Origin of the sequence: Polynucleobacter duraquae (assembly GCF_000973625.1) — a bacterium.
Taxonomy (GTDB): domain Bacteria; phylum Pseudomonadota; class Gammaproteobacteria; order Burkholderiales; family Burkholderiaceae; genus Polynucleobacter; species Polynucleobacter duraquae.
The window spans coordinates 746,753-1,208,125 of the sequence record NZ_CP007501.1 but is presented as its reverse complement, the minus strand read 5'-3'; the positions used below and the strand labels follow the sequence as shown (position 1 = coordinate 1,208,125).

The following is a 461,373-nucleotide window of genomic DNA, read 5'->3' as shown; positions in this document are numbered from 1 at the left end:
CAGTAGGGAAATGGTGCACCAAGAGAAACATCACGTCCCGCAAGGTGCGGAACAATCCAGTCGATTGCTTTGCCACTGTGCAAAGTCCACATGCCACCAAATCCAATGGCATCTTCGTTCTTCCAGGGATCACGCGCAAAGAGGCCGGCAAAACCATAGACCAAGGTCAACGCAAAAATAATGACGCGTGGAATAGAGGTGGTGGCGGCGGCGGTGAGTTTGACCATATAAAACTAGCAATAAAAAAGGCAGCAAACGCTGCCTTGATTATCTCGCAGGGGAGGGTGAATAGTGAATACCCAGCCCCTTTGTTAGTAAGCCTATTATTAAGCCTTCTTCTTAGCTGGCTTTTCAGCAGCTTTAGCTTCTGCAGCAGCCGCTTTTTTCTCAGCTGTTTTAGCAGCGCCATCACCAGTAGATTTAGCAACAGCCTTAGTACCGAATTTCTGACGGAATTTCTCAACACGACCGGCAGTATCCATAATCTTCTGGGTACCAGTGTAGAAAGGGTGTGACTCAGATGAAGTCTCGATCTTGGACAATGGATATTCCTTGCCATCTTCCCACTTGATTGTCTCTTTAGTAGACATAGTGGAGCGAGTCTTGAAGCTGAAGTTATTAGAAACGTCTACAAAGACGATTTCACGATATTCGGGGTGAATGCCAGGTTTCATTATTGAGTCCTATTAGCGGGCAGCCGTTTTGGCGAGGTAACAAAATACGAGACCTAAATACTTACCCAAGTTAAATGCAAATGATTAAAGCGATAAAGGCGAAATTATGCCATGAAATCAACAACAAAGCGCACTTTTACCGACTTCGAGAGCCTAAATTAGCCACCCTTACGCATTAAATCAAAGAATTCACCATTGTTTTTGGTGGATTTGAGCTTATCAACGATAAAGTTCATTGCTTCAATATCGTCCATATCAGCCAATAACTTACGCAATACCCAGATTTTCTGGAGGTTTTCTGCTTTAACCAGCAACTCTTCACGGCGGGTGCCAGACTTGTTGAGGTTAATTGATGGATAAACACGACGCTCAGCCAAACGACGCTCAAGGTGTACTTCCATATTGCCAGTACCTTTGAACTCTTCGTAGATGAGGTCATCCATACGGCTACCTGTTTCAATCAAGGCAGTGGCGATGATAGTAAGTGAACCACCTTCTTCCACGTTACGCGCGGCACCGAAGAAGCGTTTTGGACGTTGCAATGCGTTTGCATCCACACCACCAGAGAGTACTTTTCCGGATGAAGGAATGACCGTGTTGTAGGCGCGAGCCAGACGGGTAATCGAGTCAAGCAAGATGATCACGTCTTTTTTCATTTCGACTAAGCGCTTGGCTTTTTCAATCACCATCTCGGCAACTTGTACGTGACGCACAGCTGGCTCATCAAAGGTTGAGGCAACAACTTCACCACGAACCGAGCGCTGCATTTCAGTGACTTCCTCAGGACGCTCATCCACTAACAATACGATCAAGATTGCATCTGGGTTGTTTGCAGAGATCGCATGCGCGATGTGCTGCATCATCACGGTCTTACCGGACTTAGGTGAAGATACGATCAAGCCACGCTGGCCATAGCCAATCGGGGAGATCATATCGATGATGCGACCAGTTAAATTCTCTTCCGCCTTAATGTCACGCTCTAGCTGAATGACGCGATTTGGGTGCAAAGGCGTCAAGTTCTCGAACATGATGCGGTTCTTCAAGGCCTCAGGAGCCAAACCGTTGATTTTGTCTACCTTAACTAAGGCAAAGTAGCGCTCACCATCTTTAGGGGTACGAACCTCGCCTTCAACGCTGTCACCAGTGTGCAGGTTAAAGCGACGGATCTGGGCTGGGGAGATATAGATGTCATCCGGAGAAGCCATGTAAGAGGCATCTGGGGAGCGCAAGAAACCAAAGCCATCTGGCAACACTTCCAAAGTCCCGTCACCGAAAACAGATTCACCTTCCTTGGCGCGTTTCTTCAGAATGGCAAACATCAACTCTTGTTTGCGCATACGTTGTGTATTTTCAATCTCCAAGCTAGCTGCCATTTCGAGCAGGGCGGATACGTGGAGTACTTTGAGTTCAGATAATTGCATGTGGTTCTCGGGTGTAGATAAGGGTGTAAATGTGTTTTGGGGTATCTCTGTCTAGATGGACATCAGACAGAATTGAAAAGCGGAATGTTTGGGGGAGTTTGCTAGAAAAAGAGAGGCACTGAAAGTGCGTTGAACTACTAATAAAAGTAGATATTACACTAAAAACAGCTAAGAACTACTAAATACCACAGGCTCACCCAGTGAACCTGTGATCGAGGATTATTTACAGATGACTATCAATAAATGCCGTCAACTGGGATTTAGCCAAAGCGCCTACTTTTTGAGCAGCAACAGTACCGTTCTTAAAGAGGATCAATGTAGGAATGCCACGAACATTGAACTGGGCAGGAATGCCTTGGTTCTCGTCCACGTTCATCTTAGCGATTTGGATCTTGTCGCCGTATTCACCAGCCAGCTCTTCAAGGATAGGGCCGATCATCTTGCAAGGACCACACCATTCAGCCCAGAAGTCCAGGAGAACAGGTTTATCGGACTTGAGAACGTCTTCTTCGAAAGAAGCGTCAGTTACATATTTGATGCCGGCACTCATGAAAATTCCTTAATTAGTCTTACTTAGTTTTATATAGTTGCTACCTTACAGCGCTTATATTAGCAATAAGCCACACTTTCTGCCTAAATTCTCAAAAGAAGCCATAGAACTACCCTCAATGCCACGCCCATTTCCAACCCTAAACGAGCAAAAGCAGCCATACGCTTGGTCAATAGTACCCAATGCTAGTACTCTGAAGTCACTCGCCGAAGGTATTTGGAATTGTGCAGTGCAAACCAATCAACGCCCCTTAGTGGTGCTCAGTACTGCTGGGCCGCTCATGGGAGTGAGAGCAGCTTTAGAGCAGTATCGACCCAAAGTTCTACCCAGCCATATTGCCTTCCTACCCCAAGTCATGAGTTTTAACGACTGGCTAGAAGCGGCACCAGGAGCATGGAAGTTCCCAAAAAAACAAACTGATTTAGAGCGATGGTTATCTGTTTATGTCAATCTACGAAAACATAAAACTTTGCAAAGTTGGTTCAAGGCGGAGAGTGAGGCAGGGGCTTGGGGTTTAGCGCAAGCGGTAATTGATGCGTGTGATGCATTATCAGAGGCGGTTGTGCCTTTGATGCAAAACGAGATTAATGCATTAGCTCAAAACCAAACTCTCGACACGGAGCTGTGGGTAAAAAAAGTAGAAACGCTTTTAGATCAAGCGATCGCTAGAGCCTACGTTGGACTCTCTCACAAAGTTGTTGATCAAGAGTCGACTGTTTTATTGGCATTTTGGCGCTATCTCAGTAGCCCTGGTGATCCTGTCATGCGTAAACATATTGCATTGGCAGCTCACATGCAGGCAGCAGGCGCTAATCAAGCTTTAGCTAGACCTTTGATTTGGGTAGAGACCGCAGATCCCAAGCCAATTGATCAAGAAGTAATCGCCCGGTATTTACAGGAGTATTCACAATTTGCGCCTGTAGTTCATATTGGAATAGATTGGCATTCAGTAGCGCTGTGGTCCGAAGCTTTAACTGGTCAAGATGCTGAAGGGCAACTTAAACCAATAGATAGCGAACAACAGGTTCTGATTGATCGCAATATTCAAGCAAGCTTTCATGATGGATGGAAGTTGCTAGCAGCAAGACGCTTTGAGGAGCTAGCTTGGGCAGCGGCGAAGTCAATCGAAACCCACTTAATTGCTGGCAAAACAAACATCGCCTTAGTTGCACAAGATCGTTTGGCTGCAAGAAGGGCGCGTGCATTACTGTCGCGCTTTGGCCCTAGCCTTCGCATTCGTGATGAAACCGGTTGGAAGCTGTCAACTACTCGCGCCGCTGCATCGCTCAATAGTTGGTTGGAGCTGATTCGATCCCCCAAGGAAGGGCCGAGCGCAAGTGCCTTGCTGGAGTTTTTGCAAAATCCATTTTTTGATATTGCTCATGTACTGAAAAGGCCGCCAGAGGCTTGCGTCAGCCTGATTGCACAACTCGAAGATATCTTGATTGCAAGCCAAGCGAAGTCGGGTTGGGAAACCTTCCTAATGGCTATTGAGCGAGCTAACGTTTATTCATCATCGCGCGGTAGCGTACCCTATGAATCACTCTTACAGTTATTAGCTTTGTTGCAGCAGGGTCATGCGCAGTGGCAGGAGTTGAAGCTGGACTGTGAGAATGCTTATGGACTACTGCAAGTCAACTTGCTAGAGCTGGGTATGACGCAGCAATTTGAAACAGATTCTGCTGGAAAGCAATTGCTTGAAGTGCTGAAGAGTTTTGATCTCGGCGCTGGAGCTTACCGACAAGTCAATATGCGTTTGCCAGAATGGCTTAGTCTGCTCAAGACAGTCATTGAAGAGGCCTCTTATCAAGAGGCGGGACAACAAGCAGAAGCAACGCTGAGTATTTTGCCTTTGAGCTCAACACGTTTACGTGAGTTTGATGCCGTTGTCTTGGTGGGTTGCGACGAGCAACAGTTACCAGCGTTTTCTGAGCCGCCATTATTCTTCTCGGACACACTCAATCGTTTATTAAAAGCTTCGACTATTACAGCGCAATATATTCAGCAAGCTAGGGACTTATCGCAACTGCTGATCTCATGCCCTCAGGTGGATATGCTTTGGCAAAGTAAAAGCAAGAGCGGTGAACCCCTCAGGCCATCAGCTTGGATTAGTCGCTTGCGCACCCAACTTCCAGATTGGCCAATATTAGAAGTAAAGCCTGATACGCATTCAGATTACTCAGATCCATTGCAGGAGGCAGTCACAACGGTTAACCCAGATATTGCTTTACCGATCAGCATGTCTCCTAGTGCATATAAGGCCTTAAGAGATTGCCCTTATCGATACTATGTCCGCAGTATCTTGGGGTTACGTAAGGCAAAAGAATTTGAAGAAGGTTTTGATGCTTCATTAGCGGGGCAGGTTCTCCACGCCTTGCTAAAGAACTTCTTTCAAGCTTTAAAAACAGAAGAGCAAAAACCCCATTCGAGTATTACTGGGAATGAAGATGCTCGTCGTGAGTGGATGCAAGAACATCTGATAAAGCATTCTGAGAAAGAGTTCGAGCGTTTAATTAAGGGTGATGCCAGAGTCATGGGAACTTTGCGTGATTGGCAAAAGCAGATTCCCAGCTTTGTAGATTGGCAACTCAAACGTGAGTCGGAGGGTTGGCAATATCACGACGCTGAGTTGGCAGTTGGCTTCATGGTGATACTGACTGACTCTAATGGTATACAAAGAGAGATTGAGATTGCTGGGCGCGCTGACCGCTTTGACGTGAATGCTAATAATTTCGCTGCGGCTGTCATTGATTATAAGAACCAAGGTATCACCAAAATCAAGAAGCGCGCAGAGCGTCTTTTGGATGATCCGCAATTGCTCATCTATGCCCGCGCTGTGAATGAGAATGCTATTGCTGCGCATCTTCCTGGACGCACTGTTGAGCAGGCCGAATGGGTTTCATTAAAAGCAGACCTTAAGAAATCCGATGACAGGATTGTTAGGTCGCATTCAGTTGAAAATATGTCGGAGATGATGGAGCGGTTTTCAGGCCAGCTTAATGAAGATCTAGAAGTCTTATGGGCACGCAAGCCCATGAAAGCTTTTGCTCCTGATAGCGTTTGTCAGTATTGCGAAGCTAGGGGCATTTGCAGAAAGGGGATGTGGTGAGCGATAAATTTGATTACCCCGTAGCTTGCAACCCGAATAATTCAGTGATTGTGTCTGCCTGTGCTGGAAGCGGGAAGACCTGGCTCTTAGTTGCTCGCTTAGTGCGCTTGTTGCTTGCGGGCGCTAAGCCTCAAGAGATCCTGGCGCTGACCTTTACTCGTAAAGCCGCTCAAGAAATGCGCGACCGCCTATACGGATTGTTAGAACAGTTTTCTCAAATGGATGACAAGCAACTCATTCATGAGCTCAAGATCAGGGGTTTGGAAGATACAGAGGCTAAGAACTTGCTATCGCAAGCAAGGGGGCTTTATCTCAAGGTCTTGATGAGTCCCCAATCAATTGTGATTGATACCTTTCATGGATGGTTCGGCAGACTGCTTGGAGCGGCACCAATCTCAGCAGAGGTGCAGCCAGGATTTAATCTTCGTGAAGATGCTAAGCGCTTACAAGAAGAGTGCATGCAAGATTGGTGGGGAGATTTGCCTGCTGATCTTAAAAAACACTATGACGTATTACTTAAAGAGTTTGGTGCTTTTGAAACCGAAAAGTTTTTGATGGGTAGCTACAGCCTCTTTAAGCAAAGAGGTGCTTGGACGTTTTTCTTGGCCTCATGCAGGGCTAGGGGTGCTTCCCCAGTTGACGCTTTGGCGCAATGCCTACCGCATTTATCTTTACCAAACCCCCTAGAAGAATTTTGGCAACGGCCTGGCACCAAAGAAGATTTACAGGTGATGCTCGATTGCTTCACCAATGGCACCGCTACTCAAAAGAAAAGGGTGCCATTGATTCAGAAGGCGATTGAACTTCATGCTACAGGACAATCGATCATGGAGATTGCAGATGCATGGCAAAGCTGTTTTTTCACTCAGAAGCGCGCTCCATCAGGCGATATAGCCAATATGTCTGCCCCTATGCGTGATTACCTTGCTACAACTGGTGGCGATCCGATGCAGATTACCTCCATTCGAAATGCTTGGGTAGATGCATATGAAGTATGGTTTGCCTGGCAAAACGATCAAGATGCTTATGCGATTAACGCTGCTTGGTTTGCGATGAGTGAAGTCATGTTGGGGCACATGCAAAAGACGAAAGAGTCGATGCGTGTGCGTGACTTTGATGACTTAGAGATTGGTGTAAGCCAGCTAATGGCTGATCCAGCTAACGCGGCCTATCTGCAAGCCAGGCTAGATGCAAAGTACAGCCACATTCTGATTGATGAGTTTCAGGATACTAATCCACTGCAATGGCAGATCCTGCGATCCTGGTTAGAGGGTTATGGACAAGACGGCTCTCGTCCCAGCGTATTTATTGTTGGTGATCCCAAGCAGTCGATCTATCGCTTCCGCCGTGCCGATCCCAGATTATTTGATAGCGCCAGAGATTTTTTAACTGCCAACTTGCAAGCTAAATCACTCCAAAAAAACACCACTCGCAGAAATGCACATGCAATTAACGATGCAGTTAACAGCATCTTTTTAACGGATGCCGTTCCACCAAGCTATGTGTTTGCCAAGCAAGATACTGACTGGAAGGCGCCAACAGAAGGAATTGCTGAGCATCAGTTTGCCGCTAAGGGTGAGGCGATGCTATTGCCACTGATTGAGCGTACAGCACAAGATCAAGTAGGGCGAACTGGTAGTGCGCTAGATAATCCTATTGAAGATGCAGGGCTCACTGTGGGCGTGCAGCAGCGCTACTGGGAAGGTCAGCAAGTTAGTCGCTTGATTCATCATGTTTTGGCAACACGCCAAGTGATTGATAAAAAAGATGGCAAAGACTATTGGCGCCCAGCAAGAGCAAGTGACTTTATCTTGCTCGTCAAACGTCGTGCCTTTTTACCGCAATTTGAGCGAGCACTGCGCGAAGCAGGCTTGGCTTACGATAGTTCTCGCTTAGGCGGCCTCCTCAATACTCTAGAGATTGATGACTTAATTGCTTTACTGACTGTTTTAGTATCCCCAAGACACGACTTGCCATTGGCGCAAGTATTGCGCAGTCCTATCTTTGGTTTTACTGATCAGCAAATGCAAAAGCTCAGTAGTCATGTCGGGGATAGTCAAAGTGACAGCCAAGGCCAAACTCAATCTTCTTGGTGGGATGCTTTACAAAGTAGTTCTCAGGCAGAACTTCAGAAGGCGGCGCGCTATTTAGAGCGCTGGAGAGGACTAGGAGAAGTATTACCTGTACATGACCTGCTGGATCTGATCTACCAAGAGAGTAATTTACGAGTTAGTTATGCCGTGGCTTCGCAAAATCTAGCGCGTGCACAGGTACTAGCTAATTTAGATGCTTTCTTGGAGCTCGCCTTAAATCAGGATGGCGGTCGTTACCCAAGTTTGAGTCGTTTTATCGAAGAGATTAATGCCATGCGTCGGGGTGACGATGATGAGACTCCGGATGAAGGCGATGTGGAAGTAGAGACTGAAGATGACATTGGTGAAGTGGATCTCGATAGCGAAATGTCCGAGGAGGATCAACACAAGCGTGTGCGCCTCATGACCATCCATGGTGCCAAGGGCTTGGAGGCGCCTTTTATCATCATGCTCGATGCGAATCATACTGAGTGGAAAGCACCTAATCGTGGCGTACTACTCGATTGGTCTCCAGATGAGACTAGTCCAAGTCATCTATCTCTGTATACCGCAAAGTCTTTGACTGAGAAGCGCGCAGCGATCTATCAAAAGGAAAATGAAGTGAGTGAGAATGAAAATTGGAACGTTCTGTACGTTGCAATGACTCGCGCACAGCAAGGCTTATGGATTAGTGGTGTGCAATCTCACATTGGAGATGGTATTAGCCAAAAATCTTGGTACGGCAGAGCGCTTGCGGCGGGTATGGAGATCTTGGATGCTACCCAGTTAGGTGAAGTACCAGCCCAAGAGCAAGAGAAAGTAATTCCTAGCGATCGTGAATCATTTCAGATAAATCACTTCCAATTGTCATGGGATGCAGCCAAGCAATCTCACGAAGAAACTATTGCCAACATTGAGAGCGGTGCGCTAGCCATTGCCACAAATGCAAAAGAGCAAGTGCAACTAGAAGCGCAGCCCGATCCAGAAATTCTGGAAGAGGGAACGCATTTCCATAAACTACTGGAGTTCTTGACTACACACTCCGGCAGTCAAGCAACAGTGCAAATGCCAAGCGAGCAAGAGCTCATGCATTGGCTCAGCATCGATCAAGAGCGTGCCAAAAAACTCATGGAGCGTGTCCGGCTTGTCATGGATGCACCCATACTCAAACCCTACCTTACGGACAATCAGTGGGTACAGGCCTGGAATGAGATTGATGTTGTTAGTCTAGATGGCAAAAGCTTTCGCTTAGATCGCTTAGTGGAGTTTGAGGATCACTTGGCCATCCTCGACTACAAGCTCACAATCCCCGAGACGGGTAGTGAGGCGTATAACAAGTACCGGGCACAACTCAATAACTACAAACAAGAGCTGGCCAGAATACGCCCAGATAAGCCGGCTAAGGCCTATTTAATCTCTGCTAAGGGCGAAATTTCTGAAGTAGATTAAGCTCTTACCCTCTTGAAATCCACCCTAAAGACCCTATATAAGTAGGGAATAGCAAAAATCCCCAAACTAGGGATAATGAAATTTACACAAAACATCCTACAAGGAGTCTTGATGAACATTCGTAAGGTAATCCATTTATTTGTTGGCGTGTTCGCAGCTGCGGTACTGTTAACTAGCAACGCCGCATTTGCCGAGGCCACTTTGCCAGAGGTATATAAAGCGGTGCAATCTGGGCAGATGGCTAAAGCCGATGCCATGATGAAAGAGGTTCTGCAAAATCATCCGAATAGTGCAAAGGCACACTACGTGGCATCTGAGCTTTATCTCAAAGAAGGTAAGGTAGAGGTAGCGCGCAATCATTTCATTAAAGCGCAAAACTTGGCTCCTGGTTTGCCATTTGCTCAGCCTGAGTCTGTGCAAAAACTGCAAGTGCAACTCGCCAGTAGCGCAGGTAGTTCTGTTGCTAGTTCAGCCCCATCTTCCATTTTTAGCAATCCACTTTTTTGGGGTTTGATTGCCATCTTGGTAGTAGGCGTCGTTATTGTGATGAAGCGTCGTAAAGCGCAAGCAGTACAGGTCTATAACGCCCCAAGCGCTGGTTACCCTGGAACTCCGGGCGGCCCTGCTGGCTATCCTGGTGGTCCCGGTGGCCCTGGCGGTCCTGGATACCCTGGAGCACCAGCAGCAGGTGGTATGGGTAGCGGCTTGATGGGTAGTCTTGCCACTGGTGCCGCACTAGGTGCTGGTATGTATGCTGGTCAGGCCTTAGCCAGCAACCTCATGGGTGGTCACGATAACGGACATTCCAATGCTGGTTCTAACCCCAATATGAACCAAGTGGGTGGCCCGGCATCTTTAGATCCAAACTTTGGTGTGCGTGATGCCAGCTCTTGGGATGATGGTGGCTCAAGCTCATGGGATGACAATAGCGGTGGTGATTTTATGAGTGATGTTTAATTCTCACTTTGCCCACAAAACAAAAGCTACCGACATGGTAGCTTTTGTTTTTATGAAGATAAATTAATGTATTGCTTTATCAACTGATTAGGTGATTACTTAATCATCCCAGCATTCTTTGCATCTTCCATTGCCTGAGGGATTTTCTCTTTCATAAACGCAGGCATTTTTGAGAGTGGGACATCTACAATTACGAATCCTGAGTCTTCTAGTTTCTTCTTCGTTTCTGGATCGGCATTGAGCTGTGCAAAATAATCAGACATTTTTTGCTGCAAGACTAGTGGCGTAGCCTTGGGTACTGCAACACCGCGGTAAGCGCCATCCACCCAGTTCAAGCCCAATTCTTTAAACGTGGGCACATCTGGTAGGGCGGGATTCCGTTTTTCAGTAGCAATTGCGAGTGTACGCACCTTAGATTTTTGCTGAATCGCTAGGGGGAGATAACCCATGGCGCCATCTACGTGCATCCCAATTAAGGCGGTAATTAAATCTCCAGTACCTTTAAACGGAACGTAATTAATTTTTACGCCTGCCAATTTATTTAGACGCTCTACTGCCATGTGATTTGCAGAGTATTGTGCAGAGCCAGCAAGATTGATCTTGCCAGGTTCTTTTTTAGCAGCAGCAATAAACTCTTGATAGGTTTTGTAGGGGCTATCAGCAGAGACCATGAGGGCGTCTGGAGTGAAGTGGTAGTAGTAAATTGCGCTGATGTCCTCAGTCTTGTACTGAATGCCTTCTTGTAATGGCTGTAAGATCGTATGGGGAATATTGACGCCAACTACGGTAGTGCCATCAGCGGGATAGGTATTGAGAGCACTCCATACAAGTGCGCCACCGGCACCTGCGCGATTCATGACCACCATTGGTTGCTTGAACTTTTTAGCAGAAATATCCGCTTGATATCGTGCCACCAAGTCCGACTCTCCAGCGGGTGGGAAGGGGATGATGTATTGGATAGTTTTATCAGGAAATGGCTGTGCACTGACCACTGAGATAAAGCCTAAAGAGAGCACAGCAAACTTCATTAGTGAAAATACGTTCATTTTGATATCTCCTTAATTACTGCATTAGTAACATCACTCATCATTGCAGATCCTCCTAAATCCCGGGTATGTAATTGAGGATTGGCAGTGACAACTTCAATTGCTTGCATGAGTTTTTTGCCAAGCTCCTCTTCTCCCAAGAAGTCGAGCATCATGACTGCGGACCAAAATGTACCAATGGGATTTGCCAAGCCCTGACCCATAATGTCAAATGCTGAACCATGAATCGGTTCAAACATTGATGGATACCGCCTTTCGGGATCCAGATTGGCGGTAGGGGCAATGCCCAAGCTGCCAGCAAGAGCTGCCGCCAAGTCACTCAAAACATCCGCATGCAAATTAGTGGCCACAATCGTATCTAGTGATTCAGGACGATTGACCATGCGGGCGGTAGCAGCATCGACCAGTTCTTTATCCCAGGTGACATCCGGAAAATCTTTGGCTACCAGCTGAGCGATTTCATCCCACATCACCATGCCGTGTCGCTGGGCATTGGACTTGGTAATGACGGTGAGGTGTTTACGGGGTCGAGACTGCGCGAGCTTAAAGGCAAAGCGCTGTACACGCTCTACGCCAACGCGCGTCATGATGCTCATATCGGACGCCACTTCAATCGGGTGACCTTGGTGGGCTCTGCCACCCACCCCGGAATACTCGCCTTCAGAGTTCTCCCGCACAATCACCCAGTCCAGTTGTTCCGGCTTGCAATTGCGCAAGGGAGTTTGAATGCCAGGAAGAATGCGAGTGGGGCGCACATTGGCATATTGATCAAAGCCTTGGCAAATCTTGAGACGCAAACCCCACAGCGTAATGTGATCCGGAATATCAGGGTCACCAGCCGAACCAAATAAGATGGCATCTTTAGAGCGCAGGGGTTCTAGACCGTCATTAGGCATCATGATGCCGTGCTTGCGGTAGTAGTCGCCACCCCAATCAAAGCGCTCAAAGGCAAAGGCCACCTGAGGATGTTTTTTACTTAAAGCATTTAATACTTTCTCGCATTCAGGGATAACTTCTTTGCCAATGCCATCACCCGGAATCGAGGCTATTTTGTAAGTCTTCATTCATCTCCTACTACTTTTTTATTAGTGCATGCGCTTGAACATGCATCTTCATCATCATTATGTGGGGCTTCCCCCGCTAAAGAACTTGGGGTTTATGACTAGAAAAAAGGGGGGATCAGCAGCAAAACAACAAAAACAGAGTCATTTTTAAGGTTTTTACATATACTGTATGGATATACAGTATATTAATAAATATGACGACTCAGCTGATCTCCCCAAAATCGACCTTAAGCCAGGCTCCACAAGCCCTAAGGACCCATTCTGCATATGAGTTCAAGCTATTAAGTCACCGTATTTCAGCCGGATTTCCGAGTCCAGCGGCCGATTATGCCGAGGAAGGCCTAGATCTCAACAGCTATTTAGTCCAAAACAAGCCAGCCACCTTCATGTTTACCGTCAAAGGAGACTCGATGATGGGCGCGGGCATTTGTGATGGCGACAAGGTGGTGGTGGATAAAGCGCTGAAGCCAAAACATAAAGACATTGTCGTTGCGGTAGTGGACGATGAGTACACCATCAAACGCCTTTACCAATTGCGTGGCAAAACCGAGTTACAGCCAGAGAACCCCAATTACGAGCCCATTACCTTTAATGAGAACAGCGAACTCCAAATCTGGGGTGTGGTCGTTGGGGTAGTGCGCAAGTACAGCCACGCTAGCAGCAGAAACGGCAGATCCGCATGAACCAAGCCGGCCAAACCAATCAACTCTTCGCACTGGTCGATGTAAACAATTTCTATGTGTCTTGCGAGCGTGTCTTTGCTCCCAAACTAGAAGATGTGCCAATGGTGGTTCTATCGAATAACGATGGTTGCGCCGTAGCGCGTAGTGCTGAAGTCAAAGCGCTGGGTGTGAAGATGGGGACGCCTTGGTTTCAGATGAAAGATCTGGCTCAGCAACATGGCATCCAAGCCTATTCATCAAACTACACCTTGTATGGCGATATGAGTGGCAGGGTAGTAGAGGTCTTAAGAAAGTTCACACCCAATTTAGAGATCTACAGCATTGACGAGAGCTTTCTGCAAATCGAGACAGTACTCAAGCAATATGCTGATCCCACTAGCTTGGGTCAAATCATCAAGCAAGATGTTAAAGACACCACAGGCTTGCCCGTATGCGTTGGTATCGGGGCTAGTAAGACGCTCGCTAAGTTGGCCAATCACTTGGCTAAAAAGAATCCTCAGTTTGCTGGTGTGTGTGACATCAGTTCTATGCCCAAAGCAATGCTCTATCAGTGGATGGCCGAGACAGCAGTAGGTGAGGTGTGGGGTATTGGTGGGAAGACTGCCAAGAAACTCAAAGAGCTCAAGATCAATAGCGTATTTGATTTAGTGCAAATATCGCCACAAGCTATGCGTCAACAGTTTGGCGTTGTGATCGAGCGTATTTGCTATGAGTTGCGCGGCGTATCTTGCCTGCAATTAGAAGAAGTGGCGCCAGCTAAACAACAAATTATTTCCTCAAGAAGTTTTGGTAAGCCAGTGGCTTCAATGGAAGGTTTGTCTGAGTCTGTTGCCACTCATGCCGCAAGAGGTGCTGAGAAACTCAGAAGCCAGAAGTCAGTTACGGGCGCGCTCACGATCTTTGTACAAACTAATCCGCACAAACCATTTGAGCCGCAGCATCATCAAAGCATCACAGTGGTACTGAGTGATCCTAGCGATAACACCTTAACTCTCACAAGCGCTGCATTAAAAGGCTTGAGGCAAATCTACAAGACAGGCTTTAAGTATAAGAAAGCAGGAGTCATTCTGAATCTCTTGGCCGACAAACCCACGATGCAGCAATCCCTATTTGATGACATGGAAGTCAAAGGCAAGTCCGCCGGTCTTATGAAAGCCATGGATTCGATCAATAGTCGTTTTGGTAATGCAGCCATCAAAACCGCTGCATCCGGAACCAAGCAAGACTGGAAGATGCGATCAGGTAACAAATCACCGAACTACACCACGCAGTGGGATGAGTTGCCGGTAGTGCGCTAAAGAACCACGTAAAGAAAAAGTAAAAAAATGATGAAAAAAATGAATAAAAAACAACAAATAACGAAGCAAATTTTACTGGCTCATTTTGTGAGCTAGTAAGTCAATATTCTGAATACATAGAAACAAAACGGCAGTAAATAGTAGTAACAAAATCTCATTAACTTAGACACGCACCAGGAGAAATCAAATGGAACTATTAAATAACTTTAACGGCATCTCACTTGCAGTGATTATGGTTTTGTCTTACTGCGCAGTCTTAAAAAATACCAAGCGCAATGAGCAAAAAAAGTCACGTATGTTTAGCCGTCACTATCAGTAAGAATAATCAGTAAAAGTAGCAAGAATCAGCAGTAGGCCAATAAGCGGGAATAAGGAAATCACGGATTCCTTATTCCCTGCCAAAGGCAAGGCAAAGCAAAGAGATCAATATTTCAGCATAATGACGCAAGAAACTAGGTATTTATATGTAATAGAAATGCCTTAAATATCGTTAAAATGACGCTATGACTGAAGACAAACAAACCTTTTTAGATAAGAAATTACGCCCTTTACCGCGCTGGATATTCATGTCCCGTTGGTTGCAAGCGCCACTCTATATTGGCTTAATCGTAGCCCAAGGCGTTTATGTTTGGCAGTTCTGGTTAGAGTTGGCACATCTCATCAGCATGATGTCAGAGAAAAACATGACAGAAACCGCACTCATGCTCATTGTGTTGGGTTTGATTGATGTGGTGATGATCTCTAATTTGCTGGTGATGGTCATCGTCGGCGGTTGGGAAACCTTTGTTTCTCGTTTAGAGCTGGAGAATCATCCAGATCAACCTGAGTGGCTATCGCATGTCAATGCAGGCGTACTTAAGGTGAAGCTGGCAACGGCAATTATTGGTATCTCATCGATTCATTTGCTCAAGACCTTTATTAATGCATCTTCGCATGATGAAAAAACTTTGCTGTGGCAAACCGTCATTCACATGACTTTTGTATTTTCAGCTCTCGCGATTGCCTATACAGAAAAGCTCGTAGCCTCAGCGCATCAGAAGCACTAAATTAATTAGAGCTTAATAGAGCTTAAAAAACTTAAGCCTGTAAGGCCTTACGAAGGTACTCAGAGACATTGTCTTGACGCAGCATCCATTGCTTGTAATCGGATGGCACTTGACTGATTAATTCACCTTTGTGTTTACCAAAAGGCATGATCGTCGGAATGCGTGCTTTTTCTGACATTTCCCATAAGGCATCCAAAGAGCTCGGGTGCAAGCGATCAATAATGTGCCCTAATATCTTAGAGCAGATCCAGACATCAGCTAACGCGCTGTGTGCATCACGCAGTTGCTCTCTAGCAGTCGAACGTTCAAAGTGATAGAGCAGGGCACTTTGGGTGTGACTATCTAGATCCGGCCAAAGACTGCGAGCAAGCGCCAGAGTGCAAATGCGTTTGACATCCGGTTTACCAATGGCCTCCCAATCAAAATCAACGCTATGACCGATGATGTATTGAATACCAGTAGGTAATTTGAACGAGCTGCTAGATGGGCAGTCTACTAGCTCTTCATCCATGATGTGGTGGGTTGCTAGTGCACCTAGGCTAATCGGTTTGCCTGGGTTGTAACGTTGTACCCAGGGATTACCAACAGATAATGGATTAATAGAGGTGACATCTAATGAGGCCGCTTCAATAATGACGGCATCCGTCTTATCAGTAGCTTCAACATCAAAAATAATGGCTTGGGTCATAAAAATCTTAAAAAGAGAATGGCAAAAAGCCAAAGCGCCTATTTATTGGCTGGAGTATCTGAGTTTTTAGTGTTATCTGGGGATAAACCCTTGTTTTTATCGTGTTCAGCCAGTTTTTGCATTATGTTCTGAGCCATTGGGGATAAATCTTGAGAAGACTCAGCAGGTTTGGTTTTCTTTTTCTTGATTAAACTTTGCAGTAGCGTTTGGAAAAACATTGATAATCCCCGAATGGCTGTCTTAGTAGAGTCATAGTGGCTCCAAAATTGAATATACAGGAATTAAAGGCGGCAAGATAGTCGCCTTAATCAAGCAAAAGCTGGGAGAGCGTGTTGGGCAAGAATATCCAAAGTCTATTTAGAGGGATGCGCATCTCGGACTTCATCTTTATCATCGCCTTGTGCGCCAACGTGTTTCTGGTGTCCTATCTCGGCTATGGCAATTATCAAAACGGTAACAAGGTTGCAGCATCTCAAGATAATGGCGAAGCGATGATCGCATGGTTTGGAGAGTTATCTAGTAAGTTCGAAGCTAATGAACCGATTCAGCCTGAAGCATGTAAACCCATCGATGAAGATAGTAAATTTATTAAAGGCTCCAAAATAAATCAATGGAAAAATTGCGTTGAAGCCCTTTTTGCAGCCAAAGGTCCTTTTGAGAGCTATACCAATCTCTTAAAACCAGATGGCCCAGCATATGCTATGAAATGTAATAAAAAAGATCTGCTAACTAGCGGGGCCTTTATTTTTGAAAAAATGACTATCAATCCCGCGGGACCTCCCGGGATATCCCCGCTAGAGCCTGGTGAAAAACTGATCAGTGGCTTAAATATTCGCTTAAGTCTTTGCGATACCGGTTATTACCTAGTCAAAATTGGAGAATTTAAATTATGAATCTCCAGTCAACTTCTCTTGGTAGCTTGAACTTGCAGATCCGCAAGCGAATATTTGATCTATTTTTCAATCATCAGATTAAACATAATTATTGCAATCAGTTTGAGCGCTTCATCACTTATATGATTGTGCTCAATATGGCTGGGTTAGTCCTTGAGCATATCCCAGTCATTTATGAAACGCGGGAACAGCTATTTCATATCTTTGATGTGGTCTCACTCGGTATCTTTACGATTGAGTATCTACTGCGGCTTTATGTAGCACCGGAAGACCCTGCATTTAGCTCTGCCAAGTATCCGCGCCTTGCTTACTTCAAGAGCCCTTTTGCCATTATTGACTTATTAGCAATCTTGCCATTTTATTTAGGCGCTTTCTTAGATGCTGACTTGCGTGCTTTAAGAGCTCTGCGTTTATTGCGCTTATTAAAACTATTTCGCGCTTTAGCGCCAGCAGTTAACGAATTTTTAGAAAAAAACAAAGACAAATCATTTCGTTACAAAATTTATGCTTTAGTAAATGAAACACCAACAAGCGGTAATCTGCATCAGATCTTTGATATGTTTATTGTGACTTGGGTGATTGTGTCAGTGCTCGCTGTCATCTTTGAATCTGTTCAAAGTATTTATTACCACCTGCATTCTGAGTTTATTATTCTCGATACCATTGCGGTATTGATCTTCTCTACAGAATATTTCATGCGGATCTATAGTGCTCCTGAGGATCCGAGGTTCCAAGGATGGTTAAAGGGGCGTCTGCGCTGCGCAAGCACGCCGACAGGCATCATTGATCTCTTGGCGATTCTGCCATTTTATTTAGAGCATTTCCTCCATCACCTCTTCGATTTGCGCTTCTTGCGAGTCTTCAGATTGATGCGTTTACTGAAATTAGCGCGTTATTCTGGCGCCACTCAATCGTTATTTACTGTGATTAAGCGCGAGTGGCCTGTCATGAAGGCGGCGGTTTTCATTTTGCTCTTACTTGTTATGCTTGCTGCCTGCTTGGGCTATGTCTTTGAGCATGAAGCTCAGCCCGATAAGTTTGAAAATATTCCGCAAGCGATTTATTGGTCTGTGATTACTTTAGCCAGCGTGGGTTATGGCGATATCTCACCTATTACCCCAGCAGGTAGAGCGGTGACGATTGTGATAGCGCTCTTGGGGATTGGTATTTTTGCGATTCCGGCGGCGATTTTGTCATCAGCCTTAAGTGACCAGTTACGCATTGAGCGTGAAAGTATGATGAATGAGCTCTATCACATGCTAGAGGATGGTGTGATTTCACCTGATGAGCAAGAGCTCATTGAGGCTGAAGCTAAGCGTCTGCACTTAACTCAAGGGGAACTCAAGCGCTTACTTGAAAAAGCCAAAGTTGAAATGGGCTTAGAGCATGCTCCCGATGAGGATGCGAAAGACCCTAAGGGTAAGGGCGTTTCAGGAGAAATGAGCCTAGAGTTTTTATCTAAACATCCTGAACTTGCCGCAGAGCAACTGAAGATCACGATCTCAAAACTACAGCAAATTGTCAGTGTGTCGGATCGCCAAGAACTCAGTAAATTTGCTGAGAATCCAGACAATGTCACAACCTTGCAAGGCAATATGCTGAAGCTGCTCTTAGAGCATGGTGGAGAAAAGGCGAAGAATAAAGGCTAGGTCTTCTATTGGCCATTCAGGCTGGGTGAGTGGGGGATTGAAAATCCTTGTGTCGGTGGTTCGATTCCGCCCCGGGCCACCAAGAAATACCAAAACCACCTTCGGGTGGTTTTGGTATTTGGGCTAGCGGATAGGGTGCCATGACCAAAGATTTTTAACCCTAGTTGCTTGCTCCAATTGATATATGTACAATGTACATATGACTTCACTGCGATTTGAATGGGAGCCCAGAAAAGCTTCAGCCAATCTGAAAAAACACGGCATTTCATTTGAAGAGGCTAAATCAGTGTTTTATGATGAAAGTGCCAAGTTAATTTCTGATCCCGATCATTCGGAGGATGAAGACAGATTTATTCTCTTGGGAGTAAGTCATTCTCTTCGAGTGATTTTGGTTTGCCATTGCTATCGTAGCGAGGGTAATGTTGTTCGTATTATTTCGGCTCGCAAGGCAAGTCCTAAAGAGTCAAAAGCTTATTAAAGGTGATGAAGATGCGTAAAGAATATGATTTCTCAAAAGCACGTAAAAACCCATATGCTTCCATGCTTAAGAAGCCTATAACCATTAGATTGGATGAGGATTCAGTGAACTACTTTAAATCTGTATCAAAAGAGGTAGGTATTCCTTATCAAAGCCTCATTAATCTTTATTTGAGAGATTGCGCTACTTCGCATAAGAAATTGAACCTTAGCTGGAAGTAGTCTAGGGGTAGGATGAGAATCTCCTGAGGCCCTGGTTCGATTCCGCCCCGGGCCACCAAGAAACACCAAGACCACCTTCGGGTGGTTTTTTCTTTTGAGTAGAGACGGGTATTTCCCTATTAATTTAAGTCAATACCTAAGCTAACCTAATTTTTTATATTGGAAATATGAATGAATACAACTACTCGCTTGGCGCTCGTTTTGTTTTTCGTTGGTTTGATCGGTGGCTGCTCGACCCCAAAGGTCATTGAGACAACAAGACTTTCAGATAAAGATTTATCCTGCGAGTCACTCAAAGAAGAGTATAGACATGCTGAAAAAGCTAAAAAGGATGCCGAAGATGTAAAAGGTGTAACAGGCACAAATACTGCCGCCGCAATTTTCTTTCCAATCGGCATAATTGCCACCTACAGCAATGCTAACGAAGCTATAGCGGCAGCGGATACAAGAATGATGCGGCTTTCTGACCTGATGGACAGAAAAAACTGTAAATAGATTTAAGAACATCCTAGGCCCTGGTTCGATTCCGCCCCGGGCCACCAAGAAACACCAAAACCACCTTCGGGTGGTTTTTTCATTTGAGCTTGTGATATTTGAGGCCACTTAAGGCTTGATGTTATGGTTGCAACATGAACTGTAAAGAATGTCAATTTTTCTACATTACCTGGGACAAGAGGTTTCCCTATGGCTGCAAGCTATACGAAATTAAGTCTAAGACAACTCCAGACGCTCAAGTTTTGGCAAATACCAACATTGCCTGTCTAGGCTTTAAACCTAAAAATATTAAGTAATAGTGTTGATAAGCAAACAGGCTTACTGGGATCAAAAAATTCGGAGTATGTCGCGCGCCGTGCAGAAGCCTTACAAAAGCCTGGCGCAGTCATTGGCCAAGTCAGTATTGAGTAGCTTGATTAGTGACATGACTGTGGCATATGGGCGAATGGAAAAGCTCAATTGCAGTGCCTATAATGGATGACATCATGATTAATCATTTTGTCCACGCTCTAGCATTTTCAGCAGAGAAGCATAAAAATCAGCGGCGCAAAGATGCGCAAATTACGCCATATATCAATCACCCGATTGAGCTAGTCAATGTTTTGGTGAACGAGGGTGGGGTGATGTCTTGGGATGTGCTGTGCGCAGCCTTATTGCATGATGTCATTGAAGATACGCAAACGACCGAAGAAGAATTAGTCGCTAAATTTGGTAAAAAAGTGACTGCGATTGTCAAAGAGTTAACCGACGATAAATCACTCGCCAAAGACGTGCGTAAACGCCTACAAATTGAACATGCTCCGTTTGCGAGTCATGAGGCTAAGCTAGTTAAGCTTGCCGATAAGATTTGCAATCTACGCGATATTTTGGTCTCCCCGCCAGCGGGCTGGGATCTACAGCGTAAGCAAGATTATTTTGCCTGGGCCGCTGCTGTCATTGCTGGTATACGAGGAACCAATTCGAAAATGGAAAAGATTTTTGATGGCTTAATGGATCAGGTGCATCAAATCCAGTAATCTGATTGTTGTTCAGACCTTGAAGTTAAACCCTAAGCTCCATAAAGAAAGGTGCTCGATTAACTGCTATGGTCCTGATGACTCGTAATCGACAGCTCACCCCACATGACGATATCCATATCGACCAATTGCCAACCTTTGTGTTGAAAGCCAATATCAAAATCATCAGTGGTCTTGCTGTGCATAAAAATCTCGGTGAGCGTTGCTTGCTCAACCTTGGGAGTGGTCTCTGAGAAGTAAATGAGATGCTGGCCTTCACTAGAGAGATTTACTTCAGAAAAATCATAACTGCCTACACTAATGCCAATATGCTCATCATATTGCGCTAGAAAGTTGGGTGGATTTTCGGTGATAAATGCTCCGCTTTTCCACAGAAAACCACATTTAATCTCTTTATTGTCTTTGCGGTAGGTCATACGCTCGGTAATATGAAATTCATTTTTAGGCGAAATTCTAAAAGTCATAGAGGATTCCATTGAGTGGTGGCCGCAGTAGTAATTGACCTTAGTAGCTTATGAGGCGATCTTTTTGGTGAGCTCAAAAGCAATCACATCCGATGAGTCAAGGGCGCTCTTATCTAACACTGCGCAAGTGAGAAGCCCATTGACTCTTGCGTTTGGATGGATATCAATTGATTTATAGTGAATATCACCGCGGATCAGAGCGCCAGGATAGACCTCAATTTTCTCATCTACGGTAATAGTGCCTTCAATCGTCCCAGCAACAATCAGGTTGGTGTAATGCAAGTCGCCAGTAAGAACCCCATCTTTGTCGATGACTAGGGTTGCTTTGCTCTCTGCTACCTCTGTAATGTTGCCCACAAAATGACCCAAAACCCGAATATTGCCATTGCCCTCGAGGTTTCCAAGCACTTTAGATCCTAAGCCAATTTCATTGACAAAGGACAGTTGTGAACTAGATGGTTTTCTATCAAACATAGTTACTCACACGGAGTTGATTAAGGCTTAGATTATTCATGTCTAGATTTACGAGAGTCTGATTCTTGTTCCCGCTGCATTTTATGAATTTTTCTTCTGGCTAGATGCTGCCAAATGAGTCTCTCTTCGACTAATTCGTGGCTTTGTAATTCAAATGCATACTTAGGGAGTTGGTCTTCCTCGATTTCTAATTGTTTGTTATTCATGATGCGCTCTTCAAGAATATAAATTTGGTTGCCAACAAATCAGTTCATTCATGCTGTGTCGAAACGGGACCATTCGCACGCTTAACTGATTCATCGACATGGCTTTATCTTGTTCTTGCCGAGCCAACTTGTCCAATCAATTTTTGAGTTTTTTACGAGATGAAATTTAGTTGCAAAGCAACAAAATGATACCTCTTCTAAGTGCTTGATTCATTTAGATAGGGGGCCAACTTTTAAAAGATATGTGACAAAAAAATGACGCAATTCCCCTATAGAAATTAGTGCTTCTTTTTATATTTATCCCTACGTAAAGAGGGAGTGAAAACCCTTAGCAATCGGTTGGTGTAGAAATCACTTCAATTACTCATTGAACCACTCGTAGTTGATATCTTGAATTTCAAGTGTCTCTTGATAGTGGGCTAAGCAATACGTATTCCAATCAGTTTGGAATGCAGCAGAACTCGTATCACAGTGATAGCGGTTGAGTAAATTGAGTAGGCCGTGATCTTTACTCTCGAGAATATCGCGCTCGCCACTTTTGCCTTTGACATGAACTGAGATTGCGTGTTTTCCGCTCATGAGTGTCTCCTTCTAATAGTTTTCTCTAGCTTACACGTGATTGGCTCGTGTTGAAATCCCCCAAGTGAAGTCTTTACAAATAAAGCAATGATCTGGGATAGCTCAAAAAAGGCGCTACAAGCTCAATCTATGAGCTCTTTCCTCCGTAATTTAGCCCTTTAGTTTCGTAGCTAACTGCGTTTGCCTGATTTAGCAAATAAAAGCAAATATAGAAGAAAGCAAATGATTAACGGCAAAGAATTAGAAGTCGCGCTAGGAACCCGCAAACTAGTGATCGTAATTGGTCAGCTGTAGAGCGTCTGATGGCAAGGTTAGAAGAGCGTTCACATGAGAATCCCTGGTTAGCAGAAACAGTCAGTTACTTGCGCAAGCTACTAGATCGACGTGATCATGAAGCAATGGAAAAAGAATTGATGTATTCCTCAGACAAGCTCAAGAACCGCATTGCTGACTTGGACGATAGCGTGATGTTCTGTATGAGTGCTGAAGCAGTGAAGCCTGCATTTCTGCGTAAGAAGGTCACCCAAGGCAGAAACTCAGATTCACAAAAGTAATCTCTATTAGTAATCTGTGTTGGTTGGGTGTAGGAGGGCGCAATCCTTTCCTACACACCAATCATCTTTAATCCCTATTCATTTTTATTGCAAACCTCTACGCTGAACTTTTCTAGCTAATAGGGGTTTGCCATGCAAGTTTCAGTTGAATGCACTCACAAGCAATTGCGTTTATTTAGATTGGTCATGGACGCCCGTACTGTTGTCGTCCTATTGATCATTTTGATGATCTGGCAAATCCTGAGAATGCTTCATATTCTTTAAATTCTTAAAATAAGCCTCCTTCAAAGGATCGCGGTAATATTCTGATCATGAATGACCCCCGCATTCATAAGCGACTTAGGAGGCTTTTATGGATGATTTCATGGACGATTTGGTATATAAAAAACATGGCAAAGGCTCTGCTGTAGCCTCTTCTGCTGATACCTCATCGAGCTCATCAGGCGCAAATTCTCCATTACCAACGCTAGCCCAGTTACAAGAAAAGCAGCGTAGTGAACTCATTGAGATGGCCCAAGTGCGCTTTGGTATTAAGGGAAGTGCTGTGCAAATCAATTTGGCGCCATTGCAGATTCATTTAGGTATGACTCAAAAAGAAATCTTTAAGGCCTTACTAGATGCCCCAGAAGCAGAGCACGCTGATCAAGTGCTCTATGCACTAGCCAAAGGAGAGATTGATGCCGATATGGCTAATCAAATCTTAGCTAGCTTGGCACTTCTAGATAAGTTTAAGAAAATCAAAATAGAGTCCTAAGGGCAATCTCAATGGATCCTCTTGTATGAATATTTCTCTTAAATGGTCGTTGATATTTTTGGCTTTAGTCATCTTGGTATTAATTACGGTAGATCAATTCAGTTGTAGTAAGTGGGTTTATCACGACTATGCCGCTGGAATTGATCGTCGTATGTCGTGCTTTTGGAAAAAATGAACTTAAGATCTAATTCAAGTTCCTAAAGTGCCTCAGGGTTTTAAGGATTCTGTAATAGGGCTTGCTCCTGCGATATCTGTATTTGTTGCTAAATAAGCAATAAATGTTGCTAATAAAGCCACAAAATGGGAATTTATGGCAATATATGTCCCATGTCTACGCTTTCATCCATTCTCTTTAGTCAATACCGCAGTCGTGTATTGGGCTTGCTTCTGTTGCACCCTGAGCAGACTTATTACTTGCGCCAAATTGCACGCTTAACAGGAACTGAGCCAGGAACATTGCAACGAGAAATGATCAAACTTGAGCAAGCAGAGTTGGTGACAGTAAAAAAGATTGGCAATCAAACACACTACCAAGCGAATCGCTCATGCCCCATCTTCGAGGAGTTGGCGAGCATTATGAGAAAAACCAGTGGTTTAGTGGATGTTCTTCTGCAGGGGTTGTTGCCTCTTGAGAATCAGATTCAATGTGCATTTATATTTGGATCAACTGCAGGCAGCAAAGCTACTGTAGGTAGTGATATCGACATCATGATTATTGGTGACCTTAAATTTGCTGAGGTCGTTGCAACTCTTCATCCATATCAAGAAACACTCGGAAGAGAAATTAACCCCAAGGTCTTTACTAGTAAGGATTGGACAAAGTTAATACAAGATAATGGAGCCTTCATCCGTGATGTACTAAGCAAACCAAAGCTATACATCGTTGGCAATGAGCATGATCTGCTCATCAATGGAGACACAAAACTTGTTAAAAAATCTCATCGGGGTAACGCTTGACACAATTGAGCGTGACAAACTTAGCATTCAACGTTTACTAGAGGCTTCTCAAGCCAGCTTGAAAGATGCGCAAGTCGAGGAGCTCAGTAATGAAGGGCGCTTTGATCTGGCATACAAATCCATTACTCAAGCATCAAGTGCAGCGCTACAAGCCCACGGCTATCGAGTGCTCACTAGTAAGCCAGGCCACCATCAAACCATTATTCAGAGTTTGGTGCACACCATGGGGGTAGATTCATCTACTCTGATTACCTTAGATCAACTACGCAAACAGCGAAACGTGATTGATTATTCTGGGGATATTGTGAGTGATGTCATGTTGAATGAAGCGATTAAACAAGCCCAGGCGCTATTAGGTCGCGTAAAAGGATGGATTGCTAAAAAAGCTGATTTCTTAGATTAATTCCAAGGGGGTAGGGTGGACGAGCCCGACCCCCGGCACTGACAGAATTGGGTTTGGCTGCTTCGTTCCCGACCTGACCAGGTTATCCAAACCGCCATGCGGGGAGGCCCGTCCAATTCCATTTTAGCTTGTTAGAATGTAATACATGACAGCATTGGCTTTAGCCCGTTCGTGGCGCCCTAAAACCTTCTCCCAATTGGTAGGACAAGACCATGTGGTCAAAGCTCTGACCCATGCCTTAGATCAGGGTCGATTGCACCACGCTTGGCTCTTTACAGGCACTCGCGGGGTCGGAAAGACCACAATCGCCCGAATTATGGCCAAAGCCCTCAATTGCACGGGGGAAGATGGTCAGGGTCGCATGACCTCAGAACCCTGTGGAAAATGCCCAGCTTGCCTAGAAATCGATGCAGGCCGCTTTGTTGACTATATAGAGATGGATGCTGCGAGTAATCGCGGGGTAGACGACATTGCCGCTCTATTAGAAAAAGCAGCCTACGCACCGAGTAATGCACGTTACAAGGTCTACATGATTGACGAGGTGCACATGCTCACCAATCATGCCTTTAATGCCATGCTCAAAACGCTCGAAGAGCCGCCTGAACATGTGAAGTTCATACTAGCAACTACAGATCCACAAAAGATTCCAGTTACCATTTTGTCGCGGTGCCTGCAGTTCAATCTCAAGCAAATGCCAGTACCGCTCATCGTGGAGCATTTAGAAAAAGTACTCGCCGCAGAAAAAGTGGACTGTGAGACCAATGCACTACGTGTTTTAGCAAAAGCAGCGCAAGGCTCCATGCGTGATGCTTTATCACTGACTGATCAAGCCATTGCGTACGCCGCAGGTAAAGTAACTGAAGAAGCTGTGCGCGGGATGCTGGGCACGCTCGATGACGCATACCTCATTAAAATTTTAGATGCACTCATCGCAAAAGATGGCGCAACACTGTTGGCGATTTCCAATGAAATGGGTGAGCGCAGTATGTCTTTCTCATTAGCGCTGGCGGATCTATCGAGTCTCATTCAAAAAATCGCTGCCGCGCAAATTGTTCCCGAATCTGTCTTAGAAGATTGGCCAGAAGCTGCAGAGATTCATCGCTTAGCTAGCGCACTGACAAAAGAAGAAGCGCAACTCTTCTACCAAATTAGCATTACAAGCCGCCCCGATTTATCACTGGCACCAGATGAGCAAACTGGCTTTGCCATGACGCTCTTGCGGATGTTGGCCTTTCGTCCAGGAAATGAAACTCCCAGCAGAGCAGGGGGCAACAGTAGTAATAGCAACAGCAGCAGTAACTCCGCACCCCCGGTAGCTTCGGTAACATCAGCACCTCGATCACCCAGACCAGCAAACCAAACAGCTGCCCCAGTCAGGTCTGCACCCCCAGCTCCAGCTGCGGTTGTAGCGCCAGCTAAGCCTGCTGCATCGGCGCCAATTGCTTCTAGTGCAGATCGTCCTGACTGGCATACTTTGGTCCGCCAGTTGCCAATTAAAGGCCTAGTACAACAGTTAGCGTTTCAGACAGAGTTACAAGATTGGGAAGATTCACCAGCAGGCGTGCGCGCTACGGTGGTTACGCCCATGCCGCAATTAGCTTCTGAAGCCTCTATTAATCGTCTTGCAGATTCACTGACTGCATACTTTGGCAAACCTGTGAAAGTAGTGATTGAAAAAGGTGAAGTGGAAGGCAAAACCGTAGCAAAAGTCGATGCCCAGATACACCAAGAGAAAAGACTCAATGCAGAGCAATTGATTGCACAAGATCCATTTATTCAGCAATTACAAAAAGAGTTTGGAGCCAAAGTAGTTGGTGGCTCTGTGAAGCCAATCTAAAGATCAGAAAACATAAGGAAATAAAGCGATGATGAAAGGTGGCCTTGCGGGTTTGATGAAACAAGCCCAGCAGATGCAAGAGAAGATGAAAGTAGCGCAAGAGCAATTAGCTGCGCTAGAAGTCACCGGCCAAGCAGCTGGTGGTTTAGTGAAAGTCACCATCTCTGGCAAACACGAAATGAAGCGTGTACAGATTGATCCAGGTGCAATGGACGATCGCGAAATGCTCGAAGACTTACTAGTTACTGCCTATACAGAGGCATTCAAACAAGTAGAAGCCGCTAGTTCACAAGTAATGTCTGGTGCTACTGCGGGTATGCCAATGCCTCCTGGATTTAAGTTACCGTTTTAATGGCGCGTCAAGAAGCTCCGCAAGATGCACTTGGTCGTTTGATCGAGGCACTGCGCGTATTGCCTGGAGTAGGGCCTAAGTCTGCGCAGCGTATGGCTTTTTACTTGCTGCAGCATGATCGTAATGGCGCAGCAGTACTTGCTCAGTCATTAGGTGAAGCTGTTGAAACTGTAGGCCACTGCGCCCGTTGCAATACTTTTTCAGAGACCCAAATCTGCGGCACTTGTATGGATGATCGTCGTGATCCATCTCTGCTGTGCATTGTGGAAACTCCTGCCGACCAGGTCATGGTTGAGCAGACTATGAGTTTTAAGGGCAATTACTTTGTATTAATGGGCCGTATCTCACCACTGGATGGCATGGGCCCTAATGAAATTCATTTTGATCGATTGCTTAATCGAATTGAAGCTCCCGATACTGGAGTGCCCGTCAGAGAAGTAGTTCTAGCAACGAATTTCACCAGTGAAGGTGAAGCTACAGCCCACTACATTGGTGAAGTGCTTAAATCCAAAGGTATTAAAGTCACCAGAATTGCTAGAGGCATTCCGGTGGGTGGAGAGTTGGAGTATGTGGATGCAGGTACTTTGGCCAGAGCGCTGATGGATCGTCGCTAAGTAAAGTAGTTTTCTAAAACCCTTTTGCTCTTGTCGTTGAAATTAAAACGCCAAAGAGCTACATTCATCTTTTAACTACAACGCAGTCAGATCTTCTCTCTGACCGACTAAAAGATGCCCTCAAGACCTAATGAAAACCGCTTACTTACATTAATGGCATTGGGAGAGATCGAGGCGTTCAATGAGGTCAGATTTAATGATGTAGGCGAGTTATTAGATGACTTACACCGCAGGCGAATGGAGGATCAATATGATCTAAAGCTGGCTGATAGATCCATGAGAGAAATGCGAAGAGGCGGGGTTAAGGCAATACCCATAGATATGATGATTGAAAGCATCGATCGCAAGATTTTCATGACAAATGTTTTGTCTATTTAAATGCCCAAAGTGATTGGGTTGTCTCAGAATCTAGTGATGCATGCTAGGAGAGTGGGAAGGTTAGAGGGTTGATTGCCATTTCAACAAATTGAGCATTGGACTCGCTTAGGAAAACTTGCAGAAAACAACTCCCAGTTAACAGGCAAAAGATTGTTAGATATCCTCAATGCCCAATCCCCGGGACTCTAATGGTCACTAAGCCGACATAAATTCTAGGTAAATTACCTCTTTTTGAGGATAATTTGGCCTGCACCCCTGTTGAGCTTCAATCTCACGCCGTGCCTATCCGAGCTGTCTTGTGTTTACCCTGGTTGATCTGGCTTTTAGTTATTCATTGGTCGTCGATACTAAGTAATGTGAAATTCTGAATGACCCGCAAATCCTACCTTCTTCTACCTTGCTTATTTGCTTTCTTGTTCAGTACGACTGCGCTCGCCCAGAAGGCCGGATCTGGTTCAGACCAAATCGCAACGTTTGCCTCACCCATTGAGAGCTTTCCTACAGAAGGAGAACTCTTTGGTTTGCCAGTCAATATCCACGGCCAAACAACTTATATTAATCAGCGTTATAAGAATTTCAATTCATCTTATTCTGGTCAGAACAGCTTGAAAGCTCAGAACTCCATGAGTTACAGCTGGTCTGGAACCTTATTCATGGGCGCACGTATTGCTCCTGATACCGATATCTATTTCAATCCAGAAGTAGTTTCGGGTGTGCCCTTTTCAGGCTTAGTAGGACTGGGTGGATTTACCAATGGTGAAGGTAGTAAAGCTTCTGGCACACAAGCGAAGTTTTATTCTGCAAGAGCCTTTGCACGTCACACCATCAATCAAGAGGGCGATAAGCTTGTGATTGAGGATCAGGCTAATCACATTACCCAAACAGTGAGTAGTAATCGCGTAGTGCTTACCGGTGGTCAGTTCTCAACGCTCGATATCTTTGACGATAGCCGTTATGCCAAAGATCCCCGCATCCAGTTTATGAACTGGGGCAATATGACCTATCTAGCTTATGACTATGCAGCTGATGCCCGAGGCTATAGCTGGGGCTTGGCTGGTGAGTGGTATTTAGATAACTGGGTGATGCGAGCCTCGCGCATGCTCGCTCCTAAGTCACCGAATGGTCGTGATCTCAATTGGCAAATCTTTAATGCCTATGGTGATCAAGTAGAAGTAGAGCGCCAACATAACATTGCTGATCTGCCAGGCAAGGTCAGCGTCTTAGCCTACCGCAACAAAATGATTTTGGCGCGCTTTGAGGATGCTACGAACTATATTGATCAAAATCCAGGAGCACGTCAGGGTACGCAAGCGATTAACAATGTACGCAATAGCAATCAAATTAAGACAGGTATTGGTATACATGGTGAGCAGGCCTTGACCAAAGACCTTGGTATCTATGGCCGTGCGTTCACATCCGATGGTAAGACCGAGACCATGTCGTTTACTGAAGCAGACAATTCCATATCCGTAGGTATGGGCATGAATGGCACAAGTTGGCAGCGCCCCAGTGATAGCGTTGGTATTTCGATGATGCAAAACGGTTTATCCAGTTATCGCCGTGGCTACTTGCAAGCAGGAGGCGTGTCTTATTTCATTGGTGACTACGCCAGTCCTAGTCAGACGATTTCTTATTCACCCGAGCGAATTGGTGAGGTCTATTACAACGCTACTGTGATCAAGAACGTGCTTGCGGGTGTGAACTTCCAGCACATCATCAATCCGGCCTATAACTCTGCGCGTGGGCCGGTAAATATCCTGTCTTTCAGGGTTCATGCTGAATTCTAGGCATTCCAAGCAGGGATAAATTCACTATTGTCTTTAGAATCAATAAGATAAGAATTCGTATTTCGTGGACATTTGCGCCTGGCGCCCTATAATCATTAAAACCCCTTGAAATGTAGGGAAATCCACATTCAGGGCTAAATGAACAGCATTAGTACAGATTTAGAGGCAGCCGATTTGATTCACGGCCGGATGACAACTAACAAACTGATTGTTGCAAGCGCAAACCCTGCAAAGTGGCTTGCTTATGCTTCACTGTTTTTTGTAGCCTCTGTTTTTGCACAAACTTCACCTGTTAATTCATCGATCCCTGCCACTGTTACTGTGCAGGCAAATGAAGCCCAGGATCTCTTGTCCGCACCCCCAGTTGTTAGCAATCAGTCGGCCAATCCTGCGAATGCTGCATCTCTATTTGCACCAGTTACTAAGAGTGATACCCCCAAGATTTATACCAAGGGTGCACCATCTGGTCCAACAGATATGGATTTGCGTCAATTGTGGAATGAGCTCAAACTCAACAACCCACAGTTATCTTCATTGCGTGAGTCCTATTTATCTGCCAAGGCAACCGTGCCACAGATTAACGCGCCAGCTAATCCGCAAGTAGGTTTGGTCTGGTCAGGCATGCCAGTCAATTCCCCATTTGCATTGGGTGGGGCAAATACACCAACGCCACAGAATCCTAATGGGATCAGTAGTAACAATGCAATCTCAATAGCCCAGCCATTTCAGTTTCCAGGCAAGAAGAGTTTGGCATCCGATATTGCTAATACGAACGCTGAGGCACTCTTAGCGCAAAGCGAATCTACCTACTTGCAGCTAGGCGCTCAACTATCAACTTTGTATTACACCGCCTTAGCATCGCAGAAACAACTGCAGGTTCTCAAAGAATCGGTCATGCGTTTGGAGATGATTAAGAACGTAGCCAAAGCACGTTACTCTAATAATGCTGCTGCTTATGTTGAATATCTCAACGCGCAAGTGGCACAGAGTTCAGCGCAAGCTGATCAATTTAATGTCGAACGTCAACTATCGGTTGCCTTAAACAATATCAATACATTAGTCGGTCGTCACTCGAGAGAGAAGTTGATCTTGCGCGGTGATGTACGTCGCGCTATGAATAGCGTGCCCACTTTGCTAGAACTAGAAGACTATGCGGAAACTAGCCATCCATCCTTAAAGAGCTCCGCCTTGCAGTTAGAGGCTGCTCGTAAGGGTGTGGATTTAGCCAAGAAGGCTTACTTGCCAGACTTCCAAGTAATAGGCTCCTCTTTTACTCCGCGCGGCCCATTCTCAGCTAACAACGGCGCGATGTTTTATCAGCTAGAGCTTGATCTCATCATCCCACTATATTTCTTTACCAAAGAAAAATATGGGGTAGAGCAGGCGCAGCGCAATCAAGCGGCTGCTGAGGCAGGCAATATTTCCAATCGTCAACAAATTGCGTTGGCTGTGAATAGCGCCTTTGCAAGCTACGAGCAAGCCAAGAATCAAACCCAATTTCTAAAGGAGCGCCAAGTTCCTCAAGCAGATGCTGCTTACAAGGTTGGTTTAACTCAGTACTCAAATAATGGTCAGGGATTTAATGACCTGCTGACAGCGCAAACACAATTGCGCAATCTCGAAGTTCAATTAGCGCTAGCGGAAAGTAATTTATTGCAAGCGCAAGCAGTGTTGCTAGTGACATCTGGCAAAGAACCTTTTTAAGGAGCAGTGTTGAAAGACCAAATTCTTTCTTTTCTAAAGCAGTTGGCTGACAAGGCAAAGCCCATCACCGATAAGGTCTTGCGCTTTGGGGGTCATCGATTGCAGCTAGCTTTTGCTAGTGTTGCCGGCTTGTATTGGAACTTGAGCCCTCAAAACCGTAGTCGCGTTCGTTTAGCTGCTGTTGCATTCGCTATTCTTTCTATGGGTATCGTCTTGGGTCGCATTACTACCGTCAATCGCAACGTCAAAATCGAAGTCTCTGACAAAGCATTGAAAGTAGAGAAGAGTGGCATTCTCGAGCTGAAGTTAGCTGGCGTAAAACTCAATCCAGTAGTGTATGTTTTCCAAACTGCAGAAAAAGTACAGGTGCCGGTAGATATTAAAGTGACTGGTCGTCTAGCCTTTAATGCAGAAAAATCTAAGGTGTTATCTGCGCGTGCACCCGGTCGTGTAGAGCGTATCTTTGCTTTTGATGGTGCACAAGTCAATGTGGGCTCTCCAATAGTTGAGCTCTATAGCCCTGAATTCCTTTCCGCCCAGCAAGAGTATTTACTCTCCTCTAAGACTGCAAGAGTGTTGGAATCCAGTAAGACGATGAGTGACCTGCTGGGTGACGCTCGCATCACCCAGCAAGCGGCCGCAAATCGGATGCGCAATCTCGGTGCTGGTGATGGCGACATTAATGCAATTGAAGTCACTGGTAAAACTCAAACTAACTTAGTGATGCGCTCCCCCTTAAAAGGGGTTGTGGTCAAGCGTAGCGTTGAGCCAGGTGCCACCGTGAACTCTGGCGATGTCATTGCTACTTTGGCTGATCCAAAACAGCTCTGGTTCTTGGGTAATGTGTTTGAGCAGGACTTGCGCTTGATTAAACCAGGACAAAAAATCGTTTTACGCGTTGAGGCATATCCTGATAAAGAATTTGTCGCCTATGCAAACTACATTGCTCCCACAATTGATCCACAAACCCGTGCCTTATTGGTGCGTGCGGAGATTGAGAATCACGATGATCTTCTGCGTCCTGATATGTATGCATCGGCAAAACTGACTACCGGTATGGCCGACGCCATTGTCGTTCCGCAAACAGCAGTGGTACGGATTCGGGAAATGCGTTATGTGATTGTGAAAGTCGGAGATGAAGTCTATCGCCGTCTTCCTGTTAAAGGCTATGATCTGAACAGTAAGACCTTTGCGATTACTGAAGGCGTAGAGCCTGGTGCGCGTATCTTGGCTGAAGGCGCTGTCTTATTAAATGATCGATTTGCTAAGCAGGAAGACTAAGTGAGCGCATTTACCTCCTTTATTCGAGGCGTACTTGAGAAACGCGTGCTGGTCATCGTTGGCTCAGTCGTGCTCCTCGGTTTGGGGATGTTCAGTCTTTCTAAATTACCAATTCAGCCATACCCAGGAGTTGCGCCACTAACCATTCAGGCGATTTCTCAATGGCCAGGCAGAAGCACTACCGAAGTAGAGCAGCAAGTCACTATCCCTGTAGAAAATGCCTTGGCAGGTATTCCTGGTTTACAAGCCTTCCGTTCGGTTTCTTTATTTGGCTTGTCCGTGGTTACGCTTAAGTTCAACGATACAACCGATCCTTTTAAAGCGCGCCAAACTTTTATTTCTAGCTTAGCTAATGTGAGTTTTCCACCTGGAGTTACATCTAGCATTAGTCCAGACTCTGATGCCACTGGCGAGATCATGCGTTACGAGGTGAAGTCCGATTACGCCTCATCTACACAATTAAAGACGTTGCAGAACTACGAGATCTACAAGGAGCTTAAGCAGACTCCTGGTGTAGCTGATGTCTCCTCATTCGGCGGTAGGGTTCGCCAATACCAGGTCATCGTGAGTCCAGAAAGTCTTCAATCCAAAGGCGTTAGTGTGAATGAGTTGATTGCTGCCCTAACCAATGCCAATAGCAATACGGGTGGTGGACTCTTGCCTAGTGGCGAGCAGCAGTTTGTGGTTCGCGGTGTAGGCCTCCTAAAAAATATTGATGATATTAAGCGGGTGGTTGTTTCTATTCATGATGGTGTTCCAATTCGAATCGGTGATGTTGCCAGAGTGGAGATTGGTAATGCTCCGCGTTTGGGCATGTTCCAGTTCAATGACAACCCTGACTCAGTTGAAGGTATCGTCTACTTGCGCCGCGGTGAAAATGCCACCGAAGTATTAGCCCGAGTTCGCAATACGGTTGAGAACATCAACAAGCAAGTACTCCCACCCGGAATTGAGGTAGTGCCGTTCTATGATCGCCAAGTCTTGCTAGATATCACGATCGGTACTGTTAAGCACACCTTGTTCTTTGGTATCTCATTGGTGCTAGCAGTGCTCTTTTTCTTTTTGGGTAACTTACGTGCCGCAGCAGTAGTAGCAGCCGTCATCCCATTAGCACTCTGCGTGTCGTTTATTCAGATGCATTTGTGGAGCGTGCCAGCCAATCTGATTTCATTAGGAGCGATTGACTTCGGTGTCATCGTCGACTCGGCGGTGATTCTGACTGAGAACGTCATGCGTCACCTTGAAGAGGGTGGCAAGAGACTCAATCAAAGCATCATCTTGGCGACGAGTGAAGTACAGCGTGCCATGATCTATTCCACAGGAATCATCATCGTTGCCTACTCACCATTGTTCTTTATGGGGGGAGTAGAGGGCATCATCTTTAAGCCCATGGCTTTCACCATGGGCTTTGCATTGATTGCCGCCATGATTCTGAGTCTAACCTTCTTGCCTGCCATGATCTCATTGGTATTTGGCGAGAACTTGCAACACAAGCCACCAGGATTTATGACCAAGCTTCTCAGTGGCTATAAACCGCTCTTGAGAAAATGGATGGACCGTCCATTAACAGTAGTCTCTGTTGCGGTATTTGTTCTGGGTCTGACTTTATTAAGCGTGACTCGCCTAGGTACAGCCTTCTTGCCAACTCTAGAAGAGAACAATATTTGGCTACGCGTCACTTTGCCAAATACAGTGGACTTAGATTATTCCGTCAAAATCGCCAATCAACTGCGCGAGACTTTCTTAAAGCAGCCGGAGATTGAAAAGGTTGCTGCTCAAATTGGTCGGCCTGATGATGGTACGGATTCTACTGGCGTATTTAACCAAGAATATGGCCTCTATTTAAAGAGCCCAGAGAAAATGCCAAACGGGTCTAGCAAAAAGGATTTAATTGCCCATTTAGAGCTAGAGCTCAATAAGATTCCTGGCATCACTTATAGCTTCTCTCAATACATTCAAGACAATGTGAATGAAGCGCTATCAGGAGTGAAGGGTGAGAACTCCGTCAAAATCTATGGACCAGATTTGGAGGTCTTAGATCAAAAAGCCCATGAGGTGATTAATCAACTCAAAAAAGTACGCGGTGTAGCGGATGAAGGCATTCTGAAGGAATTAGGTCAGCCGACTTTAAATATTCAGATTGATCGGGAGCGCGCTGCACGTTATGGCATTAACGTGAATGATATTCAGACGGTCGTTGCCAATGCAATTGGTGGCGCTGCAGTGACAAACCTGCTTGAAGATGAAAAGACGTTTGGCATTGCAATTCGCTTAAATGAAGGTAGTCGTAATGACGTTGCCGATATTGGTCACCTCCTAGTTGATGCGCCCAATGGGGCGTCGATTCCTTTATCAATGGTTGCTACGGTTCAGCTAACGGATGGCCCATTCTTCATCTATCGTGAAGCAGGTAAGCGTTACATTGCAATTAAGTTCAGCGTACGTAACCGCGACTTAGGTAGTGCTGTAGAAGATGCGCAATTCTTAGTAGAAAAAAACATTACCTTGCCACCCAACTATTCCATTAGCTGGGATGGTCAATTTAATCAAATGAAGCAGGCGCAGAAGAAGTTGATGCTGATCGTGCCTTTGGCCTTGCTGGGCATCTTCTTATTGCTGGTGAGTGCTTTTGGTAATTTCCGTGACGCAGTGATTGTGATGATTAACGTTCCCTTTGCTGCTATTGGAGGTGTGATCGCATTGCACCTGGCAGGCGAGACCTTAAGCATTTCAGCCTTCTTTGGATTCCTATCCTTATTTGGTATTGCGATTCAGGATGGGGTGATTCTGATCTCCTTTATTAATAAAACGGCCGCTACCGAGCATGGCGAGATGAAGGATGTGATGGTGGAAGGCGCCTCTTTGCGAGTTCGCCCGGTACTGATGACAGCGGCACTGTCTGGATTAGGGTTATTGCCGGCCGCTTTATCTCACTCGATTGGCTCTGAGGCCCAGCGTCCTTTAGCTCTGGTGATTGTGGGTGGCATGGTGACGACGACTATTTTGACCCTCTTGGTATTACCAGTAATATATGGATGGTTTAGAGGTCGCGCATTAACCCAAATGGCAAAAGCTTAGGGCTGCTAAGAAGGTATTGATATTCATGAGTGAAAACACAAAACAGCCGCACATTCTGATTTCGAATGATGATGGCTATCTTGCGCCTGGTCTTCTGGCACTAGTGAACGCTATTCGTCCATTAGGTCGCGTGACAGTCATTGCCCCAGAGCAAAATCATAGTGGCGCCTCAAACTCTTTAACTCTCTCACGACCACTCTCGATTCATCGGGTAGCAGGTGGTGAACGTGATGGTTTCCTATTTATTAATGGCACTCCAACCGATTGCGTTCACATCGCCATGACGGGTTTTTTAGATGAGAAACCTGACTTAGTAGTCTCTGGCATTAATCAAGGCGAGAATATGGGTGAAGATACTCTGTACTCAGGCACTGTGGCTGCTGCAGTGGAAGGCGTGATGTTTGGCGTTCCCGGAATTGCCTTCTCACAAATTGATAAAGGCTGGAACCGGATTGAAGATGCCGCAAAAGCAGCGCACGATATCGTTGCACAAACGCTGGCATCCAAATTGACTCACACCGATGGCGCTGCTACTTTGCTGAACGTCAATATTCCGAATCGTCCCTATGCTGATCTGAATCGCTGGCGTGTGACGCGTTTAGGTAATCGCCACCATTCACAGCCAGTGGTAGTACAAAAGAGTCCACGTGGCGATGATATTTATTGGATTGGTGCGGCAGGACATGCAAAAGATAGTTCTGAAGGTACCGATTTTCATGCCATTGATGAGGGGTGTATCTCAATCACGCCCATGCAATTAGATCTAACGCATCATGCCCGTTTGGCTGCAATGCGCGCTAATGGCTGGACACGCGGTTGAAGTCAGCGGCAGAGCGTAATGCCGGCCATCGGCAAGCCTTAGCAGCCAAAGTACTCGCAGCTGGGATTAAGCACGGCAAAACCTTAGAGGCTATTGCCACTGTTCCGCGCCATGCTTTTATGGATGCCGGGATGCATCCCCAAGCTTACGAAGATACCGCTTTACCAATCGGCCACTCACAAACGATTTCCAAGCCATCAGTAGTGGCACGCATGATTGAGCTTTTGCATAAACCTAAACAATCTTTGGGAAAAGTACTAGAAATCGGTACTGGCTGTGGTTACCAAGCCGCTGTTCTCAGCCTGTTGTCTGATGAGGTCTATTCGATTGAACGTATTCGTCCATTGCACGATATGGCGAGAGAGAAGCTACGTCCTTTTCGCATTAAAAATCTGCGCCTGATCTACGGCGACGGCATCCTAGGCTTGCCTCAGGCTGCTCCCTTTGATGCCATTATTCTGGCAGCAGCCGGTTTGGGTATTCCAGATGCCTTGTTAGAGCAATTGGCTATTGGCGGACGTCTTGTAGCCCCAGTTGCCAAGAATGAGAAAGAGCAGCAATTGATTATGGTGGAGCGGATGAGCTCCCAGCGCTATCAAAGAACCGTTCTAGACGAGGTCTTTTTTGTCCCCTTACAATCAGGGGTAGTATGAAAATCCTTATGAATATGTCATCCAAATACCTGCTATTGCTACTCGCAATGGCTTCTTTAGTGCTGAATGTGGGCTGCTCAACCACGCCCAGAGCAAAACCTGCCACGGTAGTAGACCGCAGTGGTGGTAGCAGCAATGCAACTAGTGAGGCTACGCCTCCTGGCTACTATCGCGTCAAGCGGGGTGATACCTTGGCTCGAATTGCCTTAGATAATGGGCAATCCCCGCGGGACATAGCGCAGTGGAATAATTTATCTAACCCAAACTTAATTGAAGTTGATGACCTCATTCTAGTAAGGCCACCAGCTAGCAGCAAATTGACTGTTAAGCCCATTCCTAAAACAGCTGGCGATATTCCCAAAACCGATGCACCAAAAGTAGATGCCGCCAAAGAGCCCCCTAAAGAAATCGTTGCAGAGCCGGGTATTCGTTTATCTTGGCCAGCCAAAGGTAAGGTTACGGATGATTTCAGTGAAAAGACCAAAGGCATTGATATTGCCGGTAAGTTGGGTGAGCCTATAACAGCAGCCTCTGAAGGTAAGGTGGTTTACGCCGGTAATAGTTTGCGTGGCTACGGCAACCTGGTCATCATCAAGCATGACAATACTTATCTCACCGCCTATGCCCACAACCGCACGCTTGCTGTAAAAGAAGGTGATTCGGTCAAGAAGGGGCAGAAGATTGCTGAGATGGGTGACACCGATGCGACTTCAGTTAAGCTCCACTTCGAACTCCGCGTGAATGGCAAGCCGGTAAATCCAACGCCATACTTGCAGTAATTGCTTTCAATCCATTGTTAGCAATCTGAGTATGGCAACCGTTCTCGTCTTTGATATTGAAACTATTCCCGATGTAGTAGGACTGCGTCGTCTCAATGACTATCCGGATACGCTATCAGACAGTGAAGTGGCAAGTAAAGCCATGGCAGAGCGTGCCGAGAAAACCGGTAGCGAATTTCTCCCACTGTATTTGCAACGGATCTGCGCTATCTCCTGTGTCATTCGTAGAACCAGTAAAGATGGCTCTCCACAAATTAAAGTGGGCACGCTAGGCAGTGCGCAAGATGATGAGAAGGTGTTAATCCAGACCTTCTTTGAGCTAGTTGAAAAATATACCCCTCAATTGGTCTCATGGAACGGTAGCGGTTTTGATCTGCCCGTGCTGCACTACCGTGCATTAGCAAACCATGTGCAAGCACCGCGCTATTGGGAGATGGGCGAGAGCCAAGAAAACGATAGCCGTGAATTTAAGTGGAACAACTACATTAGTCGTTATCACATGCGCCATCTAGATCTGATGGACCTCTTGGCGAAATTCAATGGTCGCGCTAATGCACCTTTAGATGGCTTAGCAAAACTCTGTGGTTTCCCAGGCAAGATGGGAATGGATGGTAGCCAAGTATGGCCTGCCTATCAAGACGGCAGAATTGATGAGATCCGTCGTTATTGCGAAACTGATGTGGTCAATACCTATCTGATGTATTGCCGCTTTCAACTTCTGCGTGGTGGTTTTTCATTAGAAGAATACAAAGAAGAAATTACTTTCGTTAAAGCGTATTTAGAAAAAGAGTCTAAAGAGCCACATGGTGAGCAGTGGCAAGAATATCTCTTAGGCTTCACTCCGGATGCGTAGAGGAGAAAAGCCAGTCCACATTGTGGTGACTGAGCCAGTACGAGTTGATTCTCTTGATCTAGATGCGCAAGGCATTGCACGCTTGGCGCCCAACGAAGAGGATGCCGCCCAAGGTCAAAGTGGCAAAGTCATCTTTATTCAAGGCGCTTTGCCAACTGAGCTAGTGACTTATGTCATTACGCGTGACAAAGCCCGCTTCAGTAAAGCTAAAGTTCTCGACATTCTCAAGCCTGCGGTATTTAGAGCTGAGCCCAAGTGCAAAGCGTTTGGAGTGTGTGGTGGTTGCACTATGCAGCACTTAGATATTCGAGCGCAGGTAGCAATGAAGCAGCGCGTACTAGAAGATGACTTAAAACATATCGCCAAAGTAGCTCCTGAAGAGATTCTTCGTCCGATGGGTGGCCCCGCTTGGGAGTATCGCCATCGCGCACGCTTAAGTGCTGTCAATCGCTCCATTAAAAAAGGTACTGTGCTGATTGGATTTCATGAAGGCAAGAGTGGCTATGTCGCTGATATGACTGCTTGCGAGATTTTGCCAAAGCATGTTTCCGATTTGTTGCCAGCAATGCGTCAGTTGGTCAATGGTTTATCCATTGTGGATCGCATGCCCCAAATTGAAATCGCTGTAGGCGAGCCTGAGAATCCTAATTCAGATGATCCTAAAAAAACAAAGCCTGTCACCGCCTTGGTATTCAGAAATCTTCTGCCCTTAACGCCAGCAGATGAACAGTTACTCAAAGACTTTGCTGATCAGCATCAGGTCTGGGTCTGGTTGCAGCCCAAAGGTATCGAAACCGTTGCGCCGTTCTATCCATCAACGGGCAAGCTTTGTTACCGCCTGCCTGAATTTGAAATCGAGATGCCCTTCAAACCGGCGGATTTCACGCAAGTCAATCACATGATGAATCGTGCATTGGTCAGTAGGGCGATTCGCCTCTTAGATGTACAGGCAAGCGATCGAGTGCTCGACTTATTCTGCGGCATTGGCAATTTCACCTTGCCGCTGGCAAGACGAGCAAACGCCGTCTTAGGTATTGAAGGCTTAGAAACCCTAACAACCAGAGCGAAAGCCAATGCGGAGCACAATCTGCTCGCAGACAAGGTGGGCTTTATGCAAAGCAACCTGTTTGAAGTGACAGCCGAAACAATTGCATCATGGGGTAAAGCTGAGCGCTGGTTAATGGATCCGCCGCGCGAAGGTGCTATGGAAATATGCCAAGCCTTAGCCCTATTGCATGAGCAAGGTAGCGATCTCCCGCCGCAACGTATTGTCTATGTCTCCTGTAATCCCAAAACCCTAGCTAGAGATACAGATATTTTGTGCCATCAAGCAGGCTACATTCTCAAGAGTGCAGGCATTGTGAATATGTTCCCCCATACCTCCCATGTGGAATCTGTTGCAGTCTTTGATCTTGCTAGTGACTAAGGATATGGAGGCGGAAAGAGGGGTTGAGGAAAAAGGGCGGCCAGAGAAATTTAAATTCTTTGTGCAACTAATTTGATGCCTAAAGCCCCAATAACCTTGTTAATGGTATCAAAACGGGGCTTAGCATTTGGTCTTAGCGCCTTATAAAGTGCCTCACGGGTAATGCCTGTGGTTTGGGCAATTTGGGCCATACCTTTGGCTCTAGCAATATCACCAAGAGCCTCCGCTAATAATGCATCATCGCCTTCTTCAAGCACCTGGTTCAGGTATTCCGTTATGGCTTTATCACTATTTAAATAGCGCGCCATATCAAAGTTAGGCAGTTCATCGATCTTGGTTTTCTTTATCTCTTTAACGGCTTTCATGATTCCTCCAACGTTTTTAGCATTTTCTTGACTGCCTTAATATCTGCTGTTTGGCTTGATTTATTTCCCCAGCAGTCTTTGATTGCGCGTGAATTTAGCATAAGTAATTAGGGTAAAGAGTTTAGGTAAAGAAAAAGGCACCCACAGGTGCCTTTTCTATTGCAGCTTAACTAATGCTTACTCTTTATTGCCACCCATAATGCCCAAGAGTGCGAGCAAGTTGGTGAAGACGTTATAGACATCTAGGTAGATAGCTAAAGTAGCCATGACGTAGTTTGTCTCGCCACCGTTGATGATGCGCTGTACGTCAACCAAAATGAAAGCTGAGAAGATCGCAATTGCGAGAACCATCACAGTGAGCATCAAAGCAGGTAGTTGCAACCAGATGTTGGCTAATGAAGCCACGATCAAGAGCAGTACACCTACCATCAACCATTTACCCATGCCTGAGAAGTCGCTCTTACTCACAGTAGCAATGGTTGCCATCACAGCAAAAATTGCCGCAGTGCCACCAAAGGCCAGCATGATCAAGGTAGCGCCATTGCTGTAGCTATTTAAGGTGTAACCCACTAAGCCGGACATCATGATGCCCATAAAGAAGGTGAAACCCAGCAGCAACAGAACGCCTGCTCCAGTGTCTTTGTTTTTCTCAATCGCCCAGAAGAAGCCAAAAGCGATTGCCATAAAGACGATGAAGCCTAGAAAAGGACTACCCGCCATGAAGTTAAGCCCAAAAGCAACGCCGAGCCATGCGCCAATGACAGTAGGAACCATCGAAAGCGCCAAAAGGGCGTAAGTGTTGCGCAGTACGCGGTTGCGTACTTGAGGGGTGCTAATCGAGCCAGTTTGCCCAAAGCCGTAAGAGTTTAGATCGCTCATATTGACTCCTTTTTTCAAAGTAAAAACATAAGCCCACAAGGGACTGTTGACAGTAAGTATAGACAAAATAGGGTAATTTCAAGCCCCCCTGTAAAAAGACTACAAATCATAGGGTTATGCCCTGTAAATTCAAGGGCTTAGCCACGCTCAGATCAGGGTAAATACGGTCAGCCGATGTATAATTTGGGGGTCGCTGAATTCCTAGGGCGCTGTAGTGAGCGGGAAAGAAGTTCTTTCTAAGCCTAATTCAGTGCCAATTTGGCAAAATCTTTGAAATCACTATTGGAGTTTTACATGGCTATCGAACGCACCCTTTCTATTATCAAACCTGACGCAGTAGCAAAAAACGTGATCGGCAAGATCTATGACCGTTTCGAGTCAGCTGGTTTGAAGATTGTTGCGTCCAGAATGGCGCATTTGTCACAAGCTGAAGCTGAGCAGTTCTACGCTGTTCATGCAGCACGCCCTTTCTTTAAAGATTTGGTGAGCTTCATGATTTCCGGTCCTGTAATGATTCAGGTATTGGAAGGCGAAGGCGCGATTGCTAAGAACCGTGACTTGATGGGCGCTACCGATCCTAAGAAGGCGGACAAAGGCACTATCCGTGCTGACTTTGCTGACAGCATTGATGCAAACGCGGTTCATGGCTCTGATGCTCCTGAAACTGCTGCTGTCGAAGTTGCATTCTTCTTCGCTGGCATGAACGTTTTCAATCGTTAATTCACGATTGCTCACGAACAACCTATTTAATACATAAGTAGGCGCATTGACCTCCCCGCGCGTAAATCTCTTAGATTTTGACGCTGACCAAATGGCAGCGTATGTCGCGGGGTTGAATGAAAAGCCCTTTAGGGCCAAGCAACTCATGCAGTGGATCCACCAACGCGGTGTATCCAACATCAACGACATGAGTGATCTAGCAAAAAGCTTTAGAGCGACATTGCTCGATAAGGCAGAAGTTCTTTCACTTCCCATCATTAAAGATGAGCATGCAGCCGATGGCACCCGCAAGTGGTTACTCGATGTTGGCGCTGGCAATGCCGTGGAGTCTGTATTTATTCCTGAAGATGATCGTGGCACCTTGTGCATTTCATCTCAGGCTGGTTGCGCAGTCAATTGCCGTTTTTGCTCAACCGGGCATCAAGGCTTCTCCCGCAATCTCACCGCTGGTGAAATCATTGGCCAACTCTGGTTTGCTGAGCACTTGCTCCGCACTGATCCAAATGCAGTTCGCCGTATTGAGAAATACCCCACGCCAGGCTGGGAGCATACGGGTCGTGTGATCTCGAATGTGGTCTTGATGGGTATGGGTGAGCCTTTGCTCAACTATGACAACGTGGTGACGGCTTTACGTTTGATGCTTGATGACAGAGCCTATGGTTTATCACGCCGTCGTGTGACTCTCTCTACCTCTGGCGTGGTACCGATGATGGATCGCTTAGCACAAGATTGCCCAGTTGCCTTGGCGGTGTCGCTACATGCGCCGAATGACAAGCTACGTGATCAACTCGTTCCACTTAATCAAAAATATCCCTTAAGAGAATTACTTGCTGCGTGCGAACGGTATTTACCTTTTGCCCCAAGAGATTTTTTAACCTTTGAATACTGCATGCTCGATGGTGTCAATGACTCGGACATCCAAGCTAAAGAACTAGTGCGTTTATTAGCCAACATCAAGTGCAAAATTAATTTGATTCCATTTAATCCTTTCCCAGAGTCTGGATTAAAACGCTCATCAGCGCAGCGTGTTCATGCCTTCGCCAGCATTTTATTGGATGCAGGCATGGTAGCTACTGTTCGCAAAACCCGTGGCGATGATATTGCTGCAGCTTGCGGTCAATTAGCGGGTGATGTGGTTGACCGTACTAGAGTGCGCGAGCGTGCCGTGCATGACCAGCAGATTCATTTGGATCAAGATGACGATATTGACAGTCTTGATGATGAAGAAGAAGAGCAAGAGTACCAAGCTGAACGCCCAGTTCAATGGCTTAAAAGATTAGACGACTAATTTCATAAAAAGAGTCCTATGAGTGATACCTCTAACAATTCCCCAAAGCTGCCATTAGGTCCATCGCCAAAGCGGGAAACACGTCAAGCAACGGTTGCTTGGAAAACCAACATCATTACGATTGGTGGTAACGCGCCAGTGCGTGTCCAATCGATGACTAATACCGATACTGCTGATGCAGTCGGTACTGCTATACAGATTAAAGAGTTAGCTCGTGCTGGTTCGGAGATGGTGCGCATTACTGTCGATACACCAGCTGCAGCTGCCGCAGTTCCGTATATTCGTGAGCAGTTAGACAAGATGGATGTCTTGGTGCCATTGATCGGTGACTTTCACTACAACGGTCATACCCTATTAAAAGACTACCCCGAGTGTGCCAAGGCTTTATCAAAGTATCGAATCAATCCCGGCAATGTAGGTAAGGGTGCTAAACGTGATCCGCAATTTGCGCAAATGATTGAAGCGGCCTGTACATACGATAAGCCGATTCGGATTGGCGTGAACTGGGGTAGCTTGGATCAAGACTTGCTGGCTAGCATCATGGATGCTAATGCAGCGCTGCCAGTTCCCAAGACTGCGCAAGAAGTCATGATTGAGGCTTTGATTCAGTCAGCCTTACAGTCTGCTGAAAAAGCGGTGGAGTTTGGTATGAATCCAAACCAAATTATTTTGTCTTGCAAAGTGAGCAACGTCCAAGATTTGGTAGCGGTCTATCGCGATCTTTCTAATCGCTCAGATTACCCGTTACATTTGGGATTAACCGAAGCAGGCATGGGAAGCAAAGGTATTGTTTCCTCCACTGCAGCATTGGGTATCTTGTTGCAAGAGGGTATTGGCGACACCATTCGAGTTTCTTTAACACCTGACCCAGGTGCGCCACGAGAGAATGAAATCATTGTGGCTCAAGAGATTTTGCAAACCATGGGATTGCGTAATTTCACACCCATGGTGATTGCTTGTCCGGGCTGTGGCAGAACAACCAGCACCACCTTTCAGGAATTAGCTGCCAACATACAGTCTTATCTGCGTCAGCAAATGCCGGTGTGGAAAAAGACCCATCCAGGTGTTGAGGCGATGAATGTCGCTGTGATGGGTTGTATTGTCAATGGCCCCGGAGAGAGTAAGCACGCCAATATTGGTATTTCATTGCCAGGCACTGGCGAGACTCCTGCCGCACCGGTATTTGTGGATGGCATCAAAGTCAAAACTTTGCGTGGCGAAAATATTGCTCAAGAGTTTCAGGTCATTGTCGATGAGTACGTTCAGAAGAATTACGCTCCGAAGTAACAGTAAGCCAAAAACCAGAGCCAAAGCTATAGCAACAACATACAACAATAATAAAAAAGAAACTGAGCAAAGCACATCATGACTGAACAGGCAAACCCAGCTAAAGCGCAAAAGATTCAGAAAATTAATGGCGTACGTGGCATGAATGATCTCTTGCCAGCAGATGCTGCGCAGTGGACACATTTAGAGCATGTTCTGCGTGATCTCACGCGTGCTTACGGTTATGAATTTTTACGCACGCCCATTGTTGAAGCGACTGCAGTGTTTCAGCGCGGGATTGGTGAAGTAACCGATATTGTTGAAAAAGAGATGTATTCGTTTGAGGATCGCCTGAATGGTGAGCAACTCACATTGCGTCCAGAAGGCACTGCTGCTGTCGTGCGCGCCGTGGTTGAAAACAATTTACTGTACGAAGGGCCAAAGCGTCTTTGGTATACCGGACCCATGTTCCGCCATGAGCGTCCACAACGTGGCCGCTATCGTCAGTTCCATCAATTTGGTATTGAAGCGATGGGCTTTGCTGGCCCAGATATCGATGCAGAAATCATTTTGATGGGTCAACGCCTGTGGGATGAGCTCGGACTGAAGGGTGTACGTTTAGAGATTAATTCTTTAGGGCAAGCTCCTGAGCGCGCAGAACATCGCGCTGCCTTGGTAACGTACTTCGAGAAAAGCAAAGATCAACTCGATGAAGATTCACAGCGTCGTTTGTTAACGAACCCATTACGCATCTTGGATTCTAAGAATCCGGCAATGCAAGAGTTGATTGAAGGCGCACCCAAGTTATTGGATTTCTTAGGCGAAGAATCACTCAAGCATTTTGAGGCGGTGCAAACATTACTCAAGGCTAATAATATTCCTTGCAAGATCAACCCCCGTTTAGTGCGTGGCTTAGATTATTACAACCTGACTGTGTTTGAGTGGATTACCGAAGAGTTAGGAGCGCAAGGCACGATTGCCGGTGGTGGTCGCTATGACCCTTTGATTGAGCGTATGGGTGGTAAAGCTGCCCCAGCTTGCGGTTGGGCAATGGGTATGGAACGTGTCTTGGAGCTGATGAAGGTTTCTGGATCTTTGCCGGAAGCGCCGGCTCAATGCGATGCTTTTGTTATTCACCAAGGGGGTGAGACTTTAACTTCCGCCATGATCATTGCTGAGCGCTTACGTAATGCGGGTATTGATGCCATCCTCTTTTGCCCTCCTGATGGCCAGGCTGCTAGCTTTAAGTCACAAATGAAGAAGGCGGATGCGAGTGGGGCAGCCTATGCTGTCATCATTGGACCGGATGAATTAGCTAAAAACGAGGCTCAACTCAAAGATTTGCGTAGTACTGGTGAGCAGAAAGCGGTAGCCCTGGACAGCGTTGTAGAAGCAGTAATTGACGCCATAGTTGGCGCCACCGAATAGAATTAAGACATTCACTATTAATACTGTATTTATTTGCTTGGATTGACATGCCTTTAGACCTAGAAGAACAAGAACAATTAGATCAACTTAAAGCGTTTTGGCAAAAGTATCGCAATCTGATCACTGGTGTGGTCACGGCTGCTTTATTTGCCTATGCGGGGTATAACGGATATCAATGGTGGCGTACTAGCCAAGCTGCGGCTGCATCCCAGTTATACGAGACCATGGTTACTGCGATCAACAAGGGCGATAAAGATCAAACTTTACTCGCCGCTGATGATTTGCAAAAACAGTTCTCTAGTACGCCCTATGCTGCAATGTCTAGTTTAGTAGCTGCGAAGATTGCCGCTGATGCAGGTGACTCAGCCAAAGCAATCGATTATTTGCGCTGGGCTACCAAGAACGCATCTGACCAAGGATATCTAGCCTTAGCTAAGTTGCGCTTAACAGCTCAATTAATTGAGCTAGGCACTGAAAAGGATTTTGCAGAAGCGGATGCCATATTGAAGGAGAAGCCTGTTTCAGGTTTTGAGGCTTTGTGGTCAGAGCGTCGCGGCGATTGGTATCTAGCGCAAAAGAATACGGCTGATGCACGCAAGAGCTATGAGGCTGCATGGAAGCAGTTAAATGATTCAAAAGAATTCCCTGAAGAGGCGCGTCGTCTCTTGAAGGTTAAATTAGATGCCGTCGGAGGAGTAGCTCAGTGATGATGGATTGCAAACGCGTAGCAAAACTAGCAAGTACAGCTTTAGTACTAGGCTCGGTGGTAGTGGCCCTAGTAGCTTGTTCAGGCGGCTCGCGTGTGCGCAAGCCTGCTGAGCTAGTTCCCGTTAGCAATCAATTTGATTTTGCTCCCGTATGGACAACTAGCGTAGGTTCATCTGAGCCATTTAATTTTCATCCTGCGGTAGCGGGCGATGCTGTTTATGCCGCCTCTCATCGCGGTAATCTTGCCAAGATTGATTTACGTACTGGTCAAAAAGTATGGGAAGTATCTGTACCAGACCGCCTATCGATTGGACCTGGATCAGATGGTCGCACGACGGCAGTAGTCACCACCAAAGGCACTGTCTATGCTTATGACGATATTGGTAAGCCTATTTGGAATGTCAGTGTTGGCAGTGAAGTCCTATCAGAGCCAGTGGTTGCTGGCGGTATAGTCATCATTCGCACCTTGGATAATCGCTTTGTTGGTTTTGATGCTCAGACCGGTGTACGTAAGTGGACTTATCAACGTCAACAATCCGCTCTGTCATTGCGCGTTGGTTACGGCATGCTTGCCATCGGTAATGAGGTGATTGTGACTGGGTTTGCCGGGGGTCGCTTTGGGATGATTGCGATTGCGAATGGGGGTCTTGTTTGGGAGACTCCTGTTTCGTTTCCAAAAGGATTCTCTGAAATTGAGCGCCTCAATGATGTGACTGCTAAGCCAAGTATGGAAGGCGAAATTATTTGCGCCGTCTCTTATCAGGGTCGCGTAGGTTGTGGTCAAGCGCGCACAGGTAATTTATTGTGGTTCAAAGATTATTCAAGCTATACCGGTACAGCGCAAAGCCCTGATTTGGTTTTCTCCTCAAACGAAAAATCGCATGTCACTGCATTTGCGGTGAAAGATGGTTCACAAGCTTGGGAAAATACTCAGCTAACATTTAGAGATGTTGGTGAGCCGATGGCGGTTGGTAAGGTATTACTCGTTGGTGATGCGCAAGGTTATGTGCATGCACTCTCACAAGCGAATGGTGAAATGGTGGCACGCATTCGTCATGACAGTAGTCCCATCACAGCTGCACCGATTGCGGTGAACGGCCTCATCTTGGTTCAGTCTCAAGGTGGAAAACTAGCGGCGTACAGTCCAAAATGAATCCAGTAATTACTATTGTCGGTCGTCCTAACGTTGGCAAATCGACACTGTTTAATCGGCTTACACGTTCACGTGATGCATTGGTCGCAGACTTTTCAGGTCTAACCCGCGACCGTCACTACGGTAAAGGCCGCATCGGCGAGCGCGCATTTATTTGCGTAGACACTGGCGGATTTGAGCCTGTAGCGAAGACCGGCATTGTGGCCGAGATGGCCAAGCAAACCAAGCAAGCTGTTGCGGAATCAGACATTATTATTTTCTTGGTGGATGGCCGTTTGGGTATGGCCCCACAAGACCGTGTGATTGCGGATTTCTTGCGCAAGACGGGTAGACCGATCATCCTAGCAGTGAACAAGACTGAAGGTATGCAGTCTGGTGTGGTTACCGCAGACTTTCATGAGCTGGGCTTAGGTGAGCCATTTCCGATTTCATCGGCGCACGGTGATGGTGTTCGTGGTTTGATTGATGATGCTTTGGATTCTTTAGGCATACCAGAGCCAGAACCAGAAGAACAAGAAAACGATCCTAATCGTCCAATGAAGATTGCGGTAGTGGGTCGTCCTAACGTTGGTAAATCCACTCTGATCAATAAATTGATCGGTGAAGAGCGTGTGATCGCATTTGATATGCCAGGCACAACGCGCGATGCAATTGAAGTGCCCTTTGAGCGCAATGGTAAGCCGTATATTCTGGTAGATACCGCGGGTCTGCGCCGTCGTGGAAAAGTATTTGAAGCGATTGAGAAGTTCTCAGTGGTGAAAACATTACAGGCGATTGCAGATTGCAATGTCGTCATTCTGATGCTCGATGCCCAGCAAGATATTTCTGAGCAAGACGCTCATATTGCTGGATTTATTGTTGAGGCAGGACGTGCATTGGTAGTGGCCGTGAACAAGTGGGACGGTCTTGATTCTTACGTCAAAGAGCGTGCGCGTTTAGAGATCGCTCAAAAATTACGCTTCCTCGATTTTGCAAACGTACATCCGATTTCTGCCAAGAAGGGTACTGGTCTCAAAGAGTTATTTAAGGACGTTGATCTCGCTTATGCCGCAGCCATGGCGAAATTACCAACCCCTAAACTCACCCGCATTTTGCAAGATGCTATTGAGCACCAGCAGCCTAAGCGTGTGGGCATGGGTCGTCCAAAATTGCGCTATGCCCACCAAGGTGGTATGAATCCCCCCATTGTGGTGATTCATGGAACATCCTTGAGTGGTGTAACTGATAGTTACAAGCGTTATCTAGAAGGTCGCTTTAGAGAAGTCTTTAAGTTAATAGGCACCCCATTACGGATTCAGATGAATACCGCTAAAAACCCCTATGTTGATGCTGACAAGGGTAAAAAAGGTAAAAAGAAGTAAAAAAGTAAAAATAGCGCTACAGTTTTAATTGTGTTTTAAGTGGGGGGACTTGTTTTTTGAATATCAGACCCCTTATGTTGGAGACAGGTAGTAGTTTTAGTAACACCTAGTAGTTGAATAGAAGATAAAAAAAGCAAGACTCCCAAAATAGCAGCAAATAAAAACCATCAAGGAGCAGTATGAACAACAGCAAAACCCAATTACTTCAGGATCCATTCCTCAATGCCCTGCGCAAAGAGCATGTGCCTGTCTCCATCTATCTGGTTAATGGCATTAAGTTGCAAGGTAATATTGAATCGTTTGATCAATACGTAGTCCTCTTACGTAACACCGTAACTCAGATGGTTTACAAGCACGCTATTTCTACGATTGTTCCTGCTCGTGCAGTGGAGTTCCGCACGGAAGAAGCTAGCTCTGTTTAAAACGGGTGTAGATGCGGCGCGTGCCGTTCTGGTTGGAGTCGATACAGGCCGCGAAGATTTTGCGGACAGCATGGCTGAACTCAGCCTGCTCGCACAGAGTGCCGGCTCGATACCTATTACTAGTGTGATTGCCCGCAAGGGTAAAACCGATCCCGCTCTATTTATTGGCTCAGGCAAAGCGAACGAAGTTAAAAAAGCGATGGAAGAGGAGGGTGCCGAATTGGTCATCTTTAACCATCCTTTATCCCCAACTCAGCAACGCAATTTAGAACGCCATATTGGCTTTCATGTCATGGACCGTACGGGTCTCATTTTGGACATCTTTAGCCAAAGAGCGCAAAGTCATATTGGTAAAACGCAGGTTGAGCTAGCTCAGGTTCGCTACCGCATGTCTAGACTGGTACGTGCCTGGAGTCACTTAGAGCGTCAACGGGGTGGTATTGGTGTGCGTGGTGGTCCTGGTGAAACTCAGATGGAGTTAGACCGACGGATGCTGGCGACCAAGGCGAAGCGTCTAGAGCTGGAGTTGGAGAAGCTTCAGCGCCAGCAAAGAACCCAAAGAAGAGCCCGTAATCGCAAGGATGTCTTTTCGGTTTCGCTGGTGGGTTACACCAACGCCGGTAAATCCACCTTGTTTAATGCCCTTACAAAAGCAGGGACTTATGCGGCAGATCAGTTATTTGCAACCCTGGATACAACCTCCCGTAAAGTCCATTTAGACGGTGTGGGTTCAATAGTGGTTTCCGATACCGTAGGTTTCATCCGTGAGTTACCTCACCAACTGGTGGAGGCGTTTAGGGCCACCTTGGATGAAACTATTCATGCAGATCTGATTTTGCATGTGATTGACGCCTGTAGCCCGGTCGCAAGGGAGCAAAAGGCCGAAGTAGAGGCTGTTTTACGGGAAATTGGGGCCGATGACATCCCCCGTATCGAGATCATGAACAAGATTGACCAGATGCCCCAGACCTTTACGGAAGGGGCTGTCCTGACTCGCGATTCGGAGGGGATTCCGAGTCAGGTTTTCCTCTCTGCCAGAACTGGCTTAGGCCTTGATTTATTGCGCTCAGCCCTTGCTGAATGCTCTCAAATGACTGATAGAATAAGGATCGAGCAGAATCGCGCCAAAGTTCAAATGAACCCCGACGAGTTTTTAGCTCCTTTACCAGAACGACCAGAAACTTCCGAATTTAATCCGATTCCTAACCGTAAGTACTCACCAAACGATGCGTAAATTTCTCGAACTGTTTTCGATCAATGATCCAGGCTGGGGTAATAGTCAACCTGGAAGCGGATCTAAAGATGCTAAAGAGGGTCAAGGTTCTAATCAGGCTCCAAAAGGAGACCCTGCTAACCCGGGATCGGATAAGCCTGTTGAAACTCAACCTCAGAATCAGCCTGCGCGACCAAACGGCCCGCCAGACTTAGATGAGTTATGGCGTGACTTTAATGACCGCCTAAGCGGAATCTTTGGCGGCAAGAAAAAGCCAGGCTCTACATCAGGCACAACAGCGAATAAGCCAAACAGTGCTGATATTCCTCCACCATCACAACGTGGCAATGGTGGCGGTAACGGCGGCGGCAACGGTAACGGCGGCGGTGGTTTTAATGTACCCAACTTTAATTTCACTAACCCCTTTGGTTCCAAATTCACAGTGATCATGGCTGCAGGCGGCGTAGTAGTGCTGTGGATTTTTAGTGGTTTCTACATCATTCAAGAAGGCCAGTCGGGCGTGGTTACCACTTTTGGTAAGTATGCTTACACTGCAGGTCCTGGTATTAACTGGCGCATGCCTTGGCCTGTTCAGACTGAGCAAATCGTGAACGTCTCCGGAGTGCGCTCTGTCGAGGTTGGCCGTTCTATTTTGATTAAAGCAACTAACCAAAAAGACACTTCCATGCTCACTGAAGACGAAAACATCATTGATGTGCGTTTTGCAGTTCAGTACCGCTTAAAAGATCCAACTGACTATTTGTTTAATAATCGCGATCCCGATACCACCGTGGTTCAAGCTGCAGAAACTGCAGTGCGTGAAATTGTGGCGCGTAGCAAGATGGACACCGTTTTATATGAAGGTCGCGAAAAGATTGCGATTGATTTAGCTGCCTCAATACAGAAAATTCTGGATAGCTACAAAACCGGTATTTATGTGACCAGCGTGACTGTTCAAAACGTTCAGCCGCCTGAGCAAGTTCAAGCTTCATTTGATGATGCTGTTAAGGCCGGCCAAGATCAGGAGCGTCTGAAGAGTGAAGGTCAGGCATATGCGAACGACATCATTCCACGTGCAAAGGGTACTGCTGATCGACTCATTCAAGAGGCTGAAGGATATAAGGCTAGAGTAGTTGCAACCGCAGAGGGTGATGCAAATCGCTTCAAGCAAGTTCAGACTGAGTATGCAAAAGCACCTGGCGTGACGCGTGACCGTATGTACATTGATAGTATGCGAGAGATGTATAACAACGTGTCTAAAGTTTTGGTAGACACTACAAAGAGCAACAGCATGCTATATCTGCCTCTGGATAAAATCATTGCTCAAGTCAGTGCAGAAAGCACACAAGTCGCTACTGGTCAGGCACCAGCTACAACGCCTACTGGGTCTGTAACCGTGGGTGGTGCGACGGGCAATCCAGCAGCACCATTTAGCAACAATGCAACTAGCCCAAGCCCAAGCAATACCTCTGGCGTTGGCGCTTCCGAAAAACGTGACGGCCTGAGAAACCGTGATAGAGGGGATGCAAGATAATGAATGCCAATCGTCTCTTAGCCGCTATAGCTGGTCTGATCGGCCTTTTCTATGTACTGACTTCCAGTATTTTTGTAGTCGATCAGCGTAACTACGCAGTGGTGTTTTCATTCGGTCAAATTGTGCGTGTGATTGAGCAGCCTGGCTTGCAAGCTAAGCTCCCAGCGCCTTTTGAAAACGTACGCTTTTTTGATCGTCGTATTTTGACGATTGATACTCCGGAAGCGGAGCGCTTTATTACTTCTGAGAAGAAAAATCTCTTGGTAGATTCTTATGTGAAGTGGCGCATTGTTGATCCCCGCAAGTTCTTTGTTAGTTTTAAAGGTGATGAACGCTTGGCACAGGATCGCTTAACTCAGTTAGTGCGATCTGCCTTGAACGAAGAGTTCACTAAACGCACAGTCAGAGAGATCATTTCTGACCAACGTGAACAAGTGATGCAGGGTATTCGTAAAAAGGTAGCTGATGATGCATCTGATATCGGTGTTGAAATAGTCGACGTTCGCCTCAAGCGCGTAGATCTCTTGGCTGAAATCAGCGACTCCGTCTACCGACGAATGGAAGCAGAGCGTAAACGTGTTGCTAATGAGTTGCGCTCCACCGGTGCCGCAGAGTCAGACAAGATTCGAGCTAATGCAGAGCGACAACGTGACACGATTTTAGCTGAAGCCTATCGTGAAGCGCAGAAAATTAAAGGTTCTGGTGATGCTAAAGCAACCGCTTTATATGCAGATGCATTTGGACGTGATCCTCAGTTCGCTCAGTTCTATCAGAGTCTCCAGGCCTACCGTAGTTCCTTCAAGGATAAGCGGGATGTGATGGTGGTTGAGCCTAATAGCGAGTTCTTCAAATTCATGAACAAAAAAAATTAAGAGTGAATGTTGCAAATCATGAATCGCTGGTTACTTCCTGAATATATTGCTGATGTTTTGCCAGCCGAGGCTCGCAAGGTTGAAACACTGCGTCGCGCCATTTTGGATTTGTATCAATCCTATGGCTATGAACTAGTTGCTCCGCCTATATTGGAGTTCCTAGATTCTTTGCTGACTGGCACTGGTTCAGATCTGAATTTACAAACATTTAAATTGGTTGATCAGTTGTCTGGTCGTACATTGGGCCTGCGTGCTGACATGACTCCGCAAGTTGCTCGCATTGATGCGCACTTACTCAATCGTAAAGGTGTAACCCGCCTTTGCTATGCGGGCTCTGTTGCTCATGCTCGTACTCCGGTAGGGAGTTCTGCTCGCGAGGAATTACAACTGGGTGCAGAGATATATGGATGCGCTACATGGGAAGCGGATTTCGAGGCAGTTTCTTTACTGCTAGAAACTTTGCGTGTGGCTGGACTGAATAAGGTCTACCTTGATCTTTCGCATGCGGGCGTGCTTGAAGGCATTCTAGATGGGCAAGTTAAAGATAAGGGTGAAGTTGAGGCTCTGTATAGCTTGTTGCAAAGTAAAGATCGCCCACGCTTGGCGATTTGGTCTCAATGCTTACCGACCAAGTCTGCGCAAGCCCTCATGGCTCTTACTGAATTAAACGGCCCCTGTGCGCAAGTATTGGCTGACGCTAGAAAGTCTTTGCCGAAACATCCCTTGATTGACGAGGCCTTGGCGCAATTAGAAAATTTAGCTGCAGCAACCAATGCATTCAAAGTCAATGTTGAGCTCAGTATCGATCTGGCGGATTTGCGCGGATACCAATATCACAGCGGTGTGATGTTTGCGGCTTATGTTGATCAGTTGCCACAGCCAATTGCGAGAGGCGGCAGATACGATCACGTTGGTCAGGCATTTGGACGCTCCCGTCCTGCGACTGGCTTTTCAATGGATTTGTTGACCTTGGCTAATCTTGCGCCTTTAGCGCAAAGAAAACCTGCCATCGTAGCGCCTTGGACTTTGGAGGCCGGCTTGGCTAGCAAGATTGCCGAGTTACGCGTTGCTGGTGAAGTAGTCATCCAAGCGCTTGGCGGTGATGATGTAGAAACCGCCGAATATCTTTGTGATCGTGAGTTAGTAAGGCAAGATAGTGCATGGGTGGTAAAAAAGAAGTAATCGGCTTTATTAACAACACACTAATTCTGTAATTATCTTTTGGATTTCATTATGTCTTTAAAGCAACAAGCTCGTGGTCGTAACGTCGTTGTCATTGGCACCCAGTGGGGCGACGAGGGTAAGGGCAAAGTGGTGGATTGGTTAACTGACCATGCTCAAGCAGTTGTGCGTTTTCAGGGTGGGCATAATGCAGGTCATACGCTGATTATTGGCGATAAAAAAACAATTTTGCGTTTGATTCCCTCCGGAATCATGCATAAGAACGTGATTTGCTACATTGGGAATGGTGTTGTACTTTCTCCTGAAGCGCTCTTTAAAGAAATTGGTGAGTTAGAGGCTGCAGGCTTAGATGTGCAGTCCCGTTTAAAGATTTCTGAAGCAACCACTTTAATCTTGCCGTATCACGTAGCCATTGATCATGCTCGTGAGAAAAAACGGGGTGATGCCAAGATTGGAACCACGGGTCGTGGTATCGGACCGGCTTATGAAGATAAAGTTGCTCGACGTGCTTTGCGTGTTCAAGATTTGTTTTATCCAGAAAAGTTTGCTGCGCAATTGCGTGAAAACTTGGAATATCACAACTTCATGCTCACAAACTACTATGGGGCTGAGCCAGTCGATTTCCAAAAGACTTTAGAAGAGGCTATGTCTTATGCGGAACGCATCAAGCCGATGGTGGTCGATGTCTCTAGCGCTTTATATGCAGCAGAGCAAGCTGGTCAAAATTTATTATTTGAAGGTGCACAAGGCACTTTGCTCGATATTGATCATGGCACCTATCCATACGTGACTTCCAGTAACTGCGTGGCTGGTAATGCAGCTGCGGGATCTGGAGTTGGTCCAGATTCATTGCAATATATCTTGGGTATTACTAAGGCCTATTGCACACGCGTCGGTGCTGGCCCGTTCCCGAGTGAGTTATACGACTTTGATAACCCAGCCAAGCAAGATCCAGTTGGCATTCGTTTAGCTGAAGTGGGTAAAGAGTTTGGCTCTGTTACCGGCCGTCCGCGTCGCACTGGTTGGCTAGATGCTGCTGCACTGAAGCGTTCTATTCAGATCAATGGCTTATCTGGTTTGTGTATTACTAAGCTTGATGTACTAGATGGCTTTGAGACGATTCGTCTTTGCGTGGGCTATAAGCTTGACGGTCAAACATTGGATGTATTGCCGCGCGGCGCCGAAGCTGTTGCGCGTTGTGAACCAATTTATGAGGATTTCTCGGGTTGGAAGGGAACTACTTTTGGTATTCGTGAATGGGACAAACTCCCAATAGAGGCACAGAAGTTCCTGCATCGCATCGAAGAAGTTGCAGGGAAGCCGATCGCCATGGTCTCAACAGGACCTGAGCGCGATGAAACGATTCTTCTGCAACATCCATTCAAAGGTTAATAAAGCACTTCCTTTTTCAACTTTTTATATTTAATTTACACATTTGCTTTGGGATTTAGAAATGACAGCACGTACACAATGTAATAGCCTTCAAGTAGCTACACCGCTTTACCGTTTTATCGAAGATAAAGTCTTGCCTGGCACGGGCATCAAAAGCGCAGACTTTTGGAAAGGTTTTGACGAGATCGTTAAAGATCTGAGCCCAAAAAATGAAGCATTGCTAGCCAAGCGCGATCGCTTGCAATTGGATTTAGATAAATGGCATCAAGCTAATCCTGGACCAATCAAAGATATGCCTGCTTATCGCAAGTATCTGAAAGAAATTGGTTATATCGATGATGTGCCTGCTAAAGTTTTGGCGACTACTCAGAATGTGGATGATGAGCTGGCTCTCCAAGCCGGTCCTCAGCTGGTTGTTCCGGTGCTCAATGCACGCTATGCATTAAATGCGGCAAATGCGCGTTGGGGCTCTTTGTATGATGCTCTGTACGGCACAGACGTGATCTCTGAAGAAGATGGCGCTACTAAAGCGGGAGCTTACAACCCAATTCGTGGTGCTAAGGTAGTTGCCTACGCACGTCAGTTTTTAGATCAAGCTGCTCCTTTGGCTAAAGCCTCTTATGACGATGTAGTTGCCTATAGCGTTGTTGACAAAAAACTGTCTGTGAAACTAAAAGACGGTAGCACAACGGGCTTGACGGATGATAAGCAGTTTGTTGGTTACCAGGGCGATGCCTCTGCGCCATCATCTGTTTTATTGCGCAATCATGGCATTCATATTGATATCCAAATTGATAAGACTAAAACCATTGGCGCTTCTGATCCAGCTGGAGTAAACGACGTGGTGCTTGAAGCTGCGCTCTCAACCATTTTGGACCTAGAAGACTCAGTAGCAGTTGTTGATGGCGATGACAAAGTGCTTGCTTATGAGAATTGGTTAGGCATTCTCAAGGGTACCTTGGTTGAAGAAGTGAGCAAAGGTGGCAAGACCTTTACTCGTAAACTCAATGCAGATCGTAATTACACTGCAGGTATTGGCGCAGTCAATGCTAAAGACGGCATTGTTACTTTGCATGGGCGATCACTCTTGTTTCTCCGTAACGTTGGTCACTTGATGACTAACCCAGCCATCATTACTGGCGATGGTAAAGAAATCTACGAAGGCATCTTAGATGCAGTCGTGACGGTATTAATTGCTCTATATGACATCAATCGCCCAGCGACTCAAACTATTGGTAATACTCGTAAAGGCTCTGTCTATATTGTGAAGCCAAAAATGCACAGCGCAGAAGAAGTAGCGTTTGCTGGCGAGCTCTTTGGTCGGGTTGAGAAATTACTTGGCTTGCCAGAGAACACAGTCAAGTTGGGCATCATGGATGAAGAGCGCCGTATGAGCGTCAACATTAAAGCTGCTATTGCTGCAGCTGGTGCTCGCGTGGCCTTTATTAATACTGGCTTCTTAGACCGCACTGGTGATGAGATGCATACCGGTATGTATGGTGGCGCCATGGTTCGCAAAGGTAGGATGAAGATTGCCAAATGGTTTGGAGCATATGAGCGCCGTAATGTGTTGGCAGGCTTAGATTGCGGTCTACGTGGTCGCGCACAGATTGGTAAGGGCATGTGGCCTGCGCCAGATCTCATGAAAGAGATGGTTGAGCAAAAAGCTGCACATCCTCAAGCTGGAGCCAATACCGCTTGGGTGCCATCACCTACTGCCGCTACTTTGCACGCAATTCATTATCATCAGGTCGATGTGGCCAAGATCCAAGAAGAGATGGAGAAACAAGATACTGCAGCTGAATATGAGGCTTTAACCGATGATCTCCTGACTGTACCAATTGCGCTCTATCCTGATTGGACTAAAGAGGAGATTCGCGAATCCCTGAATAATAATTGCCAAGGTATTTTGGGTTATGTAGTTCGCTGGATTGACCAAGGTGTTGGTTGCTCTAAGGTGCCTGATATTTATAACGTAGGCTTAATGGAAGATCGCGCAACATTGCGTATTTCTAGTCAGCACATTGCTAATTGGTTACTACATAAGTATGTAACTAAGGCAGAAGTTGAGGAAGCTATGCAAAGAATGGCCAGCATTGTTGATGGTCAAAATGCTGATGATCCCCTCTACAAGCCAATGATGCCAAACTATAAGGATTCATATGCCTTTCAAGCTGCAAGTGATCTGATCTTTAAGGGTCTTGAGCAGCCAAACGGGTATACCGAGCCATTGCTGCATGCGTGGCGTTTGAAGGTTAAGCAGGCACAAGCAAAGTAATCTGAAGTGAGTAGCCAATGAGAATGGATTTGTCGAAAGGCAAGTCCATTTTTTTTCTTTTTGTCAGAGCTTACCTAATCATTCAAGCACTCTATGTTTAGTTTCTTAAACCTTTTCACCAGACCATCTCATGCTCGTGGCCAAGAGCTAGGCTTTCAAGTGAATGATGGAGGTAGAGCGCTTGCAGGTTTCAAAGGTGGGGCTGGTGACTGTGTCGTTCGGGCGATTGCTATTGCTGCCCATTTACCTTATTTGCAGGTTTACAAAGATCTTCGTGCTGCTAATGCAGCCTATGCCGATCAAAGAAATGATAAGTTGGCTAGACGGCTCAATGCTAAGGGTGCCTCACCCCGTAACGGCAATCATCGCAATGTATTTCATGATTACATTCTGTCCCATGGGTTTGAGTGGGTTCCTACAATGCAGGTTGGGGCTGGCTGTAAAGTGCACTTACTGGCAAATGAGCTACCCTCGGGCAGATTAATTGTGAAAGTTTCTAAGCACCTAACTGCTGTCATTGATGGGGTTATCCAAGATACCCACAATCCTTCTCGGGGTGGGTCACGCTGTGTGTATGGCTATTACATTTTGCGCTAGGGACGCTTTTGATAAAGAAAAAGCCTCCAAAATGCAGAGGCTAATTTTTTAATAAATGACCAAAAATGGCCTAAAACAGTGCTAAATCAGCAATAAATTACCAATTTCCACTAGTTCTACGTGATTTTTGCTCCATCACTTTCGCTTCACTAAAAGCAGTCGCCAATAAGACAAAGAAGTCTTTAATTGCTAAAAAAGGCTTAAAGCTAATAGCGGATGTTTGTTGAAATTGAACTGAGTTTGAATGTGCCATGGTGAGCTCCTTAAGGGTTAACCCTAATGATACACCTTATTCTTAGCAATTGCAGCTTCTGCCTATAAAAACCCACCCTGATTACGCAGCTTGCTTACTTTCTGCTAGGCGGGCTATATTCACAAGGATAAACAAGCGTATTAAACCGAATTTATTTAAAAAGAAAGATTGTGATGATTTCATTTAAGAGACCAGATGGTAATTCAGTAGAGGCCTATTTAATTGAGCCGGCCAATCCGACTAATGCTCCGGGTGTGGTGGTGATTCAAGAGTGGTGGGGCCTTGATGATGAGATTAAAAATGTTGCTAACCGTTTAGCAAAAGCAGGATATCGTGCTCTAGTCCCGGATCTTTATCGAGGTAAGCTCGCTTTGGAAGCAAATGAAGCAGAGCACCTCATGAATGATCTGAATTTTGGTGATGCTGCCAGTCAAGATATCCGCGGTGCTGTTCAGTATCTCAAGGCAACGGGTAGCTCTAAAGTTGCTGTCACCGGTTTTTGTATGGGTGGGGCGCTCACAGTTCTGTCGGCCGGCCTTGTTCCGGAATGCGATGGCACGGTGGTTTGGTATGGCTACCCTCCGCTGGAGTATGTTGATGCAGTAGCTATCAAAAAGCCGATGTTGGCACACTGGGCGCTGCATGATGATTTTTTCTTGATTGCTGGAGTAGATCAACTGGAAGAAAAGTTGAAAGCAGCTGGAGTGACTTATGATTTCGAGCGCTATGACGCCAAGCATGCTTTTGCTAATCCAAAGTCAGATGCTAGAGGTCTGCCACCATTGCAATACAACCCAGCTGCTGCTGATTTGGCGTGGGAGCGCACGATGCATTTCTTAAAAACTCAGCTCACTCTATAAGCGCCTTATTTACAGATTTATCCTATGCATCTTTTTGCCGAAAACATCGCTGTTGAACTTTCTTCTTATTACCGTAATCTTGCCTTAGGGCATGGGGTGATTCCTAAAGTCTTTACCTTAGTCAATGGAGAAGGGAGTCAATACCTCTTTTTTATTGACGACTTGCGTATGAATGCGGAAGAAGAAAATCAATTTTTGTCTTATATCGTGCAAGAGCATGAGGCAGTTTGTTATGCGCGTGGAACTTTAGTGATCCTAGAGAAGTCTCAACAACTCATTGAGTTTGCAGTAATTGATCAGGACGACGCACAAGCAATTGTGTGCTCCGCCCAATTAACGCGGGATGTTGATGATAAGCCGGTTGGATTAACTGAGTTTGAAAAGATTCTGGCTCCCAAAAAGACAATCTTCTTTAGTGGACTGTTTGCGCCGATTGAGCTGTCCGAAGATAGGGCGGAAGAGTTTGAAGGTCTTTGGGAAGAAATGAAACCCAAGATTTTGCATCGATCTATGGGGCTCTAGCTTTTTAATATGACGCCAGGACAACAGCGAGAATATGTTTTATGACGGATAAATTACATCCCCATAACGCCATTGATGACGTCAAGTTCAAGTATCGCAACGAGACTGAAGAAGAAGTTCGAATCAATTTAGCTGCAGCATATCGTCTCGCTGCGATGAAGGGGTGGGACGATGGTATCTATACCCATATTTCAGCTTCTGTTCCAAATGAAGAGGGTGCCTATCTCATCAATCAATTTGGTTTGCGCTTTGATGAAGTAGCCCCAGAAAATTTAGTCAAGGTGAACCTTGATGGAGAAATTATCTCGGGCATAGGGCCAGTGAACAAATCTGGTTTTGCTATTCATGGGGCAGTACATACGGCCAGGTCAGATGCAGCATGTGTACTGCATTTGCACGTTGATTCCGTCATTGCGATCTCTGCACAAAAGCAAGGTTTATTACCACTGTCACAGCATGCCTTACGGTTCTATAGCGATATTGAAAGGCATCACTATCAAGGGCTGGCCTTATCAGCGTCTGAGCAAGCGGGACTCATATCTGCTCTTGGAGATAAAAAGGCTTTATTGTTAGAAAATCACGGCAGCATCATCTGTGGTGTCAGTATTCAACAGGCGTTTTATTTGATGGATGTATTAGATAAGGCCTGCAAAATTCAAATACTGGCGGGTGCGGCAGAAGGATTAATAATTCCCGATCCGGCAATTTGCAGGATGACTTACGAGCAATTATGCAGTGATGGTGATGAGGAAGGTCAGATGGAGTGGCCAGCTTATCTAGGTTTATTAAAAAATAGTGAATAGGAGATATCTATGCCATTAATTCAAATTCAAATATTTGAGGGTCGCAGCGATGAGGTCAAGCGCGAGTACGCTAAGGCAATTACGGAAGCTGCGGTGAAAATTATGGGATGCAGCGCTGAATCAGTGGATGTTATTTATCGGGACGTTAAGAAATCAGATTGGGCGACTGCAGGCAAGTTATGGAGTGATTAATATTTGCGTATTAATACATGCCTGAATGTGGAAGCCTAAATGGGGCTTGTATTTATGAAAGACGTCCCCATATAGACTTTATGTATTTTTATGTAGAAATGGCCAGTTTTCTTTAAAATGGTCTTGTATTTTCAGGCGCAGAGCCCTGTTAAACCTTGTTTGGTGCCCAGGAAGGGACTCGAACCCCCACAACCTTACGATCGCCAGCACCTGAAGCTGGTGCGTCTACCAATTTCGCCACCTGGGCATGCCGTTATTATAAAGGTATGCGCCTTCTGGCCCACCTCTTCACTTGTTTTGGCCTTTCACCCTTCAGACTTGATGGTTTGATACAGTAGGCTAATTCAGAATTTTCATTGAAATATAAGGCATGTATTGCCGAAGGAATTAAATGCGTAAAGCAAAAAACTTGGTGCCACGAGAGGCTGACCGTTTGGGTACAGTCCAGGGTCACCGAGATGGATTTGGATTTGTCATCCCAGATGACGGTGGTGAAGATATTTTTCTTTCTGAAAGAGAAATGTCCCGCGTCATGCATGCAGATAGGGTTAATGTCAGAGTATTAGGAACAGATCGGCGCGGTCGTCCAGAAGGTCAGATCGTCGATGTCATTTTGCATGCTAATAAAGTAGTTATCGGACGTCTCTTAAATGAGAATGGCGTGTTGATTGTTGCGCCGGAAGACAAGCGTATTGGTCACGATATTTTGATTCCACCAAAAGGTCAGGGTAACGCCAAATTAGGTCAGGTCGTCAGTGTCGAGATCATTGACTATCCAGATAGCTACCGTCAAGCCGTTGGTCGTGTTATCGAAGTTTTGGGTGAAATTGATGATCCTGGTATGGAAATCGAAATCGCCGTTCGTAAATATGGCGTGCCCCACGAATTTTCAGCAGCAGCAAAAAAAGAAGCAGAGGCCTTGCCCGACACTGTTAGGCAATCGGATCTGGAAGGTCGCGTGGATTTGCGCGATGTTCCTTTGGTTACTATTGATGGTGCTGATGCGCGTGACTTTGATGATGCGGTATATTGCGAGCCGCTTATGTTCGGCAAGATTAAGGCCTGGCGCCTAATTGTCGCGATTGCTGATGTATCTCATTATGTCAAGCCAGGACATCCTTTGGATGATGAGGGACTTCTGCGTGCAACCTCAGTGTATTTCCCAAGACGGGTAATACCGATGCTGCCGGAGAAGATCTCTAATGGTCTTTGCTCGTTGAATCCTGATGTTGATCGTTTGTGCATGGTCTGTGACTCGGTAGTGGATCAAAGTGGCGTTGTTTTGGCTTACCAGTTTTATCCCGCTGTCATGCATTCTGCGCAGCGCTTTACATACGATACGGTTTGGGAGATTCTCTCTAATAGCAAAGGTCCTGAGGCAACTCGTTTTGCTCAGTTCAGGCCTCTGCTGACCAATCTTTATTCCCTGTACAAAATATTGCTAGACGCACGCCAAAAACGTGGCGCTATCGAGTTTGAAACAACCGAAACTCAAATCATCAGTAATGAGTTAGGCAAGATTTTGCGTATTGAACCTCGTTTGCGTAACGACGCGCATCGCTTGATTGAAGAATGTATGTTGACAGCAAATGTCTGCGCTGCTGATTTCATTGATAAAAATAAGCATCTCAGTCTCTACCGTGTACACGGTGAGCCTTCCGAAGAAAGATTGATGACTTTGCGCCAGGTTTTACGTACCTCTGGCTTATCTTTGGGCGGCGGCGAAAAGCCGAAACCAAAAGACTATGCCAAGCTCATGCGTGAAATCAAAGAGCGTCCCGATGCCAATATGTTGCAGTCGGTTGTTTTACGTTCTATGCAGCAAGCCATGTACCAGCCAGATAACGAAGGTCACTTTGGTCTTGCGTATCCCGCATATTCGCATTTCACAAGTCCGATTCGTCGATACCCTGATCTCTTAACGCATCGTGTCATCAAAGCAATTCTTGCTAAGAAACCTTACACGCCAGTATTGCCCCCAACAGTTCCCTTAAATCTCACTCTGCCGCGCAAAGGTAAAGGTCGCGAAAATGCTGTGAATGCTAAGAAATCTCATAGCGATGCAAAGGAGGCTGCAGCTAACGGTACGCGATTGCCTAAATTGCCTAAGGGCGCTAATGCGGCAATGCCTATTTGGGGTCAATTGGGTGTGCATTGCTCATCGAATGAGCGCCGTGCTGATGAAGCATCCCGTGATGTAGAGGCTTGGCTCAAGTGCTATTACATGCGCGATCATTTGGGGCAAGAATATGCTGGTACGGTTACTGGGGTAGCTACATTTGGTTTGTTCATACAATTAGAAAATCTCTTTGTAGAGGGCATGATCCATGTGACTGAACTGGGCGGTGATTACTTCCAGCACGATGAAGCCCGTCAAGAATTGCGTGGCGAGAGAACGGGTATTCGTTATCGCTTAGGTGATCGGGTACACGTTTTAGTCAGTCGAGTCGATCTAGATGCGCGTAAGATTGAATTTAGCCTGGTGAAATCAGTTGGCTTAGAGCCAGGCGGCACTACCAATCGTCGTCAAATCATATTGGCTAGCGATACCGGTAGACCCAATAAAAAAGCTGCACCTAAAAAAGGCCGCCCTGGAAGTAAAGAGCCGCAGAAGCATGCTGGTGTGAACGTCAATGCTGCTAAATCTGCTGGTAACCTTGGTGCAAATCAATCCAAGAATCAAGCTGGGCGCACCGCAAGTAAAGTTGCGAAGTCTGGTAAGCCCACAAGACCTGCCGGCAAGCCTGCTGGTACCAAACCACCTGTTCGCAGTACTAAAGCGCGTCGTAAATAAGTATCAATACTAGATCGAGATAAGTAAAGATGAAGCAAATATTAGTTGGTTTTCATGCGGTTCAAGCGCGCTTACGAGTGGATGCAGCAAGTCTGAAGTCAGTTTATTTTGATCCTAGTCGGCGTGATCGCCGTATGGGTGATTTTCTCAAGCAGGCTGAAGAAATTCTAGGTGAAAGACTACATGCTGCCGATGCCGAGCGTCTTCATAAGTTGGCGGGACATGATCGCCACCAGGGTGTAGTGGCACTAGCTGAGAAGATGACCATTGCGCGGACCATTACCGAGGTAGTAGAAGATGCGCAAAGCAATCAAAGTAAGGTGATGTTTTTAGTCTTGGATGGTGTAACCGACCCCCACAACTTTGGTGCATGTTTGCGTGTCGCTGATGGTGCTGGAGTAGATGCGGTAGTGATTCCTAAAGATCGTTCGGCCTCAATTAATGCTACTGTGAGTAAGGTTTCGAGTGGTGCTTCTGAGGTGATGCCCGTTATTACTGTTACCAATCTAGTTCGAAGCATGAAAGAAATGCAGGAAGCAGGTGTTTGGCTAATCGGTACCGATGATGAAGCTGAAAAATCGATTTACGACTTAGATTTGACTGGTCCCATAGGTATTGTTATGGGTGCGGAGGGTGAGGGCATGCGCCGCTTAACCCGCGAGACTTGTGATGAGTTGGTACGCATCCCGATGAAGGGTGTTGTAGAGAGTCTGAATGTATCCGTTGCCAGTGGCGTCTGCTTGTATGAAGCACTAAGACAGCGTCTATCCAAAGAGTCTAAATAGTCAACTGCTTTACAAATTGCTCTAGTTGGGCTGGTGGCAGAGCACCACTAACACGGTGCACCTCTTTACCACCTTTAAATCCTGCTAGGGTCGGTATTGAGCGGATATTCCATTGCGATCCGAGTGCCTGCTCTGCCTCAGTATTGACTTTCACAAATAAAACTTGATTTGCATGAGTAATGGCACTTGACTGAAAGGTCGGACCAAACATCTTGCAGGGCCCACACCATGGCGCCCAGAAATCGACTATTACTGGCATGACAGATTGAGTTATAAGTTCACTAAAGTTAGCTGCTGTAGCGTTAATTGGGAGCGATAGGAGTTCTTGTTGACAGGCTCCGCAGATAGGCGTTTGATTGAGCTTTTCAGCAGGAATACGATTTCCTTTATTGCAATGCGGGCAATGAATAATCATCTTGACTCCTTAGTCTAGCAATTGACAGAATTAGTTACTTAAGAGCGCTTCTAGTTTCTCGGTATCGATACAGAAATTCCTAATCCCTTCGGCTAGTTTTTCAGTAGCCATTGCATCATTATTTAACTGCAATCTAAAGTTTGACTCATCTAGCTTAAGTGCGATGATCTGTTCGCTGGCAAGTGCGCTAGCAGCATTGCTGGCATTTAGCTTTTTCTCGACCACAGCAGTACTTTTCTGTAGATCACCCAATAGCTCTGGACTAATAGTGAGTAAGTCGCACCCGGCTAGCTCTAATATCTGACTCGTATTGCGAAAGCTAGCCCCCATGATTTCGGTGCTAATCCCAAAGTGCTTGTAATAGTGGAAGATGCGCTTGACCGATGTAACGCCGGGATCATTTGCTCCGCCATGTTGTTCATCACTCCAATTGCTGCCAAGTTTTGTTTTATGCCAGTCGGTAATTCGCCCCACAAAAGGAGAGATCAATTTCGCATTGACTGCACCGCAAGCTGCCGCTTGCACCAAAGAAAAAAGGAGCGTCATATTGCAGTGAATGCCCTCTGACTCTAAAGCTTTGGCTGCCTCAATTCCTTCCCATGTACCAGCTAGCTTAATCAAGACCCGTTTACGCTCAATCCCGTGTGATTCATATAGCGAGATGAGGTGCTTAGCCTTCTGAATGGTTGCCTGAGTATCAAAAGAAAGGCGTGCATCAACTTCAGTCGACACTCTGCCGGGGACAATCTTTAAAATTTCCAGACCAAAAGCCACCAGGATATGGTCAACTAAATCGACGGGTTTGATGCCAGGGTGCGCTGACTTGACTTGATTTACCAAGGCCTGATAGTTGGCTTGCTGGGCAGCCTTCAGGATCAGAGATGGGTTGGTAGTGGCGTCTTGCGGTTGGTATTCCCGCATACGCTCAAAGTCGCCAGTATCGGCCACGACGGTAGTGAATTGTTTGAGTTGGCTCAGTGCGCTTGCAGGTGATGTCATGGCTATTTGCAATACTCTCGATGTATTAATCAGGTGGAACAGTTTGAATATCATATGATAGATGGATAAATCAGGCTGTTCCAGTTCAGATAAGGGATATCGGGCAAGATCATGAATCAAGATCAACTAAAGCAATTAGTAGGTGAGGCGGCTCGGGATGAGGTGTTAAGGCTCCCCGCAGGTCAGATCTTGGGCATTGGGACGGGCTCTACCGCCAATTACTTTATTGATGCCTTAGCGCCACATAAAGATCATTTCTTGGGAACAGTATCTAGCTCTAATGCCACGACAGAGCGCCTGTTAAAGCACGGTTTTAAGGTCTTGGATCCCAATGAGGTGGATCATCTGCCTGCCTATGTGGACGGCGCTGATGAAATCGATCCTGCTGGCTACATGATTAAAGGGGGTGGCGGCGCTTTGACCCGCGAAAAAATTATTGCTTCCATGGCCACACAATTTATCTGTATCTGTGATGCCTCAAAGCAAGTTCCGGTATTGGGTAACTTTGCATTGCCTGTAGAAATCATCCCCTTATCAAAAGGAATTGTTACTCAAGAGCTAAATAAGTTGGGCGGTACAGTCACACTCAGAATGAGCAAAGAGACTCGTACAGATTTAGGTCAAACAGCAAGTCAGCCCTTTGTAACAGATAACGGCGGATGGATTTTGAATATCGCCGGTTTAAAGATCGCCAATCCCATCACTCTTGAAGAGCAAATCAATCAAATCGCTGGCGTAATCACTGTTGGTTTATTCGCAAAAGAGAAGGCGGATATTTTATTGGTGAGCAATGCCTCTGGCGTAAGTAGGATTACCTTTTAATTAAAAAACCCGACGGGGCAGCAAGCTGATCCATCGGGTTTGTTTGTCATGATGATTCATGACGCGGGCAAAGGGAAGATTTAATGTTCCCGATGCCCATAAGCACATAGATATGCTTACGAGTAGTGGCTTTCGCCAATGTAGTCGATCACAAGAACTGACTGACTACGATTCCATCCTATGCCTCTGAATTTAACTCGTCAAGCAATATTCAGAAATCATTACTCCGCTGGTGGTACGTAACCCTGTGCCATATCTGCACCGCCTTCAAAGAAGTATTTTTCAACTTGCTTGAGGAGGTACTGACGAGCGCGAGGGTCGGCCATATTGAGGCGATTCTCATTAATGAGCATGGTTTGGTGCTTTAACCAAGCAGCCCAAGCCTCTTTAGAGACTTGATTCCAAACTTTCTTGCCGAGTTCGCCTGGTAGTGGAGCGAAGTCCATGCCTTCAGCTTCTTTGTTGAGTTTGATGCATTGAACCATGCGTGCCATTTGTGTTGCCTTTCAAATACGGTGTACTAAAGAGAAAATATAAAACGAATAATTTGTTACAGATCTTTGGTCAACACCATCGATTTGCGATCCCAGTTGTAAATTTGCTTTCTTTCTTCTGGAAGATCGTCTACCGAGGCGCGCTTAAAGCCGCGCTTCAAAAACCAATGTTCTGTTCTGGTCGTCAAGACGAAAAGCTTCTTGATGCCTTCCCGCTTTGCTCTCATTTCAACCCGCTTAAGCAAACGCTCTCCATCGCCTGAGCCTTGAACATCAGGATCTACTGCGAGACAAGCAAGTTCACCTACGCCATTCGGGAATGGGAAGAGGGCTGCGCATCCAAAGAGAACGCGGTCATGCTCAATCACAGAGAAGCGTTGAATATCACGCTCAATGACATCTTGACCTCGTGCAGCCAAAATGCCTTCTTCTTCCAGCGGGCTAGTAAGCTGCAGAATGCCACCAACGTCATCTTGATTAGCTTCACGCAAATTCTCAATATCAGATGAGGCCAGCATCATGCCAATACCATCATGAGTAAAGAGCTCTTCCAGCAGCGCACCATCTTGGTTGCAAGGCAGAAAGTGCACCCGACTTACGCCAGCACGAATAGCTCTGCCAGAAATATTCAACAAACTTTTCATGCCTAGGTCAAGCTCTGGATGTTGGGCTACGTATTCTTGAAGTTGGGGCATTGAGAGTTCAGTGATGAAGTCATCTTCCTCATCTTTCAAGCCTGCATAAGGACTTAAGAAGATCAATTTATCTGCTTTGAGTGCTGCAGCAGTAGATGCAGCTACATCCTCAAAAGCGAGATTAAATACTTGACCAGTTGGCGAGAATCCCAATGGTGAGAGCAGCACGATCTTATTGCTGTCGAGTGAGAGCTTAATAGAGGTGGAATCCACTTTACGCACTAAGCCAGTATGGATGTAATCAATTCCCTCAACAACGCCTACAGGCATTGCTGTAATAAAGTTACCCGAGATCACAGAGATTCGTGAGCCTGCCATCGGAGTGTTGGGTAATCCCCGGCTAAATGCTGCCTCGATATCCAAGCGTAATTCACCAGCAGCTTCTTTGACGCATTCTAGGGCAGCAGCATCGGTAATCCGATAGCTATGCATTGCGCTTTGACCAAATTGACTCTTAATATTGCGGAGCATTAACTGCTCTTCAATTTGAGGGCGTATGCCATGAACCAGAACAATGCGCATGCCCATGGCGTGCAGCATGGCGATATCTTCAATCAGATTTTCTAGGCCAATTTCTTGAGCTAGCTCACCAGCAAAGGCAATGACAAAGGTCTTCTCACGGAAGCTGTGGATATAGGGCGCAACGTCACGCAACCATCCTACAAAAGGAAAGTTAGAGCTGGATTCTTCGGCATTTGAGCTGGGATTCGGTGCATTTGTTGGCATAGTGAGAAAATTATAGGGTGCAAGAGCCATTAAACCAACAAAAACCCAAAGCAAGCTCCATGAGTGTGCCTGCTTCCAACACCCTTCGACAGCTAGAGATTCGCTTTCCGGAGGAGTTGCCGGTATCAGGCCAGCGTCAAATCATCAAGGATGCCTTGAGCTCACATCAGGTTGTGATTGTTTGTGGAGAGACTGGATCGGGCAAAACAACCCAATTACCCAAAATCTGTTTAGATCTTGGCAGGGGCACTATGAACGGCGGTCGCCTTATTGGTCACACGCAACCTCGCCGCATCGCTGCTACAGCCACTGCAAAGCGTATTGCCCAGGAGCTGGGTACTCCAATAGGTCAAGACGTGGGCTACCAAGTACGCTTTGCTGATAAGACCAGTCAGGGCGCTTCAATCAAGTTAATGACCGACGGTATCTTGCTCGCAGAAACGCAGCGAGATCCTCAGTTGCGTGCCTATGACACTCTCATTATTGATGAGGCTCATGAACGTAGCCTCAATATTGATTTTCTATTGGGTTATTTACGCCAGTTACTACCCAAGCGCCCAGACCTGAAGTTGATCATTACCTCAGCGACCATTGATGCCAAGCGTTTTTCGGATCATTTCGCAATAAATGGCAAGTCTGCTCCGGTGATTGAGGTGAGTGGGCGACTTTTCCCAGTTGAGCAACGTTATGAGCCGCTGGAACCTGATGCTAAGCCTGACGGAAAAAAAGAATCCAAAGAAGCTAAGGAGCTTTCCGACGCTGTAACAGAATCAATTGCAAAAGTATGGCGTGAGGGTGTATCGGGTGCAGGTGATGTACTGGTCTTCCTGCCCGGAGAGCGGGAGATTCGGGATTGTGCTGAAGCTCTCAGAAAAGACCATATTCTTCAGCAGCGTTTTCATCCGGAGATTTTGAGTCTTTTTGCTCGGCAATCGGTTGCCGAACAAGAGCGTGTATTTAGTCCCGGCAATGGCCGACGTATTATTTTGACGACTAACGTTGCCGAGACCTCATTAACCGTTCCCAATATTCGTTATGTGGTGGATAGCGGATTAGCGCGCGTCAAACGCTATTCTTATCGCAATAAAGTAGAGCAACTACAGATCGAGTCAATTTCCCAGGCGGCCGCCAATCAGAGGGCAGGTCGTTGCGGTCGTGTATCAGATGGAATTTGCATTCGTCTCTATAGCGAGCAAGATTATTTAAGTCGCCCTAAATTTACTGATCCAGAAATTTTGCGTAGCTCACTAGCGGCAGTATTGCTTCGCATGAGCTCTTTGCGCTTACCCCGTATTCAAGAATTTCCATTTATCGATAAACCTTTGGGTCGCGCGATTGCTGATGGTGTCCAGCTCTTAGATGAGTTGGGCGCTATTGTCTATGACGATGCCACCATTAGTAGTGAGACAGATAGCAACAGCAGATTCAAGCTAACCCCCATTGGTAAGCAGTTAGCAGATCTGCCATTAGATCCTCGGATTGGTCGAATGCTATTGGCTGCCAAGGAGCACAATGCATTGCGTGAGGTCACCATCATTGCCTCCGCTTTGGCTACACAAGATCCACGTGATCGACCTATGGATCAAGCAGCTGCCGCTGACCAAGCGCATTTGCAGTTTGCAGATGAGCGCTCCGAGTTTCTAAGTTTCGTTAAGCTTTGGGATTGGCATCAAGATGCCTTGAAGCACAAGCACAGCAATCGACAATTAGAAAATCTATGCCGTAGTAAATTCCTATCACCTAGACGCTTACGTGAATGGCGCGATGTCCATAGTCAGCTTCATACGATGTTGGCTGAAAAGGGCTGGAAAGAAAATCCGTCCGCCGCTACTTATGAACAAGTTCATCTTTCGCTATTAACTGGCCTCTTAGGATATGTGGCTAAAAAAGAGGAGGATGAAAAATCTCAGGAGCGTGGCAGCAAGACTGGAAGCTATATGGGTGCCCGCGGTATTCGTCCCTTTATTTGGCCGGGTTCAACGATTGGCAAAAAAGCCGGCGCTTGGATTTTGGCAGGCGAGCTTCAAGAAACCAATCGTATGTATGCTCGCACAATTGCCAAAATCGAGCCAGGGTGGGTTGAGAAGGTTGCGGCTCACCGCCTGATTAAATCGTTGAGTGAGCCCTTCTGGGATAGCCGTCAAGGCGAAGTGATGGCCTTTGAGCGCGGCACTTTATATGGTCTGCCGATTTATCACGGTCGTCGCGTGCGTTATGAGCCACACAACCCAACAGATGCGCGTAATTTATTTATTACCCAGGCCTTAGTTCAAGAAGAGATGTTTGGCCGCATGGATACCCCGGCATTGATGCGGGAGACCGAGGCTGATGCTAGAAAAAAATATCCCGGCACTTTTGAATTCTTTTGGCACAACCGCAGACTGATAAAAGAGATTGAGGCTTTAGAGCATCGCTCACGACGTCCCGATGTGTTGGTAGATGATGATCTCCTTTTTGCTTTTTATGATTCACGCATTCCTGAAGATGTTTTGAGCAGGGAGAGTATGAAAGCCTGGTTACGCAAGACATTGGCGAGTAAAGAAATTACTGAGGAGTCTCCCGACACTCTTTTGCGTTTGTCTAAAGCAGATTTAATGCGTCATGAGGCAGCCGGTATTACGGTAGATCGCTATCCTAAAAAGATGATGGTTGGTGGTAGCGAACTGAGTTTGACTTATCACTTTGAGCCTGGAAGTCCCAAAGATGGAGTAACGCTGGTTGTGCCCTTGACTCTATTGAATCAGGTTGATGGTCGTCGATGTGATTGGTTAGTTCCAGGCATGTGTGAAGAAAAAATTAGTTTATTACTCAAATCACTACCTCAAAAATTACGTCGCCACTGTGTTCCACTACCCGACTATGCAAAATCTTTTTTAGAAAGGATGCTCTCAAGCAAGCAGTTCGGAGTAGGTGACTTTTTAGATAGCCTCATTACTGATATTCGTAAAGAACGTGGCTTAGAAATTAAGCGGACTGATTTTAGACCTGAATCTTTGCCCTTACATTCTTCAATGAATTTCCGCCTAGTGGATGAGCACGGCCGCCAACTGGAGTTAGAGCGTAATTTATCTCGATTACGCGCTGAGTATGGAGAGACTGCCCGCACAGCCTTTCAAGCCATAGCGCAACAAGCAGTCCACGATGAGCTTGGTAGTAGTGCCCCAGTTAATAACTCGGCGCCTGTCGGCAAAATTAATCAAAGCGGTAATGCATCTAATGTAAAGACCGTAGAACAGGGCGGTTATAGAAGTTGGGACTTTGGAGAGTTACCGGAGACTCTAGAAATTCAGAAGGGCAATAGCACCTTATTTGGATATCCTGCCTTGGTAGATCGTACTGAAGCATGCGATCTTGAAGTGTTCGATGATTTGCTGGAAGCTAGAAAACATCATTGGCAGGGATTGCGCAGATTATTTGCGCTATCAAATAAAGACACACTCAAAGCCTTGCACAAACAACTCCCTGGAATTCGGGAGCTGGGATTACTGTTTATCAACATTGGATCAGTTGATGACTTAACTGAGCAAATTCTGAATCTCGCCTTAGAGCGGGCATTTATGAGTGATCCATTACCCGTGAATGCCGAGCAATTTGCAGAGCGTTTGCAAGCAGGTAAGCCCCGCTTGGCTCTGATTGCGCAGGAGATTGCAAAACATGCCTTAGCGGCTTTGCAGGCTTATGCAGACCTTCAAAAGAAGTTATCCCAAGCAAAGGCTGCCTCAGCTACTGCTCATGTAGATATTCAGAATCAAGTCCAGGGTCTCATATTCGCTAAATTTATTTCAGATACGCCATATGGCCAGTTGGTGCATTTCCCTCGCTATCTCAAGGCCATTGCCATGCGAATTGATAAATTGCGCGCTAACCCTAGCCGGGATGCGCAGTGTCAAAAAGATTGGGAGTCGGTTGCTAGGCCATGGCAAAAACTCCTTCAGGCTAGCCATGGCTCTGCGGCATATGCCATCAGTGAAGATCAGGCTTTAGCGGATTTTCGCTGGCAACTGGAGGAATTGAGGGTGGCTTTATATGCTCAGGAGTTAAAGACCCCAAGCCCAATGTCCTTAAAGCGCCTAGAAAAAGTCTTAGCTAGCTTGCGATAGGTCAAATGATTCTGCTCAAAGACCTGCGTTAGACGAATCAATTGCTTACAATATCGTTCATGCATACCTACATTAGTAAAGCCAAATTTGGCAGTATTTCGATCCTGTCTGTATTTGCCCTAGTAGGGCTCACCAATGTTGTTTATGCTCAAGGTGTAAGTTCACCTGAGCCTAAGTTGGCCGTAGTCTTAAATTCTGGCGAGGCCACTGTCAGTCTGATCGATATGCCTACCCGCAAAGTGATTAAGACGGTAGCGGTTGGAAAAGAGCCTCATCACTTAATGATGACTCCTGATCAAAAGACTTTACTGATTGCCAATGCCGCGGGTAATGATGTTGTATTGATGAATCCCACTACGGGTGAGTTAACTGGCAGAATTCCGGACATCATTGATCCTTACCAAATTGGTTACTCGCCAAACCATAAGTGGTTTGTTGCAAACGGCAATCGCTTAGACAGGGTGGACGTCTACCATGCGCAAGGGGCAGATCTGAAGTTGGCTAAAGCAATCAAGTTGGGTAAGACGCCAAGTCATGTCGCATTTACAGCAGACAGCAAAATCGCATTTGTTACCTTGCAAGATTCCAATGAACTTGCGGCAATTGATTTGGATACCCAGACTGTCATGTGGAAAATGACTACGGGTAAAGTGCCAGCAGGAGTCTGGATGACGCCCGGTGATCAATACCTACTCATTGGCATTACGGGTGAGGACTACGTTCAAGTGATTGATTGGAAAAATCGTAAAGAGGTAAAGCGAATTGTTACTGGAAAGGGCGCTCACAACTTCCGCCCCTTAGGCGATAAAAAGCATGTGTTCGTAACCAATCGAATTGCATCAAGCATCAGTCTGATTAATATGCAGACTCTAGAAAAAACGGGCGATATTATTGGGCTACCGGCAGGCCCGGATGACATGGAAATTACCCCTGATGGAAAAACCATGTGGGTCACTCTCCGCTTCTCTAAAAAGGTAGGAGTAATTGATATTCCTTCGATGAAGTTAGTCTCGGTAATTCCTGTTGGTAGATCTCCTCATGGTGTTTTCTTTACACCGCGGGCTAGCTGGGAATAGCTTCAGTAGATGCATTTGATTACGACACTCGCTCGACTGACAGCATTTATTTGTTTGGCGACATGCTATTCGCTTAGCTTCGCACAAGAGGCGAATTGTAAAAAAAACGATTTACCTTACATTTGATACAGGCAATATGTCTGTAGCGCAAACGATTGCCGATATCTTGAATCGTCAAAATGTTAAAGCTACCTTTTTTCTAGCAAATGAAAAAACCAGCCGTGGTGATTTTTCTTTAGACGATTCTTGGAAATCATATTGGCAAGATCGTGTTCGTGAAGGCCATCATTTTGGTAGCCATACCTATGACCATTTGTACTTTGTGAAGGATGGCCCAGCCGGAGAGATCTTTGCAAAGCCACAATTTGGACCAAAGGCTGGAGTGGCCACACTCTACAACGAAGCATCTTATTGCCGAGAAATCCGACGAGTGGACGAGCGCTTTAAAGAGTTAACTGGTACTAGTCTTCAAAAAATCTGGCGTGCCCCCGGCGGAAAAACATCGCCCCGTTCGATCAGGATGGGTGATCAATGTTCTTACCAGCATATTGGCTGGAGTCCTGCAGGATTTTTGGGTGATGAGCTCAGTTCACAGACGCATCCCAACAAAATGCTGTTGGATAAGGCCAGTAGCCAACTTCAAGATGGCGATATCACTATGGCTCACTTAGGTATTTGGTCGCGCAAGGATCCTTGGGCTCCAGCAGTATTAGAGCAACTGATATTGAACTTGAAGGCTCGGGGGTTTTGTTTTGCAACCCTGCCAAAACGGGATAAATAAGTCACAATTGAGTATATGGACTCAAACCCTGTGATAGCCGCCATCGCTTCAGCCTACGCTAGCGTTCAAGAATTCTTGTTTACCTATGTGGTTGGACCGATTCTGTATCAATTTGATTTGATGTCGATGGCCGAAGATGTATTTGACGGTATCGACTGGTTCTTATTTGGATGTATCCAGATTTTCCTAATCGCTGTGATTCTCAGAGTTTGGGAAAGATTTTCCCCTGCAGAGACGCAAGAGCGATTTGCAAAGAGTTCCAAAGCGGATATTTTTTACACTTTATTTCATCGCCTAGGTATTTTTCATGGCCTGATTTTTATTGCCTTATCTGGATTTTTCTTTCAGATTGATTCAGTCTTACATGACTTTCGTTTTGGTAGGCTGAATGTAGAGTCTTGGTGGCCGTCAGTGACATCAATACCCTTGGTGAGTTTTTGTATTTACTTTGTATTGCTTGATTTTGTGGAGTATTTATATCACCGCGCTTCCCATGTTTTCAATTGGTGGTGGCAATTACATGCCTTGCATCATAGTCAAACGGTGATGACTGCTTGGTCTGATGATCGCAATCACATTGTCGATGACATCATGCATGCGTTTGTATTTTCCTTCTTTGCCTTACTGTTCGGCGTTTCACCCGCGCAATTTATTTTATTAGTGGTATTGAGTCAGTTGATTCAAAGTTGGCAACATGCTAATTTGAAGATTCACCTTGGCCCCTTTAAATACCTGTTAATTTCTCCGATGTATCACCGGTTGCATCATGCGGTAGGCTACGGTCATGAGGCTAAAGGTAAGCCAGGTGTTTTAGGTGGTTGTAACTTTGGTGTCTTGTTTCCTTGGTGGGACATGATGTTCAATACTGCTATCTTTTCAAAAGAGGTTCATCCCACTGGAGTTAGGGACTTAGTTTTGTCGCCCAATTTATTGCAGCATCAGTGGCAGAGTCTCATGAACTCGATACGAGAAATCTTACCCAAAGCAAAATAGACGCTAGTGGTTCACACGGTAGTAATGGAAATCTATGGATAGCATGCAGCAAGTTTTTAAGTCTTTTGGCTTAGCTTTGGTTGGCGCAATGCATCCCAAAATGCTGTGGCTGAGCTTGCGACCATTTTTGATTGTCTCGGTCTTATGGGGCACCTTAATTTGGCTAACTTGGACGCCAGCATTGGAGATGCTGAGTACTTTCCTGACTGCCTCTATTTTCACTAGCTGGATTGCTGATGGTTTAATTTGGGCCGGTTTCGAGAGTGCTCGTGCCTGGATAGCACCGCTCTTCTTTGTAATGCTACTGATCCCCTTAATTTCAATTAGTTTATTGGTATTCATCGCTGTAACAACTGTGCCTACTATCGTCAAGGTAGTCACACGACAATATGCTTACAAGGACATTGCGAAGAAAAAGGGCGGCAGTGTATTTGGCAGTTTTGTCTACACTCTTTGGTCTACTTTGATCTGCTTAGCCTTAGCGATGCTCACTTTGCCAGTGTGGTGGATACCGCCATTGGTTGCTGTTTTACCCCCATTACTTTGGGGCTGGTTGACTATGCGCTTAATGTCTTACGATGTGTTGGCTCTACATGCTACTGCAGAGGAGCGGGATGCTCTGTTACATCAACATCGTTGGCCACTATTAACTATGGGAATTATTTCTGGGATGTTGGGAGCGGTGCCCACTTTTTTCTGGGCAACCTCAGCTTTAGCTTTAGTCTTATTTCCCATCGTCAGTTTTGTTGCTCTGTGGATCTATTCTTTAATCTTTGTCTTTGCTGCGCTCTGGTTTACACACTATTTGCTTGAGGCCTTAAAAGAATTGCGTAGTAATGAGTTGGATCAATCTGTGAATATTGAAGCACGTGTTATTGATATGGAGTTGCCGAACCATGGTTGAGGTCATAAAAAAGCTGAGTGTCGAGGACTCTGGTTCAGATTTTCGTCGTTTCGGTTTAATTGTGATTGGCGATGAAATTTTGTCTGGTCGTCGTCAAGACAAGCATCTGAGTAAATTGATTGAGCTGTTAAATGAGCGCGGCCTTAGCTTATCTTGGGCAAAATATGTTGCAGATGATCCAGAGCAAATTACCGCTACTCTGAAAGACAGCTTCACTAGTGGTGATGTAGTTTTTAGTACTGGCGGCATTGGAGCAACGCCCGATGACCACACGAGACAATGCGCCGCTTTAGCCTTAGGCACAAAAACAAAACTGCATCCGACTGCACAAGAGCTCATTGCAGGACGAATTCAGATCATGGCAGAGGGTGATCCGATGAAGGCTGATCTGAATACAGCTGAAAACCAGCATCGTTTTAAGATGGGGGAGTTTCCAATTGGTAGCGACATCATCCCCAATCCCTATAACCAAATTCCGGGTTTTTCGATTCGCGAGCACTATTTTGTTCCTGGCTTTCCCGTCATGGCTGCGCCCATGATGGCTTGGTGCCTAGACACCTATTATCAGAATTTATTTCATCGTGAAAACTGGGCAGAGCAAAGTTTTATTGTTCCAAAAGGGATTGAATCCGTCTTAACGCCCTTAATGGAGCGCATTGAGGCTTCTTTTCCGGGGGTAAAGGTTTTTAGTCTCCCATCCGTTGGCGACTCTTCTAGAGGGGGTGTTTACGCTGAGCGCCATATTGAATTGGGTATCAAGGGCAACGCTATTCTCCTAGAGTGCGCTTGGATTGCTTTGCGCACTGGCACCGAGGCTTTGGGTTATGCGATTCACGATATTTCAAAATCTGGCTGAGCACTAATTTGGTGCAAATATAGTGATTTTAAGGCTTTTCAGGGGTATTTCAGCACTTAACTAGTGCAATAATGACTATTCCCGTTTGTTTGCTTCAGTAAATTAGATACATCCCAAGGGCATATTTGATGCCTGGAATAAACAAGGGTGTACACCTTAAGTTTGTGTTCCGAATTCAGTTAATAGAGGAGATTTGCATGACGAAGACCGTCGCTGATGTGATGAAGTTGGTTAAAGAGAAAGAATGTACTTTCGTTGATTTCCGCTTTGTAGATACAAAGGGTAAAGAGCAGCACACAACAGTACCTATTTCCCATTTTGACGAAGACAAATTTGAGAGCGGTCACGCATTTGACGGTTCATCTATTGCTGGTTGGAAAGGTATTGAAGCATCTGATATGTTATTGATGCCAGATCCAACAGCTTGCTACATTGACCCATTTTATGAAGAGCCAACATTGGTAATCACATGTGATGTGATCGAGCCTTCGGATGGCAAAGGTTACGACCGTGATCCACGTTCGATCGCTAAACGTGCTGAGTCCTATTTGAAGAGCACTGGTTTGGGTGATACAGCGTACTTTGGTCCAGAGCCAGAATTCTTTATTTTTGACGGCGTCCGTTGGGGTGCTGACATGCAGGGTTGCTTTGTGAAGGTAGATTCTGAAGAGGCTCCATGGTCTTCAGGCGCTGAAATCGAAGGCGGCAACACTGGACATCGTCCAGGTAAAAAGGGTGGTTATTTCCCAGTTGCTCCGGTAGATACATTCCACGACATGCGCTCTGAAATGTGTTTGATCCTTGAATCTTTGGGTATTCCAGTTGAAGTGCATCACCATGAAGTTGCTGGCCAAGGTCAAAATGAATTAGGTACCAAGTTCAGCACATTGGTGCAACGTGCTGACTGGACTATCTGGCAGAAGTATGTGATTCAAAACGTTGCCCATGCATACGGTAAGACAGCCACATTTATGCCTAAGCCTATCGTTGGCGACAACGGTTCTGGTATGCACGTTCACCAATCCATTTGGAAGAACGGCGAGAACTTATTTGCTGGTAACGGCTATGCAGGTTTGTCAGAGTTCGCATTGTTCTACATCGGCGGCATTATTAAGCACGCTAAGGCATTGAATGCGATCACCAACCCAGGTACAAACTCATACAAGCGTTTAGTTCCAGGCTTTGAGGCTCCAGTGAAGTTGGCGTACTCTGCACGTAACCGTTCTGCTTCAATTCGTATTCCACACGTTTCAAGCCCTAAGGGTCGTCGTATCGAAACTCGTTTCCCTGATCCACTGGCTAACCCATACCTCTGCTTCTCAGCATTGATGATGGCAGGTTTGGATGGTGTTCAGAACAAGATTCATCCAGGTGAAGCTGCTGACAAGAACTTGTATGACTTGCCACCAGAAGAAGATGCAAAGATCCCAACCGTTTGTGCAAGCTTGGAAGAGGCATTAGAAGCTTTGAACAAAGACCGTGAGTTCTTAACTCGTGGTGGTGTCTTTACAGACTCTATGATCGACGCCTATATCGCTTTGAAGATGGAAGATGTCACACGTTTCCGTATGACGACTCATCCAATCGAATTCGATATGTACTACTCCCTGTAAGCGAAGGAGAAATGTTGAGCGCAGGTCTGTTGCGCAATTCGTTCAAAGGGGCAGCTTCGGCTGCTCCTTTTTTTCCGACATTGCTTGATCAGATGCCCAATGCCATCGTGGTATTTGAGGCGGACAACCAACAATTGGTTTATGTGAATCCTGCGGCAGAGTCTGCGCTAGATCTTTCTCGTAAATCACTTGAGGGTCAATCTGTGCGCGATTTATTCGGCTCGAATGAGTCTCTCAATCACATGATTGAAGAGGTCAAGGCAGGGCACTTCTCTGCAAAACGTCAGGAAATGATGCTGCATTCATTGCCCGGTAGTATTCATCAAGAATCTATTCCTGCGCATGTAGTGGTGGCGAGCCTTGAAGATCCAAGCCTCATCATGATGGAGTGGTTCCCAATCGATCAGCAGTTACGTAGTGAGCGTGATGAGCGCGTAACACAGCAAGTTGAAGCAAATAAACAGTTAATGAGTAACTTGGCGCATGAAATTAAAAATCCTTTGGGCGGCATTCGTGGCGCCGCCCAATTGCTCGAGTTCGAGCTTCCAGAAAAGGGCTTGCGTGAATATACCCAAGTCATCATTAAAGAATCTGATCGTCTACAGAACCTAGTTGATCGACTACTTGCGCCGCATCGTAAGGCCCATGCTATGGAGTCATTTAATGTTCATGAGGCTCTAGAGCGAGTTCGCAGCCTGGTATTGGCTGAGTTTCCTAAGGGACTGCGAATTATTCGTAACTATGACACTAGCCTTCCTGAGGTATTAGGTGATCGTGAGCAGTTGATACAGGCCGTCTTAAATATTGCCCACAATGCAGCCCAAGCGCTTACTGAAGAAATTGCTCAAGGTACAGCTCAAATTGAATTGAAGACCAGAGTAGCTCGCTCGGTAACCATTTCTAAGCAACGCTACAAGATGGCGATGGACTTACATGTGATTGATAACGGACCTGGCATTCCAGAAGATATTCGCGAGCGCATTTTCTTTCCATTGGTATCTGGTAGGGATGGGGGCAGTGGTCTTGGTCTCACCTTGGCTCAAACTTTTGTGCAGCAGCATCAAGGATTTATCGCTTGCGACAGCCGTCCTGGACGGACTGATTTCCAAATTCAAATTCCTTACCGTAGGCAGGAGAAAGTAATATGAAACCCGTTTGGATCGTGGATGATGATCAATCTATTCGTTGGGTCCTGGAAAAGGCGCTTACTCGTGAGAATATTCCTCACAAGAGTTTTTCTAATCCCAATGATGTGCTTGATGCATTGGAGAAAGATACGCCACAGATATTGATTTCAGATATTCGTATGCCACGGGGCAATGGTTTGGACCTTTTGCAAAATGTAAAGGAAACCCATCCACTTCTTCCGGTCATCATCATGACTGCTTATTCTGACTTAGACTCAGCGGTCTCGTCTTTTCAGGGCGGTGCATTTGAATACCTTACTAAACCATTTGATATTGATAAAGCGGTTGAGCTGATCCGTCGCGCTATGGAGCAGAGTGAGCGCAATCAATCTGGCAATAAAGAGATGAATGGTTGGAGGCAAGACTCCACAGAAATTATTGGCCAAGCTCCGGCAGTGCAAGAGGTCTTTAGAGCGATCGGACGTCTAGCTCAGTCCCATTCAACAGTATTAATTACCGGCGAGTCTGGTACTGGTAAAGAATTGGTTGCGCAAGCATTGCACAAGCATAGTCCCCGCGCGAAAGGCCCCTTTGTTGTCTTTAGTACCGCAGCGGTTCCCAAGGACTTATTGGAGTCAGAGTTGTTTGGCCACGAGCGCGGTGCTTTCCCTGGAGCCTTGACTTTACGCCGTGGCCGTTTTGAGCAGGCTGATGGCGGCACCTTATTCTTGGATGAGATTGGTGAAATTCCATTTGAGCTACAAACACGGTTATTGCGCGCTCTAACCGATGGTCATTTTTACCGTGTTGGCGGTCAAGATCCGATTAAAGCAAATGTACGCATCATTGCATCGACCCACCAAAACTTAGAAGCCCGAGTGGCTGCAGGCGCCTTCCGGGAAGATTTATTACACCGCTTAAATGTCATTCGGTTACGTATGCCAGCATTGCGTGAGCGTGCAGAGGACATTCCCGTTTTGGCACGGCATTTCATGCTGTCCTGTGCAAAGTCCTTGGGCGTTGAGGCTAAAAATCTATCGGATGAAGTTTTAAAAGAAATTAGTGTCATGCCATTTCCTGGCAATGTGCGTCAATTGGAAAATCTCTGTCACTGGTTAACAGTAATGACGCCGTCTAATGTTATTGGAGTCAGCGATTTACCTGCTGATATTTTGGCGGAAGCTAATGAGCAACCGGCTCTCTTGCAGGGTGAGTCTAGTTCTCATGCGCAGCTTGCCGTTAAAACTAACTCTGTCGATTGGGAGGTCGGATTAGGTCGCCTTGCAGTCAAAATGTTGCAGGATGGAGATCCGGGAGTATATGACGTGCTGTGCTCTAAATTTGAAAAGGCAGTGCTTCAAGCTGCGCTAGAAGTTACGCGTGGTAGGCGTGTAGAAGCAGCTCAAAGACTGGGTATTGGCCGCAATACCATTACTCGGAAGTTGCAGGAGCTAGGAATTAATGACTGATTCAATCAGAATTGCCGCCTGGAATGTGAATTCCCTGAAGGTGCGCTTGCCCCAAGTACTCAAGTGGTTACAAGATCATGAGCGGGCAAAAACACCTATTGATGCACTCTGTCTTCAGGAGCTTAAGCTAACTGATGATAAGTATCCACATCAAGAGCTTGAAGAAGCCGGATATATCAGTATTGCTGCTGGGCAAAAAACCTATAACGGTGTGGCCATTATTGTTCGCAAAGCTGCATTAGCGCCTATTGCCACTGACCATGACACTACCTTTCTAAAGCCAGTGAGGAATATTCCGGCTAATGCAGATGAGCAACAACGCATCTTAGCTGCCACGGTGTGCTTTAAGGGAATGCAACCTATTCGCCTAGTATCAGCATACTTCCCTAATGGGCAGTCGCCCGATAGTGACAAGTTTGTTTACAAACTAGGCTGGCTCAAAGCGCTTGAAAATTGGTTAAGAGAAGAATTAACCCAGAATAGCCGCTTAGCCCTTTTGGGTGATTTCAATATCGCACCAAGTGATATTGATGTGCACGATCCCTCAAAATGGATCGGGCAAAATCTAGTTTCTCCAGAAGAACGCAAAGCTTTTCAGCAGTTACTGGAATTGGGCCTAACAGACTCTTTCCGAATGTTTGAGCAAGCGCCCAAATCCTTTAGCTGGTGGGATTACCGTATGATGGGCTTCCGCAGAAACGCCGGTATGCGTATTGACCACATTCTTCTGAGTGATGCGCTCAAAGAAAAGTGCAACTCCAGTGTGATCGATAAAGAGCCGCGCACCTGGGAACAGCCTTCAGATCACGCTCCAGTCATCGCAGAAATCAAAAAGACTTAACTCACACATGGCAATGATGTTGGGCCGGCCAATTGAGCGATCTAATTATTAGTAGACTTTTTCAATCTTAGATACATAAGCGCCACTAAGCCAGCCATCATCACGTATGCAGAAATCGCAACAGCTCCTTTGCTATGCGCATACATGATGCTGGAATAAGCAAGATACCCACAAGAGGCACAGAAGATCAGTGGGGTGATTGGATAAAGTGGCACCTTAAATGGACGCACTGAAGGATCTTTAAAGCGCAAGATAAATAAGCTAAGTCCAACCAAGAATAAGAAGATCCAAAAAACAGGTGCCGTGAACTCCACCATTGCCTCAAAGCCATCACTCTGTAGGGCTCCAAAACCCACCAAAGCAAGGCTAATCAGTCCTTGTACTAAATGCGCAATACTTGGCGATCCACGAGATGATTCCCATCGACTCATTTTTCTTAAACCTTGCCAGTCTTCGCCCATAGCGTAATTGGCTCTAGCTCCCACAATCATGGTGGCATTAATACTGGTAAGGGCGGCAATTGCCACAAAGAGGGCGAGTAAATTTTCACCCAATGGACCAAAAGCAAGGCCTAATAACTCAGCGGGCGCTGCTTTACTGCTAGCCAATACTTTTAAGCCAAGACCATTAATCAATGCTAGATTCACTAATAAATAAATCACGGTGATGACTGCAAGACTAGCCACAATCACAGTCACGACAGTCTTACTAGTGCCTTTGAGTTCTGCAGAAATATAGGCGGATTCATTCCAGCCCCCAAAAGTCAATAAAACAAATACCATTCCCAATCCCAGCATACCCAGTTGTGGGTTACTAGAAAATAAAGGAGGGTTTTCGACTATAGGCAAGGGAGCGGTAAAAATACCAAAACCTGCGACGATGATTGCCAAAAGACCACACACTTCTAAAATCGTTAAGAAGCTTTGTATTCCTGCCGAGGTATGGATGCCAATGAGATTGATCAGGGTGAGCACAACTACGATCAGTGCTGCCCAATAAATAGTCGAGTTGGCTCCGATTGGTAAAACCTTGGTCATGTAGTCACCGAATACAAATGCCAATAAAGCAATGGAGCCCGTATTGATGACCATCGCTTTTGCCCAGCCATATAAGAATGAAACATTCTTTCCGTAAGCGCGCGTTAGGAAATGATAGTCACCGCCGGCATGAGGGAAGGCAGTAGCTAATTCTGCATAACAAAGTGCCCCCATGATGGAGATCAAAGAGCCTGCAATCCAGATTGTGAGTGCCCAACCAACATCGCCTGTAATACCGGCCACCATGGATGGCGTTTTAAAAATGCCAGCACCGATCACAATGCCAACAATGATTGCGATTGCCCCAGTTGGACTTAATAATTGTTGTGGAACGACACCTTTTGTCATGCCGAAGTCTTAACGACGCTTACCTGAAACGGGGCCTTGAGAGAAGATATTTTTGTACTCGCCTTTGAACTCCGAGCCACTGATATCACCCTTAACGGTGATGTAATTTTTGTTCAGATCAATATAAGCAAAGCTAAGTTGTTTGCCCTCGAGGCGAGAATCCAGAATTGGCTGAGACTGATTACCAATTTTTATATTCCCACCAATTTTTTGAAATTGTTGAGCAAGGGTGAGGGTGACATTTTTGATTTCAAGACCCTCCAATGACCATTCACCCATGGCATCAGCTGGAACTACCCAATAGTATGCTTTGTCATCTAACTCAATTACCTTATCGGCTTCCCAGTCTCCCATGGTAAAGGCATGAGAGACGATACGCGTACCGGGCTTCATCTTGAGAATAGTAGGTCGTAATTGCATATTGAGATCAGGCAGTAAATACAGGGTGACTACAGTAGCTTGACTGAAGTCCTCGACAAAAATGTCCCCATTAATGATTGTGACTAACTGACCCACGCCAGATTGATTAGCATTCCGTTGTGCAAATGCAGCCATGTTTGGATTAAATTCAATACCGACCGCTCTTGCCCCAAATTCTTTTGCAGCTGCGATTGCAATCTTGCCATCGCCAGCACCCAAGTCATAAACTAAATCTTTATTGGTGACATTCGCTGTTTTGAGCATCAAACTCACAAGCTCAGTACCCGTTGGAATCCAAATAACATCTTTCCCAGGTTGACCGAAGCTTGGTGTATATGAATCATTAACTTTGACACTCGATGGATCGGCCATCGTGGTTAAGGACAGGCTGCAACATAGAGTAACTAATAAACATTTTATTTTTTGCACATTAATTCCCATAAAAATGTAAAGATTCTTAGCAAGACTTATTCTTATAACAGTACTTAGTGACATTATCTAAGATCCTTCAGTTTTAGACTCATGCTCTAAGTCAAACCTATAGGCATGCAGATCAAAGCCGAATATACGCCCATAGACAAGCCCATCACTTGAAAAAACCACCCGTAGTTGGTTTTTATGTTAATCACTAATTAAGTTTAATTTGCTAAAGCTAAACCACCATGTCTTAATAGAGCATCAATACTGGGCTCTCTTCCTCTAAATGCTTTAAAGGACTCGGCGGCAGGGCGACTGCCACCCACTTCTAAAATCTCTGTACGATAGCGCTTGCCAGTTTCAGCATCGAGGACGCTACCAGTGAGTTTTGCAGCCTCTTCAAAAGCAGAGTAGACGTCAGCGGAAAGTACTTCAGCCCATTTATAGCTGTAATAACCAGCCGCATATCCGCCAGCAAAAATATGGCTAAAGGTATTGATCCAGCGGGAGATTGCTGGCTGAGGAATGACATTGAACTGTTCCGCAATACTTCTAGACAGATCAAGTACCGCATGATCCTGAGCATTTTTAGCATCAAAACGGGCATGCAGACGCCAATCAGTTAGCGACATCACAACTTGGCGCAAGGTCATATAGCCGTTTTGAAAATTCTTAGCAGCGAGCATCTTATTGAATAACTCTTTGGGTAGTGGCTTACCGGTTTCAGCATGTGCTGTCATTTTCTCTAAAACTTCCCATTCCCAGCAAAAGTTTTCCATGAATTGACTTGGTAACTCAACTGCATCCCACTCGACACCGTTGATACCAGATACGCCTAATGCACTTACTTGCGTTAATAGGTGATGTAAGCCATGCCCGCTCTCATGGAAGAGGGTAATGACATCGTCGTGAGTAATTGTTGGTTGGAGCAATACTCCATTTACCTTTACCGGGGCTGCAAAGTTGCAAACTAGATAGGCAACCGGAATCTGAATCTCTCCATTAGGCAATTCACGGCGACCGCGGGCATCATCCATCCAGGCTCCACCGCGTTTACCAGGACGAGCGTATGGGTCTAGATAGAAATAAGCAACGATCTTGTTTTCAGTATTTTTAACCGAGAAGGATTGAACATCTGCGTGCCAAGTTGGCAGATCAGACTTTTCAATCTTGACTCCAAATAAAGTTTGAATTACGCCAAACAAGCCTTCTAAAACTTTAGGTAAAGGGAAATACTGTTTTAATTCATTTTCAGAAAACGCATAGCGTTCCTGCTTCAATCTCTCAGAAGCAAAAGCAATATCCCATGGCTCTAATCCATCAACAATAGACAATTCAGTTTTGGCGAATAAAGAAAGTTCTTGCCAATCTTTCAGTGCAAAAGGTTTAGATTTTTCAGCAAAATTTGTTAAAAAACTATCGACCTCTTCAACACTGCTCGCCATTTTGGGCGCCAAACTCAGAGCTGCATAGTTTTTAAAACCTAGCATGTGTGCTTCTTCGTCACGCAGCTTGAGTTGCTCAAGCATGTTTTGCGCGTTGTCCCAATCGACTTTGCCCTGAGCGTATTGAGGAGCTAGTTCAGAGGCTCGTGTGACGTAGGCCTCATACATGAGGCGTCGCAGTGACCGACTCTCGGAGTACTGCATGATTGGGTAGTAAGAGGGGAAGTGCAGAGTAAAAGCCCAGCCCTCAAGCCCTTTTTGTTGTGCTGTATCTGCAGCTGCAGCGATAGGGTCCTCTGGCAAGCCCTTCAGTTCAGATTGATCAGCAATGACATAGACAAAGCTATCGGTGGCATCTAAAACATGCTCAGAAAACGCTTTACCTAATAATGCTTGCTCATCCTGAATTTGAGCAAACCGCGGCTTATCAGCATCGCTTAGCTCTGCTCCACCGAGGCGGAAATCTCTGAGTGAATTTTCAATGACTTTTTTCTGTGCGTAATTCAGTTTGGTAAAGCCAGGATCCTGACTGAGTGCTTTGAACTTTTGATAGAGCGCTAAATTTTGGCCTAGGCTAGAAAAAAATGCGCTTACTTTAGGCATCATCTCGCCATAAGCTACTCTGAGCTCAGGAGTATCTGCAACGCTTTTGAGATGAGAAATCACTCCCCAAGATCTACTTAAAGATTCGGTTGCATCCTCGAGGGGCTCTACTAAATCATTCCAGTTTGCAGGAGTGCTCTGATCTACTGCATGATCTACTGCATGTTGCGCCTGTTGCAGCAAGAAGTCGATTGCTGGCGCAATATCAGATGGCTTTACCTCGGAGTAGGCACAAATGCCTCTTCCGAATGCAATGAGTGGATTTTTCTGAAGTTCGGGAGAGGGCTTTGATGTGATGGATTTAGTCATCCCTATAGCTTAATGGACGATAAGAACTTTTGCCAATCAGACCCTTAAAAAGACCTCAAGTGAAGATGTCTATTAAGAGGGCTTTGCTGCCTTTTCTGCGGCCTCTAATGTGTTCATCAGAAGCATGGTGATAGTCATAGGCCCAACACCTCCGGGTACAGGAGTAATCCAGCCGGCAACATATTGAACGGCATCAAAATCAACGTCACCACAGAGTTTTCCATCGGGCATGCGATTAATGCCCACGTCAATGACTACGGCGCCATGTTTGACCATATCGCCGGTAACCATTTTTGGCTTACCAGTAGCAACTACCAAAATATCAGCGTCCTTAGTGTGATGCGCTAAGTCACGAGTCTTGCTATTGCAAATAGTGACTGTTGCGCCTGCTTGTAGTAAGAGCATGGCCATTGGCTTGCCAACAATATTAGAGGCGCCCACGATAACTGCGCGTGCACCACGGATAGGATATTCAATACTCTCCAGAATCTTCATGCAACCATAAGGAGTGCATGGCTTGAATTCTGGCTGGCCTACCATCAAGGCACCAGCATTAGCTACGTGAAAGCCGTCTACATCTTTTTCAGGGGCGATTGCTTCTAGTACACGTTCAGCAGCGATGTGCTCAGGCAGTGGCAGTTGAACTAAGATGCCCTGAATCGCTGGATCAGCATTCAAAGTAGCAATACGAGCCAGTAATTCTTCTTCGCCTAATTCTGCGGAGTAGCGCTCAAGCACAGAGTGAAAACCAACGTCTTCACAGGCTTTAACTTTATTTCTGACATAAACCTGGCTAGCAGGATTTTCGCCAACAACGATAACCGCTAGACCTGGTCTAACACCTTTGGCGGTAACGATTGCCCCACGGGCAGCAATTTCAGTGCGTAATTTTTTGGATAGGGCGACGCCATCAAGTAACTGTGCAGGCATAAACAATTAATTAGGTTGTGGATCAGAAAGGGCGAGGCGTAAAAGATCTGCAACGGTATTCACGTTGAGTTTTTCCATAATATTCGCGCGATGAGCCTCTACAGTTTTGATCGAGATACTCAGATCATCTGCGATTTGTTTATTCAAGCGACCGGCTACGATTCGCTCGAGCACTTGGCGTTCACGCCCAGTGAGTTTACTCAAGAGACCTTGGTTGGTCTTACGCTGGCTTGCTTGGGAGTAGTCAATCCGCGCTTTTCCAAGCATCCGATCTACTAATCCGCAGAGATCATTTTCTTTAAATGGTTTTTCGATAAAGTCCACCGCACCACGCTTCATAGTAGAGACTGCCATCGATACATCGCCGTGACCAGTAATGAAAGCAACTGGCATGGGTAGATTTTCACTAATGAGACGCTCTTGCAATTCAAGGCCGGACATGCCGGACATGCGGACATCCAGGATGGCGCAAGAGATGGTTGATTTATCAGTACTTTGGAGTGACTGTAAGAAACGCTCAGCACTGGCATGACAGCGAACAACATAGCCATTACTTTCGAGTAGCCAGGTGAGGGAGTCACGAACTGCCTCATCGTCATCTACAACATAAACTACTTCAGCTTGATTGGGTTTGGTGGCAGCACCGATATTCATATTAGCTCTCGCAGATAAACCAAAAAAATACAAAAATTAAACACTATCCTTAGAGCCCGGAGACTCTAAAGGTAACAGTATTGTAAAGGTGCAGCCCGATATCTTCGTATGTTCTGCATCCATCAGATTGGTTGCCCAAAGACGACCCTGATGGGACTCAATCACAGATCGACAAATATTCAGGCCCATACCCATACCATCACTTTTAGTGCTAAAAAAAGGCTCAAACATGCGTTCAATCACTGATTCAGGGATTCCGGCACCTGTATCCCTTACTTGGATGCGTAACATGGCAGGGAAGGTGCTGGTTTCTAAATCTGCTGAAATCTGCACGGGAGGAGCCGACCAGCGCGAGGAGAGGGGGTAGACCTCTCTCATGCTGTCTAGGGAGTTTTTCAGGAGATTGACCAAGACCTGCAGAATTAAGACCGGATCTAGGTCGACTGCAGGGAGATTTTCAGCAACTTCAGCGTTGATGCTGAGGCGATGGCGATGGGCTTCAATTTCCACCAATCCAACGGCATCATTAATGATTCCAGTAATGTCGCTAGACTTTCTTTGTGGTTCGCTGCGTTTTACAAAGCCTTTAATGCGTTGAATGATCGTACCTGCCCGATGAGCCTGATCAGACGCTTTTTCCAGTGCAGGAAGAATATCTTTTTGTAAGGCAGGGTCAAGATGCCCTTGTAAGCGCTTTGCTACACCCATGCAATAGTTCGAAATGGCAGCAAGCGGCTGATTTAATTCATGGGCCAGGGATGAGGCCATTTCGCCCATGGTAGTTAAGCGGCTAGTAAATTGCATCCGCTCTTCTTGTTGTCGAGCTAAGTCATCAGCTTCGACCCGCGGCGTAATATCTGTGGCAATTAATAATTGTGCCAAATGACCATCTACCCACGGGACAAAACGTCTGCGAACTTCATACCATTTTGAAATTCCCGATGCCTCATCTAGCAATTGAATTTCTTCTGATTCAGTTTCTTGGTAGGGTGATGAAAGTGAAGCACCTTCAGCCGTCTTATCACTAGAGCCTTCAGACAGACTCTGCATGATGTTTTCGTTGATATCGCTTCCAGCTAATTCAAAGTGTCCCTTGGCAGTATTGCCAAAGCGCTCACGATAGAAGCGATTCGTAAATAGTAGTTCACCATTCTCATTGGATACTACTGAAACTGCTGCATCGAGACCTTCCAAAACAGCAACGAATCGCTCTTGTGAGGCTGCTAATTCTTCTCGAATTTTCTTAGGTTCGGAGATATCAATTAATGAAGTTACCCAGCCAGTTTGTTGGCCCTTTTCATCTACGAGGGGCGCAATAAATGTGCGCGTCTGAATGATAGACCCATCCCTGTGGAGAATCGATCCCTCAATTCCAATTTTTCTTCGTTGGCTCAAGGCTATTTTGAGGGCCTTATCCATTTTTTCAGTCAGCTCATTTTTCTCACCTTCAGGCCAGAAAGCAAATGGGGGGCTCATTCCAATGAGCTCTTCAGCAGACCACCCCGTCATCTCACAAAATGCTGGATTTACATAAGTGATTACTTTATTCATATCGTGTGCGCGGATTCCCACTGGAGTGGAATTTTCCATCGCACTACGAAAATTAGTTTCTGCCCGAAGATTTGCTTCAGCTTCTTGTCTAACCTGCATCTGTTTAAGAACAGACCATAAGCTCCAAATCACAAAGGCGCTCAAACCAAGTACAACACCAATTAACATCCTGAATGTCAAATTCGTAGCTGGTGGGTAGGTGTCGATGCGTAAGCTGAGGTTTGGACTCAGCACACCAATATCCAGACTAGTTTGATTGCTAAAAGCGCGTCTCGGTATATTTTTATCGGATGAGATGGCTAAGATTCTTTCATTGTCTGTAATTAGTGTGAAGCGATACTGTCCCTTGAGCTCACCAGGAATCATTTCAAGTAAGCCTTGCGTGGTGTACAAAACTGCCACCATGCCATTAATTTCATTACCAGAAATCTGAGGAACTGTTTGCCAAAATACGTTACGAATTTCTTTTGAGATGACTTCGTCGCTAGGAACTTCAAGTGTCATGAACTGACTAAAAGCAGGTCTGCCTGTTGATGTGCTGAGCTCAAGAGTTTTTCTTAGGCCTTGATTGATGGTCTCAGCATTTACATTCTTATTGAACCACCCTGTTCTTAAGTTATCTAGTGGAATTCGCCATTGACGTTGACCGACTTTATCTATCCAAACGATTTGTGCAATCTCATGGTTACTCTGTAATAAATTTTCAGCCTGAATGATGAAGTTTTCTTTTGACTTGATGGATTCGCCACCACTCACATAGTCACGTCCAAGGGACTGAAGAACATCGGTATTGTTAGCAAAACGCAATTGAATACGTTGCTTTGCAAATGAGAGCTCTCTAAATAGTGCCGCTTCTTGCTGACCTTTTTCTTGCAATTGCAAGGTGCCCATAATGATGCCCATCACTATAGTGAAGAGAACAATGGCTATGAGCGGTGTATAGACAATCTTAAATCCCCGTATCCGCCGGATCCACTGTACGGGTTTGAGTTGCCAAAAGGATAACGCTATTTTTTTCATGTAATCAGCCTATTTTGCCCTACAGCAAGCGCTTCTATTCTTCTTTTTGATTCCTGCAATAGTCTAATTGCAATGCAACAAAATATCATATAGTGAGAAATATTATCATTATGTGGAAAATTGCTTGTTTACACCCATAGACCTTCCTAGAATATTGGCTATAGAGTGAATCAATAAAATCGATATAAATAATGGAGGCAGTTTATGGCAGCGGTTCCAGAACAAATTTTGGGTAGCGCAGGAAAACAAGATGCGGATCCAGGTGAAACCCAAGAGTGGTTACAGGCCCTTGATGGCGTGATTCGGAATGAGGGTCCAGAGCGTGCTGCCTATCTAATTGATCAGCAAATTTCTCATGCTCGAGTCAATGGAGTTAATCAACCCTTTCATGCTGAAACTCCTTACATCAACACAATTCCGGTGGAGCAGCAGGCACGACTACCAGGCGATCAAAATGTCGAGCACCGCATCCGTTCTTACACACGTTGGAACGCAATGGCGATGGTGTTGCGCGCTAATAAAGATACCAACGTTGGCGGTCATATTTCTTCTTTCCAGTCCGCTGCAACTCTATATGACGTAGGCTTTAACCATTTCTGGCATGCCCCATCTCCAGAGCATGGTGGCGATCTGATATTCGTTCAAGGGCATTCTGCTCCTGGAATTTATGCCCGTGCCTACATGCTTGGTCGTTTGTCAGATGAGCAGCTCAATAACTTCCGTCAAGAAGTTGGCGGCAAAGGTATCTCGAGTTATCCACACCCTTGGTTGATGCCGGATTTCTGGCAGTTCCCAACAGTATCGATGGGTCTTGGCCCCATCATGGCTATTTATCAAGCGCGCTTTATGCGCTACATGCAGGATCGTGGATTCATTAAAGCTGAAGGTAGAAAAGTTTGGGCTTTCCTCGGCGATGGTGAAACTGATGAACCAGAATCACTCGGCGCCATTGGTATGGCCGGTCGTGAAAAACTCGATAACCTGATTTTTGTAGTGAACTGCAATTTACAACGTCTTGATGGGCCTGTACGCGGTAACGGCAAGATTATTCAAGAGCTCGAAGGTGAGTTCCGTGGCGCTGGTTGGAATGTAATTAAGGTTGTTTGGGGCGGTCACTGGGATGCATTGTTTGCTCGCGATAAAAAAGGTATCTTGATGCAACGTCTTGGTCAGATCGTTGATGGTGAATACCAGACCATGAAAGCCAAGAGCGGCTCCTATGTGCGCGAAATCGTCTTTAATACACCCGAGTTAAAAGCACTTGTGAGTGACTGGAGTGATGATGAGATTTGGCAGCTTAATCGTGGTGGTCATGATCCCCATAAAGTATTTGCAGCTTTTCATTGCGCAGTAAATCATAAGGACCAGCCAACCGTTATTTTGGCTCACACCATTAAAGGTTACGGTATGGGTAGCTCAGGTGAGGCGATGAACATTGCGCACCAAGCCAAGAAGATGAATGCGGATGATGTTCGCTGTTTCCGTGATCGTTTTGAGATCCCCGTCAAAGATGAGCATCTAGATGAAATGCCTTTAGTGAAATTTGCTGAAGGAAGTCCAGAGCTTGAGTATATGAAAGCGCGCCGTCAAGAGTTGGGCGGTTACTTGCCACAGCGTCGCATGAAGGCCGAGAGCCTACCGGTTCCTGCGCTTGACGTATTCGCACCATTATTAGAAGCAACTACCGATGGTCGCGAGATTTCCACAACCATGGCATTTGTTCGCATTCTCAATACGATTGTGCGCGATAAAGCTTTAGGCAAGCGAGTTGTTCCAATTGTTCCGGACGAGTCACGTACTTTTGGCATGGAAGGCATGTTCCGTCAATTAGGTATTTGGAATCAGTTAGGCCAGCTCTACACTCCAGAAGATCATGATCAATTGATGTTCTATAAAGAGGATAAGACTGGTCAGATCTTGCAAGAAGGTATTAATGAGGCGGGTGGTATGTGCGACTGGATTGCCGCCGCCACTTCATACTCAACCCATGGCGTACCGATGTTACCTTTTTACATCTTCTACTCCATGTTTGGTTTCCAGCGCATTGGTGACCTCTGTTGGGCCGCTGGTGATATGCGTAGTCGTGGATTCTTATTGGGCGGTACTGCCGGTAGAACTACATTGAATGGTGAAGGTCTTCAGCACGAAGATGGCCATAGTCAGGTGTGGAGCTCTGCAATTCCCAACTGCATTAGCTACGACCCTTCATTCTCATTTGAGGTAGCCGTAGTTATTCAAGATGGTATGCGTCGCATGCTGGCTGAACAAGAAGATGTGTACTACTACATTACCTTGATGAATGAGAACTATTCTCATCCAGCGATGCCAAAAGGTGCGGAGCAAGACATCATTAAGGGTATGTACAAACTTAAGTCGCTTGGCGATGCCAATGCGAAATTGCGCGTACAACTCTTAGGCTCAGGAACGATTTTCCGCGAAGTCATTGAAGCTGCTGAAATCTTGCATAAAGATTGGGGTGTCGCCTCTGATTTGTGGGGTTGCCCAAGCTTTACTGAGCTAGGTCGTAATTGGAATACGGTTCATCGCAATAATCTGCTCAATCCAACTGCAGCACCTGCTTTATCTCATGTAGAGCAGTGCCTGAAAGATACTGCAGGCCCAATCATTGCTGCTACTGACTATGTGCGTCTGTTTGCTGAACAAATTCGTCCAGCTATTCAGCATCTAGGTCGCCGTTTTGAGGTTCTGGGAACAGATGGTTTCGGACGTTCTGATACTCGTGAAAAATTACGCGATTTCTTTGAAGTAGATCGTCGCTGGGTCGTTCTTACCGCCTTGCGCTCTTTGGTCGATGCTGGCCAGTTGGATCGCCAAAAGCTAGCCGAAGCAATTCAGAAGTACGGCATCGATACCACCAAGCCAAACCCAATGACGGTTTGATAAGAGACGAATACTATGAGCCAACTAATTGATATTAAAGTCCCAGATATTGGGGATTACAAAGATGTGCCCGTGATCGAGGTATTGGTAAAAGCCGGTGATCGTGTTGAGAAAGAGCAATCTATTGTTGTTCTGGAGTCAGACAAAGCTACTATGGATGTTCCCTCATCTCACTCCGGTCTTGTGAAAGAGGTCAAGGTCAAAGTGGGTGACTCTATTTCAGAGGGTGCCATTGTTTTGGTACTTGAGGAGAGTGGTGCAGCTGCAGTTCCAGCTGCTGCACAAACCGCTGCCGCTCCCGTAGCGGCAAAAGCCGAACCTGTTGCGGCGCCAACTTCCAAAGTAGAGCTGCCAATTGTGCGTGCACCAGCGCCACCTGCTGTGAGCAATGCCCCAGTTGAGGTAGACCCAACAGCTAGTCACGCAAGTCCGTCAGTCCGTAAGTTTGCTCGCGAACTTGGTGTCACGGTCCATCAAGTCAAAGGTTCTGGTCCAAAAGGCAGAATTACTCAAGAAGATGTGCAGGCTTTTGTTAAAGCTGCAATGAGTGGAGGTGCCGGCAACGCATCAACTGCATCTGGTGGAAGCTTAGGTGGCCTGAATCTCATTCCTTGGCCAAAAGTGGATTTCTCTAAATTTGGTGAGACAGAGCGTCAGCCATTAAATCGTATTAAGAAGCTAACCGCCGCTAATCTAGGTCGTAACTGGGTCATGATTCCTGCAGTGACATATCACGAGGATGCTGATATCACTGACCTTGAGGCATTTAGAGTGCTGACCAATAAAGAGAATGAAAAGCAGGGTCTCAAAATCACAATGCTCGCTTTCTTAATGAAAGCTGCTGTTGCTGCTCTCAAAAAGTATCCTGAGTTCAATAGCTCTATCGATGGCGATGATTTGGTGTTGAAGAAGTACTTCAATATTGCATTTGCCGCTGATACGCCAAACGGATTAGTGGTGCCAGTGATTCGTGATGCAGATAAAAAAGGTATCTTTGAGCTTGCTCGCGAAACCTCCGAGTTAGCTGCACTTGCGCGTGATGGCAAACTAAAGCCAGATCAAATGCAAGGTGCCAGTTTCACTATCTCCTCTTTGGGGGGTATTGGCGGTACTTATTTCTCACCCATTGTGAATGCGCCTGAGGTGGCAATTTTAGGTGTCAGCAAGGCTGCGATGAAGCCAGTTTGGGATGGTAAGCAATTTGTGCCACGCTTGATTTGCCCACTGTCATTAAGTGCTGACCATCGTGTGATTGATGGCGCTTTGGCTACTCGTTTTAACGTCTATATCGCTCAGTTGATGTCCGACTTCCGCCGCGCAGCGCTATAAGGAAAAGATATGGCTAAGCAAATTATTCTCGTACCCGATATTGGCGATTATTCAGATGTGCCAGTGATTGAAGTGCTCATTAAAGTTGGTGATGTCATTGAAAAGGAGCAGCCCCTGCTCGTTCTAGAATCTGACAAAGCCACAATGGAAGTTCCAGCTGACGCCGCCGGAACTATTCTGAGCATTTCTGTAAAAGCTGGTGATAAGGTTGGTAAGGGTAGTGTTGTAGCGGAGATTGAAGTGGGAGCAGCAACTGCACCTCAAGTTACTGCGACTGCAGCAGCACCTGCTCCAATGCCTCCTCCAGTAGCGGCACCTGTGATTAGCGCTCCGATTGCTGGTCAATACAGCGGCAAAGTGGATCATGAGTGTGAGGTACTGGTACTTGGCGCTGGCCCAGGTGGTTACAGTGCTGCATTCCGAAGCGCAGATTTGGGTATGAGCACCATTTTGATAGAGCGCTATTCAACTTTAGGTGGCGTTTGCCTGAACGTGGGCTGTATTCCTTCAAAAGCATTACTTCACACGACTGCAGTAATGGATGAAGTGAAAACGATGTCCAAGCATGGGATTAGTTATGGCGCTCCCAAGATTGAAATTGACCAATTACGTGGCTATAAAAATTCAGTCATTGCCAAGTTAACGGGTGGATTGGCTGGCATGGCAAAAGCTCGCAAAGTCACTGTAGTGCGTGGATTGGGCCGATTCTTGGATGCAAATCACGTAGAGGTTGAGTTAACTCAGGGTGATGGGCAAGATTTAACTGGGCAAAAAGAAGTGATTCGCTTTCAGAAAGCAATCATCGCAGCGGGAAGTCAGCCAGTAAAACTACCGTTCCTGCCAGAAGATTCTCGTATCGTAGACAGTACTGGCGCCTTACTACTCAAGAGTATTCCAAAGCGTATGTTAGTCATTGGCGGCGGGATTATTGGCTTGGAGATGGCTACTGTTTATAGCACCCTAGGCTCCCGCATTGATATTGCCGAAATGATGGATGGCCTGATGGCAGGTGCAGATCGTGATTTAGAAAAGGTCTGGGAAAAATTCAATGCCGGCCGCTTTGAAAAGATCATGCTGAAGACTCGTGCCTCTAAAGCTGAAGTGAAGGCCGATGGTATTGCAGTGAGCTTCGAAGGCGAGGGCGCCCCTACCGAGCCGCAGACTTATGACTTGGTATTGGTTGCAGTTGGGCGTACCCCGAATGGCAAGAAGATTGATGCAGCGGCTGCAGGCGTTGTTGTAGATGAGCGCGGCTTTGTTCCTGTCGATAATCAGATGCGCACTAATGTGAATCACATCTTTGCGATTGGCGATATTGTTGGCCAACCCATGCTTGCTCATAAAGCAGTACATGAGGGCCACGTTGCCGCTGAAGTCGCTGCTGGTGAAAAATCTTACTTTGATGCTAAGCAAATTCCATCGGTGGCATACACCGACCCTGAGGTAGCTTGGGCTGGTTTGACTGAAGAGCAATGTAAGGCTAAAGGAATTGCCTATGAAAAAGGATTATTTCCTTGGGCGGCTAGCGGTAGAGCAATTGCCAATGGCCGAGATGAAGGTTTTACTAAACTGATTTTTGATGCTACAAGTAAACGCATTATTGGTGGCGGTATCGTTGGTACACATGCCGGCGATTTAATTGGTGAAGTTTGTCTTGCAATTGAGATGGGTGCTGATGCTGTGGATATTGGTAAAACGATTCATCCACATCCAACTCTGGGTGAATCGGTTGGCTTAGCCGCAGAGGCCGCTCTTGGTCACTGTACTGATTTACCACCAGTGAAGAAGAAGGCACATTAAATTGTCTTCCTAGCCTTACTAAAAAAGACCCCGAAAATAACGGGGCTTTTTTTATGCACTTCTAGAATAATATTAATGAAGTAATGACATAGCAATTATTTCTCACTACTTTTTTTACTAGCTGTTTTATTGCTTGATTGGATGTTCTTCTCAACCGCGCTAGTGGCATTACTCAGGTTAGTTTGAGCAACTTCAACTGCATGCTTGACTGCGTTCTGACTAGTTTCAAATACACTGGCAGCAGAAGTGATCGCTTGTTTCATAGCATGCACTGCTGCGTCTGAGCCTGCCGGCGCATTCTTGGCCCAGTCCTCTACTAAGGCATTCATTTTTTTCTGACCTTCTTGAAACTCTTTTTCAGCGGACTTGGTAAAGCTTACTTGAGTTTCATGAGCTAGCTCATAAAGATGGCGACTATAAGCCATAATTTTTTCAGCCATTGGCTGGACTGCTTCAGCCTGATGGGCGAGGAGTTGCTGGATATCTTTCACTTCAAGCGCTTTCTTCGCGCTGCTCATACTTTCGCCCAAGCTTTGTTTGGCGATATGCATATTTAGCTCAACTAATTTTTCTATGCTTTGAAGCGCTTGATTGGTAAGTCCACTCAAAGTTTCAAGATTGGCTTTTTGAGCTGCTGCCATTTGTTCTGGCGTTAATTTCATATCAATACCTTTCCTGTTAATTTCATGGCTTTGCTTACTATGGCCTTTTTACGCACATTGTCAATTCATTCGGGCCGTATTGATCGGGATTGAGAATTAATTTTGGAGCATCCCCAAGATCTGGGCTGTGGCCTATTAAATAAGCCTAAAATCATAGCTTAATTAAAAAATCCCGCACTTTCAATAAGTGATCCATTAAATGAAGCTTGACAGTCTAATTGCCCCCTTATTTGTATTGATTTGGAGTACGGGCTTTTTGATTGCGCGCTTGGCAATGCCTTATGTTGAGCCTGCCACCTTCTTATTTTGGCGTTTTTCAGGGGTATTGATGGCTATGGCATGCCTAAGCCTTGTCTGGAGAATCAGTTGGCCAAGTTGGTCGCAATTTAAGCACATAGCTGTTGCTGGCATATTGCTTCAGTTTGGCTATCTACTCGGGGTTTGGTTTGCAGTCCGACTAGGGATGACTGCAGGCCTGGTAGCAATCATCGTAGGCTTACAGCCCATCCTGACAGCATGGTTTGCCGCTTGGGTATCTGAAAAAGTTACGGGGCGTCAGTGGATCGGTTTGGGATTCGGGTTTGCTGGGGTAGCTTTAGTTGTAGCGGAAAAAATCGGCTTTGCCCACATCCCTCCATTGAGTTACGTATTGGCTTTTGCTGCCTTACTCTCAATTACGTTTGGCACTCTCTATCAAAAGAAATTCTGCCCAGTGTTTGACTTGCGGGCGGGCTCATCCATTCAGTTTGGCGTATCGGCCATACTGTGCTTTGTTTGTATGTATTACTTTGAGTCTGCTGTCATGGTTTGGAATGCCTCGGTTATTGGAGCGCTACTATGGGCGATTTTTCCGCTCTCAATAGGCTCGATTAGCTTGCTCTTTATGATGATCCGAAAAGGGGCTGCTACCAAGGTGACGAGTCTTCTCTATTTAACTCCGCCCACTACAGCGGCAATGGCGTGGTTCTTATTTGATGAGCCCTTTACCTTTATGATGGCAGGTGGTTTGTTGCTCACAATGACTGGAGTTGTTTTGGTTAATCGAGGTCAAACAACTACTGTTGCTACGATTGCAGAATAAGTTTCTACGAAGTGCGTTAAATAGAAGGGTTATTTTTACTTCTGTTGCTAAAAATTGCAGTCGAGCAGTAAAAGTTAATTATCATTCCGTATGTTAAAAGTTTTGGAAGGCAATTTGGGATGTATTTGAATCGTTTTTGGCTTGTTACCCTCGTTTGCCTAATTTCGTTTGGAGCTGTTAGCTCCTTTCCGATAATGGCGGCTAACCCAGATTCCAAAACTGCAAAGACCAATAAAGCAGCAGCAAAGACGCCTGCAAAATCCGATTCCAAAAAAGTAGTTAAATCAATTAAAAAACCTAAAACGGTTAGAACTACCGTTACTCGTCCAGGCGAGTCCGCTGTCTCAGCAAGACCTTCATTTGCAACGGCACTGGGTTTACGTGGTCAGCACGATGATTTAAGTTTGCAGTCCAGCGTAGCCATGGTTGTTAATCAAGATACTAAGGAAGTGTATTTCGAAAAAAATTCTTCAGTAAGCTTACCGATTGCGTCGATTACTAAGTTGATGACGGCAATGGTGGTGCTAGATTCTAAATTGCCTCTAGATGAAACGATTGTCATTAATGCAGATGACGTCAATATATATCGTTCGTCCCGCCTTGCAGGGGGGACGGTGTTGACGCGAGAAGAGGCTTTGTTGTTGTCGCTCATGTCCTCTGAGAATCGTGCAGCCTATACGCTGGGCCGAAATTACCCTGGCGGTATTTCTGCATTTATTGATGCCATGAACCGTAAAGCAAAAGAGATCGGGATGACGCATTCTCATTTTGCTGATCCCACTGGCCTCAAGAGTGAAAACGTGGCTTCAGCAGAAGATCTCACGCGGATGTTGAGTGTTGCCTATCAATATAAAATGATTCGTGAATTTTCTACTTGGCCAGACTTGACCATGGTGATTGCCAAGCGACCACAGAAGTTCTTAAACACCAATCGCTTGGTTCGTGCAGGCGATATGAATATCGGCTTACAAAAAACCGGATTTATTAATGCAGCAGGTAAGTGCTTAGTGATGCAGGCCCGCGTGAACAACACGCCTTTGTTACTGGTTTTCTTGGATTCTGTTGGGACGCAATCGCGTTTTGCTGATGCAGTGAGAGTGCGTGATTGGTATGAGCGCATGCCATTAGGTGAGCCTCAGGCAATTCGTCGCTTGATGTAAGCATTACATTCTTAAGAAAAGCTATATCTTAAGAATGCGGTTCACTAATCTTGGGTTTGTATCCCATTCCCTTAGAGATTTGCAAGGCGGTATCCTGAAGTAGCTTTAGCCAATCCGCCTGAATACGATCGGTAGGTGAGCTCAATGAGAGTCCTGCCACTAACTTGCCGCTGTCATCATAAATTTCAGCTGCCACGCAACTGACACCCAACTCCAACTCCTCATTGTCGCGTGCATGCCCAAACTGGCGAACTTGATTGAGTTCGGATTCTAATTTTCCCAACTCGGTAATGCTGTTTCTGGTGTGACCAGCTAAACCCGTGCGCGTGACATAAGCGCGAACTTGGTTCGGGTCATCGCTTGCCAGAAACAGTTTGCCAACAGACGTTAAATGCAGCGGCGCTCGACCACCAATAGCGCGTACCACTTGCATGCCAGAGCGTTCGCTATAGGCACGGTCAATGTAGACGATCTCATCGCCTTGCCGAACAGAAAGGTTGATGGTTTCACCAGTGAGCTTGTGCAGTGCTCGCATTGGAGCTTGTGCTGCTTCACGGACCGATAAACGGGCTTTAACGAGGTTGCCCAGCTCAAGTAACTTCAGCCCAAGGCGATACGTGCCACCATCACCACGCTCTACTAGGCGGCAGGCTACTAAGTCATTCAAAATGCGGTGAGCTGTGGAAGGGTGTAAGTCAGTCTCTTCAGCTAGGTTTTTTAGACTGCTGGACTCTTCGTGCAATGCAAGGGCATCGAGCAGGTTCATCATGCGTTCAATGACCTGAATCGCTGTTTTGCCAGCTTCACCTGGTGTTTTTGTAACTTTTTCGGATTTAGTCGATGCCATATTGTTAATTGTAGCGATTTTTGCTCAAATTGCACAATATGAAATACAGCTACAGCCCTAAAAAACGTTTATCTAAGCCTAATTAGCCTTTTAGGGCTGCTGCGCACTCAGAAATGAGTTTTGGACCCCGATAAATCAAGCCAGTGTAGATTTGAATCAGGCTGGCACCGGTAAGGATCTTTTCTTGCGCATCTTTGCCGGACATAATGCCGCCAACGCCAATAATCGGAATGGCGCCACCTAAATATTCTTTGAGACTTCGAATGACTTCGGTGGAGGCATCACGAACAGGTGCACCAGAGAGGCCACCAGCTTCTTGACCAAATTCAAGCCCCTGAACAGCATCGCGAGTAATGGTTGTATTGGTGGCGATGATGGCATCCATTTTAAATTCCACCAAGAGGTCAGCGATGAGCTTGATATCGTGTTGCTCAAGATCTGGTGCAATTTTTAAAAAGAGGGGTTTGCATACGCCAAACTGGTCACTTAAAGCTTCACGCGCAATATGCAGTGATTGCAGCAAAGAGCGCAACATCTCTTCACCTTGCAACGCGCGTAAATTCTGCGTATTGGGTGATGAAATATTGACGGTAATGTAAGAGGCCACCTCATAGACTGCTTCCATAGCCGTGACGTAATCGCTTGCAGCATCTTCGATTGGCGTTATAGCATTCTTGCCGATATTGAGACCAACAATGCCACCATTCTGCCAATAAGCTGAATTACGAACTCGCTTTACACAAGCATCAACGCCATCATTATTAAAGCCCATGCGATTAATGATGGCCTGAGCTTGCGGCAAACGAAACATACGGGGCTTTGGATTGCCGGGTTGTGGTTTTGGGGTAACAGTACCGATTTCTAAAAACCCAAAGCCTAGGCTGCCTAGCGCATCAATGTGTTTGCCATCTTTATCTAGACCAGCAGCGAGACCCACTGGGTTTGGAAAAGTAATACCGCAAAGCTTACGCGGATCTGATACGGGTTGATTGCACAAGTGGCGCAATAGACCCCAACGCTGAGCACGATCTAAATTACTCAGGGTGATGTTGTGAGCTTGCTCTGGATCTAAGGAAAAAAGCCAGGGGCGCAGAAGAGGGTAGCTGTCAATCATGAGAAGACATTATGGCCCAATGATGGGTTGCCAGCGATCATCGATCAAGCCCTCTATCGGCTGAAACTTCACCTTATAGGACATTTTCTCGCTTTGTTCGATGTAATAGCCAAGGTAGAGATAGGGAAGATCTAGCTCTAAGGCCTGCTGAATTTGCCACAAGATACTAAAGCTTCCATAGCTTGCAGAGGCATTGCTGGTATCAAAGAAGGTATAAACCGAAGAGATCCCTTGATCTAAGATATCAATCATACTGACCATGCGCAAACGCCCTGGGTATGAATCGTGAGGACCATCCCTAAATTCAACAATTCTGGAGTTCACCCGGCTTTGTAATAAAAACTGCATGTACTGGTCTTGATCATCTATATCTACTTCACTACCAGCATGACGCTCCTGTTGATAGCGTTGGTAGAGTTGATAGTGCTCCTCTTGGTAACCTAAATTGAGAACGCGAATATCTAGTCCAGCATGTTTTTTCCAGGCGCGTTTTTGACTGCGCTTAGGGGAGAAATCCTTCACTGGAATGCGCGTTGCAGTACAGGCATGACATTCATCACAATAAGGTCGGTAAGTATATAAACCACTGCGACGAAACCCCGCATTGACTAATTCACCATATAAGTCAGCATGTATTAAATGTGAGGGGGTAGCGACTTGAGAACGTGCAGTCTTTCCTGGTAGGTAGCTACAGGGATAAGGTGCAGTTGCATAAAACTGCAATTCAGTGAGAGGAAGCTCTTTTAGTTGAGTCATAGCCAGTGACGAAGAATCTGTTTATCAAATTTCCAGGGAATCTCTATATTAGTTTGATTTAAAGCAAGCTGCAGATGGGCTAAAAATTCACTGCGAGATATCGGTGCGGCCCCTAGGGAATTCAGGTGTGCAGTCTCTTGCTGACAATCGATCATTTCCACTTGATTTTGCTCGCACCAGGCAGCAAGAGCAGCTAAAGCAATCTTAGAGGCATCTGTTTGGTGACTAAACATCGACTCACCAAAAACCATACCGCCAAAGGAGACGCAATAAAGGCCCCCCACTAGGCGATCATCTTCCTTGATTGCAATGCTATGCGCATGACCCTCTTCATGAAGATTGGTATAGGCATCCATGATTTCATGTGTAATCCAAGTGCCATCCTGATCCTTGCGGCTCGCAGTTGCGCAGGAGCGAACGACTGCACTAAAGTTTTCATCAACCCCGATTTCTCTGCGAGAGTCAGATAAAAAATGACGAATGGATTTCTTCAGCGAGTCATGACATTTAAAGTGATCAGGCTTTAATACCATTCGGGGATTGGGTGACCACCATAAGACTGGTTGATTATCGGAGTACCAGGGAAAGATTCCCATTTGATACGCGCGAGCTAACTGTCCTGGATATATCCGTTCGCTTACCGCAATTAAGCCGGGGACACTCGGATCAGGATCTGGGTGATGAATAGGATTGGGGAATTCATCCTGAGACCCTAGCCAGCTGATATTACTCATAAGCTTGTGATGCTTAGATTTTTTCAGTTGGCAGAATGTCTCTGCTACGAACGCTAAATTCATTGCCGGCATCAAATACTCCGGCAGCACGATCAGCAAAGAACCACTCCAGAGTTTGCTTTACCGTTGGAAAAGCAATTTCATCCCACGGGATATCCCGTTCATCAAATAAAGCAACCTCGAGACTCTCTTCCCCCGCTTGAAAGTTTGGGGAATTCATCGAAGCTAGATAAAAAAGATGCACCTGTTCAGCATGTGGCACATTGAGCAGGGAGTAAAGTGGACCAATCTGAACAACGGCGCCGGCCTCTTCATGAGTTTCACGTGCCGCTCCAGTGCTGGTGCTTTCACCAAGTTCCATGAATCCAGCAGGCAGAGTCCAATAACCATGACGAGGTTCTATGGCGCGACGGCACAATAAAACTTGATTACCAAAGACCGGGATGCTCCCAACTACATTACGTGGATTGAAATAATGAATACTTCCACAAGAGTCACAGACATGACGTTCCCGCGAATCATCCGCAGGAATCTTGATGCTGATAGGCGCTGCACAGTGCGAGCAAAACTTCATGCGGACTTTCTAGAAATGGGCGGGGATGAGGCCGCGTAAAGCATTACTAAGCATAATCTCTTTTGCATTCTGAACATCATCAATAGTCAGGTTGACCTCATGGGCATTCCATTGGGGATCATTCAATATGATGGATCTCATAACCCCTGGTAACAGACCAGCTGAGACGGGGGGTGTTAGCCATCTATCCCCAGATTTGATAAAAACACTGCTTCTACCACCCTCGGTGACATAGCCTTCCTCATTAGTAAATAAGGCATCAAAGCCACCATGACCCTCTGCCAATCGCCAGGCTTGGTCGTAGACATTTCGAATGCTCACCTTATGTCTTAATAGAACATTGCCAGAGTGAAAGGTGGCCTGATTTGAATCAGGCAGAATATTTCTAGCCCAAAAGATTTTTACCGATCCCTCTAGTGGGCTGATGGGAGTGATTTGACAGCTTGCGATTCCTAGGTGGTTGAGATCCAAACGCAATCGATATTCAGAATCAGTTGAGCAGTTTTCACACCCTAGCTCAATCACCTTCATCATGTCTGGTAGAGAGCAGGATATGCCAAGTGCTAACGCAGAATTGACCAAGCGTGCTAGGTGAAGTTCTAGATTCTGAGCTTGACCTTTGCTGACCAAGATAGTTTCAAATAGTCCCAGGTTACTTGGTAACTTGCTCAAGAATGCCGCTTTAATTTGACACTCTTCCCACTCCTGCTCGGGTTCAGAATCAATCGTAATACCAGCACCTATGCCTAAAGAAAAGGGTGAGGCATGTGTTTTTGCATCCTGATGAATTTCAAGGGTACGGATTGGAACGCTAAACGCAAAATCGCCACTAGGATCAATCCAACCTAAGGCGCCACAATAATAGTCTCGCTCTTGAGGCTCTAATTCTTGGATGATCTCCATGCTGCGTTTTTTGGGAGCGCCCGTGACAGACCCGCAGGGAAACACCGCATTCAGCACGTCACCTAATTTCATCTCAGGCTTGATCTCGGCTTGAACGGTAGAGGTCATTTGCAGGACATCACCGTACTGAGTGACTTCAAATAACTTGGGAACATTGACTGTTCCCAGCAAGGCAAGTCGACTTAAATCGTTGCGTAATAAATCAACGATCATGACATTTTCTGCTTGATTTTTTGCATCTGCTGATAAGTGCTCAGCAGAATCACTTAATGCACTGGCAGTGCCTTTCATCGGCATGGCTTTTAAAGTATTACCATTCTTCTGAATAAATAACTCAGGTGATTGGGACAAGATAAAGTTCGAGTCTTGTGCAATAAATGCACCAAATCTTCCCGGCTGTCGTTCCCTTAATCGTGCATATAGAGAGAGCGGGTCTCCATAGACTTCACCCGTAATTCGAAAGGTGTGATTAATTTGATAAGTGTCGCCATTGCGAATGTACTCTTGAATAGCCTGAATATCGTCGGTGAACTTCTCTTGATCAAGGGAAAATTCAAGATTAGCCACTCCTGCAACTTTAGATTCAGGCTCTAGAGCCGTTATCTTTTTTGCCATGTAGGTATCGACATCCGCCTTGCTCAATCTTTCGTAAGATTTAAAAGACCATGCCTGTATTAATGGATGATCTTTACTTTCACGCTCAACTGATCGATCTATATTGTGTATATATAGACCTAACTCATAAGCAAACGCAGCGACAACATATTCTCCTTGAGCTAAAGCTTTATTAATATCTTGGAGGCATCGATCTACAGCTGCAATTGTCTGTGCGTGGCTAGACTGAGGATAGATCGCCCAGAGCTGTATTGCTTGCTCATACAGGCGACTGCTCGGCTGTGATGAGGTGCTCTGAGCATCATCAAGCAATATCATGCGATTTATCGTCAGTGTTCAAGTAAATCAGTGGAAATTACTTTAAAACAGCGGCCGATTCAATCGTGACAGTCTTGCTCGGTACATCTGCCATACGACCCATTCTTGGTGTTGATGCCACCATGGTTGGGATCTTACGGATAGCATCGATTGTTTGTGTACCCGAAATCACTGTGCCAAAAACGGTGTAGCCATTACCCATAGCGTTTGGATAATTCAAGCCCTCATTGTCTTTAACATTAATGAAGAACTGTGCCGTTGCTGAATCGGGGTCGGAAGTGCGCGCCATAGCGATGGTGTAAGTTTGATTCTTAAGGCCATTTTGTGCTTCTGAAACCACAGGCGCATTAGTCGGTTTTTGTGACAAGTCGGGAGTAAATCCACCGCCCTGAATCATGAAGCCATCTATCACACGATGAAAAATCGTGCCGTTATAAAAGCCACTGTTGACGTAGTTTAAAAAGTTGGCCGTTGTTTTTGGTGCCTTCACTGAATCAAGCTCAACAACAAAATTACCCATGGTGGTTTTAAATTCCACCTTAGGGCCAGCAAAGCTGGTAGCACTAGCAATGAGGCTGGTAACTAAAAATAGGGAAGCAATGATTTTGCGCATACTGGGTATCCTTAAGAATCGAGTGAAAATAAAGTAAATCTGATTGTATTGCTCATAGGCCAGAGGGAACTTGACCGGCATAGTGATAAGCCGCCTCTTCAAACATACTTGGCCGATCTAGATAATCTAAGGCCCAATCGATGGTGTCGACCCCCCAAAAAGTATGACCGTTGATAACAAGGGTAGGAACACCAAATGCCCCATCCGCTTTTGCTCTCTCGGTGTTGCTAATCAACTTGGCTTTGACCTCTGGTGCATCTGGTTTTGGAGTATCAACTGCTAGGCCAAGGTATCGGCAAAACTCTGGCCAAGATAAATTGGGATCATTACCTTCTACCCAAACATATTCAAAAGCGCGCTCAACCATGTCCCATTGAGCATTTTGCTGAACTAGCAAACGTTGTGCCGCAACAGTGAGAAAGGGGTGATGCTCTGGAAAGCGAAAAGGGAGACCTAACTTTTCAGCGAGCCATACGCAATATTGATAGGTATGAGGACGTTTGGCTTCCACCTCACCAGGACCACGGTTATCAGTTGCGCGGAGTAGGCCGCCTAATAAGATGGGTACGGGCTCAATATCGATACGTTTTTCAAGGCGATGGCGTTGCTTGATATAAAAATAAGAGAATGGAGAAATGATGTCGTAGTAAAGCGTCCCTTCAATCCGTTTTCCATCTACTTGATCTTGGGTCATTTCTGTTTCGACTCCGCATCCAACTTGCGTAAGAAAGCCATCTTCTCGGCAATCTGACTTTCTAAGCCTCGATCAACTGGTTGGTACCAATGAGGCTCTGCCATACCATCGGGCAAGTAAGTTTCTCCAGCAGCATAGGCATGTGGTTCATCGTGTGCATAACGGTATTCTTTGCCGTGACCTAACTCTTTCATGAGTTTAGTTGGGGCATTGCGTAAATGGTTGGGTACAGGCTTACTTTGATCACTTGCAACATAAGCCTTTGCCGCGTTGTAAGCGTTGTAACTTGCATTACTTTTAGCGGCGATCGCTAAATAAACCACAGCTTGACCAAGCGCTAATTCACCTTCGGGCGAGCCAAGCCGTTCGAAAGTTTGAGCTGCATCATTGGCTAGTTGCATTGCTCTGGGATCAGCAAGCCCAATATCTTCCCAGGCCATACGAATAATTCTGCGTGCAAGATATCGAGGGTCTGCTCCGCCATCGATCATTCGGCAAAACCAATACAGCGCAGCATCAGGATTTGAACCACGCACTGATTTATGTAAGGCAGATATTTGATCGTAAAAGTGGTCTCCACCTTTATCAAAACGACGTGCCTGGACTGTTAAAGCATTTTCAATAAACTGCTGATCTATTGTCCGAATCTGAGAGTTTGGCGTTGAGACAGCATTACGTACTTGCTCCACTAGATTGAGCAATCTCCTAGCATCACCATCTGCATGTGAAATTAAGCTATCAATTGCTTCTGGCTCAAAAGGAATATCAGGCATCGCATAAATACATGCGCGATCAAACAGCTGCTTCAGTTCCACGGCATTTAATGATTTCAGTACGTAGACTTGTGCGCGTGAGAGTAGGGCTGAATTGACCTCAAATGAAGGATTTTCAGTGGTAGCGCCAATGAAGTTGAATAAGCCAGATTCAACATGTGGCAATAAGGCATCTTGCTGACTTTTATTAAATCGATGAATTTCATCAACAAACAAGATAGTTTGTCGGCCATATTGAGACATACTCTGCTCAGCTTGTTCAATAGCCGCGCGAATTTCTTTTACTCCAGCAAGCACAGCTGAAATTGCAATAAATTCTCGATCAAAGGCTTTTGCAGAAAGTCTTGCCAAGGTAGTTTTACCAACTCCCGGCGGACCCCAAAGAATCATCGAGTGAGGCTTGCCAGATCCAAAGGCAAGATTTAGTGGCTTACCAGCGGCGAGAAGATGTGTCTGTCCGATCACTTCCTCAATCGATTTTGGGCGCAAGACTTCCGCTAATGGTAGCGGAGGTGCTTGATCAAATAGATTGCCCATCAGCGCTAATTTAATTTTGTACGAACAAAATAACTAAGGCCGCCCAAACTAAGCATCCAGCAGAAACTAATGTAAGTCGATTTCGCATGGTGATGAATGCATTCAGTGCCTCTTCATCAGAAAAATAATATTGATAGGTTTCTTTATCAACATTGTGTTGAATGATTAATGCTGAAGCCAAAATGACTAAGCCAACTGGTATATAAATGTGTAGCGCAAGCCAGGCAACTAGTGCTGGGATGACACCCCAGATCCATGCATTACGATCTGCCCACCGATCGCCTCGAGGTGTTTTGCCCAAGACATGTAAATTAGCACCCCAATGCATAGCGCCCATAAATGCGGTGATCACGGCCCCGTAACCCGCTAGTGACTCTGCGCTTAAATAATTTAAGGGGGTTGGCGCTAGCTGTACCATCAGCGCAAGACCAACAAAAGGAATTAGACCGGCATAGCCTAATTTAGTGACTAGAGGGGGTAATGGGTTCACAAAAACTTCTTTATCTGAGTTGGTGGAGGGTTAATGGTTAATGGTGAAAAGTAAATAGTGAATCGCAAATTGCAAAATTATTGATCGTAGGTAAAGACGCCACGTCCAGACTTACGACCGAGGTAGCCAGCGGCAACCATCTCGCGCAGCAGTGGGCAAGGGCGATACTTAGAATCGCTGAAGTTCTCGAAATAGACTTCCATCACGGCTAAGCAGGTATCAAGACCAATTAAGTCGGCTAAAGCGAGTGGGCCAATTGGTTGGTTGCAGCCCAATTTCATACCGGCATCGATATCTTCGGGGCTAGCGAGTCCTTCGTATAAAACAAAGAAAGCTTCATTAATCATTGGTAGCAAAATACGGTTCACTACAAATCCGGGAGAGTTCTTAACGGTGATGGGCTCTTTACCAATGCGTTTTGCCATTTCAATTATGGCAGCATGAGTTGCGTCTGAGGTTTGTAAGCCCCGAATCACCTCAACCAATGCCATCATCGGTGGCGGATTGAAAAAGTGCATGCCGATGAAACGGCTGGGATTGGAGTCTAAGGCAGCAAGCTGAGTAATGGAGAGTGAGGAGGTGTTGGTGGCAATAATAGTTTCTTTGCTAACGATCTCATCAACCTGCTTCAGAATCTTTTCTTTGACAGCCTGGTTCTCAGTAGCAGCTTCAATCACTAGTTGAAGTCCCTTAAAGTCAGCGTATGAAGTTCCACCTTTGATGCGTTTGAGTGCGGCATCTTTATTCTCAATGGTCAGTGTTTCTTTTTTCACCAAGCGATCTAAGCTTTTGCTAATTTGATTTAAGCCGCGCTCAACAGCGGCATCGCTGATATCAACCATGACGACATCAAGACCGGCAACTGCGCAGACCTGCGCAATACCGTTGCCCATCGTACCTGCCCCAATTACTCCGACTGATTGAATCTTCATGCTATTTCCTTTTTTGATACTGTGATGAGCCAAATAATTGTTCTCTTGCTTTGTCATCGTGCAAGGGCTTGCGTAATGCAGTTAATACTTCAACGCCACGCTTCACGGCAGGGCGTTCACCAATCATTTCAAACCAACGCTTGAAGTGAGGATATTCGTTGATATCAATACCTTGGTTCTTCCAGTTCCGCGTCCAAGGAAAGATGGCAATGTCCGCAATTGAGTAACTTTTCCCAGCAATATAAGCATTATCTTTCAGTTGATGATCGATTACCCCATACAGTCGCTTAGCTTCATTGGTGTAGCGATTAATCGCGTAATCAATTTTCTCCGGAGCGTAAATTCGAAAGTGGTGGTTTTGCCCTAAAAGTGGCCCCAGGCCTCCCATTTGGAACATGAGCCATTGCAACACCTCATATTTACCTCGAGTAGATTTAGGTAAAAACTTTCCTGTTTTGGCGGCCAGGTATAGCAAGATTGCGCCGGATTCAAATACATGGATGGGTTTACCATCAGGGCCATTGGGGTCGGTGATGGCTGGAATCTTGTTATTTGGGCTCATCGCCAAGAATTCTTTTTTAAACTGATCACCAGCTCCAATATCAATGGGATGGGCAATCCAGTCTTTGCCTAATTTATAGCCACACTCCTCGAGCATGATGTGGACCTTATGTCCATTTGGCGTTGGCCAGCTATACACATCAATGATGTCTTTGTTCGATTTACTGATCGTCACAATCAATTCCTTTTCTATAGGGTTTGCAAACGCTCTAATGCACTTGAAAGCGTTTTTTCTTCTTTGGCAAAACAAAAACGGATTACGCCTGACTCAATTGGCTTGGCGTAAAAAGCAGAGACCGGAATCGCTGCTACGCCAATCTCAGTAGTTAACCAGGAGCAAAAATCTGCTTCGCTTAAAGATGTTTGAGAGATTCCGAGCTCGGTGTAATTGACGCACTGAAAATAGCTTGCTGGGGCGGGTAGTAGCTTGAACCTAGTTTGCTGCAAACCTTTTCTAAAGTAGTCCCGCTTAGCTTGATAGAAAAATGGCAATCCTAAGTAGTGTTCTGCATTCTTGAGGTACTTAGCAAGACCATATTGCATTGGCGTATTGACTGTAAACACATTGAACTGATGCACCTTGCGAAACTCCGCCATCATCGCTGCAGGCGCGGCTACATAGCCCACCTTCCAGCCGGTGACGTGATAGGTCTTGCCAAAACTGGATATCAGAAAACTACGCGCTGCTAATTCAGGGTGACTTGCAATACTGATGTGTTGATGTCCATCAAACACCATGTGCTCATAGACTTCGTCGCTTAAGATCAGTGCATTCGTATTTCTGACCAAATTGGCTAGACGCTCAAGATCGGATGACTGCCACACCATGCCGGTTGGATTGTGCGGTGTATTGATTATGACGAGCCGGGTTTTTGTATTAATTGCTGTTGCCAGATCATCCCAGGGTATTGAATAAGAGCTCACAATTCCTTGGTCATCGCGGTTGGCAGTTAAAGATACGGCAACCGTTTTACCTCCCGCTAAATCAATCGATGGGCGATAGCTATCGTAAGCGGGTTCAATAATGACCACCTCATCGCTTGGACTGACGCAGCACAAAATGGCCGTCATGATTCCTTGGGTGCCACCGGCTGTAATGGTGATCTCTGTATCGGTATCGTAGTCACGACCATATAACGCGGATATTTTTTGGGACACACCCTGGCGCAACTCTGCAATCCCCATCATCGGTGGATATTGATTGTGATCAGCCAGCATGGCTGCATGAACCTTAGATATGAGCTCTCGATCGCAGGGAAAGTCCGGAAAACCTTGCCCTAAGTTAATGGCCTGATGCTTGGCAGCGAGGGCCGACATGATCGTAAACACAGTTGTACCTACCTTGGGTAGGCGACTTGGAAAGTCTGGGCTGAGGGCGAGGTTTTGGTCCATGCAGGCGGTTTAGGGCAAATATGGAAGGTAGTCGCTAGAATGGTAGAAATTCATCTTCAAATTGTGCCATGTTGATCGTCCTATCACCCGCGAAATCCCTAGATTACAAAACCTCAGTCAAGGTCAAGGCGCCAACCTTGCCAGAGTTTGTCTCGGAATCAGCCAAGTTGATAGCTGATTTGAAGAAGCTCTCGCCTCAAGAGGTTGCCGATCTGATGGGTCTCTCTGACCAGTTGGCTGCATTGAATGTGGGCCGCTATCGCGATTGGTCTAAGAAATTTACGGATGCCAATAGCAAGCCGGCTATTTATGCCTTTAACGGCGATGTCTATGACGGGTTTGACGTCAAGACACTGAATTCCAAGGCCGTGGATTTTGCACAAGATCATCTTCGTATCTTGTCAGGCTTATATGGTGCTCTCCGCCCCCTAGATTTAATGCAGCCTTACCGCTTGGAGATGGGCACTTCCTTTCAGAATGCCCGAGGCAAGGATCTATATGCTTTTTGGGGTGAACGTGTGACTGAATCCCTTAAGAAGCTACTGGAGCAGCAAAAGAAGCCTGTACTTCTCAACTTAGCATCCGAAGAATATTTCAAGGTGTTACAAGCAAAAAACTTGGATTGCCCTGTGATCTCTCCGATATTTCAAGATGGTAAAGATGGTAAGTACAAAATCATCTCTTTCTACGCCAAGCGAGCTAGAGGATTGATGGCTCGCTATGTTGTCGAAAACCGGATTACCGATCCCGCAGATTTGAAGGGTTTCAATTTGGATGGTTACAAATATGTTGCCTCCGAATCTAAACCAGAAAAACCCTTATTTAGACGTCCCGAGAGAAAGTAGGAGAGTGCACCATGGCTGTTCATCGCACTAAATCCTCACAACGTGCTTCACCAGATGTGGAACGCCTAGTAGCAGATGCAATTTCTTTGGCGGCCTCTGGCAGTCATATTGAAGACCAGTTTTGGGAAGAGCGCTTAAATGTTCGTTTAATGCGCCTTCTCAAAAGTCAAAATCAAAATGTGATCGACGCATCCCTAGATCAAACATTTCGAATAAATACGCTGGCCTTCGAGGTACTTGCTGATTGTGCTGAGACTCTAGCTGAATCTTTGGTGATGGAGCATGAGGGTCAGAATTGGGATGTGCTGCTATTGGCTTTACCCATCGTTGCCCACACTCGCTATCAGATTCCTTCTGGGGTATTACCGGTAAATGTGATTGAATCTACTGCCGCTGCATTGCAGAGCTCAATAACTGCTAGCGATACACGCTTGGCGATTGTTCCTTGGCTTTACAGTATTGATCAAATGCCGCACTCCCATTGCCAAACGCGTTTGCTAACTGAGGCTCTAGCTACGGCCGCTATTACCTCCAGTGAAGTGAAGTTAGAACTGCGCGATATGTCGGAGACCATTGCAGTGTTGGCTGATCCACGCTTTATCATCGCCGCGGTTGCTGCTCCTTCTGGAATGCCTTTATTCCGTTGGCAAGCTGAGGTGCCAACACGTCAAGAGCGAGGCGTGAGCTTAATTGGTTGGCAAAATGCAATGCAAGAACCTATTGCCGCACTTTTACCGGGTTGCGAGTTTGAGCTCCTATTGCCAGAGGCCTATTTCACTAACTGTCGATTGGCGGATAAACAAGTACGTCCACTAAGTATTCGAGCTGCTGCGAATTTTCTGGAGAGTACGCTCGGAGTCATGCCTGCGGGATTGTCCTGCGTAGTGGGGGCCTTTGGTGAAGATCAGGCTGATGAGTATCGAATTTCTTTTAGCTTAAAAGGCTCTGCTGAAGTGGTGTACGGAGTGATATGGCCTTTGTATGATCGCGAGAGCGTTGCCAACGATGCACTCAATGATTTGTCTGATGATGAAAGTCCGATGAAGCGAATTGCTGATGCGCTTCGTAATGCAGGTGTTGAGGATGTCTTTCGCCATGCAATGCTCTTTGACCCAGAGCTTTGTGATGACTGCGGTGCACCACTGTTCCCAGATCGATCAGGTGATGCTGTGCATGCTGAGTTACCAGATGATGCACCGACTCAGCAACCCTTATTTCATTAATTCAATTCAGTTAGCTTTAAAACTGAGAGATAAAAACAAAAAAGCCGAGAATGTCTCGGCTTTTTTATTGCGAAGCATTACATTTAGTTCTGTACAAAGGGCTCTGAATTTGCAAACAAGTGTGGGAGCTTGCCAGTTTTCATTTCCGCTGTTTGGCAGAAATCAGCAAGGCGAGTTCCAGACTTAATATTAAATAGCATTGCCTTATTACCCAGCACCACAAGATCGTGTCCAGTATTGGTATTTTTATAACGCAAGCTTCCGGGTAGGGAGTTTTCGCGCTTCAGTTCAAATGTTTTGGATTCCCAAGTGAGGCGAACCGTTTCAGTTGTTCCAGAAGTTTTGAATTGCTTACTTTCACTGCAAGTCCAAGTGGATACTTCTTCACTAGCATTGGCTTGGGCAGATACCAGAAGGGCACTTGCGACCAAGCTAGCGATGAGAAGGGTTTGCTTCATATGTATAAATCCTTATGAGAGGAGATGTTTAACGCCAGCTTGCTCTTCAAGCAATTCATTGAGCGTGTGGTTCATACGTTCACGTGAGAACTCATCAATTTCTAAACCCTCAACCATCTTGTATTCGCCGTTTTCGCAAGTTACCGGATAGCCGTAGATTATTTCAGCAGGAATACCGTATTCGCCTTTGGATGGAATGCCCATGGTGACCCACTTACCATTGGTACCCAAAACCCAATCGCGCACATGATCAATTGCCGCATTAGCTGCAGAAGCTGCAGAAGACAGGCCGCGGGCTTCAATAATGGCAGCGCCACGTTTACCAACTGTAGGAATGAAAGTATCTTTATTCCAGGCTGCATCATTGATGCTGTCTTTTACAGACTTGCCGTCGATAGTCGCAAAGCGGTAGTCAGGGTACATGGTAGGACTATGGTTGCCCCACACAACCAGTTTCTCAATGTCAGCAACAGGCTTGTTTAGCTTGCTAGCCAATTGTGAGAGTGCGCGGTTGTGATCCAAGCGCAACATCGCTGTAAAGTTTTTCGCAGGAATGTCTGGTGCAGATTTCATGGCGATATAGGCATTGGTGTTTGCTGGATTGCCAACTACCAATACTTTGACTGTTTTCTTCGCTACGGCATTCAATGCCTTGCCTTGCGCTGTAAAAATCTGCGCATTGGCTGAGAGTAAATCTTTGCGCTCCATACCTGGGCCACGTGGACGTGCGCCAACCAATAAAGCAACATCGATATCTTTAAATGCGGTCATCGGGTCAGAGTGCGCTGTCATACCGGCCAAAAGGGGGAAAGCGCAGTCTTCGAGCTCCATCATCACGCCAGCTAGGGCTTTTTGAGCTTTTTCGTCAGGAATTTCTAATAACTGAAGGATAACTGGCTGATCTTTGCCCAATAAGTCGCCATTGGCGATACGAAAGAGTAGGGAATATCCGATTTGACCGGCTGCGCCGGTGACTGCAACACGCATTGGGGCTTTTGCCATTACTAATAACTCCAGTTGAGGTTAATTAACTATTTTTTTCTATTATCCATTCAAGTGTATGGACTTTCCATTTACACTGTCAATCATGTCTTATATAAGATATGAAATAAGCCTCAATTTTATCCAACATCAGTTGTCCTGGAGCTAATTTGTCCCTTATATCCGAACCAATTGCCTCGTTTAGCCCGCTCTATGAGCAAATTAAAGCCATGATTTTGGCGAGTTTGCAGGCTTCTGAATGGTTGCCTGGAGATGCAATCCCCAGCGAGATGGAGCTTGCAGCTCGATATGCAGTGAGTCAGGGGACGGTTCGTAAAGCTATTGATGAACTAGCTGCACAAAACTTGCTAATTCGTCGCCAAGGTAAAGGTACCTTTGTAGCAACCCATCAAGAGGAAGACTTCCAATATCGTTTTTTACGTTTAGAACCTGATTCTGGTGAGAAGTTGCACCTGAAAAACCAGTTTCTAGCCTGCGAGAACATCCCATCGGACCCCTATATTGCGCGCTTACTTAAGATCAAGCCAGGCGATTCCATTATTCGGATTGATCGAATACAAAGCTCTGCGGGTCGACCAATCGCTTTTGAAGAGATTTGGCTCCCAGAAGCCCGCTTTAAAGGCTTAAATCTAGAGATGCTCAATGCTTGGCCTGGCCCAATGTATGCCTTCTATGAGAGTGAATATGCTACTCATATGGTTCGGGCAGAGGAAAAAATTAAGGCCGTCTTGGCGGGTTCAGACCTAGCCAAATATCTCCAAATTTCAGAGGGTGCCGCCTTACTCTCTGTTGAACGTGTGGCTTTCACCTACGGGAATAAACCAGTAGAAATTCGGCACGCAAGATATGACACTAACGGTCAGCATTACGACAACAAATTAAACTAGGTAGTACACTCAAAATCAGCAAAAACCAGTTTTTAACCCCTTTAAACGCTAAAAAGTCCCCACCATCACTAGGTTTCCAATAGAATATGTTGCAACACAACAAAACCACACTGAACCTCCACCGAAAGATTGAGATTACCCATGGTTGATGCACAGCAAGATGTAAAAAAAGATAGACCTGTTTACCGAAACATTGGTCTTGCTCAGTTAATTAAGTACCGCCTTCCTTGGGCTGGAAAAGTATCCATCCTTCACCGAATCAGCGGGGCAGCACTGTTCTTGACGTTGCCATTCTTGCTTTATCTTTTAGATCAAAGCTTAGCCTCTGAGATGAGTTACCAAACCTTTCAGGCAATTACAGGTCATGTGCTGGTAAAGATTGTTCTACTGGGATTAATTTGGTCCTTTTTGCACCATTTTTGTGCCGGAATTCGCTATCTTCTATTGGATTTAGAGATTGGCGTTGAAAAGGCAGATGCCAACCGCTCTGCAATCATCGTATTTTTCTTAGGCCTTGCCCTAACCGCAATTGTTGGCCTCAAACTTTTTGGCCTGTATTAAGCACTTATTCACTAAGGAAATCGAATGCCTATTTATCAGATTGGACCTAAGCGCTTAGTTGTTGGCGCCCATTACGGCCTCAAAGAGTGGATTATTCAGCGCGCCACAGCCATCGTGATGGTAGTTTTTACGATTGTTCTTTTGGCTAACTACACCATCACTGGTAGCGCAACTTATGAAGGTTGGGCTTCGTTATTTAGCAACCAGCTCATGAAGCTCCTGACGCTGTTATTTTTCATCAGCTTGTTCTATCACGCGTGGATTGGTATCCGCGATATCTGGATGGACTACATCAAGCCTGTCAGTATTCGTTTAACACTCCAAGTGTTAACTGTTTTGTATCTCGTAGCCTGTGCGGCCTATGCCGTACAAATTTTGTGGAAAGTGTAATTCAATGACCGCGATTAAAAAAGTATTGCCACGCCGTCGGTTCGACGCGGTAATTATCGGTGCAGGTGGTTCAGGTATGCGCGCTTCTTTGCAATTAGCAGAGGCTGGCCTGAATGTTGCGGTATTAACTAAGGTTTTCCCAACGCGCTCACATACCGTTGCTGCCCAGGGCGGTATCGGCGCCTCACTCGGCAACATGAGTGAAGATAACTGGCACTATCATTTTTATGACACGATCAAAGGTTCCGACTGGTTAGGTGACCAAGACGTGATCGAGTTTATGTGCCGCGAAGCTCCAAAAGTTGTTTATGAGCTTGAGCACTTCGGTATGCCTTTTGACCGCAATCCGGATGGCACCATTTATCAGCGCCCATTTGGTGGACACACAGCGAACTATGGCGAGAAAGCCGTTCAACGTGCTTGCGCTGCAGCTGACCGTACTGGTCATGCCATGTTGCATACCTTGTACCAGCGAAACGTTCGTGCAAAAACAAACTTCTTCGTTGAGTGGTTAGCTCTCGATTTGATTCGTGATGACGCGGGTGATGTCGTTGGTGTTACTGCGCTCGAAATGGAAACAGGCCAAGTTTATATTTTAGAAACCAAAGTAGTCATGATGGCTACTGGCGGTGCTGGTCGTATTTGGGATGCATCAACAAACGCATTTATTAATACCGGTGACGGTATGGGTCTTGCAGCTCGTGCAGGTATTCCATTGGAAGACATGGAGTTCTGGCAATTCCACCCAACTGGCGTAGCTGGTGCAGGGGTATTGTTGACTGAAGGTTGTCGTGGCGAAGGCGGCATCTTGCGCAATAAGGATGGCGAGCGCTTCATGGAGCGTTATGCCCCAACTTATAAAGACTTAGCGCCACGCGATTTCGTATCACGCTGCATGGATCAGGAAATTAAAGAAGGGCGCGGTTGTGGCCCGAATGGCGATTATGTTGTTCTCGACTTAACGCACATTGGTGCTGAGACCATCATGAAGCGCTTACCTTCGGTTTATGAAATCGGTATCAACTTTGCTAACGTTGACGTTACGAAAGAGCCAATTCCTGTTGTACCAACGATTCACTATCAGATGGGCGGTATTCCTACCAACATTAATGGTCAAGTTGTTGTCCCAGCTAACGGCAAACCTAATGAAATCGTGAATGGTCTCTATGCCATTGGTGAGTGCTCTTGCGTATCTGTTCACGGTGCAAACCGTTTGGGTACTAACTCATTGCTCGACTTATTAGTATTTGGTCGTGCAGCCGGTAATCATATTGTTGCGATGGATCTTAAGAAGCGCGAATTCAAACCATTGCCTGCTAATGCTGGTGAGCAAACTCTAACTCGTATTGCTGCTCTTGATGAATCCACCTCTGGTGAGTACGCGCAAGATGTTGCAAACGATATTCGTAAGACGATGCAAAAATACGCTGGCGTGTTCCGCAATCAAGAGTTGATGGACGAGGGTGTTCGTCAAATGGCGAAGTTGACAGAGCGTGCTAAACACTTGTGGTTGAAAGACAAGTCTGAAATTTTCAATACGGCGCGTATCGAAGCTTTGGAAGTTGCTAACCTGATCGAGGCTGCTAATGCAACCATGATTTCAGCTGCAGCACGAACTGAAAGTCGTGGTGCGCATTCTCATGATGATCATCAACATCGTGATGATGACAACTGGATGAAGCACACACTTTGGTATAGCGAAGGTAACCGCTTGGACTACAAGCCGGTTGTCCTTAAGCCATTGACTGTTGAGTCTTTCCCTCCAAAAGAACGTACTTTCTAAGCGAAGAGAAATTAAAAATGAGTGATATTCGTGTATTTGAAATTTACCGCTACGATCCAGATGTCGATGCTGCGCCACGTATGGAGCGCTACGAGCTTGAGTTAACTGGTGAGCGTATGTTGTTGGATGCCTTGATTTCTTTAAAGAAACAAGATGAAAGCATCTCCTATCGCCGCTCATGTCGTGAAGGTGTTTGTGGCTCAGATGCTATGAACATTAATGGTAAGAATGGATTGGCATGTTTGACCAATATGTTGACCTTGCCTGAAGTCATTACATTACGCCCATTACCTGGTTTGCCAGTGGTGCGTGATTTGATTGTGGATATGACTTTGTTCTTTAAGCAATATCTCTCTATCAAGCCTTACTTAGTTAATGACAATCCATTCCCAGAGAAAGAGCGTCTTCAGAGCCCTGAAGAGCGTGAAGAGTTGAATGGTTTATATGAGTGCATCTTGTGTGCCTCCTGCTCAACTTCATGCCCATCTTTCTGGTGGAATCCAGATAAGTTTGTTGGCCCAGCGGGTTTGCTCCAAGCTTATCGTTTTATTGCAGATAGCCGGGATGAGGACACAGCGCAGCGTTTAGACAATTTGGAAGACCCATACCGTTTATTCCGCTGTCATACCATCATGAACTGCGTGGACGTTTGTCCTAAGCATCTCAATCCGACCAAGGCAATTGGAAAGATCAAGGAATTGATGGTACGTAGGGCGGTATGACCCTCAGTAATGCAGAGTTATATCGTTTAAAGAGTGATGCCCGCAGGGGTTTGCTTGAAAATGATCTGATTCTGCAGCGTTTTTTTGAGCGCTATGGCTCTCAATTAAGCGTAGAGGATGGAAAAGTATTGAGCCAGTTATTTGCTTTAGAAGACAATGACTTGATGGATCTCTTAATTGGTCGCAGGGATTCTGTGGCGGGATTGGAAAAAGAGTCTCAAGAAGATTCTTTTAAGGCAGTTTTACAAAAGCTGAGACAGAAATAATTCAGCATGGTGTTGCAGTTGTAGTTTAGATGCGTGATCACATAATGTAGTAATCATCAATTTGAATGACTAAGGATTAGAAATGATTGAATCGGACATCAAGGCAAAATTATCGTTTTCGGACGGCACACCAGATATCGACTTGCCAATTTATAAAGGCACCGTTGGTCCCGATGTAATTGATATTCGTAAACTTTACGGTCAAACCGGCAAGTTCACTTACGATTCAGGTTTTTTATCTACCGCTTCTTGTAATAGCAAAATCACTTACATCGACGGTGATAAAGGTGAGTTGCTCTATCGCGGTTATCCCATTGAAGATCTTGCGCATAATTGCGACTTCTTGGAGGTTTGCTATTTGCTAATTAATGGTGAGCTACCTAATGCTACCAAGAAAAAAGATTTTGAGGAATTGGTAACACACCACACGATGGTTCACGAGCAAATGCAATTCTTCTTGCGCGGTTTCCGGCGTGATGCGCACCCAATGTCTGTATTGACTGGCTTAGTTGGTGCGATGGCGGCTTTTTACCATGACGCAATTGATTATAGTCAGAATAAGGCACGCGAAATTGCTCAGATTCGTCTGATTGCTAAGATGCCAACCTTGGTTGCAATGTCTTACAAGTATTCTGTAGGGCAGCCATTTATCTACCCTGACAACTCTTTGTCATACACAGCCAACTTCATGCGCATGATGTTTGCAACTCCTTGTGAAGAGTACAAGGTCAATCCAGTCTTAGTACGTGCTTTGGATCGCATCTTTATCCTGCATGCCGACCACGAACAAAATGCGTCTACTTCAACAGTGCGTTTGTGTGGCTCCTCCGGTACTAATCCATTCGCTGCCATCTCTGCTGGTATTGCCTGTCTGTGGGGACCGGCTCACGGTGGAGCAAACGAAGCTTGCTTAGAGATGTTGAATGAAATTCAGGCTAATGGCGGTGTGGATAAGATTCATGACTTCATTGCTCAAGTCAAAGATAAGAACTCTAGCGTTCGCTTGATGGGCTTTGGTCATCGGGTTTACAAAAACTTTGACCCACGTGCAAAACTGATGCGTGAAACCTGCCATGAAGTATTGAAAGAACTGGGTCTGGAAAATGATCCATTGTTCAAGCTAGCCATGACTCTTGAAAAGATTGCCCTGGAAGATGAATATTTTGTCAGCCGTAAGCTTTATCCAAACGTAGACTTCTACTCTGGTATTGTTCAGCGTGCTTTGGGTATCCCAACTGAAATGTTTACTTGTGTATTTGCTTTGGCGAGAACAGTGGGTTGGATTGCTCAGTGGGAAGAAATGATTACTGATCCTGAGTATAAAATTGGCCGTCCACGTCAGTTATATGTTGGAGAAACTTCACGCAAGGTTCCCAACATCTCTGTTCGTAAATAAAAAAGTATTCGAGGGTATTCATGTCACGCACGCTTTACGATAAATTGTGGGATGACCATGTCGTCTATTCCGAAGAAGATGGCACGGCCACGATTTACATAGATCGTCAGTTATTGCATGAAGTAACCAGCCCTCAGGCTTTTGAAGGACTCAATTTAGCGGGCCGTCCAGTGTGGCGAATCTCAGCGAATTTGGCTGTTTCGGATCACAATGTTCCCACAACAGATCGCTCCGAAGGAATCGCTGATCCGATATCGAAGTTACAAGTAGATACGCTTGATCAAAACTGCGACGCCTTTGGTATTACGCAATACAAAATGAACGATACCCGCCAAGGGATTGTTCACGTCATTGGACCAGAGCAGGGCGCAACCTTACCTGGTATGACGGTGGTCTGTGGTGATTCGCATACCAGTACGCATGGCGCTTTTGGTGCGCTAGCTTTTGGTATTGGGACATCTGAAGTTGAGCATGTTTTAGCCACCCAAACTTTGCTGATGAAAAAAAGCAAGAACATGTTGGTTAAGGTTGATGGACGTCTACAACCAGGTTCTACTGCGAAAGATATTGTCCTTGCCGTAATTGGTAAGATCGGCACTGCAGGTGGAACTGGATACACCATTGAGTTTGCTGGTGAGGCTATTCGCAACCTTTCCATGGAAGGTCGGATGACTGTTTGTAATATGGCCATTGAAGCTGGTGCTCGTGCGGGACTTGTGGCCGTTGATGAAACCACAATCGAATATATCCAAGGTAGACCTTACGCCCCCAAAGGCGAGGCTTTGCGACATGCGCTGCAATACTGGCGTACCTTGCATTCAGATTCAGATGCACAGTTTGATGCGGTAGTTGAGCTACGCGCAGAAGAAATTGCCCCTCAAGTAACTTGGGGAACTTCTCCGGAAATGGTTTTAGCTATTAGTGATCGCGTTCCCGATCCTGAAAAAGAGCGTGATGGTAACAAGCGTTCTGCAATGGAGCGTGCGCTTGAATACATGGGTCTCGTTCCCAACACACCATTAAGCAATATCTCTATTGATAAAGTGTTCATTGGATCTTGTACCAATAGTCGTATTGAAGATATTCGTGCTGCTGCCAAGGTAGTTGATCGTCTCGGTAAGAAGGTGGCTGCTAATGTGAAGTTGGCATTAGTAGTTCCTGGTTCCGGATTGGTAAAAGCCCAAGCTGAGCGCGAAGGTTTAGATCGGGTATTTAAAGCTGCTGGCTTTGAGTGGCGCGAGCCTGGCTGCTCTATGTGTTTGGCAATGAACGCAGATCGCCTTGAGCCCGGTGAGCGTTGTGCATCTACATCCAATCGCAACTTTGAAGGTCGCCAAGGTAATGGCGGAAGAACGCACTTAGTGAGTCCTGCGATGGCTGCTGCTGCAGCGATTGAAGGGCATTTTGTTGATGTTCGTAAGATTTCATAAGGAGTTACAGTGTTTAAATGGCCTTCTTTCACAATGATTAAAAAATTGACGATAGTTGCTGTTATCGGCATCATCCTGTCTGCTTGCGCAAATACAATGGAAGGTGTTGGTAAAGATCTCCAAACCATGGGTAACTCTATGGGCGGAAGCAAAAATTCCAACACAAGCAATCAGTCCCAAACTCAAGGGAAAGATGTTGTTGTGACGCCAGTAAAGTAAGTTCACAGCAATCATCACAAAAATATTATGGAAAAATTTACGGTATACAAAGGCTTGGTAGCCCCGCTGAATCGCGAAAATGTGGATACCGATGCCATCATTCCCAAACAGTTCTTAAAATCAATTAAGAAAACGGGTTTTGGCCAGAATTTGTTTGATGAATGGCGTTATTTGGATCATGGTGAGCCTGGTCAAGATTGCAGCGCTCGCCCAATCAATCCAGATTTTGTTTTAAATCAACCGCGCTATAAAGATGCTGGTATTTTGCTGGCCCGGAAGAACTTTGGCTGTGGCAGCTCTCGTGAGCATGCACCTTGGGCTTTAGATCAGTATGGCTTTAGAGCGGTCATTGCTCCTAGTTTTGCTGATATATTTCACAATAATTGCTTTAAAAACGGCCTTTTACCGATTGTTCTCTCGGAGTTACAGGTAGACCATTTATTTAACGAAACTTTGGCTTTTAGTGGCTATCAGCTCACAATTGACCTAGAGGCCCAGCAAGTCATCCTGCCTGATGGAACCGCTTACAGCTTTGATGTGGCGCCATTTAGAAAGCATTGCCTGCTGAACGGCTTAGACGATATTGGCTTAACCCTGCAACATGCAGATAAAATCAAGGCTTACGAAGCTGAGCGCATTCTGAAGATGCCTTGGCTTGCTACACAACTGCCGTAGTTTTAAAGAGTTAAAGGCCTTTTCATGAAAATTGCAGTCCTACCGGGCGATGGTATCGGCCCGGAAATCGTTGCTGAAGCCGTCAAGGTGCTAAACGCGCTTGGTCCTCAATTTGACCTAGAGACAGCACCTGTTGGCGGTGCTGCTTATGATGTCGCTGGACATCCATTGCCGCCTGCAACTTTAGAGCTTGCTAAAAAAGCAGATGCTATTTTGTTTGGTGCTGTGGGCGACTGGAAATATGACGGCTTGGCTCGTGAACTCCGTCCAGAGCAAGCCATCTTAGGTTTGCGCAAGCATCTTGAGCTGTTTGCAAACTTCAGACCTGCTATTTGCTATGACGAGCTTACCGCTGCATCCAGCTTAAAGCCTGAAATTGTTAGCGGTCTAGATATATTGATTATTCGTGAACTGAACGGCGATATCTACTTTGGTCAGCCACGTGGTATCCGCACATCTGAATTGCCTTTATTTAAGGGTGCCCGTGAAGGTTTCGACATGATGCACTACAGCGAACCTGAAGTAGAGCGTATTGGCCGTGTCGCTTTTGAAGCGGCTCGTAAGCGTGGCAAAAAGGTGTGCAGCGTGGATAAGGCCAACGTCTTAGAGACTTCACAGTTGTGGCGCGATGTCATGATTCGTGTTGGCAAAGATTATCCTGATGTTGAGTTAACGCATATGTATGTTGATAACGCTGCTATGCAATTAGTGAAGGCGCCCAAAGCATTTGATGTGGTGGTGACTGGTAACTTGTTTGGCGATATTCTTTCAGATGAAGCTTCGATGTTGACTGGCTCAATTGGTATGTTGCCATCTGCTTCATTGGATAAAAATAATAAAGGCTTGTACGAGCCAAGCCATGGCTCAGCACCCGATATCGCGGGTAAGGGTATTGCCAATCCATTGGCAACGATTCTTTCTGCAGCAATGATGTTGCGTTACTCATTGGGTTTGCCTGCAGAAGCAGATCGTATCGAAGCGGCAGTCCAACAGGTTTTATCTCAAGGTTTACGTACCGCCGATATCTATACCGAAGGTACAAAAAAAGTTTCTACCATTGAAATGGGTAATGCCGTGGTTGCCGCCCTTGCAAAATAAGAATTGCTTATATTAAAAATATTTCATCACACTGAATAGATATTGCTCATCATGTCAAATACAAAAACACCTTTAGTCGGCTTAGTTGGATGGCGGGGTATGGTTGGTAGCGTTCTCATGGAGAGAATGTTGGCTGAAAAAGATTTTGATCTGATTGAGCCTGTATTTTTTAGTACCAGCCAGGCTGGTGGTGAAGTGCCACTCTTAAATGGTCAAAAAGTGACTCAGAGTGAAAATACTTTGCTCGATGCAAATGATATCAAAGCACTAATGCGTTGCGACATTATTTTGACCTGTCAGGGTGGTGACTACACCAATGAGATTTTTCCTCAACTGCGTGCTGCTGGTTGGCAGGGTCACTGGATTGATGCCGCTAGTGCTTTGCGCATGAAGGATGATGCGGTCTTGATTTTAGATCCAGTGAATCGTCCAGTGATTGATAAGGCGCTGGCTGCTGGCGGAAAAAACTGGATTGGTAGTAACTGCACAGTCAGCTTAATGATGATGGCTATGGGTGGTTTGGTTAAGGCTGATATGGTCGAGTGGATTAGTGCTATGACCTACCAGGCAGCTTCAGGTGCTGGCGCCCAAAATATGCGTGAACTGTTATTGCAAATGGGCGCATTGCGCGATAGCGTAGCCACTGAATTAGCTGATCCTTCTTCTTGGATTCTGGATATTGATCGCAAAATCACTGAGACATTACGTTCATCTGATTTTCCAAAGAAAAACTTCCGCAATACTCCTCTAGCGGGTAGCCTGATTCCTTGGATTGACGTTCCCGTCGAGAACGGTCAAACCAAAGAAGAGTGGAAGGGCGGAGCTGAATTTAATAAGATCTTGGGTCGACCTGCGTTTAGAACCCCGGGTAGCATTCCTATTGATGGTTTATGTGTTCGTGTTGGTGCGATGCGCTGCCACTCACAAGGCCTCACCGTCAAACTCAAAAAAGATATTCCGCTTAAAGAGATTGAGGCCATATTGGCCAATGACAATCAATGGGTCAAGGTGGTCCCAAATGATCGCGAGATTACTGAGCGTGAACTATCTCCAGCCGCTGTTAGCGGCACATTGACGGTACCTATCGGACGATTGCATAAGATGGCGATGGGTCCTGAATATCTTGGTGCTTTCACTGTGGGTGATCAACTTTTGTGGGGTGCTGCTGAGCCCTTACGTCGAATGTTAAGAATTCTATTGGATAGCAATGCCTAATACTCAGATGCTGAAATTTATCTTTGCTAGTTTTATTGGCATTGCACTATCAACTAGTGTTTTTGCCGTGTCATTAGGCAAGGCAAATTTAGTATCTAATCCTGGCGAAAGTCTTCGGATTGAGGTGCCTATCGAGCTAGCCTCAGATGAGCAAGCTCTTTTAACCACTTTATCTGCATCAATACCATCGGCAAGCGCTTATGAGCGGCTCGGTATTTCACCTAAAATTTTGGACTTCAATGCCCAAGTGATGGTGTACCGATCAAAGGATGGGCGCTTGATGGTTTTGGTGGAAACGGTAAAAGCTGTACCGATCTCTGAGGATATCTTCGTAGATTTATTGCTCACCTTAAATTGGTCAACAGGTTCAATCACTAGGATATATACATTTTTGAATGGCGCTTTACCTAAGTTTATTGTGGAGCCTGGGCAAACTCTGTCTTCGATTGCCTCACAGATGGATCCAGCTTCACCCGAGTTTTCGATCGATCAGAAAATGATGGCTTTGTATCAAGCTAATCCAGATGCTTTTGCGGGTGGCAATATTAATCGTTTGCGCGCTGGGTCAGAGCTCTTGATTCCTGATCCTGCCGCAGTGCAAGCGATTGATTCTAAGGTTGCTAAGGACTTTGTAGACTCGGCGGCGCAAAAATGGACTGAGAAAAAGAGTGACCTAGCTAGTGTAGAAGTGAGCGTTGATGATGTTGTTAAGTCTGAAAATCGTTTAAAGATCGGCTCTAGTGGAGACCGAGATGCGGATAACAAGCGCATTACAGAAGAAATAGTCGCACAAGAAAAAATTCTTGAACAAACTAATGCTAGAGCACAAGAGTTAGAGAAGAATATTTCAGACTTAAAAAAATTATTAGCTGAATCTCAAGGCGTCCCAGAGGTACTTGACTCTGGAAAGAGCGGATTTAATGTAAAGACAGCTTTTCTTGGCTTGCTCGCTTTTGTTTTGATCACAGGACTTTTGATTTGGTTTTTTGTTAATAATTCTCGTAAAACTGCTTTATCTCCTGTTCATGCTCGTGACTACCCAGTTGAAGGCGAGCAGAAGCAATCTCCAGCACCCGATCATCATAGAAGTGATCATGCTCACCATGAGGGTATGTCCGATAAAGCCAAGGCATTATTTGGGAGCATTAATCTGGATTTACCGGTTGCCAAGCCTTCCACATCAGATCTGACGCCTGATGAGCTTAGGGTGAGATTAAACCTAGCCCGAGCCTACATCACGATTGAAGATTTTTCTGCAGCCAAGAAGTCACTTGAAGAGATTGTGCATATTGGTGCATCAATTGACCCTGAAATCGTGGTTGAAGCGCAAGGTGTTTTAACTGAGCTTCCGCATACCAATAGCTAAACTTTGATGCGCATTGCCCTGGGACTTCAGTATGACGGCAGTGCTTTTTCTGGTTGGCAGACACAGGTCAATCAGCCCACTATTCAGGATGAATTAGAGAGAGCTATTACCTCGTTTGTTGGTAATGATACCCAGAACTCTCATCCTATTCGTGTTGTCACTGCTGGTCGAACCGATGCCGGCGTTCATGCATTAGGTCAAGTTGTTCACTTTGATGTTGAGGTTGAGCGAGATGACTGGTCTTGGGTGAGGGGCGTTAATGCATTCCTGCCAGAGTCCATTGTGATCAATTGGGCTCAAGCAGTTGCGAATGAATTTAGTGCTCGCTATTCTGCTTACGAGCGTACTTATATCTATGCATTGCATGCAGGGCCTTGCCGCTCTCCCATGGCTGCTGATCGCGCTGGTTATGTGATGCTTCCAGCAGATCGCTGGTTTGATATCGATGCGATGAGATCCGCAGCCAAATGCTTGATTGGTGAGCATGATTTCACTTCTTTTCGTTCCTCAGAATGTCAAAGTAAGACTCCAGTGAAGACGATATTTTCCATCGAAATTTTCTCGAATGAACCCTGGCTGTATTTTAGGATCACAGGAAATGCCTTCTTGCATCACATGGTTCGTAATTTAGTGGGGAGCTTTATCCAAATTGGCGTAGGCAAACAATCAGCTCATTGGATGGCCGAAGTTTTGGCCACAAAAAATCGTAGTGTTGCAGCCCCCACGTTTTCACCTGCAGGCCTCTATTTAGCAAAAATTGCCTACCCAGAGGAATTTAATATCCCCAAACCCTGGCTTTCAAGCTCTTGGTTGCCTAAGGCGATTTTTGTATAAATATGTCTTTAAGAGCTCAAGACCCTTATCATTTCCTCTTATGGGCTTAATAACAAACTCTCCAGGCCGAACTAGGGTCAAAATCTGTGGTCTCAAGACGCCGGGTGATGTCGACGCTGCTATAGCCTCTGGTGTTGATGCCCTTGGTTTCGTGTTTTACCCCCCTAGTCCTAGGGCCGTTACTCCCAATATCGCTGCCGCATTGATTTCTAGGCTTCCAGCAGGGGTTGATGCGGTTGGATTGGTTGTGAATGCTACCGATGCTGAATTTGAGGCTATTAGGGCTGCGGCCCCGATCACTTTGTGGCAGTTTCACGGGGACGAGTCTCCTGAGGAGTGCCAACGCCTAGCTGCAGGTCAGCCCTGGATGAAAGCTGCCCGTGTTGGGTCAGCCTTCGCGTTTGATGATTTTTCCCTACAATATAGGCAAGCAAATGCTCTTTTGCTCGATGCGCTCGTTGAGGGCTATGGAGGAGGGGGCGTTCCTTTTGATTGGTCAGGAATTCCACAAGCATGGATAAGCGCAAACGCGCCTCGGGTCGTTTTGAGTGGTGGATTGAACGTTCACAACGTGGGCGAAGCTATTGCTCGTCTACATCCTTGCGCGGTTGACGTCTCTAGTGGCGTAGAAATCAGCAAAGGTGTAAAAGACCACGCCTTGATGAAAGAGTTTATCGAGGCAGTGCGTGCAGCAGATGCAAGCACGCTAACCTAATCATTTGCTGTAACTAATAAAAGAGGTATTTATGTACGATAAGCCAGATGCACGGGGACACTTTGGTCCTTACGGTGGCGTATTTGTTTCTGAGACGCTGATGTTTGCTTTGGATGAGCTCAAGGCAGCTTATGCAAAATATCAATACGATCCTGAATTCTTAGAAGAATTTCATTATGAGCTCAAGCATTTTGTAGGTCGTCCATCACCGGTCTATCACGCTAAACGTTGGAGTGAAATGTTAGGCGGCGCGCAAATTTATCTGAAGCGTGAAGATTTGAATCACACTGGCGCACACAAAATTAACAATGTGATCGGTCAAGCTATGTTGGCTAAGCGCATGGGTAAGCCTCGCATTATTGCTGAGACTGGAGCAGGGCAGCACGGTGTCGCTACTGCAACTATTTGCGCTCGTTTTGGATTAGATTGCACTGTGTATCAAGGTTCTGTTGACGTAGCGCGTCAAGCGCAAAATGTGTTCCGTATGAAATTGCTTGGCGCAAAAGTCGTGCCTGTTGAATCTGGAACGAAGACGCTAAAGGATGCCTTAAATGAAGCCATGCGTGACTGGGTTACGAATGTGGAAGATACCTTCTACATTATTGGCACTGTCGCTGGACCACATCCGTACCCAATGATGGTCAGAGACTTTCAAAGTGTGATCGGGGAAGAGTGCAAAATACAAATGCCGGTCATGACTGGGCGTCAGCCTGACTATGTCATGGCTTGTGTTGGCGGCGGTTCCAATGCAATGGGTATTTTCTATCCTTACATTGATTTCCCAGAAGTAAAATTAATTGGAGTTGAAGCTGCAGGTCATGGCCTCAATAGTGGCCTTCACTCAGCAGCCCTTTGTGTTGGAAAGCCAGGCGTATTGCACGGCAATCGTACCTATCTTTTGCAAGATGAAAATGGACAGATATCAGAAACGCATTCGGTTTCTGCTGGCATGGATTACCCTGGCGTTGGTCCTGAGCATGCGTGGTTAAAGGACTCTGGTCGCGCTGACTATGTGGCGATAACTGATGAAGAAGCATTGAAGGCTTTTCATGACTGTTGCCAGATTGAAGGAATTATTCCTGCCCTAGAATCTGCTCATGCGATTGCATATGCATGCAAATTAGCGGCTACGCTACCTAAAGATAAAACGATCTTGGTTAACTTATCTGGTCGAGGTGACAAGGATATGCATACCGTTGCACAAGCTACTGGTTCTGAGGGCTGATGCATAGCTCATCACTAGGTCACATACAAAAATAGATACGAATTTCCATGTCAAAAATTACAGCACTCTTTAATGAACTAAAAGCTAGCGGAAAAAAAGGCTTAATCCCTTTTATTACTGCTGGTGATCCCGATCCCAAACTCACTGTTGAATTAATGCACGCATTAGTTCGTGGTGGCTCTAATGTCATTGAGCTTGGAGTGCCATTTTCTGACCCAATGGCTGACGGACCTGTTATTCAACGCTCTTCTGAAAGAGCGCTGACACAAGGTGTTACTCTGCGTGGTTGCTTAGAAATGGTGAAAGAGTTTCGTAAAGCCGATACCGCCACACCAGTCGTTTTAATGGGCTACGCTAATCCAGTCGAACAGATGGGAGCGGAGCGCTTTGCAACGGAAGCTAAAGCTGCCGGCGTTGATGGTGTTTTGATCGTGGACTATCCTCCAGAGGAGTGCGTTGATTTTGCTAATCAAATGAGGGCAGCGGGCGTCGATCCAATTTTTCTATTGGCTCCCACTTCATCACCAGAGCGTATAAAGGATGCAGCGAAAATAGCTTCTGGTTATATCTACTATGTCTCTATGCGCGGAGTAACTGGTGCATCTCATCTGAATACTCAGGATGTGGCCAGCATTATTCCTAAAATTCGTGAGGCTACGTCAATTCCGATCGCAGTGGGTTTTGGTATTAATGACGCTGAAAGTGCCCGTGCGGTATCAAAAACCGCTGATGCGGTGGTGATTGGTAGTCGAATTATTCGCCTTTTAGAGGATTCTGCCCCCGGCCAAGCGGTACAATCACTCGAAACTTTCATTCGTGAAATTCGCGTCGCTTTAGATAGTTAATGCACTGGATAGTTAAATACTGATGAGCTGGATCGATAAATTACTACCCCCGCAAATCCAACATACGGATCCTGCTAATCGCAAGTCTGTTCCTGAGGGACTTTGGGTTAAGTGTCCCAGCTGTGAAACCGTACTCTATAGCACCGATATCGAAGCAAATTTATCGGTTTGTCCCAAATGTAGTCATCACATGCGCATTGTCGCCCGTCAGCGCCTCGATAGTCTTTTAGACCCAAAGGGTCGCTATGAAATTGGCGCTGATATTTATCCAGTCGATCCACTCAAATTTAAAGATTCCAAAAAGTACCCTGATCGCTTAAAAGAAGCTAGTGACGCTTCTGGCGAAACCGAGGCCTTAATTGTTCTTGGCGGAAAAATTGAGAGCATTCCAGTAGTTACGGCCTGCTTTGAATTCCAATATATGGGTGGCTCAATGGGTTCGGTAGTAGGTGAGCGTTTTGCTCGCGGCGTACAGGAAGCCATTGCTAAGAAGTGCGCCTTTATTTGTGTTACCGCTACTGGCGGTGCACGCATGCAAGAGAGCTTACTGTCTCTTTTTCAAATGGCTAAGACCAACTCGATGCTCACTTTGCTCTCTAAAAAAGGTTTGCCCTATATCAGTGTCTTAACAGACCCAACCATGGGTGGAATTTCTGCTAGCTTTGCGTTTATGGGTGATGTTGTCATGGCTGAACCAAAAGCCTTAATTGGCTTTGCAGGACCGCGCGTGATCGAGCAAACCGTGCGTGAAAAATTACCAGAAGGTTTTCAGCGCTCTGAGTTTTTGATGCAAAAGGGCGGCATCGACATGATCGTTGATCGTCGGCAGATGCGCGGAGAGATTGCCCGTTTATTGGCCTTGCTACAGCAACTCCCTGAGCCTGCGATTGCGGGTAGCGCAGCTGTATAAAGCGCTTGAATCTCGCCCTCCAAACCCCTATCCTTTTTTCTAGCTTAACGGCTTGGCTTAGTCACCTCGAAACATCCCATCCTGTTGGTATCGATATGGGCCTTGCACGCATCAATCGTGTTAGAGATGCCCTAGGCCTTCACTTCGATTGCCCGGTGATTACCGTAGCTGGCACCAATGGCAAAGGTTCTACTTGCGCCTATCTTGAGACTATTTTGCTGGCGTCTGGCTACAAGGTGGGTTGCCATATGTCCCCACACTTACTCGTCTTTAACGAGCGTGCTCGCGTTAATGGTGAAGAGGTAAAAGATGATCTTTTGCTAGAGCATTTTGCAGCTGTTGAAAAAGTTCGCGTCAGCTTAGTAGATGCGCCAACCTTAACGTATTTTGAGTTCACCACCTTGGCGATCATGCATTTATTTTCCAAGGCTCAACTAGATGCAGTAGTGCTTGAAGTTGGTATGGGTGGTCGCTTGGATGCGGTCAATATTATTGATGCAGATTGTGCAATCGTCACGAGTATTGATATCGACCATGCCGATTTTTTGGGTGGCACACGTGAGGCAATTGGTTTTGAAAAAGCAGGTATTTTCCGAGCTGGCGGTATTGCAGTTTGTGGAGATCCAGTGCCCCCACAAACTTTGATTGATCACGCTGAAAAACTCGGCTGTGATTTATGGCTACAGGGCCGTGACTATAACTTTCAGGGTGATAAGCAGCAGTGGGGTTGGGCAGGGCGTCAAAAACGCTTCAGCGGCTTAGGCTACCCTGCATTACGTGGTGCCAATCAAATTCTGAATGCCTCCGCCGTGATTGCTGCATTAATGGCTTTGCATCAACGACTGCCAGTTAGCGCGCAGGATATTCGGAATGGCTTTGCTATGGTGGAGCTGCCAGGTCGTTTTCAGGTTCTACCAGGTCAGCCAACGATCGTTTTAGATGTTGCCCACAATCCCCATGCAGCAGCCACCTTGGGGCAAGGCTTGAATAAGATGGGTTACCACCCCTATACCTTTGCCATTTTTGGTGCAATGGCAGATAAGGATATTGCTGGGGTTATTAAGCCCTTATTGAATAGCGTGGACTTCTGGTTTTGCACAGATTTACCAACTCCACGCGCCGCTAGAGCGGCGGCGCTATCTGAGAAGTTGGTAGATCTGGGTGTGTCCGTTAAAAATGGGGAAGATGGTGGCATTGAATGCTTCCCAGATCCTGCTGCAGCGTATCAAAAAGCGCTTTCTAAGGCCGGTGAGGGTGATAGAATTGTCATCTTCGGATCCTTCTATACCGTTGCCGGAGTAATGGCATGCAGAAATAACCAGGCCCATTGATCCATGATTCGTTTACCGCAGCTTTTTAAGCGAAACTCTGAGACTGAAGACCTTGATCAGGCTTCGGTGAGGGGGCGTCGTACAGTCAATAAATTAGCCCCCCGTAGTTTTCAGCGCGCTCAAGAAAATGAAGAGCTTGCCTTTACAGAAGATCCAGATCAACAACGTGCCCGCCATCGCCTGATTGGTGCTGCTGTTCTAGTTTTAATTGCGGTAGTTGGCCTTCCTCGTATCTTGGACAACAAGCCTAAGTCTGTCAATAACGATATTGCTGTGAATATTGTGACTAGTCTTCCTGCCCCTAACGCTGCATTACCCGCAAACGATGAGAAGCTGAGGTCGGCTGCTACTGTTGAAGTGCCGGCGAAAGAAAAAGCGCCTTCGCCATCTAAAGAAGTGGTAACAAAAGTACCCCCCGCGGTAAGTAAAACAAACTCTATTAGCGGCTTGGCTGCCGGTGAAGAAGTCATCGTCGCGCCAGATTCAATCACTAAATCAAAAACTGAAGAAATTCCAAAAAAAGTGGGGCCTGGTAAATATGTCATTCAGGTTGGTGCTTTTGCATCAGAAGAGCGGGCTAAGGGCTGGATAGCGAAGATGAAGGATCAAAAGATTCCTAATTATGTTTTAAATAAAAACGGTGCAGACGGTGTAAAACTGTATTTATTAAGAGCAGGACCTTTTGCCGATAAGGATGCTGCTGAAGCTGCTGAGAAAAAAGTGAAAGCCATGGGCCTATCTCCAAGGCTAGTTGAGGTGGAAGCCCCTTAATGGAATATTTGTCCACCCTGAAGTTAACCACGGTGGATTACTTCACCCTGGTAGTGCTACTAGTTTCTGCATTGGTGGGGATTTCTCGAGGTCTTTTCAAAGAGGTGCTGGCACTAGCATCTTGGTTTGTAGCTGCTTGGGTTGCTTATCACTATACGAGTTACCTTTCTGTTGAATGGCTATCTACTTTTCATATGGATGAGTTACTGAGCTTAGGTGTGAGCTTCCTCATTCTATTTATTCTTACCTTGATTGTCTGTGGTTTGATCGGCAATGTGATTCAGAAGATTATTTTGTCTGCTGGATTGAGCATGACAGATCGATTTCTCGGTCTTGTATTTGGCTTAGCGCGTGGTGGTGTCGTTGTCGTAGTGTTGGCTACATTGGCGGCCTTGACTCCTATTCCTCAGAGCGTCGCATGGCAGAAGGCAATAACCCGACCAGCAATTGATATGGCAACTAGCTTAATTAAGGGTTGGTTGCCGGCAGACTGGGCAAAGCAATTAGGCAATGCAATGCCTAAAATTACACCCACCGTTACACCTTCATTAACAATAGGGATCTAGGCTTATGTGCGGCGTCGTCGGAACAGTTTCCCACTCCCCAGTGAATCAGCTCATTTATGACGCGTTGTTGTTGCTACAACATCGCGGTCAAGATGCTGCTGGCATGGCAACGATGAATGGCAATTCATTCACGATGCATAAAGCCAATGGTCTTGTGCGAGATGTATTTAGAACTCGCAATATGCGAAGTCTTGTAGGTAGTGCTGGCATTGGTCAAGTTCGTTATCCAACTGCTGGCTCAGCAAGCAGTGAGGAAGAGGCTCAACCGTTTTATGTCAGCGCTCCTTACGGCATTATTTTGGCCCATAACGGCAACCTGACTAATGCGGCTAGCCTGCGCGTAGAGATGGCTTATCGTGATCGTCGCCACATCAACACCAGTTCTGATACAGAGGTGTTGTTGAATGTATTGGCTGATGAGCTTCAAAAAGAAACTAATAGCGCTGCATTAGATGAGAGCGCGATGTTTAACGCTGTTACACAAGTCACTAAGCGTGTTAAAGGCTCTTACGCTGTAGTTTCTTTGATAGCTGGCTATGGCTTATTGGCATTTCGCGACCCGTTTGGAATTCGACCTCTCTGTATTGGTCGCATGGATACACCGAAGGGTCCAGAGTGGATGATTGCCTCTGAGTCTGTTGCACTTGATGGCCTTGGCTTTACCTTTGTTCGTGATGTCAATCCTGGCGAGGCAATTTATATTGATTTGGATGGCAATTTCTCTTCGCGTCAGTGCGTTGCTGATGCAGTTCTAACACCTTGCATTTTTGAATACGTTTACATGGCTCGTCCAGACTCCACAATTGATGGCGTGACTGTTTATAACGTGCGGATGCGCATGGGTGATTACCTTGCTGAAAAGATTCGTAAAGAAACGATTCCAGGCGAGATTGATGTTGTGATGCCGATCCCTGACTCTAGTCGTCCAGCGGCAATGCAGGTTGCTAAACGTCTAGGTGTAGATTACCGCGAAGGATTCTTCAAGAATCGCTATATTGGTAGAACCTTCATCATGCCAGGCCAAGCTGTGCGTAAAAAATCAGTCCGTCAGAAACTCAACGCCATGCGTATTGAGTTCAAAGATAAGACCGTCCTCATTGTGGATGACTCTATTGTTCGCGGTACAACCTCCTTTGAGATTGTGCAGATGGCACGAGAGTCTGGCGCTAAGAAAGTGATTTTTGCTTCTGCTGCGCCCCCTGTACGCTTCCCTAATGTGTATGGTATCGATATGCCAACTCGCAGTGAGTTGGTTGCCTATGGGCGCACTGATGAAGAGATCAACAAGATGATTGGCGCAGACCAATTAATCTATCAGAGCGTCGAAGATATGAAGCAGGCCGTGAAGGATATCAATCCCGAAATCCAGCATTTTGAGGCCTCTTGTTTTGATGGTCACTATATTACTGGCGATATCAATGAATCTTATTTAGATGCACTAGAAGCGGCTCGCAATACCTCCGAGGCCAAAGCTGACCGTCAACGCGATTCTAGTGACTTTGCCCGCTCTCAACTGCATTTGCATTTAGCGACAGAAGACTAAAAACAACGATCGAGTTCCTCGGGCGTGTGTGCCTGAGGCAATTCTGTAATTCGGTGTCAAAATAGCGGTATGAAGAGTAAACCAATCCGAAAAAAACCTGATTTCTCTAAACTTGCGCTTGAAACCTTAGCGGTTCGTGCAGGTACTCGCCGTACTGCCGAATACCAAGAGCACTCTGAGGCCATGTTCCTTACTTCAAGCTTTTGCTTTGATAGTGCAGAACTTGCAGCAGATGGCTTTGCTCATGCAGATCAGGGTTTTATTTATTCTCGTTTTACCAATCCTACTGTCAGCATGTTTCAGGATCGATTGGCTGCGCTAGAGGGTGGCGAAGCTTGTATTGCCACTTCCTCTGGTATGGCTGCTATTTTGACAATGGCAATGTCCCATCTTCAGGCCGGAGACCACGTTGTTTGCTCTCGCTCTGTGTTTGGTGCCACCATCCAATTATTTAGCACTATTCTGGGACGCTTTGGTATTACAACGACCTATGTGGATTTGTCGGACACCAAGGCTTGGCAAAATGCCGTCCAAGAAAATACCAAATTGTTTTACTTGGAAACACCATCCAATCCTTTAACTGAGATTGCTGATATCAAGGCTATCTCCAAAATAGCAAAGAAAGCTCAGGCACTATTTGCAGTTGATAACTGCTTTTGTACGCCGGCCTTGCAAAGACCTCTCTTATTAGGCGCTGATGTAGTGATTCATTCGGCAACCAAGTATTTGGATGGCCAAGGTCGTGTAGTTGGTGGCGCAATTGTGGGTAGCAATGATTTCATTATGGGCAAAGTATTTCCCTATGTACGTACTGCAGGCCCAACACTTTCAGCCTTCAATGCTTGGGTGTTCTTAAAAGGCTTGGAAACTCTAGAGTTGCGCATGAAGCAGCAGAGTCAAAATGCTCTAGAGATCGCTCAATGGTTAGAAAAACAGCCGGGTGTAGAGCGTGTTTACCATCCTGGTCTGAAGTCTCATCCTCAGCATGCGTTGGCTAAGCGCCAGCAAAAAGCAGGCGGCGCTATTTTGTCTTTCACACTGAAGGGTGGAAAAAAAGCGGCTTTCAAGTTAATCAATCAAACAAAGCTTTGCTCCATTACTGCAAACCTGGGGGACACTCGCACAACGATCACCCATCCTGCTACCACGACACATTGCCGAGTAAGCCCAGAGGCACGCAAAGCTGCAGGGATTACTGATGGCTTAGTCCGAATCGCGGTTGGACTTGAGAGCGTGGTGGATTTAAAGAGTGATCTCATTGGTGGATTGAAGAAGTAATCTAAATCAACTATCCAAGATCAGAGAATTCATGGGCTTTACGGATGCCACCCAGTTCTGGAATCAACGCTTTGATAAACAAGAATTCATCTTTGGAAAAGAGCCAAATGAATATTTGGTTGAGCAATCATCCCATTATTTAAAGCCCAACTCCTCTGTTCTCTGTATTGCTGATGGAGAGGGGCGCAATGGTGTTTGGCTTGCTAAGCAAGGCATGTACGTCACGGGTTTTGATGTTTCTGATATTGCGCTTGCCAAGGCCAAGCAGCTCGCTGCTGATAACGAAGTCAATATTCAATACAGTCTTTGTGACACTGATGGCTTTGATTGGCAGGCCAATACATATGATGCGGTAGTTGGGATCTTCATCCAGTTTGCTGATCCCGAAATGCGTGCCAGAATTTTCAAACAAGTACACCAGGCTTTGAAACCAGGCGGCCTATTTATTCTGCAGGGATACACTCCAAAGCAGTTGGAATATAAAACCGGTGGCCCATCACTTATCGAGCATCTCTATACTGAAGAAATGATTCGTGAGCTAAGCCAAGATTTTGAAGTTCTTGATCTGCAGTGCTACGAAAAAGAATTGTCAGAGGGCGCAAGGCACACTGGTATGTCAGCATTATTGGGAATGGTGGCTAAAAAGAGGGCGTAAAAAAAGCTGCCGAAGCAGCTTTTTGATTCAGCTTTGCAGCTTAACCGGCCTTCTTAGCGTAAGCAGAGCACCAGCCTGGGCCAGCAACTTGCTTGGCACCAAACAATGAGCAACCACCAGCAGCAGAACCTGCTTTGCCTTGATACAGGGCGCAGTTACTGCAAACCTGACCAGCAGCGTATTTTGGATACTTGGCTTTATCTACAGTAGTAGCGTTTGCTTTGTAACCCAATGCGGCAGCTTGTGGATCGGTTTCAGCAACCATGGCTTGAGCTTGAACTTGACCGTTCAATGCCAAAGTGCAGGCACCAGCAGCAGACAAAATCATAAATTGGCGACGACTATTTTGCATATAAAACTCCGTTTATTCGAGAGGGTTAATAAGAATCTTGCGATGATATTAGCATATTAATCAAAATACCATTTCTATGCATAGGGTAATAAACATTAGCGTTTTAGTAGGATATTAATGAACAGCGACAGCTCGAGATCTGACTAATACCTAGATCTAACCCTTTGTCAGCGATCAATAAAGCGCCTAGGATCATTAATTAGCCGTAAGGGCATGATGTGAATTTGATTTCCATCAAGCTCTAAGTGCATCAGACTACTAACCTCCATGCACAGCCTCTTGACCTCAGCTGAGGAGGCTTCCCACTCAATCGTGTTTTGACTATTCTGAATTCGTAATTGAATAACGGCTATTTGACCAAGGCTGCTCATCTTTTCAACTACCGCTGGCAAGCTGGCGTTACTCGGGCTAGCATGAACGCTCAAACCACTTTGAGGAATAACCCAGGCTACGCGAACATTTGGTGGGATCTTACCCTTGTCGGCAACATTAAATACCATGTCGCAACCATCCCAACTCAAGCTGCCAGCGTCAAATACGCCATGAAACATATTGCTGATGCCGACTAATTCAGCAACTCTGGAATTTCTTGGTTTCTGAAATAATACTTGCGGTGGTGCAGTTTGCAGGCTGATGCCTCGATCAATCACCGTAATTTGGTCAGCCAATAAATCAGCCTCACGTAGGTCATGTGTGACTAGCAAGATAGGGATATTCAAGTCTGAGCGTAAGTCTGCCAAAGTTTTATATAAACTTTGGCGTGTTGGTGTATCAATCGCTGAAAAGGGTTCATCTAGCAGTAAGACTTTAGGCTGTCTAGCCAGCGCTCTTGCAAGGGCAACGCGTTGCTGCTGTCCGCCAGACAGTTGATTTGGCATGCGCTCTGCAAGATTGGCAATGCCCATGCGATCTAATAAATCAAGACTGATCGCTTTGCGCTGCGTTGTGTTGAGATCGGAGTTCTGTAATGGAATCATCACATTGCCTAAGGCGCTCAGATGCGGAAAAAGCGCATATTGCTGAAACAAGAAGCCGCAAGAGCGCTCTGCGGGGGAGAGTTGTTGCACTGTATTGCCAAGATCATCGGTTTCAAACCAGACATGACCATCGCACTCAATTTTCCCGCTAGCAGGTTTGTTTAAGCCCGCAATAGTTCTAAGGGCTGTAGTTTTGCCGCTCCCTGAGGGACCAACCAATGCATGCAACTCGCCTGGTGCGCACTCCAGGTTAATTTGCAGCGGGCTTGGGCTTGCCTGCTGAATTTTGACCTTTAGCATTAGCTTAGGCCTTTGCGCAGATTTGGCTTACGCCCCAATACTCCATAGGAAAGAGCAATACAAACCAGAGATATACCTAAGAGCACAAGAGCAATGGCGCCAGCACCGGAGGTATCAAAGCTTTGCACCTTGTCGTAAATTGCAATAGAAGCTGTTTTTGTCTCGCCTGGTATTGCGCCACCAACCATTAGGACAACTCCGAATTCACCAAGGGTGTGTGCGAAGGTGAGGGCGGCGGCACCAGTGATGCCACGCCAAGAGAGAGGCAGTTCAATTAAGCGAAAGATTTGCCAATTACTAAGGCCGCTGACTTGGGCAGCCTCCCGAATTTCAGGATTAATGGCCTCGAAGGCTCGTTGTATAGGCTGAATGGCAAATGGGATATTAGCAATGAGCGAAGCAAGCAAGATCCCTGTAAATGAGAAAACCAGAGGAACGCCGAAAATACTGGTATTACCAAATGAAACTAGAAAGTAGTAGCCTAAAACTGTAGGTGGAAGTACCAAGGGGAGCGCCAGAGCAGCCTCAACCCATGGTCTGCTTCTATTGAGATTCATTAGCTTATGGGCAATCCATATCCCAAATGGCAACATCAGGGCCATGGTACAAAAAGCAAGCTTTAAGGACAGCAGAATTGCATCAATATCCATTCTCACATTGTATTGCGTCTATAGGCTAGGGTATTTCCTTATATGAATACAGGGTTCTTAAGTATTTAATATGTATGTATACGCATATATGATTATAAATAATGAATATAAAAGCTAAGGCAAAAAAAGCCACCAAAGACCTTTCCCCACAAGCAATGGAAGAGGTTTTTGCACGAGTCGCTGAATACTTCAATGTTCTTTCAGAGCCGTCACGTCTGCGCATCATGTATGCAGTGTGTAGCGGTGAAAAGTCTGTGTCCGAGGTTATTGAATTATGCGGCTCAAGTCAGGCTAATGTTTCACGCCACCTTACTGCGCTTCATAAAGCGGGAATTTTGCTAAGGCGCAAAGAGGGTACTACTGTCTTTTACTCTATTGCTGATAACGCCACTGTAGAGATGTGCCAGACCGTATGCGCAAAAATTGCTGAGAGCTTGCATTAATTTCGAAGTATTTATTGACCAAAGCAGATATCAAATGACCAAAAAACAAATTGAGATTAGCGCGCAGGACATTAGCGCAATCGAGAAGCCAGCCAATCAGGCTCGTCTCATAAAGGCGCCTGAACATTTTATTTCTCAGGAGCTTATCGCTGATATCAATGCAAACGGATTGGATGAAAATCGCCGTGGCTTTTTACGTAAAGGTTTTATGTCTGCGCTTGGTGGTGCAGCCGCTGGACTAGCGGCTCCACTAGCTATGGCAGTAGGTGAGGGCGATCCAGCTATCCTTGAGAAGCAAGAATGGCAAACAACGCTTGGCAAAAACGTAGCAACCATGCCATATGGCGTGCCATCTATTTACGAATCTAATTTAATTCGACGTGAGTCTCCTGGGCTTACGCGAGTCTCTGCTGCATCTGTCGCCTTTACACCTCTCCAAGGTTTGTTTGGAACTATCACTCCAAACGGTTTGCATTTTGAACGCCATCACCAGGGCTGGTACAACGTCAATCCTGAAACACATCGTTTGATGGTGAACGGCTTGGTTAAGAATCCACGTGTCTTCACGATGAACGACTTAATGCGCTTGCCATCAGTTTCTCGTACTCACTTTATTGAGTGTGGTGCGAATACTGGATTGGAGTGGGGCAATGTAGCTGTTCCAACTGTCCAGTACACGCATGGCATGCTCTCTTGCTGTGAATTCACAGGTGTTCCTTTAAAAGTATTGCTAGAAGAGTGCGGCGCTGATCTCAAAAAAGGAAAGTTCATGTTAGCCGAGGGCGGTGATGGTTCAGGAATGACTCGCACCATTAATCTCGAGAGCTGCCTTAACGACACCATTGTTGCTTGGGCCATGAATGGTGAGATGCTGCGCCCAGAAAATGGCTTCCCGTTACGCCTAGTAGTTCCTGGGGTTCAGGGCGTTAGTTGGGTGAAGTGGTTACGCCGTTTAGAAGTAGGCGATGCCCGATGGAACTCTAAGGATGAGGCAATTCACTACATCGATCTGATGCCAAATGGTGATCACCGTCAATATGCCTCAATTCAGGAATGCAAATCTGTTATCACTACACCATCAGGTGGCCAACAACTTTTAGATAAAGGTTTTTATAACGTCAGTGGCATGGCCTGGTCTGGTCGGGGAAAAATTACTCGAGTTGATGTGTCTTTCGATGGTGGCAACAATTGGCGTACAGCCCGTCTAGAAACGCCCGTACTTACTAAATCCATTACGCGCTTCAATATTGATTGGGTGTGGGATGGCTCCCCAGCAATCATGCAATCAAGAGCTATGGATGACACTGGCTATATACAACCAACGATCAAGACACTTCGTAATGTTCGCGGTACACGCTCGATTTATCACAATAATGCAATTCAATCATGGAAATTAGATTCAAATGGCGAGGTGAGCAATGTTCAAGTTGGATAAATTGAAGATCCGCCTAGGAGTTGCGGCGCTCATTACAGTGGTTGCGCAATTCGTATTTGCTCAATCGGGTTCAACAAAATTTCCTGGTATTGGTAGAGTGGCGACTCCTTCTGAAGTTGCAGCTTGGGATATTGATGTGCGTCCAGACTTTAAGGGCTTGCCAAAAGGATCTGGTTCAGTTGAAAAAGGACAGATTATTTGGGAAGCTCAATGTTCCAGTTGTCACGGTACCTTCGGTGAGTCTAATGAAATCTTTACACCTATTTCTGGTGGTACTACTAAGGATGATCTGAAGACGGGTCGAGTTGCCTCATTAAAAGATACAAAGCAGCCGCAAAGAACCACTTTAATGAAGCTGTCTACAGTATCCACATTGTGGGATTACATCTACCGTGCGATGCCGTGGAATGCGCCTAGATCGCTAACTCCTGATGACACCTATGCATTGGTTGCATTTATTTTGAGTCTTGGCGAAATTGTTCCTGACGATTTTGTTCTGAGCGATAAGAATATTGCTGAAATTAAAATGCCGAACCGTAACGGCATGACGACTAAGCACGGCTTTTGGAATGTAAAAGATAAGCCTGACGTCAATGGCAATGCATGTATGCATAACTGTGTTTCGTTTGTGCAAATTGGATCAACCTTGCCAGACTTTGCTCGCAATGCGCATGATAATATTGCAGAGCAAAATCGTATGTATGGCCCATATCGCGGTGCAGACTCTACAAAACCACCGATTAAGCAATTGCCTGGCGCTTCAGGCACCGGTTTGGCACATGCAGCAGATACCCATTCTTCCGCAGCAAAAGGTACGGCAGCACTGTTTAAAAATGAGAACTGCTCAGCTTGTCATGCCCCTAATGCCAAGTTAGTTGGGCCTTCAATTGCAGATATTGTCAAAAAATATGAAGGTCAAAGTGGTGCAGTGGATCGGTTAATGACCAAGGTGAAGCTTGGGGGAGCGGGTGTTTGGGGTTCAATCCCGATGCCAGCTCAAGCACAGCTTTCTGATGAGGATCGCAAGGCTTTGGTGGTTTGGATGCTTTCAGGCGGTAAATAAAATAATGAATTAGGTAGTATCCACAGTGTTTTAATGCAAAATAAGCAATAAATTGAGAGTATTGAAGATTAATAAAGGAGTTGTTATGAATCAGCAGCGTCGCAGTGTATTGAAGTACTCAGCAGTGTTTGGCTTGATGGCTTCTACAGGCCTTATTAGTACAGCTCAAGCCCAAGAGTGGAATAAGGCCGCTTTTGAAGGCAAGAGCTTGGATGATGTCTTTAAAATTTTAGGTGCTGGTAGCCCAGATAAATCTGCCGCAGTTACATTGAATGCCCCTGATATTGCCGAAAATGGTGCGGTAGTTCCTGTTGGAATTACTACTACGCTTAAAGCGGAGCAAATGGCAATCTTGGTTGAAAAGAACCCAAGCTCACTCGCTGCCCAATTCTTTATTCCTGCTGGTACAGAGCCATTCGTTACTACCCGCATCAAGATGGGTCAAACATCCAATGTCTATGGATTAGTTAAGGCTGATGGCAAGTGGTTGATGACTGTTAAAGAAGTCAAAGTAACGCTTGGTGGTTGCGGCGGTTAATTCGCGGTAATTCAATAGAACAATTCATTTATATATAGAGCAAAAAAGGAACCAAAATGGCTGATCCAATGCGCGTAAGAGCTGCTGAAAGTGGCGGTACTGTTGACGTAAAAATCTTGATGAAACACGATATGGAATCTGGTCAGCGTAAAGATGCTGCCGGCAAAACTATTCCTCAGTGGTTTATCAGCACTATTAATGTTACGGCCAACGGCAAAAAAGTATTTGCTGGCGAATTTGGTCCTGCAGTTTCTAAGGACCCATTTTTGAACTTTAAGTACAAGGGTGCTAAGGGCGACAAAATTGCTGTGACTTGGAATGATAATAAGGGCGATAAACGCACTGATGAAGCAACTGTTTCTTAATTGTTTTTGCTTTAATTAATCTTCACCGCCTCCGTGGTTCTGAAAGGGTAGGAAATGCAGCGTAAATTGACCTTAGGGCTAGCTACTGGTTTAGTAGCAGCTTTATTAACAATGACATCTTCGGTGTCAGCACAAAAGAGTGCTACTGACGATATTGCTAAATATCGCGAGATGATTGCCGATGGAAATCCTTCAGAGCTCTACGAGGCGGCAGGTGAAGAGTTGTGGAAAAAGCCAGCTGGCCCCAAGAATGCAACACTTGAGCAATGTAATCTGGGTTTAGGGCCTGGGGTAGTAAAGGGTGCAGCGGCACAACTGCCGCGCTACTTTAAAGACACAAATAAGGTTCAAGATTTAGAGTCACGCTTGATGACGTGTATGCAGGTATTGCAGGGTCGCGATCCACAGGAAATGATTGATGCTCCATTCCAAAAGGGTCCTAAAAAGGATATGGAGGCTATCGTTGCCTACGTTGTTACTTTATCTAAAGGTGAAAAGATTAAGGTAAGTACCGCTCATCCAAAGGAAAAAGAGATGTATGACCTTGGTAAGCGCGCTTTCTTCTTCCAGGGCGGTCCAATGGACTTCTCTTGCGCATCTTGCCATGCTGAAAACGGCAAGCGTATTCGTTTGCAAGATTTACCAAACATTACAGAGCAAAAGGGCGCAGCTTTAGGTTGGGGTTATTGGCCAGCCTACCGCGTATCGAGCGGTCAATTTTGGACGATGCAACAACGCTTAAATGATTGTTTCCGTCAGCAACGCTTTCCGTTCCCTATATATGGCTCGGACGTGACTATCGCTTTGTCTATGTATATGGCAAAAACCGGCAATGGCGGAACTGTCGAAACACCTGGCTTAAAGCGTTAATGGATAAGAGATGAATATGAAAATTACACACTTAAAACAACTCTTAGCTGCTACTGGATTTATTTTTGCTGCTGGCTTAATGCAGACTCCTGCTCTTGCACAGCAGAAAAATGATCCAAAATTTAACAAGATGATTCAAGATAGCTTCCGCGCCGAAGCTATTGCGGGATTGGATCGCATCGACCAAGATGCAACTCAAAAGTTCTGTTCTGATCCTAAGTTTGCTGATAGTAAACAAGGTCAAGCTATGCGCGAGAAAATCCAGAAGATCAATATGGATACTATCAAGCAGCCATCTGATGGGAAGTACATTGGTGACTGGAAAAATGGTGAGCGAATCGCGCAAAGTGGTCGTGGAGCCACATGGTCTGATAAGGCTGATGCCCCAGTTGGCGGTGGTTGTTATAACTGCCATCAAATTGACGCCAAAGAAATTTCTTATGGGAACATCGGTCCATCTTTGACTGGATACGGCAAAATGCGTGGATATTCTCCAGAGGTTGTAACTTATACCTGGAACCGAATTAACAACTCCAAGGCGTATAACGCATGCAGTAATATGCCTCGCTTTGCCCACTTCAAGTTATTAAATGAGAAGCAAATACAGGACGTCATGGCTTTACTGCTTGATCCAGAATCACCTGTGAATAAATAACATATTTAAACAGGCCGCAAGGCCTGTTTTCTTAAGGAAATACTATGTCTTTAAATCGACGCGAATTTTTGCAAGCATTAGCTATAGCCTCCGCAGGTGGCATGAGTCTGCAATCCAATTTTGCTAGTGCGCAGACAACAGCTCAAAAATTCTATGATTTACCTAAGTTTGGTAATGTACATTTTTTGCACTTCACTGATTGCCATGCCCAGTTATTGCCAATCTATTTCCGTGAGCCCAATGTCAATCTTGGTATCGGGGCGCAAGAAGGTAAGACGCCTCACTTAGTCGGCGAATATTTTCTAAAAGCGAATGGCATTAAGCCGGGAACGCGTGATGCGCATGCCTTTACTTATCTTGATTACGTTGCAGCTGCGCAAAACTACGGCAAGATGGGTGGCTTCGCCCATATGGCAACTTTGATTAAGCAAATTAAAACAAGTCGTCCAGGTGCGCTGTTATTGGACGGTGGAGATACTTGGCAGGGCTCAGGCACATCACTCTGGACCAATGGTCAAGATATGGTTGATGCGGCCTTGCTGTTAGGTGTTGATGTCATGACTCCCCACTGGGAAATGACCCTCGGTGAAAAGCGCGTCATGGAGATTGTGAATGGCGATTTCAAGGGCAAGGTTTCTTTTGTTGCTCAAAATATTAAGACGGCAGACTTTGGTGACTCCGTCTTTAATCCGTATGTTATGAAAGTGCAGAACGGTATTCAAGTGGCAGTAATTGGCCAGGCCTTCCCTTACACCCCAATTGCTAATCCACGTTACTTCACACCAGACTGGACATTTGGTATTCAGGAAGAAAATCTTCAGAAGACCATTAATGAAGTAAAGGCTAAGGGTGCAAAAGTAGTTGTGTTGCTGTCCCATAACGGTATGGACGTTGATTTAAAGATGGCATCCCGTGTTACTGGCTTGGATGCAATCATGGGTGGCCATACGCATGATGGCGTTCCGATTCCAGTCAAAGTAAAGAACTCGAATGGGGTAACTTTAGTTACCAATGCAGGTTCTAATAGTAAATTCTTGGGCGTACTCGATTTTGATGTCAAGGGCGGCAAGCCAGTAGATTTTCGCTACAAGCTTTTCCCAATTTTCTCAAATATGATTCCGGCTGATCCTGCGATGAATAAGCTGATCGCTAAAGTACGAGCCCCATATGAAGCGAAGCTGAATGAAAAATTAGCCACAACAGATGGTCTTTTGTATCGCCGTGGTAATTTCAACGGCAGTTTTGACCAGTTAATTTTGGATGGATTGATGGCTCAGAAGAATGCGGAGATTGCTTTCTCTCCAGGCTTCCGTTGGGGCACCAGCTTATTGCCAGGACAAGCTATTACCCGTGAGAACTTGTTAGATCAAACCGCCATTACCTATCCATACACCACGGTTACCAATATGACTGGTGAAACGATCAAGACCATCTTGGAAGACGTGGCGGACAATTTATTTAACCCCGATCCCTATTACCAACAGGGTGGCGACATGGTTCGTGTAGGCGGTATGCAATACACCATTGATCCCGCGGCATCTGCTGGTAAGCGGATTAGTGATATGCGTTTAAATGGTAAGGATATTGATCCTAGCAAGACATATAAGGTTGCTGGCTGGGCACCAGTTAGCGAAGATGCTAAGAATGCTGGTGGTGAAGCAATTTGGGATGTGATGGAGCGCCATTTGCGTGATGTGAAAGTGGTGAAGGCCGTGAAGCTCAATGAGCCGATCATTAAGGGCGTCAAAAATAATCCTGGAATGGTTTCCCTCTAATCGTTTTCTATTCGAGATCAATAATGAAAAAATTACTTCAGTGCTTAGCGACTACTTTTGCCTTGTTTGCTATGGCTGCCTACGCTGCAGGGCCCACTGAAGTGGTGTATCACATTGATGATGCTGAATCACAGGGCATCAAAGGTCTGCGTAACATACGCAATCATTTGGATGTTTCCCCGCAAACCAAAATTATTGTCGTTACTCATGCCAATGGCGTCGACATCATGATGGAAGGTGCCAAGGATAAAAAGAACGGAATTGAATACGCACCTCTAGTTGGCGCTCTAAAGTCACGTGGTGTTCGGTTTGAGGTCTGCGAGATTACGCTAAAGAACCGTAATCTGAAGAAGGATCAATTTATCCTAGACACGGACTTCACTCCATCAGGAGTGGTTCGAGTGGCTGACCTTCAGAACCAAAGCCGTTTTGCTTACATAAAGCCTTAAGCTATGCAGTGGTCGTATGTTGAATTGCGCTCAGAAATACTACGAGTGCTTTCACTTGTTTTGGTCTTACTATTTATATCTGCAACTCCTACTCACGCATCCGATGATTTGATCCTGAAGCCTATTCAAGTAGCCCCACATACGTATTTTGTACAAGGCTTGCCAGAAATGGGTAGCAGTAAAAATCAAAACTTTATTTCTAATGCGGGTTTTGTGATTACTCCCAAAGGTGTAGTGGTGGTTGATGCTCTAGGTTCACCAGCGCTTGCCAAGAAACTCATTGCAGAAATTAAAAAGCTTACATCTCAAAAAGTAGTTGCCGTCATCGTAACGCATTACCATGCAGATCATGTTTATGGACTTCAAGAGTTCAAGCGTGGTGGAGCGAAGATTTATGCGCAAGGAGAAGGCAGAAACTATATTTCCTCTGAAACTGCTAAACAGCGCTTGATTGCATCACGAATTGATTTTGCCCCCTGGGTAAATGCCTCTACTAATTTAATATCGGCAGATGTCTGGATAGATCAGAATTTCATACTTACTGTCGGGGGCGTGGAATTTAAGATAGGTAGAGTGGGTCCCGCTCATGCGCCTGAGGACTTAATTGTTTATGTACCCTCTGAAAATGTCCTTTTTGCAGGCGACTTAGTTTTTCGGGGTCGCATTCCCTTTGTTGGCAATGCCGATAGTAAGGGCTGGTTGCAGGCTTTGAATGAAATTGAATCACTAAACCCCAGTATTGTGATTCCTGGCCACGGCGCGCACTCCATCAATCCAATTGAAGATATCCGCTTTACACGGGAGTATTTACGATATTTGCGCCAATCGATGACCAAGTCGGCTATCGATATGGACCCTTTTGAGGAGGCCTATCGGCAGACTGATTGGTCAGAATACGAGGGAATGCCTTTGTTTAGGGCGGCAAATCGCATGAATGCCTACAACGTATACCTCTCAATTCAGGCGGAATAAGGCAAATTTGTCATCTGGGCTTTAAAATAGCGGATTACTTTGCTAAATGACTGATTTCAAATGAAATTACCACTGATTAAGCTGATATTTATATTCGTTGCCATGTTTGGCATACATTTATCTGTCTATGCTGCGCCGGACCTTGCAAACGGTAAAAAAATTGACCAAGAGAAATGCTATGCCTGCCATGCCAAAAAATCTGGCTTTGGCAATGGTGACATGATCTACACCCGCAGTGATAGCAAGGTTAAAAATCTTCAAAACCTAAAGACGATGGTTGCTAGGTGTAATACAGAATTACGTCTAGATCTTTTTCCTGAGGACGAGGCTGATGTAGCAGCCTATCTAAGCAAGCAGTTTTATAAATTTAAATAATTTCAGTAAAGATTTTTTATGGATGCGGTAGATATTTCTTCTCTTAGCAAATCAGTTTTATTTGCTACCTTTGCAGTGACTTTCCTGTTGGGTGCAGTGATGCAAAAAACAGGTTTCTGTAGCATGGGTGCAGTCTCAGATATTTTTATTATGTCTAGCTGGGGTCGTTTAAAGCAATGGTTTCTGGCCATCGGCGTGGCGATTATTGGTTTTGCTTTAATGTCTTACTTAGGGCTCATTGATCCACTGAAAAGTTTCTACACCAGCAATAGGTTTTTATGGCTATCTTCAATAGTAGGCAGTACGCTATTTGGTTTTGGCATGGTTCTTTCATCTGGCTGCGGTAGCAAGACGCTTGTTCGTATTGGTGGCGGTAATCTGAAATCCATCATCGTATTTATCGTCCTTGGACTTTCGGCTTACATGACGATGAAGGGCTTTCTGGGTGTGATTCGCGTCAATACTTTGGATTCGGTCTTCATTGCACTTAATACATCTCAAGATTTGCCAAGTATCTTAGCTCCAATTACTGGCATTGCGCGCAATAACTTACACCTAGCTTTGGGTTTAGTGGTGGGATTTGCCTTCATTGCTTATGCACTTGCAAACAAAGCTTTCTGGACCGCTGAAAACCTATTTGCCGGAACTTTTGTTGGCCTAGCTATTTGTGCTGTTTGGTGGATATCAGGCAACTTGGGCTTTGTTTCTGAGGATCCTAATACCTTAGAAGAGGTTTTCTTGGTAACTAACTCTGGTCGAATGGAGAGCCTCTCCTTTGTAGCGCCATATGCGTTCTCGCTTGAATGGTTGATGCTTTACAGCGATACTTCAAAGGTGATTACTGTTGGCATTGCTGCTGTCATTGGAATGATTTCTGGATCAGCCTGTATTTCTATTTTGACTAAGTCATTTCGTTGGGAAAGCTTTCGCGACACTGAAGATACAGCCAACCATTTAATTGGTGCGACTTTAATGGGGTTTGGTGGTGTTACGGCGCTTGGCTGTACTGTCGGCCAAGGCTTAAGTGGAATCTCCACATTGGCAATCGGATCGCTGCTTGCCTTGCCAGGATTTATCTTCGGCGCCTACCTAGCCCTTCTTTATTTAGAAACGCGCAATGCACCTAATCCCTGTAGTTAACCCAATGAATTGGACTAAATAACATGCAGATTGATTGGCTAGCCTTCACCCCTGGCCCAGCATTTCTTGGTGGAATTCTATTAGGCATTGCAGCTGCCTTATACGTGATTCTTCATGGTCGCATATTAGGTATTAGTGGAATTGTTTCTGGGCTACTGTCGCCTCAAGAGGGTGATATTCAATGGCGCTTCAGTCTTGTTTTGGGTTTATTGAGTGCGCCAATCTTAGGGGGCTTATTTTTTGGTCTTCATACAATTACTGTAATTGATGCTGATTGGATCGCCATCATTATTGCCGGTGTACTAGTCGGTTTTGGTGCCAACTATGGCTCTGGTTGTACCAGCGGTCATGGCGTTTGTGGTCTGTCGCGTCTTTCGCCAAGATCTTTAGTTGCCACGGTGTCTTTCATGAGTGCTGGATTTTTAATAGTGTTTGTCATTCGTCATGTGTTGGGCCTATAAATCATGAGAAGACATTTCAGTTTTTTTAGTCAATATTTAATTGGTGTGTTGTTCGGAATTGGTCTGATCATTTCCGGCATGAGCAACCCGAAAAAGATTCTGAATTTTCTTGATCTAGCTGGTAACTGGGATCCGTCTCTAATCTTTGTGATGGGCGGCGCAATCCTGGTAGGCCTCGCTGGTTTTTATTTGGCCTCCAAGCGCTCCGAAGCTTTTTTTGGTGGTGCACTACATATTCCCACTCGTAGAGATATTTCGAAGCCCCTGATCATTGGCAGCCTTATTTTTGGTGCGGGTTGGGGTATCGCTGGTTTCTGTCCGGGCCCGGCAATTGTTGGTCTCGGGGCTGGTCACCTTAAGGCTCTCGTCTTTATATTGGCAATGTTAGCTGGTATGGCGATCTGCAATCGCTTCTTTACGGGTCACAAAAAGTAAGTCTGATTTAGAATCTAAGTTATTAGTTTTTAAATTCTTATTATTTTTTGAGGTTTAGATGAGCCTTCCCATTGCTTGCCATACTGATCATTTCGGTACCCTGGGTCAAATTGACCCAAGCCACTTAGCTGAAATTGTCAAACAAGGCTACAAAAGTGTTATTAATAATCGCCCAGATTTTGAGGGTGGTCCTAGCCAACCCACTAATGCAGAAATTCAGGCTCAAGCTGAAGCCTTGGGTTTGAACTACGCCTTCTTGCCCGTAATTCCCGGTGCATTTACGCCGGATCAAGTAGTTGAGATGGCACGCTTACTAAAGACCATGCCGGGCCCAATTTTGGCCTTTTGTCGTTCTGGTGCTCGCTCTACCAATTTGTATCACATGGCTCTACAAGTTCGCTGATACTTCATTGATTATTCAGTAAGCATTCATGCGCATTGAGATTCCTGAACAAAAAAAGTTTGTGCATGAGATGTGTATGCCGATTCGTTGGGGTGACATGGACGCATATGGACATGTTAATAACACAGTGTATTTTCGGTATATGGAGCAGGCTAGGGTAGAGTGGATTACATCCCTCGGATATAGCGTTGCTCCTGGTGACGAATCTATGTTGATGATGAATGGATTTTGTAACTTCCATCAACAACTCACTTATCCAGGTGAACTCATTCTAAAAACCTATATTGGTAATATTGGGCGCTCAAGCTTGGATGTTTTCACTACGATGGCTTTAACTACTGAGCCAGATACGATGGCTGCTGTTGGCGGCGCTACTATGGTGTGGGTCGATCTGAAGTCGGGTAAATCCTTACCTTGGCCCGATCACGTACTTTCTAAGCTGCAATAGGATATCTTTTTGCAACCTAGTAACTCGCATATTCTCAGTATTGAAATGCTGGCATCCTCTTTGCCTGAGTTTGATGCCATTATTGACGTAAGGACACCAGCGGAGTTTGACTTAGATCATATCCCTGGCGCAATCAATCTTCCGGTCCTGAGCAATGAAGAGCGTATTGAGATTGGAACGCTGTACAAGCAAGCATCGCCATTTGTTGCTAAGAAACTCGGCGCTGCTTATGTCTCTCGCAATATTGCCAATCATTTAGAAAACTCCCTGATTGATTTTCCACGAGAGTGGCGCCCTTTAATTTATTGTTGGCGTGGTGGCGAACGAAGTGGTGCCTTTACTCATATCCTCAATCGTATTGGTTGGAAAGCTCTGCAATTACAAAGTGGTTATCAAGGATTTCGACGTGTTGTGATTAATGATCTCGACCAAGCTGCTAAAGATTTTTCTTTTCAGGTGATTGCTGGCATGACCGGAAGCGGTAAGACACGCATTCTCCAAGAAATTGGTTTACTTGGGCAACAGATATTAGATTTAGAAAGTTTGGCTATTCACCGTGGATCAGTACTGGGTAATGAGCCCAATATAGAGCAGCCTTCACAAAAAGGCTTTGAGACCAATCTATGGAATGCATTGAATTCTTTAGATCCATCCAAGATAGTATTTGTTGAGTCAGAAAGTAAAAAGGTAGGGGGTGTGCATATTCCGGATCCCCTGATGGAACGCATTCGGGGTGGGCAATGTATTGAGCTTCGTTCTAGCACTCATACGCGAGTATCTTGGTTGCTACGAGAGTATGAGCATTTCTTATCTAACCCCGAAAGCTTTAAAGAAAAGCTGAGCTTGCTGACATCTCGGTACGGCAAGGAGCAAATCAGCAAATGGCATGCGGCCATCGATGCGAGAGATTTTGAGAGTTTGGTAGAAGAGTTATTGGTGATGCATTACGACCCATCTTACCAATCCTCAATTGTTCGTAACTTTCCGAGCTATCGCGAAGAGCATTTTGTGCAGCTTGAGAATGACAGCGATGAAGCCTTTGCAAAAACAGCAAAAGACCTCATCACCAAGCTTGGACTTTAACTAAAAGCCTGTATTCCAGTTTGTGCACGACCCAAGATGAGGGCGTGAATATCATGCGTACCTTCGTAAGTATTGACCACCTCTAGATTGAGCATATGGCGCACTACGCCATACTCATCAGAGATGCCGTTACCACCGTGCATGTCTCTGGCTAAACGAGCAACATCTAAAGATTTACCGCAAGAATTACGCTTCATGATGGAGGTGATTTCTGGTGCGGCAATGCCTTCATCTTTCATGCGACCTAAACGTAGGCAGCCTTGTAGCGCTAAGGTAATTTCGGTTTGCATATCGGCCAGCTTCTTTTGCACCAACTGATTTGCTGCGAGGGGGCGATCAAATTGCTTGCGATCCATAGTGTATTGACGCGCTGCGTACCAGCACCACTCAGCAGCTCCGAGCGTGCCCCAAGCAATGCCATACCTAGCTGAGTTTAAGCAGGTAAATGGGCCCTTGAGGCCGGTAATTTCTGGGAATTCATTTTCGGCTGGAACAAAGACCTCATCCATCACGATTTCACCGGTAATGGAGGCGCGTAGACCCATCTTGCCGCTGATCTTAGGTGCCGATAAACCCTTCATGCCTTTTTCTAGAATGAAGCCTCTAATCAAGCCCTCATCATTTTTAGCCCAGACAACAAATACATCAGCGATGGGGGAATTCGAGATCCACATCTTAGAGCCAGTCAATGAGAAACCGGCGGGAACTTTTTTGGCTCTAGTGATCATGCCGCCCGCATCAGAGCCATAGTTGGGTTCAGTTAAACCAAAGCAGCCAATCCATTCACCGGTGGCTAACTTAGGCAAGTATTTTTGCTTTTGTGCTTCGCTACCGAATTCATTAATCGGCACCATGACTAAGGAAGACTGCACGCTCATCATGGAGCGGTAGCCTGAATCGACGCGCTCAATTTCACGGGCAATCAGTCCATAAGAAACGTAATTGAGATTTGCGCCACCGTACTGCTCGGGAATGGTGATGCCCAGTAGTCCTAATTCGCCCATTTCGCGAAAGATGGCGGGATCAGTAGTTTCATTGCGATAGGCATCATGAATACGTGGCATTAAGCGACCTTGTGCATATTCAGCAGCAGCATCACGCACCATGCGCTCATCCTCTGTCAGTTGTGTATCAAGGAGAAGGGGGTCGGCCCAATTAAAACTAGCTTTGCTCATGGTTCTTAATGATCCTATAGGGGGGTGGTTTAATCAGCGCTCTGTCAATTTTCAAGAATGCGGATATGCTTTTATCCTATTATCCATTTTTCTAGACATATGGACGCACCTAGACGTCACCATCGATATTACGACCTGATATTGGCTGCCTTTGTGGTGGTTCTGCTGTGCTCCAATTTTATTGGTGCCGGTAAGGCTGCCACATTAGATTTGCCTTATTTTGGCAACGTCACCTTCGGCGCTGGAATCCTCTTTTTCCCGATCGCCTATTTCTTTGGCGACATCTTGACTGAGGTTTATGGCTACGCTTATGATCGCCGTGCAGTTTGGGCGGGTTTTGCAGCACTTGCCTTTGCTGCCATCATGGCCCAACTAGTGATTGCTTTGCCTGTCGCCCCAGGCTCTTACATGGCTAACTACCAGCAGGGCATGGAGACGGTATTTGGTAATTCTTGGCGGATAGCACTTGCCTCCATGATTGCTTTTTGTTGTGGTAGTTTCGTAAATAGCTATACCCTGGCCAAAATGAAGATCCTCACCCAAGGGCGCCATCTTTGGATGCGCACTATTGGCTCTACCGCCTGCGGAGAATTAGTCGACTCTTCACTGTTCTATATGCTGGCTTTTTACGGTCTGTGGCCTATAAATGAGGTCTTGGCTGTTGCGGCATCTCAATATGTCCTTAAGACTGCCTGGGAGGTTCTAGCAACCCCTTTAACCTATTGGGTGATTGGTTTTCTCAAGCGTAAGGAAAATCAGGATTACTACGATATTCATACTGATTTCACGCCATTTAAGCTGAAAGTCTAATTTACGGAATTTTTTAGCCGCAAGCCGTTAAAATAATGCTCTTTGATGCAGAACCTGCATCCGCATCCTCGAATTGACCTATCAGAAAGTAAAAATACATCCGTGCTGTCCGCATCTAATATCACCATGCAGTTTGGGGCAAAACCCCTATTTGAAAACATCTCCGTTAAGTTTGGCGGCGGTAATCGCTATGGCCTTATTGGCGCCAACGGTTGCGGTAAATCCACTTTCATGAAAATTTTGGGTGGAGAGCTAGAGCCAACCAGCGGAAACGTGAGCCTCGATCCTGGTATTCGTTTGGGTAAGTTGCGCCAAGACCAATTCGCTTACGAAGATCAGCGCGTACTCGACGTGGTGATGATGGGCCACGAAGAGATGTGGAAAGCAGCTGCAGAGCGTGATGCGATCTATGCAAATCCCGATGCCACTGACGAAGATTATATGAAGGCCGCTGAACTCGAGGGCAGTTATGCAGAGTATGGTGGTTACACGGCGGAAGCTAAGGCAGGGGAGTTGTTATTGGGAATCGGTATTCCGATTGAGCAACACAATGGGCCAATGAGTGCCGTGGCTCCGGGTTGGAAATTGCGCGTATTGTTGGCGCAAGCCTTGTTCTCTGATCCAGATGTATTGCTACTGGATGAGCCAACCAATAACTTGGATATTCACTCTATTCATTGGCTTGAAGATATTCTGAACCAAATTAAAAGCACGATTGTCATCATTTCGCATGATCGTCACTTCCTCAATGAGGTGTGCACGCATATGGCGGATATGGACTTCGGTACTCTGAAAGTTTATCCAGGTAACTATGACTCCTACATGTTGGCTTCTGTTCAGGCTCGTGCACAACAGCTGAGCTCCAACGATAAAGCTAAGGAAAAGATTGCTGAATTAGCGGCTTTCGTAGCCCGATTCTCTGCAAATGCATCGAAGGCGCGTCAGGCCACTTCTCGTCAAAAACAATTAGAGAAAATTGAAATTGTTGAAATCAAACCTTCTTCGCGTCAGAACCCATTTATTCGTTTTGAATCTGAGAAGAAGTTACACAATATGGCAGTTGAGTGTAATGCGCTCTCCAAGGCATATGACCGCCCAATTTTTAAGAACTTTAAGATCGGCATCCGCGCTGGTGAAAAGATTGCCATCATTGGTCAGAATGGCGCTGGCAAGACAACGCTGCTAAAGACTATTCTCAGCAAACGCTTTAGCGGGATTTCAGCAGATAGTGGTGATGTGAAGTGGGCGGAGAATGCTAATGTTGGCGTCATGCCTCAGGACAATACTGAGATGTTCGCAAAAGACGAATTGCTCATGGATTGGATGAATGAATGGCGCAATACTGGTGACGACGATCAGGTCATTCGTGGCACCTTAGGTCGCCTCTTGTTTTCTGGCGATGACATCGGTAAGTCTGTCAAAGTACTGTCAGGTGGCGAAAAGGGTCGCATGATTTGGGGTAAGTTGATGCTACAAAAGCACAATGTACTTGCCATGGACGAGCCGACTAATCACATGGATATGGAATCGATTGAGAGCCTGCAAATTGCTCTTGAGAAATACGAAGGTACCCTCATTTTCGTATCTCATGATCGTGAGTTTGTTTCAGCACTAGCTAATCGCATCCTTGAAGTGAAGATGGATGGAACGATTGCTGACTACTCAGGAACCTACGAAGAGTATTTACGGAGCCAAGCTTTAGCTGGCTAAATTGCTTACTTGGCCTGACGTTGGAAGCGCATCGCAGTGCCCTCTGCACGAATGCGTTTCCAGACGGAATCCTTTTCTTCCTGACTCAAGAAGACCCAATTACTGACCTCGCCTAGGGTACGACCACAGCCTTGGCAGACATCATCGTAAAGCGTGGTGCAGACTCCAATACAAGGCGAGTCAGAGCTATCATCACCAACAGCTAAAGAATTCGCTCCAGCTTGTTCTGGTGGATTATTATTTGATTCGGTCATGGCTGTACTTTAGACGATTTCAAAGGAATGCGTTGCTCGAGCTCATCAACATAAGCTGCCATGCCTTCACTTTCACGCTCTAAAAAACGCTTCACTGCATTGGAAAAACCGGCATCTGCTATCCAATGCGCAGATTGCAGGGTGGTTGGTAAGAAACCTCTAGCCATCTTATGTTCGCCTTGAGCGCCACCTTCAAATATCCTAATGCCTTCCTGAATGCAATACTCAATTGCTTGGTAATAAGCCAATTCAAAATGTAAGCAGGGGATATGCTCGACTGCACCCCAATAACGCCCGTATGCTTTTGAATTTGGGCGATCGACTACCAGCAACGATGAGGCAATTGGCCTCTCATCCTGAATGGCAATGATGAGATGGAAATTCTCAGGCATATCTCTTCCAAGAGTTTGAATACATTCTTCCGTTAAATAGGGGGATGAACGATGCTCGATATACGTATTTTCATAGCAGCGATAAAAGAATGCCCAATCTTCTTTACTGGCTTGCGCTCCCGAAATATGTCGATAGCTTATTTTATGCATGGCTACAGATGCACGCTCCCGCCGAATATTTTTTCGACGTTTCATTGTGAGGTCTGCAAGAAACTGTTCAAAATCTTGGTAACCCGTATTCTGCCAATGAAACTGTACCGAGTTACGCAACATAAATCCTTGTTTCTCTAGCTCTAATAATTCACTACTCTCGGGAAAGAGGACGTGGGCAGAAGAGAGTGCGTTTTGACTAACCAGTGTTTTTAATCCAGAAACTAAAGTCTGTTGTACTGCGCTCTTATCAGATGATTGTGCTACGAGTAGTCTGGGCCCGCGTACTGGAGTAAATGGGATGGCAGACAGTGCTTTGGGATAGTAAGACATACCGTTTTGCTCATAGGCTTGAGCCCATGCCCAGTCAAAAACAAACTCTCCATAGGAGTGTTGCTTTAGATAGAGTGGTATGGCACCTAGCAGTCTTGAATCAGAGTCCTCAACAAGTAAGTGCGCAACTTGCCATCCAGTATTGCCACCTACACATCCGCTTACTTCTAATGTATTGAGAAACGCATACTTTAGAAATGGGCCTGCTTCCGGGGATAACAGGGCATTCCAATCATCCTCAGCAATTTGCGAAAGACTATCAATAACTCGGAGTTGGAGGGCGCTTTGCTTCAACTAGCTTAAAAGAAATACTAGCGTTGAATTAATTCAATTTTGTAGCCGTCAGGGTCTGTGACGAAGGCGATGACGGTATCACCACCCATGACTGGACCAGCCTCACGCGTTACATTCCCGCCAGCAGCTTTAATTTTTTCACAAGCGGTATAGGCGTCAGCAACACCAATCGCAATATGTCCGTAGGCGTCACCAAGCTGGTAACTCTCAACACCATGGTTGTAAGTGAGCTCAATCTCAGATTGACCATCTACATTCCCTTTGCCGAAACCTACAAACGCAAGAGAATATTTTTGCTCTGGCCTCTCCGTGCTACGGAGCAGGTTCATTCCTAAAACTTTGGTATAGAAATCGATCGAACGAGTCATATTGCCGACCCTGAGCATAGTGTGGAGAATCATCATCCTATCAATATAAAGCTAATTTGGGTTTCTCGTTAGCCAAGAAAAAACCCAGGGGGTTGGCCTGGGTTCGTAAGATAGTAAGTTAGAAAATCAATTTACTTATTGGATCTTGGCTTTTGCACGAAGCTTTTGCATCAACTCAGAGAACTTTGCTTTTTGCCAATTTTGATCTGCTGTGATCATCTGCTTAAGCTGGTCTTTGATTTCTTCCATGCTTGGCGCTTTGACATCGCGAATATCATCCATCTTGATGATGTGCCAGCCGAACTGGGTTTTGACTGGTTTGTCTGTAATTTGACCTTTTTTGAGCTGCACCATCGCTTTAGAAAATTCTGGGACAAGCGCTTTATCGCTTACCCAGCCCAGATCTCCACCGTTCGGTGCAGAGCCAGGATCTTTTGATTTTTCTTTAGCAATTTGGGCAAAATTGCCCCCGGCCTTAATTTGAGCGGTAATGGCTTTTGCATCCGCTTCTTTTTCTACCAAGATATGCTCTACGTGGTATTCCTTGCCGGTGTATTGCCCCTTTACTTGTTCGTATGCAGCTTTTAGTTCGGACTCAGCAACACCTTCTCGTTCAACGAAGTCCTCAAACACGGCAGCAATGAGCACGCCCATCTTGGATTGCTCCAGTTGGTCTCGTACGGATTCTTTTTGTGTGATGCCACGGTTATTGGCTTCTTGCAAAATGAGTTCACGAGTAACCAGCATTTCTCTTGCCTGATCACGCACCTGCGGATTATCTGGTTGATTTGATTTTTGAATCAATTTGTCAAGTTGCGCTTTCGGAATCGGCTTGCCATTAACAATGGCTGCGTTTTGGGCAATTACGGCTGTTGAGAAAAGCGCAGCACTAATAGCGCTGATGGTCAAAATTTGGCGTGTGTTAAACATAGGTGAGGGATTTAAATATTGGTAAATAAGAATCTTAAAGCAATCTGCTTTAGTGGGTACTTTCACTAGGGGTATATGCCAGAATGGTCAAAGCATGAATTGCATCAGGAAAGTGGCTATTTAAAGCGGCATAGATCGCCCTATGACGGGCTACCTTAGTCATTCCCTCGAATTCGGGGGCGACGATGGTCAGTTTAAAGTGACCTCCGCCAGAAGCGGCACCAGCATGACCTGCATGAAGATGGCTTTCATCCTCAATATGTAAATGGCCTACCTGAAATGCTGACCTGAGATCAGATTCAAATCGGGTAATTCGTGCTTGGTTGATATTCATTCTGCAGGGTGCTCCATGTGACGAGTAAGCCAAACCCCTTGAAGAATCACAAATACAACTAGCAATCCAGTGCTGCCAAAGAGCTTAAAGTTGACCCACGTTTCTTCTGAGTACTCAAAGGCAATATAGAGATTGAGGGCGCCCATAAAAAAGAAAAATATTGCCCAGGCCACATTCACTTGATGCCAAACTGATTTTGATCTGGGCTCTTTCAGAGTAATTTGCTTGCCCATCAACACTTGAATCCAATTTTTTTGAAAAAATTGAGCGCTAATAAATAGTGCGGCTGCGAATAGCCAATAAAGCGCAGTGGGTTTAAGTTGAATAAAAGTCTTATCGTGCAAGAAAATGGTAAGGCTGCCAAATACCAGAATCATGACAAGGCTGACCCACTGCATAGCGTCAATCTTACGATGTCGGTAATACACCCAGAGTATCTGGCTAATGGTAGCCACCATCGCTACGATAGTTGCAGTGTAGATATCACCAAATTTAAAGGCGACAAAAAAAAGGATGATCGGGAATAGGTCAAATAGAAATTTCATGGGCTTGATTATCCAGCTATTTATAAGCTATTCCGCTTTAATTGGGGCGGCATTCTCAGAAGGTTCAAATGCTAAGGATGCTGAATTGATGCAATAGCGCAGCCCAGTAGGTTGTGGGCCATCTTCAAATACATGTCCTAAATGGGCATCACATGCAGTGCAGCGCACCTCAGTGCGAATCATTCCATGGCTTACATCCCGAATTTCAGTAATGACCTCATTATTTTCTGGTGCGTTATAGCTAGGCCAGCCACACCCAGCATCAAACTTGCTTGAAGATTGAAATAGTGGGGTATCGCAGCAAATACAGCGATATTGACCGGCAGTCCAGTGATCCCAGAATTCACCAGAAAACGGCCTTTCTGTTGCAGCCTCTCGGGTTACTCGATATTGAATATCGCTCAGTGATTTTTTATATTCTTGATCTGTTTTCTTGTTCATAGCTCAAAGGTAGTAGGTTATGAGGAGCAGCTGACTTCTATACGTTGCATGTCGACGGGTGGCGGTTTCGCATAATCTTCAAAAGCCTCTTGCTCGTCAAAAGGTTTGCTGAGTATGAGCTGTAATTGTTCGATTTCAGAAAAATCATCTTGTTGTGCCTTTTCAATTGCAGTTTGTGCAAGGTGATTCCTGAGGATATATTTAGGATTGACTTGGTCCATCATTTTTTTTCTGGCTTCGTCACTCAATACCTCAGATTGAAGTCTTTGGATGTAGTCGGCAAACCATTGATCAATGCTCTCACGATCAATAAATTCATTTCTTTGAGTAATATCCATTGGCTGAAAATCTTTTCGAACATTACTGAGATTTCGGAAGAACGTTGTGAAGTCTACTTTTGAATCATGCTTTGCCTGCAAGAGGCGCTCGATGAGCTCAATGTCACCATCTTGCTCTAACTGCAGGCCCAATTTAGAGCGGAATATTTGCTGCCATTCCTTTGCATAAACCACTGGGAACTCTTCGAGCGCTGTACGTAAAAGAGCTTGGGATTCTTCCGTTGAATGCTCTAGTTCTAGCAGGGGAAGCATGGCGCTAGCAAGGCAGGCCATATTCCAATGCATGATTTGTGGCTGGCGATGATAGGCGTATCTGCCACCATGATCACTATGGTTGCAAATATGATCTATTTCAAATTGATCCAGAAATCCAAATGGGCCATAGTCAATCGTGAGACCAAGTGCACTAATGTTGTCACTATTTAAGACGCCATGACAAAATCCTACCGATTGCCACTGAGCAACCAATTTGGCATTGCGGGCACTGATTTCTTTAAATAGATTTAAATAGGGATCTTTTTCAGTAAGGCACTTTGGATAGAATTCGCTCATCAGCAAATCAGCCAGCTCTTTGAGACGGACAATATTCTGAAGTGAGGCAAAGTGTTCAAAGTGGCCGATCCGAATAAAACTTGGGGCAATGCGCGAACACACTGCTGCGGTCTCCACCGTTTCTCTAATTACGCGCTGCTTTGATCCAACTACCGAAAGGGCTCTACTGGTCGGTATGCCTAAGGCATGCATTGCTTCGCTACAGAGGAACTCGCGTATGGATGATCTTAAGACGGCTCTACCATCACCCATTCTGGAATAGTGGGTCTTTCCAGCCCCTTTCAGTTGGAGCTCAAGCTGATTGATATCACCCAGCAAGATGGCACGACCATCACCTAATTGACCTGCCCATGAGCCAAATTGATGACCACTATAGGCAGTTGAAATCGGATTGGAGAAAGTGAGCTCACCGACATTGAGTTGATTTCCCGCTAAAAGTTCAAGCCAATCAGGATCCTTGGGTAAGCCAGTGGCTCCGAGTTCAAGGTGTATTAGTTCGGCGGCGGATGCTGAAAACGCAACCCAGTAGGGATCAGATATAGGGGTAGGTGGGGTTAACTGGCATACATCGTCGCCACGGAGCGTAAAAGGCATATTTTGTATTCTATGGGTAATTCACAAGCGTCGCAGAAGCCTCTAAAATGACCCTATGACAAATAAAGTACAACTCAATGTAGAAACTCAACTTGCCAACCTAGGCGAAGAGCTTAACGTTCCCTTTTTAAAGCTTCTAGGGGTGCGGCTAATCACTGCCGAAATGGGTAAAGGCGAAATACTCCTAGCCCTCAAGCCAGAGCATACCAATACTTGGGATGTGGCTCATGGTGGCGTTTTGCTCACACTGATGGATGTTGCCATGGCCGTTGCTGCACGCTCAAGTGATCCTGGTGATCGTAGTGTTGTGACCGTGGAGATGAAAAATAACTTCATGCAGGCTGCTAATGGCATCTTGCGTGTAAAAGCGGATACCGTACGCCGCACAGCCACGATGGCTTTTTGCGAGGCCAAACTCTACAACGATCAGGGCGAGATCTGCTGCATGTCAACCGGGACGTTTCAGTTTATCAAGCGACTGGCAAGTAAAAATGCGGATGGCGAACGAGTCATCAATGAGGACTCCCGTCAGCAAAAATAATTTACGCTGATTAGTCGTCTATACCGAAAGGTTGGATCCCGGTGCAGCAGTAAGCGCACCGGTAACAACATCGTGACCTACAGTGCCATTGGCATCAAATCGTCTTTCCACCATCTCAAACTGACCATCTTTGCGAACACGCAAAATAGTGCTCGAACGCGTTCCATAGCTTGGAGTCTTAATAAACGCAGCAGATAAAGCTTTTTCCCAATCTGGACTAACGCCGGTATTCGGAAGCTCTTGTGGGCTTGCTTCATGAGTATCTGCCAATAAGCGCAGGTAGTGATCTGCATTTTTGAGTTGTCCACTGTCCATTGCCAAGGTTTGAGCGAACGCCGCTACCCGGTGATTTACTTTGGGCCATGGTGTATCGAGCATTGCATTTGATAGGCCATAGACTCCAGGGCTTAGTGCTTGCTCAGGAAAAACTTTTCTGGGGCGGATACTTTGACCCATCATGAGGCGATTACTTACCCAATGCATTTCTGCATTCTCTGGATCGCTCAGATCAGCCATCAGTAGATTAAATCCGTTGTATAGCTCAAACCGTTTTGCATTCTCTTGGATGTAAGCCTGAGGCTTATGCTGACCCGTAAGATAGTGCAGGCTGAGTTCACCACGAGTTCTCGCATCAGGATTTTTTTCACTGGGCGCTCTGACATTAGTTAACGCAGCAAAACGCCCCGTCTTGGTGAAGCCCAACCAAGTTCCCGGGCTGCCCAATACATCCGCTCGGTCCTTACCAGCTAATACATGAGGGTGCTCAGACCACCATCCCATAGGATCAGTATCGCGCTCATAAAATTCATCCCGGTTTGCCGCAACTACCAAAGGATAGTCTGGATGAGATTTCCAGGCAAAGAGAATTAAGCACATAGCAATATGAGTGGAATCGGAATGAGATTAAATTTCTAATAAGGGGTAGGGGAGAGAATCTGGTATTAAGACCGGCCCATCATTTGCACCAAGATGGATTGCTCCAATTTCAAGGGCATCCAGCTTACATTCAATTTGAAGATCGATGCGTGCAGAATTTGTTGCATTGGGAGCAGCCAGCACCACCATGCCACATGGCTGGCTAGCATCACTTTCTTGGAATAATTCCACGCCGGGTTTAGCCAGTTCCAATGCAGTTAAGCTGGTATCGATATGCGCGAGTTGGAGCCTACGTTTTACTGCACCACGGTATTGGCTTCGAGCAACAATTTCTTGACCCGGATAACAACCTTTTTTGAAATCCACGCCAGCAACGGATTCAAAGTTAATCATCTGCGGAACAAATTGTTCCTGAGTTGCCAAGACAATTCTGGGAATGGCGCTCAATACTTCTAAAGAATTCCACTGATCTAGTGAGGCCTGATCTATTGATGAAGGTGTTGGCCTCACCTTTTTCTGAGCAATCAGAGTGCGCTGAAAAGATTGGCCTTGAACCAGCACATCAGGCATGCGCAAGGCGAGAGAGTCTTGAGGTGGATTGGTTGATTGACTAGCATCCTCGTTTTGATAAGCACCAAAAACTTCCCAGTCATCTGAGGCGTCGACTACTTTTACTTTTGAGCGTAATACGTACATTGATAATCGTTTTGCAGTGCTCGCTGCAATATCTTTGGAAACAAAAAGGGCAAAACGGTCGTCCGAATCAACCGATTCTGGAAACAAGCCAAGCCAAGCACTAGAGAGAAGGCGTCCTTTGGGGCTGCAATAGCCAACTAATCGAACCGAATCTGAACCATAGGCAATATCACCGGGCATAGTGCGCTTGAGGCTAAGCACGGAGTTGCTTAATTGGCTTTGTAAAAGGGGTGCGGCATCAGGCCCCTCAACCAAGATCAAGCCCCAATGGGCCAGAGGGGGAAATCCATGGTTTAGGCTGGAGGCAGGCATTGTGGCGTTTTCTGTGCTGATCGTCATGAGCTTTTATCATAGCTTGATGAGCAGAAAATTTCAGAAAAGTCTTTTTATGAATTCCTCAAAAGGTGGGGTGTGGAAATTCTGTACCCTCATCTTCATTTCCTTACCGCTGATATTGTACGGAGCCATCTTTCTATGGCCAGTTGTTCCTGCCACATCAAATGTTGATAAGGGATCTGCCTACAAAGTCAAGATCACTCCCCAATCTGGCCTATCTGCAATTGCAGGTCAGTTATCAGAGCAGGGAGTATTTACAAATGTATTTACCTTACAAGTGGCAGCAAGAGCACTTTTAGTTGGCTCTAAGTTAAAACCGGGAACCTATCTGTTAGCTCCTCGCGCCAGCTTAGGAAATATCTTGTTGCAGATAGCCCGTGGTGATCGAGTTAGAGAGAGTGTAGCCATCATTCCCGGTATGACCATATGGCAACTGAGAAACCTGATTGATCAACATCCCGCGCTAATTCATCAAACTAAAGGTATGAGCTCCAAAGAGCTGTTGATGACCCTTGGACTCAATTACCCAGGCGATGAAGGGCTCTTTTATCCAGATACCTATATTTTTGACCCAGATGATTCAGATACTTCAATCTATCGAAGGGCCTCCAAAGCCATGCAAAAGCAGCTAAATACTGCTTGGGAGCAAAGGGACCCTGCCACACCCTTAAAAACTCCTTATGAGCTGCTGATCTTGGCCTCAATTGTGGAAAAAGAGACGGGGCGCTCAAGCGATAGGTCTTTGGTCTCAGCGGTTTTCGTTAACCGCCTCAATTTGAAGATGCCTTTACAGACCGATCCAACCGTCATTTACGGAATTGGCCCTAAATTTGATGGCAATCTTCGAAAAGCAGATTTGCGCAAGGACAGTCCCTACAATACTTATATGAACAAGGGTTTGCCACCAACGCCAATAGCTATGCCGAGTAAGGAGTCCCTCCTTGCTGTGATTCATCCGGCAAAAAGTGATGCGGTGTATTTTGTGGCGCGTGGCGATGGCACTAGCCATTTCTCCAAAACCTATAAAGAGCATGAAAGCGCAGTTGATCAATTTCAACGTAAACGCAATTCTTCCACTCAAGCAAAGCCACAGTAATCGTTATGACAGATCAATCTCCAGGTTATTTCATTAGCTTCGAAGGTATCGATGGCGCGGGTAAAAGCACGCACATTGAATCTTTTAGCAACTTGATTAAACAGCGGCACCCTGATCGCGATGTTGTGATGACTAGAGAGCCAGGTGGCACTCAATTAGGTGAACAACTTCGCGCCTTATTACTTGAGGCGCCAATGAATTTAGAAACTGAGGCGCTGCTGATGTTTGCCGCTCGTCGGGAACATATTGCACAAGTGATAGAGCCAGCATTGAAAGCAGGAAAGATTGTGATTTCTGATCGTTTTACTGATGCGAGTTTTGCTTATCAAGGGGGTGGACGCGGCTTAAGTCTGGCAAAGTTAAATGACCTAGAGAAATGGGTTCAAGGTCGCCCCGATGGTTCATTGCTTCAACCTAATTTGACCTTCCTCTTTGATTTACCTGGCTCGGTTGCTGAAGGTAGGAGGTCAAAGGTAAGGGCGCCCGATAAATTTGAAAAAATGGATTTGGATTTTTTTGAAAAAGTTCGTCAAGAGTATTTACGTAGAGCCAAGGCAGATCCAAATCGCTTTTATCTAGTCGATGCTACCCAAACACCAGAAGCTATTTGGCATGAGCTCGAGTCATTGAAGATGAAGCTCTAAATGAGTGATGTGATGTTTCCGAATGAGTCAGTTAAGAAAATAGCGCCATGGCTTGAGCCTGTCTGGGATAGCATGAATTTGGCTGCATTGCCCAATGCAGTTCTGATTCATGGTCAATCCGGTATCGGTAAGTTTGAGTTTTCTATTGAATTGGCTAAAGCGCTTTTATGTGAGACATCTGCCGCCATCAAGCCTTGCAATCAATGCGAAGCCTGTCGGTGGTTTGACTCTGGAAACCACCCTGACTTTATTGCGCTAGTGCCAGAAACGCATCGCAAGCTTTTGCCGCAGGGTGATTATGATTCAGATGCTGAATCCCCAAAAAAATCCAAGGCTATTCAAGCTGATGGCGATGGTGATGCGCCTGAGAAAAAAGAAAAGAAGAGTATTTCTATTGAAGATGCCCGCAGTGCAATTGAAGGGTTGTCTATTGGGACCCACCGTGGCGGAAACCGAGTCATTCTGGTTTATCCCTTAGAAATGCTCAGATCAGATTCTGCAAACACTTTATTGAAGTCTCTTGAAGAGCCCCCCAAAAATACGATCTTTATTTTGCTGGCGGATCGTCTTGATCGCGTGTTGCCAACTATTCGTTCTCGCTGTCGCTTACTGTCCGCACCCCGACCAGATCGATTAAGCGGACTCAATTGGTTGCGCACTCAGCTGAGCACAATTCCTGGTTTAAAAATGAGTGATGCCGATGTCGAGTCGATCTATGACGAGCAGGGTGGGGCACCTTATGCGGTTTTAGACTCCTTAATTGCGCGTCACAATAAAGATGAGAAGGATGAGCTTGCGATTGCCATTCAGGCATCAAATTATTTATTGCAAGCGATGTCGCGGGGCGCTCGAATCAATTGGCTGGATGCTGCTGATAAGGCGCAAAAAGCCCGATATTCAGTTTTGCTGGCCACTATGCAGCGGTGGGTCTCTGATTTGCAATGCTGCGCCCAAATGGGTGCGCCGCGCTATTACCCCAAGCATGAGGCTGCCATCAAGACCCTTGCGCAACAAGCGCGACTTCCAAAGCTACTCCGCTTCTGGAAGTCTCTGATTCAGGCTCGGCGCCATGAAAATCACCCGCTGGCTACCCGCATTCAACTAGAGGCATTGCTTTCTCAGTACCAGCAGGTATTTGAAGACTAAAATAGCGAGTCATGTTTATAGACTCACATTGCCATCTCGATTTTCCGGAATTTCAAACCCGCCTACCTGAGGTGTTATCGAATATGGCCGCCTGCAAGGTGAGTCATGCTTTGTGCATATCAGTAGATATTCCAGACTTTCCTAAGGTGCGAAAACTAGCCGAAGATCATCCTCATTTATATGCCTCGGTTGGGGTGCATCCGGATTACGAAGATACTCCAGAGCCCAGCTTTGAATTCCTGGTCGAGCAAGCAAAGCATCCCAAAATCATTGCGATTGGCGAAACTGGGCTTGATTACTTCCGCATGGGCGATCGCAGCTATGAATCCATGGAATGGCAGAGGGAGCGCTTTAGAACGCACATTCGCGCTGCTATTGCAGCCAAGAAGCCTCTCATCATCCATACGCGATCCTCTTCCGCTGACACCCTCAGAATTCTCAAAGAAGAGGGCGCTGATCAGATTGGCGGTGTCATGCATTGCTTTACAGAAACCACTGAAGTTGCCAAGGCTGCTATTGACATGGGCTTTTACATTTCGTTTTCTGGCATTGTGACTTTTAAGAGCGCCAAGGATCTTCAGGAAACGTGCAGGGAAGTTCCTCTGGATCGCATGCTGATTGAAACAGATTCGCCTTATTTGGCCCCAATTCCTTATCGCGGCAAGACGAATGAGCCGGCCTGGGTTTCCAAGGTTGGTGAATTTGTTGCAGAACTCAAGGGTGTCTCTGTTGAATTACTGGCAGAACAAACATCAAATAATTTTTTTCAATGTTTTCAGATAAATAGAGCAAAGTTATGAGAAGTTCATTTAAATTTCCCCATCTTTTTTATGTTTATTTATTGTGCTTTTCTGGCTTGATCAGCGCACAAACTGCTGACCAGATCACGGATTTCACTAAAGCAGCGAAGTTTGATGACGTCTCAGAGGTTCGATCTTTAATAAAGGCAGGCGTTACCCCAAATACGCTGGATCCTAAAGGTACCCCCATGTTGATCCTTGCCATACGGGATAAGTCCTTCAAGGTAACGGATTTATTGCTTGCCAATCCCGCTACAGACGTGAATTTGACTAATAAAAGCGGTGAAAATGCGCTCATGTTGGCAGCATTTGATGGCGAACTTGCTTTAGTCAAGAGTTTGGTTCTTCAAAAGAAAGCTGCCGTAAATAAGCTTGGTTGGGCACCAATTCACTACGCTGCCACCAATGGCCATTTAGAAATAACTCAGTTTCTAATGGCCAATGGTGCCCAGATTAATGCGTTAAGTCCGAGCGAGACTACGCCATTAATGATGTCTATTGGCTCCGGCAATGATCAATTAATCAAATACCTGCTTGATAATGGCGCGGACTTGCGCATGAGAAATCATGAGGGATATACGGCTATAGATGTTGCCCAATTATTTGGCAAAGATGATATTCGTGATGGCTTAATGTCACGATGGGTAAAGCTCTATAACCAGCCATATCCTGGCGGTCCTAAGAAGACTCACTGATAAGTGGCATATCTTACTATGCGTATAATCATTATTATGTCAAATAAGAAATATCCCTGGATTTAACAGATAACATCGATGACTTTTAGTAACTTATTGGACAAGCTTCCTGGCCTGAACTCCCTCCCCAGCTTCAGCACACTCTTTGCTGAAATTAATGCGGATATGGGCGATAGCGATATCTGGTTTTTGTTATTTCTAACGTGTTTGATGCTCACATTCCATGGTTTGAGCGTTTTATCAATCGCAGGTATTTTTCATTGGATTGACCAAAAACTTGAAAATAAACGGGTCTATGGTGCCAACTTTGTATCGTATTTCGTTGCCATCTTATTGATTATTGTTATTCACTTACTTGAAATTATTGCTTGGGCCTATATTTGTTTAGGATTACAGGTATTCCCAACCAACCTTCAAACCCTGTATTTTGCCGGCGAGATGTACACAACCGTTGGCTATGGTAATTACCTTCTGACTGAGCGCTGGCGGATCCTGCCCATTATTATTTCTTTCTCTGGAATCTTCGCTGTATCCATGTCTGGGGCTGCGCTTTACACCATGATGGGCGCTTTACTCGGAAGGTCCAATCAAAACCCTAAATCAGGCTTGGGGTTCTAAATTAGATTGTCGTAGTTTTAGTCGCCATTAGGCTCAGTTAACTAGCTTGGATTTATCAATGGGCGCCCTTTGCTTAAATACAAGCTCCAGGGTACGTCCGTTAGACTCAATAGAGCGCATTCTGCCTGGAAGCCAATCCAGATCCCTGGCCAGCCAAATATCCACTTGACGCTTAAATTTACTACTCTCTCGCTGCATCAAAGCGTAATGGCGATTAACACCCTTACCCATGCTTGGAATATCTTCTGATTCTTGCTCGCCATAACTTTTAAATTGCCACATCTCGAGAGTGTCATAGTCAACTACAGGAATGCTTCGAATACTGCCAGCCTCATCAATCTTGTCGCTGCCATTGAGCAAGGAGGCTAGTTGAAAAAGTAGGCTAAATCGATCTTGAGTGCCTGGCAGTAGATCCGGGGTGAACTCAGGCTTTTCAGAGAAGTACATCTTCCCTCCTCCGCTCTGATCTCGATCAAAGCGAGAATAGCGCGGTGGTTTTGTACCCCGCTGAGTCCAGTAAATGGATGGTGCTATGCCGTAGGCGTCGACGGTGCCTCTAGATTCAAAAACAAAAGGGCCGACGATGGCGTAAGGTATATTGATATACAAGCGGTAATTATTGCCCTCCGTAATCCAGTCCAGCTGAGCGGCTTGAATGAGTTGCCCATCAACATAGGCATCAAAATAATACGTTCCAGATTCAGGAAGGCGAAATGCTTGCCCAGACTGATTGCCTAGTGCACCCTGCTCTCCTTTCCCCTGATCTGCTAAAGGATCCGCTGATACTGCGTTAGTTTGCTTGGGTGATGCTTTTTTCTTTGGCGCCGTAGTCATTTGGATTTTCTTTGGCGGCTCGACCCGAAGATCTGTCTTCATGATGAGATCTTCGGTAATGGGGGGCGCACTACCAAAAGAGAAGAATGGAATCCCAAAAAATAAAATCAGGTGTCCAAAAAGCGATAGAAAGATTGCAGCAGTGAGAATCCACAGGGATTTTTTTGGCACAAATTGAAGCCGATTGCCGATTGCATCCATCAAGAAAGATTAATGCTTGATAAAGTCGATTACTGAAGGTAGATGATTGGCGTAGTCAGAAATTCCGTGATCGCCACCTTCAAGGATCAGTTGATTGGCGCCAGGGTAAAAAGCCGCCATCTCTTTCCAGTCCAACAGCTCATCACCTTTTGCGGCAATTAAAAAATAGCGCTTGGGATCAGTAATTGAATCTACCTGTAATGCACGTAATTCATCGATGTACTCAGCCTTAAAATCAAAGGGCTCTTCGCTGTCATAGGCAGTCATCATGCCAACATGGGGCTCTAATTCTCTAGCAGCATAAACGGCAGGATTAAGGGCAATGCCTTTGCAATGATACTTTTCTGCGAGGTAGTTGGTATAAAAACCGCCCAAGGAAGATCCGATGATGACCATGCGATCAAATTTAGCTTGATTGATGTGCTTAACAACCATCTCCAGACTTTCTTTTGGAGACGCAAGCAATTGAGGGCAATACCACTCATAAGAATAGCTTTCCGACGAGAGTGCCCTCACCGCCTCGCCAGTCATTACTGCCTTGGTTGAGTTTGGTGAAGACCGAAAGCCATGCAAATAAACAACCAAGGTTACTGCCATACTTCTTCCTCTAGCTTTTTTGACCTATTTCAAAATTAGCCATTTTTTCTAATGCTTTGACCATAGCAGAATGATCCCATGATTTTCCACCATGCGCTGCACAGGAATTAAATAATTCTTGTGCGCTAGCGGTATTAGGCAAACTAACGCCCAGAGCCTTAGCACTGCTGAGGGCCAAACTTAAATCTTTTTGGTGAAGTTCAATCCTAAAGCCAGGATCAAAGGTACGATTAATCATGCGCTCACCATGAACTTCAAGTATTTTTGAGCTGGCAAAGCCGCCCATTAAGGCTTGTCTAACTTTTGCCGGATCGGCGCCTGCCTTAGAGGCAAACACCAAAGCCTCTGCAACTGCTTCGATATTGAGGGCAACAATAATTTGATTGGCTACTTTAGTAACTTGGCCGGCGCCATTATCACCAACTAAGGTGATATTTTTTCCCATCAAATCAAATACAGGTTTGACTTTGTCAAAGATAGCTTGCTTGCCACCAACCATGATGGTGAGGCTTGCACCCTTTGCGCCTAATTGGCCACCAGATACAGGGGCATCTAGATATTCGCAACCCAGATCATTAATGCGCTTTGCAAAATCTTTTGTGGAAATGGGAGAGATTGAACTCATGTCAACGACGATCTTGCCTTTGCTAAGACCTGAAGCAATACCCTTATCTCCAAAAAGAACTTTCTCTACATCAGGAGTATCTGGAACCATCGTAATAATGATCTCTGCCTTAGTCGCAACTTCCGCTGGGGAAGCACAGAGAACGGCTGCAGTTTTAGCTAACTCATCTGGAACTTTGCTGCGGGTATTGATAAACAGCTCATGACCTGCTGCGATCAAATGCCCTACCATTGGCGTACCCATAATGCCCAAACCCACAAAGCCTATTTTTAATTTACTCATGATTCATTCCTAAATTATTATTTATTGATATGTAGCTCAACTGATATTACTGCTCGTATTGACCCATCCAATGTAGGCCAGCCTCAGTAGTTTTCAAAGGTTTATATTCACAACCGATATAACCTGTATATCCAAGGCGAGTTAATAAATCAAATAAGTAGCTGTAGTTAATTTCCCCGGTACCAGGCTCATTACGACCTGGATTATCCGCTAACTGAATATGCGCGATTCGAGCAAAGTATTTTTGAATCGTATTAGCTAACTCACCTTCCATGCGCTGGGCATGGTAGATGTCGTATTGCAAAAATGCATTATCAGCAGCAACTGCATCCAGTATCGCAATGCCTTGGGCAGTTTTAGAAAGATAGAAGCCGGGAATATCAAAGGTATTGATTGGCTCAATCAACAGTTTTAATCCAGACTTCTTCAGCTCAGCAGCGGCAAACTGTAGATTGCTGACAAAGGTGTCATGAACCAAAGCTGGATCAACACCCGCAGGAGTCTTTCCTGCTAAGCAGTTGAGTTGAGGTACGCCCAAAATACTGGCGTACTCAATCGCTTTGGCAACACCAGAGCGAAACTCAGCAACACGGTCTGGGTGACATGCGATACCCCTCTCCCCTGCGTCCCAATCTCCAGCTGGTAAGTTGTGCAATACCAACTTTAAGGCGTTGTTATCTAAAGCAGATTTGATTTCGCTAGCTTCAAAAGCATAAGGAAATAGAAATTCAACGGCTTTGAAACCACCAATCTTGGCTAGCGCAAAACGCTCCAAAAATGGTTTTTCGTTGAACAACATGGTGAGGTTGGCTGCAAACTTGGGCATTCCTATTCCTTAATAACGATCAAATTGGATGATACATGGCTAAATTCAAGGTAATGAATCGATTACTCAAGAAGGCCGGCAGCCACTAATCCCTCTGTTCCAGCAGGATGACGGCAATCAATATCTTCAAATTCATTGATGTTGTTAATCTCAGTACCCATAGCAATGTTGGTGATTTTTTCTAAAATGATCTCCACTACTACTGGAACACGATGCTCCTTAGCCATCTTTTGCGCCTCAATCAATGCAGCATTGATTTTGTTTGGATCGGAAACTCTGATGGCTTTGCAACCAAGCCCTTCAACCACTTGAACATGATCAACGCCATAACCCTTGAGGTTGTGATCATCCACGTTGATATTGTCAAAGGCTAGTTGTACGCAGTAATCCATCTCAAAACCACGCTGCGCTTGACGGATTAATCCTAGGTAACTGTTATTCACTAAGACCATGACTAATGGCAAGTTAAATTGTGCACCAACTGCTAATTCCTCAATCAAGAATTGGAAGTCGTAATCGCCAGCAAGTCCGACTACAGTCTTTGTTGTATCAGAGGCTAATGCACCTAATGCAGCTGGAATTGTCCAGCCAAGGGGACCAGCTTGACCGCAGTTGATCCATTGACGAGCGCCATAGACATGCAAGAATTGCCCACCAGCAATTTGTGACAGGCCAATAGTTGAAACATATATAGTATCTCGACCAAATACGGAATTCATCTCTTGATAGACACGTTGTGGCTTGATAGGTACATTATCAAAGTTAGTTTTACGGAGCATCAAGCTCTTACGCTCCTGGCAGCGCTCAACCCACTCACTATAGTTAGTGAGCATGCCTTTTGCTTTCCATTCTTTCGCAACTTCTACAAATAACTCTAGCGCCGCTTTTGCATCTGAAACAATGCCGTAGTCGGGGTTAAATACGCGACCAATTTGTGTTGGCTCAATATCAACGTGAATAAACTTGCGATCTTTGCAATACACATCGATTGATCCTGTATGGCGGTTAGCCCAGCGGTTACCGATACCTAAAACAAGATCACTTGCTAGCATGGTGGCATTGCCATAACGGTGGGAGGTTTGAAGTCCAACCATGCCCGCCATGAGTGGATGATCATCCGGAATCGTGCCCCAGCCCATCAGAGTTGGAATTACTGGAATGCCAGTCAATTCTGCAAACTCTACCAATAGCGCATCTGCATCAGCGTTAATAATTCCGCCACCAGCAACAATTAATGGTTTCTTAGCCGACATTAACATTTCCAGCGCTTTTTCAATCTGCTTGCGGCTAGCTGCTGGTTTGTATACCGGCAATGGCTCATAGGTATCGATATCAAATTCAATTTCAGCTAATTGAACATCAATCGGCAAATCAATTAAAACAGGACCGGGACGGCCTGAACGCATCACATGAAATGCCTGTTGGAAAACTCGTGGCACTAAGCCGGGCTCACGAACGGTGACAGACATCTTCGTTACTGGCTTTGAAATCGTCTCGATATCAACAGCCTGAAAATCTTCTTTATAAAGACGAGCACGTGGAGCTTGTCCAGTAATGCAGAGAATAGGAATAGAGTCAGCGCTTGCTGAATACAGTCCAGTAATCATGTCCGTTCCAGCTGGGCCGGAAGTGCCGATACAAACACCAATATTGCCTGCTTTAGCTCTTGTATAACCCTCAGCCATGTGTGAAGCGCCTTCAACATGTCGGGCTAGGATGTGAGTAATCGACTGACGCTCACGCAACTGTGCGTAAAGTGGATTAATAGCGGCTCCAGGAACACCAAATGCAGTGGTGATGCCCTCTTTTTCCATTACAAGAACTGCTGCCATTGCGGCTTTCATTTTGGCCATGATGTTTCCTTTGCTGTTAAGAATGGATACATCATCAACACTTAACGATGAAATGAGAATGCCATCCACCATCATATGAGCTATTCCAAAATGGAATAGCTATACAAAATGCAGTTAAAATTGATTTATGGATCGAATTCAGGGAATTGCCCTTTTTGTCCGAGTCGTAGAAACCGGCTCATTTAGCAAGGCTGCAGCCAGCCTAGGCATTACTCAGCCTACAGCAACCAAACACATTGCTTTTTTAGAAAAGCGTCTCGGCTCCCTTTTATTGCATCGCAGCACAAGGGGGGTCACCCCAACGGAAATTGGTGCGATCTACTATGAAAAGTGCAAGATCATTTCAAGAGAGCTTGAGGAAGCAGACAATCTGGCCGCCTTACTCCAAGGCGAGACGCAGGGTAAATTGACGATTAGCTCTTCAGTTGCCTTTGGTCGACGTATTCTGACTCCACTGGTGCTCCAATTTATGAGTCAAAACCCAAAACTAGAGGTGCATCTGAATCTTGAGGATCAATATGTCAATTTAGTGGAGAGTGGTGTTGATCTTGCGATTCGTATGGGTCGCCTCGCAGACTCCTCTTTGGGTTCGCGCTATTTGGGTTTAAATCCATGGGTTTTAGTAGCCAGTCCAGAGTACTTAAAACAGCACGGCACTCCTAATCATCCAGAGGATTTGACTGCACATCAGGCCTTAATCTATAGCTCAGTTCAAGATAATCACCGCTGGCACTTTAGTGGGGGTGATGGCGAGACCGTCTCAATACCCGTTAAGGGCCCACTCTACTCAAATAACCTATCCGCTCTGCTGGCAGCAACCATCGGGAACATGGGCTTGGCCACCATCCCTTGGTATGTCGCTTATCACTCTATCAATAAGGGCACCTTACAGCCCATACTGACTGAATGGAGCCTGCCCTCCCAAGAAATTCACGCTGTATTTTCATCGCCTCGTTTGGTCCCGGGCAAGGTAAGTAAGTGTATCGACTGGTTGCAATGCCATTTTTCTGGTAACTGGTGGGAGCAACTTGAGGCTCAAGCACTCCCAAGCGACTCGATTAGTACATAGGGTCAATCGCTCACTATTTATCTAATTAATTACCCCACTCATCTGTGTGCTTGCTAACAGAATTTTGCAACTGAAATACGCTAATATCGATATTGAAATACTTAAAATCAAGGAAAGTTATGAAAATGAAATTCGCTCAGATTACTCTTGTAGCCGCCACATTATTAACTACCCCAGCATTAGTAATGGCACAGGCGCCAGCTGCAAATGCTGTAGTGGTGGACGCAGTTGTTACTGACAATATTTTCCAATTGTACGAAGGTACTGTTACGAAGATTGATAAGAAAACACGCACGATTTTCTTCAAAAATAATGATGGTGAATCCAAGTTTATTGCTGGCCCTGAAATCAAGAGTTTTGATCAGATAAAAGTAGGTGACCGACTCAATGTGACCTATGAACTTGCTGTTGCAATCGAGCTGATTAAGACCAAGAGCGATGGTATTCGCAGCAAAGTGGAAACTGCATCTGAGGTAACTTCAAAGCCTGGTGAAAAACCAACACGCACCATCACAAACACCACAACCATTATTGCTGACATCATTGCTGTTGATCGCCCTAAGAAGTTGGTCTCAGTTAAAGGCCCAAGTGGCAAAGTTACTGTTGTTACCGTTAAGAACCCGCAGCTGCTAGCGGATGTCAATGTTGGTGAACAGGTACGAGTGATTTACTTTGATGCGATGGCTGCATCGATTACACCTCCAAAGAAGAAGTAATTTAAAAAGTATGCATTGACAGCAAGGATTTAATTTGAGTATTCGCATCTATCTGATCCTTGCATTTGTCGTTTTACTATCAGCGTGCGCCAACACAACTCGCTCGGGAGCTGTTGGCGTTAACCGATCTCAATTCATGATGGCTTCGTCAGAAGAAGTTAATCGTATCTCTGCGGTAAGTTATAACGAGCAGAATCAAAAGGCAAAAGAGAAAAATATACTCGTTACTTCTGGGCCTACCTATGAGCGATTAAAGTTCATTGCCAATAGGTTGATCCCACAGACTGAGGCATTTCGAGATGACACCAAGCAATGGGATTGGCGGCTCACCCTGATTGATGCTCCTATTCTGAATGCCACTTGTGCTCCCGGTGGAAAGATCACTTTCTACACCGGAATTATTGAGCAACTGAATTTAAATGATGATGAAATTGCAGCCATTATGGGGCATGAAATCGCTCATGCCTTAAGAGAGCATGGTCGGGAGCGTGTATCCCAAGCGACAGCGCAAAACGTATTGGTAAATATTGCTATGGCTGTAGCTGGTCCTTATGGTTCCGCGGTGAGCGCTGCAAACCAGGTTGCCCAATACGCAATTATTTTGCCAAACTCTAGAGAGAATGAATCTGAAGCAGATGCAATTGGATTGGAGCTTGCAGCAAGAGCGGGATACAACCCCATAGGCGCAATTAGTGTTTGGCAAAAAATGTTGAAGGCAACCAAAGGTAAAAGTTCTCCAGAGTTCTTGTCCACCCACCCTTCTGGTGAAACCCGAATAGAACAACTCACTTCGCTCATGCCTGCAGTAGAACCTTTGTATAAAGCGGCACCAAAACCTCCGCCCATGAAAAAGCTTTAAGAAAGATGAAGTAGAAATGAAAAAAGCCCCTTATGCAGGGGCTTTCTAAACTTACTTGGCGGAGCGGACGGGACTCGAACCCGCGACCCTCGGCGTGACAGGCCGATATTCTAACCAACTGAACTACCGCTCCAATTACATCGATTGCTACTTGTGTCACTTCTTACTGCTCACAACTAGCCAAAATTTTGGCGTCCCCAGGGGGATTCGAACCCCCGTACTCACCGTGAAAGGGTGATGTCCTAGGCCTCTAGACGATGGGGACCTGGACTACTACTAAAACTAATGCTGCCATTCTAAATGCTTGGTGGAGATAAGCGGGATCGAACCGCTGACCTCTTGCATGCCATGCAAGCGCTCTCCCAGCTGAGCTATACCCCCGTAATCTCGTTAAAACTCTACAAGACACTCAAAACAATCCAAGATTTTATCCTATTTTTGTAGGAGGAGGCAAGTTCTGGTTTAGACCACCTTAGAAAGCCTTGCTACCGCCTCATTCTTACCTATTACTAGCAAGACGGAGTCAATGGCTGGCGTCTGTGTAGTTGCAAATAAAGCGTAACGCACAGGCATTGCTAATGCTGGCATTTTGATCTGATGCTTAGCTAGTACTTCTTTAAAGGCTGCCCCATAAGCCGCTTTTGTATGCTCAGCAGATTGAATCGCTTCAATCAAATCCTTTAGGGCAGGAATAATTTCAGCTGGAATATTTTCTGCAATTTCCTCACTGCTATGAACGGGTGCCGGTAAATAGAACAGCTTGGCACCTTCCGCAATTTCAATCAGCGTATTAGCACGATCCTTTAGTAGTGCAACGACTTGCACAAAGTCCGGACCATTTTCTGTATCGATGCCAAGTTCATGTGCAAATGGTTTAGTCGCTTCTGCCAAATCCGCCGGATCTGCATTTTGAATATATTGATGATTTAGCCAGAGAAGTTTTTCGGGATTATGTTGTGCCGGTGATCGACCAAGACTGCCTAAGTCAAACCAATTGACGAACTGCTCTTTAGTAAAAATCTCTGCATCACCATGTGACCAACCTAGTCTTGCTAGGTAATTCAGAATAGCTTCAGGTAAGTAACCCGCCTTTTGATAGTCACGCACACTCATGGCGCCATTACGCTTACTCATTTTTTCACCAGAGTCGTTTAAGACCGTTGGTAAATGGGCATACACTGGTGGTGTACCACCGAGCGCCTTCATGATGTTGATTTGGCGTGGCGTGTTGTTAACATGGTCATCACCACGAATCACATGGGTGATATTCATGTCGAGGTCATCCACTACAACGCAGAAGTTATAGGTTGGCGTGCCATCGGGACGGGCAATCACCAAATCATCTAACTCATCATTACTGATTTCGATCTTGCCCTTAACCGCATCTTCCCAAATCACAGATCCGCCAATGGGATTCTTGAAGCGAATCACTGGCAAAACACCTTCCGGTATCGCCGGCAGAGTTTTACCCGACTCAGGACGCCATTGGCCGTTGTAGCGTGGCTTTTCTTTATTAGCCATTTGTTGGTCACGCAGCTTATTCAATTCTGCTTCGCTCATGTAGCAAGGATAAGCCAGGCCAGCATCGAGCATTTGCTTTACAACCGCACGATATCGATCAATACGCTGCATTTGATAAATTGGGCCTTCGTCTAAATCGAGGCCAAGCCATGCCATGCCCTCAATAATGACGTCGACAGCTTCCTGTGTGGAGCGCTCCACATCGGTATCTTCGATGCGCAAAATAAAGTCACCCTGGTTATGGCGAGCAAAGGCCCAAGGATATAAAGCACTGCGAAGGTTGCCCAAGTGAATGAAGCCCGTTGGACTGGGGGCGAAGCGTGTTCTTATATGCATAAACAGCATTATCTCAGGTCGGCTTTAGATTTGATGATTTGGCACTCCGATCATCAAAAAAGTGGATACTTTCACTTATGAACGAATTACTTGTATTTATGTGTGATGGCGCCCCGGTGCGTGGGGAAATTGTTTCCATTAGTACCGCCTGGCAGGCTGTATTAGAGCGTCGTAATGATCCTCCTGTAGTCAGGCGAATCCTGGGTGATTTTGTGGGTGCAGCGACCCTGTTGAGTGCCAGCCTTAAATTTGATGGTACTTTGATTATTCAGGCACAAAGTAAAGGCCCTATTCAGCTTCTTGTGGTGGAGTGCAAGTCCGATTTAACCATGCGAGCTACTGTAAAGCTATCTGTAGACCCTGCCAGCATTGATCCTAATGCCACCCTCGGTGAGCTACTAGATGCCGACAATTCTGGGCGTCTAGTAATCACCCTGGACCCATCTGACCGTCAACCTGGTCAACCACCCTACCAAGGCATCGTCGCCCTTCAAGAGCATCGTGGCACCGTTATTAAGCCTGTTACCAGCACTGCCGAAGCTATTGCTCTGTACATGCAAAACTCAGAGCAATTAGATACCCGCATTTGGCTGGCATCGAATGACACCCATGTTGGCGGATTGCTATTGCAGCGATTGCCGGATTCGGGAGGTCATGCTCATCTTGATCCTCAACTTGCAGCTGAAGGTTGGACCAGAATTCAGACCCTGGGTGAAACGATTACTAATGAAGAATTGCTAACACTTTCGCCGGACACCATCCTTCGCCGCCTCTTTTTAGAGGAGTCAACCGAAAGCGGTGTTCGAAGTTTCCCGCCTCGCCCTGTTCGCTTTAGCTGCCGCTGTTCACGCGCTAAGGTGGCGGATATTTTAAGAATGCTGGGCGAAGAGGAGGTTGAAAGTATTCTTGCAGAGCAAGGTGCGGTAGAAACTGAATGCGATTTTTGCGCTAAAGCCTATCGCTTTGATGCGGTTGATTGTAGGCAAGTCTTTAAAACAGATTTATTGGCAGATGCTACGAGACCACCATCTAGCGGGCATTAAGCGATTTGATGGCTTAGTTACTGCTTGGTTGTTGATGACTTTACGCCATCAGCGACATTGGAGGTAGATTTTTCAGAAGGCAGAATTTGTACAAAGAATTCTCCTTCTTTCAGCATGCCGTGCTCAACACGAGCTCGCTCCTCGATCGCGCGACTACCCTCTTTTAAATCTTTAACGTCGCCAGTGAGCTTGGCATTACGCAAGCTTAGTAGACTATTTTTAGCCTGCTGCAACTCAAGCTGCTTCTCCATCTCGTATACCTTCAGCCATCCACCCTTGCCCAACCAAAGTGGGTACTGTATTGCGAGTAGCAATAGCAGCATCGAGTAGATGACAAGGCGCATGGGCTAAAAGCTAACTAGTGTCTAGCGTTTCAGGTTATAGAAAACCGACTTACCTGGATAAGTAGCAACATCACCCAAGTCTTCTTCAATGCGTAACAACTGGTTATATTTAGCAATGCGATCAGAGCGGGACAACGAGCCAGTCTTAATTTGGCCAGCATTCGTACCAACGGCAATGTCAGCAATGGTGCTGTCTTCTGTTTCACCAGAGCGATGAGAAATGACGGCCGTGTAATTGGCGCGCTTAGCCATTTCAATCGCAGCAAAAGTCTCAGTTAAGGTACCAATTTGATTAATCTTAATCAAGATGGAGTTAGCAATCCCTTTCTCAATACCTTCCTTGAGAATACGAGTATTGGTAACAAAGAGATCATCACCAACCAATTGAATCTTCTTGCCCAATTTTTGAGTAATGTCAGCCCATCCATCCCAATCACTCTCATGCATGCCATCTTCAATCGATACGATTGGAAATTGATCAGCCAAGTTACCAAGGTAGTCCGAGAATTCGCTTGAAGAAAGTTGCAAGCCTTCACCTGCCAAGTGGTACTTACCGTCTTTATAGAATTCACTAGCGGCACAATCCAAGGCTAGCAAGACATCTTCACCAGCTTGATAACCGGCACCTTCAATTGCCTTCATGATAGTTTGTAAGCACTCTTGATTGCTCTTGAAATTCGGTGCAAAGCCGCCCTCATCTCCAACAGTGGTTGGCATGCCTTGGGCGCCCAAAATCTTTTTCAACTCATGAAAAATTTCAGCACCACAACGCAAGGCTTCACGGAAACTTTGCGCCCCTACTGGCATCACCATGAATTCCTGAATATCAAGACTGTTATTTGCGTGAGCGCCACCATTAATAATGTTCATCATTGGCACAGGTAACTGCATACCACCTGAGCCACCAAAGTAGCGATACAAAGGCAAGCCAGCTTCTTCTGCAGCAGCGCGTGCCACGGCCATAGAAACTGCCAAGGTTGCATTAGCACCTAAGCGCGCCTTGTTATGAGTACCATCTAACTCGATCAAAGTGTGATCCAAGAAAGCCTGTTCACTTGCATCAAGACCCAAAATCGATTCAGCGATCTCAATATTGATGTTTTGAACAGCCTTAAGTACGCCCTTACCGAGGTAACGGGCCTTGTCGCCATCCCGAAGCTCAATGGCTTCACGTGAGCCGGTCGATGCGCCTGAAGGTACTGCTGCACGACCCATCACACCAGACTCAAGCAATACATCGCATTCAACGGTGGGATTGCCGCGTGAATCTAAAACTTCTCTACCGATAATGTCAACAATGGCGCTCATGCACCTTCTCCTAAATTAAATGAATATGAGGTATTACTTAAAACTGTCTTCTAAAAATGATCCAGGCTTCTTCACAACGGAGTCAATCGCAAGCAAAGACTCAAGCAATTCTTTCATACGGTTTAAAGGCACAGCATTTGGACCATCCGAAAGTGCCTTAGCTGGATCTGGGTGCGTTTCCATAAATAAACCGCTGATACCAACCGCAACAGCAGCGCGAGCTAGTACGGGAACAAATTCACGTTGACCACCACTGGCATTGCCTTGGCCACCAGGAAGCTGAACTGAATGAGTCGCATCAAATACAACTGGTGCATTTGCTTCTCGCAAAATAGCCAAACTACGCATGTCAGAAACTAAGTTGTTGTAGCCAAATGAAGCGCCACGCTCGCAAACCATAAACTGATCTGGAATATTGGCCTCGGCTGCAGCAACGCGTGCTTTATCAATCACGTTGAGCATTTCATGAGGGGATAAAAATTGTCCCTTCTTGAAATTGACTGGCTTACCACTTTGGGCGCAAGCTCGAATGAAATCCGTTTGTCTGCACAAGAAAGCTGGCGTTTGAAGTACATCGACTACTTTCGATACCGGCGCAATTTCACTGATGTCGTGGATGTCAGTTAATACCGGCACACCAATCTCACTCTTCACTCGAGCCAGAATCTCAAGACCCTTTTCTATACCCAAGCCCCGAAAAGAAGTTCCGGAAGAGCGATTGGCTTTATCAAAGGAAGACTTGTAGATAAATGGAATACCAAGCGCAGCAGTAATCTCTTTAAGCTCACCTGCAATATCTAAGGCGGATTGCTCAGACTCAATGACGCAAGGACCTGCAATCAAAAAGAAGCGATGGTCTAAGCCAACATCAAAACCACATAACTTAAATGCACTCATGTATTTCTCCTAGGCAACTTGCTTTTGAGTTGCAGCCTGATGAACTAATGATGCCTTGATAAACGCAGAAAATAATGGATGGCCATCACGGGGAGTCGAGGTGAACTCTGGATGGAATTGCACACCAAAGAACCAAGGGTGCATAGCACTAGGCAATTCCATCATCTCAGGCAAAGACTCATTTGGAGTTCGTGCGGAAATAATGAGGCCAGACTTCTCAAGACGAGGAACATAAACATTATTGACCTCATAGCGATGACGGTGACGTTCATTAACTTCATCACCATAAATCTCATGAGCTAATGTACCTGCCTTGACAGGACAACGCTGTGCGCCTAGGCGCATCGTTCCGCCTAGATCCGAATCATTGCTACGCTTCTCAACACGACCTTCTCTATCGACCCATTCTGTAATTAAGGCAACGACGGGATTATCGGTCTCTGGGTCAAACTCAGTACTGTTAGCGTGAGCAATATTGGCAACATGGCGTGCAAATTCGATCACGGCCAATTGCATACCCAAGCAAATGCCTAGATAAGGAACATTATTTTCACGGGCATAACGAATGGCAGCAATCTTTCCTTCGGTGCCACGTTTACCAAAACCGCCTGGAACCAAGATCGCATCTAAATTTTGCAGGCAATCGACACCATCTTTTTCAATGACTTCAGAATCAATGTAGTTGATGTTGACGCGAGTATGATTATGAATGCCAGCGTGACGCAAAGCTTCGATCAATGATTTATAAGATTCAGTTAACTCAACATACTTACCAACCATGCCAATAGTGACATCATGCTGTGGGTTGGCTAATTCATAAACCAGATTTGCCCAAACTGATAGATCTGCAGGCTTTGCTTCAATATCTAATTCGCGACAAATTAAGTCATCCATACCCTGCGCTTGCAGCATCTCTGGAATCTTGTAGATAGTGTCAACATCCCAAACTGAGATTACCGCTTCTTCACGTACATTTGAGAAAAGAGAAATCTTGGCGCACTCGTCTTCTGGAATCGGACGATCTGCACGACACAAAAGTACTGTCGGCATGATGCCGATTTCACGTAACTTTTGTACAGAATGTTGGGTAGGTTTAGTTTTTAACTCACCAGCACTAGTGAGATACGGCACCAAAGTCAGGTGCACAAATGCACAGCTATGTCTTGGAAGTCGAATGCTCATTTGTCGAGCAGCTTCTAGAAATGGTAGTGACTCAATGTCACCCACGGTTCCACCGATCTCGCAAATCGCTATGTCGGCATGACCATCGTGACTCGCTTTAGCACCCCGCTCTACAAAGGCCTGTATCTCATTTGTAATATGTGGAATTACTTGAACAGTTTTACCCAGGTATTCACCGCGTCGCTCTTTGCTGATTACAGACTCATAGATCTGGCCCGTGGTGAAGTTATTACTCTTACGCATCTTTGCAGAAACAAAGCGCTCGTAATGCCCTAGATCAAGGTCGGTTTCAGCGCCATCTTCAGTAACGAAGACTTCACCATGCTGAAGCGGGCTCATTGTCCCGGGGTCAACGTTGATATAAGGGTCTAATTTTAGGAGGGTGACTTTCAGGCCGCGGGATTCGAGAATCGCGGCAAGCGAGGCAGCTGCGATTCCTTTCCCTAAGGAAGAAACCACACCACCAGTGACAAAAACGTATTTGGTCATCGCTTAAGCTCTGTTGGAAAAAGTAATTATAACGATAGCGACTGAACGATTAAAAATTCAGGTCATGCTCAGCACCTACACGGCTTGAGCACAAGCAATCAGTAAACATTCAATATTTAGACTTGCGTTTTTTGCAATGTGAAACGATTTACAGCCTACTGAATCGATTCTTAGAAAGTTAATTCCTCACCACTCCCTTAAATAACTTGAAATTGGCTGCGTAAACAGAAAATTAGTTTGTGATTGCCTAAATTTTAAGCAATTAAGGATATTTTTGATAATTAAGTCTTATATAAGACATGAATTTGGAATTAGAATAGAGTACTAAAGGGGGCACACCCTGCTTAGATTTACTGTTGATAACTCTTACCCAATAGGAAACACAATGCTAGAAGCCTACAACGCTCAAGTTGCCGAACGCGCAGCCCTTGGAATTCCAGCCCTCCCCCTAACTAAAGATCAAACTGCTGAATTAGTGGGTTTGCTTAAAAATCCTCCGAAGGGTAAAGAGACGGAATTAGTAGAGCTCATCACCAATCGCGTACCTGCTGGAGTGGATGAAGCGGCTAAAGTGAAGGCCGAGTTTTTAGATGCTATTGCCAAGGGAACAGAGAAATCCCCATTGATTTCACGCATTAAGGCAACCGAACTTTTGGGCACCATGCTGGGTGGTTACAACATTAAACCTTTGGTTGAATTGTTATCAGATGCTGAGTGTGCAGCCAGTGCAGCAGCAGCATTGAAAAAGACCTTATTGATGTTTGACTATTTCCATGATGTTCAGGAATTGGCGGAAAAAGGGAATGCTCACGCTAAGGCAGTCATGCAAAGTTGGGCTGATGCTGAATGGTTTACAAGCCGGCCGGCTGTTCCAGAGAGCATGATGCTCACCGTATTTAAAGTGACTGGTGAAACCAATACTGACGATCTGTCCCCTGCGCCTGACGCATGGAGCCGTCCAGATATTCCATTGCATGCAACCATTATGTTGAAGAACCCACGTCCAGGTATTGAGCCAGATGAGGTTGGTGTGCGTGGACCAATGAAACAAATTGAAGCTCTCCAGAAAAAAGGTAATCAAATTGCCTATGTTGGAGACGTCGTGGGTACAGGATCTTCGCGTAAATCCGCAACGAATTCTGTGTTGTGGTGGACAGGTCAAGATATTCCGTTTGTTCCAAACAAGCGCTTTGGTGGTGTTTGTTTAGGCGCAAAGATTGCCCCGATCTTCTTTAATACGATGGAAGATGCTGGTGCATTGCCCGTTGAGCTGGATGTTTCTGATATGAATATGGGTGATGAAATTGAATTACGTCCATACGAAGGTAAAGCCTTTAAAAACGGTAAAGAAATTGCTTCTTTCTCGCTGAAGTCACCAGTCATCTTGGATGAAGTTCGTGCAGGTGGGCGAATTCCTTTGATCGTTGGCCGTGGCCTCACAGCTAAAGCGCGTGCAGTCTTAGGCTTACCAGCGTCTACAGAATTCCGTATTCCGGTTAGCCCGCCTGATAATAAGAAGGGTTTCACCTTGGCGCAGAAGATGGTTGGTCGCGCTTGTGGATTACCAGAAGGTCAAGGCGTACGTCCAGGTACTTATTGTGAGCCGCACATGACTACCGTAGGTTCGCAAGACACCACTGGTCCAATGACCCGCGATGAATTAAAAGACCTTGCTTGCTTAGGCTTCTCCGCAGATTTAGTCATGCAGTCTTTCTGTCATACCTCTGCTTATCCAAAACCAGTAGACATTCGTACTCACCATGAATTACCAGCATTTATGACCAACCGTGGTGGCGTTTCATTGCGCCCAGGTGATGGTGTGATTCACAGCTGGTTAAATCGTTTACTCATGCCAGATACTTGTGGAACTGGTGGCGATAGCCATACTCGTTTTCCTATCGGGATCTCTTTCCCTGCAGGCTCTGGCTTAGTTGCTTTTGCTGCCGCCACTGGCGTAATGCCATTGGATATGCCTGAGTCTGTATTGATCCGCTTTAAAGGCAAGATGCAACCTGGCATTACTTTGCGCGATATGGTCAATGCAATTCCTTTGTATGCGATCAAAAAAGGCTTATTAACAGTTGAGAAGCAAGGTAAGAAAAACATTTTCTCTGGCCGCATTTTGGAAATTGAAGGCTTGCCTGACCTGAAGGTTGAGCAAGCATTTGAATTATCAGATGCCTCGGCTGAACGTTCTGCCGGCGGTTGTGCCGTTCAATTAAGCAAAGAGCCAATCATCGAGTACATGCGCTCTAACATCACTTTAATGAAATGGATGATTGCCAATGGCTACGAAGATAAACGTACTTTAGGCCGTCGTATTAAAGCAATGGAAGCTTGGATTGCTAAGCCTGAATTGCTCAAAGCCGATGCTGATGCTGACTATGCTGAAATTATCGAAATTGATATGAGTGATATCAAAGAACCTATCTTGGCCTGTCCTAACGACCCGGATGATGTGAAGTTCTTATCTGAAGTATCTGGCGAGAAAATCGATGAAGTATTTATTGGTTCATGCATGACTAATATTGGCCACTTCCGCGCTGCTGGTCAGGTTCTTCAGGGTAAAAAAGATATGCCTACCCGACTTTGGGTTGCGCCTCCAACCAAGATGGATCAGATGATTCTGACTGAAGAAGGTTATTACGGCATTCTGGGGGCTACTGGTGCTCGCATGGAAACTCCGGGTTGCTCACTCTGTATGGGTAATCAGGCGCAGATCCGTAAAGGTTCAACAGCAGTTTCTACCTCGACACGTAACTTCCCAAATCGCTTAGGTATTGATACTCGTGTCTACCTCGCTTCTGCAGAGCTCTCAGCCGTAGCTGCACTCTTGGGTCGCCTACCAACTCCGCAAGAATATTTCGAGCAAGTGGAATCCTTGAATGCTAAAGCTGGTGAAGTGTATAAGTACATGAACTTTGACAAGATTAAGTCATTTAGCGATGTTGCTGATACAGTCACAATTTAAGTCATATCAGCCCTGAATCTGAGGGCAACAAAAAAGGCGATCAACTGATCGCCTTTTTTCTTATCCCGCTTTCTTTAGATCGATAGCTTATTTTCTTGATGCGCATTTTCACGATTTAATCCAGATACCCACCTATTGGTCGGCAAGCCCGTTTTTTCCATAATCAGTTTGGCGCGCTTAGAAACCTCTTTCCACTCTACATCTAGGAGCGGACCTTTAAAAGCAATTGCTACCACATTGCAATCATGCGATTCCGGAAATAGCAGAACTCGGTTATCAAATGCTTCGCAAATGTTGTTGAGATTAATCTCAAAACTCTTATGGCTGGAGAAGAGGTTCACCGTTAATACGCCAGGTGATCTCAGGATATCAAAACAGCCTTTATAAAAATCTAAGGAACTCGCAGACGGACCGTCACAAATTGCATCGTAGAGGTCCACTTGAACCGCATCAAAGTAATTTTGATATTTGGTGTTCTTCACAAAGGCTTTTGCATCTGTCTGAAGTGTCTCAAGACGCCGATCATCAGAAGGTGTGAAAAACATACTTCTGGCAGAAACAATTACTGCAGGATTCAGTTCGACGACGGTAGTTTTGACCGCAGGACAATAGCGATATGCAAACTTGGTGAGAGCGCCAGTGCCAAGTCCAAGTTGAGCAACACGCATACCTGGCCTGGTCTCTAGGAATAGTAGCCAAGCCATCATCTGCTGGTTATATTCCAAATAAATCTCATCCGGATCGCGGATGCGCATAGCGCCTTGAATCAACTCACTACCAAAATGCAAATAACGTACTCCACCGCTCTCAGAAAATGTGACTGGCTCCATAGCCATAAATAAATCTGACATTAGCTTATTTAGCCCAGACTCTCGCATTGCGGAATAAGCGCATCCATGGGCTAGCTCCATCAGGCGTATGCAACCATTCCTTTGGTGCCCAACTCATCTGCACTGTCCTAAAAACCCGCTCAGGATGCGGCATCATCACAGTAAATCGTCCATCCAAAGTAGTAACCCCTGTCAAGCCACCAGGCGAACCATTTGGGTTCATTGGATAGGTTTCAGTTGGACTACCTTGGTGATCTACAAATCGTAGCGCCGCCAATCCTTGTTTCTGCAAAGCCTCTAAGTTACCTTGTTGGCTAAAATTAGCAAAACCTTCACCGTGCGCAATAGCAATTGGCAACTGACTACCTGTCATGCCTTGCGTAAAGATTGATGGTGAAGCCATTACCTCAGCCATGACCAAGCGAGCTTCATATTGTTCGGACTGATTACGCGTAAATTTAGGCCAAGCTTCTGCGCCTGGAATAATGCCTGCAAGATTACTCATCATTTGACAGCCATTACAAACGCCTAACGCAAAGCTATCTTGGCGGCTAAAGAATGTGGAAAACTGATCGCGCAGTTGACTGTTAAATAGAATGGTCTTGGCCCAGCCTTCACCAGCCCCTAATACATCGCCGTAACTAAATCCACCACAGGCAACCAGACCACGGAAATTATCTAACTTGGATTTACCAGAAAGCAAATCTGACATGTGCACGTCATAGCTATCAAAACCTGCCCAGTTCATGGCGTAAGCCATCTCAACATGAGAGTTCACGCCCTGCTCGCGCAAGATGGCAACTTTAGGTCGAGCATTCTGATTGATAAATGGTGCCGCAATATCATCCGCAATATCAAACGTTAACTTGGGAGACATTCCTGTATCGGCAACCTGATCGAGTAACGAAAACTCGCTGTCAGCGCAGTCGGGATTATCGCGCAAGCGCGCAATTTGATAGCTCGTATTAGCCCACATCTTTTGAAGAACTTCACGTGGCTCTGCAAAGATATTCTTAGCATCACGCCAAATTTCAATACGGCCGTTGGTATTGGGCTGTGCAATCACATGGCTGTAAGCGCTGAGGTTTAATTTGCGTAAAACCGCAAACACCGCATCACGATCCGCTTTACGAATCTGAATCACTGCACCAAGCTCTTCGTTAAATAAGGCGCGCATGGTCTGTTCGTGACGAAGCCCAGATACTTGTTGTGCCCAGTTCTTAGCGTCACCCCAATCTGCTTCTTGACCAACATCTACCGCAATCATATCGACATTCACCGAGATACCAGTATGAGATGTAAAAGCCATCTCTGCGATACAAGCAAATAAGCCGCCATCAGAGCGATCGTGATATGCCAATAATTGATTGCCTTTACGCAACTCGATCATCGCCTCAGCTAAGGCTTTGAGATCTTCTGGGTAATCTACATTGGGAGCTGATTTACCAGACTGATTGAGCACTTGGGCCAGAATACTTCCAGCCATACGGTTTTTACCGCGGCTCAAATCAATCAAAATCAATTCAGTTTCTAAGGCTGCGCCAGACTCATCTTGCAGTTTTAGCAAAGGCGTTGTGGTTTTACGAACGTCTTGAACTGCTGCAAAAGCAGAGATGATGAGTGAAACTGGAGAAACGACTTTTTTAGCTTGATCACCCTCTTGCCATGCTGTTGCCATGGATAAGGAGTCTTTACCAACTGGGATAGAGATTCCTAGCGCAGGACATAAATCCATACCAATCGCTTGAACTGAGTCGTATAGCTTTGCATCCTCACCGGGCGACCCACAGGCGGCCATCCAGTTAGCAGAAAGCTTCACGTCCTCTAAGCGGCGAATATCTGCAGCCAATAAGTTGGTAATGGCTTCACCTACAGCCATTTTGGCTGCAGCTGGTGCATCTATCACAGCTAGTGGAGTACGCTCACCCATGGACATCGCTTCGCCGTGATAGCCTTTGTAATCCATCAAGGTAACGGCGCAATCAGCCACAGGCACTTGCCAAGGACCTACAAAAGGGTCGCGCGCGTTGAGGCCACCGACGGTACGGTCACCAATAGTGATTAAAAATGATTTGCTGGCAACGGTAGGTTGCTGTAGAACCCAAGCGATGCATTGCGCAAGATCAGCGTCAGTAACATCTAGCCCTTCAAATTCTTGAGCAACACGCTTAACATCACGATGCATCCGTGGAGGCTTCCCAAGCAAGACCTCCATTGGCATATCGATTGGCATGGCAGCATCACTACCAGTAACTTCTTTGCTATCGCTTAACTGAAGTTGACGCTCTGTTGTCGCTTCACCGACAACGGCAAATGGGCAACGCTCACGTTCACACAGAGACTTGAAAAGCTCCAAGTCTTTAGCTTCAATTGCTAGGACATAGCGCTCTTGAGATTCATTGCACCAAATTTCTGCAGGACTCATACCGCTCTCTTCTAGCGGCACTTTTCGTAATTGAAATTGCGCACCCAATCCAGCGCCATCAGCAAGCTCTGGGAATGCATTGGATATACCTCCAGCACCAACGTCATGAATCGAAACAATTGGGTTATTCGTACCCATGGCGATACAAGAGTTAATCACCTCTTGCGCGCGACGTTCCATTTCTGGATTGCCGCGTTGGACTGAATCAAAATCTAAATCTGCAGTGTTAGTACCGGTTGCAACGGAACTACCCGTTGCACCACCCATACCAATACGCATACCAGGACCACCCAATTGAATAAATAAATGGCCCGCTTTAATTTGTTTCTTTGCCGTGTGGATAGAATCAATACTGCCAATGCCGCCCGCAATCATGATGGGCTTGTGGTAACCGCGACGAACACCCTCAAAGGTTTGCTCAAATACACGGAAATAACCACCCAAAATAGGTCGACCGAATTCATTATTAAATGCAGCGCCGCCCAATGGGCCATCAATCATAATTTGGAGTGGTGTAGCAATGCGCTCAGGCTTGCCGTATTTCTCGGTCTCCCATGGTAAATCAGTGCCTGGGATATTGAGGTTGGAAACGGTAAAGCCAGTAAGACCTGCCTTAGGGCGTCCACCTACACCTGTTGCACCCTCATCTCGAATCTCACCACCAGCACCAGTAGAAGCGCCTGGGAAAGGTGCAATTGCTGTAGGGTGGTTATGTGTCTCTACCTTCATCAAGGTATGAACTAGTCGCGTGTCTTTTTCGTAACGACGATCCTGACCTTTGGCTGACCAAGTTTCCGATTCAGCCCCGACCATCACAGCTGAGTTGTCTGAGTAGGCAACGATGGTGCCTTCAGGCTGAAGTTGATGCGTATTACGGATCATCGCAAATAAAGATTTATCCTGATCATCACCATCAATCGTCCAGCTAGAATTAAATATTTTGTGACGACAATGCTCACTGTTCGCCTGAGCAAACATAATCAATTCAACATCACTGGGATTGCGCTCTAAGCGTATAAAGTTCTCAATTAGATAAAGTACTTCATCTTCAGACAGAGCAAGACCAAGATCTTGATTTGCTTTATCTAATGCAGACCTACCCTCGGTAAGCACCGGGATGCGAACAAAGGGTTTGTCAGGAAGTGATTGGTGCAAAGCGCTTGCTTCATTGATATCGCCGATCACAACTTCTGTCATCCGATCATGAAGCGCAGCTAATACCAGCTGTTGCTGTTCCGCATTCAGTGTTTTTTTACTTTGCCACGCATATTGAACACCACGTTCAATACGTAAAATCTGAAGGCCGCACTGACGAGCGATATCTGTAGCTTTACTAGCCCATGGAGAAACTGTGCCAAAACGGGGAATCGAAATTGCAGATTGTTTGTCAGCAGACTTAGTGAATATAGAGCCGCCACCCTTCATTTGCGATACAAAAGGCTGGCCATAAGTCAGCAGACTTTCGAGCACCTCTCTGTCTTTGGCATTGAGCTCAGACTCAGACCAAATGAAATGAAGGTATTGAGCCTCAATAGACTCCAGTTGAATTCCTTGAGCTGCGAGCGAAGCTAAAAGTCGCTGTTGGCGGAAGGCGGAAAGGGCATTAGCCCCGGGCAAGCAACAGAATGATGACATGCCGAGATTATAAGGTTTTGATTAGGTCAATCGTCCGCCATGCAGGCTCAATTGGCGCCCACACCGAGCAGCTAAGGCTGGATCATGGGTCACCAAAACAAGTGTCGAGGAATTCTCCCGATTTAGCTCAAAAAGGAGCTCAATCACTCTATTACCGCTGGCCTCATCAAGACTTCCGGTGGGTTCATCAGCAAACAGAATGGCGGGCTTATTAATAAAGGCTCGTGCTAGCGCCACACGTTGCTGCTCGCCCCCAGAAAGGGTTTTAGGGAAATGATTAGCTCTTGGAGTTAAACCGACCTTTTCTAACCACTCTAGCGCGGATAGTCTTGCATCAGCCTGAGGATCCCCAGCGATCTCAAGAGGGAGCATCACATTCTCCAAGGCAGTCAGGTGAGGCAATAGTTGAAATGATTGAAAGACAAAGCCAACTAACTGACCACGTAAACGTGCCCTGCCGTCCTCATCGAGTAAGTTGAGGTTTTGCCCCATCAGCTCGATTTGCCCCGCGCTTGGCAGGTCTAGTCCAGCCAGGAGGCTTAATAAAGTACTTTTTCCAGAACCCGATGCCCCCACAATGGCCACGCTCTCACCTTGCTTAATCTGAAAGCTCAGCTCGTGCAAAATACTCAAGTTGCCATCAGCCGTTTTAACCAGCTTGCTCACCTGATCGGCAACAATGGAATTAGACTGTCTGTTCATGTAAAAAGTTTTCAAGAATGGAAAAATGCAGACTCAGCTTTTAATCGCCAATAAATTCATTACAGGTCTATTTTGCCTCTTAATGAGTATTTGTTCTTGGGCTCAAGTAAAGCCCGTCATTCTGGTATTGGGCGATAGTCTTTCAGCAGAATATGGTCTACCGCGTGGCAGTGGCTGGGTCACGCTACTGGAGGCAGAGCTTGCAAAGGATAAAAGTCCTTGGAGCGTGTTTAATGCCAGTATTAGCGGTGAGACTAGCTCTGGTGGTTTAACTCGTCTACCCGCCCTCTTGAGTCAGAAAAAACCGGGAATTGTCCTGATCGAGTTGGGCGCTAACGATGCTTTACGAGGCTTACCTGTTAATCAAACTGAGGCCAATCTACGGCAGATGGTTCAGATGAGTAAAAAAGCAGGTGCCAAGGTTTTACTCTGTGGCATCCAGATTCCCTCAAACTATGGCCAAACTTATACCAAGCAATTTAAACAAATCTATCCTCAAATCGCGAATCAAGAACAAGTTGAGCTACTACCATTCTTCTTAGAGGGCGTTGCTACTAAAGCAGAATTATTTCAAGCAGATCGACTACATCCCAATGTAGATGCGCAAAGCATTATCTTTAAAAACGTATGGGGCTCAATGGCCCCATACAGTAACTTGCTGAAAAAAATACCCTAGCTTAACTTCCCGCGCTTCCAGCGCTTGCCTGCTTCAGTGGGTTAATCACTTTAACGCCAGCGCTATTGCGCCAGTAAGCCATAAAGCCTGCAAACTCTGACTGTGCAGCCAGCGCTTGAATCTGTTGTGCTTGTGCTTTTTGAACCTTAGCATCTACCGCTGTCGGTTGACGTACCTGATCAATGCGATAAATGGTAGTACCAACGCCTGGATTAGCAACTGAAACAAGAGCTGGTAATGCACTTGCATTCACGGACATGACCTCATCCATCGATGGACCCACCAGACTGCCTGGCTTGTTGCGTGAAATCCAGGTCGCAGTGCTGAAACCAGCGACGTTCTTGGGATCCTTTTCAAGGGCGGCTAATTTTTCGCTAGCAGCTGTAATAGCTAGCTTCTCCGCAGCACGTTGACTTACCTGACGCTTCACTTCTGCCGCAACATCTTGATAAGGCAGAACTTGGGCTGGGTATAAGGTCACTACTCGAGCAGATACAAACACACCGGGTGCTATTTGCACAGCCTCGGTATTACGCTTATTTTTCAGGGCCTCATCACCATAAAGTGACTGAACTACTTTGGCATTGGCTAAAGGATGATCTCTAGACACGCCAGCTGCGCCAGCACGAGTGACACCCTTCTGAGTTTGAATGCTGAGCTTCAACTTGTCTGCGGCAGGCTTCAAGCTATCGGCCTGGTCATAAGTAATATTGGCAAACTGATCTGCTTTGTCATTAAAAACCTTAGAGTCCTCTTTCGGATCAGCCCTTAGCACGATGTACTCAACATCAATATATTCAGGACGTTCAAACAACTTGGCATTGGCCTCATAAAAAGCCTGCAGTTCATCGGCGCTTGGATTCACTTTAGCTAAATAATCTTTAGCGTTGAACTGCAAAGTCTGAACCTGTCTTTCAGTGTCATATAAAGATAAAACAATCTCAGATAATTTTGGGCTAGCCAACTCTGTCCGAGCAACTGAATTGATTAACTGCTGAATTTTTAAATCAAAACTTTGACCAGCATAAAACTGTTCTTCATTCATGCCATTGCTAGCTAGCAACTGTTTGAAGCGTAAATCATCAAATGTACCATCTTGTCGATATAAAGCGCGAATCTGTGGAATCTTTTGCAGGCTATTAACTAGCTCTTGCTTGCCTACTTGCAGACGGAGGTCGCTAATCGCAAAACCAAGAATGCGTTGTTGCAATAACTCGTTCAGGATCGCCTGACGAAAAGGTAGACTTTGAGCAATCTGGGCATTTCCACCGACACGCTCAGCTTGACGTTTTGCAGCAGTATCAACTTCTTGCGCAGTAATAGGCTTGCCATTGACTTTCACAATGTCAGTTTCTTTATCCATAAATTCGGAATAGCTTGATATACCGAATAAAGCAAAAGAAGGGACGATGAACAACATCAAAACAAACTGCAGAACTCTTTGGTGTTTACGTACTGAATCAAACATGAATTAATCGCTCGAAAAAAAATTAATAACACGAGTGTACTAGGCGGAAGGTCTAGAAGGAGCTAGAAAGCCTATTTGAGGAAAAACAAATGCAAATGGGGGAAACTGGTGGGCGCTGACGGGATCGAACCGCCGACATTCTGCGTGTAAGGCAGACGCTCTACCATCTGAGCTAAGCGCCCCAAATTAATACAGACGAGATTGTAACCTAGTGCGGGAATAAAAGAGGGATTCTTCAACAAAGTGGGCTGTAATAGACAGCTCAATCTGACTCAAAATCCCTCAAACATCTAGTTACATTAATGCTTCAGGACCTCTCCAGAAGAAATCTTTTCATTAACTTTGCTGGCCTCAGCGGCCTTTTTAGCAAGCTCTTCTGGCGTTGGGTCAGACAAAGCAACTGGTTTTCGCTCTAAAGCCAACTCCAAAACTTTGTCAATCCATCGTACCGGCACGATTTCAATTGCATTCTTGACGTTATCTGGGATATCAATTAAGTCTTTGATGTTTTCCTCTGGAATTAATGCCAACTTGATGCCGCCACGATGCGCTGCCAATAGCTTCTCTTTTAAGCCACCAATCGGAAGTACCTCACCACGCAAGGTGATCTCACCTGTCATTGCCACATCTGAACGAATTGGAATTCCTGTAAATACAGATACCAAGGCAGTTGTGATAGCGATACCAGCTGACGGACCATCTTTCGGGGTCGCACCATCAGGGAAGTGAATGTGAATATCCTTCTTCTCAAATGCTTCGTCAGTAATGCCAAGAGCTCTTGCTCGTGAGCGCACCACAGTTTTGGCTGCTTCTACTGACTCCTTCATCACGTCGCCAATAGAGCCTGTACGAGTAATAACACCTTTACCAGGCATTACCGCTGCTTCGATGGTGAGCAGATCGCCACCAACTTCAGTCCAAGCCAGACCAGTTACCTGGCCAACTTGATTCTCTTTTGCCGCAAGACCAAAGTCATACATCTTCACGGACAAGAACTTCTCTAAGTTGTCGGTATTTACAGTGACTGGAGCGGCTTCTTTTTTCAGGAGCAGTAGCTTAACCACCTTACGGCAAATCTTACTGATCTCTCGCTCTAAGGAACGAACACCCGCCTCACGAGTGTAATAACGAATCATGCTGCGGACAGCAGATTCCTCGATCTTCAGTTCATCCTTCTTCAGACCATTATTTTTAATCTGCTTTGGAATCAAGTAATTGATGGCAATGCTAGTCTTCTCATCTTCCGTATAACCAGCAAGGCGAATAATTTCCAAGCGATCTAACAATGGACCGGGAATATTCAAGGAGTTCGATGTAGCAACAAACATCACATCTGAAAGATCAAAATCGACTTCAACATAGTGATCTTGGAATGTGTGATTCTGTTCGGGATCTAAGACCTCTAGCAAGGCACTTGCGGGATCTCCACGAAAATCCATACCCATCTTGTCCACTTCGTCCAAGAGGAATAAAGGGTTGCGTACACCGACTTTAGTCAAGCTAGACAGAATCTTGCCTGGCATAGAGCCAATATAGGTACGACGATGCCCCCGAATTTCAGATTCATCACGTACGCCACCCAAAGCCATACGCACAAACTTGCGGTTTGTTGCGCGGGCTATCGATTGACCTAGAGAGGTTTTGCCAACGCCTGGAGGCCCAACTAAGCAGAGAATTGGAGCTTTAACACGATCAACCCGTTGTTGAACCGCGAGATACTCCAAAATACGCTCTTTAACTTTATCAAGACCGTAGTGGTCTTCATCCAATACTTTTTCCGCGTTGGTTAAATCGTTATTGATCTTGGTTTTCTTTTTCCAAGGGAGCGTCACCAAAGTATCAATGAAGTTGCGAATCACCGTTGCTTCAGCAGACATTGGTGACATCAGCTTTAACTTCTTCAGTTCAGACTCAGCCTTCTTCAAGGCTTCCTTAGGCATGCGAGCAGCTTTAATGCGTTTCTCGAGTTCCTCGAGATCAGCACCCTCCTCACCCTCACCCAATTCTTTTTGAATCGCTTTAACTTGTTCGTTCAAGTAGTACTCGCGCTGGCTCTTTTCCATCTGACGCTTTACACGTCCACGAATACGCTTCTCAACTTGCAAGATGTCGATCTCACTCTCAAGATCGGCCAGAAGACTTTCCAATCGCTGCACTACGTCCGACATCTCCAGCAAGCGTTGCTTTTGCTCAAGCTTAACTGGCAGATGTGCGCAAATGGTATCGGCCAAACGACTTGGATCATCGATGCCACCTAATGAGGAGAGAATTTCTTGGGGTACTTTTTTATTGAGCTTCACGTACTGATCAAACTGAGCCATGATGGCGCGGCGCAATGCTTCAGTTTCGTGAGCATCTAATGAGGACATTGCCGTTGGAGTCGCTTCGCATGAGAAGTAGCCTTGACTATCCTCCACTTGGCTGACTTCAGCGCGTTGAACGCCTTCGACTAATACCTTGACGGTACCGTCGGGTAACTTCAGCATCTGCAGAATATTGGCAATACAACCAACATCGTAGAGGTCCTCTACGCTAGGCTCATCTTTCGCAGCAGTCTTTTGCGCTACTAGAAGTACATTCTTGCCAGTTTCCATGGCGGCTTCTAGTGCTTTGATGGATTTTGGACGTCCCACAAACAATGGAATCACCATGTGAGGAAATACCACCACATCCCTTAATGGGAGCAATGGCAGTTGAATAGGTTCAGAGGGTAGTAATAAGTGGCCAGGCATGGGGCAATTCCTCCAAAATAGTCATTCCGTAAATATCTCTAAAAATGCCGCACCACTAGATACAGGCATTATTGGAGAATAGGATACTACCTATGTGGGTGCCGCCAAGTGAAAAACAAGGGGGAAATAGACAAAAAGTGAGCAAAATCTACTAGTAACAGCAAAAAAATAGCAAAAATTAGGCTTTTTTACTCAATTCTGAAGATTCTTCACCTTGCTTGTAGACCAAAATGGGCTTACCGCCCTCAGCAATGGAGCTTTCATCAATGACCACCTTTTGAACATTCTTCAAAGATGGCAGGTCATACATCACATCCATGAGGGATCCCTCAAGAATGGAACGTAGGCCACGAGCACCAGTCTTACGGGCAATAGCTTTTTTAGCAATTGCTGACAAAGCTGTTGGGCGAACCTCCAGCTCAGAGCCTTCCATCGTCAACAAAGCTTGGTATTGCTTCACTAAGGCATTTTTAGGCTCAGTCAAAATCTGGATCAATGCTACTTCATCCAATTGCGCCAAAGTGGCAACAACGGGCAATCGACCAATCAATTCAGGAATAAGGCCGAACTTAATGAGATCCTCGGGCTCTACTTCGATCAAGAGGTCGCTGATACCGCGATCGTCTTTACCTGGAACCGTGGCATTAAATCCAATGCCGGTCTTCGCAGTACGCTGCTGAATGACCTTCTCAAGGCCGTCAAATGCACCGCCACAAATGAACAAGATATTAGTGGTGTCAACTTGTAAGAAATCTTGATTGGGGTGCTTGCGACCACCTTGAGGTGGCACAGAAGCCATAGTGCCTTCAACCAGCTTTAAAAGCGCCTGCTGAACGCCCTCACCCGATACATCACGAGTGATGGATGGATTATCCGATTTACGAGAGATCTTATCAATCTCATCGATATACACAATCCCACGCTGCGCTTTTTCTACGTTGTAGTCGCAAGCCTGTAACAACTTTTGAATAATATTCTCAACGTCTTCACCAACATAACCCGCTTCGGTCAAGGTAGTTGCATCAGCCATCACAAACGGCACATCCAACATACGCGCTAGGGTCTGAGCTAATAATGTTTTGCCAGATCCAGTTGGGCCAATCAGCAAAATATTACTTTTGGCTAATTCAACACCATCAACCATAGCTTTAGCAGGAAGCTTAGATTCTTTTTTATCTGAAGTCTCTACAGGCTTGCCATCTTTATCCAACTTCTCTTTTTTTGGCTTTGGCAAATACTGCAGGCGTTTGTAGTGGTTATAGACCGCTACTGCCAAAGTCTTCTTGGCATGATCTTGGCCAATCACATACTGATCTAGATTCTCACGAATCTGATGGGGTGTTGGCAAAGAATCATCGCCCTCGAGCTTAGGGAGCTTTGATAATTCCTCTTGAATGATGTCCGTACAAAGGTCAATACACTCATCGCAAATAAATACCGATGGGCCGGCAATCAGCTTTTTTACTTCGTGCTGACTCTTGCCGCAAAAAGAGCAATACAGAACTTTGTCTGTGCTGTTGGTAGTGTTGATATCGCTCAAAGTAGCTATCTAAAAGAAAATTCGTATTAAGGGCGCTTATCGATAACTTTATCGATCAAGCCATACTCTTGAGCTTGGTCTGCAGACATAAAGTTGTCGCGATCAGTATCTTTAGCAATTGTTTCAATTGTTTGACCTGTGCGATCAGACAAAATCTGATTCAAGCGCTCACGCAGATACAAGATTTCACGAGCTTGGATCTCAATGTCTGAAGCTTGACCGCGTGCACCGCCTAATGGTTGATGAATCATTACGCGTGAATTTGGCAAAGCATAGCGCTTACCCTTCTCACCAGCGCACAATAAGAATGCACCCATACTTGCAGCCATACCCATACACAATGTGCTCACGTGCGGTTTGATAAATTGCATCGTGTCATAAATTGCGAGACCAGCTGAAACGGAGCCGCCTGGAGAGTTGATGTACAAAGAGATTTCTTTATCTGGGTTTTCGCTCTCGAGGAATAGCAACTGTGCAATCACTAAGTTGGCAGTTTGATCATTTACTTCGCCAACTAAGAAAACTACGCGTTCTCTGAGTAAGCGAGAGTAAATGTCATAAGCCCTCTCACCTCGACCAGAGGTTTCAATCACCATTGGAACTAAACCCAAACTTTTTGGCTCTAAATTCTCAGACTGGAAATGATTCTGGTTCATGTGGTCAGACCTTTATTAATTAATGACTTAGTTAAGTTTGCTGAGTTCTTCGAAAGTAACTGCTTTGTCAATTACTTTAGCCTGAGAAGTGAAATACTTCATCACATTATCTTCAAGCACCAAGTTCTCAACATCTTTGAGGCGGTTAGGATTGCTATAGAACCAACGCACTACTTCTTTTGGATCTTCGTAAGTAGCAGCCTGCTCATCAATCTCAGCTTTAATTTGATCTGCAGTAGCAGATAAATTCTGCTGCTTAACCAAGTCACTCAGAATCAAACCGAGGCGGACACGCTTCACGGCTTGCTCAGCAAACATCTCTGCTGGAATTGGCGCATCTTTTGCATTTGGAATGCCGCGCTGTATTAAGTCTTGACGTGCAGACTCAGCTAAGCGCTCTTGCTCTTGAGCAACCAAAGACTTAGGCACATCAAATTCGCAAATGCTGTTGAGCTTCTCCATGACTTCGCCTTTTAATAGGGAAGTAATGCGACGCTTAGTTTCGCGATCCAAATTTTCTTTGACCTCTGCGCGCATCTTCGCAACGCCACCCTCGGTAACACCTAAAGACAATGCGAACGCATCATCAACTACTGGCAAGTGTGCCCAATTGACTGACTTCACAGTGATCGTGAAATCAGCAGTTTTACCGGCAACATCTTTACCGTGGTAATCGGCTGGGAAGCTTAATGGGAAAGTCTTGCTATCACCTGCCTTGAGACCTAAAGTAGCAGCTTCAAATTCTGGCAACATGCGACCTTCACCGAGCACGTATTCAAAGTTTTCCGCTTTCCCGCCTGCAAATTCGACGCCATCGATCTTACCAACGAAGTCAATAACCACTTGGTCGCCAGCTTGCGCAGCGGTATTTGCGCCGCCATCACCATGGTCACCGGCATCGCCACGTGGATGGTAATGTACTTGCTGCTTGCGCAATACATCGAGTGCACGATCAATCTCTGCATCCGAGATATCCGTTGTGTACTTAGTTACTTCTGCTTTAGTGATATCGCCAATCTTTACTTCTGGCAAAACTTCAAAGTAGGCATCGAAAACAATTTTGTCTGCATCTAATTCTGATTTAGGATCGAGGCGTGGCTCACCTGCTAATTGAATTTTTTCTTTTTGGGCTAAGTCATAAAAGAGTTCTTGAGCTTTGTCGAACTGAAGTTCGAAATCGACTTGCATGCCATATTGCTTTTCAACCATGGTCTTAGGCACTTTGCCTGGACGGAAGCCTGGGGCTTTCATGGTTTTACCCAATTTAGCTAAACGGTCTTCTCTCGCCTTAGCCAAATCGGCACGAGCGAACTCTAAGGTCACTTTGCGGTCTAACTGACCTAAATTTTCTATCTGCGCAGCCATTCTCGTCTCTTAATTGAAAATCGGATTATGTGAAGCCCAAGCCAAGTAGCTATCTTGTGGTGCGAGGAGGGGGACTCGAACCCCCACACCATTGCTGGCGTCAGGACCTAAACCTGGTGCGTCTACCAATTTCGCCATCCTCGCGCGAATTCCGCAAACACTACCGAGCTGAAGCTTCACTCTAAAGACCACAATTCTACAATGCTTAGCGGTTTTGAAGGATATTTAGGCCTTGTAGAGCAAAGCCACGGCATGAACTGCTATGCCCTCACCTCTGCCAAGGTGCCCAAGAGATTCATTGGTTTTAGCCTTGAGGTTGACATGGCTGGGCGTCACCAGCAAATCTGCTGCAATATTGCGAACCATTTCCGGTAAGAAAGTGGCTAATTTAGGTTTTTGGCAAATAATCGTTGCGTCCACATTGCCCACATGAAATCCAGCTGCTTGGATCTTTTGCAGAGCAGCTCTGAGCAAAATTCGGCTATCCATATCCTTAAACTGTGGATCTGTATCTGGAAATAACTGCCCAATATCATTTAAGCCTGCGGCGCCCAGTAAAGCATCCGTCAAAGCATGCAACAAGGCATCCGCATCAGAATGTCCCAACAGGCCCTTTTCATTAGGGACATGCACCCCACCGAGAATAAGCTTGCGACCCTCGACCAAGGCATGAACGTCGTAGCCCTGGCCGATGCGAAATTGAGGAATATGAGGCGTGCTGGATGTCATGGGCTTGTAAGTGTTCTCTTGACTATAAGTTTATAGGGGTTCGCAAGAGGGTTTGCATCAAATCCCAATCTGCCGGATGGGTTACTTTGAAATTACGAGTCGCACCTTCAATTAATAGGGGGTTTTTGCCAATCAGCTCCATAGCACTGGCTTCATCCGTAATATCCGCCTCCAAGCGAATGCCCTCTTCAATGGCATCGTGTAATTGCTTTAAACCAAACATCTGAGGTGTTTGGGCTTGCCATAGATGATCTCGGGATATTGTCTTCACAGACCGGCTGGGATTACCAGCAATTGCGGAGTTAGCATCAGCCATTTTGAGGGTGTCAGCTAGTGGCATTGCCAATAAGCCACCCTCGCCCGTTTGATTTACAGCAAGAATGAGTTTTTGAATGAGTTGAGGTGTGATTCCTGGTCTAGCGGCGTCGTGCACCAGAACCCAATCGCTCTCAGGAATACCTGCTTTGAGCATCTCTGCCAAAGTATTGAGGACGGTTTCTTGGCGGGTGGGTCCACCGCTTGGAGTGAACCGGATCGCTGGAGCTTTACTGGTAAGCGTGCCTAGGATGGGGTTATCGATAAAACCAGGGCTTACGCCCACCCATATAGAGGCAATCTCGGGAGTCTGAATAAAAGCATCTAGGGCATAAGCTAGCATTGGCTTTCCTGCCAGCTCCTGAAACTGCTTTGGCAAAGCTCCACCAAGCCGAGATCCGGTACCTGCCGTAGGCAACAGGGCATGACATTGAGCTAAAGACGGTGAAGATTGATTTCCAGCGAACATACCTGATTCTATAATGAGCCTAGATGTCTGATGCATTAAAACTAGTACCCCCCATACCCGCACCCAGGGCTGGGCAGCGCTTTACCTTTTCAGGCCTGGTTGGCTCGTCAGATGCAGCGCTCATCGCCCAATCTGCCATTCGATATCGCTCAGAGTTCTCAGTCATGGTCATTTTCTGTGCCCAGGCACAGGAGGCTCAGCGCCTTTTGGAAGAAATTCCCGCTTTTGCCCCGCAACTCAAGACACGCCTACTACCTGACTGGGAAATCCTACCGTACGACCATTTCTCGCCACACCAGGATTTGGTTTCAGAGCGCCTAGCGACTTTGTATGAATTGCTCAACGGCAGCTGCGACATTGTTCTGGTTCCCATTACTACAGCACTGCAAAGACTGGGTCCGCCAAACTTTTTATCTGGTCACACCTTCTTTTTCAGACAGGGTGACAAGCTCAATGAAGTTGCACTGAAATTGCAGCTACAACAGGCCGGTTACGATCCCGTCAGCTCGGTGATGCGCCCTGGTGAATACAGCATCCGGGGTGGCTTGATTGATTTATTTCCAATGGGCTCCAGTCTGCCTTATCGCCTTGATCTTTTTGGTGATGAGATTGAGCAAATTAGAGCTTTTGATCCCGATACTCAGCGTAGCCTCTATCCAGTAAAAGAAGTTCGCCTATTACCAGGTCACGAATTCCCATTTGATGATGCTTCCCGTACGGCATTTCGTGGGCGCTGGCGCGAAGTATTTGAAGGTGATCCAACGCGGTGCTCAATTTATAAAGATGCCAACCTCGGAATTCCTAGTGCAGGTATAGAATCTTATCTACCGCTCTTTTTTGAAGAGTCATCGACAGTCTTTGATTACTTTCCCCGCTCAGGCGATCCCGTTTGGGCTGTGAGCATCGGCGATGTTGAAGAATCCATCAAGGGCTTTTGGAAAGATACCGTTTCCAGATACGAATTCTTAAAACATGATCTTGATCGCCCTATTCTTCCACCAGCTGAATTATTTTTGGATGTAGATCAATTCTTTACAGCAGCTAAACCATATGCACGTTTGGCATTAAATAAAGATACAGATAAAGAAACCCAAGAGTCTCCGCAATTTTTAGCCGTTCCCGACCTATCTATTCATCGGCGAGATACCGACCCCATCAATCGGCTGCGCACTCTGGTTTCCCAAGAAAAAGTACGCGTACTCATTTGCACTGATAGCAATGGTCGAAAAGAATCCATTCGCCAACTCTTTGAAGAGAGTAATTCTGTAGCCGGTCAACATGGAAAACCACTCTATCCACTGAAGCCAGAAGGTTTTGAAGGCGTCTCCGATTTTATTAAAGGCAATGCTCTATTTGGTCTGGTAACAGCGCAACTGTTTAATGGCTTCACCTGGCCTGCTGAAAACTTAATCATCGTCACGGAGGCAGAGCTGTTCACAGCCACTGCTCGTCAAAGGCGCAAGGGTAAGGAGAGTGAGAGCGCTGATCCAGATATGCTCTTTAAAGATTTATCTGAGCTTAAAATCGGTGATCCGGTTGTGCACTCTGATCATGGGATTGGTCGTTATCAAGGTTTAGTACTTCTGAATTTAGCGCCGCCCAAAGAAGAGCCTATCTTTGAAGAGTTCTTGCACTTGGTATACGCCAAAGACGCCACTCTATACGTACCAGTACAACAACTGCAAATGGTGACCCGTTATGCAGGCTCTGATCCTGATTCAGCACCATTGCATCAGCTGGGCTCGGGTCAGTGGGATAAGGCAAGACGTAAGGCTGCCCAGCAAATACGCGATACCGCAGCTGAACTTTTAAATCTCTACGCTGCTAGAGCGATTCGTAAAGGGCACGCTTTTGAATTCTCAGCCCATGATTACGCCGCATTTGCAGAAAGCTTTGGTTTTGAAGAAACTCCTGATCAGGCAAACGCCATTGCAGCAGTGATTGGGGATATGACTAGTGGTACACCGATGGATCGACTGGTATGCGGTGATGTAGGCTTTGGTAAAACAGAGGTTGCACTACGCGCTAGTTTTGTTGCGGTCATGGGTGGTAAGCAAGTAGCCATCCTAGCGCCAACTACCCTACTTGCTGAACAACATGTTGCGACCTGGAAAGATCGCTTTGCCGATTGGCCTGTGCGCATCGTTGAGCTCTCCCGCTTCAAGACTACTAAAGAGATTAATGCTGCACTAGCGGCGATTGCCAAAGGTGAAGCCGACATTATTATCGGCACACATAAGCTGCTATCTAAAGAAACTCAGTTTGCTAATTTAGGCTTAGTGATTGTGGATGAGGAACATCGTTTTGGTGTTCGTCAAAAGGATGCACTGAAAGCATTACGTGCTGAAGTAGATATTCTGACCTTAACTGCCACCCCCATTCCACGAACACTTGGTATGGCGATGGAAGGTTTACGAGAGTTCTCTGTTATTGCTACTGCACCCCAGAAGCGCTTAGCCATTAAAACCTTTGTGCGACGAGAAGGTGATGGCGTTATTCGTGAAGCGGTCCTGCGAGAAATTAAGCGTGGTGGACAAGTCTACTTCCTGCATAACGAAGTCGACACCATTCAAAATCGTAAGCATGCCTTACAAGAACTGATTCCAGAAGCGCGCATTAGCGTAGCGCACGGTCAAATGCATGAACGTGAGTTGGAGTCAGTGATGCGTGATTTTGTGACCCAGCGTACCAATATCTTGTTATGCACCACCATCATTGAAACTGGTATTGATGTGCCTACCGCCAATACGATCATCATGCATCGTGCTGATAAGTTTGGTTTGGCGCAGCTACATCAATTACGTGGACGTGTTGGACGATCACATCATCAGGCCTACGCTTATTTACTGGTACCAGATCCTGAGGCACTTAGTAAGCAGGCGCAATTACGTTTAAATGCCATTCAAGCGATGGAAGAACTCGGTTCTGGTTTTTATTTAGCGATGCACGATTTAGAAATTCGGGGTGCTGGTGAAGTCCTGGGAGATAAGCAGTCTGGTGAGATACATGAAATTGGATTTCAGCTTTATACCGAGATGCTCAATCGTGCAGTGAAATCTCTGCGCAGTGGTAAAGAGCCAGATCTCTTGACACCACTCCAAGCAACAACCGATGTCAATTTAGGTGTACCAGCCCTCTTTCCAAATGACTATTGCCCAGATGTCCACGAGCGACTATCGATGTACAAGCGTTTTGCCGGCACAAATGACTTCTCTGAATTAATGGGATTGCGCGAGGAACTAGTAGATCGCTATGGTGACTTACCTGATCAGGCCAAATCTCTTTATGAAACCCATCGCTTACGTCTGGAGATGACCGGCTTTGGTATCAAAAAGATTGACGCCAGCCCATTGTCCATTCAGATTCAGTTCATCCCTAATCCACCCATTGACCCGATGAAAATTATTCAACTGATTCAATCATCAAAATATATACAACTCAATGGCCAAGATAAATTAAAAATTCTCCCCCAAAAAGAGCAGGATTTTGAGAAACTAGAGCAACGTCTTGAACAAATTCGTAAAATTCTGAGAAGCTTAAATGCATCTGCCATGCTCAATACTGCTCAAGCCAATTAATTATTGATTGCTTACAACCAATGTCTAATCACCTCACGCTTGTCGCCCTTGCTAACACTGCGATCCCTGCAGAATTAAACATGGCATTGATCGAGCATGCAAAAATCTTAGGCATTGCAATAGCAAAGGAAAGCGTAGAACATACAAACTCCAAATACTTCACTGCCCGCTGGACTTGCCCACAAACCTTAATGCCTGAAGCAAGGGTTGCTATGCGCGATATAGCTGCGGCACACGACGCTGATTTAGCTTTTCTTTCGTCTGGATTCAAGCCGAGCGAAGTGAAAGTACTGGCCATGGATATGGACTCCACTCTCATTAACATCGAGTGCATTGATGAGATTGCCGACTTTACTGGTAAGAAGGCTGCTGTTTCAGAAATCACTGAGGCCACCATGCGCGGTGAAATTAAAGACTTTAAAGAAAGCTTGCGCAGGCGCGTAGCTCTTTTAGCTGGCGTATCTGCTGATGTGCTCGATTCAGTCTACAAAGAACGTTTGCTTCCCAACCCTGGCGCTGCTCAATTACTGTCTGGAGCTAATGCTCAAGGACTCTATACGCTGCTAGTTTCTGGTGGCTTTACCTTCTTTACTCAAAAGCTTCAACAAGAGTTAGGCTTTAAGCAAACCCAAGCCAATACCTTGGAAATCATAGATCGCAAACTAACAGGCAAGGTCATTGGCGATATCGTTGATGGTGCTGCTAAAAATGCCTATCTAGAACAAGCCTGCACTCTAATGAATTGCCGTAAAGGGAATTCCATCACTATGGGTGACGGATCCAACGATTTACCAATGATGCATGGCTCTGGTATCAGTATTGCCTATAGAGCAAAACCGATTGTTAAAGAAAAAGCCGACGCGGCTTTCGACCGAGTCGGCTTGGATGCTGCCTTACTGCTAATTGCTTAGAGGCGCTCAAAAATAGTTGCAATACCTTGTCCGCCACCAATACACATGGTGACCAAAGCATATTTACCTTGAACCCGATGTAATTCATGGATGGCTTTAGTGGCAATCGCAGCACCAGAGCACCCAATTGGGTGGCCCAATGCAATCGCTCCACCATTGACGTTGGTCTTAGCTGGATCTAAGCCCAAACCTTTGGTAACCGCCAATGCCTGCGCAGCAAACGCTTCATTAGATTCAATCACATCGATTTGATCTAATTTCAGGCCTGCGCGCTCAAGAGCAATCTTGGTTGCAGGGATTGGACCTTCACCCATAATGTGGTTAGGAACGCCAGCAATCGCATAAGAGACTAAACGAGCGATTGGCTTATGACCAGCCTTCTTCGCCGCTTCCGCTTCAGCAAGCACAAAGAATGCTGCGCCATCATTAATACCGGATGCATTACCTGCAGTAACACTGCCACCCTCTTTTTTGAAGACCGCCTTCATCTTCCCTAAAGTTTCCATCGTGGTGTCAGGCTTGCAATGCTCGTCCGTATCAAACACCACATCACCCTTACGAGTCTTGATGGTGATTGGAACAATTTGAGATTTAAAGCGACCTTCTTTAATAGCGTGTGCTGCACGGCGATGGGACTCTACTGCAAGGGCGTCTTGCTCTTCACGGGTGAGTTTCCACTTTTCAACCAAATTCTCAGCCGTTACGCCCATGTGACCAACACCAAATGGATCAGTCAAAACAGACACCATCAAGTCGATCATTTTGGTGTCACCCATACGGGCACCACTTCGCATTGCGGGTGAACCATACATACCACGTGACATCACTTCGACACCACCACCGACGCCGTAATCGCAGTCGCCTAACATAATGGCTTGGGCTGTGGTCACAATCGCTTGTAAGCCAGAGCTACATAAACGATTCAAAGCCATCGCTACAGATTCCATTGGCAGACCAGCCTGAATAGAAGCTACGCGAGCAACATAGGCATAACGGTTATCAGTCGGAATCGTATTGCCTACAGTGATGTAATTAATTAATGCTGGATCTACTCCAGAGCGTGCAACAGCCTCTTTCATCACAATGCCGCCGAGCTCACTTGGCTCTAGGCTGCTAAGCGAACCATTGAAGGCGCCAATTGCAGAACGCACAGCACTTAAAACGACGACATCACGACTCATAACAATCCCCTTTACAGTGCCTAATTAGGCAAAAAAGCGACCCCAACGCGAGGCCAAAACACTAGTTTTATTCTAATAGTCAAGTTTCGGCTATTAGGTCATGCCCTTGGGAGTTAATCACCGTTACTTTGATGATTTCACCAGCGCGGTAGCGCTTGGATGGCTTACTTGGAGACAAAACCCTCACCAAGCCATCGATTTCCGGGGCATCACCAATGGTTCGGCCCACTCCACCAGATTCATCTACCCGATCAATAATAACTTGAATACGCTTGCCTACTTTTTTAGCAAGTCGCTTGATAGAGATTTCCTCAGCTTTAGCCATAAACCGAGCACGACGTTCTTCTCGCAATGCATCCGGAACTGGATTATCCAAAGTATTGGCAGTCGCACCATCCACCGGTGAATAGGCAAAACAACCGGCGCGATCAATCTGAGCTTCATCGAGGAAATTTAATAGGTGCAAGAACTCTTCCTCAGTTTCACCAGGGAAGCCCGCAATAAAAGTACTGCGAATAACCAAGTCAGGGCAAGTAGCTCGCCATGCTTGAATGCGCTCTAAATTCTTTTCACCACAAGCTGGACGTTTCATCCTCTTCAGAACATCTGGATGAGAGTGTTGCAACGGAATATCTAAATAAGGAAGTACACCAAAACCGTGATCAGCAAACTCAGCCATTAAAGTCAGTACATCATCGACATGTGGGTATGGATAGACATAATGCAGTCGCACCCAGGCTTGATGTTCTCTTGCAATTTGGTTCAAAGCATTTACCAAATCAAACATTCGCGTCTTAACCGGTTTGCCATCCCAAAAGCCAGTGCGATATTGAATATCAACGCCATAGGCGCTTGTATCTTGTGAGACAACTAGCAACTCTTTTACACCTGACTCAAATAGTTTTTTTGCCTCAAGCAAGACTTCACCAATCGGACGTGAAACTAGATCGCCACGCATGCTTGGGATAATGCAGAAAGTGCAGCGATGATTACAACCCTCAGATATCTTTAAGTACGCATAATGTTTTGGTGTGAGCTTGACGCCAATCGGTGGGAGCAAATCCGTAAAAGGATCATGCGGCTTTGGGAGATGTAAATGAATGGCTTGCATCACCTCTTGGGTGGCATGTGGCCCAGTCACAGCAAGGACTTTGGGGTGAATGCTCTGAATGAGATCGCTACCGTCTGCATTCTTGCGGGCGCCTAAACAACCCGTCACAATCACCTTGCCATTTTCAGCTAAGGCCTCACCAATCGCCGCTAGACTTTCTTCTACAGCAGAATCAATAAAGCCACAGGTGTTGACAACCACCAGATCGGCACCAGAATAATCTTTAGCAGTCTCATATCCTTCAGCGCTCAGTTGCGTGAGGATGAGTTCAGAATCAACTAGCGCCTTAGGGCAGCCTAAGGAAACAAAACCAACTTTACCTGCCACGACTATTCTTTTTCTGTCTTATTAGGTTGTCCAGGAAACGGAAAGCTACTAAACAGATTCGGAGTATTTTGCATTTGCTCTTGCATCTTCACAAAAAGATCTTTGCTTTGCTCCAGATAGTTCCCCATGAGACCTTGCATCATTGGGTTTTGAAGATTCATCATTTTGGCCCAAGCCTCAGGTGTACTACCAGCACCTAAACCCTCAGTTTGATCGCCCAATTTATTGTGAATATCCACAAAAGATTGCATGGTCTTTTCAAGATAGCTACCCATCAAACCTTGCATGGAGTTTCCATAAAAGCGAATGATTTGAGAAAGCATTTGGGATGAAAAAACTGGAGTTCCACCAGCCTCTTCTTCCAGAATAATTTGTAGCAAGATATTGCGAGTTAAATCATCTTCAGTTTTTGCATCCACAACACTAAAAGCATCGCCGGCCATCACTAAATTTTTAATATCAGCCAGCGTGACATAAGCACTGGTTTGGGTGTCATACAAACGACGATTGGGATACTTCTTAATTAAGCGGCTATCGCCAGCTTTTTTAGAACGTGTGGCCATGTAGTTTTCCTAACTCTTGGTACTGCAATGCAACATCGGCATAGTTTATCTCTAGTTTGAGCTAAAGAGAAATATGCCGATGGAGAAACCACTAAAACGCAATTTTAATGAGATTTAGCCCGTATGCAGACCGCCATTTAAGGAGAAATCAGCGCCAGTAGCGTAGCCGCCGTCAGTAGAGGCAATCCAACAGCAGATCGAAGCAATCTCCTCGGGAGTGCCTAAGCGCTTCACTGGAACACCGGCAACAATCTTTTCAAGCACATCTTCACGAATAGCCTTGACCATATCGGTGCCAATATAGCCTGGGGAAACCGTATTCACTGTGACGCCTTTAGAGGCCAACTCTTGTGACAAAGCCATCGTGAAACCATGTAAACCCGCTTTTGCTGTCGAATAGTTAGATTGGCCAAACTGACCTTTTTGACCATTAACAGAAGAGATATTAATAATGCGACCCCAGCCGTTATCAGCCATGCCATCGACCACTTGTTTGGTGACGTTGAATAAGGAATTGAGATTGGTATCGATTACCGCCTTCCACTGATCCGGGGTCATTTTACGGAAAACGCTGTCTTTAGTAATTCCAGCGTTATTCACTAAAACATCGACACGCCCTACTTCAGCCTTGACTTTATCGAATGCGGCAACCGTACTGTCCCAGTCGGAAACATTACCTTCAGAAGCAATGAAGTCATAACCCAAAGCTTTTTGTTCGCCAATCCAGCGATCTTTGCGTGGGGAATTCGGGCCACAACCAGCGATAACCTTAAAGCCATCCTTGGCAAGACGCTGACATATAGCCGTGCCAATACCGCCCATACCACCCGTTACGTATGCAATCTTTTGAGACATGTATTTCCCCTTATGAAAATATTATTGAGCAGCTGTGGATATTTTTTCTTTCACGTACTTACCAGGCGCTGCTTCTAGTTTTTTGTAGCGTGCATTACCAAACGTCTTGCTAGCTTTTACTTTCTTGCCACCAAACTCTTCTAACCATGTTGCGTAGTTAGGCCACCAACTACCCTTAATATCTTTTGCTGCGGCCAACCATTCATCCGCAGTCTTGGCTAATTTATTATTTTCAAAATAATGACGCTTATTCTTTGCCGGTGGATTGATCACGCCAGCAATGTGTCCAGAAGCGCCTAAAACAAATCGATTTTTACCTTTTAATACGTGGGTAGATTCATAAGCAGATTTCCAGGGGACGATGTGATCATCATGTGATGCATAAATGTAGGCTGGCACAGTGATTTTGCCTAGATCAACTTTTTCTCCGCAAACTGTGAGCTTGCCGGGTTTGATTAATTCATTTTGCAAATAGGTATGCCGCAAATACCAACAGTACATTGGACCTGGCAGATTAGTGGAGTCACCATTCCAATACAGCAAATCAAATGGCGGCGGTGAATTACCTTTTAAGTAATTCTCCACAACATAGTTCCAGACTAGGTCATTTGGGCGCAAGAAAGAAAAGGTGTTGCCTAAATCTAAGCCTGACATCATGCCGAATTGACCGCCTTCACCGCCAATAGTACCCTCACGTAACTTCACCATACCTTCATCGATGAACACATCTAGGATGCCACTATCACTAAAATCCAATAAGGTCGTGAGCAAAGTTAAGCTGGCGACGTAATTCTTTTTTCGCGCTGCCAACACTGCCAAAGCAGTAGAAGTTAAAGTGCCGCCGACACAAAAACCGAGTACGTTAATTTGATCTGTGCCACCAATATCCTTGACAACCTCTATTGCCTTAATGACGCCATCACCTACGTAGTCATCCCAGGTCACTTTAGACATTGAAGCATCTGGATTTTTCCAGGAGACCAAGAAAACGGTGTGACCTTGTTCAACCATGTAACGTACGACCGAGTTATCTGGTTGCAAATCCAAAATGTAGTACTTATTGATGCAAGGTGGCACCATTAAGTATGGGCGCTCATAAACTGTTTCAGTTAGCGGCGTGTACTGAATTAATTCAAAGAGATCATTACGAAATACTACTTGACCTGAAGTCGTTGCAATATTCTTGCCGACTTCAAAAGCACTTTCATCCGTCTGAGAAACTTTCCCCTTTTTTAGGTCGCCAAGCAAATTCACAATTCCATTTTGAATGGACTGGCCTTGTGAGCTAATGATGTTTTCAAGCACTTCAGGATTGGTTGCAATAAAGTTTGATGGTGATAGAGCATCAATCATTTGCTCTGTAGTGAACAAAATCTTAGTTTTGGTTTTTTCATCTGCATCAACCGCTTTAGCAAGCGCAAGCAAATGTTTTGAGTTGAGCAAATAGGTTGCCGCAATCATTTTGCTCCATGAGGAATGCCATGCCTTGCCGGAGAAGCGACGATCTTTTACTTCGACGGCCTCAGGATTGGTTGCAAGATGGGAGAACTCAGCGAAGTATTCTTTTTGAATTTCCGCCAAGCGTTCTGGAGGAATTAACGCCATATGGTGTGGGGCCAATGATGGCGCTACACCGGTATTCATGCCTGCAAACATAATGATCTCGTAAAGTTGTTGAGACCATTCTCCATCTAACGGGCTACTAGGGTTATACGCACTAACCCTAGCCCTAGAGCTAAGCTAGTAATAACCCCAACTTAATGCTTATCTGAAATCCAGATGAGCGAGGCAAAGCGTCCCGTGACTTTATCCCGACGGTATGAAAAGAAGCGCTCTGGATCATTCACGGTACAAAACTCACCGCCATCGATTTGCTTTAGACCTAGTGTATGTAAACGATCTCTTGCTAATAAATAGAGGTCGGCCAAGTACTTGCCGGAAGTCCCGGGAATAGGAATAAAGGCCTTGGAGAGTACGTCTTGACCCTGAAGAGCAAAGGCTTGCAACACATCCTGACCCACTTCAAATGCGCTAGGCCCAATTGCTGGACCCATCCATGCACGGATATCGCTTATCGCGAGGCCTGGAGATAGTGCCAGCATTTCTTTGATGGTGTTTTCAAGGATACCGCCGCTCAAGCCACGCCAACCGGCATGAGCCGCCCCAATCACATCACCACTCCTGCTAGCCAACAAGACGGGCATGCAATCCGCAGTCAGAATGGCTAGCACCTCATTTGGAATATTGGTGACAGAAGCGTCTGCCTCAAATGCTCCAATAGTTAGAGTGCTCCTCGAGATCGGGGTGCTCACTGTGATGCCATGAGTTTGTTTGAGCCAAAGTGGTTCAGCAGGAAGCTCAGACCTCAGGATGCTGCGGTTTTGAAGAACATCTACTGAATCGTCACCCGCATTCAGTCCAAGGTTCAGACTATTAAATGGTGACTGACTTAGGCCACCTTGTCGGGTAGTGCAAAAAGCCTGAATTAGCTGCGACACAGTCCAGCTTGGCTCAATCTTATTGAGCGCGCTGATCATTTTTAATGGAGGCCATTAGAGCCTCTTCTCTTGGTAAGTCGGCTTCACTCATTCCCACCAAGGGCAGCAAATCAATCAAATCTTGGGGGGGCAATCTAAACCAGGTCATGATTTCCTGGGTTGCCGGATGCTGCAGACTTAAGGCATAAGCATGTAAAGCCTGGCGGTTAAAAGGCAGTGATTTAGCTACTCCGGGGGTCCTCTTGCGGTAAACCGGATCGCCTAAAAGAGGGAAACCCAAAGACTCTAGATGAACCCGAATTTGATGGGTGCGACCAGTCTCTAAGCGGCACTCCAGCAAAGCAACTGAACTTTCTGTAAAGCTCCCTTTAGCCAAGCGCCGAAATAAGGTGGCAGCAGGCTTGCCTTGAGCAGAACCAGCAGCCATTTTGAGTCGATCGCGTTGATCTCGACCCACGGTCGCCAGCACCTTGCCCTGAGAAGGGGCATCACCCCACACCCACGATAGATAACGCCTTCCCACCGTTCGCTCTTGAAGCTGCCTTACCAGTGAGGTTTGGGCTATATCTGTTCTAGCAACCACCATTAATCCAGAGGTATCTTTGTCTAGGCGATGGACAATTCCCGCTCTGGGGAGTTGCTTGAGCTCGGGATAGCGATAAAGCAAGGCATTTAATAGGGTTCCTGTCCAATTACCAGCAGCAGGATGCACCACGAGTCCAGCAGGTTTATTGACCACAATAATAGAGTCATCTTCATAGACAACATCTAGCGCAATATTTTCAGGGGAAAAAGCGAACTGTTCAGGCATTTCTTGTGGGAATACCTTAATACTCTCGCTCCCACGCAGTAAATGACGTACTTTGGTGACTTTTCCATCTACTGTTACCGCCCCAGCCTCAACCCAGGATTTAAGTCGATTACGGGAATAATCCGGTAAAGCGCCACCAAGAAACTTATCCAAACGCTCGCCACTGACCTCAGGGGGAACTTCTAGGGCTATGAAATCCTCATCATCGATATAATCAGTGGGATTCGAATCGGGAGTATGCGGCAATGCCACGCTTAAAGAGCCTTTTAGTTATGTCGGACGTTATTACAGACGCCAGTTTAAGGCTTGCTGCTACCCTTGGGTCATCTTCCAGAAAATCCTTTATTTCTTTACTAGTTAGCGCTAGCACTGCTTGTCTTGTGCTCGGCGGATGCGCGGGCAGCGATGGTCAAAAGGATGACACTGATATTTGGTCAGAAACAAAACTCTATTCCGAAGCCAATGAGAAACTGAAGGATGCGGACTATGCAAAGTGCGGCAAGTACTTTGAAAAACTAGAAGGTCGCTTTCCATTTGGACCCTATTCTCAACAAGCGCAAATTAATGCTGCTTTCTGTTACTGGAAAGCGCAAGAGCAAGCCCAAGCCCAAGTTGCTATCGATCGATTTATCAAGCTGCATCAAGGCAGTCCTAACTTAGATTACGGCTACTACCTCAAAGGCTTAATTAGCTTTAATGATGATTTAGGTTGGCTCGGCAAATTTACAGGGCAGGATTTGAGTGAGCGCGATCCAAAGGCAGCCAAAGAAGCTTTTGAATCTTTCAAGGTTGTTGTAGAACGTTTTCCTGATAGTAAATATGCGCCCGACTCTTTAGATCGGATGCGCTATATCGTGAACTCCTTAGCGGAGGCAGATGTCATTGTGGCTCGCTTCTACTATCAACGCGGCGCCTACTTAGCTTCCGCCAATAGAGCTCAGTTGGTGATTCGAGATTATGATCGCGCACCAGCCGTTGAGGAAGCGCTCTACTTGCTGACGAAGTCTTATGAGAAGCTAGGCATGACTGATCTTAGCAACGATGCAGCACGTGTCTTTAAACTGAATTTTCCCGACAGCCAAATGATGGTGACCGGTCAACGCGTTCAAAAAGAGCGTCGCTGGTGGCAGATCTGGAATAAGTAAGAATCAATCAAGCCGGCGGCTTCAGTCAGTAAGCACCGGCACCCTTTGCGCCAACGCGCAAATCAGTTCATAACCGATGGTGCCGCTCATTTGAGCCACATCATCCACCGGAACTTCGTTACCCCAAAGCTCCACCACACTGCCTATTTTGGCATTAGGAGCTTCACGCAAATCGATCGTCAACATGTCCATGGAGACCCTTCCAACAATCGGGCAAATCACACCGTCGCCCTGAGTATCAGCGGCATCAACCCAAACAGGTGTTCCATCTTCCGCATGACGTGGATATCCGTCAGCATAGCCACCAGCGATCACACCAATGCGCATATCCTCTGGAGCTTCATAGCGACCACCGTAACCTACATAGTCGCCTTTCTTTAAGTTTTGGATATCGATGATTTCACTACGCAAACTCATCACAGCTTGAAATTCAGAGCGAACGATATCGGCATGCACCCCAGTTGGTGAAACACCGTAGAGCAGAATGCCTGGACGGATCCAGTCTCCCAAAGCATTGCGATGCCAAAGGATCGCAGCGGAATTCGCCAAAGAAGATGGCGCTTCGAGCCCTTCGGTCGTTTGATTGAAGCACTCCATTTGCTCTCCGACTGATGGTGAGCGCTCTACCTGGTCTGCATTGGCAAAGTGGGTCATGTGATGCAGATGGTATCCGGCAGCATGCAAACGATGAAAGGCAGTTCGGTATTCCGCTGGCCTGAAACCAAGGCGGTTCATTCCAGAATTGAGCTTCAGAAAGATATTGATTGGATGACCTGAATAGTTTTTAAGGCTCTCAAGCCATACGACCTGCTTCTCGCTATGAACCACCAGGTCACATCGCAGCCGAATTACCCGTTCGAGCTCCTGCTGACTAAAAAGACCTTCTAAAAGGAGGATGCGACCCTCCCAACCGTGGTCTCTTAACCACTGTGCATCTGCAAGATCCAGCAAGGCAAAGCCATCGGTAGATTCCAAGCCCTTAAATGCAGCTTCAAGGCTGTGGCCATACGCTTTTGCCTTCACAACAGACCAGATCTTCGATTCCGGGGCAAGTTCCCGAATACGGCCTAAATTATGTCGAAAGGCATCAGTGTGTATAGTTGCCACAATAGGCCTACTAATAAAACGGTTAGCAGACAGACTCATTTACACCCTCCTTTCATGTTTTAATTACTTTAATGACTAGATTGTACGAATGAACCGTAGTTTTTACATCATTATGGCGGCGCAATTTTTTTCGTCGCTTGCTGATAACGCATTGCTGATCGCAGCAATCGCCCTATTGGTCCAGCTTGAAGCTCCGGCCTGGATGACGCCTTTACTCAAATTATTCTTCGTGCTCTCTTATGTATTGCTGGCAGCCTTTGTGGGGGCCTTTGCTGACTCCCGCCCCAAGGGCAATGTCATGTTCATCACCAATACGATTAAATTTGTTGGTTGTGTAGTCATGCTGTTTGGAAGCCACCCCTTGTTAGCCTATGCGATTGTGGGTTTAGGTGCGGCTGCCTACTCTCCTGCCAAATACGGCATCTTGACTGAATTACTGCCACCTGAAAAGTTAGTGGCAGCCAATGGCTGGATCGAGGGCCTTACGGTAGGCTCCATCATTATGGGTACAGTTCTTGGCGGAGTCTTGATCAGCAAATCGGTATCTGAAAGTCTCCTCGGATTTGACGTGCCCGTCCTAGAAACTGGCATCGATACCGCAGCGGAGTCCGCCATCATGATCATCATGATGATTTATGTACTGGCAGCACTCATTAATTTACGCATCCCCGATACTGGGGCTCGCTACGAGTCGCAAAAGACCAATCCAATCGAGTTAATAAAAGATTTTTCTATCTGCTTTAAGACGCTTTGGGCTGATCGTCTTGGCCAGATCTCATTGGCGGTTACTACTCTCTTTTGGGGGGCTGGCGCCACTTTGCAATTTATTGTGATTAAGTGGGCTCAGGTAGCCCTTCATATGAACCTATCCCAAGGCGCTATTCTCCAAGCAATTTCTGCATTTGGAGTTGCCGGAGGGGCTGTGTATGCTGCTTGGCGTATACCTCTTAGAAGTTCACTCAAGGTTCTACCCTATGGCATTGCCATGGGTTTAGTCGTTTGTGTCATGGCTGTATATAACTCAGACATGTTGCCTAATATTACGGTTTTAACTGTTGGCAAGTTTGAGCTTTCGCTCAAATTAGTACCAGCATATTTCTTATTGATTTTAGTGGGTTGGTTAGCGGGCTATTTTGTAGTGCCTATGAATGCGCTGCTTCAGCATCGTGGGCATGTGTTGATGTCTGCCGGTCACTCAATTGCAGTTCAAAACTTTAATGAAAATATTTCTGTTTTGATGATGTTGCTAATCTACTCCGGATTGATTTGGTTAGATGTTCCAATTCAGGCGGTCATTATTGGTTTTGGCGTAGTAGTGAGCGCGATCATGTGGCTAGTCATTAAACGTCACGCTGCCAACCAAGCTGAATACGACTCCATGCATTTAATTGGTGAGCACAAGCACTAAGCCCAAGGCTTAGATATTTTGTAACACTGATTTAGCAAGCAGTAGATCTTGCCAGAATAGCGCCCTATCCTTTGGCCTTGAAAGCAATTGATTTAATTCAAAAGTAGCTATCAGCGGCAGATCCTCTGCCCCGTCAGCGTTAATTGCTAAGACAGTCTCTCGAAGCTCCGGCAATCCATCACGTTCACCCGATAATTTTTGTGCCGCAGCACCACCAAACGCTAGGGCAACTATGGGCGTTCCATCTTGTGGCAATTGCTCAGGATTGAATTTGTCCGCAGGATTTTTCCAAGACCACTCTTGTGGCGTTAAACCGAGAACCCGAATGGTGTTCTGAAACAGAATTTCAGCATCGCCCTGAGGTTTATTGCCAAAAAACCACCATATTCCAGACGATCTACGCTCTTGCACCTCTGCAACTGCAGGCAATTCAGAGTTAGCCTCACCAAGCTGATTATTACTGACCTCGGCAGCAAGAATCGTTTGAGCAAGCTCAGGAGCGGCATCACGCGATGTCCACTCGGTGATACCCATTTCTTTAAGAAAGCTTGAATTTATACTCATATTCATGCCTCAAGCTTAATCGATTTAGCCAAAACTAGCGCATCTTCACGTAAGCCATTGGCAGCATCAACTGGGTAATAATTTTTTCGCAAACCAATCTGCCCATACCCAAGACTTTGATAGAGTGCAAGGGCTGCTTCGTTGCTGGGACGAACTTCTAAAATAATTCGGGGCATATTTTGTTGGGCAGCTACGCCCTCAATCGCATTCATCATTTTTACGCCGATACCCAAGCGACGTAATTTGGGTGAAACCGTAATATTCAGAAGATGTAACTCATCCACAGCGGGAAATAGGATGCAATAGGCCCAAAGAATATCTGGATCTAAATAAGTACCTTTTACTGTATCTGCTAATTGGGGTCTCACACAATAAGCCCAATGACCTGCAGCCAATGAGTCTGAAAAATTACCTTTAGTCCATGGATGAATATGCGAAACAGATTCAATAGCAATCACGGAATCTAAATCTGCAGTAGTCATAGGCAGAAAAGAAAGCTCTGAAATACCTTCAGTATTTGATTGCCCGGAGTGAAGACTATCAACCATGCTATTGACTACGCTCTGCAGAGGTCAGCGCTACCTTATTGCGTATATATAAGGGCTCTAATAGGTGAACATCTTGTTGTAGACCCTTACTCCACATATCTTTAGCGCAAGCTAAAACACCTGAGGCATTGACCCCGATACTTGAATCAAGATGAGTGCTAGAAAATGGGCTGGGAGCACTAGTAAAGAGACGATCACCAAACTCCATAATTGCACTACCCGCTAAAAAATCAATCTGAGAGAGCTCAACTCCCTCCGGAGCAGTTAGGTGAATATCACCCTCGCGCTGAGGTGATGGAGTTGATCCCACTAGATAGCTGGCCCAGTAAACCTCTTGCATACGAGCATCAACAGCAATGACAAAAGAATGAGCTCCAGAAGCAATAAATGCAGAAGTTTGAACTAGTTGGCTGGCAATGGCATCTAGGCTGGCAACAGGAATTACCGGCAAGCAAGCTGCTGTTGCCAAACCCTGAACGGCAGCAACCCCAAGACGGACACCTGTAAAGGCTCCAGGCCCGATTCCGATTGCAATGGCATCGAGGTCGGCAAGTTCAATTGAGGCTTCAGATAACAACTCTTGCACCCAAGGTAGCAAAAGTTGACTGGCGCCAGCCGACACTTTTTGGTGGCGAACTATTGGCGCATCCTCGTTTAAAGATAAAGCCACCGAACACCAAGCTGATGAGGTGTCGATGGCCAATATATGGGTCAATTGGGACTCTCTAGATACTTAAGAACTCAGACCTGCAATGATATCTGGTGGCGCTTGAACAAGCTCAATCAACACACCCTCACCGCAGAATGGAAACTCTTCGTTACCCTTGGGATGAACAAAAGTAATGTCATAGCCAGCTGCACCCTTGCGTATCCCGCCAGGAGCAAAACGAAGACCTTGTGCAGATAAGCATTCGACAGCCTTAGGAAGGTCATCAACCCACAAACCAATGTGATTAAGTGGTGTTTGATGAACAGCTGGCTTCTTTTCAATATCAAATGGTTGCATCAAATCCACTTCAATCTCGTGAGCCCCTTTACCGATAGCGCAAATATCTTCATCTACGTTCTCACGCTCAGAGACAAAAGTACTCTTGTACTCAAAGCCCAATAAGTCAACCCAAAGCTTGCGCAGACGATCCTTGTCTTCGCCGCCAATAGCAATCTGCTGAATCCCTAATATCTTGAATGGTTTAGTCATGACTGGCCTTATTCAAAGCGAATGATCAACTGATCAACAGCTAAGCTTTCACCAACATTGGCACATATTTCAGCAACCACACCATCCTGAGCGGCAACCAGTGTGTTCTCCATCTTCATTGCTTCAATTGCAGCTAATTTCTGCCCTGCTATAACAGCTTCGCCAACTTTCACGGAAATATTAGTCAACAGACCTGGCATTGGTGACATGACTAATTTGGAAGTATCTGGCGGAACTTTCTTTAACATGCGGCGCTGAAGTTCAGCACCCAATGGGCTTAAGACCATGCACTCGTAATGCGCACCGTCCAACACAAGGGTGTATTTCACATCCTTACGCTCTACCTGAGCGGTGATTTTGTGGGTACCATTGATGGTTACACGCAAACAAATTTGTCCTGGGCGCCAATCGCTAACGATGTTGTAACGACTGACATCATTTTCTTCTTCAACATAAACCGAGTAGACGCCATCCTTTAAATCAACACGGACAGGGACTTCTTGCATTTCATCATTGGATCCAACACGTGATCCCGTCACCACTACAAATTTCTTAGCAATGGTCATCTCATGGCCTGCCAACTGACCATCAATCATTTTGATATGTTCAAGGTAGCGATAACGCATAAATGCTGCTAGGGCTGCCAAACGCTTAGGATCAGCCGGTTGCACCGAATCCTTTTTGAATCCATCTGGATACTCTTCAGCAATAAAGCCGGTAGTAAAGTCGCCAGATACAAAGCGTGGGTGCTGCAATAAAGCCGCTTGGAAAGGAATGTTTGAATGGATGCCGCGGATAACAAAGTCATTGAGCGCAGTGCGCATTTTTTCAATGGCCTCAGTACGATCCTTGCCATGCACAATCAATTTGGCAATCATGGAGTCGTAATACATCGGGATTTCACCGCCCTCATAAACGCCTGTATCTACCCGCACACCATCTAACTCTGCTGGCGGGCGGTATTTCACTAGTCGGCCTGTTGAAGGTAAGAAGTTACGAAATGGATCATCTGCGTTGATACGGCACTCCATCGACCAACCGTCGAGCTGAATATCTTCCTGCTTGAATGCTAGCTTTTCACCAGCAGCTACACGAATCATCTGCTCAACCAAATCGAGACCAGTAATACCTTCAGTCACTGGGTGCTCCACTTGCAAACGGGTATTCATCTCGAGGAAGTAAAAGGACTTATCTTTACCCACTACGAACTCTACGGTACCGGCTGATTGATAGTTAACAGCTTTTGCTAAAGCAACGGCTTGCTCACCCATGGCCTTGCGGGTTGCGGGATCAATAAATGGGGACGGCGCCTCTTCAATCACCTTTTGATGGCGTCGCTGAATCGAGCAATCACGCTCACCGAGATACACGATATTGCCATGTGCATCACCCAGCACCTGAATCTCAATATGACGAGGGCCTTCAACAAATTTTTCAATGAAGACGCGATCATCGCCGAAGCTATTCAGGGCTTCAGTACGGCAAGCTGTAAATCCCTCGAAAGCTTCTTTGTCATTAAAGGCAACACGTAAACCTTTGCCACCACCGCCTGCAGACGCCTTAATCATGACGGGGTATCCAATATCCTGAGCAATCCTGACAGCATTTTCCGCTTTTTCAATTGCTTCATTAAATCCGGGAATCGTATTGACCTTAGCCTCTAATGCGAGCTTCTTGGAAGCAATCTTGTCACCCATCGCTGCGATAGACTGATGCTTGGGGCCGATAAAAATAATCCCCTCTTCTTCACAACGACGGGCGAACTGCTCATTCTCGGATAAAAAGCCGTAGCCAGGATGAACCGCTTCGGCGCCGGTATCCTTGCACGCCTGAATAATACGATCCAACACGAGATAGGATTCACGCGATGGTGCAGGTCCGATACAAACTGCTTCATCAGCCATCTGAACATGACGCGCTTCCTTGTCAGCTTCAGAGTAGACGGCAACCGTCTTGATGCCCATCTTTTTGGCGGTTTTCATCACACGGCAAGCTATCTCGCCGCGGTTAGCAATCAGAATTTTCTTAAACATTTTTGTAGTCATGATTTTTCTGGCGCCTTAAAGGGGGATGTTGCCGTGTTTGCGCGGTGGATTGGTGAGCACTTTATCCTTGAGCATTGCCAAAGAACGTGAGATACGCTTGCGCGTCTCATGCGGCAAGATCACATCATCTATATAGCCACGACGACCAGCCACAAATGGATTGGCAAACTTGGCTTTGTACTCAGCTTCACGAGCCGTAATTTTTGCAGGATCAGACTTTTCTTCGCGGAAGATAATTTCAACAGCCCCTTTGGGGCCCATGACTGCAATTTCAGCTGACGGCCAGGCGAAGTTCACATCGCCACGCAAGTGCTTAGAAGCCATCACATCATAGGCGCCACCATAAGCCTTGCGAGTGATGAGCGTGACCTTAGGCACGGTGCAATCCGCATAAGCGTAGAGTAACTTGGCACCATGCTTAATGATGCCGCCATATTCTTGAGATGTACCCGGCATAAATCCTGGAACATCAACTAAAGTGACCACTGGAATATTGAAGGCATCGCAAAAGCGAACAAAACGTGCGGCCTTGATAGAGGCTTTGATATCTAAGCAGCCAGCTAAAACTAAGGGCTGGTTAGCGACGATGCCAATCGAGCGACCTTCCATTCGCGCAAAACCGATCAAGATATTTTTAGCGTAATCTGGCTGGAGTTCAAAGAACTCACCATCATCGACAATTTTTCCAATCAACTCTTTCATATCGTAAGGTTGATTAGGGTTGCTTGGCACTAATGTATCGAGGGAGTAATCGGGCTCTTCAGTACGCTGCGCCCCATTAATCATGGGCGGCTTTTCACGATTAGATAAAGGGAGATAGTTAAAGAAGCGACGGAGCATCATGATGGCATCAACATCATTATCAAAAGCGAGGTCGCAAACCCCTGAAATAGTCGAGTGAGTTATTGCGCCACCGAGCTCTTCAGCAGTGACATCCTCATGCGTCACTGTCTTCACGACTTCTGGACCCGTCACAAACATATAGGAACTGTCTTTCACCATAAAGATGAAGTCTGTAAGTGCGGGCGAGTAAACAGCACCGCCAGCAGACGGACCCATAATCAAGGAAATTTGTGGAATTACGCCCGATGCGGTGACATTACGCTGGAAAATTTCAGCATAGCCACCCAAGGAAGCAACGCCCTCTTGAATGCGTGCGCCACCAGAATCATTTAAACCAATTACAGGTGCACCTACTTTAAGTGCCTGATCCATGATCTTACAAATCTTCTCCGCATGAGCCTCAGAAAGCGAGCCCCCCAAAACGGTAAAGTCCTGTGAAAATACAAAGACCAAACGGCCATTAATCATGCCATAGCCTGTAACGACGCCATCACCGGGAACGGTCTGATCAGCCATACCAAAGTCATGGCAACGATGCTCAACAAACATATCCCACTCTTCAAAGGTGCCGGCATCAAGCAAGAGCTCAATACGTTCGCGTGCAGTTAACTTACCTTTGGAGTGTTGAGCAGCAATACGCTTTTGCCCACCACCCAATCTGGCGAGCTCACGCTTTGCTTCTAGCTGTTGAATGATTTCCTTCATAACTACTCCTTAGAAAAATTCGTGGCCCATTGCCTCAAGCAATCGTCTTGCGGCAACCGAGGCGGCCATCGTTCCTTGATTTACCTCGGCGCTCAAACTGGGCAATAGTGCTTGTACTGCTGGGTGGTTCTGAAAAGCATTCTTGAGGCCCGCATCGATTCGATCCCACATCCAAGCCCCTGCTTGTTGCTTACGGCGAGATGCTAATTGACCATTGGCATTTTGTAGTTTCTGAAAATGCAGAATTTTTTCCCACAACTCAGGTACACCATTACCCTCCAGGGCACTCAAAGTCATGACCGTTGGATGCCAATACTCCAAATGATGTGAGGCATGGTCAGGGTTGCCTTGAAAACCTAGTAGTCGCAAAGAGCTGGTAATAAATAATTGTGCACGCATGGCGGCATCGGGGTCGATATCCATCTTATTGATCACAATAAGATCGGCAATTTCCATCACACCTTTTTTAATTGCTTGTAGATCGTCGCCTGCATTAGGTAGTTGCAATAAGAGGAACATATCCGTCATACCGGCAACGGCAATTTCACTTTGACCTACACCTACAGTTTCAACAATCACAATGTCAAATCCTGCAGCTTCAGCAACCAACATTGCCTCACGAGTTTTCTCAGCTACGCCACCCAATGTGCAGGATGAAGGACTCGGACGAATAAAGGCGTTATCCAGAACGGATAATCTCTCCATACGAGTCTTATCACCCAAAATAGAGCCACCCGATAAGCTCGAGGATGGATCAATGGCCAGAACCGCAACGCGATGACCTTTTGCAATTAAATCCAAACCCAGCGTTTCGATGAGAGTAGATTTGCCAACGCCGGGCACGCCTGATATCCCTAAGCGAAATGACTTACCTGTCTTTGGCAATAAGGTATTGAGAACCTCATCAGCACGATGACGATGATCCATGCGGGTAGATTCAAGCAAAGTAATGATCTTGGCCAATGCTCGGCGCTGCGCCGATGAGGGCGCACCAGTGAGATCATTCACCAAGGTTAGGTCTACTGCATTGAGCATACTGATTTCTTTTATCTAGAATTAATCAGGCTTTACCGATTTGCGAATCTGCTCAAGTACATCTTTTGCAGATGCTGGAATCGGAGTTCCTGGGCCGTAAATACCCTTCACTCCAGCCTCATATAAAAACTCATAGTCTTGTCTTGGAATAACTCCGCCCACGAAGACAATAATGTCGTCGGCACCCTGCTTTTTCAATTCAGCAATGATGGCAGGAACTAAAGTCTTATGACCCGCTGCCAAAGTAGAAACTCCTAAGGCATGGACATCATTCTCAATGGCTTGACGCGCGCACTCTTCAGGAGTTTGGAACAAGGGTCCAATATCTACGTCAAAACCTAAATCAGCAAAGGCGGTTGCTACCACCTTAGCGCCACGATCATGGCCATCCTGACCAAGCTTGGCAATCATCACACGCGGACGACGACCAAAGTCTTTTGCGAAATCGGCGATCTCGACCTTCAATTTATCCCAGCCTTCAGCTGAGTCATAAGCAGCTGCATACACACCAGTCACCTTTTGAGTATCGGCGCGATGGCGCCCGTAAACTTTTTCCAATGCATCAGAAACTTCGCCAACCGTAGCGCGCAAACGGATCGCCTGCACGGCCAATTCTAATAAGTTGCCAGTGTTTTCTTCTGCGGCTTTAGTTAATGCCTCTAATGCGGCTTCTACTTTCTTAGAGTCCCGCTTCGCCTTGATCTCTTTTAGGCGAGCAACTTGGCTTTCTCGAACCTTATCGTTGTCAATCATCAAAACATCAACCAAGTCTTCTTTTCCAAGCTTGTATTTATTGACGCCGACAATGACATCAGAACCCGAATCGATCTTCGCTTGTTTCTCAGCGGCTGCAGCCTCAATCTTGAGCTTAGCCCAACCACTCTCTACCGCTTTGGTCATGCCGCCCATGGCATCAACTTCTTGAACAATCTCCCAAGCTTTATCAGCCATCTCTTGAGTGAGATTTTCCATCATGTAAGAACCAGCCCATGGATCGATCACGCTGGTGATGTGAGTTTCTTCTTGCAGAATTAATTGCGTATTTCGGGCTATACGGCTAGAGAACTCTGACGGTAAAGCAATCGCTTCATCAAAGGAATTGGTATGCAATGATTGTGTGCCACCAAATACAGCGGCCATGGCTTCAACTGTGGTGCGAACAACGTTGTTGTAAGGATCCTGCTCAGTTAAAGACCAGCCAGACGTTTGGCAGTGTGTGCGCAGCATCAACGACTTCGGATTCTTTGGCTCGAAGGACTTCATGATGCGCCACCATAAAAGACGTGCAGCACGTAACTTGGCAACCTCTAAGTAAAAGTTCATGCCAATAGCAAAGAAGAAAGAGAGCCGGCCAGCAAAGCCATCCACGTCTAAGCCTTTTGCCAAAGCTGTTTTGACGTACTCTTTACCGTCGGCCAATGTGAATGCCAATTCGAGTACTTGGTTTGCGCCTGCCTCTTGCATGTGATAACCCGAAATCGAGATCGAGTTAAATTTGGGCATATGTTTGGCGGTGTATTCAATGATGTCGCCAATAATGCGGATTGAAGGCTCTGGTGGATAAATGTAAGTATTCCGCACCATAAACTCTTTCAGAATGTCATTCTGAATCGTGCCCGACAGCAACTCTTGTTTTACGCCCTGTTCTTCACCAGCAACGATATAACCAGCCAATACTGGCAATACTGCTCCGTTCATCGTCATTGAAACGGATACCTTATCGAGTGGAATTCCATCGAACAGGATTTTCATGTCTTCTACTGAATCAATGGCAACACCCGCCTTGCCAACATCACCAGTCACGCGCGGATGATCGGAGTCGTAACCACGATGCGTTGCCAAGTCAAAAGCAACAGAAACACCCTGACCGCCCGCATCTAGCGCCTTGCGATAAAACGCATTGGATTCTTCTGCAGTGGAGAAGCCAGCGTACTGACGAATGGTCCAGGGTCGCACTGAATACATCGTTGCTTGTGGTCCGCGAACAAATGGCTCAAACCCTGGTAAAGAATGGGTGTATTGAAGACCTTCAGTATCTTGGGCAGTATATAAAGCCTTTAGATGAATTCCGTCTGGCGTTTGCCAGCCTAATTTATCAACATCACCATTGGGCGCTGACTTTTGGGCTGATTTTTTCCAAGCATCCAAATCACAGTCAGGCACATTGGGCCAAGTGTTGGATGAATTCAATACAGACTTTTTCTCACTTGTACTCACAAAGCACTCCCGGTTGGCTTTTTACATCATCACTAATTTTGTAAACCCATTTTGCTTGACTTTTTTAGATTTGTCTAGATACTGTATACATAATTATGAATACAAAACTGATAAACAGACCTCTGTATGAAGATGTTGCTGAGAAGTTACGAGAGCAAATCTTCTCCCATGAATTAGCCCCCGGAAGCTGGCTGGATGAACAAAGCCTGGCACTTGCCTTTGGAATTAGTCGAACGCCCATGCGTGAGGCCATCAAGGTGCTAGCCACCGAAGGTCTAGTAACCAGCAAAATGAATAAAGGCTCTTATGTCACTGAGGTTGATAGAGGTGATTTAGAGCAAATCTTTACTGTTCTCTCCTTATTAGAGGGTCAGGCGGCTAAAGAAACTGCAATTAAGGCTACAGAGGCACAGCTAACCCAATTAGATGATCTGCACCACCGCTTAGAAAAGGCGGCGGCAGATCGAGATATCGGGCAGTTTTTTGAATTTAATGTCAAATTTCATGAATTAATCCAAGAAATCGCAGGAAATAAGTGGATGAACGGGGTTATTGACGACCTGCGTAAGGTGCTCAAACTCCAAAGGCGTGATTCTTTAAGTAGAGGGGATCGCCTTTTAAGCTCATTGCTGGAGCATCGCGAAATTCTTCAGGCCATTCTCAAAAGAGATCCCATAGCGGCAGAGCTGGCGATGAGAAATCATCTCGCTAGAGGGCTTGAGGCCACAAAATAAGAGGTGCGCTTTAAATACTATAAAGAACAAAGGCTTAGGTAATTAACCTAAGCCTTTTAGTTAGGATCTAAATAAGTACTTTACTTCTTGATAACAAAGTTTCCGGGCAATTTAGCGATGTAAGCTGCCATGTCGTGAAGATCGGCATCGCTGTAGGGCTTAGCCTGAGAGGACATTACAGCATTGTTACGGCCAAACTGTGCATTAGAGCCGCCCACTTGATAGGCACGCAAAGAATAGTAAAGGTAATCAGCATGTTGGCCAGCTAACTTTGGGTAAGCAGGCAAGATCGGTGCATTCAGCCCGGCGCCGTGACAGGAGGCACAGTTGCCTTTTTCTACCAGTGCTTGGCCTTTTTCGGCGTTAGCTGCTTGAGCTACACCAATGCTGGACAACAAAATGGCGGTAATTAGTGCGAATTTCATAAACGTGCCTCTAAATATCACTTCAATGGATTATTTGGTGAGCTGGCAGTTTGCGCAGCATAGTATTCGCCGAGATCAGCCATGTCTTGATCAGACAAGCTGCCCGCGATAGAACGCATGGTTGGATGCTTTCTTTCACCTTTTTTGTATGCAGCTAAGGAGCTAGCAATGTAAGCGGCATTTTGACCACCAATCATGGGGACTTTGTAGACCAAAGGATAGTCAGCGCGGTAATCGGGAATGGCGTGGCAACCAATACAGAGCCAAACCTTGCCCTGTCCAGCTTGGGCAGAACCTTTAACGTCTTGAGCTTGAACTGAGAATCCGGCAAAAGCTAGACCAGCGCAGAGAGTCAATTGGGAAAGAATGAGGTGTTTTTTCATAGAAATCATTATTAACGAGTTTGATTCAAATCAATTTGGAAGAGTATAGCGGAGACGAGCCAAGATACCCTGTTTTCACCCCTTGAAATGAGTAAAAACACTGAAAATGACAATCCTTTTACCTATACTTGATGGCTATTTACAGACAAACTGATTGCCCTCACCATGACTAAGATTCAATCCCGTTTCGACGGCTCGAAAAGCTATGTAGCCACTAGTGACTTGAAATTGGCTGTCAACGCCACGATACAACTTCAGCGCCCTCTGTTAATTAAAGGAGAGCCGGGAACAGGTAAAACCATGCTGGCCGAGGAAGTGGCTGCAGCTTTGCAGATGCCTCTAATGCAATGGCATATTAAATCGACCACCAAGGCTCAACAAGGCCTTTATGAATACGATGCCGTTAGCAGATTAAGAGACTCCCAGCTTGGCGATGAAAAAGTAAACGACATTCGTAATTACATTGTTAAGGGCGTCCTTTGGCAAGCATTTGAGGCAGATGAGCCCGTAGTTTTGCTGATTGATGAGATTGATAAAGCCGATATTGAATTTCCAAACGACCTCTTACGAGAAATCGACCGTATGGAGTTTTACGTATACGAAACGCGTGAGTTGATCAAAGCAAAGCACCGCCCCCTGGTCATCATCACATCAAATAATGAAAAAGAATTGCCCGATGCATTTTTGCGCCGCTGCTTCTTCCACTACATCTCTTTTCCAGATGCCGGAACGATGCAGAGCATTGTTGATGTCCACCATCCCAATATCAAGCAAGAATTATTAGAAGCTGCACTCCAATCTTTTTATCAAATCCGCTCTTTACCAGGCTTAAAAAAGAAACCCTCCACTTCTGAACTCATCGATTGGTTAAAGCTGCTGCTTGCAGAAGATATTCCAGCTGACGCCTTGTATAGCGGTGATGACAAAATTACGATCCCTCCATTGCATGGTGCGCTTCTTAAAAACGAGCAAGATATTCACCTCTTTGAGCGTTTAGTAATGATGAACCGCAATCACCGCTGATCTAACAAGCCAATTCTTTCCATAACTGAATCATGTTGATTCAATTCTTTCTCAATCTCAAAGAGGCTAAGGTGCCTGTTTCCGTTCGAGAATTTTTAACACTGCTTGAGGCTCTAAAGGAAGGTGTCATTGAACCCTCAATTGATGAGTTTTATCAACTGGCCCGGATGACCTTAGTCAAGGATGAGCAGCACTTTGATCGATTCGATCAAGTGTTTGGCTCCTACTTCAATGGTGTAGAGCAGATCATGGCGCTAGCTCCCGATATTCCCTTGGACTGGCTTGAGAAAAAATTGCAACGCGTATTAACCGAAGAAGAAAAAGCGGCACTACAAAAACTAGGTGGCCCAGAAGCATTACAAAAGCGACTTCAAGAGCTTTTGAAAGAGCAGAAAGAATGGCATGGTGGTGGCAATAAATGGATAGGCGCGGGAGGCTCATCACCCTTTGGGCATAGCGGCTACCACCCTGAGGGCATTCGTATTGGTGGCGAGAATGCGGGTAATCGAACGGCTATTAAAGTCTGGGAAGCCAGGGAGTTTAAAGACTATGACAGTGATCTTAGTCTAGGGACGCGCAATATCAAAATGGCCCTACGGCGCTTACGTCGCTTCGCCAGAGAAGGCTCGAATCTGGAGCTAGATCTCGATAAGACCATCCACTCTACCGCTGCAAACGCAGGAATGCTCGACATCCAAATGCGTCCTGAACGACACAATCAAGTCAAAGTCTTATTGCTGATGGATGTGGGCGGCTCAATGGATGATCACATTGCACGCATCTCTGAATTATTTACGGCCGTCAAAACAGAATTCAAGCACTTGGAGTATTACTACTTTCATAACTGTGTTTATGAATATCTCTGGCAAAGTAATCGTCGCAGACGCGATCAAGTCACTGCAACCCAAGACATCATTAATAAATATGGTCCTGACTACAAACTCATTTTCATTGGTGACGCCACTATGTCTCCTTATGAGATTCTGAGCCCGAATGGATCGGTTGAGTACAACAATCGAGAAACTGGTGCAGCGTGGATTAATCGCCTTATTGACCACTTCCCTCACTTTGCCTGGCTCAATCCAGAACCAGAATCAGTTTGGCAATATCGTCAATCGATCGATGTCATGAAAGGTCTAATGAAAGACCGGATGTATCCTGTGACCTTAAATGGTCTCGAGAGTGCCATGCGTCAACTCTCAAAGTAATCCAGTAATATTTACATCAGCCCCTCTTTATTCTCTCTTTTTTCTTTATTTATTTTTTTACTAAAACTCTATGACAAATCACATTAGCGATCGCCTGAAAACTCTTGGTATTGAATTACCTCCGCCCGGGCCCCCTGCTGCTGCCTATGTCATGGCTGCAACAACTGGCAATACCGTTTTTCTCTCTGGCCATATTGCCAAAAAAGATGGCAAGCCCTGGGTTGGTAAGCTGGGTCTTGATATGGATACTGAAACCGGTAAAGCTGCAGCGAAATCCATTGCAATTGATTTAATGGCCACACTACAAAATCACTTAGGCTCACTAGATAAAGTAAAGCGCATAGTCAAAGTGATGGGTTTAGTGAACTCAACGTCTGAATTTACTGAGCAACACTTAGTAGTGAATGGTTGTTCAGAACTGCTGTTTGAAGTCTTTGGCGATGCAGGAAAACATGCTCGTAGCGCGTTTGGAGTAGCGCAAATCCCTCTGGGTGCTTGCGTTGAAATTGAACTGATTGCAGAGATTTAAAAACTAAATCGCTTTAACTTATGTCTTTGGATGTCTTCCGTTGTGTCGACATCCATAACAAATGCTTGATTACTGGTGTGCATTGCCCTCACCTTGTCGGGATGGGTATCCATGTAGTCTCGACAAACCATACCTGGCTGGGCTAATACATCTAAGACTGCTTTGTAAGAAAATAAAACAGGGTTGCCACGTCTTCCATCCACCATTGGCAGAATGATTTCCTGGCCATCTTTTCGCTTAGCGTATTCGTCAAGTAATTCTTGTATTTCCTTTGCGCCAACTTCAGGCTGATCCGATAGTGCGACAAGCAAGACATCAAAGTTAGTTCGTAGTGATTCCAGACCCAAGCGAACAGATGACGGCTGACCCTCTTCTGGCGATCCATTTCTGATGATCTTCATCGGATGAGTCAAAGAGGGATTCATTTTTGCAATCTCAGACTCGATTAACTGTGCATGAAAGCCTGTGACCACGATGCATTCGACAGGACTAAATCCTTGAATTGCACTCGAAAAAAGCTCTAAAAGCGTTTTCCCATCACGGTGAAGTAAAGCCTTCGGATGTGAACCGAGTCGACTGCCCTCGCCCGCTGCCAACAAAAGCACAGCTATACGTAATTGCGAATCATGGGCAGATGGGCTAGAACTTGTCATTAGGGTGATAATAATTAGATTGCTAGCAAAAATAATAAATACAAATAAATAAACGTAAGAAATTAATGGCAGGAAATGAATAGCACTGATTTAAGCGTATTAAAAGCGGCGGTGGATTGGCTCAAATCGGGCCATCCGGTTGCCATAGCTACAGTTGTCCAGACTTGGGGTTCCGCTCCAAGACCTGTTGGATCTTGGCTGGCCATTCGCGGTGATGGACAAGTTACTGGATCAGTTTCCGGTGGATGTGTCGAGGATGACCTGATTCGCCGAGTACAGACCGAAATCCTGACTCGAGATTTACCAGAAATGGTGGTCTATGGCGTGAGTCAACAAGAGGCTGCGCGATTTGGCCTGCCATGTGGTGGCACGCTACGATTACTCGTCGAGCCAAAACCAGAGCTGGCTATTTTGGAAGCCATTCTAGAGTCCATCAGCAATCATCAAATCACTTCGCGCACAGTTGATCTTTCGATTGGCAAATCGACACTCGAAGCTGGTAATCGTAATCAGGCATTTATTTGCGATGAGCACTTCATGAAAACCACCTATGGTCCTCGCTGGCGCATGGTGATCATTGGCGCAGGACAACTATCGCTGTACACCGCTGACTTTGCTCTTGCATCGGACTTTGAAGTGATCGTTATTGACCCACGCGAAGAGTATGCAGAAGGCATCAATCGTGAACAGATTCAGTTTATCAAGGGTATGCCAGATGATGTGTTGCTAGAAATTGGGGTTGACTCCCATACGGCGGTTGTTGCCTTAACGCATGATCCCAAGCTAGATGACATGGCATTGATGGAGGCATTGAAGTCTCCCGCTTTTTATGTGGGAGCACTGGGTAGCAGAATCAATACTCAGAAACGGAAAGCCCGCTTACTAGAATTTGATGTGACGCAGGAACAAGTTGAACGTCTTCACGGACCCGTTGGTTTATTTATTGGCGCCTTGACTCCGCCTGAGATCGCCGTATCCATCTTGGCTGAAGTGATTGCCGTCAAGTACGGCGTACCAATACCTCAGAAGGTTTAAACACCAATAAAAAACCCGATCAATCATGACCGGGTTTTTTAATTTAGCAAAACTAGCTTAGCTTCTTAGTTCGCTTTGAGTTTTCCATCCTTGAGTCTAGGCTCTACGAAGTGACCTTTACGAGCACGATTACCTGCAAACGACTTCAAGGTTTTCGCATCGAGACTCAACTCCGTTGGCTTACCAGCGCGACCCGCACCGGAATACGTAGCGCCGTCAGGTCCAACCGCAATTGCAGAAGCCAGCTTCTCTTTATCATCCAAGCCCATCAGAATGACACCTTTACCACCAGTCGGTAAGCGCTTGAGCTCATCGAGCGGGAACACTAATAACTTAGAGCTTTCAGACAAACAAGCCACATGCTTCATACCTGTCGTGACCTTAGCGGCTCCTAGAGGCGCATCACCACCTGGAAATTTACTGTCGATACCAACAAATGATTTACCAGCCTTATTACGGGTAGACATGTCTGCTACATTTGCCAAAAAGCCGTTGCCTGATCTGGTAGAAATCAGCACAAGATCATCGGGTTGACCAGCATAGTAGGCAACCATTTGTGATCCAGCAGCTAAGTTCACAAAACTGGTTAAAGGCGAGCCATCACCACGTGCGCCAGGCAATTCACTTACTGGAACGGTATAGACGCGACCATCACTACCAAAGCCTTGCATTACATCAACTGTGCGGCACTCAAAAGTAGCATATAAGGCATCACCTGCTTTAAAGGCGAACTGCGTTGCATCATGCTCATGACCTTGGCGTACTCGCACCCAACCTTTTTGCGACACAATCACGGTGACAGGCTCGTCCAATACCTTGGTCTCAGCTACAGCGCGCTTATCTTCCTGAATGAGTGTTCGGCGATCATCACCAAAATCCTTGATATCGGATTCGATTTCTTTGATGATGCGTTTGCGTAAAACAGTATCGCTCTGCAATAAACCTTCAAGGTCATCACGCTCAGACTTGAGCTCTTTTAACTCTTGCTCAATCTTAATACCCTCAAGGCGGGCTAACTGACGCAAGCGAATATCTAAGATATCTTCTGCTTGACGATCACTCAGCTTGAACTCTTTTATGAGATCGGCTTTAGGTTCATCGCTATTGCGAATGATCTTAATGACCTTATCAATATTCAGGAGGACGATTAAGCGCCCTTCCAAAATATGCATCCGATCATTTACCTTGCCTAAACGATGTTGAGTGCGCCGTGTAACCGTACCGACCCTGAAAGAAATCCACTCAGAAATAATTTCTTTAAGGCCTTTTTGACGTGGACGACCATCGGTACCAATCATGACCAAGTTCATTGGTGCATTAGATTCAAGTGATGTGTGAGCTAGCAGTAAGTTGGCAAACTCATTGACATCAATATTTTTACTCTTAGGCTCAAATACCAAGCGCACAGCTGCATCTTTGCTAGATTCGTCACGGACGCCATCAAGAACATTCAAGATGGTGGATTTGAGATTACTTTGCTCCGGAGTTAAAGTCTTCTTACCAACCTTCACTTTAGGATTGGTAATCTCTTCAATCTCTTGCAATACGCGCTGCGATGAAGTTGATGGTGGCAGTTCATTGACCACAATTTGCCACTGGCCACGAGCCAATTCCTCAACAGACCAGCGCGCACGCACTTTTAAACTTCCACGACCTGCTTCATAAATCTGCGTGATCTCCGCTGGAGAAGAAATAATTTGGCCGCCACCGGGATAGTCTGGACCAGGAATAATTTCAAGCAACTCTGACGTGCTCATTTTTGGAGACTTCATCAAGGCAATCGCTGCGCTGGCCACTTCACGTAGATTGTGTGACGGAATCTCTGTCGCCATACCTACCGCGATACCTGATGCACCATTCAATAAAACGAAGGGTAAGCGCGCCGGTAATAACTTCGGCTCTTGGAAGGATCCATCATAGTTCGGCGCAAAATCTACCGTACCTTCATCAATCTCGCTCAGCAACAAACCAGCAATCTTGGTCAAACGTGCTTCGGTATAACGCATTGCTGCAGCGCCATCACCATCACGTGAGCCAAAGTTACCCTGACCATCAATCAATGGATAACGCAATGAGAAACTCTGCGCAAGACGTACCAATGCGTCATAAGCCGATTGATCACCATGTGGATGGAATTTACCCAGCACATCACCAACCACACGCGCACTCTTTACGGGCTTAGCATCAGCTCGCAAACCCATCTCGCTCATCGAAAACAGAATGCGGCGTTGTACTGGCTTTTGACCATCAGAAACATCTGGCAGTGCACGGCCTTTGACGACGCTAATGGCGTAATCTAAGTAAGCGCGTTCAGCATAGACCGCTAGTGTGAGGCTGTCTTTATCATCCTCATTGAGTTCAATCTTTTTGGGATCATGCGGATCATTTGGTCCGCCCGCCTGAGCTGAAATAGGCTTATCTATTTCTACGATATTCATTTCAATTGACTCACCAGCGAACAAGTCTGCTTGCTCTACTGGTTTATTACCACGTGGAGTTTTTTTAATTGCCATTAGATATCCGCCTCTACTTCGTTGCCGCGCTCTTCTAACCAATCACGACGCGCCCCGGACTCGGATTTACCCATCAACATATCCATTGTTTTAATTGTTTCATCTTCTGTCCATGCGCCCAAGGTCACTGGTAAGAGGCGGCGTGTATCAGGATTGAGGGTGGTATCCCACAGTTGTTCGGCACTCATCTCACCTAAACCTTTAAAGCGAGAAATTTGCCACGCTGACTCTTTGACGCCGTCTTTACGTAACTTATCTTCAATTGCTTGCAGTTCGCTGGCATCCAGTGCATAAATCTTTTGCGCTGGTTTTTTACCACGCGCTGGCGCATCTACTCTAAATAATGGTGGCCGAGAAATATGAATATGTCCTAGTTCAATTAACTTAGGGAAATGCTTGTAAAACAAGGTGAGCAGTAATACCTGAATATGCGCACCATCGACGTCCGCATCAGACAATATGCAGACCTTGCCATAACGCAAATTCGATAGATCGGGGGTGTCGTTAGCGCCATGCGGATCCACGCCAATGGCAACCGCAATATCATGCACTTCATTATTCGCAAATAAGCGATCGCGCTCGGCTTCCCAAGTATTGAGAACCTTACCGCGCAAAGGCAGAATCGCTTGGTACTCTTTATTACGCCCCATCTTGGCTGAGCCGCCTGCTGAGTCTCCCTCAACCAGGAAGATTTCATTGAGGCTAATGTCTTGGCTTTCGCAATCGGTGAGTTTTCCTGGGAGAACTGCCACACCGGAAGATTTTTTCTTCTCAACTTTTTGGCCCGCACGGGTTCTAGCTTGAGCTTGCTTAATCACTAAGTCCGCTAATTTACGACCGTAATCCACATGTTCGTTAAGCCAAAGCTCTAATGCAGATTTAGCATAACCAGAAACCAAACGCACTGCATCTCTAGAGTTCAGGCGCTCTTTAATTTGCCCCTGAAATTGGGGATCCAATACCTTGGCAGACAAAATAAATGAGGCGCGCGCAAAGACGTCCTCAGGCATAAGCTTGACGCCTTTAGGTTGCAAAGCATGCATCTCAATAAAACCTTTGACCGCATTAAAGAGGCCTTCACGTAGGCCGCTTTCATGCGTGCCACCAGCAGGAGTCGGAATCAAGTTCACATAACTCTCACGCACAGGTGCACCATCTTCAGTCCAGGTCACAACCCAGGCTGCGCCCTCGCCTTCAGCAAAGGAGTCATCATCTCCATTACCAGTAGCGTATTGCTCACCCTCAAACGGAGGGATGACTTCTGCCCCGTGACCTGCTTGCGCCATGGCTTCATTTAAGTAGCCACGCAAGCCTTGGGCATATTGCCAAGTTTGGCTCTCGCCAGACTTTTCTTGAATCAGGGTCACTTTTACGCCTGGCAATAAGACTGCCTTAGAGCGCAACAAGCGAATCAGTTCAGGCATGGGAATGGCTGCACTATCAAAATACTTGCCATCAGGCCATGCCCGTACACGTGTACCGTGCGATTTATCCTCTTTGCCAGCGGCACTGGTTTTGAGCTTTTCAATGACCTTGCCATCAGCAAAGGTCAATGTAGAGACCTGGCCCTCACGCCATACGGTGACTTCTAGCCTTTTGGATAGGGCATTAGTCACAGAGACACCAACACCGTGCAAACCACCAGAGAAGGCATAGGCACCACCGGTGCCTTTTTCGAATTTACCGCCAGCATGGAGCTGGGTGAAGACGATTTCGACTACTGGGAGCTTCTCAGTCGGATGAATACCCACTGGAATGCCACGACCATCATCCTCAACGCTCACACTGCTATCGGTATGCAAAGTCACAATGATTTGCTTACCAAATCCCCCTAATGCCTCGTCAGAAGCGTTATCTAGCACCTCCTGAATAATGTGCAAGGGGTTATCAGTGCGGGTATACATTCCCGGCCGCTGACGGACGGGTTCGAGCCCTTTTAAGACTTGAATCGATGATTCGCTGTATTCAGATGTTTTACGGGTAGCCATGCGCGCAAATTGTAGTCATGTCTGAACGAAAACCTGAATTTTCCTGAATTACCCTTTTTTTCATGCCAAAATTGCAGGATGGGAGCCTTAAGTCATATTCGCGTTTTAGACCTTAGCCGTGTGCTTGCCGGCCCTTGGTGCGCACAAAACCTCGCCGATCTGGGTGCGGATGTCATTAAAGTGGAGCGCCCAGGCGCCGGGGACGATACCCGACACTGGGGCCCTCCATTTGTGAAGGATTCACAGGGGAATGACACAGCAGAAACAGCCTACTTTATCTGTATTAACCGCAATAAACGGTCAATTACGGTCGATATCAGTAAGCCTGAGGGTCAAGAAATCATTCGCGAGCTTGCCAAAGAGTCTGATGTTGTCATTGAAAACTACAAAGTTGGGGATCTTGCTAAGTACGGCCTAGATTATGAAAGTCTAAAAAAGGTCAAATCCGACCTGATTTATTGCTCCATTACTGGTTTTGGCCAAAATGGACCTTATGCGCATCGCCCTGGCTATGATTTCATCATCCAGGGAATGGGCGGTTTCATGAGTGTTACTGGTGAAGCTGACGATTTTGAAGGGGCTAGCCCTCAAAAGGCTGGGGTTGCAATAGCCGATATCTTTACTGGAATGTATGCCAGTACAGCTATTTTGGCTGCTGTGGTGCATCGGGATAAGACGGGTCAAGGTCAATATATCGATATGGCCCTCTTAGATACCCAAATTGCTGTAATGGCCAATGTTTCAAGTGCCTACTTATGCTCAGATAAAGTACCTCGTCGTTGGGGTAATGCCTCTCCCATTATTGTTCCGTACCAAACCTTCCCGACCTCAGACGGTTGGATTATTGTGGCAGTTGGCAATGATGGCCAATTTAAGCACTTCGTTACTGCTGGTGGCGAGGCCCATTTGGCTGAAAACCCCCTATATATAAACAATCCTTTACGCGTTGAGAATCGTAAGTCATTAATTCCATTACTAGAAATCATGACACGCCGGAAAACCAAGGCGCAGTGGATCAGCCTTTTAGAAGCGGCAAACGTCCCCTGTGGACCCATCAATAACTTTGAGGAAGTCTTTGATAATGAGCAAGTAAAGGCTCGAGGCGTACAAATTGAGGTTCCACATCCCACGGCGGGAGTGATGAAGCTCGTTGCCAGCCCAATGCGTTTGTCAGAGACCCCTGTGGAAGTCCGTATGGCGCCACCCACCTTAGGCCAGCATACTGAGGAGATTCTCCGTGAACGCTTAAACCTGAGCCCACAAGCCATTAACGAACTGCAAACAAAAGGTATTACCTAAGCGCTATGTCCACAAACACCTCAAGTCAAAAATTAACTCTCAGACAAGTATTGATTTTTGGTGGTTTGATGGTGACATTTTCGATGGGTATACGCCATGGATTTGGACTCTTTAACCTTCCCATTACTTTTACCAATGGTTGGGGGCGAGAAACTTTTGCTCTTACTATCGCATTGCAAAATTTAATTTGGGGTGCAGTTCAACCTATCACAGGAGCATTGGCTGATCGTTACGGCGCACTCAAAATAATGATTGCCGGAGGTGTACTTTATGCATTGGGTTTAGCCGGTATGGCAATCTCCACTGATGCTTTCAGTTTTACATTGGCAGGTGGTTTGCTAATCGGTCTTGCACAAACTGCCACTACTTACAGCGTGGTGTATGGGATCTTAGGTCGTAACGTTGCTCCAGAAAAAAGAGTGTGGGCTATGGGCATCACAGCAGCTGCTGGATCATTCGGACAATTTTTAATGATTCCAGTTGAACAAGGTTTGTTATCCAATTTTGGTGCTAATGATGCGCTACTCATATTAGCGATCATGGCAAGTCTGATGATTCCAATTGCGTTTATGCTTCGCGAACCCAATACTGCGAATTTACAGCAAGGTAGCAATCAAACTATTAAAGAAGCTTTAAGAGAGGCGATGGGTAACCCCAGTTTTAGATTGCTCACTTTAGGTTATTTTGTTTGTGGTTTTCAAGTGGTGTTTATTGCAGTTCACTTAGCGCCCTACCTAAAAGATTTATCCAAGATATATCCCGATGTTGGCGCACCTTTTGTAGCCACTACCGCCCTAGCATTAATTGGCCTGTTCAATATTTTCGGAACCTATGCCGCCGGAATATTAGGGCAACGCTTGCCAAAGCGCTACCTCCTATCAAGCATCTATATCGGCAGGTCTCTGGCGATCATCGCTTTTGTTTATATGCCTTTGAGCCCAACTACTACCTATATTTTTGCAGCCATCATGGGCTTCTTGTGGCTGTCTACCATCCCACTGACTAATGCCATCGTTGCGCAGATTTTTGGCGTGAAGTACCTCTCCATGCTCTCTGGTTTGGTGTTCTTTTCTCATCAACTGGGTAGCTTCTGCGGGGCTTATTTTGGTGGCTATCTATTTGATCGCACCGGCTCTTATCTCATCGTTTGGAATATTGCGATTGTTTTAGGTGTGTTCGCATTCTTAATTAATTTACCTGTTAAAGAGCGAGCAATTGAGCGCCTTGCTGTTACATAATTTTTTAATGAATATTTCTACTCTTTTTATTTCGCGCTTCGTTTTGTATGTCCTATCAGTGATGCTACTAGGAATTATTTTCTCCGCATACTTTGCACCAGAGTTAACGATTGCAATCACCAATCAAGTGTGGGCACTGTGTGGTTGGTAATCAGTGGATAATGAAACTTGCTCTAACATCTTTTTTATAAAACGTTTTACTTTTTTTCAATCTTGCCGTAGCACAATGGATAGTGCACATGCCTCCTAAGCGTGGGATACAGGTTCGATTCCTGTCGGCGGGACCACTTCTTCATCAGAACTTATCCACAGCTTGTGTGGATAAATACCCAAAAGTTTTCGTAAGTCTCAGATTTGTATAGAGTGACCTAGCTTGCTTAATTTATGAGCATCTACCTCTAGGAAAAATATACCTAAACAGTTGTTGACAATTTAAATTTATTTATAAATTTATAGCGCAATTTTTTGTTATTTTTAATATCTCTTACACTTAGCGCATGCAAAAGCTCAACAATAAGTACTCTACAAAGCTCACACCCAGCACCATCGCTGCACTAGAGGAATTACTCCAAAATACGGCAAGACCGGCTCCACCAGATTACTTGCCCATCCATTTCTTGGGCGGTTCCACAGCCGGACAAATTATTGGGCAGCTGTGCCCTGATTTCACTGGCTATTTACAAGACTCTTTAGCGAAAAACCCGATTCCCCACATTGAAATAGGCTACGATCGCCTGACTATTCACTCTACAAGACCTGTAACGCTCTCCGAGAGTCTCTCAAAAATGGCCGATCGGATGCGTCAAGGTGGGTTGATTCCAGGCTGGAGGAATGAGGATTTCGCTTGGATTGACCAAAACGGTCACGAATACTTCCGTTTAGAGCGCTCTGCCTTCCGAGCTTTTGGCTTTCGCAGCATGGCAACCCATATCAATGGCTATACCAAGTCTGGCAATCTTTGGCTTGGGAGACGCAGTGAAACTAAATCTACAGACCCTGGCCGTCTAGATAACCTAGCCGCAGGCGGTATTGGGGCAGATGAAACCCCCTGGATTAATGCCCGCAGGGAGTTATGGGAAGAAGCAGGTGTGCCAGCCCAGATTTCCGATCAAATTGAGCCCGTGGGTCGCATACATATGCGTCGCCCCATACAGGGACGGGGATTTCATGATGAGCAACTCTATATTTATGACCTAGAACTAGCGGATAACTTTATACCCACGAATCACGATGGAGAAGTCAGTGGTTTTATTGAAATCTCGCTTTCAGAGGCTGCAGCCCGCATTTTGGCTGATGAATTCACTAGTGACGCCGCCTTTGTGACTGCGGATTTCATTTTGCGCAATACCAGTGCGGACTAGATCCCTCCAAATTAGGTTTAGGCGCTTGATTTTGATCACCCTCCAAATAGGCATTTCGTGGTTAAATAAGATCTAAGGATGAAACAGGGGTGCCCTTGAGTGTTTTTTGCTACGAGGCGCTGAGAAAGACCCTATAACCCGATCCAGGTAATGCTGGCGTGGGGAGTTTTCCATCAGACCGTCACCCGGTTTCGTCCATCTAAAAACAGTCAGGAGATGGATATGAGCGATATCAACATTAAATCAAAACAAGAAATTCCTAGCTTAAAAAGCTTAGAGCGTGACTTTGGCCAAAAGTTTGCCTACCCCTCCTCTACTAAAACCTATCTAGAGGGTTCGCGTCCAGATATCAAAGCGCCTATTCGCATGATCGAGCAATTATCAACCCGCGTTGGTGAAGAAATGGTACCCAACCCTCCTGTACCGGTTTACGACACATCAGGTCCTTACAGCGATCCAGAGATCGTAATTAATCTTGAAAAAGGTTTGCCTTTATTACGTAAAAACTGGATTGAAGAGCGCAGCGACACAGTGCAATTAGCTGGACCAAGTTCTGAGTACGGCGTTGCCCGCTCACAAGATGCAGCAACGCAGAATTTACGTTTCGCTCATATCAATCCGCCGCGTGTTGCTAAAGCGGGTCAGAATGTCAGCCAAATGTATTACGCCCGTAAAGGCATCGTGACTCCTGAAATGGAATACGTTGCTCTGCGTGAATCCATGGGTCTTGAGCAATTACGCAAGAATCCAGAATACAAACAACTGCTCAAGCAGCACCCAGGCAAGAGCTATGGCGCGAATCTGCCTGACATCGTTACTGGTGAGTTCGTGCGCTCTGAAATCGCTGCTGGTCGCGCGATCATTCCAGCCAATATTAATCACCCCGAACTCGAGCCAATGATTATTGGTCGCAACTTCCGCGTGAAGATTAACGGCAACCTGGGTAACTCTGCTGTGACTTCCTCCATTAATGAAGAAGTTGAAAAAATGGTGTGGTCAATTCGTTGGGGCGCAGACACCATCATGGATCTTTCCACAGGAAAGCATATTCATGAAACCCGTGAGTGGATTATTCGCAACTCACCAGTTCCGATTGGCACAGTTCCAATTTATCAAGCGCTTGATAAAACCGGTGGTATTGCAGAAGACCTCACCTGGGAAATGTTCCGCGATACTCTAGTAGAACAAGCTGAGCAAGGTGTGGACTATTTCACTATTCATGCCGGCGTGTTGTTACGCTATGTTCCTTTAACGGCTGACCGTATTACTGGCATCGTCTCTCGTGGTGGCTCCATCATGGCGAAGTGGTGCTTGGCTCACCATAAAGAAAACTTCCTCTACACGAAGTTTGATGAGATTTGTGAAATCATGAAAGCGTATGACGTGTCATTTAGCTTGGGTGATGGCTTGCGTCCTGGTTGTATTGCTGACTCCAATGATGCCGCGCAGTTTGGCGAGTTGCACACCCTTGGTGAACTCACTGCCAAAGCCTGGAAGCATGATGTGCAAGTCATGATTGAAGGCCCTGGTCACGTGCCAATGCAGCGCATTGAAGAAAACATGACTGAAGAGTTGAAGCACTGCTTAGAGGCACCCTTCTATACTCTCGGACCATTGATTACCGATATCGCTCCTGGTTACGATCACATCACTAGTGGTATTGGTGCTGCGCAAATTGGTTGGTACGGCACAGCGATGCTATGTTATGTCACTCCAAAAGAGCATTTAGGTTTACCGGACAAAGAGGATGTCCGTACCGGCATCATCACTTATAAAATTGCAGCCCATGGTGCAGACTTGGCAAAAGGTTTACCAGGCGCTCAAGTACGTGATAACGCTTTATCCAAAGCCCGCTTTGAGTTCCGCTGGGAAGATCAATTTAATCTTGGCTTAGATCCTGAGCGTGCTCGTGAGTACCACGATGCTACTCTGCCTGCAGAAGGCGCAAAGATCGCGCACTTCTGCTCAATGTGTGGACCGAAGTTCTGCTCGATGAAAATCACACAAGAAGTGCGTGACTACGCTGCCACATTAGATGCGGATGGCAATCCTAAGTCAAAAGTGATTCCGATTACTGCAGAAGCCTCAACCGATCCACAAAAGGGTATGGAAGAAATGTCAGCTGAGTTCCGTAAACGCGGTAGCGAGATTTATCAGTAAGTGAGTCACGCATTCTCAAACGGCAAATATGCCATCGTTGGCGCCGGCCTTATGGGTCGGCTGCTTGCGGTCGCACTTGCTAAGCGCGGCGCTCAGGTAGAGCTGTTTGAGAAAGGCGGTTCAGACGCTAACTTAGCGGCAGCTCGGATTGCTGCTGCCATGTTGGCTCCACTGGCAGAATCAGCCATCACCGAAGATAACGTTGTACGTATGGGTGTTCATAGCTTGCCGCGCTGGAAGCAACTTATTGATGAATTAGCAAAACCAGTATATTTTCAGCAAAATGGCACGCTCATCTTGTGGCATCGTCAAGATACTAGTGATGCAGAGCGCTTTGCCTCTCATCTGGCAAGAAATTGCGATCACAATCTAGCGCTTTCTAAACCGATTCATTTAGATAGCCAGTCTTTAGCAGAAATTGAGCCTAGTGTTGCTGAACGCTTTACTCAAGGCCTCTATCTTCCCAATGAAGGCCAGCTCGATAACCGCCAATTACTAGAGGCTTTGTTAGTTGAGCTGACTTTAATGAAGGTGCCTTGTCATTGGAATCAAACTGCCGATCCCGAACAACTGCGTACTCAAAAGAATGGTTATGATTGGGTCATTGATTGTCGTGGCCTGGGTGCTAAAGCTTCTTGGGAGCATGCTAGTTCTGATAAAGATTTACGAGGAGTGCGTGGTGAAGTCATTCGCCTCTATGCCCCCGAAGTGAAGTTGCGTCGCCCTACTCGCCTAATCCATCCACGCTATCCAATTTATATCGCACCTAAAGAGGATGATGTTTACGTTGTTGGCGCAACAGAAATTGAATCCGAAGATCTCTCTCCGATGAGTGTGCGCTCCGCCCTAGAATTACTCAGTGCGGTTTATACCGTCCATAGCGGCTTTGCTGAAGCACGTATTTTGGAAATGGCAACGCAATGTCGCCCTACGCTCAAAGATAATCTGCCGGAGATATCGGTTGATCGAAAACCAAATCAAGCTGGCTTGATGATGATCAATGGACTTTATCGACATGGCTTCATGATTTCACCAGCGATTTTGGATTGTGCGTTAGAAATATTAGATGCTGGCGCCAGCAGCACAGCGATTGACTTAGGTCTTCAGGTGACAGCCTCTTCGAATGAGGAGCTGAGTACATGCGCATAATGGTGAATCAAGTTGCCAAAGAGGTTCCAGATCAGAGCACCATTGATGATGTATTGATACTTATCGATGCCAAGCCACCCTTTGCTGTTGCCATCAATTATGAATTTGTTCCAAAGACTCGGCATGCAGAAGAAGTGCTCCGTGAGGGCGATGAGATGGAAGTCATTGCACCAGTCACTGGCGGTTAATTGATTAACATGACAGCACCTCTACCAAACTCTCTCAAGACGGCCGATTCTCTGGTGCTGTACGGTGAGACCTTTGCTAGTCGCTTATTGTTGGGTACCTCGCGTTATCCTTCTCCACAGGTTTTAGAAAATGCCGTGAAGCAATCCAATCCCGGAATGATTACGGTAAGCCTGCGTCGGCAAGGCACTTCTACTACAGAAGCGCATTCTGGCTTCTGGGATCTCTTAAAGAAGATGGCTGTACCGGTCTTACCGAATACTGCAGGATGTCATAGCCCAAAAGAAGTGATTGCCACTGCACAAATGGCACGTGAGGTTTTTGAAACTAACTGGATTAAGTTAGAACTGATCGGCGATGACTACACGCTGCAACCAGATACTTTGCGATTAGTATCTACAGCCGAAACCTTAATTAAAGATGGTTTTAAGGTTTTACCTTATTGCACTGAAGATTTGATCTTGTGCCAACGCTTAGTCGATGTAGGATGCCAGGCGGTGATGCCGTGGGCCGCTCCAATTGGCACAGGTCAAGGTCCTTTAAATCCGTATGCATTAAAACTTTTACGTGACCGCTTAACAGTTCCTCTTCTGGTGGATGCTGGTTTAGGTCTTCCCTCGCACGCATGTAGCGTAATGGAGTGGGGTTTTGATGGAGTTCTACTTAATACGGCTGTTGCACTAGCCGATGATCCAGTGGCGATGGCAAATGCTTTTGCCATGTCAGTCGATGCTGGTCGCACTGCCTATCTCTCTGGCGCTATGAAAGCCCAACAATCCGCCCAAGCTAGTACACCATTAGTTGGCACGCCTTTCTGGCATCAAAGTTAAAGAGTCAATGAGATGAGCTTAGTACGCGATCTTGCGGATCAAATTGTTGCAGCTCATGTAAAGGATGATGTGTGCTTACCGATCCCAGCATATAGCGCGTCATCGCCACCACCAAAAATTGATAATGAGCACGCTGCAGATCACTATGAGCTGGCAGGCGCACTTGCATCGATTGAGATGGGCTTTATTGAATGTGATGCCAAAGTATTAGGTAAAGCTTGGTCACGCATGGCTCACCAAGATGGTGGATTTAATCCATCTAAATGGCCCTCTAGGCCCGAGCATTTTGATTTGCTCCCCTGGACACGTAATATGAATCCCAACGCCTTTGCGGAGTGCCCTCAGCGCTTGGGTTTATATGCCGTTATGCCAGATGCAGATTGGGTAAAGCGCTCAATTGAGGCTGAAGTACCAACGGTGCAACTGCGCCTTAAATCAGATGATCGCAGATTGATCCGTAAGCAGATTGCACAATCTGTTGAAGCAGTCAAAGGGAGCAAGACTTTGCTCTTTATTAATGATTACTGGCAAGAGGCGATTGAAGCTAATGCCTATGGTGTTCATCTAGGTCAAGAAGATTTAGAAGTGGCAGATTTAGAGGCGATTCGAACTGCAGGCCTTCGCTTAGGCCTGAGTACCCACGGCTATGCTGAGATGGTTCATGCAGATCGCTTCTGCCCGAGTTATATCGCGATGGGTGCAGTCTTTGCAACCAATCTGAAAAAAATGGCTACCGCTCCGCAAGGCTTGGGACGTTTATATAAATATGCTCAATTGATGAGTCACTATCCCTTAGTGGCTATTGGCGGCATTGATGAAAATAGTATTCATGCAGTGGCGCAAAGTGGTGTTGGTTCAGTTGCGGTTGTCAGAGCAATTAGTGGATCTAGCGATCCCAAGGCGGCAGTCAAGAGACTCCAAGAGCTAATGAAAACTTAATGCTGAATCTTTAGTCTTTAGTTTTTTAATCTTTAATACTTACCCTCTTCTTCTGGCAATGCAGTTGGATAAAAATCATGCATGTGCCATAAAGGGCCTGAACCCTCACCAATATTTAAGAAGCACCCTTTCTCTAGCCCGGCCTCAACATAAGAAATCGCCTTAGCAACCGCATGAGCAAGATCATGACCATCTGCTAAATAAGTCGCAATCGCAGATGAGAGTGAGCAGCCAGTGCCATGGGTATTGAGCGTGTTAACACGATAGTGCTTGAATTCTTTTGATTGAACGACTTCCAGACTATCCTCAATCGTTCGCCACATCAGAAAATCTGTCAGCTGAGTATGGCTCGCATCTAGATGTCCGCCCTTGATCAAGACTGCCTGAGGACCCATCTCAAGCAACTCCTCTGCCGCCATCTTGAAATCCTTCACTCCCTCAATCTCACGACCTAAGAGCAAACCCGCTTCTTCTAAATTAGGAGTGATTAAGCTTGCCATCGGAAATAAGTCTTTAATCATGGCTTGAGCGGTATCGTCCCCGCCAAGACTGGCACCTGAAGTAGCTCTTAATACAGGGTCTAGGACTATTGTTTTAGCTCCATGGCGCTTTAGGGCAGATGCTACAGTGCGCACGATCTCTGGACTGGCCAACATACCGATCTTGACGATGTCCACCCCAATATCCAGAAATACTGCGTCGATCTGAGCCTCAACCACATCAAGGTCAATGTCCTGAATACGAGTCACACCCAAAGTGTTCTGGGCAGTAATCGCCGTGATCACAGTCATTCCGTATCCACCCAGGGCTGTAATGACTTTAAGGTCAGCCTGAATGCCCGCGCCACCACCGCTATCGGAGCCAGCGATGGTCAATACTTTAGGGATCTGCACAGAACTTGGAGTAGATGATTTCATCTTGCTATAATATCGGCTTATTCCTCGATAGCTCAGCGGTAGAGCAGCAGACTGTTAATCTGTTGGTCCGTGGTTCGATCCCACGTCGAGGAGCCAAATAAGTAAAGCCCCTAGATAAATCCAGGGGCTTTTTCTTTTGCCCTTGGTGCTAAAACCTCAAAATTTGCCTCCCAAAATACTGAGGTGTAGCAGAAAAGCTTATTTTTTAAAAGATTTAACCTGCGTCATATAGGCACCATGGTCACCACAGATTCTATTGAAGGCAACACCCGACAAAGACGAGGGATTGCCAATTTTTCTCATGCCAACATTGGGCTGGCCAATCTGAGTAAGCGAGTCTGTATCGTCATTGCAATTAGCCCGGTAAACATAATCAGAATCATGGGCGCCCTGCTTGTCTAAAACGGATGAGGCTATTCTCATTTCACGTATATTATTTTTTATATCAACCACAATATATTCGTTATTAATGACTTCAAACAATCTAGCTGTAGTTCGTTGACCGCCCGGAGTATCGGCGACTCGATTCGCATCTTTTATAATTTTCGACGGCAATTGCCCATTCTGATACAGAAAATAATTTGTATTTGCATCCATCACAAATTTTCTACCGCACACCCTAGTTTTAATATAGGCCATAGCAGTTTGAGGCTTTATGAAATGCCAACATTCACTCGATCCAGGAGCAATCATTCCAGCGGATGGATTCGGACCTAAATCACAGCTTTGATTTATCAAACTCTCCGATAGCTGTGTATTAGTAAAGCAATTAATTTTTTGTAGGTAGGGTCCAATTGCCTCCCTATCAAATAAAGCCTCATCACCCATAGAAATATTGATTGAATCAGACAAATCCTTTGCAGGAATAGCCTTCCTCGCAGACTCGATGGCAATTGAACGTTTTAACTGATTTGGGGTCCAATATGACCAAAAACTAATCGTATAGTCCTCGTCCATCATCAGAGACTGAGGATCATAGAACCAGTCAATATTTAAAGATTCAGCCAAAATAATCCAATGGCCATGCAAATATGTATTTAAATCCCGGTAAGGTTCGATGACTTTTGTTGGCTGGGGTTTAACAATAGTAGTGCAGCCTACCAATCCAAGCATTAGCACTAGAAATAATGACTTTAGGTTCATAATTTGAATGATAGATTATGTTGGAGATTGGCAACCAGAAGTTCAAACTTAAAAAATTTAAGTGTATTGAAGTGACTTAGAGTATAGGGCTGACCAATTAACTGTAAGCCCCCGGTTTGAGCCTAAGTTGAGGAGTTAAATATAAGAAAACCGCCTTTTGAGGTGGTTTTTTCTTTGGCGATCTCGGTGAACCAATTCAGTCTAAATCAACCCCTTCTTTTTTAGGTTGGCAAGGCGGTTATTTAAAGTCTTGATGGTAAGTAGATTGAGCTTATCCCCTTCCGACCAATTACTGCCTTTCCACTCAATACCCTCTGCTGTGACATTGGCAAAAGGCTCTTTACCCTCTTTTGCATAGCCTTCCAAAATAGCAATGAGTGCTGGGCGATCATCGGATCCTCCGGCATCTTTAATAGCATCTAAGATTGGCTTGGTAATCGTATCGCCATAGGTGACTTTAGAGTCTGGGTGTTTGGGCGCTGCGGGCTCATCAAAAATATATTCATGAGGCCACTCAAATACATTTCTGGCTGAATTTTTTACTGACTCTGGACTTACTGCGCCGCCCTCGGGATTTTTTAGATCAGCTGGGAGATTTAATTCCATAATCCAGGCTTCAAATTCTGCAATACGGGCATAGCGTTTTTCTTCGCTATCGCGCCTTTGCTCTTCTTGCGAAAGCAGTAATGTGACCCAGGCCCAGGCGATGTCTTTAGGTATAGCAAACTCTTGAGACAAAATGCCGCTGGCTTTTTTTAGGATGAGTTTGGATGTGAGTTTTGTCATTGTTTTTTATACATTCTTTAGTAGACACCCTAAATTCGAGTGGAAACGCGCGCCACAGACCTCGTAGGATACTCTTCATTAGCTAGCTGATTAGCTGAAATACACAGATAAACCCAGATCTATTCGGTTCCAGAGCCTTAAAGATTAATAAATTTAGCAAGAATGTCTGTATTCACTAAAATAGGTCCATGACCAAGATCCCAGAACTCCTCGCCCCCGCCGGCAGCCTCTCCATGCTGCGTACTGCCTTTGACTTTGGTGCCGACGCCATTTATGCCGGACAGCCGCGCTATTCTCTTCGAGTACGTAATAACGACTTCGGAAAAATGGAAACACTCAAAGAAGGTATTGATACCGCACACGCTTTAGGTAAAAAGTTTTATCTGGTATCCAATCTCCTCCCTCATGGCGGCAAGACTCGAACTTACATTAAAGATATGGATCCTGTAGTTGCATTAAAACCTGATGCGATGATCATGTCTGATCCAGGTCTCATCATGATGGCCAGAGAAGCTTGGCCAGATATGCCGATTCATTTATCCGTTCAAGCCAATACGGTCAATGGTGCCTCTGCAAAATTCTGGCGCTCTGTTGGTATTAGCCGGGTGATATTGTCACGTGAGCTTTCTTTCGATGAGATTGAGGAAGTTCGTCAAGACTGCCCAGAAATGGAATTAGAGGTATTTGTGCATGGCGCCCTGTGTATTGCTTATTCTGGTCGCTGCCTACTATCTGGTTACATGTCCCATCGTGACTCTAATCAAGGTGCTTGCACCAATGCCTGTCGCTGGGATTACAAAGTAAAGCCGGGACAACAAAATACCAGCGGAGATGTGGTTCTCCTGCAAGAAGCACGTCGTCCAGATGATTTAATGCCCATGGAAGAAGATGAGCATGGCACCTACATCATGAACTCCAAAGATTTGCGTGCGATTGAGCATATTGAGCGCTTAACAAAGATGGGTGTCGACTCATTCAAGATTGAAGGTCGCACCAAGTCGCCCTATTACGTTTCTCGCACCTGCCAATCCTACCGCACTGCAATTGATGATGCAGTAGCTGGCCGTCCAATGAATATGTCTCTGATTGGCAATCTTGAAGGTCTTGCCAATCGTGGCTATACCGATGGTTTTTATGAGCGTCACCACGATAAAGAGTATCAGCTCTATATGCGTGGTCACTCCCTCTCTGGTAGAAGTCTATATGTTGGCGAAACTTTAGAGATTGATGAGGCCTCGGGTCGCGTCAAAGTAGATGTAAAAAATCGTTTCTCGATTGGTGATAAGTTAGAAATCATTGAGCCCGAGGGTAATCAAGATATGGTGCTCGATGCCATGTGGAATCTCAAAGATGAGCCCATTGATGTTGCCCCTGGCTCGGGTCACTTCGTGTGGATTAAATTGCCACTCAAGAGTAAGCATGCATTTATTGCGCGCTACACCCAAGAACCGGCGCCTGTTGAAGCTAGCTCTTGCAGCAACTGCTAATGAAACACTTCAGAAAGTTTTTATGAGCACGACGTCGCCTAATTTGGCTCCTACACATAGCTTTAAAGAAAAAGCTAAAGAGGAGTTTGTCAAAGCATTTCAGTTAACCATTTACTTTGGAGCGTGGTTTTGTGCTCTTGCCTTTTTAGCAGCAACCTCATTAGATGAGAGGCCAATACCTTTATCTATCTTTGGCTTTGCTTTATTCAAAGCGGCTGTCTGCGCCAAGTTTATGCTACTAGCTCAGGCTGCATTCCCAATTAAAGTTAATAAGCAACATGGGATTGTGAGCTCACTACTCCTAGAGTCCTTGATTTATCTTCTGGTTGTTTTGGGGTTAAATTATTTAGAGGCCGGAGTACATGGGTTAATTCATGGCAAACCTTTTTTGATCTCCATGACTGATTTTGGGCAATCCAATCCTTTGCGCGTAGTGGCTATGTCGATTGTGTACTGGTTAATTGTGTGGCCTTATTTACTCTTAACAGGGATGACCATTATGCTTGGCAGTAACGCTACCCTGAAGATTTTGTTTGGTGACCAATCGAAGTCTAACTAATCAAGCTTGAGTGATGTAACTCGGATGATTAATTTATCCTCCATTCCTCGTAGTCGGGCTTTTGTAATAGGTGCCTGCCTATTCTTCATTGCATTTACTTTAGTACCAGCCCTATCTCATTCCCAAGAAATCGAGGCGCGCACCTACTCCAATACTCCTATTGGAATTAATTTTCTGAGTGCCGGTGTAGTTCAGGCCAAAACGAATAACTACAGCCTTACTAGCGAAGTAATGAGTCTGACTCATATATTTGATGCTGGCGGGCAGTCAGGCAAGCTCACACTTGTCCTTCCATACGCTCAATTTAGTGGTTCAAAAATAATCGGCGGGCGCACAGTCAATGCGAGCACTGAGGGTTTATCTGACCCACTTATTAAGGCTGCGATTAATCTCTACGGAGCTCCAGCATTAACGCTGGATCAATTTCAGGACTATCAGCAAGATCTCATTGCTGGCGTGAGTCTTGCAGCCTCCGTCCCCTGGGGCAAATACGATGACAATCAACTGATTAATGTAGGTGCCAATCGATGGTTTATCCAGCCGGGTCTTGGCGTATCTAAGGCACTTGGCCCTTGGAGATTTGAGCTTGCTGGTGCTGGTATTTTCTACACAAGCAATACTGACTATATGGGTGGCAACTCACTATCTCAGAATCCGGTTTATTCAACACAAACACACGGAATCTACTACTTTCAGAATACCGCCTGGATCTCAGTAGATGCCACTTACTTTATTGGCGGGCAATCTTATCTAAATGGCAACCCGATTAGTGGCAGTCAAGAGAACTGGCGCTTTGGTACAACGATGTCCTACCCTGTCAATAAACATAATTCGATTCGTCTATCAGCTAGTACAGGGGCGTACTCAAGAACCAATAATAGCTATGACTTGTATGGCATTTCTTGGCAATACCGCTTTGGTGGTGGCCTGTAATTTTTATAAGTCGCGCAGATGACGGCGCAAGATTTTGCCCACATTCGACTTGGGCATTTCATCGATAAAAGCAATCTTTCTGGGGCGCTTGTAACTGGTCATTTGCTCTTTACAATACTGAATGACTTGAGCCTCAGTTAGTTCAGACTTGTCTTTGATGATATAGGCCTTGACGATCTCGCCCAGCTTGCGGTGCGGCAATCCAATGACGGCACACTCTCTTACGCCAGGCATTTGAGAAATGACTTCCTCGATTTCATTAGGGAATACTTTATAACCAGCAACTACAATCATGTCTTTCTTGCGATCCACAATCTGCACAAAGCCATCAGAACTCATGATGCCGATATCACCAGACTTAAAATATCCCTCTGGCGTCATAGAATGCTCTGTCTCTTCAGGCCTATTCCAGTAACCTGCCATCACCTGCGGACCCTGAATACAAATTTCTCCGGGCGTGCCAAATGGAACCTCTATTCCATCATCACCAACTATCACTACATCCGTACTTGGCACTGGCATACCAATGGATCCAGTAAATTCCTTTACGAATGGAGTATTGACACACACTACTGGTGAAGTTTCCGATAGCCCGTATCCCTGAGCAATCGGTACCCCCATCATTTGCTGCCAAAGTTCAGCCGTCTTCTTTTGAACCGCCATGCCACCGCCGATCGTGACCAAGAGATTAGGTAGGCGTACCTGCTTAAATTCTGGACGGTGTATCAAAGCATGAAATAGCGTATTGACACCCGGGAAAATATTGATATCAGGGTGCTTCATTAAGAACTTGATAAAGCCAGTGATATCACGGGGATTGGCGACTAATAATAATTGAGCGCCCTTACGTATTCCAAGTAGACCACAGGCAGTCAGAGCAAAGATGTGAGTCATGGGCAAGGCACACAAAAAACTAACTGCTGCTGCCGATTTTTCAATGCGGGTTCAAGCCAAGATTCAATTTGAATGATGTTGGCTAATATATTACGATGCAATAAAACTGCACCCTTAGAGACTCCCGTAGTGCCTCCCGTGTATTGCAAAAACGCGATATCGTCCTGCTCTAAAGTGGGCCTAGTAAAGCCATGGCCAGCGCCTATCTTCAGGGCCTGATTAAATTTGACACAAGGAAAATTCCAATGTGGGATGAGCTTTTTAATATGGCGAGCGACTAAATTGATGATAACGCCTTTAGGGCCCAGGCTCTCACCCAAGCTACTCACAATCACCTTCTTGACAAGTGCCTGATCTGCAATCTCCTGATACACGTGAGCAAAGTTTTCTAGCATCACCAAAATAGATGCACTGCTATCTTGTAATTGATGCTCGAGCTCTCTGGCGGTGTATAGCGGATTTATATTCACAACGACATAGCCAGCGCGCAGCGTACCGAACATTGCAATTAAGTACTGTGGAACATTTGGAAACATGATGGCGATACGCGAGCCCGCCTCCAAACCTAAAGTTTGCAAATAAGCAGCAAAGTCCTTGGACAGGATATCAAGTTGACGGTAGCTGATTTTGTGGCCCATCGACTCTATTGCTATGCGATCTGGGTACTTAGCAAAAGATTCTTCTATGAAACCAACAATCGATGTGTACCCTGCCAAATCAATCTCATGAGGAACGCCCTCGAGATAGTTTTTCAGCCAAGGTTTTTGAGTATTCATCTGCGCAGTTAAATAGGTAATTGTGTTGGGCCTGCTTTAAGCGCTCATCAAGTCTTTAAGCTTGGCTAAATAGAGTTCTTGACCGTGATTAACGCGGTGAGTCCATTCGTTTCCAGAGTCTGCATTAGCATCATCGGTCACGTATTTAAATGATTGCCATGGGATATTAAATTGATAAGCAATATTGGCGATAGCAAATAACTCCATATCCACCACATCAATACCCTGAGATATCAACCAAGAATCATGAGCCGTTACAAAACTATCACCAGTTCCGCAAGTATGCTCACCGCCAAGTGATAAATATTGAGACGGTTTTGAGCAAAACGGGGTCTGCCCTCGTGGAGCCAAAGGTACTGTCATCATGTCGCGCTGAATCACCCTACCGATTTCCAGTAAACCTTCTAGAGCAGAGTTGATTTTTCCAACGGTCCCAAAGTTCACTATCCGTTGAGGCTGATATTGATGGATAGCCTGCAAGCTTGCTGCCGTTGCGTTGATTTTTCCGACCCCGGAATACACAATATCGACACCGGCGGGCAATGCGCTTTTATCCAGCTCGGACTCTAATGCGGTAATAATAAGCAATTGTGTTTTCATATCAGCCAATAATGAATTTATTAGATTATCTACCCGGAGTTCCGGACTTTCCAAAGCCGGGGATCCTCTTTAGGGATATCTCCCCTTTATTAGCCAACCCGAATGCATTTAAGGAGGCTACGCTACAGCTAGAGGCCCTTGCACAGCAGTTTGATTACAGCCATATTTTAGGTATTGAATCACGAGGTTTTATTTTTGGCACTGCCCTCGCCTATCAGGCCCATAAGGGCCTCGCTTTAGCCCGAAAACCCAATAAGCTGCCTTTGGCCAGCCACCGAGAGTCTTATGGGCTGGAATATGGTTTAGATTCTCTGGAAATTGCACAATCTACTTTGCCAGCAGGTGCGCGTATTTTGATTGTGGATGATGTGCTGGCCACTGGGGGCACCATCATTGCGGCTAGCAAACTACTGAAAAAAGCTGGCTTTGATGTTGCTGGCGCTTTGACCTTGCTAGAAATCGATGGCTTAAATGGAAGCAAGATCTTGAGCCAAACCGGAATTGCCAATAAGACGGTTTTAGTTGCTTAAGTTCTAGCTACAGAAGACTCTTAGCACCTTTCAGAAGCTTGACAGTACCCCAGCCTACGGTAAGCACCTTACCAGCAAGCTTGGGTTTGTAGTGGGCTAGTACAGCGAAAGCGCTTGTCCACAAAATTGGGGTGCTCTTCATGAAATTAAACGCATCTATTCCCTTATCAGCCCAGGATAGGGGCTTTTCTATGGGCTCAAAATGCAAGGCGAAGTCAGCACGCTCTTGGGCTGCCCGCTCCTGTAGCACTCTTTGTCTAGCCTGAAGCTCAGCTAGCCTTTGACTCATCATTTAGAAAGCTCCTGGCGGTCTTTAGCCAACTCGGCAATGGTTGCCTCGAATAATTTGGGCATCGCTTTAATTGAGCGCAAGACTACCAGCGCCAGAATGATGCCCGCCGCTAAGAAACCACTTGTTAATAGACTCAGCGCTAGGACCCTATCAGTCTCCCAGCTATAAATCACAATGAGTAAGGCGAGCATCACCAAACCAAAGAACAAGAAAAATAATGCGCAGATCACCATCACTAAGAGATTTAGAAACTGAGTGCGTGCAATCTGCACATCAGTCGAGATCAACTCTAAACGAGTCTGAGCAATCGATGCCCCAGTGGAGACGAGATTCTTTAGTGCGGAAAAAAGATTTTCTTGTGACATAAATACCTAGCGACGACGAATAAATAGACCAATCAACAAACCAATCCCGGCAGCGACGCCTACCGCCTCCCAGGGATTTCGATGGACAAACTCATCAGTGCGCTCAGCAACAACTTTGGCCTTTTCTGTCACAGTGCCCTCCACAGAGGAAAGACTTTCTTTTGCACTATTGAGGGTCCCCAAAGCCTTGGAACGAATTGCGCCAAGCTGGCTATCATCATGACTTGCCGTTGCCTTAATGAGCTCCTCAGCATCTGCCATCAGCGCCTTAAAATCACCAATTAAATTTTCAGAATTGATATGAGTATCTTCATGCACAGTTGTTGATTTTTTAGCAGTCATTGCCACTCCTTGCTGATGCCATCAAATTTAATGGGGTAAGCCCATTCTAAGCAATTCCGACAGAGATCACAGTATTAATACCGTCATACCTGCATTACCTTCCTTGAAGTGTTTTAGATAAGCCTTTAATCCGGGTCTTCTTCTTAGAAGTGCATGGTAAGCCTCGCTACCAAATGCGGTTTGCTCGCCGAAGTGATATTCATCGACCCGATCTGAGAAATAGTTGTTATTTAGAGCGTCATGAACAGCCCACTTGATCTTGCCACCCTCACCGCTAGCTCCATAGCCATGTATCAGGATGATTGCCTTAATACCGACCTCAGATGCTCGACGCAATCCAATAGTTAATCTATCCAAAGCCTCCTCGGCACTTGGACTATCGAACTTTAAATTCAACACCATCGTGTCACTGTGCGTTAGAGGAAGTTCCTCGCTTCCGCATTGATGACATTCCCCAAGCATTCCTCGGGGATTGCCACATTCCGGGCACTCAAATGAACGGGTCATCAAACGCCTTTATAAATCATTAAGCAATAACCCACTCATTACAGCATTAAGAACAATATTTCGCCTCTAAAGCAGAGCTTGAATTGATTTGATCATCCACCATTCGGTTTAGAGTCATTTGCGCCGCATCTTTATTTTCTTGAACTTTTAGATTTAAATTGATTAAGCCTGCTACATCCTTTCGAATGGAGGCATTACCGTAGCGCAAGCCCTTTAACGTAGATACTGCTTCAGCAGATATCTTGCATTGCTGGCTAAGCAACTCAGAAGAATCCGATGAGGTATTTGCATATGCAAATGCAGCTACAGAGATTGAGACAACAGCTAGTAGAGGCTTTTTCATCTTATTTCCTTAATTTGTGACCACATGTTGGACAACAACCCAAATCTTTTGCTTTGGTTTTTCTTAAGGCGGCATAGACGCTAGATTCTGAAATTTCCATCTTCCTAGCGGCCTGAGCTGCGGTCATTCCCTTCCCTATCCAATCTAAAGCTTGATGTGTTTTTGGTATCGCTCTTCTCATTTCACCTCCTTTGCAAATACTATACCACAGAAGTTGTGAAGTTGTGAACTTTATTAATAATATTTATTCGGGCTTAAATTAACTTAAAATAATGGTCAGTGATAAAGTAAGTAAACCCACTTAGAGGCGGATAAGAGCAAAATGAAACCAGCCATCGGCTTATTGCAAGCATGCGAGCAAATTCAACAAGGTCAGCTTAAGGTCGATGACTATCTAGCCGAATGCGTAGAACGCGCGGATCAAGTTGAGCCAGAATTAAAGGCATTTACAGTCAGAGCCTCTTTAAAAGAGCTTTACCAACGGTCAGGGCTAGGCCCACTGATGGGGATACCTGTGGCCGTAAAAGACATCATTGCAACAAAGGATTTTGTAACAACGAATGGCTCACCAATCTACAAAGACTTTGTGCCTAGTGAAGATGCTGAAATTATCAAGAAGATTCGTAATTTAGGTGGCGTTATCTTTGGTAAAACAGTCACAACTGAATTTGCCTGGCGTCACGCAGGTGCTACAACTAACCCATGGAATAGTGCCCATACACCAGGCGGATCATCTAGTGGTTCAGCTGCAGCTGTTGCCAGTGGAATAGTTCCCTTGAGCTTAGGCTCGCAAACAGCAGGGTCCATTATTAGACCGGCATCTTATTGTGGGGTCGTGGGCTATAAGGCCAGCTTTGGAGCCGTCCCAAGAAAAGGCGTACATCCCGTCTCCGACTCCTTAGACCATATTGGATTTTTTACTAGATCGGTTGCGGATGCGAGATACGCCTTTAATTTACTCCGCAACACCGAAATCAATGAGAAAGATGCCATTGTTATTCCTGAGATCCTTTCTAAACCCCTGAGTGAAGAGCTAGGCAATCAACAGCCTCGCATTGCTTATCTCAAAACGCCCTTTGATGAATTATTGAGCCAAGAACAGATAAAGACTGTGAACCATGCTGCAACTTTGCTCAAGCAATCGGGTGCTCATATCGAGGAAATAACGCTGCCCCAAATGTACTGGGATGGTATCGAGGCCTTGGCTGTCTTAATGGCTTGCGAAGCTGCGCTTGTTCATGAAAAGCATTTAGAGCAGTATCCAGAGCTTTTAGGATTTGATATCAAAGAGCTTATAGAAAAAGGTAGATCTCATTCGATGGTAGATTACCTGCAGGCAAAAGATCTTCAAGCGAATTTACGCCTCTCCATTTCACAAGATTTTAAAAACTTTGATGCAATACTGGCAGCTCCAGCTACGGGGGAAGCCCCTCAGGGTCTGAGCTTTACTGGAAATCCCATCTTTTGCTCCCTATGGAGCTTTATAGGCACACCAGCAGTCGCACTTCCAGTGCGTAAATCGAGCAACGGATTACCACTAGGAATTCAGCTTGTTGGTAATTACAGGGAAGATGAAAAACTACTCAACATCGCTGAATTTGCTGAAATGTGCTTCAAGGTTGAAGGGTAGAAATAAAAAAGCCCCAGTGAAGGGGCTTAGTTATTTGTCGCAGCGGTAATGAGCAGGTTAAATCACAAGGATTTGGCGGAGACGAGAGGATTCGAACCTCCGATCAGAGTTTTAGCCCCGATGCTCCCTTAGCAGGGGAGTGCCTTCGACCAGCTCGGCCACGTCTCCCTACCCACTACATCTACAACGACTAACAGTTTAACGGATTTGCTTGACTGCAAGCTTTTAATGCGTTTTTAAGGTAATTCCTGCGTATTCTTACTTCTGATCCAGCTCAAACACCTTGTGCAATGCACGCACAGCTAGCTCCATATACTTTTCATCAATCACCACTGAAATCTTGATTTCGCTAGTAGAGATCATCAGGATATTGATGCCCTCCTCCGATAGTGTGCGGAACATTTTGCTAGCAACACCCACATGGGAGCGCATGCCTACACCTACCACTGACACCTTAGAAACTTTGGGATCGCCATTAATTTCTTTTGCTTCAATATGGGCTTGCACATTCTTCTTGAGCAAGTCCAATGCTTTTTGATAGTCCGCGCGGGGAACTGTAAAAGTAAAGTCTGTCTTGCCTTCAAATGATTGATTCTGAATAATCATATCAACATCAATATTGGCATCGGCAATTGGACCCAAGATTTGATAGGCGATACCTGGGCGATCAGGAACCCCCAGAACGGTAATTTTTGCTTCATCACGCGCAAAGGCGATGCCGGAAATAACTGCGGCTTCCATAGTGCTGTCCTCTTCAAATGTAATCAAGGTGCCCGACTTCATCTCTTGGTCTAAGGGCATCAACGGATCTGTCAGTGATGACAGAACACGGGTTTTAACTTTGTACTTACCAGCAAACTCAACTGAACGAATCTGCAATACCTTCGAGCCTAGACTTGCCATCTCTAGCATCTCTTCAAAAGTAATCTTGTCTAGACGACGTGCATCTTCACAAACGCGGGGATCGGTAGTGTAAACACCATCCACATCGGTGTAGATCAAGCACTCATCTGCTTTAAGGGCCGCAGCCATCGCAACAGCTGACGTATCAGAACCTCCGCGACCTAAGGTGGTGATATTGCCATCTGGATCAACACCCTGAAAGCCTGTTACTACTACTGCACGTCCTGCATTGAGATCAGCAAGGATTTTTTCGTCATCAATACTCTTGATGCGCGCTTTAGTAAATGAGGAGTCCGTATGAACTGTCACTTGCCAACCGGCATAGCTAACTGCATCAACACCTTCACGCAACAAGGCCAAGGCCAATAAACCCGAACTGACTTGCTCGCCTGTGGAGGCAATTTGATCAAGTTCGCGTGGGTTTGCATCTGGATTGATGTCTTTTGCAAGGCCAAGCAAACGATTAGTTTCACCGGACATCGCTGATGGCACTACAACCACTTGGTGACCTGCACGCATCCACTTGGCAACGCGTTTAGCGACATTCTGAATGCGCTCAACCGAGCCCATTGAGGTGCCACCATACTTATGAACGATAAGAGCCATAAAAACCGTTGTATTGTTATTTACAGGGAATGTAATTCCCCAGGGTCTAAAAAGGGCTTATTTTACAGGGTTTTACGCTTTACTATGGCTTCTCAAGCCACACAGGGAGCACTCGCCTACCAATGGAGACTAGATGAGGGTAGCTCACCCCCACCCCGGCAACGGCTACGAGCTGGTCCTTGATATAAAGCAGCGGAGCCTGTCTCTCCCAAGGCGGTGTATCCGATTCTTGAAAGAGATTCTTGAGTGTTTTGCGTGGGGTATTGGGTTTGATTTGAATCTTTTCTGCTCCTTGGCGCAGTCTTTCCTCAATGAGACCCTGCTCTTGAGCAGTATTTACCCAATCAGCAGGCAAGCCAAGTAACTTACTTCGTAAGGGCACATTTTGAAACACCCACCGCCCCGTCGTACAATGCCCTATCTGCAAGACGCCGCGCCACAAATAAATACTCACCTCATCATGCCGCCACTCCAAGTTGGAGTCTGGTTTTACAGCCTTAAGGTCTTTCCACCAAGACTCAAGACGTTCCTGGGATGGCATTGCCATATCATTAAACTTCAACCAATAACGCATGACATTATTCGCAGCAGCTTGATCTGTTTTGGCTAGAACCAAAAGAGGCGCTAGCTTTAACTGACTACCCTGAAAAAGATCTTTCCCATCTAGCTTAGCTAGGCGATCGAGCAACACTTGAGATTGGGCCAATAAAGTAGCGCTTCGAGCTAGATTGCCAATTGCACCTGGCTGAATTTTCTCCAGCCTTGGAATGATTTCTTTACGGATCGCATTGCGACGATAGCGTGTATTTTGATTGCTAGGGTCTTCTACCCATTTGAGTTTGTATTCTTTGGCATAGGCCTCTAACTCTTCCCTGCTTTGATTGATTAATGGGCGCCAGAGAGTAATTGAGTCGCCCTGGTTGACGTTAGCACGATGCGCAGGCATGCCAGAGAGGCCGGCTACGCCAGAGCCGCGTAGGAGCTGTAAAAGCACAGTTTCAGCCTGGTCGTTTTGATGGTGTGCGAGCAGCAAATCTTCAATGCCATGCTCAATACATAAATCAGTCAAAGCATCGTAACGCTCTGCCCTCGCCCTCGCTTCAATATTGCCCTGAGATGGATCAGCAAAGTGCAGTAGACGAAAATCAAAATGTACTTGATATTTTTTGGACAGTTGCTCACAAAACTCCAACCATTGATCAGCGGGCTTTTGCAATCCGTGATGGATATGAAATACCCAAAGCTCAGTTGGGTCATTAGCATTTGCTTTGAGGGCTTTACAAACAGTATCGAGCAACACAACGGAATCCAGCCCACCACTTAAGGCAAGCCCAATCCGTTTGGCTGCCGGTAAAGCTGCCTTAAGACTTGACTTCGATTTCCTTGAACTTGCCATAACTCATCAAGCGCTCATGGCGACGCTCTAAAAGCGCATCCACTTTCATCCCATCGAAAGTCTTTAGTGACTCAGCTAATGCTTTACGCATATTGTTCATCATGGTGTCGTAATCACGATGTGCGCCACCAGTAGGCTCAGGGACGATCTTATCGATCAAGCCAATGGCTTTTAAACGTTGTGCAGTCAAGCCCAATTGCTCAGCAGCTTCAGGCGCTTTATCTGCAGTCTTCCAAAGAATGGATGCACAGCCTTCTGGTGAGATGACCGAGTAAGTTGAGTTTTGCAACATCAACACCACATCACCCATTGCAATCGCAAGTGCGCCACCCGAACCACCCTCACCAATAATGGTGGCAATGATCGGTACTTCTAATTCCGCCTGAACATAGAGGTTATGACCGATCGCCTCTGATTGGTTGCGCTCTTCTGCATCAATTCCAGGAAATGCACCCGGTGTATCCACAAACGTAAACACCGGTAATTTAAATTTTTCTGCCAAGCGCATGACACGCTTTGCTTTTCGGTAACCTTCAGGGCGACTCATACCAAAGTTTCTTAAGGCACGCTCTTTAGTATCGCGGCCTTTTTGATGACCAATGACCATGCAAGGCTGATTCTGAAAACGAGCTAGGCCAGTAATGATGGATTGGTCATCTGCAAAATTACGATCGCCATGAAGCTCATGAAAATCGGTGAACAATGCTCCAACATAATCTAATGTATAAGGACGCTGAGGATGGCGCGCCACTTGAGAAACTTGCCACGGACTTAAATTGGCATAGACATCTTTAGTGAGTTGCTGACTTTTTTCAGTCAAGGTTTTGATCTCATCAGAAATGTCTACTGATGATTCATCTTGCACAAATTGCAGCTCTTCAATCTTTGACTCTAATTCAGCGATTGACTGCTCAAAATCCAGGAAAGTCGTTTTCATAGCTTGATTTTAATATTCAACGGGCTTGGGGTCGATACTTCTCCACATATACCAAGTCGCTACCGTGCGCCATGGGGCCCAATTTGCAGCTACTTCACGAGCTTCATGCCTGCTCACAGGCTCTCCGCTGAAGTAATTGAGGGAAATAGCCTTAATCAGACCAGCGTCGTCTAAGGGGAGAATATTGGGCCTAATCATGTTGAAAATCAGGAACATTTCCGCTGTCCAGCGACCAATTCCCCGAATCCCACACAATTCTTTGATGATGACCTCATCTTCCATGCCTTTCCACTGATTGGCATGTAAACGACCAGAATCAAAGTGTTCAGCCAAATCGCGGATGTATTCCACCTTGCGACCCGATAATCCTGCTGCACGCAAATCTTCAACACTTAAGGCAAGAATATTTTTAGGGTTTACCTTGTTTTTGGAAGCCAATAAAACCTTGCTCCAGACAGACTGAGCGGCAGCAACCGAAATTTGCTGGCCAACGATAGCCCTTGCCAAAGTAGTGAATGCATCTCCACGCGTTCGCAAAAAACCTAAGCCGTATTTTGGAATCAGTTTTTTTAAAATACGATCATGCTTCATCAACTCAGCACAAGCCTGCTCCCAATAATCAGGAGCAACTTCTTCAATGATGAATTGCTGTGCAACTTTACTCAAAATAAATATTCTTCAATTAACTTTTGCGCCATTCGGTAATGCCACCGGGCTTATCTTCCAATACTACGCCCTGATCTAGTAATGTCTTGCGAATTAAATCCGCTTTCGCAAAATCTTTGGCGAGTTTTGCAGTGACTCGTGCCGCAATCTGCTCTTCAATAGTAGCAGCAGATAAGCCAGCATCGCCACCTCGGGATCCTTCTTGCAAGAATGCGATTGGGTCACGTTGCAAGAAATTGAGATCTCCAGCCAAGCTTTTGAGAACGCTAGCCAACTGAAGCTTCTCTTCGCCCTGCGCACGGTTCACTTCACTAGCTAAGTCAAACAGGGCTGCTATCGCCTCGGGCGTATTAAAGTCATCGTTCATCGCATTAGTGAAGCGCTCAGACCATGGCGAATGGGGGTCTACAGGATGATCGCTTGAGCTCACTTGCGCTAGAGCCGTATAAAGACGAACTAGTCCCGCGCGAGCCTCTTCAAGCTGCGCATCACTATAGTTAATTGGGCTACGGTAGTGAGCGCGCAGCATAAAGAAACGCAAGACCTCGGGGTCAAAGCTCTTTAAGACATCACGAATAAGATAAAAATTACCCAATGACTTAGACATCTTTTCTTCATTTACCCGAATATGCCCGTTATGCATCCAGTAATTTACAAAAGGCTCATCATTAGCCTGGTGATCTTGGCCATAGAGAGCGCCCTCGCTCTGCGCAATCTCGTTCTCATGATGGGGAAACTGCAAATCTGCGCCGCCACCATGAATATCAAAATGCTCACCTAGCAAATCGCATGACATGGCAGAACATTCAATATGCCATCCAGGGCGACCTTCACCCCAGGGGGATTTCCAACGGGTATCCGCAGGCTCCTCTGGCTTGGCACTCTTCCATAGAACAAAGTCCAATGGATCTCGTTTGCCACCACCAACCGCGACACGCTCACCAGCATTTAATTCATCTAAAGATTTACCGGAAAGGCGACCATACCCAGGAAACAATCGAACCGCGAAATTGACATCGCCATCCTCGCCTTGATAGGCCAATTCTTTTTCAATCAAGCGGCCAATGATGCCCTGCATTTGCCCGATGTAATCAGTGGCACGAGGCTCGTGATCAGGGTGCATCAAGCCCAATTCATTTGAGTCGGCATGCATTGCATCAATAAAACGTTGCGTTAATGCAGAAATAGGCTCGCCATTCTCAATCGCACGATTGATGATCTTGTCATCAATATCAGTAATGTTTCGGACGTAAACAACCTCATAACCACTGGCACGCAACCAGCGCACCACCATATCAAAGACAATCATCACCCGGGCATGGCCAATATGGCAAAAGTCATAAACCGTCATTCCGCAGACGTACATCTTTACCTTGCCCGGCTCAATGGGTTTAAAGACCTGTTTAGAACGACTGAGGGTGTTATAGATTTGCAGCATAGAGGCTATAAAGGTGGGCAAGTAGCGCCAATTTGTTAGACTGAGCGCTGAGTATATCGAATGAGCCCGTTTTTCATCCCAAACCCTATGTCAGCTAACCATTTTTTACTACGTCCAGCTCAGCTCTGTGGCTTGTGCGCCATGTTTGCTGTTTTACTCCTTGCGGGCTGTAGCACTCCTGGGCAGCAGTTAGCAGAGGCTGAAATTAAGGCTCTTAATAGTGCCCCCGCTAGTGCTCAAGGTACTCAAGCGCCCTATTTAGGATCTTACGGCCCCAATGACCCTCCGAGACTAGCCGGAAACGATGCTGGATACGATCAATTTAATGCTGAGTTATCAGACTCTGTCGCTGTTCCTTTTTTATCCTTTTTGATTATTGAGCCAGACCCAGTAACCAGAAATGGAGTTCCGTCCGATATTGAAAAGCTAGTTAAAGCCAAAAAATATCCTGAAGCTATCGACAGTATCAATAAGCAACTGAAGAAAACACCGGGTAATGTGCAGTTACGTTACGTCAAAGCACGTATCCAGATTGAAATGCGCCAGTGGGTAGAGGCTAAAAAGACCTTGGTTGAGATTACCCAACAGTTTCCGGAGCTACCTGAGCCTTACAACAACTTAGCTGCACTAGCTGCAAATCAAGGCAATTGGATTGAGGCAAGAGACTATTTAGAGCTCGCCTTGAAATTACGCCCAAGCTATACAGTTGCCTCAGCTAACTTAGGCGAGGTCTATATTCGCCTAGCAGCTCAAGCATATGACAATGCCGCAAAAGATGCAGTCTTAAATCAGCGTCAATACACCAATCGTGCAAAAGCACTGATGGAGATACTGAAGCCGCCTAAAAAAGGAGTTGTGCCAGCGGTACCTGCAGTCCCAGCAACGCCTACTTCAAAATAATTTTCATACCTTTTTATCTATTAACTCATAGAAAGTAAATTCATCATGTCTAAAGTTCTACTGAAAACCAATAAGGGCGATATCACCCTTACTCTAGATGCTGCAAAAGCACCAAAGACTGTTGCTAATTTTATAGAGTACGTCAAAAGCGGTCACTACGATGGCACGATTTTCCATCGCGTGATTGATAACTTTATGGTTCAAGGTGGCGGCATGACTGCTGGCCTAAAAGAAAAAAAATCTGGCGCTCAAATTGAAAATGAAGCAAACAATGGCCTCAAGAACGAACGTGGCACAGTAGCTATGGCTCGTACTAGCGATCCGCACTCTGCGACAGCGCAATTTTTTATTAACGTCAATGACAATGACTTCTTAAACCACACCGCCCCTAATGCTCAAGGCTGGGGTTACGCTGTTTTTGGCAAAGTCACTGATGGTCTTGATGTAGTTGATGTCATTCGACAAGTTAAAACAAGTAATTCCGGCTTTCATCAAGATGTTCCTACTGAAGATGTCCTCATTGAAAAGGCAAGCGTTCTCGAGGAATGATTCCACAACACGCGAGCGCCCTGCTCATTTCTGATTTACATCTCACGCCGTCAATGCCCTTGACGGCGCAACGCTTTTTTGATTTTTGCGAAAAAGATGCGCCTAAGGTAGAAACTGTATTGATCTTAGGCGATCTATTTGAGTATTGGGTTGGGGATGATGCTGCTCTACATTCACCTTTTCACCAAGAGGTAAAAAATACGCTTGCAACCCTGTCTACTAAAGTAAAAACCTATTACCTTCACGGCAATCGGGACTTTTTAGTTGGCAAGCATTTTTTAAGTAAAACAGGTATGACTCTCTTACCTGATCCTAGCAAGATTAATATTGCAGGCTCTGAATATGTTCTCTGTCACGGCGACTCACTTTGTACGGCAGATATTAGCTATCAAGTTTTTCGTAGCTGGGTCCGCAAACCTTGGATTCAAAAACTATTCTTGAGAATGCCTTTGAATTGGCGCCGCTCTATTGCTAATCACCTGCGCAGTAATAGTAGCGTGCAATATCAACGGTCAATGCAATTTTCAGTTGAGGGTGCACAAGCTAAAACGAATGTCACCTTGAGTGCCTGCGCAGCAGTGCTTAAAGATCAAGCTGGGAATCAATTAATACATGGTCACACCCACCGACCAAAACATCATCAAGAGCATCTACAAGATCAGGAATGGCAACGCTGGGTCTTATCGGATTGGGATTTAGATCATCCCGAAAGTGGGCGGCCACGCGCAAGTGCCCTACTCATTAATCAAGACGGAGTACGTCACACTGACCTGATCAAAACTTAATACTGCCGCAGTATTAACAGATGGAATATTTAGATAAACACTGAACCATCTGGGCAAAAATACGAGGGTTAGCGCACATGACTTCACCACTTTGTAGGAAGCCTTCTTCGCCGCGGTAGTTGCCGACCAGTCCACCAGACTCAGCAATCAATAAAGCCCCTGCTGCCATATCCCATGGCTTGAGATCGCTCTCAAAAAATCCATCGTAACGACCAGCAGCTACATAGGCTAAGTCAAGAGATGCAGCGCCAGGGCGACGCAGACCGGCACATTGACGTGACATATCTGCAAAGATTTTTAAATACTTTTCTAAGTCTTGGTCATCGCGATAAGGAAAGCCTGTGCCTAACAATGAATTGGCTAAACGATCTTGCGTGGCAACACGCAAACGCCGACGATCCAAATATGCGCCTGCACCGCGTGTGGCAGTGAACAGCTCATCACGAGTCGGATCGTAAACTACTGCTTGTTGGGTTACCCCGTTGACAGACAGCGCAATGGAAACTGCATACTGCGGGAAACCATGAATAAAGTTGGTTGTGCCATCGAGCGGATCAATGATCCAAACATTTTCAGCATCAGTATTTTGGGCACCAGTTTCTTCTGCTAAGAATCCGTGCGATGGATAGGCTTCGCTGAGTGTTTCGATAATGGCTGCTTCGGCCTGTCTGTCCACCTCAGTTACGAAATCATTATGTTGTTTGCGGTCAATCTGAAGTCGCTCTAAATTCAGAGAAGCTCTATTAATCACGGTTCCTGCACGACGGGCAGCCTTCACGGCCACATTTAACATGGGATGCATAGTATTGATGGACAAATTAAATAAGAACGAGCTCACCAGATTGCAAACTGCGGGACAATAAGGAGCTAACACCCTGATTCTAAACGATTGCTATATTGAACTCCCAAGCTACTAGAGAATTCCTGTTGATATGAAAGCCTCCCAAGCACAGTTACTACGCTGGGTTTTAATTGAAACCAGCCACCCTGGAAATGTGGGGTCGGCAGCCCGCGCACTAAAAACTATGGGGTTTAGTGACCTGCACTTAATTTCACCGAAGATTGCGGGGGTTGCCCAGACGTCCGAGGCCATTGCTCTAGCCAGTGGTGCGGTCGATATCCTAGAGTCCAGTCAAGAAACTTCATCTTTGGAATCAGCTGTTCAAGGTTGCACTCTCGTTTTAGGCCTCACCAGTCGTGATCGTGAATTTGGGCCACCAGCATTAAATTGGCAAGCTGCTCGCCCATTAGTTCAGGCAGCTATTGCGGCCAACCAGCAAGTCGCACTCCTCTTTGGGCCAGAACGTACTGGTCTAGATAATCACCACCTCTCACTGTGCACCCATCGCGTATGGCTTGATGCGAACCCACTCTACCCTTCCCTGAACCTTGCCCAAGCCATCATGGTTTGCGCCTTCACCCTCAGAGAATCCCTTGGGGAGGATTTGGGACTGGGGGCCTTAGGCCATAACACCGAGATGGTAGATTATGCTGATCCTGCAGCTGTAGCTGCCATGCTGGAGCACTGGCGCGAGGGTCTGGAGGCAATTGGCTACCTTGATCCCGCAAACCCCAAAAAACTCATGCCCCGCTTACAAGCACTATTTGCTAGAACGCGCCTCCACAAAGAAGAAATCGACCTGCTCCGTGGGATCGCCAAACAGATGCTCTTGAAAAAATAGATTGGGCTTTACCCGTTAAAATCCACTGATGCTTAATTCGCTCTTCGACCAAGTCGACTCCATCATTGTTCGTGACCCTGCCGCAAGGAATCGCTTAGAGGTCATAACCTGCTATCCAGGGCTACATGCTGTTTGGATACATCGGGCATCACATGGTCTATGGAACTTGGGCTTGAAGTGGATCGCGCGCCTTCTATCGATGCTAGCTCGCTTCATTACTGGCATTGAAATACATCCTGGAGCAAAAATCGGTCGCAGAGTATTTCTGGACCACGGCCTAGGTATTGTGATTGGCGAGACTACTGAAATTGGCGATGACTGCACCATCTATCAAGGTGTTACCTTAGGCGGGACGTCTCTCTATAAGGGTGTAAAACGTCACCCCACTTTAGGTAAAGGCGTAGTCATTAGCGCGGGAGCAAAGGTTCTTGGAGGATTCACTGTAGGAGATGGCGCCCGTGTTGGATCTAATGCTGTAGTACTTAAGGAAATCCCAGCTGGAGCAACTGCCGTAGGAATTCCTGCGCGCATCTTGCACCCTGATTTGCCTCAGGCCAGCTCACCAGATAGCAAGGCTAAAGAATACTTTTCAGCCTATGGCGTCACACCCAACGTAGATGATCCAGTTTCTATGGCATTAAAAGGTTTAATTGATGCTACTTTAGAACAAGAGGCTAAGATCGCCGCACTTGAGAAAGCGCTAGCGAAATTGAGCAATACGCCATCACATGCAGAGGAATCCAGTGACACCAAGCGTGATCTTGGAGTCCTAAAAGAGTGGCTTAAAGAGTAGTCTTTTAGTTTTAATGCAGAGTTGGAGGAGAGCTATCAGGGTTAGAGATTGTGTCGGCAGTGTCATCCTCACCATCGACTAAATCATCAGGCATCCCAAATGCAAACGCTTCTGCGCTCTCAGGATATCGATTTTCAATCTCTTCATCTGTAGCAGTTCGGATATCTTCCACTTGAACCCAGAAACGCAAAGCCATACCAGCAAGTGGATGATTCCCATCTAAAACAACCTGGCTATCAGCCACATCAGTTACGGTATAGATCAAGGGCTCTTCATCTTCATCACCAGAATCTTCCACTTCCTCATCAGGAACACCCTCAAACTGCATACCGACTTCCAAAGGTTCAGGAAAGCGTGCGCGTGGCTCAATCTTGAGTAACTCTGGGTCGTACTCTCCAAAGGCTTCGCTAGGCTCAAGCTGGATGCTGGCCTCATAGCCCACATCCTGGCCATCTAATAAGTTTTCAATTTTGGGAAAAGTGCCCTCATATCCGCCATGCAGGTATACCATCGGGGAGTCTGGTTCCTCGATAATATTATTTTGCGCATCAGTTAATTTGTAGCGCAGGGATACAACGGTATTTTTTTCGATCTTCATGCGTAATTCATTCAACATTGTGTTTTAAACAGCTTCTTACTGATATGACAGCATTTTACTTGAGCAAGCCTTACGATCCGCCACAGGCACCCCAAAACCTACCGCTAGATCGCCCATGGGCTCTTCTAGGGGGCAATAGCCCTCAACAGTTCATGAAATCCTATTGGCATAAGAAGCCGCTATTAGTCCGAGGTGCCATCCCCTCCTTTGAGCTCGCCAAACAAATGGGTGAGCCCTTAGATAGCGCGATATCACCTGAAGAGTTATTCAAAATAGCGGGTGATGATGCGATGGAATCCAGATTAATTAAGGCAAAGCCTTGGACTTTTACAAACGGTCCATTTAAGAAGAGATCTATCCCCTCCATTGAGACAACGAATTGGACACTACTACTTCAAGGTATGGAGGCAAAACATTCTGCAGCTGCAAAAGTACTTTCTTGGTTTCGCTTCATTCCGGATGCGCGCTTAGATGATTTGATGATCAGCATTGCTGGTCCTGGCGGCGGCGTAGGCCCCCACTTTGATTCTTATGATGTCTTTTTAATTCAGATGTCGGGACGCAGACGTTGGCGTATTTCTGAGCAAAAAGATTTATCCCTCAATCCAGATCTGCCTTTGAAAATCCTACAAGACTTTAGAGTGGAGAGAGAGTGGGATCTGGAGCCAGGCGACATGCTTTACCTACCACCACATATTGCCCATGATGGCATTGCGTTGGATGCAGGCTGCCAAACTTGGTCAGTTGGCTTTAGATCACAAAGCTATAAAGAAATCTTGCAAGAAGGCTTATGGCGTTTAGCTGAGTCACTAGAAGATATTCCTGAGTTAAATAGGCGCTTTGCAGATCCCAAGCAATCAGCAACTCATTGTGCAGAACAACTTCCAGCAGAAATCATTACGCAAGTAAGGCATAAGTTAAAAGGCTTAAAACTCGATCGTGTAGAAACATTTCTTCCTGGCATAGCCGCCTATCTCAGCGAACCAAAACCTCAGGCCTACTTTGATGGAGCAGTCAATAATCTCTCGCCTGAACAATTTAGACGTCAGCTTAGTAAGCAAGTTTTACATGCACACCCCTATACAAGGCTTCTTGCTCTGGGCCCAAGGATTTACTGCAACGGCGAAGAGATGACCGAAGGTCAAAACGCCTCAACTCAAGCTGCCTGGCGCTCACTGGCAAGTAGCAAACAGTTCACAGGATCCACAGGGAAAATTAGATTAAATAACAGTCTTTTTGGGGCTTTTGAGGCAGGATGGCTGCTTTTTTAACGATCAATTAGTAGATGGCTATAATGCATTCTGGAAAGCACTTAGGGTCTAACCCTGTACTAACCAAGTATTCATAACCGGTTATTCAAGATATTTTTTAAGAGGATATTACAAATGAAGAAGTCACTAGCACTCGTAGCAATGTTGGCAATCGTTTTGGCCGCTTGCGGTAAAAAAGAAGAAGCAAAACCTGTTGTAGCTGCTCCAGCTGCACCTGCTGCTGCTCCAGCTGACGCACCTGCTGCTGCACCTGCTGCACCTGCTGCTCCAGCTGCTGCTCCAGCTGCACCTGCTGCTGACGCTAAGAAGTAATCTTCTTTTTGAAGAAAAAAAGCCGCTGATAAGCGGCTTTTTTATTATCTAATTTCTCACAACTTTGACACCTATCGAGCCATTTGCTCCGTCAGCAATGTTAAGAGTTGCAATCCAGCAGCAGTATTTTCGGGCTTACCATCTGCATTCTGAACGTAGACACTTGAAGAACTATCTCCAGTGGATTTAACAACGACGAGGTACTTTTTAGCCTTCAAGCTTGAGTCGTCTTTACTGCTGAACAGCTTAGTGAAAAACCCTTTGGTATCACCCAAATCCTTAGGGTTGACGTAACGTACATAGTAAACACCATTCGTACGATTACGATCTTCAACAGTAAAGTTGGAGCGATCTAAGGCAAGTCCAGTGTCGCGCCATGCGCGGTCGAAGCCAGACGCCATTTGAATATAAGCAGTATTCACACCCTCTTGAACTAACTTGGCCTTAGGCGTCTTTGGGCCAAGTGGCGCCGCAACTTGAGCCTTCGCCATTTCTTGGGTCATACCCAAGCGCTCCATCAAGCGAGCCAAAAATACTGCTTCGAGCTCGGGGTCATTTGGACGGCCTGTCCATACAGTTGAATTACACGCAGTAGTTGTACTGTCCGTTACGCACTTTTCAATAGCACCACGTTGTGTAATATAAATTTCTGTCTCGCCAGGTTTACTGGCTTCAAGACGGGTCTTGTACTTATCTCGCTCACCAGTATCATAAATTGAATCTAGTGCACCACCGATAGCAGAGCGAATAAAGTCTTGCGCTATCTTAGCGCGGTTCTCCGCCCAATCAGTCTCCATGATGCCGGTAGAGGGTGAATCAATTACCAGCAAAAAACCATTCTCCTGCCAGAAATCTTTAATTTGTGGATAGAGCTCTGGAGCTGGCTTTTCTACAACCAACCAACGGCGCTCACCGTCACGCGCGATACGCATGCCCGGAATACCAGTCATGACGTTCTTGCGAGTCTGTACTGATTTTTTTACTGCTGCGTTGTACTCAGACATGGTGGCAGAACCATCCTGAACGATATAACGACGATCTGCTTGAGCAGTAATCAGATCTGGGGGGTAGGATAAGTTAGGCCCACGCACGGCGCCAGCAGATTTGTAGTCGACTGTGTCATTCGTTGTTACAGATTTACAGCCAATTAAAATAACGCTTATCAACGAGAGCGTTAGTAGGGTTGCACAGTGTTGGCGCAAAGGTCGCATCAAATTCATCATAGTAAGCCAGCCTGTTTCAATGCAGCCTTCAAAGGTTCGCGCAAGGCAACACTCAAAGGGGTTAAAGGTAATCGAATGCCTGAGGTCACTTTACCCATCTCATGCAGGGCCCATTTCACGGGAATCGGATTTGCCTCGGTAAACATGGCTTTATGTACAGCCAGTAATTGATATTGAATCGTGCGCGTCTTAAGCACATCATCAGACATTGCTGCTTGACACAGCTCGTGCATCAAGCGAGGTGCAATATTAGCCGTTACAGAAATATTACCTTTGCCACCCATGAGCATCAGCATTGCCGCACTAAGATCGTCACCAGAAAATACAGAAAATTCTTGGTGTCCAGCACGCTTTAGATCAGCAAGCAATAAAGTGCCGCGCTCAATACTTCCGGTAGCATCTTTGATCCCAATAATTCCTGGAACTCCTGCTAGGCGAACAGTTGTCTCGCCAGCAAGATCAGCAACTGTTCTGCCGGGAACGTTATACAGAATCACAGGCAGATCAACCGACTCCGCAATTTTCTTGAAATGAGCATACATGCCGTCTTGGGTTGGCTTGTTGTAGTAAGGCACAACCTGGAGGCTGGCATCAGCACCAACCGACTTCGCAAAATTAGTTAACTCAATTGCCTCGGTTGTGGAATTGCCGCCAGTACCAGCGATTACCGGGATGCGCGCAGCAATATGATCTACAGTCACTTTAATCAGCTCGCAATGTTCTTCTACAGACACCGTGGGAGACTCCCCACTAGTACCAACAATAACAATGCCATCAGAACCTTCGGCAACATGCCAATCTAGCAAGGAACGTAAGGCCGGAAAGTCCAAGCTTCCGTCCTCGAACATCGGCGTCACAATGGCAGGCATACTGCCTGCAATAGGCTTTTTACTCACTTTGGATTGTGTTGTATTAGTCACTGAATGTGTCTGAATTTTCTGAATGTTAACCTGCAAATTGTAACGGAATGCACCCTTTTAAATGCCCTTTTACGGCACAAATCCTCTGAACCACAGCTGGTTTAGGCTGATCGAGGTAAATATCCTCGTAGGCAATCACTTTAAGGCCTGAACGCTGCGCCAAAGCCAGCAATTCACCTGGATTTAGCAAAAAGTTTGGGTTTGAAGGTTTGCCGAATACAGCATTTCCGTCGGCGAAGGTCTCGTAGATGAGGACTCCACCCTCAGACAGCATTTTGGGCAATTGCTCTAAAAATGGACGATAGAGATAATTCGTCACCACGATGCCTGAAAAATACTGCCCTAGCAAGGGCCAATCCGAGCCCTCTAGATCGAGTTTTTGGATTTTGACGGCATTACTTTGCAGTAACTCAATAGCGGAAATATCTTGGTCAACTGCCAGAATGTGATGGCCTAGAGAATCTAGTAAGGCGGTATGCCGACCGGAGCCGCAGGCTAAGTCAAGAACTACCCCATCTTTTGGGATCGCAGTAGCAAAACGCCTTACCCAAGGCGAGGCGCCTACGATTGCATCATGCATTGCGGTCAAGTGGCGACCTTAATCGTACGCCAAGCCCATAGACTCTCGGACCTCGCGCATGGTTTCTTGAGCAACTTTACGCGCTTTATCGGATCCATCCGCAATGATGGAACGCAACAAGCTTGGATCATCCAAGTATTTTTGGGCGCGCTCGAACATGGGCTGCTGCTCAGCAAGAATGGCATCGATCACGGGTTGCTTGCACTCTAAGCAGCCGATGCCTGCAGACTGACATTCTTTTTGAACCCAGGTTTTAGTGTCTTCATTTGAATACACCGTATGGAGTTGCCACACTGGGCAACGTGCGGGGTCACCTGGATCAGTTCTGCGTACTCGAGCAGGATCTGTTGGCATAGTGCGGATTGAACGAATTACCTCTTCAGGTTTTTCGCGAATGCTAATCGTATTACCGTAAGACTTGGACATCTTCTGCCCATCAATACCGGGCATGCGGGATGCGGTGGTTAACAAAGCTTGTGGCTCTGGCAGAATGATTTTGCGTGCGCCCTCTAAGAAACCAAACAGTCTCTCTCGATCAGCCATCGACAGGCTTTGCGCTTCTTGTAATAGTGCTTGAGCTTGCTCTAGAGCCTCTTCATCGCCCCGCTCCTGAAAAGCGACACGCAATTCTGCATACATTTTGGCGCGTTTACTTCCTAATTTTTTAACCGCTTCTAAGGCCTTCTCTTCAAAGCCAGGCTCGCGACCATAGAGATAATTAAAACGACGCGCTACCTCACGGGTCATCTCCACATGCGGTACTTGATCCTCACCTACCGGAACAAATTGAGCGCGGTACATCAAAATGTCAGCAGCTTGCAGCAAGGGATAGCCTAAGAAACCATAGGTCTGCAAATCTTTCTCTTTGAGTTTTTCGATTTGATCTTTATATGTTGGCACGCGCTCCAACCAACCCAAAGGAGTACCCATCGCCAGCAATAAAAATAGCTCTGCATGCTCAGGCACTTTGCTCTGAATAAATAAAGTCGCTTGATTTGGATCTACACCACAAGCTAACCAATCAATCACCATATCCCAGACAGATTTCTCAATTACATCTGGAGTTTCATAGTGAGTTGTTAAGGCGTGCCAGTCTGCGACAAAAAAGTAGCAGGGATACTCAGATTGCAAGCGAACCCAATTCTTTAAAACACCATGGTAGTGGCCAAGGTGCAAGCTACCAGTTGGGCGCATGCCAGAGAGAACGCGTTCTGCAAACATCTTGATCTTTATTCTTTAAGAGTAGTTGAAAAGGTTTAGTGTGGATGGCTTAATGAAATAGCGACCACACTGGAGTAAGGTGATCCGGCAAATGAGGCAAGGTGCCAAGGTCAATATAACTTTCCTCTGGGTCATGAAAATCTGATCCTCGAGAAGCTAAAAATCCATAGTGCTGAGCAATCTTGCCATAGGTTTGGTATTGATTGGGGCTATGACTGCCAGTAATGACCTCAATAGCCATGCCGCCGATTTCTTTAAAGTGCTTGTAGAGTTCATCCATCTGCATGGCACTCAACTTGTAACGGCCGGGGTGTGCAATTACAGCAGCTCCACCCGCCTCTTTGATCCAAGCAACCGCATCATCAAGCGTTGCCCAGAGATGCGGCACGTAACCTGGCTTGTCTTCAACTAGATATCTTTTAAAGACCTGGTCAGTATCTTTGCAAATACCCTGCTCCACCAGAAAGCGTGCAAAGTGTGTACGAGAAATGAGCTCTTGATTACCCGCAAAATGCAATGCACCTTCATAGGCGCCAGGTATCCCAGCTTTCAATAATTGTTCGGCCATCTGCTTAGCGCGATTACCACGACCTTCACGGGTGCGGCGTAAGCCCTCCAGAATTCCGGCATGGGCAGCGTCAATTCCTAAGCCAACGATGTGGATAGTTTGCCCCATCCAAGTTACCGAAATCTCAACCCCAGGCAGATAATCCATACCCAGTGTGCTTGCAGCAAGTTGCGCCCTCTCTTGACCACCCAACTCATCGTGGTCGGTCAATGCCCATAAACGCACGCCGTTCGCATAGGCACGCTCCGCCAACTCCTCAGGCGTCAGCGTTCCATCAGACACAACGGAATGGCAGTGTAAATCTGCATTTAGGCTGGAATTGCTAGTCATGAACCTATTTTAGGTCAAGCTGGTATCAATTACCCGGCGGGGTGCATCTAAGTAATCCCGAGACTGCATCTCAATTAAACGAGAAACCGTTCTGGAGAACTCACTGGTGATCTGGCCCTCGGTATATAAATCGACCGCTGGAACCTCTGCAGAGATGATTAATTTGATTTTATGGTCATAAAGGACGTCAATAAGCCAAATAAAGCGGCGGGCTTCATTAGTCATTCTAGGGGGCATGTAAGGGACCCCCGACAGGATCACCGTATGAAACTGTTTAGCAATCTCCAAATAGTCGTTTTGCGACCTAGGACCGCAGCATAAAGTTTGAAAATCGAACCAAACCACCCCTTCGGCCATATGCAGAGGCCTTAACTCCCGAGATTCAATGCGTAACACCGGACGAACAGTCTCTTTTTGATTACCGATTAGGGTTTGAAACATCTGCATCAAGATCGCATGGGTGGCGGCATTGACTGGCGTCAGGTAGGCCTGAACCTGAGCCATCTGTACGCGGCGATAGTCATTACCGGCATCGACATTCATGACATCGAGTTGCTCTTCCAGTAGCTTAATGGCTGGAAGCAAACGATCCCGATGCAAGCCGTTGGGATAGAGCTGGCTAGGTTCATAGTTTGAGGTCATCACAAACTGGACCCGATCTTCAAAGAGCGCGCTCAGCAAGCGATACAAAATCATGGCATCGGCAATATCATTGATATGAAACTCATCAAAACAAATGAGTCGATACCTATTGGCAATTCTTTTGGCAAGTTCATCTAGTGGATCCGCCATACCAGAAAGCTCATGAAGCTCACGATGCACTTCTCGCATGAATTCATGAAAATGAATTCGGATCTTTTTCTCTAGAGGAGATGCAGCAAAAAAAACATCCATCAAAAAGGATTTGCCGCGACCTACTCCTCCCCACAAATAAACGCCAGTAGGAAGTTTTGGTTTGAAGAGCTTCTTTTTTAAACCGTTGCTGCGGATTTCTTTATAAGCAACCCACTCATCTTCACAGCGCTGCAAGCGCTCAATAGCAGCTAGTTGCGCGGGATCACTGTGATACCCGCGCGCCTTTAACTCTTGATGGTAAAACTCTAATGCTTTCAATTACATGTTTAATGCACGTTTATCCGTCGCTAATGCTGCCTCGCGAACCACTTCCGATAGACTTGGATGTGGATGACAGATACGAGCAATATCTTCCGCTGCTGCTTTAAATTCCATCGCTACGGCTGCTTCTGCAATTAGGTCAGATGCGTTTGGTCCAATGATATGGACGCCTAAGATTTCATCTGTTTTTTCATCAGCCAATACTTTGACGAAACCATCAGCACGATCCATACCTAGTGCACGACCATTGGCTGCAAATGGAAACTGACCTGCTTTGAAGGCAATACCAGCCTGTTTAAGCTGCTCTTCAGTTCTACCAACCCAAGCAATTTCAGGATCGGTGTAGATCACCCAAGGAATACAGTTGTAATCAATATGCGGCTTTTGACCGGCGATCGTTTCAGCAACGAGCACACCTTCGTCTTCTGCCTTGTGAGCCAGCATAGGTCCACGCACTACATCACCCACAGCGTAAACACCGGGCGCTGCTGTTGCGCAAGTATGGTCATCGATTGGAATGAAACCACGCTCATCCACTTTCAGACCAATCTTATCGAGACCTAGTTTGTCGGTATTTGGGATCCGGCCAACAGAAACGATTAAACGATCACACTCTAATTTCTGAGCCTTGCCTTCACTATCGGTGTAGTTCACTACAACACCTTTTTTGTCAGCTTTGACTTCACCAATCTTGACGCCCATATTGATCTTGAGGCCTTGCTTGGTAAAGATCTTGTGAGCTTCTTTTGCAATCCCCTGATCGCAGGCACCCAAGAAAGTGGGGAGCGCCTCAAGAATAGTGACATCAGAACCAACACGGCGCCATACAGAACCCAATTCCAGACCGATGACACCAGCGCCGATGACGCCAAGTTTCTTCGGAATGGAATCGAACTTGAGACCACCTTCGTTATCGCTAATCAACACGTTGTCAACCGGAATACCTGGCAAATGACGCGCTTTAGATCCGGTAGCAATAATCACATTTTTAGCGGTAACGACTTCTTTATCTTTACCGTCGATTTTGACTTGATAACCGTCAGCATTCTTACCCTCAAAAGATGCGTGACCTTTTAACAAGGTAATTTTGTTTTTGCGGAACAAGAACTGAATACCAGCAGTCATCTTGGTCACAATCCCATCTTTACGAGCAATCATCTTGCCAGAGTCTAACTTGACTGATCCAACAGTAATGCCGTGATCAGCTACGTGATGACTAATTTTCTCGAATTCCTCAGACGAAGCAAGCAAAGCTTTGGAAGGAATGCAACCAACGTTCAAGCAAGTTCCACCTAGACGAATCTCACCCTTTGGATCGTCATAGGCATTGGATTCAGCGCAGGCAACCTTAAAGCCAAGTTGCGCCGCACGAATCGCAGCGATATAACCGCCAGGACCGCCGCCGATTACTACTATGTCAAATGATTGGCTCATGTTCTTTCCTTTTACAAATCCAGGAGAAGACGTGAAGGATCTTCCAGTGCATCCTTCATGGCTACTAAGCCAAGCACTGCCTCACGACCGTCAATAATGCGATGGTCATATGACAAAGCTAGGTAGTTAATCGGACGAATCACGATTTGACCGTTCTCAACCACTGCACGCTCTTTAGTTGCATGAATGCCTAAAATCGCAGACTGTGGAGGATTGATAATCGGAGTAGAAAGCATCGAACCAAATACGCCACCATTAGAGATGGAGAATGTGCCGCCGGTTAAATCTTCTAATGACAACTTACCTTCGCGCGCTTTTACGCCAAACTCAGCAATCTTCTTCTCGATATCAGCCAAATTCATTTGATCCACGTCACGCAAAATTGGAACAACCAAACCGCGTGGTGAGCTCACTGCAATACCAATGTCAAAGTAACCGTGATACACGATGTCATTGCCATCAACAGATGCATTTAATAATGGGAATTTCTTTAAAGCATGTGTAGCAGCTTTAACAAAGAAGGACATGAAGCCCAACTTCACGCCATGCACTTTTTCAAACTGATCTTTGTACTTGTTACGCATAGCGATTACTGGAGCCATATTGACTTCATTAAAAGTAGTCAAAATGGCATTGTTTGCTTGAGACTCCAGCAAACGCTCAGCAATACGAGCGCGCAAGCGACTCATCGGCACACGCTCTTCTGGGCGATTGCCTAGCGGGATTGGTGCGCTTGGCAATGCAGCGGAAGATGAACCTCCCGCAACGGCATTGAGTGCATCACCCTTTGTCACACGACCATCACGACCAGAGCCTGCAACTTGACCAGTCGTCATATTGTTTTCAGCCAAAATTTTTGCTGCAGAAGGTGCAGCAGCACCAGATGACTTTGCTGCAGAAGGCGCAGCTTTAGCTGGGGCAGCTTGAGCAGCTGCAGCTGCAGGTGCTCGTGCAGCGGCGGCAGGAGCGGCGGCAGCGACAGCTGTGCTATCTATCTTCGCAATCAGTTGCTCAGCAACTACAGTGCCGCCATCAGCAATAACGATCTCGGTAATAACACCAGCAGATGGTGAAGGAACTTCTAATACAACTTTGTCTGTTTCAATTTCAATCAAGATCTCATCTTGACCGACGGCATCACCGACTTTCTTTTTCCATTGCAACAAAGTAGCTTCTGCTACTGACTCGGAGAGCTGGGGGACTTTAACTTCAAAAATAGCCATGATTAATCCTATTTAGTATTTATATATGAGTGAGGTCTACGATTACTTCGTAATGACATAACCCTTAAGTTTTGCGAATGCTGCAGTAAGAAGAGACTTCTGTTGTTCTTGATGGAGATGTGCGTAGCCACAAGCTGGTGAAGCAGAAGCTGGACGACCTGCATAGGCTAATTTCATGCCTTCAGACATATTCTCCAAAATATTGTGCTGAACAAAGAACCAAGCGCCTTGGTTTTGTGGCTCATCTTGACACCACACTACCTCCTCCAGATTTGGATACTTCTTCAACTCAGCAGTCAATGCCTTATGAGGGAATGGATAGAGTTGCTCCAAACGAATAATTGCCACATCCTCTAGTTTTTTATCGGTACGTGCTTTGGCCAAATCGTAATAGACCTTACCGGAACACATAATTAATCGAGTGACCTTTTTGCCATCGATACTCTCATCGCGCTCCGGAAGAATGGTATGAAACCCACCCTTGGTAAACTCAGTCAATGGCGAAGCAGCCTCTTTGTTACGCAGTAAAGATTTTGGTGTCATCAAGATCAGCGGCTTGCGGAACTGACGAATCATTTGACGACGCAATACATGGAAGATCTGCGATGCGGTTGTTGGCTGAATCACTTGCATATTAGTGTCAGCGCATAACTGCATAAAGCGCTCTAATCGTGCAGATGAGTGTTCTGGCCCTTGACCCTCATAGCCGTGAGGCAACATCATGACCAAGCCGTTAGCACGACCCCACTTCACTTCTCCCGAAGCAATAAATTGATCGATCACTACTTGAGCGCCGTTCGCGAAGTCGCCGAACTGGGCCTCCCAAATAGTCAGAGTATTTGGTTCTGCAGCAGCATAACCATACTCAAAACCAAGTACCGCCTCTTCAGAGAGGATGGAATCAATTACTAAAAAAGGAGCTTGATCTTTAGCAATATGACGCAGGGGAATATAGACTCCGGTATCCCATTTTTCACGGTTTTGATTATGCAAAACTGCATGGCGATGGGTAAAGGTGCCGCGACCACTGTCCTCGCCGGATAAGCGAACTGGATAGCCACTAGCTACTAGGGATGCGAAAGCCATATGCTCACCCATACCCCAGTCAATATTAGTTTCGCCGCGGCCCATAGCAGCACGATCTTTTAAGACCTTTTCGACCAAAGGATGAACCTTAAATCCTTCTCGAGCGGTAGAGACTCGTTCTGCGAGCCGTTTCCACTCAGTCAATGGGATCGCAGTGTCAGCCTCATCGGTCCAACGCTTATTGAGAAATGGAGACCAATCAACTGCAAACTTACCTTTGAAATTACTGAGCACAGGGTCTGAAGTCTGCTTACCCGCATCCATGGCCGCACGATACTCTTTCACCATCAATTCACCGGTGCCGGCAGGCAAAACACCTTGAGCCTCTAATTTATCCGCATATAACTTGCGTGTACCTGGATGAGTCGCGATGATTTTGTACATCAATGGCTGCGTCATTGCTGGAGTGTCTTGCTCGTTATGACCCAGCTTTCTGAAGCAAACAATATCAATTGCAACATCTTTGTGGAACTGTGTACGGAACTCAACAGCCAGCTTGGTAGCCAAAACAACCGCTTCAGGATCATCACCGTTCACATGCAATACAGGTGCATCAATCACCTTCATGATGTCTGTGCAATACAAACTTGAGCGCAGGTCACGAGGATCGGAGGTTGTGAAACCAATCTGATTATTAATGACGATGTGAATCGTGCCGCCAGTGTAGTAGCCGCGCACCTCAGCCATTGCTAAGGTTTCTTGCATCACGCCTTGACCAGCAATAGCCGCATCTCCATGCACTAATACTGGTAATACTTGCTCACCCAACATATCTCCACGACGCTCCATACGAGCACGTACAGAACCCTCTACTACCGGATTTACGATCTCTAAATGGGAAGGATTAAATGCCAGCGATAAATGGACAGGTCCTGCCGGAGTAGAAATATCGCTCGAGAATCCCTGGTGGTACTTCACGTCACCTGCAGGCAATGTTTCTGGGCCCTTATGCTCAAACTCAGCAAAAAGGTCTGAAGGCATTTTTCCTAAAACATTCACCAGCACGTTCAGTCGGCCGCGATGGGCCATACCGATCACAATCTCTTGGACACCCTTAGCGCCAGATTCACGAATCAACTCGTCCATACAAGCGATAAAACTCTCACCACCTTCGAGAGAGAATCGCTTTTGACCCACATACTTAGCTTGAAGATAGCGCTCCAAACCTTCTGCTGAAGTAACGCGATCCAAAATATGGCGCTTCTCATCCATATTAAATCTCGGAGTTGAGCGAATCGACTCTAATTTTTCTTGCCACCATTTTTTAATGGTCTGGTCAGCAATAAACATGTACTCAGCACCTAAGGTGCCACAGTAAGTTTGACGCAATGCTTGCAAAAGATCACGCAAGGTCATTTCATTGCGACCAAAGAAGGTATTACTAGTATTGAAGACGATATCCATATCGCCGTCTGTAAAGCCATAAAAAGCTGGATCTAACTCCGGAATATCCTTGCGCTCAGTTCGCTTCAAAGGATCGATATCGGCCCAGCGGTTACCTACGTTACGATATGCGGCGATTAACTGCTGGACGGCAACGCGTTTGCGCCCCATCTCAGAGTCAGCCGAATCAGAAACTGTTCTGATGGGACCTTGCTTGGCCCGCTCAGCAAATGAAGCAACAATAGGTCCATGGGCCACGTCAGTTCTGGAAGAACCATCTACCGCTGGGACCTGCTTCACATTATCAAAATAATCTCGCCAATGATCAGCTACAGAGCCTGGATCATGCAAATAGGATTCGTAGAGTTCTTCTACGTAAGGGGCGTTTCCACCGAAGAGATAGGAGCTATCTCTTTGATCTTGCATCATGATGCTCACCTTTCATCGGGTTTCCCGAATAAAAACTGTGGTTAAAACCATTCGCTCTGCGGCTAAACCGCTTTACGAACTGATCTGTGCGAATACTCTTACAACCATACTAATTTAACACGACTACCCATTGATTCATAAAGGGCTTTCCCTGATTTGAGGACTTTTAGAGCTGCTACCCCCTTTTAGGACTTGAATAAGAATTTTCCTACTCTGATTTAAACCATGCCCGACAGATTCCCTCAGACTTGATTCGTATTCTCTAAATCTCCAAATAAATTAATGAGATTAGGGAAATATGAAAGCGATTACCCCAGAATTGGAATATCTAAGCACCCGTCAAAGCGCAAAAGTGCTGCAGGTATCACTTGGCACCGTCCAGAAAATGGTTGAATTAGGTGAATTAATCGCCTGGAAGACGCGTGGAGGTCATAGGCGTATCTTGGCAAGCTCCTTAGACCAACAGCTAGCGCGTCGCAAAAGGGCGATGCGGCAGAAAACTACCCAAAACTGTATTGCCATGGGGATATTCAGAAGAGTCGAAAATAGCCACGAGTTAATCGAATCTATTCAATGCTGGCAGTTAAAGGTAGATATGGAGGTATCTGTTGATAGCCTTGAGGGTCTGATGAAGGCAGTTTCAATCGCCCCCGACCTCATATTTCTAGATGCCCTGATTCCACCAGTTGAGCAGGTACATCTCATCCATTATTTGAGCAAAAACAAGGACACACAGCGTATTCCTATTTTGGTAGATGAAGGATTTATTCGCCTTCATCCTGGGGTTATAGGCCTAGCTGATGAAAATACCGTTGGTGTAAAGTCGCGCTACCCTGAAGTTCTTCAGGAGGAGCTTGAAAATGGCCTAATTGATCAAAATCCACTGATTATTGGCTATCCAGCTACCAACCCAGAGCTTGAAAATACTATGGGGATATAAAAATCGCCATGAACTCTTAGAGCCTATATTTATTCAGGCGCTCAATAGAAAGTGCGCCTAAGCTAAGACCTTACTTCATAAAACACAAAAGCCGCTCAATCTTGCAATGAGCGGCTTTTTTAATAATAAATCTATTTAAATCAATAATTTAGATCAAGAAGTTACTACGATCTCTGCCTTCAATCCATTTAGGCGCCTTGCCGCGGCCAGTCCAAGTATCGCCATTAGAGGGATTGCGATACTTAGGGGCAACCTTACTACCTGAACTACGGACGCCAGCCTTACGACTAAATAAATCTGATGCTGTTAAATCATATTGTTCAATGATGAGCTTGGCTTTGGCAATGCCGTCGGCCTTTTCACGTAAAACTGCTTCTTTAATTTGTTTATCTAACTGTTCGCGCTGAGCTAAAAGGTCTTTATAAGATGACATTAAGTAATTCTCCGAATATTAATTACGAGATAATCAAGAGATAGTTATCTCTAAGATTAGCATTATACGCTTAATTAATGGCAGAAAGATTTAAGTAAATAAACCATAAAACCTATATAGGTTAGTAATTTCAGTAATAATGTTGTAAATATATATACAACTAATGTTGGAATATCATTATAAATATTATATTTATAATGATTATTCAAAAAATTACCTTCTCAGCATAAATGTACCGCTAGATTTAGCAGTTACTTCACCGGCCTCGTTTAATACTATGGCCTCGCAATAATGAATCGTTTTGCCAAACTTCAGAACGCTACCCTCCACCACAATCTTGCCAATGCTTGGACGCAGGAAGCTGACATTCATATCAATTGTCATAGCGCCAAGTTGCTGGTTGACAGTGCTGCGAGCTGCCGCCCCCATTGCAAAATCCAACAGGGTCATCACAACACCACCATGAGCAATCTGAAAGCTATTCTCAAATTCTGGCTGGATGACTAAGCTAATACGGGATTTACCGCCTTCGGCATACTCAGGAACAACCCCCAGGTGAGCTAAAAATGGGATGGTCAATCCAAAATACGTAGTGTTGTTTGAGTTTGATGTCATGGGAAGTAAATGGGAAATTGAATGGTCGGGGCGAGAGGATTTGAACATTATGCCACCCCTCTCAAAGCCTTATTCCATATAGATTATAAAATTCTTGTGTGTTAACATTTATCTAAATTGTGTTAACAGTCATGAAACCCAACTATCTATTCCAACCTAGACCCGATGGGACATTTTACGCCCGTGTTCGTGTACCTACGAAACTCGCGCCCTATGTTCGCAAGGAGATGATTGTTCGCTCATTGAAGACGAAAGATCTTCAAGTAGCCAAGAGAAGACTTCACGAAGTAGTAAACGAGATCTTTAAAGAGTTCGAGAAGTTCAACTCACGGGACTACGTTGCTAGTTTGATTCTTGATATCAAACACCACACTAAAGATGATGAGACGGATGAGAGAGCTTGGGAGATTGCAAAGAACCTCTCAGAGAAATTAGACAAGATCACCTCTCAAAGATTGCTTGGAGAACTAGACGGAAGAGTCTCCCTTCACACACTTGCAGAACAACAAATTAAGCGATGGATTGCAGAGAAAAAGTACCCCAAAAAGTCTGACCAAAAGAACGCTGAGGGAAGACTAAAAGAAGCCGTAAGGGAGTTCTCATTACATAGTGGCTTGGTCTTCATTGATACAGTAAAAACAAAGCATTTAGCCTCTTGGGTGGATCATATGACCACCGATGGGAAGCTTTCAGCCAAGACCGCAAACAATAAACTCTCTCAGATATCACTACTATTTAAGTCGGGAATTAGGTCTGGAATCGTTGATAGGAACTACGCTGAGGGTGCTGGAGCTAGAGGCAAATCAGGTAGTGGAGCTATAGCCCACACCGATGAGGAACTTAAAGCCCTCTTTAATCACCCCGACCTATTCCCCGATACAAGGGATTGCGTAACAGTAGCCCTCCTCCTTGGCCTTCGCATAAGTGAAGTATTCAAGATAGAGCCTAAAGATGCTGGCTCAGTATTCGTCAGAGGCACTAAGAACGGGGCTTCGTCAGCCTACCTCCCTGTGATCCCTGAGGTAAACACCTTACTGAAACGAATTCCATTCGAGAACAAGGGGCTCTTCAGAAGAGTTCAGAGGAACTTCAATGGCCTAGCAAGTGATCTGAAGTACGGCTCGACCCACGCTCTACGTAAGAGATACGCTCAGGAGCTTGAAGCTATTGGGTGTGAGCCATTGAACATCATGCGACTAATGAGACATACCACCGGAAAGATTACCTTTGACACCTACTCTAAGGCTGAGATGGACACTCTTAGACCTTGGAACGCAAAGGCAGCCAAGAAGTTTCTTAAGGTCATCAATGGGAATAAAAAGATATGAAAAAGTTCCTCATCACCCTAGCAATCATCTCCACCCCAGCACTTGCACAAACTACCTATTACAGGGATATCCATGGTCATGTGGTGGGATCAGCTAAAACTGTGGGAGACACGACCTACTACAGAGACATAACGAATACTGTAGTCGGAACAGAAAAGAGAATCGGTGATATCTCCTTCTATGGAGATATTAGAAACAAGACTATTGGCACCGGAACAACTCAGTATCAACAAGGATCAGACGGGTCTCAGCAATACGCTCCTACTAACCCCTACTACCAACCAAACGGCAGATAGTTACTCCTCATCAATAGGCACTCGGGTGTAGATATCCTGAGTGTCAGACAAGCTCTTACCAACTGGGGCTACTGGCCTTGATGGTCTCACCCTCCTCAGATTCTCCTCATCTTCTACAGACCTAGCGAACTCTATCGCTTGCTCCTCTTCCTCACGCTTACGTACTTCTAGCATTGACGCTGGGAAGACTTGCCCGTCTTTCTTAAGTTTCTCTAGCTGAAACTGTTTAAAGGTTTGCCCATAGACCTTCCCTGAGAATTCAGCATTGGAGTCTGGGGTCTTCTTGGTCATTCTTTAAGTTTAACTAGGGGGTGGAAATAATTTAGAGAAAAAATCTGAAAAGGTATCTGAACTCTTATCCGTTTCGCAACACCCCCCCACGCACCAAGCTATAGATATCCTTTTCCCTAACCATGTGGTCTCTGTGGCTAGCTCAAAAGGTGTAGCTTATGAGCCTACCTAATATCTAGCTCATTACATAGCCTTGACGGACTTATTATCCTAGCTCATAATTTTTACTATCTTATGAACCAACTAGGAGTAGTCATGAAAAAAGTAGCTTATTTCAGAGTCAGCACTACAGATCAATCTATAGAGTCCCAGAGAGATGCGCTACTTAAAGCTATTGGCTTGACTGAGTTTAATAAGGAGTATTTAGACAAGGTATCAGGAGCTACTGAAGCTATGAAGCGAGAAGGCTTTAAAACCATGGTGGAGCATTGCCTTAGCAAAGGAGATACGCTCTACCTCTACTCCATTGATCGTATTGGTAGGGATGCTATAGACATTCAGACGACCATTAGGGATCTTCTCCAAGCTGGAATCAATGTTCATGTAGTGGGACTCGGTGAACTTAATGGTGAGGTAGGAGCAATCGTTACTGGGGTGCTAGCTCACATCGCCCAACTAGAGCGAACCAAGATCAACGAAAGAACTGGGGCTGGAAGAGATTTAGCTAAGAGTACCTTCAGGGCCACCGGAAAGACCCACAACGGCAAACTATCCCTAGGTAGGCCCAAGAAGATCGACTGTGGCGATGTAATCAAGTGGCGAAGAACCAATAAGGCTTCCATTGCCGATACGGCTAAACACTTTGGAATCAGTGCAGCTAGTGTCAAAAGGTGTGCAACACTTTCCTAAGGTTAGCTAACTATTACACAATTGGTAGAGGAGCTCGTTATTTAACAGTTGCACAATTGGTGGAATAAGCCGATTTTTTGACTATTGCACAATTGGATGAGTAAGCCAATATTTTGAAGGTTGCCCATTTAGAGGGGCACACCTAATTTGACTATTGCCCACTTGGTGGAGCAAACCATCTTCACGGGGTGTTTTTCTTGGGTTACCGCTCCCCCACCCTAAAAAAACAACCCAAAAGGTTTGAACGTCCGTTCCTTCCTATCTATCTTTTTCCCAACTTACTCGGAGGTTATCCCATGGATAAACCAAGGCGAGCTATTGCCTCGCAATGTAACAACGCTTTCTCGTTAGGGCTAGACCAAAAGACCTTCAATGATCTTAAGAAACTTCAAGAAGACCCTGTGTTTATCTTGAAGAATAAGCGTGTCCCCTCTAGGACTTTAGTTACTAGAGCTGCGATTCAGTTTTATGCCAGTGCAGTAAACCAAGCCAAAGAACTCAATAAGACTGAGTGGATTCACTCTCAGAATCTACACATGGAACACCTAGCCAAGCTAGGAACCAAGTAATACCCACAGTAGTAAAACTCTAAAATAAGGAAACAATCTCGTGTCTGAAACTAGGACCTATGAGCAAGGTCGCAAACTACTCATTAAAGAATTTGAATTAAACAGCAAGCCACCGGAAGAAGATCCGCAGTCTATCCACTTGGAAGCCATTCACATGGCTCACTCTGTATTCCAACCAAGGCAATTCCAGGATGGAACTATGGCAACCTCTGAGGATCACACTCAAGGTTTGATGGAAGCCATTCAAGGTGAGGATAGTCACCTCCTAGATCCTATAGTGGTCTGGTGGTCTGGTAAACAATGGACTGTGATTGATGGTGCTCATAGGCTAATGGCTTATAGACGTATGAATAAGAAAAGGTTGCTTCATAACCCTATGATTCCTGTAGCTGTCTTTAAGGGAAACCTTCAAGCAGCTATTGCGGAGAGCCTTAAGCTCAACACCAAAGACAAGCTACCGATGACTAAAGACGATAAGGCGACTGGAGCATGGAGACTGACTGTTACCAGTAACTACACCAAGCCACAGATACAAAGTATATGTAAGGTGGGCACATCAACCATAGCGAGGATGCGAGAAGTTTTAACCCTCATCAAGGAGAAGCACCCTGAGGATTTCCTTGAGGTGGCCTTAGATTTGAGCTGGAAGGATGCTAGGAACTTTGGAGCTAAAGAGATTGTCAGAGATGACACATGGGAAGAAAAACAAGCCAGAATATGGTCTGATAGATTAGCTAAGGCATATGGAACGAAAGCCTCAAGACAGCCAGCAATCTTCGCTAGGGCGCTTGAGCTTTATTCCTCAAGATTTCCGAAGGAACTCCTCGGGAATTGGCATGACGATGTTCAGGCCTACATTGAGGAATACGTTGAGCCTGAGTTCTAGATCCACCCGAGACGTACCTTCCCTATACATACCTTTTGGTACGGTAAACGTACCAATGGTATGGCTAGCGTACCACTTGCTAGCATTTGGATAAACAACTCAATGTCAGCTAACGACCCAAAGCAGACTTTGGCGGAACATGGCTCCACTAATCAACGATAGCAATCCGATCACTTCACGAAGGCCCAATTTATAGGCTAGATTGAGGTGATTTAACTTATAAATTAAACCTTGCTGTAATCACTTTCGATTTTATCTTGATAACTGCTATGGCTTTAGCCCCTTTAGGAATAGCAAAACTTCCTTTCAGTTCGAATCTCCCTCCATTAGGCAGTAGTTCATAGTCTTTTTTGTCAGATCCAATTAAGACTGTCAGCTGTGCGGTTCCACCGTCTATAGGTATCGGTTTACCGTGGTCCGTCAAATACAGCGATAGGCTATCAGGCTTTGCAACCAATTCAACATCAATGTCCTTAGCCTCTACTATGACACCGCCATGCATTGGCTTTAAATCATGGCCGGCTCCAGCATGGGCTGGACCAATAAAACTGATTAGCAAGGTTGCAATCACCATCATTGATTTCATATAAACCCCTTTAAATTAAAATACTTCGTTAGATTTCATATTGCTCAAGGCTATTTCGGATGCCTTTTTCCCATAAAGCCAAAACATAACTGGAGTTAAAAACGTATCTAATAAGGTAGAGCTGATGAGCCCGGAGAAAATAACGACTGCTACTGGATGCAATATCTCTGTACCAGGACGCTCTGCTTCAAATAACAATGGTGCCAAGGCAAAAGCTGTGACCAAAGCTGTCATTAGTACAGGACTTAAGCGCTCAATTGATCCGCGAATAATCATTGCCAGACTAAACGATTCACCTTCTGACTGCATCAAATTCAGGTAATGGCTAATTTTTAAGATTCCGTTACGTACAGATATTCCTGCTAGCGTGATAAATCCTATTAATGCAGCAATCGAGAGTGGCTGGCCTGAAATCCACAAACCAATCACTGCTCCGACCATAGCCAATGGAATGTTAGACATAATCATTAAAGATAAGCGCATGGACTTATAGCGATTATTTAAAACTGCAAACATCAAAAGAAATGAGCCAATTGATAGCAAACCAATTACTTTAGATGCCTCTTCTTGCGCTTTAAATTGGCCATCTAGAGTAATGAAGTACCCTTCTGGAAGAGTCTGATTAGAAATAACAGCTCTAATGTCAGCCACGATATCCGACAGGGCACGCTTGGAGGCATTAGCCGATAAGACAATTCTTCGCTTACCGCCGTCTCTGCTAATTTGATTTGGGCCATCCCCATCCTCAATGCTAGCAATTTTTGAGAGTGGAATTTTTCCATTTGGCGTATCAATCAAGATATCAGCAAGACCTTCTAAATTTCTTGCTGAGTCTGGTAACTTGATCACTAAGGCAAACCGTCGATTACCCTCAATAATTTGCGAGAGTCTCTCCCCTTCAACCATGCCCTGCAAGGTGGCCATAATCTGAGATGTTGAAACCCCGTATTGCGCTGCTTTATCGTAATCAATTCGGACCTTAATTTGTGGTGCTAAAACCTGCTTTTCAATTTCCAAATCAACTAAGCCTTCAATGCCCGCTAATTTGGATCTCAAAAGATCGGCTTGGCTACGCAGCACGTCTAAATCATCTCCAAAAATCTTAATCGCAATTTGCGACCGAACCCCGGAAAGCATGTGATCTATTCGATGTGAGATTGGCTGACCGATCGCAATTGCAGCGGGTAAGTTAACTAATCTTGACCTAATATCTGCCTGTATCTCAGCCATGGAGCGATCTAAATCTCCCGCAGGCTCTAAACCAACATCTAACTCACTTACATGTACACCTTCCGCATGCTCGTCCAATTCTGCGCGGCCACTCCTGCGTCCAACATAAGTCACTTCAGGAACCTGCCTGACTAACTTTTCTGCTTGGCTAGCTACGCCTGCCGACTCAGAGAGAGAGACACCAGGATTTAAACGCAGCCCGATCAGTAAAGTCCCTTCGTTAAAGGGCGGTAAAAATGAGCTCGCCATAAAGGGAACACTGGCAGCAGCGACTATGACGGATGCAAAAGCATACATCAGAGGCTTTTTAGGCGCCGCTAACAACCTTGATAACTGAACCTCATAATGGCTTTTAAGCCAAGTGACAATCTTTGTATCGTGATCCCTCAGGGACTGCATTGAGGGCAGCAGATAAAAGCAGAGTACTGGCGTGATAGTGACTGAAACTAAAAGTGATGCAAGAGTGGAGACTATAAAAGCAATACCCAAAGGCACAAATAGTCGCCCCTCTATACCTGGTAACGCAAATAATGGAATGAATACCAAAACGATGATGGCTGTAGCGTAGATAATGCCGGTCCTTACCTCAAGCGAGGCGGCTCTCACAATCGCTAGTGGACTTAATTGGTCTAAAGATGCTTTATCTAGATTTACTCTAAGGCGACGAATTACGTTTTCCACATCAACCACTGCATCATCAACAAGACCTCCGATTGCAATGGCTAAGCCTCCTAAGGTCATCGTATTAATTGATAAACCAAAGTACTTAAAAACCAAGGCAGTTAACAGAATTGAAACTGGAATTGCTGTTAATGAGATGAGAACTGGGCGAATTGTTCCTAAAAAGAAATACAGTACTACAGCAACAAAGATTGATGCGCCGATGAGCTTACCCTCTAAAGTGCTAATGGATGCATCAATAAAGCTCGCCTGCCTAAATGTTACTGTTGGGGCTTCCATGCCAGTTGGCAAGCCCTGCTTTAATTCTGCAATAGCTGATTCAATCTTTTTTGTTAGCACTACCGTATCTGCTGAAGGTTGTTTTTGTACACCTAGAATGACTGCTGGCCCACCTTCATAACCGGCATCACCTCGCTTAACTGCTGGTGCAAAAGTAATATCTGCAACTTGTCTTAAAAGTATTGTTTGTCCATTGCGGTTCGATACGGCAATGTTCTTTAAATCTTCAAGGCTGGAAGTTCGCCCTATATGACGAATGAGATACTCACGATTATTAGACTCAAGAAATCCACCAGACGTATTTGCAGAGTAGCCCCGCAATGCATCTTCAATCTGCAATATGCTAAGGCCTAGCTCCGCCATACGACGAGTATTAGGTTGTACTTGAAACTGCCTAACTTGCCCGCCAATAGGAATGACTTGCGCTACCCCGGGGATAGCCATCAATCTGGGTCGCAGAACCCAATCAGCATACTCGCGAACCTGCATGGATGAAATCTTAGATTCATCAATCGGAATGGCAATTTGCATGATCTCACCCATGATTGAACTAATGGGCCCCATACGCGAAACAATGCCATCCGGAATTGCTCCGTCCATAGATGAGAGTCTTTCTGAAACCATTTGTCTGGCGCGATAGATGTCTACAGACCAGTCAAAAGTAACGTATATGAAAGAAAGGCCAGCACTAGATACTGAGCGAATGGCTTCTACTCCTGGTAAACCATTCATAGCCGTTTCGAGTGGGAATGTAATGAGTTGTTCAACTTCTTCTGAAGCCATTCCGCCAGCCTCAGTCATGATGGTGACAGTAGGCTTATTCAGATCGGGAAAGACATCCACAGGCATCTTGCTTAAGGTGTACGCACCATAGACCATAGATATAGCACTAAGCAAAATCACCATCATGCGATTTTTTAAGCTGAAATCTAATAACCAAGTAAACATGTCTTAGTCCTTAACGAATTTGATTGATGAGTGATGCCCCATCAGTAATGACTCGTTCACTATCTTTAATACCGCTAGTAATAACAATGCTCTGACCATCTAAAGGCTCATATACAACTGTTCTGGGCTCAAATATTTCTGGGGACTTTTTAATCCAGACAATTGTTTGGTTCGAGCTGCTTTTGACTAATGATTTTGAAGGGGCCTTTACTCCAGTGACCTTGCTATCGGTATTTACGAATACTCGAATGGGTTGGCTTATCGGTAAAAATTGGAGATCGTCCGATTTAGCAGAAAAAGTAAGAGGTAAAGCTTGCTCTCTGAGGGTCTGTCCACCACCAAGATACTTGAGCTTAATCACTTTGCCATTGACATCCACTTTGCCATCAGCGATGTTCTTACTCAGATTTGAGTCGTAGGCAAGCGCTTCTATTAATAGCTTAGATGGATTAACGACCTCAAAGATTAAATCTCTTGCTTGCACTACTTGGCCAGATACGACACCCGTAGTAGAAATAATTCCGCTGACAGGGGCTCTTAATTCCTCGTTCGCGACGGCTGCTTCTGCCTCTTCAATAGTCTTACGTGGAACCGTATCGCTCAGATCTCGCAAACGCTTTAGTCGACTTTCCGCAAGTGATCTTGATTTTCCTGGGCCAGCCTCTGGCGTTACATACGCCAAGACATCGCCTTTACTAACCTTCTGTCCGGGCAATGGAAAACCAGCTGGTCCCGGCGTAATACGGCCCGCAACAATCGCCTGCACCTTACCGCCAAAATTAGGATCCATGATGACTTTTCCAGCTAAATCATAGGTTTTGGCATATTCGCCGAACTGGCCAGGAGTTGTCATCACTTGTAACTGGCGTTGCGCAGGCTTGGGAATAAAAAGACTGCCGTCCGACTGTCTTTTCGGGGCGTCGCCCTGAACTTGGGATGCTTCCGACTCGCCATGACCCGGCCCAGCATGAACCTTAAAAGCAAATAGCGCCACAGATAAACCAATAAGGATAAAGGGGCGAAATACAAAATCTCTATGTTTGCGACTCATACCCGCTCCTTGATTTGTTTGATTAATTTTTTTGTATGCGTCATCAACACCTCTTTCTTGTGATAAGAAAAATAGGCAATTGCCATTAAGAGGCTGAAATAAAGCAAGATCTTTATTGCTGATTTCCAAGTGATCAATGAGGAGCGCTCAAAGGAACTTAGATCGATAGTGGCTGCTAGTATGTCGGTAACATCATCATCATTAATCGTGATAGTGATCGCAGTAGGCTGATCTTTAATTTTATTTTTTAGGCGAAAGAGATACTCTCCATCGCCATGAGGCTCTGAACTAATTTTAGAGCCCTCAAGCTCAATTTCAACCTTAGCTCCTTTGACCAATTCATTGGAGGAGTAGCGATCTAGGTAGAGCGTGATTTCCTTACCATTGATCACTCCTACCGCCTCATAGAGATCAGATTCAGCATAAAAGCGAGGTAATGTTTGAGTTTGTGCAGTAGTGGGTTTTTCCTCCCCATGACCATGACCAGGCCCTGCATGAGCTGCCGATGCGATTGTCAGAGATAGCGCAATTAATAGTTTCGACGCCAACTGACTATATTTGTTCAATAAATTCATAGCTAAAGTGACCTTACTCTGGTAACAGGCCAAGGGCCTGTCGTAAATTTGAAACTGAAACTGCGTAATTGATTTTTGCAATCGCAGCCTGTCTATTTGCATCCACTGCTTCTAGCTCTATACGTAGTCTTGTGGGTAAATCGGTTTCACCAAAGCGGAATGATTTGTCAAAAAATTGACGTGTTTCATTGGCTAAGTTAGACCTCTTATCTGCGGCGCCAAGCTTCATTTGTGCTGACTTCACTAAAGCCACATTTGATTCCACATTACTTAATGCAGACTCTCGCTCATAGGACAATCGAACCTCTGAATCGACCATCTCAGCTGTAGCACTGGCTAATCTATTAGTATTGCGAGCATCAGAGCCAAAAGGAATTCTTAACCCAACAGCAACTGATTGCTGATAGGGAACGCCATAGACTTCACGGCCCTTAGTAGTCCATATTTGCAATTGTGGGGATGCCCGAGTTTGAGACTTTGCTAAGTCAAGCGCTTTTTTAGCAACCTCCAACTGATCTACAAGTGCTGCAACGATTGGCAAACTAGAATCTAGTCCTGACAGGTTTTCAGGAACCTTAGGTAGCGGTTCAATATTTTTAGCAATGTCACCGAATTGAATTTTCTTGAGATACTCACTTCCTAATAAAGTACGCACCCTTTGCTCAGCATTAATTACGTTGGCCTGCGCTTCGACCAAAAAAGCTTCTGATGATGCGAGGGCACCATTGGCCTGATGAAGATCAGCGCGAGATAAGTCTCCAGCCTTAAATCTCTTTTCAACATCAAGAGCTAAGCTCTTTGCATTCTCATTTCTGCGTAGCGCTAAATCAGACTCAATTTTTGATTTCTGGTAATTCCAATAGGCATCCCTTACTTCAGCTGCAATTCTCAATTGGGATAGATAGTATTGAGACAAAAGCTTTTTATATTCAGCATCCGCTAAATTAATTGAGCTTGACCGCTCATTCCATAACCACAGGGGGATATCTAAACCCAGTATGGTTTCACTAGCGCCTTGATTGCTGTTAGTTCTATCGGTCTTTTGCGACACTTCAACCGAAGCTGGGCTTACCAAAAGGCTGCTAGCAATTTTTTGCTTAGCAAGCGCGGCCTCTACTCGATACTGATAGGACTTGTAGTCAGGTTGGCGCTCCCATGAAGATTCATAGAAGGACTTTAAGGTCGATCCACCTTTGAGCTCGGCATTAGCCAGCGCTATTGGCGATCCCAATATAAATACCAATCCAGTAAATTGAATGACGCAGCGACGAACTACGCCCGAATACTCTCGCAACATAAAAACTCCATTTGTTTGTTCAAAACAGAGTTAGCGAGAGGAGAAGAATTAGGTTAAGGCTCTCGCTAACTTAGGCGAGAGCGAGCCAATTGGGTTTTTCGGGGCGGTGAGGAGAAATATCGACTAAAAACTCTAATCGAGCATCTTCATAATGAAAGATGGTAGAGGTAACTGAAATGCTAAAAGTGGAATGCAATGCTGGAGAATGCGCCAAATGACAGACTCCACAATCAGAATCGTAGCTTGCAGAATCGCTAGCTGAGGCAATACTGACTGGCTTCTCATGCTCGTGATGTGAAACATGAGAAGCTGCTGCCTGCTCTTCTTGGCAGTAAGCAGAAACCGTAGCATAGGATGTTTGTATCGATAAAGCTAGCAGGGCCAGAATTATCAGGATTTTTCTCATGTTTCTATTACAGCATATTTCTTAGTATTTTGCATTATGAGCTTTCTCACAAACGCTTAATGGATTAGCTTTGGATAAAGATGTTACCGACAGCTCATACCAGTAAAACACCTACACACAATTTTAGTGTTTCTTGATGTCCCTAGGCAGAATCGACCAAAGCTTAGGATGCCCGACTCTGTATCTAGACTGTGGTTTTAAACAACATGCCACTAGCTCCTACTAAATGGTTGAAAAGCGATAATTGCCATACCAATTAAGGCGACTATTGCCCCAACTACATCCCACCTTGTCAGTTCAATTCCTTCAACTAGTCTGAGCCATATCAGCGCAACGACGATATACATACCGCCATACGCCGCATAAGTTCTACCTGCGGCGGTAGGGTGAAGGGTTAGCAACCACGCAAATAATAGTAGAGATACTATCGCTGGCAAAAACAACCAAGCAGGCTTATCTTGTCTCAATACAAGCCATGGAAGATAACAACCAATAATCTCGGCTACAGCCGTAATAGCAAATAGTCCTGTGAGTTTTATAAATTCCAAATTACCCTCTTTTAGCTTTACTTCAAACGCAGTATACGAATAGCACCGCTTAATACTAAGAATCCGATAACTAGTCCAATGACCCAATCTGGATAGGGGCTATTGAGCCAAACCACCAATACACCAGCAACAATAACTCCTAGATTTGCCAAAACATCATTGGCGGAGAAGATATAACTGGCTCGCATATGAACGCCATCATTCTTGCGTTTAGATATTAGATATAGGCAGGTGACATTAACCGTCAAAGCAAGTAGCGAAATCCAAATCATGGCATTGGGTTCAGGCATTGTCCCAATGTAAATTTGATAACCCGTACGCCAAAAAGCAAGAGCAGTTAAAAGTAATTCAACCACACCAGCTAATTTAGCGGCTTTGAGCTTATGCTGTGCGGCTTTACCAACGGCATATAAAGCCACCACATAGACTGCGGCATCGGCAAACATATCCAAAGCATCAGCAATAAGCCCTGCCGATTGGGCAATCCAGCCCGCAATAATCTCAACAAAGAACATCAATCCGTTTAATGCCAAGAGCCAAATTAAGACTTTTCGCTCTTGAGCATCTTTGGCGGCATCCAATTGAATTGGCTTAATTTCAAAGTCTTCTAATACTTGGCTGCTTTCAATCTTTGCCCCAAAACCTAAGGGAACTAATTTATCGAGAACCACATTAGGCTCTTCGCTATGACAAATGATTAATTTTCGATTGGGAATATCAAAATCCATCGTGTGTATTGATAATGAGCCCAATGCCATGCGGATCATCTGCTCTTCCGATGGACAATCCATAGCAGGCACGATGAATATGGTTTTAGAGATTGAGGGATTGAGATGATTTGACATTAAATCAGTAATGTAGCGTAATTTTTGAGGATCATGAGGATAGACCGCTTTTGGCCGAAAGCAGTCATTCAGCACTGGTTTAGCGGGGAATTATTTGATTTTATGTTAACACCTATATTTGTGTTAACAGGGTGCATCGTAAGTCGTTGATTTTATTTGATAAAATGGTCGGGGCGAGAGGATTTGAACCTCCGACCACATGCACCCCATGCATGTACGCTACCAGGCTGCGCTACGCCCCGACGAGAAACAAAATTGTATCAGTTACTATTTGGAGAGAATTTGCAGGACAGCCTGCAACTCATCGCGCAAGCGAAGCTCACCACGAGCCTCATCAAGACGATTACGGGCGCCACTAATCGTGAAGCCCTCTTCATACAAAAGCGCCCTAATCTTGCGAATGAGGACGACTTCATGATGTTGATAGTAGCGGCGATTACCGCGACGCTTTTGAGGGCTTAATTGGGCAAATTCTTGCTCCCAATAGCGCAGTACATGAGAACGAACGCCGCAAAGCTCGGATACCTCACCAATAGTGAAATAACGCTTAGAAGGAATTGGGGGAAGCTGCGAACTCAGCAGCACCGACCCAGCGTCAAATGCTGTTTTCTCGAGCATGAGACTCAACTACGTCCTTGAGCTTTTGACTTGCATGAAATGTCACAACGCGGCGAGCGGCAATGGGAATCATTTGACCGGTTTTTGGATTGCGACCTGGGCGAGCAGATTTATTACGTAACTGGAAATTACCAAATCCAGAAATCTTTACCTCAACACCAGTCTCCAGAGACTTGCCAATACGATCAAAAAAGGCATCGATCATATCCTTAGCTTCACGCTTATTGAGGCCAACTTGATCAAAGAGGGCTTCCGAGAGCTCATTCTTGGTAACGGTATCGTTGCTAACTAAATCATTCATGGCGAAAGTCTCTTCTTACTAGATCTGTTGCTAATATTAAACCTAGCGCAGACGGGCTGCGCAATTTTTCTCAAGTGTTGCCAATAAAGCAGTCATAACCGCTTCAATTTGCGCATCCTGCAGAGTTTCCTGTGGATTGAGCAAAGTCACACGGTAGGCTAAGCTCTTCTCATCATCGGCCATACTACTAGAGCCAGCCTTGGGTTTGAACTCATCAAATAGCTCAATCGCCTTAACAAAGTTTTGCTTCTTTGCATTCATTGCATCGAGCAGAGCCTGCGAAGGAACGGATTGCTTTACCACTACCGCTAAATCTCGCTGTACAGCAGGAAATTTACTCAACTCTTCCGGCTGCGGAATGCCTAAATTACGAATAGCCTCTAAATCCATTTCAAATAAAACTGGAGCCTGCGGTAACTCGTAAGCTTGCTGTAAGCCAGGGTGTAATTCACCAATCCAGCCAATGTTGTGCTTGCCAGATGGGGTTAATAATTGAATCTGTGCCGAACGCCCGGGATGCAGCGCAGGATGAACTGCGGCCTCAGTTGTGAAATGCAATGGGTCGAGCACACGCTCCAAATCACCCTTAACGTCAAAGAAATCAACTGCACGGTCAGCGCTTGCCCACTGCTCTGCTACGAATGGTCCATAAGCCAAACCACCAATTTGCTGAGGCTGATGAAATCCTGCAACTTTGCCAGCCTCTTCATGTACGCTTACATCACGCTTAAATACACGACCCGTCTCGAATAAACGCACACGGCCAGCACCACGATTCAGATTTGACTTAAGGTTAGCCAATAAACCACCCCACAGATTGCTGCGCATGACGCCATATTGATTGGCAATCGGGTTGAGTACGGGAATCAGATCTTTTTCAGTAGCAGCAGCTAATCGCTGTTCACTCTCTAGATCAGTAAACCCAAAGTTCACCGCCTCTTGGTAGCCTTGCAGAGCTAAACGCTGGCGCAATAAATGCACCCCACGCTTTGCCTCAGCCCTAGCACTCATTTTTAAAGAGGAGACTGGTGGTACATCAGGAATATTTTCAAAGCCGTACATGCGGGCGACTTCTTCGATTAAATCTTCCTCAATTTCGATATCAAAGCGATAACTTGGTGGCGTTACAACAAACACATTACCTACTTCTTGCTTAAAATCAAAACCGAGACGCTTGAACACATCAGCAACAATTTCAGCGGTTAACGGAATGCCAATGACTTTCATGGCGCGAGCCAAACGTATACTCACTGGCTTACGCTCAGGGATAGCCAATACTTGATCATCCATTGGGCCAACTTGGCCACCGCATACTTCAACAATCAAAGCTGTTAAATACTCTAAGCAGTTAGCTGTATTTTGCGGATCAACACCACGCTCAAAGCGGTGCGCTGCATCAGTGCTGAAATTAAAGCGACGCGCACGACCCTGAATAGCTGAAGGCTGCCAATAAGCCGCTTCAACATAAATATTTTTAGTGTCATCTGTTACTGCGCAGTGATTACCACCCATGATCCCCGCTAATGCCACAGGACCATTTTGGTCAGCAACCACGCCAGCATCCTGCAGCTTTCCTGCAGAATCTGGGCCTTGCAAAACAACTGTCTGGCCATTTAATAGCTCAAGATTTTCGCCTGGCTTCGCCCAACGAACCGATAAGTCACCAGTCAATTTATCAATATCGAATACATGGGTCGGCTGACCCATTTCTAACATCACATAATTAGAAAGATCTACTAAGGGAGAGATGCTTCTTTGCCCGGCATTACAAAGACGCCGAATCATCCAATCTGGAGTTTGTGCTTTTGGATTAACGCCACGAATAACGCGACCTGCAAAGCGTCCACATAGATCTGGGCTTTCAACTGTCACTTTGAGCTTATCGGCAATAGTGACATTTGCAGGGGTCCACTTAGGAGCACACAATGCAGCACCTGTAATTGCTGACACTTCACGTGCCATACCCATCAGAGATAAACAATCAGCTTTGTTGGGTGTTAACTTAATCACAAAGATCTGGTCATCCAGACTTAGGTAGTTGCGGATATCCTCACCCACTGGTGCATCTGCAGGCAACTCCAAAATACCTTCGTGATCATCACCAAGACCAAGCTCGCGACCAGAGCACAACATGCCTTGGCTTTCTACACCGCGTAGCTTACCCACTTTAATAAGGAAAGGCTTACCGCCCGCTTCAACTGGTGGCAATTCTGCGCCAACTAATGCGCACGGGATCTTAATCCCAGCACGTGCATTTGGAGCGCCACACACAATTTGCAACTCTTGACCAGTACCAGTATCAACTTTGCAAACACGTAAGCGATCTGCATCGGGATGCTGCTCGGCAGAAAGAATTTGAGCAACCACAATCTTCGTAAATGCAGGCGCTACTGAATGCTGCTCTTCTACCTCAAGTCCAGCCATCGTCATGGCATGACCTAGGCCATTGCTATCAAGTGAAGGATTTACATATTGGCGTAACCAAGATTCAGAAAATTGCATATGCGCTATCTACTATTAAAAGGTTGGCCAATTAAGCTGGAAATTGCGCTAAGAAACGGAGATCGTTCTCAAAGAAAAGACGTAAATCATCAACGCCGTAACGCAACATCGTCAAACGCTCTAAGCCAGAGCCAAAAGCAAAACCGGTATAGCGCTCTGGATCAATACCCATATTGCGCAATACATTTGGATGAACCTGCCCTGCACCAGAAATCTCTAACCAACGGCCGGCTAGCTTGCCGCTACCGAAAGCCATATCAATTTCAGCTGAAGGCTCAGTAAATGGGAAATACGATGGACGGAAACGAACTTGTAATTCATTCGTTTCAAAAAAGGTTCTGAGAAAATCGGTATACACACCCTTAAGGTCTGCAAAGGAAACACTCTCTGCAATCCACAAGCCCTCAACCTGATGAAACATCGGTGAATGGGTTGCGTCACTATCCACGCGATAGGTTCTGCCAGGCGCAATCACTTTGATTGGTGGCATTACATCAGCATGGGCATATTTTTTTACATGCTCACTGGCATAACGAACCTGAATCGGGCTGGTATGCGTACGTAACAACAAAGGCTTTCCATTGGAATCTTTGCCATCGATATAAAAGGTGTCCTGCATTGAGCGTGCGGGATGATTCTCGGGGCTATTTAAGGCAGTGAAATTAAACCAATCAGTTTCAATTTCAGGGCCGTCAGCTACATCAAAACCAATGGAGCGAAAGATCTCTTCAACACGTTCCCAGGTACGCATCACCGGATGCAGGCTACCTACTGCTTGGCCACGACCAGGCAAAGAGACGTCGATGAATTCCGCCGCAAGACGTTGTAGCAATACTGCATCAGCCAGTGCTTGGCGACGCTCTTGTAATGCAACTTCAACTTGGGTTTTGATTTGATTAATCTGGGCGCCAGCACTTTTACGCTCATCAGGCGACATTCCACCTAGCGCTTTTAAACGCTCAGTGAGAACACCTGACTTACCGAGATACTTGGCTTTCGCGTCCTCTAGAGCTGCCGAATCGGCAGCTCCGAGGAAATCACGTTTAGCATCCTCGACAATGTGGTCGAGAGAAACCATTGCAGCTTAGTTTTTAATGAACTAAGAATTAAGCTGCAGCGCTTACTACGGATTTAATCCGAGTAACCAAAGCAGCGAAAGCCGCCTTGTCAGCAATGGCCATATCAGAAAGCACTTTACGGTCGAGTTCGATCGCAGCTTTCTTCATACCATTCATGAATACGCTATAGGTCATGTCATGCTGACGAACTGCCGCGTTGATACGAGCAATCCACAATGCGCGGAATACACGTTTCTTATTGCGACGGTCACGATATGCATATTGACCAGCACGCATAACCGCTTGCTTAGCAATACGGAATACGTTTTTACGACGTCCACGATAGCCTGTTGCGGCATCGGTGATTTTCTTATGACGGGCTCTTGCTGTAACCCCACGTTTGACTCTTGGCATTTATTTCTCCTAATCTAGTCTGAGGTTAAGCGTATGGAAGCATGGAGCGAATTGACTTAACGTCTGCCTTCGCAACTTCGGTAGTACCACGTAAGTGACGCTTATTCTTTGTGGTCTTCTTGGTGAGGATGTGGCGTTTAAAAGCCTGGCCTCGTTTGATCGTTCCGCCTGCGCGAACCGTGAAGCGCTTTTTGGCGCTACTCTTACTCTTCATCTTGGGCATAAAGCACCCCTTCAATTACTTGTGCAACATAGGTGGTAACCGACGGTTACGCTTCCTGTACCTAGGAGCACTTCTAACTACCAGAGTCCTTATTAATTCTTAGGAGCTCCTCCCTACTTAAACAACAAACCCATCTTGCGATTGGGTTTATTACTTAGCCTTACGAATGGGGGCCAATACCATCACCATCTGACGACCTTCCATCTTTGGAAACTGTTCTACTTGACCATGTTCAATCAGGTCTGACTTCAAACGTTCCAACATTCTGACTCCGATTTCTTGGTGGGCCATTTCACGACCCCGAAACCGCAGCGTAATCTTTGTCTTATCACCATCTTCCAAAAAGCGGATTAGATTGCGTAGCTTCACACCATAGTCACCATCATCTGTGCCGGGACGGAACTTCACTTCCTTCACCTGAATCACCTTTTGCTTGAGCTTAGCTTCATGCAAACGTTTGGCTTCTTGGTACTTGAATTTGCCGAAGTCCATTATCCGGACTACAGGTGGCACAGCTGTCGGAGCAATCTCAACCAAATCGGTCTCTTTCTCTTCCGCTAAAGCCAGGGCTTCACTCAACTTAACTACACCGATGGGTTCTCCATCCAGTCCAATCAGACGCACTTCAGGAGCAGTAATCTCCCGATTTATGCGCTGCGATTTATCAGTAGCGATCTTCTTAATTCCTTTAAAAAAACAATAAAAACCATTCCACCCCTAGCTAGGCTCGGGTCCGACTTTCTGAGAAATATCCTGCTGGAGTCGGGCAACGAAGGCATCAAGAGGCATTACCCCTAAATCCACTCCGCCACGGGCACGAACGGCCACCGAATTACTTTCTGCTTCTTTATCCCCTACAACTAACAAAAATGGGAGCTTCTGTAATGCGTGCTCGCGTATTTTATACGTAATTTTCTCATTCCGCAAATCCGATTCGACTCTAAACCCTTGTTTTTTCAGAGATTGCTGGACTTTTTGAGCATACGCAGCAGAATTATCCGAGATATTGAGGACTACAGCCTGGGTTGGAGCAAGCCAAACTGGCATATTTCCAGCATGATTTTCGATCAAAATACCGATAAAACGCTCCAATGAGCCAACAATTGCTCTGTGAAGCATCACTGGAGCTTTACGAGTGTTCTCTTCGGTGACATATTCAGCACCTAAACGGGCTGGCATCGAGAAATCCACCTGAATCGTGCCGCACTGCCAAGTACGGCCAATGGAGTCCTTGAGGTGATATTCGATCTTCGGACCGTAGAAAGCACCCTCACCTGGCAATTCTTCCCATTCTTGGCCTGAAGCAGTCAAAGCACCGCGCAAGGCAGCTTCAGCTTTGTCCCAAATTGCATCATCACCAACGCGCTTAGCTGGGCGGAGAGCCAGCTTTACAGCAACTTCAGTAAAACCAAAATCTTGATAAACCTCACGCACTGCTTTATCAAACGCAGCTACTTCAGACTGAATTTGATCTTCAGTACAGAAAATGTGGCCATCATCTTGTGTGAAGCCACGTACGCGCATCAAACCATGTAGGGCACCAGACGGCTCGTTACGGTGACACTGGCCAAACTCGCCGTAGCGCAATGGCAATTCACGATAGCTATGCAAGCCAGAATTAAAAATCTGCACATGTCCTGGGCAGTTCATCGGCTTTAATGCATAGGCACGATTCTCTGACTCGGTTGTAAACATGTTTTCTTTGTAGTTATCCCAGTGGCCAGATTTCTCCCAAAGACCACGATCCAAAATTTGTGGGGCCTTTACTTCTTGGTAGCCTTCCCGCTGATAAACGCGACGCATGTACTGCTCAACCTCTTGCCAAATAGACCAGCCTTTTGGATGCCAGAAAATGAGACCGGGCGCTTCAGGTTGAAAGTGAAATAAATCTAAGAACTTACCAAGGCGACGGTGGTCACGCTTCTCAGCCTCTTCGAGCATATGCAAATGCGCGTCTTGATCTTCTTTTTTCAACCAAGCTGTACCGTAGATCCGTTGCAACATTTCATTCTTGCTATCGCCACGCCAGTAAGCACCAGCAACGCTCAGAAGCTTAAACACTTTGAGCTTGCCAGTAGATGGCACATGGGGTCCGCGACATAAGTCAGTGAATTTTCCTTCGGCATACAAAGACACATCCTCGCCTTGCGGGATGCTAGAGATGATTTCTGCTTTGTAGTTTTCGCCTTGATCCTTGAAGAACTTTACAGCCTCATCACGCGGCATGACTGTACGCATCACTGGCTCATCTTTTTTAGCCAGCTCAGCCATTTTCTTCTCAATTGCCACCAAATCCTCAGGCGTGAATGCGCGATGAAATGAGAAGTCGTAATAAAAACCGTTTTCGATGACAGGGCCAATAGTGACTTGCGCCTCTGGGAATAGCTCTTTTACGGCATAAGCCAATAAGTGGGCTGTGGAATGGCGCACAATCTCCAGCGCCTCTGGGCTTTTATCGGTAATGATTGCCAATTGACTATCTTTATCAATCAGAAAGCTGGCATCCACCATCTTGCCGTCTACTATGCCGCCGAGGGCAGCTTTGGCAAGCCCGCTTCCAATACTTTGGGCAACATCAAGAACGCGTACGGGAGCTTCGAACTCACGTTTAGATCCATCTGGCAGAGTAACTACAAGCATGACCGCTCCATCTTATTAAGATTCAGCCGAAAGACTGATTTACTGCACAACATCCACCAAAAAGAAAGCGCGGGAGCTTTTGGGCAACCGCGCACTTTTGGGTCTTTATTCGTTGGTAGGCTCGATTGGACTCGAACCAACGACCCCCACCATGTCAAGGTGGTGCTCTAACCAGCTGAGCTACGAGCCTATATAAGCCCTAGAGTTTATCACCGGCGGCGTACTTGGGTCACCCCTTTGACTTCTTCTAGCGCATTTTGGGTAAGCCGCAAGGCTACCGAGTCCTTAATCTCCACAGTCAGCAGTATTTGAGCAAGGCCTCGCTTGGCAGATTTACGAAGATCAATCACATGGACGCCCTGCCTTGACAGAATCTCAAACAGCTCACGCATCAACTCAGGGCGATCAAGCCCGGTTACAGCTAAATCTGCAGGAAATACTCGCTTAGGGTCATTTACGACTGCTGTTTCAAGTCCAGAATCATTCCAAGCGGTTTGGATAACGCGCTCAGGGGCTCGCTCCAATAAACCTCTAAACGTTTTGCAAGAGCGCCGATGAATCGATACACCACGACCTTGGGTCACAAAGCCTGCAATCGCATCGGGTGGCACCGGCCGGCAGCACCTCGCCAACTGGGTCATCAATGAATCCACCCCCACAACCAAAACATCACTTGCCTGGCCCTGCTTGCGAGTGCTTTGTTTAAGAACAATTTCTGGGGCTGGAGTAATGACCTTCGCCTCTGTCTTTTGTTCCACCTTGGCGTCGGTGGATTTAGACCCTGCCTCTTCATCATCCAAGGCATTAAACCAAGCGCGTACACGTGTGCGAGCACGCTGTGAGCGCAAGTAATTGCGGCTCGGACTGATCCAATCTCGTGAAGGTCCGCCATGTTTTACAGCGACGATTTCAACCGTTTGACCGTTTTGCAATGAGGTATCTAAAGGCACCATCGCGCCATCTACCCGCGCACCTCGACAGCGATGACCCAGATCGGTATGAACTGCGTATGCAAAATCAATAGGCGATGAACCCTTCTCTAAAGAAATGACCTTTCCTAAAGGAGTGAGTACATAGATATGGTCATCGATCTCATGGTGCTTGAGTTGCTCCCAAGCATCCTCTTTCCAAGAAATGAGTTGCCTTGCCCAAGCAATTTGCCGCTCATAGGCAACCGCCGCACTGTGGGTACCAGTTTGATGACTTGGATTTACCTCATTGGATTATTTTTTAGCGGAGTTGCAGTGCCGACATAAGCACCCTCCTTGTAGCGCCAATGAGCTGCCAAACCATACTCAGCCTGTTGATGCATTTCATTAGTGCGCACCTGAATCTCAAATGCCGTACCGTGCTCATCCATCACTACGGTATGCAAGGATTGATATCCGTTTGGTTTTGGTCTGGCAATATAGTCATCAAATTCACGTGGCACAGGCTGCCAGACGTTATGGACTATTCCTAAAATGGCGTAACAGGATTTAACGTCATCTACTAAAACTCTAAACGCCCTGACGTCATAAAGATTAGCAAAGTCGAGTGACTTGCCCTGCATCTTTTTCCAAATGCTGTAGATGTGCTTTGGGCGACCCTGAACCTCACCTTCAATACGGGCAGCATTTAATTCTTCTTGAAGCTTGCTAACAATCAGGTTAATAAAAGATTCACGCTCAATACGCTTACCATCCAACATCTTGGCGATGTCACGGTAGGTTTCTGGAGAGAGAACACGAAATGCCAAGTCCTCCATCTCCCATTTCATTTGCCAAATACCAAGACGATTCGCAAGCGATGCATCGATATTCAGAATCTCTTGCGCCCAAGCTGTTGGCATCTCGATTTTTTCTTGAGTAATCCAACGTAAGGTTTGTAAGCGCGAAGCAAGATAAATCAAAACGACACGTAAGTCATCACCAAACGCGAGCAACATTTTTCTGAGCATTTCTTCTTGCCCAGAAATACTCAGGCCGCCATCATTACGTACTAGCTTGGCTTGAGCCTGCCGCAGGCCGCGATAGCCAATCAGTAACCTAGCTGACTCGTCGCCAATCAGTTTGGTGAGTGATTCTTTGCCATGGGTGCGGGCAATATTATGTGCAGCGATGAGCGTGGCTTCATCAAGGTGAAGCAACTTCAGTATGCTGAGAACGCCAGCAGCATGATGCTCAGAAGGCTCGCCATACCAACCATCAATAATTTTGATACTCTCAGATGCAGAAGCAGCATTTGACATGGGCTATAGAAATCCTTAACTAAAGAATTCTTTTGCTAAAGCCACTTGCTCAGACTTCACAAAGGCAGGCGCATGCCCTACTCCCGGAATTTCAATACTCCGAATATAAGGATTGACCTTGCACATCTCAGCTACAGTTTTAGCCGAAAGCAAATCTGACTCACCGCCACGCACAATCAACATCGGGATATGAATTTGCTTGAAGGCATGCCACATCGCCATCTCTCCCGCCTTTGCCATAATCGGATTGACAGACGCAAACGGAACAGAAATATCAGGGTCGTAGTGCATTACCCAAAGCCCATCTTTTTGTATGAGCATGGGGCCGTTATAAATCTCCCACTCTTCTGGAGTATGACTGCCAAAAGAGGCACAGATCTCATTGAGGCGTTGCAGAGCATCTGCACGATGAGAAAAGCTAAAAGGCTGGCCAACATAAGAACCTAGTCGCTTGATGGCCTCAGGCTCAATGCGGGGGCCTACATCATTAATCAGCATGCGACGAATCGGACTCTTCGGCATTGCCGCATAGACCATGCCAATCAAACCACCCATTGAGGTACCAAGCCAGTCAACTTGCGCAACCCCAAGATGCCCAATTAAGCTTGCCATATCGGCAACATATTGTGGAACAGCATAGAGCATGGGGTTCTTTAATTGATCCGAATCTCCGCGACCGACTACATCCGGACAAACAACGTAATAGTCCCGACTCATTGCCTCAGCTAGGGTTTTAAAATCACTTCCCCTGCGTGTTAGACCATGAACACAAACTAAGACTTTAGGATTATCAGGATTGCCCCAGGCGTGATACGCCATGCGATGGGGACCATCAGGACTAGTACACGTGACGAAGAAGGTGTCACCCTGATGAATAACATTCGGTATTTTCTTATCAGTAATGAAATCTTCGTCGTGTACATGCTCATCTGACATACCAGGAACTTCTGGCTGCAAAGTCACGTGATCAATTCCGTGTTTATTCAGTAGCATCTCATTGATACGCGCCATGATTTCAGGCCATTCGCCAATACGCTCAATTTCAATATGACCGATCAGGGCTGGGAAGCTGGGAGTCATCTCCCAAACATGCAGATCATGTACCGCTAAAACGCCTGGCACCTTTTTTAAATCCTGACCGACTTGAAGGTAGTCGATATGGAGAGGCACCCCCTCCATCAGGAAGTGATAGGACTCTTTCAAAATAGAAATGGTGGACTTCAAAATTAAAAGGGAGACCAAGATAGATAAGATGGCATCAATCGGCATCCATCCAGTGAGCTGAATCACGATACCCGCAATCAGAGCAGCTATTGAGCCTAACAAGTCGCCCATGACATGAACCAAGGCAGCACGAGTATTAACACTCTTTTTATCGCGCGACAGCACCCATGCGACCACAATATTCATGAGTAAGCCAATGGCCGCCACTATCGTGACAGTTAAGCCATCCACTTTATGTGGATCATAGAATCGACTAATTGCCTCAACCATAATCCAGGCAACTAAGGCCAGCATTGCAATGCTATTAACAAAGGCCGCCAAGGCCTCAGCCCTTCCAAATCCAAACGAATGTTTTGGCGATGGTGGACGACGAGAAATGATTTGCGCCAACAAAGCCAGTCCTAAGGCAGCAGCATCAGTCACCATGTGACCAGCATCGGATATCAGCGCTAAAGAGTTTGCAAAGTAAGCAGCGGCCCCTTCGACTCCTGAAAAACCGAGTGTGAGCACCAAGGCAATAAGCAGGAGATTCTGATTAGAGACTTCCTTGCTATGGCTATGCTTAGCATCGCCCTGCTTGTGTGCGTGAAGTGAATGATCTACAACGCTCATAAAGGAGTCTTTAAAAAAGAAAATGGGGTCATTGACCCCATTATTTCACTATCTATCAAAAGAGGTTAAAAACCTGCGGCGTCTATAGGGGCACCCGTTTTAGATATGACCTCTTCCTTAGTTACGCCAGGAGCCAACTCCACCAACTTCAAACCTTTTGGCGTGATATCGAGTACGCAAAGATCGGTAATGATGCGACTAATAACACCCACACCAGTTAATGGCAGAGTGCACTTAGGCAGAATCTTGATCTCTTCTGTGCCATCTTTTTTCTTAGCAACGTGTTCCATCAAGACAACTACATGCTTTACGCCAGCAACCAAGTCCATGGCGCCGCCCATACCTTTGACCATCTTGCCCGGGATCATCCAGTTCGCTAAATCACCATACTCACTTACCTGCATCGCACCTAGAATTGCAATATTAATTTTTCCACCACGAATCATTCCGAAGGAATCTGCAGAAGAAAAAATAGATGAGCCAGGCAAAGTCGTAATCGTTTGCTTACCCGCATTAATTAAATCCGCATCAATCGTTTCTTCAGTTGGAAATGGACCAATACCCAACAAACCATTTTCAGACTGAAGCCACACTTCCATGCCTTCTGGTACATGATTGGCCACTAAGGTTGGCATACCAATACCTAAATTGACGTAATAACCATCCTTTAGCTCTTTAGCAGCACGTGCCGCCATTTCATCTCTATTCCAAGGCATATCAATCTTCCTAAATATTCTGTACTGTTTTTATATGGTGTCTATCGGTATTAAGCAGCAGACAAAGTGCGTTGCTCAATACGCTTCTCAGGCGTCGTGTTAAGTACCAAGCGATGAACATAAATGCCTGGCGTATGAATCTGATCAGGATCTAATTCACCGTTCTCTACGATTTCTTCAACTTCAGCAACCGTGATCTTGCCAGCCATTGCAACCATGGGGTTGAAGTTACGAGCGGTGTAGCGATAAATCAAATTACCGGATTTATCTGCCTTCCATGCTTTTACGAGTGAGATATCAGAAACGATTGCACGCTCCATGATGTAGCGCTCACCGTCAAACTCTTTTTCTTCTTTGCCCTCAGCTACCAAAGTACCAACACCTGTTTTGGTATAAAAAGCCGGAATACCGCAACCACCAGCCCGCAACTTCTCTGCCAGGGTTCCTTGTGGAGTAAATTCCAGCTCGAGCTCGCCAGCCAAAAACTGACGCTCAAATTCTTTGTTCTCACCAACGTAGGAAGCAACCATCCTTTTTACTTGTCTTGAGTTCAGTAGTAGACCTAAACCAAAGCCATCCACCCCAGCGTTATTAGCAATCGCAGTCAGATTTTGCGCACCGAGGTCCTTAACCGCTTGGATCAAGGCTTCAGGAATACCGCACAAGCCAAAACCACCAACAGCCAGTTTTTGGCCATCTTTTAAGATATCCCTTAAGGCATCAACAGCCGATGGGTAAGTTTTGTTCATAAATTCGTCCTAATATTGCCAAAAAAGGTAAAAAAGCAATCATAACGCTTTAGGCTCCTGCGCCTATTGGCATTGGGCACTAACGTGGTTTCTATGGCTTAGAACTAAACTATAGGCATAGCTTAGAGCTTTATAGGTGGCAGAAATGCTCAAAATACCTAAATACCCACAATGCCTAATGACTAATGCGCCCTATTGATAAGTAATGTCGGAGAAATGAAATGACTGCCCAGGAATTACTCGAACAGTTTGGACCTAGAGAATCCATGGACTATGACCTCGTCATCGTAGGGGGCGGTCCTGCAGGCCTATCCGCAGCCATTAAAGCAAAACAACTAGCTGATGAATCTGGCAAAGAAATCAGCGTCTGCGTGCTGGAGAAAGGTTCTGAAATCGGCGCGCACATCCTGTCTGGCGCCGTCATGGATCCTAAAGCACTAACTGAATTATTTCCTAATTGGAAAGAGCTAGGCGCACCACTTGATACCCAAGTAAACCAAGATGAGTTTTTATTTCTGACCAAGGAGGGCTCGTTTCAAGTTCCGAATTGGATGCTGCCCCATTGCTTTAAGAATGAAGGTAACTATATTGTCAGCTTGGCTAATGTCACTCGCTGGCTGGGTCAACAGGCTGAGAACTTGGGCGTAGAAATCTTTCCAGGCTTTCCTGCTGCAGAAATTCTCTATAACGAGCAAGGCGCAGTTTGTGGTGTGATTACTGGCTCGATGGGCCTAGACAAAGAAGGTCAACCCACAGACCAATTTCAGCTAGGTATGGAATTGCGTGCCAAGTACACCCTATTTGCTGAAGGTTCACGCGGACATTTAGGCAAACAACTCATTACCAAGTTTGCCTTAGACAAAAATGCTGATCCCCAAAGCTATGGCATTGGCATTAAAGAATTGTGGGAAGTTGAACCTTCCAAGAGTAAACCTGGTCTAGTGGTGCATACCGCAGGCTGGCCATTAGAGAGCGACACCTATGGCGGCTCCTTCCTGTATCACTTAGGCGACAACAAAGTTGCCGTTGGTTTGGTAGTTGGGCTGTCCTATAAGAACCCATACCTCTCTCCGTTTGAAGAGTTTCAACGCTATAAATTACATCCAAAGATTCGTGAAACCTTTGAAGGTGGTAAGCGCCTAGCTTATGGTGCGCGGGCACTGACAGCTGGCGGCTTAAACAGCTTGCCTAAAACAGTTTTCCCAGGTGGCGCACTCATTGGATGTGATGCTGGATTCCTCAATGCCTCACGTATTAAAGGTAGTCATGCTGCTATTAAGACCGGCATGCTGGCTGCACAAGCTGCAGTTGCTGCGCTTGCTGAGAATCGTTCCGCTGATGTGCTGGCTGCCTATCCAAGTGCGTTCAAAAATAGCTGGCTCCATACCGAGTTAAATCAGGCGCGCAACTTTAAACCCTGGATGTCAAAAGGTTTGTATTTAGGCACCCTCATGGTTGGCCTTGAACAGAAAATTTTGGGCGGCAATATGCCATGGACGATTCACTTAAAACATGCTGATCATGAATGCTTAGAGCCAGCAGCGCAACATCATGCAATTGATTATCCAAAGCCGGATGGCAAGATTACTTTTGATCGTCTCTCATCAGTATTTATCTCCAATACCAATCATGCTGAAAATCAACCTATTCACCTCACCTTAAAAGATGCGTCGGTACCGGTGAACTTGAATCTCAAAACTTATGCAGGCCCGGAGCAACGTTACTGTCCTGCTGGTGTTTACGAGTATGTTGAAAAGGAGGGTCAGCCGCAGTTACAGATCAATTCGCAAAACTGCGTGCATTGCAAGACTTGTGACATCAAGGATCCAAGTCAAAATATTGTTTGGATTGCTCCTGAAGGGGGTGGTGGCCCAAACTATGGATCAATGTAAAGCTGCTGATCCAGTTATCTAGCGGGCTAGCGGCGAGGTCGTAGCCTTCCAATTGCCATGCCCCCTAGACCGCAGGCTAAAGCGGCCATCACAAATACATTGCGAGGCTCAGTAGCATCCCATAGCCAACCAGCAAATAAACCACCTAAGGTTCCGCCTAAGCCATAAGACACGGTTGCCATTAAAGCTTGGCCTCGTGCCTGAAGGGGGCCAGTAAACCACCGTTGCAATAGTTTCGTAGCAGCACTATGGTGCGCTCCAAAAGTAGCAGCGTGCATGAGCTGAGCCAGAATCAGAACCCAAGTCAGCGGGAAAAAGGCCATTAAGATAAATCGAAACACGCCAATACCAAAAGCGATTTGCAAAACGACTTCGGGATCTAAGCGACTCAGTACTTTGCTCTGGAAATAAAAGAAAATCACTTCAGCTGCGACACCTAAGGCCCAGAACAATCCAATCTGGAATTTGTCGTAACCTAAATCAGCCAGGTAGAGCGAATAGAAGACATACAAAGCAGCATGCGCAAAGATCATGAAAAATCCAGAAAGCAAGAACCAGCGCACATCCGGATTCAAGAGAACAATCAGAAGTTCGCCTTTGACCATCTTGCGACGCTCCATCTTGGGCTCATGCAAGCGAAAGGTAACCAGCGCTAAGAAGGTCAAAATCACCGCGCCCACAATGGGATAAAGCTCGATGCCCTTACGCTGAAATAATTCACCCGCAAATAAGACCATCGCAATAAAACCAATTGAGCCCCATAAACGCAAACGACCGTAACGCTTATCAAATGAATTGTCTTTAAATAAGGCATGCACAGTCGCCGACTCACCCAATGGCATCAAGCTACTGAGGATGGTGTGCAGTACAAACATCCAAATAAAAAATGCAATATAGCTATTGAGAAAAAAGATACTTAGAAAAGTGACTGCTGCTAAACAAGCGCAAAAGCGAATGATGCCAATGCGATCCGATAGGTAGTCTGATAACAAACCCCAAGAGAATGGCCCCACTATTCGGGTGATTTGTAGCATGGACATTAAAACTGCAATCTCAATAACGCTAAAGCCACGATCTAAAAAAAAGAGGCTCGCATATGGAGAAACTAAACCAACATAAGCGAAATATAAAAAGAAAAAGGACCCGAAGGCCCAACGCACTGAAGGTGTCATTTTCTTTTTAGGTTTCTAAAGTAAATTGTGTATCAATCTTTTACAGAGTCGGGACGTGCAGCTGGGATCGAAGGAATAGGATGTTTCACATCGCCGCACTGAGCGCGGTGACGCAAAGCGTGGTCCATCAATACTAAGGCTAGCATCGCTTCAGCAATTGGAGTAGCACGAATACCAACACAAGGATCATGACGACCTTTGGTTTGCACGGTAATCGGCTTGCCATCTAAATCAACCGATTCTTTTGGACTCAAAATACTAGAGGTTGGCTTGATGGCAATCGATACCCGCAAATCTTGTCCAGTACTAATGCCGCCTACAGTGCCGCCCGCATTATTACTAGCGAAGCCATCTGGATGCAACTCATCGCCATGCTCACTACCGCGTTGCGTTACTGACTTAAAGCCTGAGCCAATTTCAACACCCTTCACTGCATTGATGCCCATCATGGCATGAGCAATATCCGCATCTAACTTATCAAATAAAGGCTCGCCCAATCCAATGGGAACATTGCGCGCCCGCACTTCAATCTTCGCTCCGCAAGAATCCCCTGCTTTGCGCAGTCCATCCATATAAGCCTCTAACTGAGGAACGATATCGGCATTCGCGGCAAAGAAAGGATTACTCTCAATCAGTGCCGCGTCTTTAAATGGGATTTCAATTTCACCGAGTTGGCTCATGTAGCCATAAAACTCCGTGCCATATTGCTCTTTAAGCCACTTCTTAGCAATCGCTGCTGCAGCCACTACCGGTGCAGTCAATCTTGCTGAAGAGCGCCCGCCCCCACGAGGATCACGCAAGCCATATTTATAGTGATAGGCGTAATCAGCATGACCAGGTCTGAATGTTTGTAGGATATTGCCGTAATCTTGACTGCGTTGATCAGTATTCCGAATTAACAAGCCGATGGGCGTACCCGTGGTTTTGCCTTCATATACACCGGATAAAATTTCTACTCTGTCAGCCTCTTGACGCTGGGTTACATGCCGGGAGGTTCCTGGCTTGCGGCGATCTAAGTCTAGCTGCAAATCAGCTTCAGACAGAGACATGCCTGGAGGGCAGCCATCAACAATAGCGCCAATGGCGGGACCGTGGGATTCACCAAAAGTGGTGACAGTAAAGAGAAGACCTAATGTATTTCCTGACATATGGACATTATGTCATTGCTCGGGGGCTTGGGCTAGGCTGAGCCTATGGGCTAGCTTTTTGAGTCTCTTCTGGCCAGTCGCGGATATATGCCTTGAGCATGGTGTTTTCAAAGTCCTGGGCCTCAACAACGGATTTGGCCACGTCGTAGAAAGAAATCACGCCCATCAGCATCTTTTGATCAATCACCGGCAAGTAACGTGCATGATCCACTAGCATCATGCGGCGAACCTCATCGATCTCCGTCTCCATATTGCATGTCAATGGTTTGGCATTCATCACGCTTTGAACTTTAAGATCATCTAATTGGCCATGATGTTTTGCCAGAGCCGCAATCACTTCACGGAATGTCAAGATACCCACGAGTTTGTCATACTCCATCACTACTAATGAGCCAATGTCATGCTCACTCATGACTAAGACAGCAGTTTGCAAAGCAGTATCCGGTGCCACTGTAAATAGTGTGCTGCCCTTAACGCGAAGTATGTCGCAAACTTTCATTGGATCTCCAGCAAAGGGTTTTCATTCAATCAATATATGCTCATGCCCCAAAGGAATCAAGGGGTATAAGCGGTTTCAGTAGCTAATCACATTAAGTAACCCGTTACGAATGCTGGGGAGATTGGCAACCAAGACCGCCCCAGCCAAGGTAATCCACCAGGTAAGGTAAATCCAAATCAGCGCCAAGGGGAAGATCGCAAAAGCGCCATAGACCGTTTTGTAGAAGGCGACATTAGTTAAAAAGAGGCCAAAGCCAAACTTCATCAACTCAAAAGTTAAAGCCGCAAAGAAGGCGCCACTCAAAGCATCACGCCACTGAATCTTGGCGTAAGGTAGGATTTTGTAAGCCACTGAAAATACGGCCATGGCCAGGAGAAATGGAACCACCGTTGCCACAAACCCCAAACCAAAGCTCAGGGTTTCTGTCCAACCCTCTGCCGCACTAAATAGGAGACCGCTCAAGTAGGTGCCAATACCCAATAAGATAGGCCCCAATATGGTTGCAGAGAAATAGATCGCCACCTTCTTCAAAATAGGACGACTTTCAGAGATGCGAAAGATCTGATTAAAGGCACTCTCGATGACGGCTAATGTCATGATCGTTGTAATTACCAGGCCGACCAAACCAATCAAGGTGAGACCTTTAGCCTGAGCTGAAAATTGATCCAAGTAATTAAAGACCTGCTGATTTAAGCCCCCCGGCATATAGGTATCCAGTAGCCAAGCCTGAAAGGCATATTTAATTCGAATCACACTAGGGAGATAGCCAATCAAAATGGAGGCTACCGTCAGCATGGGAATTAAGGCAAGCGTAGTAGTAAAGGCCAAGCTAGCCGCTACTTGCTTCAAATTTTGACCCCGGTTACGCTCCCATATCTCTTTTCCCAGAGAGAGCCATAATTGAGGATTCCGTATGAGGCGCATCGCCCATATCATAAAAGATAAGAGAAGAATATGAGCCAATCTGACATTTTAGTTTTGTACTACTCACGCTACGGAGCAACCCGAGACTTGGCTCGACTCATTGCCGAGGGTATTGAAAGTGTCCCGGGTATTAACGCCAGACTGCGCACTGTCCCAGCAATCTCCGCTGTATGTGAAGCTACGGAAGCTGCAGTCCCAGCAGATGGAGCCCCCTATGTTGAATATGCCGACTTAAAAGAATGTATTGGTCTCGCTTTAGGCTCTCCCACACGCTTTGGCAATATGGCCGCTCCCATGAAATACTTCTGGGATGGCAGCTCTTCAGAGTGGCTTAATGGTGCGCTCATTGACAAACCTGCTTGTGTCTTTACCAGCACTGGCAGCCTACATGGCGGCCAAGAAACTACCCTACTTACCATGATGATTCCCTTGCTTCACCACGGCATGATGCTCATGGGTATTCCGTATAGCGAACCAGATCTCATGAACACCTCAAGTGGGGGTAGTCCTTATGGCGTCACCCACCTTGCGCATGCCGATGGTCGAGCGCCGATTAGCCCTGAAGAACAGCGCCTAGCGATTGCTCAAGGCAAACGCTTGGCACTGGCAGCTCTCAAACTGATTTAAGGGTAATTTATGTTCAAAAGCTGGCTCTCCAAAAACCCTTATCAGCTTATAGCTACGGCAGCTTTTGTTGATCTATTCATTCTGTGCGTTGCTTGGGAATGGTTCATTTCCCCACTCAGGCCCGGCGGCTCCTGGCTCATTCTCAAGGCTATTCCCTTACTATTCGCCATTCCAGGCCTATGGAAAGGCAATGTCTACACCATGCAGTGGGCCTCTATGCTGATCCTGCTCTATATCACCGAGGGCTTGGTTCGTATTTTGGAAACTGGAGTCAATTTCTGGATGGCAGCCTTAGAGACTGCCATAGGAACAGTGGGGTTTGTCTGTCTGCTCATGTTCCTCAAACCCATCAAAGCGCGCGCTAAGGCAGCAAAAAAAGAGCGGGCTGCAGCCGAAATCCCAGAGTAAAGGCCTTAAAGGAGCTGATTTGCCGACTTTTTGCCAAATTCTTTAAAAATATTACTTATTTGTGTCATCTCAGCCACTTTTCCATGCGTTGTATGCTCATGGAGGTAGTTAATATGTCAACAAGACTAAAACGCTGGGCCCGCACTATTGAACAGATCGACTTGTCCAAAAGGACACCTGAAGTCGCTATTGGCTATCTAGATAGCAAATACCGCGATATCGCCTGGCGCTACATTCGTATTTTGGGCTTTGAGCGCACTATTAGCTTTATGGCCAGCAATAACTTCCACCCAGAATAATCCGCTTCACTTCAAAAAAACCCAGAAGATCTCCTGTCTGGGGTTTTTCAATTCAGGGATCAAGTAGTAACTGATACCCAAATCATCGGATTCCTGCTTCTTGCCTAACTTAATAGACCTTGCAAGATCCCATCAATTTTACCTCGAAAAAAATATTGAACATATTGGGAATATGAATCTGAGTGTCATAATCGCTTGAAACTGATCGCAATAAAACGTAGGATCAACAGTTAGACATCAGCCATTTACGCAGATTAAATAAACAGTACTCTCTTGAAAGGAATACACCATGAGTCAGAAAAAATTGGTTAAGCAGTTATTGAAAAAACTAGACAAGCTCGAGGCAGATAGAGAAAAACTCATCGACAAACTGGCAAAAGCTTTGGATAAGCTCGAGAAAAATACGCCAGTTAAAAAGGTAGCAGCCAAAAAAGCAGCGGCAAAAAAGGCTCCGGCTAAAAAAGTAGTAGCCAAAAAAGCCCCAGTTAAAAAAGTTGCAGCTAAGAAAGTGGTAGCAAAAAAGGCTCCGGCTAAAAAAGTAGTAGCCAAAAAGGTTGTTGCGAAAAAAGTAATTTCAGAAACACCTATTGCTGAATAATCCAATGTTTTGCGAATGCTGCCCGTGAGTAACTCTGAAATTCATGAGCATACTTACGAGGCAGACCTCAGACTTCTTCAAATTGAATTAGTCAAACTTCAGCGTCACATTATTCAAAAAGGTAAGCGTCTCCTAGTCATCTTGGAGGGTCGTGACGCTGCTGGTAAAGATGGATCCATCAAAAGTATTACGGAGCATTTAAGCCCCAGAGATAGCCGAATTGTTGCTTTGAATAAGCCCTCTCCGCACGAGGAAGGCGAATGGTACTTTCAAAGATATGTTGCTCAACTTCCAACCGCTGGTGAATTCGTATTATTTAACCGTAGTTGGTATAACCGTGCGGGCGTCGAAAAAGTCATGGGATTTTGCACTGACGACCAGTACAAGCAGTTTATGAATACGGTCAATGATTTTGAATCCCTACTAGTCGGATCTGATATTCAAATCATTAAATATTACTTAGATATCAGCAAAGAAGAGCAGGCAGCTCGACTGAAGGATCGTGCAAAGGATCCACTAAAGCAATGGAAGATTAGCCCAATAGACCAAAAGGCACAAAAGATGTGGAGCGCTTACTCGGAAGCTAGAGATAACATGCTCAAGAAAACTAGCTCATCAGATGCTCCCTGGACAGTCGTTAGTGCCAACGATAAAAGGCTTGCGCACCTCAATCTGATTGCCAATTTGTTGTCACGAGTTGATTACCCAGACAAAGACAAGAAGATCTTAAAGATTGACCCAAAGATCGTGCTGACTTGGCCTGCAGATTCTAAAAGGTTACCGAAGCTCTCTCAATAGATTCGAGGCATACATGCCTATGCCTCATCCATAGCCAGCTACCTACTCAATTGATATCGCATAAAACGATTATTTGGCAGTAGTTGCTCTTGGGTCAGCAGATGTCTCCATTGCCACTTTCACTACCTTCTTAGCCATAGCTACAAATGACTCAACCGAACCACCGCCAGTGCGGAACGATTCACCCTGAATGGTGACCAAGCCTTCGCCAATCAATTCTTTTGTTTGGCTATCGGTAATCTTGCTCTCTACCAACATTGCTGGGGTTTTAGAGTTCACACCGCCAGCATAAGCAGCAGCGTTCAAAGCCAAACCAATCGGCGTGAAATTCCATGGGTATAGGCTATCTGCCGAGCTCTCTGCACCCGTAATACCAACAGAGATGCGAGCAACACCTGGACCAGCTTGATTGACGATCCTAATATTGCCACGACTATTCAATGCACTCACCATAGAATCTTGTAATGCAATCTGAGCTTGACTAATCACCTCTGGAGAAATTTCCTTAGTCGCATTTTGGTTCAAATAAATTGGATCCAAAATCACTGCAGTGTAAGCAGCTGGATTGACGCCAGCTTTTCGGAATCTCCAAATACGAGTATCAGCTTCAGATGTCGCCATCGGTACAAGCACTGAGTAATTTGGCAAAAAACCAGATTTTGGCATTGGCTGGCTTGCCAATTTAGGCGTATTACTACAAGCAGCCAACAAAGTAGCTACAGAGATTGCCGCAACTAAGGCGCCTAATTTATTCATAATTTCTTCCAGTGAATGATCTATTTGATACTAGCCTAACTGCCAGTGTTGTTAAATCATACGCTTTATACAGACCATGAGACCAAGTGATCAGCGATGCTGAGCAAGTCATCGGGTCGCCTGATTTTTGATGGGGTTGTAGCCTCCACTCATTAGAGTCATATTCATGAAAATAACCCAAGACTAAACAGAGCAGCGTGAATAGTGGCAATATATGAAATTCGTCCAACAAGGCATCACCACAGGAGATCAGCATGAATAAAGAAGCATTTGAAAAAGGCCTCAAAACTCGCCGCGAAGTACTTGGAGCTGAGTACGTAGACAACTCTATCAAGAATGCTGATGCATTCAATATGCCTATGCAGGAATTGGTCACTGAGTATTGCTGGAATGAAATCTGGAATCGTCCCGGATTAGATCGCAGGACAAGGAGCATCATTAACCTATCTATGATTACTGCTTTAAATCGCTCTCATGAACTAAAGCTGCATGTGCGAGGCGCAATTAATAATGGATTAAGTAAAGAAGATATTCAGGAAGTATTTTTGCAGGCGGCGATCTACTGTGGAGTACCCGCAGCGATTGATAGCTTTAGATGCGCCAAAGAAGTCTTTGCTGAAATGGGGATTTAATTTAGTAATCTAAAATTTTTGAGAGGAAATCTTTGGCTCTCAGCGATCTCGCTTCGGGTTTGCCAAAGAACTCCTCCTTGCTACAATCCTCAATGATTTTGCCTTGATCCATAAAGATCACGCGGTGACTCACCTTGCGAGCGAAACCCATCTCGTGGGTAACACAGCACATCGTCATGCCCTCATTAGCAAGCTTTACCATGACATCTAGCACCTCACCCACCATCTCTGGATCTAAGGCAGAAGTTGGCTCATCAAATAACATCACGATCGGATCCATACTCAAAGCTCGCGCAATCGCTACTCGTTGCTGCTGACCGCCAGATAACTGCCCAGGAAACTTATCCTTTTGCGCCATTAGCCCAACACGCTCTAAATATTTAAGTCCATGAGCATTGGCTTCATCTGCCGATCTACCTAAGACCTTCATTTGAGCAAGCGTCAGATTTTCGGTAACACTGAGGTGTGGGAAAAGCTCAAAGTGTTGAAATACCATGCCAACACGCGAACGTAGTTTTGGTAAATTGGTTTTTGGATCATGTAGCGCAATTCCATCAACTCTAATCTCGCCTGACTGAAAAGGCTCGAGAGCGTTAATAGTTTTAATCAAGGTGGATTTACCAGAGCCAGAGGGTCCGCAAATCACCACAACCTCACCTTTTTTGATCGATGTGGAGCAATCTGTTAAGACTTGGAATGAGCCATACCATTTGGATACGTTTTGAAGTTCAATCATGATGATCTATTTAATTTTTACTGAGTGAGATTAGCGAATGATGGCGACTCTTGTTTGTATCTTGCGAACTAGTTTAGAAAGTGAGAAACAAATTACAAAATAAGTTGCTGCTGCCAAAATATAGGTTTCAATTGGGCGGCCATAATTTTTACCGGCAATCTCAAATCCTTTAAGTAAGTCGTATGCGCCAATCGCATAGACCAAGGAGGTATCTTGAAACAAGACAATTGTCTGGGTCATAAAAACAGGGATCATGTTTCTAAAGGCTTGAGGCAAAACTACAAGACGCATGTTCTGACCATAAGTCATGCCCAAAGCCTCTCCTGCAAAGCTCTGCCCTTTCGGCACGGATTGAATACCAGCACGAACAATTTCAGAGAAAAATGCCGCCTCAAACGCGATGAAAGTAATCGTGGCCGAGAGATCTGCTCCAATGGGTCGACCAATCAACATAGGGATCAGCAGGAAAAACCAGAGAATCACCATTACCAAGGGAATAGACCGCATCGTATTCACATAAAAGGTAGCGGGATAAACTAAAAATGGCTTTCCAGACAAACGCATCAAAGCTAAAAATGTCCCAAATAGGATGCCTCCAACTGTTGCAAAAATAGTCAGCTGAACACTAAATACCAAACCCTTCAGAATGTAGTTAGTAAATAATTCCCAATTATAAAAACTCAGGTCTAAGGTCAACATGAGATTAATTCCGCCAACAATTAGTGCGCCAAACTTGCGTCATTTGAGACAATAAAACCCGGAATACGACTGCGCTTTTCAATCAGATTCATAACTCGATTAACTGAGAATGCCGAGAGCGCGTATAGCAAGGTGACTGCTAAGTAGATTTCAACCCCCCTTGATGTTTCTTCTTGAGCCTGCATTGCAAATAAGGTTAGCTCTGGTACAGAAACCGCAAAAGCTACGGAGGAGTTTTTAATTAGATTCATACTCTCCGAGGTCAGTGGCGGCATCACAATCCGTAATGCCATTGGCAAGATAACGTAGCGATAACTTTGCGCAGTTGTTAAACCTAATGCAGTAGCAGCAGCCCTTTGTCCGCTTGGCAGGGCCTGAATACCCGCCCTCACCTGCTCAGCTATACGAGCAGATGTAAAGAAACCAAGTGCGATGCTCACTAACCAATAGGATGGAAGAGATTTTAAGGGCAAAACAAAAGAAGGAATAACGTGATACCAAAGGAACACTTGAACCAAGATGGGGATATTTCTGAATAACTCTACCCAAGCAGTAGAAATGCGAATCAGCCAACGATTCAAAGAGTTTGTAGTTGGCAAGGTTCGGAGGGTGCCCATCACAGCCCCCAGAATTAGAGCAATCGTCAGACTAAGAGCCGCTACAGCTAAAGTCCAACCCCAGGCCTTCATCAACCAATCAAGATAGCTTGGATCGCTGTTTTGAGCCAAACCAAAAAGTGCGGAGAAGCAGTGATCCACCACTTCTCCGTCTAAGGTGTTCTTACAAAAAACACCTAAATCTAAAGACATATTGTTAGCTCGTATTTAGTAACAAGTGTCGATTATTTTTTGTTGTAGTCTTCAGCAGGCCTGTCGTTGAGATTAGCCCAAGCATTTTTGGTTGCTGGAGACAACTCAAGACCTACAACACTATTCTTTGGTGGAATTGGAGCTAAAAACCATTTATTCCAAAGCTTAGGCATATTACCGTTAGCCACAATCTTGGCAATCGCAGTATTCACAGCGGCCTTAAATTCTGGATCATTTTTAGGAACCATAATGGCGATAGGCTCAGTTGCTAGAACCTCACCAACAATCTTGTAGTCCTTTGGATTCTTGGAATTAGCAATGTTGCCAGCCAGGATTGAGCCATCCATTACGAAAGCATCTGCACGACCGGACTCTAGCAATAAGAAACTATCAGCATGATCTTTACCAAATACCTCGTCAAAATTGACGCCATTGGCTTTTTCGTGTTTACGCAATAACTGCACGGAAGTAGTGCCTGTAGTTGTAGCAATTTTTTTACCGGCTAGCTGTGAGATTGAGGTGATACCAGAGTTTGCTTTTACTGCAATCCGAACCTCTTCTACGTAAAGTGTGTTTGCAAAACCCACATCCTTAGCGCGCGCAGTATTGTTAGTCGTTGTTCCGCACTCAATATCCACTGTGCCGTTCTGGACCAAAGGTACACGGTTTTGAGATGTAACAGGTTGATAGTTAATGCGCAAAGTGCTTAGACCAAGATTGGCTTTTATATCAGCCAAAATCATGCGACATACCTCAACGTGATAGCCATCAAAGCGGCTGTCACCAATGGTGTATGACATTGGAATAGAGGATTCACGAACACCCATAGTGACCGCTCCAGAAGCTTTAATTTTATCCATCGTCTGGCTTGCAGCAAGGGTATTTGCAGCGCTCAACAATAATGTTGCAGCGATTAAATAGTTGGTACCGATTTTTTTGCTTTTCATAAAATTCTCCTATCTATTATCAGCATCAAAGTAGCATCTCTAGTATATATATAGATATAAGATGAAATGAGAAATACTCCCAAATAGGGCGGAAGGAACTGGAGAGAAAGGCTAGTGAAGTGGCCGGTCCAAAACGATTTGAAGGTGCTGCATACGTCTTAAGTGAATCTGCGTTTATTCGAATCTCTATATATTTCAATGGTTTACACCATGGTAAAGAGACTATTTAATGTGCTAGGTAATGGTTTTTTTTATGCAATTAGGAAGTACGCAATCAGAAAATATGTTGAATAAATAGAGAGAGTGCCTGTAATTCAGAGGGATTACTTGGGGTAACTAGGTTGGATCTTGATATTTATGGAAGAATAGCCGCTAATTAATCTGTAACCCTAAAGGAAAAGGATCATGTCAATATTTCGCAGTTTTGTACTCTTCGGTTTTGTATTGATCACATCTAACCAGTCATTTGCCCAAGCAATCTCTAAAGATTATCAAAAGAATTGCGCTCGCGAGCAAGTAGCTGAACATCAAGGCATTAAAGGTAAAACCCTCACAGAGGAGGACTTTACAGCCTATTGCGCTTGCCAAGCCGACTTCATTTCTAAAAATGCTTCGAATCGACAAGTTAATGAGCTAGTCATGAACCCAAAAGCAAAGCCTGAGTGGCTCAAGACTCTAGAGTCAAAGGCCATTAAGGCTTGTATTGCAGACCCTAAAATGAGCACATAGGATTTAGGAAACAAATGGATAACTTTGGCCCCGTTATTTTGATTGAAGTCATACTGATGTTTGGAGGCGTTTTACTATTCGCATGGTGGCAGTTACGCGATCTTCGGAAAGAACGAGAAAAAAATCAGAAGAAAAAAGAGCAAGAAACTTAGTGGCTGGCTCAGCACTCTGTCTATTTTCTGAAAACATCGCGTAAACCAAAGCTCAACTTGATTCACCATAATACTTTGCTATTTTGATTCATCCTATTTCTTACCCAACAGTGCTGCTTGTAAGCCTGCTTATCTCGAGGCTATCCTTTGATTGAAACCGTTCTCCACACATCTGCCTTACTAAGCTCCTCCTTACTATTTGGAGGCATGCTGTTATTTTCTGCAAGCTTTGCCGCATTTTTATTCAAATCTTTACCACCTGAAGATGCTCGTGCATTAATACGCAAGGCCTTCCCTTCTTTTTATATATTTGTTGCTATCACATCACTCATTGCAGCGTTACTAGCTATAACGAGCAGTTTATTTAGCGCTAGCATTTTGGCGCTCATTTTTCTAACTACTATTCCTACCCGTCAAATCCTAATGCCCGCAATCAATGCAGCTACGGATGCAAAACTGAAGCAGCGTTTTTTAATGCTACATGGTTTATCTGTTGTTATTACCTTGGCATATATCATCGCAGTTGGATTTGTGATTGTTGATTTAGCAGCCCAATAAGAAAACCTATTTTCAGGTTACCAATGCTATGACAGGACGCATCAAGAAAAAACTGATTCTGTCTGAGTTAAGTAACTTACCAGGTCCACAACCTGAATTATTGATTTGCCCACTTTGCAACAGAGTCATCCCAAAATCTCAACGAGATGAGCACCACCTTATTCCGAAGTCCCATGGGGGCCGTCAAACTGCGGTATTACATCGTATTTGCCATCGACAGATCCATGCTGTCCTCACCGAAACTGAGCTAGCGCGTCAATACAACTCCGTCGAACAACTCAAGCTACAAACCGACATGGCAGATTTTATAAAGTGGGTTCGTTTGAAGCCCGATGAGTTTTTTGAACGGGTCCGTAAGAGTAAAAGACTGCGGTCTTAATAGAGCCCATAAATGGGCAAAGTAGCACCATAAAACAATCTTACTGGTTGGGCAAAATTAGCCAAAGGCTTTTATGATTAGTAACTGTCTTTTAAAAAGATTAATTTCTAATACTGCTAAATTATGAGTTATCAACTGGTCTGGTTTAAGCGTGACTTGCGCTGTGAGGACCACGACGCCCTTGTCGAAGCTATAAAGCGTGGACCTATTCGGTGCATTTACGTCATTGAGCCAAGACTTTGGCTACAACCAGATGTCTCCCTACAACATTTTGAGTTCATTCAAGAATCCCTTCAAGACCTAGATGCCCAACTGCGTTTACGTGGTGGTTCTTTAGAGATCCATGAGGGTGAACTGATCGAGGTGCTTACTAAAATTTGGCAAGCCAATCCTTTTAAAGGCATTCATTCTCATGAAGAAACTGGAAATGGATTTACTTACGTCAGAGATCGAGAGCTTGGTCACTGGTGCAGGTCTCACGCCATTCAATGGGGTGAATATCCCCAGTTTGGTGTGACTAGGGGGCTTAAAAACCGTAATGTATGGCAAGCCAATTGGCAAAGACACATGGAAGCACCCTTACATGAACTTTCACAGATTCATTTTTGGAAAGCCCCTCTTGCAAGCACCTTAATACTGAATTCAAGTGCATCTCATTTAACGCCCTCAACGATGCAGGCGCCTCAGCACTTGCGCCATAACCCTCCCCGCAGACAACACGGAGGAAGGTCTGTTGCACTCAAAACACTCAATAGTTTTTTAAAGCAACGAAGCATGCAGTACCGCGGCGGGATTTCTTCACCCCTATCTGCGCCAGATGCTTGCTCCCGCTTATCGGTATATCTGAGCTATGGGTGCCTTAGCATTAGAGAAGTAGTCCAAGCTACAAATGAAGAATTACTTCAAACTCCGCCTCAAGCTAGTCGAAAAATATCGGGTCTGAGTGCCTTCATGAGTCGCTTATATTGGCATTGTCATTTCATTCAAAAGCTGGAGAGTGAACCTGAAATCGAATGGCAAAACATGCACCGTGGCTATGACGGACTCCGTGAGAATGAATTTAATCAAGATTACTTTAATGCCCTAAAGGACGCTAAGACGGGCTGGCCCATGGTAGACGCCTGCGTCACTATGCTGCGCGAGACGGGATGGCTTAATTTTAGAATGCGTGCAATGCTGGTCTCTGTTGCAGCCTACCCACTTTGGCTGCATTGGAGACCGGTAGGAGAATGGTTAGCCACTCAGTTTTTAGACTATGAGCCAGGCATCCACTGGAGTCAGCTACAAATGCAATCTGGTACAACTGGAATTAATGTGACTCGCGTCTATAACCCCATTAAGCAAGCGCAAGACCAGGACCCAAAAGGCATTTTCGTTAAAAAGTGGCTTCCTTATATGCGTCAGATACCAGATACATGGATATTTGAGCCATGGATGATGCCTCAGGAAGTGCAAAAGAGTATAGAACTTTATACGGGTAAAGAAATCCCAGAACCAGTCGTAGAAATTGCCATTGCCACAAAGCAATCTAAAGATCGTCTATATGCCAGACGTAACTTATCAGAAGTACGGGCTGGTAAAAAATCTGTTGTTGATAAACATGCCTCGCGAGCAAAAAGAAAGGAATGCGACAGCTCTAAGGCTAAAGGGGGAAATACGAGCCCACAATTTACTTTTGAATTTTAGATCCGTCCCGATAAATCCATCTACCAAGATATAGTTTGAATCCTTATTTAAGGTAATGCTTATAGATTTTTTACTCTGCCCAGTACAATAAGAATGTGCGACCTACGCCTTCAAAAGAACCAATGAATACTTAAAAATTTATGTATATATATGGCTTGAAATATAAAAAATGGCACTATTTAACAAACCGTATCATCCCATGATGTAAGTGAGATGCTATGAAGCTCTGCTGCAGTCAATTATTAACCGTTTTAACTAATAATAGATATCAGACTTTAATTTAAATTTTCAAACTCAATCTCAGGCCCATTGTCTAACTGATACGAGATAAGCAAGGACTTCCGGTATACATCCTGCACCCAATTAATTTTCAGGATAGCTCAACCTGCTTAAGTCCAAACCGCGCTACAAGTTCATCAAAACATTGTTCTAATATAGCTCTCACTGAAACAAACGCATTTACTTGATATCAAATCATTAGCTTACGACTTCCTTTAGGAGGTAAATATGATTTTGTCCTAGTTAAATTTCCTTCTAATGCAAGAATTGCTGTAATTATTAATTGCTTTTTATCCACGTCCACCTCATTAAAGAGACCATCAAGCATTTTAAATAGCTTTAACCCCTCTATATCAGAAGAGAGAGAGCGAGAAAGATGGAAATAACGTTTTGCTAACTTAAAATCTTTTCTAGCTATAGCCCTACTAGCGTATCTTAATGATAAAGTCGCAAGCTTTTCAATTGATTGATCAAATTTTTTGACCACTTTTGGATGATAGTTAGACATTTCAACAAAACTATGACACATAAGTAGAGGCCCAAAAATTTCTAGCATACTATTTTCAGTGCTTTTTGAGTCACTTAACGGATGATCCCTATGACCGAGAAGAGGCTCACTTATATAGGCTATTGGATAATCCAAGCACATCTTGAAGTCTCTAATTCGCGCGCCCCACCAACGCGAAACAACAGAATCTTCGCTATCCGACTTAGCAGCTTTAGCGGTATCGTAAACAATTTGAGAAACGCTTGGATTAACGGCAGCCATCATATAGACTGCAGCCTGGTCAACACCATCAATCAAATATGATCCATCATAAAAAGGCTTCTCCTTGCTAATGACACCTTGATCATCTACGATGTTTCGATGAAACATGACAAATCCTATTTGAGGATATTTTTTGAAGGTTTTAACGGCCCTTTCAATACAGTTTGGCTCCAAATAATCATCTGAGCACATCTCAATTCTATAATGCCCACTCACATGAACTAAACAATTTTCTAAATTTGCTTTGGGGCCTTTATTTATATTATTTCGAGTCAATGTTATTTTTTTCGGATACTTTTCAGCAAATTCGCAAGCAATAGCCCATGAGTCATCATTAGAAGCATTGTCAGAAAAAAGAATTTCTATATTTTGATAAGTTTGCTCCACTAAACTAGTTAAGCATTTTCGTAAATATTTTCCATAACAATAGTTATGAAGAGTTATAGAGACAAGGGAATTTTTATAAAATCCACCTAATTCAATGTACGATTTAAATAGAAAATTATTATAAAATTTATGTGGAACAGTATTTAAACCATCTTTGATTAATATAGTCTCACCCGATTTTACTAGTCTAAGAGCATTTTTAATATTAAATTTAAGATTTTTTCTTTTTCGATTTCTTACAACCGTTAGATTTATTTGTGTAACTGCTTTTTTGGAAACCCAATCCCACAGCTTGTCAGTGCTTGCATTATCAATCAAAATACAATGCTCTTTAGGGCTCAATTTCAAGAGATAATTTTTTGCACTTTCTAGGGTTTGATTTAAAAGTACCAGGGCCATAAACACTACTTTTCGAAGAGATGTCTAATTTAGAGATTGAAAAATTGTTATACCACCAGCCCACTGCTCTGATACTTGGGTAACATTTTTTGAGAGCATCTGCGTCATACACCAAAATTCCATGTGGGGGCCATATGACTTCATCAATAGAACCAACCTTGGATCCTTGTGAATATATGCTGAAAGGCATAATATGGGCGCATAGTTTTCCTCGCTAATTAATAGCTGTGGATTTCCAATTAGCGCAGCCATAATATCGATGCCACCACTAAGGCATATATTTCCAATATCCGGCAAATCATCCATTTGCTGTCTTTGTGACTCAATATCAAATTCTTGCAGTGTCTGGGGAAAATACCAACCGATTACAGTACCTGATTTACATGCATTTACAAAAGATTGATAGCGCGATCTTGGATCCAAAGTGATACTACCCGCTAGCTGTGAATCACTTTGCAATATTGCCTTGAAATGATGATCGGGGAATTTGGCATTAAACGCCCGTTGAAAATTTGGTAGCTCAACATCCTGTAAATCCCTACCTAAGTCATCGAAAGATTTATTAGATTTACATATGAATGGAACAGCTAACCCATTAAATAAATTCCGATAATCAGAATTAGCTTCGAATTCTTTTTTAAGATTTTCGCAGGCAGTCTGAAAAGTATTTAAGTCAATACTAGAGTCAACGCCACCAAACTGAATAGACTTTGATAATACGTCAGAATAATCATTGAGACGTCCGTCAAGTCGGTAATAAGTTTGAGGAGTCTCACCAAAAAGACGAAATTCCTTACGTGGAATACGTCGGCCAGTTTCACTAAAAAAACTCATAATATGCCTTAATTATTTAGATATGGTTTTTGTTCGCCCAAAACCATGCTCATATGGCACAGGTAATAGCGGACTAATATCCAAATAATCATGTACCGATTGATTGTGGAATTGAATAAAGTCTTTATGCTCACCGATGATGCACTCATCGCGATACGGTCCCAGCCAGCTATTCATCATCCCCCTCTCGAGAATTTCGAACAGAGGCTCTTTAGTAACATTGCCAATTGAAAGATCCATATATGGGCAAGGAATAATTTCGCCATCGTGATTGACGGTATTAATGCCTTTCACGGTTATACAGCGCCCTGGCTGACCATAGGATGGAGTCATGTGAGTAAAAACATTATATTTATCTTCCAAATACTTTAATTGGTCCACATCTTTTTTAGTGCATACCCAAGTATCTTGCTCTCTCATTGTTCCAACGGGTTTTGCAAGGGTTACATACAGAGGTATGTCACCCTCCTTGCAAAAGCTGCATAAGTCTTCAAATTCTTGTGTAAAGACTCTATCCTTGATTATGCAAGTTGAAATAAGCAATTCCAAGTCGGCTTTTTTTGATGCTTCTAGTGCTCGCATCACTCTCTTATAGGAACCTTTTTTACTCCTAAACTGATCATGCTCTGCCTCAATAAAACTATCCAGTGAAATTTGGGCTTTATAACCACCTAGACCTGCAAACCACTTTGCCTTCTCGTCGTCAAAAGTCCAGCCATTTGTATCAAGAATGATCAAGTGTTTCATCGGATCGAGTACCTCAATCAATTTATCCAAATTTTTATCAATTAAAGCCTCCCCACCCGTAAGAACAAATCTAAATAATCCATAATCATCAGCCTGTCTTGAGAGCTCTTTATAGTCATCCAATGACATTTGTGGGCGAGGATCTGGCATACCGGTACGTTTTTTTAAGTCTCGCGTCATATAGGGCTCTTCGCAGCAGTGGGCGCAACTAAAGTTACATAGTGAGCGATTAATCTTTAATCTTAAAATTGGGCTAATGTCTCCATCAAGCATATTTTTAAAATAACTCTGAATCTTTTGATGAACTCTTGGACGTTTTTGACTTTGATCCTTGCGCTTATTTTTTTCAACCAAAGATAGTGCCTCATGGTCAGCCAAGATTTGAAGTGCACTACTCATAACCTATTTTCCTCAAGAAAATTAATACTGCTAAATTTAATCAATTTGGACGCAGAAATGTATTCATAAACTTGCCATCTTTTTAATACCTTGGCTCAATGTCGTCCACTCACGTAATCCATATTTATTACAAATCTTATCAGTATTTGGGATATAGGTATTACGACTAAAGTTTCCTACTTCATGGGTCAGCCCCAAAAATTCCACCCTCTTTTCCGCTGCCAGGGTATTCCGAACTAGGAAAGCCAGATCCCCAATAGAAATAGATTTTGATGATCCCACGTTATAAATTTCGTTATCTCCATGGAGTAGTAATTTTAAAAGCCAAACCCAAGCATCACCTATATAAAGATAAGAGCGTAATTCTTGACCTCCCCCTTTTACGGTAATTACATCCTTGGTTATTGCATCATTTACAAAATTACCAATTGCATAGTGGATATCCAAGGGCAAAAATGGGCCAAAAAAAGAAAAGCATCGAGCAATTGAATACTCAAAACCACCTTTGAGTGCGTAGTATCCAATTAGATATTCTGCCAACCTTTTTCCTTCGCCCAATGCAGAAGAAACCATGGTTGTCTTGGGAGCCTGAAGCATTTCTTCAGTAAAAAAAGTGTCATTTGATGGGCCATAAGCAACACCAGACGACGTAAATAATACTTTTTTTACCCCAGATCGAACTGCCTGCTCTAGAGTGTTTCTTGTGCCCCTGTACAAAAGATCTAGCTTTTGTAACTGATCTTCTCCGTCAAAGGTTTCGGATGCTGCTGTAGTTGCCATATGAATTAAGTAGTCAGTCTTAATATTTGGCAATTCAAAATTTATCACATCCCCTGAAATAAAATTAACAAGCCGATCGAATGAGTACTCGGCATTTGCTTCTAAAAATTTTTCTGGATTGCGACTCAGTACATATATATCTATTTTGAATTTTTTTTCTAATATCAAGGAGCATAGAATTTGAAGCAGCCAGCGCCCAAAAAAACCAGTGCCCCCGGTAATCAATATTGACTTATTGTTGAATAACTGAATATCTTCGCCCAAACGAGAAATAGCATCAGCAATATCGGCGCTGATGTCATAGTCAGAGAGGTGGAGCATCATCAGTTAACTTTCTTAAAGATAAGCGCACTTTCAATAAGTATTTGGATGCTTTGTAATGCCAAGCCCTCCGGTCCTGCTTATGATTGTACGCAATAATTGGATTAGAATTGCCTAAAGATATAACGATAGTTGCATTTTCTCTATTACCAACCATTTCGATTATTAAATTATCCGAAGAATAATTAACGATAACTAATAATTCAAAATTAATTGCAGTTTGTTTTAAAAAATAATCTAGTATCTGCGGTTTAAGGGTTCATCTGAAATTAATATTATCTCCTTATCATTTATATGAAATGAGTCGCTCATGTCATTTAAGATAGAGTTCATAAAATATTCGCTTGTAATTATAATCTTATCAAAGTTGATATTTTTTAAATCCTTATAAGACCTAACCTCAACACCATTTAGTTTTTGGCCATGCTTGCTCACGCTAAGATCGGCAAAAGATATAATATTTAATTTACTAAACTTAACATTTGATAATAAGTTAAGGGTTGCAACTCCAGATGGTGCTACAAGTACTCTAGAATTATTCAGTTCGTCGAGTAAGGAATCAACATCTTTTAATCCATAAGTTTTATAGTTATTAAATTTTTTTAAAATATTTTTGTAGATGACTATTTTTGAAACGTCAACCGACTTAACTGATTTTTTTTTGGTTTTAAGCTGTTCAATTTTTTCTTTTGTTTTTATTTGGAATGCATTCATAACTGGAATCACGTCTCCAGCAGCTGAATCTCCAAAATGGGATGGTGTAATACTCCAATCCTCAAATAGATTGTACAACTTTGCATAAGCGTCTAAGTATGCAGTTTTATCATCTAGGTTTTCAAAATGAGAAAGGCTGTAGTCATGTAATAACCAAATGTTTACGATTCCAATTGCTAGCATTGAATAAAGAAAGCCGTATAAATCATCATCACCGAGTGTATCCTCAGTAAAAATATATTTAGCAGCAACTTTGCCTATTCCCTCGACCTCAGCCTCTCTGTATTTTGCTAAGTTTTTGATAACATCACTTTAACAATTACTTTTTTTAGTTTTAAAGTATGTCGACGGGGTGCCAGCATCAACAGAAATAATTAGCCAAGTGATTGTTCCATCCTTTACTGCATCATAAACTGCTTGAGAAAATATAATACCGTTACTATATAAACGAACCCGCATTTTATTTTCTCTAAAAAAAATTAAATGCTCATCCAAGTCCTTCATTAACGTCGGCTCTCCGGCATTAAAATCAACAGAAGCTTCGAATGTGACATCCTTGGCATCAAAATGCTTCAATATATTTAATGCACTATATTTTTCTTTCTTGAAGTCATTATTTTTAGTAAAGCCACAATAATTACATCTTAAATTACATGCTGAGAAGTGGGCGACATTTACAAATTCTAATTGATCAAAGCGAATCTCTTTATATTCTTTTTCAACCCAATGAGTACATTTTCTACAAAGAAAATCATTGTCATTTGGATCATTTAACCTTTCAAACAGGGCCCTTCTTTTATCAACTATCATCTGCTTTGTTAAGTTTAGAGGTATTTCATCTGGCCCCCAGTAATTCGGAGCCTCTACAGCACCAGTTGAGAATGTGCAAGCTCTGACACCATCATGAGCCAATCTAAGCCCACTTTCTATTCTTGAGCAAGACTTAACAATCTGATGGGGTGCATAGCTTTTCATAAGAGCTCTCTCTAATATATTGATAAAAATTAAAATGCCTAACAGCCGTTCCAAAATTTCATTGAGATATAGTGGTAATTCCCAAAGATGCGATATGCAGTGTTAAATTAATACATTAATATCATTGTAGATTTCTTAGTCAGAGGGGTGGTGTATCGTCTATAAATTTTCTAAAAGATTCGTGCACTTTCAATAAATTTTCTGGCGCTTTATCATGCCATGACCATTGACCCTGCTTGGGCTCACCATTGGAGTAGGCTTTTTCCTTAATTGGATCACTACTAAGTTCACACAAATACAGCATTGAAATAAAGTGGCCGCGCACATCTCTTTCAGAATTAATTAAGCCACGAATATGAATAGGCTCAGTAGCAAAATTGACCATTGCACCTAACTCCAACTGTGCAACCTGTTCAATCCTATGCTCAATTTTTTCCTTAAAGCGAATAATACCTCCAGGAATATGCCATGCAGGGCCATAAAAGCGATCATCACGCCAAGTTAACAGAACCTGACCCTTCTTATTTTTAATTAGAAGGTCAACATTAATAAGTGGCGTAAGTTGACTTACAAAATAAAAGACATCAGTCGGCAAGCCTTCCTTGGCATTCTTTACATGTTCAAGTACTTTCTCTAAGTGAAATTTTAATTCTTCACTCATCGCACAATCTCCAGATTGTCTTCCCTCAGAACTGCAATATGCGCAATGAATGAATATTTCTCCAAAATTATTCGAATAACCTCATTCGAATATCCAGCAGCCATTACGATAATAGCCTTGGGGGGATGGGCAATTAAGTGCTCCGGACCAACAATTAGAAGATGTGTAGCGGGAGTAAATTTACCTTGCTTAAATGGAGCAGAATCAACAATATATTTAATTTGATTAGCCACCCCAGACATTGCAATGACCGCTAAGGACTGGTGGCCAGCACCCCATATAGCTACGTCGCGGTTACCATGATGACCTAAGAACGTAGTTAATTGAGATTTGATCTTTTCCTGTATATTTAAGAAATTTGTAACATCTAGCAATGGTCTTTTTCGCACCTTTGCAGACAATATATAGTCATTCCAAACCGACTCAACTGAGATAACTTCGAATCCATTTTTTTCAAGAATGAAAGTAATTGACTTTCTATCAAAATAAAAAATGTGATCTGTTGTGAATTCGGAATACAGGCCCTTGTTAAGAATTAATTCAAAATTAGGAACCTCAACCAATCCAACTGCGCCCTCAGATAAAGCTGAATGAATTATTCTCAACCCTTTATTTGGGTTAGGCCAATGCTCCAAGAAACTAAAAATAGTAAATGCATCAAATTTAAAGTCACTTGGTAATTCAAAATCCAAATCTAAATACCCTTTATAGATTTGAGGATATTTTTCCCTAGCCGCTATAACGCTCGTTTGGGCATACTCAATTCCGGCAACTTTTGTAGCGCCCGCACTGATCAGCAAATCAATATATTCTCCCCTGCCACACCCAACCTCTAGAATCTTTTTATTCTCTAGAAGGTTTTGCTTAATCCAATGATGAAGTTGATCAACACGAAATTCACCCATCTCCTTTGAAAAGGCAATAGCGCGTATTACCTCCTTGTAATAGGGAACTGGTGCCAAGTTATGTTGCACAAGGCCACAATACGTGCATTGAAATATTTCTAAATTGACCAAGTCATCACACTCTTCACTAGCATCTAAAAATCCTTGTGCTGATCTTGGCGAATTCTCATACCTTAGTAACGGTGATGCGGATAAGGATCCGTCACAGACCCTACAAGAATTTGATTTTTTAATCAAACCCTGGCCTTTTCAGAATTAGGATGGATTTCGACCAGCATTTCGGCCTTAAGTTGCTCAAGAGTTAACAGAGGACTCATGTCTTCCAGTGGCATTGAGATAATCGAACCATCTGGCTGGGGCATTGCGGCAACCTTTGGTGATAAAGCTTCATCTCTCATCAGATGCACATTCAAGATTCTTGGGCCTATAGAAGCAAAAGATTTTTTTAACTGCTCTACCGTATTGATATTTTCAGCTGCTAAACCCATTCCCTTTGCAACCTCTACAAAGTCTGGAATATATAGGCCGGACGCCGGTCCTGTGCCCAAGTATCGTGCCTCAAAATAGTTACGCTGCGTATTGCGAATAGAAGCATAGCCGCCATTGTTCATCACTACAACAGTAATGGGTAAATTTAGTGCCTTCAATGTTGCAAACTCTTGTAAATTGAGCATCAAACTTCCATCACTTTCGACGCAAACGGTCGGAATTCTTCTGGCACCAATACATGCACCAATAGCAGCAGCGATACCGTAACCCATGGATCCCAACCCCGAAGTTAAAAACATCCGCTGTCCAGGCTTATTTCGATATACCGTATAAAATACCTCGACTGCCAGGCCTGAACTTCCAGTAATTACTAACTGATTTTCTGGGATAGCATCGGAAATTGTATCAACAAATTCATAATGACTGATCGGGGTATTGAGATCAAACTTTCTACCATCTAAGGGAGTAAATCTTTTTTTCCAATCAAGGCATTTCTCTCGCCAAGTATCCCATTCAGGACGCGCTGAAAAACTACTTGCAAGGCATGCAACAATAAAATCTTTAGCGTCAGACAAAATTGGTAAAGAGATATCCATTTGATGTTGATCTAATTCATTTTGATCAACATCAACAACAATTTTTTTTGCATTCTGTGCAAACCCTTTTGGGTTGTAAGCAGTAATAATGTTATCCAGTCGACAACCAATGCTAATCAAACAATCGCAGTTTTGAACAGCAAAATTTGGTGCACGTGCTGCAACCACACCAGGACGTCCGACATACAAAGGGTTGTCCCAAGCTAATAAATCAGAAGCATTCCAGGTAAATACACAGGGAATTCCCAATTCCTCTACAAGCTTTTTGAATTGTTTTGATGCACCAGCTATCCGGATGCCATGACCTGCTAGCACTAAAGGTCGTTTTGCTTGGAATAGTAGCTTTTTAAACTCCTCTAATTGGTTAGATAACTCAGTCTTCACACTAGAAACGGGTGGTTCAAATCCTAATAATTTTTCAGGGTCAATAGGTGAAGCCTGAACATCCAAGGGCACATCCAACCAAACAGGTCCTGGACGCCGTTCTTGCATATGCCAAAGTGCTTCTTCAAAACATTTGCGCGCATCTTCAGGCGAGTTAATAGTGATAGCAAACTTGGTAATTGGCTTTACCATCGATACAACATCAACCTCTTGGACACCACTTTGACGTAGCGGCCTTCCACGAAGAGCATCGGGCCTTTTTACCTGACCTGATAAAATAAATAAGGGTAAAGACTCAATCCATGCACCAGCAACAGGCGTTAGGACATTTGTTGCCCCAGGACCCGTTGTCACCATAGCAACACCAAATCCAGATTGGTGGGTTCTACCATAGGCTTCTGCAGCAATGCCACAGGCCTGCTCGTGATGGCAGGGAACGGCATTAATACGGGGCTCGCAAGCAAGCGCATCATTCAGATACATTGCGCCACCGCCGGGCAAAAAGAAAACGTCTTGTACGCCTAGATCGGCCAACCTACCCAACAAATAATCGGCAACACGAAATATTTTTTTGGTCGAGCTCATTAATCAACCATCCAATATGTAAGAACAGATTTACGATTTAGGTTTTTGTTAATTGCCTCATCGATATAAAAAGAATCATTCTTAAAGTGTGTAGATGAAATCTCCTCAACCACCGCACCGCCAGTCGAGCGAAACGCATGCTTCACACCGGGCATAACAGTCACTACATCTCCAGGTCCTAAGATTTGAGGCTCACCATCCAACTGCAACTCCAGATCCCCAAATAGAACATGAAATGTTTCTTCTTTTTGATTATGGTACTGCTCCGGATGAAATTGCCCCGGAAGACTTACTAATAGCTTCTTGCAATAATCACGATTAACTACAGTGAGCATGACTAAACCAAATTCGTCAAATTTATCAAGACCATAATGATGAGAAATTTCCAGTTCAACACCGCCCGGAACAATAACCTTACCCTCTTGAAGTAAATTTTTTACACGCCTTGCGATATCAAGAATTTTTTCCCTAGTATTACTATGAACTGTATTTTCTGGCCCTATTGCTTGATTGACCAAAATATCTGAATTTGCGATAAATTCAGAATATTTTGAATAGTCGTTGGCTGTAAATTGAGAATCATTTGGTGGAAACGCAAAGTAAAAATTGTCACGTGTAATTCTCTGCCCCGTCTTGATAGCTTGCTTAGCAAACATACCCCTTCTAAGAGAGCGCAGGCTATCTTTTTCAGCTTTGTTTTCAGGCAATCGAGTCTGACTCTCACCGCAAACCATCACTGTATACGCTGCAGCTGAAAGCCATGCATCAGCTTGCTGTGGAGTTACAGAGTAGGCATTAATTGGATATTTCTCAGTTACCAAACCTACATGCTTCTCAAAAATATTAGCGCCTTTAGCAATAGCAATCTTTACTAAATCTGTATTATCAGGATTTTCGTGTGTAGAGAAACCAATTCTGATGCTAGGGTATCTTTTTCTTAAAAAATCAATTTGAGAGAGATGCATCTTTTCGTCTGCAGTTGGATATTCACCAACGCAGTGCATAATTGCAAAATCTTTTTTGCGATTTGACAAAAAGCTTACAACCCGATCGATATCTTCTAAAGATGCCCCGGCGGTAGAGGCGATAATCGGCTTATCGATAGAGACAGCCCTTTCCAGAACTGGCCAATCAGTAAAGGAACAACTTGCAATTTTGATGATATCTAGATTTTGATCCTCAATAAGATCAAACGAGATCTCATCAAATGAAGTGGCCATTGTCAGAAAACCATTGACTCTAACCTCAGCAATTAAAGAATCAAATTGTTCTCTGGAAAGTTTGGTTTCTGCAAAACGCTTGATGTACTTAATATCCATCCGATCTTTTAAATCAGGGTGAATAAAGGTATCTAAATCACGATATTGAAGCTTAAAGGCAAATTTAAATTGAGGATATTTTTTGCAAACCACTCCAAAAGCCCTAATTAAGCTTAACCCATGGTCAAGGTCACCCATATGATTATTTGCCATTTCTAAAACAAACAAATTATTTGGTAATTTACTCACAATTAAGCCTTCTTTAAAAAACTTTAGCATTTACAATAATTCAAATCGACCAATCTAAAGTACTACTCTTAATCAAAGTTATTTAAGATAAGCACTAATGAATCATCTATATTGCCTCAATAAAACCCCGTATGCATAAAATTTAAATTACATTCTTATTATGCTGCCTCTCCATTTTTTGGACGCAAGCATGATTAAATCAGAACAACAAATAATGTAATTGGACTATCAATCTAGTTTTTTCATTTCGAAGATTAATGCTATAAGTACCCCTAGCGTTGAATTAACTGATGTTCCACCAAGATCAAAAATTACGCTCATTTACAAATCAACCCTTGGGCAGATTGCGTGGTACTTGCACTATCAATTACACTCAAAATTTAACCCCCAAAAACTCTTCAATTTTTGATAACGAAAATTCAAGCATCTCTCTCGTTAACGCAGGCTGGACACCAATCCAAAATGTATTATTCATTACATTATCAGTGTTTGTGAGTTCTCCACTAATACGGTACAGGGCGTCTTTCATATAGGGCTGACGTATCAAGTTTCCGGCAAAAAGAAGGCGAGTCCCCACCTTATTTTGATCTAAATAGCTTATCAAATCTACTCGCGATACTGGACAGTCTTTTTTAAGAGTAATTGGAAATCCAAACCAGGATGGATCTGATCCCTCTGTAGCCTTAGGTAGCTGTAAAAATTGCTCGCAAGAGCTCAGGCGCTCCCTCAGGAATTTAAAGTTGTCCTTGCGAGCCTGAATAAATGCAGGTGCTTTTTCTAATTGAGCTAAGGCGCACGCAGCTTGCATATCTGTAATCTTTAGGTTATATCCTAAGTTACTGTAGATGTACTTATGGTCATAGCCATAAGGAAGTTCGCCCAATTGCCAAGCAAAACGCTTGCTACAGGTATTGTCCTTACCTGGGGCGCAGTAACAATCTCGACCCCAATCCCTGAAACTTTCTGCAATTTTTATTAATTCATGATTATTTGTAAATACCGCACCGCCCTCGCCCATGGTGATGTGATGTGCTGGATAAAAGCTAAGAGTGCCAATATCACCAAAGGTACCTACCATTTGGCCTTTGTAAGTTGTGCCCAAGGCATCGCAACAATCTTCCACAAGCCACAAATTATATTTTTTACATAGCGCTGTAACAACATCTAAATTAAATGGATTACCCAGAGAGTGAGCCAACATAATTGCCTTAGTTTTTGAACTAATAGCAACCTCAATTTTAGTGGCATCAATATTATGAGTAATAGGATCAACATCCACAAAAACTGGCACCGCACCAAATTGAACAATAGGGTTAACGGTCGTTGGAAATCCTGAGGCCACACTAATGACTTCATCGCCTTTTTTAATGGCGCGATCACCTAATTTATCGGAGGTTAATGTTGAAAAGGCAACCAAATTTGCAGAGGAGCCAGAATTCACGGTTATGAGATGCTTTATACCAATAAATTGCGCAAGCTTTTTTTCAAAAAGATCATTAAAGCGACCCGTTGTAAGCCAGCCATCTAAAGATGCCTCGACCATATTTTCCAGCTCTTTTGAGTCAATCAACTTTCCTGATGGAGGAACTGCTGTCTGACCAGGGATAAATTTTTTGGGAGCGAACTCTAAAGCAGAATATTCTCTTACCAATTCTAAAATTTGCTTACGAATCTTATCTTTAGCAAGCTGATCAACAGAAATAGAAAATTCGGTCATATATTTTATTAATTAAAATTTCTAAGATTTTGATAGCGGGCAATTTGTCTCAAACTTGTCTCGCGCATATCACTTTGCTGTTGATAAGCATGATGCCACTGTGTAATACTCTCAATAGCTTGCTCAAGACTCAAGCGGGGCACCCAACCTAAATGTTGACGAGCTTTTGAGCAATCTAACTTTAATAAGTGCGCTTCGTGAGGTTGTTCATCCTGATCCTGAACCCAGCTCACTGCTGATCCCCAATTTTTAATGAGTAGATTAATAGTCTCTTGCACAGATCTCGCATTTTCGTCCAAAGGCCCAAAATTCCATCCACCGTCAAACCGAGCACCCTCTTCATAAAGAGCTTGCGCCAAAACAAGATACCCAGACAAAGGCTCCAAGACATGTTGCCAAGGACGCGTAGCTAAAGGATTTCGAATCATGAGGTTTTCTTTTGCCTCAAAGGCTTTAATAGCATCCGGAATCAAACGATCGACCGACCAGTCGCCACCGCCAATAACATTTCCAGCTCGTGCTGAAGCAATGGCAACTTTATGTTTCGAATATTTTTCTGGTGGAAAGTAAGACTGGCGGTAAGCGCTTGTCACCAACTCTGCACAACCTTTGCTGCTGCTGTAAGGGTCATGACCACCCATCGGTTCATTCTCACGATACCCCCAGGCCCACTCTTTATTCTCATAACACTTGTCGGTTGTAACAATCACTGCAGCACGCAGACAGTCCAAAGTCCGAATAGATTCGAGCACGTTTACCGTACCCATGACATTGGTAGCATATGTCTCTATTGGATTATCGTAAGAGTAGCGTACCAAAGGTTGGGCTGCCATGTGAATCAAAATCTCTGGCTGAGCATCAGCTATCGCCCTTTTTAATTTCGCAAATTCCCTAATATCAGCAAGATGGGATTGCTCAAGATCGGCTGCAATCTTAGCAACTTCAAAAAAGTTTGGGGTAGCATTTGGAGCCAGTGCGTAGCCTGTAACTTTGGCACCCATTGAAGCGAGCCATAGAGATAACCAGCCGCCCTTAAAACCAGTATGGCCAGTTAAAAAAACCCGTTTGCCATTCCAAAAGGTGGGATTAACAACCCCTTGTTGCTCGATCTTAGGATTGGGTGATGCAGATATAGTCACGGGCACCTAAACCCATACTTTCCATGGCGCCTTGCCACCCGCCCACAAATCATCGAGATGCTGTTTATCGCGCAAGGTGTCCATCGGCTGCCAAAAACCATTATGCATAAAAGCCTGTAGCTGACCAGATATAGCCAATGTTTCTAGAGGCTTGCGCTCCCAAATTGTACTGTCATCCTTGATTAAATCAATGACTTTAGGGGAGAGCACAAAAAAACCACCATTGATATACATCCCATCCCCAAGGGGTTTTTCTGTAAAATTTATAACAGAAGTACCGTCCATATCGAGCGCACCAAAACGACTTGGGGGCTGAACCGCTGTCACCGTAGCTTGTTTACCATGGGCTTTATGAAATGCAATAAGTTTTGTAATATCAATATCACCAACACCATCGCCATAGGTAAAACAAAAATCTTCATCATTTAAATACTGATGCACTCGCTTTAAGCGACCACCAGTCAAGGTATCTTCACCAGTATCTATTAAAGTAATTTTCCAGGGCTCAGCGTGCTGCTGATGAATTTGCACATCATTATTGCTTGCCATATCAAAGGTTACATCTGACATATGCAAGAAGTAGTTTGCAAAATACTCCTTAATCATGTAGCCCTTATAACCACAGCAGATCACAAAATCATTCACCCCATGAGCAGAATATAATTTCATGATGTGCCACAAAATGGGCTTTCCACCCACATCGACCATGGGTTTTGGGCGAGAGGCGGTCTCTTCAGAGATTCGGGTTCCAAGGCCCCCAGCCAATATGACAGCCTTCATCAGAATCCTTTAGGCAATTGAAACTATTATTTTAAGTGGAAAAGGAATGTTTTTCTCATTTTGTTGACTTAATTTGATGCATTGCAATAAATTAACCTTCACCCCAATAACTTTAACTTATGACCAAGGCTACTTGAACGCTAGCCAAGCTTGATCCATGATCAACCACAATCGAGCCAATAAATCAGTCCGGGCTTATACAAGAAAAAAATTGAATTTGGCCTGCCCAGCACGATTCTCGCGTGCAAAAAGAAATGATCGCAGCAGCTCTAAGCTTAAGGGAGAGGATACAAGTCCGCAATTTACTTTTGAGTTTTAGATCTGTCCCGATAAATCCATCCACCAAGATGTAGTTTGAATCCTTATTTAAGGTAATGCTCATAGATTTTTTACTCTACCCAGCACGATTCAAACGTGAGACCTACGCTTTAAACAAACCCCAGCTATTACTAACTGGGGTTGTTGTTTGACTATCAGGCTGGAGTAAATGACTTCGGTGACTTACAGAAATCTACTATTAACTCTGAAAAGCCGAGGTAGCGTGCGTTTGTTTTTCTAAAGCTTTCTAATTCAGCAATTGCTGGTGAAACTTCATTTTTATAGCCAGCATCCTCATATCCAGGATGAAAAGGGGCTTCTTGGACTAGTTTATTGCTCATGATAAATATCCTTATTCAGTAAGTGAAAATTGAATCAATTGATTTGTATTACCAAAAACTGAATTAGCTTGGAAGTGCGCGCATGCGAAATCTCCTAAAGTGCCATATCAATATAGCTGCCGCTCCCCCTGTCCCTGATACCTGAGAGATTCACACTGCAGCGTGGCTGAGTGCTTGCTCCTTCGGTGCACCATAAAGATGGTGACTCTCCAGACGGCTATTTAGGATAAGCAGTACCTTCCTGATGGATACCTGAGCGTTCATGGGAGTTTGCGCCTTCGGTGGAGATAAAACCTCACTCTCCTGCTTGCGGAAAAGTATATCCTTAAGTCTGGAATCTATTCAAGTGCTATTTAATCCAATCCATGTTTTGGACAAGCTTTTGCTATATTGGACAACTAAGTGAACGCTGTCTTAGTTTCTGAAATTGATTGCAAACCTTTGATTTAAAAAGTTTTAATTAATAATAGATTTCAGATCTCAGATTTTAATTTAAATTTTCAAACTCAATCTCAGGCCCATTGTCTAACTGATACGAGATAAGCAAGGACTTCCGGTATACATCCTGCACCTTGGACCTAGCCTCCCTCAAGTTTTCCCCATGAATTCTGATCTTTGAGATATGTGATCCACCGCCATCAAAATGGCGAACTTTTATAGTCCAGTACATTACTCAACCCATTTCCTCATTGGTTGATAAAAACTGATGCTCTGAAAGACCGAGATAAATTGCCACTCTTTTTGCCGCCTGTATCTTAATTGCCATTGTGTAGAAGGTTAAAAAAGTATCTGCCTCTTCAAGCTCCTTGATATGCCACTTTTTTAAGCAGACAGCTTCAGCAAGTTCTTCATAGCGCAAGCCTCGCTCCTCACGAGCTGCCTTCAGTACTTCTTTAAGAATCACAATGACTACCTTTGGTTTAGGCGTTAAAAACATAAAGATTGATTAAAGAGTTGTCATAAACCGATGCTAGAGTAAGAAATTGACAGTTTTATTACTAATCATTAGTTGAAAGCGGTGGTGACTATGTTTTTTAAAAAAGAGATAGAAACGACCTCAAATACATCATCAGAGATGATTCCCGCTAATGACTTGCTTCAAAACGAGGAGATTAGTGAAATAATCCAAAGTGCACCAACGTTGCCAGAGGGGCAAAATGTACGCCAAGCAGGAAATCTAGTTGTTGGCGAAGGAGTTTGCTTAATGGGCTCCTTCAACGTCCCTAATAAAACCATCATAACTGGGCTAATTGAAGGCAGCCTTGCTACGAAAGAACTATTAGTTGGGAAAGAAGGTAGAGTCCAAGGCGAAGTCAATTGTCAATTAGCCGATATTGCTGGACACGTTGAAAATGATCTTCAAGTTCATATCACCCTTACTATTCGGGCAAGCGCAGTGATTACAGGCAATATTTTTTACCACGAAATTACGATTGAAAAAGGTGCCAAAATTAGCGGCCAATTGGCCAGACTTTAGCTGGACTTAAATAGCCTGGCTTAAAGTTACTCAAAGAGTCCTCATTCCTGCAATCAATCAAGTACTCATTAAAGCCTCACTTCGCATCTATCAGATTAAGGATGATTAATCTGCCTCTTGAAAGCTGAGCTAGCTCTAAAGACAACTGATTTAATGACTAGGATTTGAACTGAGAGGCCAGTGGAAGGGTTGCGCCCCATTCGAGCACTTCGATTAACCTGGAGAAATGATCCCAAGCCTCCAATCTGAACTACTTCATTCGCGCTTACTGCCTCCATAATTCGACATATGATCGACTCCAATGCAAGCTTAGCAGCAGCATTTGGGATATCTGCCCCTGCCGAAATCAACTCTATTAGCTCTACTTTATTCATATGGATTTTTATTTATTGGCTTCAATATTTCTAGATTTCGTAAAGCAATTTAGCATGGCTATATGTCAATAATTAACCTAATAGTCAATCAATTGTCATAAAGTAATTAAAAATTTAAGTAGCCGTTACCCCCCCCAACACAAGGGAGCATCAACAGTCTTACAAAGAATCTCTTTATTGATTAGGGAATTACAATTTAGTTAACTGTCGTTTTTAACCATCATCCAAAAGATTTTGTAAGTAATTTTTACCGTCATGATAGACATGTAATTTTTAGATGATCACACTTCTGCTGGCAAGGTAACAGAAGATAAAAGTAGTTACATCACAAAATGTAATGCCTTTCATCTTCGGTCTATAGGTCAAAAAACCTCAATAGATCCTGGAGCGAGCCATGAGAATCCACTATTATTTTAGTGGGTATGATGATTCATTTGATGAGTACACAGATTCAATTAAGCACGATCTGTTAAAGGAACGGCTCGCATGGCAACACCGAATCCGCAAACAACTTCATTTAGAGTACGAAATTGTTGATGATGATTTTGAGTCAAATCTCGACTAGCAAACGATTTTGTTTAATAGACCAGCTCGCCTTTGCCCAAACATTACTCATCGCCAATACTTGAAAAAAATGAGCCGTAATACAGGCGAAGTTAATTGGTGCAAATATAACCCTAAAGCCATAGGCGCTAACGTTAACATTTAGTCTTATTGCGCAAACTCCAGATCGAGATGCTGACAAAATTCTGCATCAGCCAGTTCTGCACATTCCATCGCATTCATCTGGTCTTCAAAAGACAGTTGAGCAAAACGTTCTGCAGCCACAAAATTATTTTCTCTGTAATTATCTAATGCCAGCAACTGATTCCACGCCGCCTTTTGGTAATACTCAGCAGACATTCTCCTAAGGTTGATAATTTTGTCACTGAGATTTTGATTCACCATTTTCATCTCCTTCAATTTTTATTGATCTTGAGTAAGATGCTCCACTTTTCTTATGACATCTTTGTGAATGCTTGAAACCCTTTGTCATAATTGAAGCTGATTTATCAAGCTCAAATATGACAATTTCACCTCTTAAAATTTAGCTCTAAATATTTCAGTTAACGATAGATTTGTCACATTTATTGATTGAGAATGCAATCTACTTATGGGAGATGAAGAGCAATTCTGCTCCTTTCCGGTCTCCTCAGCTTGCTCTAACAGCCCATAGGTAACCACTTCTGATTCATTTAAGGAAAGTGCTAATGACTACCTTTACTACTGAAGATCGCGAGCTTGCTGAAAAAGAACCCATACCTTTTTATGGCTATTACCACTTATCTGATCCATCATCAAAGGATTCAAACCCCCTTTTACATCCGGCACTAAAAAAGATTCAGTTGGAATACAGGGTTGATGACAGCAGTGAGGATTTGGAAGATTAGACTTTAATGCTCTTTATGTTTTTTACCAAGCCAAGTACTTCAACAAGCGCGGCCATATTGAGTAGAGTCAGGCTGACTACTGAGTTTCTATTACGAAATCAGTGTTCGAAATATGGATCCTGGTTAAAAGCCCAAGATTCACAAACTCTGCATAACTACTTTGGTCACTCAATGAGCAAGGAATCAATTGATACCCTAGTAAAGCAGTTTGCAAGTGATCCTAAAAATAACCATTTTTTAGTGGCAAAGATCGACGGCAAGTGGGCTGGGACCATTCATATTGCTTCGCGTGGGACTGAAGTAGAGTTTGGTGTCATTGTGAGCCCAAAATACCGCCAGCAAGGTATTGCCGATACTATGATGGACGAAGCTATAACGTGGGCTCGCAATCGCCATTACCACCATCTCTTCATGCATTGCATCAGCTGGAATCGCCCCATCAAGCGTTTGTGTGAAAAACATGGCTTAGTGCCACGCAATATGATGGGTGATGCAGAGGCGAATTTGATACTTCAGCCACCAACACCAGTAACCTTCTTTAAGGAACAGATGAGTGTTGGCAAGCGAAATTGCTTAGCATTAATCCAACTGCAAAGATTTAATTGGGCCCAATAATCAACGGTGTTTAATTTAGCAGCTTCATTTTGACTAATGGCGCTTTATCTAGATCCCTCCAATCTTTAAATTCAAAGGAAAGCTCTATCAATGCACAGGTCTGCATTGAAACTGATTCGCCGGCAATTAGCGTAACGAAATCCTCCAATGCCGGGTTATGACCCACAAGCATGACACTTTTAATTTTCTTATGCAGTTTGCTCGCTATTGTTAACAATGTAGTGCAATCTGCTTGATATAACTTTTTATCAACCTCTAAAAATCTTTGCTTGTGTTTAAGTTGATTCGATATTATTTGAGCAGTTGTGATAGCTCGAATTGCAGGACTTGTGAGAATAAGATCAAATCTAATTTCTTTTTTAATTAGTTTTGTAGCCAATTTTTTAGCATCATCAATACCTCTAGTAGTTAGAGTGCGATCCTCATCTAGAGACTGAAGAGTTGCACTTTCAGCTTTAGCATGTCGCAAAAGGTACAAAGATCTTGTATGCATCATGACCCTCATCAGCAATTCAAACTACTTTACCACTTAAATGTAATCCTGATTGCCCCTTACAGAGAATAATGTGGAAGAATTTGAGATGTGATTTTTAATATCACAATGAAGCAAATTTCCCACAACTCCCACTCAAGGTATTTTTTTGTAGCAGCACACGCTCAGCCATAATTTCAAAGCGCCTAGTAGCACTATTTTCTATAAAGAATCTAATTAAAAAGAATGGAATAGATGTATCGAGTTCAAATGTTGCATGATGTGTAAAACGCGTACCATTTTTATCAGGTTCAATTGTCCAGCTACCTTTATAGGACTTAGCATCACCTTCTATCTGGATAAATTCTTGGCGTTTATCCGAAACTTCTGAAAACTCCAAAACTGAGCGCAGCAAAATTGGGTAAAACAAAACCCGCTCTTCTGCAATCCTTTCAACCTGAATTTTATTTCCAGTCCTAAAAAGTACTTTGGAATCTCTAATGCCAGGAATATTTTTAGCGCCTTCATAGTCGGTTAAAAATGCATAAGCTTGACACTCATTAACCGGTGCCACATAAGTAGCTTGCACTTGAAAACCAGGGCCAGATCTTCCTACGAATACCTTTAAATCAAAAGGCGGCCCATCATTGGCCCCAAAGCAAGCTAGGGGTATTAACAAAAGCTGCAAACATAAAATCCTTGCTAAGCAAATGCCCATAACACCCTCATGTTTAGAATTAGCTCTCATTCTTCTTTTAATTTATGACCGTTTGATGGCAATTTCGGTAAGACTGAATGAATCCGTTTGAAAAACTTCAGGAATGAATTTGACTAGTGATTGATTCAGGGCATCACTAATCAGAAATCCACCCAATAAAGTGCCGAAAATAATGTAGGGAATAATTAAACCCTCCATCTAGCCGTTAGCAGCCACCAATTTATCCGAAGGAAGTTGCTCAACTAAGATTCCATATTTTGCGGGGGCGTAGAGTGCCGCACCAATTCCAACGATTCCATAACCCAATAATGGATGCAAACCAAAAACGATCAATATGCAACTACCAGTTTTTAGAACATTAGAGATCAGCATGACTTGACCCTTAGGCCTTGAGTCTGCGAATGCACCAACGAAAAGCGCAAAAAACACATAGGGAATTACAAAGAAAATTTTCAGTGCCGGAGAAAACCAACTAGGCTCACTCATTTGAACCAATAAGGCAATGGATGCAATTAGTAAAGCGTATCTGCTAGAGAAGATAAAAATTGTGAAGACGCAACGACGTAGAAAACACGATTCATTGTTTAATGCAAGCCTCGCTTAAAGCTAGGGCATTCATCTTTTTTTCTTTTGGAGGATAGCTGTGTAAGAGCTCGTAATAATTTTGATTTAATTTAGCTGTGACAGATTCCCAGGAGAGATTCAAGGTAGTTTGTCGAGCATTTTTTCTTAAAACATCTAACTCAGGACCTTTCTTTAATAATTCAAGACTTTGATTGATGAAGCTATCGGGATGATTGCAGTTAGCTAACATTCCATTTACCCCGTTCTGAATGACTTGACCAGCAGCCGCATAGTCATATGCCAATACCGCTAAACCACTAGCCATTGCCTCCAAAGTAACATTTCCGAAGGTTTCACTTAAGCTTGAAAAAAGAAATATATCGCCACTAGCATAGTATTGAGCCAGACTTTCACCGGACTGAATGCCTGCAAAAATACTGTTGGGGCATATTAGCTCTAAAAAACTTTTTTGTGGCCCATCACCAACCCACACTATCTTAAGATTTGGCTTAATGGCCAGCATCGCCTTAAAGGCATTCACAGTCACCAGTAAGTTTTTTTCTGACGCGAGTCTGCCAACATAGACAACGACTTCTTCACCATCTTTAACGCCCCAGCTTTCTCTTAATTCACTTGAACGCTTGGAGGGATTAAATAAGTCAGTATCAATCCCCCTAGCCAATACTCTAAGCCTCTCAAAACCAGCATTTTGTAGCTGACTTTTAAGTCCTTGGGTCGGGACCATGGTGAAGTTTGTTCTGTTGTGAAAATACCTCATGTATTTCTGTATGGGGCTTTTTAACCAATTCAATCCATAATGAGAGGAATAAGCATCAAAATTTGTTCGGAAATCTGAGCAAATAGGAATACCTAGTTTCTGAGCAGCCTCTAGTGCTGACCAGCCAAGAGGGCCTTCTGTCACGATATGTACTAAATCGGGGCGATTGACTGACCACTGCTGGAGGAACATCCCTCGCCTTGGCAGGCCAACCTTTAAGGAGCTATAGCCTGGGATAGGAATTCCCTGAGTCAATATTTCCTGAAAATGAGCCTGAGATACGGGGCTATCACCCCTTCCTTGACGCGGCCTTACGAGCGTGATGGAGTGACCTAGGTCCCTTAAGCCTCGAATGAAGCGGGCTAGCGTGCTTGCGACTCCGTTTACCTCTGGGGGGTAGGTTTCTGTGACGATGGAGATATTTAAAGACTCAACTAAAGGAGGATTAATTTCTAAATGGTTATCTACGAAAGTCATCGGCTGAGTATTCGTTAATTTCATAACAGTTTTATGACAGCTTTGGACTTGACTGTCTTGTTACTGTCATATTTAAGCTGTAAATATTACGCAGGCGTCACTATTTTGTCATGATGTACATACTAAGCATTGGAAACTAAATTGATTCATTTTCTAGAAACCTTAAAAAAGCAACGATGGGATGATCATCGCTACTATCACCATAGCCGAATCAACCAGTCATTACACTTAGTTAGTGCCATTAGCTTTTTGACGGCTTATGTTTTACTTTTTATAGACCCTATTGCAGCATCTTTACTTGCATGGCTTGTTGCTATGACAACACGACAAAGTGGTCACTTCTTCTTTGAGCCGAAAGGTTACGATGAAGTAAATAAAGCCACACACGAATATAAAGAGCAAATCAAGGTAGGCTACAACCTCAACAGAAAGGTAGTTCTTCTTTCGATATGGGCTGCAATCCCACTACTAGTCTGGGCTAACCCAATATGGCTGCAAAAATTTGTTGCCCTCAATACCTTTACAAATACTGACGGATTCATAAGGCAAACAGGATTGCTATGGCTTTGGCTTGGCGTCGGCGGGGTCTTGTTCCGCACATTCCACTTGTTCTTTATTCACAATGTGGAAGCTGCCTTTGCCTGGATGACAAAAATCATGACAGATCCGTTTCATGATGCAAAGATTTATGCCACTTCCCCACTATATTTACTCAAAGGTCAATTAATTGATCCAATGGATCATGGCAGTTACGAGGAAGAGCCGCTTCCCCAGTAATAAAGCCTTAGCCAGAGAAATGATTTAGGATTTTCGGCCAAAAATCATTTCTCTGAGAATTTGTCGCTTGATGATCTTGTTTGTCAAGCCACCTTCATTCCACCACCAACCATCCTGCTTCATGGCTTGTGCAGCGCGAATGAATTTTTCTTGAACGACAGCCATGTCTGAATCACTGTAATTCAAACTAAAAATAAATCTTCCAGTACCAATCCAACTGAGTGCCAAACCCTGCTCCTTAAGGTAATACTGGAACATCCAGTTGTAACGGGATGGCTCCGTATAGCAAATAGTCCAAATACTAGACATATTCACTACCTTGACAGGCAGGTTAAGCGTTAAAAGGCTCTCGTTAAGATCGTTTGCGCGACGATCCCAAACGATATCCAAGTCGGAATAAATCTTTTTAACCGGATCAGTATCTAGACTCTCCAAGAAAACTTGCATAGCACCCATCACATAAGGATGAGAATTAAAGGTGCCTCTGGCAAAACAGATATCAGCTGGCTTATCTGCTTTAAATCGCATCATCAGCTCTTTTTTGCCACAAACGACTCCGATTGGTAAACCACCGCCTAGAGTCTTGCCATAGGTCACCATGTCAGCTTTAACACCAAAATACTCTTGCGCGCCACCTAGTGCCAAACGAAAGCCCACAAAAACCTCATCAAAAATTAAGACAATTCCCTTATCACTGCATACCTGCCTCAGTTCTTTAAGCCATTTTGTATAAGCCTCACGATCAAAAAATGCTTTACGTGAACTATCCAACAGGGATGAGTCGCCTGGAGCACCTTTATTAGGGTGTAAGGCCTGAAGTGGATTTACCAACACACAAGCAATATTCTTTTTATTACGAAGAACGCGCAGCGTATCCTGGTCAACCTCTTTAAGCGTGTAGGTTTCGCGGGGAGGAAGTGGATTGCCTATGCCTGGTTGAACATCCTCCCACCAGCCATGATAGGCTCCACAGAACCTGACAACATGACTCCTTTTAGTGTGATATCTGGCTAAACGAACTGCCTGCATCACCGCTTCTGTACCTGACATATGAAAAGAGATCTCATCATGCCCAGAAACTTCTTTCAAACGCTTGACGTTATCTGCAACGACGGGATGATAAAAGCCTAAGACAGGGCCTAAGTCAGAAACTCGCTTTGCCCCCTCCTCAATCGCTTTTTTATAAAAATCGTACCCAAGAACATTGACGCCATAGGAACCAGTCAAATCATAAAATATATTTCCATCTAAATCTGTCATTGAAACGCCAGAGGACGATTGCATGAAACTACCAGACTTTAGATGCTTACTAACGTGATCGCTAAATTGGAAGGGAACACGATATCTCCCTGTAAATTGAAGATCCGAGATCACTTCAGCTGCCTGATTAGTGAGCTCAACGGATTTTGTAAAACGCTCTTTGAAAGCTTTTGATAGACGCATAAAGCCCGCCTCTCTCAAAAGCGCAATTTCCTCAGGAGCTCCATCAGCCTTAAAAAAGACGTTCTGATTAAATGAGTAATGAGGAATTAAACGAGCCACCCGCTTGGCCATTCTAGAGTGCCCAGCCAATGAAGGATGTTTTGCCATAGAAAGTTGCAGTCTCGTATAAACCTTCTTAATAATCCAAAGACCGAGGCCAGCACCGAATATACTTAACGCAAGTTGGTTTTCCATTAATACTCCCATTAATATTCATTACACTTTTACTTCATTTATTTGACACAAATATGTCAATCAAGAAAACCATACAAAACCTCTTATCCCAGGAAGATTTAAATTTTCTATTAACCAACCGTATTCCTCGAAATAGCCTGACTCGCTTTATTGGCTGGTTTAGTCAAATCGAAAACCCTGTAATCGCTTATGCCTCTATCAAAATTTGGCAATTCTTCTCTGCCTTAGATCTAACGGAAGCAAAAAATACCCACTTCAAAAGCATGCATGCCTGTTTTACGCGTGAACTGAAGCCTGATGCAAGACCAATCCATCAAGATCCCAATACCCTCAATAGCCCCTGTGATGCATTAGTGGGTGCATTTGGCCAAGTCAAGGATGGGGAAGTTTTTCAGGCTAAGGGGTTTCCGTACACCATCAAAGATTTAATACCTATTCCCTCTTTGGCCATGCAATACGAAGGCTGTGACTATGTAACACTCAGGCTCACTTCTAGCATGTATCACCGCTTCCATTCACCAAGCTCAATACGCATGAAAAGAGTGACTTATATTTCTGGGGATACCTGGAATGTCAATCCTATTGCACTAAAAAGAGTGGAGCGACTATTTTGCAAGAATGAAAGAGCGGTTCTTGAGTGTGAACTTACCGATCAGAATGGGTTAGGCACAGGAGCTACTTTGACGATGGTTCCAGTTGCAGCAATTCTAGTTGCTAGCATTCGGCTACACTGTCTTAATCTTCTTTTACATCTCAAATACCAAGGTCCCAATACTATTGAATGCGATGTTCAATTTAACCGAGGCGAAGAAATAGGATGGTTCCAACATGGCTCAACCATTATTGTCTTTGCCCCAAGCAACTACCGGTTACTTGCGAATCTTAAACAAGGAGACGCTATTCGTATGGGTGAGCCCCTATTTAGAAAGCTTACTTGAGATGTTGGCCGATGCCGCTAATATTACCTACAGGCAAGACTAAGGGTGTCGCGATTCTTATCCATTGCTTGAGCGATATTCTCAAAACTCTTTTGCATATTATTTTTCATAAAATACTCAATGACGCCTTTAGGAACAGAAGAGTTGGGCTCTAAAAATGCTTGATAACGCACCTGAACTCCCTTATCACCTGTTTTAAGACGCCAACTACCCGAATAGACCTTGCTATCACCCTTAGTTTGAACAAAGTTCAAGCCTTGATTTAGCTGTTCTGTGTACTCAAGAACAGAATGCATCCTTAAAGGGAAAAGGAGCACCCTCTCCTCAATCAATCTTTCTATGGTGACTTTATTACCTTCTCTTTTTTTAACTTTAGACTCAATCAAACCGGGCGTCATCCTCACATCCTCATAGTCGGTTAGAAAAGTATATGCCTCACACTGACTGACACTTGCAATATAACTTGCTTCAATAGAAAACCCAGCGCCCACTCTATCAATGCTGACTTTTAAGTCGTATGGGGAAGAACTCTGATCTGCTCGAGAATACGGGCTGAGTATTAGCGCCATTAGGGTGAACAAAATCTTAAAAACTGGGCTACCAGAATGAATAGTATGAAACCCTCTTAATAGCATCTCCTTCATAGCATCAATCCAATTAAACGTTCTTACTCCGTGTTGGGTGTTTTGAGAAAATACTGGAAGACTCATGAATATCATGGGTACACGAATCAAAGAAAGAAATTTTGCTTGAAATTGTATGTTTGTTTTTATTAGACGCATTAGAAAAGTGGACTAATTGAAACCGCCTTATTTTTCCACAGAACAACTTTAGATTCCCCTACCGATGTCCAATGATCAGAGTCATCGTCAAATGGCTCAGAGGCAATCGTGTTAATTATCTTCGACTGAGCTTGCTTTTTATGTAAATCAGGTGTGCCATAAAAAAGGGATGGTGACTGCCGATCACTTGAATACCTAAAAGCCCAAATAGATTTACCATCACTGAGAGCTGCTGATAATCTCAGCGGTTCAGTTGCCCCGTTAGCCTCTAAAAGTGCGATGACCTTCTCTAATGCCTTTTTGATACCCCCTATAGGATCTTTCTCCAGTCCATAAGAAAGAGCCAGCAAGAAAAGAGCCTCACTATCTGTGGTGCCTAGTCGGTGATGATAATAATCCTTTGAAATCATGGACTCAATGTCACGACGTAGCAATTGCCAATGTCCAATTTGGCCATTATGCATAAAGCTCCATTTGCCATATGTGTAAGGGTGGCAATTGGCTCGAGAGATGCTAGTACCTGTAGTAGCCCGTACGTGAGCTAAAAATAGACCACTTTTGACATGCTGACTAAGCTGTCTCAAGTTTTCATCATTCCATGCAGGTAAAACATCCTTAAATAGGCCTGGAGTTTTTTTACCCCCATACCAAGCCACCCCAAAACCATCACCATTAGTGGTAAAGCTAGATTTTATAGCTTTGAGGCTTTGGGAGATCAGAGAATTCTTTTGCAAAAAAAGAAGATTTTCTAGATAAATCTTTTCTCCAGCGTAGGCCATCCATCGACACATGTATCAATACCTCTTATAAGACCGTAGCCTGAAACATACCGAGAAAAAGTAAATCATTATTACTCATTGATGATGACAGCAGCCTTAGATTTAATAACTTGCTCAAGCTCATGACTTGTCAGATAGCAAACTGTCGCATTTGATTTGGCAACTTCATATTGCTCATCTTCAACCGCCTTGATTGGGTATCGCCCTGCCTTTAAAGGCGTGAGCCCGATTACGTCATCATCAAGAACTGTTTTAGCTAAAAAACTGTCGATTACTTTTAATTGCATAGTTTTATTCTACAAAACCAATATGACATTCCCCTTAGATAAATAAATTATTAAACACTCAGAGTTTGTGCCATGTAAATTATTGCTAACCCATCAAACCAATCACTTACGATTTAAATGCGGCTGTGCATCAAAATAACTCTGTTTTAAGTCGCTAAAGTGCCATTGCAAATTCATATAAATTTGTTGTTTTATCCTACATGTCTATGAGTTTTAAAAGAACGGCCGGCGCCCTGCCATGGCGCTCGATAAAATGAGTGAGCTTGATCAGAATTTGGTCATCTAATCACCATAAAATTGGGGATTTTGACTAGATCTCATAGGCTAGACGGATCTTTGACCTGCCCAGCACGATTCGAACGTGCGATCTTGGCCTTAGAAGCATTCGTGGCTGCTGAAATATGTAATTATTTCAATGACTCACAGCTTGGAAAAGATAATGTAGTTTTTTAATCTGGCAACCATGTGACAACTTTTTCGCGTTGGATTGCTAACCAGGCTTTTAATTCTCCATTGTCAATAATTGGAATCATGCGCCAGTTCATCATGAAAATCGTGCCATCTTTTTTATAATTCACGGTCTCACCTTCAAAGACCGTGACATCAATGAGGCATTGCCGTAAGCGTTGAATAACCTTTTGGGAGGTACTTGAGCCCTGGAGAATCTTTGGCGATTTCCCGAGAATTTCATCTGAGCTATAGCCGGTCAGTTGGGTGAACGCTGAGTTAGCATAGGTAATTTTGGGGTTATTTGATGCATCGGTGATAAGAATAGAATCGTAGCCCTGCAAAAGTATGGTTTCAAGAATAGATTGGCATAAATCACTACTGAAGGTATTTTTAAGATTGCTCAGCATGTCTAACGGTAACATAGTTTATTTGTAAGTAATGTTGTTTAAAACAACATTTAGATAGTGACACTTCGGTAAGTAGGGTCTTAAATATGTACCCGTTGCTTAAAAGATCATTAGTCTAGCTAAGACACTTAGTCTTAAGGGGCTTACTATGAAAGAAGGCCAAGCATCAAGTAAAAAGCTTCTGACACAACTGGAGTCAGAAAATCAAACTCACAGTGAAAGGGCTAATGCTGCGAATAAATTATGCGAAGGCTGGCTAAAAGAAAATAAGTTATTACTTTTACAAGGCCTTCCACAGCTAACCTTAATAAAATACAAAGAATCTGTTAACTACCAGACAGATGATTCCCTAGTATTTTTAGCTGGAGCAGATGATGCTTGGTTAGTGGGCCATCATGAGCGAACCAAACAAAGAGAGCTTGCCAGTAATGCCTATCACGCAAGGCAACCCGTAACTGCATGGATCAGAATTGGGGAGTTCACTCGCATCGTTGCCATTGGAATACTTCTAGCACTGTTGATTAGCTTTATTTTTATATTAGTCTCTTGATGCCCCATTAAGATACCAGTATGAATACTTGGTTCAATTCTGTAGATATCTATTGTGAGCGATTAGATGCAAGTTTTTTGGCTGAGCCCATTAATGCCATTAGCAATCTATCATTCATCGTGGCAGGATTTTTCCTGTGGCGCCTAAGATCCTCCCGCTCCAAGCTGATGGCTATTTTGATAATCCTTATTGGCCTAGGTAGTTTTAGCTTTCATACTTTTGCTAATCGCCTTACCGGCCTACTGGATGTCTTGGCAATCGCTCTATATTTAGTGGCTTTTGCATTTATGATCCCTAAGCAATGGTCGAGAAACTCGATATTGATTCAGTTAGGGTCTGTTCTCCTGCTCATCCTCAGCATTGTTTTAGCTCAATTATTAATAAGTCACTTGAAGCCCGCTCTACCATGGTTACCCCCAGGCGTGTACCTAGGTGCTTGGTTGGCGTTAATAATATTTACTTTGGTGACCCAATACTCGAATCCGTCAGCGGCTCGTTTCTTATGGATGGCGGTCATTGTTTTTCCAGCCTCCCTACTGAGTCGTCAAATTGATATGCCCTTATGTGACTCTATTGGTGGTTCGCATTGGTTATGGCATTTATTTAATGGGCTAACCTTGTATTTGACTAGTTATGGTCTATGCCTAAAGCGTTCTAGATTTCAGTAGCTCTAGATTTTTCAGGTTAAAAACTAGGCGCATGAATAGGATTATGAATACATGCTTTCTGCTAATGTGTCATTAAATGAAAATTTTGTTCTATGGAAATTAATCCTCCAAATAATCTCATTGAAAATATTAGCTCTTTTTGTTTAAGGTTACTTATAAAGCTAGTTTTCAAGAAATTGATCCGTCCGCCTCAAAGTGTTAAAACCCAACGATTCATATTGGGGATGATCACCCCTTTACTCTTTGGTATCAAAGGGGTAAAAAGAGAATTTTTGGGATTGAAAAATTTCAGCGTCGAAATTCTTAACCCTCCTAACAAAAAAAACGATAAGGTAATTTTATATATCCATGGCGGTGCATTTTGTCTCGGAAGCCCAAAAACACATAGATCGATTACAACTAGACTTGCAATGCTTACAGGCTACTCGATATGGACTCCAGACTATAAGCTTGCGCCTGAATATAAATACCCGGAGGGTCTTTCTAATGTATTAGATTGCTACCTGAAATTATTAGAACTTGGATTTACTGCTAATCAAATCATCATTGGCGGAGACTCAGCTGGAGGTAGCCTTGCACTAGCACTCACGCTCAAACTAAAGAAGCTAGGGCTCTTGCTACCTAATAAGATATTTTTGATATCTCCCGTTACAGATTTTGAGGTTCGGAGCTCGATAACTGAACTTGGTGAAGAGATTGACCCAATGATTTCAATGGCGTTAATGAAACAGGCCTTTGATTGGTACGAATATGACTCAAAAGATATTTTTCACAGTCCACTTTCACAGGATCTCAATGGATTTCCGCCCTTACTGATACAAGTTGGTAGCGAAGAAATACTTCTTGCTGACTCATTAAGACTTGCTGAAGTTGCCGAGAAATTTAAGGTTAATACAACGCTACAGATTTACAAAGAGAGATGGCATGTATTTCACTTACAGGCTACATATTTACAATCTGCAAGGAGCGCCATCAATGAGATAGCTCTTTTTTGCAAGTTTTAGAGGGCTACAGGATTTTTGGCCTTCCCAGCACGATTCAAGAGTGCGACCTACGACTTAGAAGAATTCGTGGCTGTTAAAAAGTCTGTATATTTCAATGGCTTACAGAGTAAAAACGGCACTGTGTAATAAACTGTGCAATAACATCGGTAGATTGACTGTTCATTTTTAAAGAACAGATTTAATTGCTTTTGTAGCCACATCCTCTAACCAAGCAAAGTCTATTTGACTATGTGCTTCGCAAATAAACCAAGGCTCTCTAGAGTCTGGCTCGAGCATCACTCCATACTCAATTAATTTCCAGGCAAAGTTCTTATATAAGTTGTTGTTGACCTTTCGCCACTGACGATAATTATTAGGCACTTCACTCGAAAAATGAATTCCCAACATTGCAGGAGGGCCAGCAAACGCATGTTCAATTCCAGCAGCAGTAAAAACACGACCTAATAAGGCTTGAATCTGCAGCCCCGCCTCATCCACTGTTTTGAGGGCATTGGTATTTGCCAAAATATCTAAGGTTGCATACGCTGCACTTAAACTGACTAGGTTGGCAGTATAGGTTCCACCATGCACAACACCGCCAGCATGGGAACCAACCACAGCCATTACTTCGGATCTTCCACCAAAAGCTGCCACTGGATATCCATTGCCCATGGCCTTGGCATACGTTGTCAAATCCGCATAAATCCCATACAAAGATTGAGCGCCACCCTTAGCTACCCGAAACCCTGTTTTGACTTCATCAATAATAAGGATCGTACCGTTTTCGGTGCATAGATCACGCAACCTTTGTAACCAGCAATTACAGGCCGCAATACTGCCAGCATTACCAATAATTGGCTCCAATAAAACACAGGCTAAAGAATCTTTCCGCATCATAAAAAGTTGCTCAAGAGATTCAAAATTATTGAGTTCAATAAAATCAACCAGCTCGCGCGTATTCTCAGGAATACCAGCCCCAAATGGAATAATTTTGGGCGGGAGAAGATCGCCAGAATTCCAATTCTCGATATCAGATTTCCACATCATTTCATCAACGAGGCCATGAAAACTACCTTCTACAATAGCAATTCGATCCCTGCCGGTAAAACCACGCGCTGTTCTAACTGCGCCCATCACAGCTTCGGTACCAGAATTAGCAAAACGTAACTTATCAATTTGTGGGCACATTGCTTTGATTTGCTTCGCCACCTCTGTATCAAGTGATGTAGAAAAACCCGACAGCGTTCCGCCTTCCTGAATCTGTCGAATGACAGCTTGATCAACCCGGTCATCACGAAAGCCCAAAATAATTGGGCCATATCCCAAACGAAAATCAATATATTTTTTGCCATCACAGTCGGTCAGCTGAGCACCCTTGGCTGAAGATATAAATACAGTTTGCTCATCACCCCAATAGCGATAGTTTTCCGCAACTCCTTGTGGCATGTGCAAGTGAGCTTCTTGCATGAGTTTGACTTGATTTTTTAACGTCATGATCTTGGCGGGGATTATGTGGGCGAATTTTGCAAGTGAGGACGCAAATAAGTGCCAACTCGATCTTCCAATAATTTGACTACATGTAATTCAGCAGCAGATGCGCCATAAGTTTTTTGAGCCTCCTCAAAGAGACTTTGAACAAATTGACCCATAGTCAGGGTAAAGCCCTGAGACTGCGCAATTTGATTGACCAAATCTAAATCTTTACAACATAGCGCTAAAGAAAAACTGGGGTCATAGTGTCCTGCAAAAATAGAGGGGATGTCATGTTGAGCTACCCAGCTATTACCAGCGCTTGATTGAATTGCTTCAGCAACAATATCTAGTGGAATATCAGCCTTCGCACCTAACATTAAGGCCTCACCGATCACTGCAGCGTGTGTAAACCATAGGAGATTGGTGAGCAACTTAATCGTAGCCCCATTACCAGGTTTACCGACATAAAATATTTTTTCACCAAGCACTTCAAAAATAGGCTTACACTGTTCAAAATTTGATTGCTTGCCGGCAACAAAAATGGACAACTTACCAAGTGCTGCAAAGTCAACAGCATTTGTCACTGGCGCTTCTAAAAAGCTCACATTCTTTTGCTCTAGAAGGCTTGATAATTCTTGTGCAAGCTCTACCGAGCTCGTCGAAGTATCAATAATGGTTGATCCTGGCTTCATTGCATTAATGAGCCCACTACTACCAAACATCACCTCTTTGACTTGCAATGGACCTGGCAATGAACAAATTACCACTTGCGATTGCTGACCAAGTTGCGTAATATTTTCTGCAAGATTTGCGCCCAAGGATACTAAATTAATTGCCTTGTGAGGCTCACGATCAAACACACTGACTCTATAACCTGCTTTTAGTAAATTAGCGGCCATGGGATTACCCATATTACCCACACCAATAAAACCAATCAATGGATCATTCATCTTGATGGGCATCTCTAAACACGGTTAAATTCAAGAAAATGTTGATGCTTTTCTGTCCGATCCTCATACTCAAAACCATAACTCGATAGTAATTTCTTAGCATCGCTAAAATTATAGGTACGGTAGTGAATCGTTTGAGCCATGACACGATCATCTTTATCATCGAGATAATAGTGCTTAGTAAATCCTAGATCTAAAGGTTCAATCTTTTGTGAGTAGATCATCCCATTAGAAATGGGCTTTTCATAATCATGGTGTGGTCCTTGAATTCCTAGCAACAATTTTCCACCCGACTGAACAAATTTACTTAAACTTTCCAACCCAAGATGATTTGCTTGCTCATCATAGATATGACTAACTAGAAATGGCTCTTTATCGCCATCAATCACGAAATACCAAACGCCACCATATGAAAACGCCAAACGATATTGCTGCTCAAGACTTAACTCAGTAATATTTTGCTGACTTAACTGAATGTTTGGGTAAGGCTCTAAACGTTTTTGTGCTATGTCAAGCATCGATTGAGTTAAGTCTATGCCACGGATATTAGCTGCTGGTTCACGTTTAGCAATCTCCTCCAAAATTAAACCCGTGCCGCACCCAATCTCTAAAACATTCTCAAAAGGATGATGATTAAGTAATCCATCAACTATTGCCTTATAGTCGTAATACCCTGATGTCATAATCGTGTCGTAATGTGCCGACATCTTGGTGTAATCACCCATCTGCTTTCCATTTCTAATAGGGATCTTGCAATTAAAGGGGTTAGCAGCTACTAACGGGTGCTTTTTTTGTACTATAAACTAAGATAACTAAGCGATTGGTGTAATCTGATCCAAAATCTTGCCAATTAAGCGCAATAGATAAGCTGACACAATAATTATCAAGAGAATTTGGCTGTTGGAATGTGTATATATTTCAATGGTTTGCACGCTTAAATCGAGACTGTGTAATAAACTGTGCGATGAGGTTAATTGGATAAAACGATATTTGATATTGCCTAATCCATTGTGTATGCTTTTTCATGACCTTATTAGCCGACCTTGTGCTGCTTGCTCACTTTGCTATTGCTACTTTTTTAGTGACTGGTATGTTGCTAATCCCCTTGGGCGCGCACTATCAATGGTCATGGGTAAGGTCGCGGCGTTATCGCCAAATTCACGTTGGACTCATGGTTTTCATAGCCCTAGAGGCTATTTTTCACATTACCTGCCCTTTGACAATCCTCGAGGCCTTTTTAAGAAGTGCCGCAGCCCCAAACTCATTTTGGATGCACCACTTAAGTCAGATTCTTTTCTGGGAATTACCCCTTGAATTTTTTACTGCTCTTTATTTACTCTGCACCCTTTGGCTCGTCTTTTTATGGTGGCGCATCCCACCACGAAAAACCTAAACCTCATTGGATTGATTCCTGACCGCTTCAGAAAATAAAGCACCAAAGAGCTGGTGGTGCATTAAGGCGCTTAATGAATATTTAATACGCCTTTGGCGTCATATTTTCAATGCAAGTTGCTCTATGCATTGACTCAAATTGTTTGATTGCCGCAGAGTCTGTCTTTTTGAGCTTCCCACTATCAATATCAGAATTAATATTGGCTTGAACGCATTTTGCTACCGCATCCTCACCTTTGCAGCCTGCAAGGACTGCGGCAGTGAATACGACACTAAACAGAATTAGTTTTTTCATTAAATATGGCCTAAAAGTTTGATTTAAGCGTGATTGGCCTGCCCAGCACGATTCGAGCGTGCGACCTTCTCCATAATAAATGAAATTACCTGTCATAGTCACTGGCAAATTGATGGTTTGTATCTCGATGATGGGCTTCATCATTTCGGACAGCAATCACAACATCACGCAAGGTTGCAGTGGCATCAAGTTTCCAATAATCGATGGCAATCTTGGGGGCAGGAACGTTGGGTGTGCGCCCCTCATCAATTTCTTTTAAATATTCGGTATAGGAGTAGACAGCCTCTTCCTCAAAATAGCCGACTATGCGATGCGCGGTTCTTGGGAAAAATACATAAATAATGAAAAAGAAATTCCAGAAAATGGCTTGCGTAATCAAGACCAAATAGCGCTCAAACATATTGGGCTTTGCAATCTCGATAAAAGTCATTAAATGCATTCTTTCGTTCTCCGCTTCTGCTAAAAGCGTGCGAATCTTTGGTCCATAGCCCACCTTCATACTACGTAAACTTGTTAAATGAGTCCACATACCAGCAACCATTCCCGGAACTCCTGCGACGGTTTCTAAAACAACAGCTCGGTGCCCATAGCGTTTCTTAAAAAAGGTGTCAGCAAAAAAACGCATGCCTTTAGTAAATGACAGAGCGACTCGATCAGAAAATTGAATGGGGGTGTAATGAATCAGATCTTTCATATCAAATACTTTAAGTGTTTTTTGACTTTTGTGCTCACAAGTCCCTGTTTGACTTACCTGGGGCTTTGGTTTTTGGCCTGCCCAGCACGATTCGAACGTGCGACCTACCCCTTAGAAGCTTTAAAAATGAGGCTAAACAAACCTAAAAACAATGATATCGAGGTGTTGATAAGCGCTGAGGCGAGGCCCCTGAATGATTAGCAGCCATTAAATGAAATATTAAAGGCGCTTACCAACAATCACGTTATCGTTGAAGGCTCTACTTTTATAAATACCTTTAATTGCATTCTTATCTACAGCCATTATTACAAAATGCGAGGCCTTGTTACGATCGAGGTATGTGAAGCTAAGAGTTGCCCCATCTAGCCTAGGATTTAGAAGAGGTTGCGAGTCATCACCAATTTGAAGAGTGCCGCCAATTTTTTGATAATGTTGAGATAGTTTTAAGACCGTCCTTTTTGGCTCCATTCCTGAAATTAACCACTCTCCTTCCACCGGAGCAGGAACGACCCAATAAAAAGCCTTAGCAGGACTATCGATTTCAATATCCGCATCCCAATCACCCATATTAAATGCATGGGATGTCACTCGCGTGCCAGGCTTCATCTTTAATATAGTGGGACGTAAGGCGATATTCAGATCGGGTAATAAATACATGGTAACCACAGTTGCCTTACTAAAATCTTCCTTAAAAATATCCCCATTAATAATCTTCACACGCTCGCCAACCCCTGCACGATTAACATTACGCTGGGCTAATTCTGCCATTGCGGGATTAAACTCGATTCCAACAGCTTGCGCGCCAAAATCTTTCGCGGCTGCAATCGCAATCCTGCCATCACCAGAACCGAGGTCATAGACTAAATCGTTAGAATTCACTTTGGCAGTTTTTAACATGATGGCAAGTAACTCATTCGTAGTAGGTACCCAAATCACGTCTTTACCCTCTTGACCAACTTGAGGCTTATATTGATCATCACCACCCTCCAACACACTTTGGGCGTATGTATTAAGAGCATAAAAAGTGCTGAAAATAGTGAGCCAAACTTTAAAATGCTTCATAAAATTTCCACAAAAGAAAGTAGATAGATGATTTATTTGGTGAAGAGCTAAGACAAGACATAACAGAATCAATTTTCTGGCCCGCCCAAAATATTTTAGACTATTCAGAAAATGAGTATTTCAACAAATATGCCCCAAAGAAGAGCTATCGTGGAGGCAAATTGATGGACAGAGTGATCTAGAGCGTTACAAAACCAAGCTGAGCGATGGAATTAAGAGTGCTGGACGAAGTTGGATATTTTGGCCTGCCCAGCACGATTCGAACGTGCGACCTACGCCTTAGAAGAATTCGTGGTTGCTTGAATATCTATATATTTCAATGACTTACACGCTGAAATTGTGACTGTGTAATAAACTGTGCAATGGGTATCGTATTGCTGAGACCTTGATTTCGCAGCCTGAGATAGTGTTTTGCTAATAGAAACTCAAGCATCAATTTGACGAGATAAAGTGGCAAACTATTCAACTTTAAGAGGTTGTCCTTCAGCCATAATCAGAATTCCTTGAAGTAGAAGATTATCAAAAATCCCCCCTCTTTGGGGAAGGCTCTAAAAAATTAAGTAAGTTCACATCTGAGAAGAATATTTAGCTTTGTAAAAATAATTGGCCCGCAGTGATAGAAAGAATACCAATTAAAAATGCAATGCTAAATCCTAATTTTTTTACATTCATGAACTTCTTCATTTATTTATCAAACACTAACGCGCCTTATTAATTCTTTGCGCTCTTCTATATCTTGGGAATTACCCTCAAGTACCACCTTTCCCCGCTCAACCACATAATGCCTATCGCATAAATGAATTGCTTTATGGATATTTTGTTCAATCAGAAGAATAGAAATTCCCTGAGACTTCAACTCCTCCATTAGCCGAAAAATATCGGCAACTACCATGGGGGCAAGGCCTTCGGTCGGCTCATCAATTAATAATAGTTTTGGATTACCAATCAATACTCGTGCCATTGCCAACATTTGCTGCTCTCCGCCAGATAAAGTGTTGCCGGATTGATCTCGCCTTTCACTTAGCCGCGGAAATCGTTCAAAGACCATTTGTATGCGCTCTTCTGCAGCTTTTCGCTCACTTGCTTGGACCTGCATCAATCCAAGCTTAAGATTGCCCTCGACACTGAGCCCAGGAAATACCCTTCGATCCTCCGGCACCAGCCCCAAGCCCAATCTTGTGATTTCGTTTGGCGGTAAAGCATCAATGGGTTGACCCTGAAATAATATTTTTCCCTGGGAAGGCCGGTACCAACCAGCAATGGTTTTGACAATCGTAGTTTTACCAACCCCATTCCTTCCAAATAAACCTACCGTCTCTCCGGGATGTATAGATAAATTAACTCCCTGTAAAACATGAGACAGCCCAAGATTGACATGGACATCATGCATCTCCAAAATCATGCCAACTCCTCACCAAAATATGCTGTTTGTACAAGCGGATTGGCACGAACCTGCTCAGGATTACCTTCAGCCAATTTCTTTCCCTGTGCCATGACGATGACCTTTTTGGATAAATCCATTACAAGGTCTACGTCATGCTCAATTAACAGGACTGTTATTTTTGATCCAAGATGTTTAATCAGCTCAGCAGTCTCCTGGGTATCACCCCGAGACATCCCTTGAGTAGGCTCATCCAAGAGTAGGAGTTTTGGTCGAGTCGCCAAGGTAACTGCAATTTCTAACCGTCTTTGCTGGCCATGGGATAAAGCCCCTGCAAGTTGTTCACGAGAATCAGTTAATCCAAATTCTTCTAATAATTCATCTGCTCTTGCAATTGCAATAGTACTTTTATTCAAGGGCAAGAATAAATGTGAACGAGACTCTAATGCTTGGCTTGCTATTCTTAAATTATCAATCACAGAGAGGTCAAAAAAGAGGTTAGTAATCTGAAATGATCGGGCCATACCACATGACAAACGACTCTCGGGACTCATTCTTGTAACATTCAGGCCATCTAACTCAACAAGTCCAGAGTCAGCCATAAAAGTACCGCTAATTAAATTAAAGAGGGTACTCTTGCCCGCACCATTTGGACCAATAATAGAGGTGACACCTAAACGTGTCACTTCAAAACTCACATCATCAACTGCCTTAAGGCCACCAAAACGCTTGCTTAAATGATCTGCCTTGAGAATGACTTCCATATTTTCCATCACTCCCCCTCTTTGCTAGTATGATTCTTACCCAGGTATTTAGCGAGTAAGCCGGCGAGTCCCTTTGGTGCAGAGACCACAATAACCACGAAGATAATTCCTATAACAATGTGGTGGTGAACAGTCCAAGTTCCAATAATTGATTTGAATGAAGTCAAAAGAACGCTACCAAGAATTGGTCCTATTAAAGTTCCAACGCCACCCAAAACAACTGTCACTACCGCGTTACCAGAAACACTAAAGAACATTAACTCTGGTGAGACGAAACCTCTCAACATAGGATAAAGAGCCCCAGACACAGCAGCAACCACTGTAGCTAAAATAAAGGCAACTTGCTTTGGTCCTTTTGACTTATAGCCGACGTAGGCCAAACGATCCTCATTGCATCGGATAGCGTGCCATATTGATCCCATGGGGGTTGTAAGAAAATATTTTAGGACGGCGTATAACACCCCAATAGTCAGCAAAGTAATTAGAAAAAATGCGCCTGGATGACTAGTATCTATAGAACCAAACGGGGTCCAAATCTGCAAAATAGGTACACCCATCATCCCATCCGATGCTCCAAGGCTGCGAGTGTTATAGACAACCTTGGCAGCTACTTGCGCAAGTCCAAATGTGATTAATGCAAAGTAGACCCCTTTTGACCGAAGAGCTATGAAGCTAGCAATCCACCCCAATAAAATAGATGACAGGGTCACAATCCCTATTGCCAAGAAAAACGATGGTGAAATTTCTTTCAGGACTAAAGCGGACAAGTAAGCACCAAACCCAAAATAAAACGCCTGTCCAAGAGAAAGTAGTCCGACAATCCCAAGCAATAAATCAACGGACATTGCAAGCCCGCCAAAGATCAATGCTTCCGTAGCCAGCCTCAGAAAGAATGTGTCTTCAAAGATACTTCCGGCTATATAAAGAACGAGGGCCGATGAGAGTAAAAATAGCTCAATAAATCGAATCGCCTTTACTTGAGGATTATGCATTTTTCATCCCCCCATACAGACCGGATGGCTTAAACATCAAGACTAAGACCATTACCGTAAATACCAGAGGATCTGACCAAACTGGAGAAATATATAGAGAAGAAATTGATTGCAATTGTGTCAGTAATATTCCTGCAATCACAGCCCCTTTGATACTTCCAAGACCCCCAACAATGACAACGCTAAAGGCCATCAAAATAAAGTCTCGCCCCATAGTAGGAAATACTGAATAGATTGGAGCTAGGAGCACTCCAGCAAGGCCAGCTAAAGCAACGCCCAATGCAAATGTCAGCGCATAAACCCGCATTACCGGTATACCTAATGAAGAGCTCATATCTTTGTCAAACGCAGAGGCTCTTACAATTGCACCCAATTGGGTTTTGTAAATAAGCGCCCATACAGAGAAGATCAGTAAAGCGCCAAATCCCATTAAAAATAACCGGTAATTTGGAAACATTACCCCTAACAACTCGCTAGCCCCTGAGATTGGGGCGCTAGGTTTAATTGGATTCGCACCCCAAATAATCTTGTATGCATCCTCTAGAACCATTGCTACGCCAAACGTCAGTAGCAAAGTAAGGATATGGCGATCTTTATAGTGGAATACTTTCTGAATCAAAAGCCTTTCCATTGCAAAACCAATGGGCACCAATATCATCGGGACTAATAAAAGACAGAACCAAAAGGAAACTCCCATTGCCATGAGACTCACGCTGATAAATGCCCCAGCAGCATAAAACTCGCCATGTGACATATTAATAACATCTAGCAAACCAAAAATAATAGTTAAGCCTAAAGCCATTAGGACTACGGCAACGCCAATTGAAAGTCCATTGACTATCTGTGGTGCGTAAATAAATTGCAAACTCTCTAGCATTAAAAACCCGATCCCTTGGTAATATTTACAAGCTCAAAAAACTCCGCATCCTCAAAAAACAGATGCGGAGAAATTCAACGGCATATTAAAAACGAGTACATACATCAGGGCCAATTGCCTGATCTGACGGAACTCTTCCAACAATATTAAATTCGCCATTCTCCACACGGACAGCAAACATATCTTGCATTGCCTGGTGATCACCAGCACGCATCTTCTTGGTGCCTTGTGGAGTTTGCCAGCTTAAGTCGTCCATTGCTGTCCGAACTTTATCGGTTTCAGTAGACTTCGCTTTTTCTACGGCAGCTTTATAAAAATATAAAAGTCCATATGAATCTGCGCCATAAAGATCAGGTAGCTTGTTGTAAGCTTTCTGGAAATCAGCTACGAACTTTTTATTCGCTGGATTGTCTAACTTAGGAGAGTAGCCAACCCCTGTTACAAAGCCATTTGCAGACTTCCCGATAGCGCCCATATTTTGAGAAGTAACTGTGCCAGATGCTCCAACAAGTGTCACTCCTTTATTCAGACCATACTCTTCCATTTGTGAAAATAACCGCACAGTATCGTTTCCAGCTACTGAGGTATAGATCACATTAGGCTTAGCAGCCCTTACTTGACCAAAGTATGGTGAATAATCCTTGTTATCGAGAGGTGCAAACACTTCGCCAACATCTTTAGCGCCTTTTTCAGTAGATGCCCTCTTAAATGCTGATACAGTACTACGCCCCATCTCATAGTCAGGTCCAATAAAGAATATATTTGACTTAGGAATTTCTTTATCCACCCATGCGGCTAATGCTGCAGACTGCATACCTGCACGTGCATTGACACGGAATACATTGGGTGAGCATTTATCTCCCGTAATCGAATCCGCAAATGAAACGGATGTTGCGATTAGCTTATTATTGCGCTCGGCCACCTGCCCTACTGCTAATGTAGATCCCGAATTAACGGTACCAGTTAAAAAGTCAACCTTTTCTACTTGGAATAATTTCTCTGCCTTTTGAGTTGCAACTGCAGGATTTGCCTCTTCATCTTCATAAATCAAATTAATTTTTCGACCATTAATACCGCCAGCAGCATTAATTTCCCTAGCGGCGAGATCTAAGCCCATTTTGACTTGCTCGCCAATCGGGGTATAGGTTCCGGATAATGGTGTTACAACTCCAATTTTGATAGGGCCAGGTTGCGCAGAAACTAAAGATGCGCCAAGGCACAAAGCTACAGCTACAGCGATTTTTTTTGTTTCAAATTGCTTTTTCATGATGTACTCTCCTCGAAAAAATTAACGACCAACAAAATTTGGTTGACGCTTTCCATGAAAAGCTTCAACCCCTTCCTTAAAATCTTCCGAATTGCGTAAGCGGCTATAGCAATGACCCTCGACTTCGATTGCTGTAGTTAATAGGCAATCCTCTGTTTCGTTCAGCATCTTCTTTGCTGTTCTCTGCGCCAGAGGTGAGAATGAACGTAGTTCATCTACCAATTTAGAAACGGCACTAGCAAGCTCAGAATCTGGAACACACTCAGTTGCAACTCCCCATTCATACGCTTGCTGCCCTTTGATGCGCCTTGAGCGCATCACAATATCTTTGGTTCTAGTGATGCCAATCATTTTTTGCAAACGCGCAGATCCACCTGAGCCAGGAATTTGACCTAATTTTTGCTCGGGCAATGCATAGAGAGTGGATTCAGCTGCTATACGAAAATCGCATGCCAACGAAATTTCAAAGCCAACACCGAAACAATAGCCATGATTTGCAGCAATGACCGGTTTTGTGCAACGCGTAGGCGCTGCAACATTCCATGCTAGTTTTGAAACATGCTCTGGAGTTGCCTCTAAAAACCCTTTAATATCTCCACCACTAGAGAAATGCTCGCCTTCAGCTCTCAATACAATAATGCGGATGCGATCGTCAGCATCTAGGGCCTCGAATGCAGCGCGTAATTGATCGCGCTGTGGCATCTGTATCACGTTAAAAGGAGGCCTCTTTAAAACAATATCTGCCCTTTGTTGGGATTCATTAATTTCCACATAGAAACCATCAGGGTTATCAAGAATATTGCTAAAAGGATGCTTCAAAATTGTAGTCATAAGGTCTTTCTAGTAAAAAAATTAAGCTCTTTCATATTCGCCAGCAATCAACATCCGCCGCAACACTTTTCCCACTGGCGACTTGGGAATTTCTTTAACAAATACGTATTCACGGGGGCGCTTAAAGTTGATCAAATCAGAACCACGGCAATATTCATCTAGGACAATTGAATCCACAATTCCAGAGGCCCTAATGAATGCAACTACTTTTTGGCCAAGGCGATCATCTTTCAATCCTGCAACAGCTACCTCACTTACCGAAGGATGCAAAGACAAGATTGATTCAATCTCAACAGGGGAGATATTTTCCCCCCCAGAAATAATCATGTCATCTACACGACCAGTCACAAATAAGTCACCTGACTCATCAAAGTAACCTGTATCGCCTGTAAAGTACCAGCCGCCCCGAATAGACTTTTGATCTGCATCTGGCCGCTTCCAGTAGCCCTCAAATGCCTCATCCCCCGAGAGATCACAAATGATCTGTCCCTCTTCATTACAGGATGCCAATTGTGTAGGCATAGTCTGTATAGATCCTTGATCTAACTTAACTACTTTAATGCGTGCATTTATTCCAGCTTTGCCAGCACAACCTGGTTTAGCCACTGCATTCTGATTAATGGTGTATGTATAGATTTCACTTGAGCCGTAATGGTTTACGAATAATTCAGGGGAGAAGGCTTCACTTAGACTCAGCAACAAAGCATCATGCATAGGAGCGCCTGCAAATCCTAACTTCTTGACAGTTTTAACTCGACTTGCATTAAAGTTTTTTGACTGGAGCATGTCGTGATAAAGCGTTGGCACTAAATAGAGATGCGTCACTGCCTCCCGCTCAATTGCATCTATTGCCTTATCAACATCCCAACGTGGTACAGCAACATATGTGCCATTAACAATACATAGGGATAGCAGCGTGCGCACGCCCATGGTGTGATAAAGAGGCATTACACCTAAGGTCACCTCCGCCATTGCATATTGGTTTTGAGCCACATGTGCAATTCCTGCTGCGCGCTCAGCCCGCTGCTTTCTTGGGACACCTTTCGGCTTGCCGGTAGTGCCGGAAGTGAAAAGCATGACAGAAATATCCTCAACATGACCCTGTGCAGTAGGCTCTACACCTACCTGTATTAACTCATCAAAATACGTATACTCATCTGTGGGCCCCTTCTCCATACAAAGAATGACGGAGATTGATTTACTAGTTTCTGATTGCAAATAGTTGCCGAGGGATACTTCCTCAACGAATGCTAGTTTGACATCAGCATTTTGAGCGCAATAATCAATCTCATCAGACTTAGAGCGCCAATTTAGAGGGACGATAGCGATACCTGCCATCTGGCAAGCCCAATGAATGGTTGCTGCCTCATAGCGATTTTGCAAAATCGTCAAAATCCGATCGCCGTTCCTCAAGCCTTTATCATTAAAAAATTGCTGAATAGCGCCAATATGTAGCGCCCATTCTCCGTAGGTGTAGCGTTTGTTACCATCTACGATTGCCAAGCTGCCTGGATCACGCTCTACAGCCTGCAAAAAAGTTCTGCCTAAATCAAGCATGCTCTCTCCCATTTTTGTAGGCTCTAGCTGATGCAATCTCTAAAACTGCCTCGACTATTCCAACATATCCAGTGCATCGACATAAATTGCCCGATAATCCCTCCCGAACCTCCAACTCAGTCGGATTTGGATTTTTGTTAAGTAAGTCCTTCGCTGACATCAAAAATCCAGCCGTGCAAAATCCGCATTGAAGCGCATGATATTTTTTAAAGGCACTTTGCAAATCAGACATCTCGCCCGATTTTGCTATACCTTCGACGGTATTAACACTTGCACCATTAGCTTGACAGGCGAACATCAGACAAGAACGGACCACTTCTCCATCGAACTCAACGGTACATGCTCCACATACGCCATGTTCACATCCTGCATGAGTACCTGTTAAGCCTAAGTCATGCCGAATAAAATCAAGCAATGTAGTACGTGATTCACAAGCAGCTTCGCGCTCAACTCCATTTAAAGATAGTGTTACTAAATGGTTCTTCATTCTATTTAATCACTCTAAAATCTGTAGCTTGTTGGCATGCACGCTTCCCAAGTGAGCGCATCAGATGTCGGCGTAGTCCTGAAGTTGCGGTAGGATCTTCCCTTACCTCTGTTTCAGAGGCTAAATCATCTATAAACTGGCTAATCTCATTTATAGAATTAGCAACGCATTTATATACCCGCACAGTATCATCAACTCCACCAAACCCTACGGTCCAACTATTACCTTCCTGGATGACTGCAACAGCTACTACTGCATAATCTCCATGGCGATAACCATACTCAGAAAATCCAAATCTGGCATCATGCCCACGAATAGGAAACTGGACAGACTCGATAAATTCATTTGATTGACGGCAAGTTTGAAGTGCTCCTAGAAAAAAATCCTTGGCTTGAACTATCCGCTTCTTCTTTTTGCTAACTAGTGTGACAGAGCCATCTAATACGGCTAGGCCAAGAACTAATTCGGCGCTGGGATCAGCATGAGCAATAGATCCGCATACTGTTCCACGATTCCGAATTGGGGCATGGGCTATCCATGGGAACATCATGCTTAAAAGTGGCTGAGTCTTATCAAGATCACTCCACTTTTCTAATTCAGCCTGTCTAACACCAGACCCAACAAGCAGGACATCACCAGAAACACCAAAATTTTTAAGTTCTATAACCTTATTGATATCGATGAGATGATCAGGGCTAGCCACCCTCATTGCCAATACGGGAACCAGTGTTTGGCCGCCAGCAATGATACGGGCATCATCACCATACTGGTCTAACAAATTTAAAATATCTGCTTGGGAGTTGACCTGGTGCATGACAAATGGAGCAGACTTCATTTACCAACTCCCAATATGGTAAAGAATCTGCTAAGCAAGAGTTTAAATAAACCTTCCTGTTTTGCACCGGCTTCTTTTGCAAGCGCCCTAAACAGCTGATCTAAGACCAATCGAATTGCACCCTCTAATAACCTGCTACCAATTGCTGCAAGCTTTCCTGATACCTGAGCTTGGTAGTCGTACTTTAAAACAGTAGTGCCTCCATCATTCTTCAGACTTACTTGACCCATCCCCAACGCCATTCCAAGTGGGCCACGACCCTCTCCACCTAAGGAAAAACTATCAGGATCTTGAATATTTGTTAAATTAACTTTGGCTACAAATCGAGCCTTTGCAATACCAATTCGTACAACTGCTATGCAATCAAACTGAATACCATCTGATATAGATGTTTTACGTATGGATTCACAGCCCGGAATAACATTTTTTAACCTCTCCGGATCAAGTAAAACTGCAAAGATACTTTCTGGAAGAACCTGCAACCTAACTTCACCCTGAGCTTTCAAAGGATAATCAGCATTTGAGACCATTGAAGAAGTCTGATTCGACGGCTTATCAAGCTTAAGCGAACCCTTTTTTACAAGAAGTGCATGAATTCGACTTGGGGTTGCAGGCAGGATAATATCCTCGATATCTAATGCGTCTGCAATTGCATTTGCAATACAAACTGGAGTACTCATACTATTTCCCTCGCCAATTCCTTTGGCGCCCAAAGGAGTGAATGGGCTTGGAGATTCTTGGTGATAAATTTTTGGAGTACAAATATCACTTGCAGTCGGTAGGCGATAATCTGCAAAAGTTCCGGACAGAAAATTTCCATCACTACTATAGACAAACTCCTCAAAAAGAGCTGCCCCAACAGCTTGTGCATAGGCACCATAAATCTGTCCATCTGCTAAAGCTGGGTTTAATATTTTTCCTGCGTCATGTACGGTAATGTATTGATCAACTTTTGCCGAGCAAGTTTCCGGATCTATCTCGATCCCACAAGCATCGATAGCAAAACCATACGCAGCGGAAGTATTAATTCGATCACCCTCATCAGGCGCCTCTAAAACATCTGCGCTCCAAAAGTGCGTTTCCTGTAGCGCAAGAATGGCCTCAGGTCCAAGAGCCTCTCGAATCAATCCTGGAGACCAATGGAAATTTCCGCATAATCTTGAGAAAGAAATGCGCCTGGTCTCATCTCCTGCTACCGATATGTTTTCATTTGCAAATATTAAGTCTTCTGGCTTTGCCTGCAGTGCCTGCGCTGCATAATCAGCAATTCGAGCCTTTAACTTTTCCGCCGCAAGAAATACTGTACCCGCAACTGCTCCAGCAAAACGACTTGAATAGTTTCCGGCGGCAATTGACCATGCATCTTTAGCAGTATCAAAATCAACATTCACCTGAATTTGTGAAGGCAAGACACCAAAAACATCTGCTAAAAGCTGGCTGATAACGGTTTGATGGCCTTGGCCAGCTGGTGCTGAGGCGATATTTGCAGAAATATTTCCAGAAGGGTCAATACTTACAGTTGCTGAGGTGATCGCTCCATTTTTAGGACCGGCTTTTGCTCTTTGCTCTTTTGTAAGAACGGTTGTGATGTAACCCATATTAGAAACTGAAGGTTCAACAATCGATGAAATACCAATGCCGTAGTAACGTCCCTCTTTTTTTGCCTGCTCCCTACGGTCTAATATTTTTCGAAACTCTGGAGAACCCTCCAGTATTTTCAAAGCCTGTTGGTAGTTACCAGAATCTAGTAATGCTCCTGCAGCAGCCCGATATGGAAATTGATCTTTTTGAACATAATTTAGCGCTGCAATTTCTTGATGCGTTTTACCTAACGTTTTAGCAATTTTATGAATCAGACGTTCCAGGGCATAATAAACTTGAGGACCGCCAAAACCCCTTACCAGTCCAGTAGGAGTTTTATTAATCAATACAACACGATTACGAATTTTTAAATTCTGAATTTGATATGGACCTGTAACGCACCCATGCATGCGATAAAGAGTTGCTGGCTCAGGAGCCCTTAAATAAGCACCGCAATCTTCAATTTGATCATAATCTAGCGCTAATATCTTTCCATTTCCATCCACTGCAGCACGTAAATGAGTGTGTCGGGATGTTGCAGAAGTTGCTGCCTGAAGATGCTCTAAGCGATCCTCAATAAACTTTACTGGGGCGCCAGCTTTACGCGATGCTAAACAGCTCATGATGATGTATGGCAATACTGATTGTTTAACACCAAAACTACCGCCTGAATCTGGGGCAACATGATGACGTAATTTTGTTCCGGGAATCTTAAGTGCAGCAGCCATGACTACTTGTAATGAGAATGGCCCCATAAAATTTGACGTTACTTCATATGAGGAGTCCGCCTCCCGCCATTGTGCAATAACACCCCCTGTTTCTATGGGTGTACAAGAATTGCGAGGATAGCGGATATCCACTTCAATGACACTGGCAGCCTGTTGGAAAGCAGTATCTGGATCACCGTATTGAAATGAGCGATCTGAAACACAATTACTACCAATATCCTCATGCAAAATGACGGAATTATCTTGCAGAGCAGCATCTACATCGACTAAAGCAGGAAGAGGCTGAATATTGACCCCAACCCTCTCAACCCCGTCTTCTGCCAGCGCACGTGATTCAGCAATGACTACTGCTATAGGCTCTCCCACATAGCGCACGTATTCGCTAGCCAATACCCACTGACGCATAGAGGTTTTCACAGCAACCACCAATGGATTAGACCAGGCCTGGACATCCTTGAGCGTCAAAATAGCCCTCACACCCCTAATCTGTAATGCCTGCTCAATGTCCACTGAAATAATTTTTCCATGAGCGATTGGAGAGCGCACAACTGCTGCGTATAGCGTTCCAATAGGCAAAGGAAGATCATCGAGGTAGCGACCTCCCCCCGTCAGAAGAGCAACATCTTCTACGCGTTCACATGACCTGCCTAAATAATTTGCACTTGGTTTCAATCTACTCTTTTCAGCTGAATTAATATAAATTAATGCTGAAAGAAGCTTAATCATCGGATAAGCAGCATGCTTACCCTAAAGTCCGACTGCTTACCTTAGAGTCTGATTATATGCATCAGGTAAACCCTAGGAGTCTAGCTTGGGTGCCTTTTCTACTTGCTGACGATAAAGGCTTGGGGTAACCCCCTGGTGCTGTTTAAAAAACCGAGTGAAATGACCTTGCGCAGAAAACCCCAACTCATCGCCAATATGTATCAAGCTCTCATCCTTATCAGCTAGAGCGTCGAATGCAAATTCCATTCGAAGCACATTAGCAAATACTACTGGCGACAATCCAGTACAACGTCGAAAGAGCTCAAAGAAGTGTGAGCGAGATAGATTAACGCTTTTAGCGACTAATGCGATGTCATTAAAGCCTTGGGGAGATGTACGCATTAGGTGAATCGCCTTCCTAATGCGCGGATCCATAAAAGCCAATGTATTTCCAGAGCTTCGTAAATCGCCAGCAGTTATAACATCGGTATTTTCCATAAAGCTTAAAGTAAGCTCTAACAACATAGACTCAAGTTGGTCATGGGCAATTTGATCTGCCCACCATAATTCCATCGATATCTTTTCCAAAGCCTTTTTTTGATAAACGCCCATGGTAGATAGATTATTAATAAAAAAACGGGGATGACTGCTGGCTAAGAATTTTTTACTAAAAGATGCCAACCATTTTGGCTCAAGATAAAGAGCTAGCAAAATTGGATTATTGCTACCAACCGGTAGATGAAGATATGAATGCTCCTCCCAGGCATTAATCAGTACTGCATTACTGTCAGTCAATGGACAATTTTTTCCTCGGACCTGAAAAGCAGTGTCAGGACCGCCGACCTTGCATAAAATGTGGCAATGATGATGCGCATGGGTAACCAAGGGCGCATCCATTTCTAGTAGCGCCACGCGACCAAACTCTCCATGAAGTAGTCGAATTACTTTAGACATAATTAATCATCTCACAGACCTAGATTTGCTGGGAGGTAGGTTATATTGCAGCGCAAAAGAAAGGCCCTAAGATTTCAGGACTTTTTAAGCATCATCTATTTCATCTTTATTGGGTGCAAATCGGTACAGTGTGCGTGCGCTACTTCTGCTGCAGGGATCGAGGCTTATACGGTATAGAATCTAAGGGAATCTACTAATCTCAACAGTGATAACTAGGTTTGAGTTCGAGTCTTAAATAACCTATTTACCAAAAAATATGACTATAAACAATCTATTTTTAGAAGACTTAACTATTGGGCAAAAATTTACATCAGGCATCGCTTCAGTACAAGAATACTTAATTCAAGAATTTGGATCCCAATATGACCCACAACCATTCCACACCAATAAAGAGCTAGCAAAAAATACTTTTTTTAAAGGGCTGGTAGCCAGTGGGTGGCACACTGCAGCAATAACCATGCGATTACTTGTACAGAGCAATCTCAAGCCTGCTGGCGGCCTCATCGGTGCTGGTATTGACGAACTAAGGTGGCCAATTTCAGTTTATCCAGGAGATGAGCTACACCTAGATATAGAAATTATAGAGACAAAAAGATCGGCATCAAAACCAAATAGAGGGTTTGCAAAAATTAAAGTGCTTACGAAAAATCAAAACGAGTCTATTGTAATGAGCTATGTAGCCACTTTAGTAGTAGAAAGCAAAATAAAAATTTAGTTCGAATTCAGTAAAAAGAGATGTTGTTTAAATATTTAAATATGCAAAGCATTGCTCAATTCACCCACTGCATATACCTAATCAGAGTTAAAGCAAAAATGAGCTCGAACAACAACATAAACATTAGTTTTAAGGTGTTAAAATCAGGTGTTCACCGCCACCGAGAACCTTGTTGTTGGGCCGAACGTCATGGGTCCGACATGCCATTGGCCGGCTAGGAGTCGGTTCAACCGACATTCCAAGCGCCCTTTTAAATGACGCTTGTAGCTTAATTTCAGATTTAAATAAGGGTCGATGCGTAAATTTGTCGGTTTACCCGACAAAACTACTGATCACCCAGTTGCCCATAGCGCCTGGGAATCCCCCGCGCTATACCCAAGGCCTCCCCCACGCTAGCCAAGCAGATCCATGATTGGGCCAATAGACCACAATCCTCCAGCCTACTTTTATATGAACCGATATGAAATTTGGCCTGCCCAGCACGATTCGAACGTGCGACCTAGATCTTAGAGGAATCTGTAGTTGCTGGAAAATCTGTGTATTTTCATGACTCAGAGAGTAAAAACTGGACTGTGTAATAAACTGTGCAATGCAGTTTGGGCTATTTGGGCGACCTGAATTATTTACTGTCGGTTAAACCGACAAAAGATACCTTGAGTGAATAACTAAAACTCGCTTTAGCATTCATAGGTATGAAGTCTTTCTGGAATGATCACATTTTTCCATTCCAAGTTCTCTCGAATACTTTCCGCGAACACCGATGATGACTCAGGCTCTCCGTGCACGACAAAGATACTCTTTGGAATGCTATCGAATCCTGTTAGCCAATCTAGCAGACCCGCTTGGTCAGCATGGGCTGATAGGCCTCCAATTGTATGAATAGAAGCTTTCACTGGCACCTCTTCTCCAAACAATCTGACCTTTTGCGCTTTATCTACAAGGCGCCTACCTAAGCTGCCATAAGCCTGAAAGCCAGTAATAATGATGGCGTTTTGTGCACGCGGTAGATTGCTGGCTAAGTGATGGACAATGCGTCCTGCATCACACATACCACTAGCAGAAACAATAATTGCCCCACCTTTGATTTTATTAAGGGCTTTAGATTCCTCCACGTCCGCTATAAATCGCAAGTCCACAGCATTAGGATGATTTTGATACCACTTGAAAGTGTCTTGAGAAAGATTGTCCATTTGTGAGAAAAAGCGCTGAGTGAGATGCGTGGCAGCAGTTGCCATCGGCGAATCAACCCAAATATTTAAATGGGGTAATCGTTTTCTTTTCACAAGGTCAATTAGCAGAAATAAGATCTCTTGCGTTCTACCAACTGCAAAAGCAGGCATCACAATATTTCCATGGCCAGACAAGGTTGAATTAACAACTTCAACTAACTCATCTTCGGTAGCCTGTAAATTGCGATGCAAGCGATCACCATAGGTTGACTCAACCACTAACACGTCGGCACTAGTAATCAAATCTGGATCTGGCATCAAGACTTTTCCCTTCATGCCAATATCCCCTGAAAAAACACAACGCTTTTTCTGTTTAGCATCTTCAGTGATATCAATTACTGCAATAGCAGATCCTAAAATATGTCCCGCATTACGAAACTCCAACTCTATGCCAGGCGCTAATGTCTTAGTTTGCCCATACTCTAAAACTTCAAATTGCGTTAAGGTCATCTCGACCTCTTCTCTTGAATAGAGCGCTATGGGCATTTCACCACGCCACTTACCCGCCTTCTTTTTCCGCTCCGCCCTATCGACATCAGCACGCTGTAAGTAAGCGCTATCAGGTAAAAGTATCTTTAATAATTCAAGAGTGGCGCCAGTACAATAAATGGGTCCTTTAAATCCTTGTGCGCATAAGCGTGGCAAGAGACCGCTATGGTCAATATGAGCATGAGTGAGGACAATAAAATCGAGATCTTTGGGTGAAAATGGCAAGGCCTCTAAATTTTTATTCGTTGCCTCGCGACCCCCCTGAAACATTCCATAATCGACCATGAAATGCCTAGTCCTTCCTGACAGCATCACTTCTACCGAATGACGTGAGCCAGTGACCTCACCTGCAGCGCCGAGAAATTGAATCTTCATATCCTTAGCATACTCTCTAGCAATAGAGTCTGCTGGTATTTTAAAATCTCTTTGAAGTCTTAGGGTGGAAATTCAAATTTAGATAGTGGCAACCAAAAAAACAGACAGGCCATATGGCATGCCAATACATAAGTGAACGGCAAGTGCTGCTGGCGGCACAAGCCAGCGATTAAAGCCTAGGCCAGCAATTGTTCTTTCTTTGTCTAATAAATGAAACACGCTACAACCCTTTAAATTAAACATTTGGCAATAATGTCTTATTAGTCTAGACTGAAATCTGTATATTTAAAATTACTTCTATAAAGAAAAGGGTTTGCATGAAAGTATTGTTACCAGTTGATGGCTCAAAATCATCACTCAATGCCGCAAAATATATTGCCAAGATGGCTAAAAATTCTCGCAGTCCAGTTAGCGTTACTTTAATTAGCGTTCATGATGACATTGGCTTAGGGCATGTAAAGCAATTTGTTGCCAAAAGTGTTGTGGATGACTACCTACGAGAGCTCAGCGAGAAAGAGTTAAAGGCTGCACAAAAGATTTTAGATGCTGCCGGCGTTAAACATAACATGGCCATTAAGCGCGGGCATGTTGCCGAGGAAATCATCAGTCTTGCCAATAAAGATAAAGTGGACATGATTGTTATGGGCGCCAAGGGACGTAGTGGTTTTATGGACGTCTTAATGGGCTCAGTAGCACAATGTATTAGTAGCTCAGCAAAGCAACCAGTACTACTAATAAAATAAAAGGTTTATAAGTTTCAAGTTAGAGAATGGCGAACGTCCAATTTTGTCGGGTAAACCGACAAATTTACTCTTCGCCCTGTTGCCCATAGTCAGCCAGAATCCGCCACGCTGACTCAAGGTGAACCCAACGCTGCTCAAGCTCGACCATGATTAGCCACAATCGAGCCAATAGATAAGCCTGAAACTTCATTAAATTAGGATATTTGGCCTGCCCAGCACGATTCGAACGTGCGACCTACGCCTTAGCTAAAAGTGGTCTGTAAGGTCTCAACAAATATATCGGCCTGATTAACTGCCCAAGCGGCATCTTCTTCCAAAATGGAATCCCCTTTATAGTCCGCCATCAATCTCAGATCCTCGACTTTGTTTAGTGACTTGCCAAGCTCTACGGAAACTTGACCAGATTTAACAAGCTCAAGACTGAATTTTGATATAAGACCATTATGGGTCTTTGTATTGACTGTTGATTCATCGATACCAGATGCCAAAAGAGCTGCCCTAGCAGCATCAAACATAGCGTAATAAGCACGGTTACAAGCACCATCAACATCCCCAGCATTTAACAAAATTCGAGCTGAAGCTGCTGCAGTTTGAGCTTTAGTAAAAAGTTCTTTCGCCCTCAAAGAACAATGCCTTCATTTTGAATATTCCTTAAAAGACTCGGATTAGAATAATTTTCTGGGTGATCCCACTCCTCCTGCCAAATAGGTAGAGGCTGAATGCGAATGCCGGAGTCCAATAGAACATCATAGGCCAGATCATCCATCGCAAACTTAGTAGCCATAAAGCGGCCCGGTTTGCCTCGCAATAAAATAGCAATATCAGCATCACTCTCACCTTGGTGCGTATTGCGAGCACGACTACCGAACAAAAAAGCCTTGCTGACATCATATTGATGTGCAATTTTTTCCATAAATGCATGAGCTGCATTTTGAGTAGCTAAGTCGATCAGGGCTGTATTCATTTGATGTAATTATGCTAAGAAATAGGTATCTGAGCAACAGATACGCACTAAATAGGGGTACTAGTTGAAGTTTTTGGCCTGCCCAGCACGATTCGAACGTGCGACCTACGCCTTAGAAGAATTCGCGGCTGCTGGAATGTCTATTTATTTCAATGGCTTACAGCTTAAAAATGGCACTGTGTAATAAACTGTGCAATGCGGTTTAGGTAATAAAGCTTCAAAATAAAGATAGAAAATATCTCAAAGTTAGGTAGTTTTGACTATTGCTTGCTGTTTTTGCGATGCAACTGTCCAATTGCCTCGAAGCCCAAAGTAAAGGCCTCCTGCCCAAAGGGAAAAATGTAAATAGTCAGCCAACATAAACGATATCAAGCTCTCTGGTTTTATCACCACCCAAATTACACCAGTTGTAATGCAACACATCGTAATACCGCAAAACCGTGTTAATAAATCCCCAAGAACAGAAAAGTAAAAGCTATCTCGCAAAACCGGTAAAGTAGCTAAAGCACCTATCAATAAACCTAGCCCCGCTCCAATTTCACCATAGACAACTACCGTCCAAACAATTGGAATCAACCCAAAAGATTCACCGCCGGCAGGATCAAATGGTAATTTAGATAAACCCTGTTGAATGAATATTAAACCTAAAGGTATTCTTAAGAGAATATGACTAAAACTAAAGTCTGGTAATCGACTCCAATAATTCTTCATAAATGCCATGGCCGCTTCCTTATACATATGGTTAATCTTAACTAAAATTATTCCATTAAATGAGAAAATGCGTATTTTTTAAAACAACAATAAATTCAATACTTTAGATTAAAAATTAAGCAACTGTGTAATGCCAAAGTAAGGTTTCACCATGTTACTTCAAAATTTTTTTTATGAATTAGTGGGCATCATATTAAAAAACGCTTAATGCTTAAATGACTATTTGCTCAAAGCCTAGGATGCTCTATCTAATTATCTTTTTTGTTTAAAGTCTCAACACGAGCGAGCCTTTCTTCATCCGTTAACTCATCACAACGACTCGCAAAATCTGGTGTGCGCAAATAGGCCTGCGTACCTTGCCTGGGACCATAGATCTTCTTAGAAAGTTTAAATACTCCCCAAGTTATAAAAGCCATGCCGATGACAGCAATATGACCAAACATGTTGTACGCGATGCCATCAAATTTCTTAAAGTACACGCCAAAGGCAAGACACCAAAAACAAGCCAGCAAGATGGAAGCAATTAACTTAACTTGTATCGGAGCGTATTTCAGTGGGTTCGTGTTGGGGTTTACAAGCTTAAAGCCTGAGTTAATCAGGTAATAAAACATCTTTAGTAGACCAAACATAAGTAAATCCTTGTGGTTTTGGAATATGCTCTATTGGTAAGCAGTCCCAGTTTTTCAACAATAAAGATTAAATCCAGAAGGGTAGAGCTAAGTAAAACTACTAATTCATATTGCTAGGTTTTTGTTTACTGCAGTGTAGACAGCACACTTAAAGGCTGACCACATAAGTAATCAGCCCTTAAACTAATTACTTAGGCATGAGTACAGTATCAATAACGTGTATTACGCCATTATCAGCAACGATATCCGTTTTGATGACTTTAGCGTTATTAACCATGACACCATTAGAGGTTGTAATAGTGAGATCTGAACCTTGAACTGTTTTGAGCTTACCTGCTTTAACGTCAGCTGCCATCACTTTGCCAGGAACAACATGGTAAGTTAAAACAGCAGTCAGCTTAGCTTTGTCTTTTAAGAGTGCGTCTAAGTCTGCTTTTGGTATTTTTGCAAAAGCCGCATCGTTAGGTGCAAAAACAGTAAAAGGACCTTTGCCTTTAAGCGTATCAACTAAACCTGCAGCTCCTAAGGCTGTAGCTAAAGTTTTAAATGAACCTGCACTAACAGCTGTGTCAACGATATCTGCAGCTTGTACTGATAATGTCATACCAAAAGCGAGAATACTCGCAATTAAAGCCTTCTTCATAGTCAACTCCGTTCGTTAATTTATGTCACATCAGAAATATGATGTGACCATAACTTACCAGTTTTTTAAGAATATTTAATGACTACATTTATAGGGTTAATAAAATAATCAAAGGGCAACTCTATGATTAAGTTGAGCAACCTATGAACAAACTGTGCAATCACTGTGCAATGGACTTTAACAGCCCCATCGCTACTGTATCCGCTTGAATTGCTTGAGGTTTTTGGCCTGCCCAGCACGATTCGAACGTGCGACCTACGCCTTTAGATATTAAGACTTCGAATAATTGCAGATAATTCATCGAACGTTTTGTATCCAGTAATAGGCATAAAACTTTTAGGCGAAAAATCTTTTTCACCGATCAATATTGCCGGTAATCCTTGGAAACCATAGGTCTTAAATTCTTGTTCATCAGCCATGACGTGCTTAGTCAGCTCACTGCTATCAAGAGCCTGCCTTAACAGTTGGCAATCAATTCCACTCTGGGAAGCAATTTGCATGACCACCTCTTCATTGCCAATATCAAGTCCTTCTAAAAAGAATGCATCGAATAATGCTCTAGCAAGCTTTAGCGATAACCCCTGCGAATTAGCAAAGTACACACTCTCTTGTGCAAGCCATGTATAGGTCAGAAATTTTGGCGTTAAGAGCTTAAGCCCCTCATTTACAACAATGAGCTCTAGCTTGGCCTCATCAAAAGTATTGATATAGGACTTTGACGGCAAAATATTGCCATCGACTGGAGTTAACTCAAATGCCCTCCACACTATCTCCACTCTGTCTTGATACTGCGCTTGTATTTTTTCAAGAACAATAGTTTGAAAATAACTATATGGACATTCAAAATCAGCCCAGACTTGAATCTGAATCATCGTATTTTTACCTTTAGTAACTCACTACATTCATCAATTTTTTATATACGCCTTGCCAGCAAAACTGCTACGGCTGAGCCGCTACCCACCATAGCGCACCATGCTCTTAGGGCTAAGGGTAATGAGGGGGAGGCTTTTGATCGTGCCTCATTTTTATGATTAATCTCATCGGCTTGACAACGGACTAAGAGGTCAAGCAATTGCTCATAGCCCCTATGTATTTTAAGGTGATTAATCTGCCCTTGGTAGTGCTGCTCTACAAATGTCTCAACTGCATCAATAGTGGCATAGACCGCTTTTCTGCCAAATAATGCTGGTATGGCTCCTGTTAGCCATCCCGCTATCCGCCATGGCCCTAACAAACGGCTACGATACTTTTCCTCAAAGACAGCCTCTATCAGCCGCAAGTGCTCTGCCTCAGTTGCTCCATGTTCTTTTGCAAAACAGATGAGCTCCTGATTCTTAAATAGGGTTGCAATAGCGATGATTCCTTTGTAAATATAGACGGCGCCTGTTTCACCCGCATGATCAGATCGAAGTTCTTGCTCTAGGTATTCAGAGTATGAAGCTATGCCAGGCTCAATCACGGCGCTCATCTTAAACATGCCCTGATGTAACTGACTATCTCGTCATAAAACTGTCGCATTTTTTGAATCAATCTCACTTCTATTGTTGAAGATAATCACTAAAATCAAATAGTGAGTTAGGGCCTAGTTTTTTGGGCTTTTTTACATCCTTACTTTAATTGTCATTACGCTTTTGCACCTACCTTAAAAAAAAGTCGCCAGAAGGCGACTCAAAGCCTTTTGATGCGGCTCTAAAGGAAGTTCTTATCTTCTACCTGTCCAGGCTTTTACGTATAAAACTACTAATAAAGGGGTTTTTAACGGCTCTGCACCATCAAAAAATTGAGCGCATACTACTTAAGTATTAACCCTAACAGATAAAATTCAAGGATCCTTAAATGAACAAGTTCAAACAGTTTCTTAATAATTTGGCCTTAGCTTTGATTGATGCTCGCAAAGCATATACCAAGCGTCATTTGAACCAATTATTGGGCTCATAACCATTTAGGTGACCATCAATGCGCCTGAGTGTATTTCGTTATAGAGTCTGGGATAAGCAAGATAGAAACCAGCCTCAAATTGCACCCTTCTATGCCGTCCGAGAATATATTGAACAGCTAGAGGGGGTATCCATTATTGAGGAAGATTTCTTAGAAGTGGATGAGTCCGATCTTGATATTCACGGAAGAATAGCCGCTAACTAATAGGAATGCTCTTAAAGGAAAAGTACTATGTCTATGTTTCGCAGTCTTATAACCTTGTGTTTTATCTTAATATTGTCCAACCAGTCATTTGCCCAAGCAATCTCTAAAGATTATCAAAAGAATTGCGCTCGCGAGCAAGTAGCTGAACATCAAGGCATTAAAGGCAAAGCGCTGACTGAGGAAGACTTTACCGCTTATTGCAATTGCCAAGCAGACTTCATTTCTAAAAATGCTTCAAATCGGCAAGTTAATGAATTAGTCATGAATCCAAAAGCAAAGCCTGAATGGCTGAAGGTTATAGAGTTAAAAGCACTGAAAGCTTGTATTACAGATCCCAAAATGAGTACATAGGACTTGGGAAATGATGGATAACTTCGGTCCTGTTATCTTGCTTGAAGTAGTGCTGGTGTTTGGAGGGATTTTGCTATTTGCCTGGTGGCAATTGCGTGATCTTAAAAAGGAGCGAGAAAAAGACCAGAAGAAGAAAGCACAAAATACGGAGCTGGATCGCCAAGAATGTAAATGATGATTATTAGGATTGTTAGCTTATTTACATTATTGTTTGCAGCTAATCTCACACTGGCGCAGCAGACTGCCCCACCAGGATATGTCTCTATCTCAGCCAGCGCTGATGGCATCGGTAAGCGCTATATGGATCGTGAAATCTCAGGGGTCATGGGCTGGCAAGGTGCCTCATGGCTTGAGCGGGATAAGCGGGAGCGCGAAGAGCGCACAGATTTATTGCTAGAAACATTGGCATTGCAACCAAGCATGGTTGTTGCGGATATTGGCGCCGGTACCGGCTACCTATCCCGTCGCATGGCTCCGCTGGTGATGCCAGGCGGAAAAATTATTGCACTGGATTTACAGCCCGAAATGGTGAATATTCTACAAACCGGGGTAAAACGCTCTAAGCTTTCGCAGATCGAAGTAAGGCTGGGTTCAGTCGACGATATTAAATTACCTAAGAACTCTATCGATATGGCCATTATGGTCGACGTGTATCACGAACTGGCCTACCCTTATGAAGTAATGAACAGTATCATGCAGGCCCTCAAACCCCGAGGTCGTATTGTTTTAGTGGAATACAAAGCAGAAGATGCGCGCGTACCAATCAAACCTCTACATAAAATGAGTGAGGCGCAAATTAAGCGGGAAGCAGGTATTTTCGCTTTAGATTGGGAGCGAACTGTAAGCACCCTGCCATGGCAACATGTTGTGGTGTTTCGTAAACGAGAATAAATCTGTTGCATTCATGAGAATTAATTAATAAGAGTGAGTCAAGCTTGAAGTGATTACCGTAAAACACAATACAGAGCTTCTTGAATTTGAAACCCTAGACCAAGCAATGGCTTGGGCGAAAGAGCTAGGTGAGTTTGTAACAATTCAATTCAATGGCACCGAAGTAGTAGGAAAGTTCGGAGCCGATGGTATCTTGGATGGTAAGTTTCCAAATGGCGAACTCTATACATGGAAAAAACGTAGAAGGCAGTAGAAATTAATTGATTCTGCGGATATGCCTACACACTCCTCTATTTAAAGTTTCTATCAAAAGCCTTTTATTCATTGGTACAGGGTTAATTTTTTATTAGGTTTTTGGCCTGCCCAGCACGATTCGAACGTGCGACCTACGCCTTAGAAGGGCGTTGCTCTATCCAGCTGAGCTATTAAAAGCCCTGCTAAATCAATGACTAAGCTGCCAATTAAGCAACTAGACAGTGTTCTTGGACAACTCCTTGGACAAGTAGGTCTAGACAAATGGCTTCTATTACACAACGCAGTGGCTCTTACAGAGTGCGAATCTTTCGCAAGAACGACAAACCCATCAGCAAATCCTTTAGTAGTGAACCAGAAGCAACTCAGTGGCTTAAAAAGACGCAGGCACAGCTTGAACTGGGTCTCTATCAGGAAGAAGTTAAAAATCAGGTCACGGTAAAGGTAGGGTTTAGTGAAGCAGTAGAAAAATATATCCCTGCTCATTCGGTTCATAAGGGTAATCACAAGACAGAAGCTGGAATACTGAGAATTCTCGCCAGTCGCTGGGAAGGTCGAAGCCTTAGTACTATTAGTAAACAAGACATTGTTTTACTCAAAGACGACCTCTTAGCCAAGGGTCGAGCAGCCTCAACAGTCAATCACTATCTAAACGCCCTATCCCAGCTTTATCAGATAGCCATTAATGAATGGGGACTAAATGTTACTAATCCCATCACAGGCATTAAGAGGATGTCTGAACCACAAGGACGAATGAAAAGGCTTTCAATAGAAGCGGAAGCCACCCTGCTCGTCTGCTGTCATGAGCTGAGCTTAGACTATCTTGCTGACATTATTGTGGTCGCTATAGAGACTGGAATGCGGTGCGGTGAAATTCTGTCGATGCGATGGGAAGATGTGGATTTTATCAATCGCAGAGTTTTACTTAGAGACACCAAGAATGGAGATTCGAGACAAGTACCACTATCGTTTCGAGTGAAAACAATCCTAGAGCAACTTTCCAGCAGAGATACTGGCGACCTAGTATTTCCATATTGTCGCTGGGCAATCAGAAGACATTACATAAGAGTAGTTAAGCAATCAGCAAAAGCTCACAAGGGAGTGCAGAATCCATTTACTGATTTACGCTTTCATGACCTAAGACACGAAGCTCTGAGTAGGCTATCTGACAAAGGCTTAAATGTGATGGAAATCGCTCATGTTAGCGGACACCGAACCCTAGCAATGCTCAGACGCTACACACATCCTTGCCATGAAACTTTATTGGGTAAATTGGATAAGGAATTAAATATTAAATTAGCGGGCTAGGAACTGCTAACAGCTCATAGTGAACCAAAGTCACCGAAGAATGCTGAGACTACTTTGCTTACATTAATCTAAATAGTGAAAGTTGAGTAATTTATAAACGTCAGCTAAGAGGCTATCGACATCCCTCTTGGTCTACTTGCTGACGGCACTATGTTGGAGGAAATGATTGATTTTGCACTGCAACAGTAATTTAAATTAATATCAATAATGATTTATTGAGGTATATTTAAAACTCAAATTTTATATTTATGGAATCGAAAATCTTTTATCCCATCGATTAGATAACAAAAGGATGTAATGAAAAATTTAAAATTATCAGTTCTCAGCTTTGCTATGCTTTTTGCTAGCACTGCCTTTGGTCAAAATTTAAATCGTATGACTGGCTATGGAGACCCTGCAGTTATAGAAGTCGTTGCATCTTCGGCAAAAGTCACTAATGTTAGCGGCAAATTAACGATTACCTTAAATGATGTTGATAAGCTAGCAGCTATAGCTACAAATCTGCACCAAAAAAATCGACTTTTTGATGCCTTTCCTGTGAGCGAGCTTCCTAAGGCTTGGAACTCATGCAATGCTATGAAAGAGGAAAAGAAACTTTGGAATGAAGACGGATTAAATAGTATTGTTATTTTCCATAGTGGAGCAGATTCAGACTCAAAAAATACTCACCTAGCCAAAGCACCACTCGTTACTGCACCTAAAGATAAAACTCGAACCTCCGGTGCAGACGAAGGAATAGCAAGATTAATGTTAATAAATGCAAAACTAGCTAACAATGATTTGTCATTTGACATTCCAAAGGGTGTAATAGCAGCAGGAAGCTATACAAGGGTGAGAGTGCTTACGGAGTGCATTATATTCGCCGGACAGCCTTAAGCCCGGTTCCAATTAATCTTCCACACAGTAAAACTAGTAGGGCTGAGCATAGACCGTAATAGAAACTGTATAAACTAGTTTTATTGCTCAATTGAAGCCACTCTTCGGAGTGGTTTTTTATTTAATCAAACCACAGGAACTGATTATTATTGGCTTGCTAGACCTTATCCTCAAAAAAACTACTGTGAACTAGTCATATTCCCGATTAGTTGTTTGAGTGCCTGAAAAGCAGCACAGACTAGGATATGCTTTAAGTATTCATCAAGATTCAATACTAAAAAAGCTAGACCTAAATTGGTAACCGTAAAACACAATACAGAAACTCATGAGTTTGAAACACTAGACCAAGCAATGGCTTGGGCAAAGCAATTAGGTGAATTTGTAACGATTCAATTCAATGGTTCAGAGGTTTTGGGTAAGTTCGGAGCTGATGGAATCATGGATGGCAAGTTTCCAAATGGCGACCTCTACACATGGAAGAAACGTAGAAGAAATTAAATGAGTATTAACTCTGGCATTTCAATCTACTAAAGGTAAACATTAAACATGTCTAGGTCATTTTTGTTAGTTCTATTATTTTCGTGCAATGCCCATGCTGGTTTATTTGATTCATTCAAAGACCCGGCGACATTAATACTGAATCAAAAGCAATGCTTCATAGGAGGAAATGCAGGTGAGATGATTAATGGCGACTTTATTGTTAACGGGGTCGCAGTAATATTCAAATTAAAAAAGTTAGATAAAAATCGAGTCTCATTCGAGCGAATGCGTAACGAAGATTCAGCCCCTTTTGTGGCAAATGTCAAAGTAATGGGGAGTCAGATAAATACCTTCGCTCCGAATGGTTCAGTTTTAATTTATTGCAATTTAAGTTAGGTGTTGACTTTGCTATCTCAAACCTGCTAAAGGTAGTTCTAGACAACTTACTAGGACACTCAGATGCAGCCATTACAAGATGAAGTAAATATTTTCCCATCAAAAGAGCGTTTAAACCCTATTTTAGAGCGATTCAAGCAATCCTCCTTTCAGCCAGACATTCAGTCCTATGTCACCCTAGATGCAAAGATTTACGAAGATAAAACCTATTGGTTGGAACTTCATGCGAAGTATTTTGGTACTGAGATGGAGATATTTCTTCATAAGCATCATGGGGAACTAGATGAAGCCATGAAGTATCTAAAGAGCTTAAATCAGCTCACTGGAGATATGATGGATTTCATCAAAAGGCATGATTTAAGAACGCCGATAGAGCAATACTAAGGAATACTATGTCAAATCAGTTTGATATGTGGATGGAGTTTTGTGAGTCATTAAGACCAGATTTAGACAATATTTGTTTTTTTCCTGATTCAATTCTCCCGCTTAAGAAGAGTCTTATATTGGAAATGCTTGCGAGTATCTATCAGGACTATAGAAATGATGAAGATAACCTAAGTCAACTTCAATCTATTGCTGTGAATGTGGGTTACTTGGGCAGATTTTCTGATGGCATTGCTGAAAAGTACTTAACTAGCATGGGCGGTAGATTGGCTCAATTACAGACAATGGATGCTGGTGACCCAGAAGCTCTCCTCAGTTTGCTTGATACATCAAAAGTAGACACAAAAAAAGACGAGGAGCTACTGCTGAGCTTCGCAAGCACCCTGCTTTCATTTTGTAAGTTAACTGGCTTTGACTTAGACAACATGATTACTTGGAATGGGCTAATTGGGATGGAGTCGAGTAAAGCTGTGAAAACCTACTATGAGACATCAAATAAATAGATGAGTGAAGCACCCTAATTGACTATTTTGCTTAGTTATTGAAAATTAATAGAAAAAAATATACATATAAATCAATGACTTACAAATATATTAATGGTTCAATATACGCCATTTTCCCTATATAAATCAATGACTTATAGCTATCAGCTGGTTTGAAATTTTAATTAGGTCGTGGTATAATATAGGTGTAGTTTTTAGAAAGACCCTTGCAAAGGGCTGAGACTCCATATGTATTAGCTTGGCAGTCAAAACAGCAAGTGACACTGGGATATAGAAAGCCCACTACAGAAGTCTGCGTAGGCGTTCACAACATAACCGCTTCAATTAATTACTGGATATTTGGTGGCTTTTGCCGTCAATAAATTCTAGAAATGGTTGATTTGGTTCGTTTGTTAACACCTAACGCAGGAACTGTATGCACACCATTCTAGAGACAACAAGTAATAAAACGCAGTCAATATCAGGAATCCCTAAGCAAGAGGTGGATGCCCTGCTTTCATTGCCTTATGGAGGAACAACGCTTCTTAGAAATCTATCGTTTAAGAATCTTCAGTTCGCCAAAAGGACATTAATTTCTTTGCATAAGGTACTAGAGGAGGACTTATTTCATCCAAGAAAAGACGCTAGAAAAAGAATCAAAATCGCTTATAGGCTAATCATGGCGAATCTTGTTGCCTGCGTGTTTCAGAAGAAAGAGCTATCAGTCTCTGGAACAGCAAAAAGTTATCTTAGAAAGGAATACCTAGGAAAGAGATTTCTCACTAAAAGGGCTGTAAACAAAGTTCTAGTAGCACTTGAAGATAACAACCTAATAGTTAAAACCAAAGGCAATCCTTTATCTAAAGAAGTAAATAAATATCTTCCAACAAAGCAATTAGAGAAGCTATGTCTTCCATTGATTTATAGCGTAGTAGAAGGCTACGATGAAAAGGAAACTAATAGTTGTTAATCCCAAGAAAGAGTCAGAGACGGAGCGATATTATGCGAACACGTTCAATATAGAGAATGAACAGACCTTAATTCTTCCTAAGACCCATCCAGATATAGTCAGACTAAGACGGATAAATGAGGCTCTACAGAAGGCTACATTTGCCTTTAAATCGCCCATTACAAGGGTTTACAGCAACAATGATGTCATCCAAGGTGGCAGACTGTATTGTGCCTTTCAGAGGCTTCCGGATAGACGAGCAAGGATAAGAATTAATACCCTGTTGAATGGTCTTCCGTGCGTTGAGGTTGACTTGTCTTGCAACCACCCAGCGATGCTCATGGCTCTCAATGGATTACAGATACCTAGGGATTGGTACAGCTATGTTGCAAGTAAAGCAAATTGCAATAGAAATAAGGTCAAGTTCTTAGTAACCAGAATGATTGGAGCAGAAGATAGGTCTATCGACCTTAGACCATCAACGGCTAAGAAAAATGGAATACCTATTACCGATATACCTTCAATTTGCGATAGAGAGCAAATTGAGTATGTTATTTCAACTGAATTTCCACAGCTAAATAAATCCTTATGCAAAGGAGGTATTGGAGTCTTTCTTCAAAACCTCGAAGGTGAAATCCTATTAAACGCAATGGATGCATTAGTCAATCAAGAAATATTGAGTCTGCCCGTTCATGACTCTTTGTGTGTTCAATACATTTTTGAAAAGGAGGCAAAAGATGCAATAGAAAAATCATGGATGGATGTTCTTGGAGTAGATTTCAAACCATGGATTAAGGTTGATTACTCAGACCACTTACCTAGTAAGCCTTAATTCTTTTCGGAAGTTAATTTAATAAGGAGTAGCAAATGGCAAATGCAAATTTAAAGCAAAACGTAGATGAATTCAAAGTTCATAACAACGCATGGTTCTTTCATTACGATGGAATTGAAGTAATGGTTATGAAACTCCCAGACTTTGATTACTGGGCTGGAGTGGATGGACATATATACAGCGTTAAAAGCGGAGCGATAAAGCGACTAAAGCCTAGTGACAACGGAATTGGTTATTTAAAAATTCGTTTATCTACAAAAGGTACTACGAAATCACACTACATTCATCGTTTAATAGCGAGTGCATGGTATGAGAACGCTGATGAAGATAGGATGGGAAATTCTAGAGATGAAATTAATCATATTGATGGTGACAAGTCGAACAATAAACTTTGCAATCTTGAAAGATGCAGTAAAGCTGAAAATGCTCAACATCTCAGCAGGGTACTAAAGGCGGAAGACTTTATAATCTCTAAAAGACAAAGGCTGAGCATTTAAAAAAGAAATTGAGGAGGTCTGCTTCGGCAGACTCTTCAGATTGCATTTATTGGGCAATAACTTTTTTATTTATATTAATAGTAGGATTTTTAGTGCTATCAAAGTCGCCAACTCTCCCATAAGAAACTAACTTGCTATCCTTAAATTGCAAAAAGAATTCAAAAGGCTTTCCACCAGTACAGTCATCGTCGATTGCATAAGCAGCACCAAAGGTAGCAAAGCCAATAAATGCACAACCAACGCCTTTTCCAACCCCTGTTCCCGGAGTTAATTTATAAACAAGATACTCAGTACCATCAACAGCTCTTGATGTTATTGGGTCTCCCATTGCAGCAATTGCATCTGATTTACTCATTCCAAGGCTGAGTTGATTTGTTTTCGAAGATGTTCCAGCACAAGCAACTAGTGAGCCAATTAATATCAATAAACTAATTTGAATAGCTTTCTTAGTTATTTTTGAAAACATATTTAAGACTCTTTCTTTTTCATTAAATAGTTTGCTACAGACTTAACTAAGCCGTCCTCGCCTGAATAGTCTAAAAATACCCATTGACCATTTGCATTGAATTCTAGAAAAATTAATTCGCCATTAACTTCCATTAAATCCATGCGACCCCAATCAACATTAATTTCTTTGCAGAATATTGAAACTGCATTTACTGACTTAGGGGATAACTCAATCCTGAACCATTCCTTTTTTTGACCTGTATAGTCTTGCTCCATCCTCCAATCCAAGCCTTTTAAATTTGAGCGGTCTCTCGAATATGCAAAATATTCCTCACCACATATAAAAATAGTGATGTCAGCTTTACTCTCAATTGTTTCCTGTAAGAACCATGGATAGTTAGGATGAAGCTGAGTTTTGTTGACGGCAGTTGTTGCCAATGCTTTGTTTGTATCAGTCAAACCCGATGTAAAGGATTTCGCAACCACCTCATAGCCTTCGAGAGATTTCATGCCTTCTAGATTAAAGGTTGCCAGAGTTGCTGGAGTCTTGAAATGTTTTGAAGCTATCGACAAGAGATTCATCTTGCCCATGTGATTGTGAAAATCATGTGGAGTGCCTTTGGTAAGACCTTTTAAGCGACACCAGTGATAAATCTCGCGGAATATGTACTTAACTTCCTCAACAACAAATTTTTCTTGGTTCAGAAGATAAAAGTTAAAGGCTTTCCACCAAAAGCATGATGTGACCGAATCTGAATCAATTGAATGCCCAGTAGGATTTGTAATCCTCCAGTAGTCGGGCTTGAACTCTAACCTGTAGTCATTAAATAGGTCGTAGTTGAATCGAAAAACATTTTCACCGCCTATTTCAGATACCAATAGGTCGCTAGTGCCATCACCCGAACCTGTAATGAGTAATAGCATCTAGCTTTTCAAATATTAGTCGTTATCTGAATCGTTTGGTTGACCATTAAAGCCATAGGTCTGTGTAGCGTTGAATGTAGGCATGCGTTGTGCAACTTGATAACTCTGAGTCTGCACCTGCTGTGTCTCATGGCTGTATTTAAGCGGTTCAGTCGCCGTAATGGTCATTGGTGCTGTGGCGAGCATTAACGGGGTAATTAACTCTGCAATCATTCTCTTCTCCTTAGTGTTGACTGAATCTCATGGATTCATATAAATATTAACACTAAGTAGGGATATAACCCGTGCGGAATCAGCCCGTGGTCTTTAAGCCCGAATAGATTCAAAGTATTGGCATGAAAATAACGCTGCCAGCCCTAAAAATAGCCTTAAGCACCAATATCAAGCGATTACGCAAAGAACAGGGCATTTCTCAAGAAAAACTGGCTTTAAAAGCGGATATTGATAGGTCCTATATGAGTGAGGTAGAGCGTTGCCTAGCTAACCCCAGCATTGAAGCTCTTTTAAAAATAGGGAATGCACTAGAAGTTACCCCTTGCGAGCTACTTCAATTGGGCAAGAAGAGGTCTTAATTCTTTCTTAATTTTCTGTTCCGTTGCTCAAACTCTAGAGCCTGTTGGAATAACTCTAGTTCCTGCTTTTTGAGCTTATTTTTCTCAATCAAATCCCTTCCAGAAATCAGTTGATGCTCCTCGAGCAAAGACTCCAGCGTAGGCTTAGCTTTCTTCTGGGAATCGCTCATAAATTGTCTCAAGCGGTTCTAAATCGTGATTCTTAGAGCGACGCAATTTCCTGCTTAACTCGTCCCTACGAAATTCCGCTTGACTCCTCTTGAAGTCCTCCTCAAAAGAAGAAAGTCGCCGAGGTTTAAGTTGTCCTAAAAATTCAAGGTTGCTCATGTTCTTATTTTAGTTTTTTGCATGCGAATTAGGCAACATCGATATTTAACTTAATTGTGTTGCCCCAGCCCCCTATCAAGCCACTAGACAGAAATCTGGACAAGTATTTGGACAACAAACTGGTGTTTTGGACAAGTTTTCGCTATATTGGACAACTAAGTGAATGCTGTCTCTGAATGCAGGGTTGACTGCAAAGCGTTGATTTAAAAGGATGGGGTAGAACTTTTTTGGCCTGCCCAGCACGATTCGAACGTGCGACCTACGCCTTAGAAGGGCGTTGCTCTATCCAGCTGAGCTATGGGCAGTTATATGCTGGGTGTATCTAGAACAATAAGGGAAAGTGGTCGGAGTACAAGGATTCGAACCTTGGACCCCCTGCTCCCAAAGCAGGTGCGCTACCAGGCTGCGCTACACTCCGACGGAATCGATATTCTACACCGAGATGCCCTACAGGGGCAAATACAGTAAGATTCTGGATATGGAAGCCTCATTTTTAAGCAAATTCAGAAAGCATCTCAGGGGATTTCTTGCCCTCAGTTTTCTAATTGCTAGCTTATTGGGTACCCACTGGATTGGCTTTGCTCACAGCATTACTCACTCCGACATACATCATCAAACTGTTGAACTGAGTTGCACAGATCAAGCGCCTGCGACTGGTCATAGCTTTGAAAGCTGTCATTTGCTCGATGCTCTGACACTTGCCAGCTTCGTTGCCTCAACATCAAATCTCTTCCTTGCTAGCGACCTCTCTCAGGAAGCACATTTAGTATCGAACAATCCCTCACTAGCCCAAATTCAAATTGGGCTATATCAATCTAGGGCTCCACCTAGCTTCATCCTGTAAATCGCCTAATACGCCAGACTTCATTGTTCGGCATCTAGATTTATTGCTCTATCGAATAGATAGCGCATCAGGTTTGAAGGAAATAATATGTATCGAATCAATGAGCCATTAGCTAAGCACAGGCTTATTTATGTCTTTATCTCAGGATTACTTAGCTCTACTGCTTTTGCTCAAGCGCAACCCTCTCTAGAGATAACCGCAACCGGCTCTCAAGAAGCGACGCAAAGTATTTTGACGCCCACTAAGATTTTGCAAGGCGATGAGCTGCTGAATAAATTAGGCACTACTTTGGGCGCCACACTGGCCAATGAATTAGGCGTATCCGCAACAGGCTATGGCGCAGGATCATCGCGTCCAGTCATTCGCGGTCTTGAAGGCGCTCGAGTACAAATTTTGCAAAATGGTCTATCAGTGGGCGATGTCTCAAACATCTCACAAGATCATGCGGTTGGTAATAATATGCAAAATGCGCATCAAGTTGAAATCTTGCGTGGTGCAGCTGCCCTACTCTATGGCTCGGGGTCTAGTGGTGGTCTGGTGAATGTAGTGAATGATCGTATTTTGACTAACCTACCTGATCGCCCAACAGGCGCTATCAATACCAGCTATGAAACAGTGAATAATGGCAGAGCTGGAGCGGTAGAGGTAGATGGCGCTTTTGGCTCAGTAGCCGTTCACGTAGATACTGCCATCAATAATGCCAATGACTATCGCATACCTGGATACGCTAATCAGGGTGGACCAAATCAAGCGTGGTCTATTAATCCTGGCCAAGCGCAAAGCGTTCCATACTCAGGTAAGTTGCCAAACTCATTTAGTAATCAGAATAATTTGGGTGTTGGTGTTTCCCATATTGGTCAAAATGGATATACCGGCGTTTCAGTCGAGCGCTTAAATAATAACTACGGCATACCAACACCTGAAGGTGGATCAATCAATCAGTCGCAAAATCGATATGACCTACAACATCAAACACGCGATCCATTTGCAGGCTTTTCTTCATTCAAATTTAGTGCAGCCAATTCGAATTACAACCACACTGAATTTAATAACACGGGTGTAGTAGCATCACTTTGGAAGAATATTGCTAACGAAGCGCGTTTTGAATTAGCCCATAACCCAATAGCTGGCTGGAAAGGCACTTTTGGGGCGCAGGTATCTGCAGCCTCACTCAATGCTACGGAAGTTGGCACGGGAAGCTATGCAATCGTGCCGCCGACTAAAACTAATTCCAATGCTGTGTTTTGGATTGAGGAAGGCAGGTGGAATTCTCTACAAGGCAATCTTGGCCTGCGGTATAACAATATGGCACAAAAGCCAAATCTTGGAACTGCGTTAGAGCGACAAACAGTCAATACCGGTGGAAATACACCAGCGATAACATTACAAAATCGTAGCTTTAATTTACTCTCTTACTCAGCCGGGGGTTTATGGAACTTTATGCAAGGTCATGGTGCTGGTGTAGCGTATACAGTTTCACAACGGGCTCCGAGCGCCCAAGAACTGTACTCATATGGTGCACATGAATCTACTGCTACCTTTGATATTGGCAATCCTAATCTCAATAAAGAAACTTCGCATAATCTAGAATTCAATCTTCAAAAAACTAGTGGATTGATGCGCGCTAAAGCTAGTGTGTACGCTAATCGTTTTAATAACTATATTTATGGTTACTACACTGGCCAATATATCCCTACCCAAGAAAACTTCTCTGTAGTTACAGCACAGCAAGCTGCAGCAACCATTAAGGGCGTTGAGGGCGAGCTTACTTATAACTGGCGTGAGCATGGTGTTGGTGGTCGGGTATTTGGTGATGCCTCTCAAGGAACCTTTGATGCAGGCGGTAATCTGCCCCTCCAACCTGCTCCGCGTTTAGGCGCTGAGATTGCGCATCAGCGTAATGGCTGGCTGACTAATGCTACTTACATCTATAGCTATCAACAGAACAAACTGGCTAACTGGGAAATTGGCCCAGCACCGAGTTACAACTTATTGAATGCTGGCATCTCCTATACAGAGAAAATTCAAGATGTTAATTGGACTGTGTATCTGAATCTGAAGAACTTACTCAATGAGCAAATTCGGTATGCCACTACACCAATGGCTGTCAGACTCTTTGCGCCGCAACCCGGCAGAAGCCTCATGCTTGGATTGCGTGGAACCTTCTAAGTTTTTGCTTAATTTAAATAAGCCATTAGCAAAGCACCAAACCCTCCTGAGCCAAGAATAACCAAAACTGGATTAATCTTGGTTCTGAGGATAAGGTACAGAGTGACGAGGGCAAGTACCAAGGTAATACTGCTCACTACAGATGCCTTAGCAACAGCATAAACACCGGATGACATTAGTCCAATAGAAATGGGCTCAAGTGCATTTTGAATGGATCGTCTCCAAGGACTCTCTCCAAAACGATTCCAAAGCCTTCCCATATAAAAGCACATCAAGCTTGAAGGCAAAAAGAAGGATAGCAAGACTACGCCGGCACCGAGGAGCCCGGCAATTTGATAGCCAATCACTAAGACCATCAACATATTGGGACCGGGTGCCAACTGTCCAATACTATAAATATGGACAAATTGAGTATGGTCTATGCCGAACTGATGTGCGAGTATGGTTTGCATCTCTGGCAGCACGGCAGTGCCACCGCCAACCGCCAAAATGGAGAGCAAAGCAAAAGTCCAGGCCAAGTGAATCAAAAGACTCATTGAGATTGACCTGGTCGGAACAGATAGATCGAGATCGGCGCCATAATCAGAATTACATATGGCAGTGAAAGCTTGAAGATGCTCATCAATACAAATGTGCAAATAATGATCGCTAGAGACTTCACATGACGCCAGTGGGTATCGCCGATCTTGTAAGTAATGGCTGCCAGCAAACCGGTAGCTGCCGCTGCAATACCTCCAAGAATCCAATTAATCGAGGGATGGTCTCCAGCGTTGGCGTAAATGAGGCCAATACCCAGCACAAAGAGTGAGCCCGGCAGGATTAAGCCAAGGGTTGCAATGACAGCACCAAGAACACCACGAAGATGATCTCCAGCTAACACAGCCATATTGACAGAATTTAAGCCCGGCATCGTCTGACTAATCGCTAAGTACGCCATAAACTCATCAGCACTGAGCCACTTGCGCTTTTCTACCAAGAGGATTCGTTCGTAGGCAATGATACCCCCACCAAAACTGATAGCGCCAATAGTTAAAAACTGAATAAACAGATCACCCAAGTTGGGAGACTTAGCTAACTGTGTATTCACTGGAAGCTGTGAGCTCACTCAGGTTTTCCGTATACCAAGGCAGTTTTGGTGCTACCAATCTCCAACCAATCTTCTAACTCTACTTGAAGTTTCTTGAAAAATTTATCGGCACGTCGATGCGCTTTTTCTTGGCCTCGGTTTGCATCGTTGACTCGATAAGAAAAAGCTAATTCTCCAACAATTGGATCGCCCACGCTCTTCATCCAGATAGCAATTTCGCAATGCGCTTGTACACCATCGCCAAATACTAAGTTGCCAATCGGTAAACAGGCCTCAAGAATCTTATTGGTACGACCACCAACAATCCGAATGGGTGATTTTTTATCGATCGGTAAAGTCATCAGACCCGGGAAATACTTGGCAACACTAGCTAAAGATTTTTCAAAAAGGCTGTCAATAGGTACCGCATCCAAGATGGCGTTATTAGAGTAAATCGCTCTACTTGTGCCAATCGTATCGCCTCGTAGAATTTCTTCTTTCAGGCGTAAACGTGATTTGATTGTTTTTTTAGGTGATGGATCAAATTCATGGGACTTCTGTAAATCACCTGTACGGCACTTTAGGGTAACCTCGCACCAGTCATCAACCCAGATGTTTTGACGAGACTCACGTACGCGCAAAATAATATTATTACGTCTGAAATCTTCACCAGGCGTATCGTAAAAATAGATATTCCGTAAGCCTGTTGTAGCGTTATCTAAGTGAAAAAATTCCACCTTACTTTTTTTGCAGAACTGAAGAATTTGATCGCTCAAAGTAGTAATGCGGCTACGCCTATCCAAGCCCTGAGGCTTGATCAGGAGCTTAAATTCTCTATTAGTAATGCCTTGCTTTGGTTTCAAGTGCCCCCCTCGGTAAATACTGAGAGATTAACACTTCAGGGCCTATATTAGAAAATCAATAGACCTCGGGAACGTACATATTTTTCGGCACCGGCCCACGAAGATAGTCCGGATTATGCACTCGTTCAGGCAAGGTGATTTCAGGATGATCAATTTCCTTATAGGGAATTTGAGTTAGCAGGTGCGAAATACAATTAAGACGGGCTTTTTTCTTGTCGTTTGCAGCCACAACCCACCAAGGCGCCTCAGGAATATTTGTACGGTCCAGCATGATCTCTTTTGCTTTGGTATAGTCCTCCCAACGACGGCGAGCATCTAAGTCCATTGGACTCAGTTTCCATTGCTTCAATGGATCATGAATACGCACCATAAAACGACTATATTGCTCATCGTCTGAGATAGAAAACCAGTATTTGATCAGAATGATTCCGGAGCGAATAATCATGCGCTCAAACTCAGGAACTGTTCGCAAGAACTCCTCATACTCGGCATCGTTACAAAATCCCATGACCTTTTCAACACCAGCACGGTTGTACCAGCTACGGTCAAACAATACGATCTCGCCACCAGCAGGCAAATTAGATACGTAGCGCTGAAAGTACCACTGGGTTTTTTCACGCTCGCTAGGTGCAGTCAATGCAACGACTTTACAAACGCGGGGATTAAGACGTTGGGTAATCCGTTTGATCGCGCCGCCCTTACCAGCAGAATCGCGACCTTCAAATAAAACAGCCACCTTGAGTTTGTTTTCCACTACCCAATCTTGGAGTTTGACCAATTCACCTTGCAGGCGAAACAATTCCTTAAAGTAGACATTTCGAGGTATGACAGAGGCACTTCCGCCATCCGGTGACAGGCGATCATCATCGAGCTCCATTTCGAGCTCTTCATCCATGCTGTCTAGAATGTCTTCACGAGCGCTCTTGTACCACTCATCTATTTCTTTATGCTTTGATGTCATGTCACTTTCCGATACAGATATTTCTTTGTACCTCTAGGATATGACATTTTTATTACATATGCTCTTTATAAGGTTTTAGAAATAGCCTCTTGGCAATGGAGAGCGAGTTCCTTGCGATCGGGATTATTTGGATTGCCTATTAAATAAGGCTCCATTAGGCTTAAATGCACCTCTATATCTCGGTTGGCAATGACATTGGACATCGATTCCAGCAACCCCATATCTCCAATAAATGCAGGGGCATCGCTCCTAAGGCCTGTTGATTTAGAGCGGTAGGCAATTGCTATTGCTAAGACTGGTGCAGGAGCTATGATGGCAGCTTCAAATAAGTTAGGCTTAAAGGGCAGTACTGACTCTCCGGAAGTAGAAGTACCCTCGGGGAAAATACAGACCGACTCTACCCTCAGAACCTCAGCCATCTGGTCTACCACCTGCCTTGCATGGCGCGCACTATCTCTGCGGATAAAAACGGTACCCAACTGCTCTGCCATCCATCCAAATACAGGCCATCCCCGTACCTCTAATTTTGCAACAAAACGGACCGGTTTAAATGCATTAATCACATGAATGTCTAACCAGGAAATATGATTTGATGCCAGCAAATAGTGGCTGGAGGGCAATTTTTCAGCACCAATCACACGCAACTGAATATGAAAGATTTTTAATAACTTCTGAGACCATTTTTGTATGCGGCGGTCCTTCTGACCGCGACTTATAAAGGGAAACAAAAAAGCTAGCAAGCAGACCCCACTAATTACATGCACCAAGATCTGCATCCATTTCCAATGGCGAAGCCAACTACTTAGGGCTGAGGTGGAAATTGAGTCGGGGTTTGATTGGGAGCGCTTCATAACTAGCAGTAATATAAATCAAGTCATCAAACTGTCGTAAAAGTGTCATGAGGTCTTCATAATGAATCGGCTTAATAGTTACTCATGACGCATTACAGAGCGATTTGGATTTCAGATGTACACCTAGGAACATCAGGGTGTCAGGCAAACTACCTCCTCGATTTCTTAAAACATAATGAAGCTGACCAGTTTTACTTAGTAGGCGACATTATCGATGGTTGGCGCTTAAAGCAGTCCTTTTACTGGCCACAGACCCACAATGATGTGGTGCAAAAATTATTACGTAAAGCCCGTAAGGGTGCCGAAGTGATTTACATTCCCGGCAATCATGACGAAGCAGCTCGTCAGTACTTTGGCATGTCCTTTGGTGATATCAAGGTGCAAGAAGAGGTCATCCATACGACCTTAGATGGCCGTAAGCTTTGGGTAACTCATGGTGATTTATTTGATGGCGTAATGCAATACGCTAAATGGCTTGCCTATGTCGGCGACTCACTGTATTCCTTTATTTTATATATCAATCGCTACTTCAATATGATTCGGGTCAAGATGGGGTTGCAATATTGGTCCCTCTCCCAATATCTTAAGCATCAAGTAAAAAATGCGGTCAGCTATATCGCTGACTTCGAGCACATCATGGCTAGAGAAGCCCGCTTAAGAAATTGTGATGGCGTTGTATGCGGCCATATTCATAAAGCAGAAATTCGTGAAATCGATGGCCTGTTGTATTGCAACGATGGTGATTGGGTCGAAAGCCTATCAGCGCTTGTAGAAACTACAACTGGCGAACTCAAAATTATTTACTGGACTCAGATTCATGGTGATCCAGTGGAAGTACCTGAAATTACTCTCCAACCCGAGATTGCAGCACTAATTAAAGAGGTTTCCGTATGAAAATTATGATCATTACTGATGCATGGGATCCACAAGTGAATGGTGTTGTGAGAACGCTCAAACAAACGATAGCTGAACTGATCGGCATGGGTCATGAAGTCGAAATGATTACCCCAACGGGTTTTAAGTCGATCCCCTGCCCTACCTACCCAGATATTGCCTTGTCCTTATTCCCCGGAAAAGAAGTTGCTCGCCGCATTAAAGAATTTGCGCCGGATGCAATGCATATTGCTACAGAGGGTCCTTTAGGCCTTTCAGCTCGCTCTTATGCTGTAAAGAATAATTTGCCATTCTCTACTGCCTATCACACCCGTTTTCCTGAGTACGTCAAAGCCCGCACCGGAATTCCTTTGGCCATTACCTATGCTTTTATTCGCTGGTTTCATGGCCCTTCGATGGCTGTGATGGCACCAACTATTGTTGTTAAAGACGATCTCGAGAAGTACGGCCTTAAAAATGTCGTACTGTGGTCTCGCGGTGTAGATTTAGATATTTTCAAAATGCAAGACTCTAAAGTCCTCAATAGCGCTCACCCCATCTTTTTATATGTTGGTCGAGTAGCGGTAGAGAAAAATATCAATGCCTTTTTAGAGATAGATCTACCAGGTTCTAAGTGGGTTGTTGGTGATGGACCTGCAATGGCCAGTATTAAAGAAAAATATCCTAATATCAATTATCTTGGGGTTCTACAGCAACAGGAGTTAGCCAAGGTATATGCTGCTGCCGATGTTTTTGTCTTCCCAAGTAAAACCGATACTTTTGGGCTGGTGATATTAGAGGCTATGGCTTGTGGCACGCCAGTAGCAGCCTATCCAGTGACCGGTCCAATTGATGTTTTAGGCAACTCTACTGCCGGCGCAATGCATGAAGATCTTCAAATAGCTTGTATGCAAGCTCTGAAGATTCCTCGTGAACTAGCCAGAGCACATGCTGAGAAGTTTTCTTGGAGAGCAGCTTCAGAACAGTTTGCCAAGCATCTAAAGCCCGTGCCCTCGACAGCAGTTCATACCACCGCCCTTGCTTAAGCATTGATTTTGTCAGCACCTTACGACATCAAACAAAACCCCCATAAAGGGAACCGGGGGCTCACGAGAGCATGGCATGCTGCCAAGAACTCTTGGTGCGGCATAGTCTACGCATTTCAAGAGGAGAGTGCTTTTAGACAAGAGCTTTTCTTATTTGTTGTGCTGAGCCCCATTGCCCTTTTCTTGCCGATTAGCCCTCTTGAGAAATGCGCCCTCATTGCATCGCTCATCATGGTTTTAGTTGTCGAGCTACTGAATTCCAGTGTTGAGGCTGCTATCGATCGTATTTCATTTGATCATCATGATCTATCGAAAAGAGCAAAAGACTTTGGCTCGGCTGCAGTCATGCTCGCCCTGCTCATTGCCGCCTTATTGTGGGCAACGATTTGCATACCCCTTGTCATCAATTGGTAATACCCATTTTTTACTATTGATTATTAATAATTAAGGAACACCATGTCTGATATTCCAAATCCGCTTGCTGCATTTGATCTCTTTAATTCGCGCTTTGAAGCAAAGCCAAAGAAGATTAAAAAGAGTAAAACTGAGGCGATAAAAAAGCTTTTTTCTAAAAAAATTGCGAAGAAGCTATTTGGTAAAAAATTTGCCACTAAAGCTAGAGCAGAGCTCAGAGCCATAGAGCCAGTTGTTGAGAAGGCAATCGCTAAGCCAAAGCGCCCTGCATTTCAAATTACTTGGGCTAGTAGCGCCAGTGAGATTAAAGAAGCACAACGCCTGCGCTACAAGGTATTTGCAGAAGAGATGGGGGCCAAGCTTCCAAGCAATCCAGAAAACCTGGATATTGACGAATTTGATGCCTATTGCGATCATTTACTGATACGCGATCAGGAGTCATTAAGAGTAGTCGGCACCTATCGCGTACTCCCTCCGCACAAAGCGCTAGAGATTGGACGTCTCTACTCAGACTCAGAGTTTGATTTAAGCCGCTTGGATCACTTACGCCCTAAATTAGTTGAACTTGGTAGATCTTGTGTGCACGAAGACTTTCGTTCAGGCGCGGTCATCATGGCTTTGTGGAGCGGCTTAGCGCAATACATGCTAAAGCACGATTATGAAATCATGCTCGGCTGTGCCAGCATCCCCATGGGTGATGGCGGTCACTTTGCAGCCAGTCTGTATAACTCACTAAGTAATGATCAGATGGCGCCAGTTGAAAACCACGCCTTCCCACGCCTACCCTTACCTCTCGAGCGACTCAATGGTGGCCTAGCAGTAGAACCTCCACCGTTGATCAAAGGTTACTTAAAGTTAGGCGCCAAGATTTGTAGCGCACCTGCCTGGGATCCAGACTTCAATACAGCAGATGTCTTGACTATGTTGCGTCTATCAGATATCAATCCTCGGTACGCTAAACACTTCTTTGGGCAGTAAGAATTACTTCAAGCTAATGTTGTAAGGTCGGCCGATGCGCTCCCATTCGGCCGCTTCTTTTTGCAGGCTAAATTCTGTTAATGGATGTTCTCTAGCCCAGTCCTTGGAAAGACTGACTAAATAGTCTCCATTGTGCTCGGAGACTTTTACTTTGGGTAAATTGATGTCGCTACGCCCACGGCAAAGAACTTGAGCAAGTCGCATGCAAAACAACATACGCCAATCAGAGAAGGAGGCGTTATTCGCCAATTTCCCCAACTTACCGGTGTGACCAATCAGTAAGGCGGCTAATCTAGCTTGATCATTTTTTGAGAAACCCGGCATATCGGCATTGCCAGCAATGTATGCAGAATGCTTGTGGTATCCGTTATGCGATATCGATAAACCGATTTCATGAAGATTAGCGGCCCACTGCAATAATGCAATATTGTCCGCTCGACTTTCTTCATCTGGCTTAGGTAATTGCGCCAAGAACTCGGCAGCGAGATTACCAACACGCTTAGCCTGCTCCCGATCTACAGCATAGCGCTGCATAAATTGCTCAACCGTCACAAAGCGCATATCTTCATGCTGCGAGCGGCCTAGCAAGTCATAAAGCACACCGATTCTCAAGGCAGCATCCGTGACCTCCATGGATTCAATACCGAGCTCATCAAATACAGCAATCATGATGGCAAGACCACCAGGCCATACTGAGCGACGATCATCTTTAAGACCTTGAAGCTCTACCTGATTGATGTGATCATATTTCAACAGATGCTTTTTCATGGCTCTTAAGCCATCTCGGGTAATCAAGCCATCAGCATTATCTATCTGGCCATTGAAGTTGTTTTCGGCAATCAGTTCGGCTAAAGCACGTGCAGTTCCCGAAGAGCCGATCACCTGCTTCCAGCCAGCCTTTAGATATGCCTCAGAAATAACCTGAATTTCTCTTCTGGCAGCTAGCTCTGCCTCTTTAAAAGCATGGGAATCGATATTGCCCTTAGGGAAGAATCTCAGGCTATGAGAAACACAGCCGATATAGAGGCTTTCCATCAGCCTAGGCTCGTAACCTTTACCAATGATCAGCTCGGTAGAACCGCCACCAATATCCACCACCAAGCGATTGCCCTGAACTGCTGGCACTTCATGGGCAGCGCCAATATAAATCAAGCGCGCCTCTTCTACGCCTGCAATAACTTCAATGGGGAAACCTAAGGCCTCCTCAGCCTCTCGGATAAAGTGAGGTGCATTCTTAGCTACCCGCAGGGTATTGGTGGCTACAGCGCGCACATTGGCAGGATCAAACCCCCGAATACGCTCACCAAAGCGCCGAATTGCTGCAATCCCGCGCTGATAGGCATCATTACCCAATAACTTGTTATCCGTTAATCCAGCAGCAAGGCGTACAGACTCACGTAGCGTATCAATCGGGCGAAGCTGAGTACCCGAGGGCGTCTTGACGACTTGGGCAACCAACATACGAAAGCTGTTAGACCCAAGGTCGACAGCAGCGACAAGCTCAGTTGCATTCATGAGGGATTTATTTTGTTGTAAGGCCACAGCATTTCCAATAGAAGCAGGTTTACTTGAATATGTCTATTTTATGAAACTCTGATGACACATTCATGAAACGAGACCTTAGTCTACTGGGAAGGAGCTCAAGCAGCTAAATTTTGCTCCGCACTAGAACAATCTTGGCTTCCGAAACTGCAGAAAATACAGCAATCTCCTGATCTAGACCTCAAAATGGTGCTGCAACTTGGGCAGCGATATAAATGCTGGGAGTAGCCTAAGGGGATCTCTAGGGTTTCTTGTCCGCGGCAGTGGGGGCAGGTAATAGTTGTATGTAGTGAATTCACAGGCGTGATCATGAACTGGAACTATTACAGAATAAAGACATTATCCAGATCGAGCGATCTTCACCGAATCGTCATACTTGAAGAGCATGATCAGAACTTAAATTCACTATAGGAGATATGAGATGCTGTATCAAATTATCCCTCTTGAAATGGGCTCATTAGTCCAAAGATATATCTTTAAAAAACAGAATAAAGAAATTAAATGTGGGACAGTTTGGAAGCTTGGATCCATCACCACTACTATAAAACCTAAGTTCATTAGCCGGTATCAAGCCCAAGTGGGTATTTGTATAGGTGATATACCTGGAGCAGAAATTAGCAAGACCTATGATGGGGAAAAGGTTATCTACTTTTCTGAAACTGTAGATGAAGACGAGCAAGATGAGCTTACAGATATTTTCTACGGCAAATCGAAAAAGTATTCAGGGGAATATACGCATGCCTTTCAAGATCTGGGATGGAAAGAAATGGGAGAAAATACGTATATCTTCGGTGAGCTAGAGATTAAAGAAATCAATGATGAACCTGAACAATATAAGTAAATGAAATCTTTCAAAGCAATACGCCTCGGTCTATTTTTTCTTACTGTCACCATAGTCGGCTTTTCAACAGCTGCGATTGGCCAGACATTTAAGTTCGTTGCTCTAGGTGATATGCCCTACTCACTACCTCAGGATTTGCGACGCTTTGAAAACTTAATTACAGAAATAAACCGACTCAAACCTAGCTTCAGCATTTTTATTGGGGATACTAAGTCAGGCTCATCGCCTTGTAGTGATGAGCACAATCAAATCATTAAATCCTATTTTTCAAGCTTCAAGACACCCTTGGTGTACAGCCCTGGGGATAATGAATGGACTGACTGCCACCGAATTTTAGCTGGCGCTTACGATCCCCTAGAAAGATTGGAAGCGCTGAGGACAGTATTTTTTAGCACTAATCAAAGCTTAGGTAAAAATCCAATACGTCTTCAAAGGCAGGCAGATCTGGATCCAAGGTACTCCAAATATGTAGAGAACGCCTACTGGATTAAGAATAATTTTCTGTTTGTCAGCATCCATATACCTGGTTCCAATAACAATAATGAGGGTACAGAGTCAGCCATCAAGGAATATCAAGATAGAAATCAAGCCAATCTAGCATGGATCGATCAAGCATTTAACTTAGCTACCCAAAGAAATTTGAATGGCATCATCTTTGCCTATCAAGCCGATATGTTTTATAAGCCTAGCCAATTGACGAGTAGCGACAGCGGCTATCGCGATACATTAGAGAGCCTCATATCGAAGTCGGAGATCTTTAATAAGCCAGTGCTATTGATTCATGGCGATACTCATCGACTCAAAATTGACCAGCCCCTGCATCGCAAGAATCAAAAAAAGGTGCTGGAAAATGTATTACGACTGCAAGTAATGGGAGCCGATCAAGTTCAGGCGGTTGAAGTTCAGGTAAATCCTGCCCAAGAGCAGCCCTTTAGCTTTAGACCAATTATTCTCAAAGAAAATAATTAGTGGCAGTTTATTTAAGCTTCATCTGCAGTTGGATGAACTCGCACACCTGGGGTGTAAATGGAACTGGATGCCCTGCATCCTCGATCTCCAAAGTAATTAACCCAGGTATTGCAGCCTTCGCTGAGCGTACACGTTGGCGAGTACATATCTTTGAGTCGGCGCCATAAATAAGCGCTACCTTACCTTTGTAGCCTTCCATAGCCTCATGAAAGTTCATCCCCCATACATCAGCTTTGTAACTTAAATCAAAGTGACCAGGCAATTGAACATCTGCGAATGCCCTCTCATCCACCCTCAAATCTTTTGCCAATTGTTTAACCTCTTTAAAACCAACTTCATTTTTCATGGATTTATATAAAGAATAGAGGGCAGTCCAATTCACAGTTAAGGCAATGTCATTCAGAATGATTTCGGAAATTCTTTTTCCTAGTGATTGCGTTAAGTACATGGCCAACACACCACCCATACTTGTACCCAAAAGAGTAAATTGGGTATTCGATGAATGATTAATCAAAAGTATCTTGATGAGGCTTTTGATATCTGACAGGTAGAGAGACATGGTGTAGTTTTGAGACAATGCAATGGACTCAGAATCTCCCCTTCCAGGAAAATCAACGCTGACTACTTTGCAATCTTCAAATCTTAAAAAATAGGTATGCAAAACGGTGAAGGAGTCTTTGGTCTCCAATAGGCCAGGCAAGCAAAGTAATATTTTCTCTGCATTTATATTCCCAGAAATGCTATACGCAAGCTTTCTGTTGCCACCCTCATCCGCAATATCAAAGTACCGCGTCTCAAGCGAAGTCAGGTCTATTTTTGACTTTAAAGGTACATTAGGCCTTATGAGCTCCTCTTTAGGCGGTAACTCAATGACATCTGAAGGTGTATGAGAGATATCCTGCGCGAACCCAAACCCATCCATGGTGGTGATTGGGGTGATCTGCTTGATCTCTTGAGCGAACCCCAGGACTTTAGAAACTGTCAGCCTTAAATCCACCAGTGAATCGTATAACTTTCTTTTCATTAAGACCAAGTCCATTCATAACAAGAGATTTCTTGTCAGCAATCATTGTGAACTACAAAGCCATCGAATGACAGCAATGAATTAATAAAGTAAAAACACGGTTAAATGGGGAGCCATCTGAAGTGAGCGGTCTTAGATGGCATTGCTCAATTTATTAACTAACGCTTGGTATAACCCAAGCCAAGAGTTTCAACCATGACCTTGAATACCTCAGTGTTGTCCATAAATCCGCGGAACTTTTCCGATCCAGGGCCCATAGCATTTAGCACTGCATCATCAGCCGTGTGAACACCCATCTCTTGGTGTAAAGGAAGATTGCCAGTCATATGAATAGCGTCTTCGTGTAGCTGGATATATTTGGGATTGGCAACATACTTGCCAGACGCATCTTTGACTGCTGGCTTAAATGTGCCATCGAGTTTTGGATGAAGCGTCTCATAGTGATCGGGATAGTTTCCATAAAAGAAGGCCAAACGCTTACTCACATCAATCTGACTTGGATATCCTGCCACATTGGCTTTAGGATAGTTTGGATAGCCAGCCTCTGCATATACGCCAACCTTGTCTCTTAGGGGTCCTGGCTTGGCGTCGTTCACAACACCACTGATTGAGCCACTATGAGTGTGGTCAGGGGTAACAATGATCAGAGTATCTGGGTTTTTCTTTGCAAAATCTTTTGCAATTTGTACGGCATTACTCAACATAATGGTGTCAAAAGCAGCTCTCTCCCAGTCTAGCGGATGATTAAACTTATCAATCAAAGCAGCTTCAACCATCAAGAAAAAGCCGTTAGGATTTTTGGATAAGACGTTGATAGCTGCTTGCGTCATCTCTGTTAAATCAGGCTGATCAGGATATTGCGCTACTGTATTTTTCTTTAAGAAAAAACGGTCTAAAGATCCATCCATATTATCTGGATGAAATACACCAAATAGCTTTTTAGTTTCCTTAGCATTGCCTGCTGCCAATAACTCTTGTTTGTTTAAGGCAATGGAGTATCCCGAAGTTTCAAATTGGGCTACAAGATTTTTATCATCCTTGCGCTTAGACCCTTTAGTAGACTGCGGGTAAAAGTAAGCAGAGCCTCCACCTAAAATGACCTCAGCCCCACTAGCAAATAGTTGATCAGCAATATAGGGCTTGTCTGCGCGTCTTCTGGTGTGAGCCACCATAGCACCTGGAGTCGCATCTTGTAATTCCGCATCCGAGACAATGCCAACCGACATTTTCGTTTTGCGCTTAATTAATTCAGAAATAGTTTCTACTTTAGGGTGAGATAAGTTATCTGTGGCTCGTGAAACATACACCCCCATGGCATTCACCGCAGTCTTGTGACCGGTTGTGTAAGCGCTCATCGAGTTTGCAGAATCGGTAATGAGGGAATCAGATCCGGACGTTCCAATGAGCGCCATATTAGGCATGTCATCAAATGACAGCTTACCTTGATATTTACCCTCATCAATACCTTTAGATAAAACACGAGCTGAAGTACGATTCGCAATCGTCATCCCATCACCAACAAAGAAGATGACATTCTTTACTTTTCGAGGACCACTTGCATAGACATCCCAGCTCACCTGAATACTCTCCTGACCACTCTTAGCAATGAGAGAGTATTGACCAGGCTTAGTAAGTTGAACATCTCGATAAATCAGAGAACTTCCTTTTCCTGATTCATTTGAAATAAATACTGGCTGTGATTTGATCTGCGCTTTGATGGGTGCATTATTAAGCTGAATATCTAAATCTTCAAATTTGTGCTCTTGATCAAATTCAATCTTGATATCAAATGATGAGCCTACAAGAATCGAAGCCTTATTAATGGGATATATAGCCGCAGCCTCAACCCAAATTGCCTGCAGAAGAAGAGTAATAAATAAAATTGGATAGGCAATTTTGGTTAAAGGCATACGTAATTTCTTATAGTGTGAGTGAGTTTTATGTTCGCCACTTTTAATGTCATTGTCGTGACATTAAAATATCGGCAATTCAAATTCCTACAATACAAATAATGCTGAGAGTCGCTTGAGTTAACTACTGTAATGAATGCTATGAAGTTGGTCTTGGATTTGCAGTCTATTCAAAGTTTCAATCGGCAAGTCAATCAGCAACTCAATTCGGTTCCGCAATCCCATCTCTACCCGCTTAAATGCCTGAGATATTTTTTCATCATCCCCAATTTTAGAATCAGCTGGATTAGGAAATCCCCAGTGGGCTGTTGAGGGATGCCCTGGCCAAATCGGGCACTCCTCAGCGATAGCAGTGTCACACAAGGTAATAATGAAATCCATCTTGGGAGCGCCTTCGCGACTAAACTCATCCCAACTTTTGCTTCTCAGAAGCTGAATGGGAAATCCCATGGACTTAGCCATCTCTAAAGCAATTTCGTGAACTGTGCCACTAGGCTTGGCGCCTGCAGAATATCCCGTAAAGCGACCATGACTTAGTGTAGTGGTCAGCGCCTCCGCAATAATCGATCGCGCAGAGTTTTCATTGCAAAGAAAGAGAACGTTGTATTTTTTTTCCATGGCTCAATCGCTAAATAAGTTCATCCAGATTTAAGGCGTACTTTTGATCAACCAGAAATATACTGGCGCGGCATTCAATTTTTTCATACTTTTCATTGAGAAATTCCTGCTTGATATTAATGCCATCTGGTACATGCGTATCAAGATTGCGCCGAAATATAGTAGATAGATTCATATCGCTGTTCGTATTCATGACGCCCCCTCTTAAGCAGTAGGATTAGATATTAAGAGGGAAATATTTCAGATTGATTGCAATCCTAGAGTCAATTCACCAAGGAATCAGCTCTTTTTTGACATCGATTTGTAATGCTTTGCAATTAAAATCAATCGCTTTTGGGCATTCTAGTTAAATGCGATCGATTGCCGTCCTCCTACTGCTGATTCCGCTTGTATGCCAGGCGTTTGAACCACTCAATACAGATGATGCCGGTACAGTACCTCAGGGTTTAAATCAGATTGAGCAGTATTTTTTTACTACGGCCTCACATGGTGGCGGATCTGCGAATACCGCAGATATTATTACTCCCGGAGAAGAATATTTTGGCGGGCAAGGGGCTAAGGCCTTCCCATTTACCTATACCCGAGGGCTTACAGACAATGTAGAGCTATCCTTGGGTAGCACCTACTTTGCAGCCCCAAGGGGCAGCTTCTCACCTTTATCTAATAAGGTAATCGCCATGAAATGGCGTTTTGCTGAAAATGATCAGTGGGGCTTGGCAGTTAAACCTAGCATTACGCTACCTGGATCCCCGCAGCAGCAGGTTGCTGGACTGGACCTCGCACTACCAAACTATGGGGTCAATCTGATTGCTTCACGATATTGGGATGTAGTAGAAGTTCACTTCAATGCAATGTATAGCAAGTCCCTATACAACACCAATTACAGCATTGGTGCTGGTATTACAGAAAATAGGACCAATATCTGGTTCTTCTCTATGGCACCCGTCTGGAGGGTAGCAGACAAGGTCAGGCTGGCAGTGGATTTGGGTTTGACGACTAATCCACCCAGCACCGAACAATATCTGAGCAACTACGCCTTAGTTGCGGCCATCATCTCGGCAAGCGATAGTGTGGATGTTGGCATCTCATATATGAGAAGCGCCGCAAATATGGGGATCATCGCAAGCAATACAGGCATCAATGCCTCTCGCTCAGAGATCGGGTTCACTTGGCGCTTTTAACTACCTAGACGATGTTGAGTATTCCGATTGCGATAGGCCACTCTAATTTCGTGCCAAATAATCAGTGCTTTAACAAAAAATCGCTTCATACAAACCTCCACAGAGTTAATTAATTTTAACTGTTTTATCTTATCGCCTGAGTATTTCAGACTGATGTCAAACACTTACAATGAGTAGATATTTTTTACTATCCTAGGAAATTCATCTTGACTTTAATTCCTACTCTTCCCTTCCCCATTAATGGAGTTGTTTTTGCTTGGGCAATGACAACGGATGGCAAGAATTATGAAATTCCCTTATTTGATATTGCAGATGCCTTAAATAATTCAGATTTATCAGTTTGGTTGCATCTCAATCTATCCAACTCTCAAGTACAGCGCTGGCTTAAAAACACTCCCCTCATCCCGGATCGGGTTGTGGAGATGATCGATGAGGGCGTAACTCGTAGTCGCTTAGAGAGAATTGAAAAGCTAGACGACTGCCTATTGATGGTGATGAATGATTTTGAACAAGAGTTTGGGGATGACCTGAGTAATGGTGACTTAGGCACCCTTTGGGCCATCCTTACCCCACGACTCATGATCTCCTTGAGAAATATCCCGCTGAGAACGACAGATCGCTTACGATCAGATTTACGGTCCGGCCTACTCAATCCGAGCTCCGCAATCGAACTTTTTCATGAGCTGATTGATTTACGCGCAGAATACTTGCGCACCCTCCTCAATAATTTATCTGAAACGATGGATGACTTGGAAGAACTTCTACTCAAAGGAAAAGAGCTTCCTGAGCATGAGTTTTTGGGTAGGATTCGAATCCAATGTAGCCGCCTGAGGCGTCAATTCTCTCCCGAACTGATTGCCTTACATCGCCTACAAAAACGCCTTCCTTACTGGTTCTCTGAGGACGATAAGCTCCGCCTAAATGACGATTTAGACTTACTCTCGTTCTTAGTGCAAGAGATTTCCAATCTATATGATCGCGCCAAAGTATTGCAGGATGAGCAAGCTGCTCACGTTGCAGAATTCAATGCAAGAAATCTGCAAGTTTTATCTGTGATGACCGTCATTTTCTTGCCGATGACACTGCTAACCGGCATTATGGGCATGAATATGGAGGACCTGCCAGGTCTTAAAGAATCTTTTTATTTCGTCATGGTTCTCATGGCAATTGCCGGTGCTACTGTATACACCGTCCTTAGGGTCAGAAAAATTATTTAATGCCGACCTACTAGATTACTCAACTAGGGGGCTGGAGGCCAGCGCCCTAGTATTGGACGGGGGGTATTCCCTGCCCAAATCTCCCCCCGATCCCGAATAAAAGCGCTTCCAGATGCGAAAAAAGCACTTTTGTCATATTACTTTGATAGCATGAATCAGTTCTTTTTACTTTTTACCCGGATACCCATGAGCGAATATAAATATGAAGATGCTGTAAAACAGCTACAAGAATCTGGTGCTATTGGCCTACAAGACTTTAAAAATCTATCTTATGAAGACTTAAATGAGCTATTTGAGGAAATCAAGGTTTGGTGCCTGTATGCCAATGGTAAGTTAGACAAGCTTCCTAAAGAGTCTAAGAAGAAAAAGGATAAGAAAGACAAGAAGGATAAGAAAGACAAGAAGGACTAAGTAATATACGTGCCTTTATTCTGAAATACGCTCCTTAGGAAATCGAAGAGTAAAGGTACTGCCCTGTCCGGGGGCGCTAGTAATAATGAGTTGGGCTTGATGGCGGTTGGCAATGTGCTTCACAATCGCCAATCCCAAACCAGTGCCTCCAGTATCTCTAGATCGGCTTCTATCCACGCGATAAAAGCGCTCAGTCAGCCTTGAAAGATGCTCGGATGCAATGCCCGGCCCCGTGTCGGCAACTGAAAACTCGCCTTCCCCACGTTCATTCACGCTCCATCTCACCTTAACTGAAGCAGTTTCTGGTGTATATCGAATAGCATTGGAAACCAGATTACCAAATGCAGAAAGAATCTCCCGCTCCTCTCCCATTAAGTTATTTGAATTTGAGATCTCAAAGCTAAGAATATGGTGGCCCCGTGAGAGAGCCTCTGCATCATTCTTTACAAGAGCCATCAGAGTAGTAATACTCATTTCTTGTAATGGGGCGGGTGAGGTGTTGGCCTCTAGGTTGGCCAGAGTTAGTAAGTCTTCCACCAAACTCTTCATTCGCTGAGCCTGAGACATCATCATGTCAAAATATTGGCTTTGCTGGGATCTATCTAGGTCAAGCGACTGCATAGTCTCTAAAAAACCCATCAAAACAGTAATTGGCGTTCTCATTTCATGTGAAACGTTAGCCACGAAATCACGCCGCATTGCATCAGCCTTCTGAAGATCAGTGACGTCCTGTACAAGCAAGAGATGTCGTTGATCACCGAATGGGAAAATTTGCAACATCAAACTCAGATTAGCGTTTGGCCCCATTCTCTCCATCAACAATGGATCCTCAAATTCCCTCTTATATAAATACTGGATAAATTCTGGGCGTCGTATCAGAAAATTAATCCTTTGGAGCGCATCACGCTTAAAACTCAAGCCAAAGAAGCGCTCAGCAATGGCATTACACCACTCAATATGATCTTCGCTATCGAGCATCACAATGCCATTGGGAGAGGCCTGAAAAGCCTCAATGAAACGATGGTGCTGTTTTTCGATAGAGAGTATTTGCTGCTTGAGATTGCGGACTAAACGCTGCAGGCGAAAAAAGATTTCCTCCCAATAGCCACTTGGCAAAGGCATGGATTCGACTGAGTCCGATAAGGTAAATTTTCTTAGACGAGCTAAATTGATGTAGGAATAAATCAGGGGAATTGATAGAACAGATATTGCAGCCGCAACACCCGAGAAGGAGCCTAAATTGGAGGATGCTATGTATGCCGCAAGAAAAGCCAGGCAAATCAGCACAATAAAACGAGAAATAACAGATAACATACGACAATCTTAGAGCATCTGCTCCATCAGACCCAAAACTCTAGCGTAAAGCTCGATTCTAATTAGGTCTGGGTCGGCATCTTGGTAATTCGGTAACCACTGCCACGCACTGTCTCTATATAGCGATCGCAGTCCGTAGGTGACAAGGCCGCCCTTAATCTCTTGATATGAACATCAACCGTTCGCTCCTCGATATAGACCTCATTGCCCCAGACTTTGTCGAGTAAATTTGTCCGGGAATGCACCCTTTCAGGATTGGACATCAAAAACTGCAACAAGCGGTATTCGGTAGGCCCCAAGGGAATAGATTGAGGCTCCATATTAGGCCAAACAGCAGTCACACGATGCGAAAGTGGATCCATTCTCAGAGGACCCACAGCCAAAGGTCCAGAGTCTTCTAATGGGGTTTGGCGACGTAGAATCGCTTTGACCCGCGCAACCAACTCTTTAGGTGAGAAAGGCTTGGTTACATAGTCATCTGCACCAGAATCCAAGCCCAAAACCTTATCGGACTCATCGCTCTTGGCCGTCAGCATCAGAATAGGTAAAGAGCGGGTACGCTCATTTGCACGCAGCTCTTTGGCAAACTGAACACCTGATTTACCAGGAAGCATCCAGTCTAAGATCAAAAGAGAGGGCAGCTGATCTCGCATCATATTCAGAGCAAGATCAGTCTGAAGCGCCCTTTCAACTTCATAGCCAGCGTGAGTCAGGTTGATTGCAATCAGCTCCGCAATCGAAGGCTCATCCTCAACAATCAATATTCGGTGAGTCATCTGAAATTCCGCTTTGATGAGTTACGGTTTATTTGCCTCGCGGACCAAATCCTCATGAGGGATATGACGCACATCAGAGCCTTTGGCAATATAAATAACGAATTCAGCAATGTTCTTTGCATGATCGCCAATACGCTCAATCGCCTTTGCAATAGTCAGCATATCCAGACCGGTTGAAATCGTATGAGGATCTTCCATCATGTATGAGATCAGCTTACGAACAAAGCCTCTAAACTCTTCATCAATTTGGCGATCTTCCTGAACTACTTCTGCAGCAGCAACTGTATCTAACCTTGCAAAAGCATCTAAGCTGCGACGCAAGAGAGAGATTGCCATCTGTCCAGATAAACGAATTTCGGCAACATTAATGTTGTGAGTGGCTCCAGCTTCGATTAAGCGCTTAGTTCTCTTAGCAACGCGCTCAGCCTCATCACCGGCACGCTCTAAATTGGTAATCGCTTTTGAAACAGCCATGACGAGACGGAGATCTCGAGCGGTAGGCTGACGACGAGCAATGAGTTCAGTACAGGCTAAATCAATCTGAATTTCTAAATCATTAACCAGCTTTTCGTTCTGGATGACAACATTGCACGTCTCAATATCCATTTGCGTAAATGCACGCATCGCTGTGGAAATTTGGGATTCAACGAGACCGCCCATTTCTAGCAAACGGCTTGAAAGCCCATTTAAATCGGCATCGAATTGTGACGAAAGGTGCTTATCTTGCATTTATTTCTCCAATTAACCGAAACGGCCGGTAATGTAATCTTCTGTTTCTTTACGCTTAGGCTTGATGAAGATTTCATCAGTCTTGCCGAACTCAATTAAGCTTCCTAGGTACATATAGGCAGTGTAATCCGATACACGCGCAGCTTGCTGCATATTATGAGTAACAATCGCAATCGTATACTCATGCTTCAGTTCATTAATTAACTCTTCAATCTTACCTGTAGAGATTGGATCCAAGGCAGAGGTTGGCTCATCTAGCAACATTACGGAAGGCTTAACAGCCACACCACGGGCAATACATAAACGCTGCTGCTGGCCACCGGAAAGAGATAAACCACTTTGGTTCAGCTTGTCTTTTGCTTCGTTCCACAAAGCAGCCTTATTTAAGGCCCACTCCACACGCTCATCCATTTCAGAGCGGGAAAGCTTTTCGTAAAGACGTACACCAAAAGCAATATTCTCATAAATCGACATTGGGAATGGAGTTGGCTTTTGGAAAACCATACCAATTCTTGAGCGTAGTAGGTTCACATCTTGATCTGGGGTCAAAATATTCTGGCCATAGAAATTAATCTCACCCTCGGCACGTTGACCTGGATACAGGCTATACATACGGTTCAAGGTTCTGAGCAATGTAGATTTGCCGCAACCAGAAGGGCCAATAAAGGCGGTTACTTTGCCCTCTTCAATATCCAAGTTTATATTTTGCAAACCCTGAAAGGATCCGTAGAAAAAGTTTAGATTACGCACTTCGATTGCATTCTTAACCGGAGTTTGTGCGTTTTGGCTTGTCGTTTCGTTCATTACTGTTCCTTGACCATCGATCTTGTTTAAGTCAAACATTGTTTTCATATTACTCATTACCCTTGGACCTTCTCGCGAAATAACACTCGAGCCAAAATATTAAAGCCCAATACAGCAAAAGTAATTAATAGTGCACCACCCCAAGCAAGCTCTACCCAGTTGTCGTATGGGCTCATTGCAAACTGGAAGATGACTACTGGCAAATTGGCCATTGGCGCATTCATATTGGTGGAGAAGAACTGATTATTTAGCGCAGTGAATAATAAAGGTGCTGTTTCACCACTCACCCGAGCTAAGGCCAATAAAATACCAGTCATCACACCGCTTTGCGCCGCTCTTAAGGAAATCTTAAAAGCCACTTTCCACTTCGGCGTACCCAAGGCATAAGCAGCCTCACGCAAGCTGCCAGGGACTAGGCGCAACATGTTCTCGGTAGTGCGAACAACTACTGGAACCGCAATCAAAGTTAAAGCAAGCGTACCGGCCCAGCCTGAGAAGTGACGTACTTGGGCAACTACGAGCGCATACACAAATAAACCAATCACAATGGATGGAGCGGATAACATGATGTCAGTAACAAAACGGGTTATCGCAGCTACCCTACTCCTATCCCCATATTCAGAAAGATATAAACCAGCCAGCACACCTATTGGCGTACTGATTAATGTACAACTGGCAACAATCATGAGACTTCCGAGAATCGCATTGGCCAAGCCACCACCTTCAGAACCTGGCGCTGGTGTGCTTTGAGTAAATAACGAGATATCGAGGGCAGCAAAGCCCTTAAATAACAACACACTCAAAATCCATAATAAAAAGATCATGCCAATGACCATGGCGCCCATAGACAGGGTTAGTCCAATCTTATTGGCACGCTTACGTTTCGCAAAAAGGGAGGAATCAATATTGGAAAAATTACTCATGTTTTTAAGCCCTGCTTCTTCTCCATATTGTTGAGCATCAATTTAGCCAATGCCAACACAATAAATGTGATGATGAAAAGCGCCAAACCTAAGGCGAATAAGGAAGATAAATGATTGCCCGCTTCAGCCTCGCCAAACTCATTAGCGAGTGTGGAAGCGATTGAAGTACCTGGCGAGAATAAGGATGGAGATAAGCGGTGTGCATTGCCAATAACAAAGGTGACCGCCATGGTTTCACCAAGCGCCCTGCCTAGACCCAACATCACACCGCCGATCACACCAGCCTTGGTGTAAGGCAGGACTACATTTTTAACCACTTCCCAAGTAGTACAGCCGATACCATAGGCAGACTCTTTGAGTACAGGTGGAACAATCTCAAATACATCGCGCATCACAGAAGCAATAAAAGGCAAAATCATCATTGCCAAAATCAAGCCGGCACTCAGGATGCCAATGCCGTTAAATGCACCTGAGAATAGAATGCCCAAACCAGGAATCTGACCGAGTGTTCCACCCAGGGCTGGCTGGATATATTCGGCGAATAAGGGTGCAAAAATAAACAAACCAAACATACCGTAAATAATGGAAGGTACAGCTGCTAGCAACTCCACCGCAGTTCCTAAAGGTCGACGAAGAGAGCTTGGACATAATTCGGTGAGGAAAACCGCAATACCAAAGCTCAGAGGAACGGCAATCAATAAAGCAATGATAGACGTGGCTAAGGTGCCATAGATCGCAATTAGACCGCCAAACTGACCCTGAACAACATCCCATTCTTCGCTAAAGAAAAAACCGATGCCGAAGGTACTCAAAGCGGGCCAAGCGTTCGTGATTAGCGAAATAATAATGCCGAGCAAGGTGATTAAGACAGTCAAAGCAAAGAATTGAGTAATTCCATGAAAAAGGAAATCCTGAATACGCTGTACCTTGGCAATGCTAAGCGCCTGTGGCGTCGGAGCTGAGTGAGACTGGGTCGATTCAATCATGATTATGCTTATTTAAATATTGAAACAGCCCCACTTTTGATGGGGCTGTTATTCAGTAATGATTAAGAAATCTTAATCATCCAAGCTTACTTAGTAACAACCTTAGAAAATACATTCTTACGAATGAAGTCAGTTGTTACATCAGGCATTGGCACGTAATCCAACTCTAAAGCCATATTCTTGCCTTCTTTAAATCCGAAGTCAAAGAACTTCATTACTTCGGCAGCATTTGCCTTGTTATCTGGGTTCTTGTACAAGAGGATGAAAGATGCACCAGTGATTGGCCATGACTTAGCACCAGAAGCATTGGTGATAAATGTGCCCATACCTGGGATCTTAGACCAATCAGTTCCAGCAGCAGCAGCAGCAAAGGTTGCATCATCAGGCTGCACATAATTGCCATCTTTGTTTTTCAAAGAAATGTGAGTCATTTTGTTTTTCTTGGCGTATGCATACTCAACGTAACCTACAGAATTCTTTACGCGAGAAACGTTTGCAGCAACACCTTCGTTACCTTTGCCACCAACAGATGAAGCAGCTGGCCATTTAACAGAAGCACCTGCACCAACTGCATCTTTCCAGAGGGTGCTAGTTTTCGCTAAGTAGTCAGTAAAAATCGCTGTTGTACCAGAACCGTCAGCACGGTGAACAACAGTGATTGGGCCAGAAGGAATCTTTACACCAGGGTTCATCAAAGCAATACGCTTGTCACCCCAGTCAGAAATAACGCCTTGGAAAATATCAGCTAATGTTGGGCCATCTAATTTGAGTTCGCCTGGCTTAACACCATCCACGTTCATCACTGGCACTACACCACCAATAATGGCTGGAAACTGAACCATGCCATCTTTTTCTAAATCTTCAAATTTCACTGGATTGTCGGTTGCACCGAAATCAACAGTCTTGGCTTTAATTTGCTTGATACCACCTGAAGAACCAATAGATTGGTAGTTCAAGTTAGAACCCGTTTTTGCTTTATAGGCTTCGGCCCATTTAGCGTAGATTGGGTATGGGAATGTTGCGCCTGCGCCGGTCATGTCCGCGGCAAATGCAACTGGGGCAAATGAAATTGCGCTAACAACTAACGCTTTTTTCAAAAATGAGTTCATGTAGGTAGGTCCTCAGAGAAATACGCAACATTGCGATGCTTGAACAATACGATGTGTGTATGTCTCTTTTATGACAAGAACTTTAATTGAAATTAATCCAATTAATTCAATGACTTATGATTTTGGTATGAGATCGGCAATACCCTTAGCTAAATTCATGGCTATATCGCCGTCCTGAGCCTCTACCATGACCCGCAGGACTGGCTCTGTACCCGAGGCGCGGATAAGTACCCTACCCGTGCCCTTGAGTTCGCTTTCGACCTGGCTTATCTGGGATTTGAGGACCTCATCGGACTTCCAATCATAGTCAGGCTTGAATTTGATATTTAAAAGCACTTGGGGGAAGATTGTTACGGAATCCAGGAGTTGAGCCAAGCTCTTCTTAGTCTGACTCATCGCTGCCAGCACCTGTAATGCAGCAATGATGCCATCACCCGTTGAATGTTGATCAAGGCAAAGTAAATGACCTGAACCTTCACCACCAATAATCCAGCCTTTTTGTTTAAGCAACTCTAAGACATAACGATCGCCTACATTCGCGCGCTCAAAGCCAATGCCTAAATCCTTAATAGCATTTTCCACGGCAAGGTTTGTCATTAAGGTACCAACGACCCCACCAATTATTTGGCCACGATCAATCCGGTCTTTGGCAAGAACGTAAAGCAGTTCATCGCCATTAAACAATCGGCCAGAGGCATCGACCATTTGCAAACGATCAGCATCACCATCTAAAGCAATACCGAGATCTGCTTTGCTTTCTTTAACCTTAGCAATTAATGCTGCAGGGGCTGTAGCACCAAAGCCGTCATTAATATTGCGGCCGTCGGGCTGAACACCAATCGAGATTACTTCAGCACCCAGCTCATGAAAGACATGAGGGGCAGTATGGTATGCGGCTCCGTGAGCACAATCGACAACCAACTTCATACCTTTGAGATTGAGCTCGCCAGGGAAAGTCGATTTACAAAATTCGATATAGCGACCAGCAGCATCATCAATACGAAATGCTTTGCCTAATTCTTTTGAGCTGACACAACCCATCGGTTTGGCGAGCTCAGCTTCAATAGCCAATTCAAACTCATCGCTTAACTTACCGCCTTGTGCGGAGAAGAATTTAATACCGTTATCTTGATAAGGATTGTGTGAAGCAGAAATGACTACGCCTGCAGATAAGCGCAATGCTTTAGTAAGGTAAGCAACCCCAGGAGTTGGCATTGGACCGCACAACATCACATCAACACCAGCAGCAGCAAAGCCAGCCTCTAAGGCAGCTTCTAATAAATAACCTGAGACACGCGTATCTTTACCAATCAGAACCTTGCAGCGCTCACCAGGCTTTGCTTGGCTACCCAGTACTTTGCCCGCAGCATAACCAAGGCGCGTGATGAACTCCGGAACAATCGGAAATTGTCCTACTTCACCGCGGATACCATCAGTACCAAAGTATTGTTTTTTCATGGGCTTGATTATAAAACTTGTGGGTATTTGACTAGCTAGCTTATTCCTGAATAGCTTCCCAGAGCTTCAAGGAGTCGACCGTCTCTTGAACGTCATGGACACGGATAATTTGAGCCCCCCGATCGGCAGCCAAAATGGCGGCTGCCACACTAGGCGCTACACGATCGTTAGTGTCACGACCCGTTAATTTACCCAACATGGATTTACGAGACATCCCCGCCAGCACCGAATAACCCAATTGCGAGAATTGATCAAATTCTGTCAGCATCTTGAGGTTGTGCTTCAGGCTCTTGCCAAAGCCAAAACCGGGATCGATAGCAATTCTATTTTTGGCAACACCTTGGCTCTCTAGTAATGCTGCACGCTCTTGCAAAAATGCTTTCACTTCAGCAATGACATCCTGATATTCGGGATCAAATTGCATGGTCTGTGGATCGCGCTGCATGTGCATGAAGATAATGCCACATTGCTTATTTGGATTTCGCTGATCGCTCTCGATGATGACCTCTACTGCACCCTCTTGTCGCAATGCCCAAATGTCATTAACACAATCAACTCCAGCCTGGAGAGCTTGACGCATAGTCTCGGCTTTATAGGTATCAATTGATAAGGCGACGCCACAATCTTTTAATGCCTCAACCACTGGCAAGACGCGATCCAATTCTTCTTGCAAAGAGACGGGTTCAGCACCAGGGCGAGTGGACTCACCGCCAATATCAATCATGTCTGCACCGTTGGCGATCATGCGCTCCGCTTGGGCAATAGCATCACTTGGAGTTCTGAACTTACCACCATCAGAAAAGGAATCTGGCGTGGCATTCAGAATGCCCATCACTAGTGGGCGCTGACGTTTGCTAAAGTCATAAAGAAAACGCCCGCAACACCATGTTGCGGGCAGAGTTTGCTTGCTCACTTTACTACGCAGTGGCTGGGGCAGCCCCGGCAGCAGGACCCGGCGTACCAGCAGAGTTACCAAACTGGGTTGCTGGTGGTGGCTTTGGAGCGCGTGGTGGGCGACCTTCCATGATGTCGGTAATCTGCTCAGCATCAATGGTTTCCCATTCAAGCAATGCAGTCACCATAGCCTCAACCTTGTCACGGTTTTGCTCAAGGATCGATCTTGCCAATGCGTACTGGCTATCCACCAATGCACGAATCTCTGCATCTACCTTTTGCTGAGTTAACTCAGAAACTGTCTTCGTACTATTGCGCCCAAAAATACTTTCAGACTCTGTATCAACGTAGACCATCGTCCCTAAGCTATCGCTCATGCCATAACGAGTCACCATATCACGCGCCATTTTGGTAGCACGCTCAAAGTCATTTGAAGCGCCTGTACTTGAGGAGTTCAAGAACACCTCTTCAGCAGCACGGCCACCAAACAAAATCGCCAACTCCTCCATCATGCGATCTTTATATAAGTTCACACGATCAAACTCAGGCAACTGCCAAGTAACACCCAAAGCCATGCCGCGCGGCATGATGGTGACCTTATGCACTGGATCAGCCTTAGGCAATACCTTGGCGACCACCGCATGACCAGACTCGTGATACGCCGTATTACGACGCTCTTCTTCGCGCATTACAGCTGATTTACGCTCAGGACCCATGTAGATCTTGTCTTTTGCATCCTCAAAGTCTTTCATATCCACAGCGCGCTTATTACGACGGGCTGCAAACAATGCTGACTCGTTTACTAGGTTTGCTAGATCGGCACCTGAGAAACCAGGGGTACCACGTGCCAATACTGCTGCATTGACGTCTGGATCAATTGGAACCTTACGCATATGCACTTGCAGAATTTGCTCGCGGCCACGAATATCTGGCAAGCCTACGTGTACTTGACGATCGAAACGACCTGGACGTAATAAGGCTTTGTCCAAAACATCGGAACGGTTAGTCGCAGCAACCACGATCACACCGCTATTACTTTCAAAACCATCCATCTCGACCAGCATCTGGTTGAGAGTTTGCTCACGCTCATCATTACCGCCGCCCATACCAGAGCCACGATGACGACCAACAGCATCAATCTCATCAATAAAGATGATGCAAGGCGAATTCTTCTTGGCGTTTTCAAACATATCGCGCACACGTGATGCACCGACACCAACAAACATTTCGACAAAGTCTGAACCAGAGATCGCAAAAAATGGCACCTTCGCTTCACCTGCAATCGCACGAGCCAGCAAAGTCTTACCAGTACCCGGAGGGCCTACTAGCAATACGCCATGCGGAATATGGCCACCCAGCTTTTGAAACTTTTGTGGGTCTTTTAAGAAATCGACAATCTCAAAGACTTCTTCTTTTGCTTCATCGCAACCTGCAACATCAGCAAAGGTCACAGTATTACTGTTCTCATCAACGAGACGTGCTTTCGATTTTCCGAAAGAGAATGCTCCACCCTTACCGCCACCTTGCATCTGACGCATCATGAAGAACCAGAAACCAATGATCAATAAAGTAGGTCCGAGGTAATACAAAGCCGAGACCAACATATTCGGTTCGTCATCTGCTTTACCAGTAACCTGGACACCAAACTTCATCAAGTCGCCAACCATCCAAATATCCCCTGGGGAGATGATGGAGTATTTAATGCCGTCATTTGGAGTCACCTGCAATGTGCGACCTTGCACATCCACTCTCTTAACTTTGCCTGCTTTGGCATCGTCCATGAATTGAGAATACGTGACCTGATTCTGATCTTTAGGCTTGTCGAACTGTTTAAAAACAGTAAACAAGACCAAACCCACAATGAGCCACACGCCGATTTTTTGCAACATATTGCTATTCAAAAGGAGACCTTTGCCGGATTAATCCGGGAGTTAAAGCGGATTGCTATACCTAAGTATTTGATTCTACTACTAGGCTTTTTCAATAGCGAAGAGCTAGTTTATTTTATAAACCCCTCATTTTGGGGGGTTATTTGGGTGCCTTAAGGTCTCGGCCTAATAAAAAGATTTCCGAGGACTTAGCTCTAGAGGCTTTTGGCTTTCTGGAAGCCACTGTTTTAAAGACCTTTTTAAAGGATTCCACAATCTGACTATAGCCGCTGCCGTTAAAGCACTTAATCAATAGAGCCCCGTCAGACCTCAGGTGCTGGACTGAAAAATCCAAGGCAATCTCAGCCAAAAAAGCCATTCGGGCCGCATCTGCCACCCCCACACCCGATAAATTGGGGGCCATATCGGACATCACAAAATCGACTTTTCCATCTGCATTCGCCGGTAAAAGTGCCTCTAAGGCCTTTAAACCCTCATCTTCCCGGAAATCCCCCTGAATAAAGGACACATCGGCAATATCCTCCATCGGCAGAATATCAATCGCAATAATGATTCCGTCTGGCTTACCAGACTCAATATTGGGATTATTTTTACCGAGCTCAGTCAGGCGATTACGAGCGTACTGAGACCAGCTCCCAGGAGCGCTCCCCAGATCCACAATCGTCATACCCGCTTTAATCAGTCGATCCTGCTCATCTATTTCGCTCAACTTATAGACAGCTCGTGCGCGATAACCCTCTTTTTGGGCCATCTTCACGTACGGATCATTGAGATGATCCTGCAACCAACTTTTATTAAATTTATTCTTTGCCACAACTTACCCACTTTCGTCGATCATTTTCCTTGTTTATGCTCTACAAGGCAAAAGGAATCGACTCGAAACATCTTAATAACGACTCAAATAAGGCCGAAAACCCTGTTTTATAGCCCTAATGCTCTATCATCGAGCCCATGACAGTACTTACTATTACCCCCGCACAACGTAAATCCCTTAAAGCCGACGCTCATGGTCTCAGCCCAGTCGTCATGATTGGTGGCGATGGCCTTACCCCTGCGGTCATTAAAGAGGCTAAATCAGCTATCTCTCATCACGGCTTGATCAAAGTTCGTGTTTTTGGTGATGATCGTGAAGCACGAATCGCCATCTATGAAGAGCTCTGCGACAAGCTGGGTGCTGCACCCGTTCAGCACATTGGTAAATTACTAGTGGTTTGGAAGCCGATTGATGTTGTCGATGCAGCACTCATCAATTTGAGTCGTTCTAGTAAGCAAACTAAAAAAACATTACAAGCGCCCCGCACTAAGCGCCAACCAAATCGCGTGGTGGCGAAAGCTGGTGTTCGTACTAGCACTTCAGAGAGATCAGATCGACGCTCAGCAGCTAGTAAATCTCCTTTTGAAAGAGTGGCTGCGGTCAAAAATGCTGCCCCTAAAAAACGGGTTCTACGTGCAGATGCTGCTGAATCTAAAATTGGTTGGTCATCACCGGGTTACCGCAAAGCGGTTGCAGCGCCTGCGCCCATTAAGAAACGCAAGGTACGCATGAGTAGTAATAAGAAGAAATCATTGGGATCTTGATCTCTAGACTATTAAAAAGTACTGAGTTAAAAAAAACGTCGCTAGTCGGCGTTTTTTATTGCCTTTCTTTTGGCTTACTCTATCTCTTAGTCAGTCGCCAAACTAAAAAGATTCCCAAAATGCTCTGGAGCATAAAAAGAATGCTAGAGACGCCATGCAGTCTCCCAAACAAAGTAGCTGAAGGAGAAAGCATTACTGGCATGCCTTGCATTAGGGCATCATCTCTCAAAGTGTTCATCCAGGGAATCAAGATAAAGCTAGCTGCGATTGCACACAGCAACATTGCCAACAAGAGCCAACGAATAAACTTAAATTGACTAAGGCCACGATTCACTAGGAGATTAGCTAAGACCATCAGGCCGATGCACACAATCAAGCTAAGATAAGCTTCTAATTTAAAGACGCTACCAGCAACCATTCCAGCAGCTTGGCGATCGGTCATCGTACTGAAAATGGCTGGAGCAACTAAATAACCTACCGCGAGTATGCTACCAACCCACAAACCTGCAATCAAAATAAATAGTCTTTGAGCTACAGGGTGATCTGGAGCCTCTAAAGTCTGCATCTAGATTCTGGCTTGTATTAGATGTAACGGACCGCAAGAATTTCTACCTCGCGATTGCCACCAGGAGCCTGAACCGCAACCACATCGCCCTCTTCCTTGCTAATCAAAGCACGAGCAATGGGCGAGCTAATGGAGATCTTATTTACTGCGATATCAGCCTCATCGTCACCGACGATTTGATAAGTGAGCTTCGTGCCATCTTCTAAGTCTTCAAGATCAACAGTGGCACCGAATACGATGCGACCGTTTACGTCCAGACTAGCCGGATCAATGATCTGTGCAGCCGATAGCTTTCCTTCAAGCTCCTGAATACGACCTTCAATAAAGCCTTGCTTTTCTTTAGCAGCGTCGTACTCTGCATTCTCAGAAAGGTCGCCTTGTGCACGTGCTTCAGAGATTGCATTAATTACAGATGGACGCTCTACATGCTTTAAGCGATACAATTCTTCTTTGAGAAGCTCTGCGCCACGCTTGGTAATAGGGATTGTGTTCATGCTGCTTACCTCACTGAATTTAATTGAGAGTCTTGTGTAGATTTTGCAATGAATATACCTCTAGAGACCCTTTGTTGCCATTTTGCGATGTCATCAAGCCATCCATTACCGCACGTGCTGCACTAATCGTGGTGTAGTAAGTCACATTATTAGCTTGAGCGCTAGTACGAATGGAGCGTGAATCTGCAATTGCAGTGCGGGTCTCATCCACTGTAGTAAATACTAGAGATATCTCACCATTCTTAATCAAGTCAACAATATGTGGGCGACCATCCTTAACCTTGTTTACTACACGTACCGGTAAGCCAACTGCCTCAATTGCTGCGGCAGTACCTTTAGTGGCAACCATAGGGAATCCCAATTGATGCAACAGTTTAGCAACTTCAACTGCCTTTGGCTTATCGCTATCTTTTACCGTCAAGAGCACGGTACCACTCTTAGGCAACTTAATTCCTGCGCCTAATTGGGATTTGAAAAGCGCTTCACCAAAAGTCTTACCAACACCCATCACCTCGCCGGTAGAGCGCATCTCTGGACCTAGGATCGGATCAATGCCTGGGAACTTATTGAATGGAAATACAGCTTCTTTTACTGAGAAGTAAGCTGGCTTCACTTCATTCAAAATACCCTGCTGTTTTAGAGTTTGACCCACCATACAGCGCGCTGCAATCTTCGCTAACTGCAAACCAGTCGCTTTTGATACAAACGGAACGGTACGAGAGGCACGCGGGTTCACCTCAAGTACGTAGATGACATCCTTACCATCGACGTGCTGAATCGCAAACTGCACGTTCATCAAACCAACGACGTTCAAACCTTTAGCCATTGCTGCAGTTTGACGTTTGATTTCTGTAATCGTTTCGTCAGATAAGGAATATGGTGGCAAAGAACAGGCAGAGTCACCTGAGTGCACACCAGCTTGCTCAATGTGCTCCATCACGCCACCGATAAATACCTGCTCACCGTCACTAATGCAGTCCACATCACACTCGATCGCATCATTCAAAAAGCGATCCAGCAATACTGGTGAGTCATGAGACACTTTGACCGCTTCACGCATATAGCGCTCAAGATCACGGCCGTCATGAACGATTTCCATTGCACGGCCACCTAAGACGTAAGAAGGACGCACCACCAATGGGTAACCAATTTCTTCAGCCAGTTTGAGAGCTTCATCTTCAGCACGAGCAGTACGGTTAGGCGGCTGACGCAAATTCAACTCATGCAATAGCTTCTGGAAACGCTCGCGATCTTCTGCTGCATCAATCATGTCTGGTGATGTACCAATAATTGGCACCCCATTAGCCTCGAGATCCAAAGCCAACTTCAAGGGAGTCTGGCCGCCATACTGAACGATGACGCCTTTTGGCTTTTCAATTGCCACGATCTCTAGAACATCTTCTAGAGTCAAAGGCTCGAAGTACAAGCGATCAGAAGTATCGTAGTCAGTAGAAACTGTTTCTGGGTTGCAGTTCACCATGATGGTTTCATAACCATCTTCGCGCATTGCCAAGGCTGCATGAACGCAGCAATAGTCAAACTCAATACCTTGACCGATACGGTTAGGACCGCCGCCCAAAACCATGATCTTGTCTTTAATACTTGGCTGAGATTCGCACTCACCATGCTCAGCTTCGTAAGTGGAATACAGATAAGCCGTATTCGTAGAGAACTCCGCGGCACAGGTATCTACTCGTTTATAGACCGGCACCACTTTGAGACGATGACGTGCAGCACGAACAGAAGAGGCGTCTACATTTAATAATTTTGCTAAGCGACGATCTGAGAAACCTTTTTGCTTAATAAAACGCAACTCTGGTGCTGATAAGCTATCGAGCTTACGCTGCTTTAGCTCAGTCTCCATAGTGATGAGTTCTTCGATTTGTTCCAAGAACCAAGGGTCCACCTTAGTCTCGTTGTAAACCTCATCCAAGCCCATGCCCATACGGAACGCGTCCGCCAGATACCAAATCCGGTCTGGTCCTGGCTCACCGATTTCTTGAATGATGTCATCTAAGTCTGTAGAAACTTCATCGAGACCATCAACACCAACCTCTAAACCGCGCAATGCTTTTTGGAAAGATTCTTGGAATGTACGACCAATGGCCATCACTTCACCTACGGACTTCATCTGCGTGGTTAAACGAGAATCTGCTTGTGGAAATTTCTCAAACGCAAAACGGGGAATCTTCGTAACTACGTAATCGATTGATGGCTCAAAGGATGCTGGCGTAGCGCCACCGGTGATGTCATTCTTCAACTCATCTAAGGTGTAACCCACTGCCAGCTTCGCAGCTATCTTGGCAATCGGGAAACCGGTTGCTTTAGACGCCAAGGCAGATGAACGTGACACACGTGGGTTCATCTCAATGACGATCATGCGACCATCAACTGGATTAATCGAGAACTGCACGTTTGAACCACCAGTATCCACACCAATCTCACGCAAGACCGCAATCGAAGCATTGCGCAAAATTTGATACTCTTTATCTGTCAAGGTTTGCGCAGGGGCAACGGTGATCGAGTCGCCGGTATGCACACCCATCGGGTCTAAGTTTTCGATTGAGCAAACGATGATGCAGTTATCAGCGCGGTCACGCACTACTTCCATCTCGAACTCTTTCCAACCCAAGAGAGACTCTTCAATGAGGAGTTCTCGGGTTGGCGATAAATCTAAACCGCGTTTACAAATCTCTTCAAACTCTTCACGGTTGTAAGCAATACCACCGCCTGATCCACCCATCGTAAATGAGGGACGGATGACTACCGGAAAGCCTAAACTGTCAGTCTCTTTCTGAATGCGTTGCTGCACTTCATGCGCTTCATCCATAGAGTGTGCAATGCCAGACTTCGCAGAGCCCAGACCAATCTTGGTCATTGCATCTTTAAACTTTTGACGGTCTTCTGCTTTGTCAATTGCTTCTGGTGAAGCGCCAATCAATTCGCAACCGTATTTCTCAAGGACGCCATGGCGATGTAAATCGAGTGCACAGTTCAAGGCAGTTTGACCACCCATCGTTGGCAAAATAGCATCAGGTTTCTCAGTCGCAATAATGCGCTCGACCACTTCCCAAGTAATCGGCTCGATATAAGTCACATCGGCCATCTCTGGGTCAGTCATGATGGTGGCAGGATTACTGTTTACCAGAATGACTTTGTAACCTTCATCACGCAAAGCTTTACAAGCTTGTGCACCAGAATAGTCAAACTCACAAGCCTGTCCAATCACTATTGGACCAGCGCCAATAATCAGGATGCTCTTAATGTCGCTACGCTTAGGCATTATTTGCCCCCCTTATTACTAACAGCGGCAGCATTCATGAGCTCCACAAAACGATCAAATAAATAAGCAATATCGTGAGGACCCGGTGAGGCCTCAGGATGGCCTTGAAAACACAAAGCAGGCTTGTCTTTCCAAGCTAGACCTTGCAGTGAACCATCAAATAAAGACACATGCGTCACACGAATGTTGTCAGGCAAAGTATTTGCATCAACTGCAAAACCATGATTCTGAGAAGTAATTGCTACGCGCCCAGTATCCAAATCCTTTACAGGGTGATTCGCACCATGGTGGCCAAATTTCATCTTCAAGGTTTTAGCGCCAGCAGCCAAGCCCATAATTTGGTGGCCCAAGCAAATACCGAATGTTGGAACACCCTTTTCAATAATTTCTTTTGCAGCAGCAATCGCATAATCACAAGGGCCGGGGTCTCCAGGGCCATTTGAGAAGAACACACCATCTGGGTTCATTGCCAAGACTTCGGCGGCGCTAGTTTGGGCAGGAACGATGGTTAGCTCGCAGCCACGCTCAGTAAGCATGCGCAAAATATTGCGCTTCACACCAAAATCATAGGCAACTACTTTTTTGATTGGCTTACGAGTATCTAAAGATCGATATGCAGGTTTGCCGTCAGGACCATGCAGATCCCACTCAGCTTCGCGCCATTGATATAGGGATTTTGTTGTCACGACTTTGGCTAGATCTAGACCAGCCATGCCTGGAAAAGCTTTAGCTAGCTCCAAGGCTTTCTTACCAAGAACCTCTGCGTCATCACCCATCTTGCCAGCAACAATGGCGCCAGACTGAGCGCCCTTATCGCGTAGGATGCGAGTGAGCTTACGGGTATCAATACCGGAAATACCAACTACCCCCGCCTTGATGAGGTAGCTATCCAGAGTTTCTTCAGAGCGGAAATTCGAGACACGCTTAGAAAGGTCTTTGACAACTAAGCCAGCCGCATGAATCTGATCTGACTCAGCATCTTGACCGTTTACCCCAACGTTTCCGATATGTGGGTAAGTCAAGGTAACAATTTGGCGCGAGTAACTAGGATCAGTAATGATCTCTTGATAACCAGTAAGTGCAGTATTGAAAACAACTTCGCCGGTAGTTTCGCCAGGGCAACCAATACTAAGGCCGGGAAATAGAGTGCCGTCGGCTAAGGCCAACACGGCGGGAGGAAAAGAAGGAAGCAAGGGTGACAAACCATCTCCAGTCCCTGCTCCATCCGACGCTCAACACCCCAAAAAGACCAACCCAGGACTGTTTGTGCGGGAGGTGAGTGTCTTTAAGCGCTAGGGTAATTTATTAAGTTTTGAACCGGTCAATCATACCAGTTTTGCTTATAAACCCTTGGATTCCCAGCCAATTGGGCTTGCAAGCTAATAAGCCCCTGAGTCACATAACAAAGGGGCTTATTTTGATGCTGCCAAGCTAGGTTTAAGACTTGGCGCTTTGCTCGATGATGGTCTTAATTTGGGCCAAAACAGTTTGATCTTCCATCGTGCTGATGTCACCAGGATCGCGCCCTTCAGCTACAGCTTGGAGAGCACGGCGGACGATCTTGCCTGAGCGGGTCTTGGGCAAGGCTGTGACTACATAAACCCGACCAGGACGAGCAATCGCCCCTAGAGTGGTGTCTACAGTCTTCATGCACTCCGCTTCAAGAGTGGCTGTATTAGAGGCATCCTTTGGAATCACAAAGGCAATCGCAGCCTGACCCTTTAACTTGTCCTCAATACCCACTACTGCCACTTCTGAGATATTTGGGTGGCTAGAGATGCTCTCTTCAATTTCACGGGTGCCTAAGCGATGACCGGCAACGTTTATCACGTCATCAGTTCGGCCTAAGATAAAAAAGTAGCCATCCGCATCTTTGATACCCCAGTCAAAAGTAGAGTAAATCATCTTACCGGGGATAGTTTCCCAATAAGTACTCACAAAACGTTTGTCATCACCCCAGACAGTTTGCATGCAGCCTGGAGGCAAAGGACCTTCAATCGCAATAACGCCCTTTCGATCTGGGCCTAACTCTTCCGAAGTCGCATCATCTAATAACTTCATGTTGTAACCAAATGATGGGACACCAGGTGAGCCAAACTTGTGTGGCATCACTTCTACCCCACGCTGAATTGCCAACATCGGCCAACCAGTTTCCGTCTGCCAATAGTTATCCACGATCGGCTTCTTAATCGCATCATGAATCCAGGTTGCCGTTGGCTCATCCAAAGGCTCGCCTGCCAAGAACAAAGCACGCAAGCTCGAGAGATCGTATTTAGTTAAGAAGGCAGGATCTTGTTTCTTGAGAACACGAACTGCAGTTGGTGCAGAGAACATGACTGATACTTTGTACTTCTCAACCAGTTCCCACCAAATACCTGCATCAGGACGCAAGGGCGTGCCTTCGTAAAGAATGGTTGCCATGCCGTTGATCAATGGTGCGTAAATGATGTAGCTATGACCCACTACCCAACCAATATCTGATGTACAGAACATGGTCTCACCCGGGTTACCACAGAAGATGTGCTTCATGGTGGAGGCCAAGGCGACTGCATAACCACCGGTGTCACGTTGCACGCCTTTAGGTTTACCAGTAGTACCAGAGGTATACAAAATATAGGAAGTATGGGTTGCATCCACCCACTCAATCGGTACTAAATCATTGAGGTGCTTTTGGCGCTCAGTTACGTAATCCAAATCGCGACCAGCCACTGTGGTGAACTCAGTGAGGCCACGATTCATAATCAGGACTTTCTCGGGCTTGTAGCTTGCGAGCTTGATTGCTTCATCGAGTAAAGGCTTGTAAGGAACCGCTTTACCACCTCGCGCGCCCGCCTCTGCAGTCACAATCATTTTCGGTTTTGCATCATCGATACGTGATGCCAGGCTATGCGATGCAAAGCCACCAAACACTACAGAGTGAATGGCACCAATGCGTGCACAAGCGAGCATAGCGAAACAGGCCTCAGCAATCATCGGCATATACATCAGGACGCGATCGCCCTTTTGAACACCGTTCGCTTTGTAGATGGCTGCAATACGATTAACTTCTTCGTAAAGCTCTTTGAATGTGTATGCTTTTTCTAGATTCGTTTCTGTTGAAACAGCGACTAGAGCAATCTGATCAGCACGATCTTTGAGGTGACGATCAACTGCGTTGTAGCAGAGATTAGTTAATCCACCCTCAAACCATTTTGCAAACGGGGGGTTTGCATAATCCAGAACCTTATTAAACGGTTTTTCCCAATGAATGAGTTTTGCCTGCTCTCCCCAGAATCCATCTGGGTCTTTAATGGAACGTTCGTGTTCTGATTTATAAGACATGGTCAACCTAAATAAGTAAATTAATGTGTCTGGGTTTACTGAATCTTGCTAGCTCCCTTACTAGTTGAAGCCTTGGGAGTCGAGCTAGTTGTATTCGAAGATCCATTTTTCGCAGATTTTGCAAGCCCTGTCGATGCGGATTTATGCTGATTTGCAGCATTATTTGCAGAAGAATTACCCTTAGTGGCAGCTTTTCCAGTCTTTACCACCGGGCACTTAGCCCCTTTTGCACAATTTTTAGGCGTTGACGGTGCTGACTTAAGCAAATTCAGACTGCCATTTTCTGCCAATGCTACCGAGATATCCCCAGGGCGATGGTTAGTTTTGGGTACTAAAACCGTTGAACCTGCCCGAATTCTCATACCTTTAGGTATGCCATTGACCGCTCTTAAGGTTTCGGCATCAACACCCAGTGTTTTTGCAGCCTGGTCGACTGATTCTGTCTTACTTACCTGTACTGCAGTCCAAGAAGATAGTGGCTTAGTGTACTTCTTGAGATTTTCTTGAAACACCTCGGCATGCCCAAACGGTAGCAAGATTTGCTGATTAGCATTACTCAAGATGACCGGCTTATTAAAAGAAGGATTCAAACTATGAAACTCGCTCTCTGGTATTTCGCTTAACTGAATTACTAGAGCCACATCAATATCAGACCCGACATCCACGGCAACGAAATAAGGATGGTTTTCTAAATCTGGCAGAACAATGCCATAGGCTTTGGGATCCAAAACAATCTGCCGGTAGGCCATTAACTTTGGAACATAGTTGCGAGTCTCATTGGGCATCTTGAGACTTAGGTAATCGGTAGGGAGTCCAGCAGCAAGATTGCGTTTTTGCGCTTTTGAGACATTACCTGCACCCCAGTTATACGCAGCTAAGGCGAGATCCCAACTGCCAAACTGCTTATGTAAACGTTGCAAGTAATCCAAAGCAGCATCAGTAGATTGCAAGACATCTCTACGTTCATCCCTAAAGACGTTTTGCGTTAGCCGAAAATCTTTACCGGTTGCAGGCATAAATTGCCACAAGCCCATGGCCTTTGCGCTGGATTTGGCGTGCGTCACAAATGCGCTTTCGACAAACGGAAGCAAAGCGATCTCGGTTGGCATCTTGCGTGCATTGACCTCTTGCACGATATAAAACAGATAACGTGATGAGCGAGCCATTGAGCGTTGAACATAGTCTGGGCGTGCGCTAAGCCAACGTACTTGCTCGATCTCCAGCGGCGTGTTCATGGGCTCCATCTCGAAACCATCTCGAATCCGAATCCAGAGGTTGCTCGATGGTGCGTACAGATCGCTGACAGATTGATCTTTTAGGTTTACCCGCTTCGCGTTAGAGGCGCGCGGATCCTGACGTGTCGGCACATCCGAGGACCAATCTCCAGTACTAGCGCAACCTGTTAGTACCGAGATCAGCAATATCGCCGCATAGCGCCACAACATCAGAACCGATCCTTCCATGCCCGAATTACCGCCAATACATGAGCAGGCGTGGGTAGAGATTTTTCACCCGAGACCTCAAGGGCCGCATCGATGACCGCCTGTTGATCACAGCGCATGAATGGATTGACTTGCAATTCTTGCCCAATGGTCGTTGGTAATGTTGGTAGCCGTTGATCGCGCAGAGCTTTAGCCGTTTCCGCCCAAGTAATCAGGTTGGAATTGTTAGGCTCAACCGCCAGCGCAAAGCGAATATTGGATAAGGTGTATTCATGTGTGCAATACACCAGAGTGTTTTTGGGTAAGGCGATGAACTTCGCGAGAGACTGGCTCATCTGGGTTGGAGTGCCCTCAAACAAACGACCGCAACCAGACGCAAATAAGGTGTCGCCACAGAACAGCATAGGCTCAACTACATTGGCCTGCATGTTCGCAAAGTAAGCAATGTGACTCAAAGTATGACCAGGCACTTCGTAAACCTCAAGGCTAATACGTGGTGCAGCAACTTCGATCTTGTCACCCTCCATCACGGCATGCGTACGACCTGGAATATCAATTGCCGCAGGGCCGTAAACCGGGATAGACAAGCCAAGGGTATTCAATAAAGTCAGAATGCCCCCGGTATGGTCTGCATGGTGATGGGTAATTAAAATACCAGTCAGAGTCAGCTTGTTTTGCTCGAGATATTGCAGCACGGGGGCAGCATCACCTGGATCAACAATCAAGGCGGACTGGCCATCGTGGATACACCAAAGATAATTGTCATCAAAAGCCGGTATCGGCCAAACTTGCAATAAAGTATTCTTCACCATAGACCCATGATACCAACCCCACCCACACCTTCTCAGATGCCTGCACCACCCTGGAGTTCCTGGGAAAAGTGGCTTCAATCACCTCCAGGGCGCTATGTACTGGCCTGGGAGCAGAAATGCTTCAATCAGATCGTGGCTGATGTATTTGGTTTTTATGCCGTGCAAATTGGTTTGCCGCAAATGAACACCTTAGCAGAAAACCGCATGCCCTTGCACGCCCTCCTCATTAATACTCATGATCGCCAAAAACAGGTTGGCCAGTTCAAATGGCATCAGATTGAAGGCAACGCTAATGAACTGCCTTTTGCTTCTGAATCCATCGATTTATTAGTAATGCCACATGTCTTGGAATTTGCCGCCGATCCTCATCAAATTCTCAGAGAAGCTGAACGCGTCCTTCGCCCTGAGGGCCGCTTGATTATTTCTGGATTCAATCCGGCCAGTCTTTGGGGCATGCGTCAATATCTCAGCAGATTGATCGGTAGCCCCTATTTACCAAGAGATGGTCAATTTATAGGCTTACTGAGAATTAAAGATTGGTTGCAACTATTGAATTTCTCACTCGATAGAGGCCATTTTGGCTGCTACAAACTGCCCTTGAGTGGTGAGTCAGGCATGGCTAGAATGGACTTTATGGAGCCTGCTGGCAACCGCTGGTGGCCTATTTTTGGAGCTGTATTCTTAGTTTCCGCCATTAAGCGCCAGCAAGGTATTCGCCTCATCGGACGGGTCCAAGGTCTGCGCATCCCAGCCATTACTCAATTGAACCCGGTAGCTGAAAGTCGGCAGCAGTTAGCAAACAAGCAAGACCGAGTAAATTAACAGCATGTCTGATACCAAACCACTTCCTCACATTGTCATTTATACCGATGGCGCCTGCAAAGGCAATCCCGGTCCTGGCGGCTGGGGCGCTGTCTTGCGATCAGGCGGCCATGAAAAGCATCTTCATGGTGGCGCCGAACATACCACCAACAATCGGATGGAAATTAGCGCCGTCATTCATGCGCTGCGAGCACTTAAACAAACTAGTTCGGTAGAACTCTGGACCGACTCCCAGTATGTGCAAAAGGGGGTGACGGAGTGGCTGGAGGGCTGGAAAAAAAGGGGGTGGAAGACTGCTAGCAAAGATCCCGTCAAAAATGCCGATTTATGGCAAGAATTAGATGCCCTGATACCCGATCATCAAATTAGTTGGCACTGGGTTCGTGGGCATAACGGCCACCCTGGTAATGAGCTCGCAGACCTATTGGCAAATAAAGGTGTGGAAGAATTTCTGCCCTAAGCTAGGCGGTCGCTCACTGACCCCATTTTTGCGGTCTTATGAGAGAATGAATCCATTCAAGGTCGATGAAAAGTTGACCGCTAAACCCATGTAAAACCAAGAAAAAACGAGACCGTGTCAAAAATTGAATCTGCACTCGACAAGGTAGTCGCTAAGCTTCCAATACTCAAAAACTGGGTCATGAGTCGCCTCTGTACTCTTTGGAAAAAAATTTCTCCGTATCTAAGCCAGTTAAGAAAAATAAACTACGCCACAGTCAAAGCATTCACCCTGAAATATAAGTGGCGCATTTTGATTGTGCTGCTGATTTTGTACGCTGGATCTAAAACCTATGACTATTATTTTCCAGTCAGTACCAAAACTGGTGGCGGCACTCAAACTATCACTAGCGTCATAGTTGAGAAGAAAAATATCCCACTCATTATTGAAGCCACTGGCACGATTATTTCCAACAGCATCGTCGATATTCGGCCAATGACTACAAATACGGTCAAAACAATTCACATTAAAGATGGGCAAGAAGTTAAAGAAGGTCAGCTGCTCTTCACTCTCGATGATCGTAACGATCGCGCGAATTACGATAAATTAAAAGCGCTAGCGGATGATGCTCAAAAGCAATACTTGCGCGCTCAAGAGTTGGTTACTAAAAACTTTATTTCCAAGGCGGGTTTAGAAACCTCTCTTGCCAATGCAAAGTCTGCTCAGGCAGCCGCTCGGTCTGCTGAAGTTCAACTCTCCTATGACTCCATTCGTTCACCGATCGCGGGACGAGCCGGCATCATCAACGTATTCCCAGGATCACTGGTACAAGCCAGTAACGTAGTAACAACTGCAACTAGCTCTACTGCAACTTCGAGCGTTGGGTCCATGGTGACTATTACTCAACTTAATCCCATCAATGTTCAGTTTGTGGTGCCTGAGAAAGATATTCCCCTATTGATGGAAGGCAAGCAGGCCGATACCCCGCTGAAGGTGAAAGTAAGCGTTGGTAACAATGCGGCATTTGTTTATGAAGGTGAAGTACTGGTGATTGATAACCAAGTGGACCCCAGTATTGCGGCAGTGAGGGTACGTGCTCAGATACCTAATGAGAAGATGACTCTTTTGCCTGGTCAATTTGCCCGAGTCTCATTGAGTGCCAATACCATTAAAGATGCGATTGCAGTCCCATCAGAGGCCATTGTCATTAGCCCAAAAGGTCGCCTGATTTATCTTGTGGACAAGGATGACAAGGTTCAACCTAAGCCCATCAAAGTGGTTTATGAATACCAAGGCACCTCTGTCATTAGTGGTGTTGATGCAGGCTCCCGAGTAGTTATTGAAGGCAAGCAAAACCTGCGTCCTGGTAGCAAGATCCGAGAAGCAAAAAAGGCAGCTGCTACCGCTCCTCCAGCTAAAACAGCGGCACCCTCTCCCGCACCCGAGAAAAAATGACGCTCTCTGAATTATGTATTAGACGCCCCGTAATGACGGTGCTGCTATCTATTTCCACAGTGATAGCAGGCACCGTTGCCTATTTCAACATTCCAGTCGCAGCACTTCCCAGTTTTAATACACCCGTTATTTCAGTTAGCGCCAGCCTTCCGGGAGCAGCGCCAGAAAACATGGCATCCTCTGTGGCATTGCCACTTGAGAAAGAGTTCTCAACAATTGATGGCATCAAGGTCATCAGCTCAACTAACACCTTAGGGTCTACTAGTATCACCTTGGAGTTTACGAGTGAGCGAGATATTGATAAAGCTGCAGTAGACGTGCAAGCAGCCTTACTTCGTGCACAGCGTAGACTGCCTATTGAAATGACGGTTCCCCCTTCTTATCGAAAAATCAATCCTGCCGATACCGCGGTCCTTGTTATTCGAGTGAGCTCTCCATCGATCAGCCTTGCTGAAATCAATGATTACGCAGAGAATCTTCTAGCTCCAAATATCTCGACTATTAGCGGAGTTTCTCAAGTGCAGGTGTACGGTGCCAAGCGCTATGCTGTTCGTGTCAGCGTTCGTCCTGATGCTTTGGGCAACCGCAATATCACCATGGAAGAGTTGGCCACTGCGATTAACAAAGCCAATACCAATAGTCCAGTAGGCACCTTAGATGGGCCACGTCAACTGATTACCATTTACGCTAATCCTCAATTAGTGAAGGCAGAAGAATTTGGCAACCTAGTCGTCGCCCAGCGCAATGGCTTACCGGTGTATCTTCGAGATGTTGCAGATGTACAAGAAAGCTTTGAAGATGTGAGAACTTTTGCGACATCGGGTGGGGAGCGCTCGATTGCCATTGGCATTTTGCGGCAACCAAATGCTAATACAGTAGATCTAGTTAAAGCAATCAAAAAATTATTGCCTAGACTTCAAGAGCAAATGCCAGCATCTATTAAGTTGACGCTCATCAACGATAGGTCCCTATCCATCATTGAAGCAATTCATGATGTCAACATCACACTAGCCTTAACTATTTTGCTCGTTGTATTGGTGATATTTTTATTCTTAAAACGCATCTCTGCAACCCTCATCCCCTCGATTAGCCTGCCAATTTCCCTGATCGGTGCATTCTTTTTGCTCTACATATTGGGCTACAGCTTAGACAATATTTCGCTGCTAGGAATTACCTTGGCAGTTGGTTTGGTGGTAGACGATGCGATTGTTGTTCTTGAGAACATCATGCGCCACATTGAACGAGGCATGGATCCCCTCAAGGCCTCACTCAAAGGCAGCAAGGAAGTGGGATTCACAATCGTCTCTATCTCCATATCTTTAGTGGCAGTATTTATCCCTCTCTTCTTTATGGCCGGTCCAATAGGCCTACTCTTTAGAGAATTTGCTGTGGTAGTTTCGCTCTCTATCTTGGTATCCGCGGTGGTTTCTCTCACCATAGTGCCACTGCTCTGTAGCCGTTTTTTACCCAAGCCTGGTGATCATCCAAAAGAGTACGCCATCACCAAACAGTTTGATCGGATTTTTGACTGGTCTCTAAAGACCTATGTTCACTATTTGGATCTAGCATTACTTCATCGTAAAAAAGTATTGTGGGGGGCAGTTGCTAGCTTCTTCATCACCATTTACTTATTTGCAAATAGTCCTAAGGGCTTCTTTCCTGAAGAAGATATTGGACAAATCACTGCCACAACGGAAGCTTCAGAAGATACCTCTTTCAAAACCATGTTGGAGCTTCAAGATCGTGCAGCAGAGATCGTCAATAACGATCCCAATGTGGCCAACTCGATCTCCATCTTAGGGGGCGGTCAAAGCGCAGGTAGAAATACCGGTCGTTTCTTCATCATCCTGAAACCTAAGGGCGATCGAGAAAAGATGAGTAAGGTCATCGAAGGCCTTAGAAATAAATTCAAAGATATTCCAGGCCTGCAGGTTTATATGCGCCCGGTTCAAAACCTACAACTCGGCGGTAGAAGCAGTAAGAGCCGCTACCAATTTACGCTTCAAAGTGTAGGCTTTGAAGGTGTGAATGAGTGGGCTGACAAGATGACAGATAAGATCCGCAGCAATCCGATCTTTAGGGATGTCACGAGCGATTCCAAAATGAAAGGTCTTAATGTCAAGATTGAGATCGATCGTGAAAAAGCTGCTAGTGCTGGCGTAACAATCGCTGATATTCGTGGTGCGCTTTACAACTCATTTGGTGAACGCCAAGTGTCAACTATCTATACACCAGTCAACACCTATTACGTCATCCTAGAAACTGCTGAGGGTGACCGTCAGTTTGAAACTGACTTAAATAAGGTCTATGTCAGAGGTCGCGCAACTGATAAGCTGATTCCTCTCTCCAGTCTGGCCAGTTTTGTTCGCACCGTTGGTCCAACAGCCGTGAATCATCAGGGTCAAATTCCGGCGGTGACTATTTCCTTTAACCTGGCGCCAGATGTGTTCCTAGGTGATGCAACCAAGGCAATTGATGGGTATGAAAAAGAGATCGGGCTCCCGCCTTCAATCATTACCAGCTATGGCGGTGATGCCGCGGTGTTCAAAGATAATCAGTCTGGCCAAGTCATCTTAATCTTGGCTGCCTTAGGCGTTATTTACATACTGCTCGGCGTACTCTACGAGAGCTACATTCATCCCCTGACCATTTTGGCCGGGCTCCCCTCAGCTGCGATTGGTGCGATTTTGGCTCTACGTATTTTTGGCTTTGAGTTAACTGTTGTTGCATCGATTGGCATCCTGCTCCTGATTGGTATCGTCAAAAAGAATGCGATCTTAATGATTGACTTTGCTTTGGATGCCCAGCGCAACCAAGGTATGTCACCAGAAAAGGCTATCCGTGAGGCTTGTATATTGCGCTTCAGACCAATCATGATGACAACGATTGCTGCCCTGATGGGTGCCCTTCCCATTGCATTAGGTTTAGGTGCAGGTGCCGAATTGCGTCAACCCTTGGGCATCAGCGTAGCCGGCGGTTTAATCTTCTCCCAGTTTGTAACGCTCATCATTACTCCCGTAATCTATCTGTATCTAGATAAATATGCGGGTAACGGCCCCCTTGAAATACCCCCATCCGTCTTAGAAGGTACCTAATGCGTCAAGTTATTCTCGATACCGAAACAACCGGCCTGAATCCCGCTACAGGCGATCGTATTATTGAAATTGGCTGCGTTGAGATGGTAGGTCGTCGCCTAACTGATCGCACCTTTCATTACTACATTAATCCTGAGCGTGATATCGATGCCGGAGCCTTTGCGGTACATGGACTCTCTCGTGAATTTCTATCTGACAAGCCGGTATTTTCAAATATTGTGGAAGAGTTAATTGAATTTGTTGATGGGGCTGAAGTAGTTATTCATAATGCGGCGTTTGACTTAGGCTTTCTCGATAACGAATTTGCACTGCTCAAGCGCCCGGCCTTTAGGGGTCTTGCCTCAAAAATTACTGACACCCTACTTGAAGCCCGCCAAATGTTTCCGGGTAAGCGCAACTCGCTTGATGCTCTCTGTGAACGCTTTGCGATTAGCAATCAACATCGAACCTTGCACGGCGCTTTATTGGACGCCCAATTATTGGCTGAAGTCTACGTAGCGATGACGCGTGGTCAAGAAGATCTATCGATTGACCTGATTGATTACACCGTTGGTACTGATGCTTCAGGACAAACCAAAGCTTTGCCAACAAAGCTAAAAATCGTAGCTGCGAGCGAGGAAGATTGTCAACTACATGAAAAGATATTGGCTGAAATTGCCAAGGCAAGTAAAAAGGATCTCAGCTGGAGTCTAGATGAAATTAAAGCAAGTTAGCCTTGTTTAACAGGTCAATATAGATAGCCTCTAAATCATTGACGTAACGCCTTGTATCAAATAGCGGAGATTGAGCACGGTTATCCTCTAAGCGCTGTCGAACAGCTTTAAGGGTCGAGGGGTTTGTTGCAAACTCTAAAGCCTTTGTAATGTATTCATCTTCAGAGTTGGCTATCAACTCGCTTAAACCTAGTGCAGTAATTTGACTTGCAGCAACCCGTCCCGCAAATGTATTTCCAATCTGCGTCAGTACCGGTAATCCAGCCCACAAAGCATCTGCAGTTGTAGCGTGGGCATTGTAATTTGGGGTATCTAAAAATAAATCTGCTAGTCGTAATCTACTCAAATGCTCCAATCGCCCCGGTGTCCTAGTGGCAAATATCAATCTAGAAGAATCAATCCCCCTTCTCTCAGCTTCTTGCTGTAGGTTGAATTGCGCCGTGATTGAAGGCTTTGAAAGCCACAAAACACTACCTGGTAAATCCCTGAGTAATCCCATCCATACGTCAAAAATAAGTGGCCTGATTTTATAGGCATTATTAAAACAAGCAAATATAAATCCAAGCTCTGGAAGACCTTGGCTAGCCCTTGTTGGCAAAGGGCCAAAAGATCCGACTGAGATACTTGTATCGACTGGGAAAAAAGAATTTGGCAGGTAAGCGATGGGCTCAGAGTAATAACTCTGATGCTCTTCAGGCACTACAACCTTATCAGCAACTAATGCATCATAGAAATTAGTCCCTGATGTGCCAGCGTAACCCAAATAATTGATCTGAATTGGCGCAAGTTTTCTTGCAAATAAAGCCGTTCTTGCACCACTAGTATGCCCATTGAGATCAATGGCAATATCCAGGCAATTTGAAAGAATTAAATCAACTGCTGCTTGATCGCTAGTATTGTGCAAATCAATTACACCATCAAAACTAGCAATTAAACGCTGTTCAAGCGCATCCCCGCATGCAGGATTTAAAAAGAATCCGAAAATTTCAAATTTCTCGCGATCATGCAACTTGAGCAGATTTTCTATCAGGATGCCAACAGGGTGATCTCTAAAGTCTGATGAAAAATATCCAATTCGAATTTTATTGTCTGATCTTTTTTGTTGATTCCCAATTCTAGAAATGTCAAACTTTGGAAATCTATCCTCAGAAAAATTCTTGGCACAAATTTTTTGCAAAACTAAATTAGCCGTAGTTTGTAATAAATTAAAGGGGATTGTTGGAAGTTCGCCCTTCGCAACTAAATCCAAAAGCATCTGCTCAGAAGGACTGCCATCCCAAGCACAAAGAGTTGTCTTGGCGACGAATAGCTGACCCATTAAGTATGGGACGTCTGGTTTGATGCTAAAGGCTTTGTCATATGCATCTAGAGACTCATCGACTTTCTTTAACTCTAGCAGAGTATTTCCATAATTAAACCAAGCTTCACCGAAGCGGGCATCAATCTTAAGAGCCTCCTCATGAGCGGATTTAGCATCTTCGTATTTATTTAGCGCAAATAGGGCATTTCCATAATTGGTCCAAGCTTCAGCATACCCAGGATTAAGCTCAAGAGCTTTTTGATAGCTCACAACAGCATCTTTAGAAAAACGTAAATCAGAGAGCAGATTTCCGCGATTGGACCAAGCTAAAAAATAATCTGGTTGAATTTCTATGGCCCTGTCAAACAATGCCCCTGCCTCATCATAAAACTTAGACTTAGCCAATGCTGTTCCCATATCTGTCAAAATTTGCGCATTATTAGGAATCAAGCGATCTAACTTTTTATAAGTCTGAATTGCATCAGCATACAGCCCTGCCCCATGCTGAGCTTTTGCAAGATTCGACAGAAGCTCAGGATTTTTTTGATCCTGCTGAGATGCCGCATATAAAGGTGGCACTGAGTCAGCTATACGCCCCTGCATAGCCAAGGAAAGCCCATAAACTTGAAGTGCCACCAAATCCCTCGGTTTTGCCTTCAAGATCATCTTTGCCAACCTCTCGGCCGTATCTAAATGCTGCCCTTGAAATGCTTGAAGCATTTGCTGGGTCATTGATGAGTGAGCCTGATTCATAGTCATCAGCTAATCGCTCGACGAATCTCATCCACCATACGTTTAGAGCCAGTAACAGACTCTGTATCGTGCTCAGTTGTATTTTCGATCGTCTCGATCAGCGCTTCTTGCATTCGAATATTGTCTTTTGGGCAAATAGGTGCGCCATAAGTTGCCCACTTCTTCAGTAGTGTCACCTCATATCCACACTGGCTACATTTGGCTTTATTGCGACTCGCATTACTCGGCCTTGGAGGCGGAAAAACAATTGCCTGATGTGGATATGGCCCAAGCTCTTGACTGATCATCATGAGACGCACCACCAACTCTTCGGTTGCATGTGCCATTCTGGCGGGGCCTTCCAAACCAACAGTCTGAGCAATACCCTTGAAGTCCTCACCATGGCCGCTGAAGCAATCGTCCACGGCATGGCACAGCTCATGCACCAAGGTGTCTAATAACTGAACGGGATCGTCTAACTTAGGTGAAATAAAGATCTCGTTAACTCCACCACCAGAGCGCTCGCGTGGCCAACATTGTCCCAGCGTTGTTCTCGGACTACTAGAGGCCGGGAAGCCACAAGACACTCTCACTGGGGGTATGGCATATCCCGCCTTTGAGAATACAGGCTCCAAATGTCTCACAGCATCTTCTAACCAAGATTCTCTTAGGGAGTGTTGTTTCATTTATAGATCACTTCATTCAATACGGTTATGTTGTTTGACAGGAATTATCGCTGCCCTACTTTGACATCGCCAAAAATGGCTTGAGCTTCACGCGGTAAACAGCGCCAGTAACGCTCATTTGAAGGCACGATGCCACCCAAGGCAGCAGCAGCTTCCCAGGCCCAACGGGGTTTATACAAAAATGCACGTGCTAGAGCGATTAAATCTGCATCCCCTTTTTGCAAGATATCTTCAGCTTGCTGAGGGTCGGTAATTAAGCCAACTGTCATCGTTGGAATACCAGACTTGTCTTTCACAATCTTGGCGAATGGCACTTGGTAATTTGGCCCAATCGCAATCTTTTGCAATTGAGAAATCCCCCCTGACGAAATATGAACAAAATCACATCCCAAGGGCTTCAGTCGAGTAGCAAAATCAGCTGTTTCTTCAGGCGTCCAACCACCCTCAATCCAATCGCTTGCAGAGATGCGGATACCTAAAACACCTTGATAGGCTTTTCGTACCGCCGCAAATAATTCCAATGGGAAGCGGATGCGGTTTTCATAAGAGCCGCCATATTCATCCGTCCGTTGATTGGCGATCGGCGACAAAAACTGATGCAACAGATAGCCATGGGCACCATGCAACTCAATGCCATCAATCCCAATCCGCTCAGCGCGCTGCGCAGCAATAACAAATGCAGTAATGAGCTCGGCTAACTCTGTTTTTGAGAGCTCATGCGGCAAGCGTTCATCCTTGAGCTGTGGGATGGCTGAAGGGGCAACCATATCCCAGCCACCCTGCTCTTTAGAGAGTAGTTGACCACCAGCCCAAGGGCTTGCACTTGAGGCCTTGCGACCAGCATGCGCCAGCTGAATAAATACCGGGGTAACTGGAGCTAAACTCCGGGCTCTCGTCAGCTTGTCTTTCAGGGCTGCTTCTGTGCGGTCATCCCATAGACCTAGACATACAGGCGTAATCCGCCCTTCAGGGGTCACACCAGTGGCTTCGATAATGAAAAGTCCTGCGCCGCTATTCAGGAGATTGCCCCAGTGCATTAGATGCCAATCCTGAGCCTCTCCATTGACTGCAGAGTATTGGCACATTGGTGCCACAACCACCCGGTTTGAAAGGGTCAAAGACCCCTTGGGGGACCCAAGAACATAACTGGAAAATAAAAGACTCATTTGATTACCTTTAGGGCTGGAAAAAAGCGTAAAACTAGCTAAAGCGATAAAATAGACTCAGTAGAATAAACGAGACCACAAAGTTGTGCGGAATCTAGTCCAAGCACCTTTATTGAACCTAAAACCAGACAATAGAATATTAAGTAAACACTATGAGCGCACCCCAAGCATTCACATCAAAAGAAGATATTGGCCATTTCGTTGGCGGTAAAGTCGTCAACCCGAAAGATGGTCGTTTCGCCGATGTATTTAATCCCTCCACAGGCGCTGTCGCAAGACGCGTAGCTTTAGCTAGCCGTAAAGAGGTTGATGATGTTGTAGCAAATGCTCAGGCAGCATTCCAAACTTGGAGTCAGACCTCACCATTGCGCCGTGCCCGCATTATGTTTAAGTATCTTGAGCTACTCAACGCGAACCGTGATGAGTTGGCCGCCATCATTACTGCTGAACACGGCAAAGTATTTACTGATGCCCAGGGTGAAGTTACCCGCGGTATTGAAATTGTGGAGTTCGCTACCGGCATTCCAGAACTACTCAAGGGCGATTACACCGAGCAAGTGTCTACAGATATTGATAACTGGGTGATGCGCCAACCTTTAGGCGTGGTTGCTGGTGTAACGCCTTTTAACTTCCCGGTGATGGTGCCAATGTGGATGTTCCCAGTCGCGATTGCCTGTGGCAACTCCTTCATTCTGAAGCCTAGCCCTACCGATCCATCTGCATCCTTGTTCATGGCCAAGCTATTAAAAGAAGCTGGCTTGCCTGATGGCGTATTTAACGTGGTGCAAGGCGATAAAGAAGCTGTGGATGCTTTGATTGAGAATCCCGATGTCAAGGCAGTGAGTTTTGTAGGCTCTACCCCCATTGCCAACTACATCTATGAGCGTTGCGCGCACTTTGGTAAGCGCTCCCAAGCATTAGGTGGCGCTAAGAATCACATGGTGGTGATGCCTGATGCTGATATCGATAAAACGATTGATGCTTTGATTGGTGCAGCCTATGGCTCTGCTGGTGAGCGTTGCATGGCAATCTCAGTAGCGGTTTTGGTTGGTGATGTTGCCGAGAAAATCATGCCAAAACTCATCGAGCGTACCAAGACCCTGAAGGTAAAGAATGGTATGGAACTCGATGCCGAAATGGGTCCTATCGTTACTAAAACTGCTTTAGAGCGCATCACTGGCTACATTGATAGCGGTGTTGCTTCTGGCGCAAAGCTACTAGTAGACGGTCGTGGTTTGAAGGTAGCGGGCCATGAGAATGGCTTCTTTATTGGTGGCAGCCTTTTCGATAACGTTACCTCAGACATGAAGATCTACCTAGAAGAAATTTTCGGGCCAGTACTCTCCTGTATGCGCGTAGCGAACTTCACCGAAGCCCTCAATTTAGTGAACTCTTGCGAGTTTGGTAATGGCGTAGCCTGCTTTACGAGCGATGGCAATATTGCTCGTGAATTTGCGCGCCGCGTTCAGGTGGGCATGGTTGGTATTAACGTACCTATTCCAGTTCCAATGGCTTGGCATGGTTTTGGTGGTTGGAAGAAATCCCTCTTTGGCGATATGCATGCCTACGGCAAAGAAGGCGTTCGTTTCTATACCAAGCAAAAGAGTGTGATGCAGCGCTGGCCTGAGAGCATTGCTAAGGGCGCAGAGTTTGTGATGCCGACTTCGAAGTAAGCATTAATCATTAATCCGCAGAGAGTACCTGCAGATAACAATATCGACCTTCGGGTCGCTATTTTTTTTGGGGAATTAGGAGGCTACTGGCTATTGCAAGGTGTTTTTGAAGGCGGGCATGATAGGCATTGCCAATACCTCAATCCCCTCATCTCGCAAAGCCTCAGCTTCATCAAGAGTGGTTTGACCACGAATGCTGCGCTCGGGTGACTCTTTGTAATGAATCTTTCTAGCCTCTTCTGCGAAAGAGCTTCCAACATCTTCAGATTTACCCATTAATTCACGCATGCCTTTTAAAAAAGCTGCCTGTACCTGTGCCTCTAACTGAGCATGACCGCTACCAGTCAAAGCAAGGACATCACCACTCAATGTGCCGCTGACACCGGCATGAACAGTTTCGGCTGAGCTTGCGACGGTTAGCTCAGTTGAAGTCGGGACCTCTTTACTAGATCCTGATTTAGCAATATGTGGTGCCGATGGCATCCGGGAAATTTCCGTACTATCGCAAATAGGGCACGCCAGCATCCCCTTGTCTTGCTGAGCAAGACAATCCTCCTCAGAGGCAAACCATCCCTCAAAGCGATGAGACAGAGGACAAGCGAGGTTATAAACTTTCATAAGACCTATATAGGGGCAAAAATACCAAATTCAATAGCCCTATTTTAAGGGATAGTTGAATTACCCCAAGATTGCCTTAGGACTTACTAAACCACGACGATAGCGATCCAACCAATAAGTCGCAATGGTTGTCTTCACGTCGGTAATCTCTCCCTGCTCTACCCACTCTAATAATTGCTCTAGAGGGGCAGCAAATACGTCTAAAAACTCTTCATCATCTAAGTGGCTTTTGCCGGACACCAAACCCTCAGCGAGATAGATGTCAATAAATTCTGTCGAATAGGAAATCACGGGATGGATACGGCGAATAAAACTCCACTTACTTGCAGAGTAGCCCGTCTCCTCTTCAAGCTCGCGTTGGGCGCAAAGCAATCGATCCTCACCAACTTCCAGCTTACCCGCAGGAATCTCAATACAGGCCTTTGCAATGGGATAGCGATATTGGCGCTCCATCAGCACCCTACCATCATCCAAGATTGCCAGAATAGCGACTGCGCCAGGGTGTGTAAGATATTCACGTACAGCCTGATTTCCATCTGGCAAGCTAACTTGATCGCGTTTCATGTTCAAAAAGATGCCGCCATAAATATCCTCACCAGATAAGCGCTCTTCCCTCAAATGGGCTTCACCAATTGGCAGGTCTTTAAATGATTTTTCAGTCATGGTGCGTCTTTCATTAATTGAACGTCCATCATACAAAATCTAGGTGACAGCAAAGATAAAGGCTCCTATCAGGAGCCTTTATTACTAGCTAAATGATGATTTTAACTAAGCACCTAATAAAGTGCGGCGCATGGTGTCTAAGCAAATCGCCATTAGGCTAGCTGGCAAAATTCCTAAAGCTAGAACCAATATTGCATTCAAGCTCAATAATCCACGAGCAAAGCCAGATCCAGAAATCTCACCAGCATGCTCTTCTTTTGGCTCATCAAAGTACATCACCTTAACAACTCGCAAGTAATAGAACGCACCAATCAAGGATGCGATCACCGCAATCACTGCCAAGAAGGTATGCTCACCATCAACCAAAGCTTCAAGTACGCCAAGTTTGGCAGCAAAGCCCACTGTTGGCGGAATACCAGCTAAAGAGAACATCATGACCAAGCCAATAAAGGCAAACCAAGGATGGCGCTTATTTAGCCCCTTGAGGTCGTCAATAGTTTCGCAATCATGGCCCTTGCGTGACAACATCATGATGAGGCCGAAACTACCTAAGGTAGTTAATACATAGGTAATCACATAGAACATTGACGCGCTAAATGCATGATCATCAAACACGGATAACATACCCAGCAACACAAAGCCCATTTGCGCAATCGCAGAGTAAGCCAGCATCCGCTTGATATTGGTTTGCGCAATAGCAGTGACGTTTCCGACCACCAGGGATAGAACAGCAAGGATCACTAGCATTGGCTGCCAATCACCCATTAGCGGTAACAGTGTATTTACTAAGAGTCTAAATAGCAGGGCAAAAGCAGCTAGCTTAGGTGCAGCGGCAATCATTAAAGTCACCGCTGTCGGAGCGCCTTGGTATACATCAGGAACCCACATATGAAACGGCACAACCCCTAACTTAAAGGCCAAGCCAGAAACAATAAATACCAAGCCAAAGGCCATAACCAAATGATTTACACGAGGATCCGCGACAGTTCTAAAGATCTCAATTAAATCGAGCGAACCAGTTACGCCATACAACATAGACATGCCGTAGAGCAAGAAACCAGATGCCAGGGCTCCAAGGATGAAGTACTTAATGCCCGCCTCAACACTCTTCTCGTTGCTGTGACGCATCGCAACCAAAGCATAAGTTGGTAAAGCCATCAGCTCAAGACCTAGATAGAGTGTGAGTAGGTTTGCACCGGAAATTAATACAAATTGACCTAATAGGGCTAGCAAAACCAAAACAATAAAGTCAGGACGGAATAATGCGCGATCAGTCAGATATTGCTTTGAATACACTAAGCTCACCAATACTGCAGCACATGAACATGCTTTCAGGAGGTTTGAGATAGGATCCGACTGAAATAAGCCGTTCATAGCTACGATAGATACATCCCCTATGCGAGCCATGAATGCAAAAATCAAATACACCAACAAGATGATGGTGAAAAAGTAAACAAAACCAACACCACGTGGCGTATGGAATATATCCTGCTCCACTCCAGGGCTTGCTGGCTGACGCTCAGGTACATAAACACTCGCTACCAACAACAGGCAGGCGACTACCAGTAAAACGAGTTCCGGCAGGACGGCGTATAGGTCAAATGCTTGCATTAGCTTTTACTCAGAGTTTGCTAACAGCAACATGCTGCAGCAGATTAATCACAGCTGGATGAATGATGTCGGTAAAAGGCTTTGGATAAACACCCATACCGATCACGCAGATAGATAGCACTGCCATCATGAAATACTCGCGCGCATTGAGGTCTTTTAATTCCTCAACATGCTGATTGGTAATCGCGCCAAAGAATACACGCTTGACCATCCATAAGGAATAAGCAGCGCTCAGAATCAACGCAGTCGCCGCCAAGATACCAATGACGAAGTCATAATCCACAGCAGCCAAAATCACCATGAACTCACCAACAAATCCAGAGGTAGCAGGTAAGCCGCAGTTCGCCATTGCCATCAACACTGCAAAGGCTGTGAAGGCAGGCATACGATGCACAACGCCGCCGTAATCTGCAATTTGACGAGTATGCATGCGGTCATACAGCACGCCAATGGAAAGGAACATCGCTCCAGCAACAAAGCCATGAGAAATCATCTGCACAATACCGCCCTCAATACCCAAAGGGCTAAAGAGGAAGAAACCGAGCGTTACAAAACCCATATGCGCTACTGATGAATAGGCCACCAGCTTTTTCATATCTTTTTGAACTAGCGCTACTGCACCAACGTAGATTACAGCTACCAAAGATAAGAAGATGATGAATGGTCCAAGGTACTGACTGGCATCTGGAGCAATTGGCAAAGAGAATCGCAAGAAGCCATAGGCACCTAGCTTCAACATGATCGCAGCCAACACAACAGATCCACCAGTTGGAGCCTCAACGTGAACGTCTGGCAACCAAGTATGCAACGGCCACATTGGCACCTTTACAGCAAAAGCCATGAAGAAGGCAAAGAATAGGAGGATTTGCTCAACGATATCTAGACGAGCGTTATGCCAAGCCAAGATATCAAAAGTATTTGTTGCGTTATACAAGTACAGCATGGCAATCAAAGTCAGCAGTGAGCCAAGCAAGGTGTACAAGAAGAACTTGAATGCCGCATAGATGCGGTTATGGCCACCCCATACACCGATGATGATGTACATCGGGATTAGGGTTGCCTCGAAGAATACATAGAACAACAAAGCATCTAGAGCTGCGAACACTCCAATCATTAATCCAGACAGGATTAGGAAGGAAGCCATGTATTGAGAAACCTTCTTATCAATTACTTCCCAAGCAGCAATCACTACGAGGATATTGATAAAAGCTGTCAAAACAATAAACCAAACTGATATTCCGTCGATACCCAAGTAGTAGTTAATGTCGTAACGCGGAATCCAGCTCATCTTTTCAACAAATTGCATGCCAGGATTGGCAATATCAAAATGAATAATTAATGGCAGCGTTGCAATAAAGCCCAGCACAGAACCAAAGAGGGCTAACCAGCGAACACCAGCTGTAGGCCTCTCTGAACCGTAGAACAAAATAATGATGCCGAAGAAAATCGGGATCCAGATGGCGAAAGAAAGAATCATGATGGCTACTTAAGTAACAAAGGCCTAGCGAACAAAAGGCAGGTAAGCGTATAAAACCCAAGCCAACAATACCGCCAAGCCCGCAATCATTGCGAAGGCATAGTGATAGAGATAGCCGGATTGCAAATGGCGAATCACTGTGGAGAAGCGCCCTACTGCATGCGCACTACCATTAACCAAGAAACCGTCAATGGCCTGCTGATCACCGCGATGCCACAAGACACCGCCGATCCATAACAACCCTTTGGCAAATACTGCTTGATTTAAATCGTCGAGATAATATTTGTTGTCCATCAACTTCTTGATTGGCGCAAATGCTTGAGCCACTACACCAGGCAACTTTGGAGCCCAGAGGTAGCCAATCGCCGCAGTCAACACGCCGAGAACAACCAATAGTAATACTGGTGAAGTAAATGAGTGCATTGCCATAGCAATCGGACCATGGAACTCTTCGGCAAGCTCTTTCATGACTGGATGGCGAGCTAGGTCAATAAAAATAGAATCGCCGAAATAGGTACCAAATAACAAAGGCGTAATTGTGTAGAAACCGATGATGACTGAAGGAATTGCCAACAAGATCAAAGGTAAGGTCACAACAAAGGGTGACTCATGTGGTTTTTGACCGGGAGCCAAACCATGGTGTGCATGATCATCGCCCTGCTCTGCGTGATCATGATGGTGATCGTGTGAGTGAGTATCATCATGTTCCCAACGGGCTTTACCGTGGAACACATAAAAATACAAACGGAATGAATATAGCGCAGTGACAAAGACGCTAGCCATGACAGCGAAGTAGGCAAAACCAGATCCAGGTAAGTGGCTAGCTGCTACCGCTTCAATGATGGAGTCTTTTGAGTAGAAACCCGAGAAGAATGGCGTACCAATCAATGCTAAGTTGCCCAACAACATCATGAGACAAGTGATTGGCATGTACTTCCAAAGACCACCCATCTTCCGCATATCTTGCTCGTGATGCATACCGAGAATCACGCTACCCGCAGCAAGGAATAGCAGTGCCTTGAAGAATGCATGGGTCATCAGATGGAAGATGGCGATCGGATAAGCAGAAACGCCCAAAGCGACAGTCATGTAACCCAGCTGAGATAGCGTTGAGTAAGCTACTACCCGCTTGATATCGGTTTGGACTATGCCCAAGAAACCCATAAAGAGCGCTGTAATCGAACCAATCACCAAGATGAAGCTCAATGCCGCATCGGACAACTCAAATAAAGGAGACATACGTGACACCATGAAGATGCCGGCAGTCACCATGGTTGCAGCGTGAATCAATGCAGAAATTGGGGTTGGGCCTTCCATGGAGTCTGGCAACCAAACGTGCAATGGGAATTGAGCTGATTTACCCATCGCGCCAATGAAGAGGCAGATACAGGCTACGGTAACCAAATTCCAGCCAGTACCTGGCAATGTTTGTGCAGCCAAAGCCGTGTTCTGGGCAAAGATCACATCGTAGTTCATGGAACCAGTGCTGGCTAGTAGTAAGCCAATACCGAGAATGAAACCAAAGTCACCAACACGGTTTACCAAGAAGGCTTTCATATTGGCAAATACAGCTGATTGGCGCTCATAGTAAAAGCCAATCAACAAATAAGAAACAACACCAACCGCTTCCCAACCGAAAAAGAGCTGCAAGAGGTTATTACTCATTACCAGCATCAACATAGCAAAGGTAAAGAGTGAGATGTAAGAGAAGAAACGGTTGTAACCCTCCTCACCTTTCATATAACCAATGGTGTAGATGTGAACCATTAAGGAGACAAAAGTCACAACGCACATCATGGTGGCTGTCAGCGGATCAATCAAGAAGCCAATGTCTAAATTGAGTTCTCCCAATTGCATCCAGCGATACACGGTGCCATTGAAATAGAAGCCATCCATGACTTGTACAAGTACAAAGCAAGACAGAATAAAAGCAACCATCACACCCAGAATGGTGACGAACTGGCAAGCACCATTACCGATGCGGTTACCACCTAATTTGGTGCCAAAGAACCCGGCAATAACTGAGCCAAATAATGGCGCCAGCGGAATTGCACAGAGAACAGGAAGAGTTAAGGTCAATTGCATGACTAGCCTTTTAGGTGGTCAAGGTCTTCAGCATTGATGGTGTCTACCTTGCGGAAGAGAACAACCAAAATTGCCAAACCGATTGCCGCCTCAGCAGCAGCCACAGTCAAAATAAAGAACACGAAAACTTGACCAGCCATATCACCCAAATAATGAGAGAAGGCTATAAAGTTCATGTTCACCGAGAGGAGCATCAATTCAATTGCCATTAACAGCACGATGATGTTCTTGCGGTTTAAGAAAATACCAATCACGCTAGCCGCAAATAAGATCGCGCCAAGCACTAAGTAGTGAGCCAGGGTAATAGTCATTTCTTCTCCCCGCGGGTATCTTGCTTTGCAGCTATATCAGAATCCATCTTGACGATACGCATGCGATCAGCAGAGTTCACGTTCACCTGCTCATGAATATTTTGGGCTTTCGAATCCTTGCGATTACGCAAGGTCAAGGCAACGGCAGCAATAATGGCCACTAATAGAATGACACCGGCAACCTCAAAGGCATAAACATAGTCAACGAAGATCAGCATGCCTAGAGCCTGCGTATTACTAGTAGCCATTTCTTCAAGCATGGGCTGCACTGGAGCACTTGTACCGATAAAGCTACGAATCAAGACGATAGACAGCTCCAATACGATGACCGCACCCATTAAAAAAGCCACCGGAAGGAATTTCTTAAAATCACGACGTAAATGCTCAAGATCCAGATCAAGCATCATGACCACGAACAAGAAGAGCACCATCACAGCGCCAACATAAACCAGAATTAAAGCTAAGCTCAGGAACTCTGCTTTTAGAAGCATCCACAGGCCAGAAGCGCAGAAGAAAGCGAGCACCAAAAAGAGTGCGGCATGTACTGGATTGCGCGCAGTGATCACGCGCAATGCTGAGAGCACTAAAAGGCCAGCAAATGCGTAGAAGAATGCTGCAAATAATGTAGAAGTATCGAATGTCATATGTTCTTGTGCTTGATTCGATTAACGATAAGGCGCATCAGCTGCGCGGTTAGCGGCAATATCTTTTTCATACCTATCGCCTACTGCCAAGAGCATGTCTTTGGTGAAATACAAGTCGCCGCGTTTCTCACCGAAATACTCAAAAATATTCGTTTCAACAATAGCGTCAACCGGACAAGCTTCCTCGCAGAAACCGCAGAAAATACACTTAGTTAAATCAATGTCGTAACGACTAGTACGACGCGTACCATCATCTCGCTCAGCTGTTTCGATCGTGATTGCGTAAGCAGGACAAACCGCTTCACACAGTTTGCAACCAATACAACGTTCTTCACCATTCTCATAACGGCGTAAAGCATGCAAACCACGGAAACGAGGAGACTGGGGCGTCTTCTCTTCAGGGTATTGAATCGTAATTTTAGGTTTGAAAAGATAGCGGCCGGTAATCAACATACCGACCAAAATATCTCTCAGCATCAAACTATCGAGGAATTGGGAAATTTTCTTAAACATGATTGATCAACTTATTTCCAAATATTCAATGGAGATACAACCCATGCGCCAACGACAACTACCCAGAATACGGAGATGGGAATAAAGATCTTCCAACCCAAACGCATAATCTGGTCATAGCGATAGCGTGGCAATGTGGCGCGCAACCAGATGACACAGGACAAGAGGAAGAAGGTTTTGGCAAACAGCCAGAAGAAACCAGGGATATCGCGCAAAATTGGCAAATCCACAATCGGCAACCAGCCACCCAAGAACATGGTAGATGCTAGAGCAGCGATCAAAATCATATTGGCGTATTCAGCCAAGAAGAACATCGCAAACGCCATACCCGAGTACTCAACCATGTGACCGGCAACAATCTCAGACTCACCTTCAACCACGTCAAATGGATGACGGTTAGTTTCGGCAACACCAGAGATGAAATAAATCACAAACATTGGCAGCAATGGCAACCAGTTCCAAGAAAGGAAGTTCAAGCCCATGCTAGCGAAGTAGCCCTGCTCTTGTGAAGTAACAATTGCGCTCAGATTTAAAGAGCCGGAGGTCAACAACACCGTAACCAAAGCAAAGCCCATGGCAATTTCATAAGAAATCATTTGGGCAGAAGCGCGCATGGCGCCAAGGAATGGATATTTGGAGTTGGATGACCAGCCCGCCAAGATCACTCCATAAACACCAATAGATGAAATGGCCAGCACATACAGCAATCCAGCATTCACGTCAGCTAAGACCATTTTGGCTTGGAAAGGGATTACAGCCCAAGCAGCAAAAGCCGGCATGATCACCA

467 protein-coding genes, 15 tRNA genes, 1 other RNA gene, 3 pseudogenes and 2 riboswitches (2 of these 488 only partly in view) are annotated in these 461,373 nt (G+C 44.9%); of the genes and pseudogenes, 220 read left to right on the top strand and 266 right to left on the bottom strand.

Going from position 1 to position 461,373, the window contains the following annotated elements:
* The 4 genes from CL55_RS06285 to trxA form a co-directional block, all read right to left on the bottom strand.
* A protein-coding gene (locus CL55_RS06285) for an ArnT family glycosyltransferase (RefSeq protein ID WP_046330326.1) crosses the window boundary here: on the bottom strand, positions 1-227 show its 5' end (the start). Its footprint begins 1,501 nt before the window's first position; 227 of the gene's 1,728 nt are visible here — the first part of the coding sequence; the start codon lies at positions 225-227; the stop codon falls past the left edge of the window.
* A gap of 99 nt (positions 228-326) precedes the next feature.
* Positions 327-674 carry a type B 50S ribosomal protein L31 gene (locus CL55_RS06280; RefSeq protein WP_046330325.1) on the bottom strand — a complete coding sequence of 116 codons (348 nt, stop codon included), beginning with the start codon at positions 672-674 and terminating at the stop codon, positions 327-329.
* A gap of 158 nt (positions 675-832) precedes the next feature.
* Positions 833-2,095, bottom strand: a complete 1,263-nt coding sequence (gene rho / locus CL55_RS06275) for a transcription termination factor Rho (protein ID WP_046330324.1) — start codon at positions 2,093-2,095, stop codon at positions 833-835.
* Positions 2,096-2,318: 223 nt separating this feature from the next.
* The gene (gene trxA / locus CL55_RS06270) at positions 2,319-2,645 is read right to left on the bottom strand and encodes a thioredoxin TrxA (RefSeq protein ID WP_046330323.1); all 327 of its coding nucleotides are present in this window, start codon (positions 2,643-2,645) and stop codon (positions 2,319-2,321) included.
* 118 nt (positions 2,646-2,763) lie between these two features.
* Here trxA and CL55_RS06265 point away from each other — a divergent pair, with 118 nt between their 5' ends.
* From CL55_RS06265 to CL55_RS06255, 3 genes are all read left to right on the top strand, one after another.
* Positions 2,764-5,754 (top strand): PD-(D/E)XK nuclease family protein, encoded by a 2,991-nt coding sequence (locus CL55_RS06265; protein ID WP_046330322.1) that lies wholly within the window; start codon positions 2,764-2,766, stop codon positions 5,752-5,754.
* The gene (locus CL55_RS06260; protein WP_082091907.1) at positions 5,751-9,275 is read left to right on the top strand and encodes a UvrD-helicase domain-containing protein; all 3,525 of its coding nucleotides are present in this window, start codon (positions 5,751-5,753) and stop codon (positions 9,273-9,275) included. Before CL55_RS06265 ends, CL55_RS06260 begins: the two co-directional genes overlap by 4 nt.
* Before the next feature lie 111 nt (positions 9,276-9,386).
* Complete coding sequence (locus tag CL55_RS06255; protein WP_046330320.1) at positions 9,387-10,232, top strand: tetratricopeptide repeat protein; 846 nt, start codon at positions 9,387-9,389, stop codon at positions 10,230-10,232.
* A gap of 95 nt (positions 10,233-10,327) precedes the next feature.
* Here the strand turns inward: CL55_RS06255 and CL55_RS06250 are convergent, their stop codons facing one another.
* Positions 10,328-11,278 carry a tripartite tricarboxylate transporter substrate binding protein gene (locus CL55_RS06250; protein ID WP_046330319.1) on the bottom strand — a complete coding sequence of 317 codons (951 nt, stop codon included), beginning with the start codon at positions 11,276-11,278 and terminating at the stop codon, positions 10,328-10,330.
* Positions 11,275-12,342 carry a tartrate dehydrogenase gene (locus CL55_RS06245; RefSeq protein WP_046330318.1) on the bottom strand — a complete coding sequence of 356 codons (1,068 nt, stop codon included), beginning with the start codon at positions 12,340-12,342 and terminating at the stop codon, positions 11,275-11,277. Before CL55_RS06245 ends, CL55_RS06250 begins: the two co-directional genes overlap by 4 nt.
* A 194-nt stretch (positions 12,343-12,536) precedes the next feature.
* Here CL55_RS06245 and CL55_RS06240 point away from each other — a divergent pair, with 194 nt between their 5' ends.
* From CL55_RS06240 to CL55_RS06230, 4 genes are all read left to right on the top strand, one after another.
* On the top strand, positions 12,537-13,025 hold the full coding sequence (locus CL55_RS06240) for a LexA family protein (RefSeq protein ID WP_082091905.1): 489 nt from the start codon (positions 12,537-12,539) through the stop codon (positions 13,023-13,025).
* Complete coding sequence (locus tag CL55_RS06235; RefSeq protein ID WP_046330316.1) at positions 13,022-14,323, top strand: Y-family DNA polymerase; 1,302 nt, start codon at positions 13,022-13,024, stop codon at positions 14,321-14,323. Before CL55_RS06240 ends, CL55_RS06235 begins: the two co-directional genes overlap by 4 nt.
* A gap of 187 nt (positions 14,324-14,510) precedes the next feature.
* Positions 14,511-14,642, top strand: coding sequence for a hypothetical protein (locus CL55_RS10845; protein WP_257719923.1), 132 nt, complete (start codon positions 14,511-14,513; stop codon positions 14,640-14,642).
* 184 nt (positions 14,643-14,826) lie between these two features.
* On the top strand, positions 14,827-15,369 hold the full coding sequence (locus tag CL55_RS06230) for a TIGR00645 family protein (protein ID WP_046330315.1): 543 nt from the start codon (positions 14,827-14,829) through the stop codon (positions 15,367-15,369).
* A gap of 31 nt (positions 15,370-15,400) precedes the next feature.
* On the opposite strand, the gene CL55_RS06225 is transcribed toward CL55_RS06230, so the two are convergent.
* On the bottom strand, positions 15,401-16,057 hold the full coding sequence (locus CL55_RS06225) for a putative quorum-sensing-regulated virulence factor (protein ID WP_046330314.1): 657 nt from the start codon (positions 16,055-16,057) through the stop codon (positions 15,401-15,403).
* A 38-nt stretch (positions 16,058-16,095) separates the two neighbouring features.
* On the bottom strand, positions 16,096-16,275 hold the full coding sequence (locus CL55_RS06220; RefSeq protein ID WP_046330313.1) for a hypothetical protein: 180 nt from the start codon (positions 16,273-16,275) through the stop codon (positions 16,096-16,098).
* A 114-nt stretch (positions 16,276-16,389) separates the two neighbouring features.
* On the opposite strand from CL55_RS06220, the gene CL55_RS06215 reads away from it, so the two are divergent.
* The 7 genes from CL55_RS06215 (at position 16,390) to CL55_RS06185 (ending at position 20,809) form a co-directional block, all read left to right on the top strand.
* Positions 16,390-16,950, top strand: coding sequence for a hypothetical protein (locus tag CL55_RS06215; protein ID WP_156156276.1), 561 nt, complete (start codon positions 16,390-16,392; stop codon positions 16,948-16,950).
* The gene (locus CL55_RS10470) at positions 16,947-18,599 is read left to right on the top strand and encodes an ion transporter (protein WP_052728785.1); all 1,653 of its coding nucleotides are present in this window, start codon (positions 16,947-16,949) and stop codon (positions 18,597-18,599) included. Before CL55_RS06215 ends, CL55_RS10470 begins: the two co-directional genes overlap by 4 nt.
* Before the next feature lie 10 nt (positions 18,600-18,609).
* Positions 18,610-18,681 (top strand) — tRNA-Phe (locus CL55_RS10655).
* Between the two features lie 117 nt (positions 18,682-18,798).
* Positions 18,799-19,077, top strand: coding sequence for a BrnT family toxin (locus tag CL55_RS06200; RefSeq protein WP_046331211.1), 279 nt, complete (start codon positions 18,799-18,801; stop codon positions 19,075-19,077).
* Positions 19,078-19,082: 5 nt separating this feature from the next.
* Positions 19,083-19,298: a BrnA antitoxin family protein gene (locus CL55_RS06195; RefSeq protein ID WP_335337477.1), complete on the top strand. Its 216-nt coding sequence runs from the start codon at positions 19,083-19,085 to the stop codon at positions 19,296-19,298.
* A gap of 171 nt (positions 19,299-19,469) precedes the next feature.
* Complete coding sequence (locus CL55_RS06190; protein ID WP_046330311.1) at positions 19,470-19,793, top strand: hypothetical protein; 324 nt, start codon at positions 19,470-19,472, stop codon at positions 19,791-19,793.
* Between the two features lie 488 nt (positions 19,794-20,281).
* Entirely contained in the window at positions 20,282-20,809 is a 528-nt protein-coding gene (locus tag CL55_RS06185; protein WP_046331209.1) for an HD domain-containing protein, read from the top strand.
* Between the two features lie 59 nt (positions 20,810-20,868).
* Here the strand turns inward: CL55_RS06185 and CL55_RS06180 are convergent, their stop codons facing one another.
* The 4 genes from CL55_RS06180 to CL55_RS06170 form a co-directional block, all read right to left on the bottom strand.
* Positions 20,869-21,273: a hypothetical protein gene (locus tag CL55_RS06180; protein ID WP_046330310.1), complete on the bottom strand. Its 405-nt coding sequence runs from the start codon at positions 21,271-21,273 to the stop codon at positions 20,869-20,871.
* A gap of 48 nt (positions 21,274-21,321) precedes the next feature.
* Positions 21,322-21,747: a bactofilin family protein gene (locus tag CL55_RS06175; RefSeq protein ID WP_046330309.1), complete on the bottom strand. Its 426-nt coding sequence runs from the start codon at positions 21,745-21,747 to the stop codon at positions 21,322-21,324.
* A gap of 32 nt (positions 21,748-21,779) precedes the next feature.
* On the bottom strand, positions 21,780-21,953 hold the full coding sequence (locus tag CL55_RS10650) for a hypothetical protein (RefSeq protein WP_156156275.1): 174 nt from the start codon (positions 21,951-21,953) through the stop codon (positions 21,780-21,782).
* 360 nt (positions 21,954-22,313) lie between these two features.
* Complete coding sequence (locus CL55_RS06170; protein WP_046330308.1) at positions 22,314-22,532, bottom strand: hypothetical protein; 219 nt, start codon at positions 22,530-22,532, stop codon at positions 22,314-22,316.
* 302 nt (positions 22,533-22,834) lie between these two features.
* Between CL55_RS06170 and CL55_RS06165 the strand changes: the two genes are divergently transcribed.
* From CL55_RS06165 to CL55_RS06150, 6 genes are all read left to right on the top strand, one after another.
* A complete protein-coding gene (locus tag CL55_RS06165; RefSeq protein WP_046330307.1) occupies positions 22,835-23,086 on the top strand; it encodes a hypothetical protein in 252 nt (83 codons plus the stop codon).
* A gap of 132 nt (positions 23,087-23,218) precedes the next feature.
* A complete protein-coding gene (locus CL55_RS10840; RefSeq protein WP_257719922.1) occupies positions 23,219-23,350 on the top strand; it encodes a hypothetical protein in 132 nt (43 codons plus the stop codon).
* 88 nt (positions 23,351-23,438) lie between these two features.
* Positions 23,439-23,840, top strand: coding sequence for a hypothetical protein (locus CL55_RS06160; protein WP_046330306.1), 402 nt, complete (start codon positions 23,439-23,441; stop codon positions 23,838-23,840).
* Between the two features lie 25 nt (positions 23,841-23,865).
* A complete protein-coding gene (locus CL55_RS10645) occupies positions 23,866-24,015 on the top strand; it encodes a hypothetical protein (RefSeq protein ID WP_156156274.1) in 150 nt (49 codons plus the stop codon).
* A 152-nt stretch (positions 24,016-24,167) separates the two neighbouring features.
* The gene (locus CL55_RS06155) at positions 24,168-24,797 is read left to right on the top strand and encodes a nucleotidyltransferase domain-containing protein (protein ID WP_046330305.1); all 630 of its coding nucleotides are present in this window, start codon (positions 24,168-24,170) and stop codon (positions 24,795-24,797) included.
* Positions 24,766-25,200, top strand: coding sequence for a DNA-binding protein (locus tag CL55_RS06150; protein WP_205621259.1), 435 nt, complete (start codon positions 24,766-24,768; stop codon positions 25,198-25,200). The genes CL55_RS06155 and CL55_RS06150 overlap by 32 nt, the downstream gene beginning before the upstream one ends.
* A gap of 15 nt (positions 25,201-25,215) precedes the next feature.
* Here the strand turns inward: CL55_RS06150 and ffs are convergent.
* Positions 25,216-25,313, bottom strand: an RNA gene (gene ffs, locus CL55_RS10510) — signal recognition particle sRNA small type.
* Positions 25,314-25,345: 32 nt separating this feature from the next.
* Between ffs and dnaX the strand changes: the two genes are divergently transcribed.
* The 13 genes and pseudogenes from dnaX to rlmD all read left to right on the top strand — a co-directional run bounded on the left by dnaX (position 25,346) and on the right by rlmD (position 40,762).
* Positions 25,346-27,037: a DNA polymerase III subunit gamma/tau gene (gene dnaX, locus CL55_RS06145; protein ID WP_046330303.1), complete on the top strand. Its 1,692-nt coding sequence runs from the start codon at positions 25,346-25,348 to the stop codon at positions 27,035-27,037.
* A 28-nt stretch (positions 27,038-27,065) separates the two neighbouring features.
* Positions 27,066-27,389, top strand: a complete 324-nt coding sequence (locus tag CL55_RS06140; protein ID WP_046330302.1) for a YbaB/EbfC family nucleoid-associated protein — start codon at positions 27,066-27,068, stop codon at positions 27,387-27,389.
* Positions 27,389-28,003 (top strand): recombination mediator RecR, encoded by a 615-nt coding sequence (gene recR, locus CL55_RS06135; RefSeq protein ID WP_046330301.1) that lies wholly within the window; start codon positions 27,389-27,391, stop codon positions 28,001-28,003. The genes CL55_RS06140 and recR overlap by 1 nt, the downstream gene beginning before the upstream one ends.
* A 450-nt stretch (positions 28,004-28,453) precedes the next feature.
* The gene (locus CL55_RS10905) at positions 28,454-28,570 is read left to right on the top strand and encodes a TA system antitoxin ParD family protein (protein ID WP_082091904.1); all 117 of its coding nucleotides are present in this window, start codon (positions 28,454-28,456) and stop codon (positions 28,568-28,570) included.
* A 179-nt stretch (positions 28,571-28,749) separates the two neighbouring features.
* The gene (locus CL55_RS06125; protein WP_052728784.1) at positions 28,750-30,168 is read left to right on the top strand and encodes a carbohydrate porin; all 1,419 of its coding nucleotides are present in this window, start codon (positions 28,750-28,752) and stop codon (positions 30,166-30,168) included.
* A 138-nt stretch (positions 30,169-30,306) separates the two neighbouring features.
* Entirely contained in the window at positions 30,307-31,872 is a 1,566-nt protein-coding gene (locus CL55_RS06120; RefSeq protein WP_237150470.1) for a TolC family protein, read from the top strand.
* Positions 31,873-31,878: 6 nt separating this feature from the next.
* A complete protein-coding gene (locus tag CL55_RS06115) occupies positions 31,879-33,153 on the top strand; it encodes an efflux RND transporter periplasmic adaptor subunit (RefSeq protein WP_237150469.1) in 1,275 nt (424 codons plus the stop codon).
* Positions 33,154-36,231 carry an efflux RND transporter permease subunit gene (locus tag CL55_RS06110; RefSeq protein WP_046330298.1) on the top strand — a complete coding sequence of 1,026 codons (3,078 nt, stop codon included), beginning with the start codon at positions 33,154-33,156 and terminating at the stop codon, positions 36,229-36,231. It abuts the gene before it with no gap.
* A 25-nt stretch (positions 36,232-36,256) separates the two neighbouring features.
* A complete protein-coding gene (gene surE, locus CL55_RS06105; protein ID WP_046330297.1) occupies positions 36,257-37,051 on the top strand; it encodes a 5'/3'-nucleotidase SurE in 795 nt (264 codons plus the stop codon).
* Between the two features lie 29 nt (positions 37,052-37,080).
* Positions 37,081-37,704: pseudogene (locus CL55_RS06100) on the top strand (protein-L-isoaspartate(D-aspartate) O-methyltransferase); the annotation flags it as partial.
* An 8-nt stretch (positions 37,705-37,712) separates the two neighbouring features.
* Complete coding sequence (locus tag CL55_RS06095) at positions 37,713-38,483, top strand: peptidoglycan DD-metalloendopeptidase family protein (protein WP_052728843.1); 771 nt, start codon at positions 37,713-37,715, stop codon at positions 38,481-38,483.
* Between the two features lie 31 nt (positions 38,484-38,514).
* On the top strand, positions 38,515-39,336 hold the full coding sequence (locus CL55_RS06090; protein ID WP_046330296.1) for a 3'-5' exonuclease: 822 nt from the start codon (positions 38,515-38,517) through the stop codon (positions 39,334-39,336).
* Positions 39,329-40,762, top strand: a complete 1,434-nt coding sequence (gene rlmD / locus CL55_RS06085) for a 23S rRNA (uracil(1939)-C(5))-methyltransferase RlmD (protein WP_046330295.1) — start codon at positions 39,329-39,331, stop codon at positions 40,760-40,762. Before CL55_RS06090 ends, rlmD begins: the two co-directional genes overlap by 8 nt.
* Positions 40,763-40,812: 50 nt before the next feature.
* Here the strand turns inward: rlmD and CL55_RS06080 are convergent, their stop codons facing one another.
* Positions 40,813-41,127 carry an addiction module antidote protein gene (locus tag CL55_RS06080; protein ID WP_046330294.1) on the bottom strand — a complete coding sequence of 105 codons (315 nt, stop codon included), beginning with the start codon at positions 41,125-41,127 and terminating at the stop codon, positions 40,813-40,815.
* 177 nt (positions 41,128-41,304) lie between these two features.
* The gene (locus tag CL55_RS06075) at positions 41,305-42,006 is read right to left on the bottom strand and encodes a Bax inhibitor-1 family protein (RefSeq protein ID WP_046330293.1); all 702 of its coding nucleotides are present in this window, start codon (positions 42,004-42,006) and stop codon (positions 41,305-41,307) included.
* Between the two features lie 294 nt (positions 42,007-42,300).
* Between CL55_RS06075 and ndk the strand changes: the two genes are divergently transcribed.
* The 15 genes from ndk to CL55_RS06000 all read left to right on the top strand — a co-directional run bounded on the left by ndk (position 42,301) and on the right by CL55_RS06000 (position 59,420).
* Positions 42,301-42,726: a nucleoside-diphosphate kinase gene (gene ndk, locus CL55_RS06070; RefSeq protein WP_046330292.1), complete on the top strand. Its 426-nt coding sequence runs from the start codon at positions 42,301-42,303 to the stop codon at positions 42,724-42,726.
* 91 nt (positions 42,727-42,817) lie between these two features.
* Positions 42,818-44,014, top strand: coding sequence for a dual-specificity RNA methyltransferase RlmN (rlmN, locus tag CL55_RS06065; RefSeq protein WP_046331204.1), 1,197 nt, complete (start codon positions 42,818-42,820; stop codon positions 44,012-44,014).
* Positions 44,015-44,032: 18 nt separating this feature from the next.
* Positions 44,033-45,301, top strand: a complete 1,269-nt coding sequence (gene ispG / locus CL55_RS06060) for a flavodoxin-dependent (E)-4-hydroxy-3-methylbut-2-enyl-diphosphate synthase (protein WP_046330291.1) — start codon at positions 44,033-44,035, stop codon at positions 45,299-45,301.
* Between the two features lie 78 nt (positions 45,302-45,379).
* Entirely contained in the window at positions 45,380-46,708 is a 1,329-nt protein-coding gene (hisS, locus tag CL55_RS06055; RefSeq protein ID WP_046330290.1) for a histidine--tRNA ligase, read from the top strand.
* 47 nt (positions 46,709-46,755) lie between these two features.
* Positions 46,756-47,415, top strand: a complete 660-nt coding sequence (locus CL55_RS06050; protein WP_046330289.1) for a YfgM family protein — start codon at positions 46,756-46,758, stop codon at positions 47,413-47,415.
* Positions 47,415-48,569: an outer membrane protein assembly factor BamB gene (gene bamB / locus CL55_RS06045; RefSeq protein WP_046330288.1), complete on the top strand. Its 1,155-nt coding sequence runs from the start codon at positions 47,415-47,417 to the stop codon at positions 48,567-48,569. Before CL55_RS06050 ends, bamB begins: the two co-directional genes overlap by 1 nt.
* Positions 48,566-49,930 (top strand): ribosome biogenesis GTPase Der, encoded by a 1,365-nt coding sequence (der, locus tag CL55_RS06040; RefSeq protein ID WP_046330287.1) that lies wholly within the window; start codon positions 48,566-48,568, stop codon positions 49,928-49,930. Before bamB ends, der begins: the two co-directional genes overlap by 4 nt.
* Before the next feature lie 179 nt (positions 49,931-50,109).
* On the top strand, positions 50,110-50,352 hold the full coding sequence (gene hfq, locus CL55_RS06035) for an RNA chaperone Hfq (RefSeq protein WP_046330286.1): 243 nt from the start codon (positions 50,110-50,112) through the stop codon (positions 50,350-50,352).
* Positions 50,312-51,586 (top strand): GTPase HflX, encoded by a 1,275-nt coding sequence (gene hflX, locus CL55_RS06030; protein WP_257719921.1) that lies wholly within the window; start codon positions 50,312-50,314, stop codon positions 51,584-51,586. The genes hfq and hflX overlap by 41 nt, the downstream gene beginning before the upstream one ends.
* The gene (gene hflK, locus CL55_RS06025) at positions 51,579-53,099 is read left to right on the top strand and encodes an FtsH protease activity modulator HflK (RefSeq protein ID WP_046330285.1); all 1,521 of its coding nucleotides are present in this window, start codon (positions 51,579-51,581) and stop codon (positions 53,097-53,099) included. The genes hflX and hflK overlap by 8 nt, the downstream gene beginning before the upstream one ends.
* Positions 53,099-53,971, top strand: coding sequence for a protease modulator HflC (gene hflC, locus CL55_RS06020; RefSeq protein ID WP_046330284.1), 873 nt, complete (start codon positions 53,099-53,101; stop codon positions 53,969-53,971). Before hflK ends, hflC begins: the two co-directional genes overlap by 1 nt.
* An 18-nt stretch (positions 53,972-53,989) precedes the next feature.
* Complete coding sequence (locus tag CL55_RS06015) at positions 53,990-55,153, top strand: ATP phosphoribosyltransferase regulatory subunit (RefSeq protein WP_046331202.1); 1,164 nt, start codon at positions 53,990-53,992, stop codon at positions 55,151-55,153.
* Between the two features lie 51 nt (positions 55,154-55,204).
* Complete coding sequence (locus CL55_RS06010; RefSeq protein ID WP_046330283.1) at positions 55,205-56,545, top strand: adenylosuccinate synthase; 1,341 nt, start codon at positions 55,205-55,207, stop codon at positions 56,543-56,545.
* Between the two features lie 61 nt (positions 56,546-56,606).
* Entirely contained in the window at positions 56,607-58,823 is a 2,217-nt protein-coding gene (locus tag CL55_RS06005; RefSeq protein WP_046330282.1) for a malate synthase G, read from the top strand.
* Positions 58,824-58,916: 93 nt separating this feature from the next.
* Positions 58,917-59,420 (top strand): hypothetical protein, encoded by a 504-nt coding sequence (locus CL55_RS06000; protein ID WP_046330281.1) that lies wholly within the window; start codon positions 58,917-58,919, stop codon positions 59,418-59,420.
* A gap of 97 nt (positions 59,421-59,517) precedes the next feature.
* Here the strand turns inward: CL55_RS06000 and CL55_RS10640 are convergent, their stop codons facing one another.
* Positions 59,518-59,673, bottom strand: coding sequence for a hypothetical protein (locus CL55_RS10640; RefSeq protein ID WP_156156273.1), 156 nt, complete (start codon positions 59,671-59,673; stop codon positions 59,518-59,520).
* 173 nt (positions 59,674-59,846) lie between these two features.
* Here CL55_RS10640 and CL55_RS05995 point away from each other — a divergent pair, with 173 nt between their 5' ends.
* The 4 genes from CL55_RS05995 to CL55_RS05980 are packed head-to-tail and all read left to right on the top strand — an operon-like array spanning position 59,847 to position 62,050.
* A complete protein-coding gene (locus CL55_RS05995; RefSeq protein WP_046330280.1) occupies positions 59,847-60,533 on the top strand; it encodes a dienelactone hydrolase family protein in 687 nt (228 codons plus the stop codon).
* A gap of 24 nt (positions 60,534-60,557) precedes the next feature.
* Positions 60,558-61,055: a hypothetical protein gene (locus CL55_RS05990; protein WP_046330279.1), complete on the top strand. Its 498-nt coding sequence runs from the start codon at positions 60,558-60,560 to the stop codon at positions 61,053-61,055.
* A 41-nt stretch (positions 61,056-61,096) separates the two neighbouring features.
* The gene (locus CL55_RS05985; RefSeq protein WP_046330278.1) at positions 61,097-61,858 is read left to right on the top strand and encodes a class II aldolase/adducin family protein; all 762 of its coding nucleotides are present in this window, start codon (positions 61,097-61,099) and stop codon (positions 61,856-61,858) included.
* A 9-nt stretch (positions 61,859-61,867) separates the two neighbouring features.
* On the top strand, positions 61,868-62,050 hold the full coding sequence (locus CL55_RS05980; protein ID WP_046330277.1) for a 4-oxalocrotonate tautomerase: 183 nt from the start codon (positions 61,868-61,870) through the stop codon (positions 62,048-62,050).
* Positions 62,051-62,210: 160 nt separating this feature from the next.
* Here CL55_RS05980 and CL55_RS05975 read toward each other — a convergent pair.
* Positions 62,211-62,297 (bottom strand) — tRNA-Leu (locus CL55_RS05975).
* A 144-nt stretch (positions 62,298-62,441) separates the two neighbouring features.
* On the opposite strand from CL55_RS05975, the gene rnr reads away from it, so the two are divergent.
* On the top strand, positions 62,442-64,844 hold the full coding sequence (gene rnr, locus CL55_RS05970; RefSeq protein WP_046330276.1) for a ribonuclease R: 2,403 nt from the start codon (positions 62,442-62,444) through the stop codon (positions 64,842-64,844).
* A gap of 29 nt (positions 64,845-64,873) precedes the next feature.
* Positions 64,874-65,629, top strand: coding sequence for a 23S rRNA (guanosine(2251)-2'-O)-methyltransferase RlmB (rlmB, locus tag CL55_RS05965; protein WP_046330275.1), 756 nt, complete (start codon positions 64,874-64,876; stop codon positions 65,627-65,629).
* Here the strand turns inward: rlmB and trxC are convergent.
* Positions 65,622-66,044: a thioredoxin TrxC gene (gene trxC / locus CL55_RS05960; protein WP_046330274.1), complete on the bottom strand. Its 423-nt coding sequence runs from the start codon at positions 66,042-66,044 to the stop codon at positions 65,622-65,624. The genes rlmB and trxC overlap by 8 nt on opposite strands.
* Positions 66,045-66,074: 30 nt before the next feature.
* Positions 66,075-67,043, bottom strand: a complete 969-nt coding sequence (gene tal, locus CL55_RS05955) for a transaldolase (RefSeq protein ID WP_046330273.1) — start codon at positions 67,041-67,043, stop codon at positions 66,075-66,077.
* Between the two features lie 111 nt (positions 67,044-67,154).
* Between tal and rpiA the strand changes: the two genes are divergently transcribed.
* Positions 67,155-67,865, top strand: a complete 711-nt coding sequence (rpiA, locus tag CL55_RS05950) for a ribose-5-phosphate isomerase RpiA (RefSeq protein ID WP_046330272.1) — start codon at positions 67,155-67,157, stop codon at positions 67,863-67,865.
* A gap of 221 nt (positions 67,866-68,086) precedes the next feature.
* Here the strand turns inward: rpiA and CL55_RS05945 are convergent, their stop codons facing one another.
* Positions 68,087-68,359 (bottom strand): oxidative damage protection protein, encoded by a 273-nt coding sequence (locus CL55_RS05945; RefSeq protein ID WP_046330271.1) that lies wholly within the window; start codon positions 68,357-68,359, stop codon positions 68,087-68,089.
* A 56-nt stretch (positions 68,360-68,415) separates the two neighbouring features.
* Entirely contained in the window at positions 68,416-69,780 is a 1,365-nt protein-coding gene (gene argA / locus CL55_RS05940; protein ID WP_046331201.1) for an amino-acid N-acetyltransferase, read from the bottom strand.
* A 59-nt stretch (positions 69,781-69,839) separates the two neighbouring features.
* On the opposite strand from argA, the gene hrpA reads away from it, so the two are divergent.
* The 10 genes from hrpA (at position 69,840) to xth (ending at position 83,540) form a co-directional block, all read left to right on the top strand.
* Positions 69,840-73,880 (top strand): ATP-dependent RNA helicase HrpA, encoded by a 4,041-nt coding sequence (gene hrpA, locus CL55_RS05935; protein WP_205621343.1) that lies wholly within the window; start codon positions 69,840-69,842, stop codon positions 73,878-73,880.
* A gap of 59 nt (positions 73,881-73,939) precedes the next feature.
* A complete protein-coding gene (locus tag CL55_RS05930) occupies positions 73,940-74,956 on the top strand; it encodes a YVTN family beta-propeller repeat protein (RefSeq protein ID WP_046330269.1) in 1,017 nt (338 codons plus the stop codon).
* A gap of 67 nt (positions 74,957-75,023) precedes the next feature.
* Positions 75,024-75,737: a polysaccharide deacetylase family protein gene (locus tag CL55_RS05925; RefSeq protein ID WP_418054933.1), complete on the top strand. Its 714-nt coding sequence runs from the start codon at positions 75,024-75,026 to the stop codon at positions 75,735-75,737.
* Positions 75,738-75,752: 15 nt separating this feature from the next.
* Positions 75,753-76,730 carry a sterol desaturase family protein gene (locus tag CL55_RS05920; protein ID WP_046330268.1) on the top strand — a complete coding sequence of 326 codons (978 nt, stop codon included), beginning with the start codon at positions 75,753-75,755 and terminating at the stop codon, positions 76,728-76,730.
* Positions 76,731-76,773: 43 nt separating this feature from the next.
* Positions 76,774-77,634, top strand: a complete 861-nt coding sequence (locus CL55_RS05915; protein WP_046331199.1) for an EI24 domain-containing protein — start codon at positions 76,774-76,776, stop codon at positions 77,632-77,634.
* Positions 77,627-78,490: a competence/damage-inducible protein A gene (locus CL55_RS05910; RefSeq protein ID WP_046330267.1), complete on the top strand. Its 864-nt coding sequence runs from the start codon at positions 77,627-77,629 to the stop codon at positions 78,488-78,490. Before CL55_RS05915 ends, CL55_RS05910 begins: the two co-directional genes overlap by 8 nt.
* A gap of 197 nt (positions 78,491-78,687) precedes the next feature.
* The gene (glnA, locus tag CL55_RS05905; protein WP_046330266.1) at positions 78,688-80,103 is read left to right on the top strand and encodes a type I glutamate--ammonia ligase; all 1,416 of its coding nucleotides are present in this window, start codon (positions 78,688-78,690) and stop codon (positions 80,101-80,103) included.
* Positions 80,104-80,114: 11 nt separating this feature from the next.
* Positions 80,115-81,251: a nitrogen regulation protein NR(II) gene (gene glnL / locus CL55_RS05900; protein WP_046330265.1), complete on the top strand. Its 1,137-nt coding sequence runs from the start codon at positions 80,115-80,117 to the stop codon at positions 81,249-81,251.
* On the top strand, positions 81,248-82,699 hold the full coding sequence (ntrC, locus tag CL55_RS05895) for a nitrogen regulation protein NR(I) (RefSeq protein WP_046330264.1): 1,452 nt from the start codon (positions 81,248-81,250) through the stop codon (positions 82,697-82,699). Before glnL ends, ntrC begins: the two co-directional genes overlap by 4 nt.
* A complete protein-coding gene (gene xth / locus CL55_RS05890; protein ID WP_205621258.1) occupies positions 82,692-83,540 on the top strand; it encodes an exodeoxyribonuclease III in 849 nt (282 codons plus the stop codon). The genes ntrC and xth overlap by 8 nt, the downstream gene beginning before the upstream one ends.
* Positions 83,541-83,581: 41 nt before the next feature.
* On the opposite strand, the gene CL55_RS05885 is transcribed toward xth, so the two are convergent.
* From CL55_RS05885 to CL55_RS05860, 6 genes are all read right to left on the bottom strand, one after another.
* The gene (locus CL55_RS05885) at positions 83,582-84,925 is read right to left on the bottom strand and encodes an APC family permease (RefSeq protein ID WP_046330263.1); all 1,344 of its coding nucleotides are present in this window, start codon (positions 84,923-84,925) and stop codon (positions 83,582-83,584) included.
* Positions 84,926-84,934: 9 nt separating this feature from the next.
* Entirely contained in the window at positions 84,935-85,774 is an 840-nt protein-coding gene (locus tag CL55_RS05880) for a class I SAM-dependent methyltransferase (RefSeq protein WP_170216998.1), read from the bottom strand.
* A gap of 209 nt (positions 85,775-85,983) precedes the next feature.
* Positions 85,984-88,119 carry a M3 family metallopeptidase gene (locus CL55_RS05875; RefSeq protein WP_046330262.1) on the bottom strand — a complete coding sequence of 712 codons (2,136 nt, stop codon included), beginning with the start codon at positions 88,117-88,119 and terminating at the stop codon, positions 85,984-85,986.
* Between the two features lie 72 nt (positions 88,120-88,191).
* Positions 88,192-89,049, bottom strand: a complete 858-nt coding sequence (folD, locus tag CL55_RS05870; RefSeq protein ID WP_046330261.1) for a bifunctional methylenetetrahydrofolate dehydrogenase/methenyltetrahydrofolate cyclohydrolase FolD — start codon at positions 89,047-89,049, stop codon at positions 88,192-88,194.
* 6 nt (positions 89,050-89,055) lie between these two features.
* Positions 89,056-89,703 (bottom strand): response regulator transcription factor, encoded by a 648-nt coding sequence (locus CL55_RS05865; RefSeq protein WP_046331196.1) that lies wholly within the window; start codon positions 89,701-89,703, stop codon positions 89,056-89,058.
* A gap of 36 nt (positions 89,704-89,739) precedes the next feature.
* Positions 89,740-92,274, bottom strand: a complete 2,535-nt coding sequence (locus CL55_RS05860; RefSeq protein ID WP_046330260.1) for a sensor histidine kinase — start codon at positions 92,272-92,274, stop codon at positions 89,740-89,742.
* Positions 92,275-92,478: 204 nt separating this feature from the next.
* Between CL55_RS05860 and aceE the strand changes: the two genes are divergently transcribed.
* The 3 genes from aceE to lpdA (CL55_RS05845) are packed head-to-tail and all read left to right on the top strand — an operon-like array spanning position 92,479 to position 98,304.
* Positions 92,479-95,175, top strand: coding sequence for a pyruvate dehydrogenase (acetyl-transferring), homodimeric type (aceE, locus tag CL55_RS05855; protein ID WP_046330259.1), 2,697 nt, complete (start codon positions 92,479-92,481; stop codon positions 95,173-95,175).
* A 15-nt stretch (positions 95,176-95,190) separates the two neighbouring features.
* Complete coding sequence (aceF, locus tag CL55_RS05850) at positions 95,191-96,504, top strand: dihydrolipoyllysine-residue acetyltransferase (protein WP_052728779.1); 1,314 nt, start codon at positions 95,191-95,193, stop codon at positions 96,502-96,504.
* A gap of 9 nt (positions 96,505-96,513) precedes the next feature.
* Positions 96,514-98,304, top strand: a complete 1,791-nt coding sequence (lpdA, locus tag CL55_RS05845) for a dihydrolipoyl dehydrogenase (protein ID WP_046330258.1) — start codon at positions 96,514-96,516, stop codon at positions 98,302-98,304.
* Between the two features lie 95 nt (positions 98,305-98,399).
* Here lpdA (CL55_RS05845) and CL55_RS05840 read toward each other — a convergent pair whose 3' ends face one another.
* Positions 98,400-98,966, bottom strand: coding sequence for a phasin family protein (locus CL55_RS05840; protein ID WP_046330257.1), 567 nt, complete (start codon positions 98,964-98,966; stop codon positions 98,400-98,402).
* Between the two features lie 199 nt (positions 98,967-99,165).
* Between CL55_RS05840 and CL55_RS05835 the strand changes: the two genes are divergently transcribed.
* Both CL55_RS05835 and CL55_RS05830 read left to right on the top strand, forming a co-directional pair.
* Entirely contained in the window at positions 99,166-100,047 is an 882-nt protein-coding gene (locus tag CL55_RS05835; protein WP_046330256.1) for a DMT family transporter, read from the top strand.
* 194 nt (positions 100,048-100,241) lie between these two features.
* The gene (locus CL55_RS05830) at positions 100,242-101,207 is read left to right on the top strand and encodes a serine hydrolase (RefSeq protein WP_237150468.1); all 966 of its coding nucleotides are present in this window, start codon (positions 100,242-100,244) and stop codon (positions 101,205-101,207) included.
* Between the two features lie 28 nt (positions 101,208-101,235).
* On the opposite strand, the gene CL55_RS05825 is transcribed toward CL55_RS05830, so the two are convergent.
* The 13 genes from CL55_RS05825 to CL55_RS05765 all read right to left on the bottom strand — a co-directional run bounded on the left by CL55_RS05825 (position 101,236) and on the right by CL55_RS05765 (position 113,060).
* Positions 101,236-102,054 carry an IclR family transcriptional regulator gene (locus CL55_RS05825; protein WP_046330254.1) on the bottom strand — a complete coding sequence of 273 codons (819 nt, stop codon included), beginning with the start codon at positions 102,052-102,054 and terminating at the stop codon, positions 101,236-101,238.
* Positions 102,055-102,136: 82 nt separating this feature from the next.
* Positions 102,137-103,168 (bottom strand): quinone-dependent dihydroorotate dehydrogenase, encoded by a 1,032-nt coding sequence (locus CL55_RS05820; protein WP_046330253.1) that lies wholly within the window; start codon positions 103,166-103,168, stop codon positions 102,137-102,139.
* Between the two features lie 9 nt (positions 103,169-103,177).
* A complete protein-coding gene (locus tag CL55_RS05815; RefSeq protein WP_046330252.1) occupies positions 103,178-103,924 on the bottom strand; it encodes an arginyltransferase in 747 nt (248 codons plus the stop codon).
* Positions 103,921-104,658 carry a leucyl/phenylalanyl-tRNA--protein transferase gene (aat, locus tag CL55_RS05810; RefSeq protein ID WP_052728778.1) on the bottom strand — a complete coding sequence of 246 codons (738 nt, stop codon included), beginning with the start codon at positions 104,656-104,658 and terminating at the stop codon, positions 103,921-103,923. The genes CL55_RS05815 and aat overlap by 4 nt, the downstream gene beginning before the upstream one ends.
* 13 nt (positions 104,659-104,671) lie before the next feature.
* Positions 104,672-105,232: an NUDIX hydrolase gene (locus tag CL55_RS05805; protein WP_046330251.1), complete on the bottom strand. Its 561-nt coding sequence runs from the start codon at positions 105,230-105,232 to the stop codon at positions 104,672-104,674.
* Positions 105,233-105,241: 9 nt separating this feature from the next.
* Complete coding sequence (locus tag CL55_RS05800) at positions 105,242-107,068, bottom strand: bifunctional chorismate-binding protein/class IV aminotransferase (protein WP_046330250.1); 1,827 nt, start codon at positions 107,066-107,068, stop codon at positions 105,242-105,244.
* Positions 107,069-107,105: 37 nt separating this feature from the next.
* Positions 107,106-107,681 carry a peptidylprolyl isomerase gene (locus CL55_RS05795; protein ID WP_046330249.1) on the bottom strand — a complete coding sequence of 192 codons (576 nt, stop codon included), beginning with the start codon at positions 107,679-107,681 and terminating at the stop codon, positions 107,106-107,108.
* A gap of 52 nt (positions 107,682-107,733) precedes the next feature.
* Positions 107,734-108,375: a 2-hydroxychromene-2-carboxylate isomerase gene (locus CL55_RS05790; protein ID WP_046330248.1), complete on the bottom strand. Its 642-nt coding sequence runs from the start codon at positions 108,373-108,375 to the stop codon at positions 107,734-107,736.
* Positions 108,372-109,685: a replication-associated recombination protein A gene (locus CL55_RS05785; RefSeq protein WP_046330247.1), complete on the bottom strand. Its 1,314-nt coding sequence runs from the start codon at positions 109,683-109,685 to the stop codon at positions 108,372-108,374. Before CL55_RS05785 ends, CL55_RS05790 begins: the two co-directional genes overlap by 4 nt.
* A 10-nt stretch (positions 109,686-109,695) precedes the next feature.
* Entirely contained in the window at positions 109,696-110,175 is a 480-nt protein-coding gene (locus CL55_RS05780) for a DUF3429 domain-containing protein (protein WP_046330246.1), read from the bottom strand.
* Between the two features lie 77 nt (positions 110,176-110,252).
* Positions 110,253-111,107, bottom strand: a complete 855-nt coding sequence (locus tag CL55_RS05775) for a 3-hydroxybutyryl-CoA dehydrogenase (protein ID WP_046330245.1) — start codon at positions 111,105-111,107, stop codon at positions 110,253-110,255.
* Position 111,108: 1 nt separating this feature from the next.
* Positions 111,109-111,816: a glutathione binding-like protein gene (locus CL55_RS05770; RefSeq protein WP_046331193.1), complete on the bottom strand. Its 708-nt coding sequence runs from the start codon at positions 111,814-111,816 to the stop codon at positions 111,109-111,111.
* Between the two features lie 41 nt (positions 111,817-111,857).
* Positions 111,858-113,060, bottom strand: coding sequence for a methionine aminotransferase (locus CL55_RS05765; protein WP_046330244.1), 1,203 nt, complete (start codon positions 113,058-113,060; stop codon positions 111,858-111,860).
* A gap of 68 nt (positions 113,061-113,128) precedes the next feature.
* Between CL55_RS05765 and yaaA the strand changes: the two genes are divergently transcribed.
* Together yaaA and CL55_RS05755 are read left to right on the top strand one after the other, a co-directional pair.
* Positions 113,129-113,905 carry a peroxide stress protein YaaA gene (gene yaaA, locus CL55_RS05760; RefSeq protein ID WP_046330243.1) on the top strand — a complete coding sequence of 259 codons (777 nt, stop codon included), beginning with the start codon at positions 113,129-113,131 and terminating at the stop codon, positions 113,903-113,905.
* 11 nt (positions 113,906-113,916) lie between these two features.
* On the top strand, positions 113,917-115,128 hold the full coding sequence (locus CL55_RS05755; protein WP_046330242.1) for a DUF2863 family protein: 1,212 nt from the start codon (positions 113,917-113,919) through the stop codon (positions 115,126-115,128).
* Positions 115,129-115,211: 83 nt separating this feature from the next.
* Here the strand turns inward: CL55_RS05755 and CL55_RS05750 are convergent, their stop codons facing one another.
* Entirely contained in the window at positions 115,212-115,586 is a 375-nt protein-coding gene (locus tag CL55_RS05750; protein WP_046330241.1) for a hypothetical protein, read from the bottom strand.
* 12 nt (positions 115,587-115,598) lie between these two features.
* Positions 115,599-116,588 carry a malate dehydrogenase gene (locus CL55_RS05745; protein ID WP_046330240.1) on the bottom strand — a complete coding sequence of 330 codons (990 nt, stop codon included), beginning with the start codon at positions 116,586-116,588 and terminating at the stop codon, positions 115,599-115,601.
* Positions 116,589-116,737: 149 nt separating this feature from the next.
* On the opposite strand from CL55_RS05745, the gene CL55_RS05740 reads away from it, so the two are divergent.
* From CL55_RS05740 to CL55_RS05625, 24 genes are all read left to right on the top strand, one after another.
* Positions 116,738-117,475 (top strand): GntR family transcriptional regulator, encoded by a 738-nt coding sequence (locus CL55_RS05740; protein ID WP_052728777.1) that lies wholly within the window; start codon positions 116,738-116,740, stop codon positions 117,473-117,475.
* A gap of 141 nt (positions 117,476-117,616) precedes the next feature.
* Positions 117,617-118,036, top strand: coding sequence for a succinate dehydrogenase, cytochrome b556 subunit (gene sdhC, locus CL55_RS05735; RefSeq protein WP_046330238.1), 420 nt, complete (start codon positions 117,617-117,619; stop codon positions 118,034-118,036).
* Positions 118,037-118,060: 24 nt separating this feature from the next.
* On the top strand, positions 118,061-118,426 hold the full coding sequence (gene sdhD, locus CL55_RS05730; protein WP_046330237.1) for a succinate dehydrogenase, hydrophobic membrane anchor protein: 366 nt from the start codon (positions 118,061-118,063) through the stop codon (positions 118,424-118,426).
* Between the two features lie 4 nt (positions 118,427-118,430).
* Complete coding sequence (gene sdhA, locus CL55_RS05725; RefSeq protein WP_046330236.1) at positions 118,431-120,209, top strand: succinate dehydrogenase flavoprotein subunit; 1,779 nt, start codon at positions 118,431-118,433, stop codon at positions 120,207-120,209.
* 17 nt (positions 120,210-120,226) lie between these two features.
* A complete protein-coding gene (locus CL55_RS05720; RefSeq protein ID WP_046330235.1) occupies positions 120,227-120,931 on the top strand; it encodes a succinate dehydrogenase iron-sulfur subunit in 705 nt (234 codons plus the stop codon).
* Positions 120,928-121,197: an FAD assembly factor SdhE gene (locus CL55_RS05715; protein WP_046330234.1), complete on the top strand. Its 270-nt coding sequence runs from the start codon at positions 120,928-120,930 to the stop codon at positions 121,195-121,197. The genes CL55_RS05720 and CL55_RS05715 overlap by 4 nt, the downstream gene beginning before the upstream one ends.
* An 82-nt stretch (positions 121,198-121,279) precedes the next feature.
* Positions 121,280-122,593, top strand: a complete 1,314-nt coding sequence (gene gltA, locus CL55_RS05710) for a citrate synthase (RefSeq protein ID WP_046330233.1) — start codon at positions 121,280-121,282, stop codon at positions 122,591-122,593.
* Positions 122,594-122,613: 20 nt separating this feature from the next.
* On the top strand, positions 122,614-124,023 hold the full coding sequence (gene leuC / locus CL55_RS05705; protein WP_046330232.1) for a 3-isopropylmalate dehydratase large subunit: 1,410 nt from the start codon (positions 122,614-122,616) through the stop codon (positions 124,021-124,023).
* A 33-nt stretch (positions 124,024-124,056) separates the two neighbouring features.
* A complete protein-coding gene (locus CL55_RS05700) occupies positions 124,057-124,242 on the top strand; it encodes a hypothetical protein (RefSeq protein WP_205621257.1) in 186 nt (61 codons plus the stop codon).
* Between the two features lie 27 nt (positions 124,243-124,269).
* Positions 124,270-124,917 (top strand): 3-isopropylmalate dehydratase small subunit, encoded by a 648-nt coding sequence (gene leuD / locus CL55_RS05695; protein ID WP_046330230.1) that lies wholly within the window; start codon positions 124,270-124,272, stop codon positions 124,915-124,917.
* Between the two features lie 24 nt (positions 124,918-124,941).
* A complete protein-coding gene (gene leuB, locus CL55_RS05690; RefSeq protein ID WP_046330229.1) occupies positions 124,942-126,015 on the top strand; it encodes a 3-isopropylmalate dehydrogenase in 1,074 nt (357 codons plus the stop codon).
* Positions 126,016-126,066: 51 nt separating this feature from the next.
* Positions 126,067-127,230: an aspartate-semialdehyde dehydrogenase gene (asd, locus tag CL55_RS05685; protein ID WP_046330228.1), complete on the top strand. Its 1,164-nt coding sequence runs from the start codon at positions 126,067-126,069 to the stop codon at positions 127,228-127,230.
* Positions 127,223-128,596, top strand: coding sequence for a FimV/HubP family polar landmark protein (locus CL55_RS05680; RefSeq protein WP_052728776.1), 1,374 nt, complete (start codon positions 127,223-127,225; stop codon positions 128,594-128,596). Before asd (CL55_RS05685) ends, CL55_RS05680 begins: the two co-directional genes overlap by 8 nt.
* 3 nt (positions 128,597-128,599) lie before the next feature.
* Positions 128,600-129,430: a tRNA pseudouridine(38-40) synthase TruA gene (truA, locus tag CL55_RS05675; protein ID WP_205621256.1), complete on the top strand. Its 831-nt coding sequence runs from the start codon at positions 128,600-128,602 to the stop codon at positions 129,428-129,430.
* Between the two features lie 40 nt (positions 129,431-129,470).
* Positions 129,471-130,145 (top strand): phosphoribosylanthranilate isomerase, encoded by a 675-nt coding sequence (locus CL55_RS05670; protein WP_046330226.1) that lies wholly within the window; start codon positions 129,471-129,473, stop codon positions 130,143-130,145.
* Positions 130,146-130,176: 31 nt separating this feature from the next.
* Positions 130,177-131,370: a tryptophan synthase subunit beta gene (gene trpB / locus CL55_RS05665; RefSeq protein ID WP_046330225.1), complete on the top strand. Its 1,194-nt coding sequence runs from the start codon at positions 130,177-130,179 to the stop codon at positions 131,368-131,370.
* Between the two features lie 47 nt (positions 131,371-131,417).
* Entirely contained in the window at positions 131,418-132,215 is a 798-nt protein-coding gene (gene trpA, locus CL55_RS05660) for a tryptophan synthase subunit alpha (protein WP_046330224.1), read from the top strand.
* 22 nt (positions 132,216-132,237) lie between these two features.
* Positions 132,238-133,125 carry an acetyl-CoA carboxylase, carboxyltransferase subunit beta gene (gene accD, locus CL55_RS05655; protein ID WP_046330223.1) on the top strand — a complete coding sequence of 296 codons (888 nt, stop codon included), beginning with the start codon at positions 132,238-132,240 and terminating at the stop codon, positions 133,123-133,125.
* A 5-nt stretch (positions 133,126-133,130) separates the two neighbouring features.
* Positions 133,131-134,456: a bifunctional tetrahydrofolate synthase/dihydrofolate synthase gene (folC, locus tag CL55_RS05650; RefSeq protein WP_205621255.1), complete on the top strand. Its 1,326-nt coding sequence runs from the start codon at positions 133,131-133,133 to the stop codon at positions 134,454-134,456.
* A 3-nt stretch (positions 134,457-134,459) separates the two neighbouring features.
* On the top strand, positions 134,460-135,227 hold the full coding sequence (locus tag CL55_RS05645; protein ID WP_046330222.1) for an SPOR domain-containing protein: 768 nt from the start codon (positions 134,460-134,462) through the stop codon (positions 135,225-135,227).
* Positions 135,227-135,793 carry a CvpA family protein gene (locus tag CL55_RS05640; protein ID WP_046330221.1) on the top strand — a complete coding sequence of 189 codons (567 nt, stop codon included), beginning with the start codon at positions 135,227-135,229 and terminating at the stop codon, positions 135,791-135,793. Before CL55_RS05645 ends, CL55_RS05640 begins: the two co-directional genes overlap by 1 nt.
* Positions 135,794-135,797: 4 nt before the next feature.
* Positions 135,798-137,336, top strand: coding sequence for an amidophosphoribosyltransferase (gene purF / locus CL55_RS05635; RefSeq protein ID WP_046330220.1), 1,539 nt, complete (start codon positions 135,798-135,800; stop codon positions 137,334-137,336).
* Between the two features lie 69 nt (positions 137,337-137,405).
* Complete coding sequence (locus CL55_RS05630; RefSeq protein WP_046330219.1) at positions 137,406-138,614, top strand: O-succinylhomoserine sulfhydrylase; 1,209 nt, start codon at positions 137,406-137,408, stop codon at positions 138,612-138,614.
* A gap of 31 nt (positions 138,615-138,645) precedes the next feature.
* Entirely contained in the window at positions 138,646-139,269 is a 624-nt protein-coding gene (locus CL55_RS05625) for a class I SAM-dependent methyltransferase (protein ID WP_046330218.1), read from the top strand.
* A 40-nt stretch (positions 139,270-139,309) separates the two neighbouring features.
* Here the strand turns inward: CL55_RS05625 and CL55_RS05620 are convergent, their stop codons facing one another.
* The 3 genes from CL55_RS05620 to modB all read right to left on the bottom strand — a co-directional run bounded on the left by CL55_RS05620 (position 139,310) and on the right by modB (position 141,548).
* Complete coding sequence (locus CL55_RS05620; RefSeq protein ID WP_046330217.1) at positions 139,310-139,621, bottom strand: high-potential iron-sulfur protein; 312 nt, start codon at positions 139,619-139,621, stop codon at positions 139,310-139,312.
* Positions 139,622-139,788: 167 nt separating this feature from the next.
* On the bottom strand, positions 139,789-140,898 hold the full coding sequence (locus CL55_RS05615) for an ABC transporter ATP-binding protein (protein WP_046330216.1): 1,110 nt from the start codon (positions 140,896-140,898) through the stop codon (positions 139,789-139,791).
* The gene (gene modB, locus CL55_RS05610) at positions 140,898-141,548 is read right to left on the bottom strand and encodes a molybdate ABC transporter permease subunit (RefSeq protein ID WP_046330215.1); all 651 of its coding nucleotides are present in this window, start codon (positions 141,546-141,548) and stop codon (positions 140,898-140,900) included. Before modB ends, CL55_RS05615 begins: the two co-directional genes overlap by 1 nt.
* Positions 141,549-141,649: 101 nt before the next feature.
* Here modB and CL55_RS05605 point away from each other — a divergent pair, with 101 nt between their 5' ends.
* The 17 genes from CL55_RS05605 to mnmH all read left to right on the top strand — a co-directional run bounded on the left by CL55_RS05605 (position 141,650) and on the right by mnmH (position 154,458).
* Entirely contained in the window at positions 141,650-141,991 is a 342-nt protein-coding gene (locus tag CL55_RS05605; RefSeq protein WP_046330214.1) for an ArsR/SmtB family transcription factor, read from the top strand.
* 79 nt (positions 141,992-142,070) lie between these two features.
* On the top strand, positions 142,071-143,426 hold the full coding sequence (gene soxC, locus CL55_RS05600; RefSeq protein WP_046331190.1) for a sulfite dehydrogenase: 1,356 nt from the start codon (positions 142,071-142,073) through the stop codon (positions 143,424-143,426).
* Entirely contained in the window at positions 143,410-144,489 is a 1,080-nt protein-coding gene (locus CL55_RS05595; RefSeq protein WP_052728775.1) for a c-type cytochrome, read from the top strand. Before soxC ends, CL55_RS05595 begins: the two co-directional genes overlap by 17 nt.
* Positions 144,490-144,574: 85 nt before the next feature.
* The gene (soxY, locus tag CL55_RS05590; RefSeq protein ID WP_046330213.1) at positions 144,575-145,027 is read left to right on the top strand and encodes a thiosulfate oxidation carrier protein SoxY; all 453 of its coding nucleotides are present in this window, start codon (positions 144,575-144,577) and stop codon (positions 145,025-145,027) included.
* A 56-nt stretch (positions 145,028-145,083) separates the two neighbouring features.
* Complete coding sequence (gene soxZ / locus CL55_RS05585; protein WP_046330212.1) at positions 145,084-145,392, top strand: thiosulfate oxidation carrier complex protein SoxZ; 309 nt, start codon at positions 145,084-145,086, stop codon at positions 145,390-145,392.
* A 54-nt stretch (positions 145,393-145,446) separates the two neighbouring features.
* Entirely contained in the window at positions 145,447-146,262 is an 816-nt protein-coding gene (soxA, locus tag CL55_RS05580; RefSeq protein ID WP_046330211.1) for a sulfur oxidation c-type cytochrome SoxA, read from the top strand.
* A gap of 16 nt (positions 146,263-146,278) precedes the next feature.
* Positions 146,279-146,917, top strand: a complete 639-nt coding sequence (gene soxX, locus CL55_RS05575; protein WP_052728774.1) for a sulfur oxidation c-type cytochrome SoxX — start codon at positions 146,279-146,281, stop codon at positions 146,915-146,917.
* Positions 146,918-146,961: 44 nt separating this feature from the next.
* Positions 146,962-148,692 carry a thiosulfohydrolase SoxB gene (gene soxB, locus CL55_RS05570; protein ID WP_046330210.1) on the top strand — a complete coding sequence of 577 codons (1,731 nt, stop codon included), beginning with the start codon at positions 146,962-146,964 and terminating at the stop codon, positions 148,690-148,692.
* 23 nt (positions 148,693-148,715) lie between these two features.
* The gene (locus CL55_RS05565; RefSeq protein ID WP_046330209.1) at positions 148,716-149,141 is read left to right on the top strand and encodes a DsrE family protein; all 426 of its coding nucleotides are present in this window, start codon (positions 148,716-148,718) and stop codon (positions 149,139-149,141) included.
* Between the two features lie 3 nt (positions 149,142-149,144).
* Positions 149,145-150,113, top strand: a complete 969-nt coding sequence (locus CL55_RS05560; protein WP_046330208.1) for an MBL fold metallo-hydrolase — start codon at positions 149,145-149,147, stop codon at positions 150,111-150,113.
* Positions 150,114-150,173: 60 nt separating this feature from the next.
* Positions 150,174-150,488 carry a hypothetical protein gene (locus tag CL55_RS05555; RefSeq protein WP_046330207.1) on the top strand — a complete coding sequence of 105 codons (315 nt, stop codon included), beginning with the start codon at positions 150,174-150,176 and terminating at the stop codon, positions 150,486-150,488.
* 18 nt (positions 150,489-150,506) lie between these two features.
* Complete coding sequence (locus tag CL55_RS05550) at positions 150,507-151,628, top strand: YeeE/YedE family protein (protein WP_046330206.1); 1,122 nt, start codon at positions 150,507-150,509, stop codon at positions 151,626-151,628.
* A gap of 23 nt (positions 151,629-151,651) precedes the next feature.
* Entirely contained in the window at positions 151,652-152,089 is a 438-nt protein-coding gene (locus CL55_RS05545; protein WP_046330205.1) for a YeeE/YedE family protein, read from the top strand.
* Between the two features lie 3 nt (positions 152,090-152,092).
* Positions 152,093-152,524 carry a DUF6691 family protein gene (locus CL55_RS05540; protein WP_046330204.1) on the top strand — a complete coding sequence of 144 codons (432 nt, stop codon included), beginning with the start codon at positions 152,093-152,095 and terminating at the stop codon, positions 152,522-152,524.
* A 58-nt stretch (positions 152,525-152,582) separates the two neighbouring features.
* A complete protein-coding gene (locus CL55_RS05535) occupies positions 152,583-152,927 on the top strand; it encodes a protein tyrosine phosphatase family protein (protein ID WP_046330203.1) in 345 nt (114 codons plus the stop codon).
* Between the two features lie 28 nt (positions 152,928-152,955).
* Positions 152,956-153,375 carry an acyl-CoA thioesterase gene (locus CL55_RS05530; protein WP_046330202.1) on the top strand — a complete coding sequence of 140 codons (420 nt, stop codon included), beginning with the start codon at positions 152,956-152,958 and terminating at the stop codon, positions 153,373-153,375.
* A gap of 9 nt (positions 153,376-153,384) precedes the next feature.
* Complete coding sequence (gene mnmH, locus CL55_RS05525) at positions 153,385-154,458, top strand: tRNA 2-selenouridine(34) synthase MnmH (RefSeq protein ID WP_205621253.1); 1,074 nt, start codon at positions 153,385-153,387, stop codon at positions 154,456-154,458.
* Here mnmH and CL55_RS05520 read toward each other — a convergent pair.
* Positions 154,455-155,633, bottom strand: coding sequence for an acyl-CoA dehydrogenase (locus CL55_RS05520; RefSeq protein WP_046330201.1), 1,179 nt, complete (start codon positions 155,631-155,633; stop codon positions 154,455-154,457). The genes mnmH and CL55_RS05520 overlap by 4 nt on opposite strands.
* Positions 155,634-155,732: 99 nt before the next feature.
* Here CL55_RS05520 and CL55_RS05515 point away from each other — a divergent pair, with 99 nt between their 5' ends.
* On the top strand, positions 155,733-156,443 hold the full coding sequence (locus CL55_RS05515) for a queuosine precursor transporter (RefSeq protein WP_046330200.1): 711 nt from the start codon (positions 155,733-155,735) through the stop codon (positions 156,441-156,443).
* Positions 156,444-156,545: 102 nt separating this feature from the next.
* The gene (locus tag CL55_RS05510; protein ID WP_082091955.1) at positions 156,546-158,153 is read left to right on the top strand and encodes an ABC-F family ATPase; all 1,608 of its coding nucleotides are present in this window, start codon (positions 156,546-156,548) and stop codon (positions 158,151-158,153) included.
* Between the two features lie 5 nt (positions 158,154-158,158).
* On the opposite strand, the gene CL55_RS05505 is transcribed toward CL55_RS05510, so the two are convergent.
* From CL55_RS05505 to CL55_RS05470, 8 genes are all read right to left on the bottom strand, one after another.
* The gene (locus tag CL55_RS05505) at positions 158,159-158,407 is read right to left on the bottom strand and encodes a DUF1289 domain-containing protein (RefSeq protein ID WP_046330199.1); all 249 of its coding nucleotides are present in this window, start codon (positions 158,405-158,407) and stop codon (positions 158,159-158,161) included.
* On the bottom strand, positions 158,404-159,576 hold the full coding sequence (locus tag CL55_RS05500; RefSeq protein ID WP_046330198.1) for a GNAT family N-acetyltransferase: 1,173 nt from the start codon (positions 159,574-159,576) through the stop codon (positions 158,404-158,406). Before CL55_RS05500 ends, CL55_RS05505 begins: the two co-directional genes overlap by 4 nt.
* 17 nt (positions 159,577-159,593) lie before the next feature.
* Positions 159,594-159,980 (bottom strand): lactoylglutathione lyase, encoded by a 387-nt coding sequence (gene gloA, locus CL55_RS05495; RefSeq protein ID WP_046330197.1) that lies wholly within the window; start codon positions 159,978-159,980, stop codon positions 159,594-159,596.
* A 99-nt stretch (positions 159,981-160,079) separates the two neighbouring features.
* Positions 160,080-160,874 (bottom strand): peptidylprolyl isomerase, encoded by a 795-nt coding sequence (locus CL55_RS05490; protein WP_046330196.1) that lies wholly within the window; start codon positions 160,872-160,874, stop codon positions 160,080-160,082.
* Positions 160,875-160,923: 49 nt separating this feature from the next.
* Complete coding sequence (locus CL55_RS05485) at positions 160,924-161,208, bottom strand: BolA family protein (protein WP_046330195.1); 285 nt, start codon at positions 161,206-161,208, stop codon at positions 160,924-160,926.
* Positions 161,205-161,753 (bottom strand): septation protein A, encoded by a 549-nt coding sequence (locus CL55_RS05480; RefSeq protein WP_046330194.1) that lies wholly within the window; start codon positions 161,751-161,753, stop codon positions 161,205-161,207. The genes CL55_RS05485 and CL55_RS05480 overlap by 4 nt, the downstream gene beginning before the upstream one ends.
* A gap of 27 nt (positions 161,754-161,780) precedes the next feature.
* Positions 161,781-162,194 carry a peptide-methionine (R)-S-oxide reductase MsrB gene (gene msrB / locus CL55_RS05475; RefSeq protein ID WP_046330193.1) on the bottom strand — a complete coding sequence of 138 codons (414 nt, stop codon included), beginning with the start codon at positions 162,192-162,194 and terminating at the stop codon, positions 161,781-161,783.
* 17 nt (positions 162,195-162,211) lie between these two features.
* Positions 162,212-163,678 (bottom strand): protein adenylyltransferase SelO, encoded by a 1,467-nt coding sequence (locus tag CL55_RS05470; protein WP_046330192.1) that lies wholly within the window; start codon positions 163,676-163,678, stop codon positions 162,212-162,214.
* A gap of 55 nt (positions 163,679-163,733) precedes the next feature.
* Between CL55_RS05470 and CL55_RS05465 the strand changes: the two genes are divergently transcribed.
* Positions 163,734-164,219 carry a PaaI family thioesterase gene (locus tag CL55_RS05465; protein WP_046330191.1) on the top strand — a complete coding sequence of 162 codons (486 nt, stop codon included), beginning with the start codon at positions 163,734-163,736 and terminating at the stop codon, positions 164,217-164,219.
* Between the two features lie 18 nt (positions 164,220-164,237).
* On the opposite strand, the gene CL55_RS05460 is transcribed toward CL55_RS05465, so the two are convergent.
* Together CL55_RS05460 and ygfZ are read right to left on the bottom strand one after the other, a co-directional pair.
* On the bottom strand, positions 164,238-165,095 hold the full coding sequence (locus tag CL55_RS05460) for an NRDE family protein (protein ID WP_046330190.1): 858 nt from the start codon (positions 165,093-165,095) through the stop codon (positions 164,238-164,240).
* A 27-nt stretch (positions 165,096-165,122) separates the two neighbouring features.
* Positions 165,123-166,130 carry a CAF17-like 4Fe-4S cluster assembly/insertion protein YgfZ gene (gene ygfZ, locus CL55_RS05455; protein ID WP_046330189.1) on the bottom strand — a complete coding sequence of 336 codons (1,008 nt, stop codon included), beginning with the start codon at positions 166,128-166,130 and terminating at the stop codon, positions 165,123-165,125.
* Between the two features lie 49 nt (positions 166,131-166,179).
* Here ygfZ and mltG point away from each other — a divergent pair, with 49 nt between their 5' ends.
* The 6 genes from mltG (at position 166,180) to CL55_RS05425 (ending at position 171,126) form a co-directional block, all read left to right on the top strand.
* A complete protein-coding gene (gene mltG / locus CL55_RS05450; RefSeq protein WP_237150467.1) occupies positions 166,180-167,223 on the top strand; it encodes an endolytic transglycosylase MltG in 1,044 nt (347 codons plus the stop codon).
* A gap of 5 nt (positions 167,224-167,228) precedes the next feature.
* Positions 167,229-167,867: a dTMP kinase gene (gene tmk / locus CL55_RS05445; protein ID WP_046330188.1), complete on the top strand. Its 639-nt coding sequence runs from the start codon at positions 167,229-167,231 to the stop codon at positions 167,865-167,867.
* Entirely contained in the window at positions 167,868-169,013 is a 1,146-nt protein-coding gene (locus tag CL55_RS05440; RefSeq protein WP_082091901.1) for a DNA polymerase III subunit delta', read from the top strand. It begins immediately after the preceding gene.
* 11 nt (positions 169,014-169,024) lie between these two features.
* Positions 169,025-169,813: a TatD family hydrolase gene (locus CL55_RS05435; RefSeq protein ID WP_046330187.1), complete on the top strand. Its 789-nt coding sequence runs from the start codon at positions 169,025-169,027 to the stop codon at positions 169,811-169,813.
* Positions 169,810-170,508: an ankyrin repeat domain-containing protein gene (locus CL55_RS05430; RefSeq protein ID WP_046330186.1), complete on the top strand. Its 699-nt coding sequence runs from the start codon at positions 169,810-169,812 to the stop codon at positions 170,506-170,508. The genes CL55_RS05435 and CL55_RS05430 overlap by 4 nt, the downstream gene beginning before the upstream one ends.
* Positions 170,509-170,586: 78 nt before the next feature.
* Entirely contained in the window at positions 170,587-171,126 is a 540-nt protein-coding gene (locus tag CL55_RS05425) for an ion channel (RefSeq protein ID WP_082091900.1), read from the top strand.
* 33 nt (positions 171,127-171,159) lie between these two features.
* Here CL55_RS05425 and CL55_RS05420 read toward each other — a convergent pair whose 3' ends face one another.
* From CL55_RS05420 to gcl, 5 genes are all read right to left on the bottom strand, one after another.
* Positions 171,160-172,131, bottom strand: coding sequence for a DUF3108 domain-containing protein (locus tag CL55_RS05420; protein WP_237150466.1), 972 nt, complete (start codon positions 172,129-172,131; stop codon positions 171,160-171,162).
* 39 nt (positions 172,132-172,170) lie between these two features.
* Complete coding sequence (locus CL55_RS05415; protein ID WP_052728772.1) at positions 172,171-172,758, bottom strand: YqiA/YcfP family alpha/beta fold hydrolase; 588 nt, start codon at positions 172,756-172,758, stop codon at positions 172,171-172,173.
* 10 nt (positions 172,759-172,768) lie between these two features.
* Positions 172,769-173,665, bottom strand: a complete 897-nt coding sequence (gene glxR, locus CL55_RS05410; protein WP_046330184.1) for a 2-hydroxy-3-oxopropionate reductase — start codon at positions 173,663-173,665, stop codon at positions 172,769-172,771.
* A gap of 46 nt (positions 173,666-173,711) precedes the next feature.
* Positions 173,712-174,491 (bottom strand): hydroxypyruvate isomerase, encoded by a 780-nt coding sequence (gene hyi / locus CL55_RS05405; RefSeq protein WP_046330183.1) that lies wholly within the window; start codon positions 174,489-174,491, stop codon positions 173,712-173,714.
* A gap of 62 nt (positions 174,492-174,553) precedes the next feature.
* On the bottom strand, positions 174,554-176,344 hold the full coding sequence (gene gcl, locus CL55_RS05400) for a glyoxylate carboligase (protein WP_046331181.1): 1,791 nt from the start codon (positions 176,342-176,344) through the stop codon (positions 174,554-174,556).
* A 127-nt stretch (positions 176,345-176,471) separates the two neighbouring features.
* Here gcl and CL55_RS05395 point away from each other — a divergent pair, with 127 nt between their 5' ends.
* The 3 genes from CL55_RS05395 to CL55_RS05385 all read left to right on the top strand — a co-directional run bounded on the left by CL55_RS05395 (position 176,472) and on the right by CL55_RS05385 (position 178,988).
* Positions 176,472-177,413, top strand: a complete 942-nt coding sequence (locus CL55_RS05395) for a LysR family transcriptional regulator (RefSeq protein ID WP_046330182.1) — start codon at positions 176,472-176,474, stop codon at positions 177,411-177,413.
* A gap of 119 nt (positions 177,414-177,532) precedes the next feature.
* On the top strand, positions 177,533-178,129 hold the full coding sequence (locus CL55_RS05390; RefSeq protein WP_046330181.1) for a hypothetical protein: 597 nt from the start codon (positions 177,533-177,535) through the stop codon (positions 178,127-178,129).
* Positions 178,130-178,163: 34 nt separating this feature from the next.
* Positions 178,164-178,988: a M48 family metallopeptidase gene (locus tag CL55_RS05385; RefSeq protein ID WP_046330180.1), complete on the top strand. Its 825-nt coding sequence runs from the start codon at positions 178,164-178,166 to the stop codon at positions 178,986-178,988.
* 56 nt (positions 178,989-179,044) lie between these two features.
* Here CL55_RS05385 and CL55_RS05380 read toward each other — a convergent pair.
* From CL55_RS05380 to gltX, 4 genes are all read right to left on the bottom strand, one after another.
* Positions 179,045-179,121, bottom strand: a tRNA-Asp gene (locus CL55_RS05380).
* 56 nt (positions 179,122-179,177) lie between these two features.
* A tRNA-Glu gene (locus tag CL55_RS05375) sits at positions 179,178-179,253 on the bottom strand.
* Between the two features lie 40 nt (positions 179,254-179,293).
* Positions 179,294-179,369 (bottom strand) — tRNA-Ala (locus CL55_RS05370).
* 81 nt (positions 179,370-179,450) lie between these two features.
* Positions 179,451-180,854, bottom strand: coding sequence for a glutamate--tRNA ligase (gene gltX / locus CL55_RS05365; protein ID WP_046330179.1), 1,404 nt, complete (start codon positions 180,852-180,854; stop codon positions 179,451-179,453).
* Positions 180,855-180,922: 68 nt separating this feature from the next.
* Between gltX and hslO the strand changes: the two genes are divergently transcribed.
* Positions 180,923-181,888 carry an Hsp33 family molecular chaperone HslO gene (hslO, locus tag CL55_RS05360; RefSeq protein WP_046330178.1) on the top strand — a complete coding sequence of 322 codons (966 nt, stop codon included), beginning with the start codon at positions 180,923-180,925 and terminating at the stop codon, positions 181,886-181,888.
* Positions 181,889-181,905: 17 nt separating this feature from the next.
* Here the strand turns inward: hslO and ftsB are convergent, their stop codons facing one another.
* Genes ftsB through CL55_RS05340 form a run of 4 tightly spaced genes read right to left on the bottom strand, consistent with a single transcriptional unit; the run spans position 181,906 to position 186,108 of the window.
* Positions 181,906-182,232, bottom strand: a complete 327-nt coding sequence (gene ftsB, locus CL55_RS05355; protein WP_082091899.1) for a cell division protein FtsB — start codon at positions 182,230-182,232, stop codon at positions 181,906-181,908.
* Between the two features lie 21 nt (positions 182,233-182,253).
* The gene (gene eno / locus CL55_RS05350; RefSeq protein WP_046330177.1) at positions 182,254-183,540 is read right to left on the bottom strand and encodes a phosphopyruvate hydratase; all 1,287 of its coding nucleotides are present in this window, start codon (positions 183,538-183,540) and stop codon (positions 182,254-182,256) included.
* Positions 183,541-183,573: 33 nt separating this feature from the next.
* Positions 183,574-184,437 (bottom strand): 3-deoxy-8-phosphooctulonate synthase, encoded by an 864-nt coding sequence (kdsA, locus tag CL55_RS05345; RefSeq protein ID WP_046330176.1) that lies wholly within the window; start codon positions 184,435-184,437, stop codon positions 183,574-183,576.
* Positions 184,438-184,446: 9 nt separating this feature from the next.
* A complete protein-coding gene (locus CL55_RS05340) occupies positions 184,447-186,108 on the bottom strand; it encodes a CTP synthase (RefSeq protein WP_046330175.1) in 1,662 nt (553 codons plus the stop codon).
* Between the two features lie 385 nt (positions 186,109-186,493).
* Here CL55_RS05340 and CL55_RS05335 point away from each other — a divergent pair, with 385 nt between their 5' ends.
* Positions 186,494-189,079, top strand: coding sequence for a bifunctional aconitate hydratase 2/2-methylisocitrate dehydratase (locus CL55_RS05335; RefSeq protein WP_046330174.1), 2,586 nt, complete (start codon positions 186,494-186,496; stop codon positions 189,077-189,079).
* A 74-nt stretch (positions 189,080-189,153) separates the two neighbouring features.
* Here CL55_RS05335 and CL55_RS05330 read toward each other — a convergent pair whose 3' ends face one another.
* From CL55_RS05330 to CL55_RS05320, 3 genes are read right to left on the bottom strand one after another with little or no spacing between them, the layout of a single operon-like run.
* Positions 189,154-189,930 carry a spermine/spermidine synthase domain-containing protein gene (locus tag CL55_RS05330; RefSeq protein ID WP_237150465.1) on the bottom strand — a complete coding sequence of 259 codons (777 nt, stop codon included), beginning with the start codon at positions 189,928-189,930 and terminating at the stop codon, positions 189,154-189,156.
* 4 nt (positions 189,931-189,934) lie between these two features.
* On the bottom strand, positions 189,935-193,969 hold the full coding sequence (gene purL / locus CL55_RS05325; RefSeq protein ID WP_046330173.1) for a phosphoribosylformylglycinamidine synthase: 4,035 nt from the start codon (positions 193,967-193,969) through the stop codon (positions 189,935-189,937).
* 21 nt (positions 193,970-193,990) lie between these two features.
* On the bottom strand, positions 193,991-194,671 hold the full coding sequence (locus tag CL55_RS05320; RefSeq protein ID WP_046330172.1) for an ABC transporter ATP-binding protein: 681 nt from the start codon (positions 194,669-194,671) through the stop codon (positions 193,991-193,993).
* 25 nt (positions 194,672-194,696) lie between these two features.
* On the opposite strand from CL55_RS05320, the gene CL55_RS05315 reads away from it, so the two are divergent.
* Positions 194,697-195,347 (top strand): arylesterase, encoded by a 651-nt coding sequence (locus CL55_RS05315; protein ID WP_052728771.1) that lies wholly within the window; start codon positions 194,697-194,699, stop codon positions 195,345-195,347.
* A gap of 1 nt (position 195,348) precedes the next feature.
* Here CL55_RS05315 and CL55_RS05310 read toward each other — a convergent pair whose 3' ends face one another.
* The 9 genes from CL55_RS05310 to ispD form a co-directional block, all read right to left on the bottom strand.
* Positions 195,349-196,815 carry a peptidylprolyl isomerase gene (locus tag CL55_RS05310; RefSeq protein ID WP_046330171.1) on the bottom strand — a complete coding sequence of 489 codons (1,467 nt, stop codon included), beginning with the start codon at positions 196,813-196,815 and terminating at the stop codon, positions 195,349-195,351.
* 106 nt (positions 196,816-196,921) lie between these two features.
* Positions 196,922-196,997 (bottom strand) — tRNA-Val (locus tag CL55_RS05305).
* A 117-nt stretch (positions 196,998-197,114) separates the two neighbouring features.
* Positions 197,115-199,547 (bottom strand): endopeptidase La, encoded by a 2,433-nt coding sequence (lon, locus tag CL55_RS05300; protein ID WP_046330170.1) that lies wholly within the window; start codon positions 199,545-199,547, stop codon positions 197,115-197,117.
* A 178-nt stretch (positions 199,548-199,725) separates the two neighbouring features.
* The gene (clpX, locus tag CL55_RS05295) at positions 199,726-201,087 is read right to left on the bottom strand and encodes an ATP-dependent Clp protease ATP-binding subunit ClpX (protein ID WP_046330169.1); all 1,362 of its coding nucleotides are present in this window, start codon (positions 201,085-201,087) and stop codon (positions 199,726-199,728) included.
* 26 nt (positions 201,088-201,113) lie between these two features.
* Complete coding sequence (gene clpP, locus CL55_RS05290) at positions 201,114-201,743, bottom strand: ATP-dependent Clp endopeptidase proteolytic subunit ClpP (RefSeq protein WP_046330168.1); 630 nt, start codon at positions 201,741-201,743, stop codon at positions 201,114-201,116.
* A gap of 27 nt (positions 201,744-201,770) precedes the next feature.
* Positions 201,771-203,108: a trigger factor gene (gene tig, locus CL55_RS05285; protein ID WP_046330167.1), complete on the bottom strand. Its 1,338-nt coding sequence runs from the start codon at positions 203,106-203,108 to the stop codon at positions 201,771-201,773.
* A 57-nt stretch (positions 203,109-203,165) separates the two neighbouring features.
* Positions 203,166-203,252, bottom strand: a tRNA-Leu gene (locus CL55_RS05280).
* An 81-nt stretch (positions 203,253-203,333) separates the two neighbouring features.
* Entirely contained in the window at positions 203,334-203,837 is a 504-nt protein-coding gene (gene ispF / locus CL55_RS05275; RefSeq protein WP_046330166.1) for a 2-C-methyl-D-erythritol 2,4-cyclodiphosphate synthase, read from the bottom strand.
* Between the two features lie 22 nt (positions 203,838-203,859).
* Positions 203,860-204,621: a 2-C-methyl-D-erythritol 4-phosphate cytidylyltransferase gene (ispD, locus tag CL55_RS05270; protein WP_046330165.1), complete on the bottom strand. Its 762-nt coding sequence runs from the start codon at positions 204,619-204,621 to the stop codon at positions 203,860-203,862.
* Between the two features lie 23 nt (positions 204,622-204,644).
* Here ispD and mfd point away from each other — a divergent pair, with 23 nt between their 5' ends.
* Together mfd and serB are read left to right on the top strand one after the other, a co-directional pair.
* On the top strand, positions 204,645-208,199 hold the full coding sequence (mfd, locus tag CL55_RS05265; protein WP_046330164.1) for a transcription-repair coupling factor: 3,555 nt from the start codon (positions 204,645-204,647) through the stop codon (positions 208,197-208,199).
* A gap of 20 nt (positions 208,200-208,219) precedes the next feature.
* Positions 208,220-209,110, top strand: a complete 891-nt coding sequence (gene serB / locus CL55_RS05260) for a phosphoserine phosphatase SerB (RefSeq protein WP_046330163.1) — start codon at positions 208,220-208,222, stop codon at positions 209,108-209,110.
* Here the strand turns inward: serB and CL55_RS05255 are convergent.
* From CL55_RS05255 to CL55_RS05225, 7 genes are all read right to left on the bottom strand, one after another.
* Positions 209,107-210,291 carry an acetyl-CoA C-acyltransferase family protein gene (locus CL55_RS05255; RefSeq protein WP_046330162.1) on the bottom strand — a complete coding sequence of 395 codons (1,185 nt, stop codon included), beginning with the start codon at positions 210,289-210,291 and terminating at the stop codon, positions 209,107-209,109. The genes serB and CL55_RS05255 overlap by 4 nt on opposite strands.
* A gap of 79 nt (positions 210,292-210,370) precedes the next feature.
* Positions 210,371-211,729: a 30S ribosomal protein S12 methylthiotransferase RimO gene (gene rimO / locus CL55_RS05250; RefSeq protein ID WP_046330161.1), complete on the bottom strand. Its 1,359-nt coding sequence runs from the start codon at positions 211,727-211,729 to the stop codon at positions 210,371-210,373.
* 2 nt (positions 211,730-211,731) lie between these two features.
* Positions 211,732-212,292, bottom strand: coding sequence for a polyhydroxyalkanoate synthesis repressor PhaR (phaR, locus tag CL55_RS05245; RefSeq protein WP_046330160.1), 561 nt, complete (start codon positions 212,290-212,292; stop codon positions 211,732-211,734).
* Between the two features lie 114 nt (positions 212,293-212,406).
* The gene (locus CL55_RS05240) at positions 212,407-213,147 is read right to left on the bottom strand and encodes a 3-ketoacyl-ACP reductase (protein ID WP_046330159.1); all 741 of its coding nucleotides are present in this window, start codon (positions 213,145-213,147) and stop codon (positions 212,407-212,409) included.
* A 21-nt stretch (positions 213,148-213,168) separates the two neighbouring features.
* On the bottom strand, positions 213,169-214,803 hold the full coding sequence (phaC, locus tag CL55_RS05235) for a class I poly(R)-hydroxyalkanoic acid synthase (RefSeq protein WP_046330158.1): 1,635 nt from the start codon (positions 214,801-214,803) through the stop codon (positions 213,169-213,171).
* Positions 214,804-214,904: 101 nt separating this feature from the next.
* Positions 214,905-215,684, bottom strand: a complete 780-nt coding sequence (gene pgeF / locus CL55_RS05230; protein WP_046330157.1) for a peptidoglycan editing factor PgeF — start codon at positions 215,682-215,684, stop codon at positions 214,905-214,907.
* Complete coding sequence (locus CL55_RS05225) at positions 215,665-216,708, bottom strand: RluA family pseudouridine synthase (protein WP_046330156.1); 1,044 nt, start codon at positions 216,706-216,708, stop codon at positions 215,665-215,667. The genes pgeF and CL55_RS05225 overlap by 20 nt, the downstream gene beginning before the upstream one ends.
* 20 nt (positions 216,709-216,728) lie before the next feature.
* Here CL55_RS05225 and CL55_RS05220 point away from each other — a divergent pair, with 20 nt between their 5' ends.
* A complete protein-coding gene (locus CL55_RS05220) occupies positions 216,729-217,601 on the top strand; it encodes an outer membrane protein assembly factor BamD (protein ID WP_046330155.1) in 873 nt (290 codons plus the stop codon).
* 21 nt (positions 217,602-217,622) lie between these two features.
* Here CL55_RS05220 and alr read toward each other — a convergent pair whose 3' ends face one another.
* Positions 217,623-218,723, bottom strand: a complete 1,101-nt coding sequence (gene alr, locus CL55_RS05215; protein ID WP_046331178.1) for an alanine racemase — start codon at positions 218,721-218,723, stop codon at positions 217,623-217,625.
* 73 nt (positions 218,724-218,796) lie between these two features.
* Between alr and lplT the strand changes: the two genes are divergently transcribed.
* Positions 218,797-220,116: a lysophospholipid transporter LplT gene (gene lplT / locus CL55_RS05210; protein WP_046330154.1), complete on the top strand. Its 1,320-nt coding sequence runs from the start codon at positions 218,797-218,799 to the stop codon at positions 220,114-220,116.
* Between the two features lie 9 nt (positions 220,117-220,125).
* On the opposite strand, the gene CL55_RS05205 is transcribed toward lplT, so the two are convergent.
* From CL55_RS05205 to scpA, 8 genes are read right to left on the bottom strand one after another with little or no spacing between them, the layout of a single operon-like run.
* Positions 220,126-220,680, bottom strand: a complete 555-nt coding sequence (locus CL55_RS05205; RefSeq protein WP_205621303.1) for a uracil-DNA glycosylase family protein — start codon at positions 220,678-220,680, stop codon at positions 220,126-220,128.
* A 2-nt stretch (positions 220,681-220,682) separates the two neighbouring features.
* Entirely contained in the window at positions 220,683-221,228 is a 546-nt protein-coding gene (locus tag CL55_RS05200; RefSeq protein ID WP_046330152.1) for a GNAT family N-acetyltransferase, read from the bottom strand.
* Between the two features lies 1 nt (position 221,229).
* Positions 221,230-221,943: a tRNA (adenosine(37)-N6)-threonylcarbamoyltransferase complex dimerization subunit type 1 TsaB gene (gene tsaB, locus CL55_RS05195; RefSeq protein WP_046330151.1), complete on the bottom strand. Its 714-nt coding sequence runs from the start codon at positions 221,941-221,943 to the stop codon at positions 221,230-221,232.
* An 18-nt stretch (positions 221,944-221,961) separates the two neighbouring features.
* A complete protein-coding gene (locus CL55_RS05190) occupies positions 221,962-222,426 on the bottom strand; it encodes a VOC family protein (protein WP_046330150.1) in 465 nt (154 codons plus the stop codon).
* A gap of 8 nt (positions 222,427-222,434) precedes the next feature.
* The gene (gene accC, locus CL55_RS05185; protein WP_205621340.1) at positions 222,435-224,459 is read right to left on the bottom strand and encodes an acetyl-CoA carboxylase biotin carboxylase subunit; all 2,025 of its coding nucleotides are present in this window, start codon (positions 224,457-224,459) and stop codon (positions 222,435-222,437) included.
* A 27-nt stretch (positions 224,460-224,486) separates the two neighbouring features.
* Positions 224,487-226,019, bottom strand: a complete 1,533-nt coding sequence (locus CL55_RS05180; protein WP_046330148.1) for an acyl-CoA carboxylase subunit beta — start codon at positions 226,017-226,019, stop codon at positions 224,487-224,489.
* A 9-nt stretch (positions 226,020-226,028) separates the two neighbouring features.
* Positions 226,029-227,054 (bottom strand): methylmalonyl Co-A mutase-associated GTPase MeaB, encoded by a 1,026-nt coding sequence (gene meaB, locus CL55_RS05175; RefSeq protein ID WP_046330147.1) that lies wholly within the window; start codon positions 227,052-227,054, stop codon positions 226,029-226,031.
* A gap of 21 nt (positions 227,055-227,075) precedes the next feature.
* Positions 227,076-229,244: a methylmalonyl-CoA mutase gene (scpA, locus tag CL55_RS05170; protein WP_046331177.1), complete on the bottom strand. Its 2,169-nt coding sequence runs from the start codon at positions 229,242-229,244 to the stop codon at positions 227,076-227,078.
* Between the two features lie 122 nt (positions 229,245-229,366).
* On the opposite strand from scpA, the gene CL55_RS05165 reads away from it, so the two are divergent.
* Complete coding sequence (locus CL55_RS05165; protein WP_046330146.1) at positions 229,367-230,005, top strand: GntR family transcriptional regulator; 639 nt, start codon at positions 229,367-229,369, stop codon at positions 230,003-230,005.
* 80 nt (positions 230,006-230,085) lie between these two features.
* On the opposite strand, the gene CL55_RS05160 is transcribed toward CL55_RS05165, so the two are convergent.
* Positions 230,086-230,430 carry a c-type cytochrome gene (locus tag CL55_RS05160; protein WP_046330145.1) on the bottom strand — a complete coding sequence of 115 codons (345 nt, stop codon included), beginning with the start codon at positions 230,428-230,430 and terminating at the stop codon, positions 230,086-230,088.
* 17 nt (positions 230,431-230,447) lie between these two features.
* Positions 230,448-230,813: a c-type cytochrome gene (locus CL55_RS05155; RefSeq protein WP_046331176.1), complete on the bottom strand. Its 366-nt coding sequence runs from the start codon at positions 230,811-230,813 to the stop codon at positions 230,448-230,450.
* Between the two features lie 165 nt (positions 230,814-230,978).
* Between CL55_RS05155 and CL55_RS05150 the strand changes: the two genes are divergently transcribed.
* The 3 genes from CL55_RS05150 to CL55_RS05140 all read left to right on the top strand — a co-directional run bounded on the left by CL55_RS05150 (position 230,979) and on the right by CL55_RS05140 (position 233,573).
* Positions 230,979-231,836, top strand: a complete 858-nt coding sequence (locus CL55_RS05150) for an AAA family ATPase (RefSeq protein ID WP_046330144.1) — start codon at positions 230,979-230,981, stop codon at positions 231,834-231,836.
* A gap of 32 nt (positions 231,837-231,868) precedes the next feature.
* Positions 231,869-233,044 carry a vWA domain-containing protein gene (locus CL55_RS05145; RefSeq protein ID WP_046330143.1) on the top strand — a complete coding sequence of 392 codons (1,176 nt, stop codon included), beginning with the start codon at positions 231,869-231,871 and terminating at the stop codon, positions 233,042-233,044.
* A gap of 70 nt (positions 233,045-233,114) precedes the next feature.
* The gene (locus CL55_RS05140; RefSeq protein ID WP_046330142.1) at positions 233,115-233,573 is read left to right on the top strand and encodes a RidA family protein; all 459 of its coding nucleotides are present in this window, start codon (positions 233,115-233,117) and stop codon (positions 233,571-233,573) included.
* Here CL55_RS05140 and CL55_RS05135 read toward each other — a convergent pair.
* On the bottom strand, positions 233,570-234,226 hold the full coding sequence (locus CL55_RS05135; protein ID WP_046330141.1) for a nucleotidyltransferase family protein: 657 nt from the start codon (positions 234,224-234,226) through the stop codon (positions 233,570-233,572). The two genes, CL55_RS05140 and CL55_RS05135, sit on opposite strands and share 4 nt — an antisense overlap.
* A 75-nt stretch (positions 234,227-234,301) precedes the next feature.
* On the opposite strand from CL55_RS05135, the gene CL55_RS05130 reads away from it, so the two are divergent.
* Entirely contained in the window at positions 234,302-235,261 is a 960-nt protein-coding gene (locus CL55_RS05130) for an XdhC family protein (RefSeq protein WP_046330140.1), read from the top strand.
* Positions 235,262-235,326: 65 nt separating this feature from the next.
* Here CL55_RS05130 and parC read toward each other — a convergent pair whose 3' ends face one another.
* Complete coding sequence (gene parC, locus CL55_RS05125; RefSeq protein ID WP_237150557.1) at positions 235,327-237,699, bottom strand: DNA topoisomerase IV subunit A; 2,373 nt, start codon at positions 237,697-237,699, stop codon at positions 235,327-235,329.
* 74 nt (positions 237,700-237,773) lie between these two features.
* Positions 237,774-239,762, bottom strand: coding sequence for a DNA topoisomerase IV subunit B (locus tag CL55_RS05120; RefSeq protein ID WP_046330139.1), 1,989 nt, complete (start codon positions 239,760-239,762; stop codon positions 237,774-237,776).
* A gap of 78 nt (positions 239,763-239,840) precedes the next feature.
* On the opposite strand from CL55_RS05120, the gene CL55_RS05115 reads away from it, so the two are divergent.
* The 10 genes from CL55_RS05115 (at position 239,841) to CL55_RS05075 (ending at position 248,924) form a co-directional block, all read left to right on the top strand.
* Entirely contained in the window at positions 239,841-241,061 is a 1,221-nt protein-coding gene (locus tag CL55_RS05115) for a CaiB/BaiF CoA transferase family protein (protein ID WP_046330138.1), read from the top strand.
* 5 nt (positions 241,062-241,066) lie between these two features.
* Positions 241,067-242,299, top strand: coding sequence for an MFS transporter (locus tag CL55_RS05110; protein ID WP_046330137.1), 1,233 nt, complete (start codon positions 241,067-241,069; stop codon positions 242,297-242,299).
* A 7-nt stretch (positions 242,300-242,306) separates the two neighbouring features.
* Complete coding sequence (locus CL55_RS10635) at positions 242,307-242,450, top strand: hypothetical protein (RefSeq protein WP_156156271.1); 144 nt, start codon at positions 242,307-242,309, stop codon at positions 242,448-242,450.
* A 61-nt stretch (positions 242,451-242,511) separates the two neighbouring features.
* A tRNA-Arg gene (locus tag CL55_RS05105) sits at positions 242,512-242,586 on the top strand.
* Between the two features lie 210 nt (positions 242,587-242,796).
* The gene (locus tag CL55_RS05100) at positions 242,797-243,660 is read left to right on the top strand and encodes an NUDIX hydrolase (RefSeq protein ID WP_046330136.1); all 864 of its coding nucleotides are present in this window, start codon (positions 242,797-242,799) and stop codon (positions 243,658-243,660) included.
* A gap of 75 nt (positions 243,661-243,735) precedes the next feature.
* Positions 243,736-243,842: riboswitch (TPP riboswitch) on the top strand.
* 40 nt (positions 243,843-243,882) lie between these two features.
* On the top strand, positions 243,883-245,820 hold the full coding sequence (gene thiC, locus CL55_RS05095; protein WP_046330135.1) for a phosphomethylpyrimidine synthase ThiC: 1,938 nt from the start codon (positions 243,883-243,885) through the stop codon (positions 245,818-245,820).
* On the top strand, positions 245,821-246,969 hold the full coding sequence (locus tag CL55_RS05090) for an FAD-dependent oxidoreductase (RefSeq protein ID WP_082091898.1): 1,149 nt from the start codon (positions 245,821-245,823) through the stop codon (positions 246,967-246,969).
* A complete protein-coding gene (gene thiS, locus CL55_RS05085) occupies positions 246,960-247,157 on the top strand; it encodes a sulfur carrier protein ThiS (protein WP_046330133.1) in 198 nt (65 codons plus the stop codon). The genes CL55_RS05090 and thiS overlap by 10 nt, the downstream gene beginning before the upstream one ends.
* 9 nt (positions 247,158-247,166) lie before the next feature.
* Positions 247,167-247,985 carry a thiazole synthase gene (locus CL55_RS05080; protein WP_046331174.1) on the top strand — a complete coding sequence of 273 codons (819 nt, stop codon included), beginning with the start codon at positions 247,167-247,169 and terminating at the stop codon, positions 247,983-247,985.
* Between the two features lie 12 nt (positions 247,986-247,997).
* Positions 247,998-248,924: a thiamine phosphate synthase gene (locus CL55_RS05075; protein ID WP_046330132.1), complete on the top strand. Its 927-nt coding sequence runs from the start codon at positions 247,998-248,000 to the stop codon at positions 248,922-248,924.
* Between the two features lie 32 nt (positions 248,925-248,956).
* Here the strand turns inward: CL55_RS05075 and thiD are convergent, their stop codons facing one another.
* Positions 248,957-249,841, bottom strand: coding sequence for a bifunctional hydroxymethylpyrimidine kinase/phosphomethylpyrimidine kinase (gene thiD, locus CL55_RS05070; RefSeq protein ID WP_046330131.1), 885 nt, complete (start codon positions 249,839-249,841; stop codon positions 248,957-248,959).
* Positions 249,842-249,862: 21 nt separating this feature from the next.
* Between thiD and CL55_RS05065 the strand changes: the two genes are divergently transcribed.
* Positions 249,863-249,937, top strand: a tRNA-Asn gene (locus tag CL55_RS05065).
* 102 nt (positions 249,938-250,039) lie between these two features.
* Here the strand turns inward: CL55_RS05065 and CL55_RS05060 are convergent.
* Positions 250,040-250,849 carry a hypothetical protein gene (locus CL55_RS05060; protein ID WP_205621302.1) on the bottom strand — a complete coding sequence of 270 codons (810 nt, stop codon included), beginning with the start codon at positions 250,847-250,849 and terminating at the stop codon, positions 250,040-250,042.
* Between the two features lie 336 nt (positions 250,850-251,185).
* On the bottom strand, positions 251,186-251,770 hold the full coding sequence (locus CL55_RS05055) for a hypothetical protein (RefSeq protein ID WP_046330129.1): 585 nt from the start codon (positions 251,768-251,770) through the stop codon (positions 251,186-251,188).
* A 188-nt stretch (positions 251,771-251,958) separates the two neighbouring features.
* Between CL55_RS05055 and CL55_RS05050 the strand changes: the two genes are divergently transcribed.
* Genes CL55_RS05050 through CL55_RS05040 form a run of 3 tightly spaced genes read left to right on the top strand, consistent with a single transcriptional unit; the run spans position 251,959 to position 254,749 of the window.
* Entirely contained in the window at positions 251,959-253,257 is a 1,299-nt protein-coding gene (locus CL55_RS05050) for a peptidase U32 family protein (RefSeq protein ID WP_046330128.1), read from the top strand.
* 22 nt (positions 253,258-253,279) lie between these two features.
* On the top strand, positions 253,280-253,816 hold the full coding sequence (locus tag CL55_RS05045) for a hypothetical protein (protein WP_046331173.1): 537 nt from the start codon (positions 253,280-253,282) through the stop codon (positions 253,814-253,816).
* 24 nt (positions 253,817-253,840) lie between these two features.
* Positions 253,841-254,749, top strand: a complete 909-nt coding sequence (locus tag CL55_RS05040; RefSeq protein ID WP_046330127.1) for a transporter — start codon at positions 253,841-253,843, stop codon at positions 254,747-254,749.
* Positions 254,750-254,752: 3 nt separating this feature from the next.
* Here the strand turns inward: CL55_RS05040 and CL55_RS05035 are convergent.
* Positions 254,753-256,419 (bottom strand): annotated as a pseudogene (locus CL55_RS05035) (AMP-binding protein).
* 36 nt (positions 256,420-256,455) lie between these two features.
* A complete protein-coding gene (locus tag CL55_RS05030) occupies positions 256,456-257,019 on the bottom strand; it encodes a phosphorylase family protein (RefSeq protein ID WP_046330126.1) in 564 nt (187 codons plus the stop codon).
* An 11-nt stretch (positions 257,020-257,030) separates the two neighbouring features.
* Between CL55_RS05030 and CL55_RS05025 the strand changes: the two genes are divergently transcribed.
* Positions 257,031-257,549: an adenine phosphoribosyltransferase gene (locus tag CL55_RS05025; RefSeq protein WP_046330125.1), complete on the top strand. Its 519-nt coding sequence runs from the start codon at positions 257,031-257,033 to the stop codon at positions 257,547-257,549.
* A gap of 7 nt (positions 257,550-257,556) precedes the next feature.
* Here the strand turns inward: CL55_RS05025 and CL55_RS05020 are convergent, their stop codons facing one another.
* The 5 genes from CL55_RS05020 to CL55_RS05000 form a co-directional block, all read right to left on the bottom strand.
* The gene (locus tag CL55_RS05020) at positions 257,557-257,841 is read right to left on the bottom strand and encodes a YqjK family protein (RefSeq protein ID WP_237150546.1); all 285 of its coding nucleotides are present in this window, start codon (positions 257,839-257,841) and stop codon (positions 257,557-257,559) included.
* Positions 257,838-258,206 carry a phage holin family protein gene (locus tag CL55_RS05015; protein ID WP_046330124.1) on the bottom strand — a complete coding sequence of 123 codons (369 nt, stop codon included), beginning with the start codon at positions 258,204-258,206 and terminating at the stop codon, positions 257,838-257,840. The genes CL55_RS05020 and CL55_RS05015 overlap by 4 nt, the downstream gene beginning before the upstream one ends.
* 6 nt (positions 258,207-258,212) lie before the next feature.
* Positions 258,213-258,548 (bottom strand): ElaB/YgaM/YqjD family protein, encoded by a 336-nt coding sequence (locus CL55_RS05010; RefSeq protein ID WP_046330123.1) that lies wholly within the window; start codon positions 258,546-258,548, stop codon positions 258,213-258,215.
* 66 nt (positions 258,549-258,614) lie between these two features.
* Entirely contained in the window at positions 258,615-259,055 is a 441-nt protein-coding gene (locus CL55_RS05005; RefSeq protein ID WP_046330122.1) for a Smr/MutS family protein, read from the bottom strand.
* A gap of 46 nt (positions 259,056-259,101) precedes the next feature.
* The gene (locus CL55_RS05000; protein WP_046330121.1) at positions 259,102-259,398 is read right to left on the bottom strand and encodes a hypothetical protein; all 297 of its coding nucleotides are present in this window, start codon (positions 259,396-259,398) and stop codon (positions 259,102-259,104) included.
* A gap of 322 nt (positions 259,399-259,720) precedes the next feature.
* Here CL55_RS05000 and CL55_RS04990 point away from each other — a divergent pair, with 322 nt between their 5' ends.
* A complete protein-coding gene (locus tag CL55_RS04990) occupies positions 259,721-261,028 on the top strand; it encodes an amidase (RefSeq protein WP_046330119.1) in 1,308 nt (435 codons plus the stop codon).
* A gap of 73 nt (positions 261,029-261,101) precedes the next feature.
* Here the strand turns inward: CL55_RS04990 and CL55_RS04985 are convergent.
* From CL55_RS04985 to cysS, 6 genes are all read right to left on the bottom strand, one after another.
* Positions 261,102-261,196 (bottom strand) — tRNA-Ser (locus tag CL55_RS04985).
* 90 nt (positions 261,197-261,286) lie between these two features.
* Positions 261,287-262,537: an aspartate kinase gene (locus CL55_RS04980; protein WP_046330118.1), complete on the bottom strand. Its 1,251-nt coding sequence runs from the start codon at positions 262,535-262,537 to the stop codon at positions 261,287-261,289.
* 82 nt (positions 262,538-262,619) lie between these two features.
* Positions 262,620-263,933: a tRNA lysidine(34) synthetase TilS gene (gene tilS / locus CL55_RS04975; protein WP_046330117.1), complete on the bottom strand. Its 1,314-nt coding sequence runs from the start codon at positions 263,931-263,933 to the stop codon at positions 262,620-262,622.
* Positions 263,899-264,870: an acetyl-CoA carboxylase carboxyltransferase subunit alpha gene (locus CL55_RS04970; protein WP_046330116.1), complete on the bottom strand. Its 972-nt coding sequence runs from the start codon at positions 264,868-264,870 to the stop codon at positions 263,899-263,901. Before CL55_RS04970 ends, tilS begins: the two co-directional genes overlap by 35 nt.
* A gap of 9 nt (positions 264,871-264,879) precedes the next feature.
* On the bottom strand, positions 264,880-265,536 hold the full coding sequence (locus tag CL55_RS04965) for a DNA-3-methyladenine glycosylase family protein (protein ID WP_066024296.1): 657 nt from the start codon (positions 265,534-265,536) through the stop codon (positions 264,880-264,882).
* 16 nt (positions 265,537-265,552) lie between these two features.
* A complete protein-coding gene (gene cysS / locus CL55_RS04960; protein WP_046330115.1) occupies positions 265,553-266,974 on the bottom strand; it encodes a cysteine--tRNA ligase in 1,422 nt (473 codons plus the stop codon).
* 87 nt (positions 266,975-267,061) lie between these two features.
* On the opposite strand from cysS, the gene CL55_RS04955 reads away from it, so the two are divergent.
* Genes CL55_RS04955 through CL55_RS04945 form a run of 3 tightly spaced genes read left to right on the top strand, consistent with a single transcriptional unit; the run spans position 267,062 to position 269,208 of the window.
* Entirely contained in the window at positions 267,062-267,874 is an 813-nt protein-coding gene (locus CL55_RS04955; protein ID WP_205621300.1) for a tetratricopeptide repeat protein, read from the top strand.
* Between the two features lie 45 nt (positions 267,875-267,919).
* Positions 267,920-268,423: a peptidylprolyl isomerase gene (locus CL55_RS04950; RefSeq protein ID WP_046330113.1), complete on the top strand. Its 504-nt coding sequence runs from the start codon at positions 267,920-267,922 to the stop codon at positions 268,421-268,423.
* On the top strand, positions 268,420-269,208 hold the full coding sequence (locus tag CL55_RS04945; RefSeq protein WP_046330112.1) for a UDP-2,3-diacylglucosamine diphosphatase: 789 nt from the start codon (positions 268,420-268,422) through the stop codon (positions 269,206-269,208). Before CL55_RS04950 ends, CL55_RS04945 begins: the two co-directional genes overlap by 4 nt.
* Positions 269,209-269,221: 13 nt before the next feature.
* On the opposite strand, the gene CL55_RS04940 is transcribed toward CL55_RS04945, so the two are convergent.
* Entirely contained in the window at positions 269,222-270,010 is a 789-nt protein-coding gene (locus CL55_RS04940) for an inositol monophosphatase family protein (RefSeq protein ID WP_046331170.1), read from the bottom strand.
* A 130-nt stretch (positions 270,011-270,140) separates the two neighbouring features.
* Here CL55_RS04940 and CL55_RS04935 point away from each other — a divergent pair, with 130 nt between their 5' ends.
* Positions 270,141-270,890, top strand: a complete 750-nt coding sequence (locus CL55_RS04935) for an RNA methyltransferase (RefSeq protein ID WP_046330111.1) — start codon at positions 270,141-270,143, stop codon at positions 270,888-270,890.
* 28 nt (positions 270,891-270,918) lie between these two features.
* Positions 270,919-271,683, top strand: a complete 765-nt coding sequence (cysE, locus tag CL55_RS04930; RefSeq protein ID WP_046330110.1) for a serine O-acetyltransferase — start codon at positions 270,919-270,921, stop codon at positions 271,681-271,683.
* Between the two features lie 10 nt (positions 271,684-271,693).
* Here the strand turns inward: cysE and CL55_RS04925 are convergent, their stop codons facing one another.
* Positions 271,694-272,281 (bottom strand): FKBP-type peptidyl-prolyl cis-trans isomerase, encoded by a 588-nt coding sequence (locus tag CL55_RS04925; protein ID WP_046331169.1) that lies wholly within the window; start codon positions 272,279-272,281, stop codon positions 271,694-271,696.
* A gap of 44 nt (positions 272,282-272,325) precedes the next feature.
* Here CL55_RS04925 and CL55_RS04920 point away from each other — a divergent pair, with 44 nt between their 5' ends.
* Positions 272,326-273,552 (top strand): cupin domain-containing protein, encoded by a 1,227-nt coding sequence (locus CL55_RS04920; protein ID WP_052728770.1) that lies wholly within the window; start codon positions 272,326-272,328, stop codon positions 273,550-273,552.
* Between the two features lie 114 nt (positions 273,553-273,666).
* Positions 273,667-273,864 carry a hypothetical protein gene (locus CL55_RS04915; RefSeq protein WP_046330109.1) on the top strand — a complete coding sequence of 66 codons (198 nt, stop codon included), beginning with the start codon at positions 273,667-273,669 and terminating at the stop codon, positions 273,862-273,864.
* 71 nt (positions 273,865-273,935) lie between these two features.
* On the opposite strand, the gene bamC is transcribed toward CL55_RS04915, so the two are convergent.
* From bamC to CL55_RS04870, 9 genes are all read right to left on the bottom strand, one after another.
* Positions 273,936-275,084, bottom strand: a complete 1,149-nt coding sequence (bamC, locus tag CL55_RS04910; protein WP_046330108.1) for an outer membrane protein assembly factor BamC — start codon at positions 275,082-275,084, stop codon at positions 273,936-273,938.
* Positions 275,084-275,956 carry a 4-hydroxy-tetrahydrodipicolinate synthase gene (gene dapA, locus CL55_RS04905; protein ID WP_046331167.1) on the bottom strand — a complete coding sequence of 291 codons (873 nt, stop codon included), beginning with the start codon at positions 275,954-275,956 and terminating at the stop codon, positions 275,084-275,086. The genes bamC and dapA overlap by 1 nt, the downstream gene beginning before the upstream one ends.
* A 76-nt stretch (positions 275,957-276,032) precedes the next feature.
* Positions 276,033-276,587 carry a class I SAM-dependent methyltransferase gene (locus CL55_RS04900; RefSeq protein WP_046330107.1) on the bottom strand — a complete coding sequence of 185 codons (555 nt, stop codon included), beginning with the start codon at positions 276,585-276,587 and terminating at the stop codon, positions 276,033-276,035.
* A gap of 18 nt (positions 276,588-276,605) precedes the next feature.
* Positions 276,606-277,808 carry a tryptophan--tRNA ligase gene (locus CL55_RS04895; RefSeq protein ID WP_046330106.1) on the bottom strand — a complete coding sequence of 401 codons (1,203 nt, stop codon included), beginning with the start codon at positions 277,806-277,808 and terminating at the stop codon, positions 276,606-276,608.
* Between the two features lie 49 nt (positions 277,809-277,857).
* A complete protein-coding gene (locus CL55_RS04890; RefSeq protein WP_046330105.1) occupies positions 277,858-278,706 on the bottom strand; it encodes a 3',5'-nucleoside bisphosphate phosphatase in 849 nt (282 codons plus the stop codon).
* A gap of 9 nt (positions 278,707-278,715) precedes the next feature.
* Entirely contained in the window at positions 278,716-279,819 is a 1,104-nt protein-coding gene (gene zapE, locus CL55_RS04885; protein ID WP_046330104.1) for a cell division protein ZapE, read from the bottom strand.
* A complete protein-coding gene (gene lpdA, locus CL55_RS04880) occupies positions 279,820-281,256 on the bottom strand; it encodes a dihydrolipoyl dehydrogenase (RefSeq protein WP_046330103.1) in 1,437 nt (478 codons plus the stop codon).
* Positions 281,257-281,267: 11 nt separating this feature from the next.
* Positions 281,268-282,479: a 2-oxoglutarate dehydrogenase complex dihydrolipoyllysine-residue succinyltransferase gene (odhB, locus tag CL55_RS04875; RefSeq protein ID WP_046330102.1), complete on the bottom strand. Its 1,212-nt coding sequence runs from the start codon at positions 282,477-282,479 to the stop codon at positions 281,268-281,270.
* Between the two features lie 42 nt (positions 282,480-282,521).
* A complete protein-coding gene (locus tag CL55_RS04870; protein ID WP_046330101.1) occupies positions 282,522-285,377 on the bottom strand; it encodes a 2-oxoglutarate dehydrogenase E1 component in 2,856 nt (951 codons plus the stop codon).
* 298 nt (positions 285,378-285,675) lie between these two features.
* On the opposite strand from CL55_RS04870, the gene CL55_RS04865 reads away from it, so the two are divergent.
* A complete protein-coding gene (locus CL55_RS04865; protein ID WP_046330100.1) occupies positions 285,676-286,317 on the top strand; it encodes an excisionase family DNA-binding protein in 642 nt (213 codons plus the stop codon).
* A 148-nt stretch (positions 286,318-286,465) separates the two neighbouring features.
* Here CL55_RS04865 and CL55_RS04860 read toward each other — a convergent pair whose 3' ends face one another.
* Positions 286,466-286,750, bottom strand: a complete 285-nt coding sequence (locus tag CL55_RS04860) for an H-NS histone family protein (protein ID WP_046330099.1) — start codon at positions 286,748-286,750, stop codon at positions 286,466-286,468.
* 213 nt (positions 286,751-286,963) lie between these two features.
* Complete coding sequence (locus CL55_RS04855; RefSeq protein WP_046331166.1) at positions 286,964-287,365, bottom strand: PaaI family thioesterase; 402 nt, start codon at positions 287,363-287,365, stop codon at positions 286,964-286,966.
* A 131-nt stretch (positions 287,366-287,496) separates the two neighbouring features.
* Here CL55_RS04855 and CL55_RS04850 point away from each other — a divergent pair, with 131 nt between their 5' ends.
* Entirely contained in the window at positions 287,497-288,693 is a 1,197-nt protein-coding gene (locus CL55_RS04850; RefSeq protein ID WP_335337482.1) for a site-specific integrase, read from the top strand.
* On the top strand, positions 288,690-288,989 hold the full coding sequence (locus tag CL55_RS04845; protein ID WP_046330097.1) for a hypothetical protein: 300 nt from the start codon (positions 288,690-288,692) through the stop codon (positions 288,987-288,989). Before CL55_RS04850 ends, CL55_RS04845 begins: the two co-directional genes overlap by 4 nt.
* On the opposite strand, the gene CL55_RS04840 is transcribed toward CL55_RS04845, so the two are convergent.
* Positions 288,990-289,280 (bottom strand): hypothetical protein, encoded by a 291-nt coding sequence (locus CL55_RS04840; protein WP_046330096.1) that lies wholly within the window; start codon positions 289,278-289,280, stop codon positions 288,990-288,992.
* A 255-nt stretch (positions 289,281-289,535) separates the two neighbouring features.
* Between CL55_RS04840 and CL55_RS04835 the strand changes: the two genes are divergently transcribed.
* From CL55_RS04835 to CL55_RS04825, 3 genes are all read left to right on the top strand, one after another.
* On the top strand, positions 289,536-290,129 hold the full coding sequence (locus CL55_RS04835; RefSeq protein ID WP_046330095.1) for a recombinase family protein: 594 nt from the start codon (positions 289,536-289,538) through the stop codon (positions 290,127-290,129).
* A 296-nt stretch (positions 290,130-290,425) separates the two neighbouring features.
* On the top strand, positions 290,426-290,698 hold the full coding sequence (locus tag CL55_RS04830; protein WP_046330094.1) for a hypothetical protein: 273 nt from the start codon (positions 290,426-290,428) through the stop codon (positions 290,696-290,698).
* Positions 290,699-290,738: 40 nt separating this feature from the next.
* A complete protein-coding gene (locus tag CL55_RS04825) occupies positions 290,739-291,584 on the top strand; it encodes a ParB N-terminal domain-containing protein (RefSeq protein WP_046330093.1) in 846 nt (281 codons plus the stop codon).
* 217 nt (positions 291,585-291,801) lie between these two features.
* Here CL55_RS04825 and CL55_RS04820 read toward each other — a convergent pair whose 3' ends face one another.
* The 22 genes and pseudogenes from CL55_RS04820 to CL55_RS04710 form a co-directional block, all read right to left on the bottom strand.
* The gene (locus CL55_RS04820; protein ID WP_046330092.1) at positions 291,802-292,170 is read right to left on the bottom strand and encodes a hypothetical protein; all 369 of its coding nucleotides are present in this window, start codon (positions 292,168-292,170) and stop codon (positions 291,802-291,804) included.
* Positions 292,171-292,185: 15 nt separating this feature from the next.
* Entirely contained in the window at positions 292,186-295,308 is a 3,123-nt protein-coding gene (locus CL55_RS04815; RefSeq protein ID WP_046330091.1) for an efflux RND transporter permease subunit, read from the bottom strand.
* Positions 295,309-295,318: 10 nt separating this feature from the next.
* Complete coding sequence (locus tag CL55_RS04810; protein WP_046330090.1) at positions 295,319-296,359, bottom strand: efflux RND transporter periplasmic adaptor subunit; 1,041 nt, start codon at positions 296,357-296,359, stop codon at positions 295,319-295,321.
* Complete coding sequence (locus tag CL55_RS04805; protein ID WP_052728769.1) at positions 296,356-296,934, bottom strand: hypothetical protein; 579 nt, start codon at positions 296,932-296,934, stop codon at positions 296,356-296,358. The genes CL55_RS04810 and CL55_RS04805 overlap by 4 nt, the downstream gene beginning before the upstream one ends.
* A gap of 13 nt (positions 296,935-296,947) precedes the next feature.
* Positions 296,948-298,231: a TolC family protein gene (locus CL55_RS04800; RefSeq protein ID WP_052728768.1), complete on the bottom strand. Its 1,284-nt coding sequence runs from the start codon at positions 298,229-298,231 to the stop codon at positions 296,948-296,950.
* 70 nt (positions 298,232-298,301) lie between these two features.
* Entirely contained in the window at positions 298,302-298,637 is a 336-nt protein-coding gene (locus CL55_RS10465) for a hypothetical protein (protein ID WP_052728767.1), read from the bottom strand.
* A gap of 212 nt (positions 298,638-298,849) precedes the next feature.
* A complete protein-coding gene (locus CL55_RS04790; RefSeq protein WP_046330089.1) occupies positions 298,850-299,185 on the bottom strand; it encodes a YnfA family protein in 336 nt (111 codons plus the stop codon).
* 17 nt (positions 299,186-299,202) lie between these two features.
* Positions 299,203-300,030, bottom strand: a complete 828-nt coding sequence (locus CL55_RS04785; protein ID WP_052728766.1) for a cation efflux transmembrane domain-containing protein — start codon at positions 300,028-300,030, stop codon at positions 299,203-299,205.
* 165 nt (positions 300,031-300,195) lie between these two features.
* Positions 300,196-300,272 (bottom strand) — tRNA-Pro (locus tag CL55_RS04780).
* Positions 300,273-300,297: 25 nt separating this feature from the next.
* Positions 300,298-300,648, bottom strand: coding sequence for a MerR family transcriptional regulator (locus tag CL55_RS04775; protein ID WP_046330088.1), 351 nt, complete (start codon positions 300,646-300,648; stop codon positions 300,298-300,300).
* Positions 300,626-300,949: an integration host factor subunit alpha gene (locus CL55_RS04770; protein ID WP_046330087.1), complete on the bottom strand. Its 324-nt coding sequence runs from the start codon at positions 300,947-300,949 to the stop codon at positions 300,626-300,628. Before CL55_RS04770 ends, CL55_RS04775 begins: the two co-directional genes overlap by 23 nt.
* Positions 300,950-300,991: 42 nt before the next feature.
* On the bottom strand, positions 300,992-303,451 hold the full coding sequence (pheT, locus tag CL55_RS04765) for a phenylalanine--tRNA ligase subunit beta (RefSeq protein ID WP_046330086.1): 2,460 nt from the start codon (positions 303,449-303,451) through the stop codon (positions 300,992-300,994).
* 31 nt (positions 303,452-303,482) lie between these two features.
* Positions 303,483-304,529, bottom strand: a complete 1,047-nt coding sequence (pheS, locus tag CL55_RS04760) for a phenylalanine--tRNA ligase subunit alpha (protein ID WP_046330085.1) — start codon at positions 304,527-304,529, stop codon at positions 303,483-303,485.
* 28 nt (positions 304,530-304,557) lie between these two features.
* On the bottom strand, positions 304,558-304,923 hold the full coding sequence (rplT, locus tag CL55_RS04755) for a 50S ribosomal protein L20 (RefSeq protein WP_015421011.1): 366 nt from the start codon (positions 304,921-304,923) through the stop codon (positions 304,558-304,560).
* Between the two features lie 25 nt (positions 304,924-304,948).
* On the bottom strand, positions 304,949-305,146 hold the full coding sequence (gene rpmI, locus CL55_RS04750; protein WP_046330084.1) for a 50S ribosomal protein L35: 198 nt from the start codon (positions 305,144-305,146) through the stop codon (positions 304,949-304,951).
* Positions 305,147-305,296: 150 nt separating this feature from the next.
* Entirely contained in the window at positions 305,297-305,830 is a 534-nt protein-coding gene (gene infC, locus CL55_RS04745; RefSeq protein WP_370624483.1) for a translation initiation factor IF-3, read from the bottom strand.
* A gap of 33 nt (positions 305,831-305,863) precedes the next feature.
* Complete coding sequence (gene thrS, locus CL55_RS04740; protein WP_046330082.1) at positions 305,864-307,786, bottom strand: threonine--tRNA ligase; 1,923 nt, start codon at positions 307,784-307,786, stop codon at positions 305,864-305,866.
* 113 nt (positions 307,787-307,899) lie between these two features.
* Positions 307,900-307,976, bottom strand: a tRNA-Val gene (locus CL55_RS04735).
* A 19-nt stretch (positions 307,977-307,995) separates the two neighbouring features.
* Positions 307,996-310,016, bottom strand: a pseudogene (locus tag CL55_RS10900) (RelA/SpoT family protein).
* Positions 310,017-310,031: 15 nt separating this feature from the next.
* Positions 310,032-311,852 (bottom strand): alpha/beta fold hydrolase, encoded by a 1,821-nt coding sequence (locus CL55_RS10880; protein WP_052728765.1) that lies wholly within the window; start codon positions 311,850-311,852, stop codon positions 310,032-310,034.
* Between the two features lie 65 nt (positions 311,853-311,917).
* On the bottom strand, positions 311,918-312,568 hold the full coding sequence (locus CL55_RS04715; RefSeq protein ID WP_046330081.1) for a CoA transferase subunit B: 651 nt from the start codon (positions 312,566-312,568) through the stop codon (positions 311,918-311,920).
* Between the two features lie 50 nt (positions 312,569-312,618).
* Positions 312,619-313,317, bottom strand: coding sequence for a CoA transferase subunit A (locus tag CL55_RS04710; protein WP_046330080.1), 699 nt, complete (start codon positions 313,315-313,317; stop codon positions 312,619-312,621).
* A 221-nt stretch (positions 313,318-313,538) separates the two neighbouring features.
* Here CL55_RS04710 and CL55_RS04705 point away from each other — a divergent pair, with 221 nt between their 5' ends.
* Positions 313,539-315,209: an electron transfer flavoprotein-ubiquinone oxidoreductase gene (locus CL55_RS04705; protein WP_046330079.1), complete on the top strand. Its 1,671-nt coding sequence runs from the start codon at positions 313,539-313,541 to the stop codon at positions 315,207-315,209.
* Between the two features lie 26 nt (positions 315,210-315,235).
* Here CL55_RS04705 and CL55_RS04700 read toward each other — a convergent pair whose 3' ends face one another.
* From CL55_RS04700 to CL55_RS04685, 4 genes are all read right to left on the bottom strand, one after another.
* Complete coding sequence (locus tag CL55_RS04700) at positions 315,236-316,381, bottom strand: MFS transporter (RefSeq protein ID WP_046330078.1); 1,146 nt, start codon at positions 316,379-316,381, stop codon at positions 315,236-315,238.
* A 32-nt stretch (positions 316,382-316,413) separates the two neighbouring features.
* Positions 316,414-317,529: a chorismate synthase gene (gene aroC / locus CL55_RS04695; RefSeq protein ID WP_046330077.1), complete on the bottom strand. Its 1,116-nt coding sequence runs from the start codon at positions 317,527-317,529 to the stop codon at positions 316,414-316,416.
* 43 nt (positions 317,530-317,572) lie between these two features.
* On the bottom strand, positions 317,573-318,028 hold the full coding sequence (locus tag CL55_RS04690; protein ID WP_046330076.1) for a CBS domain-containing protein: 456 nt from the start codon (positions 318,026-318,028) through the stop codon (positions 317,573-317,575).
* A 75-nt stretch (positions 318,029-318,103) separates the two neighbouring features.
* Positions 318,104-318,952 carry a YihY family inner membrane protein gene (locus CL55_RS04685; protein ID WP_052728764.1) on the bottom strand — a complete coding sequence of 283 codons (849 nt, stop codon included), beginning with the start codon at positions 318,950-318,952 and terminating at the stop codon, positions 318,104-318,106.
* 30 nt (positions 318,953-318,982) lie between these two features.
* Here CL55_RS04685 and wrbA point away from each other — a divergent pair, with 30 nt between their 5' ends.
* The 5 genes from wrbA (at position 318,983) to ppk2 (CL55_RS04660) (ending at position 321,682) form a co-directional block, all read left to right on the top strand.
* Positions 318,983-319,579, top strand: a complete 597-nt coding sequence (wrbA, locus tag CL55_RS04680) for an NAD(P)H:quinone oxidoreductase (RefSeq protein WP_046330075.1) — start codon at positions 318,983-318,985, stop codon at positions 319,577-319,579.
* 9 nt (positions 319,580-319,588) lie between these two features.
* A complete protein-coding gene (locus CL55_RS04675) occupies positions 319,589-319,987 on the top strand; it encodes a DUF2069 domain-containing protein (RefSeq protein ID WP_046330074.1) in 399 nt (132 codons plus the stop codon).
* A 113-nt stretch (positions 319,988-320,100) separates the two neighbouring features.
* Positions 320,101-320,286, top strand: a complete 186-nt coding sequence (locus tag CL55_RS04670) for a hypothetical protein (RefSeq protein WP_046330073.1) — start codon at positions 320,101-320,103, stop codon at positions 320,284-320,286.
* A 319-nt stretch (positions 320,287-320,605) separates the two neighbouring features.
* A complete protein-coding gene (locus CL55_RS04665; RefSeq protein ID WP_237150542.1) occupies positions 320,606-320,884 on the top strand; it encodes a histone H1-like repetitive region-containing protein in 279 nt (92 codons plus the stop codon).
* Between the two features lie 15 nt (positions 320,885-320,899).
* On the top strand, positions 320,900-321,682 hold the full coding sequence (gene ppk2 / locus CL55_RS04660; protein ID WP_046330071.1) for a polyphosphate kinase 2: 783 nt from the start codon (positions 320,900-320,902) through the stop codon (positions 321,680-321,682).
* Positions 321,683-321,751: 69 nt separating this feature from the next.
* On the opposite strand, the gene CL55_RS04655 is transcribed toward ppk2 (CL55_RS04660), so the two are convergent.
* The gene (locus tag CL55_RS04655; protein WP_046330070.1) at positions 321,752-322,438 is read right to left on the bottom strand and encodes a DUF3313 domain-containing protein; all 687 of its coding nucleotides are present in this window, start codon (positions 322,436-322,438) and stop codon (positions 321,752-321,754) included.
* A 254-nt stretch (positions 322,439-322,692) separates the two neighbouring features.
* Between CL55_RS04655 and pcaC the strand changes: the two genes are divergently transcribed.
* Positions 322,693-323,070 (top strand): 4-carboxymuconolactone decarboxylase, encoded by a 378-nt coding sequence (gene pcaC / locus CL55_RS04650; RefSeq protein WP_046330069.1) that lies wholly within the window; start codon positions 322,693-322,695, stop codon positions 323,068-323,070.
* 1 nt (position 323,071) lies between these two features.
* Here pcaC and CL55_RS04645 read toward each other — a convergent pair whose 3' ends face one another.
* Genes CL55_RS04645 through CL55_RS04630 form a run of 4 tightly spaced genes read right to left on the bottom strand, consistent with a single transcriptional unit; the run spans position 323,072 to position 326,261 of the window.
* Entirely contained in the window at positions 323,072-323,806 is a 735-nt protein-coding gene (locus CL55_RS04645; RefSeq protein WP_046330068.1) for an amino acid ABC transporter ATP-binding protein, read from the bottom strand.
* Positions 323,807-323,836: 30 nt separating this feature from the next.
* Complete coding sequence (locus CL55_RS04640) at positions 323,837-324,505, bottom strand: amino acid ABC transporter permease (protein ID WP_046330067.1); 669 nt, start codon at positions 324,503-324,505, stop codon at positions 323,837-323,839.
* Between the two features lie 20 nt (positions 324,506-324,525).
* A complete protein-coding gene (locus CL55_RS04635) occupies positions 324,526-325,314 on the bottom strand; it encodes an amino acid ABC transporter permease (protein WP_046330066.1) in 789 nt (262 codons plus the stop codon).
* 32 nt (positions 325,315-325,346) lie between these two features.
* Positions 325,347-326,261 (bottom strand): amino acid ABC transporter substrate-binding protein, encoded by a 915-nt coding sequence (locus CL55_RS04630; protein WP_052728763.1) that lies wholly within the window; start codon positions 326,259-326,261, stop codon positions 325,347-325,349.
* Positions 326,262-326,666: 405 nt separating this feature from the next.
* Here CL55_RS04630 and CL55_RS04625 point away from each other — a divergent pair, with 405 nt between their 5' ends.
* From CL55_RS04625 to CL55_RS04610, 5 genes are all read left to right on the top strand, one after another.
* On the top strand, positions 326,667-326,990 hold the full coding sequence (locus CL55_RS04625) for a hypothetical protein (protein WP_046330065.1): 324 nt from the start codon (positions 326,667-326,669) through the stop codon (positions 326,988-326,990).
* A 14-nt stretch (positions 326,991-327,004) separates the two neighbouring features.
* Positions 327,005-327,142 (top strand): hypothetical protein, encoded by a 138-nt coding sequence (locus CL55_RS10630; protein WP_156156269.1) that lies wholly within the window; start codon positions 327,005-327,007, stop codon positions 327,140-327,142.
* 147 nt (positions 327,143-327,289) lie between these two features.
* Entirely contained in the window at positions 327,290-327,700 is a 411-nt protein-coding gene (locus CL55_RS04620) for a DUF4149 domain-containing protein (protein ID WP_237150540.1), read from the top strand.
* A 28-nt stretch (positions 327,701-327,728) separates the two neighbouring features.
* Positions 327,729-328,079, top strand: coding sequence for an HNH endonuclease (locus tag CL55_RS04615; protein WP_237150539.1), 351 nt, complete (start codon positions 327,729-327,731; stop codon positions 328,077-328,079).
* A gap of 123 nt (positions 328,080-328,202) precedes the next feature.
* Positions 328,203-329,765 carry a cryptochrome/deoxyribodipyrimidine photo-lyase family protein gene (locus tag CL55_RS04610; RefSeq protein ID WP_046330063.1) on the top strand — a complete coding sequence of 521 codons (1,563 nt, stop codon included), beginning with the start codon at positions 328,203-328,205 and terminating at the stop codon, positions 329,763-329,765.
* A gap of 469 nt (positions 329,766-330,234) precedes the next feature.
* Here CL55_RS04610 and CL55_RS10455 read toward each other — a convergent pair whose 3' ends face one another.
* From CL55_RS10455 to CL55_RS04530, 15 genes are all read right to left on the bottom strand, one after another.
* A complete protein-coding gene (locus CL55_RS10455; RefSeq protein ID WP_052728762.1) occupies positions 330,235-331,599 on the bottom strand; it encodes a glycosyltransferase family A protein in 1,365 nt (454 codons plus the stop codon).
* 24 nt (positions 331,600-331,623) lie between these two features.
* Complete coding sequence (locus CL55_RS04600; RefSeq protein ID WP_046330062.1) at positions 331,624-332,433, bottom strand: hypothetical protein; 810 nt, start codon at positions 332,431-332,433, stop codon at positions 331,624-331,626.
* 12 nt (positions 332,434-332,445) lie between these two features.
* Complete coding sequence (locus tag CL55_RS04595) at positions 332,446-333,579, bottom strand: radical SAM/SPASM domain-containing protein (protein WP_046330061.1); 1,134 nt, start codon at positions 333,577-333,579, stop codon at positions 332,446-332,448.
* A 63-nt stretch (positions 333,580-333,642) separates the two neighbouring features.
* Positions 333,643-334,683: an NAD-dependent epimerase/dehydratase family protein gene (locus CL55_RS04590; protein ID WP_052728761.1), complete on the bottom strand. Its 1,041-nt coding sequence runs from the start codon at positions 334,681-334,683 to the stop codon at positions 333,643-333,645.
* A 234-nt stretch (positions 334,684-334,917) separates the two neighbouring features.
* Positions 334,918-335,577, bottom strand: a complete 660-nt coding sequence (locus CL55_RS04585) for a hypothetical protein (protein ID WP_046330060.1) — start codon at positions 335,575-335,577, stop codon at positions 334,918-334,920.
* A gap of 129 nt (positions 335,578-335,706) precedes the next feature.
* Entirely contained in the window at positions 335,707-336,369 is a 663-nt protein-coding gene (locus CL55_RS04580; protein ID WP_046330059.1) for a radical SAM protein, read from the bottom strand.
* A gap of 139 nt (positions 336,370-336,508) precedes the next feature.
* Positions 336,509-337,030 (bottom strand): NUDIX domain-containing protein, encoded by a 522-nt coding sequence (locus tag CL55_RS04575; RefSeq protein ID WP_046330058.1) that lies wholly within the window; start codon positions 337,028-337,030, stop codon positions 336,509-336,511.
* Positions 337,027-338,172, bottom strand: coding sequence for a class I SAM-dependent methyltransferase (locus CL55_RS04570; protein ID WP_170216996.1), 1,146 nt, complete (start codon positions 338,170-338,172; stop codon positions 337,027-337,029). Before CL55_RS04570 ends, CL55_RS04575 begins: the two co-directional genes overlap by 4 nt.
* The gene (locus tag CL55_RS04565) at positions 338,169-339,989 is read right to left on the bottom strand and encodes a thiamine pyrophosphate-binding protein (protein ID WP_046330057.1); all 1,821 of its coding nucleotides are present in this window, start codon (positions 339,987-339,989) and stop codon (positions 338,169-338,171) included. Before CL55_RS04565 ends, CL55_RS04570 begins: the two co-directional genes overlap by 4 nt.
* Positions 339,989-341,497: an N-acetylneuraminate synthase family protein gene (locus CL55_RS04560; protein WP_205621298.1), complete on the bottom strand. Its 1,509-nt coding sequence runs from the start codon at positions 341,495-341,497 to the stop codon at positions 339,989-339,991. Before CL55_RS04560 ends, CL55_RS04565 begins: the two co-directional genes overlap by 1 nt.
* 373 nt (positions 341,498-341,870) lie before the next feature.
* Positions 341,871-343,214 carry a lipopolysaccharide biosynthesis protein RfbH gene (rfbH, locus tag CL55_RS04555; RefSeq protein WP_046330055.1) on the bottom strand — a complete coding sequence of 448 codons (1,344 nt, stop codon included), beginning with the start codon at positions 343,212-343,214 and terminating at the stop codon, positions 341,871-341,873.
* A gap of 8 nt (positions 343,215-343,222) precedes the next feature.
* Positions 343,223-344,353 carry a CDP-glucose 4,6-dehydratase gene (rfbG, locus tag CL55_RS04550; protein ID WP_237150538.1) on the bottom strand — a complete coding sequence of 377 codons (1,131 nt, stop codon included), beginning with the start codon at positions 344,351-344,353 and terminating at the stop codon, positions 343,223-343,225.
* A gap of 6 nt (positions 344,354-344,359) precedes the next feature.
* Positions 344,360-345,133, bottom strand: a complete 774-nt coding sequence (gene rfbF / locus CL55_RS04545; protein ID WP_046330054.1) for a glucose-1-phosphate cytidylyltransferase — start codon at positions 345,131-345,133, stop codon at positions 344,360-344,362.
* A 473-nt stretch (positions 345,134-345,606) separates the two neighbouring features.
* Positions 345,607-345,792, bottom strand: a complete 186-nt coding sequence (locus CL55_RS04540; RefSeq protein ID WP_046330053.1) for a hypothetical protein — start codon at positions 345,790-345,792, stop codon at positions 345,607-345,609.
* 118 nt (positions 345,793-345,910) lie between these two features.
* Positions 345,911-346,015, bottom strand: a riboswitch (glycine riboswitch).
* Positions 346,016-346,465: 450 nt separating this feature from the next.
* Positions 346,466-346,729, bottom strand: a complete 264-nt coding sequence (locus CL55_RS04530; protein WP_046330051.1) for a helix-turn-helix domain-containing protein — start codon at positions 346,727-346,729, stop codon at positions 346,466-346,468.
* 90 nt (positions 346,730-346,819) lie between these two features.
* Between CL55_RS04530 and CL55_RS04525 the strand changes: the two genes are divergently transcribed.
* A complete protein-coding gene (locus CL55_RS04525) occupies positions 346,820-347,269 on the top strand; it encodes a bactofilin family protein (RefSeq protein ID WP_046330050.1) in 450 nt (149 codons plus the stop codon).
* 95 nt (positions 347,270-347,364) lie between these two features.
* Here CL55_RS04525 and CL55_RS04520 read toward each other — a convergent pair whose 3' ends face one another.
* Both CL55_RS04520 and CL55_RS04515 read right to left on the bottom strand, forming a co-directional pair.
* Positions 347,365-347,643 (bottom strand): HU family DNA-binding protein, encoded by a 279-nt coding sequence (locus CL55_RS04520; RefSeq protein WP_046330049.1) that lies wholly within the window; start codon positions 347,641-347,643, stop codon positions 347,365-347,367.
* Positions 347,644-348,354: 711 nt separating this feature from the next.
* Entirely contained in the window at positions 348,355-348,591 is a 237-nt protein-coding gene (locus CL55_RS04515; RefSeq protein WP_046330048.1) for a hypothetical protein, read from the bottom strand.
* Positions 348,592-348,893: 302 nt separating this feature from the next.
* On the opposite strand from CL55_RS04515, the gene CL55_RS04510 reads away from it, so the two are divergent.
* Entirely contained in the window at positions 348,894-349,073 is a 180-nt protein-coding gene (locus tag CL55_RS04510; RefSeq protein ID WP_046330047.1) for a hypothetical protein, read from the top strand.
* A gap of 6 nt (positions 349,074-349,079) precedes the next feature.
* Positions 349,080-349,688, top strand: coding sequence for a GNAT family N-acetyltransferase (locus tag CL55_RS04505; RefSeq protein WP_082091893.1), 609 nt, complete (start codon positions 349,080-349,082; stop codon positions 349,686-349,688).
* A gap of 10 nt (positions 349,689-349,698) precedes the next feature.
* Here the strand turns inward: CL55_RS04505 and sixA are convergent, their stop codons facing one another.
* The 4 genes from sixA to CL55_RS04485 all read right to left on the bottom strand — a co-directional run bounded on the left by sixA (position 349,699) and on the right by CL55_RS04485 (position 352,721).
* Positions 349,699-350,184, bottom strand: a complete 486-nt coding sequence (gene sixA / locus CL55_RS04500) for a phosphohistidine phosphatase SixA (protein ID WP_170216993.1) — start codon at positions 350,182-350,184, stop codon at positions 349,699-349,701.
* Positions 350,185-350,284: 100 nt separating this feature from the next.
* On the bottom strand, positions 350,285-350,908 hold the full coding sequence (locus CL55_RS04495) for an SRPBCC family protein (protein ID WP_052728760.1): 624 nt from the start codon (positions 350,906-350,908) through the stop codon (positions 350,285-350,287).
* 168 nt (positions 350,909-351,076) lie between these two features.
* Positions 351,077-351,364: an MFS transporter gene (locus CL55_RS10895; protein WP_156156268.1), complete on the bottom strand. Its 288-nt coding sequence runs from the start codon at positions 351,362-351,364 to the stop codon at positions 351,077-351,079.
* A gap of 91 nt (positions 351,365-351,455) precedes the next feature.
* Positions 351,456-352,721, bottom strand: coding sequence for a glycosyltransferase family 4 protein (locus tag CL55_RS04485; protein WP_066024295.1), 1,266 nt, complete (start codon positions 352,719-352,721; stop codon positions 351,456-351,458).
* A 105-nt stretch (positions 352,722-352,826) separates the two neighbouring features.
* Here CL55_RS04485 and CL55_RS04480 point away from each other — a divergent pair, with 105 nt between their 5' ends.
* Complete coding sequence (locus CL55_RS04480; protein ID WP_237150537.1) at positions 352,827-353,474, top strand: hypothetical protein; 648 nt, start codon at positions 352,827-352,829, stop codon at positions 353,472-353,474.
* Between the two features lie 24 nt (positions 353,475-353,498).
* Here the strand turns inward: CL55_RS04480 and CL55_RS04475 are convergent, their stop codons facing one another.
* Complete coding sequence (locus tag CL55_RS04475; protein ID WP_046330044.1) at positions 353,499-355,151, bottom strand: aminotransferase class III-fold pyridoxal phosphate-dependent enzyme; 1,653 nt, start codon at positions 355,149-355,151, stop codon at positions 353,499-353,501.
* 53 nt (positions 355,152-355,204) lie between these two features.
* Here CL55_RS04475 and asd (CL55_RS04470) point away from each other — a divergent pair, with 53 nt between their 5' ends.
* Complete coding sequence (asd, locus tag CL55_RS04470) at positions 355,205-356,089, top strand: archaetidylserine decarboxylase (RefSeq protein ID WP_046330043.1); 885 nt, start codon at positions 355,205-355,207, stop codon at positions 356,087-356,089.
* Positions 356,090-356,112: 23 nt separating this feature from the next.
* Here the strand turns inward: asd (CL55_RS04470) and CL55_RS04465 are convergent, their stop codons facing one another.
* The 4 genes from CL55_RS04465 to CL55_RS04450 form a co-directional block, all read right to left on the bottom strand.
* Positions 356,113-356,871, bottom strand: coding sequence for an SRPBCC family protein (locus CL55_RS04465; RefSeq protein WP_052728758.1), 759 nt, complete (start codon positions 356,869-356,871; stop codon positions 356,113-356,115).
* A complete protein-coding gene (locus CL55_RS04460; RefSeq protein ID WP_170216991.1) occupies positions 356,871-357,605 on the bottom strand; it encodes a class II glutamine amidotransferase in 735 nt (244 codons plus the stop codon). Before CL55_RS04460 ends, CL55_RS04465 begins: the two co-directional genes overlap by 1 nt.
* A 116-nt stretch (positions 357,606-357,721) precedes the next feature.
* On the bottom strand, positions 357,722-357,937 hold the full coding sequence (locus tag CL55_RS04455; protein ID WP_046330041.1) for a hypothetical protein: 216 nt from the start codon (positions 357,935-357,937) through the stop codon (positions 357,722-357,724).
* Positions 357,938-358,386: 449 nt separating this feature from the next.
* The gene (locus CL55_RS04450) at positions 358,387-358,809 is read right to left on the bottom strand and encodes a PAS domain-containing protein (protein ID WP_205621297.1); all 423 of its coding nucleotides are present in this window, start codon (positions 358,807-358,809) and stop codon (positions 358,387-358,389) included.
* 133 nt (positions 358,810-358,942) lie between these two features.
* Here CL55_RS04450 and CL55_RS04445 point away from each other — a divergent pair, with 133 nt between their 5' ends.
* The 3 genes from CL55_RS04445 to CL55_RS04435 all read left to right on the top strand — a co-directional run bounded on the left by CL55_RS04445 (position 358,943) and on the right by CL55_RS04435 (position 361,016).
* Entirely contained in the window at positions 358,943-359,344 is a 402-nt protein-coding gene (locus CL55_RS04445) for a hypothetical protein (protein ID WP_046330039.1), read from the top strand.
* Between the two features lie 20 nt (positions 359,345-359,364).
* A complete protein-coding gene (locus CL55_RS04440) occupies positions 359,365-360,012 on the top strand; it encodes a ceramidase domain-containing protein (RefSeq protein WP_046330038.1) in 648 nt (215 codons plus the stop codon).
* Positions 360,013-360,104: 92 nt separating this feature from the next.
* Positions 360,105-361,016: an alpha/beta hydrolase gene (locus CL55_RS04435; RefSeq protein ID WP_052728756.1), complete on the top strand. Its 912-nt coding sequence runs from the start codon at positions 360,105-360,107 to the stop codon at positions 361,014-361,016.
* A gap of 165 nt (positions 361,017-361,181) precedes the next feature.
* Here CL55_RS04435 and CL55_RS04430 read toward each other — a convergent pair whose 3' ends face one another.
* The 3 genes from CL55_RS04430 to CL55_RS04420 are packed head-to-tail and all read right to left on the bottom strand — an operon-like array spanning position 361,182 to position 364,143.
* Positions 361,182-362,489: an aspartate aminotransferase family protein gene (locus tag CL55_RS04430; protein WP_046330037.1), complete on the bottom strand. Its 1,308-nt coding sequence runs from the start codon at positions 362,487-362,489 to the stop codon at positions 361,182-361,184.
* A gap of 14 nt (positions 362,490-362,503) precedes the next feature.
* Positions 362,504-363,418, bottom strand: a complete 915-nt coding sequence (locus tag CL55_RS04425) for an NAD(P)-dependent oxidoreductase (RefSeq protein ID WP_205621296.1) — start codon at positions 363,416-363,418, stop codon at positions 362,504-362,506.
* 14 nt (positions 363,419-363,432) lie between these two features.
* Positions 363,433-364,143, bottom strand: coding sequence for a class I SAM-dependent methyltransferase (locus CL55_RS04420; RefSeq protein WP_046330035.1), 711 nt, complete (start codon positions 364,141-364,143; stop codon positions 363,433-363,435).
* Between the two features lie 299 nt (positions 364,144-364,442).
* On the opposite strand from CL55_RS04420, the gene CL55_RS04415 reads away from it, so the two are divergent.
* Positions 364,443-364,811: a DUF2784 domain-containing protein gene (locus CL55_RS04415; protein ID WP_046330034.1), complete on the top strand. Its 369-nt coding sequence runs from the start codon at positions 364,443-364,445 to the stop codon at positions 364,809-364,811.
* An 81-nt stretch (positions 364,812-364,892) separates the two neighbouring features.
* Here the strand turns inward: CL55_RS04415 and CL55_RS04410 are convergent, their stop codons facing one another.
* The 14 genes from CL55_RS04410 to CL55_RS04340 form a co-directional block, all read right to left on the bottom strand.
* A complete protein-coding gene (locus CL55_RS04410; protein WP_156156267.1) occupies positions 364,893-365,105 on the bottom strand; it encodes a hypothetical protein in 213 nt (70 codons plus the stop codon).
* A gap of 85 nt (positions 365,106-365,190) precedes the next feature.
* Positions 365,191-365,799, bottom strand: a complete 609-nt coding sequence (locus tag CL55_RS04405; RefSeq protein WP_046330032.1) for an alternative oxidase — start codon at positions 365,797-365,799, stop codon at positions 365,191-365,193.
* 219 nt (positions 365,800-366,018) lie between these two features.
* On the bottom strand, positions 366,019-366,861 hold the full coding sequence (locus CL55_RS04395; RefSeq protein WP_052728755.1) for a class I SAM-dependent methyltransferase: 843 nt from the start codon (positions 366,859-366,861) through the stop codon (positions 366,019-366,021).
* A gap of 691 nt (positions 366,862-367,552) precedes the next feature.
* A complete protein-coding gene (locus CL55_RS04390; protein ID WP_046330030.1) occupies positions 367,553-368,263 on the bottom strand; it encodes an ABC transporter ATP-binding protein in 711 nt (236 codons plus the stop codon).
* On the bottom strand, positions 368,260-369,015 hold the full coding sequence (locus CL55_RS04385) for an ABC transporter ATP-binding protein (RefSeq protein ID WP_237150536.1): 756 nt from the start codon (positions 369,013-369,015) through the stop codon (positions 368,260-368,262). Before CL55_RS04385 ends, CL55_RS04390 begins: the two co-directional genes overlap by 4 nt.
* Positions 369,015-369,998 carry a branched-chain amino acid ABC transporter permease gene (locus CL55_RS04380; RefSeq protein WP_046330029.1) on the bottom strand — a complete coding sequence of 328 codons (984 nt, stop codon included), beginning with the start codon at positions 369,996-369,998 and terminating at the stop codon, positions 369,015-369,017. Before CL55_RS04380 ends, CL55_RS04385 begins: the two co-directional genes overlap by 1 nt.
* Positions 369,991-370,875, bottom strand: a complete 885-nt coding sequence (locus CL55_RS04375) for a branched-chain amino acid ABC transporter permease (RefSeq protein ID WP_046330028.1) — start codon at positions 370,873-370,875, stop codon at positions 369,991-369,993. Before CL55_RS04375 ends, CL55_RS04380 begins: the two co-directional genes overlap by 8 nt.
* 85 nt (positions 370,876-370,960) lie before the next feature.
* The gene (locus CL55_RS04370) at positions 370,961-372,142 is read right to left on the bottom strand and encodes an ABC transporter substrate-binding protein (protein ID WP_082091892.1); all 1,182 of its coding nucleotides are present in this window, start codon (positions 372,140-372,142) and stop codon (positions 370,961-370,963) included.
* 21 nt (positions 372,143-372,163) lie between these two features.
* Positions 372,164-372,973, bottom strand: coding sequence for an enoyl-CoA hydratase/isomerase family protein (locus tag CL55_RS04365; protein ID WP_046330027.1), 810 nt, complete (start codon positions 372,971-372,973; stop codon positions 372,164-372,166).
* A 21-nt stretch (positions 372,974-372,994) separates the two neighbouring features.
* Complete coding sequence (locus tag CL55_RS04360; RefSeq protein WP_046330026.1) at positions 372,995-374,530, bottom strand: AMP-binding protein; 1,536 nt, start codon at positions 374,528-374,530, stop codon at positions 372,995-372,997.
* The gene (locus tag CL55_RS04355; RefSeq protein WP_046330025.1) at positions 374,523-375,017 is read right to left on the bottom strand and encodes a (2Fe-2S)-binding protein; all 495 of its coding nucleotides are present in this window, start codon (positions 375,015-375,017) and stop codon (positions 374,523-374,525) included. Before CL55_RS04355 ends, CL55_RS04360 begins: the two co-directional genes overlap by 8 nt.
* A gap of 1 nt (position 375,018) precedes the next feature.
* A complete protein-coding gene (locus CL55_RS04350) occupies positions 375,019-375,852 on the bottom strand; it encodes an FAD binding domain-containing protein (RefSeq protein WP_046330024.1) in 834 nt (277 codons plus the stop codon).
* Complete coding sequence (locus tag CL55_RS04345; protein WP_205621295.1) at positions 375,849-378,833, bottom strand: xanthine dehydrogenase family protein molybdopterin-binding subunit; 2,985 nt, start codon at positions 378,831-378,833, stop codon at positions 375,849-375,851. The genes CL55_RS04350 and CL55_RS04345 overlap by 4 nt, the downstream gene beginning before the upstream one ends.
* Positions 378,834-378,959: 126 nt before the next feature.
* A complete protein-coding gene (locus CL55_RS04340; RefSeq protein WP_046330023.1) occupies positions 378,960-379,820 on the bottom strand; it encodes a helix-turn-helix domain-containing protein in 861 nt (286 codons plus the stop codon).
* Positions 379,821-380,076: 256 nt separating this feature from the next.
* Between CL55_RS04340 and CL55_RS04335 the strand changes: the two genes are divergently transcribed.
* Positions 380,077-380,535: a MaoC family dehydratase gene (locus CL55_RS04335; RefSeq protein WP_052728753.1), complete on the top strand. Its 459-nt coding sequence runs from the start codon at positions 380,077-380,079 to the stop codon at positions 380,533-380,535.
* 677 nt (positions 380,536-381,212) lie between these two features.
* On the opposite strand, the gene CL55_RS04330 is transcribed toward CL55_RS04335, so the two are convergent.
* Both CL55_RS04330 and CL55_RS10625 read right to left on the bottom strand, forming a co-directional pair.
* Entirely contained in the window at positions 381,213-382,628 is a 1,416-nt protein-coding gene (locus CL55_RS04330) for an MBL fold metallo-hydrolase RNA specificity domain-containing protein (protein WP_046330022.1), read from the bottom strand.
* 78 nt (positions 382,629-382,706) lie between these two features.
* Entirely contained in the window at positions 382,707-382,847 is a 141-nt protein-coding gene (locus CL55_RS10625; protein WP_170216974.1) for a hypothetical protein, read from the bottom strand.
* Positions 382,848-382,945: 98 nt separating this feature from the next.
* On the opposite strand from CL55_RS10625, the gene CL55_RS04325 reads away from it, so the two are divergent.
* Positions 382,946-383,371, top strand: a complete 426-nt coding sequence (locus tag CL55_RS04325; RefSeq protein WP_046330021.1) for a universal stress protein — start codon at positions 382,946-382,948, stop codon at positions 383,369-383,371.
* 64 nt (positions 383,372-383,435) lie between these two features.
* Here CL55_RS04325 and CL55_RS10835 read toward each other — a convergent pair whose 3' ends face one another.
* From CL55_RS10835 to CL55_RS04290, 8 genes are all read right to left on the bottom strand, one after another.
* A complete protein-coding gene (locus CL55_RS10835) occupies positions 383,436-383,561 on the bottom strand; it encodes a hypothetical protein (protein WP_257719926.1) in 126 nt (41 codons plus the stop codon).
* 52 nt (positions 383,562-383,613) lie between these two features.
* Positions 383,614-383,994, bottom strand: coding sequence for a HEPN domain-containing protein (locus CL55_RS04320; RefSeq protein ID WP_046330020.1), 381 nt, complete (start codon positions 383,992-383,994; stop codon positions 383,614-383,616).
* On the bottom strand, positions 383,991-384,335 hold the full coding sequence (locus CL55_RS04315) for a nucleotidyltransferase domain-containing protein (RefSeq protein ID WP_046330019.1): 345 nt from the start codon (positions 384,333-384,335) through the stop codon (positions 383,991-383,993). The genes CL55_RS04320 and CL55_RS04315 overlap by 4 nt, the downstream gene beginning before the upstream one ends.
* A gap of 246 nt (positions 384,336-384,581) precedes the next feature.
* Entirely contained in the window at positions 384,582-385,055 is a 474-nt protein-coding gene (locus CL55_RS04310) for a DoxX family protein (protein ID WP_237150535.1), read from the bottom strand.
* Between the two features lie 239 nt (positions 385,056-385,294).
* A complete protein-coding gene (locus tag CL55_RS04305) occupies positions 385,295-385,675 on the bottom strand; it encodes a hypothetical protein (protein ID WP_046330018.1) in 381 nt (126 codons plus the stop codon).
* Positions 385,676-385,862: 187 nt separating this feature from the next.
* Positions 385,863-386,318: a fasciclin domain-containing protein gene (locus tag CL55_RS04300; protein ID WP_046330017.1), complete on the bottom strand. Its 456-nt coding sequence runs from the start codon at positions 386,316-386,318 to the stop codon at positions 385,863-385,865.
* 263 nt (positions 386,319-386,581) lie between these two features.
* Positions 386,582-387,190 carry a DsbA family oxidoreductase gene (locus CL55_RS04295; protein WP_046330016.1) on the bottom strand — a complete coding sequence of 203 codons (609 nt, stop codon included), beginning with the start codon at positions 387,188-387,190 and terminating at the stop codon, positions 386,582-386,584.
* A 41-nt stretch (positions 387,191-387,231) separates the two neighbouring features.
* Entirely contained in the window at positions 387,232-387,786 is a 555-nt protein-coding gene (locus tag CL55_RS04290) for a demethoxyubiquinone hydroxylase family protein (protein WP_046331142.1), read from the bottom strand.
* Between the two features lie 488 nt (positions 387,787-388,274).
* Here CL55_RS04290 and CL55_RS04285 point away from each other — a divergent pair, with 488 nt between their 5' ends.
* From CL55_RS04285 to CL55_RS04270, 5 genes are read left to right on the top strand one after another with little or no spacing between them, the layout of a single operon-like run.
* Positions 388,275-388,460, top strand: coding sequence for a hypothetical protein (locus CL55_RS04285; RefSeq protein ID WP_046330015.1), 186 nt, complete (start codon positions 388,275-388,277; stop codon positions 388,458-388,460).
* Positions 388,461-388,487: 27 nt separating this feature from the next.
* Complete coding sequence (locus CL55_RS04280) at positions 388,488-388,811, top strand: hypothetical protein (RefSeq protein ID WP_046330014.1); 324 nt, start codon at positions 388,488-388,490, stop codon at positions 388,809-388,811.
* Between the two features lie 10 nt (positions 388,812-388,821).
* A complete protein-coding gene (locus CL55_RS10620) occupies positions 388,822-388,986 on the top strand; it encodes a hypothetical protein (protein WP_156156265.1) in 165 nt (54 codons plus the stop codon).
* The gene (locus CL55_RS04275) at positions 388,983-389,702 is read left to right on the top strand and encodes a class I SAM-dependent methyltransferase (protein ID WP_046330013.1); all 720 of its coding nucleotides are present in this window, start codon (positions 388,983-388,985) and stop codon (positions 389,700-389,702) included. Before CL55_RS10620 ends, CL55_RS04275 begins: the two co-directional genes overlap by 4 nt.
* A gap of 49 nt (positions 389,703-389,751) precedes the next feature.
* Positions 389,752-389,955, top strand: coding sequence for a hypothetical protein (locus tag CL55_RS04270; RefSeq protein ID WP_046330012.1), 204 nt, complete (start codon positions 389,752-389,754; stop codon positions 389,953-389,955).
* A gap of 102 nt (positions 389,956-390,057) precedes the next feature.
* On the opposite strand, the gene CL55_RS04265 is transcribed toward CL55_RS04270, so the two are convergent.
* Positions 390,058-390,128 (bottom strand) — tRNA-Arg (locus CL55_RS04265).
* Positions 390,129-390,218: 90 nt separating this feature from the next.
* On the opposite strand from CL55_RS04265, the gene CL55_RS04260 reads away from it, so the two are divergent.
* From CL55_RS04260 to CL55_RS04220, 8 genes are all read left to right on the top strand, one after another.
* Positions 390,219-391,262 (top strand): tyrosine-type recombinase/integrase, encoded by a 1,044-nt coding sequence (locus CL55_RS04260; protein WP_052728752.1) that lies wholly within the window; start codon positions 390,219-390,221, stop codon positions 391,260-391,262.
* A 297-nt stretch (positions 391,263-391,559) separates the two neighbouring features.
* Positions 391,560-392,138, top strand: a complete 579-nt coding sequence (locus CL55_RS04255; RefSeq protein ID WP_046330011.1) for a hypothetical protein — start codon at positions 391,560-391,562, stop codon at positions 392,136-392,138.
* Positions 392,139-392,432: 294 nt separating this feature from the next.
* On the top strand, positions 392,433-392,636 hold the full coding sequence (locus CL55_RS04250; protein WP_046330010.1) for a hypothetical protein: 204 nt from the start codon (positions 392,433-392,435) through the stop codon (positions 392,634-392,636).
* A gap of 441 nt (positions 392,637-393,077) precedes the next feature.
* Positions 393,078-393,398 carry a hypothetical protein gene (locus CL55_RS04240; protein WP_046330008.1) on the top strand — a complete coding sequence of 107 codons (321 nt, stop codon included), beginning with the start codon at positions 393,078-393,080 and terminating at the stop codon, positions 393,396-393,398.
* Between the two features lie 8 nt (positions 393,399-393,406).
* Positions 393,407-393,901 carry a hypothetical protein gene (locus CL55_RS04235; RefSeq protein WP_046330007.1) on the top strand — a complete coding sequence of 165 codons (495 nt, stop codon included), beginning with the start codon at positions 393,407-393,409 and terminating at the stop codon, positions 393,899-393,901.
* Between the two features lie 415 nt (positions 393,902-394,316).
* Positions 394,317-394,850: a hypothetical protein gene (locus tag CL55_RS04230; protein WP_046330006.1), complete on the top strand. Its 534-nt coding sequence runs from the start codon at positions 394,317-394,319 to the stop codon at positions 394,848-394,850.
* Positions 394,825-395,661 carry a hypothetical protein gene (locus tag CL55_RS04225; protein WP_046330005.1) on the top strand — a complete coding sequence of 279 codons (837 nt, stop codon included), beginning with the start codon at positions 394,825-394,827 and terminating at the stop codon, positions 395,659-395,661. The genes CL55_RS04230 and CL55_RS04225 overlap by 26 nt, the downstream gene beginning before the upstream one ends.
* Positions 395,662-395,696: 35 nt before the next feature.
* Positions 395,697-396,158 (top strand): HNH endonuclease family protein, encoded by a 462-nt coding sequence (locus CL55_RS04220; protein WP_052728751.1) that lies wholly within the window; start codon positions 395,697-395,699, stop codon positions 396,156-396,158.
* 46 nt (positions 396,159-396,204) lie between these two features.
* On the opposite strand, the gene CL55_RS04215 is transcribed toward CL55_RS04220, so the two are convergent.
* From CL55_RS04215 to CL55_RS04205, 3 genes are read right to left on the bottom strand one after another with little or no spacing between them, the layout of a single operon-like run.
* Positions 396,205-396,624 carry a hypothetical protein gene (locus CL55_RS04215; protein ID WP_046330004.1) on the bottom strand — a complete coding sequence of 140 codons (420 nt, stop codon included), beginning with the start codon at positions 396,622-396,624 and terminating at the stop codon, positions 396,205-396,207.
* Positions 396,625-396,626: 2 nt separating this feature from the next.
* Entirely contained in the window at positions 396,627-397,529 is a 903-nt protein-coding gene (locus CL55_RS04210; protein WP_046330003.1) for an MvdC/MvdD family ATP grasp protein, read from the bottom strand.
* A 15-nt stretch (positions 397,530-397,544) separates the two neighbouring features.
* On the bottom strand, positions 397,545-397,742 hold the full coding sequence (locus tag CL55_RS04205; protein WP_046330002.1) for a hypothetical protein: 198 nt from the start codon (positions 397,740-397,742) through the stop codon (positions 397,545-397,547).
* Positions 397,743-397,864: 122 nt separating this feature from the next.
* On the opposite strand from CL55_RS04205, the gene CL55_RS04200 reads away from it, so the two are divergent.
* Positions 397,865-398,101: a helix-turn-helix domain-containing protein gene (locus CL55_RS04200; RefSeq protein WP_046330001.1), complete on the top strand. Its 237-nt coding sequence runs from the start codon at positions 397,865-397,867 to the stop codon at positions 398,099-398,101.
* Here CL55_RS04200 and CL55_RS10615 read toward each other — a convergent pair.
* The 4 genes from CL55_RS10615 to CL55_RS10830 form a co-directional block, all read right to left on the bottom strand.
* A complete protein-coding gene (locus tag CL55_RS10615; RefSeq protein WP_156156264.1) occupies positions 398,098-398,271 on the bottom strand; it encodes a hypothetical protein in 174 nt (57 codons plus the stop codon). The two genes, CL55_RS04200 and CL55_RS10615, sit on opposite strands and share 4 nt — an antisense overlap.
* A gap of 385 nt (positions 398,272-398,656) precedes the next feature.
* A tRNA-Arg gene (locus tag CL55_RS04195) sits at positions 398,657-398,733 on the bottom strand.
* 36 nt (positions 398,734-398,769) lie between these two features.
* Positions 398,770-398,846, bottom strand: a tRNA-Pro gene (locus tag CL55_RS04190).
* A 135-nt stretch (positions 398,847-398,981) separates the two neighbouring features.
* Positions 398,982-399,107: a hypothetical protein gene (locus CL55_RS10830; RefSeq protein WP_257719925.1), complete on the bottom strand. Its 126-nt coding sequence runs from the start codon at positions 399,105-399,107 to the stop codon at positions 398,982-398,984.
* A 252-nt stretch (positions 399,108-399,359) separates the two neighbouring features.
* On the opposite strand from CL55_RS10830, the gene CL55_RS04180 reads away from it, so the two are divergent.
* Positions 399,360-401,441, top strand: a complete 2,082-nt coding sequence (locus tag CL55_RS04180; RefSeq protein ID WP_046329999.1) for a TonB-dependent receptor — start codon at positions 399,360-399,362, stop codon at positions 401,439-401,441.
* An 8-nt stretch (positions 401,442-401,449) separates the two neighbouring features.
* Here CL55_RS04180 and CL55_RS04175 read toward each other — a convergent pair whose 3' ends face one another.
* The 5 genes from CL55_RS04175 to CL55_RS04155 form a co-directional block, all read right to left on the bottom strand.
* Entirely contained in the window at positions 401,450-401,977 is a 528-nt protein-coding gene (locus CL55_RS04175; protein WP_046329998.1) for a chromate transporter, read from the bottom strand.
* The gene (locus tag CL55_RS04170; protein ID WP_046329997.1) at positions 401,974-402,546 is read right to left on the bottom strand and encodes a chromate transporter; all 573 of its coding nucleotides are present in this window, start codon (positions 402,544-402,546) and stop codon (positions 401,974-401,976) included. Before CL55_RS04170 ends, CL55_RS04175 begins: the two co-directional genes overlap by 4 nt.
* On the bottom strand, positions 402,543-403,370 hold the full coding sequence (locus tag CL55_RS04165) for a CYTH domain-containing protein (RefSeq protein WP_046329996.1): 828 nt from the start codon (positions 403,368-403,370) through the stop codon (positions 402,543-402,545). Before CL55_RS04165 ends, CL55_RS04170 begins: the two co-directional genes overlap by 4 nt.
* 55 nt (positions 403,371-403,425) lie before the next feature.
* A complete protein-coding gene (gene ppk2 / locus CL55_RS04160; RefSeq protein WP_046329995.1) occupies positions 403,426-404,331 on the bottom strand; it encodes a polyphosphate kinase 2 in 906 nt (301 codons plus the stop codon).
* A gap of 65 nt (positions 404,332-404,396) precedes the next feature.
* The gene (locus tag CL55_RS04155; protein WP_052728750.1) at positions 404,397-405,182 is read right to left on the bottom strand and encodes a lysophospholipid acyltransferase family protein; all 786 of its coding nucleotides are present in this window, start codon (positions 405,180-405,182) and stop codon (positions 404,397-404,399) included.
* A gap of 84 nt (positions 405,183-405,266) precedes the next feature.
* Between CL55_RS04155 and CL55_RS04150 the strand changes: the two genes are divergently transcribed.
* The 4 genes from CL55_RS04150 (at position 405,267) to CL55_RS04135 (ending at position 408,493) form a co-directional block, all read left to right on the top strand.
* Positions 405,267-406,076: a UDP-2,3-diacylglucosamine diphosphatase gene (locus CL55_RS04150; RefSeq protein ID WP_046329993.1), complete on the top strand. Its 810-nt coding sequence runs from the start codon at positions 405,267-405,269 to the stop codon at positions 406,074-406,076.
* Positions 406,073-407,101, top strand: coding sequence for a glycosyltransferase family 4 protein (locus CL55_RS04145; RefSeq protein ID WP_046329992.1), 1,029 nt, complete (start codon positions 406,073-406,075; stop codon positions 407,099-407,101). Before CL55_RS04150 ends, CL55_RS04145 begins: the two co-directional genes overlap by 4 nt.
* 9 nt (positions 407,102-407,110) lie before the next feature.
* The gene (locus tag CL55_RS04140; protein ID WP_052728749.1) at positions 407,111-407,515 is read left to right on the top strand and encodes a diacylglycerol kinase; all 405 of its coding nucleotides are present in this window, start codon (positions 407,111-407,113) and stop codon (positions 407,513-407,515) included.
* A 246-nt stretch (positions 407,516-407,761) separates the two neighbouring features.
* Positions 407,762-408,493: a GNAT family N-acetyltransferase gene (locus CL55_RS04135; protein ID WP_237150555.1), complete on the top strand. Its 732-nt coding sequence runs from the start codon at positions 407,762-407,764 to the stop codon at positions 408,491-408,493.
* Between the two features lie 3 nt (positions 408,494-408,496).
* On the opposite strand, the gene ppx is transcribed toward CL55_RS04135, so the two are convergent.
* Positions 408,497-410,008, bottom strand: coding sequence for an exopolyphosphatase (gene ppx, locus CL55_RS04130; protein ID WP_046329990.1), 1,512 nt, complete (start codon positions 410,006-410,008; stop codon positions 408,497-408,499).
* 125 nt (positions 410,009-410,133) lie between these two features.
* A complete protein-coding gene (locus CL55_RS10870; protein ID WP_082091891.1) occupies positions 410,134-410,346 on the bottom strand; it encodes a GDCCVxC domain-containing (seleno)protein in 213 nt (70 codons plus the stop codon).
* Positions 410,347-410,456: 110 nt separating this feature from the next.
* Here CL55_RS10870 and CL55_RS04125 point away from each other — a divergent pair, with 110 nt between their 5' ends.
* Positions 410,457-410,876 (top strand): hypothetical protein, encoded by a 420-nt coding sequence (locus CL55_RS04125; RefSeq protein WP_046329989.1) that lies wholly within the window; start codon positions 410,457-410,459, stop codon positions 410,874-410,876.
* The gene (locus tag CL55_RS04120; RefSeq protein ID WP_052728748.1) at positions 410,877-411,845 is read left to right on the top strand and encodes a hypothetical protein; all 969 of its coding nucleotides are present in this window, start codon (positions 410,877-410,879) and stop codon (positions 411,843-411,845) included.
* Positions 411,846-411,852: 7 nt separating this feature from the next.
* On the opposite strand, the gene CL55_RS04115 is transcribed toward CL55_RS04120, so the two are convergent.
* The 4 genes from CL55_RS04115 to CL55_RS04100 all read right to left on the bottom strand — a co-directional run bounded on the left by CL55_RS04115 (position 411,853) and on the right by CL55_RS04100 (position 415,590).
* Complete coding sequence (locus tag CL55_RS04115) at positions 411,853-412,869, bottom strand: alpha/beta fold hydrolase (RefSeq protein WP_170216990.1); 1,017 nt, start codon at positions 412,867-412,869, stop codon at positions 411,853-411,855.
* Positions 412,870-413,027: 158 nt separating this feature from the next.
* Positions 413,028-414,779 carry an alkaline phosphatase gene (locus CL55_RS04110; RefSeq protein WP_082091890.1) on the bottom strand — a complete coding sequence of 584 codons (1,752 nt, stop codon included), beginning with the start codon at positions 414,777-414,779 and terminating at the stop codon, positions 413,028-413,030.
* A 120-nt stretch (positions 414,780-414,899) separates the two neighbouring features.
* The gene (locus CL55_RS04105; RefSeq protein ID WP_046329987.1) at positions 414,900-415,397 is read right to left on the bottom strand and encodes an arsenate reductase ArsC; all 498 of its coding nucleotides are present in this window, start codon (positions 415,395-415,397) and stop codon (positions 414,900-414,902) included.
* A gap of 10 nt (positions 415,398-415,407) precedes the next feature.
* Complete coding sequence (locus CL55_RS04100; RefSeq protein WP_046329986.1) at positions 415,408-415,590, bottom strand: hypothetical protein; 183 nt, start codon at positions 415,588-415,590, stop codon at positions 415,408-415,410.
* A gap of 157 nt (positions 415,591-415,747) precedes the next feature.
* Between CL55_RS04100 and CL55_RS04095 the strand changes: the two genes are divergently transcribed.
* From CL55_RS04095 to CL55_RS04085, 3 genes are all read left to right on the top strand, one after another.
* Positions 415,748-416,578 carry a hypothetical protein gene (locus tag CL55_RS04095; protein ID WP_046329985.1) on the top strand — a complete coding sequence of 277 codons (831 nt, stop codon included), beginning with the start codon at positions 415,748-415,750 and terminating at the stop codon, positions 416,576-416,578.
* Between the two features lie 206 nt (positions 416,579-416,784).
* Positions 416,785-417,795: a CorA family divalent cation transporter gene (locus CL55_RS04090; RefSeq protein ID WP_046329984.1), complete on the top strand. Its 1,011-nt coding sequence runs from the start codon at positions 416,785-416,787 to the stop codon at positions 417,793-417,795.
* A 186-nt stretch (positions 417,796-417,981) separates the two neighbouring features.
* A complete protein-coding gene (locus CL55_RS04085) occupies positions 417,982-418,206 on the top strand; it encodes a hypothetical protein (RefSeq protein WP_156156263.1) in 225 nt (74 codons plus the stop codon).
* A gap of 15 nt (positions 418,207-418,221) precedes the next feature.
* Here CL55_RS04085 and phoR read toward each other — a convergent pair whose 3' ends face one another.
* The 11 genes from phoR to CL55_RS04030 form a co-directional block, all read right to left on the bottom strand.
* A complete protein-coding gene (gene phoR / locus CL55_RS04080; protein WP_046329982.1) occupies positions 418,222-419,520 on the bottom strand; it encodes a phosphate regulon sensor histidine kinase PhoR in 1,299 nt (432 codons plus the stop codon).
* Between the two features lie 62 nt (positions 419,521-419,582).
* Positions 419,583-420,296, bottom strand: a complete 714-nt coding sequence (gene phoB / locus CL55_RS04075) for a phosphate regulon transcriptional regulator PhoB (protein ID WP_046329981.1) — start codon at positions 420,294-420,296, stop codon at positions 419,583-419,585.
* Positions 420,297-420,317: 21 nt separating this feature from the next.
* The gene (gene phoU / locus CL55_RS04070; protein WP_046329980.1) at positions 420,318-421,025 is read right to left on the bottom strand and encodes a phosphate signaling complex protein PhoU; all 708 of its coding nucleotides are present in this window, start codon (positions 421,023-421,025) and stop codon (positions 420,318-420,320) included.
* Positions 421,026-421,037: 12 nt separating this feature from the next.
* On the bottom strand, positions 421,038-421,829 hold the full coding sequence (gene pstB / locus CL55_RS04065; RefSeq protein ID WP_046331136.1) for a phosphate ABC transporter ATP-binding protein PstB: 792 nt from the start codon (positions 421,827-421,829) through the stop codon (positions 421,038-421,040).
* A gap of 56 nt (positions 421,830-421,885) precedes the next feature.
* Entirely contained in the window at positions 421,886-422,752 is an 867-nt protein-coding gene (gene pstA / locus CL55_RS04060) for a phosphate ABC transporter permease PstA (protein ID WP_046329979.1), read from the bottom strand.
* Complete coding sequence (gene pstC, locus CL55_RS04055) at positions 422,749-423,738, bottom strand: phosphate ABC transporter permease subunit PstC (RefSeq protein WP_046329978.1); 990 nt, start codon at positions 423,736-423,738, stop codon at positions 422,749-422,751. The genes pstA and pstC overlap by 4 nt, the downstream gene beginning before the upstream one ends.
* Before the next feature lie 86 nt (positions 423,739-423,824).
* Complete coding sequence (gene pstS, locus CL55_RS04050; RefSeq protein WP_046329977.1) at positions 423,825-424,847, bottom strand: phosphate ABC transporter substrate-binding protein PstS; 1,023 nt, start codon at positions 424,845-424,847, stop codon at positions 423,825-423,827.
* A 114-nt stretch (positions 424,848-424,961) separates the two neighbouring features.
* On the bottom strand, positions 424,962-426,305 hold the full coding sequence (glmM, locus tag CL55_RS04045; protein ID WP_046329976.1) for a phosphoglucosamine mutase: 1,344 nt from the start codon (positions 426,303-426,305) through the stop codon (positions 424,962-424,964).
* A 40-nt stretch (positions 426,306-426,345) separates the two neighbouring features.
* Positions 426,346-427,218, bottom strand: coding sequence for a dihydropteroate synthase (gene folP, locus CL55_RS04040; protein WP_237150534.1), 873 nt, complete (start codon positions 427,216-427,218; stop codon positions 426,346-426,348).
* Positions 427,219-427,222: 4 nt separating this feature from the next.
* Positions 427,223-429,100, bottom strand: a complete 1,878-nt coding sequence (gene ftsH, locus CL55_RS04035) for an ATP-dependent zinc metalloprotease FtsH (RefSeq protein ID WP_046329974.1) — start codon at positions 429,098-429,100, stop codon at positions 427,223-427,225.
* Positions 429,101-429,227: 127 nt separating this feature from the next.
* Complete coding sequence (locus tag CL55_RS04030; protein WP_046329973.1) at positions 429,228-429,902, bottom strand: RlmE family RNA methyltransferase; 675 nt, start codon at positions 429,900-429,902, stop codon at positions 429,228-429,230.
* A 137-nt stretch (positions 429,903-430,039) separates the two neighbouring features.
* Here CL55_RS04030 and CL55_RS04025 point away from each other — a divergent pair, with 137 nt between their 5' ends.
* Positions 430,040-430,666: a YhbY family RNA-binding protein gene (locus CL55_RS04025; RefSeq protein ID WP_046329972.1), complete on the top strand. Its 627-nt coding sequence runs from the start codon at positions 430,040-430,042 to the stop codon at positions 430,664-430,666.
* A gap of 79 nt (positions 430,667-430,745) precedes the next feature.
* Here CL55_RS04025 and CL55_RS04020 read toward each other — a convergent pair whose 3' ends face one another.
* From CL55_RS04020 to gloB, 7 genes are all read right to left on the bottom strand, one after another.
* On the bottom strand, positions 430,746-431,231 hold the full coding sequence (locus CL55_RS04020; protein WP_046329971.1) for a DUF4149 domain-containing protein: 486 nt from the start codon (positions 431,229-431,231) through the stop codon (positions 430,746-430,748).
* Positions 431,232-431,248: 17 nt separating this feature from the next.
* On the bottom strand, positions 431,249-431,725 hold the full coding sequence (gene greA, locus CL55_RS04015; RefSeq protein ID WP_046329970.1) for a transcription elongation factor GreA: 477 nt from the start codon (positions 431,723-431,725) through the stop codon (positions 431,249-431,251).
* Between the two features lie 19 nt (positions 431,726-431,744).
* Positions 431,745-435,008: a carbamoyl-phosphate synthase large subunit gene (gene carB / locus CL55_RS04010; RefSeq protein ID WP_046329969.1), complete on the bottom strand. Its 3,264-nt coding sequence runs from the start codon at positions 435,006-435,008 to the stop codon at positions 431,745-431,747.
* Positions 435,008-436,201, bottom strand: coding sequence for a glutamine-hydrolyzing carbamoyl-phosphate synthase small subunit (carA, locus tag CL55_RS04005; RefSeq protein WP_046331135.1), 1,194 nt, complete (start codon positions 436,199-436,201; stop codon positions 435,008-435,010). Before carA ends, carB begins: the two co-directional genes overlap by 1 nt.
* A 244-nt stretch (positions 436,202-436,445) precedes the next feature.
* Positions 436,446-438,329, bottom strand: a complete 1,884-nt coding sequence (locus tag CL55_RS04000) for a propionate--CoA ligase (RefSeq protein ID WP_046329968.1) — start codon at positions 438,327-438,329, stop codon at positions 436,446-436,448.
* Positions 438,330-438,364: 35 nt separating this feature from the next.
* Positions 438,365-439,792: a transglycosylase SLT domain-containing protein gene (locus tag CL55_RS03995; protein ID WP_237150533.1), complete on the bottom strand. Its 1,428-nt coding sequence runs from the start codon at positions 439,790-439,792 to the stop codon at positions 438,365-438,367.
* Entirely contained in the window at positions 439,774-440,583 is an 810-nt protein-coding gene (gene gloB, locus CL55_RS03990; RefSeq protein ID WP_082091888.1) for a hydroxyacylglutathione hydrolase, read from the bottom strand. Before gloB ends, CL55_RS03995 begins: the two co-directional genes overlap by 19 nt.
* A 6-nt stretch (positions 440,584-440,589) precedes the next feature.
* Here gloB and CL55_RS03985 point away from each other — a divergent pair, with 6 nt between their 5' ends.
* The 5 genes from CL55_RS03985 to dnaQ all read left to right on the top strand — a co-directional run bounded on the left by CL55_RS03985 (position 440,590) and on the right by dnaQ (position 447,107).
* Positions 440,590-441,405 carry a class I SAM-dependent methyltransferase gene (locus CL55_RS03985; RefSeq protein ID WP_052728747.1) on the top strand — a complete coding sequence of 272 codons (816 nt, stop codon included), beginning with the start codon at positions 440,590-440,592 and terminating at the stop codon, positions 441,403-441,405.
* Between the two features lie 4 nt (positions 441,406-441,409).
* On the top strand, positions 441,410-441,865 hold the full coding sequence (rnhA, locus tag CL55_RS03980) for a ribonuclease HI (RefSeq protein ID WP_046329965.1): 456 nt from the start codon (positions 441,410-441,412) through the stop codon (positions 441,863-441,865).
* A 114-nt stretch (positions 441,866-441,979) separates the two neighbouring features.
* Entirely contained in the window at positions 441,980-443,299 is a 1,320-nt protein-coding gene (locus CL55_RS03975; protein WP_046329964.1) for an efflux RND transporter periplasmic adaptor subunit, read from the top strand.
* Positions 443,296-446,394 carry an efflux RND transporter permease subunit gene (locus CL55_RS03970; protein ID WP_046329963.1) on the top strand — a complete coding sequence of 1,033 codons (3,099 nt, stop codon included), beginning with the start codon at positions 443,296-443,298 and terminating at the stop codon, positions 446,392-446,394. The genes CL55_RS03975 and CL55_RS03970 overlap by 4 nt, the downstream gene beginning before the upstream one ends.
* Positions 446,394-447,107, top strand: a complete 714-nt coding sequence (dnaQ, locus tag CL55_RS03965; RefSeq protein ID WP_046329962.1) for a DNA polymerase III subunit epsilon — start codon at positions 446,394-446,396, stop codon at positions 447,105-447,107. Before CL55_RS03970 ends, dnaQ begins: the two co-directional genes overlap by 1 nt.
* On the opposite strand, the gene CL55_RS03960 is transcribed toward dnaQ, so the two are convergent.
* From CL55_RS03960 to CL55_RS03950, 3 genes are read right to left on the bottom strand one after another with little or no spacing between them, the layout of a single operon-like run.
* Positions 447,094-449,139 carry an O-linked N-acetylglucosamine transferase, SPINDLY family protein gene (locus CL55_RS03960; RefSeq protein ID WP_205621293.1) on the bottom strand — a complete coding sequence of 682 codons (2,046 nt, stop codon included), beginning with the start codon at positions 449,137-449,139 and terminating at the stop codon, positions 447,094-447,096. The genes dnaQ and CL55_RS03960 overlap by 14 nt on opposite strands.
* Positions 449,140-449,165: 26 nt before the next feature.
* Positions 449,166-449,825, bottom strand: coding sequence for a SprT family zinc-dependent metalloprotease (locus CL55_RS03955; protein ID WP_046329960.1), 660 nt, complete (start codon positions 449,823-449,825; stop codon positions 449,166-449,168).
* A 44-nt stretch (positions 449,826-449,869) separates the two neighbouring features.
* A complete protein-coding gene (locus tag CL55_RS03950; protein WP_046329959.1) occupies positions 449,870-450,991 on the bottom strand; it encodes an NADH:flavin oxidoreductase/NADH oxidase in 1,122 nt (373 codons plus the stop codon).
* 152 nt (positions 450,992-451,143) lie between these two features.
* On the opposite strand from CL55_RS03950, the gene CL55_RS03945 reads away from it, so the two are divergent.
* A complete protein-coding gene (locus tag CL55_RS03945) occupies positions 451,144-452,664 on the top strand; it encodes a CoA-acylating methylmalonate-semialdehyde dehydrogenase (protein ID WP_046329958.1) in 1,521 nt (506 codons plus the stop codon).
* A 90-nt stretch (positions 452,665-452,754) separates the two neighbouring features.
* On the opposite strand, the gene CL55_RS03940 is transcribed toward CL55_RS03945, so the two are convergent.
* From CL55_RS03940 to nuoH, 9 genes are all read right to left on the bottom strand, one after another.
* Positions 452,755-453,282 carry a DUF1178 family protein gene (locus tag CL55_RS03940; RefSeq protein WP_046329957.1) on the bottom strand — a complete coding sequence of 176 codons (528 nt, stop codon included), beginning with the start codon at positions 453,280-453,282 and terminating at the stop codon, positions 452,755-452,757.
* Between the two features lie 60 nt (positions 453,283-453,342).
* Positions 453,343-453,945 carry an NUDIX domain-containing protein gene (locus tag CL55_RS03935; protein WP_046329956.1) on the bottom strand — a complete coding sequence of 201 codons (603 nt, stop codon included), beginning with the start codon at positions 453,943-453,945 and terminating at the stop codon, positions 453,343-453,345.
* Between the two features lie 105 nt (positions 453,946-454,050).
* On the bottom strand, positions 454,051-455,556 hold the full coding sequence (gene nuoN / locus CL55_RS03930; RefSeq protein WP_046329955.1) for an NADH-quinone oxidoreductase subunit NuoN: 1,506 nt from the start codon (positions 455,554-455,556) through the stop codon (positions 454,051-454,053).
* Between the two features lie 10 nt (positions 455,557-455,566).
* Positions 455,567-457,033, bottom strand: a complete 1,467-nt coding sequence (locus CL55_RS03925; protein ID WP_046329954.1) for an NADH-quinone oxidoreductase subunit M — start codon at positions 457,031-457,033, stop codon at positions 455,567-455,569.
* A gap of 24 nt (positions 457,034-457,057) precedes the next feature.
* A complete protein-coding gene (gene nuoL, locus CL55_RS03920) occupies positions 457,058-459,118 on the bottom strand; it encodes an NADH-quinone oxidoreductase subunit L (RefSeq protein WP_046329953.1) in 2,061 nt (686 codons plus the stop codon).
* Positions 459,119-459,120: 2 nt separating this feature from the next.
* A complete protein-coding gene (gene nuoK / locus CL55_RS03915; RefSeq protein WP_046329952.1) occupies positions 459,121-459,429 on the bottom strand; it encodes an NADH-quinone oxidoreductase subunit NuoK in 309 nt (102 codons plus the stop codon).
* Positions 459,426-460,073, bottom strand: coding sequence for an NADH-quinone oxidoreductase subunit J (locus CL55_RS03910; RefSeq protein ID WP_046329951.1), 648 nt, complete (start codon positions 460,071-460,073; stop codon positions 459,426-459,428). Before CL55_RS03910 ends, nuoK begins: the two co-directional genes overlap by 4 nt.
* Positions 460,074-460,094: 21 nt before the next feature.
* Positions 460,095-460,586, bottom strand: a complete 492-nt coding sequence (gene nuoI, locus CL55_RS03905) for an NADH-quinone oxidoreductase subunit NuoI (protein WP_046329950.1) — start codon at positions 460,584-460,586, stop codon at positions 460,095-460,097.
* A gap of 11 nt (positions 460,587-460,597) precedes the next feature.
* A protein-coding gene (gene nuoH, locus CL55_RS03900; RefSeq protein WP_046329949.1) for an NADH-quinone oxidoreductase subunit NuoH crosses the window boundary here: on the bottom strand, positions 460,598-461,373 show its 3' portion. The gene runs 298 nt beyond the window's last position; the window shows 776 of its 1,074 coding nt (coding positions 299-1,074); the start codon falls outside the window, past its right edge; its stop codon occupies positions 460,598-460,600.

What these genes read in the sequence shown, in the direction of transcription:
- CL55_RS04505 (WP_082091893.1), top strand. Translation starts at nt 349,080, where the DNA reads ATGCTCTTTATGTTTTTTACCAAGCCAAGTACTTCAACAAGCGCGGCC.
- rlmB (WP_046330275.1), top strand. Translation starts at nt 64,874, where the DNA reads ATGAAGCAAATATTAGTTGGTTTTCATGCGGTTCAAGCGCGCTTACGA.
- CL55_RS06190 (WP_046330311.1), top strand. Translation starts at nt 19,470, where the DNA reads ATGAATACAACTACTCGCTTGGCGCTCGTTTTGTTTTTCGTTGGTTTG.
- CL55_RS06245 (WP_046330318.1), bottom strand. Translation starts at nt 12,342, where the DNA reads ATGAAGACTTACAAAATAGCCTCGATTCCGGGTGATGGCATTGGCAAA.
- CL55_RS05885 (WP_046330263.1), bottom strand. Translation starts at nt 84,925, where the DNA reads ATGACAAAAGGTGTCGTTCCACAACAATTATTAAGTCCAACTGGGGCA.
- CL55_RS05915 (WP_046331199.1), top strand. Translation starts at nt 76,774, where the DNA reads ATGCAGCAAGTTTTTAAGTCTTTTGGCTTAGCTTTGGTTGGCGCAATG.
- CL55_RS04230 (WP_046330006.1), top strand. Translation starts at nt 394,317, where the DNA reads ATGCACACCATTCTAGAGACAACAAGTAATAAAACGCAGTCAATATCA.
- CL55_RS05555 (WP_046330207.1), top strand. Translation starts at nt 150,174, where the DNA reads ATGAAATTACCACTGATTAAGCTGATATTTATATTCGTTGCCATGTTT.
- CL55_RS05075 (WP_046330132.1), top strand. Translation starts at nt 247,998, where the DNA reads ATGAGCTTAGTACGCGATCTTGCGGATCAAATTGTTGCAGCTCATGTA.
- lon (WP_046330170.1), bottom strand. Translation starts at nt 199,547, where the DNA reads ATGCCTGGCCACTTATTACTACCCTCTGAACCTATTCAACTGCCATTG.
- CL55_RS10870 (WP_082091891.1), bottom strand. Translation starts at nt 410,346, where the DNA reads ATGATCACGCCTGTGAATTCACTACATACAACTATTACCTGCCCCCAC.
- CL55_RS10640 (WP_156156273.1), bottom strand. Translation starts at nt 59,673, where the DNA reads ATGGCACATTCAAACTCAGTTCAATTTCAACAAACATCCGCTATTAGC.
- cysE (WP_046330110.1), top strand. Translation starts at nt 270,919, where the DNA reads ATGCTTAATTCGCTCTTCGACCAAGTCGACTCCATCATTGTTCGTGAC.
- CL55_RS04625 (WP_046330065.1), top strand. Translation starts at nt 326,667, where the DNA reads ATGTCAATATTTCGCAGTTTTGTACTCTTCGGTTTTGTATTGATCACA.
- CL55_RS10645 (WP_156156274.1), top strand. Translation starts at nt 23,866, where the DNA reads ATGAATATTTCTCTTAAATGGTCGTTGATATTTTTGGCTTTAGTCATC.
- CL55_RS04770 (WP_046330087.1), bottom strand. Translation starts at nt 300,949, where the DNA reads ATGAATGATTTAGTTAGCAACGATACCGTTACCAAGAATGAGCTCTCG.
- soxX (WP_052728774.1), top strand. Translation starts at nt 146,279, where the DNA reads ATGAAAATTACACACTTAAAACAACTCTTAGCTGCTACTGGATTTATT.
- CL55_RS04630 (WP_052728763.1), bottom strand. Translation starts at nt 326,261, where the DNA reads ATGAAAAGCAAAAAAATCGGTACCAACTATTTAATCGCTGCAACATTA.
- CL55_RS10635 (WP_156156271.1), top strand. Translation starts at nt 242,307, where the DNA reads ATGAATATTTCTACTCTTTTTATTTCGCGCTTCGTTTTGTATGTCCTA.
- CL55_RS03910 (WP_046329951.1), bottom strand. Translation starts at nt 460,073, where the DNA reads ATGACATTCGATACTTCTACATTATTTGCAGCATTCTTCTACGCATTT.
- recR (WP_046330301.1), top strand. Translation starts at nt 27,389, where the DNA reads ATGGCGCGTCAAGAAGCTCCGCAAGATGCACTTGGTCGTTTGATCGAG.
- CL55_RS04935 (WP_046330111.1), top strand. Translation starts at nt 270,141, where the DNA reads ATGAAAGCCTCCCAAGCACAGTTACTACGCTGGGTTTTAATTGAAACC.
- CL55_RS04945 (WP_046330112.1), top strand. Translation starts at nt 268,420, where the DNA reads ATGATTCCACAACACGCGAGCGCCCTGCTCATTTCTGATTTACATCTC.
- parC (WP_237150557.1), bottom strand. Translation starts at nt 237,699, where the DNA reads ATGAATATCGTAGAAATAGATAAGCCTATTTCAGCTCAGGCGGGCGGA.
- CL55_RS04715 (WP_046330081.1), bottom strand. Translation starts at nt 312,568, where the DNA reads ATGCCTTGGAATAGAGATGAAATGGCGGCACGTGCTGCTAAAGAGCTA.
- CL55_RS05670 (WP_046330226.1), top strand. Translation starts at nt 129,471, where the DNA reads ATGGGCTTAATAACAAACTCTCCAGGCCGAACTAGGGTCAAAATCTGT.
- aceF (WP_052728779.1), top strand. Translation starts at nt 95,191, where the DNA reads ATGAGCCAACTAATTGATATTAAAGTCCCAGATATTGGGGATTACAAA.
- CL55_RS04350 (WP_046330024.1), bottom strand. Translation starts at nt 375,852, where the DNA reads ATGAAGTCTGCTCCATTTGTCATGCACCAGGTCAACTCCCAAGCAGAT.
- CL55_RS05150 (WP_046330144.1), top strand. Translation starts at nt 230,979, where the DNA reads ATGACTAAGATTCAATCCCGTTTCGACGGCTCGAAAAGCTATGTAGCC.
- rpmI (WP_046330084.1), bottom strand. Translation starts at nt 305,146, where the DNA reads ATGCCCAAGATGAAGAGTAAGAGTAGCGCCAAAAAGCGCTTCACGGTT.
- CL55_RS03995 (WP_237150533.1), bottom strand. Translation starts at nt 439,792, where the DNA reads ATGGAAGGATCGGTTCTGATGTTGTGGCGCTATGCGGCGATATTGCTG.
- surE (WP_046330297.1), top strand. Translation starts at nt 36,257, where the DNA reads ATGAGTGAAAACACAAAACAGCCGCACATTCTGATTTCGAATGATGAT.
- leuC (WP_046330232.1), top strand. Translation starts at nt 122,614, where the DNA reads ATGTCACGCACGCTTTACGATAAATTGTGGGATGACCATGTCGTCTAT.
- ispF (WP_046330166.1), bottom strand. Translation starts at nt 203,837, where the DNA reads ATGACATCCAGCACGCCTCATATTCCTCAATTTCGCATCGGCCAGGGC.
- mfd (WP_046330164.1), top strand. Translation starts at nt 204,645, where the DNA reads ATGTCTGATGCATTAAAACTAGTACCCCCCATACCCGCACCCAGGGCT.
- CL55_RS06195 (WP_335337477.1), top strand. Translation starts at nt 19,083, where the DNA reads ATGAAGATGCGTAAAGAATATGATTTCTCAAAAGCACGTAAAAACCCA.
- CL55_RS03970 (WP_046329963.1), top strand. Translation starts at nt 443,296, where the DNA reads ATGACGCTCTCTGAATTATGTATTAGACGCCCCGTAATGACGGTGCTG.
- CL55_RS05765 (WP_046330244.1), bottom strand. Translation starts at nt 113,060, where the DNA reads ATGGACCAAAACCTCGCCCTCAGCCCAGACTTTCCAAGTCGCCTACCC.
- CL55_RS04225 (WP_046330005.1), top strand. Translation starts at nt 394,825, where the DNA reads ATGAAAAGGAAACTAATAGTTGTTAATCCCAAGAAAGAGTCAGAGACG.
- CL55_RS04330 (WP_046330022.1), bottom strand. Translation starts at nt 382,628, where the DNA reads ATGAAGATTCAATTTCTCGGCGCTGCAGGTGAGGTCACTGGCTCACGT.
- CL55_RS05565 (WP_046330209.1), top strand. Translation starts at nt 148,716, where the DNA reads ATGAAAAAATTACTTCAGTGCTTAGCGACTACTTTTGCCTTGTTTGCT.
- CL55_RS05310 (WP_046330171.1), bottom strand. Translation starts at nt 196,815, where the DNA reads ATGTTTGATTCAGTACGTAAACACCAAAGAGTTCTGCAGTTTGTTTTG.
- CL55_RS04710 (WP_046330080.1), bottom strand. Translation starts at nt 313,317, where the DNA reads ATGAACAAAACTTACCCATCGGCTGTTGATGCCTTAAGGGATATCTTA.
- CL55_RS04955 (WP_205621300.1), top strand. Translation starts at nt 267,062, where the DNA reads ATGTCAGCTAACCATTTTTTACTACGTCCAGCTCAGCTCTGTGGCTTG.
- CL55_RS05010 (WP_046330123.1), bottom strand. Translation starts at nt 258,548, where the DNA reads ATGACTGCTAAAAAATCAACAACTGTGCATGAAGATACTCATATCAAT.
- CL55_RS05205 (WP_205621303.1), bottom strand. Translation starts at nt 220,680, where the DNA reads ATGAGTATAAATTCAAGCTTTCTTAAAGAAATGGGTATCACCGAGTGG.
- CL55_RS06160 (WP_046330306.1), top strand. Translation starts at nt 23,439, where the DNA reads ATGGATGATTTCATGGACGATTTGGTATATAAAAAACATGGCAAAGGC.
- CL55_RS05145 (WP_046330143.1), top strand. Translation starts at nt 231,869, where the DNA reads ATGTTGATTCAATTCTTTCTCAATCTCAAAGAGGCTAAGGTGCCTGTT.
- CL55_RS05920 (WP_046330268.1), top strand. Translation starts at nt 75,753, where the DNA reads ATGGACTCAAACCCTGTGATAGCCGCCATCGCTTCAGCCTACGCTAGC.
- CL55_RS04240 (WP_046330008.1), top strand. Translation starts at nt 393,078, where the DNA reads ATGCAGCCATTACAAGATGAAGTAAATATTTTCCCATCAAAAGAGCGT.
- CL55_RS04845 (WP_046330097.1), top strand. Translation starts at nt 288,690, where the DNA reads ATGAAAAAGTTCCTCATCACCCTAGCAATCATCTCCACCCCAGCACTT.
- CL55_RS05485 (WP_046330195.1), bottom strand. Translation starts at nt 161,208, where the DNA reads ATGAATATCAACCAAGCACGAATTACCCGATTTGAATCTGATCTCAGG.
- CL55_RS04705 (WP_046330079.1), top strand. Translation starts at nt 313,539, where the DNA reads ATGACTGCCCAGGAATTACTCGAACAGTTTGGACCTAGAGAATCCATG.
- CL55_RS06125 (WP_052728784.1), top strand. Translation starts at nt 28,750, where the DNA reads ATGACCCGCAAATCCTACCTTCTTCTACCTTGCTTATTTGCTTTCTTG.
- nuoN (WP_046329955.1), bottom strand. Translation starts at nt 455,556, where the DNA reads ATGCAAGCATTTGACCTATACGCCGTCCTGCCGGAACTCGTTTTACTG.
- hrpA (WP_205621343.1), top strand. Translation starts at nt 69,840, where the DNA reads ATGAGTGTGCCTGCTTCCAACACCCTTCGACAGCTAGAGATTCGCTTT.
- CL55_RS04355 (WP_046330025.1), bottom strand. Translation starts at nt 375,017, where the DNA reads ATGAAGAACCATTTAGTAACACTATCTTTAAATGGAGTTGAGCGCGAA.
- CL55_RS05825 (WP_046330254.1), bottom strand. Translation starts at nt 102,054, where the DNA reads ATGGCATCGACTAAATCCGAAAAAGTTACAAAAACACCAGGTGAAGCT.
- soxB (WP_046330210.1), top strand. Translation starts at nt 146,962, where the DNA reads ATGTCTTTAAATCGACGCGAATTTTTGCAAGCATTAGCTATAGCCTCC.
- CL55_RS05050 (WP_046330128.1), top strand. Translation starts at nt 251,959, where the DNA reads ATGACCAAGATCCCAGAACTCCTCGCCCCCGCCGGCAGCCTCTCCATG.
- accD (WP_046330223.1), top strand. Translation starts at nt 132,238, where the DNA reads ATGAGCTGGATCGATAAATTACTACCCCCGCAAATCCAACATACGGAT.
- CL55_RS04915 (WP_046330109.1), top strand. Translation starts at nt 273,667, where the DNA reads ATGAAGAAGTCACTAGCACTCGTAGCAATGTTGGCAATCGTTTTGGCC.
- CL55_RS04425 (WP_205621296.1), bottom strand. Translation starts at nt 363,418, where the DNA reads ATGAATGATCCATTGATTGGTTTTATTGGTGTGGGTAATATGGGTAAT.
- CL55_RS10895 (WP_156156268.1), bottom strand. Translation starts at nt 351,364, where the DNA reads ATGAGTGAGCCTAGTTGGTTTTCTCCGGCACTGAAAATTTTCTTTGTA.
- CL55_RS05790 (WP_046330248.1), bottom strand. Translation starts at nt 108,375, where the DNA reads ATGACCCAAGATCAAGTAGATGGAAAACGGATTGAAGGGACGCTTTAC.
- CL55_RS10455 (WP_052728762.1), bottom strand. Translation starts at nt 331,599, where the DNA reads ATGGCCCTGGTACTTTTAAATCAAACCCTAGAAAGTGCAAAAAATTAT.
- sdhD (WP_046330237.1), top strand. Translation starts at nt 118,061, where the DNA reads ATGCCTATTTATCAGATTGGACCTAAGCGCTTAGTTGTTGGCGCCCAT.
- CL55_RS05315 (WP_052728771.1), top strand. Translation starts at nt 194,697, where the DNA reads ATGCAGACTCAGCTTTTAATCGCCAATAAATTCATTACAGGTCTATTT.
- CL55_RS05435 (WP_046330187.1), top strand. Translation starts at nt 169,025, where the DNA reads ATGTTTATAGACTCACATTGCCATCTCGATTTTCCGGAATTTCAAACC.
- CL55_RS04120 (WP_052728748.1), top strand. Translation starts at nt 410,877, where the DNA reads ATGAAATCTTTCAAAGCAATACGCCTCGGTCTATTTTTTCTTACTGTC.
- ispD (WP_046330165.1), bottom strand. Translation starts at nt 204,621, where the DNA reads ATGTTCGCTGGAAATCAATCTTCACCGTCTTTAGCTCAATGTCATGCC.
- CL55_RS05640 (WP_046330221.1), top strand. Translation starts at nt 135,227, where the DNA reads ATGGAATATTTGTCCACCCTGAAGTTAACCACGGTGGATTACTTCACC.
- CL55_RS04260 (WP_052728752.1), top strand. Translation starts at nt 390,219, where the DNA reads ATGGCTTCTATTACACAACGCAGTGGCTCTTACAGAGTGCGAATCTTT.
- CL55_RS05625 (WP_046330218.1), top strand. Translation starts at nt 138,646, where the DNA reads ATGGGCTTTACGGATGCCACCCAGTTCTGGAATCAACGCTTTGATAAA.
- CL55_RS04820 (WP_046330092.1), bottom strand. Translation starts at nt 292,170, where the DNA reads ATGAAATCAATGATGGTGATTGCAACCTTGCTAATCAGTTTTATTGGT.
- CL55_RS04540 (WP_046330053.1), bottom strand. Translation starts at nt 345,792, where the DNA reads ATGAGCAATAAACTAGTCCAAGAAGCCCCTTTTCATCCTGGATATGAG.
- CL55_RS06010 (WP_046330283.1), top strand. Translation starts at nt 55,205, where the DNA reads ATGTCTTTAAAGCAACAAGCTCGTGGTCGTAACGTCGTTGTCATTGGC.
- CL55_RS06225 (WP_046330314.1), bottom strand. Translation starts at nt 16,057, where the DNA reads ATGACCCAAGCCATTATTTTTGATGTTGAAGCTACTGATAAGACGGAT.
- clpP (WP_046330168.1), bottom strand. Translation starts at nt 201,743, where the DNA reads ATGAACCAGAATCATTTCCAGTCTGAGAATTTAGAGCCAAAAAGTTTG.
- hfq (WP_046330286.1), top strand. Translation starts at nt 50,110, where the DNA reads ATGAACAACAGCAAAACCCAATTACTTCAGGATCCATTCCTCAATGCC.
- CL55_RS05180 (WP_046330148.1), bottom strand. Translation starts at nt 226,019, where the DNA reads ATGAAGGAAATCATTCAACAGCTAGAAGCAAAGCGTGAGCTCGCCAGA.
- CL55_RS04220 (WP_052728751.1), top strand. Translation starts at nt 395,697, where the DNA reads ATGGCAAATGCAAATTTAAAGCAAAACGTAGATGAATTCAAAGTTCAT.
- tig (WP_046330167.1), bottom strand. Translation starts at nt 203,108, where the DNA reads ATGGCTGCGCAGATAGAAAATTTAGGTCAGTTAGACCGCAAAGTGACC.
- rnhA (WP_046329965.1), top strand. Translation starts at nt 441,410, where the DNA reads ATGTCTGATACCAAACCACTTCCTCACATTGTCATTTATACCGATGGC.
- CL55_RS04675 (WP_046330074.1), top strand. Translation starts at nt 319,589, where the DNA reads ATGTTCAAAAGCTGGCTCTCCAAAAACCCTTATCAGCTTATAGCTACG.
- CL55_RS04900 (WP_046330107.1), bottom strand. Translation starts at nt 276,587, where the DNA reads ATGCATGATGCAATCGTAGGCGCCTCGCCTTGGGTAAGGCGTTTTGCT.
- CL55_RS06220 (WP_046330313.1), bottom strand. Translation starts at nt 16,275, where the DNA reads ATGTTTTTCCAAACGCTACTGCAAAGTTTAATCAAGAAAAAGAAAACC.
- trpA (WP_046330224.1), top strand. Translation starts at nt 131,418, where the DNA reads ATGTCAAAAATTACAGCACTCTTTAATGAACTAAAAGCTAGCGGAAAA.
- CL55_RS04390 (WP_046330030.1), bottom strand. Translation starts at nt 368,263, where the DNA reads ATGATTTTGGAGATGCATGATGTCCATGTCAATCTTGGGCTGTCTCAT.
- CL55_RS05045 (WP_046331173.1), top strand. Translation starts at nt 253,280, where the DNA reads ATGAGCACGACGTCGCCTAATTTGGCTCCTACACATAGCTTTAAAGAA.
- CL55_RS04600 (WP_046330062.1), bottom strand. Translation starts at nt 332,433, where the DNA reads ATGAGTTTTTTTAGTGAAACTGGCCGACGTATTCCACGTAAGGAATTT.
- CL55_RS05930 (WP_046330269.1), top strand. Translation starts at nt 73,940, where the DNA reads ATGCATACCTACATTAGTAAAGCCAAATTTGGCAGTATTTCGATCCTG.
- CL55_RS05100 (WP_046330136.1), top strand. Translation starts at nt 242,797, where the DNA reads ATGCAAAAGCTCAACAATAAGTACTCTACAAAGCTCACACCCAGCACC.
- CL55_RS04645 (WP_046330068.1), bottom strand. Translation starts at nt 323,806, where the DNA reads ATGATTGAACTTCAAAACGTATCCAAATGGTATGGCTCATTCCAAGTC.
- CL55_RS05550 (WP_046330206.1), top strand. Translation starts at nt 150,507, where the DNA reads ATGGATGCGGTAGATATTTCTTCTCTTAGCAAATCAGTTTTATTTGCT.
- CL55_RS04830 (WP_046330094.1), top strand. Translation starts at nt 290,426, where the DNA reads ATGGATAAACCAAGGCGAGCTATTGCCTCGCAATGTAACAACGCTTTC.
- meaB (WP_046330147.1), bottom strand. Translation starts at nt 227,054, where the DNA reads ATGCTCAATGCAGTAGACCTAACCTTGGTGAATGATCTCACTGGTGCG.
- CL55_RS06180 (WP_046330310.1), bottom strand. Translation starts at nt 21,273, where the DNA reads ATGACTTTTAGAATTTCGCCTAAAAATGAATTTCATATTACCGAGCGT.
- CL55_RS04210 (WP_046330003.1), bottom strand. Translation starts at nt 397,529, where the DNA reads ATGCTATTACTCATTACAGGTTCGGGTGATGGCACTAGCGACCTATTG.
- aceE (WP_046330259.1), top strand. Translation starts at nt 92,479, where the DNA reads ATGGCAGCGGTTCCAGAACAAATTTTGGGTAGCGCAGGAAAACAAGAT.
- CL55_RS10465 (WP_052728767.1), bottom strand. Translation starts at nt 298,637, where the DNA reads ATGAGAAAAATCCTGATAATTCTGGCCCTGCTAGCTTTATCGATACAA.
- CL55_RS04860 (WP_046330099.1), bottom strand. Translation starts at nt 286,750, where the DNA reads ATGTCATCTTATAAAGACCTTTTAGCTCAGCGCGAACAGTTAGATAAA.
- CL55_RS05490 (WP_046330196.1), bottom strand. Translation starts at nt 160,874, where the DNA reads ATGTTTAACACACGCCAAATTTTGACCATCAGCGCTATTAGTGCTGCG.
- CL55_RS05320 (WP_046330172.1), bottom strand. Translation starts at nt 194,671, where the DNA reads ATGAACAGACAGTCTAATTCCATTGTTGCCGATCAGGTGAGCAAGCTG.
- aroC (WP_046330077.1), bottom strand. Translation starts at nt 317,529, where the DNA reads ATGTCAGGAAATACATTAGGTCTTCTCTTTACTGTCACCACTTTTGGT.
- CL55_RS05130 (WP_046330140.1), top strand. Translation starts at nt 234,302, where the DNA reads ATGAATAGCACTGATTTAAGCGTATTAAAAGCGGCGGTGGATTGGCTC.
- CL55_RS04335 (WP_052728753.1), top strand. Translation starts at nt 380,077, where the DNA reads ATGACTATAAACAATCTATTTTTAGAAGACTTAACTATTGGGCAAAAA.
- CL55_RS04430 (WP_046330037.1), bottom strand. Translation starts at nt 362,489, where the DNA reads ATGACGTTAAAAAATCAAGTCAAACTCATGCAAGAAGCTCACTTGCAC.
- lpdA (WP_046330103.1), bottom strand. Translation starts at nt 281,256, where the DNA reads ATGAGCCAATCATTTGACATAGTAGTAATCGGCGGCGGTCCTGGCGGT.
- CL55_RS10845 (WP_257719923.1), top strand. Translation starts at nt 14,511, where the DNA reads ATGGAACTATTAAATAACTTTAACGGCATCTCACTTGCAGTGATTATG.
- bamB (WP_046330288.1), top strand. Translation starts at nt 47,415, where the DNA reads ATGATGGATTGCAAACGCGTAGCAAAACTAGCAAGTACAGCTTTAGTA.
- CL55_RS04515 (WP_046330048.1), bottom strand. Translation starts at nt 348,591, where the DNA reads ATGGTGAATCAAAATCTCAGTGACAAAATTATCAACCTTAGGAGAATG.
- hflK (WP_046330285.1), top strand. Translation starts at nt 51,579, where the DNA reads ATGCGTAAATTTCTCGAACTGTTTTCGATCAATGATCCAGGCTGGGGT.
- ftsB (WP_082091899.1), bottom strand. Translation starts at nt 182,232, where the DNA reads ATGCGCCTTGTCATCTACTCGATGCTGCTATTGCTACTCGCAATACAG.
- CL55_RS03925 (WP_046329954.1), bottom strand. Translation starts at nt 457,033, where the DNA reads ATGATTCTTTCTTTCGCCATCTGGATCCCGATTTTCTTCGGCATCATT.
- CL55_RS05680 (WP_052728776.1), top strand. Translation starts at nt 127,223, where the DNA reads ATGCCTAATACTCAGATGCTGAAATTTATCTTTGCTAGTTTTATTGGC.
- CL55_RS05040 (WP_046330127.1), top strand. Translation starts at nt 253,841, where the DNA reads ATGATTAATTTATCCTCCATTCCTCGTAGTCGGGCTTTTGTAATAGGT.
- CL55_RS04575 (WP_046330058.1), bottom strand. Translation starts at nt 337,030, where the DNA reads ATGAGTGAAGAATTAAAATTTCACTTAGAGAAAGTACTTGAACATGTA.
- CL55_RS10615 (WP_156156264.1), bottom strand. Translation starts at nt 398,271, where the DNA reads ATGAGCGATTCCCAGAAGAAAGCTAAGCCTACGCTGGAGTCTTTGCTC.
- CL55_RS05615 (WP_046330216.1), bottom strand. Translation starts at nt 140,898, where the DNA reads ATGCTAAAGGTCAAAATTCAGCAGGCAAGCCCAAGCCCGCTGCAAATT.
- CL55_RS04980 (WP_046330118.1), bottom strand. Translation starts at nt 262,537, where the DNA reads ATGGCTCTTATCGTTCATAAGTATGGTGGCACCTCAATGGGCTCGGTT.
- CL55_RS04000 (WP_046329968.1), bottom strand. Translation starts at nt 438,329, where the DNA reads ATGTCTTATAAATCAGAACACGAACGTTCCATTAAAGACCCAGATGGA.
- CL55_RS04590 (WP_052728761.1), bottom strand. Translation starts at nt 334,683, where the DNA reads ATGATGCTCCACCTCTCTGACTATGACATCAGCGCCGATATTGCTGAT.
- ntrC (WP_046330264.1), top strand. Translation starts at nt 81,248, where the DNA reads ATGAAACCCGTTTGGATCGTGGATGATGATCAATCTATTCGTTGGGTC.
- CL55_RS04925 (WP_046331169.1), bottom strand. Translation starts at nt 272,281, where the DNA reads ATGAAGATCGAAAAAAATACCGTTGTATCCCTGCGCTACAAATTAACT.
- CL55_RS04420 (WP_046330035.1), bottom strand. Translation starts at nt 364,143, where the DNA reads ATGGGTGATTACACCAAGATGTCGGCACATTACGACACGATTATGACA.
- thrS (WP_046330082.1), bottom strand. Translation starts at nt 307,786, where the DNA reads ATGCTTGTAGTTACTCTGCCAGATGGATCTAAACGTGAGTTCGAAGCT.
- CL55_RS05030 (WP_046330126.1), bottom strand. Translation starts at nt 257,019, where the DNA reads ATGAAAACACAATTGCTTATTATTACCGCATTAGAGTCCGAGCTGGAT.
- CL55_RS03935 (WP_046329956.1), bottom strand. Translation starts at nt 453,945, where the DNA reads ATGACTGAAAAATCATTTAAAGACCTGCCAATTGGTGAAGCCCATTTG.
- lpdA (WP_046330258.1), top strand. Translation starts at nt 96,514, where the DNA reads ATGGCTAAGCAAATTATTCTCGTACCCGATATTGGCGATTATTCAGAT.
- CL55_RS05805 (WP_046330251.1), bottom strand. Translation starts at nt 105,232, where the DNA reads ATGAAGTTTTGCTCGCACTGTGCAGCGCCTATCAGCATCAAGATTCCT.
- CL55_RS05020 (WP_237150546.1), bottom strand. Translation starts at nt 257,841, where the DNA reads ATGATGAGTCAAAGGCTAGCTGAGCTTCAGGCTAGACAAAGAGTGCTA.
- CL55_RS04855 (WP_046331166.1), bottom strand. Translation starts at nt 287,365, where the DNA reads ATGACATCAAACTCAAACAACACTACGTATTTTGGATTGACCATCCCA.
- CL55_RS05430 (WP_046330186.1), top strand. Translation starts at nt 169,810, where the DNA reads ATGAGAAGTTCATTTAAATTTCCCCATCTTTTTTATGTTTATTTATTG.
- CL55_RS06095 (WP_052728843.1), top strand. Translation starts at nt 37,713, where the DNA reads ATGAATATGTCATCCAAATACCTGCTATTGCTACTCGCAATGGCTTCT.
- CL55_RS06200 (WP_046331211.1), top strand. Translation starts at nt 18,799, where the DNA reads ATGACTTCACTGCGATTTGAATGGGAGCCCAGAAAAGCTTCAGCCAAT.
- CL55_RS04385 (WP_237150536.1), bottom strand. Translation starts at nt 369,015, where the DNA reads ATGGAAAATATGGAAGTCATTCTCAAGGCAGATCATTTAAGCAAGCGT.
- CL55_RS04635 (WP_046330066.1), bottom strand. Translation starts at nt 325,314, where the DNA reads ATGTCTTTAGATTTAGGTGTTTTTTGTAAGAACACCTTAGACGGAGAA.
- CL55_RS05995 (WP_046330280.1), top strand. Translation starts at nt 59,847, where the DNA reads ATGATTTCATTTAAGAGACCAGATGGTAATTCAGTAGAGGCCTATTTA.
- CL55_RS04520 (WP_046330049.1), bottom strand. Translation starts at nt 347,643, where the DNA reads ATGAATAAAGTAGAGCTAATAGAGTTGATTTCGGCAGGGGCAGATATC.
- CL55_RS04525 (WP_046330050.1), top strand. Translation starts at nt 346,820, where the DNA reads ATGTTTTTTAAAAAAGAGATAGAAACGACCTCAAATACATCATCAGAG.
- gcl (WP_046331181.1), bottom strand. Translation starts at nt 176,344, where the DNA reads ATGGCCAAAATGAAAGCCGCAATGGCAGCAGTTCTTGTAATGGAAAAA.
- soxZ (WP_046330212.1), top strand. Translation starts at nt 145,084, where the DNA reads ATGGCTGATCCAATGCGCGTAAGAGCTGCTGAAAGTGGCGGTACTGTT.
- CL55_RS05110 (WP_046330137.1), top strand. Translation starts at nt 241,067, where the DNA reads ATGTCCACAAACACCTCAAGTCAAAAATTAACTCTCAGACAAGTATTG.
- asd (WP_046330228.1), top strand. Translation starts at nt 126,067, where the DNA reads ATGTCAAATACAAAAACACCTTTAGTCGGCTTAGTTGGATGGCGGGGT.
- CL55_RS04530 (WP_046330051.1), bottom strand. Translation starts at nt 346,729, where the DNA reads ATGTTTTTAACGCCTAAACCAAAGGTAGTCATTGTGATTCTTAAAGAA.
- CL55_RS04285 (WP_046330015.1), top strand. Translation starts at nt 388,275, where the DNA reads ATGCGCCTGAGTGTATTTCGTTATAGAGTCTGGGATAAGCAAGATAGA.
- lplT (WP_046330154.1), top strand. Translation starts at nt 218,797, where the DNA reads ATGAACCGTAGTTTTTACATCATTATGGCGGCGCAATTTTTTTCGTCG.
- modB (WP_046330215.1), bottom strand. Translation starts at nt 141,548, where the DNA reads ATGGATATTGATGCAATTCTGCTGTCCTTAAAGCTTGCTTTTTGTACC.
- nuoK (WP_046329952.1), bottom strand. Translation starts at nt 459,429, where the DNA reads ATGACTATTACCCTGGCTCACTACTTAGTGCTTGGCGCGATCTTATTT.
- CL55_RS04175 (WP_046329998.1), bottom strand. Translation starts at nt 401,977, where the DNA reads ATGAGTCTTTTGATTCACTTGGCCTGGACTTTTGCTTTGCTCTCCATT.
- sdhC (WP_046330238.1), top strand. Translation starts at nt 117,617, where the DNA reads ATGGTTGATGCACAGCAAGATGTAAAAAAAGATAGACCTGTTTACCGA.
- hflC (WP_046330284.1), top strand. Translation starts at nt 53,099, where the DNA reads ATGAATGCCAATCGTCTCTTAGCCGCTATAGCTGGTCTGATCGGCCTT.
- glnA (WP_046330266.1), top strand. Translation starts at nt 78,688, where the DNA reads ATGACGAAGACCGTCGCTGATGTGATGAAGTTGGTTAAAGAGAAAGAA.
- CL55_RS04895 (WP_046330106.1), bottom strand. Translation starts at nt 277,808, where the DNA reads ATGTTTGCAGAACGCGTTCTCTCTGGCATGCGCCCAACTGGTAGCTTG.
- CL55_RS04565 (WP_046330057.1), bottom strand. Translation starts at nt 339,989, where the DNA reads ATGAGCTCGACCAAAAAAATATTTCGTGTTGCCGATTATTTGTTGGGT.
- CL55_RS05820 (WP_046330253.1), bottom strand. Translation starts at nt 103,168, where the DNA reads ATGATTGACAGCTACCCTCTTCTGCGCCCCTGGCTTTTTTCCTTAGAT.
- greA (WP_046329970.1), bottom strand. Translation starts at nt 431,725, where the DNA reads ATGAACACAATCCCTATTACCAAGCGTGGCGCAGAGCTTCTCAAAGAA.
- CL55_RS04585 (WP_046330060.1), bottom strand. Translation starts at nt 335,577, where the DNA reads ATGCTAGCAATTGGAATCGTAAACATTTGGTTATTACATGACTACAGC.
- ygfZ (WP_046330189.1), bottom strand. Translation starts at nt 166,130, where the DNA reads ATGACGATCAGCACAGAAAACGCCACAATGCCTGCCTCCAGCCTAAAC.
- accC (WP_205621340.1), bottom strand. Translation starts at nt 224,459, where the DNA reads ATGTTTAAGAAAATTCTGATTGCTAACCGCGGCGAGATAGCTTGCCGT.
- CL55_RS06155 (WP_046330305.1), top strand. Translation starts at nt 24,168, where the DNA reads ATGTCTACGCTTTCATCCATTCTCTTTAGTCAATACCGCAGTCGTGTA.
- phoU (WP_046329980.1), bottom strand. Translation starts at nt 421,025, where the DNA reads ATGCAAGATAAGCACCTTTCGTCACAATTCGATGCCGATTTAAATGGG.
- CL55_RS05835 (WP_046330256.1), top strand. Translation starts at nt 99,166, where the DNA reads ATGAAGCTTGACAGTCTAATTGCCCCCTTATTTGTATTGATTTGGAGT.
- CL55_RS04510 (WP_046330047.1), top strand. Translation starts at nt 348,894, where the DNA reads ATGACTACCTTTACTACTGAAGATCGCGAGCTTGCTGAAAAAGAACCC.
- CL55_RS04115 (WP_170216990.1), bottom strand. Translation starts at nt 412,869, where the DNA reads ATGAAAAGAAAGTTATACGATTCACTGGTGGATTTAAGGCTGACAGTT.
- CL55_RS05520 (WP_046330201.1), bottom strand. Translation starts at nt 155,633, where the DNA reads ATGAGCAAAGCTAGTTTTAATTGGGCCGACCCCCTTCTCCTTGATACA.
- thiC (WP_046330135.1), top strand. Translation starts at nt 243,883, where the DNA reads ATGAGCGATATCAACATTAAATCAAAACAAGAAATTCCTAGCTTAAAA.
- CL55_RS05330 (WP_237150465.1), bottom strand. Translation starts at nt 189,930, where the DNA reads ATGTCAGATTTATTTATGGCTATGGAGCCAGTCACATTTTCTGAGAGC.
- CL55_RS04865 (WP_046330100.1), top strand. Translation starts at nt 285,676, where the DNA reads ATGAAAGCGATTACCCCAGAATTGGAATATCTAAGCACCCGTCAAAGC.
- CL55_RS04395 (WP_052728755.1), bottom strand. Translation starts at nt 366,861, where the DNA reads ATGAAGCATTTTAAAGTTTGGCTCACTATTTTCAGCACTTTTTATGCT.
- CL55_RS04300 (WP_046330017.1), bottom strand. Translation starts at nt 386,318, where the DNA reads ATGAAGAAGGCTTTAATTGCGAGTATTCTCGCTTTTGGTATGACATTA.
- CL55_RS10620 (WP_156156265.1), top strand. Translation starts at nt 388,822, where the DNA reads ATGATGGATAACTTCGGTCCTGTTATCTTGCTTGAAGTAGTGCTGGTG.
- ispG (WP_046330291.1), top strand. Translation starts at nt 44,033, where the DNA reads ATGAGTGATACCTCTAACAATTCCCCAAAGCTGCCATTAGGTCCATCG.
- glmM (WP_046329976.1), bottom strand. Translation starts at nt 426,305, where the DNA reads ATGAAAAAACAATACTTTGGTACTGATGGTATCCGCGGTGAAGTAGGA.
- CL55_RS10880 (WP_052728765.1), bottom strand. Translation starts at nt 311,852, where the DNA reads ATGAGCGTTGTAGATCATTCACTTCACGCACACAAGCAGGGCGATGCT.
- CL55_RS04465 (WP_052728758.1), bottom strand. Translation starts at nt 356,871, where the DNA reads ATGCGTCTAATAAAAACAAACATACAATTTCAAGCAAAATTTCTTTCT.
- CL55_RS04850 (WP_335337482.1), top strand. Translation starts at nt 287,497, where the DNA reads ATGAAACCCAACTATCTATTCCAACCTAGACCCGATGGGACATTTTAC.
- CL55_RS06075 (WP_046330293.1), bottom strand. Translation starts at nt 42,006, where the DNA reads ATGAGCGATCTAAACTCTTACGGCTTTGGGCAAACTGGCTCGATTAGC.
- CL55_RS05340 (WP_046330175.1), bottom strand. Translation starts at nt 186,108, where the DNA reads ATGACCAAATACGTTTTTGTCACTGGTGGTGTGGTTTCTTCCTTAGGG.
- hslO (WP_046330178.1), top strand. Translation starts at nt 180,923, where the DNA reads ATGAACGAATTACTTGTATTTATGTGTGATGGCGCCCCGGTGCGTGGG.
- CL55_RS05390 (WP_046330181.1), top strand. Translation starts at nt 177,533, where the DNA reads ATGAAAATGAAATTCGCTCAGATTACTCTTGTAGCCGCCACATTATTA.
- CL55_RS05775 (WP_046330245.1), bottom strand. Translation starts at nt 111,107, where the DNA reads ATGAAGATTCAATCAGTCGGAGTAATTGGGGCAGGTACGATGGGCAAC.
- tal (WP_046330273.1), bottom strand. Translation starts at nt 67,043, where the DNA reads ATGACATCACCTGCAAGCGCACTGAGCCAACTCAAACAATTCACTACC.
- CL55_RS04315 (WP_046330019.1), bottom strand. Translation starts at nt 384,335, where the DNA reads ATGAATACAGCCCTGATCGACTTAGCTACTCAAAATGCAGCTCATGCA.
- CL55_RS10840 (WP_257719922.1), top strand. Translation starts at nt 23,219, where the DNA reads ATGCAAGTTTCAGTTGAATGCACTCACAAGCAATTGCGTTTATTTAGA.
- CL55_RS05530 (WP_046330202.1), top strand. Translation starts at nt 152,956, where the DNA reads ATGCGCATTGAGATTCCTGAACAAAAAAAGTTTGTGCATGAGATGTGT.
- ppk2 (WP_046330071.1), top strand. Translation starts at nt 320,900, where the DNA reads ATGCTGCCCGTGAGTAACTCTGAAATTCATGAGCATACTTACGAGGCA.
- pstA (WP_046329979.1), bottom strand. Translation starts at nt 422,752, where the DNA reads ATGAGTAATTTTTCCAATATTGATTCCTCCCTTTTTGCGAAACGTAAG.
- serB (WP_046330163.1), top strand. Translation starts at nt 208,220, where the DNA reads ATGTCTAATCACCTCACGCTTGTCGCCCTTGCTAACACTGCGATCCCT.
- rpiA (WP_046330272.1), top strand. Translation starts at nt 67,155, where the DNA reads ATGAATCAAGATCAACTAAAGCAATTAGTAGGTGAGGCGGCTCGGGAT.
- CL55_RS04690 (WP_046330076.1), bottom strand. Translation starts at nt 318,028, where the DNA reads ATGAAAGTTTGCGACATACTTCGCGTTAAGGGCAGCACACTATTTACA.
- CL55_RS05620 (WP_046330217.1), bottom strand. Translation starts at nt 139,621, where the DNA reads ATGCAAAATAGTCGTCGCCAATTTATGATTTTGTCTGCTGCTGGTGCC.
- CL55_RS10650 (WP_156156275.1), bottom strand. Translation starts at nt 21,953, where the DNA reads ATGAATAACAAACAATTAGAAATCGAGGAAGACCAACTCCCTAAGTAT.
- CL55_RS05480 (WP_046330194.1), bottom strand. Translation starts at nt 161,753, where the DNA reads ATGAAATTTCTATTTGACCTATTCCCGATCATCCTTTTTTTTGTCGCC.
- CL55_RS05055 (WP_046330129.1), bottom strand. Translation starts at nt 251,770, where the DNA reads ATGACAAAACTCACATCCAAACTCATCCTAAAAAAAGCCAGCGGCATT.
- CL55_RS05745 (WP_046330240.1), bottom strand. Translation starts at nt 116,588, where the DNA reads ATGGCAAAAGCCCCAATGCGTGTTGCAGTCACCGGCGCAGCCGGTCAA.
- CL55_RS04835 (WP_046330095.1), top strand. Translation starts at nt 289,536, where the DNA reads ATGAAAAAAGTAGCTTATTTCAGAGTCAGCACTACAGATCAATCTATA.
- CL55_RS04100 (WP_046329986.1), bottom strand. Translation starts at nt 415,590, where the DNA reads ATGAATACGAACAGCGATATGAATCTATCTACTATATTTCGGCGCAAT.
- CL55_RS05545 (WP_046330205.1), top strand. Translation starts at nt 151,652, where the DNA reads ATGCAGATTGATTGGCTAGCCTTCACCCCTGGCCCAGCATTTCTTGGT.
- CL55_RS05630 (WP_046330219.1), top strand. Translation starts at nt 137,406, where the DNA reads ATGAAGAGTAAACCAATCCGAAAAAAACCTGATTTCTCTAAACTTGCG.
- CL55_RS06175 (WP_046330309.1), bottom strand. Translation starts at nt 21,747, where the DNA reads ATGTTTGATAGAAAACCATCTAGTTCACAACTGTCCTTTGTCAATGAA.
- CL55_RS04290 (WP_046331142.1), bottom strand. Translation starts at nt 387,786, where the DNA reads ATGAGCGCCGTGATTGAGCCTGGCATAGCTTCATACTCTGAATACCTA.
- CL55_RS06090 (WP_046330296.1), top strand. Translation starts at nt 38,515, where the DNA reads ATGGCAACCGTTCTCGTCTTTGATATTGAAACTATTCCCGATGTAGTA.
- CL55_RS06050 (WP_046330289.1), top strand. Translation starts at nt 46,756, where the DNA reads ATGCCTTTAGACCTAGAAGAACAAGAACAATTAGATCAACTTAAAGCG.
- CL55_RS04375 (WP_046330028.1), bottom strand. Translation starts at nt 370,875, where the DNA reads ATGCTAGAGAGTTTGCAATTTATTTACGCACCACAGATAGTCAATGGA.
- CL55_RS04095 (WP_046329985.1), top strand. Translation starts at nt 415,748, where the DNA reads ATGCGATCGATTGCCGTCCTCCTACTGCTGATTCCGCTTGTATGCCAG.
- CL55_RS05875 (WP_046330262.1), bottom strand. Translation starts at nt 88,119, where the DNA reads ATGACTAAATCCATCACATCAAAGCCCTCTCCCGAACTTCAGAAAAAT.
- CL55_RS05990 (WP_046330279.1), top strand. Translation starts at nt 60,558, where the DNA reads ATGCATCTTTTTGCCGAAAACATCGCTGTTGAACTTTCTTCTTATTAC.
- CL55_RS04700 (WP_046330078.1), bottom strand. Translation starts at nt 316,381, where the DNA reads ATGACACCTTCAGTGCGTTGGGCCTTCGGGTCCTTTTTCTTTTTATAT.
- CL55_RS05785 (WP_046330247.1), bottom strand. Translation starts at nt 109,685, where the DNA reads ATGGGCAATCTATTTGATCAAGCACCTCCGCTACCATTAGCGGAAGTC.
- tilS (WP_046330117.1), bottom strand. Translation starts at nt 263,933, where the DNA reads ATGGCAAGTTCAAGGAAATCGAAGTCAAGTCTTAAGGCAGCTTTACCG.
- CL55_RS04920 (WP_052728770.1), top strand. Translation starts at nt 272,326, where the DNA reads ATGACAGCATTTTACTTGAGCAAGCCTTACGATCCGCCACAGGCACCC.
- CL55_RS10630 (WP_156156269.1), top strand. Translation starts at nt 327,005, where the DNA reads ATGGATAACTTTGGCCCCGTTATTTTGATTGAAGTCATACTGATGTTT.
- CL55_RS06235 (WP_046330316.1), top strand. Translation starts at nt 13,022, where the DNA reads ATGAACCAAGCCGGCCAAACCAATCAACTCTTCGCACTGGTCGATGTA.
- der (WP_046330287.1), top strand. Translation starts at nt 48,566, where the DNA reads ATGAATCCAGTAATTACTATTGTCGGTCGTCCTAACGTTGGCAAATCG.
- CL55_RS04805 (WP_052728769.1), bottom strand. Translation starts at nt 296,934, where the DNA reads ATGAATTTATTGAACAAATATAGTCAGTTGGCGTCGAAACTATTAATT.
- CL55_RS04235 (WP_046330007.1), top strand. Translation starts at nt 393,407, where the DNA reads ATGTCAAATCAGTTTGATATGTGGATGGAGTTTTGTGAGTCATTAAGA.
- CL55_RS05715 (WP_046330234.1), top strand. Translation starts at nt 120,928, where the DNA reads ATGACCCTCAGTAATGCAGAGTTATATCGTTTAAAGAGTGATGCCCGC.
- glxR (WP_046330184.1), bottom strand. Translation starts at nt 173,665, where the DNA reads ATGAGTAAATTAAAAATAGGCTTTGTGGGTTTGGGCATTATGGGTACG.
- CL55_RS04110 (WP_082091890.1), bottom strand. Translation starts at nt 414,779, where the DNA reads ATGCCTTTAACCAAAATTGCCTATCCAATTTTATTTATTACTCTTCTT.
- CL55_RS03940 (WP_046329957.1), bottom strand. Translation starts at nt 453,282, where the DNA reads ATGAAAGTTTATAACCTCGCTTGTCCTCTGTCTCATCGCTTTGAGGGA.
- CL55_RS05440 (WP_082091901.1), top strand. Translation starts at nt 167,868, where the DNA reads ATGAGTGATGTGATGTTTCCGAATGAGTCAGTTAAGAAAATAGCGCCA.
- CL55_RS04450 (WP_205621297.1), bottom strand. Translation starts at nt 358,809, where the DNA reads ATGTTACCGTTAGACATGCTGAGCAATCTTAAAAATACCTTCAGTAGT.
- hisS (WP_046330290.1), top strand. Translation starts at nt 45,380, where the DNA reads ATGACTGAACAGGCAAACCCAGCTAAAGCGCAAAAGATTCAGAAAATT.
- kdsA (WP_046330176.1), bottom strand. Translation starts at nt 184,437, where the DNA reads ATGAGTGCATTTAAGTTATGTGGTTTTGATGTTGGCTTAGACCATCGC.
- CL55_RS05200 (WP_046330152.1), bottom strand. Translation starts at nt 221,228, where the DNA reads ATGGTTGATAGTCTTCACTCCGGGCAATCAAATACTGAAGGTATTTCA.
- CL55_RS04990 (WP_046330119.1), top strand. Translation starts at nt 259,721, where the DNA reads ATGAAACCAGCCATCGGCTTATTGCAAGCATGCGAGCAAATTCAACAA.
- aat (WP_052728778.1), bottom strand. Translation starts at nt 104,658, where the DNA reads ATGAGTAATATCAGCTGGCTAGGGTCTCAGGATGAATTCCCCAATCCT.
- trxC (WP_046330274.1), bottom strand. Translation starts at nt 66,044, where the DNA reads ATGATTATTCATTGCCCGCATTGCAATAAAGGAAATCGTATTCCTGCT.
- eno (WP_046330177.1), bottom strand. Translation starts at nt 183,540, where the DNA reads ATGAGCGCCATTGTTGACATTATCGGTAGAGAAGTTTTAGATTCACGC.
- ppk2 (WP_046329995.1), bottom strand. Translation starts at nt 404,331, where the DNA reads ATGACATCAAAGCATAAAGAAATAGATGAGTGGTACAAGAGCGCTCGT.
- CL55_RS05190 (WP_046330150.1), bottom strand. Translation starts at nt 222,426, where the DNA reads ATGACTAAACCATTCAAGATATTAGGGATTCAGCAGATTGCTATTGGC.
- phaR (WP_046330160.1), bottom strand. Translation starts at nt 212,292, where the DNA reads ATGGCCACACGTTCTAAAAAAGCTGGCGATAGCCGCTTAATTAAGAAG.
- CL55_RS05135 (WP_046330141.1), bottom strand. Translation starts at nt 234,226, where the DNA reads ATGACAAGTTCTAGCCCATCTGCCCATGATTCGCAATTACGTATAGCT.
- folD (WP_046330261.1), bottom strand. Translation starts at nt 89,049, where the DNA reads ATGCCTGCACAGTTACTTGATGGCGTCGCCCTATCCAAAAAATTACGC.
- CL55_RS04405 (WP_046330032.1), bottom strand. Translation starts at nt 365,799, where the DNA reads ATGAAAGATCTGATTCATTACACCCCCATTCAATTTTCTGATCGAGTC.
- rho (WP_046330324.1), bottom strand. Translation starts at nt 2,095, where the DNA reads ATGCAATTATCTGAACTCAAAGTACTCCACGTATCCGCCCTGCTCGAA.
- pgeF (WP_046330157.1), bottom strand. Translation starts at nt 215,684, where the DNA reads ATGATCAGCGCGCTCAATAAGATTGAGCCAAGCTGGACTGTGTCGCAG.
- tmk (WP_046330188.1), top strand. Translation starts at nt 167,229, where the DNA reads ATGACAGATCAATCTCCAGGTTATTTCATTAGCTTCGAAGGTATCGAT.
- pcaC (WP_046330069.1), top strand. Translation starts at nt 322,693, where the DNA reads ATGAATAAAGAAGCATTTGAAAAAGGCCTCAAAACTCGCCGCGAAGTA.
- pstS (WP_046329977.1), bottom strand. Translation starts at nt 424,847, where the DNA reads ATGAACTCATTTTTGAAAAAAGCGTTAGTTGTTAGCGCAATTTCATTT.
- ndk (WP_046330292.1), top strand. Translation starts at nt 42,301, where the DNA reads ATGGCTATCGAACGCACCCTTTCTATTATCAAACCTGACGCAGTAGCA.
- trpB (WP_046330225.1), top strand. Translation starts at nt 130,177, where the DNA reads ATGTACGATAAGCCAGATGCACGGGGACACTTTGGTCCTTACGGTGGC.
- rlmN (WP_046331204.1), top strand. Translation starts at nt 42,818, where the DNA reads ATGGCAGCGTATGTCGCGGGGTTGAATGAAAAGCCCTTTAGGGCCAAG.
- CL55_RS04495 (WP_052728760.1), bottom strand. Translation starts at nt 350,908, where the DNA reads ATGAGAGCTAATTCTAAACATGAGGGTGTTATGGGCATTTGCTTAGCA.
- CL55_RS05840 (WP_046330257.1), bottom strand. Translation starts at nt 98,966, where the DNA reads ATGAAATTAACGCCAGAACAAATGGCAGCAGCTCAAAAAGCCAATCTT.
- argA (WP_046331201.1), bottom strand. Translation starts at nt 69,780, where the DNA reads ATGCCAACAAATGCACCGAATCCCAGCTCAAATGCCGAAGAATCCAGC.
- CL55_RS04410 (WP_156156267.1), bottom strand. Translation starts at nt 365,105, where the DNA reads ATGAAAAAACTAATTCTGTTTAGTGTCGTATTCACTGCCGCAGTCCTT.
- CL55_RS05540 (WP_046330204.1), top strand. Translation starts at nt 152,093, where the DNA reads ATGAGAAGACATTTCAGTTTTTTTAGTCAATATTTAATTGGTGTGTTG.
- CL55_RS06170 (WP_046330308.1), bottom strand. Translation starts at nt 22,532, where the DNA reads ATGAGCGGAAAACACGCAATCTCAGTTCATGTCAAAGGCAAAAGTGGC.
- msrB (WP_046330193.1), bottom strand. Translation starts at nt 162,194, where the DNA reads ATGAACAAGAAAACAGATCAAGAATATAAAAAATCACTGAGCGATATT.
- purF (WP_046330220.1), top strand. Translation starts at nt 135,798, where the DNA reads ATGTGCGGCGTCGTCGGAACAGTTTCCCACTCCCCAGTGAATCAGCTC.
- CL55_RS05000 (WP_046330121.1), bottom strand. Translation starts at nt 259,398, where the DNA reads ATGAAAAAGCCTCTACTAGCTGTTGTCTCAATCTCTGTAGCTGCATTT.
- pstC (WP_046329978.1), bottom strand. Translation starts at nt 423,738, where the DNA reads ATGATTGAATCGACCCAGTCTCACTCAGCTCCGACGCCACAGGCGCTT.
- CL55_RS04810 (WP_046330090.1), bottom strand. Translation starts at nt 296,359, where the DNA reads ATGAGTCGCAAACATAGAGATTTTGTATTTCGCCCCTTTATCCTTATT.
- CL55_RS06120 (WP_237150470.1), top strand. Translation starts at nt 30,307, where the DNA reads ATGAACAGCATTAGTACAGATTTAGAGGCAGCCGATTTGATTCACGGC.
- CL55_RS03950 (WP_046329959.1), bottom strand. Translation starts at nt 450,991, where the DNA reads ATGAGTCTTTTATTTTCCAGTTATGTTCTTGGGTCCCCCAAGGGGTCT.
- CL55_RS05515 (WP_046330200.1), top strand. Translation starts at nt 155,733, where the DNA reads ATGGACGCACCTAGACGTCACCATCGATATTACGACCTGATATTGGCT.
- wrbA (WP_046330075.1), top strand. Translation starts at nt 318,983, where the DNA reads ATGAGCCAATCTGACATTTTAGTTTTGTACTACTCACGCTACGGAGCA.
- CL55_RS04370 (WP_082091892.1), bottom strand. Translation starts at nt 372,142, where the DNA reads ATGAAAAAGCAATTTGAAACAAAAAAAATCGCTGTAGCTGTAGCTTTG.
- CL55_RS04085 (WP_156156263.1), top strand. Translation starts at nt 417,982, where the DNA reads ATGAGCGAATATAAATATGAAGATGCTGTAAAACAGCTACAAGAATCT.
- CL55_RS05795 (WP_046330249.1), bottom strand. Translation starts at nt 107,681, where the DNA reads ATGCGCAAAATCATTGCTTCCCTATTTTTAGTTACCAGCCTCATTGCT.
- thiD (WP_046330131.1), bottom strand. Translation starts at nt 249,841, where the DNA reads ATGAAATCATCTACTCCAAGTTCTGTGCAGATCCCTAAAGTATTGACC.
- CL55_RS05120 (WP_046330139.1), bottom strand. Translation starts at nt 239,762, where the DNA reads ATGGCTACCCGTAAAACATCTGAATACAGCGAATCATCGATTCAAGTC.
- CL55_RS03945 (WP_046329958.1), top strand. Translation starts at nt 451,144, where the DNA reads ATGAGCGCACCCCAAGCATTCACATCAAAAGAAGATATTGGCCATTTC.
- CL55_RS05165 (WP_046330146.1), top strand. Translation starts at nt 229,367, where the DNA reads ATGAATACAAAACTGATAAACAGACCTCTGTATGAAGATGTTGCTGAG.
- leuB (WP_046330229.1), top strand. Translation starts at nt 124,942, where the DNA reads ATGAAAATTGCAGTCCTACCGGGCGATGGTATCGGCCCGGAAATCGTT.
- CL55_RS04485 (WP_066024295.1), bottom strand. Translation starts at nt 352,721, where the DNA reads ATGAAATTAACGAATACTCAGCCGATGACTTTCGTAGATAACCATTTA.
- CL55_RS05470 (WP_046330192.1), bottom strand. Translation starts at nt 163,678, where the DNA reads ATGCCTTTTACGCTCCGTGGCGACGATGTATGCCAGTTAACCCCACCT.
- CL55_RS04415 (WP_046330034.1), top strand. Translation starts at nt 364,443, where the DNA reads ATGACCTTATTAGCCGACCTTGTGCTGCTTGCTCACTTTGCTATTGCT.
- CL55_RS05980 (WP_046330277.1), top strand. Translation starts at nt 61,868, where the DNA reads ATGCCATTAATTCAAATTCAAATATTTGAGGGTCGCAGCGATGAGGTC.
- CL55_RS05220 (WP_046330155.1), top strand. Translation starts at nt 216,729, where the DNA reads ATGTCGGACGTTATTACAGACGCCAGTTTAAGGCTTGCTGCTACCCTT.
- dnaX (WP_046330303.1), top strand. Translation starts at nt 25,346, where the DNA reads ATGACAGCATTGGCTTTAGCCCGTTCGTGGCGCCCTAAAACCTTCTCC.
- CL55_RS05025 (WP_046330125.1), top strand. Translation starts at nt 257,031, where the DNA reads ATGAATTTATTAGATTATCTACCCGGAGTTCCGGACTTTCCAAAGCCG.
- CL55_RS04145 (WP_046329992.1), top strand. Translation starts at nt 406,073, where the DNA reads ATGAAAATTATGATCATTACTGATGCATGGGATCCACAAGTGAATGGT.
- CL55_RS04970 (WP_046330116.1), bottom strand. Translation starts at nt 264,870, where the DNA reads ATGAAAACGACTTTCCTGGATTTTGAGCAGTCAATCGCTGAATTAGAG.
- CL55_RS06255 (WP_046330320.1), top strand. Translation starts at nt 9,387, where the DNA reads ATGAACATTCGTAAGGTAATCCATTTATTTGTTGGCGTGTTCGCAGCT.
- CL55_RS04200 (WP_046330001.1), top strand. Translation starts at nt 397,865, where the DNA reads ATGAAAATAACGCTGCCAGCCCTAAAAATAGCCTTAAGCACCAATATC.
- soxA (WP_046330211.1), top strand. Translation starts at nt 145,447, where the DNA reads ATGCAGCGTAAATTGACCTTAGGGCTAGCTACTGGTTTAGTAGCAGCT.
- CL55_RS05240 (WP_046330159.1), bottom strand. Translation starts at nt 213,147, where the DNA reads ATGTCTCAAAAGATTGCATACGTAACGGGTGGTATGGGCGGTATTGGC.
- CL55_RS05750 (WP_046330241.1), bottom strand. Translation starts at nt 115,586, where the DNA reads ATGAAGCAAACCCTTCTCATCGCTAGCTTGGTCGCAAGTGCCCTTCTG.
- rplT (WP_015421011.1), bottom strand. Translation starts at nt 304,923, where the DNA reads ATGCCAAGAGTCAAACGTGGGGTTACAGCAAGAGCCCGTCATAAGAAA.
- CL55_RS04655 (WP_046330070.1), bottom strand. Translation starts at nt 322,438, where the DNA reads ATGAATAAATTAGGCGCCTTAGTTGCGGCAATCTCTGTAGCTACTTTG.
- trxA (WP_046330323.1), bottom strand. Translation starts at nt 2,645, where the DNA reads ATGAGTGCCGGCATCAAATATGTAACTGACGCTTCTTTCGAAGAAGAC.
- CL55_RS04275 (WP_046330013.1), top strand. Translation starts at nt 388,983, where the DNA reads ATGATGATTATTAGGATTGTTAGCTTATTTACATTATTGTTTGCAGCT.
- odhB (WP_046330102.1), bottom strand. Translation starts at nt 282,479, where the DNA reads ATGGCTATTTTTGAAGTTAAAGTCCCCCAGCTCTCCGAGTCAGTAGCA.
- CL55_RS04125 (WP_046329989.1), top strand. Translation starts at nt 410,457, where the DNA reads ATGCTGTATCAAATTATCCCTCTTGAAATGGGCTCATTAGTCCAAAGA.
- rfbF (WP_046330054.1), bottom strand. Translation starts at nt 345,133, where the DNA reads ATGAAGGCTGTCATATTGGCTGGGGGCCTTGGAACCCGAATCTCTGAA.
- CL55_RS04025 (WP_046329972.1), top strand. Translation starts at nt 430,040, where the DNA reads ATGACAGTACTTACTATTACCCCCGCACAACGTAAATCCCTTAAAGCC.
- sdhA (WP_046330236.1), top strand. Translation starts at nt 118,431, where the DNA reads ATGACCGCGATTAAAAAAGTATTGCCACGCCGTCGGTTCGACGCGGTA.
- CL55_RS04670 (WP_046330073.1), top strand. Translation starts at nt 320,101, where the DNA reads ATGTCAACAAGACTAAAACGCTGGGCCCGCACTATTGAACAGATCGAC.
- CL55_RS05505 (WP_046330199.1), bottom strand. Translation starts at nt 158,407, where the DNA reads ATGACCGAATCAAATAATAATCCACCAGAACAAGCTGGAGCGAATTCT.
- CL55_RS05255 (WP_046330162.1), bottom strand. Translation starts at nt 210,291, where the DNA reads ATGAGTCGTGATGTCGTCGTTTTAAGTGCTGTGCGTTCTGCAATTGGC.
- rfbH (WP_046330055.1), bottom strand. Translation starts at nt 343,214, where the DNA reads ATGACCGAATTTTCTATTTCTGTTGATCAGCTTGCTAAAGATAAGATT.
- CL55_RS05985 (WP_046330278.1), top strand. Translation starts at nt 61,097, where the DNA reads ATGACGGATAAATTACATCCCCATAACGCCATTGATGACGTCAAGTTC.
- CL55_RS05605 (WP_046330214.1), top strand. Translation starts at nt 141,650, where the DNA reads ATGAATATAAAAGCTAAGGCAAAAAAAGCCACCAAAGACCTTTCCCCA.
- CL55_RS06000 (WP_046330281.1), top strand. Translation starts at nt 58,917, where the DNA reads ATGTTTAGTTTCTTAAACCTTTTCACCAGACCATCTCATGCTCGTGGC.
- CL55_RS03955 (WP_046329960.1), bottom strand. Translation starts at nt 449,825, where the DNA reads ATGAAACAACACTCCCTAAGAGAATCTTGGTTAGAAGATGCTGTGAGA.
- thiS (WP_046330133.1), top strand. Translation starts at nt 246,960, where the DNA reads ATGCGCATAATGGTGAATCAAGTTGCCAAAGAGGTTCCAGATCAGAGC.
- CL55_RS05945 (WP_046330271.1), bottom strand. Translation starts at nt 68,359, where the DNA reads ATGGCACGCATGGTTCAATGCATCAAACTCAACAAAGAAGCTGAAGGC.
- CL55_RS04295 (WP_046330016.1), bottom strand. Translation starts at nt 387,190, where the DNA reads ATGATTCAGATTCAAGTCTGGGCTGATTTTGAATGTCCATATAGTTAT.
- CL55_RS04280 (WP_046330014.1), top strand. Translation starts at nt 388,488, where the DNA reads ATGTCTATGTTTCGCAGTCTTATAACCTTGTGTTTTATCTTAATATTG.
- CL55_RS04580 (WP_046330059.1), bottom strand. Translation starts at nt 336,369, where the DNA reads ATGAAAAGCTATGCACCCCATCAGATTGTTAAGTCTTGCTCAAGAATA.
- rlmD (WP_046330295.1), top strand. Translation starts at nt 39,329, where the DNA reads ATGCGTAGAGGAGAAAAGCCAGTCCACATTGTGGTGACTGAGCCAGTA.
- phoR (WP_046329982.1), bottom strand. Translation starts at nt 419,520, where the DNA reads ATGTTATCTGTTATTTCTCGTTTTATTGTGCTGATTTGCCTGGCTTTT.
- CL55_RS04445 (WP_046330039.1), top strand. Translation starts at nt 358,943, where the DNA reads ATGAAAGAAGGCCAAGCATCAAGTAAAAAGCTTCTGACACAACTGGAG.
- CL55_RS05335 (WP_046330174.1), top strand. Translation starts at nt 186,494, where the DNA reads ATGCTAGAAGCCTACAACGCTCAAGTTGCCGAACGCGCAGCCCTTGGA.
- CL55_RS06230 (WP_046330315.1), top strand. Translation starts at nt 14,827, where the DNA reads ATGACTGAAGACAAACAAACCTTTTTAGATAAGAAATTACGCCCTTTA.
- CL55_RS04325 (WP_046330021.1), top strand. Translation starts at nt 382,946, where the DNA reads ATGAAAGTATTGTTACCAGTTGATGGCTCAAAATCATCACTCAATGCC.
- CL55_RS10835 (WP_257719926.1), bottom strand. Translation starts at nt 383,561, where the DNA reads ATGAAGTTTCAGGCTTATCTATTGGCTCGATTGTGGCTAATCATGGTC.
- CL55_RS06080 (WP_046330294.1), bottom strand. Translation starts at nt 41,127, where the DNA reads ATGAAAGCCGTTAAAGAGATAAAGAAAACCAAGATCGATGAACTGCCT.
- CL55_RS05755 (WP_046330242.1), top strand. Translation starts at nt 113,917, where the DNA reads ATGGCTGTTCATCGCACTAAATCCTCACAACGTGCTTCACCAGATGTG.
- CL55_RS05425 (WP_082091900.1), top strand. Translation starts at nt 170,587, where the DNA reads ATGACTTTTAGTAACTTATTGGACAAGCTTCCTGGCCTGAACTCCCTC.
- asd (WP_046330043.1), top strand. Translation starts at nt 355,205, where the DNA reads ATGTCAATCAAGAAAACCATACAAAACCTCTTATCCCAGGAAGATTTA.
- xth (WP_205621258.1), top strand. Translation starts at nt 82,692, where the DNA reads ATGACTGATTCAATCAGAATTGCCGCCTGGAATGTGAATTCCCTGAAG.
- CL55_RS05415 (WP_052728772.1), bottom strand. Translation starts at nt 172,758, where the DNA reads ATGGCAGTAACCTTGGTTGTTTATTTGCATGGCTTTCGGTCTTCACCA.
- CL55_RS05080 (WP_046331174.1), top strand. Translation starts at nt 247,167, where the DNA reads ATGACAGCACCTCTACCAAACTCTCTCAAGACGGCCGATTCTCTGGTG.
- yaaA (WP_046330243.1), top strand. Translation starts at nt 113,129, where the DNA reads ATGTTGATCGTCCTATCACCCGCGAAATCCCTAGATTACAAAACCTCA.
- CL55_RS04950 (WP_046330113.1), top strand. Translation starts at nt 267,920, where the DNA reads ATGTCTAAAGTTCTACTGAAAACCAATAAGGGCGATATCACCCTTACT.
- CL55_RS04205 (WP_046330002.1), bottom strand. Translation starts at nt 397,742, where the DNA reads ATGATTGCAGAGTTAATTACCCCGTTAATGCTCGCCACAGCACCAATG.
- CL55_RS04380 (WP_046330029.1), bottom strand. Translation starts at nt 369,998, where the DNA reads ATGCATAATCCTCAAGTAAAGGCGATTCGATTTATTGAGCTATTTTTA.
- dapA (WP_046331167.1), bottom strand. Translation starts at nt 275,956, where the DNA reads ATGCCTGCCATTGTGACGCCGATGTTCGAGGACGGAAGCTTGGACTTT.
- cysS (WP_046330115.1), bottom strand. Translation starts at nt 266,974, where the DNA reads ATGCTGCAAATCTATAACACCCTCAGTCGTTCTAAACAGGTCTTTAAA.
- CL55_RS04215 (WP_046330004.1), bottom strand. Translation starts at nt 396,624, where the DNA reads ATGTTTTCAAAAATAACTAAGAAAGCTATTCAAATTAGTTTATTGATA.
- CL55_RS05560 (WP_046330208.1), top strand. Translation starts at nt 149,145, where the DNA reads ATGCAGTGGTCGTATGTTGAATTGCGCTCAGAAATACTACGAGTGCTT.
- CL55_RS04105 (WP_046329987.1), bottom strand. Translation starts at nt 415,397, where the DNA reads ATGGAAAAAAAATACAACGTTCTCTTTCTTTGCAATGAAAACTCTGCG.
- CL55_RS06165 (WP_046330307.1), top strand. Translation starts at nt 22,835, where the DNA reads ATGGCAAGGTTAGAAGAGCGTTCACATGAGAATCCCTGGTTAGCAGAA.
- CL55_RS10830 (WP_257719925.1), bottom strand. Translation starts at nt 399,107, where the DNA reads ATGACAGCTTTCAAAGCTATGACCAGTCGCAGGCGCTTGATCTGTGCA.
- CL55_RS05535 (WP_046330203.1), top strand. Translation starts at nt 152,583, where the DNA reads ATGAGCCTTCCCATTGCTTGCCATACTGATCATTTCGGTACCCTGGGT.
- CL55_RS05830 (WP_237150468.1), top strand. Translation starts at nt 100,242, where the DNA reads ATGGCGGCTAACCCAGATTCCAAAACTGCAAAGACCAATAAAGCAGCA.
- CL55_RS04310 (WP_237150535.1), bottom strand. Translation starts at nt 385,055, where the DNA reads ATGGCATTTATGAAGAATTATTGGAGTCGATTACCAGACTTTAGTTTT.
- CL55_RS06015 (WP_046331202.1), top strand. Translation starts at nt 53,990, where the DNA reads ATGAATCGCTGGTTACTTCCTGAATATATTGCTGATGTTTTGCCAGCC.
- CL55_RS05720 (WP_046330235.1), top strand. Translation starts at nt 120,227, where the DNA reads ATGAGTGATATTCGTGTATTTGAAATTTACCGCTACGATCCAGATGTC.
- CL55_RS05395 (WP_046330182.1), top strand. Translation starts at nt 176,472, where the DNA reads ATGGATCGAATTCAGGGAATTGCCCTTTTTGTCCGAGTCGTAGAAACC.
- CL55_RS04255 (WP_046330011.1), top strand. Translation starts at nt 391,560, where the DNA reads ATGAAAAATTTAAAATTATCAGTTCTCAGCTTTGCTATGCTTTTTGCT.
- CL55_RS04150 (WP_046329993.1), top strand. Translation starts at nt 405,267, where the DNA reads ATGACGCATTACAGAGCGATTTGGATTTCAGATGTACACCTAGGAACA.
- CL55_RS05800 (WP_046330250.1), bottom strand. Translation starts at nt 107,068, where the DNA reads ATGATATTGCTTGATGATGCTCAGAGCACCTCATCACAGCCGAGCAGT.
- mltG (WP_237150467.1), top strand. Translation starts at nt 166,180, where the DNA reads ATGAATTCCTCAAAAGGTGGGGTGTGGAAATTCTGTACCCTCATCTTC.
- hyi (WP_046330183.1), bottom strand. Translation starts at nt 174,491, where the DNA reads ATGCCCAAGTTTGCAGCCAACCTCACCATGTTGTTCAACGAAAAACCA.
- gloA (WP_046330197.1), bottom strand. Translation starts at nt 159,980, where the DNA reads ATGATGATTCTCCACACTATGCTCAGGGTCGGCAATATGACTCGTTCG.
- CL55_RS04640 (WP_046330067.1), bottom strand. Translation starts at nt 324,505, where the DNA reads ATGTTGACCTTAGACCTGAGTTTTTATAATTGGGAATTATTTACTAAC.
- CL55_RS04475 (WP_046330044.1), bottom strand. Translation starts at nt 355,151, where the DNA reads ATGGAAAACCAACTTGCGTTAAGTATATTCGGTGCTGGCCTCGGTCTT.
- CL55_RS03985 (WP_052728747.1), top strand. Translation starts at nt 440,590, where the DNA reads ATGATACCAACCCCACCCACACCTTCTCAGATGCCTGCACCACCCTGG.
- CL55_RS04360 (WP_046330026.1), bottom strand. Translation starts at nt 374,530, where the DNA reads ATGCTTGATTTAGGCAGAACTTTTTTGCAGGCTGTAGAGCGTGATCCA.
- phaC (WP_046330158.1), bottom strand. Translation starts at nt 214,803, where the DNA reads ATGTTTGCAGGCATGAATACCGGTGTAGCGCCATCATTGGCCCCACAC.
- CL55_RS06140 (WP_046330302.1), top strand. Translation starts at nt 27,066, where the DNA reads ATGATGAAAGGTGGCCTTGCGGGTTTGATGAAACAAGCCCAGCAGATG.
- CL55_RS04435 (WP_052728756.1), top strand. Translation starts at nt 360,105, where the DNA reads ATGGAAATTAATCCTCCAAATAATCTCATTGAAAATATTAGCTCTTTT.
- CL55_RS05160 (WP_046330145.1), bottom strand. Translation starts at nt 230,430, where the DNA reads ATGAAATTCGCACTAATTACCGCCATTTTGTTGTCCAGCATTGGTGTA.
- CL55_RS10470 (WP_052728785.1), top strand. Translation starts at nt 16,947, where the DNA reads ATGAATCTCCAGTCAACTTCTCTTGGTAGCTTGAACTTGCAGATCCGC.
- CL55_RS05700 (WP_205621257.1), top strand. Translation starts at nt 124,057, where the DNA reads ATGATTAAAAAATTGACGATAGTTGCTGTTATCGGCATCATCCTGTCT.
- gloB (WP_082091888.1), bottom strand. Translation starts at nt 440,583, where the DNA reads ATGGTGAAGAATACTTTATTGCAAGTTTGGCCGATACCGGCTTTTGAT.
- CL55_RS05860 (WP_046330260.1), bottom strand. Translation starts at nt 92,274, where the DNA reads ATGAAAAAAATAGCGTTATCCTTTTGGCAACTCAAACCCGTACAGTGG.
- CL55_RS04020 (WP_046329971.1), bottom strand. Translation starts at nt 431,231, where the DNA reads ATGCAGACTTTAGAGGCTCCAGATCACCCTGTAGCTCAAAGACTATTT.
- CL55_RS05015 (WP_046330124.1), bottom strand. Translation starts at nt 258,206, where the DNA reads ATGTCACAAGAAAATCTTTTTTCCGCACTAAAGAATCTCGTCTCCACT.
- nuoL (WP_046329953.1), bottom strand. Translation starts at nt 459,118, where the DNA reads ATGCAATTGACCTTAACTCTTCCTGTTCTCTGTGCAATTCCGCTGGCG.
- CL55_RS05115 (WP_046330138.1), top strand. Translation starts at nt 239,841, where the DNA reads ATGGGAGCCTTAAGTCATATTCGCGTTTTAGACCTTAGCCGTGTGCTT.
- CL55_RS04180 (WP_046329999.1), top strand. Translation starts at nt 399,360, where the DNA reads ATGTATCGAATCAATGAGCCATTAGCTAAGCACAGGCTTATTTATGTC.
- CL55_RS06250 (WP_046330319.1), bottom strand. Translation starts at nt 11,278, where the DNA reads ATGAACGTATTTTCACTAATGAAGTTTGCTGTGCTCTCTTTAGGCTTT.
- pheT (WP_046330086.1), bottom strand. Translation starts at nt 303,451, where the DNA reads ATGCAATTTTCTGAATCTTGGTTACGCCAATATGTAAATCCTTCACTT.
- CL55_RS05645 (WP_046330222.1), top strand. Translation starts at nt 134,460, where the DNA reads ATGATTCGTTTACCGCAGCTTTTTAAGCGAAACTCTGAGACTGAAGAC.
- CL55_RS04800 (WP_052728768.1), bottom strand. Translation starts at nt 298,231, where the DNA reads ATGTTGCGAGAGTATTCGGGCGTAGTTCGTCGCTGCGTCATTCAATTT.
- CL55_RS04870 (WP_046330101.1), bottom strand. Translation starts at nt 285,377, where the DNA reads ATGATGCAAGATCAAAGAGATAGCTCCTATCTCTTCGGTGGAAACGCC.
- dnaQ (WP_046329962.1), top strand. Translation starts at nt 446,394, where the DNA reads ATGCGTCAAGTTATTCTCGATACCGAAACAACCGGCCTGAATCCCGCT.
- CL55_RS05910 (WP_046330267.1), top strand. Translation starts at nt 77,627, where the DNA reads ATGGTTGAGGTCATAAAAAAGCTGAGTGTCGAGGACTCTGGTTCAGAT.
- CL55_RS05460 (WP_046330190.1), bottom strand. Translation starts at nt 165,095, where the DNA reads ATGTGCTTAATTCTCTTTGCCTGGAAATCTCATCCAGACTATCCTTTG.
- glnL (WP_046330265.1), top strand. Translation starts at nt 80,115, where the DNA reads ATGTTGAGCGCAGGTCTGTTGCGCAATTCGTTCAAAGGGGCAGCTTCG.
- CL55_RS04595 (WP_046330061.1), bottom strand. Translation starts at nt 333,579, where the DNA reads ATGAGTAGTGCACTTCAAATCTTGGCTGACCATGAGGCACTATCTTTG.
- CL55_RS03960 (WP_205621293.1), bottom strand. Translation starts at nt 449,139, where the DNA reads ATGACCCAGCAAATGCTTCAAGCATTTCAAGGGCAGCATTTAGATACG.
- CL55_RS04775 (WP_046330088.1), bottom strand. Translation starts at nt 300,648, where the DNA reads ATGCTCGAGAAAACAGCATTTGACGCTGGGTCGGTGCTGCTGAGTTCG.
- CL55_RS06240 (WP_082091905.1), top strand. Translation starts at nt 12,537, where the DNA reads ATGACGACTCAGCTGATCTCCCCAAAATCGACCTTAAGCCAGGCTCCA.
- CL55_RS04815 (WP_046330091.1), bottom strand. Translation starts at nt 295,308, where the DNA reads ATGTTTACTTGGTTATTAGATTTCAGCTTAAAAAATCGCATGATGGTG.
- CL55_RS04890 (WP_046330105.1), bottom strand. Translation starts at nt 278,706, where the DNA reads ATGACTAGCAATTCCAGCCTAAATGCAGATTTACACTGCCATTCCGTT.
- CL55_RS04785 (WP_052728766.1), bottom strand. Translation starts at nt 300,030, where the DNA reads ATGTCAAATCATCTCAATCCCTCAATCTCTAAAACCATATTCATCGTG.
- CL55_RS04940 (WP_046331170.1), bottom strand. Translation starts at nt 270,010, where the DNA reads ATGCATCCCATGTTAAATGTGGCCGTGAAGGCTGCCCGTCGTGCAGGA.
- carB (WP_046329969.1), bottom strand. Translation starts at nt 435,008, where the DNA reads ATGCCTAAGCGTAGCGACATTAAGAGCATCCTGATTATTGGCGCTGGT.
- rnr (WP_046330276.1), top strand. Translation starts at nt 62,442, where the DNA reads ATGCGTAAAGCAAAAAACTTGGTGCCACGAGAGGCTGACCGTTTGGGT.
- bamC (WP_046330108.1), bottom strand. Translation starts at nt 275,084, where the DNA reads ATGAATTTGATGCGACCTTTGCGCCAACACTGTGCAACCCTACTAACG.
- CL55_RS04610 (WP_046330063.1), top strand. Translation starts at nt 328,203, where the DNA reads ATGAGTTATCAACTGGTCTGGTTTAAGCGTGACTTGCGCTGTGAGGAC.
- CL55_RS05005 (WP_046330122.1), bottom strand. Translation starts at nt 259,055, where the DNA reads ATGACCCGTTCATTTGAGTGCCCGGAATGTGGCAATCCCCGAGGAATG.
- CL55_RS04455 (WP_046330041.1), bottom strand. Translation starts at nt 357,937, where the DNA reads ATGCAATTAAAAGTAATCGACAGTTTTTTAGCTAAAACAGTTCTTGAT.
- ppx (WP_046329990.1), bottom strand. Translation starts at nt 410,008, where the DNA reads ATGAATGCAACTGAGCTTGTCGCTGCTGTCGACCTTGGGTCTAACAGC.
- soxY (WP_046330213.1), top strand. Translation starts at nt 144,575, where the DNA reads ATGAATCAGCAGCGTCGCAGTGTATTGAAGTACTCAGCAGTGTTTGGC.
- nuoI (WP_046329950.1), bottom strand. Translation starts at nt 460,586, where the DNA reads ATGTTTAAGAAAATTTCCCAATTCCTCGATAGTTTGATGCTGAGAGAT.
- sixA (WP_170216993.1), bottom strand. Translation starts at nt 350,184, where the DNA reads ATGATGCATACAAGATCTTTGTACCTTTTGCGACATGCTAAAGCTGAA.
- CL55_RS04305 (WP_046330018.1), bottom strand. Translation starts at nt 385,675, where the DNA reads ATGTTTGGTCTACTAAAGATGTTTTATTACCTGATTAACTCAGGCTTT.
- CL55_RS06265 (WP_046330322.1), top strand. Translation starts at nt 2,764, where the DNA reads ATGCCACGCCCATTTCCAACCCTAAACGAGCAAAAGCAGCCATACGCT.
- CL55_RS04840 (WP_046330096.1), bottom strand. Translation starts at nt 289,280, where the DNA reads ATGACCAAGAAGACCCCAGACTCCAATGCTGAATTCTCAGGGAAGGTC.
- CL55_RS04340 (WP_046330023.1), bottom strand. Translation starts at nt 379,820, where the DNA reads ATGTCTAAAGTAATTCGACTACTTCATGGAGAGTTTGGTCGCGTGGCG.
- CL55_RS05595 (WP_052728775.1), top strand. Translation starts at nt 143,410, where the DNA reads ATGTTCAAGTTGGATAAATTGAAGATCCGCCTAGGAGTTGCGGCGCTC.
- leuD (WP_046330230.1), top strand. Translation starts at nt 124,270, where the DNA reads ATGGAAAAATTTACGGTATACAAAGGCTTGGTAGCCCCGCTGAATCGC.
- gltX (WP_046330179.1), bottom strand. Translation starts at nt 180,854, where the DNA reads ATGCTGTTTATGCATATAAGAACACGCTTCGCCCCCAGTCCAACGGGC.
- phoB (WP_046329981.1), bottom strand. Translation starts at nt 420,296, where the DNA reads ATGACTCACCGAATATTGATTGTTGAGGATGAGCCTTCGATTGCGGAG.
- gltA (WP_046330233.1), top strand. Translation starts at nt 121,280, where the DNA reads ATGATTGAATCGGACATCAAGGCAAAATTATCGTTTTCGGACGGCACA.
- pstB (WP_046331136.1), bottom strand. Translation starts at nt 421,829, where the DNA reads ATGAACGAAACGACAAGCCAAAACGCACAAACTCCGGTTAAGAATGCA.
- CL55_RS05815 (WP_046330252.1), bottom strand. Translation starts at nt 103,924, where the DNA reads ATGACTCAACTAAAAGAGCTTCCTCTCACTGAATTGCAGTTTTATGCA.
- CL55_RS05140 (WP_046330142.1), top strand. Translation starts at nt 233,115, where the DNA reads ATGACAAATCACATTAGCGATCGCCTGAAAACTCTTGGTATTGAATTA.
- CL55_RS06005 (WP_046330282.1), top strand. Translation starts at nt 56,607, where the DNA reads ATGACAGCACGTACACAATGTAATAGCCTTCAAGTAGCTACACCGCTT.
- CL55_RS05155 (WP_046331176.1), bottom strand. Translation starts at nt 230,813, where the DNA reads ATGAAAAAACACCTCATTCTTTCCCAATTGACTCTCTGCGCTGGTCTA.
- CL55_RS05865 (WP_046331196.1), bottom strand. Translation starts at nt 89,703, where the DNA reads ATGAATATCGGTGCTGCCACCAAACCCAATCAAGCTGAAGTAGTTTAT.
- CL55_RS05465 (WP_046330191.1), top strand. Translation starts at nt 163,734, where the DNA reads ATGACAAATAAAGTACAACTCAATGTAGAAACTCAACTTGCCAACCTA.
- CL55_RS04440 (WP_046330038.1), top strand. Translation starts at nt 359,365, where the DNA reads ATGAATACTTGGTTCAATTCTGTAGATATCTATTGTGAGCGATTAGAT.
- CL55_RS04615 (WP_237150539.1), top strand. Translation starts at nt 327,729, where the DNA reads ATGACAGGACGCATCAAGAAAAAACTGATTCTGTCTGAGTTAAGTAAC.
- CL55_RS04155 (WP_052728750.1), bottom strand. Translation starts at nt 405,182, where the DNA reads ATGAAGCGCTCCCAATCAAACCCCGACTCAATTTCCACCTCAGCCCTA.
- pheS (WP_046330085.1), bottom strand. Translation starts at nt 304,529, where the DNA reads ATGGTTTCTCTCGACCACATTGTCGAGGATGCTAAACGTGATTTCCTC.
- CL55_RS04685 (WP_052728764.1), bottom strand. Translation starts at nt 318,952, where the DNA reads ATGCGCCTCATACGGAATCCTCAATTATGGCTCTCTCTGGGAAAAGAG.
- CL55_RS04365 (WP_046330027.1), bottom strand. Translation starts at nt 372,973, where the DNA reads ATGACTACAATTTTGAAGCATCCTTTTAGCAATATTCTTGATAACCCT.
- purL (WP_046330173.1), bottom strand. Translation starts at nt 193,969, where the DNA reads ATGTCATCATTCTGTTGCTTGCCCGGGGCTAATGCCCTTTCCGCCTTC.
- CL55_RS06280 (WP_046330325.1), bottom strand. Translation starts at nt 674, where the DNA reads ATGAAACCTGGCATTCACCCCGAATATCGTGAAATCGTCTTTGTAGAC.